Origin of the sequence: Sphingobium fuliginis (assembly GCF_015074805.1) — a bacterium.
GTDB classification, from domain to species: domain Bacteria; phylum Pseudomonadota; class Alphaproteobacteria; order Sphingomonadales; family Sphingomonadaceae; genus Sphingobium; species Sphingobium fuliginis.
Window position 1 is genome coordinate 315,001 of record NZ_CP060036.1, and the last position, 461,373, is coordinate 776,373.

Below are 461,373 nucleotides of genomic sequence, written 5' to 3' on the forward strand. Positions count from 1 at the left end.
CGCGGAGCAGCTCAGAACTTTCTCTAGGGATGAAGAGTAGCGGTTTTGCTGGCTTGCCAGCAATTATGAGGACGCTCGTTGAGCGATCCTCTCTTTGACATTGTGAATGGGTTTTTTAATCGATGCCGTGGCGACATGGTTCGGTTTTGCGGTTTTCGGACCAAGAGGCTGAGCGGTGTCGTACACAAATGATTATCTGGCTGAGTTAAATCACCACACCGAATACAAGCTGATGCGGCGCTATCTCCAGTGCTGTCATTGGTGGTGTGGACTCTCAAGCGTGAGGTAAGGGCATCTGGTGAATGCCTTGGCATGTACAGGCGATGAAGGACGTGGCACGCTGCGATAAGCGTGGGGGAGCTGTGAGCAAGCTTTGATCCCGCGATTTCCGAATGGGACAACCCACCTTCACCATTTAAGGCTGCACCCGAGCGATCGGGCACAGCGTTAAATGGGAAAGGTATCACTAAGCTGAATAAAATAGGCTTTGGTGAAGCGAACCCGGAGAACTGAAACATCTCAGTACCCGGAGGAAAAGACATCAACCGAGATTCCGTTAGTAGTGGCGAGCGAACGCGGACCAGGCCAGCGCCTGGTGCTTAATTAGCAGAAGCTTCTGGAAAGTAGCGCCATAGCGGGTGACAGCCCCGTATGCGAAAATGAAACATCAGGACTTGAGTAGGGCGGAGCACGTGAAACTCTGTCTGAACATGGGGGGACCACCCTCCAAGCCTAAATACTCGTACATGACCGATAGCGAACCAGTACCGTGAGGGAAAGGTGAAAAGCACCCCGATGAGGGGAGTGAAACAGTACCTGAAACCGGATGCCTACAAGCAGTGGGAGGGTCCTTGAGACCTGACCGCGTACCTCTTGCATAATGGGTCTGTGACTTAGTGTATCGAGCAAGCTTAAGCCGTTAGGTGTAGGCGCAGCGAAAGCGAGTCTGAACAGGGCGTTTGAGTTCGATGCATTAGACCCGAAACCCGGCGATCTAGGCATGACCAGGCTGAAGGTGCGGTAACACGCACTGGAGGGCCGAACCGTTTAATGTTGAAAAATTATCGGATGAGTTGTGTTTAGGGGTGAAAGGCCAATCAAGCCGGGAAATAGCTGGTTCTCCGCGAAATCTATTGAGGTAGAGCGTCGGATGATTGCCGTTGGGGGTAGAGCACTGGATGGTTGCGGGGGTCGCGAGATCTACCAATACTAACCAAACTCCGAATACCAACGAGTCTAGTCCGGCAGACAGACGGCGGGTGCTAAGGTCCGTCGTCAAAAGGGAAACAGCCCTAACCTACAGCTAAGGTCCCCAAGTCACGTCTAAGTGGGAAAGCATGTGGGATTTCCAAAACAACCAGGAGGTTGGCTTAGAAGCAGCCATCCTTTAAAGAAAGCGTAACAGCTCACTGGTCTAAACAAGAGATCCTGCGGCGAAGATGTAACGGGGCTCAAGACGTGCACCGAAGCTTAGGGTTCAGTCTTTTGACTGAGCGGTAGCGGAGCGTTCCGTAGGCCGTTGAAGCGGGAGGGTAACCGACCGTGGAGGTATCGGAAGTGCGAATGCAGACATGAGTAGCGATTAACAGTGTGAGATGCACTGTCGCCGAAATTCCAAGGGTTCCTGCTTAAAGCTAATCTGAGCAGGGTAAGCCGGCCCCTAAGACGAGCCCGAAGGGGGTAGTCGATGGGAACCACGTTAATATTCGTGGGCCTGGTGGTGTGTGACGGATGGCGTAACTTGTTCGGCCTTATTGGATTGGTCCGGGCAGGGAAGTTGTCCCAGGAAATAGCCCCACCGTATAGACCGTACCCTAAACCGACACAGGTGGAATGGTAGAGTATACCAAGGCGTTTGAGAGAAGTATCCTGAAGGAACTCGGCAAATTGCCTCCGTACCTTCGGAAGAAGGAGGCCCCACATATGCGCAAGCACTTGTGGGGGGCACAGGCCAGGGGGTAGCGACTGTTTAGCAAAAACACAGGGCTCTGCTAAGTCGGCTTCAAGACGACGTATAGGGCCTGACGCCTGCCCGGTGCCTGAAGGTTAAGAGGAGGAGTGCAAGCTCTGAATTGAAGCCCAGGTAAACGGCGGCCGTAACTATAACGGTCCTAAGGTAGCGAAATTCCTTGTCGGGTAAGTTCCGACCTGCACGAATGGCGTAACGACTTCCCCACTGTCTCCAGGATATGCTCAGCGAAATTGAATTCTCCGTGAAGATGCGGAGTACCCGCGGTTAGACGGAAAGACCCCGTGCACCTTTACTGCAGCTTCAGAGTGGCATTAGGAAAGAACTGTGTAGCATAGGTGGGAGGCTTTGAAGCCGGGACGCCAGTTCCGGTGGAGCCATAGGTGAAATACCACCCTGTTGTTTTCTGATGTCTAACCTCGCACCGTTATCCGGTGCAGGGACCCTCTGTGGCGGGTAGTTTGACTGGGGCGGTCGCCTCCTAAAGAGTAACGGAGGCGCGCGATGGTGGGCTCAGGACGGTTGGAAACCGTCTGTTAGAGTGCAATGGCATAAGCCCGCCTGACTGCGAGACTGACAAGTCGAGCAGAGACGAAAGTCGGTCATAGTGATCCGGTGGTCCCTCGTGGAAGGGCCATCGCTCAACGGATAAAAGGTACGCCGGGGATAACAGGCTGATGATTCCCAAGAGCTCATATCGACGGAATCGTTTGGCACCTCGATGTCGGCTCATCACATCCTGGGGCTGGAGCAGGTCCCAAGGGTTTGGCTGTTCGCCAATTAAAGTGGTACGTGAGCTGGGTTCAGAACGTCGCGAGACAGTTTGGTCCCTATCTGCCGTGGGCGTCGAAATTTGAGAGGAGTTGACCCTAGTACGAGAGGACCGGGTTGAACATGCCTCTGGTGTACCTGTCGTCCTGCCAAGGGCGCAGCAGGGTAGCTATGCATGGACGGGATAACCGCTGAAAGCATCTAAGCGGGAAGCCTCCCTCAAGATAAGATTTCTTCGAGCGGTCGTAGACCACGACCTTGATAGGCCGGATGTAGAAGTGTGGTAACATATGGAGCTAACCGGTCCTAATTGCTCTGATCGCGCCTGAGAGTCCCACCATCAATGACAACACTGGATAAAACCAGCGTCTGCCATCGAGCGTGGTGATCAACCTCATGCCAGATAAACAAACCAACTCATTTGATGACGCGTTTCTCAACCGAAACGCACAAGTGCACGGCACCGATTAAAACCCGAAGCGCAAGCTCTATTGCTTGGTGACCATAGCGTCTGTGACCCACCCGATCCCTTCCCGAACTCGGACGTGAAACCAGTCTGCGCCGATGGTACTGTGGCTCAAGCCCCGGAAGAGTAGGGCGTCGCCAGGCATTATAGCTCGCGCTTCACATTAACCCATTCGCAATCTCCTGCGCCTAGGCGCAATGCCCCCCCAAGCGCAGCCCCTCAGGCGCTGGCAACCGGCAAACCACCAGCCCAAATCATACCTCAAACCCACCCTCCAAACCTGGTAGATTTCCTGGAAGGAACCGATTGAGAATCAATGGCCGTCAGAGCTGTTCCGGGATAGCAAGAACACCACATAGCCTTTGAATTGCGGATGACGCGATAGCATAGGCGGTGCCTGCCATGCTCCGCCCTCGATCAATGCCACGCGGAAGGGAATGGGGAAGCTTTCCATCCGGCGAAAATAATCCTCATAGCCGGGGATGGTGGTGCGACCCTGGTAGGTTTGGACCACAACCTCATCGATCAGGCCGGCGAGTCTTGCCAGGGCCTGCGGGTCGCCATGGGCGCTCCAGTCCATCAGGCCGGTGATCGACAGCCGCCAATTGCGGGGCAGGCGTTGCCGCAAATCACGCAGAAAGTCGCCATAGCCGCCGATCCCGCGCGTAGCGGCATCGAAATCGACCTGGAGTCCGACAACCTCATTGCCTGCCTCGCGCCAGCGATGCAGATCGTCGAAGATCGTCTTGTAAACAGCATCATTCCAATCCAGCCGATCGGCCCTGACGACCAGCCAGATCTTCTTGCCCGGCAACCGGGGCATTCCCATGCGCAGCTTTTCAAGCCGGGCCGGTCCCCGACGCCGAACCTCTCCGTCAAGAAGGTAGAGGATCTTCGCCCGGACATGCTTTGCCGGACGCACGCCAGGCCAGAGATAGAATGCCTCATAGCCAGCCGGATCGACACGCTCCGCCTCCGTCTCGCGCCGACAGCCGGTCAACGCCAGCAGCGCCAGCAACGCCATCGACCATCCGCTTGCACGCATGTTCACCAATAATAACGCAGGGACTTTGCCCATCGGCTGTCTGGATAGCGCTGCTTCAACTCGGTGAACCACGCCTTGCGATCGGCTTGAGGTGCCTGCGCCGCCTCCAATTCCTCATAGCTGCGATAGGGCCCGGTACAGCCGTTAAAACCAGACGGCGCATAGCACATCACGGCACGATACAGGGCATAGGCCCGGTCTTCAGCCGCCGCTCCCTTGTCCGCGATGATCGCGGCATAAATGTCCGCGCGAGAGAGGGGGCGGCCGGAAAAGCCGTCCGGCCCATTGCCGAGGCTGAACCTGTCGCCACCTGCCTTGAACAGGCTGAAGCCATCGAAACCGTTCAGCCGATAGAAATCGCCCAGACACAACCGCGCCTTTGCATTGGCGGGAGCGTGCGCGAGAGTCGCGGCGGTTTGTGCTATGTTGGGGCAAGGAAAGCCGTCCGACCATCTGCCCTTTCGGAACAGCCCCACCGGAATCATGTCCTGCTGGGAGAAGTCCCATAACCCGCCCTCGCTTCCCGCGCTGGCGGGCACCAGCGCAAGATCGCCGGTGAAATCGCCAAAGGCGCCTCTCGTCAAATCCTTGTAGAGCAAGGTGAAGCGCGCCACGTCCCGCTCGCGCACTGGACGCGTGCGATCATTCGCCGCCGCACGCAGGATGGATGGGCTTGCCAGGGTTTGCAGCAAAATCGTCCGGGTCATGCTGTCCGTGACAGGCGATCCGGGCGCGAAGACCTGCTCCAGCCGTTCATCGCGCTGCCAGCGGACAGCAAGCCCCATTTCCACCAACGGCCGCTCATAAAGCGGGTTCGCCCCACGCAGCAGATCGCGCCAGAACCCCGCCTCGTTGGGATCGCGCGTTCGACCAAGAGCCATGCCGCGCAGCATCTGCCGGCTGAAAGCAAGCGGCGTGAAGCGGCTGCTGCGCGCCGCATCGGGCAGCAGCGCCAGGATCGCCTTCGGATCGTCCCCGGCATAATAGAGCCTGCTGGCCTGGAGCAGCCCGTAAAGATCGGCATGGGCGGTGAACTGGCTCTTCTGCGCCGCCAGCTCGGTGGCAGACAGGACGGCCGGATCGGCGCCTTGCCGCCGCATCTGCTTGAGGTCGGCCACGGCCAGCAGCAGCGGCGTTCCGTTCTGGCTGCCGATGATCCGGCTCGCATCCTGACGTTCCAGCAGCTTGATGTCGATCTCCTCTGCAAGATCGGCTGCTGCCTCATCGTCGCCGGGCACCGTGGCCAGCAGCTTTTCATAGCTGCGGGCAAGCGTCGCCATGTCCCCGCTCAACCACGCCACGCGGCGCATCAGCCCTTCGGCCGATGCGGCATAGCGGCCCCTGGGATAGGCCTTGAGATAAGCGGAGATGGCGTTGCCCGCCTCCGCTACCGCGGCGCGATCGACCTTTTCGGGGCCAGCGAAATCGCCATATTCATCGACCGCCTGGGCCACCGCCGCGCGCAGGCCGATACGGATCGGCATATATTTCGCTGTTTCCGCGACCCATTGGCTGCGGGCGCGGGTCAATGGACCGAAGCTGTCTCGCGCAACCTGCCAGTCGCCCTTGTGGAAGGCCTCTGCCGCTTTCAGATAGGATAGATATTCGCGGCCCGGCCTGCTGGAGATCGCGGCATTTCCCCAATCGGCCGTGCCGCGACCGGTCTGTGCGCGGAGCCGCGCCAGTTCGGTGCGTTCCGCCTCCGGCAGGCCGGTCTCGACGGCAAGCGCGGCATTGAAGGCTGCCGTGGCTTCAGCGGAAGCCGCGCAGTCGGTCGCATGGCCGTTCGCCGCAGCGCCATCGCCCTGGCTGTCCCTTGCAGCTTCCGGCCAGAAGGCGGCGCGCAGGCCGGGCCATGTCATGAAGGTTCCACCGAATTGCGGATTGTTCACATCGGTCGCCGCGCCTTTGCGAGGGCCGTCCACGGGCCTCAGGCTTCGCATGAGCAGCAGGATGTTGATCCGCGTATCGTTGCCCGGGCTGATCGCCGCGCGTCCGCCGCAATCATAATCGGGGGAAGCCAATTGCCAGCCGGGCGAGCAGGAAGAGTCGGCGCAGGCCCAGAGAGTCCCGCCCAGGCCGATTGCCGATAGCGCCAGCGTCACCAGCGTGGCGGCGACGGGATGTTTGCGGTGAAACGCGATATGTCGGGCCATGGGGCGGTCCTGCCGATCATCTTCTTTCATCATCCGGCGCGAAACTGAACAAAAGATCGCTTCCACGCAATGACGAAGACAGGAGACGCCGGCCTTACATTCCCCCGGCCGCTGCCGAACGACGCCGCCGCCTTGCGAAAAACAGCGCACCGGCCCCTAAGATGAAAAGCAGCCATGCCGGACCTTCGGGAACCGGCGTTCCTCCCGAACTGCCGCCGGGCGGCGTCACCGGCGGATTATACCCGCCATTATAGGTGCCCAGATGCATTTCCCCGTCCTGATCGAGGCTGCCGAACACAGCCGATCCCTGAATGTAATTGCTGCTATGGGCGGCCGCCCACGGCGCCAGGACGGAGCCGCCCCAACTGGTCGTCAGGTCCAGATTCTGCGCATCGCCAAAGTTCCAGATGACATGTTCGCCCAGTCCCGCGGTGCCGCCCAGGAAATTGTCGTTCAGGTTGATCGACGCCCCGCTCACATTGACGATGGCCGTATCCGCGCCATTCAGATGGAAGGCGATTTCCCCGATGGAATTGAGGTCGGCCGCCGTGATCGAAAAGACCGCCAGCCCGTCCGCATCGGGGGCCGCGTTGAAGGTCGCCCGATTGCCGCTGATGTCCATCTGGCTGTTCGGGGAAAGGCCCGACAGGGTCGCGGACAATTGTTTCATGCTGCCGGCCAGGGTCGCTCCCTGGGCGGTCAGGTTGCCGATGAAGGCGGGGTCCGAACCGGCCAGTCCGGACTGCACCACATTCTGGTTGACGTTGGTGTTGTTGATCGTTCCGCCGACCTTCACCGTCTGGCTGGGGCCATTGAGGTTGAACCCGCTATCGACATTGCCGCCGATGACGGCGCCCGATCCGTTGTTCAGGTTCTTGACGCCTCCCGTGACGTTGCCGACCACGGTCAGGCCGGGCTGACCGGTGGGGGAGGCGGTCGGCGTGCCGATATGATAATTGGACGACGTGCCGGTCAGGTCGCCGCCCACGAAGGTTCTGCCTTCCACTTCGGAAGAGGAATCGAGGTTGCCAAGGACGATCAGATTCCATTCGCGCAGCGCGTCCGTGCCCGCGACGGGAGAAGCGAGGCCGGGCGAGGCGGCAAGGGCGGCAACACTGGCGGCGAAGAGAATGCTGAGCTTTTTCATGCGCCGACCCTATGCGACCGATCGCCCGGCGCTAAGGGTTAAAGATGGTTAACATAGGGTTGTGCCGGATCGGGACATGCATGGCTACGACCTGCGTCGGGCCCCGGATCAAGGCCCCCAGGCCTGGCGATAAAGCGCCTGGATTTGGTCCGCGTCCGGCACGATGGGGTTGTTGCCGGGCGATCCGGAAGCGAGCGCCTGCTCCGCCATCAGCGGCAGCAGCGCGTCCCATTTGTCGGCGTCTATGCCGTAGGCGGCGGGCGTGGGGACGCGGAGTTCCTCGTTGATGCGGGTCAGATCCTCGATCAGCTTGCCCACGGCGCCCTGGTCGCCCTCCTCCGCCGCGGCGACGCCCATGGCCCGCGCGCAATCGGCATAGCGCCGAAGGGCGCCCGGCGCCGAAAAGGCGGTGACAGCCGGCAGCAGCATCGCATTGGAAAGGCCGTGCGGCACGTGGAAATGCGCCCCGATCGGCCGGCTCATGCCATGAACCAGCGCCACGCTGGCGTTGGAGAAGGCGATGCCGGCCTGGGTCGAACCGAACATCATCGCCTCGCGTGCGGGGCGGTCTTCCGGGTCCGCCCATACGCGTCGCAGATGCGGCGCGATGGCGCGCATGGCCGATAGCGCGAAGCTGTCCGAAAAGGGATTGGCCCGGCGCGACACATAGGCTTCGATGGCATGGGTCAGCGCGTCGATCCCGGTGTCGGCGGTCAGGCGCGGCGGCATCGTCAGCGTCAGTTCGAAATCGACCAGGGCGGCTGTCGGCAAATAGGCGAGGCCGGCCAGCAGCATCTTTTCGTCCGTCGTCTCATCCGTGACGATGGTGAAGCGCGTCGCTTCCGATCCGGTGCCGGCCGTCGTGGGTATCGCAATGACGGGAAGGCCGGGCGCGTCCTGGACATGGGGCACCTTATAGTCGCGGCAGACGCCGCCATGGACGGCGAGCACCGCGATCGCCTTCGCGCTGTCGATCGGGCTTCCGCCGCCGAAGCCGACGACGCAGTCATGGTCGCCCTCCTCCAGAAAAGCGCGGGCCTCCTCGATGGAGGCGGCGGTCGGTTCCGGCAGGGTGTCGGCAAATATGCGGGCGGCCATTCCCGCCTTGTGCAGTTCGTCCATCAGGGCATCCGCTCGCCCACCGTCCTTCAGGAAGCGGTCTGTGACGATCAGAGGCCGCGACAGCCCCAATGTCGCCAATAGCGGGGCGAGTTCGCCGGACACGCCGCCGCCGACGCGAAGGATGCGCGGAAGCGCCGCCTGAAAGCCCATCATCTGTTCTCCGCCATCGGTTCGACGGAAATCTGGACGATTTCGATGGGGCGGACAAGGCTCCATGTCCAGGCCGGAATCCGATGCTATGGCGCGGTCGGCGCTTCTGCCCCGCCGCTGTCCGCAAGCCATTCGCGAAAGCGCCGCATCGCGTCGCTTTCAGGACGCGAGATGAGGCGCGTGAGCCAATAACGGCCCGCGTCGATCATGATCGGGAAGGGCTGGACGAGCAGTTCCGAGGCGAGTTCGCGCATGAACATGACGGGCGGCGCCAGCGCCACGCCCAGGCCGGCTATGGCGGCGGAGACCATCAGCGCCGAACTGTCGAAAACGGGCCCGCGCAGAAGCGGGGCGGCAACGCCCGCAGCCCCGAACCAGAGCGCCCATTCGTCCGGTCGGTAGGAACGCAACAACCGTTCATGGAGGAGGTCTGCAGGTGCGCTGAACCGCGCGGCCATGGCCGGCGCGCAAAGCGGCGTCAGCGGTGCTTCGAACATGGGTTCGGCATGGGTGCCATGCCATGCGCCGTCACCGAAGCGAATGGCGAAATCCAGCGCTTCTCCCGCCAGGTCGACGCGATTGTTGTTGGTCGAAACGCGCAGGTCGATGGCGGGGTGGGCGCGGGCAAAGGCGTCCAGTCGCGGCAACAGCCAGCCGGTCGCGAACGTGCCGACGACGCCGACCTTCAACATCTCGCGAAAGCGGCCGCCGGCATATTGGTCGAGCGTCGCGCCCACGCGGTCGAACGCCTCCGCCAGCACGGGCACGAGCGCATGCCCCTCGTCAGTGAGCGCCAGCCCGCGCGGCAGGCGGTGAAAGAGGCGGACGCCAAGGCGGCGCTCAAGCTGCGCGACATGATGGCTGACCGCCCCCTGGCTGACGCAAAGCTCGATCGCCGCGCGGGTGAAATTAAGGTGGCGCGCCGCCGCTTCGAAGGCGCGCAGGGCGTTCAGGGGAAGTTGGGCGCGATCCATGGCCCGTCATCAATTATTCTCATGGCTTTGTCGAGAAATCATGCTTTGTGCGCGAAAGCGTCCATCGGCATCCCGGCAGGGAAGGGAGATGAAGATGATCGCATCGATGGCCATGGCCGCATCGCTGGCGGTGAGTTCCGCGTCAGCGGCTGTCAGGACGGAACCGCATGCGCCCTTGCCTGCGGACGACCCCTTGACCCGCCCGATGGCGGTGGAAAGAGCCCGGGAGTGGCTTGCGCCTCTGCCGCCGGAGAAGATTTTCGGCAGCAGCTATCTGGTGGGTTTCGGCGGCCTGAGCGTCGTTCTGATCGACACGGGGGCGGGTCTTGTCCTGATCGACGGTGCGCTCCCGCAGGCGGCGCCGATGATCCTGAGGCATGTCCGCAAGCTGGGGTTCGATCCCAAAGACATCAAATTTATTCTGAGTACCGAGCCGCATTATGATCATGCCGGCGGGTTCGCGGCGCTGGCGCGCGCCACCGGCGCCACGGTGGTGGCCAGCCGGCGCGGCGCCGAGGGCCTGCGGGCCGGCGCACTTGCAAAGGACGATCCGCAATTCGATTATGGCGGCACCTGGCCGGCGGTGTCGCGGCTGCGCATCATGGATGACGGAGAAGTCCTGAGGCTGGGCCGCATATCCATCAAGGCGCATGCGACGCCCGGTCATACGATGGGCAGCATGACGTGGAGCTGGAACGCCTGTGAGGGCAGGGCGTGCAAGGAGATCGTCTTCGCGTCCAGCCTCAACCCGGTGTCGGCCGACAATTACCGCTTTACCGCGCCTTCCAGCGCCGCGATCGTCAGAGGTTTTGCTGTCAGCTACAGGCGCATGGGCATGTTGAAGTGCGACATATTGATTGCCGCGCATCCGGACAATGCCGGTCCTGGGCGGTATGACGGCTCGCCCGGCGCCTGCCGCCGCTATGCCGGGCGGTCACGCCGACTGCTGGCGACGCGGCTCGCGCGGGAGCGGGAGGAGGCGGTGAAATAGGGGCGTCCTGCCCGTTCGATCCCATCGATGAAAGGCGGGATCGACGGAGAAGGCGTCATGGTCCGCGCAGGCGGCGTGCGAGAAAGTTGAGGCACGAGCGGACCTTGGGTGAATTCAACTGGCCCGGCAGATAGAGCGCCGCGATGGTCGAGGGCGGCAGCGACAGGTCGGGCAGCACCGGCTCCAGCCGGCCGTTCTCCAGATCCTCCTGCACATCCCACAGCGACTTGATGCCGATGCCCGACCCCTCCAGCGCCCAGGCGCGCGCCAGTTCGGCATCATTGGTGTTCAGCGTCAGCCGCCATCCTGTCGCGCCACCCATGATCCTTCGCCACAGCTCGCCCTGCGACGCGCCCACGACGATCTTGTTGTGTCCCGCGAGATCGGCTGTCCGCGACGGGCGCCCGCGCCGGTCGAGATAGGCGGGGGCGGCGCAGAGCAGCCGGGGATTGTCCGCCAGCCGCTTCATCATCAGTGCGCTGTCGGCTGGCGGATCGAAGCAGATGGCGATGTCGTGCCCGCTGCCGATCATGCTGGTCGCTGGCTGATCGGACGTTTCCAGATGCACGGTGACGTCGGGATGCAGCAGCGCATATTCGTGGAACAGCGGCGCCAGGCGCGCCCGCCCCGCGTCGATGGTCGTGACGATGCGCAGCGTGCCGCTCGCCTCCGTCGACCGGCGCATCAGATCGGTTTCCGCCTCCTCGATTGCGGTCAGGGCGTGGCCCGCCCGTTCATACAGCAGCGATCCTTCGTCCGTCAGGCTGAAATGCCGGCTGTTGCGGCGGACGAGCAGCACCCCCAGCCGCTGTTCCAGTTGGGACAGGCGGCGGCTGGTCGCGGCCAGCGACAGGCCCAGACGCCGCGCCGCCTCCGACAGGTTGTTGGATTGGGCGATCGTCACGAAGGATTCGATCTCGGCAAAGCGATCAGGCATGGGGACAAGCTAGGCCCGGCATGTTGCGATGCAACGGAAGTCGGGTTGCAAGACCGTATGTTTTCATTGCCGCGTCTCTGAAATAAGCCCGGACTGTTAGCGTTTCTTGCTCGTTTCACCCTGACGCAAGACTGGGTTGCACGGCGCGGAAAGCGTTGACCGCGCCTTTCGCAACGCATCATTTTCGCGGAAATCCCTGCATCTGGAAGAGGAGTTTCCGTCATGCCGCCGATCCGGCTTTCCCGCGCCGACGCCCTTGCCCCCATCGGATGGAACGACCTGGAGGCGCTGCCCATCTATGCCGCCATGCTCCTGGGCCTGGGCTGCCTTGTCCTGGCGCTGCTCGATGGCGTGCCGACACTGGAAGCCACGACGCTGAAAGCCGTCGGCATATTCGGCAGCCTTGCGTTGCGCAACGCCTGGCTGAAGCTGGACGAACATGACGGTGCCGTTTCGTAACCTCTCATGATCATCGGTACCGCCCCACGCATCCGTCAGGGTTTCGAGCGAGCCTGGAGCGTGCTGGTCGCGCTCTTCTTCTGGGACCTGGCGGTCACCATCTTCTACTTCATCTCGCCGTTCAGGGCTCCGGCCCTGCCGCTTACCATCTTCGGCACGGCGCTTGCGCTGGTGCTCGGCGTGCGGGTCAATTCGGCCTATCAGCGCTGGTGGGAAGCGCGCATATTGTGGGGCGCGATGGTCAATGCGTCGCGCAGCTTCGCCCGCGCGGTGCTGGCCTTCCTGCCCGAAGGGGAGGAAGCGCAGGCCCTGGGACGTGAACTGGTGCTGCGCCAGGTGGCCTATGTCCACACGCTGCGCCGGCAGTTGCGGCGGCTGGAAACGGGCGGGGACATCCACCGCATATTGGGCCCGGGCGATCATCCGGAACTGGCCCGGCGCAATCCCGCCAACGGCCTGCTGGAGGGCAGCGGACGCCGTGTCGCCGGTCTGGTGCGGCGGGGATGGATCGACACTATCCAGCAAGGCCGGATCGAAGCCGTGCTGGTGGACATGGCCAATGCGCAGGGCGGCATGGAGCGGATCAAGAATACTCCGTTACCTGCCCAATATCGTGCCTTCCCGCAATTCTTCACCCGGCTTTTCTGCATCCTGCTGCCGATCGGGCTGGTGGAGACGCTGGGCGCGGCGACGCCGATCGGATCGGCGGTCGCCGGCTTCATGTATCTGGCGGTGCTCCAGATCGGGGACGATCTGGTCGATCCGTTCGGCAACAGCGTCCACGACCTGCCGCTCGACAGCATCACGACGGTGATCGAAGCGGACCTGTGTCAGTCGATCGATCTGCCGCCGCCTGCCCCGGTGGAACCGGTCGATGGCGTGCTATGGTGAAGGCCGAATGCGCGGGTTGCCCGCGCTGCCATGTTCCCCGCAAACATGGCCGAAAGAATTTTCTTCGCAGGTGCGGAACAAAATGGCCGGCCTGCCGTTTGTGGCCAGTTGATGGAATTAACCATGAAAATGCGGGCAAAGCCGCATGACGGGCGCATGAACATCGCTGGGGGGACATGAATGTCGGACCATAAGAACGCCCTGATTCGCTCGATCGTCAAACGCGCTGCCGCCGAGAATCTGGAGATTTCCTTCACCACGCCGCCATTCTGGTCCCCCGTGTCGCGGGGGAACGCCGCTGCGATCCTGAACGCCATCCAGCAGCACCAGCCGTCCCATTGCGTGATGCGGCGGTCCAATGGAGACAAGGTCGGGAGCGTCCTGCTGCGACGATAGCGCAGCCGCGCGATGCACGATGCCGCGTCCGGGAACCAGCCCCGGCGCGAGCGGTTAAAGGGCGATCCGCAATTTCGCACGGAGGCAGCGCGTGGAGCCGGGATCAGGCTGGATACCCTATTGCGGACCCGCGCCGGCGCCCGTGGACCTGCTGACCCGCTGGAACTTCGATCCGGTGCTGCTGGCAGCGTTCGGGCTTGCCATCATGGCGAGCCTCCGGCTGCGGTCCGCGGACGGGAAAAGCCGGTCCTTGTCCGCGATCCTGTTGCTCGCATTTCTGTTCATCTCCCCGCTATGCGCATTGACATCCGCCCTGTTTTCGGCCCGGACCCTGCACCATCTCGTCCTGACATCGATTGCCGCCCCCTTGCTGGCCATGGCTTTTGCTGAGCGGCGAGCCGCGGGCGGCGTGGCCTTATGGACCTGCCTGCATGCGGCCGCTTTATGGTCGTGGCATATACCCGGCGCCTATGCCGCCGCGCTTTCCGATCATGCCGTCTACTGGACGATGCAGGGAAGCCTGCTGCTGACTGCGCTGGCGCTGTGGCGTGGGGTCATGGCCGCGCCGCTTCCTCTGGCGGTGACCGCTCTTCTGGCCACCATGCTCCAGATGGGCCTGCTGGGCGCGTTGCTGACCTTTTCGAGCGTGGCGGTCTATTCCCCGCATTTCATCAGCAGCTTGGCCTGGGGATTGACGCCGCTGGAGGACCAGCAGCTTGCCGGGCTGCTGATGTGGGTTCCCGGCGCGGGCCTCTATATCGCCGCTGTGCTGTTCCTGCTTTCGCGCTGGTTCAGGCAGGAGCGGGACGCCGCGGCCACGGCATGACCGGAGCTGGCCGGCTCCCCTGACCGCCGCGCGTGACGCAGCCTCTTGTTTTTGCCGGGCCGCACCGTCACCCTGACGCCGGATCAACGATGCTGCGGAGCCCCAATGTCCACGAACAAGCCGAATCCGGAAACCCTTGCCGTTCATGCGGGATGGCGGGCCGATCCAGCGACGGGCTCCGTCGCGGTGCCGATCCACCAGACGACATCCTATCAGTTTCGCGACGCGGAGCATGCGGCCTCGCTCTTCGCGCTGCAGGAAATGGGCAATATCTACACGCGGATCATGAATCCGACCACCGATGTGCTGGAAAAGCGCGTCGCGGCGCTGGAGGGGGGCGCCGCCGCGCTGGCCGTGGCGTCGGGACAGGCGGCGTCGGCCTATGCGATCCAGAATCTGGCGCGGGCCGGCGACAATATCGTCAGTTCGACGGCGCTCTATGGCGGCACCTATAATCTGTTCGCGAACACGCTGAAGGACCAGGGGATCGAAGTGCGCTTCGTCGATCCGGCCGATCCGGAAGATTTCCGGCGGGCCACCGACGATCGCACGCGCGCCTACTATGCCGAAACCCTGCCCAATCCCAAGCTGGAGGTGTTCCCGATCGCGGAGGTCGCCGCCATCGGCCGGGAACGGGGCATCCCGCTCATCATGGACAACACGGCCGCTCCGCTGCTGTGCCGCCCGCTGGATCACGGCGCGGCCATTATCGTCTATTCCGCGACGAAATATCTTGGCGGACATGGCACGTCGATCGGCGGTCTGATCGTCGATGGCGGGAATTTCGACTGGGCCGCTCATCCCGAACGACAGCCGCTGCTGAACACGCCCGATCCTTCCTACCATGGCGCGATATGGGCAGAGGCGGCAAAGCCCCTTGGCCCGATCGCCTATATCCTGCGGGCGCGGGTCATCCTGCTGCGCGACCTTGGCGCGGCATTGTCCCCCTTCAATGCGTTTCAGCTGATCCAGGGTATCGAGACCGTGGCGCTGCGGATGGAACGGCATTGCGCCAATGCGGTCAGGGTGGCCGAACATCTGGCGCGCCACCCCGCCGTGACCAGGGTCATCCACCCCTCGCAACAGGATGGCCGCGCCCGGGCCCTTGCGGAGCATCATCTGAGCGGAGGCAAGGGCGGGCTCGTCGGGTTCGAGCTTGCCGGCGGCATGGAGGCGGGTCGCCGCTTCATCGATGCGCTGGAGCTTTTCTACCATGTCGCCAATATCGGCGACGCGCGCAGCCTGGCGATCCATCCAGCGTCCACGACCCATTCGCAGTTGAACGAAGCGGAGCAGATGGCGACCGGCGTGTCGCCCGGCTATGTGCGGCTTTCCATCGGGATAGAGCATATCGACGACATATTGGGCGACATCGACCGGGCGCTGGCCGCGGCAAGCTGACCTTCCGGGACGAAGGGGCGGACCGCCGGGCCATGTCGCGGCAACGCCGGCCGCGGCGGCGCGTTGCCCCCCCATGGAAATGCCGTTCACCGCGCCCGATCCCTATATTCTGGTCCTGACGGGCGCGGGGCTGCTGATAGCCCTGGTCGCATGGCTGCCGCTGGCCTTGAGAAAGCTGCCGCTGTCGCTGCCGATCGTCTGCATCCTGATCGGCGCCGCGATATTCTGCATCCCCGGCATCGAATTCCGGCCGTCGCCGCTGGAATATCCGGATGTGACCGAACATTTTACCGAACTGGTCGTGATCATCGCCCTGATGGGCGCGGGACTGAAGCTGGACCGGCCGTTCGACTGGCGGCGCTGGATGGTGACCTGGCGGCTGCTCGCCATCACCATGCCGCTGGGCATCGCGCTCATCACGCTGTTGGGGGGCGTGCTGCTCGGTCTTCCCTGGGCCATCGCCCTGCTGCTGGCCGCCAGCCTCGCCCCCACCGACCCGGTGCTGGCCGCCGATGTCCAGGTCGGCCCGCCGCGCACGGGCGAGGAAGATGAAGTCCGCTTCGGCCTGACATCGGAGGCAGGCCTGAACGACGGCCTTGCCTTTCCCTTCGTCCACCTCGCCATCGCGCTCGCCCTGACGGGGAATATGGGGGAGCCATGGTTCGGAAAATGGCTTGGCCTGAACGTGCTGTGGGAGATCGTCGTCGGCGTGGGCGGCGGCTGGGCCGTGGGAAAGCTGTTCGGATGGCTGACCTTCCACATTCCGACTGAGACGAAGCTTGCCCGGACCGGAGACGGCCTGATCGCCCTAGCCGCCACCTTCCTGTCCTATGGCCTGACCGAAATCCTCAACTGCTATGGCTTCCTGGCGGTCTTCGTGACGGCGCTGACCCTGCGCGCGTCGCATCGCGACCATGCGTTCAACGTGCAGATGCATGACCTTACCGAACAGGTGGAGCGCCTTTCGATGATGGCTCTCCTGCTTCTGTTCGGCGGCGCGCTGATCGGCGGTCTCCTGTCGCCGTTGCGCCCGTCCGACATCGTGCTGGTGCTGCTGATCCTGTTGATCGTTCGTCCGGTGACGGGTCTTGTGGGTCTGGCCGGCTTCAGGGCGGATCGGGTCGAAAAGCTGACCATCGCCTTCTTCGGCATAAGGGGCGTCGGATCTTTCTACTATCTGGCCTATGGTCTGAACCAGATGAAGGTGGGAGAGGCCAGCCGCCTGTGGGCGATCATCGGCCTGACCGCACTGATGTCGATCCTGCTCCACGGCCTAACCGTCACACCCGCCATGCGATGGCTCGACAGGCGTCAGGGGCGTGATCCGGACATGAGCGACTGACCGCATGCCCATGGCGCCGTTCACCAGGCCGGCGGCGATCATCGGGCGGGGCGCAGCATTGCCGTCCCCAAGCGATTTGCGGAAGCCGGGCGGCCGGTGGGCCGCCGCCCGGAACGAATTCCAAGGCAGCAGATGATTCTGTCTGCCGGGAAGGCTCTAAATCTTCCGCTTGAGGCCTAGCAGCCATGGCTTCACCCCGCGGGTCGGATGCGGCTTGCCGTCGAGCCGCTTCGCACGGATGATCCTGACCGGCTTGACGATCATCTGACCGCGCATCGGGCCCGATCCGCAGCAGGTCGGCACGGCGAGGATGCGCTTCACCACATCCATGCCCGCGACGACATGGCCGAAGGCGGCATAGCCGATATAATCGCCCCGCGCGTCCATGTTCGGCGTCGGCCCTATGGTGATGAAGAAATTGCCCATCGCGGAATTGGCGCGGTCGGGCCGCGCCATGGACAGCGTTGCGTCCAGATGCCTGATCCCCGTCCGCGTCGTCGGCTCATGGCGGATCGGCGGCAGCGAACGGCGCGCATCGGTATCGATGCCGCCCTGGATCAGCCCCAGCTTCGGATCGCTCTTGCGCCGCGCCGCGCGATAGAAGGTGACGCCGTCGAACCGGCCGTCATCGACATAGGTCAGGAAATTGGCGGAGGTTATCGGTGCCCGGCGATCGTCCGTCGCCACGATGATGGTGCCGAGCGAGGTTTCGATCGCCACGCGGGTGTGGCCCGGTTTCGGCGCGCTGGCAGGCAAGGCGAGGACGGAGCATGGCAGAAGGGCAATCAGCGGAACGACATAACGCAAGGCAGCAGGAGGCATCGGCAACAGGCACGCTTTCAGGGATTGATGTTCCGCCCCAGGCTAGAGCGCCGGCATGCGCGGCGCAACCGGGCGACGTCCGGGAGGAGGCATCGTCCATCGAGATGAGGGCATATGCGCGGCATGGGCGGCGTTGCGCCTTCATGCATGCGGCCTATGGCGCGATTGCGATCACGAGTCTGAAGCGAGCGCCCTGTTCCGAAGGAAGCAGGTGAAGCTCGCCATGATAGGCGTCGAGCAGCGACCGGGCTATGGCGAGGCCAAGGCCCGTTCCGCCGTCTTCCCTCTTGCTGGTGAAGAACAGGTCGAAGATGCGCTGCCGGTCCCCCGGCGGAATGCCGGGGCCGTTGTCGGCAAAGTCGATCCATGCCAGGCGATCCTGCAAGGCGACCACGATGTCCAGCCGCGATGCGCCCGCCTGCCGCGCATTTTCCGCTATCGTCGTCAGCACGGCTTCCAATGCGGCTGAATCCACGATCAGCGGGGGGAAGACCTCGGGCAGATGCAGGTCGATGACGAAATCCTCCGCCGTCAGCGCATCCGCCACCGATACCAGCAGCGGCGCGGCGTCCGTGCGCGCGTCGCTTTCGCCCACCAGCACGTCGGCGCGCGCCAGTTCCATCAGCCGCCGGACAAGCCGGGACAGCCGCTGGGCGTCGGCCGCCATATTGGTGAGGAACCGTTGCCGGTCGGCCGCCGCCATGTCCGCCCCATGGTCCTGCAACAGCTCGATCGCACCGGAAATGCCGGCCAGCGGCGTCTTGAATTCATGGCTGACCGAAGAGGCGAAGTCGCGCAGATAGCGGGAACGCTTTTCTAAGCTCTCCGCCATCTGCTCGAAATCCCGATAAAGCGCCCTGATTTCGACCACCTGCAGCGAGGGGTGACGCGGCGCGACCCGGCGGCCCAGCGCCAGGTCGCGGGTGGCGCGGCTCAGGCTTTCGATCGGGCGGACGATGGCGCGCGACAATATGGCCGACAGCAGCACCAGCAGCAGGAAGATCGCCGCCACGCCCAGGGCGATCTTGCCGCGATCCTCGTACAGCCCCAGGAACAGCGCACGCGGCGAACGCGACACCAGCAGCACGCCCATCGGCTTGCCGTCGACGCGGATGGGCCGGGCATGATGCAGGCGGATGCTTGCCGCCCGGCTCAGCCATTCCAGCGGATAACGGGTGGCCGTCCCTTCATTTTCCCGCAGCACCGTCACGGCCCTGCCGCCCAGCGCCGCCCGGATCTCTGGCAGCGCGGCGAGACTCCGTCCGCCTTCCCGGCCGTTCAGCACCACGCCGCGCCGGTCGAGCATCAGGATCGAGGACAGCGTCGTGACCTTGGTTTCGGCAAAGGCGGGCATCATCCGCCGCGCAAGCGCCAGGGCGGCGCCGTCCGGCCGGTCCCGCGTCGGGGCTGCACGGGGACGCGGCGGCAGGATGGGGGAGGAGCGCAGGTCCACCTCCGTCATCCGGTCATGATAGCGCACGGGCGTGGCGGGCAGGGCGGGATCGGCGGCCATGCCCCTGCCCACCACCGCCGCGCTCGCCGCCAGCGCCGCGCCCTGCGCCACAAGCTCCGCCTCCGTCCGGCGAACAAGCGCATTTTCATAGACCCGCAGGAAGATCGCCCCGAAACCCGGCAGCGCCGCCACGAACAGCAGGGTGCCCAGCAGGATCGTGCGCAAACGCAGCACAGGCCAATGCCGGGCTATCCACCCCTTCAGCCCTGCGATCATGCAGGCGGCGCCGTCCCGCTGCACCCGCCCAGCCGATAGCCGATGCCGGCCCGCGTCTCGATGATGTCGAAGCCGCCGACATCCGCGAATTTACGCCGCAGGTTGCGAATATGACTGTCCACCGTCCGGTCGGTCAGCGCAAAGCCCGGCCCGCGGAACCGGTCGATGATCTGGTCGCGGGAAAAGATGCGCGATGGCATGGCCAGCAGGGTGCGCAATATGGTGAACTCCGTCACGGTCAGGCTGACCTCGTCCGCCCCCCAATGCGCCGACCAGCTTTCCGTGTCGAGGGCGAGCCGCCCATGCCGGATCGTGCCGATCGCCTCCACGGCCGGTGGCCGGGCCGATGTGCGGCGCAGGATCGCCATGGATCGCGCCACCACTTCCCGAGGGGAAAAGGGCTTCACCACATAATCGTCGCCGCCAAGCTCTATGCCCAGCACCCGGTCGATCTCGTCATCGCGGGAGGAGAGGAAGAAGATCGGAACGTCATTATGCGCCCTCAGCCTGCGGCAGACCTCCAACCCATCCATGCGCGGCATGTTGATGTCGAGGATGACGAGGTCCGGCGCGTGCCGTTCGACCTCGGCCAGTGCGGCCTCGCCGTCGCTTGCCTCGATCGTCTCCAGCCCCGCCTTGCCGAAGGCGAAGACGAGCAACTGGCGGATATGGGGATCGTCGTCGACGATCAGGATCGTGCTGGGCATGGGGCATAGGATCATTTCCCCGTCTCCGCTGTCAACGCAGGAACCGCATCGGGGGCCACATGGCTGACCGGCGAAGGCGGCGGGACCAGCCTGCCGGCGCAGTCCCTGGGTCCCGCTTTCAGGGGTGCGGGTGCGGCATCCGCCGCAATCGCCCGCGCCTGCTCCAGCCGTCCTTGCCCGGTCCAGGTCCAGCGCTGATCCAGTTCCGCCTCCAGCCTGGCGTGAAGCCGCAGCCTCACCGCCTGCACCCGCTCCCGGAATTCCGGCTGCAAACCGGGTCGCCGTTCCAGCGAGAGCAGGGGCAGGAGGGCCGAGTCCCCAAGCTCGCCCAGATAGCAGAGGTCGAGCGCCACGCCGCGTCCGCCGACCTCCCGCGCATGGCGTACATTCCATTCGGCCGCCACCGCCCCCAGATCGACGAAGCAGATGACGGTCAATAGCAGCCCCGCCGCCGCCAGATTGACGTTGATCAGCCAGGACGCGCTCCGCTCCCGCAGCAGCCTCCAGCAGATCGCGGCCAGCCCGAAGCCGACCAGGGCCATCCAGACCAGCGCGGCGATCCGCAGGCGGGTAAGGGAATAGGCCTCGATATAATCCGCCGTGCGCAACATGGATGAGGCGACCAGGAAGACATTCTGCCCGATCCACAGCATCACCAGTCGCCGGATCGTCCCCATGCGCGCGGTTTCCGATCCCGGCCGCAGCGTCACCAGCACGAACAGCGCGGCCAGCAGCGCGGTCGCGATCAGCGGATAGGCGCCGCGATGGGCATAGTCCGCCATGGTCATGCCGCCGGGCATCGGCGCCCAGCCCCAGAGCCAGGCGATGTCCATCAGGTTCTGAAGCGCGAAGATCAGGTTGAAGACGACCAGCGACAGCGTCACCGAAGCGACCGACACGCCGGGCAGATGCCGGTCGTGCCCGCCGTCGAATGTCGGCAGCAGGCGCCGCGCCAGGCGCGGCCGCAGCAGGCCCCAGATCGCCGTGAACAGCAGCCCCCAGAAGGCCAGCCGCACGATCAGTTCGGGCGACGGTTCCGGCAGCAGCAGCGAGGAGAAGAATTGCTCGATCAGCGGATTGGCGGCTGAAAAGAGCGTCAGGATCACAACGCTGCCCATCAGCGGCAAAGCCAATGTGCCGAGCGCCGCGTGCAGGTTCCAGCGCCCGGTCCGCCCCGCCGCACGCAGCTTCAACAGGCGCTTCAGATCGATCAACGGCCCGAATGGCGCCCGCAGCCCCAGCCAGATCAGCCGCTGGAACCAGCGCCATCCGTCATCGAAGCGTGCCGTCGCCGGGATCAGCGCGGCCATGCCGGCCGCTACCCAGAACAGCGCCCAGGCCAGCAGGCTCGCATCATGGAGCAGGGCCAGCGCGAACAGCGCCGCCGCCGCCATTGCCGGCAAGGCCCTCCGGTCGCGCCACAGCACGGGCCGCCCGGCCAGCAGCGCGCTCAGCACGGCCAGCGCGAACAGCCCCAGATAGCCGCCATGGAGATGCCGTTGGTAGAACAGCCAGTCCCCGATCCCGACGATCGTCAAGGCAACCGCCAGCTTCCAGCGAAAGCGCGCGAGCAGGGGCAAAGGCGGCGGCATGGCAGAGGAACCCATCAATCTATCTCCCTGAATGTCAGGGCAGAATGCGGTTTCCCGACGCAGACCGGTGCGTGCCGACGATCAATAATTGGCGCAGTTCCGGTGCAGAAAATGTGCACGGCGCAGCGGAAATGACGGATTTCCGCCGGAAAGGCCCGATGCTGGACGCGGGCCGTGCCGCACGCCGCGCCATTGCTCTCCACCCGTCGCTTGCCAGCGTCATTTCATCGCCCCTATTTTCTCTCTACCGAAGCAGTGGAGAAACGTGCATGCGCGCACATCTTGCAATCACCACCCTCGCTCTCCTTCCCGTTCTTGCCCTTGCCGGATGCGGTCAGGCGCCCGGCGGCTCCGTCTCCTATGAAGCGGTGAATGACGCCGCCCCGGGCGAAAATGGCGAGCGCTATGACGGCCATCCGGTCAGCCCGGTCCATCAGGTCGCGGCCGAGCCCGTCTCGACCTTCGCGGTCGATGTGGACACGGGCGCCTATGCCAATGTCCGCCACATGCTGCTGGGTGGCCGGACCGTCCCTGCGGAGGCGGTGCGCACGGAGGAGATGATCAATTATTTCCGCTACGACTATCCGCTGCCCGACGACCCGTCCGTGCCCTTCAGCGTGACCACCGACATTGCGACGACGCCCTGGAACCCCGGTACGCGGCTGCTGCGCATCGGCCTGCGCGGCTATGACGTGGCCCGGTCGCAGCGGCCGCCCGCCAATCTGGTGTTCATGGTCGATGTGTCCGGATCGATGCAGGATGCCGACAAGCTGCCTCTGGTCAAGCAGGCGCTCTCCACGCTGGCCGACGCCCTGCGGCCCGACGACAGCATATCCATCGTCACCTATGCCGGCTTCGTCGAAACGCTGGTCGAGGGCAGCCATGACCCGGCGGAGATCAAGGCGGCGCTGGACGGGCTGGCCGCGAGCGGATCGACCGCGGGCGGCCCGGCGCTGGAGCGCGCCTATGACACGGCCCGCGCCCATTTCATCCCCGGCGGCATCAACCGCATCGTCATGGCGACGGATGGCGACTTCAATGTCGGCCTGTCCGATCGGGAAAGCCTGGAGGAGATGGTGAGGCGGAACCGGGAGGACGGCGTCACGCTCACCACCCTGGGCTTTGGCCAGGGCAATTACAACGACGCGATGATGGAGGCGGTGGCCGACCTCGGCAATGGCAACCATGCCTATATCGACAGCGCCATGGAGGCGCGGAAGGTGCTGGACGAGGAACTGTCCTCCACCCTCTTCACCATTGCCAGGGATGTGAAGGTGCAGGTGGAGTTCAACCCGGCGCTGGTCAGCCAGTATCGCCTGATCGGCTATGAGAATCGCGGCCTTGCCGAACAGGATTTTGCTGACGATCGCGTCGATGCGGGCGAGATCGGCGCCGGGCATCAGGTGACGGCGCTCTATGAGATCGTCCCGGCGGGCGAGGCGGGTTGGCTGGCTCCGCGCAGATATGCCGCCAATCGGGCTCCGGTCGTTCCGGCGGGGGACGGAGAGATCGCGACGGTCCGCCTGCGCTACAAATTGCCTGAAGAGACGCGCAGCCGCCTGATCGAAAAGCCCGTTGCCTCCGCCCTCCTTGCCGAAGCGAGCATGCCGCGGCGCGACATGGCCTTTGCGGTGGCGGTCGCGGCCTTCGGACAGAAGCTGCGGGGGGACAGGCGGCTGGGCGACTTCGGCTATGCCGACATCGCCCGACTGGCGGGCAGCCAGAATGACTATTGGCGGCAGGAATTCGTCCAGCTCGCCCGGCTTGCGGGCCATGACGCCGATCCATGGCTGAGGTGAACCCGGGGCGGGACCGGGCGTCCTGCGGCGGGGCCGGGGTCACACGGTCGGCACCGTCCCGCCGTCGATGACATATTCGGCCCCGGTTATGGCCCCCGCGCGATCCGACGCCAGGAAGGCGATGAGGTTGGCGACTTCTTCCGGCCTTGCCGGCCTGCCCATCGGTATTCCGCCCAGGGAGTCCATGATGATCTTCTTGCCCCGCTGGATGTCGCCGCCATGTTCCGCCGCCAATCGGCGGGCCAGTTCGATGGAGGCTTCCGTTTCGATCCAGCCGGGCGAGACGCGCACGACCCGGACCCCGCTGGGCGCAACTTCCTTTGAGAGGCTCTTGCTGTAGGTGGACAGGGCTGCCTTGGCCGCCGCGTAAGCTGTCGTGGCTTCCGGCAGGGGCAGCTCCCGCTGGATGGAGGTCACATGGATGACCACGCCATGGCCCCGCGACACCATGTCCGGCACCAGTTCCCGGTCCAGCCGGACGGCAGGCAGCAGGTTGAGATCCAGTTCCTTGCGCCATTGGTCGTCGCTAAGCGCGGAAAAACCTCCTGCCGGAGAGGAGGAGCCGCCCAGCATGTGGACGATGATGTCCACGCCGCCCAGCCGGTCCTTCACCGCTTCCGCCAGTTCCGCGCAGCCCCCGGCCGTGCTGAGATCGGCGGCGACGAAGCGCGCATCCGGCACGTCGGCCGGGCGCGTCCGGGCGGTGGTCAGAACATCCGCGCCAAGGGCCTGGAAGAGGCTGACCGTAGCCGCCCCCGTTCCGCGCGTGCCCGATGTGATCAGCGCCCGCTTGCCCCGCAGGGTGAGGAACGGCGTCATGCGCCGAACTTCCCATGCGCCGCCGTCGACCCGATCAGCGGCCGGTCACGACGATCGGCCCTCATGGCACGATCTCCAGCTCAGCGATCTTCCCGCCTTCCAGCATGAAGAAATAGCGCAGGTCCAACGGACTGCCGGGGAAATCGCCTGCCAGATGGCAGGCCACGACAATGCGGTCACCCTCTTTCGCGAGGGAGAAGGGTTCGGCCGTATAATTATATTTTCTGGAGGACTCCGCTTTCCAGTGCCCGATTTCGTCCCGACTCCGGTAGATATTGCCTTCATCCCTCACCACCGCTGTCTCGGTGAAACAGCGTGATACGCTGCCCGCGTCCTCGGCGCGGTCGGCTTCGAAATAGTCAGCTATGGCCTTTGGCAGATCGATAGCCACGTCTCTTCTCCTTCCATTTCCGACAGCCGGGGATGCGTGCGTCGATCTCTGTCCGGCTCGATCGTCGCACCAATTTAGGGGTGGATGTGCCGCGCGATAATCGGGATAAAGGGGGATGCGGCATCACGAAAAGCAGGACAATGGCAAGACATAGCCTGATCGAACTCGATTCCGTCATCGCCATCATGCGCAAGGGCTCCTTCCGCGCTGCGGCGATCGAGCTTGGCATGTCGACCACCGCGCTCAGCAATGCGGTGGGCAAGCTGGAGCACCAACTTGGCGTGCGCCTGTTCAATCGCACCACCCGCAGCGTTTCCTTGACCGATGCCGGTCGGCATTTCGTCGGCAAGGTCGGTCCCGCGCTCCAGGACATTCACGAGGCGATGGACGCTGCCCGGTCGCAACAGGAGACGCCTTCGGGGACATTGCGCATCAATGCGTTCGCGACCGCTGCGCGGGAAATCCTTGCGCAACTCGTCCTCCCCTTTCTGCGGCGCTATCCGCAGGTTCATGTCGACCTGGTCACCGAAGGCCGGCTCGTGGATATAGTGGCTGACGGTTTCGACATCGGCATCCGCCACGTCGACCTGGTTCCCAGCGACATGATTGCAGTCCCCCTTGGCCGCTGTCGGCGCTACGCCGTCGTCGCTTCGCCCGCCTATTTCGGGCAGCGTGACAAGCCGCAGGTGCCGCCGGACCTTCTGACCCACCCATGCATTCGGGTCAGGCTGCCGAATGGAGCCCTTTACCGCTGGCAGTTCGAAAAGCATGGCAGGCAGGCTCAAATCGACGTCGACGGGCCGATCACACTGGATGAGGCCAGTCTTGCGCGCATTGCCGTCCTGGACGGTTTCGGCATAGGCTTCTTCATGGAATCCGATGTTCAGGAAGACGTGGCCGCAGGACGTCTCGTTCGCGTTCTGGAAGACTGGACACCGCCGCTTTCATCACTATGCCTCTATTATCCAAGCCGGCGAAATCCGTCCGCGGCGTTCAGGGCCTTCATCGATCACGCCCGCGATTTTGCGGCATCGACGGTCGCGACGCGGGAAACCGGTTAGCAGCAGCGGAAGTCCGCCGCTGGAGGGCTGTATAGTTCTGCGATCCTTTGTCGTGTTTTTGAGAGTGTGGATGATGAAATCTGGCAAACCGGTTTATCTGCTGCTGGCGGTTGCGGCGGGGACTTGCTCTCCTGCGGCGCTGGCCGGCTTCTACACCGGGGAAGAGCTTTACGAGCTTTGCTCCACGCCGCGCAGCAGCAATGATTATCTGGAGAAGACCTATGAGTGCATCGCCTATATCACGGGGGCTGTCGATGCATTCAATACGACGCGCGAGGTCAATAAACTGAAAAGTTGCATTCCGGCCGATGTGACGATCAGCCAGCTGAGGAATGTGACGGTGGATTATCTGCGCGACAATCCGGAAGAACGCAGCGCTTCGGCATCCAGGACCGTATTCGCTGCGACGCGAAAGGCCTGGCCATGCCCCAGGACAAGGAAGCGCTGATCCGGAGGGTCGACCCTCCTGCCGAACGCGGTGCGACATTCATTGCGGTCGATCGCGAACATCCCGGCGAACTGGCCCGAATTCCCATCTGAGTTCCATTACCGAACCGCACATGCGGCCACGACCTTGACCGGCCGCCCTCAGCGCGCGCAACAGAGGCGCCGACGACCGGGGCGGTCTAAGGTCAGCCATGTCTCAACCTCCGTTCAATAGTGAATGGCGCGCGGGCTGCCGCCGCCTGCCGCTATGGCGTCGCCATTGATCGCGACGCTGCGCGGAGAGGCGAGGAAGGTGACGACCGCGGCGACTTCCTCCGCCTCGACGATACGGCCGATCAGCGACTGGCCGAACAGGGCCTTCTCCGCCACGTCCAGGCTGGTGCCGTCCACGGCAGCCTTTTGGGCCACGGCATTGGCGGTTTTCTCCGTCCGGGTCGCGCCGGGATGGACCACGGTTACGTTGACGCCCTTTGGCCCCAGTTCGTCGGCCAGATTTTTGGTCAGCGCGGCGATCGCCACATTGCGGGTCGATCCGGGGATCGTGCCTGACTGTCGTGCGGCCAGGCCGCTGATGTTGATGATCCGGCCCCAGCCATTGGCCACCAGATGCGGCGCGGCGGCCCGCGCGACCCGCAGATAGCCGACCAGTTTGGTATTGAGTTCGTCCAGCAGATAGTCGGATGCGACGCCAGCGACGCCAGGCACTTCCGGTCGCGCGCCCGGCTGCGCGGCATTGTTTATGACGATGTCCAGGCCGCCCAGCTTTTCGACCGCCGCGGCGACGAGCGCGTCGACCTGCGCGTCGTCGCGCGTATCGGCGACGAAGGCATGAAGTTCGCCGCCGGTCTGCGCCGACAGCTCTTGGGCCGCGTCGCTTGCCGCCGCTTCATTCCGGGAAGACAGCAGGACACGGACGCCTTCTTGCGCGAGTGCAAGGGCGATCGCCTTGCCGATCCCTCGGCTGCCGCCAGTCACCAGAGCGCGCTTGCCTGCAAGTTGCAAATCCATGGCATATCCTTTCATCTATCTTGCGATAGCCCTGAATAGGCTTCCCCGAGGGCGAACAGCTATTGCGAGTTCGAAACTATCGATGATCTCTTCTCAGCATAGATCAGGGCATTTAGCCGCCACGATGGGTGAACTGGTCAGATCGCAAGAGCATTGCTGCTGGATGTGTGTGGTGCGGATCATGGTCGCAATGCCGCAGGCGACCGACATTATCTCTTCTCATCAATGATGGCCGGGAACTCGTTGGTGGCTTTCGCTATCCTTATGGCTCTGTCTGATAACCAGCAGTCAGGCAGAGCGATCTCGGCCACCGGCCCAGGATGGTGCTGAGGATCGGACTGCCAGCGACGAGCGCTGGGACTTGTGCAGCCATGGCGATCTCCTCGGCCAGCCTGCCGTTTAACGAGTCATCACGCATGTATCGCATCGTTCCGATATGCACCGTCGCGCAGGACAGGCGTCGCCGTGCTGCCATTGATGTCCAGCGCCAGCGCCACATCATCAGCATAGCCCTCGTCGATCAGTTCACGCCCGGACACGGATTGTCTTATCAAAGACTCCAGGTTCACCCCGGCAGAACGGAACGCTTCCCGGGCAATGACGGCTTCGGGCGACATGGGGAGATCGAGAGCATCCAGAATGGCGCCCGCGCCCAGTAAATCCTCGATCGCGGGACGCAGGCTTCCGTCGGGCCACCGTTCCCCCGCTAGTATAACCGCGATATCCCCATCGCCCGCGAGATATCGAGCATGGGCGGCAACAGCCCGCGCGTTCCTGAGGCATCCCGCCATGACCAGCGTTTCTTCGCCCGCCAGCGATATCCGCGATCCATTCGGAGACGGCAGCATCAGCCGCGTACCCGCGGCGAGCTGCGCCAGCGTTCTCGGCGAGAGGCTGACCTGACCGCCACCGGCCTGTCGCGGGGCGCCTAAATGCGCGTCGGCGGCGCTGGCCGCTTTCTGTGCCGCGCTGCGATCTCCCGATGGGAAAGGGAGGATATACGCCCCTTTTGATACCGCAATATCGACGGCGGTCGAAAAGGACAGCACATCGACGATGACGAGGACCGGCACGCGCTTCCGCAGTGTTTCGACCCCCATGAGGCCCCATTCGCTATAAACTGATGTCATATCCACTCGTCATTCGGTTTCGAGAATATCGATCCTGCCTGATCGCAGATGCCAGATGACATCCTGCGGAACCGGCAGTTGAAGCCTGCTCACCACCTCGATTTCAGCCGCGAAGTCGACACGCCCTGAAAGCGGATGGGCGCCGCCCCTGTCACCTGATGTCCGGCTCAGAATGGCTCGACCCATGGCCGCAGCTCGACCTCCCAACTCCAGGCGCTGCGATGCTGCGCCAGGACGGCCAGATAGGCGTCGGCGATCGCATCGGGGTCGAGCGTGCTGTCCGGTGCGCCGGTCGGATCGGGGCGGCCCGCACTGCGCACGCCGCCGTCGATGACGAAATGCGCAACATGAATACCCTTGGGCGCCAGTTCCCGCGCCGCGCTCTGCGCCAGTCCACGCAGTCCAAATTTGCCGATCGCAAAGCCCGAAGAATTGGCGAACCCCTTGACGCTGGCCGTTGCGCCGGTCAGCAGGATCGCGCCATGACCAAGCGGCACGAGCCGCCTTGCCGCCTGCTGCAACACCAGGAAACCGCCATAGGCGGAAACCTCGATGGCATGGCGGACCTGGCCGGGGTCGATATCGGTGACGGGTCCGCGGACGCGGCCCGCTGCATTGAACAGGACGACCTCCGGAATGCCGATGCTTCTGTCGACATCATCGAACAGCGCTGCGACAGAAGCGGGATCTGTTGCATCGACGGCGAATGCGGCACCGCCAATCTCCTGGGCTAGGCTGCTCAGCCGCTCCGAATTGCGCGCCGCGACCGCCACCCTCGCGCCTGCGGCCGACAAGGCCCGCGCCACCGACGTGCCGATGCCAGGACCTGTGCCTACGACGAGCGCGGTCTTGTAGGGAATTTGCACCATGAGTTGTTCTCCGCTTATGGGGGGACTTTATGGGGAGCCGGAAAGATGTGGCTCCGCTCACTGCTTCACGACAGACGGCCGATGCCGCCGGCTAGTGGAATTTCTCGACGGCTGACGACCGCGACACCGCCATGTCAGTTGTCAGGCCCAGGCGGATTGCGGAGCGTGGGCCACGGGAAAGAAACGATTGGCCGGCCGCGGAAGGCCCAGATGATCGCGCAACGTCGTTCCTTCATAATCCTTGCGGAACAGGCCGCGGCGCTGAAGTTCCGGTATGACCTTGGCGGTGAAGGCCTCCAATCCCGCCGGAACGAACGGGAACATCAGCTTAAATCCGTCCGATCCGCGTTCCTCCAGCCAAGCCTCCATCTCATCCGCGATGGTCTGCGCGGTTCCCACGAAAGCGAGGCCCGCAAAGCTGCCTGCGCGCGCCGCCAGCTCGCGGATCGTAAGATTGCCGGCGCGCGCCAACGCAACCAGGCGCTCGCGACCGGACCTGCTCCCATTGCTTTCCGGGATTTCAGGCAAGGGGCCATCCGGATCGAAGCCCGACACGTCAAAATCGAGCATGGCGGAAAGCGACCGGATTCCGCTGTCGTAATGGACCAGGCCATCGAGCCGTGCGCGAATGGCTCGGGCTTCCTCGATGCTCTCGCCCACAACCACGAATGCGGCAGGCAGTATCTTGAGATGATCGGGATTGCGCCCGATCGCCGTCATGCGCCCCTTGACGTCCGCATAAAAGCGTTTGCCCTCTACCAGGCTCCCGGCCGCACCGAAGATGACCTCGGCGGTTTCCGCCGCCAGTTGACGCCCGGCTTCCGAAGCGCCCGCCTGGACGATCACCGGCCAACCCTGAACGGGCCGGGCGATATTCAAGGGCCCTCGCACTGAAAGATGCGGCCCGCGATGATCGAGGACATGGAGTTTCTCCGGGTCGAAAAATATGCCGCTTTCAACGTCGCGGACAAAGGCATCGTCAGCCCAGCTGTCCCATAATCCGGTCACGACATCATGGAATTCGCGGGCTCGCGCATAGCGCGTGGCATGGGCCAGATGCTCTTCATTGCCAAAATTATACGACGTTTCCGGATTGCCAGTCGTCACGATGTTCCAGCCCGCTCGCCCCTCGCTCAGATGATCGAGGGAGGCAAAACGACGGGCGACGTGAAAGGGCGCATCATAGGTGGTCGACGCCGTCGCGATGAGGCCGATGCGCTTGGTGACCATCGCCAGGGCTGACAGGAGCGTGAAAGGCTCGAACGACGTGACGGTGTGGCTACGCTTCAACGCATCGTTCGGCATGTTCAGGACGGCGAGATGATCGGCCATGAAGAAGGCGTCGAACTTCGCCGCTTCCAGCGTTCCGATCAAACGCTTGATATGCGCAAGATTGAAATTGGCGTCCGGCCAGGCGCCGGGATAGCGCCACGCCCCTGTGTGGATCGAGATCGGGCGCATGAAGGCGCCCAGATGAAGGCGTCGTCCTGTCGTCATCGGCGGATTGCTCCGTCCCAGCCATGGCGCTCGGCCATGGCGCAGGAAAGCCAGGAGACCGGCGGCGCGAGTTCGCGCGGAACGCGCAGGGATGCCGGCGCGCCTCTGCGGCCCTCTTTCCGAAGTTGGTCCGTGCTGCTCATCCTGTCCTCCTGGCCCAGATAGAGGGTGCCATCGCACGGATCGGCTTTCGCTCATCCGCGCGGCGATCCAGCATAGGCGCTCTGGGATGGGCTGACGAATTGGACTTTCTCAGCTATTTATGACCTGCGGGAAAGGCGAGAGATGGAAAAGGCCGCACCGCTTCATCCCATCGCCTTTCGAGCGGGCGCCGGACCTTCGTGACGCAAGGCGTGACGGCACCCGTATCCCTATGGTGGCGATGGCCTTGAAGCCGCAATGGCTGTCATCTCGATGAGGCTTTTATGCCGGGAACCGCTTTAGCGACTCTCGATCATCTATTTGGCATCGTCATGCCTCAGACGCCGCAACGGAAGTTAAACTGGTCCTCATCTCTGAGGACTCCATTTCATGCTCCATAGGTTCGGCCGGCGATCCCTTCAGCTTCTTCCTGGCGGCGCTGCGATCTCGGCCTGCGCCGGCGAGGGCGCTGGGGCCGCAGACAAGCTGTTCGTCGGCGACCGGCGCGGGGGCTCGCGCGTCGTGCTTCAGGGCGCAAACAGGCTGCAAAAGCTCGCGCTCGATATATTGCGCGTCACACTGCAGCGGGCGGACCGCTTTCCGGTGAAGATCGACCAGACACCGATCGCCCAGCAGCAGGCGACGACCGACCGCTATTTCCGCGCAGGCGCCCTCGATCGCAGGCTGGATGTGCGCCCCTTGTTCGACGCCGGCTTTTCATGACCCGCTATTCCGCCGCCCATTGGGGCGTATATGAGGTCTCGCCGGGCGACAGGGATGCGGCGCCGCGATTGGCGCCGCTCGGCAGCGATCCCGATCCCAATCCGATCGGCCTCGACCAGTTGGAGGAGGGCATGGCCCGGCTGCGCGTCCTCCGCCCCGCCATCCGCAAGGGATGGCTGGAAAAGCGGACGCGAGAGGGGCGCGGCGAGGAAGCCTTTGTCGAAGTGCCTTGGGACGAGGCGCTCGACATCGTCGCGGCGGAGATTGCGCGGGTGCGCCGCGACCACGGCAATGAAGCGATATTCGGCGGTTCCTATGGCTGGGCCAGCGCCGGCCGCTTTCACCATGCGCAGAGCCAGCTCCACCGCTTCTACAATATGCTGGGCGGCTATGTGCGCAGCGTCGACAGCTACAGCCTGGGCGCCGGGCGCGTGCTGATGCCGCACATCGCCGCCAGCATGGACGAGAGCAACGCATCCCATACGAGCTGGGACGTGCTGGAGGCGCATTGCGAACTGTTCGTGAGCTTCGGAGGGGTGCCGCTCAAGAATACGCGGGTGTCGTCGAGCGGCGCGGGACGGCATCGCGCGCGGGACGGCCTGCGGCGGCTGCGGGAGGCGGGGGCGCGCATCGTCAATATCGGGCCGGTCGGCGACAATCTGGGCGATGGGGATGCGGAGGAATGGATAGCGGTCCGGCCCAACACCGACGCGGCGATGATGCTGGCGCTCGCCTGGGTGGTGTTGCACGATCCGCTGTTCGACCGTTCGTTCCTCGACAGCCATACGGTCGGCTTCGACCGTTTTCGCGCCTATCTGACCGGGGAGGCGGATGGCACGCCCAAGACCCCCGCCTGGGCGGCCGCGATCACGGGCGTGCCCGCCGGCCGCATCGCCGCTCTGGGACAGGACCTGCTGCGGCATCGCACGATGCTCAATTGCGCATGGGCGCTTCAGCGCGCCGCTCATGGCGAACAACCCTTCTGGGCGCTGGTCACGCTGGCCGCCATGGTGGGGCAGATCGGCTTGCCGGGCGGCGGATACGGCCTGGGCTATGGCGCGATGAACGTCATGGGCAGCGCGCATCCGCGCTTGCCCGGTCCCGTTTTTCCGCAAGGGACCAACGGCGTCTCCGCCTTCATCCCCTGCGCGCGGATCGCGGACATGCTGCTGCATCCGGGCGAGCGCTTCACCTATAATGGCGGCGTTCACCGCTATCCCGACATCCGCCTTGTCCACTGGGCGGGCGGCAATCCCTTCCACCATCACCAGGATCTGAACCGGCTGCGGCAGGCCTGGGCGCGGCCCGAAACGATCATCGTGCAGGAACCATATTGGACGCCGGTCGCGCGGCAGGCGGACATCGTGCTGCCGGCCACCATATCGCTGGAACGGGACGATATCGGCTTCGCCACCCGCGAGGGATTTTTCGTCGCCATGCGGCAGGCGGTGCCGCCACAGGGCGAAGCGCGCGACGATCACGCCATCTTCGCCGCGCTGGCCGGGCGGCTGGGTGTCGAGGCTGCTTTCACCGAAGGGCTGGACATGATGGGCTGGCTAAGGCGCATCTATGCCGAAAGCGCGGGGAAGATCGCCGCCACCGGCATCAACCTGCCCGATTTCGACCATTTCTGGGAGGAAGGGATCATCGATCTGTCCGCCCATGACCGACCCCATGTCATGCATGCGGATTTCCGCCGCGATCCGCTGGTCCATCCGCTGGCCACGCCTTCGGGGAAGATCGAGATCTACTCGGAAAAGATCGCCGGGTTCGGGCTGGATGATTGTCCGGGCCACGCGGTCTGGCGGGAGCCCTTCGAGTGGCTGGGGCATGAGATGGCCGCGCGCTATCCGCTCCATCTGCTGTCCGACCAGCCGGAGCGGCGGCTGCACAGCCAACTCGACGCCAGTGCCTATAGCCGGGCGGGCAAGGTGGCCGGGCGGGAACCGGTCTATCTCAATCCCGCGGACGCCGCCTCAAGGGGCATTGCAGATGGCGATGTCGTGGAACTGTTCAACGATCGCGGCCGTTGCCTTGCAGGCACAATCCTGAGCGATGCGATCATGCCGGGTGTGGCGCGGCTGGCGACCGGTGCATGGTTCGATCCGGGTCCGGAGCTGGAGCGGCACGGCAATCCCAACGTGCTGACGCTCGATCGCGGCGCTTCGGGCCTGTCGCAGGGCTGCGTCGCCCAGACCTGCCTGATCGAGGCGCGGCGGTTCGAGGGCGCGCCGCCGCGCGTCGCCATATTCGATCTCCCTCAGGTCCTGCCGCGCAACGTCAGTCCATAAAGGCGCGGCTCCTGACAAGCTTCCGATAGAGCTATTGGCGCTGCTGAAGTGACTGATGTCGTCACGCTACGCAATCCGCCTCACATTTCGCGGATGTCCACAGCCTGGAAAGCGATTGGCCCTTTCCTCGCCCAAATCCAATATTTGAATATATCATAATAAATATTACTCAATAATAGATTTGGATTTCCAAATGATAAATCATGGTTAAAGTAAATCTTTCTTCTTGCCGCCCCCCTGAATCGATAAGTCCAGGTCGGAAAAGAATCGAAATAAGACATGAGAGATTCTTTTGAACATGACTCATATATCTATTTCTGATGTTAATAAGGGGGTTGGGAATGAATATAGCAATTAAAAAGAAGCGGACCTTGGCCGGCAAGGAGCGTGTCCGGAAATCTGCTTTCTCCGCATTGGCGCTCTCCACCATGCTGGTCTCGACTGCGGCATGGGCACAAGATGCCCTCACCGCAGCGGCGCCCGATGCGGAGGCGGGCGGGGTCGTCGACAATATTGTCATTACCGCCACCCGCAAGGAATCCAGGATTCAGTCGACGCCCGTGGCGGTCAGCGTCATTGGTGAGGCGTTCCGCGGGAACCAGAATGTCGTCACCACGCGCGATCTGGCCGGGCAGATTCCAGGCCTCTACACGCCGCCCTCGGGCATCACTCCGCTGACCAATACCTTCTTCATTCGCGGCATCGGCAATAGTGATCCGATCTTCGATCCGACGGTCGGAGTTTATATCGACGATGTTTACCTGCCGCGCGCCATCAATGGCATGTCAGACCTCACCGATGTCGAGCGGCTCGAGATCCTGCGCGGTCCTCAGGGCACGCTGTTCGGCGCCAATTCAGCCGGCGGGGCGATCCGCTACGTCACACGCACGCCCGGCGATAAATTCGACCTGCGCGCCGATGCCGGCTATGGCAACTACAACACGATCAACGCGCATGGCTATGTGGCGGGCCCGATCGTGCCCGGCGTGCTGGCGGCCAGCATCGCGGTCGCCCATGACGAGCATGACGGCTATACTTGGAACCCGTCGCAGCAGCGGCACGTCAACAATCAGGACACGACCGGCGGCCGCGTCAAGCTGGTCTTCACGCCGACTGCTGCGCTGAAGATCACCCTGTCGGCCGACGGGACCATCGATCATTCGCAGGCCGCGCAATATGTGGCGACGACCTACAATCCCACGAATCCGGCATTGTCAGGCCTTGGCGCGATCACGGGCGGCACCTTCTACAGCCCGACCTCGCTCGCGCCCTACAAGGCGAATGTCAGCTATGCCGGGCGACCGGGGATAAACCGATCGCATTCGGGCGGCGTGACCGGCCGCATCGACTATGATCTCGACGAGCATCTTTCACTGCATTCGATCACCGCGCTGCGGGGCTTCGACCAGGACCCGGTAAACTACAATAATGACGGTCAGAACCGGCTGCCCTATAATGCGGCCCAGCCCCGGCGCATCGACATTTCGGACAATTACATCACCTACAAGCAGAAGTCCTTCACTCAGGAGCTTCAGTTGCAGGGCAACTGGAACCGGTTCGATTTCACGGGTGGTCTCTACTATCTGTTCGAAAATTTCCGAAGCAACCGGATCGGCTATGTGACCGGACTGCCGCAATCGGACACGGCGCTGCCCGCCGCGCCCTTCGATCAGATCGGCAAGACCGTAACGCATAATTATTCAGCCTATCTCCAGGCCAATTACCGGCTGACCGACCGGCTGACGCTGACCGCCGGCGGCCGCTATATCAGCATCCGGCGCGCGTTCGATTTTCAGGGCGTCAACTATGACCTGGACGGCCATCCGATCGATCCGACGCTCTATCCGCAGGTGAAGACAGGCGGCGCGATCCCCGCGCTCGGCGTCACTGTCGCCGCGACGCAGGTAAATTTCGACAATAGCGGCGTGCTCAACAAGAAGACCTGGCATGCGTTCACGCCGAAGGCAGGCATTTCCTACCAGGCAACGCCGACGATCTTCCTGTTCGCCAACTATGCCAAGGGTTTCGACGCGGGCGGCTTCAACAACCGCGCGCTTAACCTTGCCACCGCGCTGCCCTATGATCCTGAGACGGTCAATGCGTTCGAGATCGGCTTCAAGACCGACTGGTTCGATCGCCGGCTGAGGGTCAACGCGACAGGTTTCTATAACGACTATAAGGATCTGCAGACAGCGGTGTCGGCGTTCAGTCCGATCTCCGGCACCTATGTCAGCACGCGCGGCAATGCGCCGTCAGCGCACACGCAGGGCTTCGAACTGGAAACCTCGGCAGAGCCGACCAACAATCTGTCGCTGGCTTTCAATGTCACCTATCTGACAACCGAATATGACGATTATTCGGCGCCGGCGCTGGGCACCGTTCCCGCCTATAACTATACGGGCAAGCAATTTCCCGGCCAGCCGAAATGGCAATATTTCGCGTCCGCCGACTATTCGATCCCGATTGAGGGGCTGGGCGCGATCAAGTTCGGCGGCAGCGTCAACTGGCAGACCGGCTATTTCTCCGACCAGCTCAACAATCCCCAATATCGGATCGGTTCGAAGCATTTCCTAAATGCCTTCATCGGTTTCCAGACTGCTGACAAGCGGTGGGATTTCACGCTGACGGCGCGCAACATCGGCAATGAATTTTATTATTCCACGCTCACCCCGATCGGCACGGCCATCAAGGCCGGGCCCTATGCGGGCACCTTGCTGCTGCAAGGCGCTCAGAACCCGCCGCGCACCATCTTCTTCAAGGTCGGCTTCAAATATTGATCCTTTCCGCCCGCGGCCACAAGCGGCTCTTGCGTGGCCGCGGGCGACCTGCGCTCCTCATGATCCCTCAGTCCCCGCCATGAAAGAAACATTCCTGTCGGGGCCGGGCGCACATGGCGATCAAGCTGGGATAGGCCATGTTCGAGACTTGGGTGATACACCCCGCGATGCGCGTTACCCTCCATGAGGCGGCGCGCGCGCTTTTGCATGAGGACGATCCGATGGATTTCCTGGCGATCATGACGGCTGGAACTTGATCTGCGGAAGAGCTATATCGGGCTTATGGCAAAGCAGAGCAAAATGGCTTCGGCGAGCATGCGCGACGGAAAGACCGGGATTATCATCGGGCCTGCGGGCTCGAAGCGCACGCGGACGGTCACCACCAAACTGGGTAATGTGACCGTCAGTGCCCAGAAGCCGTCGGCCGCGCTCGTCAAGGATAATGTCAAGCGCAGCTCCCAGGCGTTGGAGCGTGCCGCGGCCCGTATCGTGCGGGGCGGGGTGGCTATTCCTCAGCGCAAGAATGTGCCGCTCTATTCGGTTGATGAAGATAATCCCAAGATCGTCATCCGCAAGCTCAACGGACAGGTGAGTCGCGGCCAGCTTGTCGACGGCAAGTTTCAAGAATTTGCGTGACGGCGCTCAAGGGCGCGGTAGACCAGATACTTTCCGCACAGGTCAGGACCGACAAGCCGCTCGCGATCATTCTGGCCGGTCATAACGGGTCGGGCAAATCGACGATGTGGCGCAAGATTCTTGCGCAAAAGCTCCAGCTGCCGCTGCTGAACGCGGATCGCATGATGCTTTCGATTCTGCCGGAAGCCCAGGGGGACGGATCGCTTGTGGACTGGGCGCAGGAATTGCGCGACACAAACCTCGGCTGGATGCAGGTGGCGCAAAATGGCGTGAAGGCGTTCGCCGCGCATGCCATGGCCGCGAAGGTGCCATTCGCAACCGAAACCGTCTTCAGCCATTGGGAAGAGCGGCCTGACGGCACGGTCGCCTCGAAACTCGACACGATAACCGATCTTCAGGCGGCGGGTTATTTCGTCCTGCTGTTTTTCGTCGGTCTTTCGAACGCCGATCTGTCCATATTGCGCGTCAGCCAGCGCGTGCTTGAACATGGCCACGGCGTCGACACCGGCAAACTCGTCTCGCGGTTTCCCAGGACGCAGAAGGCTATATCGCACGCGCTGGGCGTGGCCGACGCCTCCATATTGACGGACAACAGCCGTGACGAAAAGCGGGCCTTCACGGTGTGCCGGGTCCAGCTTGGCGGCGAAGCGCTTTATGACCTGCGGGATGGCGCGGACAAGGTCCCACTGGCCATCACCGAGTGGCTCGACGTCGTGAGCCCGCTCGCCTGATGAAGGGGCAGTTGATCGGGAACGGCTGTTGATATTTGCATGCGAATAGTTGGGACAGGCAGGTCAAAGCCTGCCGCATTCGCAACCCGTCCGTGTCTACGCGCAAATGGGCTATGGCGGCGACTTCGGTTCAGCAGACTGAATTCGAGGAAAATGTCCCACCGATCGCCGCCTGAACCTCAGCGCGGCCGGACCTTGCGGTCCGGTCGCGCTGAGGCCGGTACTGTCCGCCGGCGCTGCGGTCAGTCGACGAAGATGGCCTGGAACACGATCTTGTCGTCCCGCACGATGAAGGCGTCCTTGCCCGAGACCTGCTGGGGCTGCCCCTTGAACTGGACCCAATGCAGGATGACGCTGTCCGGGCCGGCCGGTTCGATGGTCGTTTCCATCGCCTTGATGCCGGGATGATGATCCTTGTCGGTCAGCGTCGTGAAGACGCGCCGCGCCTGCGCCTGACCCGAATAGATGCCCGGCCCCTTGGCCGGCGCCTGATCCGCGACCAGCCCCTGGGGAGTCACGACGACGGTGTCCGCGGAATAATCGTCCATGATCGGCTGCAGCTTGCCGGCTTTCATGCTCTCGACATGACGGGCGACCACTTCGGCGGGTGTGGCGGCTTGGGCGGCCCCGGCCAGGCAGAGACTGAGGAGGGTGGCGAAGGGGAGGCGGAAGTCCATGATGGCGGGGCCTTTCTCAAGCATTTTCGGGGGGAAGGGTGGGTTGCGGGCCGGTCATCCCTCATAGGGGATGCCCGCTTCATGATCGCGGATGATCTGCCTTACGGCGTCGGGCTTCACGGGCAGCTTGTTCTGATTGGCCTGGAGCCAGGCGAAGAAGTCCGCCTCGATCGCGTCGGTCCAGCGGGTGTCGATCTGGCCGGCGGTATATCTGCCCTCGCGCAGGCGCATATGGCCGAACATGTCGCGCAGCCGCGTATTCTCCGACAGCTTCACCACCTTTTCGGCCAGTTGCGGCGGGATGAACAGCACGCCGCCGTCCCGGCCCAGCACGACATCGCCGGGCATGGCGGTCGCCTTGCCGATGCGGATCGGACCGTTGATGCCCACCATCGTCGAATTGAGCCGCGCGCCCGTCGCCATGGCGCCGAAATGATGCGACGGATCGTAGGAGCGGACGAAGGAAACGAAATTCGGCAGTTCCCTGAGGCCGTTGATGTCGCGCACCGCGCCGTCATAGACGACGCCGTTGCCGCTGCGGGCGTAGATGGCGTTGCCGACATTGTCGCCGATCGATGGGCCGTCCTGCTTCAGCCCGAAATGGTCGCTGACATAGACGTCGCCCTTTTGCAGCATGTCGACCGGCCAGGCGTTCATGGCGCCCTTGCGTCCGTCGTCGGCGCCCTGCTTTTCCAGTACGGTCTGGATGTCCGGGCGGCCGGGCAGCCATTGGGAGGTCAGCGCCCGACCGACCAACACCTTGTCGGGGAAGATGGACAGCCAGCCATCCTCATATTGATGGTTGAAGCCGGCGCTGCGCAGCGTCGCCCAGGCTTCCTCCAGAGTGACTTCCCGCATCCGCTCCAGAATGTCGTCGGGGACCTTCGGCCGTCCGTCCGGAAAGCGTTCGCCGGTCCAGGCCGGCGTATGGCGGATCACCTGTTCGCGCGTGAAGAAGCCGTCCTCGGCCAGCGCGTGCTGCGGCAGCAGCATGGCCGCGAAGGCGAGGGCGGCGCCCTTCAGCCGCCGGTCAAATCCCATGGCTCGGTATCTCCCTATCCTGTGCGTGGTGCAGCGCCGATCCGCGCGGCGGCCGGTCGGACCTTCCATTCTAGAATTCCGGCGGCATCTGGTCGTTCGCGCCGCCGCGCGGCACCTCGACCCCTGCGGCCCACAGTATTCCATTCACCAGGAACCGGCGTTGCTGCGGATAGAGGTGCATGTTGTCATGGAAGTCGTTGCCGCCCCACACGACCGAACGTCCGCCGTCGGGCCGCTCATAGGCCCAGGCGACCGGACCGCCGGTGCCATTGGCCGCCTGTGACGGCCGGGCGGTGAGCAACGGGGTGCGGCGGGGGTTGTCGGGCAGGAAATAGCGCGCGTACATTTCCTCCCGCGGCGTCCAGGGCTTGACCCCGCGCAGGATCGGATGCTTGCCGGGGATCGGCCTGATCGCCCATGTGTCGACGGGATTGTGCGAGACATAGGGAATCCAGACGCCGCCCAGCCAATCGTTCAGATAGAGGCGGCCTGCCCGGTTATCGACGAACATCGTATAATGATAGACGACCAGCCCCGTTTTCCTGCGCTTCAGAAGCGCGTCGAAACCCTTGAGCGCGGCACTGGTCTCGGCATTATAGCCCAGACCGTCCGTTTCGGCATATTGCTGGAAGATCGCGCCGGTTTCGCGCTTCAGCCAGTCGCCATTGCCGTCGATCACGATGGCGTCGGCCGCCTCCAGCATTGCCAGATCCCGCGGCTTTTCTCCGACGATGACCTGCGTCTTCACCTCTCGCGCCGCGCCGGAATGTTCGAGCAGCCAGGCCAGTTCGCGCAGGTCCTTCTCATATTCATGGCGGCCGGGCGCGCCATGCTGCTTCGGTCCCGCGAATAGCACGATGCGCAGGGGCGGCAAGGGCGCCGTTCCAGCCGGCATCGGCAACAGGAAAGCGACCGCCATGGCCGCCAGCGCCGCACCCACCGGGCGCGGAGTACGGGAATGGCTTCGCTTCCTGCCCGGCGGAGCAGCCATATTGCGGACCTTGCGGGCCCAGCTCGTGAACGTCCCTTTCAACTCATCCTCACCAGCAAAGATTTGTATCGCGACTCTCTCGGTCGATCCTATCCTATAGGATCTGCCACAAAGTGATGGACATACCAAGACCCCGCCGCATATTTCCTGCGATCATGTCTTGGAGTTGTTCGGCGAGTGTTGGTGCACGCGCGTCTGCCACTGGCTGAGACAGAGCAGATCATGCCGCTTCTACCGGCCATCTTGTGCCGGATCTTGGCTTGAAGGCATTCACTCCGCAGCCTGAACGCCTTTAGTCGGAGCGAACCATGGCTGATCGCGATTTGGAAGGGTCTGCTTGGCCGTCCTTACCGGGGAGGGGAAAGCCTCCGCAATGCCTGGCTGACCGCGAAGGCGATGAATGCCTTTTCGGAAGAGCGGGTGGGATCTGCCAATGGCCTGATCACTTATGTGGCCATGCCTTATTTCAATGACGCCGTCAGTCCGGCGGGCTAACCGCAGATCGCCCGCACGCGCCGATGTTCCTCTGCCGCCGGTAGAAATCGCGCCGGGACCGACGCGGGGGTTCACGAATCATGCAAATCCTTCTTTGATGCGTCAGGCTGCACGATCAAATCGCGACGCGATACATGAAGATGAAGGTCAGATGGAAGCAGACGGCGCCATATTGCAGGATGAAGATTATGCGGCGCTGGCGGAATTCCGCTTCGCTCTGCGCCAGTTCCAGGCGTTCAGCAGCGAGCGGGCGGCCAGGGTGGGACTCACCCCGCAGCAGCATCAGGCCTTGCTCGCCCTGCGCGCTGCGCCGGCCGAGGATGCGACCGTCGGCTATGTCGCACGGCGGCTGTTGCTAAAGCCCCACAGCGCGACGGGGCTGGTCGACCGGCTGGAAAAGCTGGGGCTGGTGACGCGCCATGCCAGCGCCACGGACCGGCGGCGCTCGCAATTGCAATTGACGCCGGACGCGCTGGACCTGCTGGCGAAGCTGTCGGCCACGCATCGCGATGAGATCCGCCGCTTGCGTCCGCTGCTCAACCAGTTGCTGGCGCGCTTTGCCTAGGAAATTTCAGCTCCCATGATAGCGGTGGAAAGCTGCTCCAGCCCTTGCGGCAGGACATGGTTGGCGGGCCGAGCCCGCTACCCACGTCGGTGGTGCAGGCGCGGAACCGCGTCGGATTGCCGGCGGACCAGGCTGTAGTCCAGTCGCGCCAACCCCCGCCCGTCCACGTCTTCCCCGCCCTTCATGGCATCCGCCAGCAGGGTCATGGCGGCCCGGCTCATGTCGCGAATCGGCTGGCGGATGGTGGTGAGCGTGGGCCAGATCGCGGCGGCAAGCGGCGTGTCGTCGAAACCGCAGACCGTCAGATCGGCCGGCACGCTGATCTGACGCTGATGCGCGATGGTGATGGTCGCCGCGGCCATATCGTCGTTGCAGGCGAAGATCGCTGTCGGCGGCGTCTTCAGGCTCAGCAGATGCGCCGCCGCCTCCAGCCCGGACCGGTAGCTGAAATCGCCCTCGACGATATAATCTTCCTCAACCGGCAGGCCTTGCGCGGTCATGGCGACGCGAAAGCCCTCCAGCCGTCGCGCGCTGGAACGGTGCTGGGAATTGCCCTGGATGAAGGCGATGCGGCGGTGGCCGAGGTCGATCAGATGCCGCGTCATCTCGCTCGCGGCCTGGCGGTCGTCTATCGCGACGACCATCATGCCATGGTTCTCGTCCGGCGCGATCGCGACCCACGGAATGCCCTGCCGCCCGAGCGCCTGCGCCAGTTCGTCCCAGTCGCACAGGGGCGGCGGCACGATGACGCCGGAAACGCGCGCCTGAAGGACCTGGGCGACGATGTCCTGCGCCGTGGCGCCCATCTCGCACTGTTCGACCACCAGGTGGAGGTGATGCTTCGCCGCCTCGTCCAACCCGCCCAGCAACAGTTCGCCCAGATAGGCGGAGGTCGTCGTATTGCGGTAAAGCAGCGCCACTCGCCGGTCGTCGCCCCCGGCCAGCGCCCGGGCGGAGACATTGGGCGCATAATTCAGTTCCGCGATCGCCTTTTCCACCCGGGCTCGGGTCTGGGGGCTGACCCAGCTCTGCTTGTTCGCGACGCGCGACACGGTCATCACGGACACGCCGGCCCGCGCTGCAACTTCCCGGATTGTCGGCGGCTTACGTTCGTTCATGGTCGTTCACCGCCTAGCCTTTGCGGCCCTTGAAAGCCAGTCATGGATTGCCCGGCGCATAGGGGAAAGCGAGCGATTTGTACCAGTTCAGATCATGTTCCGGCGGTGCCGTGCCCGCCGGCAGCGGGCGTTTGGACAGCGTCTGGAAATAGGCGATGCTGGCATCGCGCCACCATTTCGCCTCGCGATGCTGGATGCCGAGGAAGGACTGCGTCTGGGCGAAGCGTTCCGCATCGACATAGGGGCGCAGGCTGTCCCACTTCCTGCGCATGGCCGCGACATAGGCGACCCCCGCGTCATAATGTCGGATGAGGCCTTTCCACAGGGTTTCGCCCGATTTCAGCTTCGCATCCCAGCCGACATGGTGGAACCAGAGGAGGTCGCGTTCCGGCGTCGTCTTCGGGTTGGCGAGCATCCTGGCGACCGGCGGGGCATATTGGGCGATGGCGTTGCTGCCGGTCCTCGTCCGGTCGAAGCCGATCCCCTGCGCGTCCGCCTTGTGATAATAGACCGGGTTCCATTCGGGCCGGGCAAGCTCTGAAATCCAGGGAGCCGGGCCGTAATGATGGCCGGTGCCCATGACATGGGACAGGCCGAGCGGGGTCATATAGTCGACCGCCGCCTCCCGGGATCCCATCATCATGGCGACGACCGGATCGACCACCTTCGCATCCGTCGAGAAAGTCTGCGCCGCCCATTCGCGTGCGATCGCCTCCGCCGACAGATCCGGGTCCCAGGCAAGGCGGCCGAAGGCGTACCAGTCCGCCTGGTTGAAGATCGATCCGCTCCAGTCGCGGTCGGCGCCGATATTGGCGACGCCGGCAATGCCGGTCAGCTTGTGGCCCTCCAGCGACCCGTCGATCACCCTGGCCACGGTCGACCCCTTGCCGCGGGCGAAGGTGTCGCTTTTCAGCGTCTCCTCGAACAAGGGCCCCAGATAGGTGAGGTGGGTCGACTGGCCCAGATATTCCTTGGTGATCTGGAATTCCATCATCAGCGGCGTCCGGGGCATGGCGCCGAACAGAGGATGGAAGGGTTCGCGGGGCTGGAAGTCGATCGCGCCGTTCTTCACCTGCACCAGCACATTGTCCGCGAACTGGCCGTCCAGCGGCTTGAAGTCGCTATAGGCCTGCTTGGCGCGGTCGTCCGGATTGTCATGCGCATAGACGAAGGCGCGCCACATCACGATGCCGCCATGCGGCTTCACGGCGGCGGCCAGCATGTTCGCGCCATCGGCATGGGTGCGCTTGTAATCCTGCGGCCCCGGCTGCCCTTCGCTGTTCGCCTTCACCAGGAAGCCGCCGAAATCGGGAATGGCCCTGTAGACCTCGTCGGCCTTCGCCTTCCACCAGGCGGCGACTGCCGGGTCGAGCGGATCGGCGGTCCCGAGGCCGGACAGCTCCATCGGCGCGGTCCATTTCACCGACAGATAGACCTTGATGCCATAGGGCCGGAACACGTCCGCCAGCGCCGCCGCCTTGGCGATATAGGGCGCGGTCAGGCTGTCGGACCTGGCGTTCACATTGTTGAGCACCGTGCCGTTGATGCCGATGGAGGCATTGGCGCGGGCATAGTCGGTGTATCGCGGCCCCTTCCAGTCGGGCAGGCGCCACCAGTCCCAGATGGATTGCCCGGCATAGCCGCGCTCCACCGTGCCATCCAGATTGTCCCAATGGTTGAGCAAGCGCAGCTTCATGCGCGGCGCGCTGCGAATGTCGAGCCGGTCCAGCGGGGCGCCCGTTTCCGCCAGCCGCAAATAGGCATAGGCGCCATAAAGAAGTCCGGCATCGCCATTGGCCGCGATCACCGTCACGGACTGGCCGTCCAGCGTGACCGAGCGAATGGCATAGCCCTCTTCGCCCAGCCCATCGAGCTTCACTGGCAGATCGGGGGCGGAAGCCGGAGTCGCCAGCCAGATCGCGCCATTCATGGGCTTGTCAGCCAGCGCCGGCGCCGCGCCATTCGCGCCCGCAAGGCCGCGCATCAGTTCATCGCGGGCGGCCAGCGCAGTCGCACCGCGGCCCGGCGCAACGATCGCCGTGGCGTGCCGCGCCAGATTGCCGCCATCCTGCACCTTTTCGTGCCGCAGCCACAGATCATAGCCGTCCTCCGCCATGGCGGGCGCCGTCATCACGGCGGTGGCGACGGTCCAGCAGAACAGACGCGCGAACATAGGTCCCCTTTCCTCTCCTTCCCGTCTTCGCCCGAACCGACGCTTCGGATCGAAGGGCATTGACAGGCCGCTCTTGTCTGAGCAATGTTAACGCTATCAGTTGGGATGCGGCAAGCAAAAAGCTGGAAGCCGCCGCAAAAAAGGGGAGAGGCTGTTTCGTGATCCGGTTCCGCAAGCTGTTGGGCGCGGTTTCGCTGCTGACGCTGACGGTCGCGACGCCCGCCGTCCCCGTTCTGGCGACGCCTGCGTCGACGGGCGCGCGTCCGCTGTACAAGGATGCTTCCGCGCCCATCGAATCGCGGATCGACGATCTGCTCTCCCGCATGACGCTGGAGGAGAAAATCGCCCAGATCACGGCGGTGTGGACCGACAAGGTCAAGATTTTCGATGAGAGGTTGCAGCTCGACCCATCGAAACTGGCGCAGATCTTTCCCCATGGCATGGGGCAGTTCACCCGCCCGTCCGATGCCAAGGGTGCCTTTTCCCCCCGCGAAGTTCCCGGCCGAAATCCGCGCCAGACGGTGGCGCTGGTCAATGCGCTGCAACGCTGGGCGACGACGCGGACGCGGCTGGGCATTCCGATCCTGTTCCATGAGGAAGGACTGCACGGCTATGCGGCTGTTGGCGCTACCAGCTTTCCGCAGTCGATTGCCCTGGCCTCATCCTGGGACCCTGACATGCTGCGCGAGGTGAATGCCGTCATCGCCCGCGAGATCCGCTCGCGCGGCGTCAGCCTCGTCCTTTCCCCCGTGGTCGACATCGCCCGCGATCCGCGCTGGGGCCGGATCGAGGAAACCTATGGCGAAGACCCCTATCTGGTCGGTGAAATGGGGGTGGCCGCTGTCGAGGGGCTGCAGGGCAAGGGGCGTTCGCGCCTGCTGCCGCCGGGCAAGGTGTTCGCGACGCTCAAGCATCTGACAGGCCATGGCCAGCCCGAAAGCGGCACCAATGTCGGTCCTGCGCCGGTTTCCGAACGCGAACTGCGCGAGAATTTCTTTCCGCCCTTCGAACAGGTGGTGAAACGCACCGGGATCGAGGCGGTGATGGCCAGCTATAATGAAATCGACGGCGTGCCCTCCCACGCCAATCGCTGGCTGCTGCGCGATGTGCTGCGCGGCGAATGGGGCTTCAGGGGCGCGGTGGTCAGCGACTATTCGGCGATCGACCAGTTGATGAGCATCCACCATATTGCCGGCGATCTGGAACAGGCGGCGGGGCGCGCACTGGATGCGGGCGTGGATGCGGACCTGCCCGATGGCCTCTCCTATGCGACGCTCGGCCGGCAGGTGCGCGAGGGCAAGATCAGCGAGGCGCTGGTCGACCGCGCCGTGCGGCGCATGCTGGAACTGAAATTCCGCGCCGGCCTGTTCGAAAATCCCTATGCCGATGCGGCGGCGTCGGAGAAGATCACCAATAATGCGCAGGCCCGCGCATTGGCGCTCAAGGCGGCGCAGCGCTCCATCACCCTGCTCAAAAATGACGGCATGCTGCCGCTGAAGCCGGAGGGCAGCATCGCCGTCATCGGCCCCAGCGCCGCCGTGGCGCGGCTGGGCGGCTATTATGGCCAGCCGCCGCATAGCGTCTCGATCCTCGAAGGCATCAGGGCCAAAGTCGGAACCCGGGCGAAGATCGTCTTCGCGCAGGGCGTCAGGATCACGGAGAATGACGATTGGTGGGCCGACAAGGTCGTCCGGTCCGATCCCGCCGAAAACCGCCGCCTGATCGCGCAGGCGGTCGAGGCGGCCCGTCATGCCGATCGCATCGTCCTGACGCTGGGCGACACGGAACAGTCGAGCCGCGAAGGCTGGGCCGACAATCATCTGGGCGACCGGCCCAGCCTGGACCTGGTGGGGGAGCAGCAGGACCTGTTCGACGCGCTGAAGGCGCTGGGCAAGCCGATCGCCGTGCTGCTCATCAACGGCCGCCCTGCCTCCACCGTCAAGGTTTCGGAACAGGCGGACGCCATTCTGGAGGGCTGGTATCTGGGCGAGCAGGGCGGCCATGCCGTGGCGGACGTGCTGTTCGGGGACGTCAATCCGGGCGGCAAGCTGCCGGTGACCATCCCGCGCTCGGCGGGACAATTGCCGATGTTCTACAATGCGAAGCCCAGCGCGCGGCGCGGCTATCTCTTCGATACGACCGATCCGCTCTACCCCTTCGGTTTCGGCCTCAGCTATACGAGCTTCGACCTGTCCGCGCCGCGACTGTCGGCCGCGAAGATCGGCGTCGGCGGCACCGCCAGCGTGTCGGTCGACGTGCGCAATGGCGGCCAGCGCGAGGGCGACGAGGTCGTCCAATTATATGTGCGGGACAAGGTCAGTTCCGTCACCCGGCCGATCAAGGAGCTGAAGGGATTTCAGCGCGTGACGCTGAAGCCCGGCGAGGTTCGCACGGTGACCTTCACGGTCGGGCCGGAAGCGCTGCGGATGTGGAACGATCATATGGACCGCGTGGTCGAGCCGGGCGATTTCGAGATCATGACCGGCAACAGTTCGGTCGCGCTCAAATCGGCAACGCTGACGGTGGTGCCATGAACGGTTTCGCGCGCCGGCAGGCGCTGGGCCTGCTCGCTTCGACCTCGCTGCTCGCCGCCGCGCCCGCCGCCGCGAAGGGTAGGGGCGGGCCGCTCTACAAGGATGCTTCCGCCCCCATCGACCTGCGCGTCAGGGACCTGCTGGCGCGCATGACGCTGGAGGAGAAGGTTGGCCAGATCATCGCGCTCTGGGCGACCAAGGCCGACATCATGGACGATCTGACCTTCTCTCCCGCCAAGGCGAGCAAGGCCTATCCCGACGGCTTCGGCCAGATCACCCGCCCGTCCGACCGCCGCGGCGTGCCGAACGGATCGACCCAGGCGGGCGGCGTGGGCGCGCGCTGGCGGACGCCCGCCGATACCGTCGCCTTCATTACCGCCGTCCAGAAATGGGCGACGGAGGAGACGCGGCTCGGCATCCCGGTGCTGTTCCATGAGGAGGCGCTGCACGGGCTCATGGCGACAGAGGCGACCATGTTCCCCATGGCGATCGGGCTCGCGGGCAGTTTCGACCGCCAGTTGATGGAGGAGGTTCATTCCGTCATCGCCCGCGAGGTGCGGGCGCGCGGCGTCCATCTGGCGCTGTCGCCGGTGGTCGACATTGCCCGCGACCCGCGCTGGGGCCGGATCGAGGAGACCTTCGGCGAAGACCCCTATCTCTGCGCCGAGATGGGCGTGGCCGCCGTGCGCGGCCTTCAGGGCGAGAGCAGCCGGATCGGCCCGGACAAGGTCATGGCGACGCTCAAGCACATGACCGGCCACGGCCAACCCCAGAGCGGCGAGAATATCGCGCCCGCGCCGATCTCCGAACGGGAACTGCGCGAGAATTTCTTTCCACCCTTCCGGGAGGTGGTGAAGCGCACCGGCATCGCCGCCGTCATGCCGTCCTATAATGAGATAGACGGCGTGCCTTCGCACCAGAACCGCTGGCTGCTGAACGACATATTGCGCGGGGAATGGCGTTTCGACGGTGCCGTGGTCAGCGACTATGGCGCGGTCCACGAACTGGACAGCATCCACCATGTCCAGCCCGACCCGGAGGCGGCGGCGCGCGCCGCGCTGCGGGCGGGCGTCGATTGCGAACTGCCCGATGGCCAGACCTATCGGACGCTCGTCGAACAGGTCCGCGCGGGCAAGGTGCCGCTGGAGGCCGTCGATCTGGCCTGCACCCGGATGCTGACGCTCAAGTTCCGTGCGGGCCTGTTCGAAAATCCCTGGCCGCGCAAGGATCATGAGCGGCTGACCGGCAATGCGGAGGCGCGCGCGCTGGCGCTGAAGGCGGCGCATCGCTCCATCGTGCTGCTCGGCAATGACGGCACGCTGCCGCTCACGCCCGGCGCGCACCGGCGGGTTGCGGTGATCGGTCCCAACGCCGCCATTGCGCGACTGGGCGGTTATAGCAGCGTCCCGCGCCAGACCGTCTCCCTGCTGGAAGGCGTGCAGGCGAAGCTCAGGGGCAAGGCGGAGGTCGTCCACGCCCAGGGCGTCTTCATCACGCGGAGCGAGGATCGCTCGGCGGACGAGGTGCTGCTGGCCGATCCGGCGGAGAACCGCGCCCTGATCGCGCAGGCGGTCGAAGTCGCGAAGACCGCGGACATCGTCCTGCTCGCCATCGGCGACACGGAACAGACCAGCCGGGAAGGCTTTGCGAAGAACCATCTGGGCGACCGCACGAGCCTGGACCTGCTGGGCGAGCAGAACGCCCTGTTCGCCGCGCTGAAGGCGACCGGCAAGCCGGTGGTGGTGTGCGCCATCAACGGCCGCCCGCCCAGCTATCCGATGGTCGCGGATGGCGCCAATGCGCTGCTGGAGTGCTGGTATCCGGGGCAGGAGGGCGGCACCGCCATGGCCGACATCCTGTTCGGGGACGTCAATCCCGGCGCGAAGCTGCCCGTCACGGTGGCGCGCGACGCGGGGCAGATACCGATCTTCTACAACCGCAAGCCATCGGCCCGGCGCGGCTATGTGTTCGAGGATATTTCGCCGCTCTTCCCCTTCGGCTTCGGCCTCAGCTACACCCGTTTCGAATTCGGGCCGCCCCGCCTGTCGTCGCCGCGCATCGGCACGGGCGGCGAGGTGACGGTGGAGGTCGACGTCCGCAATGCCGGGCAGAGGGCAGGGGATGCGGTCGTACAGCTTTACGTCCGCGACCAGACCGCCAGCGTCACCCGGCCGATCAGGGAACTGAAGGGCTTCGAACGCATCACGCTGGCGCCCGGCGAGAGCCGCGCCGTGCGCATGACGCTGGGCCCCGCCGCCTTCGCGCTCTGGAATCTCGACATGGAGGAAGTGGTCGAACCCGGCCTGTTCGACGTCATGACCGGGCCGGACAGTGAAGATCTCCAGAAAACCACGCTCGAAATCATCTGAACAGGATCATCCAATGCCCAAGATCATCGATGCCAAGGTCATCGTCACCTGCCCCGGCCGCAATTTCGTCACGCTCAAGATCATCACCGATGAGGGCGTCCATGGCGTGGGCGACGCGACGCTCAACGGCCGCGAACTGGCGGTGGGGAGCTATCTGGCCGACCATGTCGTTCCCTGTCTGATCGGGCGGGACGCGCACCGGATCGAGGACATCTGGCAATATCTCTACAAGGGCGCCTATTGGCGGCGCGGTCCCGTCACCATGACCGCCATTGCCGCGGTCGACATGGCGCTGTGGGACATCAAGGGCAAGATTGCGGGCCTGCCCGTCTATCAGCTCCTGGGCGGGGCCAGCCGGGAGGGGGTGATGGTCTATGGTCACGCCAACGGCACGACCATAGAGGATACGATCAACGCCGCGCTGGAATATCGGGCGCAGGGCTACAAGGCGATCCGCCTGCAATGCGGCGTGCCGGGCATGGCGTCGACCTATGGCGTGTCGAAGGACAAATATTTCTACGAACCCGCCGACGCCGACCTGCCGACCGAAAATGTCTGGAACACGTCCAAATATCTTCGCGTCGTTCCCGAACTCTTCAAGGCCGCCCGCGAAGCGCTGGGCTGGGACGTGCATCTGCTGCACGACATCCATCACCGCCTGACCCCCATAGAGGCCGGACGTCTGGGCCGGGACCTGGAGCCATATCGCCCCTTCTGGCTGGAGGATGCGACGCCGGCGGAAAACCAGGAGGCGTTCCGGCTGATCCGCCAGCACACCACCGCGCCGCTGGCGGTGGGGGAGATCTTCAATTCGATCTGGGACGCGAAGGACCTGATCCAGAACCAGCTTATCGATTATATCCGCGCGACCGTGGTGCATGCGGGCGGGATCACCCATCTGCGCCGGATCGCCGCGCTGGCCGATCTCTATCAGGTCCGCACAGGCTGCCATGGCGCGACCGACCTGTCGCCGGTCTGCATGGCCGCCGCGCTGCATTTCGACCTTAGCGTGCCCAATTTCGGCATTCAGGAATATATGCGGCACACGCCCGAGACCGACGCGGTCTTCCCCCATGCCTACACTTTCTCCGACGGCATGATGCATCCGGGCGAGGCGCCGGGCCTGGGCGTCGACATCGACGAGCAACTGGCCGCCGGATATGAATATAAGCGCGCCTTCCTGCCGGTGAACCGGCTGGAAGACGGCACGATGTTCAGTTGGTGATCCGTGCCTGCCCCTTCTTCTCCGTCATCCCCGCGCGGGCGGGTATCCCTCTCCCGGCCTTGCGGCTGGATATGGGGCGTGAACCGGATCGCCGCCTGCGCGGGGATGACGGATCATAGGGACCGACCATGACCCGATCCATCCCCAAACCCTCCGGCAAGGTCCGCTGGATCGTCTGCGCCCTGCTGTTCGCGGCGGTGGTGCTGAGCTATGTCGACCGGCTGGTCCTGCCGACGCTCAAGCCCGATCTCCAGGCCCGCTACGGCTGGAGCGAGAGCGGCTATGCCGACCTCGCCATCTGGTTCCAGGCGGGCTACGGCATCGCCTATGTCTTCTTCGGGCGGCTGATCGACCGGATCGGGGCGCGGGCGGGCTATGCGCTGGCGGTGGGATTGTGGACCGCCGGCCACGTCATGCACATCTTCTTCACCTCGACGGCGGGGATGCTGCTTGCGCGCATTCCGCTCGCCATCGGGGAGGCGGGAACCTTCCCCGCCGCCATCGCCGCGACCAATGAGTGGTTCCCCAGGAAGGAGCGCGCCTTCGCCATCGGCATCTTCAATGCCGGGTCCAATGTCGGCGCGATCCTGACCCCGCTGATCGTGCCCGTCATCGCCGTCACCATGGGCTGGCGCTGGGCCTTCATCCTGACCGGCCTGCTGACGGTGGTCTGGCTGGCGGCATGGATCGGCTTCTATCGCCGCCCGCGGGAGAAGAAGACCCTCTCGCAGGAAGAACTCGCCTGGATCGAAGCCGACCCGCAGGAGCCGCAGCGCCCGGTCAAATGGCGCGCCCTGTTCCGCCATCGCCAGACCTGGGCCTATATCGCCGCGCGTTTCCTGATCGATCCGGTGTGGTGGACCTTCCTCTTCTGGCTGCCGGACTTCTTCAACAAGCAATATGGCGTCAAGATGCTGGACTTCGGTCCGCCGCTGATCGCCGTCTATCTGCTGGCGGACGTGGGGTCCGTCACCGGCGGCTGGCTGTCGTCGCGACTGATGGGCCGGGGCATGAGCATCAACCGCGCCCGCAAGACCGCGATGTTCTGCGCCGCGCTCTGCGCCCTGCCGATCGCCTTCGCCGCGCAGGCGCCGGGCCTGTGGGTCGCGGTCGGGCTGATCGGCCTTGCCTGCGCCGGGCACCAGGGATTTTCCGCCAATGTCTATGCGCTGCCGGGCGACCTCTTTCCCCGCTGGATGGCGGGATCGGTCGTCGGCCTTGGCGGGCTGTCGGGCGCCATCGGCGGCATGCTGATGGCGAAGTTCGCCGGCATGATCCTGGAAAGCGTCGGCAGCTTCCAGCCGATCTTCATCGTCGCGGCCTGCGCCTATCTGATCGCGCTGCTGGTCGTCCACCTCATCGTGCCGCGCTACGCGCCCGTCACCCTTTCGGAACCCCGTTCATGAAGCCGCTGAAGCTCCACCCCGACCGCCTTTTCCCTGCCGAACCGCGCACCCGCGACATCGCCCGCGCGCTCCATGCCACGGTCAGGGACCTGCCCATCGTCAGCCCGCACGGGCATACCGATCCGCGCTGGTTCGCCTATGACGATCCCTTCGCCAACCCGTCCGAACTGCTGATCGTCCCGGATCACTATGTGTTCCGCATGCTGATGAGCCAGGGCGTGAAGCTGGAGGAGCTGGGCGTTCCGACCAAGGATGGCAGCCCCACGGAAACCGATCCCCGCGCCATCTGGCACAGGTTCGCCGCCCATTATCGCCTGTTCCGGGGCACGCCGTCCCGCATGTGGCTCGATTGGGTCTTCGCAGAAGCCTTCGGCATCGATGTCCGGCTGGAGGCGGAGACTGCCGACCATTATTACGACATCATCGACGCCGCGCTGAAGACGCCCGGCTTCCGTCCCCGCGCCCTGTTCGAGCGTTATGATATAGAGGTCATCGCGACCACGGAAGGGCCGCTGGACCCGCTCGACCATCATCGGGCGATCCGGGCGTCCGGCTGGGGCGGCAGGGTGATCACCGCCTATCGGCCGGACCCGGTGATGGACCCGGCGGTGCGCGGCTTTGCCGACAATGTCCGCGCCTTCTGCGCCATGGCGGGGGAGGATGCGGGCAGCTTCGCCGGCTATCTGCGCGCCCATGAAAGGCGTCGCGCAGACTTCCGCGCCGCCGGGGCGACCTCCACCGATCATGGCCACCCCACCGCCTTCACCGCGCACCTCGGAAGGGCGGAGATCGAGGCGCTTTATGCCAGCGTCATGTCCGGTCCCGTCAGCGACCGCGACGCCGAATTGTTCCGTGGCCATATGCTGGTGGAAATGGCGCGCATGTCGATCGAGGACGGCATGGTGATGCAGCTCCATCCCGGCGTGCATCGCAGCCATAATGCAGCCGTGCTGGCGCGTTTCGGCAGGGACAAGGGCGGCGACATTCCGGCGGCCGGAGAGTTCGTCCAGGCGCTCAAGCCCCTGCTCGACCTCTACGGCAATGACCCGCGGCTGACGCTGATCCTCTTCACCCTGGACGAGGATGTCTATTCCCGCGAACTCGCGCCGCTGGCGGGCCATTATCCCGCCATGAAGCTGGGCCCGCCCTGGTGGTTCCATGACAGTCCGGAAGGAATGCGCCGCTTCCGCGAGCGCGCGACCGAGACGGCGGGCTTCTACAACACGGTCGGCTTCAACGACGACACCCGCGCCTTCCTGTCGATTCCCGCGCGGCACGACATGGCGCGCCGGATGGACTGCGCCTGGCTGGCGCGGCTGGTGGCCGAACACCGGCTGGAAGAAGACGAGGCTTTCGAACTGGCCCGCGCCTTGTCCTACGACCTTGTGAAGCAGGCCTATAAGCTGTGAGGCGGCTATGCTCCGCAACGCTCGATACGCTGCCCGCCGATGTGATCCAGCCTGCCTATGATCGCACGGCGGTCAAGGCCGGCGTCGTCCATCTGGGGATCGGCGCCTTCCACCGCGCGCATCAGGCGGCGGTCTTTGACGACGTGCTGAATGCCGGCGACCTGCGCTGGGGCATCGTCGCCGCGTCCCTGCGCTCGCCGCAGGTGCGCGACCAGATGGCGCCGCAGGACGGCCTCTACACCATGCTGGTGCGCGACGGCGCATCCCGGCGGGCGCGGATCATCGGCGCGGTCCAGCGGGTCATCGTCGCGCCGCAGGAGCCGCAGGCGCTGCTGGACGCCCTGGCGTCGCCCGACACCCATGTCGTGACGCTGACCATCACCGAGAAGGGCTATAAGCTCGACCCCGCTACCGGCGCGCTGATCGAGGGTGATCCGCAACTGGCGGCCGATCTCGCCTCGCTCGCCGCGCCGCAGACGGCGCCGGGCTATCTGGTCGCGGCGCTGGCGATGCGGAAGGCGCAGGGTCTGCCGCCCTTCACGGCGATTTCCTGCGACAATCTGCCGCATAATGGGCAGCGGTTGCGCAATGCCGTGCTGGCGCTGGCGCGCCGCCATGATCCCGCGCTGGCGGAGTGGATCGCGGAAGAAGCGGCTTTCCCGGAGACGATGGTCGACCGCATCGTGCCCGCCACCACGCCGGAGGATGTCGCCGCGCTCGCCGCACGGCTGGACGCGGAAGACCGGGCGATGGTCAAGACCGAACCCTTCATCCAATGGGTGATCGAAGATCGGTTTTGCGGCCCGTGCCCCGAATTCGGGGCAGGGGTGCAACTGACGGCGGCCGTCGCCCCGTGGGAGGAGGCGAAGCTGCGCCTGCTGAATGGCGCGCACAGCGGCATCGCCTATCTGGGCGGCCTTGCGGGCATCGACCATGTGTATGACGTGCTGGCGCTTCCCACCGCACGCGCCTTTGTCGAGGCGCTGTGGGATGAGGCGCAGACGACGCTGTCGCCGCCACCGGAACTCGACATCGCCGCCTATCGTGACGCGTTGATGGCCCGCTTCGACAATCCGACGCTGCGCCATCGCACGCGGCAGATCGCCATGGACGGATCGCAGAAGCTGCCCCAGCGCCTGCTTGCCCCCATCGCCGCGAGGCTGGCGGCGGGGCAGGGGATAGGGGCGCTGTCCCTGGCCGTCGCGGCATGGGTGCGTTGGCAGGCGGGACGGGACGATCTTGGCAAAACGCATGTCGTCGACGACCCGCTGGCAGGCACGATCGCCGCCCGGCTCGCGGGTGCCGACACGCCGGAGGAGCGGGCCGCTGCGATCCTGCGCCTCGACTCCGTGGTTCCGCCCGCATTGGCGGCGAATGCGGCTTTCCGCGTGGCGCTGGCCCGGTGGCTCGCCATCCTCGAAACGCAGGGCGCGCTGGCCGCGCTCGCCACCTTACAGGGGGAAATATGATGCAATTCGCCAGGATCGGCGCCGCGCTTACCGCCTTCGCGCTGGCCGCCACGGCGCAGGCCGAACCGCCCCGGCTCGTCAGGCAGGGCAGCGCCACCCAACTCAGCGTGCAGGGCAAGCCGATGCTGCTGATCGCGGGCGAGCTGGGCAACAGCAGCGCGTCGAGCGCGGCCTATATGGCGCCGCAGTGGAAGCGGCTGAAGGCCATGCACCTCAACACCGTGCTGGCCCCTGTGTCCTGGGAACTGATCGAGCCGGAGGAGGGCAGGTTCGACTTTTCCTCGGTGGACGCGCTGATCCGTGACGCGCGGGCGAATGACCTGAAGCTGGTCATCCTCTGGTTCGGCGCGTGGAAGAACAGCATGTCGACCTACGTCCCCGCCTGGGTGAAGCGCGACCAGGGCCGCTTCCCCCGCGCGCAGCTTCCCAATGGGCAGGGCGTCGAAATCCTTTCCGCCATGGCGCCCGCGACGCTGGAGGCCGACCAGAAGGCCTATGCCGCGCTGATGGCGCATATCAGGGCCGTGGACGACAGGCAGAATACGGTGCTGATGACCCAGGTGGAAAATGAGATCGGCATGCTGCCGGTCGCCCGCGACTATGGTCCCCTGGCCGATGCCGCTTTCAGGGGGCCGGTGCCCGCTGAACTCATGACCTATTTGCAGCAGCATCGCGACACGCTGGTCCCGCAGATGAAGCGCCTGTGGGAGGAGCAGGGGAACAGGACCGCCGGCACCTGGTCCGAAGTGTTCGGCCCCGGCCATCAGGCGGAGGAAATCTTCACCGCCTGGCATTATGCGCGCTTTGCCGATGCCCTGACCCGCGCGGGCAAGGGCGCCTATCCCATGCCCATGTATGTCAATGTCGCGCTCAACCGCCCCGGTCGCCTGCCGGGCGAATATCCGAGCGGCGGGCCGCTGCCGCACCTGATCGACGTGTGGAAGGCGGGAGCGCCCGCCATCGATTTCCTGGCGCCCGACATTTATTTCCCGAACTTCGTCGACATCGTGAACATCTACAAGCGGCCCGACAATCCGCTGTTCATCCCCGAAGCCAATAATGCCGACCATCCGCAGGTGCCCGGCAATGCCTTCTACGCCATCGGCAAGCTGGACGCGATCGGCTTCGGCCCCTTTTCCATCGAGTCGATCGACGAGAAGCCGGGGGCGCTGGGCGAGGCCTATGGCCTGCTGGAACAGCTCGCCCCCCATATCCTCGCCGCGCAGGGTCTGGGCCGAATGTCGGCTTTCCGGCCGAAATCGCTCTATGACGAAACGCTGGTCTATGAGCCGGTGACGGAGACGATCGGCAATTACCGCTTCACCGTCGCCTTCGCCGACATCCAGAGACCCGTCGCCACTCCTGATACCGTTAACGCAGGCGGCATCGTCATACAGACCGGGCCGGAGGATTACCTGATCGCCGGGCAGGGCATCACCGTCACCTTCGCCCCGGCCGGATCAGGACCGGGTCTCGCCGGGATCGACAGCGCCTGGGAAGGGCATTTCGACGCGCAGGGCCGCTGGATCGCCGGACGATTGCTGAACGGCGACCAGACCCATCAGGGGCGCCATATCCGGCTGCCCGCCGGGAACTTCCAGATCCAGAAGGTCCGCTTGTACCGTTACCAATAAAGACGCTTCCGGGCTTGACAAAAATAACTCAGGGTTTATCAAAGCCGCACTGATAGCGCTACCAGACAGGCTTACCGGATAGGCGGAAGCTGCGCTCAGGAGGGGATTTTCAAATGGCAGATTCTCACATTCGCTCTTTCCGCATCGCGCTTTGCGCAGCGTCGGCCTTCGGCGCGCTGACGCTGGCCCAGGCGGCGATCGCCCAGGACAGCGCGGCCCAGCCCGCCGCTCAACCCGTCGCCCAGCAGGACGAAGCAGCCGACATCGTCGTGACCGGCATCCGCGGCAGCCTGCAAAGCGCCACCAACGCCAAGAAGAACGCGGTCGCCTTCGGCGACTCCATCTTTGCCGAAGACATCGGCAAGCTGCCCGCCACCAACCTTGCGGAAACGCTGAACCGCATGCCCGGCGTGCGCCTGAACCGCGACATCAGCGGCGAAGGCACGCAGGTCGCGATCCGCGGCCTTGGCCCCAGCTTCACCCGCGTCCTGCTGAACGGCTCTCAGCTTCAGGTCGCGTCGGACGGCGGCACGAACGGCGGCAGCGCCAATCGCGAAGTCGACCTCGACTTCTTCCCGTCCGAACTCTTCACCCGCCTCGACCTTGCCAAGACGCCGTCGCCCTCTACGCTGGAAGGGGGCATTGCGGGCACCGTCAACCTGCGCAACGCCCGTCCCTTCGACAAGCCGGGCACCCATGTCACCGTGGTCGCGCAAGGCCAATATACCGACAGCAATGAAAAGCTGAGCCCGCGCGGCGCGATCGTGGCCAGCCATACGACCGACACTTTCGGCATTCTGGTCGGCGTGGCCGGCGTCAAGACCAAGACCCGCATCGATGGCTTCGACACGGTCGGCTGGACCGACGGCAATCTGGGTCCGGTCAATGGCGTCCCCGATCCGGGGGGCAACAACTTCTTCTGGGCTTCGACCGTCCCCGCCAATGCAGGTCACGGCCTTATCCCGGGCCAGCCGGTCGATGTCGTCGCGACCTCCGGCCTGACCCGCAGCCAACTCAGCACCGCGCTGCTGCCCCGCCTTGGCCGCAATACGCTGACGGTCGGCGACCGTTCGCGCATTTCAGCCCTGGCCTCTCTTGAATGGCGGCCCAGTGATACGCTGCACTTCGCCCTCGACGGCATCTGGGCAAAATCGAAGCGTGACTATTCGCGCATCAACATGAACTGGCAGGTCCGCAACTCCGGCCCCGGCACGGGAGCGCAGGCGACCGGCGGCATGATTCCGATCGATCTCACCGTCGACGACAACGGGGTCGTGACTTCGGGTACCTTCGCCAACTCTTCCTTCTTCCTGGAGGCGAGCGAGTTCAAGCAGACCACCAAGTTCTGGAACATCAATCCCAGCCTGAGCTGGCAGCCGACCAAAACCCTGAAGGTCGACCTCAGCGCCAATTATTCCAAGAGCCGCTTCTTCCGCGAGCAGCCGACCTTCGCGTTCCAGACGCCGCCCAATTCGGGGGTCGACGTCTATTATGACAATCTGCAAGGCTATTATCCGTCGATCACCACCAATGTCGACCTGAACGACCCCAATCTCGGCTGGCAATGGTATCGCCAGAACATCGCGCTGGTTCGCCGCAAGACGGAAACCAAGGGCGCGCATCTGGACGTCATGCTGGGCGACGCCATGTTCAACGTGAAGGTCGGCGCCGCCTATGACCGGGCGACCCGCTCGATCCGCGCCTATGACAACAGCCCGGCCTATCAGCTTTCGGTCTGCGGCACGGGCTGCACCGGCGCCACCGGATCGATCCCCACCAGCGCCATTCCGCAATATCTGATGCCGATGACGGTCGGCAATTTCGGGCATCTGGCGGGCCGGAATATCGGCTATAACGCCTTCATCATGCCTGATTTCGGCGCGATCAAGGATGCGACCGACTATTACAGCTATCGCGACAGCGCGCCGGAAACGCGCGGCGCGGTGACGGGCGGCGCGACCGGAGACATGGATGAAAAGGTCTGGGGCGCCTATTTCGAACTGAACGGCGTCACCACCATCGCGGGCCGCGACCTGCACATCAATGCCGGCATGCGCTACGCCGCCACCAACCAGCTGGTGGTCGGTCCCAGCCAGGTCGGCACGGCGATCGTCGACATCACCTCGCGGTCGAAATATGATAATTTCCTGCCATCGATTAACCTGACCTACGACATTGCCGACAATGTGAAACTGCGCGCCTCCGCCTCGCGGACCATGACGCGCCCGGATGCGAGCCAGATCCTGCCGGGCGTGACCTTCACCGATCCCTCGGCTCTGGTGGCGACCGCCGGCAATCCGACGCTGAAGCCCTATACTTCCGACAATTACGATCTGGGCGGCGAAATCTACACCGGCGGCATCGGCTATGTCGGGCTGTCGCTGTTCCAGAAGAATGTCCAGGGCTTTACCGTCACCCAGTCCCAGGATGTCACCTTCGGGTCGCTCAATATTCCCTATGACAGCCTGATCGCGACCCAGCAGCAAGCGCTGACCAACCGCGCGGCATCGACCGGCGTGGCGATCAACGACCTGATCGTTTCGGTGAACCGGCCGATCAACCTCAGCGACCTCAAGATCAAGGGGATCGAGGCAACCTGGGTGCAGCCGCTCGACTTCCTGGTGAAGGGCCTCGGCTTCTCGGCCAACGGCACCTACCTCAAGCAGTCGTCGAAGCTGATGCCGGGTCAGGCGACCAGGCTGGTTGCGACCGGCGTTTCCAAATGGTCGTATAATCTCCAGGGCTTCTATGAAAATAACGGCCTCTCGGTCAGCCTGAACTATGTCTGGAACGACAAGTCGATTGCGGTCAACGCGCCGCAGAACGGCATTACCGGCGCCGCCCTGCGCAATGATGCCCGCGGCCAGCTTGATCTGTCCGCCGGTTATCAACTGCCTTTCCTCAACAAGGCGATGCGCCTGACGCTGGATGTGCTCAACATCACCAACGAACCGATCCGCACCACCTTCGAATATGATAATGCACCCTATTCGATCTACTATCCGGGCCGGACGGTGTTGGCGGGCATCCGCGCGAATTTCTGATCCTCCCCCAAGGAGCCTGGGGCCGGTTGCAAGACCGGCCCCTTTCTTTCGTTCTGACGAGGACAAGCCCATGCGGTTGACCTTTGCGGCTTTTCTGTTCCCGCTCGCGGCCTGCATCGCGGGCCCGGCTCTGGCGGCGCCATGCGCAGGGCGTTGGACTGCGGCCTGGGCCTCTGCCCAGATGGCGCCCACCGGGGACAATGCGCTGGCGCCGGGCATGCTGGCGGACAGCAGCCTGCGGCAGATCGTCCGGCCCTCCATGGCGGGGGACCGGCTGCGGGTGCGCCTGTCCAATCTGATGGGCGCCGCGCCGCTGCACATAAGGGGCGCCAGCATCGCGCGCGCGCTGCGGGCCGGATCGCCGGCCATCGATGCGAAGACCCTCCTTCCGCTCCGCTTCGACGGGCGCAGCGACGTGACGATCCCGGCCGGCGCGGATTATCTGTCCGATCCGGTGGCGCTGCCGGTCCGCGCCTTTGACGATCTGGCGATCAGCATCGCCTTTGGGGAGGAGCCTTCGGGCCAGACCTCCCACCCCGGATCGCGGGCGACCTCCTGGCTGCTCAAGGGCGATCATCTGACCGACCCTGCCATGGCGGGCGCGCAGGCGGTGGAGCACTGGTTCTCGCTGGCCGCGCTGGAGGTGGAGCGCTGCACGGCGGCGAAGCTGATCGTCGCGCTGGGCGATTCCATCACCGACGGGAGGGGGTCGACCACGAACGGCAATGACCGCTGGACCGACAATCTCGCCCGGCGGCTTCAGGCCGATCCGGCGACGCGGCATCTGGCGGTCGTCAACCAGGGCATAGGCGGCAACCGCCTGCTGAACGACGGCCTTGGCCCCAACGCGCTTGCCCGGCTCGACCGCGATGTGCTGGCGCAGCCCGGCGTGCGCTACCTGATCCTGCTGGAGGGGATCAACGACATCGGCACGCTGACGCGCGAAGCGCCGGTCAGCGATGCCGAACATGCCCGGCTGGTATCGCGCATCATCGGGTCCTATCGCCAGATCGTCATGCGGGCGCGGGCCCGGGGCGTCAAGGTGATCGGCGGAACCATATTGCCCTTCATGGGCAACGACTATTATCATCCCGACGCCCGCAACGAAGCCGACCGGCAGGCCGTCAACCGCTGGATTCGCGAAGCGGGGAATTTCGACGGCGTGATCGATTTCGACCGGGCGGTGCGCGATCCCGCTCGCCCCGACCACCTGCATCCCCGCCATGATGTCGGGGATGCGCTGCATCCTTCGCCCGAAGGCTATCGCGCCATGGCCCGGGCGATCCCGCTCGATCTGTTCAGATAGCGGGGGTCGGGCGCGCTTGTCCGTCCCGCCCCTCTGCCTGTCATCCTTTCGGGCAGGGCGGATTGCCAATGGCGATCCTGCCGCATTATGAATCGACAAGGACGATATTGTCGGACTTAATAGCGCAAGCCTGCCACGGAAGAACCGGCCCATGGACGACATGACCAGCACCCCGGCCGATCCCTTTGCGGCGCTGGGCCAGCGCGACCATCCGCTGCGGGCTTCCCTCTCGCGGGAAATGCATATTCGCGGCCTGCCCCGTTTCGATGCGCCGGCCCTCGCGCTGCAATTCGTGCTGCTGGTCGACGAGCAGCAGGCCGAGCAGGGCATCGCCCTGCTGTCCCACCGCTTTCCCGCCCTCAAGGCCGGTGATCGCTTCCTTGCCGCGCGGATCGGCGACCTCCATTTTTCCTGGGAGCGTCATACCGAATTCATGACCTACAGCTTCCTCGCGCCGGTCGAGGGCGCGACGCTGTTCGACCTCGCGCCATTTGGCGATGTGCCAGCATGGATGGCGGACATGCCGGGCCGGGTGATCCGCTCCACCCAGATCGCCATGGTCATGGACGAACCGCCCTCCGCGGCGATCGCCGCCCATTTCGCGACCGACGACCTCATCATATCCGACGTTGCGGACGGCCATGCCCGCATCTGGAGCGACTTCCGCCTGCATGCCGACGGCTTCGGCCGGCTGCTCATCCGCGACAAGGGGCTGCAAGGCGGCGAAAGCTCGCAACTGGTCCAGCGGCTCCAGGAACTGGGCAATTACCGCAAGATCGCCTTGCTCGGCCTGCCCGAGGCGCAACAGGCGACCCCCTTGCTCACCGCGCTCGAACAGCGGCTGACCGCGATCACGAGCCGCGTCGCGCAGAAGGATGCGGATGCCGATCAGGTGCTGGAGCAACTGTCCGCCTTGAGCGCGGAGCTGGCCGGGATCGTGGCGCGCACCCGCTACCGCATGAGCGCGACGCAGGCCTATGCGGAAATCTGCCGCGACCGCCTCCGCCGTCTCGCCGTCGTGCCGGTGCGGGGGTATCGCTCGCTCGACGATTTCACCGAGCGGCGCCTGCTGCCGGCCATGCGCACCTGCGATGCCTTCACCCGCCGGCTGGAGGATCTGGCGCAGCGGACCGCCTGGACCAGCGCCTTGCTGCGCACGCGGGTCGACACCGCCCTTGCCCGCCGCAACCGCGACCTGCTGGCGTCCATGGACCGCCGGACCGCGCTGCAATTGCGGCTCCAGCATACGGTGGAAGGGCTGTCGGTGGTGGCCATCAGCTATTATGCCCTGGGCCTTTGGCACCATCTGAAGGAAGCGCTGGAGCTTCAGGGATGGCATCTGCCCGCCTGGATCGATGTCGCGCTGTTCCCGGTGACGATCATCACGGTCTTCGTGGGGATCGGCCAGATCAGAAAGGTGAAGCGTCCATCCGGCGACGCGCATTAGGACCGATCGACATTCAGGCTCATGGCGGCCTGCAATGGTTGAATCGAGTCACCTGCCCAGCTTCCATTCCCGTGCTTCCGGTGCTCACATATGTTGAGTACGCTGCGCTCCGGGTCACGGAAAACTGCCATTCGGCTCACCCGGAACTGAATCGGCCCCAGGATTCGGCTTGGTGGAACCCTGTTTGTGTCATGTCTCCCCTCAGTTCCGGGCATAGAGATAGGCGGCGATGTCGCGTGCCTGACGCTCCGACAGGCCCTGTTCGGGCATGCCGCTTCCGGGCCGCAGCGCCTGCGGATGCATCAGCCATCGCACCATCGTCTCCGGATCGTTGGGGAGCGAACCGGCCAGGCTTGCGCGTTGTCCGACATGGGTCAGGTCCGGCCCCACCATGCCGTTCGCGCCGTCGATGCCGGGAATGACATGGCAGGCGCCGCAGCCATGGCGATAAAGGGCTGCCCGGCCCCTTTCCGAATGTCCGCCGGTCATGGCGTCGGCGCGGGTTTCATCGGCGGCCCTGGTTTCCAGATAGATCGCGCCGCCCGCCACAAGCGTGACGCAGACCGCGAGCAGAAGGATCGCTGCCAGCCAGACGAGGCTTGAGGGGATGGGACGGCTAGCCATATGCAGGCCTCGGCACTTTGCGGGTGAAGCGCATCGCTGCGCCGGCATGGACGAGACAGCCCGGCGGCGGCGCTGGAAGGATCACGCCTATCCGACGCATGGCGGCACGATCAGCAGGGCTAGCGTCTGGAAGGCGCTCGCCAGGGCGAATATGCCCGCGACGGCGATGGCGAGTCTCGCCAGCCAGGGATGGGAAAGGGGGCCATGCGACCCTGTCAGGGGCCAGGCGATGCGCGCCGCCAAGGCGCAAAGGGCGATGCTGACCACCCCCCAAGCAAGGCCGATCCGCCATCGCCCGCAACCGGCATGGAGCAGTGCTGAAAGGCCCTGTTCGAACAGGAACCAGGTCATCGGCGGCAGCAGCAGGCCGATCCAGGCCCGCGCCCGGATGCTGAGGCGGCTGGGCGTCATAGCGCCCTCGGCGCCCAGTAGATGAGGGCATAGACGGGCATCCAGCATAGGATCACGAAGGTCCAATAATTGGAATTGTCCTCCACATCCGCGAACTGATCGTCTCCGACCTCATGGGTGAAAAGCCAGACGCCCAGCACCACCGTGTCGAACCAGTCGGTGACGACATGGGTGGTGTGGAGGATGAGGAGCGTCCAGACGATCGATCCATAGGCGTCCTGATGCCAGGATATGCCGAGATGCGCGAACTCGAACGCGCGGGGTATGAAGAGCAAGGCTGCGATGACCGCCATCGCCAGCGTACCCCAGCGAACGCCGCCCAGATGCTTCTTCCTGGCGCAGCGCAACACCCAGACATTGGGCACCGCGCTCAGCAGCAGGCCGATGGTGAAGATCGCGCTCCACAAAAGTCCGGGCAAGGCGTCGCCCTTGGGCGGCCAGGCAGGAGCCTGGGTCATAAGGTAGAGATAGGCCGCGGCGGCGAGTGCGAAGCCGGTCCCCTCTATGACCATGAAGCCGATATTGCCCCACCAGACCAGATGGCGCGGGCCCGATGCGCTTTCCGGCAGGGTGGAAAGATCGCCGACGATCCGGATGGAGCGGGAAGGACTCATGCATTCACCCCCAATGGTCCCGATCGGGAGCGGGGCCGGCTGGGCCAGAACCATCCCGTCAGGGTGGCGGCGACCGGCGCAGCGCCGACGACAATGGCCCAAGGCGTGAAGATGCTGCCGATGAACATGGCGGAGACCGCGAGCGCCGCCAGCAGCGGCCAGATCGACGGCGCGGCGCTCTTCTGCCTGTAGAGGGGAATGGCGTCGGTCACGGACGTCACCAGCACTTCGCGCCGGTCCGGGCGAAGGCCGTCCATGACGTCGAGCCGCCCGGCATCGTCCCACATCGGGGTCAGGCCGTGCACCACGGGCACATGCGCCATGTTGTACGGCGGCGGTGGGGAGGGGGACGCCCATTCCAGCGTCGATCCGCCCCATGGGTCGTCGCCCGCCGGCTTGCCGCGCCAATAGGCCCATAGCGCATTGCCCACGAAGACGAGCCCGCCCGCCACGGCGATGGCGCTGCCAGCGGTCGCGACCTGGTTCAGCGTTTCCCAGCCCATGCCGGGCGGATAGGTATAGACGCGACGGGGCATTCCCATCAGGCCCAGGAAATGCATCGGCATGAAGCCCAGGTTGAAGCCGCCGACGATCAGGACGAAGGCGACCTTTCCCCAGCGTTCCGACATCAGCCGCCCGGTCGCCTTGGGGTACCAATAGGCAAAGGCCCCCAAAAGCGGGAAGATCGCCCCGCCGATCAGCACATAATGAAGATGCGCCACCACGAAATAGGTGTCGGTGAGTTGCAGGTCGAGAGCGGCCGACGCGGTCATCACGCCTGAAAGGCCGCCGATGATGAAGGTCGCGACGAAGCCCAGAATCCACAGCATCGGCGTCGCAAGACGGATTCTGCCGAGCCAGATCGTCGCGATCCAGCAGAAGATCTGCAATCCGGCGGGCAGCGCGATCGCCATGCTGGCGGCGGTGTAGAAATCATTGCCCAGGCGGGGCAGGCCGACGGCGAACATATGGTGCACCCACAGGCCGAAGGCCAGCGCGCCGATGGAGATCATGGAGAGGACGAGGGCGGCATGGCCGAACAGCGTCCGCCGCGAAAAGGTCTCGACGATGGAGGATATGAACCCGGTGGCGGGCACGAAGATGATATAGACTTCCGGATGCCCGAAGAACCAGAAGAGATGCTGGAACAGAAGCGTGTCGCCGCCCCCGGCGGGCGAGAAGAAATGGGTCGAGACGAGCCGGTCGGCGATCAGCATGGAGGTGACGAGCATGACCGCCGGCATGGACAGGATCGTCATGATCGATGCGATCAGCATGGCCCAGAGGAATACCGGCATGCGGGTCAGCGTCATGCCCGGGGGCCGCATCTTGAGGATGGTCGCCGCGACATTGACCGAGGCGGCAAGCGCGGCAACCTCCGTGAAGGTGATCATCTGCGCCCAGATGTCGGCGCGATGCCCCGGGCTGTAGGATGGACCTGAGAGCGGGGGATATTCGAACCAGCCAAGGTCGGGCGTGATGTCGATCGCATGGGCGATCCACAGGGTCAGGACGCCGCCGAAATAGAGCCAGAAGCTGAAGGCGCCAAGGCGCGGGAAAGCCATGTTGCGCGTGCCGAGCATCAGCGGCACCAGCCAGAAGGCCATGGCCTCCATCAATGGCACGGACACCAGGAACAACATGGTCGAACCGTGCAGCGAAAAGCTTTCATTGTAGAGCTGCGGGCTCATGCGGGTGTTTTCGGCGACGGACAGCTGCCATCGCATGTCGAGCGCGAGCATGCCGGCCAGGAACATGAGGAACAGCGCCGTGACGATGTAGCGCGCGGCGATGCGCTTGTGATCGACCGTGGTCAGGAAACCCCACAGGCCCGGCGGGTCGCGCCACCTTTCGTCCATCCGTTCGATCAGGGTCGCGTCGGCCGTCATCTGAGCCTCGCCAGATAGGCGGCGAGCGCATCGGCATCCGCAGGCAGCAGCGGCACGGCCGGCATCGACGTACCGGGCTTCAACGCCTGGGGCTGCGCGATCCAGCCTTGCAGCGCGCCCCGCGTCATGGGCAGCGTGCCGGCGGCGATGGACCTTCGCGCGGCGACATGGGTGAGATCGGGTCCCGCCCGTCCCGTTGCCGATGTGCCCCTGATCCTGTGGCAGGCCGCGCATTTCGTCGCGAAAAGCTGGGCTCCGCGCCCTGTGGCGGGCGCGCCGGATGCCGCCGGGGCTGCCTGCGTCTTCAGCCAGAGGTCGAAGTCGGCAGGCGCTTCCACCTTCACATCGAAGGCCATATGGGCATGTTGCGCGCCGCAAAATTCCGTGCAGGCCCCGCGAAACCAGCCCGTTCGACGCGGCGTCAGGTCGAGAAGGTTGCGGCGGCCGGGAATCATGTCGATCTTTCCGGAGACGTTCGGCACCCAGAAACTGTGAATGACATCTCCCGACGCAAGCTCGACCCGCGTCGTGCGGCCCAGCGGCAAATGGAGTTCGTTGGCGGTCTCGATCCAGCGCCCGCTCGCCGGATCGCGATATTCGATCCGCCACCACCATTGATGCCCGGTCACGCGCACGGCCATGGCGTCCTGCCCGCGGGTTGCGAACAGGGCACGGTCAGCGAAGAAGCTGGCGGTGATGAGGATGGTGAGCCCGACGACGATGACCCCCGCCGCGACATGGAGGGCGCGGTCCACCCGCTTTTCAGCCCGTCCTTCATCCTTTCGGCGGCGCGAGCGGGCGCGCATGACGGCCCAGACGAGCCCGCCCATCACCAGCAGATAAACCAGCCCGCAGACCACCGTCATGACGATCAGGAGCATGTGGAGCGCGGACGCCTGATCCCCTGCCGGGGCGAGCGGCGACTGGACGCCGGTGCAGGCGGACAGGAACAGCATGGCGATGACCGATGTCGATCGTCTCATTGCGGGCCGGACCATGCCGATCCCTGCGGCTCGCCCTTCTGGTCGAGCAGGAGCCGCCGCCGCTTTTCGGAATAGTGCAGCGGCAGATCGCGGACATAGGCCGTGATCTGCCAAAGCTGCTCGACCGGCACACGCTGGCCATAGGCGCCGCCATGGCCCGTGGCGATCGACCGGTAGACGTCCGCGAAGCCCCCGCCCTGAACCCATTGCCCATCGGACAATCGGGCGCCGCCCTTTGCCTGTTCGCTGTGGCAGGGCGAACAGCCATACCATGCGAAATAGCGGCCGCCCTGTGCGACCTGGTAGAAATTCCCCTGATAGGCGTCGATCCGCGGGTCCGCATTGCCATGCGGCGCCGTCTGCGGCAGGCCGGGGCCCAGGTCGCGCGCTTCCTGGCTGCATCCGCCGAGCAGGATCGCCATCAATGCCGCTGCCCCACGCTTCCGCATCTCAGATGACGATGCGGACGGGAACGCCCTTGGCCGCAGGGGTCTTCGACTGTTCGTCGTGGTACCAGAGCGGAACCAGGGGATTCATTTCCGGATAATATGCGCCCAGGCAGCCGCGCGGCAGCAGGAAGGGCGTGACCGCCAGACCGTCGACCTGACGATGAACGCCGTCCCCGGCATCGCTCGCCAGGCTGACGACCTGGCCCTCCCGAAGGCCGGCGGCTCCCATATCCTCAGGGTTCATCAGCACGACGTCGCGCGTTCCTTCGATGCCGCGCAGCCGGTCGGAATAGCCGTAGATCGTCGTGTTGAACTGGTCGTTCGACCGCAAGGTCACCAGCCTGTAACGGCCCACCGCCGGTTCGAAGCCGACCGAACTCATCGTCTTGGGAACGGTGAACTGCGCCTTTCCGCTCTCGGTCTTCCAGATCCGCTCCCGCGCCGAATTGCCGCGGTAGAAGCCGCCGGGCGTGAACACCCTGTCATTGAAGTCGTGGAACTGGTCCGGGTAGCTTTCCTCGATCCTGTCCCTGATCCTGGCATAATCCGCCGTCCATGCGTCCCATTCCAGCTTTGGATTGGGGGGAAGCGTCGCCTTCGCCATTCCAGCCACGATCGCCACCTCCGACTTCAGATGGTCGGAGGCGGGCTTGTTCTTGCCCAGCGAGCCGTGGATGCAGGAGAGAGAATCCTCCATCGTCACCGCCTGCGGGCCGGATGCCTGCATGTCTTCCTCGGACCGTCCAAGGCACGGCAGAAGATAGGCGATTTCGCCGTTTATGAGGTGACTGCGGTTGAGCTTGGTCGCGATCTGGACCGTCAGGCGCAGGCGCTGCCAGGCCGCCTCCATCTTCTCGCGTTCCGGGATGGCGCGGACGAAATTGCCGCCCAGGCCGATAAAGGCCTTCACCTCTCCCGACAGGATCTTCTCGCACGCCTTCACCGTGATCATGCCCTCTTCCCGCGGCGGGTCGAAGCCATATTGCCGGGCGATCCTGTCCAGCGGCACCAGTTCCGGCTTTTCGGAAATGCCGACCGTCCGCTGGCCCTGCACGTTCGAATGGCCGCGGACCGGGGATATGCCGGTGCCGTCGCGGCCGATATTGCCCTTGAGCAGCCAGAGATTGGTGAGCGCCGCAAGATTTTCGAAGCCATGGACATGCTGGGTCAGGCCCATGCCGTACATGGCGATGGAGCGGGGAGCGTCGATGTAGATCTGCGCCGCCTGCCGGAGGTCGGCGCGGGCAAGGCCGCTCTCGCGCTCGATCTCCTCCCAGCCTGTCGCTTCGACATGGGCCTTGAGCGCCTCGAATCCGGTGCAGTGCTGCTCGATGAAGTCGATGTCGAGGACGTGGCGCTGTTCCTCGCGCCACTTCCTTTCTTCCTCGGCAAGGACATGCTTGATCAATCCGGTGATGGCGGCAATGTCCCCGCCGGCCTTGACCTGCAGATAGAGCGTCGAGATCTGCGTCGCCTTGGGCGTCAGCATTTCTGTCGGGCTCTGCGGATTTTTGAAGACCTCCAGACCTTTTTCGCGGATCGGGTTGAAGGTCACGATCTTCACCCCGCGTTTCACCGCCTCCTGCAGCGGATGCAGCAGCCGGGGGCTGTTGGAGCCCGTATTCTGCCCGAAGAAGAAGATCGCGTCGCACAGGTCGAAATCGGCCAGCACGCAGGTGCCGACCGGGGAGCCGATGAGCTTCTTGAGCGCGACGGACGTCGTTTCATGGCACATATTGGAACTGTCCGGCAGGTTGTTGTGGCCATAGGCCCGGGCGAACAGGGCATAGAGATAGCTTGTTTCCAGGCTGGCCCGCCCCGATGAATAGAAGACGGCGGCGCGGGGATCGATGGCCTTGAGTTCCCTGCCGATCGCCTCGAACGCCTCTTCCCAGGAGCAGGGCACATAGCGGTCGCTCGCCCGATCGAATCGCATCGGATGGGTGAGCCGCCCAAGCTGCTCAAGGTCGTGGTCCTTCCATGTCCTGAGCTCGCCGACCTTGTGCCTGGCCAGCACTTCGGGCGTGCAGCGGCGGCTGGTCAGTTCCCATAGCGTGGCCTTGGCCCCGTTCTCGCAAAATTCGGCGGCATGCGGATGGGCGGGCTTGGTCCAGGCGCAGGACACGCACATGAACCCCTTGACCTTGTTTTGCCGGCGCAGCGTGTTGAGGACGGCCGGCGTCGGCTTCTCGCGCCAGGCGATCTCGGCCATGCCCTTGATCGAGCCCCAGCCGCCTTCCGCGCCGTCATAATGAACGGTGTCGTCTTCATCGCCCATGGCACGACCCTCCTGTCGCTTCTCTATCGGTTTATTACGCAGCGCGAACTAACCTGGGTTGGACGCCGGTCGGGCGAGGCTGATTTGTTTCTGTTTCATGTCCCGAACGGTTTGAGGACGGAGACGTTCCAAGGATCGGCGTCGGCCGGTTCAGGCGGACGAGGCGCCTGCCTTGTTCCCGGGCTAACCGCGCGCCAGGCCGGGGCCGACATGTCCGACGAGCGCCGGATCGCCGCGGGAATAGGTGCCGACCAGCACGCCCACCCCCAGCACCTGGCCGTCCATCGCCTTGACGATGTCGGACCGGCCGGGCCCCGGCCCCAGATCAATGGCCCGCGCCAGGGCGAAGAGCTGGAAAATATAATCATGCTCGCCATGACCCGTCGGCGGGTCCGGCGGAAGCCATGCCTGGGCAAGATAGCTGTTTCGGCCAACGGAACCGACGGTGGCCTCCTTGCCCTCCGCAATCTCCCCCTCGTCCACCTGGCGGAGATCGCCGGGCAGGTCCCAGAGCAGACCATGGACCAGCGGATTGGGTGTGGGCGCGTCGGGGTCCTCGACGATCAGCGCGATGCTGGCCGTGCCTGCCGGCACCTCACCCCAGACAAGCGGCGGGGATACCCCTTCGCCATCCGCCGTGAAGCGGATCGGCAGCCGGCCGCCCGCAGCGAAAGCCGGGCTGGACAGCGGGATCATGGGCGCCGTTCCCTGCAGCCCGGCCCTGACGATGGCCAGCCTTTCATGGCCGGCGCGGACATTGGTGAAGATCCTGCCCATCCAGGCGGGAATATGTTCGAGCATCGGCTGGCTCCATGGCTCCGGTCATCGACTGAAGGGAAAACTTCAGCCGCGTGCAGGACGTTCCATCGCGATGAGCCGCGCCGCGCTATAATCCATAACCCGAGAGACATGGATTAAAGGATGGCGCCATCCGGAAGGACGGCGCCGGTCCAAATTGTTATCTCTATCCGTCTTAGAGGACTTCGAGAGCCACGGCGGTCGCTTCGCCGCCGCCGATGCAGAGCGCCGCGACGCCTTTCCTGAGGCCGCGGGCCTTCAATGCCGCCACCAGCGTGGCGATGATGCGCGCGCCGCTGGCGCCGATGGGATGACCCAATGCGGTAGCGCCGCCATTGACGTTGATCCTGTCATGCGGAATGTCGAGGTCGCGCATCGCGATCATGGCGACGGCGGCAAATGCCTCGTTCACTTCGTAGAGATCGACGTCCCCGGCGGACCAGCCCGCCTTCTCCAGCACCTTGCGGATTGCGAAGACCGGGGCAGTCGTGAACAGCGCGGGAGCATGGGCATGGGATGCGGTGGCGACGATGCGCGCCTCCCTGGCAAGGCCAAGCTTCTCAGCGACATCCGCACGGGTCAGCACCAGCGCGGCTGCGCCGTCCGAAATGGAGGCGGAGGACGCCGCCGTGATCGCACCGTCTTTGGCGAAGGCGGGCTTCAGCGAGGGTATCTTCTCCGGCTTCGCATTGCCGGGCTGTTCGTCCTTGTCGACCTGGACCTCGCCGCCGCGCGTCCTGACGGTGACAGGCGCCACCTCCGCAGCGAAGGCGCCGCTGTCGATCGCCGCATTGGCGCGGGCGAGGCTTTCGACCGCATAGGCATCCATTTCCGCGCGGGTGAACTGATAATCGCGGGCCGTGTCCTCGGCAAAGGCTCCCATGGGCTTGCCGCGATCATAGGCGTCCTCCAGCCCGTCCATCATCATCGTGTCGATGACCCGGTCGTGGCCGATGCGCGCGCCGGAACGGTGCTTGGGCAGGGCATAGGGCGCATTGGTCATGCTCTCCATGCCGCCGGCGACGACGATGTCCACGGCCCCGGCGCTCAGCGCTTCGGCCGCCATGATTGCCGCCTGCATGCCCGAACCGCACATCTTGTTGACCGTCGTCGCCTCCACCGACTGGGGCAGGCCCGCGCCAAGCGCCGCCTGCCGCGCGGGCGCCTGGCCGAGGGCGGCGGGCAGGACGCAGCCCATATAGATGCGGTCGATGGCCTCCGGCGCGGCGCCGGAGCGCTCGACCGCCGCCTTCACCGCAACGGCGCCCAGTTCCGGCGCTGAAACGCTGGAAAGTGCGCCCTGAAAGCCGCCCATGGGCGTCCGGGCATAGCCAGCGATGATGATGTCCTTGCTCATATCTCTTTCCTCAAGCGGTTCAGGGACGAACCCTGCACTGGATCATGCCGCGAATCGTGACGAGGGTTTCCGTCCGTATCGCTCGCCTCTTCTCCCATCCCGGCAATGCGTGCAACGGGCGCACCGATATTCCTTCCAGCGCTGTCCACGTTCACGCACGCGATCAGCGGCATATTTTTTGCCCTAAGCCTATGAGCCAGGCAAGGAATTGAGTTCTTGGGTCGACCAGGATCAGGTTCTATGTTGCGGGTTCCACTCGTTTCGCAGGGAAAGGCCATGAATCCGTTTCCTCAGGATATTTTTACCGAGCCAACCGGCGTCGACCCCGACACGCTCGCCAATCTGGGACCGCTGGCAAGGCTGGCCGGTCGCTGGGAGGCCCATAAGGGCGTTGATATCAACCCCAAGGCAGACGCTCCCGAGCGGCGCGTGTTCGTTGAGCGTGTTTCGTTCGATGCCATCGATCCTCAAACCAACGGGCCGCAGCTTTTCTACGGCCTGCACTATCACACCCATATCACGACCGAGGAAGAGGACATCACCTTCCACGATCAGGTCGGTTACTGGCTATGGGAACCGGCGACCGGGCTGATCCTGCAGACATTGGCTATTCCCCGTGGGCAAGTGGCGCTGGCCGCGGGCCACGCCAAGGTCGGCGACGACAATTTGTCGCTGGTCGCGACACGCGGTCAGACGCAATATGGGATATGCTCGACCGCTTTCCTGGAATATGGTTTTCGAACGGATGCATACCGGATCGACATCCGCTTCGACGGCGACGATAGCTGGAACTATGATATTCACACCACTCTTGCCGTCCACGGCAGGCCCGACCCGTTCGACCATCACGATACGAATACCCTTCGGCGTGTGGCGCCGGGCAAACCCAATCCTCTCAAGCAGATTCTGGACCGACGGGCGAGGTCGAACTGATATGGCGGGCATCCCTGTCCGCTTTCGAAAACCGGAATTCGACGCTTGAGTCATTACCGAGGGTTAAGCTGCCCAAACGTCATTTTCGAACTGTATCGGTAAGTCACATGTTGTTGAGAAAGGGCACGCAAACCCGCCCGCCCTTTCTCATTCCCGCTTTGCAAATCAAAGTTTGACAGACACGCCCATATACATGAAGCGGCCGATATTGTCGTAAATGGCGTCGCCATCACCATTGCTGCCATTGCCGAACAATCCGTAGGGCGGTTTACGGTTGGTGAGATTGTCGACCCCGCCATAAAGGGTGAACCGCTTGTCGACATCCAGCGACGCACGGATCGAATGGTAGAAAACGCGCGGATAATAGACGGTGTCGGCATAGTTGGGATCGAGCGCAGGCACACCATAAGTGTCGTGCTGGGCCTCCCAATCGGTGATCGATTGGCGGCCGATATAGCGGATTTGATACCCCAGGGTGAGGTTGCGGTGCGTATAGTCGATGGACGCATTGACGTTCCAGATCGGATCGCCCAGCTCTCCCTTCACCCGTTCGGGCTGGCCGGGATTGTCGAGATAGGGATAGTCCGTGCGGGTCCGCACCCAGGTGCCGACGACCCGGACCGCGATCCTGTTGTCGGGGTCGAACCGATGATTATAGGCGACATCCATGTCGATGCCTTTCGCCACCAGGGCGGCGAAGTTCACCGTGCTCTGCAACAGGGCCGGTCTGGCGAACAGTCCATTGGCCTGACGGGGATAGATGAGCTGACAGAACTGGTTGTTCAGATTTGCTCCATCATAGCAGGCGTCGAGAATGGTCTGCGCGTCCACGGCACTGATGACCTTGCTGATCTTGATGTCGTAATAGTCGACCGTGATCGACAGGTCCGGGATCATGCGCGGTTGCAGGATGAACCCATAGGTCCAGCTGCGCGACTTTTCAGCGGTCAGATTGGGATTGCCGCCCGACAGAAACTCCGTGCTTCCGGCCCGCGCCACGCTGTTGACGAAGCCCGCGGGAACGCCGGCGGCGGCGCAATTGGCCGCGCGGGTCGACTTGCCCTTGTCGATGAAATTGACGTCGCAGGGATCGTCCAGAAGATCGAAATTCTGTGATGGCGAGGAATAAAGGTCGCTCAGTGTCGGAGCCCGTACCGACCGGGAGTAATTGACCCGGAACTTGATGTCGGAAACCGGCGCGTAGATCGCACCGCCATTATAGGCCCAGACGGTGCCGGTTGCGCCCTTATAGTCCGCGACGCGAACTGCGCCATTGACGCTGAGTTCCCGCGCGAACGGCATGTCCTTCAGAAGGGGAACGTCCAGTTCGCCATAGGCTTCCTTCACGGCGAAGGATGGCGGATTGAAGTCGGGAATGGCGTTCAGGAAAGTATCGCCGCTCTTCACCGTATCGTCATAGGCGTAAAACGCCTTTTCCCGACGATATTCGGCGCCAATCGCAAAGGCGACGGGACCGCCCGGCAGCTCGAACCATTGCGAGCTGTCGCCCACCAGATTGGCGTTGATGTCGAATTGACTGGCGCTACCCCGGCGATGGGATGTGGTGTTGATATAATCGAGCGCCGCCTGGCTGGGCGCACCGTCCCCGAAGAGGTTGAGCGGTGCGCAGGCCGGGTCCGTGACGGTCACCTGATTGATGCGGCAGACGATATTGCCCGCAGCGTTGAAAACGGCGTCGGCCGCATTCTGAAAGCGGGATTCGATACGGTTATTGAAGAACAGGGAGCGGCTCTTGAACTTCCCGTAATTGACGGAAAAATCATAGCGCCAGTCATCGTTGAACGTTCCTTCGGCGCCCACGACGATGCGATAGGTGTCGCGGCGGTCATATTCGTCGCGGGTGCCAAGATCGTTATTATTGCGGTTGAGCCGGAAGAACTCCGCGCCCGCCGGCAGCAGAGAGCGGATGGTGGCGGCCGCGCCCGGCTGCAAATAGGCATTGTCGAAGAAGATCGGAACACCCGAGCCCAGATAGGTGTCGGGCGTCGCCGCCACGCGGATCGGATTGCCGTCCTCATCCTCCGACGCGACTGTGCCTTGTTCCCCGCCTTGTCCGAATGTCGGGCTGCCCTGGTTAAAACTCTTCACCCGGACGAACTTGGCCTCGATAAAGGGGCGAAATGCATCCGACACGTCATAATGGGCAAGGAAATTCGCCACGAAGCGCTTGAGCGAGGGATTGAGCGTGCCGCGATCGTTCAGGGTCGCGCCGTTGCCATTCTGATTATTCCCCGATCCGGCGGGGCGGAAATCATTGCCATAGGCATATTCGTAAAGCGACCCGTCGGGGTTGAAGCCGAAAACGCGCGGGGAGCCATTTGCGCGGCAGGCCCCCGCAGCGCCAGTGCCGCAGGACAGGGGGCTGCCGCCATTATAGGCGATGAAATTGCCGCCATTGTCATAACCGAAGCTGTGCACCCCGGTAAGGAAGCTTCTGTCGGGAATGTCATTGTCCAGAGACGGATTGTCGACCAGTTGGAATTGCCGCCGTCCGGAAAAAGCGCCTGTCAGGGCCGGGCGGTCGGTATAGGTCAGCAAATTCGCGCGATTATATTCGAGGCTCAGCGCAACATTGCCCCGTCCATCGGCGAAATTCCGGCCGAAGGTGCCCGACAGCCGATAGGTTCCCCGGTCGCCATAGCTGGAGATACCGGCCTTGCCGTCAAGCGACAGGCCTTCGAAATCGCGCTTCAGCACGAAATTGACCACGCCGGCCATGGCATCGGAGCCATAGACGGCCGAACTGCCGCCGGTCACGATGTCGACACGGTCGATGAGGTCGGTGGGAATGGTGTTCGTATCGACGAGAAAATCGCCTTCGGACGAGGTGACATGGCGACGCCCGTTCACCAGAACCAGCGAGCGCGTGACGCCCAGGCCACGCAAATCGAGCAGGTTGAGGCCGGACGTGCCGATATATTGGGTGGAGTTCGCCTGACTGTAGGAGGACCGCAGCGAGGGCAGATCATTCAGCACATCGCCGATGACGGTGCCGCCGCTCCGGGTGAGATCGGCAGTCGACAGCGATGTTACGGGGATCGGCGAATCCAGTGTCGGCCGCGCAATGCGGGAACCTGTCACAATGATGACCGGCTCTCCTGCGTCCGATGCCGTGTCGCTGCCTTGCGGCGCCGTTGCGGCAGCCGGGGAGGCTGCGTCCGCATTCGTCTGCGCACAGGCCGCGCCGGTTGCGATCAGGAAAGCCGCGCTCCAGCTCGCCGAGCCAAGCAGAATAGCACGAAGCTGCATGTTACACCCCTCATCCCTTGCAGAAGGCATCCCTTCATGCCTTCGGGGATAGAACAAGCATCGGCAGCGCGATTTCCCACATGACGCACAAATAGCTGCATTGTCACTATTATATCACATCAAAGGTGGAGGAACGGCTATTTGCCAGGGCCGTCTCTGCCAGTGGGCGGCAGATTTGCTCCTCGATGTTGCGCATGACATAGGTTCCTGGATCGTCATGTGACATGCACCGAAAGCTTTCGATCAATGCGCCGCATCGGGATCAACTGCGCGCGTGGGTCGCGATGCAAGCCAGATGATCGCTGCCGCGCAGGCGAAGAAGAAAGCGGCAAGGACGAAAGTCTGTCCGGCCGCCCGCGCGACGCTTTCAACTCGAGGCATATCGATCTTGCGCCAGAATCACAGCCTTTGCTCTGATCTTGAAGGCAATCTTATCCGACGCCGCCGGATCATTCCGCGCGGGCGGGTACCGGGACAATGATGAAGTGATCGTGGACTTGCCGCTGGTCGGGTGTCTCCAGCGGCTCTCGCAGGCCGGTCTGGAGTTCACCAATGGTTTGCGCCGGCAAGGGGAGGGGATGTTCGTCTGGATGGGTTGACGCTTCATGCCCATAGTCGCGCCCCGGCTCGGACGTCATCTCGATATGAGCTCCCATGACGGCGCAGATCGGATGCTTCGCCGCGAAGGCTGCCAGCCGTTCGATGCTGGCGCGATTGTCGGCCATGAAATTTACCGGCACGTAAAGGCGGCCGGGATAGAGCGTGTCGCCCGACAACAAGATCTTGAGGCGAGGGTCGTAGATCATGATTGCGGCGGCCTGGTGCCCTGGTGTTGCGATGACGCTGAGCGCGCGATCGCCCAGGTCGAAATTGGCAACTCCCTCGGGCCAATGGGAGATGCCGAAAAAGCTGGCCACGTCCGATGGCTTCAGCCCGACGACGGTCGTATCCGGGCGGTCACGGAAGGCGGCGTCTCCGGCAACATGGTCGCCATGGCTGTGGCTATGGGCGACCACGAGCGGGATCGAACGGCGTCCGTGAGCGGCCAGCCACTGCGCGACCAGCCGGTCGACTGTCGGCCTGATGCGGCCGCCTTCGGCCCCTGTGTCGATCAGCAAAGCCCTGTCGCGCCCGAAGAGCAGATAAAGGAAGGGCGCTTCGAAATTGGTCTTGACCGACTGGCGGATGACGAAACTGTCCTCGTCGAGTTGCTGGACCTGGGTGAAGGGCTCCTGCGGCAGCGTGCCGTCGATCCACTTTTCCGCGAAGAGCTTCGGCAGCGCTACGCAAGCTGCCTTCAGGTCCGGGGCATATCCCGAGCCGCTCGCCATCAGGAGCGCCGCACTCAATCCAAGGGTCCGTACCCGTCGAACCCTGCGCGCATCAGCGGCCATGGCTCTTTCCCTTTCATGCAAGGCAGCATTGCGATGATCCTGCGCGCTCGCCGGGGCGCCATCCTTTCGAAATGGCGCCCCGGCAGCATCATCAGATCAATATTTGAAGCGTGCTTCGATGCCGAAGGTGCGCGGATTGATCACGGTCTGCCTGTAATAGCGCAGCACCACTCCATCGTTGAGGCCTACGCGCGAGCGGTCATTGGAGACGGAAGCCACCGCATATTTGTCGAAGATATTGTTCGCGAACAGGACGAGGCTGTAACGGTCCGTCTCATAGGCCAGCGAGGCGCGGTGCAGCACATAGCCCGGAAGCTTGTCGCCATAGGCGCGGTCCCAGCCCAGCCGCGTCACGACATTGCCGCGATAGGTCGCTGTCCAGTCCGCCACCAGGTTCCCGGCCATAAACGGCATGGTGTAGGTCGCGCCCAGGCTGCCGCTGTTCTTTGCAGAGCCCGGAAGGCGATCACCCGATAGCGCGTCCAGCTGAATCGGTGAACTGGGATAGGTTCCCGCCGGGTCGTTGACCGCGATGATCCCCGGAACATCCTGGGTCAGCTTGGCATCGGTGTATGAATATGTTCCCTGGATTGACAATCCTTCTATCGGCTTGGCCTGGAACGACGCTTCGAAGCCCTCCGACTTCGCTTTGCCGCCGTTGACGGTGATGCCCACGATGCCGTTGATGGTGGCAGAATCGACCTGAATACCGTTCCATTTGATCTGGAAGACGTTGAAATTGAATGTCAGCTTGCGATCCAGAAGCTGGGTGCGGATGCCGAGTTCCGCGTTTTTCGTGGTGTCCGGGCCATATTGGATTTCATTGGGCAGCGCGCACACATTCTGCTGCGTTAGATCGAGTGGCAGGACGCAGGGCGCGACCGTGTTCGGCCCTCCGATCCGATAGCCCTTGCTGTAGGTGCCATAGACCATGATGTCTGGCGTGAAGTTGTAGGAGCTGTTAAACTTCCACACCCAGCCGCTCTTCTTCGACTTGCCGCCGGCAGAAGGAAGATCATAGGGGCTGACCGGATCGCCGAGCAGTGGAAGTACCGCGCGTCCGCTGACGTCCGACGTATAGCCGAAATAGCGCACGCCTGCCGTCACCTGCCATTCGGGTATGATCCTTAACGTGCCTTCACCGAAGACTGCCTTCTCCGTCACTTTCGACTTGTTGAAGCTGTTATATTCGACCTCGTCGGGGTTGGGCTGCGTTCCGAATTCCACCCAGGGATGATTCGGAACATGTTCGGTATATTCGCGCAGCCGCTTCTGCTGATTGTAGAAGCCGCCCAGCACCCAGTTGAACGGACCGCCATGGCGGGAAACGAAGCGGACTTCCTGGTTGAACTGCTTGCGGCGGTCGTGGCTTTCGTTCCAGCTCGAAAAAGCGGGGAAGGATTCATAGCCATAATCGAGATCGAGCAGAAGGTCGGTATTGTCCGTCCGATTGTCGTTCTTGACATCGGTATAGGCAGTTGTCGAAACAAGATCGGCAATGTCGGCGAGGTTGGCGTTGATTTCCATCGCTCCCAGGTGCGCGCGGCGCTTCACCGGCTCGATATAACGCGCCGCACTTTGATATTTGCCCGTTCCGAGTACGCCGTCGCTATTATATTGACCTCCATCGGTCTTGGTCTGCTGGAACGCATAGGTGAAGTTGACCTTCAGATCCTCGCTGACCTGGAACAGCAACTGGTTGCGGGTGGTGAAGGTCTTCTCGAAATTGAGGTCCTTCTCCTTTCTCAGGTTCGCGGCATAGCCGGCTGGCGAGATGCTCGTCGGACCATCCGGCTGGGGCAGCGAAACGCCGGGCGTCTGGAGCAGCAGCGGATAGTCGATGAAGCCGGGATCGTAGAAATAGCCCGTGGCCGACCGGAAGGCGATATGATCCTTGACGATCGGGATGTTGATGACGCCGTCGACCTGATAGCCCAGCTTGCCGCTGTGGCCCTTGCCGTAAAGGCGGCTATGCACCTCGCCCTCGATCTTGTCCGTGTCGGGCCGGTTGGGGATATTGCGGATCGCGCCCGCCAGGGTGCCAAGGCCATAGAGTGTCCCCTGCGGCCCGAGCAGCGTTTCGACGCGCGCGATGTCGAGCAATTTGAAGTCGTAATAGAGCGGAACCTCGCCCAGATAGACGCCCAAGGCCGTGTCATAGGAATTGCCGGTGGAACTGGAATCCGAAGCGTTGAGGCCGCGAAGCACGATCGTTCCGGTCGAGCCCGGGCCCGTATCCGATATGGTCACGCCTGGCGTAAAGTCGGCAATGTCGCGCACGTCGTCGATCCGCTGCCGGGCGAGCTGCTCCTGGCCGACGGCGCTGATGTTGATCGGCACGTCCTGGATCGAAACCGCGCGCCGAGTGGCCGTCACGACGATCTCGTTGCCCTCGCCGCCTGCACCGTCAGCACCGTCCGCGGCGCCTTGAGCGAAAGCCGAAGTGGACCCAACGCCCATAAGAATGGTCGCGCCAAGCAATGTATTGCGAAACAATTTCATAGTCACTTCGACCCCCTTGCAGTTGAGCCCCAAGTGACATCCTTCTCCCTGGCGCTCTGGCTAGGCCGGCGCCTTGTCGGCCGGTTCCCGGCCAGTCGTCATTGTCATGCCATGATGTGCATCGTCTTTTGCAACCGAAGCGGCTGCAATCATCATTTGCTCTGTTCGAGCGCCGTGCGATGAACCGGCAAGGTCACAATGCCGCGCATTGCTGGCGACCGGCGCCATAGCGCCTGGGAGAGCAGCATTGCGAGCCGTTCTTCGATTCACGAACCCTCACTTCAAGCCGGTGACTGCCCGGCTAATCTACCCTTTTGTTGCGCCGCTTCGACGAGCGGTCGATCAACTATACGGTATGGATATTACGTAATGGGTCAAGCGTAATAATTTCGCACTTGCTCAGTATGACTGCAATGTTTGGGTGCGACGCACAATATGGCGGTTTTCTTACGATGAAGACCGATTCGAATATTGGTGGGAGGAATGGCGGCGGGACCGGAGTGGGAATTATATGGGGCCGCTCGACCCCCGAATCGCAAACCCCGACCAACGGATCGACGCCGCCGCCGTCTATCCGTCAGAATAACGCAATCTGGTCGATTCGCGGGGAGGGGTGGGTCATCGGCGCGGTCGCTCAGTCGGCCCGATGGCGGGTGTCAGCCCGCTAGCCCCCGGATTTCCGCCACGGTGCAGAGTATTACATAAAACTTTAAAGGTAATAATTCTTGGTGGACAGGCCCGTGCTGCTTTGCAATAGTGTTTGCCGAAAGGGGACGAAAGAATGATCCGAATGTTCCGCAATGCAGGCCGGGCTGCTCTGATGGCTGGAGCGCTTTTGCTTGTATCCTGCTCGCAAGCGCCGGACGCCCCCTCCCAGCCGAAGACAGAGTTCAACATCGGATGGTCGATATACGCTGGCTGGATGCCGTGGCCCTATGCCCAGCAGGCCGGAATCGTGAAGAAGTGGGCGGATAAATACGGCATCAAGATCAATATCGTTCAGGTCAACGACTATGTTGAATCGGTGAATCAATATACCGCCGGAAAATTCGATGGCGTGACGGTCACCAATATGGACGCCCTGACGATTCCGGCCGCTGGCGGGAAAGATACCAGCGCGATCATAGTCGGCGACTATTCGAACGGCAATGATGGTATCCTGCTCAAGGGCGCCGACAATTTTTCAGCGATCAAGGGCAGGCAGGTCTATCTGGTCGAACTTTCGGTCTCCCACTATCTTCTCGCCCGCGCGCTGGAGAAGTCGGGGATGAAGCCCACCGACATCAAGACCGTGAACACCTCCGACGCCGATATCGTCGGGGCCTTTTCCAGTCCGGACGTCACCGCGGCGGTCGCATGGAACCCGCAGCTTTCGGTCATGAAGGGACAGGCCGGGGCGAAGGAGGTCTTCAGCTCGGCCCAGATCCCCGGTGAAATACTGGATCTGCTGGTGGTCGATACGGCGACCCTGAAAGCCAATCCGAATCTGGGCAAGGCGCTGACCGGCATCTGGTTCGATACGATGGCGCTGATGAAAAGGCAGGACGCGCAGGGCAAGGCGGCACGCGCGGCCATGGCGAAGCTGGCGGGCACGACACCCGAAATGTTCGAGAGCCAGCTGGCGACCACGCATCTCTATGCCGATCCCAAGTCCGCAGTGGCGGCCACATCTGCCCCCGCACTCGTTCAAAGCATGGCGCAGGTGCGGGATTTCAGCTTCGCCCATGGCCTGTTCAAGGGCGCGGCCTCAGCCGATGCCGTCGGCATGAGCTTCGCCGGCGGGAAGACGCTGGGCGATGCGCAGCATGTGACGCTGCGGTTCGACGAAAGCTTCATGAAACTGGCGGCCGACGGAAAGCTTTGAGCTGCCCCGATCGATCCACTCTGTAGGACGATGATGATATGCGCTGGGTGAATCGACATGTCAGCCGAGGCGACCGGCTGCTGCTGGGGGCCGCGCCGATCCTGCTGCTGGTCCTACTCTATCTTTTCCTGGCGGCTCAACGCCACGCCGCCAATCAGTTCGACAAGATATTGCCGTTGCCCGATGGCATGACGAAGGCGATGTCCGGGCTGCTTTTCCAGCCGGACCAGCTGACGGGACAGCTGCTATTCTGGGCGGATACGCTGGCGAGCCTGGAGCGGCTTGGCATCGGTTTGGGCATCGCGACGCTCGCGGCGCTCCTTGTGGGGCTGGTGCTCGGCATCCTTCCCCCTGTGCGGGCGACCTTCGGACCTTTGGTAACGGGCATCGCCGTGATCCCGCCCATCGCGCTGCTTCCTATCCTCTTCATCGCCCTGGGCCTGGGGGAAACTGCCAAGGTCGCGCTCATCGTCATCGGCATAGCGCCGGTCATGGTGCGGGACATTGCCGCGCACGTCGCCGCCCTGCCGCGCGAGCAGATCATCAAGGCGCAGACGCTGGGGGCGAGCAGCTGGCAGATCATGATAAGGGTGGCGCTGCCCCAGGCCATGCCGCGCCTGCTTCACGCCGTACGCCTGTCGCTGGGGCCGGCCTGGGTCTTCCTCATATCGGCCGAGGCGATCGCATCCGACATCGGACTTGGCTACCGCATATTCCTCGTCCGCCGCTATCTCTCGATGGATGTCATCATTCCCTATGTCGCGTGGATCGCGCTGCTGGCCGTGGTGATGGATCTTTCCCTCACTTTCCTCAGCCAGCGCCTGTTCCCCTGGGCCCACGGAGTCAGCCATTGAGCGCGCTTCTCTCTCTTCGTGATGTCTGGATCGAATATGGCGAGAAGATCGTGCTCGAACGCGTGACGATCGATATCGAGGAAGGGTCTTTCGTGTCGATCATCGGCCCTTCGGGCGCCGGCAAAAGCAGCCTGCTGCGTCTCATCCTCGGCCAGGAAGCGGCAACGCGGGGTTCCATCCTTCTCGACGGGATGCCGCTGACGCCTGAATGCGGACCCGATCGGGGCGTCGTGTTTCAGCGCTATTCGGTATTTCCCCATCTGTCGGCCTTGCGGAACACGGTTTTCGGGCTGGAATGCGCCCAATCGCCGCTTCTGGCGCGCCTGTTCGGCAGGGCTCGCAGCGCGGCGTTGGAAGAAGCCACCGAAATGCTGGATGCCGTCGGCCTTGGCGACAGCCTTCACCTCTATCCCGCACAGCTTTCGGGCGGCATGCAGCAGCGTCTGGCCATCGCGCAGGCGCTTATCAAGCGCCCCCGCATCCTGCTGCTCGATGAACCGTTCGGCGCGCTGGATCCGGGTATCCGTTCCGACATGCACCGGCTGATCACCCGGCTTTGGCGCGACTATTCGCTGACGATCATCATGGTGACTCACGACATCCACGAAGCCTTCAACCTGGGGACGCGGGTGCTGGCGCTCGACAAGCGCCGTCACGACCCGCACGCCCCGCACCGCTTCGGCGCGACGGCTGTTTACGACCTCGCCCTGCGCAAACGCGCGAGCGACGCGGCCGGGGAAGAGGCGATAGCCGCGCCGGAAAACGGCGACCGGCATCATGAGGAGAAGATTGGACATGGGTAGCGAATCTGCGGGCCTTGCAAGGCTGAGCATGAGCCTGCCGGCGGACCTGTTCCGGCAGCTCGACATGATGGTGGAGGAACGCGGACTGCCGTCGCGTTCGCAGCTCATCGCCGAACTCATCCGTCATGCGCTTGCCGAACATGAGGCCTTTACCCGGCCCGACGAGATGTTGGCCGGCACCATCACCATCGTCTATCGCGGCGACCGCGGCCGCGTGCGGCATCAGCTTGCCCAGACGCAGGCGGACTATCTGAAGGAGGTCATCTCCTCTCAGCATGTCTTTCTGGAGGATGACCAGTCGCTTGAGGTGCTGCTGGTGCAGGGGCCTGCCTCGCTGCTCAAGGAACTGTGCGATGCGCTTCGGCGGGTGCGCGGCGTCCACCAGCTCCAGCTCGTCACCACAACCGCCCTGCTGCCGCCGCTCTATGAACAGGAATCCAGCAAACAGACCAAGGGAGTGATGGCATGACGGCCCTTACCAACCCCACCGCCGCCCGCGACCATGCCAGAGCCAAGGCCGGGACCGCGGTGGAAGCCATGCCGGTGTTGCCGCCGGTGGCCGGCGACCTGCCGGACGGCGTGCCCGCGGACGACCTTCTGTGGGAAGAGACGATCGCGGCGGGCGGCTATGCAACGCGGCGTCTGCCGCGCGGCGCCCACCTGCGGCTGATCGACCTCAAGGGCGATGCCTGTGCTTCGCTCCTCATCTTCAACGCCGAACTGCCGACCGAACGGCTCAACGTCGCCGATACGGTGAAAGTGCAATGGAACGCCTATCTCGGCACGGGCAAGCTGCTGCTGTCGGACATGGGCCGTGTCCTCATGAGCTTTGTCGAGGATGGGGCGGGGACGCATGATGCCTTCTGCGGCACCTCCAACGCTGCGACGAATGCGGCCAAATATGGCAATGGGGCCAATAGCGGCCCGACGCCCAGCGGACGCGACCGCTTCCTGCTCGGCGTCGCCAAACACGGCCTCCAGCGGCGCGACGTGCATCCGTGCGTCAACCTGTTCAAGGGGGTGCGGATCGAAGCCGACGGAGCGATCGTGCCGCAGTTGGGGCCTTTTGCCCAGGCGCGAAGCCTGGTGCTGCGCGCCGAGATGAATGTGATCGTGGTGATCGCGAACTGCCCGCATGTCCTGGACCCGCGCGAGGATTGGACCGTGACGCCGCTCCGCGCGACGGCCTGGCGCGGTCCGGTCACTCCCGCCGACGATGCCATCCGCACCGCCACTCCAGAAGGCCTGCGCGCCTTCGAGAATGTCGAAGACTATTTCCGCCGTTAAAAGGAAAACGCCTCAATGAGCGTCGATATTCACTTGTCCGGCCTTCCGGGCACTGTCCTCCATGACGTGATCGTGCCGGCGCGAGCGCCCTGGCTGCATCATGTCGCAGCCGGCCAGACCCTGCGGATCGTCGATCTGGAAGGGAATCAGGCGGTCGATTTCCTCCTCTATTCCGCGCAGGACGATGCGGAGCGTTACAGCGCGCAGGACACCGTCGCCGCGCAAGGCAATCTCTTCCTTCGCGAAGGCGCGGTGCTGCGTTCCAACGAGGGACGGGCGATGATGACGATCACCGCCACGTCCGTCGATTATCACGACACCATCGGCGGCGCCTGTTCCTGCGAATCCAACACGCTTCGCTACGGCCACCATACCAAGGCCGAACATGCCTGCGTCGAAAACTTCCTGGAGGCGAATCTGCGCGAAGGCCGGGGCAAGCGCGACATTGTCTCCAACATCAACTTCTTCATGAACGTGCCGGTGGAGGCCGACGGATCGCTGGGGATCGTCGATGGCATCTCCGCGCCCGGCCTGACCGTGGACCTGCGTGCGGAGATGGATGTCATCGTGGTGGTTTCCAACTGCCCGCAGATCAACAATCCGTGCAACGGTTTCAACCCGACGCCCGTGCGCATGATTGTCGCCGCATGAGGTTCGATACCGTCCTCATCGCGAATCGCGGAGCGATCGCCACCCGCATCATCCGCACGCTCCGCCGGATGGGTCTGCGATCAGTCGCGGTCTATTCCGAAGCCGACGAGGATTCGCTCCACGTCGCACTGGCCGACGAAGCGGTCTGCATTGGCGGTGCGCGCGCCTCGGAAAGCTATCTCAACATCGAGGCCATATTGGATGCGGCCCGCAGGACGGGTTCTGGCGCCATTCACCCGGGTTACGGTTTCCTCGCTGAAAATGTCGAGTTCGCACAGGCTTGCGCGAAGGCCGGGATCATCTTCATCGGCCCCACGCCGGACAATATCCGCACCTTCGGCCTGAAGCACAGCGCGCGCGAGCTTGCCGCCGCGCACGATGTTCCGCTCGCGCCCGGCACGGATCTGCTCAGGGACGAGGCGCAGGCCGTACTCGCCGCTCGTGAGATCGGTTTCCCCGTGATCCTCAAGGCGACTGCCGGCGGCGGCGGCATCGGCATGCGCGTTTGCGAGGACGAGGCCGCCGTCCGCGAGAGTTTCGCCGCCGTCGCGCGTCTGGGCGAAAGCAATTTCGGCGACGCGGGCATCTTCCTGGAACGCTACATCCGGCGGGCCCGCCATATCGAGGTGCAGATATTCGGCGATGGCGAGGGGCGCGTCCTGCCGGTGGGCGAACGGGACTGCTCGCTCCAGCGCCGCAACCAGAAAGTGGTCGAGGAAGCGCCTGCGCCCCTGCTGCCCGACGCGGTGCGCAGCGCGCTGATCGCTGCCGCCACGCGGCTGGGCGAGGCCGCGTCCTATCGGTCGGCCGGAACGGTCGAATTTCTCTATGATGCGGAACGGGAAGAATTTTTCTTTCTGGAGATGAACACCCGCCTTCAGGTCGAACATGGCGTCACTGAAGAAGTGATGGGCATCGATCTTGTCGAATGGATGATCCGCGGCGCTGCCGGAGACTTCTCCTTCCTCGACAGGGAGCCGCCGCGTCCCAATGGCCATTCCGTGCAGGTGCGCCTCTACGCCGAAGATCCCGCGCTCGACTATCGCCCGACTTCCGGCACGCTGACGGCGGTCGCGTTTCCGCCCGACATTCGCGTCGAAACCTGGTGCATGGCCGGCAGCACGGTCAGCGCCTGGTACGATCCGATGCTGGCGAAGCTGATCGTGCACGCGCCCACCCGCGCCCAAGCCGTATCCGCCATGCAGGCGGCACTGGACCAAAGCCGTGTCGACGGGATCGAGACCAACCTGCGCTGGCTTCGGGAGGTGGTGCGTTCATCTCCCTTCGTCAGCGGGGAAGTCTCGACCCGCGTCCTCGACGGCATCGCCTTCCATCCGCGCAGCATCCAGGTCGTCAGCGGCGGCACGGCGACAACCGTTCAGGATTGGCCCGGCCGGCAGAAATTATGGGCCGTGGGTGTTCCGCCATCGGGCCCAATGGACGACCAGTCGTTCCGGCTGGGCAACCGGCTGCTCGGCAATGCCGAAGGCACGGCCGGCCTGGAAGTGCTCCATACCGGGCCGACATTGACCTTCAACGCGCCAGCGCGCATCTGCCTGACCGGCGCTGATTTCGACGCCAAGCTTGACGGAACGCCGGTGCCGCGTGGCGTCGCCTTCGACGTGGGGGAGGGGCGGACGCTCAGCCTTGGCCGGGTGAGGGGCGGCGGCATACGCGGCTACATCCTCATGGCCGGCGGCCTGGACATCGCGCCCTATCTCGGCAGTCGCAGCACCTTCGAGCTTGGCCAGTTCGGCGGACATGCCGCGCGCCGGTTGCTGGCTGGCGATACGCTGCATCTGGCCGGTGACGAGGTCGGGCCTGCCTTGCCGGAAGTCGCGCTGCCGCCCTTGACGAATGAATGGACCTTGCGGGTGCTCTATGGCCCGCACGGGGCGCCCGATTTCTTCACCGACGAGGATATTGAGGAAATCGTGACGGCGGAGTGGCAGGTCCACTATAACAGCAATCGTACCGGCGTCCGGCTGATCGGCCCCAAGCCCCGCTGGGCGCGCACCGACGGCGGGGAAGCCGGCCTGCACCCGTCCAACATTCACGACAATCCCTATGCGATCGGGGCCGTGGACTTCACCGGCGACATGCCGATCATATTGGGTCCGGACGGTCCTTCGCTCGGCGGCTTTGTCTGTCCCTTCGTGGTGATCGCCGCCGATCGCTGGATCATGGGTCAGCTGGCGCCCGGCGACAAGCTGCGCTTCGTGCCGGTCGATGTCGAGGATGCGCGCGCGGCGGATTTGCACCAGCGCGGGCTGATCGCATCGGGTACGGCGCTTGGGGGCGGACCAGCCCGGCCCATCGGCACGCTCTCCCCCATCCTTGCGGAAATCCCGGCCACCCCGGATCGCCCGCGCACGGTCTATCGCCAGCAGGGCGACCGCAATATCCTGGTCGAATACGGCCCCATCGTGCTGGATATCGAGCTGCGGATAAGGGCGCACGCGCTGATGGCTGAGCTGGAAAGGCTCGATCCTGCCGGGATTGTCGACATCGTGCCCGGAATCCGGTCCCTCCAGTTGCATTTCGACGGGGAGATCATGGATCAGCGAGCCGCCCTCGACATGCTGATGGCGGCGGAGGAGCGGCTGGGCGATCTGGCGGACTTCGTCGTCCCGTCGCGTATCGTCCACCTGCCGCTCAGCTGGCGCGATCCGGCCACGATCGAGACGATCGAGAAATATATGGGCGCCGTCCGCGCCGATGCGCCCTGGTGCCCCGACAATATCGAGTTCATCCGGCGGATCAACGGCCTTCCCGATGCCGCGGCCGTGGAGAATCTGATCTTCGAGGCCAATTATCTCGTCCTGGGCCTGGGCGACGTTTACCTGGGCGCCCCGGTGGCCACGCCGGTCGATCCGCGGCATCGGCTGGTCACCACCAAATACAACCCCGCGCGCACCTGGACGCCGCCCAATGTCGTTGGCATCGGCGGGGCCTATATGTGCATCTACGGCATGGAAGGGCCGGGCGGCTATCAACTGTTCGGCCGCACCATCCAGATGTGGAACACCCATCGGCAGACCGACGCCTTCACCGAGGGAAAGCCCTGGCTGCTGCGCTTTTTCGACCAGATCCGCTTCTATCCTGTAAACGCGGACGAACTCGTCGAATGGCGGCGCGATTTTCCGAGCGGCCGACGCTCGATCAGGATCGAGCCGTGCGAATTCCGCCTCTCCGATTATCGCGCTTTCCTTGCCGACAATGCGAAGTCGATCGCGGAATTTGAGGCGCGACGACAGAGCGCCTTCGATGAGGAGCGGGCCGAGTGGCAGCGGAACGGCGAATTCGACCGCGTCGCCCATCTATCCGAAGCTGAGCAGCCGCAACCGGACGCCGTGGAAATTCCCGATGGCGCCGATCTGGTCGAAGCGCCGTTCGGCGGCAGCCTGTGGAAACTGCTCGTTGGGCCCGGCGACGAGGTCGATGCCGGCGAAACGATCGCGATCATAGAGGCGATGAAGATGGAATGTGCCGTTCACAGCCCGGGCGCGGGCAGGGTCGAGGCGCTCTATGTGCAGGAGCGGCAGTCGCTGCAGCCCGGTGCGCCAATGATGGCGCTGAGGAGGCACGCATGACCGCGCCAGCCGGGGACCGGCTGAACCGCCGCAGCGTGTCGATGATTGCCGATGCGGTCAGGGCGGGGCGCATGAACGCCGTTGCGGTGGCCGAAGAGACGATCGCGCGTCTGGCCCTTTATGACGCGGTTCAGCCCCAGATATGGATCAGCCGGGTCGCGCCGGACGCCCTGATCGAGGCCGCCCGCACGGTCGATGCGCGGGTGGCGGCAGGCGAAGCCTTGCCGCTGGCCGGCGTTCCCTTCGCCGTCAAGGACAATATCGATGTCCGGGGGCTCGATACGACCGCGGCCTGCCCCGCCTTCACCTATCGGCCGAAGGCTTCGGCCACGGTCGTTGAGCGGCTGATCGCGGCGGGTGCGATCTGCGTCGGCAAGACCAATCTCGACCAGTTCGCCACGGGACTGAACGGCACGCGAAGTCCCTATGGCAGCCCCAGAAACGCCTACAACCTGTCCTATGTCAGCGGCGGCTCCAGCTCCGGTTCCTCGGTCGCCGTGGCGGCGGGACTGGTTGCCTTCGCACTCGGCACCGACACCGCAGGATCGGGCCGCGTTCCGGCCGCTTTCCAGCATTTGATCGGGTTCAAGCCCAGCAAAGGCCGGTGGAGCAACAGCGGTCTCGTGCCAGCCTGCCGCACGCTCGATTGCATCACCGCCTTCACGAGCGACACGGCGGACGCCCGGCTGGTCGATTCCGTCGCGGCTGGCTTCGATGCGGCCGATCCCTATTCCAAACCGCTTGCCGACCGGCCGATCGGGCGCAAGAGGATCGGCGTTCCCCGCCGCGACCAGCGCTCCTTCTTCGGCGACGCGCAGTCCGAATATCATTACGACCGGGCGCTCGACAGGCTCTCCACCCTCGCCGAGCTGGTGGAGATCGACTATGCGCCGCTACAGGAAGCGGCGCAGCTCCTCTACGGTGGCCCGTGGGTGGCGGAGCGGACCGCCGCCATCGCGGACCTGCTTGCCGACCATCCCCACGCGATAGACCCGACCGTGCGTGAAGTCGTCGAGCCGGGACTGGAAATAAGCGCCGTCGATCTGTTCAACGGCATCTATCGGCTTGCCGAACTCAAGCGTCACGCCGACACGCTTTGGAAGAGCATCGACCTGCTCGCCTTCCCCACCACCGGCACGACCTATCGAGTGGCGGAACTCAAGGCCGCGCCGATCGCGCTGAACAGTGCCCTGGGCTTCTACACCAATTTCGTGAACCTGCTGGACATGGCCGCTGTCGCCGTGCCCGCCGGCATAAGGTCGAATGCGACCGGGTTCGGCATCACCCTGATCGGTCCCGCCGACAGCGATGTTGCGCTGCTCGACGCCGCCGACGCCTATATTTCGGCGGCGGATATTCCGTCGCCACCACCGCTCGATCTGGAGGGCAAAATGGAAACCGTAAAACTCGCTGTAGTCGGCGCTCATCTGAAGGACATGCCGCTGCACTGGCAACTCACCTCCCGCGACGCGAAGTTCGTTGGCGCTTTCGAAACGGCACCCAACTACCGCCTCTACGCGATCGCGAACAGCGTGCCGCCCAAGCCCGCACTGGTGCACAGCGAGGACGGCGGATCGATCGCGCTGGAGGTTTACGAACTGGGCATCGCCGAGTTCGGCAGCTTCGTGGTCGAGGTGCCGGCGCCACTCGCCATAGGCACGGTGACGCTGGCCGACGGCAGCAGCGTCAAGGGCTTCGTCGCAGAGCCGCGCGCGCTGACGGGAGCGGAGGACATCACCGCCCTGGGCGGATGGCGCGCCTATATCGCGCAGCGCGCCTGATCTTCGCGAGGAAAGGGCAAGGCATGAAAAGGCTCAGGAGATTGATCATGACAGTGGCGGCGGGATGTGCGGCTTCCATGGCCCATGCGGAGCAGGTGATCGAAGTGCCGGGCTTTGCGGACTTCCTGGCGGTCGACGGCGACAGCGTCTGGGCGACCAATGCCGGCCGGGTCGAGCGCTGGTCGCGGCAGGGCAGGCTTGCCGCCGTCGCCATGTCGAAACCCTGCGGCGCCATGGCCCTGTCCGACGGAGCGCTCTGGGTGGCCGATTGCCAGGAAAATGCGCTCATAAAGATCGATACGAAGACCGCGCGGAAGACCGCCACCATCCCCACCGGCATCGCCAATCCCAAGGGCGAGCTGAATGTGGTCGCCGGTGCCGGATCGATCTGGGTCGCCAGCGATCAGAAGGGCGTCGTATCCCGCGTCGACCCGGCGAAGAACGCGGTGACGGCAACCATCCCCGTCAATCCCGGCACCCATTATCTGGCGTTCGGTTTCGGATCGGTCTGGGCGGTCAGCAGCGAGAGCCGCTCGATCCAGCGCATCGACCCCGCGACCGACAGTGTCGTCAAGACGACGGCACTGGGCAAGGAGCCGGGTTTCCTTGCGGCCGGGGAAGGCGGGGTCTGGGTTCAGGAGCAGGGCGACGGAACGGTCGTCCGCATCGACCCGGAAACCGGCGACGCGGCTGGCCGGGTGAAGGTCGGCGCAGTGCTGAAATGGGGCGACATCGATACGGGCGGCGGGCTGGTGTGGCTGCGCACCACGGAGGATCAGACCTTCGTCGTGATCGATCCCAAGTCGATGGCGGTCAGGGCGCGAGTGGGGAAAGCGGAAGGCAGCGGCGCGCTGCGCTTCACGGATTCAGGCATCTGGACGTCCGCGCATGACGTGCACACGCTGACCTGGTGGCCCGATCCGGCGAAGCTGGCGAAATGAGGCGTCCGCGGCGCCATCAAGCGCCGCGGAGCAGATTTTCAGCGGGCAGAAGCCATCTGGACGGGCGACTTATCGCCAGCCTTGGCAAGCCGGGCTTCAATCTGGGCGCGGATGTCGGCCGCAACCGCAGTGCGACAATCCCGCGCCTTGGATTCGAGAGCGAGGTGCACGCCCGCCAAATGATCGCCGCAAACGGCCCGCGCCGCCTGATCCATGCGGATGGCTAGGCTCTGCTGACCAGAGGCGGTAGAGAGGTCCAACCCCTTGAGGTCGAGGATCGCGGTGTCCCGAGCGAAGGGATTGCCGCCGGCAGTGCCAGCGATTGCCGGGGTCGCGAAGGCGAAAGCCGCCAGGCACATGAGCCCAATCTTCATCATCTTCTCCTGTGCGAAAAACGAGCACCGCTCTTCGGCGGCTGGCGCGTAGATAAGCCCGGGAGAGAAAAATTACAATATCTATTCCGAATATGTTCTTTTATTACTTATAGCCATAAAGGTTATTACTTCGCCCTGACCACCAGCATCGCAAGGTCATCAGCATGACCGAGCAGCCCGATCGGCAGATCGGCTTCATGGCTCAATCCCTCGACCGCGACCGTAACCGTTCGCGCCATGGGAGCAGACCAGGACCGGACGGTGCTGACCGGCAAGCGAACCCGCCAGTTATGGCGGCCTTCGGCCGGCACGATGTGGCCATTGACGCTGACCTTTGAAGCGGCATTGTCGCGGCTGCCGGAAATCAGCAGGCAGTTTTCCGACCGAAACTCCACCAGACGGGTCCGTGGGGAGGAAGCGGCGGCGGCTGGCTGCACGAACCCCGCGGCCATGGCCATGCAGAAGACGAATGTTCCAGGTCTGGGCATGGTCGCGCGCTCCCTTTCAGTCGATGGAAATGCCGGATCGTTCGAAGAAGCGTCGAACGGGTTCCAGGACCTGCTCATGCCGTTTCCACCGCGCAACCGCGTCGCGGTAGATCGGCCGGCGGACCTGCGCCGCGCTGGGCGTGGAAACCGGCGCATCATTAGTGTGGAAGGACAGGCACTCATCCGCCCATTCCAGACCGCAATGGGCGAGCAGGCGGCGGCTCTGGCCTTCCTGGTCCGCCACAAGATCCTCGTAGCGCAGTTCGATGACCCGCCCCGGCAGGACTTCGCGCCACAGGGCCATCAGCCGGTCGAAGCGGACGTAGTAAGCGGCGATCTCCAGAAGGTCGTAGCTATAGTCATAATAGCGCGAATTGACGGCAAAGAGATTGCGGAAGTTGCTGAGCACCGTGTCCATCGGGTGGCGACGGAGGCAGACGATGCTGGCTGCCGGGAGGGCCTGCGCAATGAACCCGGCATAGTGGAAATTACCCGGAAACTTGTCGATGAACCTCCGGCCGGGGTCGCGGCGGTGATGGCTGGCGCGTTGCAGGAAGTCGCGGCCGATCGCGCCCATGTCGCTGACGGCAGCCGTGGCGATCGTCTCCGGGTCCAAGACTGTGGGCGTGCGCGTGCCTGCCGCCTTCTTGACGGCGAGCGGCATCGCTTGCAGTTCCCCGGCGCTTTCGACGTCGGGGTGAGACGAGAGAATACGGTCGACCAGCGTCGTGCCGGTGCGCGGCATCCCTATAATGAAGATCGGCGCATCATGGGGGGCGTCGTCCACAGGAGCCGCGGCGATGCTCGGCCAACTCGCCTCTATCGCGTCGAAGGTCGCGGCATCGCGGGCAAACTCGTAGCGCAACGTGCGGCGATGCTCGGCATTGACCGCGCAGAGCCGTTCCAGTGCTTCTTCCGGGCGGCCGAGATCTTCGAGTTCTTTCGCTAGAGCATAGCCTAGCAGCAGCCTGCCCCGTCCGTCTCCGGTCGTTGAGTGAACCTTCGCCAGGCGCTCGACATGATTATGCCCGGCTGACTGCTTGCGCAGGCTGGAGAGAAGGTGATGGGCACGGGCATCATCCGGCGCCAGGGCGATCAACGCCTCCAGCGCGGCTTCGGCTTCCTCCGTCCGGCCGAGGAAGTTGAGCGTCACGGCCTGGTTGTAGCGGAACTGCCTGTTCCCGGGTTCGAGCCGCACCGCTGCCGAAAAATGACCGAGCGCGGCCGGGTGGTCGCCCAGGCGGGCATAGACGCAGCCCATCGTGTCGCGGCTCAGGGCATCGGCAGGGAGAGCATGCTCTGCATCCTGCAGCACCGCGGCGGCGTCCCCGTCCTGCCGTACCAGAGTGAAGAGCTTGGCAAGCTGCGCGCGATATTCGCCTTGGGGATCGAGTTCGACCGCGCGGCCGAGATGCTGGATGCCCGCATAGACGCGGCCGATGCTCGATTCTGCGACGCCAAGGAGGAAGTGACCTTCGGCATCGCCGGGATTTCCCGACACCAGCGTCGCGGCCAATCGCTGAGTGGCATCGATATCGCCCCGGGCGAGCGCGCTGCGCGCTGCGATGGCCTGACCGGAGCGGGCCGCCATCATGCCGCGGCCTTTGCTCCCGCAGCGTCCCGGTCCAGATCATCGGCCGGGCCCGCATCAGCCAGTGCGCCGCGTGGCTGCTTGGCTGCGCGCCAGACCTTGAATTTCTCGACCATCGGCGCGAAGGGGAACATCGTCTGCTCCCGGATGGTCAGCCGCTTGCGGTCGTCCTGCCCGACGAGAATGCCCTCGCCCTCGCGATATGTTCCGAAGATGCGATCCAGCAGGATCAGCGAGTTGCCGTAATTGCAACGCGTGCTCTCATAGTCGGTGGAATGGTGCAGGCTGTGGTGCCTGATCGTCGTGAAGAAGAAGGAGTACCAGATCGGGGGGTCGGCGCGCACATTGGCATGGGCGAAGACGGAGATGACGCCCATGGTGTTCAGGGCTGCGAAGATGGCCGTCTTGTCGAAATCGAACAGCGCGACGACGCTCAGGCTGATCAGGAACAGCTCGATCGGGTTGCCGACGGCGCCCTTGGCCGCATTAAGCTGGGTGATATGGTGATGCGGCGCATGGGTCAGCCAGAAAGGCGTCCAATTGTGCATCAGCCGATGCATCCAATATTGGCCGAATTCGATGAGGAAGATCACCATTGCGACCTGCGCCAGCCAGGGCAGATGGCTCGCCCATGCCGTGGTCAGCCCCAGCGAGGCCTTGAGGGCGACCAGCGGTTCCTCGGCCAGTTTCTGCGTCAGCCAGGCGATCACGGTCGCGCTGAGGACCGAATAATAAAGGTCCGTCAAGAACTCCCGCCTGTTCATGCGCCAGCCGGCATGACGTTCGTGCACAGCCTCCAGCAGCAGGATGGCGATCACGATGAGGGGAGAAGTCAGGGTGAGAGCCCAGGGATGTTCGACCAGAGACCTTGGCCCGAACGCCCAGAAGCTGAGGATGACCGCGATCATGGCAGGCGGGATCAGGTTGAATAGCCGGTCTTTGAGGCTGGTTTCCATGCCGCAGCTCCTGTCAGTGCCTTCACACTGCGCTGCGCTGCGTCATGAAGGGAGGTCGAAAATCCCGATGAAAGCCATAGACTGGATTTATGCCCGTTGCGCACGCACGCGCCGGATGACCTCATCCCAGAAAAGCTGCGTCGCAGTGTCCCGCGCCGGTTCCGACCGGGCGAGCAGGAAGATGTCGTAAGCGGGCTCGAAATCCGCGAACAGCATGGGCCATAAACGGCCGCTTGCAACGTCACTTGCAGCAGCGGCGGTGGGAAGGAAGCCGATCCCTACGCCCATGTTGATAAGTCGCCGCGCCTCATTGATGTCCTCCGCAAGGCCGCTCACCACGGTGCCTAGCCGATAGCGCCGGCGCAAATGGGTGATGGCTTCTATTTCATCATCGCCGGTCAGGACGAAACCCTGATCCTTCAGTTCGCCCAATCGGCTCACCCGATAGCCGAAATAGGGGCTGCTGCGCGAACAATAGAGCTGCTGGCGCTCGATCAGCAGCGGTTCGTACATCAGGCTTCCGCGGACACTGCTGTCATAGCCCACCCCGATCTCCACCTCCCCCTGCTCCAGCGCATCGAGAAGCTGACGCCAGGGGGAGACGCGGATTTCGATGTGGATGGCCGGATTGCGCCGGTGAAAGCTGGCGATGGCTTCGTCGAACTCGGCCGACACCAGGCCGGACACGATCTGGATGCGGACGATGCCCTCGACCCGCTTGGTCGCCTGCGCGATCACATGGGGCATCATCCGGGCGGATTCCAGCATGTCCTCGCACAGCGCCATCATCGCCTTGCCGGCCGCGGTCATCTCCACGCCGGTGGCGGTGCGGTGGAGCAGCGCCGTCCCGACATGGTCCTCCAGCCGCTTGAGCGCCGCGCTGATGCTGGGCTGCTGCCGGTTGAGCCGTCGCGCCGCTGCGCCTATGCCGCCAGCGCGAACGATATCCACGAAGGTCCGCATGAGGTTCCAATCAACCCGGCTGGCAAATTTCCTGTCGATCAGCGGCGTTCGATCGTTCATGCGCGTGCTGCTTTCCTGGAAGATAGAGCGGCTCTTCATAGGCGGTGGACTGCTCCGCTCATAGATCAAATCGATGGAAATCATAGCATGGGTCCATCTATCGCTATGCCCAGGGGGATTTACGCTCCTCATCCATGACACAGCACCATGTCCTGCCGCTCGTCGATATTTCGAAACTGGACAGCCCCAGGCTTGAGGATCGGCTTTCCGTCGCCCGCGAACTCGACCGTGCCTGCGTGGAGGCAGGGTTCCTCTACATAGCGGGCGCACAGATGGACGACGCCTTGTTCCGCAGGATCGTCGCGCGCGCGCAGGCCTATTTCGCGCTCGACGCCGACACCAAGATGAAGAGCTATATCGGCCTTTCGGAAAACCACAGCGGCTATGTGCCGGTGGGGGAGGAGCAATTCGCCGCCGGCCAGCGCGACCTCAAAGAGGCGTTCGACGTCAATTGCGACTATGTGCGCTCCGAGGGTAGGCGACCGCTGCTGGGTCCGAATCTGTGGCCTGAAATGCCGGGCTTCCGCGAAGACGTGCAGGCTTATTACCGCCATGTGACGAGTATTGGTGGCCAGCTTTTCCGCGCTTTCGCCCTGGCGCTCGGGCTCGACGAAGACCATTTCCAGGCGCATCTGCGAAATCCCCCCAGCCAGCTTCGGCTGATCCATTATCCCTTCGACGCGACCGCTGAAGATCGCCAGGGCATCGGCGCGCATACCGATTACGAATGTTTCACCCTGCTGTTCGCAACGGCGCCCGGTCTCCAGATCATCGACCGGCAGGGCCAGTGGATCGACGTTCCCCTGGTCGAGGGCACGATGATCATGAACATCGGCGACATGATGGAGATACTCTCCAACGGCCGCTATGCCGCGACACGGCACCGCGTGAAGAAGGTCAGGGAAGAACGCTATTCCTTCGCGCTCTTCCACGCGTGCGACTATGATTATGTCGTTGCCCCGGTCGTGCGCGGGGAGGCGCCCCGTTACGCCCCGCTCAAGGGCGGCGAGCATCTGTTCAACCAGACGGCGCAGACCTTCGCCTATCTGAAGCGCAGGATCGCCAGCGGCGAACTCGTGCTCGACGGCGCCCTGCCGCTCGATTCCTTCGGCCCGGCCAGCAGCGCAGCCGAACCGATGCAGCCATCGTCAACTCAGCAGGCTCTTTCTGAACAGTGATTTGACGAGCCGACCCTCCAGAATGCGTCCCACGACATAGAGCGCGGCGAACAGGCCGGCGAAGACATAGGCCGCGGTGGGCTTTGGCGTCTTGCCATCCTCCTTGTTCTTGTCGTCCTTCTTGGGCTTTTCAGGCGCCGGCGCGCCCAGCGACTTGTCGATCCAGTGCTGCGGCAGGACCTTGTCCTTCTTGTCGTCCTTTTTCACCGTCTCCTGCGCCGCTGGCTTTGCGAGCTTGCCGGCGACGATCGTCAGCCCGGCGAAGCTCAGGAACAGCAGCGGCGCCAGGAAGCAGAACAGCAATGCCCGGCTGGTCAGGCAATAGCGCAGCACCGGCCCGGCCGGCTCCCTCTCGATCCTGAGAATGCCGCCATCGAAGATGGACATCCTGTCCTGCGCGGCCTGATCCTTCTTGCTGAAGGTCAGCGTGTCGCCAATACGCTCATGGCTGGTGCCGGCCTGACGGAACAGGGGACCGAGCCTGGCCATTGCCTCATCGGCCGATTGCCCGGAGGCGAGCGCCATGCTGCCCTTTATATGCCAGATCCAGTCCAGGAAACGCGCTGTCACATGATCCCCTTTTTGCAAGAGCAGTTGCCTTATTCAGCCGGCACCGCCGCTGGGCGGCCGTAGCGTTCCTTGATCGTCTTCCAGCCTTCGGTGAAGGGATAGGTCATCTGCTCGCGGATCGACATCCGGCGTCCGCCCTCCAGTCCCAGCAATTCGGCCTCGCCATCGACGCAGGTTCCGAAGATGCGATCGATGAAGATATAGGTGTTGGAATAATTGCTGCGGGTCGCTTCGAAGTCCTGCGAATGATGCAGGCTGTGATGTTCGGTGGTGTTGAACAGGAAGCGCCACCAGCGCGGCGTGTTGAAGCGGACATTGATGTGCTGATAGGTGCCGATCGCCAGACCGAAGCTGCCGGCAAGGAGGGCGGCCCTCGGCAGGAAGTCGAAGAACCCGCCAATGCCCAGCCCGATCAGGAAAAGCTCGACGGGATTGCCGACCGCGCCTTTGTTGATGTTCAACTGGGTGATGTAATGATGCACCGAATGGGGCAGCCAGAGCGGATACCAGTTATGCATCCCCCGGTGCATCCAATATTGCCCGAAGTCGAAAATGAAGGAGATCAGGAAAGCCTGCACCAGCAGCGGCAGGCCCGTGAACCACGCCAGCTTGTCCCAGTCGAAACTGTGCTGGATGGCCTCGATCACCGCACCGCTGCCGATATAATGTTCGACAAGGTCCAGAATGGTGTAGCCCAGCCCGACATAGAAGAGATCGGTGACCAGTTCCTTCCAGGTCAGACGCCAGCTCTCATAGCGCGGGCTGACCCATTCGAGCGCCAGCAGCAGCACCCTGAAACCGATGCCGATCCCGATGGCGGTGGACGCCTTGGCGATGGAATTGGGCGCATAGTACCAGAAGGCGATGAGCGCGAACAGCGCCGTGGGCTGGAACCAGGTGAAGATGAACTGCTTGAGCGGTCCGCCTTCCACCCGGCCTATATTTTCCCACCCGATGATGACGGGCGCCTGTGCGCCTATCACTCTCTTGCCTACGCGAACGCCGTCCATATGCTGACCTCGAGATGCTGCCTCGTCCCTGCGGGCGTGTCCGCCTCGCCAGGCGACGAAAATGATGTTCGCAGTTCATTGAACTTCATGTCGTTTCAGCATCAGGAAGACGCGCCCAACGCGCCAGATGCGATTAAGGTATATGCCCCATAGATGCTGCCTATGCCCTTCCGACCCAATCATGGTTTCGGAATGACGATCCGTTGGAGCGAAGGAGCGACGGACCGTGGGCGGGCGATTTCCGACTGCTCGTTTCAACGCATCTTGCCGGCTTTCAGTTTTCGCGCTCCGGGGCGGACCCGCGCCGGTTGGGCATGGTCATGGAATCGGCGTCCGGATCGTCCGATCCGCTCTCGCGCGGACCGATATGCTTCTCGAATATGAGCAGCAGGGAAAGCAGCAGCAGCGCGATCAGCGACCCTGCCAGCACGAGGACATATTGGCCGGCGCCCGCCGTGATCCCGACGGCAGCGGCCATCCACAGGCTTGCCGCCGTGGTCATGTTGCGCACATCTCCGCCGCGCACGAAGATCAGGCCGCCCGCGATGAAGCCGATCGCCTGGGCAAGGCCCTGAACGACGCGGATCGGATCGCTGTCCTTGTGGACCTCCGCCAGTTCCAGGGCGGACAGGGTCAGCATGGCCGAACTCAGCGATACCAGCCCGTGGGTGCGCAGGCCCGCATCATGGCCGTTGCGTTCGCGCTCGAACCCCAGGGCGAGCCCCAGCAGGGTCGCGAGAAAGAGGCGGACGAGCGTGGTGCCGAGGTCGTTGGCCAACATAGCCATAATACCCGCGAGAGGCGCGCCCGTTCCCGTGAATGCGGCCGAATGGGAAAGCGGCTTCGCGCCTGCCGCTCAGCGTTCGGTGATGTCGGAACGGAGGTGCGCGATCAGGTCGTTGACCCGCATGTCGTTTTCAGCCGTGCATGCGAACAGGCGGCAGAACCAGTCCATCCATCGCGTCAGAATCGCCATGGCCCTCTCCCTATCGCCCGATAATAGCAGTTCACGCAGGTAAAGAGAAGCTTTGCCATTGCCCGGACGAGGACAAGTCGCGCCATTGGAGCGGGCTGGGCCGGCTTTGTTTTTCCACCCTTGCGATTGGACGAAGGCGGCTTTATCAGCGCTGGTGCGACAGGTTCCCCGCAAGGGGATGAAAAGGGAAGTCGGGTGGAACGCCCGCGCTGCCCCTGCAACTGTAAGCGGCGAGCCATCCGGCCATCGCGCCATTGGGCCATGAAGGTCCGAGAAGGCGGCCGGAAAGCATCGACCCGCGAGCCAGGAGACCTGCCTGACGCCGTCGTTCTTCGACCGGACAGGGTGTGCCGGCCGAACGGGGGTTCCCTCGCTGAACGACAGCCATCGCCTTGCCGGTTGGACCGTGCGGGGGAAGGCCTGTCGCCTGCCTGGTGCCGGACCGTCCTCCCTTGCCGGGTTCCCGTCGGGGCACATGCCGTCGGGCGGGAGGATATGGAATGACTGATTTGCGGAGCGATCGCTGATGCTGCGGGCCGTGGGGCCGGGGGCTTCGGTCGTCGTCTGTTCGACCTGCCGCCTTTCGGCGGAACAGCGGGAGGATGCTGCCGGACGGCGGGGCGGCGCCTTGCTGGCAGAGGCGCTGCACAGGGTACGCGACGGCGATCCCGCTTATGCGTCCGTCGCTGTTCAGGACATGCCCTGCCTCTTCGCCTGTCAGCGCCATTGCACGGTACATGTGCGCGGAACGGGCAAGATCGGCTATGTGCTGGGCGACTTCACGCCGGATGAGGAAGCCGCGCGCGCGATCCTGGATTATGCCCTGCGCCATGCCCAAAGTGACGAGGGCGTGGTGCGCTATGCGGACTGGCCCCAGGGGGTGAAGGGGCATTTCATCGTCCGCACGCCGCCCGAAGGCTTCGTCTGTTCATGATCCGGTTCAACGACCGCGCGGCCTTTGCCGCCGCGCTGGCCGACCTTCCCGCCCCGGATGCAGACGCCACCGAATCCGCGGCGGCGCGGCAGCGGGTGCTGACGAAGCCGGCCAGTTCGCTTGGGCGGCTGGAGGAGATCGCGCTTTTCATGGCGGGTTGGCAGGGGCGGGAACGCCCCCGAGCGGAACGCATCCGCGCCGCGATCTTCGCCGGCAATCATGGCGTGGCCGCCCGCGGGGTCAGCGCCTTCCCGGCCGAGGTCACCGCCCAGATGGTGGCGAATTTCCGTCATGGCGGCGCGGCGATCAATGCGCTGGCCCAGGCCTGCGGGGCGGAGCTGGCCGTCGTCGCGCTCGATCTGGAACGGCCGACGGAGGACATCTGCGTCGCGGCGGCCATGAGCGAGGCGGATTGCCTGAGCGCGATCAATGCGGGGGCGGCGGCGGTGGAACCGGGACTGGACCTGCTGCTGCTGGGCGAGATGGGCATTGCCAACAGCACGCCGGCGGCAGCGCTCTGCGCGCAGGCCTTTGGGGGTGTTGCGGCCCATTGGGTGGGACGCGGGACAGGCGTGGATGGCGACGGGCTGGCGCGCAAGGCCGAAGCTGTGGCGCGGGCGCTCGCCCTGCACGGGGCGCATTGCGCCGATGCCTTCGAAACGTTGCGCCGGCTGGGCGGGCGAGAGATCGCGGCGCTGGCCGGTGCGGTGTTGGCGGCGCGGATGCTGCGCGTGCCGGTGATGCTGGACGGGTTCATCGGCTGCGCGGCGGTCGCGCCGCTGGCGAAGGACAATCCGGCGATCGTCGGGCACTGCATGGCCGCCCATATGTCGGCGGAAGCGGGGCATGAACGCCTGCTGGCCGCTCTGGCGCTGGAGCCGTTGCTGCGGCTCGACATGCGGCTGGGCGAAGGAAGCGGCGCGGCGGTCGCGGCGCAGATCGTGCGTTCCGCTCTGGCCGCGCATGGCGGCATGGCGACCTTTGCCGAAGCGGCGGTGGCAGGTGCGCTATGAACGCCTTTCCCCTCCACCTGATGCGCCATGGCGCGCCGCAGCTTGCCGGACGGTTGCTCGGCCATCTGGACGCCCCGCCGGAAGCGGAGGGGATCGCCCTCTGCATCGAGCGGGCGCGGCATCTGGATTTCGCGCGGGTGGTGACATCCGACCTCGCCAGGGCGCGGGCGCCGGGCGCGGTGATCGCGGCGGAGCGGGGCATCGAACTTGACGTCGACCGGCGCTGGCGGGAACTGAATTTCGGGGATTGGGAGGGTGCGGACCCCGCGCTCCTGCCTGCGGAGGATCTGGCGCGCTTCTGGGACGATCCGGACGGATTTCCGCCGCCTGGGGGCGAAAGCTGGACCGACCTACGCGCCCGGATCGGGGACGGGCTGGACGTGCTTGGCGAGCCGGCGTTGGTGGTCTGCCATGCCGGGGCGATACGGGCGGCGTTGGCTGTGCTGTGCGGTTTCGACGTGCGGCAGGGCTGGGCGGTGGACCTGCCCTATGGCGCGGTGCTGAGCCTGCGGGTCTGGCCGGAAGGGCGGTCGGGACAGATTACGGGCCTGACCGCATGAAGCGGCTGGTGCTGGCCCTGCAATTGATGACGCGCTTGCCGTTGCCCGCGCAGGATGTCGATGAGGGGGATTTCGCCGCCGCCATCCGCTGGCTGCCCGCAACGGGCATTGCCGTCGGGCTGGTGGTCGCGGGCGGTGCCGGGCTGGGCATGCGCATCGATCCTTGGGCGGGGGCGCTGTTCGGCCTGGTCGCCTGGGTGGCCGTGACCGGTGCGCTGCACCTGGATGGATTGGGCGACATAGCGGATGCGGCGGGGGCGGCGCATGGCGATCGGAGCCGCCTGTCCGCCGTTCTGGCCGATCCGCATATCGGCAGCTTCGGCGTTGTCGCCATCGGCCTGCAACTGGCGGCCAAGCTGGTGCTGTTGCGGCTCTGGCTGGAAAGCTTTCCGCCGTGGATGCTGGCGGCCGTGGCGATGGTGGCGCGCATCGGGCCGCTATTCTGGACGCGCTGGCTGCCGCCGCTCCATGAAGGACTGGCCAGCCGTTTCCGGGCCGGCTGGCGGGCGGAGCCGTTTATCCTCTGGTCGATATTGGGGCTGGCGCTGGGTTATCGGGAGCCTGCCCTTTTGGCGGCGATCCCGTTGATCCCGCTTTGGGGTCTTTGGCTGCGCTCGCGGATCGGCGGCATCTCCGGGGATGGGCATGGCGCCGGCATCGAATTGCTGGAGAGCGCCCTGCTGCTGGCGATGGCGGTGGCGCGATGAGCGGCTTCACCTGGCATGGCGGCCGCCTGGCCGAAGCGCGGGGCGCTTATGGTGGGCAGGACTGGATCGACCTCTCGACCGGGATCAACCCCCTGGCTTGGCCGGGGTCCGATCATCTGTCCATCGACTGGCGGCATTTGCCCGATCCGCACGATCTGGCGGCGACGGAGGCGGCGGCGGCGGCCTGTTTCGGGGTCGATCCCGATCATCTTTGCACCGTGCCCGGCAGCGAGGCGGGATTGCGGCTGGTGGGGCGGATGCTGGACATGCCCGCACGATGGCTCGTGCCCAGCTACCGCACCCATGCGGAGATTTTCGCGCATGGCGCCCCGATGTCCGCCGATGAAGAACCGCCTCGCGAAGCGATCGCCCTGCTGCTCGCCAACCCCAACAATCCCGACGGGCGCATCCTGCCGCCTGCCCGCCTGCTGCAATGGCTGGCCCGGCTGGAGGAGCGCGGAGGATGGCTGATCGTCGACGAAGCCTATGCCGACGCCGTGCCTTCATGCAGTCTGGCGGGCGAAGTGGGGGATGGGCGGCGGCTGATCCTGTTGCGGTCCTTCGGTAAATTCTTCGGGCTGGCCGGTGTCAGGCTGGGCTTTGTGCTCGGGCCGCGAGAGGTCGTCGCACAGCTGCGGCGGATGCTGGGGGAATGGCCGGTTTCGGCGGCGGCGGTCGCGTTCGGCGGCGCGGCCTATCGCGACCGGAACTGGATCGACGGGACAGTGACGGCGCTGGGCGAGCACGCGGCGCAACTGGATGGTTTGCTGGCGCGGCACGGATTGGGGGCGCGGGGCGAATGCCCGTTATTCCGTCTGGTGGAGGTGGAGGATGGGTGGGCCCTGTTCGACAGGCTGGCGCGGCGTTCGATCCTGACGCGCCCCTTCGAGGAGGACCGGCGCTGGCTGCGGATCGGCCTGCCTGCCGATACGAGGGCTCTCGCCCGTCTTGACCGGGCGTTGGCCGATGGGTGAGCCGGTGGCCCTGGCGGCGCTGATGCTGGATGCGGCGCTTGGCTGGCCGGGCTGGCTGCATGCGCGGATCGGCCACCCGGTGGGCGGTTTCGCCCGGATCATCGGTGCGGCGGAGCGGCGATGGAACCGGGAGGCGTGGAGCGGCCCGGTGCGCCGCTGGACGGGAATCGCCCTGCTGTTGCTGTTGCTGGCCGTGGGCGGGGGTGCCGGTCTGGCTTTGGAATGGGCGATCCGCCGCTGGGGCGGGTCCATGGCCTGGCCATGGCTGGCGCTCGCCGCATGGCCGGCGCTGGCGCAGAATAGCCTCTATGTCCATGTGGCGCCGGTGGTTCGCGCTCTGGCGCGCGGGGATCTGGATGCCGCGCGGCAGGCCGTGGCCCGGATCGTGGGGCGCGACACGGCCGCGCTGGATGAGGCGGGCGTTGCACGGGCCGGCATAGAAAGTCTGGCCGAAAGCTTCTGCGATGGCGTCGTGGCGCCGCTGTTCTGGCTGCTGCTGTTCGGTCTGCCGGGAATATGGGCCTATAAGGCCGTCAACACAGCCGACAGCATGATCGGGCACAAGGAAGCGCCCTATACCGACTTCGGCTGGGCGGCGGCCCGCTTCGACGATCTGTTGAACTGGGTGCCGGCGCGGCTCTCCGGCTTGATCCTGTGCGTTGCGGGCGGCGGCGGATGGGCCGTGTTGCGGCGGGATCGCCGGAAGCATGCCTCCCCCAATGCGGGATGGCCGGAGGCGGCGATGGCCGGCGCGCTCGGCATCCGGCTGGCGGGACCGATCCACTATGACGGCGTGCTGCACGACAAGCCATGGATCGGCGCGGGCGGGGAAGCGGACGTCCGCGGAATGCGGACAGCGCTCCGGATCTATTTGCGCGCCTGCCTGCTGCTGTGGGTCCTGGCCGCCATTTGGGAGAATGTCGGATGACGAGAATGCTGGTGCTGGGCGGATGCCGGTCCGGCAAGAGCCGCTATGCGCAGCAACGCTGCGAGGCTGTCGGGAACGGGAACCTGGCCTATATCGCGACCGCGCAGGCCTTCGACGCGGAGATGGAGGAGCGGATAGCGCGGCACAAGGGTGAGCGTGGAAGCCGCTGGCTGACCATCGACGCACCCATGGACCTGCCCGCCGCCCTGTCCCAAGCAGCGCGCCGGGCAGATGCCGTCCTGGTCGATTGCCTGACGCTGTGGCTGACCAACCTGATGCTTGCCGAAGAGGATTTGGCCAGCGCCCGGGCGGCGCTGGCGGAGGCGATGATGGCCTGTCAGGTTCCTGTCGTGCTGGTGAGCAATGAAGTGGGCCTCGGCATCGTGCCGGACAATGCCCTGGCCCGGCGGTTCCGGGACGAGGCGGGCTGGCTGAACCAGCAGATGGCGGCCCTGTGCGAGGACGTCATATTGATGGCCGCCGGCTTGCCGCTGCGGTTGAAGGGCTAAGGTCAGGCGGCGTAGGTTCGGCCAGCCATGGCGATCATCCTTCCCGGAAATCGGCCCCGATGACCCGGTAAAGCAGGATGCGGTTCCTGATCAGCGCCAGGTTCGTCGCGATCGCGCTTTGCTGCGCATTGTAGAGGCTTCGCTGGCTGGTCAGGCTGTTGAGGAATGGGTCGATGCCCGCGCGATAGCGTTCCTCGGCCAGCCTGTAGCTGCGCTGGCTGGCGAGGACCAGACGCTGCTGGGCGGCCTGCTGCTCGTCAATCGTGCCTTCGCGCGCCAGTGCGTCGGATACTTCCTGAAAGGCGGTCTGGATCGCCTTTTCATATTGGGCCAGGCTGAGGTCGCGCTGCGCCTTGCTATATTCGAGATTGCCGCGAGCCGCGCCCCCGAAGATCGGCATGCCGACGGACGGCGCCGCCGACCAGGCGAAGCCGTCGCCCGTGAAAAGCGACGACAGCGCCGAACTGGCGACGCCGATGGCCGCGGTCAGGCTGATCTTCGGGAACATCGCAGCGCGCGCCGCGCCGATGTCGGCATTGGCGGCCTTCAGCTGATGTTCGGCCTGCAGCACGTCCGGCCGCTGGAGCAGCACGTCGGAGGAAAGGCCCGCCGGCACCTTCGCAATGCTGCCGGTCAGTTGTTGCAACGACCGGGGCAACAGCGCATCCTCGACCGGCGCGCCGGCCAGCAGGTCCAGCGCGTTCCGGTCCTGCGCCACCTGGGTGACGTTCGCGGCAATGTCGCTGCGCGCCTGTTCGACCGTGGTTTCGGCCTGATGGACGTCCAGCTTGCCGATCAGCCCCGCGCCGTTCAGCGACCGGGTGAGGGCAAGCGTCCGTTCGGCGCTCGCCAATGTCTGCCGGGAAAGGTCCAGATATTCCTGATCGGCGGCCAAGGTCGCATAGGCCGTGGCCGTTTCCGCGATCAGGGCGATGCGGGTCGCCCGCGCCCCTTCCTCGGTCGACAGATAGGATTCCAGCGCCGATCGGGTCAGGTTCTTCACCCGGCCGAACAGGTCGATCTCGAACGCGCTGAAACCGATGTCGGCGCTGTAACTGTCCTGGCGGGCGTCGTTCCGCCGGGAAAAGCTGGCTGCCGCCTCGCCGGTGACGGCAGGCAGCCGTTCGGCGCGCTGCACCCGGTAAAGCGCCCGGGCCGCCTCCACATTGGCGAGCGCGGCGCGCAGGTCGCGATTATTGTCCAGCGCACGCCCGATCACCGTCCTGAGGCTGGGATCGCCGATCAGCGCGGTCCAGGGCAGGCCGGGCTTTTCCGTCGCGGCCGCGGGCGCATAGGCCGGGCCGCCGGGGAAGCCGGCGGGCACCGGGGGCGTGGGCCGCACATAGGTCGGCGCCATGTTGCAGGCCGACAGGGCCGTCGCCCAGGTCAGGATGAGGAAGGCGCGCCTCATGCCGGAACCTCCGTGGCGTTGGCGGCGGGGGAGGGCGGGTTCTTGCGGTTGAAGATGCGCATGATCGTCAGGAAGAAGAGGGGGACGTAGAAGATAGCGAGCACGGTCGCGGTCAGCATGCCGCCGATCACCGCCGTGCCGATAGCGACGCGGCTCTGCGCGCCCGCACCGCTGGCGATGGCGAGCGGAATGACGCCCGCGATGAAGGCCAGCGACGTCATCAGGATCGGGCGGAAGCGCAGGCGCGCGGCCTCCAGCGCGGCGGACATGGCGTCCTTGCCCTGCAGATAGGCGAGTTCCGCGAATTCAACGATCAGGATCGCGTTCTTGGCGGCGAGGCCCATGGTGGTGAGCAGGCCGACCTGGAAATAGATGTTGTTCTCCAGCCCGCGCAGCGTCACCGCCAGCACCGCGCCGATCAGGCCGAGCGGAATCACCAGCAGCACGGCGAGCGGGATCGACCAGCTTTCGTAGAGCGCGGCGAGGCAGAGGAACACGACCAGCACAGACAGGCCGTAGAGCAGCGGCGCCTGCCCGCCGGAAAGCTGCTCCTGATAGGATAGGCCGCTCCAGGCATAGCCGGTGCCGGGGGGAAGCTGTTTTTGCAGCTTCACCATCTCGTCCATCGCCTCGCCCGAACTGGAACCGGGCGCGGCCTGCCCCTGGATTTCATAGGAAGACTGGCCGTTATAGCGCGAAACGGTGGTCGGCCCCATCGTCCAGTGGGTGGTGGCGAAGGCGGAGAAGGGCACCATTTCCCCCGTCGTGGCGGAGCGCACCTGCCAATTGTCGAGATCGGTCGGCAGGGCGCGGAAGGGCGCGTCGGCCTGCATATAGACGCGCTTCACCCGGCCGCGGTCGACGAAATCGTTCATATAGGTGCTGCCCCAGGCGGCGCTCAGCACATTGTCGACGCTGCTCTGGGTGAGGCCGAGGACCGCGAGTTTCTCGGAGTCGATGTCGACCTTGAGCTGCGGCGTGTCCTCCAGCGTGGCGGCGCGCACGCCGGCCAGTTTCGGGCTGCCGGTCGCCGCCTTCATGAGCTGGTTGCGCAGTTCGAGGAAGCGTTCGCGGCTGAGGCCGCCGGTGTTCAGCAGTTCGAAGGTAAAGCCGTTGGACTGGCCCAGCCCGCGAATGGAGGGCGGAGTCATCGCCAGCGCCTTGGCATCGCGGATCGCGGCGAGTTGCTTCGTGGCGCGGTTCGCGATCATGGTCGCGCTGTTGGCGGCTCCCTTGCGCTTGTCCCACGGCACGAGGCTGACGAAGCCCTGGGCGGTATTCTCACCCTGCCCGGCGAAGCTGAAGCCCTGGGTCACGAAGATGAAGTCGACATTGTCCTTCTCGTCATTGACGAAGTAATTCTGGATCTGGTCGATCGCGGCGCTGGTGCGGGAGGATTTGGCGCCGGCGGGCAATGTGACCTGAACCATCACCTGGCCCTGGTCCTCCACCGGCAGGAAGCTGGTGGGCAGGCGGACGAACAGCAGCCAGAGCAGGCCGAGCATCACCGCATAGCCGATCCAGAAGACGGTCCGCCGGCCGATGAAGCCATTCAGCCGCGCCATATAGCCATGGGTGACGCGGCCGAACCAGCGATTGAACTTGCCGGTCCATCCCCGGTCGCGTTTCTCATGCGAAACCGGCTTCAGGATCGTCGCGCAGAGGGCGGGCGAAAGGATCAGCGCAACGACCACCGAAAGCAGCATGGAGGAGACGATGGTGATCGAGAATTGCCGGTAGATGACGCCTGTCGACCCGCCGAAAAAGGCCATGGGCAGCAGCACGGCGGACAGGACCAGCGCGATGCCGATCAGGGCGCTGCCGATCTCCTCCATCGACTTGATGGTGGCCTGCCGCGGGGAAAGTCCTTCCTCTTCCATGATGCGTTCGACATTCTCGACCACGACGATGGCGTCGTCGACCAGCAGGCCGATGGCCAGCACCATGCCGAACAGCGTCAGCGTGTTGATCGAATAGCCGAACAGCGCCAGCACGCCGAATGTGCCGAGCAGCACCACCGGAACGGCGATGGCGGGCACCAGTGTCGCGCGCCAGCTTTGCAGGAAGATGAACATCACCACCACGACCAGAGCGACCGCCTCGATCAGCGTCTGGACCACTTCCTCCACCGACAGCTTGATGAAGGGCGTGGTGTCGCGTGGATAGGTGACGGTGTAGCCATGCGGCAGGTTGGTCGACAGTTCCCGCACCTTCGCCTTGACCAGTTCGGCGGTCTTGAGCGCGTCGGCGCCCGGCGCGAGCTGCAACGCCATGCCGGAGGCGGGATGACCGCTGAGGCGCGCGGAGGAGGTGTAGCTTTCATTGCCCAGTTCGACCCGCGCCACGTCCGACAGGTGGACGACCGATCCGTCGCTCTGCGTCTTGACGATGATGTTGCGGAACTGCTCGGGCGTCTGCAGGCGGGCGCGAGCGGTGACGGTGGCATTGAGCTGTTGCCCCTCCGGCGCGGGGTCGGCGCCGATCTGGCCCGCCGACACCTCGACATTCTGGGCCGCGATGGCGCTTTGCACGTCCGACGGCATCAGCTTGACGGTGGCCAGCCGGTAGGGGTCCAGCCAGATGCGCATCGCATATTGCGATCCGAAGATCTGGGATGAACCGACGCCGTCGACGCGGGCGATGGCGTCCTGGAAATTATTGACCAGATAGTCCGCGATGTCGGCCTGCGACGCCGTGTCGGTCCTGTCGTAAAGGCCGACGACCATCAGGAAATCGGTCTGGGACTTGGTGACGGTCAGGCCCTGCTGCTGCACGGCATTAGGCAGCCGGCTCAGCGCCTGCTGCACCTTGTTCTGCACCTGCACCTGCGCGGTGTCGGGATCGGTGCCCTTCTTGAAGGTAACGGTGATCCGCGCCTGTCCATTGGCCGTGGACGAGGAGGAGAAGTACATGAGACCGTCGATGCCGGTGAGCTGTTGCTCGATCACCTGGGTGACGCTGGTCTCCACGGTTTCGGCCGCCGCGCCGGGATAGTTGGCGCTGATGTTGACCGACGGGGGAGCGATGTCCGGATATTGGGCGATCGGCAGGGTCAGCATCGCGCCCAGGCCTGCCATCATGATGCCGATGGCGATGACCCAGGCGAAGATCGGCCGTTCGATGAAAAAGCGGCTGAGCAAGGTCCCGGCCCCTTATTTCGCGGCCTGGTCGACCGGAACGGCCTTGACCGTGTCGCCGGGCTGCACCTTGTCCGTGCCCTCGACGATCAGCCTGTCGCCTCTCCGCAATCCGTCGGTGATCAGCCATTTGTCGCCCACGGCCTGCGCGGCGGTGACGGTGCGCCGTTCGACCTTGTTCCCCTTGTCCACCACCAGCGCGGTGGCGTTGCCCTTGGGATCGCGGCTGATGCCCTGCTGCGGCACCAGTATCGCATTCGGCACGACCGACTGCGGCGCGACCACGCGCACGAACATGCCGGGCAGCAGCAGGCCGTCCGGATTGGGGAAGCGGGCGCGCAGCGTGACGGTGCCGCTGTCGGGATCGACGATGGGCTCGGCAAATTCGATGCGGCCCTCCAGCGGATAAGCGGTGCCGTCGTCCAGTTTCAGCCGGATCGTGGCGCTGGCGGGCAGCGCCTTGCCCGCCGCCAGCGCGCGGCGCAACTGGAGCAGCTTTGCGCTCGATTGCGTCACATCGACGAAGATCGGGTCGAGCTGCTGGATGATGGCGAGCGGCGTCGCCTGGCTGGCCGTCACCAGCGCGCCGGGCGTCACGGCGGACCGGCCTATGCGCCCGCTGATGGGCGCCCGGACCTGCGTGAAGTTGAGGTTGATGCCCGCCGTCTGGAGCGTGGCGCGGGCCTGTTGCACGGCGGCGGCGGCCTGACGGGCCGTGGCGATGACGTCGTCGCGATCCTGCGCGCTCACCGCCTCGCTCTGGCCTAGCGTACGGTAGCGACTGGCCCTTGCCTGCGCGGCGGCGGCGGTCGCCTGCGCGCTGGCCAAGGTGGCCTGCGCCTCGTCGCGGGAGGCGCGGTAGAGCGAGGGGTCGATCTGGTAGAGGGGCTGGCCCGCCCTGACCGTCGAACCCTCCGCGAACAGCCGCTTCTGGACGACGCCGGCGACCTGCGGCCGGACCTCCGACATCATGGTGGAGGCGGTGCGGCCGGGCAGTTCGGTGGATACGGTCACATCCTGCGCCGCCAAAGTCACCACCCCGACCTCCACCGGTCCCTTTTTCGGCGCCTCCTTGTGACCGCAGGCGGCGACAAGGACGCAAAGCGCCATGGAGGCGGTCCGGAGGGCGGGGAGGCGGCTGGGCATAGTCGTCGGGCGGGTCCAGAATGAAGATGGGGACTTCGCCCGGCGCAGGGGGAGGGAGGGGCGCGCCGGGCGAAGGTCGGCTCCTCCAAAGGGGCGCCGACCTGCTCCTCATCCCTCTTCATCATGTCGCATGGTAGAGCGACTTTTCATCCGGTTGGATCATTGTGTAGCGGATTGTATCGATATGTAACGGCCGCCGCCGCGAGCGCAGACTTGCCGCGCGAATGCGGTTAGAAGGAGACGATGCCCGATATGCCGCCATCCCGCCCGTTCCGCGTGATCGTCGTCGATGATGATGAGGACATAAGGGGGCTGATCGTCGGACAGCTTGCGCAGGACCATTATGTGGTGGAGGCGGCCGGCAGCCTTGCCGAATTGCGGGGGCTCATGGCGGCGGGGGCGGTCGACCTCATCGTGCTCGACCTCAACCTGCCCGACGGCGACGGCCTGTCGCTGTGCCGGGAATTGCGGGGGCAGGGCAATGGGGTTCAGATCATCATGGTGACGGCGCGGGGCAGCGCCATAGACCGGGTGCTGGGATTGGAACTGGGCGCGGACGATTATCTGACCAAGCCGTTCGAGCCGCGCGAGCTGCTGGTGCGGGTCCGCAACCTGCTGCGGCGGTCGCGCAGCGAGGAGCCGGCGCGGCAGAAGACGGCGCGGATCGCTCGCTTCGGATCGTGGCGGCTCGACCTGTTCCAGCGGCGGCTGATCGCCAGCGACGAGCGGCTGATCATGCTCTCCTCCGCCGAATTCCGCCTGCTGTCGCGCTTTATCGAGGAACCCAATGTGGTGCTCGCGCGCGAGGCGCTGGTGCCCGAACGCCGGGCCACGGCGGCGTTCGACCGGTCCATAGACCTGCAGGTCAGCCGGTTGCGGCAGAAACTGGCCGACAGCCCGGGCGGCGACGGCCTGATCCTGACGGTGCGGGGCGAAGGCTATGTGCTGGCGAGCACGGTGACCTATGAATGACGGGCGGATGATCGGCGCATGATGATCCCCGTCGTGGCGCGGGCGCGCAATTTCTTCCGGTCGCTGGTGGGGCAGATATTCCTGCTGCTGACCGTCGGCATGACGGTCGCCGCCGTGCTGGCGCTGCTGGTCGCGGAGCAGGCCCGGCATCTCGATTTCGAGCGCTGGCGCCTCCAGCGCGTCGTGGCCAGCGCCGTCGACATCGCGCAGCGGCTGAGTCACGATCCGGTCAAGATAGAGGCGATGCTGAAGGACCAGCAGATCATGGGGGCGAGGACCGCGCCGGAGGGCGTGGCGCTGGCGGACCCGGACCCGACGCTGGCGGACGCGCTGGCGGTGCGTTTCGGGCCGCACTCCAACCCCGAAGCGGGGCAGGTGCCGGTCGGGCTGTGCTTTCCGGCCGGCAAGGTCGATCCGAACAACCGGGCGGCGGGTCTGATCGACGCGCCACGGCCCGATTGCTGGGTCGTGCGCTTCACCGACGGCACGGGCGAACGGCGGTCGCTCGCCCTCTATTTGCCGCGGGTCGTCAAGCCGCCCAGCAATCTCGCCAAGCCGATCTACCTGCTGCTGATCCTGCTGTCCTCTGCGGGTCTGGCGATCGTCGTCGCGCGCTTCGTCGCCAAGCCGCTGCGCCGGCTGGAGCGGGCGGCCGAAGCCTTTTCGGTATCGGTCGATCCGGAGGAAATCCCGGAGCGGGGGCCGGAAGAAGTGCGGGCCGCCCTGTCGACCTTCAACCTGATGCAGCGCCGGGTCCGTGCGGGCTTTGCCGAGCGGACGCAGTTGCTGGCGGCGATCAGCCATGATCTTCAGACGCCGCTCACCCGCCTGCGCTTGCGGCTGGAACTGGTGGAGAACGAGGATTTGCGGGCCCGCCTCTTGCAGGATCACCAGGCGATGATGACGCTGGTCCGCGAAGGGCTGGACCTGGCGGCGAGCACGGAGGCGCAGGAGGACTGGTCGGTGATCGACATCGATTCGCTGCTGACCAGCATGGCCGAAGACGCGCAGGACCTGGGATTGCCCGTGCGTTTCCTGTCAGGCTGCGGCGGCACGGTCCGGGTGAAGCCCAACGCGCTGACCCGCTGCATCAGCAATCTCGTGAACAATGCCGTGAAATATGGCGGCAGCGCCGACGTCAGTTGCATGCGGCAGGGGGCGCGCGTGCTGATCGAGGTGCGCGACCATGGGCCGGGAATCGCGCCCGATCAGTTGGACCAGATGTTCGAACCCTTCACCCGCGGTGTGGCGGGGCAGCCCGGCGGGCGGCCCGGGACCGGCATCGGCCTCACCATCGCGCGATCGCTGGCGCTGAGTTTCGAGGCGTCCGTGCGCCTGGCCAATGCGTCCGACGGCGGGCTGATCGCCACGATCGACATGCGGGCGTAACGGCATTTCCGCAGACGGGATGGATGCTGAAACAGGTTCAGCATGTGCAATGCAGCCTTCGACCGTCGCGATCGCATCGTTCCATGCATGGGAACCAATGCACCCCTGGTGAGATTATCTCCTTTACCCTCTTCCCTCCCGGGGGCTCAGGTGACACTATGCATCATATCGCGGCGGGGGAACGTCGCGCCGATTGGAAGATGCTGCATGACGGCGGCGCGGTAATGATCTTGCCGGTCGCATGAAGATGGTCGTGCGATTGCCGGAAATGCTTCTGCGTGGCCGGATAAGCATCGTGCGTTCTTTTTGCAGAAACATGCAGATCGACGATTGGACAGATTTGAATTTTTTACTCTGAACAGGTTCTATTGCACTGTTTTTACAGACCATAAGGGTCTATATACATTCCATGGCTACTTTAGCGGGAGTCGCCAGTGACAAAGAATGAGCTGTTTTCCAGCTTCACGCGGAAGTTCGATGATCGGCGTCAAGCCGAAATGTCTATCGAAGATTATCTGCTGGGATGTCGCAACGATCCATTGATGCATGCGTCCGCGCCGGAGCGGCTGCTGGCTGCAATCGGTGAGCCGGAGATCATCGACACCTCGCGCGATCAGCGGCTGGGCCGGATCTTCATGAACCGGACCATCCGCCGCTACAAGAGCTTCACCAATTTCTACGGCATGGAAGGGACGATCGAACATATCGTCAGTTTCCTGCGCCACGCCAGCCAGGGATTGGAGGAGCGCAAGCAGATCCTCTACCTGCTGGGTCCGGTGGGCGGCGGCAAGTCGTCCCTGGCCGAACGGCTGAAGGCGCTGATGGAGGTGCATCCCATCTACGTGCTGAAGGCGGGGGATGAGATCAGCCCGATCTTCGAAAGCCCGCTCGCCTTGTTCGACGCCGAAACCCATGGCGACTATATCGAGGAGAATTACGCCATTCCCCGGCGGCGGCTGACCGGCATGATCAGCCCCTGGTGCCGCAAGCGGCTGGATGAATATGGCGGCGACATATCCCAATTCAGGGTCGTGCGCATGATGCCGTCCCGCATGCGGCAGGTCGCCATCGCCAAGACCGAGCCGGGCGACGAGAACAACCAGGACATCAGTTCGCTGGTCGGCAAGGTCGACATCCGCAAGCTTGAAATGCTCTCGCAGAACGATCCGGACGCCTACAGCTATTCGGGCGGGCTCAACCGGGCGAACCAGGGCATGCTGGAATTCGTCGAGATGTTCAAGGCGCCGATCAAGATGCTCCACCCGTTGCTGACCGCGACGCAGGAGGGCAATTATATCGGCACGGAGAATATCGGCGCCATTCCCTATACCGGCATCATCATGGCCCATAGCAATGAATCGGAATGGGCGAATTTCAAGAACAACAAGAATAACGAAGCCTTTATCGACCGTATCTACGTCATCAAGGTTCCTTATAGTTTGCAGGCCACCGAGGAACGGCATGTCTACGAGAAGTTGCTGCGGGAATCGGACCTGAACAAGGCGCCCTGCGCGCCGGGGACTTTGGACATGCTGGCGCGTTTCTCCGTGCTGACGCGGCTGCGGGAGCATGAGAACAGCAATCTCTACTCGAAGATGCGCGTCTATGACGGCGAGATGCTGCGGGAAATCGATCCGAGGGCCAAGAGTCTTCAGGAATATCGCGACGCTGCTGGCGTGGACGAGGGCATGTCGGGCATTTCGACCCGCTTCGCCTTCAAGGCGCTGTCGGCCACCTTCAACCATGACACCAATGAGATCGCGGCCGATCCCGTGCACCTCATGTATGTGCTGGAGGGCATGGTCCGGCAGGAGCAGTTTCCCGCCGAGATCGAATCCCGCTATCTGGAGTTCATCAAGGGCGAACTGGCGCCGCGCTATGCCGAGTTCATCGGCAATGAAATCCAGAAGGCCTATCTCGAATCCTACCATGATTATGGGCAGAACCTGTTCGACCGTTATGTCGCCTATGCCGATGCGTGGATCGAGGATCTGGACTTCAAGGACCCGGACACGGGTCAATTGCTGGACCGGGAGGTCATCAACCAGGAACTGTCCAAGACCGAAAAGCCTGCCGGAATCGCTAATCCCAAGGATTTCCGCAACGAGGTGGTGAAGTTCGCGCTGCGCATGCGGGCCAGCAATGACGGGCGCAACCCGTCATGGACCAGTTACGAGAAAATCCGCGAGGTGATCGAGAAGCGGATGTTCAGCCAGGTCGAGGACCTGCTGCCGGTCATCAGCTTCGGATCGAAGAAGGACGGCGAGACTGCGACCAAGCATGACGAATTCGTCGCGCGGATGATCGAAAGAGGCTATACTGAGCGGCAGGTTCGGCGGCTTGTCGAATGGTATATACGCGTCAAGCAGGCCGGATGATGGAGGCGCCAAGCCCGCCATGCACATAGTCGACAGACGGTTGAATCCAGGAGGCAAGAGCCTGGTCAACAGACAGCGCTTCCTGCGGAGGGCAAGGGCATATGTGCAGCAGGCGGTGCGCGACAGCCTGAAGGACCGCAGCATCAAGGATCTGGACAAGGAAGGTCAGATTTCGATCCAGCGCGACGTCATCCACGAACCGACGCTGCACCGCGCCGCGCAGGGGGGCAGCCGCGAACGGGTCTTCCCCGGCAATCACGACTATATGGAAGGCGACCGGATCAAGCGGCCCGCTGGCGGCGCGGGCGCGGGGTCGAAGGCCGGGCAGGGCGAGGGGAATGACGATTTCCAGTTCGCGCTGAGCCGGGAAGAGTTTCTGGACCTTTTCCTCGACGATCTGGAGCTGCCGGACCTCGCCAAAAGGCGGCTGATCGGCGGGGCCGTCGACGGCATAAGGCGGGCAGGCTATTCGACGGTCGGCAACCCATCCAACCTGTCCGTGCCGCGCACGATGCAGAAGGCGATGTCGCGTCGGTTGGCGCTGCGCCGTCCCAAGGGCGCCGATCTTGCCCGGATCGAGGAGGAGATCGCGCTGATCGAGGCGCGCGATCCGGCCCTGCCCGACGATGCCGTACGACTGGAGGCATTGCGCGAGGAACGCTCGACCGTCATCCGCCGCCGCAACCTGATCGCCTATATCGACCCTGTGGACCTACGCTATCGCCGGTTTGAGACGGTGCCCAAGCCCGTGGCCCAGGCAGTGATGTTCTGCCTGATGGATGTCTCCGGCTCCATGACGGAGCATATGAAGGATCTGGCGAAGCGTTTCTTCGCGCTGCTGCACCTGTTCCTGTCGCGCTGCTACGAGCATGTGGAGGTGGTGTTCATCCACCATACCGACCGGGCGGCGGAGGTGGACGAGCAGACCTTCTTCTACAGCACGGTGACGGGCGGCACTTTGGTGTCGAGCGCGCTGGAGAAACTGATCGAGGTGGTGCAGGAACGCTTCCGTCCGGATGACTGGAACATCTATGTGGCGCAGGCGTCGGACGGCGACACCATGCAGTCCGACAATGGCCGGGTGGTCAGCCTGATGCAGCAGGAAATCCTGCCGTTCAGCCAATATTTCGCCTATCTGGAAGTCGGGCGAGAGGAATTCGCCGACATAGAGACCATCGGCACGACGACCGGACTGTGGCAGGCCTATGCCCCGGTCAGCGAGGCAAACCGCAATTTCGTGATGCGCAAGGTGCATCATCGGCGGGAAATCTATCCGGTTTTCCGGGAGTTGTTCCAGCGCAAGGGCGTGGCGGAGCGGAGTTCATGATGGTGGAACCGGCATGACGGTCGAACTGGCGTCCGCCCCGCTGTTCACGGGAAGCGATTGGGACTTCGCGCTCATCAACCGCATTTACGAAACGATCGAGCCCATCGCGCTCCAGGAAATGAAGCTCGACATCTATCCCAACCAGATAGAGGTCATCAGCGCGGAGCAGATGCTGGACGCCTATTCCTCCATCGGCATGCCGCTCTTCTACAAACACTGGTCCTTCGGCAAGCAGTTCGTGACCAATGAGATGATGTACCGCAAGGGGCTGCGCGGCCTGGCCTATGAGCTGGTCATCAACAGCGATCCCTGCATCAACTATCTGATGCAGGAAAATAGCGCGACGATGCAGACGCTGGTCATCGCCCATGCGGCCTTCGGGCATAATCATTTCTTCAAGAATAATTATGTCTTCAAGCAATGGACCGATGCCGAGGGAATTCTGGATTATCTGGAATTCGCCAAGCGCTACATCGCGCAATGCGAGGAACGCTACGGCCAATTGCCGGTCGAGCGGGTGCTGGACGCCGCCCATGCGTTGATGAACCAGGGCGTGCATCGCTATCCGCGCGTCCGCCCAAGGGACTTGAAGGCGGAGGCGGCGCGGGAGGCGGAACGGCAGGCCTATCGCGACCGCATCTATGACGATCTGTGGCGCACCGTGCCCACTGGAGCGAAGGCGGACGCGATCCCCAGCGACGCCAGACGGGCGGCGCTGGGACTGCCGCAGGAAAATATCCTCTATTTCCTGGAAAAGTCCGGCCCCCGGCTGGAAAGCTGGCAACGGGAGATTTTGCGGATCGTGCGGTTGATCGCGCAATATTTCTACCCGCAGCGCCAGACCAAGGCGATGAACGAAGGCGCTGCGACCTACACCCATTATCGCATCATGACGACGTTGCACGAACGGGGATGGCTGACCGACGGCGCCTTCATGGAATTCCTCTCATCCCATACCAATGTCGTCTATCAACCCACCTATGATTCAGGACAATTTGGCGGTTTCAACCCCTATGCCCTGGGCTTCGGCATCATGTCGGACATCGAAAGGGTCTGCCGGGCGCCGACGGAGGAGGATCGCGAATGGTTCGGGGATATTGCCGGATCGGGCGACCCGATGGAGGTGCTGAAGGACATATGGGCCAATTATCGGGACGAAAGCTTCGTTTCGCAATTTCTGAGCCCACATCTGATCCGGCAATGGCGGCTGTTCAAGATCCTCGACAAGCAGGGCGAATCGGAACTGCGGGTCGACGCCATTCACGATGAGCGCGGCTATCGCCGGATTCGGCGCTCCCTGGCGCGGGAATATGAAATCGGGCGGCAGGAACCCGACATACAGGTGGTCGATGTCGACCTGGCCGGCGACCGCAAGCTGATCGTCGAGCATTCGGTGCTGGACGGCGTCCAACTGGATGCCCGCGATGCCGCTATGGTCTTGCAAAATCTGGCGAATCTCTGGGGTTATGAAGTGCTGTTGAAGGAGGTTGATTCCGAAACGCGCAAGGAATTGAAAAGCCATAGCGCGCAGCCCAATGCGGCCTGGCTGCGCTGAACCGGTGCGCGCGGCGGACGGGAAAAGGGCTGCGGCAAGATTCCGTTTTCAATCGATGATGGGAAAGGTTAAGTTGTCCGCCGGTTTTTCGTGGGCGAAGTCGGATCTGTCGCTCTGAAGGCGGTGGAGAGGACGGGCCCTGCGACAGGCAGGAGTTCGATTCATGACGAATGCTCTTACGCCAGAAGAATGTCTAGACCGGGCAAGAATGCATGATCAACTGGCAGCGACCACTGCGGATGCTTCGGCGCGCATGATGCATCAGGCAATGGCTGCCGAGTTCCGCCGCCGCGCCGAAACGGCATCGAGCGGCATGCGACAGGCCGCTAGCAGGCCGATCATCGAACTGATGCCGAACGTCGCCTGACGGCTTCAGGGTCGTCGGACCGTCTTGCGCCTTCGTAAAAGATAGATGTCCATGATCCAGCCGTGTTCCTGGCGGAGCGCGGCGCGGCATGAGGCGATCTCGGCCCCCCTCATGGCCAGCGGACCCCGGGCGAGTCTTTCCTGGGGCAATCCCAGATAGGCGCCCCACCAGATGTCGAGACCCTCGGGCGGCAGGGTCTGGAAGGCGCAATGGCCATCCAGCATGACGACCAGGCTGTCGGCGCAGCCCGGCCAGCCGCGTTCGCTGAGGCGCCGGCCGGTGGTGATCAGCACGGGATCGGCAAGGTCGTTGAGGCAGATGCCGTGGGCGGCGGTCAGCGCCTGTACGCTGGTGATGCCGGGAATCACGCGGACCTTCGCGCCCGGCAGGCGCCCGGCGATGCGCAGGCTGCTGTCATAAAGCGACGGATCGCCCCAGACCAGCAGGGCGAGCCTGCCGCCTTCGGGAAGATGCCGGGCGACCTGCTCCATCCAGAGCGCGGCGATGGCATCGTGCCAGTCGAGGACGGCGCCGACATAATCGGTCCGGTCCGCCCGCCGAGGCATGTCGAATTCCACGATTTTCACCGCCTGCGTCAGCAGTTCGGCGCAAATGGCGCGGCGCAGGTCGATGAGGTCGGACTTGGCGTCGCCCTTGCGGGGCAGCAGGATGAGGTCGGCGTCGTTCATCGCCTTCACCGCGGCGCGAGTGAGGTGATCGGGATTGCCCGTGCCGATGCCGATAAGGTCGATACTGATCATGAGGAGGCTTTCGAAGCGGGAGCGATGAGGTGGAAGAAACTGCCGGTGACACGGCCGCGATGCGATCCCGTCGACGAAACGGCCTGACCTTCCGCGTCGGTCACATGAGCGAGCGGGCTGTCCGGTTGCTCGATGATGGTGGAATAATGGAATTCATGGCCGTTCAGCATCGCTCCCGCAGGCATGCCGCCCATCGGCGCCAGCAAGCGCGCCTGTCGGTAGCCAAGATGAAGGCGCCGTTCCGCGAAGCTGGTGGCGAGGCCGAGCAGGCCGGCCATGGCATGTGCCTGCCCGTCGGCATCGATCAGCGCCTGTCCCAGCACCATATAGCCGCCGCATTCGCCATGGATCGGACGGTCCAGTGCGTGGCGGCGCAGGCCGGAAAGGAAATGGGCCGCCTGCGCGATCCGGCCCGCATGGAGTTCGGGATAGCCGCCGGGGAGCCAGACCGCATCGGCATCGGCTGCCGGGGCTTCGTCGGCCAGGGGGGAGAAGGGCAGGATTTCCGCGCCTGCATCCCGCCAGCCGGACAGGAGATGCGCATAGGTGAAGGAGAAGGCTTCGTCCCGGGCGATGGCAATGCGCTGGCCGGGTGGCGGCAGGGTCGGCATTGAAGCGCGATCCTGCGCCGGGGCGGACCGGGCCGCGCGCCGGACAGCGTTGAGGTCCACATGGGTCGCCACGATGTCCGCCATCCGGTCGATGATCCGGTCGAGATCGGCCTGTTCGGCCGCCTGGACCAGACCCAGATGACGCTCCGGCAGGTGGAGCGCGGCGGAGCGCGGAATGGCGCCCAGGACGGGGATGTCCGCCCCCTCCATCGCCGCGCGGATCAGCCGTTCGTGGCGCTGGCTGGCGACTTGGTTGAGGACGACGCCTGCCATGGAAATATCGGAACGAAGGCCACGGAAACCGCTGGCGATGGCGGCGGCGGACTGGCTCTGGCCCGACACGTCCATGACGAGAAGGACGGGCCAGCCGAACAGCGCCGCGATGTCCGCGCTCGCGCCGGTGCCGGCTTCCCCGACGGCGGGGGCGCCGTCGAACAGGCCCATCACGCCTTCCGCGACGATCAGTTCTGCGTCGGCCCGGCCTGCAACGGTCGCCATCTGCGATGCGGACATCGCCCAACTGTCGAGGTTGAAGGAGGGGCGGCGGCTGGCCGCCTGCTGAAATGCCGGGTCGATATAGTCGGGGCCGGACTTGAACGGCTGTACCCTGATGCCCATTCGGGAAAAGGCCCGCAGCAGGCCCAGCGTGACGGTCGTCTTGCCCGATCCTGATCGGGGCGCCGCGATCAGAAGGCCCGGCGTCATGGCTTGTCGATGAAGGCGGAGTCGGCGCTGGCCGGTCGGAAACGGCGGTCATAGCCGGGCGCGTAGAGGCTGCTTTCCGCGAAATCCTCGCTGCCCAGCACCGGGCCGACAAGAATGATGGCGGTCCGTTCGGGCCCGTCCGCAGCAGCTTCCCCGATGGTGCCCAGCGTCGCCCGCACGATCCGCTGATCCGGCCAGCTTGCGCGCCACACCACGGCCGCGGGGCAATGGGCGCCATGATGCGGGATCAGGTCGCGCACCACCTGCGCCAGATTATGGATCGACAGATGGATGGCGAGCGTCGCGCCGGTCGCGCCGAATGCAGAGAGGCTTTCACCGGACGGCATGGCGCTGGCGCGCCCCGGCGTCCGCGTGAGGATCACCGACTGGCCGAGTTCGGGCAGCGTCAGTTCGGCGCCGATGGCGGCAGCGGCGGCGGCGAAGGAGGGGACGCCGGGCGTGATGCTGAAAGGAATGCCGATCGCTTTCAGCCGCCGAAGCTGCTCGCCCATGGCCGACCAGACGGACAGGTCGCCGGAATGAAGGCGCGCGACGTCATGCCCCGCTTGATGGGCATCGACGATGATGGCGACGATCTCGTCCAGCGTCAGCGGCGCCGTGTTGACGATCCGCGCGCCCGCCGGACAATGATCGAGCAGGGCGGCGGGCACCAGCGATCCGGCATAGAGACAGACCGGAGAACGTGCGATCAGGTCGCGCCCGCGCAGGGTGATGAGGTCGGGCGCGCCGGGACCGGCGCCGATGAAATGAACGGTCATGGGGCAGGGCTTTCGGCTAGGGCGCAACTTGCGAGGCGGTCGGAAGAGAAGGCGCGGGGCGCTAGCAGGCGGCCCTCTGGCCCTGAAGCGGCGAGGGCCGTGGCTTCGGCGACGCTGCCGGTGCCATGGGCGGCCATGCTGGCGGGAGATCGGGTGGCCACGGGCTGTTCCGCCAGCCTTTCCACGCCGACGGCCATCAGGGGCAGGGCGAGCTTGCGCGCCAATGGCGCAAGCTGCCCGGCCTTGCCATCGAGGGTTGCCAGCGCGTCGACCGCGATCATGGCGCCCGTCGCCTGCTCCAGCGCCGATTCCAGCGAAGCGAGCGACGCGCTGTGGCGGAAGCCGAAGCCGGCGACGATCATAGCGTCACGCTCCACTGCACCAGCGGATAGGCGGAACGCCAGCCGCGACGGCTGCCCAGGGGCATCGCCTGCGCAAGCTCGATGCGAAGCAGGTCGCCGCCCTTGTCGGCATGCCATTTGGCAAGCAGCGCTTCCGATTCCAGCGTGACGGCATTGGCGACAAGGCGCGTGGGACCGCCGGGCAGGGCGAACAATGTCGCGAGCAGGGACTGGCTCAGCCCTCCGCCGATGAAGACGGCCTCGGGGCGGGTCCGGCCGGTCAGGATGTCGGGCGCTCTGCCCTCCATGACGGTCAGGCGGTCGACGCCCAGATGAAGGGCATTGGCGCGCGCCCGGGCGGCGCGATCCGGATCGGCCTCGAAAGCGATGGCCTGGGTGGAGGAATGGGCGAGCAGCCATTCTATGGCGATGGAGCCGGAACCTGCGCCTATGTCCCATAATGTCTCGCCAGGGCGGGGCGCCAGGGCGGACAGGGTCAGGGCGCGGGCCGGGCGCTTGGTGATCTGGCCGTCATGGTCGAACCAGTCGTCGGGGATGCCGCTGGAGCGGGGGAGCGTCCTGCCTTCGCCCGCCACGGACAGGCCGACCGCAACGGGATGCGCGACATCGGCAAGGTCCGGCGCTTCGGCCGTGCACTGGCGGATATGTTCGCGGGGGCCGCCCAGCGCTTCCAGCACATGCAGGGTCGAACGGCCGAAGCCCTGTTCCGTCAGCCAGGCCGCAAGCTCGCCCGCCGCCTGCCCGTCGCGCAGCAGCAATATGGCGCGGCGGCCGGACACGAGACCGGGACGCAACCGCGTCAGCGGCGCGGCGTGAAGGCCATGGCATTCCACGTCCTGAAGCGCCCAGCCCAGCCGCGCGGCGGCAAGGGAGAATGTGGAGGGCGCTGGGTGCGCCGTCCATTCATCCGGCCGCAAATGCCGCGTGATGCTGCTCCCCGCGCCGAACCAGAAGGGATCGCCGGAGGCAAGCAGGACGGTTGGGTCTCCACGGCGGGCGAGCAGCATCGGAACGCCGGCCGCGAACGGGACTGGCCAGGGCAGGCTTTCCGCCCTAAGGGCAGGCAGCAGCGCAAGATGGCGCGGCGCTCCAGCGACGAGCGCGGCTTTCTCCAGCGCTTCGCGGGCGGCGGACGACAGGCCATTCGGGCCGTCTTCCCCGATGCCGACGATCGTCAGCCACGGACCGTCAGGAGTATCGGGCATGTCCAACATCCTCATTCTGGGCGGCACCACGGAAGCGAGCGCGCTTGCGGCTGCTCTTGCCGAACGGGGCGTTCGCGCGGTGTTGAGCTATGCGGGGCGGACGAACAAACCACAGGCGCAGCCGGTGCCGGTGCGCGTCGGCGGCTTCGGGGGCATGGCCGGCCTCGCGCGCTATTTGCGGGAGGAAGGCGTCACCCATCTGGTGGACGCCACTCATCCCTTCGCCGCTGCGATGAGCGGGAATGCCCTTGGCGCGGCGCGGGAGGCGGGGGTGGAGCACATCATGCTGACCCGGCCGCCCTGGACCGCGGCGGAGGGAGACCGCTGGACCTATGTGCCGGACATGGCCGGGGCGGTGGCGGCGCTGGAGGGAGCCAGGCAGAATGTGATGCTGGCCCTGGGGCGCATGCATGTGGACGCCTTCGCCGTGCAGCCTCAGCATCATTATCTGTTGCGCTTCGTCGATATGCCCGCCGTTGCGCCGGGGCTGCCCGATCATGCGCTGGTGATCGACCGCGGTCCCTTCACGGTGGAGGGCGACATGCAGTTGATGCGCGCCCATGGCATCGACTGCGTGGTGTCGAAAAATGCAGGTGGCGGCGGCGCGCGGGCGAAGCTGGTCGCCGCGCGCATGCTGGGACTGCCGGTCGTGATGATCGAGCGTCCGGCCTGTCCAGCGGCGCAGGTGACGCATGAGGTCGCCGGGGTGCTGCAATGGCTGGGTCATGCGGCGGAGCGCGGCGTATAGAGGATCGGCGGGCCGGAGCGTTCGATCAGCCGGGTGCGGCTGGAACCGACGATGACCATGGTGCGCATGTCGGCCATGTCCGCAGTGGCCCGGCTCAACGGCACCACGCTCAGCGTTTCCTCCGGCGTGGAGACGGCCCGGGCGAACAGGATGAACCGGTCCTCGCCGCATTCCTCGCGCAGGATCGCCAGCGCCCGCCCGAAACCCTCCGGCCTGGAACGGGAACGGGGATTGTAGAAGGCCATGGCGAAATCGGCCTGTGCGGCGAGGCGCAGGCGGCGCTCGATCAGCGGCCAGGGCTTGAGATTGTCGGACAGGTTGATGGCGCAGAAATCATGGCCGAGCGGCGCGCCCGCCCTTGCGGCGGCGGCGAGCATGGCGGTGATGCCGGGCAGGACGCGGATGTCGAGGTCGCGCCAGTCCTCCGGCCCTGCCTCCACGGCTTCGAACAGGGCGGAGGCCATGGCGAAGACCCCCGGATCGCCCGAGGAAACCACCGCCACCCGCTTGCCCTGCGCGGCGAGGGCCAGGGCATGGGCGGCGCGGTCGAGTTCGACCCGATTGTCCGAGGCGTGGAGCGTCAGGCCCGGTCTTTGGGCCACCCGGGCGACATAGGGGATGTATCCGATGACGTCGCTCGCCTGCGCCAGCGCATCCGACACCTCCGGCGTGATGAGCGCGTCCGCTCCCGGACCAAGACCGGCTGCCACGACCCATCCGGTCATGGACGGCGGCCCTGTCCGTGGACCAGCAGGATCGAAAAATAGGCGGTGACGTCGGTCGCTTCCGCCAGCGGGGTGATGCGCTGATCCGCCATGGTCGCATATTCGACCAGCCAGGCGCTGTCCTGCTTGCCCGCGGCTTCGACGGCGCGGCGAAGCCTGGGAAGGTTGCGGCCGATCTTCATGACGACCAGAGCATGGCTGTCGCGGATGCGGCGGGTCAGTTCCTCTTCGGACAGGGTGGCCATCAACACCGTCAGGACATCGTCGCCCCAACTGATCGGCATGCCGCTGGCGGTCCAGGCGCCGGACATGCCGGTGATGCCGGGGACGATCTTCACCGGCGCGGCAAGGCGGCTGTGCAGGTGCATGAAGCTGCCGTAGAAGAAAGGATCGCCTTCGCAAAGGACGACCACATCCTCGCCGCGTGCCGAAAGCCCGTCCAGATGCGCCGTGCAATCGGCATAGAAGGTCGAGAGCAGATCATTGTAGCGCGGGTCGGACAGCGGGATTTCCGTCGTGACCGGATATTCCATCGGATATTCGACGGCATCGGCGCGCAACATGCCCTCCACGATGCTGCGGGCATGGCCCGACCTTCCCCTCTTGCGGAAATAGGCGATGTGCCGGGCATTGCGGATCAGCCGGTCGGCGCGGACGCTCATCAGGTCCTGCGCCCCCGGTCCCAGGCCGACGCCATGGATGGTCCCGCCGCTCATTCCGCCGGGCTCGCTATCGCATTCACCGCCGCGACCGTGATGGCGCTGCCGCCGGGGCGACCCTCCACGATACAGCAGGGGACGGGCCGACTGCGCCAGAGCGCTTCCTTCGATTCCGCCGCGCCGACGAAGCCGACGGGGCAGCCGATGATCGCGGCCGGGCGGGGGCAGTCGGGGTCTTCCAGCATGTTGAGCAGATGGAAAAGCGCCGTCGGGGCATTGCCGATCGCGACCAGCGCGCCCTCCAGATGCGGGCGCCAGAGTTCGAGCGCCGCGGCCGAGCGGGTGTTGAACATTTGCGCCGCCAGGGCAGGCACCTGCGGATCGTTCAGGGTGCAGAGGATCGAATTGGCGGCGGGCAGGCGCTTCAGGGTTATGCCCTCCGACACCATGCGCGCGTCGCAGAGGATCGGCGCGCCCGCCTGAAGCGCGGCGATAGCGTCCCGGGCGAAGGACGGCGAAAAGCGGATGTGGGAAGCAAGTCCGACCAGGCCCGCCGCATGGATCATGCGGACGGCGATGCGTTCCTCCTCGGGCGAGAAGCGGGCAAGGTCGGCTTCGGCGCGAATGGTGCGGAAGGACTGCCGATAGATGGCGGCTCCGTCGGTTTCGTAGCTGTGGGGCATCAGGGCCTTCCGAAAAGGGCGAGGATTTGTCGGGCGGTCAGGCCGGTTTTTTCCGGCGGCGATCCGGCGCGGGCGTTGCGGGACAGGTCGAAGCGGCCCTGCCGGCCGGTGAGGACCAGCCCTGCGGGCCTTTGGCGGGCGCAGCCCTTGGCGCAGCCGGACACATGCAGCGACCCTTCGACAAGGGGCGCGAGCCGGGTGGCGAGGCCGCGCGTCTCGACGCTTGCCTGCGGGCATGCGGGCGCGCCGGGGCAGGCGTCGACGCGGAGCAGGCCGTCAGGAGAGGCGTGCTCCGCACTGTCTGCGCCGCCCTCCAGGATCAAACCGCGCCATGGGGTGAGGCGCAGGGCCGTGACATGCGGTTTCCCGGCCAGCGCGATAAGGCTGTCGGCGTCAAACTGACCGAAGGGAATGCCGTGGAAAGGCCCCGATGCCTCCGCCAGCAATCGGGACAGCGGGCGGGATGGCGCGGGCGCGATGTCGGCAGCGGTCGGCAGCGGGGCTTCGTGCCGGGCGGCACGGCCCGATGCGCCGCCGCCCGTGGCAAGGAACCAGCGGGCAAGCGCAATCAGGTCGCGCGCCGCCGTTTCAACGCTGGTGGGCGAACCCAGCGGACGCCCCTCCACCCGCAGCAGCAGCCTGCCCGCCTCGCTGCGCTCGAACCGGAAATCGGCGGGGACGGCGGCAAGACAGGGCGCAGGCCCGGCATCTATGGCGATCCCTATCTTGGAAGGAAGCTGGGGCAGCTCATCGATGTGGGCGATCAGGCTGAGCGCGATGCTTTCCGTGTCATCCCCGGGCGATGAATCGGGAGCGAGCAGGAAATTGCGGCGCGCTTCGCGGGCCGGATCGTGATCCGTAAGGCCCAGGGCGACAAGGTGCCGGAGCAGCGGGCCATGGCCTTGTTCCGTCACGCCGCGAAGCTGGAGCGCGGCCCGGTTGGTGAGGTCGACAAGGCCATTGCCGTGAAGACGCGCGGCTTCGGCAAGGCCGATGGCCTGGGGGACGGTCAGGCGGCCCAGCGGTGGACGGACCCGCACCAGCAGCCCGTCGCCCGCCATCATCGGGCGCCATGCCGTCGGGCACCAGCCGCGAATGGCGGCGGACGATGCGCTTTGCGCGTCTGGCAACGGACCTTACCTCCCACGTCGCAACGACGGCCGGAGGGTTCACCCCCAGCCGCATTTCGTCGCCCGTGCGGAGAACCGAGCCGTGACCATCCCCTGGACCATGGCTAGAGCGACCTTTGCGTTCGGCAGGTCTCCTGGCTTGCGGGTCGTCGCTTCGGCACGGGCCTTCCCGGATCGCTCCAGTGGCTGGCCGTTCCCCGTGGGGAACCGCACGTCCTTGCCTTGCTCGCCGCTCACAGTTGCAGGGACAGCCACGGATTAGGGAGTCTCCTCCCGCACCGCGTTCCCATTTAAGCCCCTTCGGGGCACCGACGCGATCGATGGAGCGGGCGGAACCCGCTCCAAAAACGCTCATAGGCCGGGCGGAAAGGAAAGGGAAGAGGCCTTCGGACGGGAATCGTCAGCGCGTGACAATGGTGGAATGCCAGTCGGTGCGATGTTCCCAGCCGCGCCTCTCCAGTTCCGGCGTCGCCTCCTCGCTCACCGGATAGCCCAGGCACAGCAGGCCGAGGCAGCGCCAGTTTTCCGGAATGGCGAGCAGGGCGTCCACGGTCGGGCGGTCGAGGATCGAAACCCAGCCCATGCCGATGCCGCGCGTGCGGGCAGCCAGCCAGAGGGTGTGGATCGCCATCACGCAGCTATAGCGGCGCGCCTCCGGCATGGTGATCGCGCCCAGCCTGTGGCCGGTTTCCGTGCCTTCGTCGCAATAGACCGCGAACAGCACCGGCGCTTCGCGCAGGCCGTGCAATTTCAGGCTTCGGTACAGCCTGTCTTCCTCCCCCCGATAGATACTGCCCGCCTCGATCACCTGCGCGTCGACATGGGCGGCAAGATCCTCGCGCAAGGCGGGCGTTTCGATCCGGACGAAACGCCAGGGCTGCGACAGCCCGACGGAAGGCGCGCTATGGGCGAGGGCAAGGAGCCGTTCGACCTCGCTCTCGTCCAGCGGATCGGTGAGGAAATGGCGCACGTCGCGGCGCAGGTGCACCAGTTCCTCGAAGGCGGCGATGTCGAAGGCGGTGTGTGTCAGAATTCGATTCCCGGCTGGGCCTTCACGCCGCTGCGGAAGGGATGTTTGACGAGGGTCATTTCAGTGACGAGATCGGCCGCCTCTATCAGCGCCTCGGGCGCGTTGCGGCCTGTGACGATGACATGCTTCATTTCGCCCCTGGCGGTCACGGCCTCCAGCACCTCTTCGACCGGAAGATAGTCGTAGCGCAGGACGATGTTGAGTTCATCGGCAAGGACCATGTCATAGGCCGGATCGGCGATCATGCGTTTCACCTCATCCCATGCTTCGCGTGCAAGGGCAATGTCCCGCGTCCGGTCCTGCGTGTTCCAGGTGAAGCCTTCGCCCATCGGCTTGAATTCGACATTGTCGGGGAACGCATCGAACACCCGTTTTTCTCCGGTGGTCATCGCGCCCTTCACGAACTGCACGACGCCCACCTTCCTGCCATGGCCGATGGCGCGGACCACCATGCCGAGAGCGGCGGTCGTCTTGCCCTTGCCCTTGCCGGTGTGGACGATCAGCAGGCCCTTTTCCTGCGTCTTGGTCGCCATGATCCTGTCATGGGCGGCCTGTTTCTTCTTCATCTTTTCGGCATGCTGTTCGGGCGTGCGTTCGATCATTGCGGGGCATCCTTGAGTTGGGAGAGAAGCATGGCGGCGCTGTTCGACCGGGGTTTCCAAAGGGCGCGGTCCAGCGCTTCGTGGAGGCGGGCGGCGGTCTCCCGCAGGGCGGCCGGATTGGCTTCCGCCATGAAGGCGCGAACCGCCTCATCCTCGATGAAGGCGGCGTGGACCGCGTCGAAATGATGGTCCTTCACCGCATGGGTGGTCGCGGCGAAGGCGAAGAGATAGTCGACGGAGGCCGCGATCTCGAACGCGCCCTTGTAGCCGTGGCGCATCATGCCCGCGATCCATTTGGGATTGGCGACGCGGGCGCGGACGATGCGGCCGATCTCGTCCTCCAGCGTGCGGATGACCGGACGTTCGGGACGGCTGTGGTCGTTATGATAGCTGAGCGGCCTCCTGCCGGAGAGATGCTCGACCGCCGCGGCGATGCCGCCTTCGAACTGGTAGTAATCGTCGCTGTCGAGCAGGTCGTGCTCGCGATTGTCCTGATTCTGGATCAGCGCGTCGGCTTCGGTCAGGCGCTGCGTGAAGAGGCTCCGTTCGCTGTCGCCTTCTACCCCGCCGCCATAGGCATAGCTGCCCCAGTCGAGATAGACATTGGCAAGGTCCGACCGGTCGTGCCAGATCTTCTCGTCGATCATCGCCTGGAGGCCGGCGCCATAGGCGCCCGGTTTCGAACCGAAGACGCGGCTTCCCGCGCGGCGCCGCGCGGCCTTTTCCGGCGTGCCCTGCGCGATCAGCGCGGCGGTTTCGATGCGGTGGCGGGCGGCGGCCGGATTGTCCTCGTCCGGCTCGTCCAGCGCCATGACGGCGCGGGCGGCGCTGTCGATCAGGTCGATCTGTTCCGGGAAGGCGTCGCGGAAGAAGCCGGACACGCGGAAGGTGACGTCGACGCGGGGGCGGTTCAGTTCCGCGATCTTCATGACCTCAAAACCGATGACCCGGCCCGAAGCCCAGTCCCAGCGCGGCCGGACGCCCATCAGGGCCAGCGCCTGCGCTATGTCGTCGCCGCCGGTCCGCATATTGGCGGTGCCCCAGGCGGAAAGGGCGATGGCGCGGGGATAGTCGCCCTCGCGCTGGAGATAGTCCTGCACGATGAGATCGGCGGAGCGCTGCCCGAGATTCCATGCCGCCACCGTGGGCACGGCCCTGGTGTCGACCGAATAGAAATTGCGCCCGGTGGGGAGGACGTCGGGGCGACCCCTGGTGGGCGCTCCGGAAGGGCCCGGGGCGACGAAATCACCGTTGAGGGCTTTGAGGAGTGCGGCTTTTTCGGCCTCTCCGCAGCCGTCGACGCGCGGGGCGAGATCGGTTTCGATAGCCTTGAGAACCGCAGCGCTCCGTGGACCGGGAGCGCCTTTCCGGCAACTGCCGTCATCCCCGCACGCGCGGGAATGACGATGTTCCAACTCATCGAGCAGGCGGATGGCGTGAAGTTCCAGTCGTTCCACCGTGTCGCCCGTGCTGCGCCAAGGTGCTCCTGTCAGGCTTTGCAGCGCTTCCGGCCGGGGTCCGGCCCAGGGCGCGCCCATCGTGCAGTCGAGCGGGTCGAAATCCAGCCCCAGATCATCCGCCAGCGCACGGAGCAGGGACTGCTGGCCGGCATCGCCCATACCCCTTGGGCAGCGGGCAAGGGAAATGAGCAGGTCGCGGCGAAGGGAACCCTCCGGGCTTTGCGTGAAGACGTGCAGCCCGTCGCGTATCTGCATTTCCTTGAGTTCGCACAGATAGTTGTCGATCGCTGATAAAGCCTCGTCTCCGCTTCCCTGCGCGCCTGAATCCTTGTCCAGCCCTTGCGAGGCGGCGAGGGCCAGAATGTCCTTGCGCAGCGTTTCCAGCCGGCGTGGGTCCATGCCGGCGGCGAGATAATATTCGTCGACCAGAGCCTCCAGCTCCTTGAGCGGGCCGTAGCTCTCGGCGCGGGTCAATGGCGGCGTCAGATGGTCGACGATGCAGGCGCCGATGCGACGCTTGGCCTGGGTGCCTTCGCCGGGATCGTTGACGATGAACGGATAGATTTGCGGGATCGGCCCGGCGCAGATTTCCGGAAAGCAGTTTTCGGACAGCGCGATCGCCTTGCCCGGCAGCCATTCGAGATTGCCGTGCTTGCCGACATGGACGACGGCATGGGCGCCGAAATCGCCGGCCAGCCAGATATGGAAGGCGAGATAGGCATGGGGCGGGGGCAGCGCCGGGTCGTGATAGCTGCTCTTGGGATCGACATGATAACCGCGCGACGGCTGCACGGCGACCGCGATCCTGCCGAAGCGGTGCACCGGCAGATGGAAGGCGCCTTCGCGGAAGAAAGGATCGGTTTCGGGCGCCCCCCAGCGGCACCGGACGGCTTCGCGGACCGCCTGGGGCAGCGTGGCGAAGGCTGCGTCATAGGCCTGGAGCGAGAGGGTGATTTCACCCGGACGGTCCGGCGCGGCATTGGTGATGCCACCTGTCATGCGCTGCATCAGCGCGGCGCCGTTGGTGGGCGCATCATCCGTTCCGTAGCCTGCTTCCGCCAGGGCCTTCAGAATGGCGGCGGCACTGGCGGGCGTATCGAGGCCGACGCCATTGCCGATGCGGCCATCCCTGTTGGGATAGTTGGCGAGGATGAGCGCGACCTGACGTTCCTCCACTCGCGTTCTACGAAGTTTAGCCCAATTTGCAGTAAGTTGGGATACGAAGCTGACACGATCTTCCAGTATCTGGGGCACGACGATGCTGCATTCCGTGCGGGCATCGAACCGTGCCGCAGCCTTGAAGGCGACCGCGCGGGTGAAGAGGCGGCCGTCCACCTCCGGCAGCGCGACATGCATGGCGAGGTCGCGGGGGCCCAGCCCGCGGGCACTCGACTCCCAGGCGCTCTGTTCGGCGCTGGCGAAGATCGTCTGGAGGATCGCGCAATCCGCCTGTTCGAGGATGGAGGGCGTGCGCGGCTCGCCCGGCGCGCTGGCGGCAAAGGCGGTGGCGTTGAGGATGACGTCCGGCGGCGCCTCCGCCATCAGCCCTTGCAGGAAGTCCCGGGCGAAAGGTTCGCGCAAGGCGCGCACATGGACGGGAAGGACGTTGAGGCCCGCCGTCTCCAATCCCGCGACCATGCGGTCCACGGCGTCCAGCGTGCCCGCGATCAGCAGCGCGCGGTAGAAGAGGAAGAGGGCCGTCGGCTGCCCTGCCTTCCATCCGCTCCTGACCTGATCCAGCGTGGGTCGATCGACGCCGGGCAAATAGAGGCCCGCGTCGGCCACCGGAACGGGCGCATCGGGAACGCCCGCGTCGAAACCGGCAAGGCGGGCGGCGTTGCGCAGGAAGGCGATGGCGTTGGCAATGCCGCCCTGCCGCAGATAGTCGCGCAGGAGATCGCAGCTCTCCGCCGCGACGGTCGATGCGGCGCGCAACGCGGGGTCATCTTCTCGCCCATCGGCGATCGCCGCAAAGGCTATGCCCTTTTTTCGGGCGATATTTGCAATCTCATCAATGCCATAGGGCCAATAGCTCTTGCCGCCCAGCAGGATGACGCAGACGAATTTGGCGTGGGCGACGACCTTTTCGACATACAGATCGACGGAATAGGGGTGCTTGAGCTGGAGGAGATTGGCCAGCCGGATTTCGGGCGCCGCCCTGCCGAGCTCTTGCCCCAGAACATGGGCTGCGCTCGCGAAACAGGCAAGTTCGCTGTCCGCCACGGTCAGCAGCACGATGTCGCCCGGCGACTGGCCGAGGTCGATGGCTTCGTCGCCGTTGGAGACGGTGCCGGGCGTGGCGGTCAGCAGATGCATCAGGCAGCGGCCATCTGCGCGCCAAGCGCGGCCTCTATGGCGGCGCGGTCCATGCCGCTCTGGCCGATCACCACCAGGCGGGAGCGGCGCGGTTCGTCGGCCTGCCAGTGCCGGTCATAATGATGCTGGATGCGGGGGCCGACGGCTTGCAGCACGAGGCGGGCGGGGCGCCCTTCTATGGCGAGGAAGCCCTTCACGCGCAGGATGTCATGCACGGCGATGCTCTCCGCCAGCGCCGCCAACAGCGGCTCCGGACCGGAAAGTTCGCCCAGGTCGACGATGAAGCTCTCGAAATCGTCATGGTCGTGATCCTCCCCATCGTCATGGTGCGAGGGACGGGCATCGATCCCGTCCTCCACCCCGGCGCCGAGGCCGAGCAATATGGCCGGATCGATCTCTCCCCTCGCCGTGCGGAGGATGCGGACGCCGGGGCGGATTTCCTGGGCCAGTTCCCGCTCCAGCACGGCCAGCCGGTCCACGGCGACCAGATCGGTCTTGTTGAGCAGGACAAGGTCGGCGCAGGCAAGCTGGTCCTCGAACAGTTCCTCGATGGGGCTGTCATGATCCAGCGTCGGGTCGGCCGCGCGGGCGGCGGCGAGCGCCGCCTCGTCATGGGCGAAGCGACCCGCCGCCAGCGCGTCGGCGTCGATCAGGGCGATCACTCCGTCGACCGTGGCGCGCGTGCGGATGTCGGGCCATTGGAAGGCCTTCACCAGCGGCTTGGGCAGGGCAAGGCCGCTGGTCTCGATGATGATGTGATCGGGCGGGGTGGGCCGGTCGAGCAGCTTTTGCATGGTCGGCAGGAAATCGTCGGCCACGGTGCAGCAGATGCAGCCATTGGCCAGTTCGATGATGTCCTCGTCCGGGCAGGCTTCGTCGCCGCAGCCCCGCACCAGCGCGCCGTCGACGCCGACGTCCCCGAATTCGTTGATGATGAGGGCGAGGCGGCGGCCGCCCGCATGTTCGATGAGGTGACGGATCAGCGTGGTCTTGCCGGCGCCGAGAAAGCCGGTGATGACTGTGGCGGGAACCTTTTTCATGCGGGATTTCCTTGCGGTTGGTGGCTGGGGATGGGAGCGACTTCGATCTCGTCGAAGCCTTTCCAGCGATAGATGGCCCAGCTCAGCAGCCAGCAGGCGGCGAACAGGCCGATGATGATGAAGCCGAGGCTGTTGAAATGCTCGCCAAGGTCGGCGGCAAGGGTCCATACGCCGCCGCTGAGGCCGAGCTTGTCGCCCAGCAGGGCCGCTGCCTCGATCCCGCCGATGAGCAGCGCGACCAGCGCCGACACCAGCGTGATGGTGATATTGTAGTAGAGCTTGCGGATCGGCTTCACGAACGCCCACTGGTAGGCGCCCATCATCAGGGCACCGTCCGCCGTGTCGATCAGCGCCATGCCCGCCGCGAAGAGCAGGGGAAAGATGAGGACGGTCGCAACCGAAAGGCCGCTGGCGGCCTGACCGGCGGACAGGCCCAGAATGGCGACTTCGGTTGCGGTATCGAAGCCCAGGCCGAAGAGGAAGCCGAGCGGAGCCATGTGCCAGCTTCGCGTCACCAGCCGGAAAAGCGGGCGGAAGAGGCGTGCGAGCAAACCCCGGTTGCCGAGCAATATGTCCATATCTTCATCGACATAGGCTCCACCCTTTCGAACATGGTTGAACGTCCTGAGAACTGATCGGAGGATGATCAGGTTCATCGCCGCGATGGCGAAGAGGAAGGTCGCCGACACCATTGTCGCGATGGTGCCGCCGATGGCTCCCGCCGCTTCCACCCGGCTCAGCGCACTGGCGGCGACAGCGATGGCGACGGCGGCGATCAGGACGATGCCGCTATGGCCGATGGCGAACCAGAAGCCGACGGTCAGGGGCCGCTGGCCGTCCTGCATCAGCTTGCGGGTCACATTGTCGATGGCGGCGATATGATCGGCATCCACGGCATGGCGGAGGCCCAGGCTCCAGGCCAGCAACGCCGTGCCCAGCATGACCGGATCGCCCGCGAAGATCGTGAAGGCTGCGATCCAGGCCGTCAGATTGGCGGCGATGAGCCCGGCGAACATGCCGGTCGCGCGGCGGCGAAGACGGCTGGCCGGCGCCCCGGGCGATTCCGGCTCATGGGTCGATATGCTCATAGGGTCTGTACCCCGTCTGCGTCTGCGAAACCGGACGGGAGCCGCCTTCATGCCGGACGGACGCTCTTGCGCCCGGCATGCCGACAGCAGCTCCCGCTGCGTGAAGCGTCGCTCAGACGGAGGACCGTGCCGTGGCCATCCCCTGGACCAAGGCAAGAGCGACCAGACGCAGGCAGGTTTCCTGGCTCGCGGGTCATAGCTTGGCGCATGGCCTTCCCAGGCCTCGCATGATTTAGCGTCCGGCCCAGTGGCTGATCCTCCGGCGCTTCCGGGGGATCGCTATGCGTCTCGCTCGCCGCTTACAGTTGCAGGGACAGCCGCGGATTCATCACCGCATTCCCTATTAAGCCCCTTGGGAGGGCACCGGCGCGATCATGAAGGTCGGTCGAAACCACCCTTCGGCGGCCATGCATAGAGGCTGGAAAGGGGAATGGGAAGAGGAGGCTTGAGCAGAAGATGTTTCGTGAATTAACTCCTACAAATGGCGTTCTTCCAGCAGGGTCTTCAGAAAGGCCCGGCCGGTCGGTGACAGATCCTCATGATGGATCAGCCAGAGCGCGCTCATGACCGGCACGTCGAACGGGCGGTTGATCACATTGTCGACATGCAGCCGCGCCATCGACCCGGCAATCACCGTGGGGCCGAAGCCGGCCGCGACAAGGCCCAGCAGGGTCGCGAGGCTGCGGGCTTCATGCGAGATTTTCGGGACGAACCCTGCTTCCGCGCACAGGGCCTGGAAATGCTCCGTGAACCCCGTCCCATTGGGCGCGCCGTAGAGCACCAGCGGCTCGTCGGAAAGGTCTGCGATGCGCGGCGGGGCAGGGCGCAACGCCAGCGGATGATCGGCGCGCAGGGCCAGCACCATCTCTTCCTTGAGCAGGCATCGGGACAGCATGCCTTCGGGCAGCGCCGGCGCCTCGAAATTACGCACGATGCCAAGGTCGAGCTGACGGCTCGCCACACTCTCCACCTGCTCGTCGCGCCCTTGTTCGCGCAGGATCAGTTCGACATCGGGATAGGTCTGGCGGAAGCGGTAGAGCGCCCGCGCCACCGGAGGCACGAAGGGGCCGGAAGTGGTGAAGCCCAGCCCCAGCCGCCCGATCTCCGCCCTTTGGGCCATGCGCGCGATCTGTGCGGCGCGGTCCGCCTGGGCAAGGGTCCGGCGCGCTTCAGGCTCGAACAGCCGGCCCGCCTCCGTCAGTCGCACCCTGCGGCTGGTGCGGTCGAACAGGCGGACGCCCAGTTCCTCCTCCAGAGCACGGATCTGCTGGCTGAGCGGCGGCTGCGATATGCCGAGGCGCAGCGCGGCGCGGCCGAAATGCATCTCCTCAGCGACGCACAGAAAATAGCGGAGATGGCGAAGGTCCATGGATCATGTCGCTCAACATATCGATCATGCCATATTATATATTAGACGCAGAATGTCCAAGGGCGCATGGGCGGCTTCGAATGTGGCGGCGTCTCCCGGCTGGCCGGCGGAGGTGCGCGGGCTATGCCCCCTCATTGCCGCAGCACTCCGCCATGGCCGGGGATGCCGTCGCATTCTAGGATGTGTGGAAATTCGCTTCGCCCCGAACGAAGTCCCCACGCGTCTTGGAGCATTTCCGCGCTGGCCGCCTTTCTGGCGACGGCCGGAAATGCGGCAAACGATATGCGCATTTCCTGGCGCGCTTCGTCTCTGGTATCAGGCGGCGAAAATATCTGGAGAGGTTGTATCGTCATGTGCGGCGGGGATCGTCCGGCGGCGCATCCGTGGAGTCGTGAATGATCGGTATCGTCAAGGTTGCCCTGCATCGTCCGCTCACCTTCATCGTGATGGCGATCCTGATCGCGATCGCGGGGGTGCTGGCGGCAGCGCGAACGCCGGTCGACATCTTTCCCAATATCCGCATTCCCGTGGTGGCGGTCGCCTGGCAATATGCGGGCCTGTCGCCGGAGGACATGGCCAACCGCATCGTCAATCCCTATGAGCGCGTGCTGACCACCACGGTCAACGACATCGAACATATCGAGAGCCAGTCGCTTCAGGGCATCGGCATCATCAAAATCTATTTCCAGCCGGGCGCCGACATCCGCACCGCGACCGCGCAGGTGACGTCGGTGTCGCAGACCGTGTTGCGCCAGATGCCGCCGGGGATCACGCCGCCGCTTGTCCTGAATTACAGCGCGTCGACCGTGCCGATCCTCCAGCTCGCCCTGTCGGGCAAGGGGCTGTCGGAACAGCAGCTGTTCGACATGGGGATGAACCAGGTCCGCCCGCCGCTGATCACGGTGCCCGGCCTTGCCATGCCTTTCCCCTCGGGCGGCAAGCAGCGGCAGGTGCAGATCGACCTCAATCCGCTGGCGCTTCAGTCCAAGGGGCTGTCGGCGCAGGATGTGGGTGCGGCGATCGCGGCGCAGAACCAGATCAATCCGGCCGGTTTCGTCAAGATCGGGGAAACCCAGTACAGCGTGAAGCTGAACAATGCGCCTTCCTCCATAGAGGCCCTGAACGACCTGCCCGTCAAGGTGGTCAACGGCGCGACCATCACGATGCGCGATGTCGCGCATGTCCGCGACGGCAGCGGGCCGCAGCAGAATATCGTGCATGTCGAGGGCAGCCGGTCCGTGCTGCTGACCATCCTCAAGAACGGCGCCACCTCCACCCTGGCGATCGTGGACGGCGTCAAGGAAAAGCTGCCCCAGATCGCGGCGGGCCTGCCGGACAGCCTGAAGATATTGCCCATCGGCGACCAGTCGCTGTTCGTGAAGGCGGCGGTGGAAGGCGTCATTCACGAAGGCGCCATCGCGGCGGCGCTGACATCCCTGATGATCCTGCTGTTCCTGGGCTCCTGGCGCTCGACGGTGATCATCGCGCTGTCGATCCCGCTTGCGATCCTGGCGGCGGTCGCGGCGCTTGCAGCCTTCGGCCAGACGCTGAACGTCATGACGCTGGGCGGGCTGGCGCTGGCAGTCGGCATATTGGTCGACGACGCCACCGTGACCATAGAGAATATCAACTGGCATCTGGAGCAGGGCAAGGGCGTGATCGAGGCGATACTGGACGGCGCGGCGCAGATCGTGACGCCCGCCTTCGTGTCGCTGCTGTGCATCTGCATCGTGTTCGTGCCGATGTTCTTCCTGCCGGGGGTCGCCGGATTCCTGTTCGTGCCGATGGCGCTTTCCGTCGTGTTCGCGATGATCGCATCCTTCATCCTGTCGCGGACGCTGGTGCCGACCATGGCCATGTATCTGCTACGGCCTCATGTCGAACAGGGCGACGCGCATATGGCCGGAGCGCCTGCCTCGCGCAATCCGCTGGTCCGCTTCCAGCGCGGGTTCGAACGGCGCTTCGAAAGGATAAGGCGCGGCTATGTCGGGCTGCTGCACCGGGCGCTGAATGCGCGCAAGCCCTTCCTGCTCGGCTTCATGGCCGTCGTTCTGCTGTCTTTCGGGCTGTTGCCGATGCTGGGCAGCAACTTCTTCCCCTCGGTCGATTCAGGGCAGATCGCGATGCATGTGCGCGTGCCGGTGGGTGCCCGGATCGAAGACAGCGCCGCCCGCTTCGACCGCATCGCGCGGGAAGTCCGCTCACTGATCCCCGCGAAGGAACTCGCCTCCATCACGGACAATATCGGCCTGCCGGTCAGCGGCATCAACGCCATCTACAATAATAGCGGCACCATCGGCCCGCAGGATGGCGACATGCTGATCGCGCTGACCAAAGGTCATCGGCCGACGGACGAGATCGTCGCCACCCTGCGGCGGGAGCTGCCGCGCCGCTTCCCCGGCACCGGCTTCGCCTTCCTGCCGGCCGACATCACCAGCCAGATCCTGAACTTCGGCGCGCCCGCGCCCATCGACGTGCAGATCGCGGGCAAGAACGCCGCCGGCAATCGCGCCTATGCGCAGAAGCTGCTGGCGAAGATGGCCACCATTTCGGGACTGGCCGACGCCCGCATCCAGCAGCCGGCGCGCTCGCCGCAGCTCGATGTCGAGGTCGACCGCTCGCGCGTCGGGCAATATGGCCTGTCGGAGCGGGACGTGACGACCAGCCTGGCAAGCCAGCTTGCAGGCACGTCGCAGACCGCGCCCGTCTTCTTCGTGAACCCGGAAAACGGCGTGCAATATCCGGTCGTGGCGCAGGCGCCGGAATATCTGGTGGGCTCCATGAGCGACCTTAGCAATGTGCCGGTGTCGGGCAGCGCGGCAAGCGCCTCGGTTCAGCCGCTGGGCGGGCTGGCCACGATCAAGCGGTCCAACACCGTGCCCATCGTCAGTCACTATGACATTGCGCCCGTGCTGGACATCTTCGCGACGACGCAGGGGCGTGACCTGGGTGCGGTCGCCCGGGATGTGCAGCGGGCGATCCGGTCGCTGGAGAAGGAACTGCCCAAGGGGACGACCGTCACCATCCGCGGCCAATATGCGACGATGAACACGGCCTTTTCCGGGCTGGGATGGGGGCTGGCGGGGGCCATCGTGCTGATCTACCTGCTGATCGTCGTCAACTTCCAGAGCTGGGTCGATCCCTTCGTGATCATCACGGCCCTGCCGGCGGCGCTGGCGGGAATCGTTTGGATGCTGTTCACCACCGGTACGACGCTGTCCGTGCCCGCGCTGACGGGCGCGATCATGTGCATGGGCGTGGCGACCGCCAACTCCATCCTGGTCGTCAGCTTCGCGCGGGAGAAGCTCGCCGAACTGGGCGACGCCGGCAAGGCCGCGCTGGAGGCGGGGATGGTCCGGTTCCGACCGGTGCTGATGACCGCCCTTGCGATGATCATCGGCATGGGCCCGATGGCGCTGGGCCTGGGCGACGGCGGCGAGCAGAATGCGCCGCTGGGCCGGGCGGTCATCGGCGGCCTGATCTGCGCGACGGTCGCCACCCTGTTCTTCGTTCCCACCATATTCGCCTTCGTCCATCGCAAGCATGGGCAAAAGGCGCCTTCCCTGGAAATGCAGCCGAGCCATGTCTGAGCACAACCCCATCGAAAATCCCGAGGCGCAAGGACCCGATAGCCGCACGTTGAAGCGGGTAGGGATCGGCGCGGCGGTCGTCGCGGTCGCCATCGTCGGCATCGGCGTGGCGTCGCGGATCAGCGCGACCAATGAACTGAGGCAGGTCGCTGCCGACGCATCCATTCCCACCGTCTCGGTGGTGACGCCGTCCGCCGGTGGCGAAGGCGACGCATTGGTGCTGCCGGGCAATGTCCAGGCCTATAACAGCGCGGCGATCTTTGCCCGGACCAATGGCTATGTGCGGCGGTGGCTGGCCGATATAGGCGATCATGTCGGGGCCGGGCAGCCGCTCGCCATATTGGACGCGCCGGAGGTGGACCAGCAGCTCGCACAGGCGCAGGCCGATTATCAGACCGCGCTCGCCAATGAACGGCTGGCCGCCACCACGTCGAAGCGCTGGGCCTCCATGCTCGCGCAGGACGCCGTCTCGCGGCAGGAGGCGGATGAGAAGGCCGGCGATCTTGCCGCGCGCAGGGCCCTGTCCAATGCGGCGCTCGCCAATGTGAAGCGCTTGCAGGCCTTGCAGGGCTTCACCCGTCTGTCCGCGCCGTTCAGCGGTGTCGTGACGAGCCGGTCGGCGCAGATCGGCGCTCTGGTGGTGGCGGGCAATGCGGCGGCCCAGCCCTTGTTCACCGTGTCCGACACGCATCGCATGCGTATCTATGTGCGGGTGCCGCAAGGCTATTCGGCGGCCATCAGGCCGGGAATGGCGGCGACGCTGACGCTGCCGGAATATCCCGGGCGCAGCTTCGACGCGATCCTGACCAGCAGTTCGGGCGCCGTCGATGCCCAGTCGGGCGCGGTGCTGGTGCAATTGCAGGCGGACAATCGCGACGGGGCGCTGAAGCCGGGCGCCTATGCGCAGGTCCGCTTCAAGGTGCCGGCGGGATCGGGCAATGGCGCGACCCTGCCGGGCAGCGCGATCCTCTACGGCAATGACGGGCCGACCGTGGCGGTGGTGGGCCGGGACGGCCGCGTGACCGTCAAGCCCGTCACGATCGCGCGGGACGAAGGCAATGTGGTGCTGCTGTCGGGTGGCGTCCTGCCGACCGACCGGGTCATCGACACGCCGCCCGATGCGATCCGCAGCGGCGACAAGGTGCATGTCCAGGCCGCCGCCAAGGGTGCTGCCCATGGGGGTTGATCGCCGGGCGGCGGCCCTGTTGCTGGCAGGGCTGGCGGGATGCTCGATGGCGCCAGCCTACCGGCCGCCTGCAACCGCCGTGCCGCAGGCGTTCAAGGAGGCTGAGGGTTGGACGGCGGCGACGCCGATGGACCAGGCGTCGCGCGGCAAATGGTGGGAGGCCTTTGGCGATCCCGTGCTGAACGATCTGGAGGCGCGGGCGGAGCAGGCCAGTCCGACGCTGGCGGCCGCCCTTGCGCGCTATGACCAGGCGCGGGCGGCGGCGCGGATCGAGAGGGCGGACCTGTTCCCGCAGGTGAATGCAGGGGGCGATGCCAGCCGTCAGAGGCTGTCTGGAAGGCGTTTCGGCGGCAATGGAACGGCGCCGACCTATGATGATTTTTCGGTGGGGGCCACGCTGGACTATGAACTCGACCTCTGGGGCCGCATCCGCAACGGCGTGAGGGCGGCGCGGGCGGATGCGCAGGCCAGCGAGGCCGATCTGGCCTCCGCGCGGCTCAGCCTTCAGGCGGCGGTGGCGGACGCCTATGCGCGGTTGCGCGGGCTGGACGCAGAGGCGGAATTGCTGCGCCAGACGGTGGAGGCATTCGGCAAGGCCTATCGACTGACGGCAACGCGGCATGATGGCGGCATCGCCTCCGGGATCGACGTCAACCGCGCCAAGACCGTGCTGGATAATGCGCGGGCGCAGATTTCCGCCGTCGCCAACGAGCGGGCGGCGACCGAGCATGAGATCGCTGCGCTGGTCGGGGCGGTGGCGTCCGACTTCTCCGTCCCGGTGCGGGTGCAGCCTCTCGGCGCGCCTCCATTGCCGGCGGGCGCGCCTTCGGAGCTGTTGCAGCGGCGGCCGGATATTGCGGCGGCGGAGCGGCGGATGTTTGCGGCCAATGCACGGATCGGCGTGGCGAGGGCGGCCTTTTTCCCGACGCTGACCCTGGGGCTGTCCGGCGGGTATCAAACGACGCATGGCGAGTTGTTCAGCAAGCCCAGCAGTTTCTGGGGGTTGGGACCGGCTTCGGCGGTGCTGGCGCTGTTCGACGGCGGTCGGCGGAGGGCCGGGGTGAAGATGTCCCGCGCGGAATATGAAGAGGTGAGCGCAGGCTATCGGGAGACGGTGCTGGGGGCGTTCCGGCAGGTAGAGGATGCGATCGCCGCGAACCGGCATCTGGCCGATCAGGCGGTGAACCAGCGCAGCGCGGCCGCGGCGGCAGGGCGGACGAGTGAGCTGGCGCTAACCCGCTATCGGGATGGGGCGTCGGACTATCTGGAGGTGGTGACGGCGCAGACGGACGCGCTGGAGGCGCAGCGCGCGCTGCTGTCGGTGGAGACGCAGCGGATGCGGGCGAGCGTTGCGTTGGTCAAGGCATTGGGCGGCGCGGTCTGAAATCCCGGAAACGCTGGATGCTCCCGCCTGCGCAGGAGCATGGTCCTTGTCAAATCCGGCGCAAATTCAATGCACCTCCGCCTTCATCCGCTCGACCAGCTTTTCGATCTCCCAGGGTTCCAGCACCCAGGTCCGCGTCTTGCGGCCTTCGCGATGGACGGGCTGGGTCAGCAGGATGCGCGCCTGTTCCTTCGCATGGGGTTTGAAGATCGCGAAATGCTGGGCGCAATCACGGATCGTGCCGATGATCGGCGCCTTGCCGTCCAGGTCGATCATGGTGGCGGGCTGGTCCCAGGGCATGTTGAGCATGACGTCTTTTCCGTTCTTGGATAATCAGGGCCGCGGCTCGCGGACGATGCAGCGAAAGCCGATATGGCTGGTGGAACTGTCCACCGCCTGAGGGTGTCGGGCGGCGGGGCGATAGCGCTGGCAATAGCTGGGCGCGCAGAGATGGGAACCGCCCTTCAGCACTTTTCGCGGGATCGGCACATGCGGATTGGCGGGGTCCAGGCTTTCCCGCTTCGTGCCGCCGCGCGGGTTCGCCGGAACGCAACAACTTCCCTTCGCCTTGCGCTCGACCCTGGGCGGGGCATACCAGTCGGCGGTCCATTCCCAGACATTGCCGATCATGTCGTAGAGCCCATAGCCATTGGGCGCATAGGTCCGGACCGGGGAGGTCCGTTCATAGCCGTCCTCCAGCAGATTGCTGTAGGGGAACATGCCTTGCCAGTAATTGGCCAGCATCGCTCCGCCCGGCGCAAGCTCGTCGCCCCAGCCATAGTCCGCGCCGTCCAGCCCGCCGCGCGCCGCGAATTCCCATTCCGCCTCGGTCGGCAGCGCCTTGCCTGCCCAGCGGGCATAGGCCTCCGCATCCTGGAAGACGATGTGGACGACCGGATGATCCCAAAGCTCGTCCAGATTGCTGTCAGGGCCATGGGGGTGACGCCAGTCGGTGCCGAAGCTGAACTGCCACCATTGGCTGAAGTCGCCCAGGTCCACCGGCGTCGCCGTGCGCTGGAACAGCAGCGATCCGGCACGCGCCATTTCAGGCGGCATGCCGGGATAATCCCTGGGGTCCGGCGCGGTCTCCGCGACGGTGCGATAGCCGGTGGCTTCCACGAACTGCGCGAACTGCCGGTTGGTGACGGGCGTCTCGTCGATCCAGAAGCCGTCCACGCGGACCTGCCGGACCGGCGCTTCCTCCGGATAGAAACGGTCCGAGCCCATGGCGAAGGCGCCGCCCTCGATAAAGCGCATTCCCTGCGCAACGACAGTCCCGGTCTCGATCACCCGGCGACCATAGCGACGGATCGGTCGGCTGTATCGCCCAAAAAAGGACGCCGGAAGCGGCTTCGCTTCCGGCGTCCCGGGCGGAGGCGGTTCTAGAAGTCCTTGCGGACAGTCACGCCGATCTTGCGCGGCGTGCCGATATTATAGCCCAGCCGTCCCCGGCCGCCGCGTTCGCGGTCCAGCGAGTAAAGCGCATTCTCGTCGAACAGATTGTTGACGTAGAGCGTGACCGACAGGCCGCTATTCCAGCTAATGCCGGTCGACAGGTTGACCAGATTATAGGCGCCGAGCCTGTAGGAGCCGAAGTCGAAGGCGCCTGTGCCATAGGCGCCTGTGGCCGGATCATAATAGATGGAATTGGGGAAGCTGCCCGCGCCCGGTTCCTGATCGGCAAGCTGGGTATAGCGGTCGCCCACATGCTGGAAGCTGGCGGTGAAGGACCAGTCGGTTTCCGGCGCGACTTCCGCCGTATAGGTTGCCGCCGCCGCCATCTGGAACTTCGGCACGGTGGGCAGGCGGTTGCCCTTGCGGATGCCGGCGATGATCGCGCCGCCCGCGTCGGTGACGTTGCTGTCGATTTCCGAGTCGATGTAGCTGCCGCTCAGCGACAGGTCGAGATTGGGGGAGACGCGGGCGCTCAGTTCCGCTTCCAGGCCCGCCGTATGCGCCTTCGGCACGTTGAAGAGGATGCGCGAGGAGCAGCTTCCCGCATCCGCCGTGACCTGAAGATTCTTGATGTCGTTGTAGAACACCGCCGCGTTGAAGGTGACGCCGCCGCCCGACGCCTTCACCCCGGCTTCATAGTTCCACAGCGTTTCGTCGTCGAAGGTCGGCCGGTTGCCGTAGGTGGCCGCATCCGGCCCGGTCGCGCCGCCGCTGCAAAGTGGCAGGTTCAATGGGTCGTTGACGCCGCCCAGACGGAAGCCCTTCGACGCCTGGACGTTGAAGGTCAGGTCGCGATTGGCCTCATAGCTGGCGATGAAGCGCGGCGAGAAACCCGTCGATCCGGTCTTGTCGTCTATGCGGTTGTCGCCATTGGAGAACAGGCCGCCGGTCTTGAAGTCACGCGTTTCCTTGAAGTCGTAATAGCGGCCGCCTGCCGTCAGCTTGAACTGGCCGATCTTGTAGCTCGCCTCGCCAAAGGCGGCATATTGCTTGATGATGTATGGGATGTCGGCGTTATAGGGAGAATTGAGCGGGAAACCGTTCGCGGCTCCAGCCGAAGTTCCCGCGCCCAGAGTGGCATCGACGATGGCGTCATAGCCGGGCGTCGGCAGGCGTTGCTCATATGTCCGGTCCACATGGCTGTAGAAGCCGCCCAATACCCATTGGAACGGACTGTCGCCCGTTGAGGCAAGGCGCAGTTCCTGCGTCCATTGCTTGAGTTTGGTCGTGTCGCGCAGATTGGAGGGCAGATTGGCGAGAACAGGCGCGACTCCCAGCGACTGGACGAAGGGCGTGACGGACACCGATCCGGTCAGCGCCGACGCATCGCGGCTGACGAGGATGTCGCGATGGATATAGGTGGTGATCGAGGTCAGCGCGATGTCCGATCCCACATCGATGTTCGCCGTCAGGTCCGCCAGCGTGGTCTTGTCGCGGAACTCCTCGCGCAGCTTCAGATATTGGGTGCGCTCGGGCAGGATGTCGAGCGGACTGATCAGCTCGTTATAATAGAGATGATAGCTGTCCTCCCGGTTGAAGCCGTTGGTCTTGATGTCCTGATAGATGATGCGCGGCGTCAGCTTGATGCCCGGCGCGGGTTCCCAGAGCAGGCTGAGACGCCCGCCATAACGGCGCCCGTCATTGACGTTCTTGCCCGCGGCCGGGCCGATCGCGTCGATGAAGCCCGCATAATGTTCCGCATAGCCCACCGCGCGGATCGCCGCCGTCTCCCCCAGGGGCAGATTGATCGCGCCCTTGCCCGAATAGCCGACATCGCCGCCCTTCAGGACATTGACGCCGCCCTCCACCGTCCCTTCGGTCTGGCCGAGTTTCGGCTGCTTGGTGATGTAGCGGACGGTGCCGCCCTCCGAGCCCGATCCGAACAGCGTGCCCTGCGGTCCGCGCAGCGTTTCCACGCGATCAAGGTCGAACAGGTCGAAATCAGGCGTGAACAGCGACATGGAGATTACGGATTCGTCCAGATAGACGCCGACCTGTTCCTTGACGCCCGGCTGGTCGCGGACCACCTGGCCCGCCGATACGCCGCGCACCGACACCTGGCTCTGGCCGGGCCCGAGATTCTGGACGGTCAGCCCCGCGACGCTCCGCGACACATCCTCGATCGAGGTGGCGCCCATGCGCTGCATGGCTTCGGCGGTCTGCGCGTTGATGGAAAAGGGAACATTCTGGATCGATTCATTGCGTTTGGTCGCAGTGACGATGATCTCATTGCCCGACCAGTCGGACGAACTGTCGGTCGCTTGCGCAAGCGCGGCAGTAAAAAGGCCTGACAGGGCCAGAACAAGGCATGATGCGGACAAACGCAATACGGATTCATGGCGGGGAAATCTTGTCATATCATCCTCCCTGTAGTGAACATGCAATTATGGTTATTGTGGACGCCGGCTGTTCAACTTCGATCATCCATGAATATTGGGTTGAGACAATCTAGATCAGGCCTTTCCCATGATGCAATGAAAATTGCGCTGGAAAGATTGATTCTTGCTCAACTGTCACATCCCTGCCTCACTCCTTGGAACGAGGCGGCGAACAGGGCCTTGCCCGGTGCCTTTCGCCTTGCGGCGCACCATCGGGCGGCGTTATGACGGCCCGATCATGCTAAGGGGGGCCTTGCACGGACATATCCGGCGGGGTTTGGGGGACAAGCCTTTGAGCGCTTTGGGGAAGTTGGTTCGCGGGCCTGCCATGTGGGCCGCCTTGAGTCTGTCTGTGGCGGCACATGCCCAGGCAGCGGGCGACCGTCCGCTGTTGAGGGACAGCTTCCGCATCGGCAGCGATGGCGGCGCGCTGTGCCAGGCGCAGAGCGCCACCGGCGATCCCGCGGCGCGAACCATGTTCGATCGCGCATGGACGCTGGTGTGCCGGGATGCTGCGCGCCCGGTGGGACAGATATATGCGCTGCGGCGGGGTGCGGGCGATGGGGACGCAAGCTTGCTGGACCGGCTGGCGTCGTCGCGCAAGATGGCGGTCGAGTGCAATGCGCCCGGCGGCGTCAGCCTGCCCGGCATGGGGGCGGCGCTCATGCGCAACTGCACGGGCGCGGTCGGCGCCTATCGCATATTGACTGTCGAGCGCGGCAAGACGGTCTATGTCGCCCAGGGCTATGCGGCCTATGCAAGCGCCCTGGACCTGGGGCTGCGCTCCGTCATGGCAGGGCGGATCGTGCCGGGCAAGGTCGACATTGCGACGGTGGGGACGAACGATGCGGGTTACGCCCGCCTGCAGGCCGCGACGCTGGACCCGCAGACCGTGCTGGCCGAGGGCTACCGGCGCAATGCCTCGGGCAATTATGCCGAAGCGGCGGAGTTTTTCGACAGCCTGACCGACCGGCTGGCGCGCGATCCCGATGCGGCGAAGCTGACGCCGGCGGAGCGGGCGAACCGGGCGCATGAATATCTGGTCAATCGCGGCCTGCAATTGTCCAATCTGGGGCTGTTCGATCAGGCCGACGCGGCCTTCGCGGAAGCCCGCGGGATCACGACCGCCGATGCGGTGCAAATCCGCCTGCGCCGCAATTTCGAGGCCATGCACCATATCAACCGGCAGGATACGGCCGGCGCGTTGGCGATACTGGACCGTCCCCTGGCTGGCAGCGTTGCGACCGTGGCGGCAGACGGAGACGGCGGGGTTTCCGTGCCGGCCGAGGTGGCCGCCGAAATGAGCAGCGGGGCGACGCAGGCCCGCGCGCTGGGCGTGCGGCAGGACAATATGCTGACCCCGGTCGAGCGGGCGGCGATCATCGACGCGCAGGCGCAGCAGTTGCGCGGCACGATCCTGCGCCTGTCGGGCCAGCCGGGACCGGCTCGGGACGTGCTGTCGAAGGCGATGGAGCGCGCGGTTGCGATCCGCGACGGGCGGGTCACGTCGATCACGCGCCTGCGCGCCCAGCTTCTGGGCGAGATCGCACTGACCTACGAAGCGCAGGGGGATTATGGGCAGGCTGAGCGTCAGCTGAATCAGGCGCTGACCCTGCTGGGCGCGCAATATCCCGAAACGGTGGCGCTGAACGGCGCAAGGGCGCGGCTGGGGGCGTTCCTCATCCGGCGTGGCCGCAATGAGGATGCGCTGACAATCTATCGCGGCATCGTCGCCTCCACCATGGAGAATCGCGCCACGCTGACCGGCATGGCGAACCAGCTCCAGCCTTATTTCAACCTGTTGACGCGGGAAATTCCCACGCGACCGGAACTGACCGCCGATCTGTTCGCGGCGTCGCAGATGCTGCTGCGGCCCGGCGCTGCCGATACGCTGGAGCAATTGAGCCGCGAACTGTCCGCCGGGGATGGAGAGGCGGCGCGGCTGTTCCGGCAGTCGGTCTCCCTCTCGCGCGACATAGAGCGCGGACGGATCGCGCTTGCGCAATTGCGGCAGGCGGCGGAGCGGCAGGAGGCGCTGCTGCCCGACATGGCGCGGGCGCAGGCCGACATCGACCAACTCGCGGCCGATCAGGCCAATACGCTGTCCGCGCTGGCGGCTTATCCCCAATATCGCGCCCTCAGCCCGCAGGGGCTGACGCTGGCCGAAATGCAGGCGACGCTGAAGCCTGGGGAGGGCTATTACAAGCTGGCGCAACTGGGCGACGCGCTCTACGCACTGTGGATCGACGGCGCGGGGGCAACCGGATACCGGCTGACGGCAAGCGCGACGGACGTGGCTCGCAAGGTGGCGGCGCTGCGCGAGACGATCTCCATCGACGTGAACGGCGCACAGACCACCTATGCGCTGGACCTGCCGGTGGCGCGCAGCCTCTATCTCGACCTGTTCGGGCCGGTGGAGCAGCGGCTGGCGGCGGCGCGGCACCTGATCTTCGAACCGGACGGAGCGATGCTGCAACTGCCGGTCAATCTGCTGGTCGCGGGACAGGCGGGGGTCGATGCCTATGAAGCGCGGGTGGCCCAGGGGGGCGACGAGTTCGACTTTCGCGGCGTCGACTGGCTGGGGCGCGACCATGCGGTGAGCACGGCCCTGTCGGCCCGCGCCTTTCGCGATGCGCGGGCGGCTGCGCCCTCCGGCGCGGCGCAGAACTATATCGGCTTTGGCGACAATGCGCCGCTGGCAGGGCCGGTGCTGGCCGCCTCCAGCCGCGGGAGCCTGTCCAACGGGACGGGGGACGATTGCGGTTGGTCGCCACAGCAGTGGAACCGGCCGATTCCGGCCACCGAGTTGCGGGAAGCGGCGCAGGCCATTGGCGGGCAGGGCAGCGAACTGATCACCGGCGCGGCCTTCACTGACGAAGCGGTGATGGCGCGCGGCGATCTCGACCGCTTTCGCATCCTGCACTTCGCGACCCATGGGCTGGTGACGCCGCCCCATCCGGGATGCCCGGCCCGGCCCGCCCTGCTCACCAGTTTCGCGCCGGACGGCAAATCGGACGGGCTGTTGCAGTTCAGCGAGATTTTCGACCTGCGGCTGAATGCCGATCTGGTCGTGCTGTCGGCTTGCGACACGGCAGGCGCGGCGGGGGTGGAAACGACGCGGGCGGCCGGGCTTTCCGGCGGCGGCGGGGCGCTGGACGGGCTGGTGCGCGCCTTCATCGGCGCGGGGAGCCGCGCCGTCATCGCCAGCCACTGGCCGGCGCCGGAGGATTATCGCGCGACCGAAAGGCTGATGGGCGGCCTGTTCGCGGCCGGGGCGGACCAGCCTGTGGCCGACGCGCTGCGGGCGGCGCAGATCAGGCTGATGGACGATCCGGAGACGTCGCATCCTTTCTACTGGTCCGGCTTTGCCATCATCGGTGACGGCGCGCGTCCGCTGATCGCGCGCCGCTGATCGCCATGCCGACGCGGGGCCTGCTGCGCCGCGGTGCGCGACTGGTGCGGGACACGGGCCGCTGGCGGCTGGTGGCGACCGGCGCGCTGCTGCTGCTGGCGCTGTTCCTGGCCGGTTGGGACTGGAACAGGCCGCTCGGCAGCGGCGCGGCGCGGGAAATACCGACCGCCGACGCGGAAAGGGGCCTTTACGACTGGCGAGCCGCCACCTTCGCACCGCGGGTCGCGCAGGACCAGCGCATCCTGATGGTGGTCTATGACGACCAGACGCTGATCGCCACGCGCAAGCGGTCGCCGCTGGACCGGGGTCTGCTGGCGCGGGCGCTCCGCAACATGGATGCCATGGGAGCGAAGTCGATCGGCATCGACATCCTGTTCGACCAGCCGCAGGACGAGGATGGCGAACTGCTTTCCGCCCTGCGGTCGATGCACACGCCTGTCTGGCTGGGCTACGCCAATCTGGGCGACAATCAGGAACAGATCATCTTCGAGCAACAGCAATTTCTGGATCGCTTCGTGCGGGCGGCGCGGACGGCGAAAGTCCGCCCGGCCAGCATCCGGCTGGAGACCGATGCCGACAATGTGGCGCGAAGCTGGCCCGTTCCCACGCCGGGCCAACCGCCCCTGCTGACGCTGGCGATGCAGCCCGCGCCATCCTTTCGCGACTATCGCGGCGCGATCCGATTCCGTTTGCCGGTCAGGCAGGCGGACGGATCGGAGCAGCCGGTGATCCCCAGCCTCCAGATCGACACCCTGGCCGATCCCGCCATGGCCCCGGCGCTCGCCGCCATGGTGCGCGGACGGCATGTGCTGATCGGCGGCGACATCGTCGACATCGACCAGTTCGAGACGCCATTGTCGGGGCGGCAAGCCCGGTCGACCATGATCGGGCTGGAAGTGCATGCGACGATGTTGGCGCAATTGCTGGATGGCGCGCGCTTGGTCGCGGTGCCGGAGGGGTGGCGCTGGCTGGCCGCGCTGCTGGTGATCTGTGCGGCGGGGCTCACCAGCCTGGCGGAATTGCGCTGGTTCGCGCTGGTTCCCGCGCTGGGGGTGCAGGCGGGAGCGATTGCGGGTGTGCCGCTCTGGTTGCAGGCGCGGGGATGGGACACCAAGGGACTGCCGGCCGTCGGCTGGGTGCTGGGATGGGTGCTGGCCTTCACCGCCATCGGGGTGGCGGCGCGGGCCGTGACCTCGCAACAGCGGCGCTTCGCCCAGGCTGCGCTCGGCAAATATCTGCCCCGCGACATCGCCGCGCAGATATTGGCGGAGCCGGAGAAGCTGGCGCTGCATGGTGAAAAGCGGCAGATTTTCACCCTGTTCACCGATCTGGAGGGCTTCACCAAGCTCAGCCACGCCATCGCGCCGGAAATGGTCGCCCAATTGCTGAACCGCTATCTCGACATGCTGAGCGACGTGGTGCTGGCCCATGGCGGGACCATCGACAAATTCGTCGGCGACGCGGTGGTGGCCTTTTGGGGCGCGCCCATCGCGCGGCCCGACGACGGGCGCAACGCCGCGCTCGCCGCCTATGCGATGTGGCAGGCGGGGGAGGCTTTTCGCCGCGACCTGCCACCGGGCGTGCCACCGATCGGGCGAACCCGCGTCGGGCTGCACCATGGCGAGGCGATCGTCGGCAATTTCGGGGGCGAGGGGCGCATCCAATATACTGCGCTGGGCGACAGCATGAACACGGCGTCCCGGCTGGAAGCGGCGAACAAGGCGCTGGAAACCAATGTGCTGGTAAGCCGGGACGCGATGCTGCTGTCGGGGCTGGACTGGTGGCGGCCGATGGGACGGGTGCGGCTGCGCGGACGCTCGACCCCCGTCGACCTGTTCGAGCCCGCGCCTGAATTTCCGGTGGAGGACCGGGCGGCGTTGGCCGAGATACTGGCGGCGTTCGACGGCGAGGATGCCGTAGCGCAAAGCGCCGCGCGAGAACGTCTCAAAGCGATGGTTAACCATCATCCCGATGATGCGGCCATCGCCAATCTGCTATATCGTTATGAATATGTCGGGGAAGGAGGAAGCTATGGTCTGGGGTAAGCTTGCCGCGCAATGCGCATTGGCCGGATGTGTCGCCGCCGGGCTGGGTGCGCAGGCCGCGGCGGAGACCATGGTAGTCCGCGCTACCGGTCCATCGGCCGCGACCTACAGGCCGGGAAGCAAGCTGGCCGATGGCGGGTCGCTGGTGCTGAAGGCGGGCGATGTGGTGACGCTGCTGGACGCAAGGGGCACGCGGACGCTGCGCGGGCCGGGAAACTTCCATGCGGCCGCCGCCGCCAGCGCAGCGCCGGCCAATGGCGTGATGCTCTCCGCCCTGCTGGATACGAAGCGGGTGCGGCGGGCGCGAACCGGGGCGGTGCGCGGCGGCCTCGGTGAAGCGCCGGCCACGCCGCCCCGTCGGCCCAATCTCTGGATGGTGGACATCGCGCAGTCCGGAACGCTCTGCATCGCCGATCCCGCCGCCGTGCGCCTGTGGCGCGTGGACGCGGCAAGGCCCGCGACCGTGCGCATCAGCGGCGAGGGCGTGCAGGCGACGGCGAGTTTCGGGGCGGGCGAATCGGTCGCCCCCTGGCCGGTCGCCGCGCCGGTGCGGGACGGCGCGGCCTATCGCCTGACCGACGGCTCCCGCGCCGCCGATGTCCGCTTCGCGCTGCTCGATCCTGCATCTTCGGGGCTGGACGGCATGGCATCGGGCCTGATCGCGCATCAATGCACGGCGCAGCTCGACCTGCTGGTGGAGACGGCGGCGCTGTCGGACGGCGCTGCGCGGAATTGATTGTCGCGGGGCGCGGCCGCTGTTAACCGGCGGCTGGAGCGCAGTCCGGTCCGGTGGCATCGGTTCGGCTGCTCCAGATTAGCTTCGCAGCGTTTTCCGGGTCAGCAGGTTTCGCCTGCCTGGGAAACGTTCTGGTCGCGGGAAAGGGGTGACGGGCAAAAAGCCTGCGCCTGAAGACAGGGGTGGGGCAGCCATGAGGGAAAGGGCTGCCTTTGACGCTTTGGGGACGTCTATGGGGAAGAAGGGGCACATGCGGGCTTCCGCTTTGGGAGGTTCGACGGCCATGGCGCTGGCGATGCTGCTGCCCGTGGCGGCGACGGCGCAGGTCGCGCCGCGCGCACCGACGCGCGAGGAATTGACGCGCGGGCAACTGACAGGGGAGGCGTCCGCGCAGGGCAGCCGCCTCACGGTCGTGGGCGGCGTCGAGCGCGCACCCTGTCCGCTGGCCGATCCGCGCTACGCCGGCGTGGCGGTCGATTTTGCCGATGTGCGGTTCGAAGGGCTGCGTGTCGTCGATCCGGCGGCGCTGGAGGATAGCTGGCGCGAATATGCGGGGCGCGAGGTGCCCATCGCCACCCTTTGCGAAGTGCGCGACCGGGCCGCGACCATGCTGCGGCAAATGGGCTATCTGGCGGCGGTGCAGGTTCCGCCCCAGCGTATCGAGAAGGGCGGCACGGTCCGCTTCGACATCTTCATGGCGCGGCTGGTGGCGATCGAGGTGCGGGGCGACGCCGGCAATGGCGAAAGGCTGATCGCCGCGCATATGGAGGCGCTGAAGGGCCAGCCGGTGTTCAACGTGCGCGATGCGGAACGGCATCTGCTGCTGGCGCGCGACCTGCCGGGCTATGACGTGCGGCTGGCGCTGCGCCCGGCGGGAACGGCGCCCGGCGAAGTGGTGGGCGAGGTGCAGGTGGTGCGCCAGCGCGTCGAACTGGACGTCAACATCCAGAATTACGGCAGCAACGCGGTCGGCCGCTTCGGCGGGCTGGCGCGCGTGCGGTTCAACGACATGACCGGCCTGGGCGACAGCACGCTGTTCAGCATCTTCAACACCGCCCAGCCGAGCGAGCAGACGGTGCTTCAGGTCGGCCACAGCATGGCGCTGGGCAACGACGGGCTGCGCCTGTCGGGCGACCTCACCTATGCCTGGAGCAAGCCGGGGATCGACGGCATACCGCTATCGTCCGAAACGATGATCGCGACGGCGGCGCTCGCCTATCCGCTGGCGCGGCGGCAGGTGCATACGCTGCTGGCGACGGGCGGGCTGGACATCGTCAACCAGGACCTGCGCTTCGGCACCGCCACGCCCAAGGTGCCGCTGTCGCGCGACCGGCTGCGCGTGCTGTTCCTGCGGCTGGAAGGCGAGCTGATCGATCCCGACAGCATCGTCAGCACCCTCGGCTATTCGGGAATAGAGCCGAAATGGCGGCTGGGCGGCATGATGGAGGCGCGCCAGGGCCTGAAAGGGCTGGGCGCGAGCGATGCGTGCGGCGCGGCTCTCGTCAACTGCGCTTTCCCAAGGACGCCGATCAGCCAGTTGGACGGCGATCCTTCCGCATTCGTGCTGCGGGCGAGTGTCCAGGCGGAATATCGGCCGACCCCGAAGCTGACCTTCACCCTGTCGCCAAGGGCGCAATATAGCCCGGACGTGCTCCTTTCCTACGAGCAGATGAGCGCGGGCAACTACACTGTCGGACGCGGCTACGATCCCGGCATCATCACCGGCGACAGCGGCGTCGGCATAGGGGCGGAGCTGCGTTACGGACGGATCACGCCGCGGGCGCCCGGCGCCATCGCATTCCAGCCCTTCATCTTCTTCGACGCGGCCTGGATGTGGCATCACAGCGCCAATTTCGCCGGGCTCGACCCGCAGAGGCTCTATTCGGCGGGCGGCGGCCTGCGCGCCACGTGGGACAATCATGCCCGGCTCGACCTGACACTGGCGACCCCGCTGCGCAAGGCCGGTTTCCAGACCGAAAGGGGCGACACGCGGCTGCTCCTTTCCCTGACCACGCAAATCTTGCCGTGGAGGCGTTGATGACCACGAAGCATGGCACATTCTCGCTCTGGACCCTGCTGGGCCGCACAAGCGCCGTGGCGCTGGCGGTCGGGCTCGGGGCCGGCGCCGCCATTGGCCAGAAGGCGTTCCAGGGCACGCCATCCATAGTTTCGGGCGACGCCTATATCCCGCCGAGCACGGACAGCGTCTCGCTGAACTCGACCCAGGCGGTGATCGACTGGACGCCCGACGATCGCGGACCGGCCAGTGCCGGCACGATCGACTTCCTGCCCCAGGGCAACACGGTCACGTTCAGCTCGTTCAGCGACTTCACGGTGCTGAATCGCATCCTTCCGCTGGACGGCAACGGACTGCCCGTATCGCGTGCGATCGCGTTCAACGGCACGGTGCAGAGCCAGGTCAGCGGCAGCCCGCCAAGCGCCGGCGGAGCGGTGTGGTTCTATTCGCCCGGCGGCATCATCGCGGGCGCGAACAGCGTCTTCAACGTCGGATCGCTGGTGCTGACCGCCAACGCCATCGACATCAGCAACGGCCTCGACAGGAACAATATCCGCTTCGCAGGCCCGGCGGGCAGTACATCGTCCGTCGAACTGCTTCCGGGCGCGCAGATCAACGCGCTTTCGGTGGGCAGCTATGTCGCCCTGGTCGCGCCGCGCGTGGTGCAGGGCGGCACGGTCACGGTCAACGGATCGACCGCCTATGTCGGGGCCGAAGCGGCCGACATCCGCATCAACAACGGCCTGTTCGACATCGCCATCACGGCCGGCACCACGGACGCCAGTGGCGTGGTGCACAGCGGCACGACGAACGGCCCTGAATCGGCGGGCAGCGCCGACCCGCAGCGCATCTTCATGGTCGCGGTGCCGAAGAACAACGCACTCACCATGCTGCTGTCGGGCAATGTCGGCTACACGCCAGCGACGGCGGTCACCCCGGACGGGAGCGCCCTTGTGCTCTCGGCGGGTTCCGACATCGCCCATGACGTCGACGGGAACCTCATCGCCACGCGCAACGCCACGGCGACGGTGGAGGCGGGTTTCAGCATCGGATCGGGCGACTGGTGGAACGACCTGACCGGCACGGCGACCGGCGACATCGTCATACGTCCCGCCGCGACAACGCATTTCCTGGGAAATGTCGCGCTGTCCGCCGAACGCGGCATCACCCTGCGGGCCGATCAGTCAGGCGTGATCGCCGTCGACAGGGACATGATCCTCACCGCCGGAAGCGGCGCCACGGGCGGCCGCATCGACCTGCTCGCCTTCGGCGGCAGCGGCGCGGCCCTGACCAGCGGACAGATCGACGTCACCGGCAGCCTGACGCTGAACGCCAGCGGCGATGGCGAGGCGGGCGTCAGCGCGCCGCCGCTGATCGGCGGGGACGCGATTGGCGGGACGATCAACCTGATCGCCACGGGCGGATCGATCGCGGCGGCCAGCCTGATCGCCAATGCCGTGGGCTATGCGGGCTATGGCAGCGACAGGTCCGGCAATGCCACGGGTGGGGCGATCACCCTCTCCGCGCTGACCGCCGCCGGTCCCTTCGGCACCGAGGGAGGGAGCCTGCGCTTCGGCAGCACGGCGCTTGACGCCTCTGCGGGCACGGCTTTCCAGGTTTCGGTGCCGCCGGTCGATGGCGGCAGCGCCATTGGCGGCAGCGTTGCGCTCAACGGCACGACCGGCAGCTTCATAACAGGCGGCCTCGATCTCGGGACCGTCAGCGCCAGGGCGCAGGCGACCGGCGGCATCGCCAGCACGGGCGCGGCGGGCAACGCGACCGGCGGCGACATCCGTGTCGCCATTTCCAGCGGCACGCATGAATGGACCAGCCTGAACGCCGACACCAGCACCGCGCCGGGCTATGCGACGGAGGGCGGCAGCTATGGCGCGGCCATCCCCGGCGCCACCGGGATCGACATCGACGTCGGCGGCACGGGCAACCTCAATATCCTGACATCCGTTTCGCTCTACGCGGATGCGCGGGCCTTTGGCGGGGGCGCGTCTGGCGGCGCGCTGCGGGCCGGGCGGATCAACATCTCCGCGCATGACGGGGGCAGCTTCGCGATTGCGGAGGATCTGTTCGCCACCGCCAATGCGTCCAGCTTCCCCGCTTTTCCGGGATCGACCTTCCTGACGCCCCGAACGGCCGACGCCTTTGGCGGGACCATCAGCATCGGCGCGGCGGGCGGCAGCTTCGGTGCGGCGGGGCTTTATGCCAGCGCCGGAGGCTTTGCAGGCGATGCGCCGGGCGTGGCGGGGAGCGGCACCGGCGGCGGCGTGACCCTGTTCGCCAGCGCTTCCGGCGGGCAGCGCGGCAGTTTTTCGCTCAGCGACTGCGCCAGCTATTTTTGCCGCGTCTCTGCCGATGGCTGGGGCGCGGCGGGCGCCGACGGATCGAACGGAATGGGCGGTTCCATCCTGCTCCATGCCAGCGATGCCGATTTCTCGGTCCCTGGCGAACTGACGCTGCAAACCCAAGGCGTGGGCGGCGGCGCGGCGTCCGACGGCGTTGCCGGTCGCGGGGGCGATGGGCTGGGCGGCAGCATCCTCGTGGAAAGCCGCCTCGGTCTTGCCGGTACCGGCGACCTCAGCTTCGGCAGTCTGTTCCTGTCGGCGGAGGGTGCCTCGGCGCCCTCCAGCGACGGCATGTCTTTCAATGGCGGCGATGCCGGCAACGGCACGGGCGGAACGGTCAATATCAACATATCGGGCGGCAGCCTGACCGCCGATCTCCTGGATGCGCAGGCGAGCGGCTTCGGCGGTGCGGCGGGCGAGAACTGCCTTAGCTGCGAAGGCGGGGGCACTACGGCGTTCCTTGCGGGCAGCGGGCAGGGCGGCTCGGCCGGCTTCCTGATCTCCGGCGGCGCGGCGGCCATCGGCACGCTGACGCTGGGCGCTCACGGCACCGGCGGCGAAGCGGACGGCGCGAACGGTCCGTCGTCGGCGGCAGCCATTGCCGGTGCCGGCCTGGGCGGCAATGCACTGCTCGAATCGCGGGGCGGCACGCTGGAACTGGCGACGCTCGGCATCGATGCCAGCGGCACGGGCGGTCTGGGCTATCCGGTCTTTCAGGCCGACGGCGCGGATGGCGGAACCGGCACGGGCGGTACTGCGGGTCTGCTGATGACCGCCGGGAGCGGCGGGCAGGTCACGATCAGCGGCGCGGCCGTCGTCCGCGCATCGGGTCAGGGCGGCGATGGAGCGGAGACGCGCTCCGACGGTCCCGGCAATTATGCCGCCGGTTCCGGCGGCAGTGGAACGGGCGGCGTCGCGGATGTCACGCTGGCAGGCGGCATGCTGACCGCGCCTTCGCTTCTGATCTCGGCGGAGGGCCTTGGCGGGGCGGGCGGCAATAACGGCAGCGACGGGCCGGGCGCGGCAGCGGGCGATGGCTTGGGCGGCACCGCGCGCTTCTCCTATCTGAACGAAGGCCATGCGATCGGCACGGTCACAGTGAAGGCCGACGGGCAGGGCGGCGGCGCCGGCAACAGCGGCTTCTTCAGTTTCGACAATAACGGCAATCCGACATTTTTCTATGGCGTCGCGGCGGGCGGAGCCGGCGGCCGGGGAACGGGCGGCATCGCCGCCATGCTGGTCGATGTCGATCCGCTTTTCGCCAGCCTGACCGTCAGCGCCGACGGCATCGGCAGCATGGGCGGCGGCGGGGGGACCGGCGGTGCCGGCGGTACGGGGACGGGCGGCGTTGCGACGCTCGATCTGGCGTTCGGCACGACGACGGTGAGCGGCGCGCTGCGCGTCACCGCCGCCGGCCTGGGCGGTGCTGGCGGCACGGGCCATGACGGCAGCGGCGGGCGCGGCGGCGATGCCTTTGGCGGTGGCGCGACGTTCGGCCTGACCGGATCGTCCACCCTGCTGGATGCTGGCGACATCGGCGTGCTGGCCGAGGCGCTAGGCGGGGCGGGCGGCCAGAGCGGCGTGCGCAGCGGCGCAGGCCTTGCCGGGGCGGATGGCGGCGACGCGACCGGCGGCACGGCGCTGCTCGATCTCAATGCTGGAGCGGCGGCGATAACGGGGCTTGCGCTGCGTATCAGCGGCAATGCCACGGGTGGCGATGGAGCCATCGGCACGGCCGGGCCGGTTGGCGGCAATGGCGGTGCGGGCGGCAATGGTTTCGCTGGCTCCGCCACCTTGCATATTGCGGATGCGCGCATGACGACTGGCAGCGCTTTGCCCCAGATGCCGGCCTACAGCATCACGGCGGTCGGCCTGGGTGGCAACGGAGCCGATGGCAGCGCGGGCAGCAATGCAGGCCTCACCGGCGGCCTGGGTGGTAGCGGCGGGAACGGCACCGGCGGCCTTGCGGCGTTCGACGCGGGTAATGGCGATTATGTGCTGGGCGGCCTCACCCTGCGCGCGGATGGATTGGGCGGGCCTGGCGGAATCGGCGGCACCGGGCCGGCGGGCGCGTCGGCCGGGGGCGCGGCGGGCCTGGGCAGCGGCGGCACCGCCAGTCTGGCCAATGGCGATGGCGGCCTGCTGTCACCGGGCGCGCAGCGGCTGATCGACGCATTGTTCATGAGCGCGAACGGCGACATGAGCGGGCTGGTCCGCTTCACCGACAGCAGCACAGCCGCCAATGGCGGGCTGCGCGTCAACGGATCGCTCGCGCTTTCCAGCCTCGGTGTTCCGGTCGCCGGATTTTCCGGGATCTCCTTTGCGGCGAGCAATGCCGTGCAGGTGGGTGGGAATGCCGGCTTCACGAGCGATGGACCGCTTTCCTTCGCCTTCACAGGGTCGGGGGGGCTGGCCGCGACCGGCGCCCTCACCGGAACTTCGGGCACGCGCATCGACCTGAGCCATGCCGCGCGGCCACTGGGCAGCGACAGCCTGTTTGCGAACAGCATCCTGTTCACGACTCCCGGCGATGTCACCCTGTTAACGGCGGGCAGCTTGCGCGCGGTGGCAGGTCTGACGATCCTCGCCACGGGGGGCAATATCGGCCTTGCCAGCGGCAGCGCCCTGACGGCGGGCGGCGACCTGCGGCTGTTCGCGCAGGGCAGCGTCAACGGCACGGGCGCTGCCGCCAGGGCGGGCGGCACGGCAGCCATCGGCCTGGGCGGGGCGGGCGACATAGTGCTGGGTGATCTGGCGTCAGGCACATTGCTCGATCAGGTCGATTCCGCCGGCAATCCGTTGGGGACGGGCGGCATTGCGATCGGGGGCGACTTCGCCGTCTCCGGCCGGCTGGACATTGGCGCGGGCAGCGGGATCCTGTCCGCCGCCAATATCGACATCGGGACGCTGTCCGCCGATACCCAGCGATTGGCGGCGTCCGGCGCTCCGGTCCACATCGGCAATGCGCTGATGAGCGGCGATCTGATCGTCAATTCCAGCCTGCTGCTGGCCAATGCCGATATTGCAGGACTCCTCCAGGTGCGCGCGCCGGGGCCGTTAGGCCTTGCGCAGCTTGGCGGCACAGTGGCGGCGGGCGCGATCGACATCGCCGCGGGCGCCATCGTCAGCAGCGGCCTGACGGCGCGCAATGGCGACCTGTTGCTGCAATCCTCAACCGACCTGAACGTAACGGATGCCCGTGCATCAGGCGCGATCGTCATGGCCGCCGCCAATCGCCTGACCATCGGCAACGCAGCAGCAGGCAGCAGTCTGGCCCTGTCCGGGCAGGGGATCGACGCCGCCAGCCTAAGCGCGGGCGGCCAGAGCCTGCTGAACGCGGGCGCCGGCAGCCTGATGGTGGGCGACATCGCATCGGCTGGAGCGATAACGGCCAGCGGAGGCGTGGTGAGTCTCGGCGCGACCGGCAACATGGCCGTAGCGCAGGCCACGGCATCGGCAGGCGCGTTGCTGTTGAACGCTGGCGGCGCTCTTTCCATTGTCGATGCGAGTGCGGGGGGCAATATGACGCTCACCGGCGGATCGATCGATGCAACCGCGCTTGACGCCGCGGGATCGCTGACGGCCACCGCCTCGGGCGTCGCGAGTTTCGGCAATGTGACGTCGCAAACGGGCGGCATCCTGTTGAATGCGGGAGGGTTGCTGAGCCTGACGGCTTCCGTCGGCGCAAGGACGATCACGATGGCGTCCGGCGACATCGTCCTTGGCGGGGCAGCGCGGATCGGCAGCCTGAGCGGAACGAGCCGCATCGTCTTCAACGCGGTGAACCTGCAACAGCCCGCTTATGTCGGCGGCAGCGATGTCGCCGGAACCTACAGCCTGTCGGCGGCGGAACTGGCGCGGGTAGCGGCGGCGGACATCGCCATCGGCGCGCCCGCGCGGGGCGTTGCGGGATCGCCCGACATCGTCGTGCGGGATCTGACCCTTGGCACCGCCAATCTGCCGGGTGGCGGCCTGCTGACGATCGGCGCCGGCGGGCATCTGCGCGTCGAGGGGGCGGTACGGCTGACCGGACGCTCGGGGCAGGGCGGGCTGATCCTGTCGGCGGGGCAGATGCTGGACATCGTCGCCGGTCCCGGCTCCATCGACATCAGCGACGGCAATGGCGGATTGGGCGGCGTTTTGACGCTGGACAGCCCGAACATCATCGCCGCGTCCCTGTCGGCCATGGCGGATGTCGCATCGACAGGCTCGCTCATCGCCAGGGAATTGCGGCTGGCGCAGAATGATGGGCTGGTGAACGATACGGGCATCCTGCGCGCAGGGACGATCCTGGCGAATGCGAGCCAGACCTTCTTCATCCAGAATAGCGGCCTCTCCAGCACGATCCCGGACCGGCGCGGCTTCACGGCCAATGCGCTGATGATCGGCTCGGGCGGCTCCGCGTTGCAGATCGCCATCAACGGGCGGCTTGCCCTGCCCATGGGCGGTTTCGCGCAGGGGCTGGAGACGGTTCCGCTGGTCGCCGTCAATGGTTCCTACGCCCTGGGTTCGAAGGTCAACGGCTGTCTCATCGGCAATCCCGCCGCCTGTACCGGCACCGGCTTCGACAGCCGGGATACATGGAACGGCGTGCTCGATCCTTCGGTGTCGGTCAGCCGCATCTTCACCCTCTCCCTCATCGAATTGCGAGACATCGTGGCGCAGGGCTATCCGCCGCTGATCGACGAGCCGGTGACGGGCGCTGGCAATGAGGATCTGTGGGAACGCTCCTGCGGCGGACCGGATGAACCGGACTGCGGGGAAGGCGGCGCGCGATGATCGGCGGACAAAGGTAAAACGGGATTGAAACAACGGGTTGAACCCGTAGAGAGAAATGCACGGCGGACGCAGGGGAAAGCGTCCGAATCAGCCGGCACGGGGGCGTGACGAATGGGGGGCGGTAAGCGCAGGGTGATAGGCAGGTCCTTGGGCGGCATGGCGTTGGGCGTCATGCTGCTGGGATGGCTGCTGCTGTCCGGCCTGCCCGGTGGCGAATGGGGCGTGGCGGATGCCGCGCCGGCGGCACGCGCCTACACTGGCGTAGCCTCCTGCGCGGGGTCCACCTGCCATGGCCGGATGGAGGGGGACGGCAAGGTCGTGCGTCAGGACGAACTGATGCGGTGGCAGGAGCCGTCGACGCCGGGCGGCGCCCATAGCCGCGCCCATGCCGTGCTGAACGGCACGCGCGGCCGGCAGATCGCGGCGACATTGGGGCTGGGCGACGCCGCCTCCGCGCCGGCCTGTCTTGGCTGCCATTCCACCCCCGCGGCGGCGCGCGGCGCGCGCTTCCTGACGCAGGATGGCGTCGGCTGCGAAGCCTGCCATGGCCCGGCGAGCGGCTGGATCGCCTCCCACTATGCCGTGGGCGCGAGCCATGCCGCCAATGTCGCGGCGGGCATGACGCCGCTGGACCGGCCGCAGGCACGGGCATCGGTCTGCCTCGATTGCCATTTCGGCAGCGCGCGGGACGGTCAGTTCGTCACGCACCGCATCATGGCGGCGGGTCATCCGCGCATATCCTTCGAACTCGACCTCTTCTCCTCCATGCAGGCGCATCATGACGAGGATGGCGACTATGCGCGGCGCAAGGGGCGGACAGACAGCCTGAAGCTCTGGGCCGTGGGGCAGGCGATGGCGGTGGAACGGGCGCTGACCCTCTATGCCGGGGCAAAGGGGACGGAGGGGGCCTTCCCCGAATTCTATTTCTTCGATTGCCAGAGCTGCCATCGCCGCATCTACGACCAGGCGGAGCGCAGCAAGACCTGGGAAGCCAATCCGGGCCGGCCCATTCCAGCGGGCATGCCGCCCTTCAATGACGAGAACATGATCCTGCTGTCCGCAGCGGCGCGTGTGGCCGCGCCGGGACTGGCCGGGCGCTTCGATGCGGACAGCCGCGCCTTCCATGCTGCGATTGCGCGGGATCGGGCCGGGGCGGTCGCGGCGGCGGGCAGGCTGGCGGGCAGCGCGCGAGCGCTGGCGGATGCCTTTGCGGCTGGCGGGATGCAGGGCGACATGGCCTTCGCCATCGTGCGCGAGATTGCGGGCAGCGCCATTTCGCCGCGCTTCACCGATTATGAAGGGTCGGTGCAGGCGGTGATGGCGGTCGACACGCTGCTCAACGGTCTGGTGAAATCCGGGCGCGTCACCATCGGCGCGGCGGCGGGCATCCGGGCGGACGTCAACCGCGCCTATGCAGCGGTCAGGGAGCCGAACGGCTATCGCCCCGGCGATTTCCGCGCCGCACTGGGCAGCGCGGCGCGCAGCATCGGGGCGCTGCAATGAGGGCGCAGCATCATCGCCTGAGCGCACTCGCCGCGAGCGCAGCGTTGATCCTCTCCTCCTGCGGCGGGGGAGGCGGCGACAGCAGCGGCACGCCGACGCCAGCGCCCACCCCGACGCCAACGCCGGCCAGCCTCTATGGGACGCCCGCGCAGGAATCGCTGACGGTCGCGGATGTCGAAACCGTGGTGGCGCATGCCGTGGCGGAGGCAAGGGCGCGCAACCTGCCCGCCGTGATCGCCGTGACCGACCGGGTGGGCAATGTGCTCGCGGTCTTCCGCATGACCGGCGCGCGGGCAGGCGCCACCACCAGCGCCGCACCCAATGGCGACAATATCGACGCGCAGAACCTGACCGTTCCCGCAGAGGCCGGCGCCATCGCCAAGGCGATCACCGGCGCCTATCTGTCGAGCGGCGGCAACGCCTTTTCGACCCGCACGGCGAGCATGATCGTGCAGCAGCATTTTCCGCCCGCGCCGACCACGGCCGGGCTGGAAAGCGGGCCGCTGTTCGGCGTGCAGTTCAGCCAATTGCCCTGTTCCGACCTTTCGGCGCGCTTCGTCTCCTCGGGCGCGCAGGCGATGATCGGGCCGAAGCGGTCGCCCTTGGGGCTGGCGGCCGATCCGGGGGGCTTCCCGCTTTACAAGAATGGCGTGGTGGTCGGCGGCATCGGCGTCATGGCGGACGGCGTTTATGGTTCCGACGGCAATGTGCTGGACGACGACAATGATCCGGAAGAATATATCGCGCTGGCGGGAACCCTGGGGTTCGAGGCGCCCGAGACTGTCCGCGCTGATCGCATCACGGTGGACGGCACCTCGCTGCGCTATTCCGATGCGGCCTATTCCGGGCTGATCGCGACGGGTGCGGTGAGCTTCGCCGCGATCAACGGAAGCGAAGGCGCGCTGGTCGCGGTGCGCGGCTATTATGGCGATCCCGCACCGATGATCCTGGCGGGTGTCGCTTATGGTACAGAGGCGTCGGGCGTCCGGCGGGCCCGGTCCGCCGAATTTCCCAAGACCGACGCCTTCGTCCTGACCGACGGGTCGGGCAATGACCGCTTCCCCATCCGCGCCGGAACCGACGCGGGCGATGTGGCGCAGCCGCTCACGACGGCGGAAGTGACCGCGATCCTCGAAGAAGCATTCACCGTCATGAGCCGGGCGCGGGCGCAGATCCGCCAGCCGCTGGACAGCCGGGCGCAGGTGACGATCAGCCTGGTCGATACGCGCGGGCAGGCGCTGGGCATCGTCCGGTCGCCCGACGCGCCGATATTCGGCACGGATGTGAGTTTGCAGAAGGCGCGGACGGCGGCCTTCTTCTCCAATTCCCATGCGGCGTCGGACCTGTTGGCCAGCAGCAGCGCCGATGTGGCGGCTTTCGTCGGAAAGGCGCGGACCTTCCTTAACGATCCGTCCGCGTTGACCGGGCGATATGCCTTCACCGATCGCGCCAATGGCAATCTTTCCCGTCCCTATTTTCCCGATGGCGAGGTTGGGCGGCCCAACGGGCCCTTTTCGCGTCCTATAGCGCAGTTCAACCCCTTCTCCACCGGCTTGCAATCGGCGCTGGTGGTGGGCGATCTCGCCGCCCATCTCGCCTTCGTGACGGGGGCCAGCGCGACGGACGCGCCGCAGCGCTGCTCGGCCGTGCCGACCGTCTCCGACCGGAACCGGGTGCAGAACGGCATCCAGATCTTTCCCGGTTCCGTGCCCATCTATCGCGGCAATGTGCTGGTGGGCGCCATCGGCGTGTCGGGCGACGGCATCGATCAGGATGACATGATCAGCTTCCTTGGCCTGCACAATGCCGGCCTGCGCATGGGCGGCGTCGGCAATGCGCCCGCCGCGATCCGCGCCGACCGGATCGTGGTGGACCTGGGCAATGCGACGGTGCGGCTGCGCTATGTGGGCTGTCCCTTCGCGCCGTTCCTGGACAGCGCATCGCAAAATGTCTGCACGGGGCTGTAGGGGATGGGCCTTGTCTCGCTCCTGCCCCTGTTCGCGCTGGCCCAGCCCGGCGAGCCTGTGCCGCCCCCTCCGCCGGAAAACTGGCAGGAGCTTTTGGATGCCGACCGTCAATCCATAGAGGGCCGCCGCCGCCCCGGCTATGAAGCGGCGCTGCCCCAAGCCGTGACGCAGGACAATAAGGGCGCGGTCCGAGCGCCGCCGCCGGAGGCCTTTCCGACCGATCAGGTGCCGATCCCGGATCGCTGGCGCCTGATCGAAAGCCTGGGGGTGGTGAAGGAACGCTGGTTCGATCCCTATAACCAGAATATGCTGAAGGGCGACCGGCCGATCGACCGGGAAAAGGCGAAGTGGCTGCCGATCAAGGGCGACGACTGGTTCTTCGTCGCCAATGCGGTGAGCGATACGGTGCTGGAGCCGCGCACCTTTCCGATCCCGGTCGGCGTGCAGACGACCGAGCGGCCGGGCAGTCTGGACGTGTTCGGCAAGGATGCGAGCGTCGTGTTCAGCCAGACCTTCATCGGCGGCGTGGCGCTCATCAAGGGCGCGACCGCCTTCAAGCCGCCGGAGATCGAATATCGCCTGACGCTGGCGTTCAACGTCAATCATGTGAACGTGCCCGAACGCCGCGTGCTGTTCGTGCAACCCTCCCGGCCGTCGCGCCGCACCGACCATTTTCTGGGCGTGCAGGAAGCCTTTGTCGACTATCACCTCGCCAACACGTCGGACCGCTATGACTTCCGCTCGCTGCGCGTCGGTATCCAGCCCTTCCAGTCGGATTTCCGCGGCTTTCTGTTCAATGATCAGCAATTGGGCATCCGGCTGTTCGGCAATCGCGACAATAACCGCTTCCAGTTCAATCTGGCGGCTTTCTGGCGGTTGGAAAAGGACACCAATAGCGGCCTCAATTCGGTCGTGCAGTCGCCGCGCAGGGACTGGATATTCCTTGCCAATCTCTACCGGCAGGATTTCCTGATCCCCGGCCTCACCAGCCAGATCACCGCCGTCTACAACATGAACCGCGAGAAGCGGGACATAGAGATCGACGACAACGGCTTTCCGGTGCGTCCGGCGCTGCTGGGCGACCTGCGCGGGCGGGAATATGATGTCGTCTATCTTGGCTATAATGCCGACGGGCGGATCGGCCGGCTGAATCTGACGGCGTCGCTTTACGGCGCGCTGGGGGAGGATCGGAACAGCATCTTCACTTCGCGGCCCGCGCAGATCAGGGCTTTTTTCGCCGCCGCCGAAGCGAGCGTCGACAAGGACTGGATGCGGTTCCGCATTTCCGGCCTCTATGCCAGCGGCGACGGCGATCCCCACGACAATCGCGAAAACGGGTTCGATGCGATTTTCGAGAATCCCGTCTTTGCCGGCGCGGACACCAGCTATTGGATCAGGCAGTCCATTCCTTTTGCCGGCGGTGGGCGCGTGATCGGGATCAACGGACGCAACGGCATATTGAACTCCCTGCGTTCCTCGAAGGAACAGGGGCAGTCGAACTTCAACAATCCCGGCACGATGCTGCTGGGCGCGGGGGCCGATTTCGACCTGATGCCGGAACTGCGGCTGTCGGCCAACGCCAATCACCTCTGGTTCCAGAACACGGCCACGCTTCAGGTGCTGCGCAATGAGGGCAGCATTCCCAAGGCCATCGGCTGGGATTTGTCGACGGCGGCGATCTGGCGGCCGCATGCGACGCAGAATATCGTCTTCCGGCTGTCGGGGGCGACTTTGCTGCCGGGGGCGGGATTTCGAGACCTCTTCACCAATAGCGAGCGCAACCGGAACTATTATTCGGTGCTTGCCAATTTGATCTTGAGTTACTGATGCGTTGGCCTTTTTCCCCTCTGTCATTCCCGCGAAGGCGGGAATCCATCTCCGGCGCTGCGTCCAGACGACGGGGTGGGAGATGGATTCCCGCCTTCGCGGGAATGACGGTGGTGGTGGTGCTTGCGGCGTTGCTCCTTCCCGTGGCTATCCTCTACGCTTCCGACGCCGAAAAGCCGGTCGAGCGCCACTATGCCCCCGCGCCGCCAGCGCCGATGAGCCAGACCGCCGAGCAGGTCGCGGCGAAATCGGACGGTTGCTATAGCTGCCACAGCAAGACCGACGAGCCGTCCATGCACGCGACCCCTGCGGTGATGCTGGGCTGCACCGACTGCCATGGGGGCAATGCGGCGGTGCGGGGCGATCCCGCATTGGGCTTCGAAGACCCCGCCTATGTCGCGGCGCGGGAGAGGGCGCATGTGCTGCCGCGCTATCCCAAGAGCTGGCACTATCCCTCCTCCGCCAATCCGCAGCGGACTTACACGCTGCTCAACCGGGAAGCGCCGGAGTTCGTCCGCTTCGTCAATCCCAGCGACTATCGGGTGGCGCGGGACGCCTGCGGGTCATGCCATATGCAGGTCATCGAGGCGGCGGAGCGTTCGCTGATGGCGTCGGGCGCGATGCTGTGGGGCGGGGCGGCCTATAATAATGGGATCGTGCCGTTCAAGAACTACATCTTCGGCGAGGCCTATACCAAGGATGGGAAACCCGCGAAGATCGTCTCGCCCGGCAGCCCGCCCGGCACGCTGACCGCCGAACAGAAGGCGCGCGGCGCGCTGGCGGAACTCTATCCGCTGCCGACATGGCAGGTGATCCCGCCTGGCGACGTCTTCCGCGTGTTCGAACGCGGCGGCCGCAATATCGGCACGCAATTTCCCGAAATCGGCCTGCCCAATCCCACCGGATCGATCCAGCGGCTGGAGGAGCCGGGGCGGCCCGACCTCAAGCAGTCCAATCGCGGCCCCGGAACGGGTTTGCGCGTGGCGATTCCGGCGCTCAACATCCACAAGACCCGCCTCAACGATCCCTATATGTGGTTCATGGGGACCAACGACCAGCCGGGCGATTATCGCCATTCGGGCTGTTCGGGGTGCCATGTCGTCTACGCCAACGACCGCGAGCCGCGCCACAGCCTGATCTACGCCCAATATGGCCGCGACGGGCAGACCGCCACGGTCGATCCCACCATCGCGGCCAAGACGAGCCATGGCGGGTTGAAAGGCCCGCATGGCGAGACCGTCAAGCCGGATCATCCTATCGGCGCCGTCAAGGAAAGCGGCCATCCGATCCGCCACGCCTTCACCCGCGCCATCCCCACTGCCCAGTGCATGAACTGCCACATGCACCAGCCCAATATCTTCCTGAACAGCTATCTGGGCTACACCATGTGGGACTATGAGTCCGACGCGCCGTTGATGTGGCCGGAAAAGCAGAAATATCCGACCGCCGCGCAAGTGCATGAGACGCTGGAGCGCAATCCGGAAGGGGCTTCCCCACGCGGCAAATGGGCGGACCTGGAATTTCTGCGCAACGTCTACGACCTGAACGACAAGGCGAAGGATACGCAGTTCGCGGACTATCACGGCCATGGCTGGAATTTCCGCGGCGTGTTCAAGCGCGACCGGGAGGGCAATCTGCTCGACGCGGACGGCAATATCGTGTCGCCCGACGATCCGGAAAAATGGCGCAGGAAGGGGGAGGACAAGTTCGTCCCCGTCGGCACCAATCCCGGCAAGTCCGTGCACCTGATGGACATTCATGCCGAAAAGGGCCTGCAATGCGCCGACTGCCATTTCGCGCAGGACAGCCACGGCAACGGCTTCATCTATGGCGAAGTGGCGAACGCCATCGAGATCGGGTGCAAGGACTGCCATGGCACGGCGGACGCCTATCCGACGTTGCTGACCTCCGGTCCGGCCGCGCCGCCCAAGGGCACCAATCTCGCCCTGCTGCGCAATCCGGACGGCAAGCGGCGCTTCGAATGGTATTATGACGCCAGCGGGCGGCAACGGCTGATCCAGCGGTCCATCGTCGATCCCAAGCTGGAATGGGAAGTGTCGCTGGTGAAGGATAGCGTCGATCCGACCAATCCGCATTTCAACGCCAAGGCGGCGCGGGCCAAGCTGATGAGCCGGTCGGGAGCGGAGGATGGCAGCTTCGCCTTCGGCCCCGGCGTGGCGAAGGCCGACCGGGCGCATGGCGACGACACTATGGCCTGCTTCACCTGCCATCTGAGTTGGACCACCAGTTGCGGCGGCTGTCACCTGCCCATCGAGGCGAACTGGAAGACGTCGCTCCACCATTATGACGGGGAGGAGACGCGCAACTTCGCCACCTACAATCCCCAGGTGGCGCGCGACGAGATGTTCCAGCTTGGCAAGCATATGACCACCAAGGGCAATGAAACCGCCCCGGTTCGCTCGACTTCCGCACTGGTCCTGTCGTCCACCAACATCAACCGTGAACGCATCTACATCCAGCAGCCGCCCATATCCGGCATCGGCTTCTCGTCGCAGGCCTTCGCACCCCATTTCCCGCATACGGTGCGCCGGACGGAGACGAAGACCTGCACTGACTGCCATTTGTCGGCCAAGGACGACAACAACGCCATCATGTCGCAATTGCTGCTGCTCGGCACCAATTTCGTGAACTTCGTGGGCCTCAATGCCTGGACCGGACTGGACGACGGGTTCGAGGCGATCCGCGTTACCGAATGGGATGAGCCGCAGGCGGTGATCGGCAGCTATCTCCAGAAATATGCCTATCCCGACTATTGGAAGCTGCATGTCGAGCAGAACAAGCGGGAACTCAAGGATTGGGTGCGCGGCAAATATTTCGACAAGAAGGCGTCGGGCGAGACCCGGGCCGTGGAGGAATTCCGCAATGTCGTGAAGGGCACGGCGGGGCGCGTCGGATGCCTGCAACTGCGCGGCGAATATATGTATGTGGCCGAAGGGAAGGGCGGTTTCCGCGTCTATGACGTGGCGTCCATCGCCAACAAGGGCTTTTCCGAGCCGATCCTGAGCGGGCCTTTCTCGAAGCTGGGTCACAATAGCGGGGTGCCGTCCAGGAACGCGACATGCATGGCGCTGGCCACCAACCAGCCGGTCAACCCGCTGCGCAACACGCCGGAACTGCGGCGGATCAACCAGGAACAGCCCTTCCTGCCGATCTACAGCTATGCGGCGGTGACGGACAGCGTCGAGGGGCTGATCATGGTCAATATCGAGACCATGGCCGATGGCGAGTTCCGCAACAATTTCCTGAAGCGGGCCGTGACCTGGAACCCCGATGGCGTGCTCAACGGCGCGCGGCATATCCAGTTGGCGGGGCAGATCGCCTATATCACGGCGGATGTCGGGCTGGTGGTGGTGGACCTCAGCGATCCGCTCCACCCCCGTCTCGCCGCCGTCCGCCCGATGAAGGACGCGCGGGCAAGCGCGATCCAGTTCCGCTATCTGTGGGTCACGGATGCGGAGGGCCTGAAGCTCTTCGACGTGACGAAGCTCACCGATCCGGTGGCGGTGCCATCCGCCACCGTGCCGCTGGCCGATGCGCGCCGCATCTATCTCGCCCGGACCTATGCCTATGTCGCGGCCAAGTCCGAAGGGCTGGCGATCGTCAACATCACCAACCCGCTGCGGCCGGTCGTCTATGCGAAGGAGACGTTCGGCGGGCAGATGACCGATGTGGAGGATGTGATCGTCGGTACCACCAATGCGTCGCTGTTCGCCTATGTCGCGGACGGCCGGAACGGGCTCAAGGTGATCCAGCTCACCAGTCCGGCCAGCCAGCCGAATTTCTATGGCTTTTCACCCGCGCCCAAGCCGGAACTGATTGCCTGGGCAAGGACGCCTTCGCCGGCTTTGGCGCTGTCCAAGGGGCTGGACCGCGACCGGGCGGTCGATGAAACGGGCGGGCAGATCGCAGTGTTCGGACGCCTTGGCTCGCGGCCCTTCACCCGCCCGGAAATGGAGCGACTGTTCCTGAACTCCAGGGGGATTCCCTATAAGGTCAGCGACGAGGTGGATATGAAGGGCTGGCGGCCGCCTCTGCTGCGCTGAGCCGGGTTTCAGACGCCCGGCACGCCCAATATCCGCGCCTCACCCCTGATCCGTCCCGCCTGCGCCGGATTGGCCGACCGCGCCTGCGCATAAGCTGCCGCCGCCTTGCCCGTCTCGCCCAGCGTCATGCGGCTGCGCATCAGCATGATCCAGCCGTCGACATTGCCCGGATTGGCCTTCAGCCTGGCCTCCAGGCTGGCCACCATCCCCTCGACCATCGCATCCTGCTGCCCCTTGGGAAGCTGCGCCGCGGCCTGCATCTGCTCGCGGCTTGGACCCGGTATCGCCGCTGCCGCCACGGACATGCCCGCGCCCATGGGAGGATGCGGCGCGGTCGGCTTCACCGCCGCCAGCCGCTCCGCGACATTGATGCCGTTGATCTTTCCCACCTGCTCTATCGTCCGGCGCAGATCGGCTTCCCATGGCGCGCCCGGCGGCGTGTCGCCCAGCAGGGCCAGCCAGTCGCGGATCGCGCCGTCATGATCCTTAGCCAGATCCTTGCGCACCGCCAGGAAATAACGTGCCCTGGGGTCCTTGGGGTCGAGCGAGATCGCCTTGTCGAATGCGTCGGCCGCCTCCTTCGGCATGGGATCGCGCTCGCTCGCCATCACTGCCGCTTCGCCGAGCGAGGACCAGAAGGTGGCGTTCCCCGGCGCCAGCTTCGTCGCATGGCGATAGGCGCGCACCGCATCGGCATGGCGGCCGCTCTCGAAATAGGCCCAGCCCAGCCTCTGCCAGCCCTCCGCATCGTTGGGATTGGCCCCCACCCGGTCCTGTAGCGCGCGGATCGCCGCTTCCGGGTCGCTCGGCCCTTCGTTCCTCAGCGGCGAGGGCAGGACGGGTGCTTTCGTCTCCTCCGGCGCGTGCGTCAGATTATAGCCGATCGATACGGCGGCGATGCCGACCGCGCCCATCAGGACCACGCGCCTCCAGTTCCAACCCATTATTCTTCCACTCCCCGGCTGTTCCCCGCGATCTTCTCTAGCGTGACGCTGCGGAAATGATAGAGTGCCGCCCGGGACAGGCATCCGGTAACAGCCGGAACGCAGGGGCATATTGGGGGATAATCATTGACTGACCGCGTGCGTATCGCGATCGTCGGATCGGGGCCGGCGGGGCTGAGTGCGGCCGCGCGCGCCGCTGCATTGGGGCTTTCGCACCTGCTGATCGAGAAGACGGACCATCTGTCCGACACCATCTTCAAATATCAGAAGGGCAAGCATGTGATGGCGACGCCCAGCCAGCTCGTGCTGCGGTCCGACTGCGATTTCGAGGCGGGCAAGCGCGAAGCGATTCTCGACCGCTGGAACGCGCAGGCGGCGGACCAAGGCGTCAATGTCGCCTATAATGCGGAGGTGAAGGCGATTGTCGGCATCGGCGATCCCATCCCCGGCAGCATCCAGAAGATCGTCGAGCGCAGGCGCGACGGCACGACCGAAACGAAGGAAATCCAGCGGCTCGCTCCGCCCTATCGACTGACCCTGAGCGACGGGCGGGATGTGATTGCCGATGCGGTCGTCATGGCCATCGGCACGCAGGGCAATCCCAATCTGATGCGTGTGCCCGGCGCCGACCTGCCCCATGTCCAATATCAGCTGGACGATCCGGGGGAATATAATGACGAGCATATCTTCGTCGTCGGCACGGGCGATGCGGGCATAGAAAACGCCCTGGGCCTCGCCGCCGACGTGGCGCAGGGCAATGCCGTCACCATCCTTAACCGCTCGACCGAGTTCGCCAGCGCCAAGGCCGCGAACGTCAAGGCGCTGATGGCCGCCGCCGAAGCGGGACGCCTTGCCATCATGACCGAAACCACCACGGCGAAGGTCGAACCCGGTTTCATCACGCTCGACAGCCGCGACGGCGAGGTGAAGCTGAAATGCGACCGCATCATCGCCCGCATGGGTTCCGCCCCGCCGCGCGCCTTTGTGGAGAGTTGCGGCATTGAGTTCACCAGCGGCGACCGCCTGGCCTTCCCGAAATTGTCGCCGGTATTCGAAAGCACCGCCCCCGGCATTTTCGTGATCGGCGCGCTGGCGGGTTATCCGCTGATCAAGCATTGCATGAACCAGGGTTATGACGTCGTCGAATATATCAACGGCAATCGCGACCTGAAGCCCGCCGACGAACCCATACTCGCCGCCAAATTCGCGGGTTTGCCGGAAAAGAAGAGCGTCGCGGACTGGCTGGAGCATCTGCGCGCCAACGTCGCCATCCTGGAGGGCCTTTCTCCGCTCCAGATGCGCGAATTCATGCTGGACAGCGAAGTGCGCGCCTATCGCAGGGACGATGTGATCTTCGAGAAGTTCGATCCCGGTTCCTCGCTCTTCGGCATCGCGCGGGGGCAGGCGCTGGTTGAGGTCGCGCCGGGCGTCGACATACCCATCGACCAGGGATCGATCTTCGGAGAAGTCGGCCTCATTTCCGGCCGCCGCCGCGGCGCGACCGTGCGGGCGGGCGCGGACTCGATCATGGTGGAGGTGTCGCGCACGGCGGCGCTCAAGCTCATGTCCTCCAACCCGCCGGCCAAGCGCGCCATCACCCGCATCTCGACCGAACGGCAACTGCTCCAGATGTTCGGCGCCGGCCTGACCCCGGCGGATCTTGCCGACATTCTCGACACGGCGGAAATCCGGACCGTGAAGGCGGGGGAAGCGATCCTCAGCGAAGGCGACCTTGGCAATGACATCTATGTGATCCGGGTCGGCTCCATGATCGTGGAGAAGAAGATCGGCGGGAAAAACGTCTTCCTCTCCTATCTTCCCGCCGGCAGCTATGTGGGCGAAATGGCGCTGATCGCGGGCGGGCCGCGCACGGCCACGGTCAAGGCGACGGTCAAGTCGGAGGTCATCAGGCTGAATGGCGACGCCTTCGCCCGGCTGATGGCCGCCAAGCCCGCCCTGCTGGAACGCGCCCGCCGCGACATGGCGGCGCGGCAGGACGTCAACGCCTTCATCGAAAGCCGCAAGGACAGCTTCTCCACCGTTGTCGACATGTATTCGGAAACGGCGAAGTTCCTGGTCGACAACGGCATCGGCGAAGCGACGGACGTGCTGCTGATCGACGAACATCTCTGCGTCGGCTGCGACAATTGCGAAAAGGCCTGCGCGGACAGTCACGATGGCCTCTCCCGCCTCGATCGGGAGGCGGGCCGGACCTATGCCCATCTGCATGTGCCGACGAGCTGCCGCCATTGCGAGCATCCGCACTGCATGGCCGACTGCCCGCCCAACGCCATCCATCGCGGCCCCGATGGAGAGGTCTTCATCGACGAGACCTGCATCGGCTGCGGCAATTGCCAGCGCAACTGCCCCTATGGCGTGATCCGCATGGACAGCGTGCCGCCCAGGAAGCCGGGCCTGCTGAACTGGATGTTCTTCGGCGCCGGCCCCGGCCCCGGCGAACCATCGAAGAAATGGCGCACCAAAAATGCGGAGCCCGGCGTCGAAAAGCCGAAGAAGGCCATCAAATGCGACATGTGCTCCGGCATTGAGGGCGGCCCGGCCTGCGTCCGCGCCTGCCCCACCGGCGCGGCCATCCGTGTCGCACCGGAGGATTTCCTGACGGTCGCCCGGCTGGGCGGGGAGGCGCGCTGATGGCTGCCGGAGCCGCCAGCCCCATTCGCCGCGCCAAGGGTGAAGTGCTGCATGACGGCTTTCTTCGTCACGCCGGTTTCCGCTGGCTGAAGATCGCGACGCTGATCTGCGTCCTGTCGATCGCCAGCTACATGCTGGTCGACGTCACGCCGCGTCATAATGGCGGGAGCTGGTACGGCTATGCCATGGGCACGATCGGCGTGCTGCTGATCCTTTGGCTGACCCTGCTCGGCCTGCGCAAGCGGGCGATGACGCGGGGACGCTGGTCGCTCAAGGCCTGGACCTCCGCCCATGTCTATCTCGGCCTCAGCCTGATCGTCATCGCCACGCTGCACACCGGCTTCCAGCTCGGATGGAATGTCCATACCCTCGCCTATGCGCTGATGATGCTGGTGATCCTGTCGGGTCTGTTCGGCATCGCCGTCTATGCGACGCTGCCCGCCGCGCTCAGCAACAACCGCGCCGAAATGACGCAGGTGCAGATGCTCGACGCGGTGCGCGCCATCGACCGGCAACTGCATGATGCCGCGCAGCCATTGACCCATGAACAGGCCGCGCTGGTGCGCCAGTCGCTGGAGGATGATCCCTTCGGCGGCGGCCTGATCGCCCGCCTGTCGGGCCGCTATCCCCGCTGCGCCACGGCGAGGGCGCAGGCTGCGCTGCGCCGCTGGACGGGCGAGACGCCCGATACCGGCAACGACCCGCTGGAGAGGATCGACGCCCTGCTGGAGCGCAAGCAGGCCATGCTGGCCCGTCTGCGCCGCCACCTGAAGCTGAAGGCGCTGCTGGAAATCTGGCTCTACGTCCATGTGCCCGCCACCTTCGCCCTGCTGGCCGCGCTGACCGCGCATGTCGTCAGCGTCTTCTTCTACTGGTGAGCCTGAGATGAGCTTTCTAGTCCGCCAGATCAGCCTCACCGCCGATGGCCGTGAGATCGTTCGCGCCGCCACCATCGCCCAGGCGCAACTCTCCCTCGGCCGCGCGGCTGAAAGCGACATCCACTTGCCCGACCTGGCGCTGGAGCCCGACCATGCCCGGATCGAGCAGGTCGACGAACGCACCATCCGCGTGCGCGCCACCGGCACCTTGGGCTTCGAGCTGGAGGGCCGCACGGTGCTGCGTGCCGAGATCGACCCAGCCAAGGGCGCGGAACTGCGCTTCGGCGGTCATCGCGTCACCCTGTCGCGGGGCGACGACGGCGCGACCATTCTCTCCATCCGCCGCGTCGACGCCGTGTCCGAAGCCTCGGAGGAAAAGGAGGAGACGAAGGTCTTCTCCCTGCGCGGCCTGCTGCCCGGCAAGCGGCTGACGGCCTGGGCGCTGGCGCTGGCGATCCTGATCGGCTTCCTCGCCATTCCGATCTGGAGCTATGCCGGTCGTCCCGCGGACGACACGCGCAACATCTACAAGATGGTAGGCGACAAGGCCTGGTCATCCGGTCCGCTCAGCCAGGCCCACCACGCCCTCGAAGGCCGCTGCGAAACCTGCCATCAAAAGGCGTTCGTCTCGGTCCGCGACAGCGCCTGCCAGACCTGCCACAGGGATGCGCACGACCATGCACCGGCCGCCCGCATCGCCATGGCACGGGCTGAAGGGGGACTGGGCGACAAGCTGCTGGCGGGAGTGGCCGCCGCATTCGGCAAGCCGCCTGAGGGTGCCTGCGTCGACTGCCACCGCGAACATGAGGGCGCAGGTCCGATGCAGCCGACGCCGCAGGCCTTCTGCACCGACTGCCACGGTACGCTGAAGGACCGGCTGAAGGACACGAAACTGGGCAATGCCGCCGATTTCGGCACCAGCCATCCGCAATTTTCCGCGCTGGTGCAGGCGCGGCCGGGCCAGCATCCCCGTTTCTCCCGCGCATCGCTCGACAGCAGGCCGATGGACGATAGCGGCCTCAAATTCCCGCACGACATCCACCTGTCCGCGAGCGGCGGCGTCGCGAAAATGGCGCGGACGATGAAGGCGCAATATGGCTTTGGCGACGCGCTTGCCTGCAAGGATTGCCACAAGCCGACCGCCGACGGCGTGCGCTTCCTGCCGGTGGACATGGAACGCGACTGCCAGATGTGCCACAGCCTCGCCTTCGAGACGATCGGCGGCACCGTCCGCACGCTGCGCCACGGCCAGCCGGATCAGGTGGTCGCGGACCTGCGGGCCTATTTCCGTTCGACCGGCCCGGCCCAGCCGGCGGCCTTGGGCGGAACGGCGCGGCGGCGGCCCGGCGATTATGCGCAGGGGCGGCTCTACCATGCCTATTTCGGGGCGGCGGCGGCACGTCCGTCCCGCGCGGACGATGCCGTCAAGGCGGTCTTCTCCAGGGGCGGCGCCTGCTACGACTGCCATATCGTCACGCCGCCGAACACGAACGGCAATGCGGGTTGGCGGGTGCTGCCGGTGCATCAGCCGATGCGCTATATGATGAACGGCTGGTTCGACCATGCCGCACACCGGACCGAGAAATGCGAAAGCTGCCATGCCGCGCCCAAATCGCACGATGCCAGGCAGCTGCTGCTGCCCGGCATCGACAGTTGCCGCACCTGTCATGGCGGGGAAAAGGCCAAGGCGGACGTGCCATCGGGTTGCGCCATGTGTCACAGCTATCATGCCGGCGATGACGCGCCATGGGTTCCCGCCAGCCGTTCGATCGGGAAAGATGCGGCCGACAGGCGGAAGGCGCTGACCACATCAGCCTATCCCGTGCTGCTGCGCGGGCGGGAGCCCGGTTGAAACGGCGGAACCGGCATAGCCTTTGCTGGAGCGGATGGCGCCGAAGAGTGGCCGAGGACACGAATAAGGGGAGCAAGGACCAATGCTGATCGCGCAGGTCACGGACATCCATCTGGGGTTCGATCCGGACAATCCCGCCGAGTTCAACCGCAAGCGGCTGGACCAGGTCCTGCGTGCCCTGAATGATGGTCCCAACCGGCCCGATCTGTTGCTGGCGACCGGCGACCTGACCGACCGGGGCGATGCGGACAGCTACCGCCGCCTCGCCAACGCCTTCAGCCAGTGCGATTTCCCGGTGTGGCCCTGCATGGGCAATCATGACGACCGGACGCATTTCGCCGCGCATTTCCCTCACATTCCCCAGGAGGATGGCTTCGTCCATTATGCGATCGCGCAGGATGGGCGGCGGATCATCATGCTCGACACGCTGGAGCCGGGGCGTCATGGCGGCGCCTTCTGCGAGCGGCGCGCGCAATGGCTCGCCGCGCGGCTGGACGAGGACAGCATCACTCCGACGCTGATCGTCATGCACCATCCCCCGGTGGAGGTCGGCATCGACTGGATGAACACCCATTCCGAAGAACCCTGGGTCCGGCGCTTCGCTGCGACGATCGCCGGTCGTCCCAATCTGCAAGCGATCCTCTGCGGTCATATTCACAGATCCGCAGTGGCGCCGTGGAAAGGCACGACCATTGCGATCTGCTCGTCGACCGCGCCGCAGCTTGCCCTCGACATGCGGCCGATGGACCCGGACGCTCCGGACAACCGCCCGATGATCGTTGCCGATCCGCCGGCCTATGCACTCCACCGATGGACCGAAGAGGGGCTGATCACCCATTTCGAAACCGCGGACGATCATGTGATGCTCGCGAAATTCGACGGCAGCATGCAGCTTCTGGTCCGGACGCTGATGAACGAGCGGCCCTGAGGCAAGGGTTGTGCATTGCCGGACCGGTTTGGCCCGTTCCGGGCTGCTGCCGGATGCCTCGGCATGCGTTATCCTTGTTCACAATTGGATATGGCTGGGGCAAAGTCGGCAAAAGGAAGGAGCCGATATGTCGCGCATTTTCATAACCGGCAGCACCGAAGGCCTGGGACGTGCCGCCGCCGAAGCGCTGATGGACGATGGGCATGAGGTGATCCTGCATGCGCGTTCGCCGGAGCGGGCCGCGGCACTGGACGGGCTGGGAAAGCGGTCCGGCGGGCTTGTTATGGGCGATCTCAGCAGCGCCGCCGAAACACGCGACGTGGCCGATCAGGTCAATGCCCTGGGCAGGATGGACGCCATCATCCACAATGCCGGGATCTACAGCACGGCGGACCGGGGACCGGCTGCAGAGGGACATGCGACGATCTTCGCCGTGAACAGCCTGGCGCCCTATATGCTCACCGCCCTCATCGATCGGCCGTCACGCCTCGTCTATCTCAGCAGCAGCCTGCATCGGGGCGGCGAGGGCTCCCTTGACGATCTCGACTGGGAAAAGCGCGAATGGGACGCGGGCAAGGCCTATGCGGAGACCAAGCTGCATGTCGCTGCCCTTGCCGCCGCATTGTCGCGCCGCTGGCCGGATGTCGTCTGCAGCGCCGTCGACCCCGGATGGGTGCGCACGCGCATGGGCGGGGCCAGCGCGCCCGTCGACATAGACACAGGCCGCAGGACTCAGGTTTGGCTTGCCGCCAGCAACGACCCGGCGGCGCTGGTCAGCGGTCGCTATTGGCACGATCTTCAGATGGAGGAGCCGGCCGGCGAAGTGACCGACACCGGCTTTCAGGACCGGCTGCTTCAGAGGCTGGAGGAGATAACGGGCATAGGCCTGCCCTGATTGCGGCAGCTTGCCGGACATGACCTGCCGCCGCGATCAGGCGGCGAGCGCACCCCGCGTCGAGGAGATCAGAAGGGCCTCAGCCAGCGCCAGACATTGTTCGAGCGACGGCCCGGCCAGATGCGTGTCGCTGCCGTCCCAATGCCGGATGCTCAATTCCCAGAGCGTTCCGCTGTCGATGCAGGCGGCGCGAGCGTCCTGACCGGCGAAATGCAGCACGTCGCCGAGCCGCTCGCGGTGCAGAAGATGACGCGCAACCGTTGTGTGGCTTTCAAGATGCGCGTTGAAGTGCAACTGGATATTTTCGCTGTTGGCTGCCAACCATGGAAGAATATTGCTGTCGATCATCGGGCCTGCTTTGCATGACGCGGCCGGTACACAGATCGCCGCTTCTGGCGTATACTCGCGGAACCTGCTTATGTTCCTCGACATTTCTCCTTATTCACTCAGGTTAATGAAATAGGGGGTGCTGGCGAACATTTCGGCTGCCAGCGGCTCGACCTCACCCTCCAACCGGCTGTCGCTCCACCATTGGGCCGGGGGCAGGGTGCCCTGTTCGCTCAAGATCCGTCCGCAGCGGATCATGACGGCGCAGCAAAGGCGCACGCCCGCATGACGGCGTTCGAACGCGAATATATGCTCCGCCCTGGGGCCAGCCGGGCAAAGCGGACGATAGCTGCCCAGCGCGAACAGGTCGGGATGATCCTTCCGGTAGCGGAGCAGGCGCTGGATGAGGACCATCTTCTCCCCCTCTGCCACGTCGCCGTCGTCCAACAGGCGGAGCCGGCGTGCATAGTCGACGGGCCGCCGGTTGTCGGGATCGACGAGGCTCAGGTCTTCCAGTTCGCTACCCCGATAGATGTCGGGCACGCCGGGCAGGGTGAATTTAAGGACGGTCTGGACCAGGCTGTCGGCGCGCGCCGCGGGGAGGAGCCGCGCCACGAAGGCCCCCATGTCCCGCGTGAATTCCGGTTTTGCCAGAAGGTGATGCAGCAGCTTACGGGCGTCCGCCTCATAGCCCGCTTCGGGTTGTTCCCAGCTCGATCGCAGCCGCGCTTCGCGGAGGGACTTTTCAAGCCAGCCGGAAACACGACCGGGAAAATCCTCCGGCAAAGCCTGATCGGCCGATGCCGGCCAGGCGCCGAAAAGCGTCTGAAAGAGCTGGTAACGATCAGCGGGATGAATGTCGGCGCCGCATTCGTCCGCCATGCGCGACCATCGGCCGACCGCCTCCTCCCACAGCCGCGGGACGGCGCTCAGCACCGCAAGCCGGGCACGAACATCCTCCCCGCGCTTATGGTCATGGGTCGCCGTCGCGAGCATGGCATGGGGAAAGACCTCTGCACGGGCCTGCACCCTTCGGTGAAATTCCTCCGGAGAAAGGGCGAACCGTTCCGGATCGGCGCCCACATCATTGGCGGATAGCAGCGGGGCGTAGCGGTAGAAGGCGGTGTCCTCCACGCCCTTGGCGGCGATGGGTGCGGAAAGCTGCTGGAAGCGCCGCACGGCCTCCGCAGCGCAATCGGCATCGCCCGGACCAGTGCCTCCCAACCAGTCAAGGATATGCCTTGCCACCTCTGCCTCGCCGGGGGGAAGGTGCGGCTGAACGGCGTTCCAGGCCCGTTCGCGGACCGTCGCGTCGCTCATCGGCGCAGCGCGGCCGTCGCCATAGGTGCGATAGACGGGAAAGACCCAGAGCAGCCGTTCGATCGCCCTGCGGATCATTGCGGAGGTGACGGCTTCCAGTGCGGCGTCGGCGGTCCGCGCCGAACCGGCAAGGGCAGCGAACGCAGCGACGCAGGCGGCAAGCTGGCCTTCGAACTGCCAGGACAGCATGTCGCGGCGCGCCTCCAGCACCACCCTGGCCGGATCGCCATGTTCGGGGTCGAGGTTCTGCCACAATGCCCGGAGCGGCGCTTCACCGGACGGATCGTGGAGAAGCGCCGTCATGTCGCTCATGAAATCATAGCCGCTGGTGCCGTCGACTCCCCAATCGGGCGAAAGCGGCTCGTCCGCGGCCAGGATCTTCTCCACCACGATATAGGCGCGATCCGGTCCGGAACGGATCGCATCGAATGCGGCGCGCAGGGACCGGCAATAGGCGGCGGGGTCGGACAGGCCATCGACATGGTCGACCCGCACGCCGTCGATCAGCCCCTCCCCGAACAGGTCGAAATATAGCCGGTGCGTGGCATGGAATATGGCGGCGTCCTCGATCCGCAGGCCCGCCAGATCGTTGATCGAGAAAAAGCGCCGCCAGTTCAGCAGGTCATTGGCGGCGCGCCAGTGGACCAGCCGGTAATGCTGCATGTCCAGCAGGCGGCGCAGCTCGTCAGGTTCCTGTTCCAGCGATCCGGGCTTTAGCGGCAGCCGTTGGTCGCCATAGAGCAGAAGGTGCGGATCGTTTCCGGCTGAAAGCCTGAGGTCGCCGTTCTCGATCGCTTGGGTCAGGGTCGCGCCCAGCAGTGGCAGCACCACCGGACTGCTCTGCCAGTCGATGTCGAACCAGCCGGCATAGGGGCTATCCGGTCCAAGGCGAAGAACGTCGTTCCAATAAGGGTTTTCGCCGCCCGCCACGCCCATGTGATTGGGCACGATGTCGATGACGATGCCCATGCCCTGCGCGCGAAGCGCGGCGACGAGGCTGCGGAAGCCGCTTTCGCCCCCCAGTTCGGGATTGATGCGGGTCGGATCGATCACGTCATAGCCATGGGTCGATCCGCTGCGCGCCATCGTGATCGGGGATGCATAGACATGGCTCACCCCCAGCGCCGCCAGATAGGGGACGATGTCCTCCGCCGCCGCGAAGGGGAAGTCGCGGGTCAGTTGCAGGCGGTAGGTGGCGCGCGGGATCATGCGCCCCGCTCCCGGTTCAACCGGTCGATGCGGCGGGACACATCCGGCCGGTCGAGCAGCTTTTCCATCCTGTCGGGCAGGCGCCGCCGCCAATTGGGATGCGTGTCGACGGTGCCCGGCAGATTGGGCTGTTCGATCATGCCGACCATATCCTCCATCGGGACAAGAAGCAGGGACGAAGGCGTCCCGGCCAGAAAGGCGAGCGCCCGGTCGATCACCATGTCCGGATCGTCCTTCGCGGGCATGGGCGTTGCTTCACCGATGGCGCGCCACAGCGCCTTGCGATGCTGGTCCCGTTCCGCCTCGCTTTCCCCGCCGCGATCCAGCAGGCGGCTCCACTCAAGATCGCGTCCGGTCCACCAGCCCGCCAGCGTCGGCGTGTCATGCGTCCCGCTCATCGCCACCGATCGCGCCGGATAGGCGGCGGCGGGCAGGAATTCGCCAGCCTCATCGCGCGAGAAGGGCAGCACCGCCATGCCATGGATGCCCGCCGCCTCCAGCGCGGCGCTGAAGCCCGCAGGCCGGGTGCCCAGATCTTCCGCGATCACGATGGCGCGGGCGCGCCACGCTTCCAGCTTCACCAGCCGCAGGAGATCGTCGAACGGATAGCGGAGATAGGCGCCTTCGCTCGCCGCCCGTCCCTCCGGCACGACCCAGAGCCGTTGCAGGCCAAAGCCGTGGTCGATGCGGATGCCGCCGCGCGCGGGCATATTGGCGCGCAACATGGCGATGAAGGGTTCGAAACCCCGTTCGGCCAGCGCCAGCGGGCTAAAGCCCGTCAGCCCCCAATCCTGCCCCCGGGGGCCGAGCGGGTCGGGCGGCGCGCCGATCCGCAATCCCTGAAGAAAGGCGGCGGGATCGGATCGGGCGTCGCTGCCGCCGGGATCGACGCCGACGGCAAGATCGGCGATGAGGCCGATGGCCATGCCCGCCTCCCGCGCCGCCTGCTGGACGGCATCCAATCCACGCCGGGCATGGGATTGCAACAAGCCGGCGTCGTCACCGCCGACAGTCCGGCGGAGCGCCGCCAATTTGGCCGGGCCGGCCTTGCTCCAGTCGATCAGGTCCGATCCATCCGCTGCGGCTATGGGCTCGGCTTCCCCAAAAAGGATGTTGAGGGCAAGGCGGCTGGAAGGGGAATAGGGCGCGAAGCGGGCAGGGTCGTCCAGCGCATGGACCGGGCTGATCGCCACGGCATCGGCGCCCTTCGCGCCCAGCAGCCGCACCGCCTCGCACAGCGTGCCGAAATCCCCGAAATCGCCAGAGCCGCGAAGGGACGGGATCTGGATGGCGACACCCCAGCAACGGCGGCCTATCGGCGGGCAGCGATCCGGCGCGATGGCGATGCGGATGCTGCCCTGTGCGGAGTCCAGGCGGTAATAGCCCGGTTCCGCCACGCCGGATCGACGCAGGCTGTCCATGCCGATGTCGACGGCATGGCCTGCTTCGTCCAGCAATTGCGCGTCGTGCAGCCGGTCGGGCAGGGGGATGGGCTTGTTCCGGTCCGCCGTGATCATGGCCGGCAGGCGATCCAGCCGGTGGCGGAGCGAGGCCCTGCTTCTGGCGATCTCCTCCGGCGTCCCGGCCGGCAGGTCCAGCGCCGTCAATATGGCGCGCAGACTGCCGTCGCTGACCTCCTGCCGCGCGCCATCGGCATCGGTCCAGCATCGCATCAGCCCGGCTTCGGCGGCAAGGCGGTGAAGGTCGCTCATGGCTCCTCGATCCAGGCGGCGAAGCTGGCAGGGGCGCCGGGAGAATTGGTGGCGAACAGGGGTGGATCGGCCAGGATCGGATCGACGGGTGCGTCGCCCAGATTGAGCAGAATGGAAAGATGGCGGCCTGTTCCCAGCCGCCACCGGGCGCTGACGCAGTTCGGGGACAGCGCCCGGGCGCCGATCGCGCGGCATCCTTCCAGACCGGGCACGACATAGGCATGACGCAGGGCAAGCAGATTGCGGTAGAGGGCGCGCCATTCCTCCGCATCCTCGCCCGTGGCGATGCGGGACTGCCCGAAAGTCTCAATGGCATTGGGGTCGGGAATGCGCGCGCGGGCTTCCGTACTGGAAAAGCCGGCAAAACCGGCGAATTCACGCCGCCGCCCCTCGCGCACGGCATCGGCCAGTTCGTCATGGAAATCGGTGAAGAAGAGGAACGGGCTGCGCGCGCCCACCTCCTCCCCCATGAACAGCAACGGGATTTGCGGCATCAGCAGCAGCAGCGCCGTCGCCGCCCTGAGCCGCGCCGGATCGGTCAGGTCGATGATCCGCTCGCCCATCGCCCGGTTGCCGACCTGATCGTGATTCTGGAGGAAGGCGATGAAGGCCGTCGGCGGCAGATGCCCGCTGGGTGCGCCCCGCGTCCTGCCCTGCTGGTGCGGCGAGGCTTCGCCCTGATAGATGAAGCCCTGTTCGAGGCAGCGGGCGAGCTTTTCCGCAGGCTGCCGGGCGAAGTCGGCATAATAGGCGTCCCGCTCGCCGGTCAGCAGCACATGCAGGACATTGTGGAAATCATCGTTCCATTGCGCGTCATAGCGGCTGGGCATGAGCCGGTCGGGATCGTTGCGTTCATTTTCCAGCATCAGGTGGACATGGCGCTGGGGCCCGATGCCGCCGCGGATTTCACCCGCCAGCCAGTCGAGGAACCGGTCGTCGCCTATGGCATGGACGGCATCGAAGCGCAGACCGTCGAAGCCATAGTCGTTGAGCCACATCAGCGCGTTTTCGCGGAAGAAGGCGGCGACCGGAGCACGGTCCACGGCGACCGCGCCACCCCAGGGCGTATGCCGCTCCGCATGGAAGAAGGGCGAGGCATAGGCGCCGAGATAATTTCCGTCCGGCCCGAAATGATTATAGACCACGTCCATGAAGATCATGAGGCCATGGCCATGGGCGGCATCGACCAGCGCGCGCAGGTCTTCCGGCGAGCCATAGGCTTCGGCCGGGGCGAAGGGCAGGACACCGTCATAACCCCAGTTCCGTGCCCCGCTGAAGGCATTGACCGGCATCAGTTCGATCGCCGTCACGCCCAGTTCAGCAAGTTCCGGCAACCGGGCCCGGACTCCAGCGAAGCCCCCTGCAAGACCGGCATGGATTTCATAGATGACCGTTTCGGTCCAGGGGCGGCCGCGCCAGTTTTCGGCCGGCAGGTCGAGCGCCGTGATGACGCTCCACCCATGGACGCCGCCGGATTGCCGTCGGGAGGCGGGGTCGGGCACCGCCCGTTCCGGATCGAGGCGGAAGCGGTAGCGCGTTCCGGGCCCGGCGGGCGCTTCGGCAAGGAACCATCCGTCCGCCTGCGCGGCCATGGCGATCGGCGCAGCGTTTTCGATCTCCAGCGTCACCGCATCCCGGTCCGGTGCCCAAAGGCGGAAGCGCCAGCGGCCTTCTTCCAGTTCGACAGGGCCCCAGAGCGTCATGCGTCCGGCTTCTCGCCCACCCAGCGCACCAGCACGGCCGAATGGGCCTGCACGCCATAATCGCCGGCGATCTCGAACGGTTCGCGCTCGGGCTGGGCGCTGTCGATCAGCACTTCATGCGAAGCGGAGGGCGCCGACAGGTGGAAGTCGATGGGCGCATCGCTGGCGTTCAACAGCAACGAAAGGGCCTCTACCCGCCCGTCCTCCAATCGGTGCGCGCGGCGCATCGCCAGCGCGCGCCCCTCCGGATTGTTCCAGTCCTCCTCGCTCAGCGGGTTCCCGCGCTCGTCCCACCATTCGATGTCGCCGACACCTGAGCCCGGGCCGTCCTGGCCGTAGAGGAAGGTCGATGCGCGCAGCACGGGATGGCTCCTGCGCAGGGCGATCAGCCGGGCGGTGAAGTCGAACAAGGCCTGGCCGGCCTCACCCTCCATCATCGACCAGTCGAGCCAGCTTATCTCATTATCCTGGCAATAGGCATTGTTGTTGCCGCCCTGGGTCCGCCCGAACTCGTCCCCCGCCACCAGCATCGGCGTGCCGAGCGAGGCGAGCAGCGTCGTCAGCATGGCCCGCCGCACCCGGTTGCGCGTGTCGTTGATGGCGGGATCGTCGGTCGGTCCTTCCGCGCCCCAGTTGCGCGAGAGATTATTGTCATGCCCGTCGCGATTATCCTCTCCATTGGCCTCATTATGCCGCTCCTCGTAGGAAATGAGGTCGGCCAGCGTGTAGCCGTCATGGCTGGTGAGGAAATTGACGCTAGCCCAGGGCCGGCGGGCGCGGCGGTCGAACAGGTCGCCGGACCCGGAAAGCCGCGCGGCGAGATCGGCGCGCTGCCCCGGATCGCCGCGCCAGAAGCGGCGGGTGGTGTCGCGGAAGCGGTCGTTCCATTCGGCAAAGCCCGGCGGGAAATTGCCGAGCTGGTATCCGCCCATGCCGACGTCCCACGGTTCCGCGATCAGCTTCAGCCGGCCCAATATCGGGTCCTGCCGCAGCACGTCGAACAGCCCGGCATTGGGATCGAACCCATGGTCGGTGCGCCCCAGCGTCAGCCCCAGGTCGAAGCGGAAACCGTCGACGCCGAAGCTGGTCGCCCAGTAACGCAGCGAATCCGCCACCATCTGGATCACGCGGGCATGGGTCAGCTTGAAGGTGTTGCCGGTGCCGGTGTCGTTCAGGCAATAGCGCGGCTCGCCCGGCACCAGCCTGTAATAGGTCGCATTGTCGATACCGCGCCAGGACAGGGTCGGCCCCAGTTCGCTCCCTTCGCAGCTATGATTATAGACGACGTCGAGAATGACCTCGATCCCCGCGGCATGCAGCCGGCGCACGGCGACGCGCAGTTCATCATGCGTATCCCCGGCGAAATAGCTGGGCTCCGGCGCGAAGAAGCTGAGCGTGTTATAGCCCCAATAGTTGCGCAGCCCCTTTTCCTGAAGGAAGCGGTCCTGCACGAAGGCGTGGATCGGCATCAGCTCCAGCGTCGTGATGCCCAGCCGCTTCATATGGTCGATGACCCTGGGGTGGGCGAGCGCGGCGAAGGTGCCCCGTTCCTGCGGCGGCGCGGCCTCCAGCAATTTGGTCAGTCCCTTCGCATGGGCTTCGTAGATGACGGTTTCCGACCAGGGCACGTTGGGCCGCACGTCGCGGGACCAGTCGAAACTGTCATGAGTCACCACCGCCTTGGGCATGGCCGCCGCGCTGTCCCGCCGGTCGAAGCCCAGATCGGCGCGCCGCCCCCGTACCGGATAGCCGTGCAGCACGTCGTTCCATCGCAGGCTGCCCGACAGGCGCCGGGCATAGGGGTCGAGCAGCAGCTTGTTCGGGTTGAACCGATGCCCCTGTTCCGGCGCATAGGGTCCATGCACGCGATAGCCATAGAGCAGGCCGGGCCGCGCATCGGGCAAATAGCCGTGCCAGACCTCATCCGTGCATTCCGGCAGGGTCAGGCGGGCGATTTCCTTGCGGCCTTTCGGATCGAACAGGCAAAGGTCGACCCGGTCTGCATTGGCGGAGAAAATGGCGAAATTGACGCCCAACCCGTCGAAGGTGGCGCCCAGGGGGTAGGGTGATCCGCCCTCAAGGCGGTCGGGATATTGGCTCAAGCGGGCTCCGGCTATGCTGGAATGGACGGATCAGGCCGATTTCGTTCGGGAAGCGGGCCTGGAGAGCAGCTCGGCGGCGGCACCGGTCGCCAGCGGATTGGGGAGGGTGCTGTCCTCCGGAAGTCCGCCGATCTCCGCCTCGGCCTGCCGCCAATGATCCTCGGCCAATCCTTCGGGGTGGCCCTGCGCCTCCCATATGGCATAGGCGCGCTCTCGAATCCTGTCTTCGGTATCGTCCGGCATGGAGCCTCCCTCGGCGGCCCTGATGGCTGCCTCGGTCAAATGCGCGGGATGCGAATAGGATGCGCGGTCTGATCTGGATCAGTAAAATTTCAGCCCGGACGTCAGCCCCGCCCAGCGCCAGTGCGCTTCATTCGGGCGCAAGTTCGGGATATTTCTCCATGATCGCGCTGGTCACGCCATTCGTCCAACCGAAGCCGTCCTGTGTCGGATATTCGCCGCCGCCGCCGGGCTTGCGTTCCTCCACATCATATTTTTCCAGCATCCGGCCGGTCTCGACATAGGCGGCCGTCACCGTGCCCAGCCAGCGCCTGGCGATTTCGCGCGCCAGCGCGGCTTCTCCCGACCGCTCAAGTCCCGCAATCGCGATCCATTGCAGCGGCGCCCAGCCATTGGGCGTATCCCATTGCTGGCCGGTGCGCAGCGTCGTTGTGCGCAGCCCGCCCACCGCCAGCAACCGGCTCCGCACGGTCGCGCCGACCGCTTTCGCCTGGGCGGGCGAAGCGGCGCCGGCGAACAGCGGGTAGAGCGTGGCGGCCGACAGAACCGGCGTCGGCTTGCGGGCGGTGCGGTCCCAATCGGCATAGCGGCCCTCGCGCGCTACCCAGAAATAGCGGTCCAGCGCTCCGCGCCTCTGCCTTGCCAGACGGGTGAAGCGATCGGCGCAGGCGCCGTCCCGCGCTTCGCCGCAGCGGCGGGCGATGGTCTCCTCCACGATCAGCATCAGGCTGTTGAGGTCGACGGGCACGATGTCGGCGGTGCGGATCGATGAAAGCCAGCGCGGGTCCGCCAGCCAGCGGCTGCTGAAGTCCCATCCGCTTTCCGCCCCGGCGCGCAGATGGCGGTAGAGCGCCTGGGCGGGGCGCGTCCGGTCCTCTGCCGCCGTCGCCACATCTTCGGCATAGGATTCGTCGCGGGGCTGCGGAACATCGTCCCAATAGCGGTTGAGCAGCGTGCCGTCCGGCATTTTGACGACCCGCGCGCATGCGCCGCCGGCGTCGACACAGCTGGCGCCCGTCATCCAATAATCATATTCGCGGCGCAACGCGGCAAGCCGTCGGGCGTCGACCGCATGATCGCCCTGTTTCGACAGGCCCAGCATCAGCGCGAAAAAGGGCGGCTGCGACCGGCCCAGATAATAGCTGCGCATTCCGTTGGGAATATGGCCATAGCGCTCGATGGCCGCCGTGAAATCCGTCAGCATGGATTCGATCAGCGGCTGCTGCCCGTCGACGGCCAGGCCGAGCATGGTGAAATAGCTGTCCCAATAATAGATTTCGCGGAAGCGGCCGCCCGGCACGACATAGGGCGCCTCCATCGCCAGGGCGGAACTGCCCGGCGCCACGGCTTCGGGCTGGCGCACCAGCGTGGGCCAGAGCGTCCGGATGTGCCGGCGCAGGGTGCCGGCGTTACGGTCATTGACGCCCGGCACGGCGAAATTGGCGAGGACGAAGCTGCGCAGCGCTTCCTTGTCCTGCGGCCTGCTGCTTCGGAAATCGGCCATGATCGCTTCCGGCGCGCGCCGGGGCACTGCGTCGACGAAGGTCTTGCCGTCGGGGAACAGCCGCTGCGTCTGCACGGCCCGGAACAGGTCGCCATAAATCTCCGCCGGGGAGGTTTGGGCCGAAATCGACGCCGGCAGCGTCAATATTGCAGCCAGCATGACGATACGCCGCCAGGGCGACGACTTCATGGCCGATCGGACGTGCATGGTTCCTCTCTCCTTGACCGAAGACTTTATTATGATGCGCCCCCGTGCCGCGCGGACCGGCTTATTCTCGCTCTCTTCACCGGAGGGATCAAAGGAAAACCTCTCTCCATTGAGACATTAATGCAACGATTGCGCGGAAAAAAGAAGAGCATAGCGGCTATGGATGCACTTTCCATTCCGTCATCGAAAACAGATGCAGTATGTCAGCGGCAGATCGGCGGGGCATCGATCGCGCCGACTTCGGATGAGGGAGGAAGTCATGCCGAAAAGCCTTCAACGCCGCCTGATGGCGGGTGTTACCGTCAGCGCCTTTTTCACCGCCTTTCCCGCCCTGGCCCAGGTTGCAGGCGGCAGCGCCGCTCCGCCGGAAGAAGCCAGCGACGTCGAGATCGTGGTCGTCGGCACCGCCGGCGCGGGCACGCGGCGGCAGGATGCGTCCTTCGCCGTCACCTCGCTCAATAGCGAAGCGATCACGCGGGCGGCGCCCAACAGCACCGCCGACCTGCTGCGCACCGTGCCGGGCGTCATGGCGGAAAGCTCCGGTGGCCAGAACGGCGCCAATATCTTCGTGCGCGGCTATCCGTCGGGTGGCGACGCGCAGTTCGTGACCTTCCAGCTTGCCGGCGTGCCGATCTTTCCGCCGCCGACATTGTCCTTCCTGGAAAACTCGCAACTCATCCGGCTGGACGAGACGGTGCAGCGCGTCGAAGCGGTGCGCGGCGGCACCGGCTCCCTCTTCTCCAGCGGCCAGCCGGGCCTGACCGTAAACGTCGTGCCGCGGATCGGCGGGGCGGATTTCAAGGGTTCCGCCAAGATTTCCTATACCGATTATGACGAGATTCGCGGCGACGCCTGGGTCTCCGGCCCGCTCGGCCACGACACGGGTTTCATGGTCGGCGGCTTCTACGCACAGGGCAACGGCATTCGCGATCCGCGCTATCGGGCGGAAAAGGGCGGCCAGATCACCGCGAACATCCATCATGACTTTGGCGACCGCGGTTCCGTGGAGGTATATGCCCGCTATCTCAACGATCACGGCCAGTGGCTGCTGCCGATCCCCGTCGTCTCGAACGGCGGCAAGATCAGCGCCTATCCCGGCTTCGATGCGGGGACGGACACGCTGAACGGTCCGGATACGCGCCGCGTCACCAATCTGGTCGGGCGCGCCGTCGATCTGGCCGACGGCCGCGGGGCCAAGGTGATCAACACCGGCATCACCTTCGATTACGAACTGGTCGACGGGCTGCGTTTCCGCGAGCGCATGAGCTTCCTGGGCGGACGCGCCGACACGGTCGGGCTGGTGCCGGTGGCGGCGCCGGTGGCCGCTTCCGCCATGGCGCAGACGCTGGGCGGAACGGGCGCGACGCTGGCCTCGCTCACCTATGCCAATGGCGGTGGCGTGGTTCCGACCGGAGCCAATACGCAAGTGCTGCGCGCCGGCATCTGGGAAGTGCGCAAGAAGATCTCCTCCTTCGTCGCGGACAGCGCGCTGGAATGGGCATCGGGCAACAACAAGCTGACCGGCGGCTATTATTTCGCGGACTACACCACCCGCGACCAATGGGTGCTGGGCAATCAGGTGCTGTTGCAGGCGGAACCCAATGCGCGGCGGCTCGACATGACGCTGACCAGTGGAGCCGGGGTGTTGCAGGCAGCGACGCTCAACGGTTTCTCCAGCGGGCCCGCCTTCCAGGTGCGCGGCAATTATGAGGGCAAGGACTATGCCTTCTACGCGGTGGATGAATTGCAGATCACGCCCGAACTGCGCGTGGATGGCGGCGTGCGGTGGCAGCGCCATGTGGTCGATGCGACGCTCAGCACATCGGCCGATGGCGGCTCGTTCGATCTGGACGGCAATCCCAACACATTGTACGACAATGCGATTACTCGGCTGGGGCCGCCACGCTCAATCCGTTACCGGGACTCGGCCTGGTCGTGGACCGTGGGCGCGAATTACGATTTCAGCCGGGAGATCGGTGTGTTCGCCCGGTACAGCCGGGGCAACAGCTTCCCGCAATTCGACAATCTTCGCGAGGCGTCCGCCACCAATATTGCGGACAAGACCGGCCTTGCCGCCGTTGCCGAGGTGGATACCTATGAGGCAGGCGTGAAAATATCGACTGCCTTCGCCAATCTCTATGCGACGGTGTTCCACAACAAGTTCGATGGTCTTGCCACCACGACGCTGATCAACAATGTGCCGATCAGTTCGAATGGCGGCGCGAAGGCGACGGGCGTGGAACTGGAAGGCGCGCTGCGGCCGTTCGAAGGGTTCAGCATTTCCGGCGCGCTGACCTGGCTGGACGCCACCTATCGCGGCTTTTTCAGCGGCGGCGGCACGATCGACAACACCGGCAACCGCGTGCAGCGGCAGCCCAAATGGGCCTGGCGCGTCACCCCTGCCTATGAAGTGACGGTGGGCAGCCTCAAACCCTCCGTCTTCGCGACGCTGCAATATACCGGGGACCGCTTCTCCGATCCGGAGAACAACCAGTTGCTGCCGAATTTCTACCAGCTTGACGCGGGCGTGGCCGTCACCGTCAACGACCGCATCCGCCTGGCCGTCACGGGCAACAACCTGACCGACGAGATCGGATTGACGGAGGGCAATCCGCGCATCATCGGTGGGCAAGGCTCCGGCCCGATCCTGGCGCGCCCGATCCTGGGCCGATCCTTCCGGTTCAGCGCCGCGGTCAATTTCTGACCGCTGATGGACCGGCGCGACCTTCTGAAGGGAATGGCCGGGGCGGCGGCAGCGTCCGTCGCCCCGGCCGGCCTGTCCCAGACGCGGCGGGGCAGGGCGCGCAACGTGCTGCTGCTGATTTCCGACGATCAGGGCCTGGACCTCGGCTGCTATGGCGTGCCGATCCGCACCCCGCGCATCGATCGGCTGGCGGGGGAGGGGACGCGCTTCACCCAGGGCTTTGCCGCCGTATCCTCCTGCAGTCCCAGCCGGGCGGTGATCAATAGCGGGCTCTACACGCACCAGAACGGCATGTACGGGCTCCAGCACGACATCCATCACCAGTCGTTGCTGCCGGGAATAGAAACGCTGCCCTCGCTCCTGCGGCGGGCGGGCCATGCGACGGCGCTTGTGGGCAAGAAGCATGTGGGGCCGGACTCGGCCTTTCCCTATGAGGCGGAACTTGTGCCCGAACGGTCCGGCATCCGCGATGTCCGCGAACTGGCGATTGCGGCCTCCAGCTTCATCCGCTCCACGGACGATCGGCCTTTCTTCGTCACCATCGCCTATAGCGATCCGCATCGCGCCGCCGTCGATTATGGCAATGACCGGCCGTGGCCGGGCGTGAAGCCGGCCCGCTACGATCCGCGCAAAGTGCCCGTTCCGTCCCATCTGCCCGATCTGCCGGCCGTCAGAGCCGACCTGGCGGAATATTATGAGTCCGTCAGCCGCCTGGACAGCGGGGTCGGCATGGTCCTGGACGATCTTGCCGCGACCGGCCGCGCCGACGATACGCTGGTGATCTTCCTCAGCGACAATGGGCGGCCCTTTCCCGGCGCGAAGACCAATCTCTACGACGCCGGACTGCACCTGCCGCTGATCATCCGCGCCCCGGGAAGCGCGACCGCGGTCAACGATGCGATGGTGAGCTGGGTCGACATCGCGCCGACCATATTGGAATGGACCGGCGTCGCCGCGCCGACCGCCTATGCGCTTTCCGGCCGTTCGCTGCTGCCGCTGCTGGGCCGTCGCGCCGATTCGCAACGCGACGCCGTGTTCGCCAGCCACGACTTTCATGAGATCAACCAATATTATCCCATGCGGGCCATCCGCACGCGGACGCACAGCTATATTCTCAACCTCGCTTCCCCGCTGGACTATCCCATCGCCGGAGACGTGGCGGGTTCTCCGGCGTGGAAGGCGATCAGCGCCGATCCCGCCATCCGCCTGGGGAAGAGGACGCAGGCAGCCTATCTCAAGCGGGACGCGGAGGAGCTTTACGACCTGACGCGCAATCCGGATGAACTGGGGAACGTCGCCGCCGATCCCGCCTATGCCGGGGTGAAGCGGACGCTGGCCGAACGTCTGCATGCCATGCGGGCGGCGACCAAAGACCCCTGGCTGGCCGGACAGACCGATCCCTATTCGCATATGGGACGGCCGTGATGGCGGACGAGCTGGACCGGCGCGGCCTGTTGCTGGCCGGCAGCGCGGGAGCATTCGGCCTTTACAGTTGGGCGGCGGCGGATGCCGCGGCCGTCCCGGCCAAAAAGAAGCGGTTGAAGCTGCGCCGCCGCGCAGGGACCAGGCCGAAGAATATCCTGGTCGTCCTCACCGACGATCATCGCTACGACGCGATCGGCTTCATGAAGGCGCAATCCTTCGGGGAGACGCCGACGCTGGACCGGCTGGCGCGGGAGGGGGTGCATTTCAGGAACGCCTTCGTCACCACCGCCCTGTGTTCGCCCAGTCGCGCCACGATCTTCACGGGGCTCTATGCGCATCAGCACAGGGTAGTGGACAATAATCATCCGATACCGGCCGGCCTCATCTACTATCCCGAATATCTCCAGCAGGCGGGCTATGAGACCGCCTTCATCGGCAAATGGCACATGGGGCAGGAAACGGACCAGCCCCAGCCCGGCTTCGACCATTGGGTCAGCTTCAAGGGGCAGGGCACCTATCTGCCGGGCGAGGATGGCCTGAACGTCAATGGCCGCAAGGTGCCGCAAAGGGGCTATATCACCGACGAACTGACCGACTATGCGATGGACTGGATCGGCAAGCGCGACGGCAAGCGCCCGTGGATGATGCATCTGGCGCACAAGGCCGTCCATTCGGAGTTCATTCCGGCCGAGCGGCATGCAGGGCGCTATTCCGGGGAGGCGTTCCGCTATCCGGACACGATGAAGCCAGATGTTCCGGGCCGGCCGATGTGGGTCGAAAACCAGCGCAACAGTTGGCACGGCGTCGACTATGCCTATCACGGCAAGCTCGACATCGCCGACTATTACAAGCGCTATATGGAAACATTGCTGGCCGTCGACGAAGGACTGGCGCGTATCATGGACCTGCTGGAACGAAGGGGCGATCTGGACGACACGCTGATCCTCTATATGGGCGACAACGGGTTCATGTTCGGGGAACATGGGCTGATCGACAAGCGCGCTGCCTATGAGGAATCGATGCGCGTGCCGATGCTGATGCGCTGCCCCTCCCTCTTCGGCCCGCGGACGGTGGAGGACATCGTCGCCAATCTCGACGTTGCGCCCACCATGCTCGCCGCCGCGGGGCTGGAGGCGCCGGATGGGCTTGCCGGCATGGACATGTTGCCGCTGGCGCAGGGACGGGCGGTCCCGTGGCGCAAGGATCTGGTTTATGAATATTATTGGGAACGCAACTTTCCGCAGACGCCGACCGTCCATGCCCTGCGCGAAGATCGGTATAAATATATCCACTTCCACGGCATCTGGGACGTGGACGAACTGTACGACCTGGCGGCCGATCCGCAGGAGAGCGCCAATCTGCTGGCCAGACCGGGGCATGAGCAACTGGCCGAACGGATGAGCGCGAAGCTGTTCCGGATGCTGGAGGAAACGGGCGGCATGCAGATTCCGCTCAGCCCGGATGCCGGGGAGCGGAACGAACTGCGCGATCCCAAAGGCTCGCCGGCCGCCCCTTTCCCGCCGCGCTTCTATCGGCCATCGGGAAGATAGCGACGCGAAGATAGGGCGGGGCGGGCAGAAGGGGACCGGAAGATGAAATTGGTCATCGAACCGTTGCCGACGCCTCCATCACCGCGCGCCCGAACTCGTTGCGCTCGACGACAGCTATGCACCTCTGCCGGCCGAGGAATCGCCGCCGGAAACGCCATTGTCCAGTCCCACCGTATCGGGCCGGAAACCGGCATGGCGCGGCAAGGCATCGGCCATTTCGAACCAGGGAATGCGGCTGGCATCCCAGATATGGAATTGAGGGGCAAGGGCGGAGGGATCGTCAAGCGTGGCAATCGTGAAGTCGATCGTGTCGGGCTGGTGATCGACCTGCATGGTGAGAGGCGTTCCGCACGCGGCGCAAAAGCCGCGCTCGCCAAAGTCGGAGGACCGGCGGACGGCGCGTTCGCCCGCGACGATGAGAAAGTCCCCGACCGGAACCGTGGCGAACGCCATGACCGGCGCGCCGCTCGTCAACTGGCATAGCCGGCAGTGGCAATAACCTGCATCGAAGGGCTGGGAATGAAGCGCATAACGCACCGCGCCGCAGGCGCAGCCGCCGGAAAGCATGGCAGAGGCGTTCATCATCCCTTCTCCCTGGCGCGCGGCGGCGGCGCATCCGCCAGTTCGATCCAGACCGGCGCATGATCGCTGGTCTTTTCCCAGCCGCGCACATCGCGATCCACTTCGGCGGCGACGAGCCGGTTCGAAAGGGCCGGGCTGAGCAGCAGGTGATCGATCCTGAGCCCCGCATTGCGCGCATGGGCGTTCCGGAAATAATCCCAGAAGGTGTAGATGGTTTCATCGGGATGAAGCGTGCGGAGGCTGTCCGTCCAGCCCTGGTCGAGCAGACGGAAATAGGCTGCCCTGACCTCCGGCGCGAACAGCGCGTCGTCGCGCCAGCGTTCCGGCTTATAGACGTCGAGGTCCGTGGGCATGACGTTGAAGTCGCCGGCGAGCACGACCGGCAGCCGCTGGTCGATTAACCCGGCGGCATGGTCGATCAGCCGGTCGAACCAGCGGAGCTTATAGTCGAACTTGGGGCCGGGGCGGGGATTGCCATTGGGAAGATAGAGGCCGCCTATGAGGATGCCGTTCACCGCCGCCTCGATATAGCGGCTGTGGCTGTCGTCGGGATCGCCGGGCAGGCCGCGGCGGGTTTCGTGGATTTCGCCGACGCGGCTGAGGATCGCCACGCCGTTCCAGCTTTTCTGGCCATGCCAGACCGCATCATATCCAAGGTCACGGATCGGCCCTTCCGGAAACTTCTCGTCGGGCGCCTTGAGTTCCTGAAGGCAGACGATGTCAGGCCGCGCCTCGGCCAGCCAGCGAAGCAGGACAGGGAGCCGGCCGTTGACCCCGTTCACATTGTAGGTCGCGACCTTCACGGCCCGGGCGACAGCCGGCGGGCGTCATGGGCCATGACCGCCGCATCTTGCGCCAAAATATCGTCGCCTGTCTTCATGGTGATTCAGGAGACGCCCGTCCGCGGGACTCGTTCCGCCCTCATGTCGCTTCTTCGGCCATTATCCATGCGGCGCGGCTTTCTTCGTCAGAATTGCCATAGCAGCCCCACCCGCGCGGCATGGTTCTGACTGGCCGGCGAGAGCGCGCCGCTGTAGCCGAGATTGATCCGCATGTTCGATCCCACCGCCGCTTCCAGCCCGATCTCGCTGACCAGCGTGTCGCGGGCGATCGGCAAGCCCGTCACATTGAAATGCTGGCCGCCCAGGGCGGCTCCCACCACCGGAAGCTGATCTCCGAAAGCATGCTGCCAACCGGCCGATGCGCGCAAGGTCAGCGATGAAGCGCCCCATTGCAGCCGGGTGTCGCCGCGCAGACCGGCGGTCGCGAAGCTGGTCCGCATCGAATCCCCGCCCAATGCCAGCGCCGCGCTGCCGCCGCTTTCCTGCCCTTTTCCGACGCGAAGCTGCACATGCGCCATGCTGATGAAGGGTTCCAGCGCTCCGGCGGACAGGGCGAAGCGATGGGCCGCCTCGGCAAAGGCCTGGGTCGTCGTGGCGCGGTACCGTGTGCTGAGGCTATCCGCGAACCCAGCGAAGGCGACCGAGCGTCGCGCGTCAATGTCCTGCCAACTGACGATAAGACCGCCGCGCAGCGTGACTGGCGCCAGCGCAGCGCCGCCATAGAAACCGGCATGGTAGCTGTCGATGTCGGCATAGCCCTGCGCCCTCATGGCGGCGCGATGATGGCCGCCGACGATACCCAGCCGCAGCGTCGTTTCCGGCACCTGCCATTCGGCCCCGAACAAGGCGCCCGACGAACCTTGCGCCACGACCGACGCATTGTCATGGCCCCGCCGGTTGCCCCATTCGTCAAGCGCCTTCCCCCAATAGGCAGGCCCCGGCCGGTCGTCGGCCGAACCGCGCAGCCGTTCCAGCGTGGCATCGCGCGAAAGGCCGCTGGCCTCCACCAGCGCCGTACGGATCGAGGCGTGGAACGCCCCGGAAAGCCGGTCGAAGGCATTGCGCGCCGTGTCCGCATCGCTCAGCAGCACGGCGTCATAGGCCGCATTGCCCGAACCCAGTGTCTGGAGCGCGGCTCCGGCGGCGCGCTGGTTGGACGTGGCGGCCACCTCATCGAACCGGACGTCGTTGCGCCTGAGCGTCAGGGTGACCGCATTGGCCGAATAGCCAAGGCTCGGCGTCAGGAAGGCGAAGGAGGAGGTGACCGTGTCGAACCGCCCCCGGATTCCAGCCTGGGCGGTGAGGATGGTATAGGTCGCGCTTGGCCGATATGCGCCGTTCGCGCCGATATGCGCCACCGTGCCGCCAAGCGTCGCCGTGCCCAGCACATCGATGCGGTCAGTGACCGTGCCCGATGGATCGACCTCGATCTCCGTACGGCTGCCCGGCGACAGTTCCAGATCGCCTTCCACCGTGAGCGTCGCGATGCCTGGCCCTGGCGCGATTATCCCTCCCGGTGCGATTCGCACCGAGCCCAGGCGGCCGCGTCCCGCCAGAAGGCTGCCGCCCTCCACCGCCAGCGCGCCGCCTAGCGCGCCGTCGACCGTCAAGCGACCGAACCGCACTTGCGTGGCGCCGGTAAAATCCCGCGATCCGCCGGTCAGCGTCAGATCGCCGGTTCCTGCCTTGATGAAGCGGCCGGCACCCGCCAGCGTGCCTGCATAGCGGCTGTCGCCCGGTTCCTCGAACAGCAGTTCGGCGCCCGGGTTCAGAACGGCGTCGCCGGTGAAGCGGCTGGCGGCGGTGGCCAGCCGCCCTTCTTCCAGCCGCCAGTCCAGCGTGCTTGCTCCCATGAGCGTCAGAACGCCGCTGCCGCGCTTCACCATCCGGCCCGCAATGCCGCCAAGCGGGCGGATGCCACTGGCAAAGCCTTCATTGGTTCGCTGGTCGAACACTATTGTCGCCGCGTTCGATATGTCGCCGCGGATCGACAGCGCATTGCCGACCAGCGTGCCCGCCGCAACCTCCGTATTGCCGGCATAGCCGTTCACGCCCGACAGGATCAGCGTGCCCGCGTCCTGCTTGACGAGCGTGGTGTTGCCCGACAGAGCCGCCGCGATTTCGGCGGTCATCGTTGTGCTCCAGACGCTTCCGTCACCGACCCGGATGACCGTGCGGTCGCCTCCCGTCAGCGTCAGCCCGCTTCCCGACAGTTGGTAGCCGGTCACGGCGAACTGCATGCCTGCGGTCGACAATGCCCCCGCGCTGCCGTCCAGGACCACCTGTCCGCCACGCCCGGCAAAGATGGCGAAGGCTGCGGGATCGGCTGTGCGGCTACTCGCGCCATCCTCCCCGGTCCAGTCCGGCGTCCCGGCGCGCCATGTGCCGGGCCCGCCATCCACCCTGCCATCGGAATGGCGCGTTGGATCGCCGCCATCCCAGAAAAGCAGCGGGCGTGCGGACGCGCCGGACAGCAGGTTCACCTGGCCCGCCGTCGCCGTCTGAACCGACAGCCTGCCTGGAACCTGTCCGGGCGGCGGGGCGCCGAGTTCCAGGCCATGATCGGTCAACTGCCCGCCATAGCTGAACAGCCGGTAGAGGCCGTCTTCCAGAGGATCGCTGCCGCCAAGGTCGAGGATGCCGTCGAGTGTCAGGTTCCCGGCTATATCGAACAATGCCGGATCGCCCGACCGGCGCAGGGCGGCCACGACGACCGATCCCGAACCCAGCTTCAGGCTGGCCATGTGGAGCGTGTCGCCACCCCTGCCCAGCAGGCGGCCGCCGCCTCCGACATCGACCGCGCCGACCCGGCCCGTGCCGCTCAGCACGCCGCCGTCGGAAAGGCGAAGCGTGCCGCCCAGCGCGCCATCGACCCGCAATGCGCTGCCTTCGACGCGGGTGGCGCCAGTGAAATCGCCCGATTGCCCGGTCATCAAGAGCGTTGCGGAGCCGGTCACGTCGAATCCCCCGCTGCCGGATAGCCGATAGGGATATACCGTTTCCGCGCCCGTTATGTTGCCGGAGGAGAAGGTCAGCGCACCTCCACCGCCGATTTCGGCATCGCCGCCAAATCCCTGGGCGCGGGCGATCAGGCGCCCCTCGTCCACCCGCCAGTTCAGTGCATTGCCGCCGCCCAGCGTGAGGGCGCCCGCGCCCTGCTTGATCATATATCCCCAGAAGCTGAACACCCCGCTGACATTCCCGGCGAAGGTCGCGTCCTCCTCCTGGCCGAAGATCACGGTGCCGCCATTTTCCAGATTGCCCCGGATCGAATGGACATTGCCGATGACGGTGCCGCCATCGACCCGCGTGTTGCCCAGATAGCTGTTCTTGCCGGTCAGCACGACCGTGCCCAGATCGTTGAAGAACACCCCGCCCGTGCCGGTCAGTTCCGCATCGATCCGGGTGGTGGCGCCCATTTCCGACCGGATCGAGGTATAGGCGCCGCCGTCCAGCTTCAACGACCCGCTGGTGAGGCGATAGCCGTCCGACCGGAACAGCATGCCGGTGACGGACGGCACGCCCTGGCTGTCGTCTATGGTGACCGTTCCCGGCCTTCCCTGGAATATCGCAAAGGCGGGCACCGGGCGCATCGGGCCGTTGATGACGCCGTTGCTGTCGGTCCAGCTCGGTTCCGTCATGCGCCAGAGGCCGGCCCCCCCGTCTATGGCGCCATTGGCGTGCAGTTCAGGATCGCTGCCATCCCAGAAGCGGAGCGCCGTCTGCGCCTCCGCTTCGGCGGGCGTCATCATCATGCCCCCCAGGAAAAGCGCTGCGGTCGTGTCCCGCGCGATCGATCCGGACTGCGCAAACCCTCCGCGTCGACCCCTACGTCGCATCGGCCTGTTCCCTTTTCACGCCAGCCCCCGAAGGGGATTGCGCCCGCTAAGCAGTTCATCGGCAACGCTTTTGCGCCGATCTGTGAGATTGGCGCGGGGAAGGGAGGCGCGCAACATTCCATCCGCCGATGGAGCGCGGGCATGCCGCAGACCGCTGGCGGCAAGCGACGGCGCGCTCCGGGATCAAACGGCGTTTCCATCGGTTCGAAGGCGATGGACATCGCGACCAATCCCGAATGGCAACGCCTTCTTCCCTATGCACTGGCAGGCGCCGTCTTCCTCATCCTGCTCTTCAACATTCCCTTCATCGGACGCGTCCTCCGCGCCCTCCTATCGGTGGCTCTGCTGGCGCTGTGCCTTCTGATCCTTGCGCAACAGGCCCCGTTCGACCCCAATCTGAGCCCGCTGATGAACCGATTGGGCCTTAGCAGCCAGCAGGTGACGGGGGATATGATCCGCATCCGCATGGCGGCGGATGGCCATTTCTGGGCACGGGCCGAACTCAATGGCGTGAAGCGCCGGATGCTGATCGACAGCGGCGCGACGGTGACGGCGCTCTCCCGGGAGACTGCGCGCCAGGCCGCGGTCAGCGTGGACGATGGTCTGGTGCCGGTCCTCATGCGGACGGCGAACGGAACCATCCGGGCCGACACCGGCACCGTCGCGCGTCTGAAGGTCGGCGGAATGGAAGCCCGCAACCTCAAGGTGATCATTTCCCCGGCGCTGGGAAATGTCGACATATTGGGCATGAACTTTCTGACGCAGCTCGCGTCCTGGCGGGTGGAAGGACGCGAGCTGATACTGGTGCCGGCCAAGGATCGGGACGGCTGAAGCAAAGGGAAGCCGCCTCCCGCATCGGCGGCCCGCTCAGGCGGTAAGAAGGGCGTCCCGATAACGGGGCGCGACATCGCTCTTGGACAGATTCGGTCCCATGGCGAGGCGCGCCTCCTGCAAGGTCAGCCATTGCTGTTCGTCGGACAGCGGCGGAATGGTGACGGTCTCGCCCCTGTCGAAGCCGAGCAGGGCGGCATCCACCATATCGCCCGCTTCCATCACGAAGCCTGCGGGAAAGGCATCGACATCCTTGCCCGACCGCGCCCAGATTTCGGTTCGCGTGGCGCCCGGCAGGACGGCCTGCACGCGGACGCCCTTGTCGCGCAATTGCGTGGCCATCGACTGGCTGAGGTTCAGGATGAAGGCCTTGGTTCCGCTATACACCCCATCGAACATCTCGGGCGCGAGGGCGAGCACGGAGGACAGGTTGACGATCGCGCCACGGCCCGCCGCGACGAAGGCCTTGCCCGCCGCGGAGGCGAGCCGGGTCGGCGCCGTCACGTTGAGGGCGATGATCCGCGACAATTGCGGCGTGTCATTGTCCAATATGCCGCCGTTCAGCGACATGCCCGCATTGTTGACGAGCATGGTGACGTCGCCTGCGGCCAGGCGCTCCTCAATCCGTTGCAGGTCGCCCTCGGCGGTCAGGTCCGCCGCGATGACCTCCACGTCCACGCCCGCTTCGCCGCGCAGCCTTTCGGCCAGCGCATCCAGGCGCGGCCGGTCCCGCGCGACGAGAATGAGGTCGAAGCCGCGTCTGGCCAGGCGGTCCGCATAGACCGCGCCGATACCGGTCGAAGCACCTGTGATAAGGGCAATGTTCTTTTCAGCCTGTGTCATGGCAATACTCCTGGGGATGGTCGGAAGAGCCGGTGAGGCCCGTCACATCAACGGCGGCATCGAAAAGGCGGCAGGCTCCAGCACGGGCTGGTGCCGGTGAATCCTAACATTATCTCGGGCTGCATCATCGCCCTTCCTGACACCGTTGCGAATATGACGAACATCATATATATGACGATTGTCATTTGTCCAGAGGGAAGGGGCATGGCAAAGACGCAGAAGAAGAGGAGGACGAGCGGTCATGGCTGACAAGAGCGCGCACAAGGCGAAGACGCGCGCGCGTATCCTGGGCGAGGCGGCCGGGGCCATGCGCATGGCGGGCGTGCAAGGGATCGGCGTCTCGGCGCTGATGCAGCGGGCGGGCCTCACCCATGGCGGCTTCTATGCTCATTTCGAGTCGCGGGACGATCTGGTGGCGCATGCCGTCGACCGCATGTTCGAGGAAAGCGCCACGATATTGGATCGCTTTCTGGGGGAAAGGCCGGACCTTGCCAGCCTGATCGACCATTATCTGTCGGAAAGCGCCTATCGAGCGGCGGACCGTGGTTGCCCCTTGCCCGGCCTTTCGGGGGAGGCCGCACGCATGCCACCCGACGCGCGCCTGCGGTTCGAAGCGGGGGTCAGGCGGTTTCGAGAAGGGATTGCGCGGGCGCTGGAGATTGCGGGCCGGTCCGATGGCGCGGCGCTCGCCCATTCGCTGCTTGCGGAGCTTGTCGGGGCCATGACGCTGGCGCGGGCGATGTCGGATGAAGGCGCGGCGCTGGATTTCCTCGCTTCGTCTCGCGACCGGCTTAAGGAACGTATCGGTCTGGCCTGACCGCGGCTTCCCTTCTGGGGGTGTTCATCGCCGGCCCCAGTTCATGCAGCAGGCAATCCACGACCTGCCGCACCTTTGGCAGCAGATGCCGCCGCTGGGGATAAACCGCCCATATGGGCTCATCGTCCGGCTGGACATCCTCCAGCAGCAGTTCGACCATGCCGTGCTTGAGATAGGGGAGGATGTAGAAATCCGGGAGCTGGCAGATGCCGAGCCCCGAAATGCACGCTTCCATGACGGCGTGTCCGCTATTGCACCTGAAGCGCCCCTTGGGCCGATGGATCATTTCCTGGCCATCGACCTTGAAATGCCATGTGCCTGCGGAGCCCGCGATGCATTCATGCCCCGCCAGCGCACCGACGCTGGCGGGGCGGCCCGCGGAAGCCAGATAGCTGGGGGCTGCGCAGGTGTAGAGCGTGCGCGATGCCACCCGCGTCGCGATCAGGCGAGGGTCGTTGACCGTCCCCGTCCGCACCGCGACGTCGAATCCCTCGCCGACCAGATCGATGACCCGGTTGGACAATTCGATCGACACGGCCAGCTTGGGATGCTGCATGGCGAAGCGGCGGATGATCGGCGCCACGAAGCGCTCCCCCATGGCCGTCGAGCAGGTGACGCGCAACTCTCCCTGCGGCTCGCTTCTCTCTCCGATCAGGGCGATGGCTTCGTCCCTGTCCTTGGCGATGCGCTCGCACCGTTCGAAGAACACCCGGCCGGTGTCGGTCAGCCGGACGGTCCGGGTGGTCCGGTGGAAAAGCTGCGCCTGCACGCGCTGCTCCAGCGCCATGATGGACCGGCTGACATGGGTGGTGGAGACACCCAGCGCCCTTGCCCCGCGCGTGAAGGAGCCTGCGGTGGCGACACTGATGAACTCGTCTATGCCATCCCAGTTGGACATTTGATTATACCAGCTCAGGAATAATGATTTTCCGAAACACTATATTATCACCATTGCGGAACAGCGCTAGGGAGGGCGGAAAGAGAGGGCGCGGCGGGAGCCATGGCCTCTCTTCTCGCAAATGATCATGACGAGGAATGAGAGATGAAGACCCGCGCCGCCGTCGCCTTCGAGGCGAAGAAGCCACTGGAGATCGTCGAAGTCGATCTGGAAGGCCCGAAGGCGGGCGAGGTTCTGGTGGAGATCATGGCGACGGGCATCTGCCACACCGACGCCTATACGCTGGACGGTTTCGACAGCGAGGGCATTTTCCCCTCGATCCTGGGCCATGAGGGCGCCGGCATCGTGCGGGAGGTCGGCGCGGGCGTCACTTCGGTGAAGCCCGGCGACCATGTGATCCCGCTCTACACGCCCGAATGCCGCCAGTGCAAAAGCTGCCTGTCGGGCAAGACGAACCTGTGCACCGCGATCCGCGCGACCCAGGGCAAGGGACTGATGCCGGACGGCACGACCCGTTTCAGCTACAAGGGCCAGCCGATCTTCCACTATATGGGCTGCTCCACCTTCTCCAACTTCACCGTCCTGCCGGAGATCGCTGTGGCGAAGATCCGCAACGATGCGCCCTTCCAGACGAGCTGCTATGTCGGCTGCGGCGTCACCACCGGCGTGGGCGCGGTCGTCAACACGGCCAAGGTGCAGGCGGGCGAGAATGTCGTGGTCTTCGGCCTGGGCGGCATCGGCCTCAATGTCATCCAGGGCGCGAAGATGGTCGGCGCGGACAAGATCATCGGCATCGACATCAACCCGGATCGGGAGGAATGGGGCCGCAAGTTCGGCATGACTCATTTCATCAACAGCAGGGGCCTGTCGCGCGAGGAGACCGTCGCCAGGATTCTGGAGGTGACGGACGGCGGCGCCGACTACAGCTTCGACGCGACCGGCAATACGGAGGTGATGCGCACCGCGCTCGAATGCTGTCATCGCGGCTGGGGGGAAAGCATCATCATCGGCGTCGCCGAAGCGGGGAAGGAGATCAGCACCCGCCCGTTCCAGCTCGTCACCGGCCGGGTCTGGAAGGGTACGGCCTTCGGCGGCGCGAAGGGCCGCACCGACGTTCCCAAGATCGTCGACTGGTACATGAACGGCAAGATCGAGATCGATCCCATGATCACCCACGTCCTGACGCTGGAGGAGATCAACAAGGGCTTCGACCTGATGCATGCGGGAGAGAGCATCCGCAGCGTCGTGCTGTTCTGATACGGCGAGGAGAAAATTTATGGCGGTGACTTCCGGTGCCGTTTCCACGCGATCGGATGGCAGGTGATCATGGAACAGGTGAGCGCCAACAAGGCCTTTGGCGGCGTGCAGGGCGTGTACCGGCACGCCTCCGCCTCGACGGGGACGGACATGACCTTCTCGGTCTATGTGCCGCCCCATGCGGAAGGGACGAAACTGCCGGTCGTCTGGTATCTGTCCGGACTGACCTGCACCCATGCCAATGTCACCGAAAAGGGCGAGTTCCGCGCCGCCTGCGCCGAACTGGGCCTGATCTTCGTCGCGCCGGACACCAGCCCGCGCGGCCCGGACCGCAACGGCGATGCCGTGGCGGACGATCCGGACGGGGCCTATGATTTCGGTCTGGGCGCCGGCTTCTATGTCGACGCGACGCAGGCCCCCTTCGCCGCCCATTATCGCATGTGGTCCTATGTGACCCAGGAACTGCCCGCGCTGGTCGCGGCCAATTTCCCCGCGGACATGGAACGCCAGTCGATCATGGGTCACAGCATGGGCGGCCATGGCGCGCTGACCATCGGCCTCACCCTTCCCGACCGGTACAAGGCGGTATCGGCCTTCGCGCCGATCGTCGCGCCGGGGCAGGTGCCCTGGGGACAGAAGGCGCTGGCCGGCTATCTGGGCGACGACCCGGCCGCCTGGCGCCGGCATGACGCGGTCGCGCTGATCGAGGACGGCGCCCGGGTTCCGGCGCTGCTGGTCGACCAGGGGACGGCCGACAATTTCCTGGAACAGGAATTGCGCCCGGAACTGCTGAAGGCGGCTTGCGAGACAGCGGGGATCGACCTGACGCTGAACCTGCGCGACGGCTATGACCACAGCTATTATTTCATTTCCACCTTCATGGCGGACCATCTGCGCTGGCATGCGGCCCGTCTTGGCAAGGATTGATCGATGGTGCAGATTTTCGTGACCGGCCGCGACGGCGCAGAACATGCTTGCCATGCCCATGTGGATGACGGACGCGCAGCCGGTCTGCCGCCGCTCGGCCCTGATGAGAACGACCTGCTCGACAGCAGCGATCATCGTATCGACCGGTCCCGCCTGTCCTGCCAGATTCCGCTGACGGTCGAACCGGACGGCCTTCGCGTCACCATCGCGCCGGAGGATTGAACGCCATGGCTGCGGACCTGCTCGGTCGCTATTATGCGGCCTTCAATCGCGGCGACAGCCCGGCGATGCTCGATCTGCTGGCGCAGGATGTCGTGCACGAACCCTCGCAGGGTTCAGCGCGGGAAGGGAAGGCGGCCTTTGCGCAATTCCTCGACCATATGAACCGCTGCTACAGGGAAAGGGTCATCGATCCCGTGTTCCTGGCCTCCGCCGATGGAAAACGGGCGGCCGCGGAATTCATGCTGGAGGGCGAATATATGGAAACGGACGGCGATCTGCCTCCTGCATCCGGCCAGCGCTATATTTTGCGCGTCGGCGCCTTCTTCGAACTGCGCGACGGCGTGATCGCGCGGGTCAGCAACCATTATAATCTGGCCGACTGGCTGGATCAGGTGAAGGCGGGATGAGGCAGGCCGGGGAGGGCGATCATCCGACGCGCTTCGGGCGGAAGCCGCTACGGGACTCCGAATGACCGACGTCCGCATTGCAGCCGCGCAATATCCGATCGAACTGTTGCCGAGCTACGGCGCCTGGGAAGCGAAGCTCAGCCGCTGGATGTCGGAGGCGGCGGCCAGGCGCGCGCAGCTCCTTGTCTTTCCGGAATATGCCGCCATGGAACTGGCCGGCACCGATCCGGCGGCGGCGGCCGATCTTCATGCTTCGCTCGACCATGTCGTGGCGCTGGGGGAACGGATCGACGAACTGCACCGGCAACTCGCCATCCATTATGGCGTGACGATCCTGGGCGGCAGCCGCCCGTGCCGCGACGCCCGGGGAGCGGTCGTCAACCGCGCCCGGCTCTTCTGCCCCGATGGCCGGACCGGTTATCAGGACAAGATCGTCATGACGCGGTTCGAACGGGAAATCTGGGGCATAACGGGCGGCGAGGCCGTTCATGTCCTGGATGCGCCCTTCGGCAGGGTAGGGATTTCCATCTGCTACGATGCCGAATTTCCGCTGATCGCGCGGGCACAGGCCGAGGCGGGCGCCAGGATCATCCTGGTGCCGTCTGCGACCGACAGCATGCAGGGCTATTGGCGCGTCCGCATCGGGGCGCAGGCCCGCGCGCTGGAAAACCAATGCTATGTCGTCCAGGCGCCCACGGTGGGGCAGGCGCCCTGGGTGCCCTCTCTGGATGACAATCACGGCGCGGCAGCCATTTACGGTCCGCCCGACGGCATCGCGCCGGATAATGGCGTATTCGCGGTCGGTGAAGTCAACCGGCCGCAATGGCTGTTCTCGGATGTCCGGCTGGATCAGGTTGATGTGTGGCGTGGCTCCGGTACGGTCCTGCCCTTCCTCCATTGGCCTGAGCAGCATGCGGCCATGCGACCGGATGATGCCCGCCGGGACGAGCCTGCGCCTCCCGCTCCAACCACGGCTCCGGACAGGTCTGAGGATCGTCCTGAACCGATCTTCGGAAGTCTTGAATGAGCAGCCATCGATTTTATCGAGCCTGACCGAAGCTGGCGCAGATGCCTCGCGCCATATCCTCTCATTTCCACGAAGCAGATACAGGATATTCCTGTCAGGTCGCCCAAAGTCGCCGGACCCTATTACCTAAGTTATCTGACATAGGTTAAACGCAGAACAATTTTCAGCCCAATGGCAGAAGCGTTAAATCAATCATAACCATTCGGGGCGCAGTCAAACGGCAAGACAAGGCTGGTCAGACGGGGGCTCTTACATCGTGCGGCATCTAGCCCCATTGACAGGTGCACTTCGCCGCCTGCCCGGCGCCATCCTGCCGCTCATCGCGTTGACGCTCGTGACCTTCATGACCTGCGGCATCCTCGTGACCGTGCTTGTTTCGAGGATGGACGATGCGGCGGCGCTGGAAAAGGCGCGCATGGTCAACGGCGCCATGAAGCGGGAGACCAACGCTCTTGCAGCCACGGCCCGGGATTATGCGCTCTGGGATGACGCCGTCGATCATCTATACGGCCGGATCGACCGTGAATGGGCCGCCTCGAACTTCGGCGGCGCCATGCCCCTATATATTCTCGACGAGCGCGGCAGGACCATTTTCGGCTGGCAGCCCCGATCGACCGTCAGAACCACGCTGATGAAGGATGCGCCGGAAGCGCTTCGGCATCTTGAACGCACGCTGCCCAAGCATGTCGATGATCGCCGCAATTTCCCCATCCGTCCCTTCATCCAGCTTTATCGGGGCCGTCCGGCCTTGTTCGCCGGCGCCCCGATCCTTCCTTTTTCCGCCAACCGGCCGCTCCCTTCCGGGCCGCTCCGCCATGTCGTCGTGGTTCGCCCGCTGGATGCCGAGCTGTTCGCCAGTTGGGAACAGGCCTATGCATTGGCGGACATCAGCTTCAACCCGCCGGAAGCGGATGCCGAGACATCGCCCGGTCATCCCTTGATCAGTCCTGACGGCGCCGATTTGGGCCATATCCACTGGTTGCCGGTGCGCCCGGGCATAGCGGCGCTCAAGAGCCTTTCATGGCTGCTGGCATCGGCCGCCGCGCTCTTCATCCTGTTTTTCCTCGCCGTCTCGCGCGCCATGTTGCGGACCCATGCGTCGTTGCTCGCCGGCCGGTTGCGGGCCGAACGCATCTCCAGGGATCGGGAGAATGCGACTCTGGCCGCGGAAGAGGCGCGCCAACAGGCGGAACAGGCGAGGGAGCAGATCGCCGCCATTGCAGAGCGGGAAGGGCGGGAACAGGCCGAACATCGCGAAGCGCTGCGAAACGCCGCGCATGAGGTCGCCAATCTTCTCTCCACCAGCGTGGGTGACCTGTCGGGATCCTTGCTGAGGCAGGCGGATCAGCTTGAAGCCAGCGCCCGCGACACGCTGGCCGCTCTCGCGGAACAGCTCACCGGGACGGCCCTGGTCCGCGACCGCAGCCGTGCGTCGGCGCAGGCCGTGCACGAGATCGAGGCGCATGTGCAGGAGTTGAGCGTCGCCATTGGCCAGATCCACACCCAATCGATCGCCACCCGTCAGAACATGGACAAGACGGAAGTCGAGGCTCGCGCGGTGATGGGCGCCAATGACCAGTTGCAAAGGGAGATAGAGGCGATCGACCTTGCCACCCGCACCATCCGGCAAATAGCGGGCCAGACGAACATGCTGGCCCTGAACGCCACGATAGAGGCTGCGCGGGGCGGCGAGGCGGGAGCCGGCTTTGCGGTCGTCGCCGGCGAGATAAAGACGCTGGCGAACAGGGCCGGCGACATGGCGGGCCAGATCGAGCGGCGGATCGAGGCGGTGAACGCATCCGCCTCCTCGATCGCGTCGCTGCTCAACCTGCTGAACACCGTCGTCCGCCAACTGGAGCGCAACGTGTCGGATGTGTCCCTGGCCGCCGATAAGCACCATCAGGGGGCCCGTACGATCCTGGCGAGCAGTCAGAGCGTCGGCGGCGACGCGCAAGCGGTGCACGACGCCATCAGCGTCATCGCCGCGGGCCTGGATGCGGTGAAGGCGAACGCCGAACATACGCTCAATGTAGGGGCCGCGGTCCGGTCCAGCGCCAGCGAGCTGACGCAGCGGTTCGATCTGGTCATTGCCCGCCTGCGCGCGGCGTGAAGGGGTAATCATGCATCTTCGTATCTTCCCGGCCCTGACGGCCTGTGCTGTCATGCTGCCGCATTCCGCCTCTGCCGAGGACCTGCCGAACCCCATATCGGCGGCGGAGATCACCGTCACGGCGCAGCGCCGGGAGGAAGCCATCCAGACCGTTCCCGTGGCGATCTCCGCCTTCGGCGAAGCCTTTCTCGACCGCACGCGGCTGGACGACGTCAAGGACATCGTCACCTTCACGCCCGGTTTTTCAGGCAATTCGGACGACAGCTATATCGACAGCATCGCCATCCGGGGCATCACCTCCAACGACTATGGCATTGGCGGCGATCCTTCGATCGGGATCTTCAAGGATGGGGTCTATCAGGGCAGGACAGGCGCTGCCGTGACCTCCCTGTTCGATGTCGCGCAGGCGGAAGCCTTGCGAGGGCCCCAGGGGTTCCTCTTCGGCCGCAATGCCATTTCCGGTGCGATCAGCATCATGACCAACAAGCCGGATCCGGGGCGTATTTCCGGGCATCTCTATGTCGGGGTCGCCAGCTTCGGCCGCAAGGATGCAGAAGGCGCCATCAACCTGCCGGTGGCGGAGGACTGGACGCTTCGCATTGCGGGCTATGCGACGGATTATGATGGCTGGATAGACAATGCCTTCACGGCCGGCCGCAATGATCGCCTGATGGGCGGCAACAAGCAGGCCGGCCGCGTCGCCCTGCGCTACAGGGCCGGCGATGCCGATGTCCTGCTGAGTGCCGAACATGAGCGTCGGCGGCTCGACGGCGCGCCTTATCGGGCGTCCAATGACGATCGTGAAGTTCTCGACTATCTCAGCGAAGTCTTGCAGCGGGATATTGTTATCCGGGGGTCTCGCCGCGACGTGGATACCGATCTCCTCAGACCGCGTGACGATGGCGACATCACCAGCCTGACCGCATCGATCGATCTCGATCTTGGATCGGCGCGCCTCAACAGCCTGACCGCCTTTCGCAAGTCCGATTTCCATTATCTGGAGGACTATGACGGAACGGCGCTGCAACTGGGCAATTACGACCAGCGCCAGCATGCCCGCTATGTCAGTCAGGACTTCCGGCTGATGTCCAGAGACGATCGGCGCCTGACCTGGTCGGCGGGGGTCTCGCTTTATTGGGAGGATGTCGCGGCGCGCTTCACCAACCAGGCTGCCGAGGATCTCGTCTGCACGGCGGGCTATGGCTATGCCGATTGCGGCGGGATGACCATGGACCTTTACGGCGCGCCCTACCGGCCGGCGCCGGGCGGCCTGCTGACCGACATCAACGACGTGCGGTCCCGCAACCGCGGATGGTCCGTTTTCCTGGATACCAACTTTCATTTCTCGAAAGCGCTGGAGGCTGGCATTGGCATTCGATATGCGCGAGACCGCAAGCATTTCAGCATCGATGTGCTGCCCAGCCAAAGCAGCCTCGGCAATGTCTGGACCTTCACCTATTTCACCGATGGTCCCGTTTCTTCCAGCAAGAGCTGGGGCGGACTGACGCCACGCGCCTATGTGCGATATGCGGTGGGGCCGGACATCAACCTCTACGCCAGCATCACCCGCGGCTACAAGGCGGGCGGATTCGGATCGTTCACGGTCGCCGCGCCTGTCCCGGTCGAGGCGTATCGGCTGGTGCCCGACGGAACGAAGCCCGACGCCTTCGCGCCGGAGACGATATGGAGCAAGGAGCTGGGGATAAAGGGCCTGGCCCTCGCCAGGACGCTGAGCTTCGACATAACCGGCTTCCATTATCGCTACCGCAATCTTCAGACGGTCTATTTCGACACGGAAAGCCGGACCCAGCAGGTCGTGAATGTCGGCAGCGTGACCGGATATGGCGTGGAAAGCGCCCTCAATTGGAAGCCGAGCCGCTATTTCGACCTGTCGGGCCATGTGACCTGGACGCGAACCGAAAAGCAGGACGACCGCGACTGTGGGCAAAAGGACTGCGGCGGCCTGCCCAATCCGATCTGGTCGAGCGCGGGCGTCGCGACCGGCCGTTATCCGATCGGCCCGGCCGAGATCTATCTGCAAGGCGAGTGGATGCATGAGGGGCGTCGAAGGGAGAGTTTCGACTGGCGGGGCATCACCCGACGGGAAGCTTATACGCAGATCAATCTGAGGCTGGGCTATGACAGCGGCAGGGGCGTCGAAATCGTCGCCTATGCGCAGAACCTGTTTGACGCCTATTTCGTCAGAGGGGTGGAAAATGGCGGCGATCTTACGCCCGCCAATAGCTGGGGCATCGCCCAGCCACGCAGCTTCGGCGTCGACCTTCGATTGCGGTTCCGGTGACGATCCGCGATTCCCACGGCGCACTCGCGACGATTGCGCCTGCCCGGTAACGCTGCCGGCCGCGGATGCCCCTGCCGACTTGATCCCTCACGTCATGGCAGATCGAATGTGCTCGTGACGCGCGGTCAGCGCTGCACGAGCTGTTCGGTCAGTCGGCGCAATCAGTCTCTTTGTTGTCATAACGTCTCCGAGCGTCGCATGCCGAACAAAAAATCTGTTTATAAGTCGATATTCTTGGATCAGGATGTCTTTTGCAGAGGCACATGGTTCCGACGCTTTATGTTGGCAAAAATGATGGTTGAAACAGTCGTTCTCTGCCCGGTCCAACCCAAGCTCAGGGGTTGCACCAGTGTTAACAGATGAAATTATTCAGGCGTTGGGTTCTACCGTCCGCGTTGTGAAAAGTTCTGATGGCGGTGGCTTGTATATTTCAATCACACCTGGCGGTACCGCGCGATGGTATCTGACCTATCGTTATTTAGGAAAACAGAAAGCAATATCCGGCGGCAGGTATCCAGATGTGAGCATAGATCGGGCTCGTGTATGGCGTGAAGAAATCAAAATATCACTAAAAAGAATTGAATTGATCCTGAGAAATGCAATATTAATAAGGAGATAGTATCGGAAAATGATATGAAGTTTGAGAAACTAGCATATGAGTGGATGGAGAAAAAGCGTTGTGATTGGGGAAAGAAGAATTTCAATCAAATTGAGAGTTACTTAAAACGTGATGTTTTCCCTTATATTGGTGAATTATCGGTGCGCTCGATTACCTCAGCAATGATGCTTGAGGTGCTGCATCGCATTGAGCGTGGGGCGTCACCGTGGTTCCTCACCTCGTCAGATCGTATTGCAGTGAGATATTTCGTTCGGGTATTCCAGATGGACGTGTCACGATAAATCCTTGCCGTGACTTGGATGTGGCTGTGCGGCGCCGGCTGTTGATTATGGGATGGCCCGCCCCTTTTCCCTGACATCGGATATGATGTCGGTGCTGAAGAGGAAAGGAGCGGGCCATCCCATAATCAACACTGGGTCGAAGCACGATCATGACCTTATGCAAACGAAGCGGCAAAGCCTTAACACGTCGGCTAGACATGTAAAGATTCCACGATTTTCTTTGCACGTTTTCTCGACGTGCAAACGCTGGGAGATGACAGTATCGCGATGGCTATTTGGTCCCCAATTCAGTCTAAAACGAGAACGAGAGCCGTCCGTTGAGCGAGATGAAACTATTCTCATGCGCGGGGTCGGTCGCGCTTAAGTGCCTAGCCGGAAACGATATTTGACCACATTCGGAGTGCAGAGCAAGTTTGTGCGAAGCACCCGAAAATAGCTGTCTATTGACAGCACATCCTACGCCCGGCGCGTTGACGGTGAGATAGCGAAGCAGATGGGGCAGCACGACATGCAGACAATAATCGCTCATGGCGATGCGGCATTCGTAACGGGCAGTGGCGGGGTCGAAATACGGGCGCGTGTCGAGCGCCGTCTGCACCATGAGTAGGGCTTCGCGCACGGGCACGACCAATGAATGCGCCAGCGACGTCAGTTCCAGATGCCGGCCGACACGCGTGAGAATTCATCGTCAAAATACCGCCGCAGCCGCTGCAAGGCGCTGCTGGCCGCCTGCTGCGTGATGAAAAGCCGCTCGGCGGCGTGCGTGACATTGCGTTCCGTTAGCAGGATGTCGAGCGCGCGAAGCAGGTTGAGATCAAAATGGCTGAGTTGCACTTTCCTCTCCCGCTGGCCTCTCCCGCCGGTCCCGTCAAGCATGTACATGAGTTCGAGCGTTCCTCAAGTTCCCAGCGCGATCTCCTGCAAAGCCCGATCGGACTACGAAGTGGGCGCTCTCGACCAAGACGTCGTCAGCGGGCGCGGTAAAACCATCCTTCATAAGAGACATATGGAGGGGATCAGATGAAACGCACTTATATCCGCGCAGTTGGCGCTGCGTTTGCGGCGGGAGGCGCGGTGCTTGCCGTCCCGGCCTTCGCGCAATCGACAGGAGTTGCCGACAATGGCGCGATCGAGGACATCGTCGTGACGGCGCAGAAACGCAGCGAGCGCCTGCAGGATGTGCCGATCGCGATCGGCGCGATCAGCGCATCCGCCGCCGCGGCGAAGGGCATCAACGATACCGCGTCGATCCAGGCCATGGTGCCTGGACTCGTCATCAACCGCACCGCCAATGAGGGCAATATCTTCATTCGCGGCGTCGGCACCAACCTGTTCGGTCCTTCCAGCGAGCAGACGGTCGCGGTCTATGTCGACAATGTCTATTACGCCTCCCCGGAGGCGAACCTCTTTTCCTTCAACAATATCGAGCGGATCGAGGTGCTGAAGGGACCGCAGGGCACCCTGTTCGGCCGCAACACGACCGGCGGCGTCGTCCATATCCTGACCCGCGAGCCGGCCGATCATCTGACGATGGAGGCGAGTTTCGGTTACGCCAATTACGACACCGTCAGCGCCTCCGCCTATGTGAGCGCGCCGCTGACCGATACGCTGGGCGTCGATCTGGCGGTCAATTACAGCGATCAGGGCGACGGCTGGGGACGCAATCTGACAACGGGCCGCGACAATGCGATCATGGCGGACGGCAATTATGCGCTGCGGTCAAAAATTCGCTTCGCCCCGGCCGACGGCACGACGATCCACCTTGGCTTCGACTATTCTCATTCGGTCGCCCGCTTCGCCTATCAGTTGCGGGAGGGCATTATTGGAGTGGATGGCGTATCGACCTATCCCGGCGAGTATAATGCCGTGGGCGGGCTGAATGACTTTGAGCGGCTGAACACCGGCGGCGCATCCCTGCAGATCGAGCAGGCGCTGGGCGAACTGAAGCTTGTGAGCATCAGCGCTTATCGGGAATCGGATGTCGGTTATTTATTGGACCAGGACGACACGCCGCTGGTCGTGGCCGACCTCAGCCTGCCGTCAAAGGCGCATAGCTGGTCGCAGGAACTGCAATTGCACGGCGCGGCGGGGGCGCCGGTGAAATGGATGCTGGGCGCTTTCTATTTCGACGCGGAGGCCGCCTATGATCCGGCGGACATCAACAATGGCGTCGTCATCATCGAGGACGCGCAGAAGACCCGGTCGCTCGCCGCATTCGGTCAGGCGAGCATGGAGATATTCGCGGACACCAACCTGACCGGCGGATTGCGTTACACCTATGAACGGCAGAAGTTGGAGATCGGGCGGTTCGCCGTCGGCGGCACGGACATAGCGCTGCCCAACGACCGGCAGAGTTTCCGCAAGCTGACCTGGCGCGCGGCGGTGGACCATCATTTCAACCGGGATGTGCTGGCCTATCTGTCCTATAATCGCGGCTTCAAGAGCGGCGGCTATAATCTGCTCGCGCCCAACACCGCGCCGTTCAAGCCGGAGGTGCTGGACGCCTATGAAATCGGCCTCAAGTCCGAATGGTTCGACCGGCGGCTGCGCTTCAACATCTCGGCCTTCCTCTACGACTATAAGAATATCCAGGTGAACATCCCGACGCTGGGCGGCACCGTCACGCTGAATGCCGCGCGGGCCCGGATCAAGGGCGTCGAGGCGGAAATGCAGGCAAAGCCCTTTGGCGACCTGACGCTGAACGGCAGCATCGCCCTGCTCGATGGCCGGTATCGCAGCTATCCCAATGCCCTGGTGATCGGACCGAACGGGGAATCGACCGACGGCGACGGCAATCCGCTCACCATGGATGCGCGCGGCAACCGGACGCTTTCGACGCCGAAGCTGACCGCAAACATCGGCGTGGACTATGCGATCGAAACGGGCATCGGCACGTTCCGGCCGGCTATCAACGCGGCCTATAATGACGGCTTCTTCTTCTACGCCGACAACCGCCTGGCCCAGCCCAGCTACTGGCTGGTCAACGCATCGCTCAACTGGGCGCTGCCGGGCGATCATTTCCAGGCGCAACTATGGGTCAAGAACCTGACCGATGCGACCTATTGGGCCGGACGGTCGGAGCAGGCGGGGCTGGGCGACGCCCAGCGGCAGGCCGCGCCGCGCTCCTACGGCCTCACCCTGACGACCCGTTTCTGAAGGATCAGCCATGCAGACACGCAACGACACCCTGCTCTGGATGTACGAGCATATGGCGCTCTCCCGCTATTATGAGGAGCGCATCAAGGCCGCCTACATGATCGGCAAGACACCGCTGTTCAACATGGCGAACGGCCCCTTGCCCGGAGAGATGCACCTGTCCAACGGGCAGGAACCCTGCGCGGTTGGAGTATGCGCCCATCTGGGGCCGGAGGATTTCGTGTCGGCCGGGCACCGCCCGCACCATGTCGCCATCGCCAAGGGGGTGGACCTGCCGGCGATGACGGCGGAGATATTCGGCCGGTCGACCGGGCTGTCGGGCGGGCAGGGCGGCCATATGCACCTGTTCGATCCGGCGGTGAACTTCACCTGCTCGGGGATCATCGCGCAGGGCATGGGGCCGGCGGTGGGTGCCGCGCTTGCTTTCAGGATGCGGGGCGAACCGCATGTCGCGGTCGCCTATGTCGGGGAGGCGGCGGTGAACCAGGGCGCTTGGCATGAGGCGATGAACCTGGCGGCGGTATGGAAGCTGCCCTTCATCTGCATCGTCGAGGATAATGGCTGGGGCGTATCCGTATCGAAAGCCGCGTCGACCGCCGTGCCGCGCAACGATGTGCGGGTGGCGGGCTATGGCATGCCCGGCGTGCATATCGCCGACAACGACACGCTGGCGATCCACGCCGCCGCCGGGGAGGCGGTCGCCCGCGCGCGCGCCGGCGAAGGACCGACGCTGATCGAGATCGAGACCTTCCGGCTGGAGGGCCATTTCATGGGCGATGTCGAGACCTATCGGCCAGAGGGCGAGAAGGAGGGGCTGTTCGCCAGGGACGAGATACCGCGCTTCCGGGCGATGCTGATCGAGCGGGGCATCGCGGACGAGGCCACCATTTCCTCTATCGAGCAGGGCGGCCGCGCCCGCGTCGATGACGCCTTCGATCATGCCCTTGCCAGCCCCGAGCCGATGGCTGGGGAGGCATTTGCCACCGTCTTCGCTGAAAGTGAGGAATTATGACTGGGACATCCGTCCTGCTCGCGCCGCCAAGGCCCGCGAAGCAGCGCAAGATCAGCATCGCCAAGGCGATTACCGAGGCGACCGCGCAGGAGATGCGCCGCGACCCGTCGGTGTTCGTGATGGGGGAGGACATCGGCCTGTTCAACGGCGTCTTCGGCATGACGACCGGCCTTCTGGAAGAGTTCGGCGCCGAGCGGATACGCGATACGCCCATATCCGAAACCGCCTTCATCGGCGCTGCCGTCGGCGCGGCGGCAGTCGGCCAGAAGCCGATTGTCGAACTGATGTTCGTCGATTTCCTGGGGGTGTGCTTCGACGCCATCTACAATCTGGCGGCCAAGCAGTCCTTCTTCTCCGGCGGCAACGTAACCTGTCCGATTGTGATCACCACGTCTGTCGGCGGGGGCTATTCGGACGCCGGGCAGCATTCGCAATGTCTCTACGCGACCTTCGCGCACATGCCAGGCATGAAGATCATCTCCCCCTCCAACGCCTATGACGCCAAGGGCCTTATGGTCTCGGCCATCCGCGATCCCAATCCGGTGATCGTCATGGCGCACAAGGCGCTGCAGGGCGTCGGCTGGCTGGGCACGGTGAAGCGCACCATCGTGCATGTGCCCGAAGATTCCTACACCATCCCGATCGGGGAAGCCGCGATCGTGCGGGAGGGCAGCGACGTCACCATCGTCGGCTGGGCATCCACCGTGCATACCGCCATCGACGCGGCCGACAAGCTCAAGGAGCAGGGCGTCAGCGCGGAGATCATTGATCTTCGCTCGCTCGTTCCCCTGGACATCAACACCATCCTGGCCTCGATCCGGCGCACTGGCCGGCTGGTCGTGGTGGATGAGGATTATGCCAATTGCGGCATCGCCGGAGAGATCGTTGCGCGGGTGAGCGAAAAGGCATTTCGCGACCTGCGCAGCCCGCCCGCGCGCCTCGCCTATCCCGACATGCCGCCGCCCTATGCGCGGGCCCTGGAGCAGAATGCCATTCCCTCGGCGGACGGCGTGGTCGAAATCGCGATGGAGATGATCAGTGATGAGCAGCACTGAAATATGCGTGCCCGAAGGACTGGGTGGCGAGGATGAGGAGATCGTCGTCGCCAATTGGGTGGCCGACGAAGGCGAAGCGGTCGACGCGGGCGACCTCGTCTGCGAACTGATGGTGACGAAAGTGACCTTCGAGATCGTGGCACCTGCGTCCGGCAGGCTGGAGCAGCGGAAGGCGGTCGAGGATGTGGTGTCGATCGGCGACCTGCTTGGCGTGATCGTGGCCGGATGATCCCGGAGCCCTCCCATGTCGCACCGATCGGCGGCGCGCGCCGGATGATCGCGCGCAAGATGATGGAGAGCCTAGCCAGCACGGCGCAACTCTCCTTCACGACGCGGGTCGACGCCACGGCGCTGGTCGCCGCTCGCGCAGCGTGGAAGGCGGCGGGGGTGGCGGCCGGATATGAGGATCTTATCCTCATCGCCCTGCGCGACACACTGCTGGAATTTCCCCGTTTCAACGCCATCGCCACGGCCGATGCGCTGAAAATCTATGACGAGATTTGCGTGTCGGTCGCCATCGCGCTGGACGACAGTCTGGTCGCGCCTGCGCTGCCGGACCTGCGAGGCATGGCCTTGCCCGATGTCGTCGCGGCGCGGCGCGCGCTGGTCGACCGCGCGCGCTCGGGCAAGCTGACCGTCACGGAAATGAGTTTCGGCACCTTCACCATCAGCAATATCGGGACCACGCGGGTCGATCATTTCACGCCCATCCTGAACGGCGGGCAGGTCGGCATATTGGGCATCGGCCGGATCGCGCCGATGCTGTTCCTGCGCGACGATGGGCAGGTCGCGAGCCGCCTGGAAATCTCCCTGTCGCTCACCACTGATCATCGGGTGATCGACGGCGCCCCCAGCGGCGCCTTCCTGAGCGCGCTCGCGGCGCGGATCGAGGGCGCTGCCTGACCAGTTTTTGCGGGTCGGCGCCCAAGAATCGCGGCTGCCGTTCCGCTATTCCAGTTCCATAACCCAGGAGAGCGATCATGAAGTCCAGAGCCGGCAATGAAATGCATGTCACCAAGGCTGAAAAGCCTGTGTTCAGGGATATTATCCCGTTCGCGTCGGAAGGGGTGGAGATGGAAGTGATCAGCACCGATCCGTCCACCGGCGGCTTTTCCTGCATCTTCCGGGGCAAGGCGGGGGCGACCTTCGCGCCGCACCTGCATCTGGCGGGCGCCGACTATCTGATCCTGAGCGGCGCGCTCAACTATCGCGACCAGCTCGCCCCGGCGGGCGATTCCGGCTACGAACCCTATGGATCGCTGCATGAGATGACGATCTTTCCGGAGGATACGGAGATGCTGTTCATCACCCACGGCCCGATCATGTTCATCGACGAGGAGAAGCGGCCGACCCAGGTCATGGATTCGCGCTGGATCGAGGAGCAGATCGCGGCGGGACGGACGCGCGCGGCGTCGGCTGCCTGAAGCCTTCGACCGCGGACTGCCTGCCACGCATGGCGGGCAGTCCGCATAATGTGATAGGCTCCATCAAGCGACAGGATCGGGCCACGATCCGTCACAGGCGGGAGAGGGTAGATGCCGAGTGCGGTGCAGGGTTTCACGCCCCCGGACGGATTTCGTCCGGTCGATGATCGCATGTGGACGTCGCAGCATCTCGGGCGCGGCATGCCGCGCGGCAATTGGGACGAGATGGTGTCGACGCACACCATGCACGAATGGCATTTCGAGCGGGCGCGAGCCGATGGCGGCGCGGGGATCAGCCGGTTCCGCACCATATTCGATTCCCGCGTCGTCGCCTTCAGCGGCGAAGGCGGCGTGCGCTGCCTGCACGACCGCTCCGCCGCCCGGCGCACGACGCGCCGCGACCTGTCGATCATCTATACGGCCATCGGCAGCGGCGAGCTGGAGATAGCGGGCCGCAGCGTCGACCTGTCCCCCGGCATGTTCACGATCACCGACAGCGCTCTGCCGATGACGCTCGACCTGCCTTCGCATTTCCGCCAGATCTATTTCATCTTTCCGCGCAGCCGGGTTCTGTCGGTCTTCCCCTTCGCGGAGGAGTTCGTCGGCGTGCCCTTCGACCGGAGCCAGGGCCTGCTGTCCTTCTTCATCGATCATCTGGCGTCGATCGAGCATCATCTTGGCACCTTCGACGACGCGCACGCCAATACCGTCCTGAACGTCACGCTGGACCTGCTGGCGATGACGCTGAGTTCGCTGGACGCGGATCGCATGATCACGCCGCGGGAGCGGCAGTTGACGCGGATCAAATCCTATATCGAGGCGAAGCTTGGCGATGCCGATCTGGATATCGCGACCATCGCGGCGGACAACGGCATCAATGTCCGCTACCTGCACAAGATATTCGCGGGCACCGGGGTCAGCGTATCGAACTGGATCCGCAAGCGGCGGCTGGAGATGTGCCGGCGCGATCTGGACGCGCCCGCGCTGGCGCGGCGCAGCGTCACCGAGATAGCGCTGCGCTGGGGCTTCAACGACATGAGCCATTTCAGCAAGGCGTTCCGCCGCGAATTCGGCGCGGGGCCGCGCGAATACAGGTATCGCGCCAAATTATGATCATCGGCATCCCGCTCGATGCGGTTGGAGGGGTTGGGGCATGACGGATATATTGGCCATGCCCTTCCATGACGCGCATCATAGACCGCTCAGCCCGTTGACCTTCCTGCCCCGCGCGGCGGCCATCCATTCCGACCGGCCCTCCATCGTCCACGGCACGCTTTCATGGACCTGGCGGGAAACTCATGAGCGCTGCCTGAAGCTTGCTTCGGCGCTGCGTGGGCGCGGGATCGGGCGTGGCGACATCGTCGCCATCCTCGCGCCCAATATCCCGGCCATGGTCGAGGCGCATTTCGGCGTGCCGATGGCCGGCGCGATCCTGAACACGCTCAACACGCGGTTGAAGGCGGAAGAAATCGCCTTCCAGCTCGCGCATAGCAAGGCGCGGCTGTTGCTGGTCGATCGCGAATATGGCGAGACGGTCGCCGCTGCGGTCGCCGCCATGGCCAGCCCGCCGCTGATCGTCTGCATCGACGACCCTCTTTACGATGGCGCGGCACCGCCGATCGGTTCGCTCGATTATGAAACGCTGCTCGCGGAGGGATCGGCCGATGCGCCATGGTCGCTGCCGCTGGACGAGCGGGATCCCATCGCGCTCAACTATACGTCCGGCACGACCGGCGATCCCAAGGGCGTCGTGACCCATCATCGCGGCGCGCATCTCAACGCGCTGGCCCAGATCGTCACCTGGTCGATGCCCCTGAACCCCGTTTATCTCTGGACCCTGCCGATGTTCCACTGCAACGGCTGGTGCTTCCCCTGGGCGATCGCGGCGCGAGGCGGCACGAACATCTGCCTGCGCCGTGTCGATCCACCGCTGGTGATCGACCTCATCGCCGCGCATGGCGTATCCCATATGTGTGGCGCGCCGATTGTCTATACGATGCTGATCGAGGAAATGACGAAGCGGGACCGAGCGATCCCGCTTCAGGTGCAGGCGATGGTCGCGGGCGCCGCCCCGCCGAGCGCGATGATCGCGGCCGGGGAGCGGCTCGGTTTCGACTTCACCCATGTCTATGGCCTGACGGAAGTCTACGGTCCCGCGGCCGTCTGCGTGATGCAGCCCGAATGGATGGCCCGGCCGGTCGAGGAGCGCGCCCGGCTCATGGCGCGGCAGGGCATGGCCATGATCGCGCAAGAGGCGATGGCGGTCCTCGATCCTGAGACAATGCAACCGGTTCCCGCCGATGGCCGCACGATCGGGGAGATCATGTTCCGGGGCAACGCCATGATGAACGGCTATCTCAGGAACCCGGACGCGACCGCCGCCGCCTTTGCCGGCGGCTGGTTCCACACCGGCGACCTCGCCGTTCTCGATCCCGACGGCTATGCGCGGATCACGGATCGATCGAAGGACGTGATCATATCGGGCGGCGAGAATATCTCGTCGCTGGAGGTGGAGGATGTGCTGCACCGGCACCCCGCCGTTCTCCATGCCGCGGTCGTCGCGAAATCGCACGAACGCTGGGGCGAAGTGCCATGCGCTTTCGTCGAAATGCGCGAAGGGCAACAGGTCGCGGCCGATGATCTACAGATTTTCTGCCAGGCCCATCTGGCGGGCTTCAAGGTTCCAAGATCCTATATTTTCGGGCCTCTTCCGAAGACGTCGACGGGCAAGGTCCAAAAGGGGATTTTGCGGGAGGCAGCGCGCGCGTCAAATCGGGAATGATGGACGTCCGGATCGCATGACGGGTCCGCATGCGACCTCGTTCAAAACCGCTTGCCGACGGAGCCGCCCGTTCACGGCGATCCCGTCGGCAATCCGGCCTTTGTCACATGCCGGATGCGGCTATCTGAGATGCGAAGTCGCGATAGGAATATAATGGCCGCCCCAAAATCCCGGTCAGGCGCTCCACGTCGCCAGCCTCCGGGATCATGCCGTCGCTGACATAGCGCTCGGCCATCAGGCGCATCTCATACGCCGTCCATTTCGGCATGAAATTCGCCATATTCAGTTCGAACCCGCTGGGATCGTCGCCGCCATAGGCGACCGGGCGGCCCAGAATGTCCGACCAGATGGCGGCGACGTCCGAACCGGTCAGCGTATCGGGGCCTACCAGATTGATGGTCTCGACCGGCATTGCGTCCGGGGCTTGGTCGCGGCGGATGAGCTCGATCGCTGCGACCTCCGCTATGTCGCGGGCGTCGATCATGGCGATGCCCTTGCCGCCGATGGGCATCGGATAGACGTCGTGGTTCAGGATCACCTCCTTGATCATATGCTCATTGTCGATGAAGTAGGACGGTCGCAGGATCGTGGCGTTGAAGCCCATTTGTTCGATCATCCGCTCGGCTCCTGACTTCACCGCGAAGTGCGGTACGTTCACGAAGCGGTCGGCATGGATGACGGACAGATAGACGAGCCTGTCGACGCCAGCTTCGCGGGCGACGTTCAGGGCGATGAGCGCCTGGGTGAATTCGTCACCCGTGACCGCATTGAGCAGGAACAGCGTGCGTATGCCGGAAAATGCGGCGCGCAATGCGTCCATGTCGAGCAGGTCGCCCCGGACGACATCGACGCTGGCCGGGAAGTCGGCCTTGGCGGGATCGCGGGTGAGCACGCGCACATGGGCGCCCCGCTTGATGAGCTGATCGACGACATGGCGGCCGACACGGCCGGTGGCGCCGGTGACAAGAATGGTCATGGGGTTCTCCTTGGGTTTGTCGCAATCGACAAGCCGGAAATTAGTGATCCAAATTTTCTGCAATAGACGCTATATCTGGACAGATCGTCTCTCTGGTGGAACATATGGATCTGCTCGCCCTCACCGATTTCAACCTTGTCGCCAGGCATGGCGGGTTCGGACGCGCCGCACGCGCCGCCGGGCGCCCCAAGGCAACCTTGTCGCGCCGGGTGGCGGAACTGGAGGCGAGCCTGGGGTTGCGCCTGTTCGAACGTGGGTCCCGCGACCTCAAGCTGACGGAGGAGGGGCGGGCGCTCCACGCGCGTACGGCCGCGCTCCTCACCGAAATCGATGAAACGGCGGCGGCGATCGCCTCGGGCGGCGACAGCCCGCGAGGGCGGCTGCGGATCAGCGTACCCCTGCTCTTCTCCCAGACCGCGATGGGGAGGCTGGCCGCCGGTTTCGCGCTGGAATATCCTGAAGTGCGGCTGGAGGTCACGGCCGACGATCGCGCCGTCGACATGATTGAAGAAAGTTATGACCTTGTTATCCGGGTCGATCCGCGAGCGGATGAGAGCTTGGTGGGGCGGGCTTTCCTGCATGACCGGCTGGTGGTCGTGGCGGCTCCGGGCCTGACTCGACCTGCTGGCGATTCCTCCATTCCCGCCGTCGTGCGCGGCTCGGCCGACCCTGAAAATATCTGGAGCATGACTACACCGGGCGGACCGTTTTCCATTGCGGTCGATCCCATCCTGTCCCTCTCTTCGATGGTCATGGTCCGCGACGCGCTTCGGCTGGGCATCGGCGTCGGGCGCCTTCCCCTTTCATTGGTAAGCCGCGATCTTGCTGGCGGCCGGCTCGTCCAATGGGGGGAGGTGGAGGGGCCGGATACCATGTTGTGGACATTATATCCGTCGCGGCGGTTGTTGAGCGCCCGCGTATCCGCTTTCCTGACGTACCTCCGAAAGGCGTTTCCCAAGGGGACGCCCGACGAGCTGGCGGCCTTCATCGATTAGAGCCCGTTTGAGAATGCGCCTATTGGCGCATTGCGGCACCAGCCCTCTCCCCCATCCGGCCCCCAACGGCAGTATTTTATGGGTGGCCGGGTGGGGGAGAGGGCTGGTGCCGCCTCGGAAATCGCTCTTCCGCGATTTCTCAAACGGACTCTTAGCCGTTCCGTCGGGTGGGATGTTACAGAAAGTAGATTGGTAAAGGAAAGGAGATTAGAACATATGTTAATGGAATCGTGATAATGTAAAAATTATTGATCTACGTAAAAAAGTCCTCACCCATTTATAAGGGTGAGGCCAGTTGGTCGCAAAACAGGCAAAGCCTTTAATTTTATTTAATCATTAGCCCTTTTATCTGAAATAAATCAAAAAATATAGATTTGTAAAATATTTACAGATATTTCAACAATTTAAACGAACAAAATCCCCGGCCTGCGGGGCAGACGGGGAGTGGTTTCGCTACGGTGTCGATGGGATAATTCATCAACAGATAATTGGTTCAATATCCTCCCAAGAAATTCGTTCGAATTTTCCTGTGAAAGACTTTTTCCATCAATTACCTGATGTTGAGGTCTGGCGGTCGATGACCGGCTTTTCTCCACTTCCTTGTAGATCGACATGGACCGCGATCGAACCTCGCCATCCTTGCGGACACGCGTGTTCGTCATGGACCGCGCCCGTTCATCGTCGTCGCGCGCCGTGGCGATGCGCGTTTCCCGCGATAAGAAAGCCACTCAAATCAAATTGCCGATGAGCAATTTCTGCGCTGCCAAGCCAGCCCATGTAAAGCATCAGCGCCGCCCCAAGATTAAAAAGGCCCAGAATGAACAACGGAATGCGCAGCTTCATGCCTGATCGCTCATAGATTTCTGCTTCACGATTAAGCATCCCTGATACACTTCCACAGCTACCATGACAGTCAGTCGAATACCTCGTAAGCGTCAAGATAAACGGCAACAAATGGTCGCCTGCCGCTGGGCCGCTTTCCAAGCCCCGAACCAGACCATCGCCTTGTCGGCGGCAAGGAGCGATTTGCAGGCTGGGAACGACGCTCGGGGGTGGCGAGCGGAATGTCAGGCTCATGCCGCTGGTTCGGGCGCCGATATGTCCTTGCTGGCTGGCGGCGATGGAAGTGGTGAAGGTCCGTCCACATAGCCGGTGAAAACATCCCCGGCCTTGAGGCGGGCGCTGTCCCCTCCGGTGAGCAGGCCAAGAAGGCCGAACCCCACGACCGCCAGCACCACGCCGGCGCCATTGCCATCGCCCCGGTCGGCATAGTCTCCTCGTAGGGGAACCTGGCCCGAAGGCAAATCGAGATAGAGAAGTTTCGCGCCCAAGCGACCGCCCTTGCCCACTGCGCCGTTCTTTTCGACGCTCGCGATCTCGCCCCACGCTGTCGAGCCGACGGGCACCACTGGCACCCCATTGATGTAGATCGGCTCATCGACGCGCAGTTTGAACCGGTCGCCTAGCCGGGCCGTACGACTGTTGATTTCCTTAAGAACCATAAGCCGCACAGGCGTACCTGCCGGAAGCACGGGAGCTATGGCCCCTGGAGCGCCGGACTGCGCGACTGATTGCGTCGGCACTCCTTGCATGATTTGATCGCGCGGCGCCGCCGTCTCGGGCAGGGAGACGGCAAGCGCAACGGCAAGGACAAACATCAATTGCTCGCGGGCGGCGCGGGATCGAGGAATTTGATCGCAACGCCGGTGGCGGTGCTGGAACCCCAGCTCAACGCCGTCACATGCGCATCACCATATTGCGCCTTGATCACCGCGTCCGCACCCAACTTCTCGCCGCGCTCCCACAGCTCACGATAGATTTTTTCCTGACTGGGCGCCTTGCTGAAGATCGTCGCCTTGCGAACGCCGGCCTTCACTTCGCCAATCACCTGATAAGGACGGTCCGTGATGTCGTAGGGGAAGACGGGAACGCCTGCCTCTTCATTGACGATGGCATGATGCTTGGCCGTATCCGCCGCAGTCGCTTGAGCGGACAGAATAGCGACCGACGCGACTGCGACGGCAAAAAATGCTTTAACTTTCATGATATCCCCCGATTTGGAAGCGAACGATTGCACTACCCGCGATGCTCGTCAAGCCATGCCACATATCACTGTCATCCAGATAGGTTGGATCAGGAACGTGTTCCCCGCAGCGGTCCGCTGCCGGATTGCGGCGGAACGGGGAGCAACAGATACTGATTACATTCTCACATCGACACCCATTGATCCCAGCTTCGCAAATATGAGCGACTTTGCGATGGCTCCCATCGTTTCCAAAGACCAGATACCCGTCTTGCGCATCGCTGCCTTGGTGAAACGCCAGACCTCGGGATCGCGAACCTGATCAAGATATTCATGTCCACGCCAGGTTAGACGCACCGCGATCCAGCAACGGTCATTTGGAGAAATATATCCTGCTGTCGCAAGGCCGGCCTCGACCAACAAGCGGAAATGATGCTGGACCTGGTGCGGCTCGTGTCCGACCAGCCTTGGCACTTTGAGCAGCTCGGCACTTTCTTCGCTCTCCATTGCGAGCATCAGATCACGAATCAGTTCAGGGTCGCGTTTCATACCGCAAAAGAGAACAAAACAGGATCGAATAGGAAAGGCAATTTATCATAAGACCAACGGCCCCATCTCGACCGCCACGGCTTTCTCACCGAGACCGGCGGAACAAGATCTTCCCGAGCTGCGCAAAACCGGCCATCAAAATCCACCCAAGGAGGAAATGACCAAGGACGAACGTCCAACCAAAACCTTCGTCGCCGTCCGCAACCGCAACGAGGGCGGCAACGAGGGTGATAAGCGCATAGGAGGCCCAGCTGAGGCCAGAACTTGTCCGCATGATGTGCCTTTCTGAGCCTCCCCTACGCATCATCGACAACGCCGGCAACCGTCGCCAGCAGAAGGAGCAGTCCACTGCCCCGCGGACCAGACTGATCTTTCAGGTCACGCTCATAGCCCTGAGCCGCATGTGCCGCGCCGGCTTCATGCCGGACCAGCACGCGGCGGATGCGGCTCTGCCTGAACAGTTCTTCGTAGATCGGCATTATGGCCCCGCTGGGGTACCTGAAGATCGTATCAACCCCCAACATTTTCAGGATGACCGCGGCGCCCGTATATCGCTCCGTGGTGCGCATGCGTATTCCTTTTCCCGAAAGTGCGAGCGGGGTTGAGCCTGTCAGATCGATTACGCCGCTCAACAAAGGAGCAGCATCGGGCTTTCAATGCTTTCGCGCAGGGCGGCCATGAACCGCGCGGCCACCGCACCGTCGATCGCGCGATGATCGAAGCTGGCGGTCAGGGCGACGATGGTCGCGAGGCAGATCGCACCGTCTACTTTCCAAGGCTGCTCCACGCCGGCTCCGACGCCGAGGATCATTCTTCCGCACACAGCTCGCACACCCTCGCGCAGGTCTCGAGCATCAGCCGCAACGTCTCGATATTCTGCGCCGTCCGCCGGATTGCGAGCCGGCCTGTCGCGGCACACACATCCGCGCAGTCGAGGCACGAGCGGATGCACTGCGCCATATCCATCTTCTCGGCGACACAGGCGTCGGCGCAAGAGGTGCACATTTCCGAGCAGAACGTCGCGTGGCGCGCCGCGGTCGCGAGCGTTTCATTAAAGTCCTCGCCCACGTCGGGATGGAGCGCGATCATCTTGTGAATGGACATGGCGGTCTCCTAGATAATCGGCTTGCCGCCGGTGACGGCGATGGTGGCCCCGGACACATAGCTCGCCTCGTCGGTAGCGAGCATTACATAGGCCGGCGCGAGTTCCTTGGGCTGCGCCGGTCGCCCGAGCGGCGTGTTCTTGCCGAACTCCTTCACCTGGTCTGGCGGCATGGTGGACGGAATGAGCGGGGTCCAGACCGGCCCGGGTGCAACGCAGTTCACACGGATTTTCTTCTCGCCGAGCAGCTGCGCCAGCCCGCCGGTGAAGTTCTGGATCGCGCCCTTGGTCGTGGCATAGGGCAGCAGGGTCGGCTTGGGCGTGTCGGCGTTGACCGACGTCGTGTTGATGATGGCGCTACCCTCGCGCATATGCGGCAACGCGGCCTTGGCCAGATAGAACATCGCGTGGATGTTGGTCGCGAAGGTCTTGTCCCACTCCTCGTCCGGGATATCCTCAAGCTGCTCATATGTCATCTGGTGAGCGGCGTTGTTCACGAGAATGTCTATACGCCCGAACGCTTCGACCGCTTTGTCGATGATGGTGCGGCAATGGTCGGCGCTGCTGATGTCGCCGGAAACGAGCACCGCCTGGCGCCCCGCCTTCTCGATCCAGCGCGCGGTCTCCTGTGCATCGTCGTCTTCACTGAGATAAGCGATGAGCACGTCCGCGCCTTCGCGGGCGTAAGCGATCGCCACTGCGCGGCCGATGCCGCTGTCGCCGCCGGTGATGATCGCCTTTTTCCCCTCGAGCCGACCCGACCCCCGATACGTCTCTTCACCATGGTCGGGACGCGGATCCATGTCTTCGGTCTTGCCGGGAGCCTGCTGTTGCTGTTCCGGGAGAGGCGGCTTTACCGCCTCGAGGGCTTGATCGCTCATCACGGGATACTCCTTGGTGCACTCGGCCAAGAAGCACCTCCCGAGCGGCGCTGTTCCCGCGGCAGGAGCCCAGAGAGGTTGATTGCAGCCGAACCGTGCTGCCAATGTGATTACCGGCGCGGCTGAATCACATGGATCATTGGTGCGCTCGTCCGGGCGTGTACGGCACCCCTTTGCTCGCCTTTCTTGGATCTGTCAGTCTTCCGTCCGGTTACTTCGACTGATCACCGACTTCTTCAACACTATCGGTCGCTTGCCGCTGGTCAGGTCACCTGCGCGGGGGCGATGCCCAGGCCGATTTAGAATCAGACAGATCAGAAGGAGGAATGGCCGGTTCCAGGATTGTTATCTTGACCCCGAATGGCGACAGGTGGCGCGTAGCAGCCACTTCCGCGGTCGACCCATCCCGGCCCGCGCACAAATTTGCTGATCCTAACTGCTGACCGTCAGCTATTCCGAGTGCGAATATTTCGGCCAGGACTAGATCAGCTTATCGAGCGTTAGGGGCAGGTCGCGCACGCGCTTGCCGGTTGCGTTGAAGACGGCGTTGGCGATGGCGGCCGCTACGCCGGTCGTTCCGATTTCCCCGATCCCTCGCGCACCGAGCGGCGTGCGGGGATCGGGGATGTCGGTCCACAGCACATCTATGTCGGGCACGTCGAGATGCACCGGCACATGATAGTCGGCGAGCGACGTGCTCATGATGCGGCCGCTGCGCTCGTCGAGCAGCGTTTCCTCAGTCAGCGCCATGCCGAGCCCCATGATCATGCCGCCCTTGAACTGGCTGGTCGCCGTCTTGGCATTGAGGATGCGGCCGCAGTCGAAGGCGCCGACGAGGCGATCGACGCGGATTTCACCCGTGACCTCGCTGACGCGCAACTGACAGAAGTTCGCCGACGTGCTGTGCATCGAATATTTCATGATCTCCAGCGGCGCGCCGCTTTCGCCGACCACGCTAACCTCGCTCCGGCCGGAACGGCGTAGGATGGAAGCGAAGCTTTCCTGGCGGGCGGGATCTTCGACGCTGCGGAGGCCTCCGTCTACAAACTCCACTTCGCTGGGCTTGAGGCCGGCTAGCGGCGTGTCGTTACCCGCCAGCCGCAGCAAGTCCGTCACCAGCTTGCCACTCGCTGCGGTGATCGCCGAAGCCAGGGACGCGGTTTGCGACGACCCGCCGGCAAAGCTCGCGAAGGGCAGGCTCGAATCCCCGATCGTCACTATGACGCGGTCAAGTGGCAGGCCCAAGCGATCGGCGGCGTGCTGCCGCTGCACCGTCGCCGTGCCCATGCCCATTTCGTGCGCGGCGCTGGCGACATGGGCATTGCCACTGGGGTCGATAGTGATCCGCACGGACGTGCCAGGCATGCGCATGAACGGAAAGGTGCCGGTGGCGCAGCCCATGCCGATGAGCCACTCGCCATCGCGCCGCATGCCCGGCTCGGCCAAACGCCGATCCCAGCCGATGCGCGCCGCGCCGAGGTCGTACGCCTCCATCATCGCGCTTTGCGAGTGCGGTGCGCCGCTCACCGGATCGCGGGTCGCGACATTGCGCCGGCGCAGCTCGATGGGGTCCATGCCAATGGCATGCGCCAGTTCGTCGATCGCGCATTCGATCGCGAAAGTGCCGGGCGTCTCGCCCGGCCCGCGCATGAAGCTGTTCGCCAGCAGGTCGAGGTCGACATAATGCTGGACGATATCGAAGCTCTCGCTGGCATAGAGCGAGCGGCCGGTGAGGGTGAAGCCTTCATCGCAGATGCTGTGCAGCGGCCTGACGCCATAGCCATGGTGCAGCAGAGCCTTGAGCTTGCCGTCCGCATCCGCGGCCAGCGCCACCCGCTGCTCTGTTTGCATGCGCCCGCCGATCAGCCGGTGCATGCTGGCGCGTGAGAGGGCGATACGCACGGGCCGGTCAGCAAGCTTCGCCGCCGCCGCGCCCAATATCTGGTGATCCCAAAGACCCTTTGCGCCGAAGCCTCCGCCCACATAGGGGGAGCTTACCTCGACATCGCCGGCCTTCAGCCCGAATGTCTTCGCGAGCGAACCGGCTGTCCCGTGGATCATCTGGGTCGCATCGTGAACGATCAGCTTGCCGTCCCGCCAGACGATCGTCGCGGCATGCGGCTCGATCGGATTATGGTTCTCCCAGGGCGTCGTATAGACGGCGTCGATCTTGAAGGCGGCCTCGGCGAACTTTCGGCTTGGGCCGCCCTTCTCGAGGCGATTGCGTTCGACGAGGATGGACTCCGGCGTATAGGCGCTGGCCTTGCCTTCCTCGAACCACGTGCGCGACGAAGCGGCGTCATAGCGCACACGGACCAAGTTGGCCGCATGGTCCGCCTGCTCTCGCGTTTCGGCCAGCACCACCGCGACGACCTGACCGTTCCAGCGTATCTCTGCGTCTTGCATGATCGGCAATGTATGATTGCCAGCGGCCTTGAGGTTGGTCATCCCGATCGGCGGGGGAACGCTCATTTTGGGGGCGTTGCGATAGGTCATGATGAGCGCGACGCCGGGTGCCGCCTCGGCCGCGGATACATCGATATCGGCGATGCGGCCGCGCGCGATTGTGGAATGGACGAAGGCGGCGTAGAGGAGACCCTCCATCGGCACTTCGGCGGCGAACCGCGCCGCCCCGCGCACCTTGTCGGGTCCGTCGACCCGCGACTGCTGTTCGCCGAGCGACACGCGCTTGTCGATCAGGGGATCGGGCGTGCCGCCGGGCAGCCAGCTTGCGGGCACTTGGCCAATGACGGCGCGCACGCCGCCGACGATGGCGTTTTGCAGCTTGGTCATGGGTGCGCTCCTGCAAGGGCGGTCAGGACGGCAACTGTCGTTCGTTCCACCAGACCGATCTTGAAGCCATTTCCGGATAGTGGCTGGGCGCTGGCCAGTTCTTCGCGGATCGCGGCAAGGAATGCTTCGCGCGTCGGCGCGGCACCGACCAGCGCTGCCTCTGCCTTGGTCGCCCGCCACGGCTTGGCGGCGACACCGCCCAGCGCAATGCGGGCTTGGGTGACGCGCCCATCAGCGAGCGCCAGACCGCCGGCGACGGAGATCAGCGCGAAAGCGTAGCTGGAGCGGTCGCGGACCTTGCGATATTCGGAGTAAGTGGTTGCGGCCGACGGCGGCGGCAGTTCGACGCCGGTGATGAGCTCGCCCGGCTTCAGCACGGTTTCTACATGCGGCATAGCATCGGGCAGGACATGGAAATCATTCAGCGGCACCGACCGATTGCCATCGGGCCCGGACAGATGGATCACGGCATCGAGCATGGTGAGCGCCACGCACATGTCGGAAGGATGGGTGGCGACGCACTGATCCGACGCGCCCAAAATGGCATGATAGCGATTGAACCCGTTGATCGCGTCGCATCCGATGCCCGGCTGCCGCTTGTTGCAGCGCGCGCCTTCGACATCGTAGAAATACATGCAGCGCGTACGCTGGAGGATATTGCCACCGACCGTGGCCATGTTGCGGATCTGTGCAGAGGCGCCGGCGAGCAGTGCGCGGGCAAGCACCGGGTAGCGGCGGCGCACGAGCGGATCGGCAGCAACGGCGGCGTTCTTGACTGACGCGTCAATGATCAGCCCGCCGCCTTCGCTTTCGCGAATGGTGCCGAGCGTATGGCTGACGTCCACCAATTCGCTCGCCTGTTCGACATTCTGCCGCAGAAGATCGACAAGGTTGGTCCCGCCGCCCAGAAACCGTGCACCACTCTCAACGCGGGCGAGGGCGTCGGCCCGATCCGCCGCGCGAACATAGGTGAAAGGCGTCATGCCGCTGTCTCCGCCAGCATCGCCTCGATCGCCTCGACGATCCCATTATGCGCTCCGCATCGGCAGAGATTGCCGCTCATGCGCTCGCGTATCTCCGCGCGTGTCACGACCGGTGAGGCGGTGATATCGAGGGTCACATAGCTGGGATCGCCCCAGCGCAGTTCCTCCGCCATGCCGATCGCCGAGCAGATCTGGCCGGGCGTGCAATAGCCACATTGCAGTCCGTCATGCGCGATGAAGGCCTGCTGCAATAGGTGAAGATCGCCGCCTTCACCCGCTAGACCTTCGATCGTCCGCACCTCGCTACCGTCCGCCTGAGCCGCCAAGGTCAGGCAAGACAGGACGCGGCGGCCATCGAGAAGAACCGTGCAGGCGCCGCATGCACCCTGGTCGCACCCCTTCTTGGTGCCGGTGAGATGAAGATGCTCGCGTAGCAAATCCAGCAGCGAGACCCGGGCATCGCCGGGCGGTGGAACTTCCGTGCCGTTCACACATATCGTCATGACTTGGCTCCATCCGTTGGCGCGACACGGCTCGTGCGATGTCACCCACAAGATACAACGAAGTTCGGACTATTCAATCATCGTTGTAGACGATCTTTGTAATCATCGCGATGAACCGATCTCGTTCCTCAGCCGACAGCCGCGAAAGCATCAGCATATACATTTGCCGATATGTCTCGACCTGGGCCTGGGCGTAGGCTGCGCCAGCCTCGGACAGCGTGAGCGCGACCGCCCGGCGATCCGCTTCGATACGCTCGCGCTTCAGGAAGCCTCGCTTCACGAGCCGATCCGTCGCCGAGGACAAGGTCGTCGTCGGCACCGCGAGGAAGCGCGCGACATCGGTCGGGCCGCAACCGGCATGGTCCGCGACATAGAGCAGCACGGCCTTGTCCAACTCGGCGAGCGGCCGCTCGGAACGCCGGGCGTCGGCCAGCTTGTATCGCCGCGCGAAGGTGTCGAACGCAGTGCCCAGTGCAGCGAGCTGTTCTTCGGTCGGATCGCTCATTTCGCCCACATATCGCGTCTTTGCCTGCGCGAGAAGCGCGACTGCGTGCAACCTGGCGGAACTGCTCAAAACGGGAAGTGCGATGCTTGTCGATGCGACGGCTGCTTTGCATCCTTTGTCGGTGTCCGTGCTTTGCGGCACAATGTTAAGACGGAGATGGATGGACGCAAGCAGCACATCGTCCCGAGAGGTTCCATACACAGCCGACCCTTTGTCGCCATTCAGAGGCTAACTTCCGTGGTCCAGGTTCGGACCGTCAGCTATTCGAACTGATAGCTTTGCGGTCGTCAGCCGGCGAACGCTGCCATCTAAAGTGAAACGGCCGACGAGGAGCCGTCTGGATGCCGATTGACGTCGCTGCCCCTTCGCCCGTCGCGCCCGCCAAACGGAGCGCGTCGGGCCAACAGCAAATTTGTGGCCAATGAGAGCGAGCCTGAAAGTCAAAAGAAGCCCAGTCCTTGGCTCACCGCCTTAGAATGACTCGCATGAAAGAGCGCGGCCGCTCAGAAGCGAAAGCCAATGGTCCCCATGACATTCCGGGGTGCGCCCATGAAACAGTCGCCACGCGCCAGGCAGGAGGCGTAGAATTTGTTGTTGAGCAGGTTCGTCGCGTTGAGCGCGAAACGCCAGTTCTGCCAGTTGATTTCCGCCAGCGCGTCGACGGTCGTGCGCGAAGGGGTAATAATCGACCAGAGCGAACTGGTCGAGACGCTCTTGCCGTTATAGACGACACCCGCGCCGAGGCGAAGCTGCCCCGCGTCGGGGAGGCCGAAGGTCTTGGTCGACCAGATCGACGCGGTGTGGCGCGGCATATAATCGAGGCTGGTGTTCACCTCCGACTTGAGCTTGCTGTAGCCATAATTGGCCAGCAATTCGAAATTGCCGGACAGCGTGTGGCTGGCCTCGACCTCGAAGCCCTTGGTATTCAGCACGCCCGACTGGGTGGTAGCGCTGTTGGCGAGATAGAGGACGCGGTTACGCTCCTTGATCTTGAACGCCGTGATCGTGACGAGCGTGCTCGGCGCAGGCTGCCACTTCACGCCGGCTTCATATTGTGTGCCCGTGAGCGGGCGATAGGGAGCGATGGGGACGCCGCCGACATCCTGAACCGAGCCGGCGACCGGCAGGAAGCTCTCGGTATAGCTGAAGAAGGGCGAGAAGCCGGCGCCGACTTCGCCGATGATGCCGGCGCGGAAGGTGGTGGCGTTATCTTTCTGGCCCGAGGAGCCGGTGACACGGTCGCGGCGGGCGCCCAACACGACCGAGACGCGATCGTAGAAGCGGATCTGGTCCTGCACATAGATGCCCAACTGCTTCTGCGATTCACTGAAGAAGGCGCCGCTGGGGTCGTAGGTCAGCAGCGCGTCGTAATCGATGTCGTAGAGGTCGACCGTCTCGACGCCGCCGGCATAACCCTTGCTGACCTTGTTCCAGCTATAGTCGACCCCGACGAGCAGCTTGTGCTCGATATTCGCGCCGGTGTTGAAGTTGAATTGCAGATTGTTGTCGGTTGAAAAGACGTTCATCCGCGCGTCGCTGGCGTCGGCGTAGAGGCCGATGGTGCGGCCATCAGCTCCGAACGGATTTTCAGGATTGCTGTAGCTGTCGGCATAGTGGGTGTTATATTCAAGGTCGCTGTCGATGTAGCGGGCCTTGAGGCTGAGCCGCACATTGTCCGAAAACTGGTGAGTGATGGAGCCGCCGCCCTGGAGCGAGCGGCCGGCATAGCGGTCCCAGCCCGGCTTGCCGACGAACGTGTAGCGATCGAGCTGCTCGCCAGCGACACTGTTGGGCCGGAAGGTGCCAACAATCGGCAGGAACTGCGATGTCGAACCCGTGTCATCCTCCTGATAGAGGCCGGTCAGCACGATATCGGTGGCGGGCGTCGGCTGCCAGCGGACCGACGGGGCGAACATCACGCGGTCGTCGGGGACATGATCGATATAGGTGTCGGCATCACGAACCCGGGCCACCGCGCGGATCGCCAGATTGTCCGCGAGCGCGATGTTGACGTCGCCCATCGCTTCCTTTCGATCATAGCTGCCATAGACGAGGTTGATTTCGCCGCCGCTCCTGAATTCCGGGGTTTTCGAGACCAGGTTGACGAGGCCGCCGATCGAACCCTGACCATAGAGGACGGAGGCCGGGCCGCGCACGATTTCCACGCGGGAAAAGTTATACGGGTCCGAGGTGATGCTGGCATAATAGCTGAAGATGTCGCGCATCCCGTCCCGGAACTGGAGCGCGTCGATGCCGCGAATGTTGAAGCCGTCGATGCGGGTGTCGCGACCATAGGGATTGGCCAGGACGCTGGCGCCATATTTGACCGTGTCGCTGATGCTGATCGCACCTTGCGCAAGATATTGGTCCGCCGTGATGACCGTGATCGGCTGAGGGGTTTCGATGATAGGGGTTTCGGTCTTGGTTCCCGCGAACTGAGCGGTAACGACGATCGCATCGGCAGTGCCTGGCTCGCCGTCAGCAGTGGCTTCTGCCGCCGACGCGGCCTGTAACGAGAGCATCCATGCCACTGCCGTCAACCCGATCATTCGCATCTTTCATCCCCTTCGAATAGGCCGCCGGGCGCCATAGATATGTTGCGAGAAGTTCGCAATAGCATTCTTCTTGCGAAGCATGAGCATCAAGAATAGGACAGGTGCAGGAGGGTCCATCGACCGCCGGATGGAGGAACTATGTCACTTGCGGCGCGGAAATGGACCCGCATTGCCTTTGCAGGACCCGGGGCGGTTATCGTCACCATCGCTATGATCGCGGGTATGGCGCTTTGGCTGCCGGGCGGCACGGCGGGGATCGACAATCTCGTGCTGCCGCTGGTGCTGATGCCGCTGATCTGGGCTGCGCTGTTCTTTCATGCCTGCCTTGACCGCCGGCTCGGCCGTGTCGCCCTGGTCGCGCTCGGGCTGCTCGCCGTCCATGCTGGTTTTGTCGCCAACAAATTTCTCGACCATAGCTCCGCCACGATGGAAGCCCGACCATGATCCACCTTGATAGGCAAGAAACCAAGTTGATGGTCGCCGTCCACGGCTGGTCGGGAATCATTTTGGGCTTGCTGCTCTATGCCGTGGTGCTGACCGGCACGGTCGCGGTTTTCGCCGAGGAGGTCGGCATTTGGTCGGCGGGCCATGTGCAGACCACATCCGTCTTCGAACGGCCGATCGACCGCGCGGTGCGGGATCTGGGCGCGCGCACGCCCGCCAAATATCATGAAGGCGTCGATCTGTTCGAAATCGGCGATCATCAACTCGGTGCCTTCTTTCATCGCCATGAAACCGATCCCGACGGCAGTTTCGTCAGCCGCGGCATCTATTATCAGCTCGACCGGAACATGCGCGTCGCCAAGAAATTGTTCGGCACCGGCGAGGAGGTGTTCGGGCCGCGCAATGATGATGCGCTCAGCAGCTTCCTGGTCGACACCCATGTCCGCCTGCATGTGCCCGATCCCTGGGGCTTGCTGCTGACGGGCATAGTAGGGCTGGCGATGCTGGTGGCGGCCATTTCCGGCCTGCTCATCCACCGTCACCTGTTCAGGGATATTTTCACCCTGCGGCGGAAGGCTCATCCGGTCCTGGTCGAGCGCGACCTGCACAGCGTGGCGGGCACATGGAGCCTGCCCTTCGCCTTCATCCTGGCCTTCACGGGCAGCTTCTTTTCCTTCTATTCGACGGCGGGCGTGCCGATCGTGGCGATGGCGGCCTTTGGCGGCGACGTGGCCGCGCTGAATGAGGCGGTCTATGGCAATCCCGGCAAGGCTGATCCCCGCGTGACGGGCATCGGCAATCTCGACGGGGTTATGGCCGACGCAATCCGCCGGACCAAAGGACGCGCGCCGACCTTCGTGACGATCGAGAATTTCGGTCGCGCGGATGCGCAACTTACCACCTATCATCAGCCGCCACCGGGCGACATCGAGCCCGCCACGCTGCTTTATGATGGAGCGACCGGTCAGTTCGAGCGCACCAAGCCGGCGATCGGCACCCGTCCTTCGGCCGGCGGTACATTGACAGCCATCATGGCGCCGCTGCATTTCGGTAATTTCGGCGGATTGCTCTCCAAGGCGATCTGGTTCGCGCTGGGCTTTGCCATCTGCTATGTGACGCTCATATTTTGCGTCGCGGCTAGCCGCATGGTGTGTAATAACAATGATACTGGAACGCTTCTCTTTACCGCATGAAATGGTCCAGAACAGCCAAAATGACAAGCTTTCGGCTCCTGATGGGCTGCTTATGCTGACAACCGTCGTTCATCAGGCTTGCCCGAATGATAGTTTTGTCCCAGATGCCCGCGATCCCGACCCTTCTTTGTCGCTCAGGGGCCAATTTTCGATCTCCAGGTCCGGTCAGTCAGCTAATCGATCTAGGCCGCTCTCAAATTGGCTGCTTGCCGTTCCGGTAGGTTCCGGAGGGAATCATATCGGACAACCGCTATTCAACGGCTGCCAGTATATGTCTGCTGATCTAACGCCCGACGGATTTTTGATCCACGTCAGCGAGCAGCTGTCTTGCCGAGAAAAATGGTTCCGCACTCAGGTTGAGTGCTCGTACCTTCGCTTCGATCAAGGATCGAAGCTCTACTTCGCGCATTAAGGCCATTCGAAGATCATAGCCGTCCATCAGCACGATCGCCTTGTCGGGCGATTGCTTTAGCAGCGACACGACATTGTGGGACCAGCCGTTGATCGAAAGGAACATGCCCATTGTTTGTCGTGCGGAGCGGGTGACTTGGCCGAGGAGTCCGTCGAGATCCCGCATATCGGCCGGCGCTTTACGCCAGCGGCATTCAACGAGATAGTGCCAGCCCGCCATCTCGAATGCGCCGTCTATCTGTTCACCGCCTTCGTTTCGCTGAAAAGAACGGGCAACCGGGAATTCATGCAAGGCGAAGAGGCGGCCGAGCAAGTCCTGCAGCAGGAAGCCCCTACCATGCGGGTCGTCGCTCGCGGCGAGATGATCAAACTGGGCAAGCAAAAGGCCGCTTTGTTGTGAGAGTTGGGATGCACGCTCTGCGTCCTGCCTCGCCCTAGCTTCCTGCGCTCTCGCTCGGTTCCTTGCGGCTTCCCGCTCCGCATGCTCGGCGAGTTCTCCCCTAATTTCGCGCGCCTTCTGCACGATCGCTCTCGCGCGGTATTCATCGGCGGACAGATGAAAGGCGTCCCAGTCGCAGGCGATGTCTATGAGAGCGCCGACGAACCGTTCTTCAAGCCCCCGCATTGCTAGGTCGTCCAGCATGGCTGTCGCTGCAACGCGCTTGGACAGTCGCTCTCCTGTCGCCTGATCGCGATCTTTCAAGAACTTGACGATCAAATCCTCGGGCGCACCGGCACGGCGGAGGAGTTGATCAGCGGCCGACCGCTTCACATTTACGAGGGTCGCGATGCTCTCGATGGCCAGTCGCCGAGCTTCTGTCGTTGTATCACTCATGATCAGGTTTCGGCATCTGAATGGATTCTCTCTATCTACGCTGCGACAAGCTTGGTGTACCACAACTTATCGAAGTTATTTTTAATGCCGGTCAGAACTCCTGTAGCTGCCCTGCGTACACCTTGAGGTTGCGATCATGCCAAGCCGCCAGCTTCCATCCCGCTATTCGGGGAAGTTGCGATTGCGGAGCTGTCCACAGATGAACGCCGAAGCCCGCAGCTGGATCACACGTAGAATTTGAATGGCTGCTTCTCTTCACCCTTGGCCGAGCCCAAGGGTCTGGCCGGCGCAGGGCTTCGCGCAACGGAAACCCTCACGGCGCTCATCGAGCGCATGCTTCGGAACCAGCCGCAGCCGGAAATCTCCCAGCCCAAACAGCCGGATCGGACGACCGAGGTGCGCAGGGACCGAGGGCGCGACCGATGATCGGGCGGTGTTGTGCAACGCTTCTGGCCGGCGGCTTCGCTTCCACGCTGATCGTTCAGGCAGCGCCAGCTTATGGTGAGGCGAGGGACCTGGACATGCTGGCGGCGGAGAAGGCGATCAATCAATGCATCCATCGGGCAGCTTCCGGCCGGCCATGGCTTGCCCAAACCCTGCGGGCCTTGAGGAAGCGGGAGGGGGGATGGATTGGTGCAGAAGTCAGGAATAGGGATGGTTCCGTCGACCTGGGGCCGATGCAGGTCAACAGTTGGTGGGTTCCTCGAATCGCCCGAATGATCGGGCGGAGCGAATCGCAGATCAAGTCGTGGCTGCGGGATGATCCGTGCTTCAATGTCGATGCGGCCCGCTGGATATTTCTCTCAGCGCTCCACGACGTAAAGGATTTCTGGCGGGCAGTGGGCATTTATCACAGCCCTACCCGCTGGCGACAAATGCGATATTCGCGAAGCATCGCCTCGATCATGTTGACCCAGCGACAGGCGTTCGTCGCCTCGCCATTGCGGGAACGAAAATTCAGGAAGTCACATTTGGTTATTTTCGGACCTCGCTAGCGTTCGCACTTCGAACGGTTCGGCACGGCCGACAGCGAGAGTGACATTTACAGAGCTTATAGGTGACTTTGGTTTGTGTACTCTTCGCGTAGATAACAGCCTCCCACGGCTTCCTCGCGGCAGATTGGAGCCTCCCTGTAAAAGGCGATGCGCGTTGCTTTCAGATCGGACGTGGATTGCCCCATCCACGCCCGTTTGACATTCGTTCCATAGCGTTCCAGAGTGTCGCTTGCCGCAACTGTTGGAATTTTGTTGGAAACTACGACAGGGGCGGCAGAAAAATAGCTTATTTTTCAATGTTGTACCGGGCAATTGGGTTAGTCGGTGCAATATTCCCAGCGCCCGGCATTGCAGGCCGCGACGGCCCGGCGCCATTCCGCCATTCTCTGCGCATATTCGCCGCGGGCGTCGGCATAGCTGTCGCGATCGCCTTGTGCCTGGCGGTAGTTGCGCATGATCCTGGCGTCGCGCTGACGGACATAGGCGAGCTGCTGCTGATTCATCCTTCTGATGATCGCGCTGTCGCGTGCGCGTGCTGCGGCGCTGCGCATCGTCGGATCATTGGGGTCGTCCGCATGCGCCGTCACGGGCAGAAGGGCCGCACCTATCGCAAGCGCCAACGCACAGGATCCAAGCTTCATGAATGCGCCCCTCTTTATCAGTCGCCTTCCTTCGCGCGGGAGAGGGCGCAAGGCAATCGATTTGCGATAAATGGAGGGCGCCCAGCAGGTTTCCGACCTGCTTCCGCATGTGCAGCCTGGCAAATGCGGCTGAGGCAACTTCACGGGCGATGCCGCGTTACCCTGCTTCCAATGCGATGGTGAAGATGATGAACGGCACGGAGAGTTATGGCGAACGTCTGACGATACTGGCGCGCATAGGGTTCGCGGCGCGCGGGATGGTGTATCTTCTCATCGGACTGTTCGCCATAGACGTCGCGCGCCACGGCGGCCAACCAAGCGACAATCAGGGCGTTCTCGGCTCCCTTTCCCAAAGCAGCCTGGGGTCGTTCCTGCTCCTGCTCTGCGCGGCAGGTTTCGCGGGCTATGCGCTCTGGCGCTTGATCGAAGCCGCTCTCGACCCCGAACATCGCAGCCGCAGCCTGAAGGGAAGGCTGGAACGTGCAGGCTATGCCATGAGTGGAATCGTGTACGGGGCACTCGCCCTGGCGGCGGTCAACCTGGTGCTTCGCAAGGCGCCGGCAGCCGAAGGAAGTCCCGGCGACCGGACGGCGCAAGGCTGGTCCGCCTGGCTGCTCGATCAGCCGGGCGGTCAGGCCGTGCTCGTCATTTGCGGGGTCATATTCTTCTTCATTGCGCTCGCACAGGCGGTAAAGGCCTGCCGGGGCCGTTTCGACGAACTTGCGGCCGATGTGCCGGTGCCGGAAGCCGTGCGCTGGGCCGGACGGATCGGCTATGCGGCCCGCGCCATCGTCTTCGCCATGATCGGCTGGTTCGTGATCAACGCTGCCTTGCATGCCGATCCCGACGAGGCAGGCGGGTTGGGCGCGGCCCTCAGGCAGCTCCGCGATCAGGAGCATGGGCCGCTGCTGCTCTTCATCGTGGCGAGCGGGCTCGCGCTGTTCGGCCTGTTCAGCATTGTTGAAGCGCTATATCGCCATGTCAGGATCGACGGTTCGCAGCTTCGGGAAATTGCCCGGACGGCCAGACAATGAATGGAAAGGGAACAAGAATTAAGGCCTGATTGTTTCCCCAGTCTCTTAAGGAGGAGGATGGAGATGGTAGAAGTTCACAGGGATCGCTATACGGATGACCGTGTCGTGGTTCATAAACATCGCGGCGGGCGGACCGTTGCGATTGCCTTGATCATCGTTCTGGCGATTGTCGGAATATTGTTCGCAACCGGCTTCTGGAAAGCCGATGTTTCCGGTGGAGATGTTCCGGAGGTCAGTGTGAAGGGCGGCGAACTTCCCAAGGTGGACGTCGATTCCAAGGCGGTCGTCGTCGGCACAAAGAAGGAAACCATCGATGTGCCGACGGTGGGCGTGAAGGATAATGGCGAAGAATAAAGGCCGATTGTAAATTCAGCACCGGCGCCCTGTCCCGAAAGGGACGGGGCGTTTTGTTATGGCAGGGGGCCTGCCTTCCCTTGCGAAGTCGTCGGCTACCCGCAAGCATGAGGGTTGGACGCCGTGTCGTGCATGGGCGTCGGTCCTGCATGTGTAACCGGAGATGAACGAGGCTGGCATTTTCCCGTTCATCTGTGGCCACGCTCACTCCAGCTTCGTCAATATGAAGGCAATCAGGAATCCCGCGACGGCGATGAGGCCGGAAAATTCATGCGCTTCCTCCGTCGCTTCCGGAATCATCGTGTCCACCAGCATGGCGAGAATGGCTCCTGCTGCCACGGCGGTGGTGGCTGCGATCAGATCCGGGTCCGCGCCCGCCAGAGTGATGTAGCCGATCAGCGCGGCCAGACCGGAAGCCAAAGCGATAGCTCCCCAGACGCCAAAGATATAGGCGGGGCCCCGACCCGCCTTCTTCATTCCCGCGGCGCTGGAAAGGCCTTCGGGAACGTTGGAAAGGAACACGGCGATGACCGTGACCATGCTGACGCCGCCGCCATGCAGCAGACTCACCCCTATGACCACGGACTCCGGAATGCCGTCCAGCAAGGCGCCGACGGCAATCGACAGCCCGGAATTCCCGGCAGCCGGCGCCTGGCTCTCGTGCGGGTTCGAACCCGACCGTTTACGATGCCGGGCACCGGCCCGCGACACGGCCACATTCGCAATCGTGTAGACGACCGCCCCGGCCAGAAATCCGAAGGCGGTGGAATCGAAGCCGCCGCGAGCATAGGCATCGTCCATCAGGTCGAAGGCCACGGCCGAAATCAGCACGCCCGATCCAATCGCCATGATCGCGGCGATCAGCCGTTGCGGAAGATCTGCCACATAGGCGATGCACGCGCCTATCAACAGCGCCGATCCGCCCACCAGGCCCCAAAATCCCGCTTCCAAGGCTCCATGCATCGATGCTCTCCCTCATTCTGAAACGGCAAGGGGCGATAAAGGATGCTGGGGCCGCCCCATTTCACGGCGCGCCTATGTCGTCCATGCGCGCTTGCTGGACGACCGCTGGGCCAGGGCGTCGCGCTGCCGAAACCGCCCAAGACCGGCTCGCTTGCCAGCATAGGTTCTTGATAGTACCTATCTTGGCATAAGGTACGCAGCGGCGGAGGACAGGGTGCAGAATTTCTTCAAGGGCTTTTTCCAGTTCGGCTATGTCACCCGCGACGCGGACGCCGCTGTTGCCGCGTTCCGCGCGAAGTTCGGCCCGGTCGAGTTCATGGTGAACGAACCGCCGGCGATCGACGGCCGACCGGCGCCGACGCGGCGGATTGCGCTTGCATGGATCGACGAGGTGATGACCGAGATCATCGAACCCGATCCGATGCAGAGGACAATCTATGACGATCATGTACCCGCTTTGGCGGGGCCGATACGGCTGCATCATTTCGGTTATCTGATCGACGATCATCAGGCGATGCTCCACCGGCTTCGGGGCATGGGCTATGATGTACCGATGGCGGGTTCCATGCCGGGGGTGCTGGACTATAGCTATGCCGATACGCGCCGCGATCTGGGCCTATGGTCGGAATTCATCCGTCTGGAGGAGGCCGGCAAGGCCTTTTTCGACGCAGTTCCGCGCACGATAACAGGCAATTCATAAGAACGATCGTTCTATATATCTGGCGAATTTCCGTTCACCTTCATATCCATGATGGAATCCCCAGTAATATTGATCATCTTCATGGCCATATAATAAACTTGGTGAAATATCATCGAGTGGAGAGAGCCGTGCAGCCCATATTGGCGGACAAGGTGGCTGTCGTGACGGGCGGCGCATCGGGCATCGGCAAGGCGACAGCCGAGTTGCTCGCTACGCAAGGCGCGGCGGTGGTGATTGCCGATCTGGACGAGGGCAATGCACGCTCCGCGGCGGGGGCCATTGCAGCGGCCGGCGGACAGGCGTTGGCGCTACGGGTCGACATGCGCGACGAAGCGCAGGTCCGGATGATGGTCGATGAGACCGTGGCGCGCTTTGGGGGTGTCGATCTGCTCGACAACACCGTGTCGTACAACGCGCCCGATCAGACCGGTGCCGATGGCGAGATTCATGAGATGGACGTCGCCATCTGGAACCGCGCGCTGGAGGTCAATCTGCGCGGGCCGATGCTGGCCGCCAAATATTGTATCCCGCAGATGTTGAAGCGCGGCGGCGGGGCGATCGTCAATATTTCGTCCACCGCCGGCATATTGTCGCTTGGCACCGTTCCCGCCTATGCGGCTTCGAAGGCGGCGGTGCACAGTCTGAGCCAATCGATCGCCACCGCCTATGGCAAGCGGGGAATCCGCTGCAACACGATAGCGCCGGGCTTCATCGACACGCCCACGACGCGCAATATGGGCGACCGGTTCTTCCAGATGACACTGGACAATAATGTGCTGCCTTATCTTGGTCGGCCGGACGATATTGCGCAGGCCGCGCTGTTCCTGCTGTCAGACGCGGCCCGTTACATCACGGGCCAGTTGCTGGCGGTGGACGGCGGACAGACCATCCACCTGCCGGTAGTGGCGGACATGTGGCGCATGACGGCGGGCAAGCCGCTGATCGAAACAGCTTGAGGAGGGAAATGATGCAGACGCATGGGCGCCTGAGCGGCAAGGTGGCGGTCGTCACGGGCGGCACGAAAGGCATTGGCCAGGGCATCGTGCTGCGTTTCCTGAAGGAAGGCGCCGCAGTGGTCTATTGCTCGCGCAGCCCGGAAAATAATCGGGAGAATGAAGCGCTGATCGCGCAGCTTTCCGGCGCTGCGGAACGGGCGCAGTTCGTCGCCGCCGATGTCGGCAACCGGCAACAGATGGAAGATCTGGTCAATAATGCGGCCGAACGATTCGGGCGGCTCGACATCGTCGTCAACAATGCGCAGGGGATCGCGCCTGTTCGGTCGATCGAAAACAAGCCCGACGCCGATTACAGGATGACGCTGATGACCGGCTTCTACCAGTCGCTCTGGACCAGCCGCGCGGCGGTTCCGCACATGCGCAAGGTTGGCGGCGGGCGGCTGATCTATTTTTCCAGCCACTGGAACATCTGGGGTCAGCCCTATGCCAGCGATTACAACATCACCAAATCCGCCAATGAAGCACTGACGCGCAGCGCCGCACGAGAATTCGGCAAGGACAATATCACTGTCAACTGCATCACGCCGGCTGGCGACAGTTGGGCCTATAAAAGCTGGGCCGACCAGAACAGGGAAATGGCCGAAGCCAGCGTGCGCCAATTCCCGATGCGTCGCATGGGCGATTGCGAGATCGACATTGCCGGCGCGGTGCTGGGGCTTTGCAGCGACAATGGCCGCTTCATCACCGGGCAGGTCTTCTGCGTCGACGGCGGCGCATGGGCGACCGCGCCGCTCCAGATGCATGAGGAAGGCACCGACATCCACAAGGAGCACAGCCAGGCGGCCGTCGAACTGACGGCCTGAGCGCGGGGAGGACAGGATGGGATTGATCGAAGGGCAGGTCGCGATCGTTACCGGCGCGGCCAATGAAGTGACGCGGGGCATCGCCCTCCGTTTCGCCCGTGAAGGCGCAAAGGTGGTGCTGGTCGACAAGGATGACGAAGCGGCACAAGCGGCCGCCCGCCCTATTCCCGGCGCGGAGGCGCGCAGCGCCGACCTTTCCGACCCCGAAGCCGCACGGGCGCTGGCCGATGCGGTAGTGGGGGCGCATGGCCGGATCGACATAATGCTGAATGGCGCGCACGCGGCGCTGAAATGGGACCGGCTGGCGGACAGGCAGGGGGCGCCCGACTTCACCGCAGCGTTCAATGACGTGCTGCTGAGCGCGATCAACATGATGCAGGCGGTCTATCCGCACATGAAAGCGGCGGGCGGCGGGCGCATCGTCAACCTGGGTTCGATCTACGGTCCGACGGCGAATGAGGGCGTGACGGATGCCGTCACCATGGACTTCGCGCTGACGGGCCTTACGCGGTCGGCAGGCGTCGAATGGGGGAAGGATGGCATTCTCGTCAATTTCCTCCAGCCGGCGGTGCCGGACATTGCGATCTTTGCGGATTATCGCGCGAAGAAGGGCAAGAGCGTCGATACGCTGATCGCCAATATGGCGATGCCGCGCCTTGCCGACCCGGTGGAGGATGTGGGCGGGGCGGCGATGTTCCTGGTTTCGGACGAGGCCTGCTTCATCCTGGGCCATCGCGCGCTGGCGGACGGCGGCCAGCATCTGACCGCCGCGGTCTTCGAACCCGGTGCGCAGCGGTGAGCGAAGGCGGGGCCGGCATCCCAAGCAGGCAGCCGGGCAAGTTCGTCCAGCTCCGCCATCTGGCGCCCGACGAGGGGTTGCGCTTTTCCGGGCCGGGATAAGATGCCGAACGCAATGGCATGACGCGCATGATGCGCCATGCCATTTTCCGGCCCGGTCAGAGCTTGTTGAGGTCGGCTGCGGTCAGGCTGGTGACCAGTCCCTTTTCCCCATTGGACAGGGTTGCCGCCGGTATCGACACGAAGCGGCCCTTGTAGATGATCTGTACCGAGGTCGGGGCGCCCTCGGCATTCGCATTGACGCGATCGATGAAGCCGACGCGGACGCCATCGGCCGTCTTGACCATCGTGCGCGCCTTGATGACGGGCGCGTCCTGCGCGGCCACCGGGCTGGAAAGGGACAGGGCAGCCGCAAGAGCAAAAATATACTTCATATATGCCTCATGATCGTTTGCCCGCGCGCTATCATGCCGGCCGGCAGCAAACAAAATGAATCCGATCCGTTCAGCATGCCATCGCCTATCTGAAGATTGCCGTGGTCATATCCTCATGCCTGCAATTGGCACGGCGGCCCGGTTTGCGTTGAAACCAGCCGCGATTGGGAGCATGGAGCTTTGCATGCAGAAGGAACATGAATATGCCGACGGGGAGCTGGAGGCGTCTGGGCATTTCGAACCGCTGACCCGGCCGGAGGCGCTGACGGAAATGGTTGCCGAGCGCCTGCGCAATGCCATACTTTCAGGCGCACTGGCCCCCGGCACTCATTTGAGCGTGCCGGAGATCGCGCGGCAATTGGGGGTTAGCCGTACGCCTGCGCGCGAAGGACTGATCGCGCTGGAGCGGGAAGGGCTGGTCGAACCCCGCGCCAGGACCGGCGTAGCGGTGATCGCAGGCGGCACGCCCGACATTCTCGATCTGCTCGACATTCGGGAAGGGTTGGAGATCATGACCGTGCGCCGTGCGGCCGAGCGCATGGATGCGGAAGGCGTTGCCCGGCTCAGGGCGTTGTTCGCGCAGCATGAGATCGTGGTGGAGAAAAGCGACCTGGCTGCTCATGTCGAACTCGACGCCGCCTTTCACGGCATGATCCGCGAGGGTGCGGGCAATATGCGGCTGGCGCGGCAACTGGTGCAGATCGACCAGCAATTGCGGGTACTCAACAGCCGGCTCTCTCGCGCCCGTGGCTGGAGCGGGCGGGCCGTGCTGCGGGATCACAAGGCGATCATCGACGCGATCGAAGCCGGCAATCCCGACGCTGCCGAACGGCATATGCGGGCGCATATTGAGCGCACCCGCGCATTCCAGTTGCAATCCGCCGGCCAGGACTGAGGCTGCGACCCCTCCGTATTGGCCGATCCCGGTTGTGGCTCCGCTCGTGGCGCTGGGCCGCCCTATGTGGACTATTGCCACCGCTCCGCCGAAGGGACGCCGCCATATAATGGATAGGCGATGTTTTGGACGCGGATATGGCGACGCCGCCCCTCTGCATGTTGCATGTATATGGACAGGCGAGAGGAAGCGGGATGATTCGGTTGGACGGGCGGGTCGCGATCGTCACGGGGGCGGGGCGGGGCATGGGCCGGGCTCATGCCCTTCTGCTCGCCGCGCGGGGGGCGAGGGTGATCGTCAACGACTATGGCGGCGCGCAGTCCACATTGACGCCCGGCACCATTTCCCATGCCCAAGCGGTTGTGGATGAAATCCGCGCTGCGGGAGGTGAGGCGGAAGCGGACGGCGAGATGGTCGGCACCGGCGAGTCCGCCCGGCTCATCGTCGAACATGCGCTGGACGCCTTCGGCCGGGTCGACATTCTGATCAATAATGCCGGCGGATCGCTGATCGGTGATCCCGATGCCTTCACCGATGAAGAGATAGAGGGCGTGCTGCGGACCAATTTCATCGGTCCCTATATGCTGCTGCGTCGGGTCTGGCCGCTGATGCGCGGTCAGGGTTTCGGACGCATCGTCAACGTCATGTCGTCGGCGGTTCTGGGCGCGGGACATCTGGGGCCCTATGCAGCGGGCAAGGCCGGGCTGCTGGGGCTGACCCATGATGCGGCCTTTGACGGGCGGCCGCATAATATATTGGTGAACGGCATCTTCCCCACGGGCGCCTCCCGCCTTACGGAAACGTCGCACGAAGATCTGGCGCGCTGGTATCGCACCCATTTCCAGCCGGAAAAGGTGTCGGCGCTGATCGCCTATCTCAGTAGCGAGCAGTTGGACTTCGGCGGAGAAGTCTTCAACGTCGGGGGTGGGCGCGTCGCGCGGCTGGCGATCTTCGACAATGACGGATCGTTCGATCCGGCGATCACCCCTGAAAGCATAGCCGCCAATATCGACCTGATTCGTGACATGAGCAAACCCACCATGATTCCCACGCTCTGGGCGCAGACCGAGCGCTATTTTGCGCGCATTCCCTGGACTGGCGGCAAGGCCGGCCTGTTCTGAAGCGGTGAAACGACAGGATATGGCTGCCTGGCAGAAAGGCCGCAGCCATCAACGGAAGCGGGTTCGGCATAACCACCATGAGCTGACAGGCGCCGGATGAAGGAGAAGAAGATGCAGGAGGGTAACGCCCCGGCGCGCTGCGTGCTGGACATCAGGGCGGAATCGGGCGAAACCCCGGTCTGGTCGGTGGCGGAGCGGAAGCTGTTCTGGGTGGATCAGGAGGCGCACCGGCTCAATGCCTTCGATCCGGCCTGCGGGAGCAATGAAAGCTGGCAGATGCCCGCCCATGTCAGCAGCTTTGCGCTGCGCGGCGCGGGCGAGCCGATTGTCGTGGCGCTGCGTACCGGCCTGTTCGATTTCGACCGGGCCAGCGGCACGTTGGCGCCGGTCGCCGCGCCGCCGCCCTATCCCGTCGAAACCCACCGTTTCAATGACGGCCGGTGCGACCGGCAGGGTCGCTATCTGATCGGTTCGGTCGACCTTTCCTATTTCCAGACCGGGGTGGCCGGCCGCGCCGCCGTCTATCGGCTGGACGGCGGCGGGTTGGCCGAGGTGATCGGAGACATCACGTGCAGCAACGGCATGGCCTTCAGTCCCGACGGGCGGATCATGTATCTGGCGGATTCCCCCGCCGGGCGGGTCTATGCCTTCGACTATGACATCGTGACCGGCACGCCGTCCAACCGCCGTGTCTTCACGGAGCGGGATCGCGGCGACGGGATTTTCGACGGGGCGGAAGTGGATGCGGAGGGCGGCTATTGGGTCTGCCTGCTGATGAAGGGCGCGGTGGCGCGCTATATGCCGGACGGACGGCTGGACCGGGAGATTGCTGTGCCGGTTCTGCAACCGACCAAGGTGGCCTTTGGCGGGCCGGAACTGGCCACGCTTTATCTGACGTCCGCCGCTCACCGCCATCTTCCCGGCGATCAGCCCCTGGGCAGGCATGCCGGTGGCCTCTTCGCGATCGAAACGGGCGTTCGGGGCATTGAGGAGCCAAAATACCGCTTCTGAAATGCCCAATTTGACAATTTGCATGCAACATGCAAAAAGATGGTGGAGGTAACGACATGACCATCATTCTCGATCCCACTGCATCGCTGGTGCACGATCTGGCTGAGCCGGGTCCGGATGCCGGCGTCCTGAGGGGCAAGAAGATCGCCATCCGCATCGATATGCTGTGGCGTAGCTGGGACTGGGTCAGCGAGATCTGGGCCGAAGGCTTGCGGGCCGAAGGCGCCGAGGTGACCTTCTGGCGCAGTTGCGGCCGCACGGGCCGGGAGGGCGAGCAAGCCGAACGCGACTATGGCGCGCTACTGGCGCAAAGCGACATGGCCATCGTCGGACTGGGCAATTGCGGGTCCTGCACCAGTTGGACCATCGCGGACGCACTGACCGCGGCAGCCGCCGGCATCCCGACCATCGCGGTGGCGACCGCGCATTTCGAAGGGCTGGCCCATAATCTGGCGAAACGGGGCGGCCGGTCGGGCCTGCGCTTTCACATCCTTCCCTATCCTCTCGACATTCTTCCAAAAGAACAGGTCCATGACATTGCACGAAACCACTATCGATCGTTCCTGCGGAATTTCGGGGTGCGAAGCAGACTGGCTGAGCAGTCGGCGGCATGAGGTCGAGGATGACATCGTCGCCTTCAACGATTTCGCCATGGCTCAGGGCTGGGGTGACGGACTGCCGCTGATCCCGCCGACGCAGCAGCGGGTGCAGGACTTCCTGATCGCGGGCGGACGCTTTCCGGACGAGTTGATCGCCGTGCTGCCGCCGCTGCGCGCCGAATGCACGGTGGAGAAGATCGCGATCAACGCGGTTATGGCCGGCTGCACGGGCGACGCGATGCCGCTGCTGTGCGCGGCGATAGAAGCGATGGCGGACCCCAGGTTCGACCTGGCCGGCCTCAATGCCACGACCGGGTCGGTGGTGCCCGCCATGATCGTGAACGGGTCGATCCGCAACCGGCTGGACATTCCCTGTCAGGCCGGTTGCCTGGGCGGAGTGGCCGGTCGAGCGGTGGCCATCGGCCGGGCGATCCGTCTGATCATGCGCAATGTGGCGGGCCAGTCGATCGGTTCGACGTCGCAAAGCGTCTATGGCACACCGGGGCGTGTCGCCGGCATCGTCTTTGGCGAATGGGAGGAGCGCTCTCCCTGGGCGCCGCTGGCTGAACGTCGCGGCGTAGGAGGCGATGCCGTCACCGTTTACGGCGCGATGGGCACGGCCAATATCTGCGACGTGGTGGCGAACAGTGCCGACGGTTTCCTCGACATGATCGCCAAATCCATGGCCTATCCGGGCGCAAACGGCTTCCTGCCGTCCTCGGCCTTTGCGGAGACTTTGTGCGTCATCAACCCGATCTGGGCGGAGGTGATTGCGAAGGCCTATCCCAGGATCGAGGATGTGCAGGCCTATATCTGGGACAGATGCGCATTGCCGATCGACTGGTTCCGACCCGAATATCGCGATCCCATCGGCAATTTGGGTCGGATCAAGCCCGACGGGCGCGTGCATCTGGTGCCGACGCCCGATGATGTGCTGGTCATGGTCGCGGGAGGGGAAGGCGGCCTGCACGCCGCGATGCTGCATAGCTGGGGCACCTGCCTCACCGTGACCCGGCCCGTCGAGACGGCATGAGCGGCGATGTGATCGTCGGCGATCGCATTCGCGGACGCGCCGAACTGCTCGACCGGGCGGCGCGGCTGGCGAGCGCGATGGCGGCGGCAGGCGTCGGCGCGGGCGATGCGGTGGCGCTGTTGCTGCGCAACGACTTTGCCGTGCTGGAAGCCAATCTGGCCGTGCGCAGGCTCGACGCCTATGGCGTGCCGATCAACTGGCACTGGCACCCGACGGAGATCGGCTATGTGCTGCGCGACGCGACGCCCCGGCTGCTGATCGGCCATGCCGACCTGCTGGACGGGCTGGGCGCCCATATTCCCAAAGGCCTGCGCGTGATCGCCGTCGGCGGTTCGGGCGAGCAGCCGGATTATGACGACTGGATCGCTGCCCATGAACCCCATGAGGGCCATGGCAACGGTCTCGGTTCCTCCATGGTCTACACGTCGGGCACCACGGGCAAGCCCAAGGCGGTCAGGCGCCTGCCCGCGACAGGCGAGGAATCGGCGCAGCGCGCCCGTGTGCTGGCGGTCATCCATGACACGGCGCCCGGCAATGTCGCGCTGGTGACGGGACCGCTCTATCATCTCTTCAGCCAGGCGATCCTGATGGCGACTTTCGCCGCCGGGGGCACGGTGGTGGTGATGGAGCGCTTCGATCCGGAGGATTGCCTGCGGCTCATCGAGCAGCATCATGTGACCCATGGCGCGCTGGTGCCCACGCTTTTCGTCAGGCTGCTGCGCCTCCCCGAAGAGGTGAAGGGCCGATATGATCTCTCCACCCTTCGTCACGTCGTCCATTCGGGCGCGCCCTGCGCGCCGGAAGTAAAAAGGGCGATGCTGAACTGGTGGGGGCCGGTCCTGTATGAAACCTATGGATCGACCGAAACCGGCGTCGTCACGAAGATCAGTCCTCGGGAATGGCTGGCTCGACCCGGCAGCGTCGGCCGACCTGTCCTGACTGGTGAAGTCCGTATTCGTGGCGAAGACGGCCAATGGACAGAGGCGGGGCGGACGGGCGACGTCTACCTGCGCATCCACGGCACGCCCGATTTCACTTTTCACGGCGATCCGGAAAAGCGCGCCGCCGTCGAATATGACGGCCTTATTACCTGCGGCGACATGGGCTGGCTGGACGAAGAAGGCTATCTGTTTCTGTGCGACCGGCGCGCGGACATGGTGTTGTCCGGCGGGGTCAACATCTATCCGGCAGAGGTGGAGGCTGCCTTGCTGGAGCATCCCGCGGTATCCGATTGCGCTGTCTTCGGCGTGCCGGACTCCGAATATGGTGAAGTGCTGGTCGCGTATCTCCAGAGCGACGAGGCGCTGATCCCCGATGAGGTGACAGCGTTCCTGCGCGGGCGCATCGCGGGCTACAAGATTCCGCGTCATCTGGTCGTCGGCGCCAGCTTGCCGCGCGAGGAAACGGGAAAGATCTTGAAGCGCAGGCTGCGGGAAAGTTTCCTGGCCGGCGAAGCGCGGGAAACGGGAGCATATTGACGGATGGAGGAACCGGGGAAAGGCGCCATCCCGCCCGGCGCGCTGGCGGGGCTGAAGGTCATCGACATGGCGTCGCTCTATGCCGCGCCGCTTGCGGCGACGATCATGGCCGATTTCGGCGCCGATGTGCTGAAGATCGAGCCGCCGGAGGGCGACCTGTTCCGCGACAGCAAGATGTGGCCGCTGGTCGCGCGGGGGAAGCGTTGCCTGGCGCTGGACTTGCGTTCGGAAGAGGGGATCGACCGGCTCAAGGCGCTGGCGGCGCAAGCCGACGTGCTGGTGGAAAATTATCCCGCCGCCGTGCTGGAGAGGCGGGGCATCGGCTGGAAAGTCCTGTCGGCGGTCAATCCCCGGCTTGTCATGCTTTCCGTGTCCTGCTTCGGCGCCACCGGTCCTTATCGGGGCCGGCCGGGATCGGGCACGATCGGTGAAGGCTTTGGCGGCCTGACCTTCCTGACGGGGACGGAAGACGGTCCGCCGATGCTCCCTTCCGTAGCCTTGGGTGACGCCGTGGGCGCGATGAGCGCGGTGATCGGCACGCTCTCTGCCCTTTATTGGCGCGACCGTAGCGGACGGGGGCAACAGGTGGACGCCAGCCTCTACGAACCGATATTGCAGATCGTCGCCCATGCGGCGCAAAGATGGGAGCCCGGCCGCTCGCCCGAACGTTGCGGGTCGCGACTGCCCGGCGTACTGCGCAACGTCTATCGAACCTCCGACGAAAGATACGTCGCTATCTCCGCCAGCACCGCTCGGCATGCCGCCGATCTGCTGGCGCTGGCGGGCGGGCAGGGGGACGACCAGGATGCCTGCGTCGCCGCCTGGATCGCCACCGTGCCGCAGGCTGCGCTGGTGGAGCAGCTCGTCGCCCGGCGTATTCCGGTGACGCCGGTCAACAGCCTGGACGATATGCTGGCCGATCCTCATATGCGCGCTCGCGGGAGCCTGATCCATGTGGCGGATGAAGCGTTGGGCGATCTGGCATTGGCCGCGCCCGCGCCGCGCCTATCGGAGACGCCGGGCAGGATTGGCGATGTAAACCCGCCCCTGGGTACGGATGCGGATGCCGCGCTTGAGCGCTGGGCCGGAAGCTGACGGCGCAGCTCATGCGGTATGCGGCGCATCTTGGCATAGCCGATCCCGACGCGCCGTTGCTGGCCGCAACGGCCGGCTCGGTCGATCCGGTCGCTCAGATAAATTGCGCCGCTCGGCTGGGCTTTGCCGGCATCACCGACAATGGTCTGAAAGCCCGCACGCCGGAGGTTCAGCGGCGCATGGGTGTGGCGTTGCGGGATCATGGGATGGAGATGGGCAGCTTCACCCATAATGTTCTGGGGATGGAGCCGCCCTTCTTCTGGGGCGCGCCGATCACCGATATGGAAGCGGCCATGGCGTCCAGCCTCACGGCAGCGGAGCATGTGGGCGGTGGCTGCATCAACGCGGTCCTGCTGGATTGCGGCGCACCGTTGGCGGAACAGCTAGCGCGGGCGACGGAGAATTTCGCTGCCGCCACGAAGCTGGCGGCGGAGCGGGGCGTGGCGCTGGCGGTGGAGATGGTCAGCCGGGAGCGTGTACCCCTGGCCCTGGTCGAGCGCCTGGCCGACATCGGCGCTATCGCCCGGTCGGCAGGCGTGGGGCTGATCCTCGATAGCTGCCATTGCCATTGCGCCGGCGAGGACATGGCGGCGGCGATTGTGGCGCAGGCGGATATTCTCGCCGCTGTGCAGATCGCTGACATGCCAGGCCGCGTTCAACCCGGTGCGGGCGTGATCGACTTTGCGCCGATCATGGCGGCGCTGCGGACAATCGGCTGGGGCGGCCTTGTCGAGGCGGAGCTGATGCCGAAGCTGCGGGACATCGATGGGGAGGCGGCGGCCATCGCCGCGCTCAGGACGCTGGGTTGACGTTTCTTGCCGGGCGCGCCGTTGCGCCTCAGCCCTGCCGTTCCGGCGTATGCACGATAAGGCCATCCAGCGCCGCGCGCAGACGGATCTGACAGGAAAGGCGCGAATCCGCCCGCTTGCCATGGGCGAAGTCGAGCATGTCCCATTCGTCGGCGGATGGAGGACCGACCCGATCGATCCACGCGGGATCGACATGAACATGGCAGGTCGCGCAGGCGGCGCTGCCGCCGCATTCCCCGATGATATTCTCGACGCCCGCCCGCTTGCCGATGTCCATCACCGACTGGCCGACATCGCCGTCCAGCGTGGTCGCGATCCCGGCAGGGGTGATGAAGGTGACATGGACCATGGTGATACCCTTTGAACCGGCTTGGCGCGATCGGAAAGCGCTTATGCCGCCGGCCGTTCCGGACATCATGTTTGCGATCACTCACCGCCGATCTTCACACCTCTTGCCGCTACGGGCAGGTTCGGCCGCAGGCCGACCGGTCCAGTGCCGCCGCTTTGTCATTTTAGGTACTGAATAGTAGCTTTAATGGCACGGTAGGAGAAGGAGGAGAGAGATGAGGGCAGCGTTATTCAAGGGCGCGGGCACACCGCTGGTCGTGGAGACCATAGACGATCCCCAGCCCGGCGAGGGCGAAGCGGTCATCAAGGTCACGCGCTGCGGCGTATGCGGCACGGACCTCCACATGACCTCCGGCCATGGCAATGATTTCCCCGTCGACAGCGTGATCGGCCATGAATATTGCGGGGAAGTCGTCGCACTGGGCAAAGGCGTAGACAATCTCAAGGTCGGTCAGTTCGTCACCGCCATGCCGGTGGCGGGCTGCGGCCGCTGCGCCCCCTGCCTGGCCGGTTATCCCATGGCTTGCGCGCAGATGCAGGGTCTTGTCGGCGGCTTTAGCGAATATATGCGGATCGCGGCGACGAGTTCTATCGTGCTGCCCGACACGCTGACGCCTGCTGACGGTGCTCTGATCGAGCCTCTCGCCGTGGGTCTGCGCGGCATACGGCTCGCGCAGATGCCGCCGGGCGCGAAGGTCGCGGTGCTGGGCGCTGGGTCCATCGGCCTCGCTGCCATCTATTGGGCGCGGTTGCTGGGGGCGGGGAAGATCGTGGCCATTTCCCGTTCGTCACGGCGCGCCGATCTTGCGCTGCAGATGGGCGCGAACAGCTTCGAGGCGCTGGGCGAAGGCGAAGCGGAACGCGTTTCGGCCGCGCTGGGCGGCATGCCCGACATCGTGCTGGAATGCGTCGGCGCGGTCGGCATGACGCAGAAAGCGGTCGAACTGGTCGCGCCCGGCGGAACGGTCGTCTCGCTGGGTTTCTGCACCTCGCCCGACCCGATCCTGCCTTCGCTCGCCACATGGAAGCAGGTCACGATCAAATTCTCGTTCGCCTATGATCTCAGGGAATTCGAACATAGCGCCAATGCGCTGGACGCCGGACACGTCGAGCCGCGCCTGATGGTGTCGCGGACGGTCGGCCTGGACGCCTTCCCCGACCTGTTCGAGCAACTGCGCGCCGGGGCCAACGAAACCAAGATTCATGTCGATCCGTGGAGCGCGGCCTGATGAACACAGAAACCATTGTCCAGGACCAGCGGATATTGACCCTCGACGCCCTGCTGGCTGCCTCGACGGCGCGCACGGGCCTTGACGATTTTGGCGACGCCGGCTTTCGCGAGGGGCTGGGCCTGCTGCTGTCCGACATCCGCGCGCTCGACCTTGATCCCGCGTGCGTGCAGGCGACCGCATGGCGCATCGGCCAGTCGCTCGATACCCGCGCCCTGGCGGTCAAGGGGTTGAGGGAACGGCCGGAGGCGCTGGAGCAGCCGATCCGGGAGCCGATCATCATCGCCGGTCTCGTCCGTTCGGGCACGACGGCGCTGCACCTGCTGATGTCGCTGGACCCTCAGTTCCAGGGGCCGGAACATTGGCTGACCGTCTATCCCATGCCGCGCCCGCCGCGGGAGACGTGGGACGGTATTGCCGAATATCGGACGGAGAAGGCGTCGCTGGACGCCTATCTGGCGGCGTCGCCGGAATCGGCCGACGACCATATGATGACGGCAGAGGGGATTGAGGAATCCCTGTTCATCCTGGGCGCCAGCTTTGCCAGCAACATGTGGCCGTCCATGTGGGACGCCCCCCGCTATGACCGCTGGTATCGCGGGCGCGACGACACCGACAGCTATCGCTGGCTGGCCGATGTGCTGCGTCTGATCGGCGCGGGGGACGATCGCCGCTGGCTGCTCAAGAACCCGACGGACCTCTTTTCCTTGCAGGAGGTGCTGAACGTCTTTCCCGATGCGAAGATCATCCAGACCCATCGCGACCCGGTGGATTCGACGCCATCGGTCAGCAATCTCATCTTCTCGGCGCGCCGGGCCTTTTGCGGCGACAAGGCGGATCGCGCCGATGTCGGGCGGCGCGAGGCGGAGATGTGGGCGCAGGCATTGGAACGCGCCGAGTCGGTGCGCGAAAAGAGCGACGCGACGTTCATCGACGTCGAGTTCCGCGACTTCACCCGCGATCAGATGGCGTCAATCCGCTCCATCTACGACAAGCTAGGCCTGACGCTGACGGCCGAGACGGAGGGCGCGATGCAAGCCTGGCTGGACGCGCATCCTCACAAGCCGAGCAAGGGGCCCAAGCACAGGCCGGAGGATTTCGGCCTGACGCGGGAAGGGCTGGAGGAACGCTTCGCCGCCTATCGCGCCCGGCGCGGCTATATCTGACGGATTTGCATCTGAGGGATCTGGGCGGGGGGCCCGTTCAAAAATGGGCCCGCGCGCGATCTGTTTCAGATGATCCCGTCTTCGGCCAGCCCGTCAAGCGCCGCCGCGTCCAGCCCCAGTTCCTGCGCCAGCACGTCGCGCGTATGTTCCCCCAGCATCGGCGGGGCGCGATAGTCGGTGATCGGCGTTTCCGAGAAGTTCAGCGGGCTGCGGATCACGTCCAGATCGGGCTTCAGCGGATGCGGAGCGCGCACGCGCAGGCCCCGATGCAACGCCTGCGGATAGGCGAACACCTGCTCCAGATCGTTGATCGGCCCGCTGGGGATGCCGGCGGCCCCGAGCTTCTCCAGCCAGTAATCGACGCTGTTCGTCTGGAAGATCGCGTTGAACACCTCGGTGATCTCGTCGCGATTCTTCACCCGCTCGACATTGGTATAGAAGCGCGGATCGTTCTTCAATTCAGGATGGCCGACCGCGTCGCACAGCGCGATATATTGCTTGTCGTTGCCCGACGTGATCATGATCGCGCCGTCGCTGCACGGGAACATGCTGGTCGGCATGCCGCCATTGCCCTGCGTGCCCCGCCGGACCGGCACTTCGCCTGACGTCAGGTAGATTTGCGCATAATGGGACAGCGCCGACACGCCGCAATCGAGCAGGGCGATGTCGATATACTGACCCTCGCCGCCCGCCGCGTCGCGATGATAGAGGGCGGCCAATATGGCATTGGCGACGTTCAGCCCGGTGAACAGGTCGATGATGCTGGGGCCGACCTTCATCGGTCCGGCGCCCGGCTTGCCCTCCGGCACGCCGGTCACGCTCATCAGGCCGCATTCGCCCTGAAACACCGCGTCATAGCCGGGCTTGGTCGCCAGCGGGCCGTCCTGGCCATAGCCGGTGACCGAGCAATAGATGATGCGGGGATTGACGGCCTTCAGGCTTTCATAGTCGAGACCGTAGCGCTTGAGATCGCCGACCTTGTAATTCTCCATCACCACGTCGCAGGACTTGACCAGTTCGCGGACCAGTTCCTGCCCCCTGGCGCTGGCGATGTTGAGCGCGACCGACCGCTTGTTGCGGTTGACCGACATGTAGAAGGCGTTTTCCCGCGTCGGCCTGCCTTCCGCATCGCGCAGATAAGGCTCCCCGAAGATGCGGGCGTCGTCGCCCACGACCGGCCGTTCGATCTTGATCACGTCGGCGCCCATGTCAGCCAGCACCTGCGATCCGAACGGCCCCGCCAGCACGCGGGTCAGGTCAAGCACGCGGATCTTTTCAAGGGGCAGTCTGGCCATGGATCACCTTGCTGAAATACCCTTTTCCCATGCCATCGGCAGGCATGATGACAAGATCGGGGCACGCCTGTTCACAACCATGATATGCTCTGCGCGGAAGGCTGTCAGGGGTTCCGCGACCCCCGTCTTTTGGTCGACTATGGTCCACAGCCACGCGGAATGAAAGAAAAGGACGGGAGCCAGATGGGCGACATCTTGCGCGACATGCCGGTAGAGGGCGTCTGCCGACTGACGCTGAACCGGCCCGATGCGCTCAATTCACTGACCTATGCCATGTATGCCGAACTGATCGGCCATCTGGAGGCCGTGCGCTATGATCATGACGTGCGGGTCGTTCTGCTGACGGGCGCGGGGCGCGGCTTCTGCGCGGGTCATGACATTCGCGGCGCGGGCAAGCCCGATTGGGTGGCCGAAGGGTTGGGCAGGGCGCAGTTCCAGCAGCGCGTCATGGCCAAGCTGGGCCAGATTCCGCTGCTGATGCGCGCCCTGCCGCAGCCTGTGATCTGCGCGGTGAACGGCGTGACGGCGGGCGCAGGCTATCCGATCGCAATCGCCGCCGACATGACTATCGCGGCGCGCTCCGCCAAGTTCGTCAACGCCTTCCACAATGCGGGGACGGGCCATGAAATGGGCTTTTCCTACCTGCTGCCGCGCCTGGTCGGATTGCAGCGCGCCGCCGAGCTGGTGTTGACGGGCCGCGCCGTGATGGCCGAGGAAGCCGAACGGATCGGCCTCATCCTGCGCTGCGTCGACGACGATGCGCTGATGGAGGAGGCGCTCAAGCTGGCGGAGGCGGTGATGGTCAACAGCCCGATCGGCATCGCCCTCACCAAAAGCTCGCTCCAGTTCAACGCCGACGCGCCCAGCCTGGAAGCGGCGATCGAAATGGAGAACCGCGCCATCTTCATGAGTCAGTCGACCGCCGACACCGCCGAAAAGCGGGCCGCCTTCATCGAGAAGCGCAAACCCCTGTTCAGGGGGGAATGATGAGCCTGATCGATCCTCTGCTCAGCCCTCTAACTCTGCGTGGCCTGACCCTGCCGAACCGGGTGGTGATGGCGCCAATGACCCGTTACCGCTCGCCGCTGGGCGTGCCGACCGATGACGTGGCGAGCTATTATGGCCGCCGCGCCGCAACGGGCCTGGGCGCGATCCTGACCGAGGGAGTTGCGTTGCCCCATTATGCGGCGGCCGATCATCCGGACATACCGCGCATCGACGGGGTCGAGGCCCTGGCCGGCTGGCGCAAGCTGGTCGATGTCGTGCATGATGCGGGCGGGCGGATCATTCCCCAGCTCTGGCATCAGGGGCCGATGTGGAATGTCGAATATGCCGGCACCGGCACCGGCAATCCGATGCGGCCGTCGGGCATCTGGGGTCCGCCGGACGGCATCATCTCCTTCCGCGAGGAGGGACGGGTGGAGAGCTTGGCGCCTGTGCCGCCGATGAGCGAAAGCGATATTGCCGACATCATCGCCGCCTACCGCCAGGCGGCGCGCAATGCGGTGGCGCTGGGCGTGGACGGCATCGCCATCCATGGCGCGCATGGCTATCTGATCGACAGCTTCCTGTGGGACTATACCAACCGGCGCGAAGACCGATGGGGCGAACGCGCCGCCTTCGGCGTGGCGGTGGTGAAGGCGATCCGGGCGGAGATTGGCGAGGATATGCCGATCGTGCTGCGCTTTTCCCAATTCAAGATGCAGGATTACCGCGCCATGCTGGCGGATACGCCGGATGGCCTTGGCGCGTTGCTCGGGCCGCTGGCCGATGCGGGGGTCGACCTGTTCGATGCCAGCCAGCGCTATTTCGACACGCCGATTTTCGACGGATCGCCGCTCAATCTGGCGGGCTGGGCGAAGAAGCTGACCGGCAAGGCGTCCATGACCGTGGGCGGCGTCGCGCTGGACAAGGCCAAGGGCAAGGCCAGGCATATCGACGACAGCCAGCAGTCGGTGAACAATCTGCCGCTGCTGATCGAACGGTTCGAAAAGGGCGAGTTCGATCTGGTCGGTGTCGGCCGGGCGATCCTCAACGACCCGGACTGGTTCGGCAAGGCGAAGCGGGACGAACCCTTCCTGCCATTCGACCCCGCCAATCTGGAGCGGCTGGCATGAACGAACTGGAGGCGCGGATCGACCGGCTGGAATCGCTGGCGGCGATCCAGCAGCTTCCGATCCGTTACGCGATTGCGGTGGACAGCCGGGATATGGACGCCTGGGTCGATCTGTTCATCCCTGATGTCTATTGTGGGGCGCGCGGCAGCGGGCGCGATGTGCTCAAATCCATCATCACGCCCGCGGTCAGGACTTTCTATCGGTCCGTCCACCAGATTTGCGGGCACCGGGTCGAATTTGACGATGCCGATCATGCGCATGGCGTGGTCTATTGCCGCGCCGAGCATGAGGACCAGGGCAAATGGGTGGTCATGGCGATCGCCTATTTCGACAGCTATGAACGGCGGGATGGCGAGTGGTTTTTCGTCCGGCGACGGGAAAAGCACTGGTATTCGGCCGATTGGCAGGAACGACCGGCGGCCCCCTTCACCGGTTGGGCCGGGCATGACAATCCGCCTGATCTTCCCCAGGATTTCGACAGTTGGGCGCGTTTCTGGGCGGACATGGACGGGCAGGACATCGACCGCCTGACCGACCGGCCGGCACATTGACGGATAAACAATCGGCAGGAGATTCAGGATGGGCGACAGGCGGCGTTTCGAGGGGCGATCGGTTTTCATCACCGGCGCCGGATCGGGCATCGGTGAAGCGACGGCGCATGCCTTTGCCGAGGAAGGCGCGAAGGTGGCGATTGCCGAACTGGACCCGGCCAGGGGCGAAGCCGTGCGCGACGCCATCCGGGCCAAGGGCGGCACCGCCCTGTTCGTCGCCACCGACGCCACGGACGAGGCGTCGGTGAAGGCCGCGATCGCCGCCGCCAACGAGGCGCATGGTCCTATCGCCCACGCCTTCAACAATATCGGCATGTCGCGCCCCGGCAGCATCGAGGAGATGAGCCTGGAGGATTGGAACTGGACGATCAGCATTTCGCTGACCAGCACCTTCCTGGCGATGAAATATGAAATCCCGATGATGAAGGCCAATGGTGGCGGCACCATCGTCAATACCGCGTCCATGGCGGCGCGGCTCTACACGCCGTCCGCGCCCTGTTCCTATGCCGCGGCCAAGGCGGGGGTCATCCATCTCAGCCATCATGCGAGCTGCGCCTATGCGGACGACAATATCCGCGTGAACAGCGTGCTTCCGGGGTTGACCGCGACGCCGCAGATCGCATCCATGTTCACCGCCGAGGAGCAGGCGGAGATTGCGGGCGAGAATCAGGTGATCCGCCGCGCGGTCGATCCCCGCGAAATCGCCAATGCGGTGCTCTTCCTGTCGAGCGATGAGGCATCGATGATCACCGGGCGCGGGATCGAAGTGTCGGGCGGACGCAGGCACGGAAGCTGACATCAGCCCGTCGGGCGGCGCCCGGCCGCCCGAGGAAATGACGATATGGAGAAGGAGAGTGCCGGATGAGGACGCGAAGGACTTTGCACTGTCACGCCGAGGCCTTCTGGGCGCCGCGCTCTGCACAACGGTCGGCGGCCTGCTGCCGGCATCCGCATCGGGCGCGGCCATGAACAGCAGCGCCGCGCCTGCCGCCGCGCTCAGGGACTGGAGCGCCTATGCCGACCTGTTGAAACCGGCAGGGGCGCTCAACGCCATGACCGGCTTTCCCGAGGATGGCCAGATCCGCGCCGAGCTTTATCGCCAACTGGTGATGAACATCGCGCAATCCTATGTCTGGTATTTCCAGTCCACGCCTGAACATCCCGACTGGATGCCGTTCGAAAACAGCATCTTCCTGCTGCAACCCAATCCTGACGCCATTTATCATATCGCGCCGGTCAGCGGCGACGGCGTCTACAAGATCAGCGGCTATCGCGGCACCAACAAGGTGATGGGTTTCGCCGTCGGCGGCGGCATGTTCGGCACGCAAGACCCCAAACCCGGCTTCAACAATTATGATGCCGATGGCCTGACGCTGGGCAAGGACGGCTATTTCGAGGTGATATTCAGCGCGGAAAGGCCAAAGGACTGGACTGGCGACTGGCGTTATCTCGATCCTCAGGCGGGCGACATCATGATCCGCCAGTTCGCCTATGACTGGGGCGTCGACGTGGATGCGCGCTTCGCCATCGAACGGCTGGACAAACCGCCGCTGAAACCCCGTCTGACGCAGGAACAGATCGCGGCGCGGCTCGACGCGATCATGGGCGGTTTCGTCGAGCGTTTCTCGCGCATCTGCATCGGCTATCAGAACAAGGTCATCCATGATCTTGGCCTGAACGTCATGGAATTGTCGGGCTTCGAAGATCTGGGAAACAGCGGCGAATGGCCGCAAAAATATTTCCGGTGCATCTATGACTATCAGCCGGGCGAGGCGCTGATCATCGAGACGGAATTGCCGGAGAACTGCAAATATTGGAATGTGCAGCTTAACGACGAACTCTGGAACCAGATAGAGTTCGGCTATCGCCAGAGCAGCCTGAACGCGATGCAGGCGAAGCTGGACCGCGACGGCAAGTTCCGCGCCGTGATCGCGTTGGAAGACCCGGGCGTCGCCAATTGGCTCGACAGCGGCGGTCACAGGCGGGGCATGCTGGTGGGGCGCTGGCATGGCGCGGACAGCTATCCGATGCCGACGATCAGGAAAGTGCCGCTTTCCGAAATCGCCAGCCACCTGCCCGCCGACACGCCGAAGGTGACGCCGGACGAGCGGGAGGCTGCCCTGCGCAAGCGCAATCTGGGGCTCCAGATGCGCAGGCGCTGGTAGGATATTCTTCCGGCATCCCCGGCGCAGGGGGATGCCGGGGCCTATCGCATGTTTCAGTGCAGGCCGTCTTCCGCAGCGGCGACCATGCGCGACCAGTCATTGAGGCGCTGCCACAATATGGCGCGGGTGGAAGCGAAATTGTGCATGTGCGCCATGCGCGGCACGATGAAGAGGGAGACGTCGCGGGAAGTGGAATAGGCCGACGGCTCGCGATAAGGCTCGGGGCAGGTATCCCGCTCGCCATCCCCGACCAGCACCGGCACCGCGACACGCGCCGCATCTTCCGCGAAGACGCCGGGCAGCATCATCCGCACCGCGCAATGCGGGATGGTGAGGCTGCCGAATATCGGAGCGGTCTGCCGGATCGGGTATCCGCCCTTCATATCCTCTTCCAATATGTCGGCGGGCACATCTTCCCAGTGGAAGGGGTAGACATAATCGACCCCCTCATGGTCGTGGTCCAGATGGCTTGTGACTTCCCCACTCGCCACCTTGTCGAAGCGGCGCATGCCATGTTCGAAAGCGGCCTTGTCGCGCTGGGGCAAGGCGGTGTGGATCGCGCTGACGCCGAAAGGCGCAATCGCGTCGAAGGTGGCGAAGCGGCCCTGCGTCAATATGCTGACACCGCCGCCCATGGACTGCCCCATGCCCACCAGAAAGAGCGACGGCAAGCCGGGAAAACCCTCCGCCGCCGTGCCGTCGCGCAGGGAAGCGGCAACCTGCCGTACGCAGGCGTCATGGGTCGCCGCCATCGTCTGGAAATCGATGCTGGAGAGGTCCGGGATGCTGCTTTCCCCGACGCCCACATGGTCAATGGCGACATGGATCAGGCCGTGCCGCGCTTGCCATTCCGCCTCGTCATAGCCTTCATGACCCTCGAAGCGCATCATGAAATAATGGCGCGAATATCCGCCGCCCGGACAGGCGAAGATCGCGACGGGCCGGTCCGGCATCGCGGACGGATCGGGCAATGTCAGCGTGACGGCCATTTCGATCCCGTCTCCCAATTTTGGGGCGGCCGTAGTGACATCAATGCGCTTATGCACTCTCAGCATATGCTTCTCTCCCTGCAAATATCCCCTGGCCGGGCAGGCGGATCGTTTCGTTTATTGGATCGCGCCGGTTCAGCCCATGTCCATCATGGCGATCCAGCGCCTCTCAGCATTGGCGCGCTCGACCGCCTCGACCACCCGATGCACGGCTGCCGCCTCGGTGAAGCTGGGCGATCCTTCCGTCCCGTTGCGGATGGCATCGACCATATGCCGGAACATCCAGTCCATCGCGGCGAAGGGACGAGGCTCCGCCGTGGCGCCCGCGACGCCGGGAACGGCATAATAGTCGTCCACCGTCACCTCTTCGCAGGTGCGCTGGCCATAGGTCAACAACCGCGCATCGCCGGCATAGAGCTTTGCCGAGGGGAAATTGCCGAAGCTGTCGTCGACCAGCAGCAGCCGGCCCCTGTCGCCCCAGACCTCCACCCGCCAGCCTTCGGTGTCGGGCACGCACCAGCCCGCCTGCAGGCTGCCGATGGCGCCATTCTCCATGCGCAGCACCGCGCTGCCCAGATCGTGCGTCTCCGGCCGGAGCACTTCGCCATTGGGCAGGAACCATTCGGGCACGCCGGTCGTCAACATGCCGGTCGCCTCCGCCACCGGGCCGATCAGATGCGTCAGGAACAGCAGCGAATGGGTGGCGAAATTCCGCCACGCGCTGCCGCCGCTGCTCTTTTCCGCCAGCCAATAATAGGGGTCGGTATGTTCCGAATAGGCGCAATAGGCATAGGCCTTGTCGTTGGCGACGATCAGCGGCAGCATGAGCTGGACATTGAAGCCCAGCGGGCGGCCGATGAAGCCTTCATCGATCATGCGCTTCATCTTCTGCGCATGCGGCGACCAGCGGAATTGCGCGTCCACGACGCCGACGACGCCAGCGGCCCGCTGCGCGTCGCGCATCGCTTCGGCATCGGAAAGGCTGACCGCGAAGGGCAGGGCGTCATAGACATGCTTGCCGTTCTTCAGCGCCGCCATGACCATAGGAAAACGGAAGGATGGCCGTGTGCCGACATCGATGATGTGCAGGTCCGGATCGGCCGACATCTCCTCATGGTTCCAATAGGCTTTGGGAATGTCATATTCCCGCGCCGCCCTTTCCGCCGTTTCCTGGCGAGAGGTGCAGATGGCGGCGACTTCCACGCCCTCGATCCGCCGCCAGGCCGCGCCGTGGACCTTGAGGCTCCAGTTGGCGCTGATGATCCCCACCTTGAGCGTATCCGCCATTGCCTTGCCCCTTCGCCTTGATTTAATTGAACCTATGTGTCCAATTAAAAAGCAGCCCGCGCAAGCGGGAAGGGGATCAGGAATATGATGATTGGGCACCAGGCCCGACGGCGGCGGGGGCGTCCCACGGCGGACGAGACCCAGGCGCGCGAGCAGGCCGTCATGGAGGTCGCTGCGGCACTGTTCGAACAGCATGGCTTTGCCGGCGTAACGATGGCGGAGGTGGCGCGCCGCGCCCGCATCAGCAAGACGACGCTCTACGCCCGCTACCCCGACAAGCCGACGTTGTTCCGTGCGATATGCAGCTATGCCTGCCGCGTCCCGGCCTATCGTTTCGCGGCGGTCGCGACAGAGGGGCGTGAGCCGGACGATGTGCTGGCCGATTTTGCCGTCGCGATTGCCGAAGCGACCGCCGACCCTGCCGCCGACCGCTTCCTTCGCCTGGTCATTTTCGAAGCGCCTCGATTTCCCGAACTGGCGGAGCAGATATTGCTCGAGAGCCGCGACGTGGCCGCGCCGCTCGTCGTCTGGCTGGAGGGGCTGGCGCGGGAGGGGCGACTTGCCAGCCATGATCCGGCTTTGCTGGCGCGGCAATTCGGCGCGCTCGTGACCGGCGGCCATGACGGTCTGCTGCAATGCTCCGAACAGGAGACGGGAAAACGGATCGCCTCAGCGGTCGCATTGCTGCGGCCGCTGTTCCGCCATGAAAAAGACCGGCACGGATAGGACCGTGCCGGTCTTCAGGAGGCCCGCGCGCCCCTTATCCGCGCGGACACGCCCTATCAGGCGACTTCATGCTGCCTCACCTGCGCGGCTGCCGGAGCGCCACGGACGCCGCGCACCAGCCGGCCCGGAAGCGCGTCGGTCGCTTCGCCATTGCGGTAGGTCACGGCGCCGCTGACGAGGGTCGCGACATAGCCCTTCGACTTTTGCGACAGGCGCTTGCCGCCCGCCGGCAGGTCCGCGATCACCTGCGGCCGGTGCAGGATCATGTTGGGGATGTCGAGGACATTGATGTCCGCCTTATAACCCACGCCCAGCACGCCGCGATCGCACAGGCCCACGGAGTTTGCGGGCTGGCTGGTCAACGCCTTGATCGCGGTCGGCAGGTCCAGACCGTCCCGGCCCAGCCGCCCGGTCAGCAGATAGGTGGTATAGGCCGCGTCGCAGATCATGCCGTAATGCGCCCCGCCATCGCCCAGCGCGACGATCATATTGTCCTGCCCGATGAGGTCGCGGCTCTGGGCGAGATATTCAGGCACGTCGGACGAATAGGAACAGAGGATCGCCCGGCCGTCATCCTCCAGCAGCGCGTCGTAGATCATTTCGCGCGGATCGACGCCGCGACGCGCCGCTTCCGCCTGGATGCTGTCCTCGGCCGCGAAATTGTAATCGGCCGGATCGCTGATGCGGAACAGCGCTTTGATCGACTTGATCAGCCCGACGAAGGCGGGGTTCGGATCGTCCGGCTCCTCCGCGATCAGGCGCGCGCGCAGTTCCGGATCGCGCATCTGCGCCACCTTTTCCTCCAGCGGCAGTTGGGCGAGCGGGCGGAAGCTGGGGTTGAGCGAGAAGGGGTGGTAGCTGAGCTCCAGCCCGTACATGACGCCCATCGGACGCGGCATGAACTGGCAACGGATGGTCAGGCCATCAGCCGCCGCCTGGCGCACGCCTTCGACATAGCGGCCCCAATTGTCCGGCCGCGTCGGCATGGCGATCAGGCTGAATGTCACGGGAACGCCCGCCTGCTGGGCGATGGTGCGGAAAATCTTCAGTTCCACCTCGGCATCATTGTCGAGATTGGGGTTGCACTGGAACGTGCCAGCGCCCGCATCCTTCAGGCCCTCGGCCAGGGCCAATACCTCGTCCAGTTCCGTCGTGACCGAAGGCGCGAGTTCGCCGGAACGGAAACGGTGGAACAGATTGCGCGAACTGGCGACGCCCAGCGCACCGGCCTTCACTGCCTCGCTGACGCAGCGGCGCATTTCGACCAGATCCTCCAGCGTTGGAGGCTCCAGATTGGCGCCACGCTCACCCATGACGAAGACGCGCAAGGGGCTGTGGGGGATTTGCGCGGCGAAATCGACGTCGGACACGCGCTGGTCCAGCGCGTCGAGATAGTCGGGGAAGCTGTTCCAGTTGAACGGCACGCCTTCGGCCATGACGACTTCGGGAATATCCTCGACCCCCTCCATCAGCTTGATCATCAATTGATGATCGCCGTCCCGCACCGGCGCGAAGCCGACGCCGCAATTGCCCATGACGACGGTGGTGACGCCGTGATTGGACGAAGGAGCCATGCGGTTTTCCCAGGTGATCTGGCCGTCATAATGGGTGTGGACATCGACGAAGCCGGGCGTCACCGTCAGGCCGCGCGCATCGATTTCCTCCGGAGCCGAAGCCTCGATCCTGCCGATTTCAGCGATCACGCCGTCCTTCACGCCGACATCCGCGACATAGGGCTGGGCGCCGGTGCCGTCCACGATCGTGCCACCGCGGATCACCACGTCGAATTGACTGCTCATGCCTCTCCTTTCAGAATCGCCACGCAATGGAGTCGCGTAGATAAATAGTATGTGCTATTTATAGCATCGATGAAGACAGGACAATGGCCTAGTGACGCATGCATGATATTTCCGATCGCCCCCAGGACGTTGCCGTTCCTCGTCGCCGCGCCCGGCGGTCGACGGCGGAAATTCGGGCGCTCATTCTCGACGCTGCCCGCGCGGTCTTCGCGGAGCGGGGCTTTGCCGGCGCGACGACGCGCCATATCGCTGCCCGCGCGGAGGTGGCGGAGCCTTTGATCTTCAACAATTTCGGCAGCAAGGAGGCTTTGTTCACCGAAGCGGTGACCGAGCCGTTCAATGCCCGTTTCCGCGAATTCCTGGACTACAGCGACACGCTGCCGCCCGACCGTGAGGAACGCAGCATGCGCTTCGTCCAGGCGCTGTATCCCTTTCTGCGCGACCATGCCGATCTGTTGCTGGCGATGGTCAAGTCCAGGGGGGACGTGGATGCGGCGGCCATTCATGGTCTGGACGACTATTTCACGCGCGCCGTCGCCCGCATGCGATCGCAATATGAGCAGGCGGGGCTGGAATTCGACGTGCCGCCGGAACTGATGGTCCGCTATGGATTCGGCATGCTGGCCGGATCGGTCCTGCTGGGCGACTGGTTCTTTCCCGAGGGCGGACCGGACCCGGACGTCGAGGAAAGCGTTCTGGCGCGCATGCTTTTCAAGGCGAGCGAACCCAAACAGCTTTGAGTTACGGCGCCGCCATTCATCACATGGCCGAAATTCCATCGCCCGGCTTGGCGGCCGGCCGGGCTGCCGCCATGGTCGGCGCCTGATGGAGGCGCGGATGGCGATCGATTTCAACGGGCAAGTGGCTGTGGTGACGGGTGCGGGCGGCGCGCTTGGTTCGGCCTTCTGCCGGGAACTGGCGCGCAGAGGTGCGGCTGTGGTCGCCAATGACCTGGGTGGAGATCCGACGGGGCAGGGCGGATCGACCGGCTATGCCGATGCCGTCGTGGAAGAACTCAGGAATCTGGGCGCCCGCGCCATCGCCAATTACGACACGGTGGCGACCGAGACGGGAGGACAGGCCGTCGTCGATGCCGCGATGGCCGCCTTCGGCCGGGTCGACATCGTCATCTCCAATGCCGGCAATCAGCGGAACGGAGCTTTCGGCGCACTGACCGGGGAGGACATCGAATCCGTGCTGGCCGTTCATGTGAAGGGCGCGTTCAACATATGCCAGCCCGCCTATCGCGCCATGATGGAGCAGGGCTATGGCCGGATCGTGCTGGTCAGTTCGCAATCGGGCGTATTCGGCAACCCCTATCGCGCCAATTATGGGGCTGCCAAGACGGCGCTGATCGGCCTGATGAACGTCATCGCGCAGGAGGCTCCCGCAGGGATCGTCGTCAATACGCTCTTCCCCAATGCGCAGGGCGGGCGGCTGGGCGGCACCCCTGTCGAGCAGCGCCCGGACATCGCTTTCCTCAAGGCCGCAGGCGCCCGGACCCGTCATTTCATCGAAGGGATGAAGCCGGAATTCGTCGCCGCCCTGGCCTGCTATATGGCCAGCCGGGACTGCACCTCCTCCCAGCATATGTATTCGGTGCTGGGCGGCAAATATTCGCGGCTGTTCGTCGGCCTGACGCGGGGCTGGTACAGCCCCGGCCCGGACGCGCCGAGCTGCGACGACATCGCGGCCCATATCAGCGAGATCGACGACCGCTCGGAATATGACCTGCCGTTGAGCGGTCTGGACGAGATGGATACGGTCCTGTCGGTGCGGCGCGCTCTGGGACTCGATGCATGATCGCGGCGGATGGGCCGTTCCATGACGATAGACCCCTGCCGACGCGGGATGCTATTTCCGACATCCTCGATGTCACGCAAACGGGACCGGACCGGTTCACCGGATCGGCCGGAGCGCACAATCACATCGGGTCGGTGTTCGGCGGGCGATTGCTGGCCCAGGCCTTGCTGGCAGGGATGAAGACGGTGGAAGCGCTGCCCGCAAGCTCTTTCCACGCCTATTTCCTGGCCGCCGGGCGCACGGATCGGCGGCTCGACTATCAGGTTGCGCGCCTGCGCGACAGCCGTCGCTTCGCGAACCGTCAGATCACCGCCTGTCAGGATGGGCGGGCGATCTTCACGATGATGGCCGAATTCCATGCGCCAGAGGAGGGATTCGTCCATCAGAACGCAGCGATGCCTGTCGTGCCGCCGCCCGAGCGGGTCGCGCCGATCCAGCATTTCGTGCGCGAACGGGCGGCGGAGTTGGAACAGGCGGTGACGCACAACTTCGCCGCCGCCCTGGCGATAGAGATGCGCCCGATCGCGCCGGAAGACTATTTCCTCGCACGGCCGACCGAAGCGGCGCGATCATTCTGGTTCCGCCAGTCCGGCGCCGCCACTGTGGAGGACAGCCGGTTGCAGCAGTGTCTGCTCGCCTTCGCCAGCGATTACTGGCTGGGCGGCGCCGCGGCGATTCCGCATTTCCTGCCCACCAACAGCGGCGAATTCCTGATCACCAGCATGGATCATGCGATGTGGTTCCACCGCCCTGCCCGCTGCGAGGCATGGATGCTGCATCATACGTCCAGCCCGTCGGCAGGTGATGGCCTGGGCCTCACGACGGGGCGGATTTTCGACCGCGATGGCCGTCTGATCGCGTCGACCGCCCAGGAATGCCTGATGCGCCGCCTCCGGACTTGAGGCGAGCTTAGAGCCAATCGACATTCAGCCCTGACGGCCTGCGAATGACGCTTTTCCGTGCTTCCGGTGCTCACGTACTTTGAGTACGCTGCGCGCCGGGTCACGGAAAACCACCATTTTCGGCTCGTCATCTTCTGAATGTCGATGGCTCTAGTCCGGTTGGCCGCCCTTCGGATAACGCCCCATCATCAGGTAGAACAAGGCGGCGAGAAAGAAGCTGCTTGAACAAGCCAGCAGGGCAATGTCGTAACTGCCGAAACGATCATAGGCCATGCCGATCAGGCTGGCGCCTACCGCGACGCCAAGCGCGATGCCCAGCGTCGACAGGCTGTAGATGGTGGCATAGCTGCGCAGCCCGAAATAGCGCGCGATCATGAAGGCGACGATATCGATCTCCGCCCCCTGGCCAAGGCCGATCATCAGCACCGCGCCATAGAAAAGCGCGGGCGGTACATCGTGCTGGAGCAGCAGCAGGCAACCGACCGCAGGCGCGAAATTCAGGATGAAGGCAATTGCGGGCGCCCAGAAGCGATCGACCAGGACACCGCTGAGCAATGCGCCCATGGCGGCAGCCGCGCCCATCATCGATACCGCGCCCACGGCGGCGACGGCATCGAGCCCCTTTTCCACGCCAAGCGGCTTCATCTGGGAGAGCAACGCCACCACCGGCACATAGTTGAGAACGGACGCCGCGATGAGGATGCGGACCTTGCCATTGGCCAGCAGCGACAGCGCGCTGTCAGCACGGGGCAGCGCGGTGCGTCCGGACCGCAGCTCCGCAGTGCGTGAGGGCACCCAGAACCAGATGAGAGGCAGCGCGATCAACAGGATGAAGGCGGCAAGCAGCAGATAGCCGCCCGACGATCCGAAGCGCAGGATCATCGGATATAGCGCCATCGGCATCAACGCACCCGCGACCGCCAGCCCCGACCGGCCTATGGCGAGCGCGGTCCCCCGCGTCCGCTCGAACGCGCCGCTCAGGATGCGCGTGACGGTGATGCCGGTCGTCGCCATGCCGACGAGCGCAAAGCCGAAATGCACCGCGTAGAAATAGCCGAGCGATCCGCCCATGGAAGCGAGCAGCCCATAACCGATGGCGGTCAGCAGCAGGCCCGCCGACAATATCGGTCTGACGCCGTGACGATCCGTCATCCGGCCGATGACCGGCGCGATGAAAGCGATGATCAGGCCGAAGCTGTGGACGAAGGCGATGTCCCCGCGCGACCAGCCGAACTGCTGCTGCAAGGGTTCCACGAACAGGCTGGAAACCGCAGAATAGAGGGAATAGCCCAGCGATCCTGCGAACAGCGCCGCAACGCCGGGACGCCAGGCGCGCCTCCATTCTTGCGCGATCAGATGCAATTGGGATGTACCGGCGGCGTCAGGGGGCGGGTGCGGGCTCATGCCCCATTCCTGCGCGAAAGCGGGCGATGGGAACAGCCGCATCCCATTTCTACGCATATGTGTAGAGACCATGGCCATGGCTTGCCAGCGGGTCGACGGCGGCGGCACCGTCATGGCCATGTTGGGGAGAGGATGATGGCCGAGGATATTGTCGTCGAACGGCTGACGGACGGCCAGGGAATCGCGCTCGTAACGCTCAATCGGCCCGCGCGCATGAACGCCCTGCTTCGGGAGACGGTCGCCCGCTTCAACGGGCTGATGGACGAACTGGCGGCCGACGCCGCCTGCCGGGCCGTCATCGTCACCGGCGCGGGGCGAGGCTTCTGTTCAGGGCAGGATCTCGCGGCGACCAACCAGCGTAACCAGACGGGCAGCAGCGGCGTCATCGAGAAACTTCACTGGCAACAACAGTTCGCCGGCATGGGCGGACGCATCCGGTCCATGCCGAAACTGGTGATCGCGGCGGTCAATGGCCCGGCTGTGGGTGCGGGCATGGCGATCGCGCTCAGCGCCGATGTACGGATCGCGACCCCCGCAGCGAAATTTCTGGTGGCGGCGGTGCGGATCGGGCTGACCGGCGGCGAAAGCGGCATCTCCTATCTGCTGCCGCGCATGATCGGCGCGGCGCGAGCCTTCGACATATTGCTGACCGGCCGCGCGATCGAGGCGGAGGAAGCCGAGCGCATCGGCCTTGTGCGATCGCTGTCCGATCCGCGGTCGTTGATCGACGACGCCATCGCCTATGCGCGCTCCGTTCTGGCAAACAGCCCCTATTCGGTCGCCCATACCAAGGCGCTGATGTGGGCCAATCTGGATGCCAACAGCTATGAAGCCGCGATCCAGGCAGAAAACCGGGCGCAGATACTGGGCACGATGACCGAGGATTATAGCGAGGCGACCGCCGCTTTCATGGAAAAGCGGCCGCCGCATTTTTCGGGACGATAGGCCAAAGGCGCCCCGTCACGGCCCGAAGGCGGTGACAAGGCGCTTCCCTGATTGTCAATCCACGATCCGCTTGACGGCCCGGTTGCGGTCGAGCGTGGGATCGAGATAGCGGCCCACCGCATAGTCGCCCATGATCGTGGTGCGTCGGGCGCTGCGTGGGACGTTCAACGGCACGCCCTCCGCATGGTGAATCATCCGCCAATTATCCCACACCAGCATGTCGTTCTTCTGCCAGTCGTGGAAATAGGCATGTCGCTCGTCGGTCAGATGCGCCGCCAGTTCGGCGAGCAGCGAATCGCTTTCGGCCCGATCCATGCCCAGAATATACTGCGCCTGCAGCGGTGAAATCTTCAGCGCCTTGCGCCCGGTCTCCCGCTGGGTGATGACCATCGGGTGGACGACGGGCGGGAAATCATATTTCGTTCCGCCAGAAGGCGTGTCGCGCGCCAAGGCACGGAGATCGGCCGGGACGCCATATTTGCACTGCATGAAGTCCGTCACGAAATGATAGACGACCTCCATGCCGTCGATCTTCTCCTTCATTCCGGGCGACAGCCGCTCATAGGCTTCGATCGCATCGATGAACCCGGTTCGGCCAAGCTGCGTCGCCGGCTTCTCCATGCGGAGCACCGCGCCGCGCACGATCGTCGGCATGAAGCTCTGGTCCCAATGCCACGGGATATAGCCCGCCCGGTCATGCCCGCCGAAATGATAATCGGTCTGGAAGCGGGGCTTGTCGTCCGCCGGGTCATATTTCAGCGTCATCATGAACTGGTTATTGGGATCGTTCATATCGGCGGTCGCAGCCGGCTCCATCTCCCCGAACAGACGGCTCAGCCGCATCTGCGCTTCGTCATCGGCATCGGGATCGCGGAACAGCAGCAGTCCGGCCTCGATCCATATGTCGCGGATTGCGTTTGCCATGTTGTCGTCCAGCGGGCGCGACAGATCGACGCCGATGATCTCCGCACCGAAACCGGGGCTGAGCGCGCGGACCTTGAGCCCGGCCCTTTCCTGAACCTCGTCTTCTTTCAGCATCATTCTCTCCTCGCGCATGCGGCCGGGCCATAACGGCGGACCAGTGCGCTCATGTTAAACCTTACCCATTGCCCCTATAATCGGGCAATTTTCGAAAAAACTATTCAATATCATTGAACAATGATCTTGAATGGACTTTCGACAACTCATCAGAAGTCTGATGACATCGCCCGGAACCCGCCCATAACGGCGCCTATTGCTTCGGCCATGCTATAAGGGCGAGCAAGACGGGGGTGGCGGACGGCAGCCCCGTGTCGGACGAGATCCCCAAGAAGGAATGGAAAAGGATGAATAGTTTCACCGCGACCCCGTGGCCCAAGGACCGCGTCATGCCGGCCCGATCGTGGGAGAGGCCCGCCGGCATGCGCGTCATTTCCAGCGACGATCATCTGATCGAGGAACCGGGGCTGTGGGAAAACCGGCTGAAGGGCGCGGACAAAGATCGCGCGCCTAAATATTGGAAGGACGAGACGGGCTTCCATCTCGAAGTCGACGGGCAGAATTATGACGTCCCCGGCCTGCCGCCGACCTTCCCCGAAGGGCGCGAGGGCTTTTGGGATGTCGACAAGCGCCTGGCGGACATGGACGCGGAGGGCATTGACGCCGCCATCATCTATCATGGCCGCCTCAACAGCCTGATCCGCATGCCGGACAAGGAATTCTGGTATCGCTGCGTCGATGTCTGCAATGAATGGGCCGCGGAATGGAAGGAAGCGGCGCCCGACCGGCTGTTCCCCGTCGCGCTGCTGCCCACCTTCCTGTGGCCGGAACGAACGAAGGATTATCTCCAGAAGCTGAAGCAGCTCGGCTACAAGGCGATCGACATTCCCGTCAGTCCCAAGGGCGTGCGCTACAACAGCAAGGATATGGACCCGTTCTGGGAAGCGATCCAGGAAAGCGGCTTTCCCGTCTCCTTCCATATCGGCGCCTATCTCCAATATAGCGGCCGGGGCTCATTGGGCGCGAACCTGAACGCCAATCTGATGCCCTTCACCGGGCTGTTCGGACAGCTGGTTTTCTCCGGCCTGTTCGACCGTTTCCCCGGCCTGCGCGTCGTCTTCACCGAAGGCGGCGCGAGCTGGGTGCCCGGCACGCTGGAAAATGCCGACAAGGTCGCACGCGACTATGCGACCGAATTGCGGCCCAAGCTGGCGCAGAAGCCGAGCTGGTACTGGCATAACCACTGCTACACCACCTTCATGGAAGACGATGTCGCGATGGAGAATATCACGCGCATCGGGGATGGCCGGGTGATGTGGTCGACCGACTATCCGCATCCGGAAGGCGTGATGGGCAGCAGCGACGCCATCATGAAGCGCATCTTCGATACGGTGGGCGAGCCCGCCGCGCGCAAGGTGCTGGGCGAAACGGCGGCCCAACTCTGGGGCATCTGATCGGATAAGGGGTAAGGGAAGGGGAGCGGACCTGAGGTTCGCTCCCCTTTCTTTCAGCCGGGCGTCGCGCTGCTCCACGCCATGGCGCCCATGGCCTTGCGCTTTTGCAGCGCTTCCGTCTCGATCGCCAGCGCGTCGGCCAGCGTGCCTTCCGTTCCGCGATCGATCACGCTCTTGGACATGCGGATCAGGCCGGGATCGTGCGCGGCGATCGCCCCGGCGATCTCGATGGCTCTGGGCAGCAATTGCTCAGCCGGCAGAAGCTCATTGGCCAGGCCCACGCGCAAGGCCGTGGCGGCATCGACCGGCTGGCAACTCAATATCATCTGGCGGGCGAAGCGCGCGCCCACGGCGTGGGGCAGGCGCGACCCCATGCCGCTGCCGGACAATGCGCCGATCTTCGCATGCGTATCGGCAAACCGGGCATTCTCGCTGGCCAGAATGAAGTCGCAACCCAGCGCCAGCTCAAGCCCGCCAGTATAGGCCGCACCGCCGACCGCGGCGATCATGGGCTTGCCCAGGCGCGGTACGCGCTGGATCAGCGCCGTCACGCTCTGGCGCGGCGCATCAGGAGCAGAGAAGGTCTTAAGGTCCAGCCCGGCGCAGAAGGCCGGCGGCGCGCCCGTCAACACGCCCACCCGCCAGCGGTCGTCCTGCACGAAAGCATCGAATGCCGCGTTCATGGCGTCAAGCAGCGCGGGATCGATCGCATTGCGTTGCGCCGGCCGGTTCATCGTCAGCAACATTATGCCTTCGCCGGCTTCCTCGGCCAGCAGCACGCCATTCGGTTCCAGCGTCATATCTGGCTCTCGAAAAATGCGATGACGTCGCGGGCGAACGCCTGGGGTTCCTCCATCGCGGCGAAATGCCCGCCCGCGTCCATCTTCGTCATGCGGACCACATGATATTGCCGCTCGGCCAGGGCGCGGCTGGGCATGGGATAGAATTCGCCGGGAAAATGGGCGAGCGCGGTGGGCACTGTCACCGGCCCGGCCGCCAGCGCGTCGCCGTTCAGGCCGTAATACATCCAGATCGACGACATCACATTGTCGGTGACCAGATAGGACATGAGGTTCGTGATCAGATGGTCCTTGCTGAACCGGCTCTCTATATTGCCCTTGGTGTCGCCCCAGCGCCAGAATTTCTCGACCACCCAGGCCGCCCAGCCGACTGGATTGTCATGCAGCGCCAAGCCGATGGTCTGCGGTTTGGTGGCCTGTTCGTGATGATAGCCGCTTTCCGCCTCCATCACCGTGCGGACCTGCGCCCAATAGTCGAGCAGTTCCGCATCGGCATCGGCATGCGGCGGCGGCGCCATGAAGAAATTGAGATGGATCGCCGCCACGACATCGGCGTGGCTGATGCCCAACTGCGTCGTCACCGCCGATCCCCAGTCGCCCCCCTGCGCGAAGAAGCGCGGATAGCCCAGCACGTTCACCATCAAGGCGCGCCACAAGGCGGCGACGCGGGCGGGACCGATCGGCCGCGGCGGCCGGCCCGACCAGCCATAGCCGGGCAGCGACGGCACGACGACGGAAAAGCCCGCCTCCACCAGCAGCGGGATCGCCTCCTGGAACTCCACCACCGATCCCGGCCATCCATGCGTCAGCAGGATCGGCGGCCTGTGCGTGTCACTGTCCCGCACATGATAGAAATGAATGGGGATGCCGTCGATCTCGACCATGAACTGCGGCCAGCGGTTGAGCTTCTCCTCCTCCGCGCGCCAGTCATATGCCGAACGCCAATAATCGACCAGCTCGGCCAGATAGCGCGCATCCATGCCATATTTCCACTGGTCGGGATCGTCGGGCATATAGCCGATGCGACTGTCCGCCAGCCGGTGCCGGATATGATCGAGCACAGACTGCGGCACGTCGATGCGGAAGGGGGTGGGGGTCAAAGGGCCTCTCCTCAATGATCGGCCGATTCATAATGCTTCCATCCCCTGGCCGAATATCCATGGGCGGATGCATCACAGTCATGATCGGACTCCCGGGCAGTCATGACGGGAGAACGGGCCGGTGGTACGATGGCGTATCCTTGATGACAACGAAAGATGGAGGGGGAGCCAGTGGGCATCGTCATACGCTATCCACGTATCGATTTTTCAAAGGTGCGCGCGCATTGGGCACCCAATATCGCCTTCGCCCAGTTTCAGAACGCGACCTCGATCATTCCCGCCCCGGTCGAACCCTGGCTGATCAAGGTGCTGAACATCGCGATGGAGCGCCTGCCCGCCGGTTCGGAGCAACTGCGCGAGGACATGGCCGCCTTCATCGGCCAGGAATCGCAGCATTACCGCCAGCATCAGAAGTTCAACAAGGTGATCGCGGCGCAAGGCTATCCCCGGCTGGCCGAGTTCGAGAAGAAGCTGGCCGACGATCTGGACGCTTTCCTGAAGAACCGCTCGCTCAAATTCATGCTCGCCTATGCCGACGGCTTCGAATCGCTGGGCGCGGTGCAGGGCGGCATCTGGTTCGAGCGGATGGATGCGCTGATCGAAGGCGCCGACCCCAATGCCGTGGCATTCTGGAAATGGCATATGGCCGAAGAGTTCGAACATCGGGAGGTCTGCTTCCAGATCTATCACCGGATTTACAGCCGCGGCCTGTGGGGCAGGATCTGGAACGGCTATTTCTACCGTGTCTATGGCTGCCTCTATGCCATGGTTCATTTGCGGGGTTTCATGGACCGCATGTTTTCCTACCTGATCGAACAGGACAAGAAAAGCATGACGCCTGCCGAACAAGCCGCGCTTGATCGCGACATCAAGGCGCTCAACAATTTCCAGCTCAGGGTATTTTTCCCACAACTGCTCAAGAACTTGCTGCCCTGGTACGATCCGGGGAAAAAGCCAACCCCGCCCGGGCTGTTCGATTTTCTCCGCCAGTTCGAAAAATCGGGACCGGCGGAGGCCTGAGCTGACGGTTCGCCAGAAATGACGGGGCGCGCGGCGCTGACGCCCTTCTTCCCGGTCACGCGCTTTTATACAGTTCCTTCAGCGCGAACTTGATCACTTTCCCTGTCGAATTCATCGGCAGCGCGTCGAGGAAGGTGACGCCGCGAGGAATCTTGTAATTGGCGAGATTGGCCTTCGCCCAGCCGATCACCTCCTCCGCCGTGATGGAGGAACCGGCGGCCCGGACGATGAAGGCATGGCCCACTTCGCCCAGCCGCTGGTCGGGCACGCCGATGATGGCGGACTGGTGGATGCCCGGCAGGCCCGTCATCTGCTTCTCGATCTCCGCCGGATAGACGTTGAATCCGCCGACGATATACATGTCCTTCAGCCGGTCGGTGAGCTTCAGATACCCGTCCGCATCCAGACAGCCGACATCGCCCGAATGCAGCCAGCCATCGGCGTCGAGCGTGGCGCGGGTCGCCTCCGGATTGTCGAGATATTCGATCAGCAGCTTGTCGTCGCGGATCAGCACTTCGCCCGGCTCTCCCACCCCCAGCGAGCGGCCATCCGGCCCGGCGACGCGGATTTCGGTGCCGGGGATCGCCGTGCCGACCGTATAGGCGATGCGTTCCATGGGATCGCCCGGCCGGGTGTGCGTCGCGGAGCCGCAGCATTCGGTCATGCCATAGCCGGTGCTGATCTCCTGGATCGGGGTTTCGGCCTGGAGCCGTTTCATCAGTTCGATCGGCACGACGGTCGATCCCGTCGACATGAAGCGCCAGCTCGAAATGTCCCAATCGCGCCAGTTGGGAAAGGCGAGCATTTCCTGGAACACGGTCGGCGGCGCGGGCATAACGGTGATCCGGTTCTTCGCCACCAGGTCGAGCACGCTTGCCGGATCATAGGCTTCGGGCCAATAGAGCGTGCTGCCCGCGATCAGCGATGCGACCCAGCCCGCCTTGTAGGATGCGTTGTGCGAGAAGGGACCGAAGGCGGCATAGCGGTCGTCCGCCGTCTGCCGGGCGATGTCGACCCATGCCTGACCGCCGCCCAGCGACCGGCGATGATCGAAAAGCGCGCCCTTGGGCGCTCCCGTCGTGCCGGACGTGAACATGAGGTCCGCCAGCGTGTCCGGCTTCACCATCGCCTCGCGCTCGGCAAGCTGCGCGTCGCTGCTGTTTGCGGCCAGCGCGACGAAATCCTCGAAACCGATTTCGCCTTCGCCCAGTTCCTGCGGTTCGGCGCGCAACACGATGCGGCGGCGCAGGCCGGGCATCGCTTCGTCCTTCAGCATGGCCGGATAATAGCGGCCCAGGAAACTGCCGATGGAAAACAGGCGGACAATCTGTCCCCGCCGCACGATGTCCGACACCTCGCCGCCCTTCAGGCGTGTGTTGAGCGGCACCATCACGCCCGCGGCGCGCTGGATGCCGATGGCGATGGCGACCCATTCCCACATATTGGGCGCCCAGATGGCGGCCCGGTCGCCCGGCCGGGCGCCGTCCGCGATCAGGGCCTTGGCGACCAGATCGGCCTGGCGGTCGAGTTCGCGATAGCTGATCGCCCCGTCAGTCTGCGAAACCAGGGCCGGGCGGTCCCCGTGACGCGCGGCGGCGCTGCGCATGAGGGCGGGAATAGTCGTCGTCATGATGGCCTTTTCGTCAGGATTCTGGTGCCGATGCCATGTTGCAGCATGGGCCGAACTCGCCTTCGAAGGAAGGACAAGCTTGGCATCACCGTGGTTGTGATGGCTGGCTTCATCGATCCAGATGGCGCAGGAAATCGCCCCGCGCCGACCAGACCATCCAGGCCGCGAGCGGTCCGGCGGTCAGCAGGCCGGTGATGATCGCCCAGCCCAGCTTCATGGGATCGCCATAGACATAATCCGTCAGGAAACCGATCAGCATCGGTCCCAGCGCATAGCCGCACAGATTGGACGCCAAAACCATCAGCGCGGCGAAGCGTCCGCGCATCTCGATGGGCGCGATCATCTGCACGGCGGCCATGGTCGGCCCATAGCTCGACCCCATGGTCATCATCATCAGCGTGATCGCGCCGAACAGCAGGGCGAAATTGCCGGCTGCGAAGGCCGCCGCCAGAACCGGGGGAATCGCGATGCAGAAGCCGCACAGCAACCGCAGCGCCATGTCGCGGGTGCCGCGCGCGAAGCGATGGTCGATCAGCACGCCCAGCGACAGCCCGCCGACGATGCCGCCCAGCGCGACCGCGACCGACATCATCGTTCCCACCTCCGCCGCGCTGACGCCCAGCACGCGGCGGGCATAGGTCGGCGTCCATACCATCGTCCCCTGAATGGCGACGGCCATCACCGCCGATCCCAGGATCAGCCCCAGCATCAGCCGGGGATGCGCGCCGATATGGCGGAAGAAGGCGCCCCAGCTTGCCGCCTGCCGGTCGGGCGGAGGCTGGCTGCGGCGCTTCGGCTCGCGAAAGGCGAAAGCGAGGAAGGCGACCGCCACGCCGGGCAGGCCCGTCACCACCAGCACTTGCCGCCAAGGGGCAAGCCCCGCGAACGGACCGCTCAACGGCTCCGCGCTGAACAGCGCGAGCAGGTTGCCGCCCAGCGCGTAGGACAGCGATATGCCGATGACGCCGGACACGGAAAGGCAGGCGATCGGCGTCGTCAGCCGATGACGGGGGAAGATGGAGGCAAGGAGCGACTGCCCAGCGGGGGATACCGCCGCCTCGCCCGCGCCCACCAGCAGCCGGCCGGCGAAGAGCTGGCTGTAGCTGCGCGCCAGCCCTGTGCCCGCCGCCGCCAGCGACCAGACCACGATGCCGGTGAACATGATCGCGCGCCGCGAATAACGGTCGACCAGCCCGCCGATCACCAGCCCCATCAGCCCGTAGAAGAGGGCGAAGGACAGGCCTTGCACCAGGCTGATCTGGAAATCGTTGAGGCCAAGGTCGGCCCGCATCTCCGGGATCAGCACCGATATGACTTGCCGGTCGATCATCGACACGATCTGGAAGATCATCAGGATGAAGACGGTCCACCAGGCGCTGGCCGGACCATAATTGTCCGGCCAGTGACTGGTCTGGGCGGGGGCGTCGGCGGGGCCATCCACGCGCGCGTGCAAGGGGTCAGCCCTTCAGATGGGCAGGCAGATCCTGCATGAAGACGGCCTTGATCTCGGTGAAGCCGTGCAACCCTTCCTCACCGCCCTCGCGGCCCACGCCGGACTGTTTGAAGCCGCCATAGGGAATGGTGTAGTCGATGACGCGGCCATTATGGCCGAAATTGCCGGTACGGATGCGGCGGGCGACCTTGTAGGCGCGCTCGACATCCTGCGTGAACACCCCGCCCGACAGGCCGTAGATATTGTCGTTGGCGATGGCGATCGCCTCTTCCTCGCTGCCATAGGCGATGATCGTGCCGACGGGTCCGAAAATCTCCTCGCGGGCGATGGTCATGTTGTTGCTGGCGTCGGTGAACAGGGTCGGCTCCACGAACCAGCCCTTGTCGAGATGAGCCGGGCGGTTGCCGCCAGTGACGATGCGGGCGCCCTGCGCCTTCCCCTGCTGGATATAGTCGAAGACGCGGCCATGCTGGCGCTGGGTGACGAGCGGGCCCATCTGCGTCGTTTCAGTGAAAGGATCGCCCACCTGCACATATTGCATGGCGGCGGCGAGCGCTTCCTCCACCGCGCCCTTCAATGAGGCGGGCACTAATATGCGGCTGAAGGCGGCGCATTGCTGGCCGCACAGCCCGACCAGGTTCGGCATGATCCCTTCCACGACCTTGCCGATGTCGGCATCGTCCAGGATGATGGCGGCGGACTTGCCGCCCAGTTCCGTCGTGATGCGTCCCGACCGGGCGCTGACGACCGAGGCGATGTGCAGGCCGGCGGCGGTCGAACCGGTGAAGCTGACCTTGTCCACCCCTTCATGGCGGATCAGATAATCGGACACTTCGCGATCCGCCGTCAGGACGGAAAAGACGCCGTCGGGCACGCCCGCCGCCGCGATGCATTCGGCCAGGATCAGCGCTTCCAGAGGCGTTTCGGGCGAAGGCTTGGCGATGATCGTGCAGCCTGCCGCCAGCGCGAAGGCGACCTTCAAGGAGAGCGTGGCCAGCGGCGCGTTCCACGGCACCACGGCGGCGACGACGCCCACCGGCTCGCGCACGACGATGGCATGCCCGCCGGCCAGGGCGGGGCGCACCTCCTCAAACCCCTTTTCGGCAAGGTCCGCGGCATAGGTGTAATAGCCGCCCATGAAGGGGGCCGTCATCGACGATTGCGAATAGGGCATGCCCACCTGCAGCGACCAGGCGCGGGCGAAATCGTCGTTGCGCCTGGCCATTTCCTCAGCGATGCGGCGCAGATAGACGGCGCGCTCCGGCCCGGTCATGCGGGGCCAGGGGCCGTTGTCGAAGGCATTGCGCGCCGCCGCGATGGCGCGGTCCATGTCGGCGGTGGTCGCCTTGGCGACGCGGCCCACTTTCTCCTCGGTGGCGGGCGAGATGATCTCGATACCGTCCGATCCCGAAGAAGGGGACCAGTCGCCGCCGATGAACAGCTTTTCGGGGTTCGCGAGGTGGAGAAGCGTATCGGTCATGCGCGATTTTCCTTCTGGATTCGGCAAAGAAAGGGCGGCTGCTTAGGTCTCGACCACGACAGGCAGCGACAGGATATTGGCGACGCCGCCATCGACCGGCAGCATGTGGCCCGTGATATAGGCCGATGCGTCGGACGCCAGGAACTGGACGGGGCCGACCATCTCCTTCGGATCGCCAAAGCGGTCGAGCGCTATGGCGCTGCGGAAGATTTTCGCCCGCTCCGGATGGCCGACGGTGGGCGCTGCCATGTCCGTGTCGAAGAACCCGGGCGCGATGGCGTTGCAGGTGACGCCATGGGGCGCCAGGTCGGCCGCGATGGATCGCGTCAGGCCCAGCACCGCATGTTTGCTGGCGACATAGGCGGACAGGTTCGGCCGCCCGGTGTCGGAGACGTAGGAGGCGAAGTTGATGATCCGCCCCCATTTGCGCGCCGCCATGCCTTTCGACAGGTCGCGGCACAGCAGATACATGGACGATACGTTCACATCGAACATATTCTCCCAATGGGCGAGGGTGGACTCGTGGAGCGGTCCCCATCCGCCGATGGCGCCGTTATTGACCAATATGTCGATGGCCGCGCCTTCGGCGTTCAGCCTGTCGGTCGTCGCCTGCACCGCGTCCAGATCGGCCAGGTCGAACGCGATCGTTTGCGCCCGCCCGCCAGCCGCCCGTATTTCTTCGGCGGTTTCCTCCAGCTTCGCGCCGTCCCGCGCCGCGAGGATCAGCGATGCTCCCGCGTCCGCCAGCCCCAGCGCGATCGCCCTGCCCAGGCCGCGGGAGGCTCCCGTGACCATCGCCGTGCGTCCCGCGAGCGAGAAAAGCCCCGACATTCTTATCCTCATCCTTGGCCAAGACTACGTCCCGATGCAGTCATAGCGCTGGCGACCCCCGGATTTCGATGGCATCCGCCAAGCCATCATAAGGGCGATGTTCGTCGGTAAAGTCCGACATAAGGCTTGCGCACCCTTCATCCCTCCCCGCTATGCACGGTGCTGAGGATAAGGAGAAAGGCAGCATGGTCGAGGCGCAGAGCAGCGTGGAGGCGGAAGCCGATTATGTCATCGTCGGCGCGGGATCGGCCGGCTGCGTGCTCGCCAACCGGCTGAGCGCCAACGGCCGCCACAAGGTCGCGCTGCTGGAGGCGGGCGGCGACGACCGGCCGTTGCAGAATCTCTTCAATCCCGCGCAGGCGATGAGCACGATGAACATTCATGTGCCCGCCGGTTTCACCAGGATGCTGAAGGACCCGCGCATAAACTGGAATTACATGACCGATCCCGATCCGGGTTCGGACGGCCGGCAGCATTTCTTCCCGCGCGGCAAGGTTCTGGGCGGTTCCTCCTCCATCAACGGCATCCTCTGGGTGCGCGGCTTGCCGGAAGATTATGACGGCTGGCGGCAAAGGGGCCTGACCGGCTGGGGCTGGGACGAAGCGGAAACCTATTTCCGCCGGATCGAGAACCAGCAGGGCGAAGGCGCCAGCCGCGACCAGCAGGAAGGCCCGCTCAAGATCAGCGACGTGCCGATGCGGCACCCGATGCTGGACATCATGACGAAGGCGTTCGAGGAAGCGGGCGCCCCGGTGGCCAAAGACCTGAACGGCACCACGCGGGAGGGCGTCGCGCGGGTCCGGCTCAACGCCCATAAGGGCCTGCGCGTATCGGCGGCGGTCGCCTATCTGCACCCGGCGATGAAGCGGCCCAATCTGCAGGTCATCATCCATGCCCACGTCACGCGCATCCTGTTCGAAGGCAGGAAGGCCGTCGGCGTCGAATATTGGAAGGGCGGCCGGCTGCGGCAGGTGCGCGCGCGCCGCGAGGTCATCCTTTCGGGCGGAACGATCAATTCGCCCCAATTGCTGGAACTGTCCGGCATCGGCCAGGGCGAACGTCTGCGGGCGCTGGGCATCACGACGCTGGTGGACAGCCCGAACGTCGGTGAGAATTTGCAGGACCATTATGCATCGATGGTCCGCGCTCGCCTCAAGCCGGGCGCTTCCAGCTTCAACGCCATGTCGCGCGGCCTGCCGCTGGTGGGGCAGATGATCCGTTTCGCCGCGAGCCGTACCGGACTGCTGGCGCTGGGTGGGTCGAACCTGACGGCCTTCCTCAAGTCCGATCCGGCGCTCGATCTGCCCGACCTGCAATTCTTCGCCAGCCCCGCCACGGTGGATTTCGAGGCGCTGGCCAAAAACGGCGCCATGACGATGGAAAAGCTGCCGGGGATGACGGTGGGCGGTTATGTGATGCGGCCGCAGTCGAAGGGCTCCATCCATGTGAAGAGCGGCGACTTCCATGATGCGCCCTCGATCAAGCCCAACTTCCTGTCGGCGGAGGCGGACTGCCGCGCTCAGGTCGGCGGGCTGCGTTGGGCGCGCCGCGTGATGGAAAGCCCCGCGCTCGCGCCCTATTTCGACCATGAACTGACGCCGGGGGCAGCGCTGCAAAGCGATGAGGAATTGCTGGCCTTTGCGCGGGCTAGCGGGTCGACCGGTTATCATCACACCTCCACCTGCGCCATGGGCGTCGGCCCGGATGCGGTCGTATCCGGCACGCTGAAGGTCAATGGCGTGAAAGGCCTGCGGGTCGTCGACGCCTCGGTCATGCCCGCCGTCGTGTCGGGCAACACCAACGCAGCGACGATGATGATCGCGGAGAAGGGTTCCGACCTGATCCTTGCAGAAAGCTGATGGGAGTGGCGCCGCCGCCTGTCTCAGTCAGCGATGCTTTGGATTGAAGCGCGACTTGCTCCTGCACAGGAACGCGGTTCAAACTAGGCCGCGTGGACAATTCGGAATGGCGGGAAATGGCCAATCCAAGACATTCCCCTCCCGTAAACGGGAGGGGTTAGGGGTGGGTGCGAGCGCAGCGAGCTTCTGACTTAGCCGTTGCAAAACAGCGCAGATGCCGCGCCAGCCCACCCCCTAGCCCCCTCCCGCCTGCGGGAGGGGGAATGTCCTGATTCCACCCAAATCACTCAGTCCGGCGAGTCTGGAATTATCCACCCCGCCTGGGCAGGACAAACTCTAGGCTTCCCGCCGCACCTGCTCACCGAACAGCAGCAGCGACTGGTCCGTCGGCAATGCGGCCCAGATCTGGCGCGCCGCGCTGTCTATGTCCATGACGCCGATGCCCTGTTCCATCTGCCTGCGCATCTGCGAAGCGATCGGATAATGGTCGTCGGCCATCGCCGCGACATGCCGGGTGAGGGGGGTGTCGACGAAGCCGGGCCGCACCGCCGTGACCCAGACGTTGCGTCTATCCCGCATCGCCAGTTCCCGGCGCGCCACCCGCACCCACATTTCCAGGGCGGCCTTGCCGGCGCAATAGACGCTTTGTCCGATGGTGGGAGAGCGGGCGGAGGAAGAGGACATCATGACCAGCCCCGCCTCTCCGGCAAAACCGCTCTCTCCGACCGCGCGCAGGAACATCTCTCCCAACCGAAGCGGCGCGGCGACATTCGCGGTGATGTCGCGGGCATAATCGTCCGGCGGCACCTCTCCGACAAAGCCCGTCATCCCCTTCATATGCGCGTTCTGGATGAATATCGCGCGGGCACCCCGAAAATTGGCGAGGCTATCGGCAAAATGCGCGCCGACATTGTCCCAACTCTCGGGATCGGCCAGGTCGAGGAAGATGCTCTCATGATGGGGATGCGGCCGCCGCGACAAATTGATGATGCGCGCATCGCCATAGGGAACGTTGCGCGCCAGGCCCAGGCCGATGCCCTCGGTCGCGCCCGAAATCCATATCAGACTGCCGCGTTCCGCATCCGCATCTTCTTTATCTGCATTTTGCATGTATGATTTTCATCATGACGACTATCTACTGTCAAATCGTGCCGCCGCACCATCGCATGGATGATGCTGCTCCCCGCCCTGCTTGCACCCCTGGGGAGTGCAGGCCATGGAAATCGGGTATCACCCTATAGTCAGCCGGAGCCGATCCGATGGAATTGCGCCTCGATCCCGATCTTCAAACCTTCCGGACGGAAGTGCGCGCCTTTATCGACAGCGTCTTGCCCGCCGACATGAAGGAGCGCCAGCGTCGGAAGGTCGCCAACAACGCCGCCGTGCCCGACTTGCTGGAATGGATGCGCATCCTCAACGCCCATGGCCGATCCGTGCCGCACTGGCCGGTGGAGTTTGGCGGCTGCGGCTGGACTCCGATGCAGCTCTTCATCTTCAATGAGGAATTGTACAAGGCCGACGCGCCCGAATTCGACTGGGGCGGCACGCATATGCTGGGGCCGGTGCTCTACACCTATGGTTCCGATTATCTGAAGGACAGGTTCCTGCCCATGATCCGCGAAGGCGCGACGATGTGGGCGCAGGGCTTTTCCGAACCGGGGTCGGGCTCCGATCTCGCCTCGCTGCGCACCAGCGCCGAACTGGTCGGCGACAAATATATCGTCAACGGGCAGAAGATCTGGACCAGCGGCGCCGCGCATGCGGACTGGGGCTTTTTCCTGGTCCGCACCGACAAGACTGTAAAGCCGCAGCGCGGCATCAGTTTCCTGATCATCAAGATGGACACGCCGGGCATCACCGTGCGCCAGATTCCGCAGATCAATGGCGAGGCGCATCTGTGCGAGGTGTTCCTGGACAATGTCGAAGTGCCCGCCGACCAGTTGATCGGGGAACCGGGCATGGGCTGGACCTATGCCAAGTTCCTGCTGGAGCATGAGCGTACCACGTCCAGTTTCATTTACTGGAGCAAGCGTGAGCTTGCCCGCGCGAAGGACATCGCGCTTGGCGAAAGCGTGGGCGGCCGCCGCGTCGCGGACGATCCCGCCTTCCGGGCCCGTTTCGCGAAGGCGGAGGCGGATCTGCTCGCGCTGGAATGGTCCGTGCTGCGCGTGCTGGCGCATGAGGAGTTGGACGAGCCGGAGGCTGCCGCCGCCTCCGTGCTGAAGATCAGGGGCTCGGAACTCCAGCAGGAAATCACCATGTTGCAGGTCGACGCCATGGGCGCCAAGTCGCTGCGCTTCTTCGACGCCGCGCCCGTCCCGCCGCCGGCGCCCACCGACGTGTGGCCCGACTATGCGCCCGGCCGGACCACCGTGGCGCTGATCAACCGGGCGGCGACCATCTATGGCGGCTCGAAGCAGATCCAAAAGAATATTCTGGCCAGGCTCGCCTTCGGCCTTTGAGGGGAAGACAGGGACAATGGATTTCGCGAAGTCGGACATTCAGGCGATGCTTCTGGACAGCGCCGATCGGCTGCTGTCCGAAAATGCCGACGTCGAATATTGGCGGCATCAGCGATCGAGCGCGCTGGGCTTTGACGAGGCGCGCTGGGCGCAGTTCGCGGAACTGGGCTGGCTCGCCCTGCCGGTGCCGGAGGCAGCGGGCGGTCTGGACGGCACGATGGAGGATATTGCGCTGCTCAACATCGCGCTTGGCAAGGCGCTGGCGACCGAACCCTATGTCAGCACGGTCGTCCTGGCCGATCATGTGTTCAAGCAGGCGGCGGACGAAGCGCGCGCATTGGAATTGCTGGGGGAGATCGCGGGCGGCACGCTGCGCGTCGCGCTCGCGCATCAGGAAAATGGCGCTCATCCGCTCGATGTCGAAGTGACGGGCACACAGGCTCGTCCTTCGGGCGACGGTTATATTCTGTCGGGTGCTAAAATCATGGCGCTCGATGCACCGGGCGCGGGGCAGTTGATCGTCTCGGCTCGCATCGAGGGAGAGGAGGGCATCGGCCTGTTCCTCGTGCCCGCCGATGCATCCGGCCTTTCCGCCCGGTCCTATGCGTTGATCGACGGCACCCGCGCGTCCGACATCGTCCTTGCCGATGTAAAGCTGCCGTCCGCGGCTCTGCTGATCGGCGGCAATCGCGGCTCGGCGGTACTGCGCGAGGCGATCGACCGCGCTTCGATCGCGCTGATGGCCCAGGCGGTGGGCGCGATGGAGGCAGCGAACAAAATCTGCGGCGCCTATGTTCAGGAGCGGAAGCAATTCGGTGCCGCGATCGGTTCCTTCCAGGCGATCCAGCATATCATGGCCGATAATTTCGTCGCGGCCCATCAGGCGCGATCCATGCTCTATCATGCCTTGGCCAATGCCGATCAGGATGAGGCGAGGCGGTCCGCCGCGCTCTCCGCTGCGCGGCTCGTCGTCGGGGAGGCCGGGCAGACCGTCTCGCGCAACGGCATTCAGGTGCATGGCGGCTATGGCCTGACCGATGAATATGCGATCGGCCATTATTTCCGGCGCCTGATGTGCATCGAAAAGCAATATGGCGACCTGATCCAGCATGGCGAGCGGTTCGGGAACAGCATCTTCGGCTAAAGCCTGTCCCGATCAGGGCCGAGGCACAAGCTGTTCCCGCGCAGGCAGGAACGGGTTTGACCGAAGCAGGAAAATTCGCCTGGGCGGGAATTTCGGTCCTTGGCCGGGCAGGCGGATCGCGCCCGCCCCTTGCGGATCGTATCGGCCTATGGCTTTGTGGCGCGATGACGGGAAGGGCCAGGACTGGGGAAGGGCGGCGGGACCTTGAGGCATGCCGCGCCGCGCTGGAGGCGCATTATGCGGTGCATCGCACCATTCCATCCATGGCGGGCCTTGCCCGGCTGTGGGACTATGCCAGCAAATCCTCGGCATCCCGGCTGGTCGATCAACTGATCGAGGCGGGCGTGCTGCTCTGGTCGACCGACCGGCGGCTGGCGCCCGGCTCGGCCTTTCGCATCCTGCCCGACCCGCAGGCGCAGGTCAGCGATGCTCCGTACCTGAACGATATGGGTCCGAACGATAATGGCCGGCACAATCCCGATCCGCTTCAGGCCGCGCTGGCAGCCTGGGCGACCGACTATGATCCCGTGCTGGTCCGCGCCTATTCCGTCACCACGCGCCTGCTGCGCCTCGCCCGCAGCATGGAGCGGCATATGACGCAGTCCGCCGCAAGGGAGGGGCTGACCTCGGGCGACGTGCTCCTGCTCGATGCGTTGTACCGCGTGGGGCCGCCCCATCGCATCGCGCCGACCGCGCTCAAACATTATTTCCTCATGTCGCTGGCGGGCGTCGCCAAGCGGGTCGACCGGCTGGAGGCGCTCGGCTTCATTCGCCGCGTTCCCAATCCCGACGATCGGCGCGGCCTGTTCATCGAATTGACCCATGCAGGTCGAGCCGCGCTCACCAGGCTGGTGGCGGTCGATCGCACCGCTCCGCACATCCTTTGGCCAACGATGCTCAGCGATCGGCAATATCAGGCCATGATAGAATCCCTGACGGTCGCGGAAGCGGTCGTGGCCGCTGCCGATAAGAACGATCGTTCCGAATTTCCTCCTCCAGATATGTGATGTTCTGCCGGTTCATTGACTTTTCAGCACCAATCCGATCCAGTTTCCATATCTTGGTAAACTAAATAGGAGCGGATGATGCGGAGCAGGTCGGAAAAGGTTGGAAATGTCGCTGCCCTTTCGACCGGCATAGACGCTTCGGCTCTCATTCGTAGCTCGCAGATGATCGCCGGCCATTTCGATACGCCCGATCCCGCGCTGGTCGGACGGGTCAAGCGGTTCATAGCCTGGCTGAACGACCAGCCCCCTCTGCGCGCGGAGCAGAAGGCCGACGTCGAACTGCAACTGCGCAAGCTGTTATCGACGCGCCTGCGCCTTGCCGCCGATCGCAAGCGCATTCCCGCCATTGCCGAGGAGAAGATCGAGCGACCCATTTTCGTCATCGGCTTCGGCCGTACCGGCACCACGCTCATCCATTCGCTGCTGGCCGAGGATATTGGCGCCCGCGCACCGCTCTGGTGGCATAGCCATTCGCCCAGTCCGCCGCCGGGCGAGGTGCCGGCGACGCCGGAACGGATCGAACTGGCCGCCAGGGAACTGGACGAGATGCTGATGCGCTCGCCCGGTCTGCTGACCCTGCACCCCTATTGGGACAAGCGCGGACATTGCCCGATCGAATGCGAGGAAATCTTCACCCTCGACTTCCAGAACGCCTATCCTTCGCTGCTGTACAAGCTGCCTGCGCTGGCGATGATCCTCGACGCCAGCAATATTGCCGATGCCTACCGCTTCCATCGCCAGTTCCTCCAGCAGTTGCAATGGCGGCAGCCCACCAGTCATTGGGTGGTCAAGGGCATCTATCACCAGTTCGCTCTGGACGCGCTGTTCGAAGCCTATCCCGATGCGCTGTGCATCTGGCCGCACCGGGACCCGGTTCAGGTTCATCCGTCGATCATGGCGATCACGGCCGTGCTCTATGGCGGCATCACCAACTGGCAGATGGATTTCCAGGCTCTTGGCCCCGCCTTTGTCGAAAGCATCGCCGCATCGTTGTCCGAAACGATGGAAAATCCGCTGGTGGACGATCCGCGCATCTTCCATGTCGATTTCCACGACCTGACGCGCGATCCGGTGGACGTCATCCGCCGCGCCTATGGCCATTGGCAACTGGATTGCACACGGGAATTCGAAGCGCGGATGCGGGCCTGGCTGGCCGATCCCGGCAATGCCTCCAACCGCTATGGCCGCTACGATTATGCGCTGGAGCCTTTCGGCCTCACCCGCGAGATGATCGAGACGGCGTTCGAGGGCTATTCGCGCCGGTTCAGGCTGGGGCGCTTCGCCTGACGTTCGGCCTGATGCCGAATGCCGACATGAGAGAGGGCTGATGACTAATCCAATCGCCAATGCGGATCAGTTCGCCGCCGAAGCGGAAGTTCGCGCCATGTGGGACGATGCGGCAACCAGGGCGGCGCGCGACCATTGCGCGCAGCTCTGGCGCGTGGGTCATGGCAGCGACGTGCCGCCGGAGGTCGAGCCGCTTTTCGACGCGGCGATGGATGCGTGGATGGGCAATTACCTGTTCAAGGCGGCGGCCCGCGATCCGATCCGGCCTCGCTTCGTGCGTAATTTCATGCCGGGCCATGGCTGGAAGGGCGCGGTCGTGCCCGATGCGCGGATGGGCGGCGACAATCCCGACAATTGTTATCGCCTCGCGGGCATCGCACATGGCGGCCGTTATCGGATCGCTGGCCGGGTGATCGACGCTTGCCCGGCGCATGTGTCCTTCACGCTCGTCGAGAATTGGGGCACATCGATGACCGTCCAGACAGTCGAACTGCCCGGCATCGATGTGACGCAGGACGGTCGCTTCACGATCACCATAGACGATCAGCCCGCCAATGGGCGGCGCAACCACATGACGACCAATCCACGCGTCAAATTCCTGTTCGTGCGCGATTCGATGATGGATTGGGAAAGAGAGACGCCACTGGCTCTGGAGATCGAACGGATCGATGCGGCCGGCGCCCAGCATTTCTCCTTCGAGCGGCGGCTGGACGAAGCGCTGCGGCGGGCGCGGGAAGAGGTGCCGCTCTATTTCTGGTTCTTCCGCCTGTCAGCGGCACGTCGGGCCAACAGCATGCCGCAACCCATGCGCACGGCCAGCGTCGGCGGCCTCGTCACCCAGGCAAGCAGCATCGGAAGACTTCGTCTGGAGGAGGATCAGGCGGCGATCATCCGCTTCGACCCCGCCGGCGCGGCCTATAGCAGCCTGCAACTGGCGATGTGGTGGTACCGGTCCATCGACGCGCATCTTTTGCAGAGCGGCCTCTCCGCGGCACAATCGGCGCGCGATGCCGACGGGCTGATCACCGCGGTCGTTTCGGCGCGCGATCCGGGCGTCGCCAATTGGGTGCAGACGGACGGATTGCGCGACCTGTTGCCGATGATCCGCTGGCAGGGTCTTCCGGAAACGCAGCAGGGCGCTGGGCCGATTCACTGGCTCGACATCCTGCCCTTCGACCGGCTGGACGCGCATTTGCCCGCCGGCATCGTGCGGACGAACCGGCAGCAGCGCGAGGATCAACTCCGCGCACGGCGCGCCGCCTGGTCGCGCAGGATCAGCGTTTGAGTGAAAATATCCGGGCGGCCGGACAAAAGCATCCGACGAAGATCTGGAGATTTGCTGTGGTCGGAATGTTGATGCCCATGTAACCGCCAGGAATGGAAAGCGAAAAGCCGGCGGTCGAACTGTGGCCTGGAATCAACCATCCGCTCAAATCTTCATCCTCTTCCTCCGGCGATCAGAAGATCGTGTATCTGATGATGCATAACATCCGCTAATCAAGGGTTTGGCATGGCCGGAAATGAGGCTAGCTGGCTTTCATCCGTTCGCCGGCTTCAGAGCAGAGCCTATTGGCCGGTTCCATCCAGTCCTTGAGAGGATGCAATGACCTATCGACGCTATCTTGCCGCGACCTGTGCGGCCCTGTTCATATCCGCGCCTGCCTTCGCGCAGGATAATGCGCAGCCGCAGGCCGAAGGCGTGTCGAGCGGCGACATCGTGGTCACGGCGCGCCGTCGCGACGAAGCGCTCCAGGATGTGCCGATTTCCGTCTCCGCCATTTCGGGCGAACAGCTTTCCCGCTCGGGCGTGACCGACGTTCAGGGTCTGCAATATCGCACCCCTTCGCTGTCGATCACGAGCGCGCAGAGCCAGCGCAACACCGTCGCCTTCTCGCTGCGCGGCCAGCGCACGCAGGAAACGCAGCTTTTCACCGACCCGCCGGTCGGCACCTATTTCGCTGAAGTAGTGCAGCCGCGCCCCTATGGTTTCGGCAACAGCCTTTACGATCTGGAATCGGTTCAGGTTCTGAAGGGCGTCCAGGGCACGCTCTTCGGCCGCAACATGACCGGCGGCGCGGTGCTGGTCGAGCCTGCTCATCCGAAGCTGGGCGAATTCGCCGGCGAAGTGCGCGGCCAATATGGCAATTACGACATGCACGACCTGTTCGGCATGGTGAATGTGCCGGTCGGGGATTCCGTCGCCCTTCGCTTCGCGGGTAAGACCCGCGAACGCGACGGCTGGGCGCGCGACATCGGCAGCGGCCTGCGCCTCGACAACCAGAATTACGACACGTTCCGCGTGTCGGCGCTGGTCTCGCCGGGCAACGGCATCGAATCGCTGACTATATTCGACTGGTTCAAGTCGCGGGAAAACGGCACGGCGTCTTTCCTTACGTCCATCAACTATCCTTCGGCTCTCAACAACTATGCCAGACTCGCGGATATTCCGGGTCAGTTCGCGGAGGCGCAGCAGCTTTTCCGCTCGCGCCGCTTCACGCTCAATTCCGGGTCGGGCAATGGCAGCAATCTCGACGTGTTCGGCCTGCCGCGGGAGAGCATCAAGAACTGGGGCATCACCAACAAGACGACCTGGGATCTGGCCGACGGCCTGACGCTGAAGAATATCTTCGGTTATCGCAAGGAGCGTCGGGATACCGTTCAGGATTATGACGGCATTCCCGCCTTCCTGATCGCCCCTTATCAGTTTGCGCGTTCACGCAACATTTCCGAAGAACTGCAACTTCAGGCCAAGATGTTCGAAAACCGGCTCGACCTCATCGTCGGCGGTTATTATTTCGAGGAAAAGGGCATTGACGGTTCGCTCGCCAATACGCTGCCTCAACTGAATATCCTGGGAGCCGGCCTCAATCCTGCGACGACAGACGCGACGCTGTTCGTCACCAGCAATCCGGGCGAAGGCTATTCGCGCACCGCGGCCGCATTCGTCGCCGGCACCTTCAAGGTCACGGATCAGCTCAGCCTGTCCGGCGGTCTTCGCTATAATTATGACAAGCGCAAGATCACCGTTTCGCCTTCGCAGCCCAACTATCCCAATGCTGACGGCACCTTCGGCCGCTGCTCGTTCGACACCGATACGTCGACTGCCGGCGTTCAGCGGGTTCCGCTCAGCCAATGTTCCTTCACCAACAGCAAGTCGTTCAAGGAATGGACCTACGACGCGACGGTGCAATATGAGCCGAGCCCGGAAGTCACCACCTATGCGTCCTATCGCCATGGTTTCCGCGCGGGCGGCTTTTCGACCCGGGCCACCGACGCGATCACGCTGCGGCCGTTCCTGCCCGAATTCGTCGATGAATATGAAATCGGCCTGAAGACCAACCACCGGCTGGGCGCGGGCCGCCTGACCACCAGCACCGCCCTGTTCCGTCAGGACGGCAGCGACGTGCAGAAGCAGCGCGCGACCTTCATCGACGGCAATGTCTTCACCATCGTCGACAACACCGCCAAGCAGCGCAATGTCGGCGGCGAGTTCGAGGCGAATTTCAGCACCGACAGCTTCTCGCTGGCGGCCTTCTATTCCTATACGAAGGTCGACATCCGGGCGGGCCGGGTCGTGCTGAACGGCCTGACCGAGTTCGAACAGCGCGGGGTGCCCAAGCATCAGCTCGGCGCCACGGCAACCATTTCGCCGCCGGTCAGCGAAGATCTGGGCCAGCTCAACTTCGTCCTGAACTATACCTGGCGCAGCAAGATCTATCTCGACGACTTCGAGATACAGGGCGTGCAGCCCGCCTATTCGCTGATCAACCTGCGCGCCGAACTCAACAATGTCGGCGGTTCGGGCGCTTCGGTGGCGGCCTTCGTCAACAACGCGCTGAACGAGACCTACCGCATCGGCGTGCTGGGCCTCATCGCGGAAGGGCTGGGCTTCCAGAACAGCGTCTACGGCGAACCGCGCACCTATGGCGTGGAAGTCGGCTTCAAATTCTGATCCGGCCCGGGCCGTGAAGCATCAAGGGGGCGCAGAGTTCTGCGTCCCCTTTTTCTTGCACGCCGCCGTCTGGCATTCTGTGCGGAAACGACGCTGGAGAGAATGATGAGTGAGGCTTATCCCGCCGATGCGCTAGCCCTGCCGTTGACGCCGCAGCAGATCGACAGCGCGTGGCTGACCCGCGCCTTGCGCCAGCGGCTGCCTCATATATCCGTTGTTGAATCGCAGGTGATCGATGTCATTCTCGGCACATCGACCAAGATTCGCGTTCGCCTCGCCGTGGAAGGGGAGGGCGCCGGGCAGATTGGCGAAACCCTGATCGTCAAGGGCGGCTTTGAGGAGCATAGCCCGAAGATGGCGGCGATGTACGCCAATGAAACGCGCTTCTACGCCGACATCCAGCCGCTCATCCCCATGCCGTCGCCGCGCGCCTATTTCGCGGGCACCGACCCCCATTCGCACCAGTCCATCGTCATCATGGAGGATCTGAAGCGCCCCGGCGTCGATTTCTGCGACGCCTTGCGTCCGCAGCGGTTCGACCAGATCGCCCGCCGCATGGAGACCATGGCCGCCTATCATGCCGCGACCTGGGCTTCACCCCATTTCCGGCCCGGTGGCCGCTGGGCCGACATCGCCAGCCGGTTCGACGGTTGGGGGCTGGACTATATGCGCCGTTATCTCCTGCCCGATGTCTGGGCGCATTATATGGCCTCGCCGCGTGGCGCGGCCGTCTCCACCCGGCTGCACGACCGCGACTGGATGGAACGGGCGCTGATGACCATAGGAGAGATTCAGCGCGCCCAGCCCCGCTGCCTGATCCATGGCGACACGCATCTGGGCAATCTCTACATATTGGAGGACGGCACGCCCGGCTATTTCGACGCGCAGGTGGCGCAGACCGCCTGGCACCATGAAGTCTCCTATCATATCGTCTGCGCCGCCGACCTGGCTGACCGCGCCGCATGGGAAGGCGATCTTCTGCGTATCTATCTCGACGCGCTGGCGCGGGAGGGTGGTTCCGTTCTGGATTGGGAATCGGCCTGGCTCGACTACAGGCGGTCCATTCTGTGGGGCCTGTTCATCTTCCTCACCAATGAGGTGCGCTTCCAGACCGAGGCCGTCAACACCGCCTATGCCGCCCGCTTCGGGCAGGCGGCGCTCGACCACGATCTGCGTCTCCTATTGCCCTAAGGCAAATAGGAGACGCAGCGCGCGTTCATATCGCCAGTTCATTCATGAACTTGTCGATTCTGGCGTTCAGCCTGTCGACCAAAGCCCGGTCCGAAAGCTCCACATAATAACCAAGCTGCTCCACCGTATCGAGGTGGATCACCGCCGCATCGCCATTGGGCATTTTGGCGCCCCAACTCTCGAACACGCAATCGACGCCATCGGGCCGCTGCGACAGGTCGTCGACCGCATAGCCGAGATGGAAAATGCCTTCACCGCGCGTTTCCAGCCATTCCCTGGCGTTCCCTTGGCCGACCACCGGCTCGATCATTTCCAGATAGACGTCGCCCCATTTGGTGAAGGCGTTCCTATTGGCGAAGCGCCCGCGCCAGTCGCGATAGCGCCCTTCATAATCGGTATCGAGCCGCCAGAAAGGCCCAAGGCCCAGCAGATTGCGATAATGCGCCATGCCTGCATCGATGTCGCGCACGACGACGCCGATCTGATAGAAGTCGCCCTTGAATTTCATGGTCATGCTCGCTTCCATTCTGTGATCAGCCCGCGGCTTGGGCCTTCGCCTGGTCGCGCAGCAGGAATTTCTGGATTTTCCCCAAGGGCGTGCGCGGAAAGTCATCCACCAGGAACAAATGGCGCGGCACCTTGTAATTCGCCATCTGCTCGCGACTCCAGGCGGTCAGTTCAGCCAGCGTCAGCGCCGCGCCTGCCTTAAGGATGACGCAGGCTGCGCAGACCTCGCCCATGCGATCGTCGGGCCAGCCGATGATGCAGACATCAGCGATGGCGGGATGTTTGCGCAGGATATTCTCGATCTCCGCCGGATAGGCGTTGAATCCGCCGACGATGACGACATCCTTGAGGCGGTCGAGAATGCGGAGCGTGCCGTCCTCGCCAATGCACCCGACATCGCCGCTATGAAGCCAGCCATCCGCGTCGATCGTCGCCGCGGTCTGCTCCGGCTCCTCGAAATAGCCCTGCATGACCACTGGCCCGCGAATCAGCAGTTCGCCGCTTTCTCCGGGAGGCAGCGGATTGCCGTCCCCATCGACGATGCGCAGTTCGACGCCGGGCAGCGGCTTGCCGACGGTCTTCGCAATGGTTTCAAAGCTGGCGTCGGGATAGTTGACTGTGGCCAGCGCCGTGCATTCGGTCTGGCCGAAGCTGGTCAGGAACAGGTCGAACCCGAATATTTCCCGCCCGGCGCGGATCAACTCCACCGGAACATTGGATGCGCCCGTATGCCCGACCCGCAGGGATGAGATGTCGAACGCGCCGAAACGCGGATGCTCCATCAGCGAGAAGAAGATGGTCGGCGGTCCCATCAGCACGCTGATCTTCTCGCGCTCGATCAGCCCCAGCAGCGCTTCCGCGTCGAATGTCGCCAGCGGATAGACGGTGATTCCCGCGACCAGCGCGGAAATCCAGCCCGACCGGTAACCGAAGCTGTGGAAGAAGGGATTGACGATGGCCATGCGGTCGCCCGCCCGCAGGTCGTTGGATTCGTTCCAGATGGCCGGCACCCACAGCGCCTGCCCATGATTGTGCATCGCGCCCTTCGGCTGCCCGGTGGTGCCGCTGGTGAAAAGAATGTCCGCGATGGTCTGCGGCGTCACGGCCGCGATTCGCGCCGCCAGCGCGGCCTCGTCCGCCTGTTCGCGCTGGAAGGCGGCGAAGGCAGGCCCGTCCAGCGCCACGATATGGCTCAACCCCGGCAGGTCGCGCACCGGCCCGGTTTCGCCTGCGCCGCCGCCCGCCTGAACCAGCATGGCGGCATAGTCATTGCCCAGAAATCCCGTCACGGTGAACAGGATCTTGGCGCGCGTCTTCGCCAATATGTAGAGCGCTTCCCCACCCTTGAAGCGGGTGTTGACCGGCACCATGATCGCGCCGATGCTTTCCGCCGCCGCCGCCGCGATCATCCATTCCGGGCTGTTGGGCGCCCAGATCGCCACCCGGCCGCCATGGGCGACGCCATGGGCGATCAGGGCGCGGGCAAGACCGTCCACCCGGTCCTTATATTGCGCGAAGCTGATCCGCGCTCCGTCCTCGCCTATGATGAAGGGCGTGCTGCCATAGCGTGCCGCGACATGCGCGATGACTTCCGGCAATGTGTGTTCCAGCGTCTTCGGCAGGTCGGAAAAATGCGGATTCGCCATGGTCGTCGCGCCGGTCACAACAGCCCCTTTTCCTCCGCCGTCTGCACGTCCGGGGACACGCCCGCTTCCCGCATGGCCTCGATGACCGCCGTGGTGGCGGAGGCGATGCAGGGGAAGCCGACATAGGGCGTAAGCTGCACCAGCAATCCCTCCAGCTCTTGCGCCGTCAGTCCGTTGGCGATGCCGATCTTGACGTGGTTCTTCAGTTCCAGCGACTGTCGCATGGCGATGAGCGCCGATATGACGGCCATGCTCTTTTCCCTGGGCGCAAGGCCCTGATGCTGCCACGCGTCGTGAAAGGCCCAGCTTGCCGCCATGCGCGGAATGGGCGAGCCGAAACGGTCAGCGGTGCAGGCTTCCCGAAAGGCGTTGCCGAACCCTTCGCCCATGATGCCGCTGATGAAGTCGACGCCCGATTTCTGTTTCTCGTCCAGCTCAGCCATCCATTGCCTCCATGCGTTTTGATTGTCTGGCCTATGGGTGGCGGCGTGCCCGCGTCAATAACGCCGCCACCGCCATCGGAGGGTAACACACACTGATCGGCCATCTGATGGCATCAGCATCCCATCGCCTATGTGATGGCAGGGCCGGGCCGATATTCGCGACATGCAGCCATGCCTATATAGATTTCGACACTTACAGGTTTCGACACTCGGCGCCCGGGTTTGATGGCGGCGTGGTCCAGATCATATCGAATAACGTCATGGTTTTGGGGAAGGAACATCATGTCTGCACAAATCGAAGCGGCGGAAACTTCGCCTGTCTATTCCGGTCCGATCTTCGATGCCGATACGCATTTCTGGGAAACGGATGAGGCGTGGACGAAATATCTGCCCCAAGACGCCGCCGAACGTTATGGCGTCACGTTCAAGACAGGACCGGACAGCGACTTCGCCATGTATGTGGGGCCGCGCAAGGTGGAGATCAGCGCCGACCATCTGTTCGAGGATGGCCGCGTTCCCGCGCCCGGCAAGCTGCATGAATGGCTGCGCGCCATGAAGGAAGGCAAGGCCGAGATCGACATGCATGTGCCCAAGACCCCGGCCATGGTCGAGCCGGGGGAACGGGTGAAACTGCTCGATGCCTGGGATGTGCGTTCGTCCATCCTCTTCGTCGGCAACATGATCACGGCCATCAGTTTCCTGGACGACCCGCGCTATGCCTATCCGGTATTGAACGCCTATAATGGCTGGATGTACGACCAGTGGAAGTATAATTACAACGACCGCATCTTCTCATGCCCCATCATGACGCTCGACAATGTCGAGGAAGCCTGCAAGGCGCTGAAGGATGTCGTCGCCAAGGGCGCGAAGCTCATCCTGATGCCGATGGGCCCCTATAACGGCAAGGCGCCCGCGCATCCCGATCACGATCCCTTCTGGGCGATCGCCAATGAAGCCGGCATCCGCGTCGTCTTCCATGTCTCCGAAGCCATCTACATGAAGGATCATATGGCGCTGTGGGGGGAGGGGATGCAGCAATCGCGCATCCGGCAGTCCGCCTTCGTGTGGATGCACGGCTATTCGGAACGGCCGGTGATCGAGACGCTGTCGAGCTTCATCTTCTGGAACTTCTTCGAACGCTTTCCCAATATAAGGCTGCTGTCGGCCGAAAATGGCGCCGAATGGGTTCCGTCCATGCTGGTGAAGATGGACAAGTGCCGGGGCATCGCGAAGAACGGCCATTGGCCCGCCGGCCAGTTGAAGGACCGGCCGAGCGCCATCTTTGCTCGCCATATGTCGGTCGTCGCCTATCCGGAGGACGATCTGAAATCCATCATCGATCAGGTCGGCAATGCCGATTGGGTTCTGATGGGATCGGACTATCCCCATGCGGAAGGCGTCGCGGAACCGCGCCTGTTCGCGGAGGAAGCGTGCAGGGGCCTGTCGGCATCGGATGTGCGCAAGGTCATGTATGAAAACGGCATGCGCTTCATGGGCCTGCCGGTCTGAACCTGATCCGACCCGTCGCCGCGCGTCAGCTTCCCGCTGAGGCGTGGCGGCCCGCCTCCACCGTGGCATTCAGAAGCCGTTCGAAATTCTGCTTCATCCGGTCCAGCGGAGCCGCCAGCATGAGCGCCCCCAGCAGATCGCCGTCAGGGCCCATGACCGGCACCGCCAGGGCCGCGGTGTCGCTCAACATCTCCCCGAAGCTGGCGCAATAGCCCTGTTCGCGTATCGCCGCGAGGCCGGCGCGGATGACATCGGGGTCGGTCCGCGTGCTGTCCGTCAACTTCCTGAGATGGGCGCGGGCCAGATATTCCTCCACCTGTTCGGGGCTGGCAAAGGCCATGAGGACACGCCCGGCAGCGCTGGCGTAGAGCGGCGCACGCAGCCCCGCCTGCATGGCATATCGCACCGGCTGCGGGCTGTTGCTCGCCTCGGTGTAGATGGCCTGCCCGATTTCCCAATCGGCAATGGCGAACCCCACCGACTCGCGGGTTTCGGAGGCGAGCTGCTTGACCAGGGCGCGGATGAGTTCCGGCGCAGACCAATGGCGCACGATCCGGCTGGCGAAATGATAGGCCGCCGGACCCAGTCGGTATCGCCCCTCCTGACAGCACAGATAATGCATGTCGCACAGGCCCCGCAGCGTGTCGATGAATGTGCTCTTGGGCACCGTCATGACCACGCTGAGTTCGGCCAGGCTCATGCCGTCCTGCTTGCCTGCCAGCAGGGCCAGCAGATCGAGCACGCGGGTGATCGCCTTCGGTCCGCGGGCGCGGGTTTCCTCTGATTTGGCCTGCTGCATCGTCCCCTGTTCACCTTTCCGGTCTCAACTCGCATTGCATAGCCGTTCGAAAATTCGAACGCAATTCGAAAAACCGTTGGACATTATATTCATGATGCGGTACGAAAATCCGTGCAGCAGATGCAATTTCATGCATCCGCGGGAGGAAGAGGAAAGCCAATGGCCACCAGCGCATCCCGGACCATCAAATCCGCGCATCGAGTGCTGGAGATCCTGGAATATTTCGACCAGGATCGCCGCGTCGCCACCGTCATGGAAATGTCGCGCACGCTGAACTATCCGCAATCCAGCACATCCGAACTGCTCCGCTGCCTGACGCGGCTGGGCTATCTCCACTATAATCGCGTTCGCCGGACCTACAGTCCGACCGCGCGGGTCGCCCTGCTCGGCGCCTGGGTGAAGCCTTCATTGTTCCGTGGCGGGCCGGTGCTGTCCGCAATCGACGAGATCGCCAAGCTGACGGGCGAAACGGTGCTGCTGTCGACCAGTTCCAACTATGTGCTGCAGCATCTGCATGTCATCCACGGCAATAATGAGGATGCGCTCGATGCTCATGCGGGCGATCAGCTGTCCATCCTGCACAGCACGCAGGGGCGGCTGCTGCTTTCGAGCTACCGCAATGAAGGCATCCGTTCCGCGGTCCACCGCCTGAACGCGGAGGAAACAGACCTGTCCCGGCATGTCCGCCTGGCCGAGCTTCTGTCCGAATTCGCCGTGCTGCGTGAAAAGGGCTGGGCCATCGAACAGGATCGGGACGGGGTCGGCTGCGTCGCTGTATTGCTGCCTTTCGGCCGGAATATGGATCGGCTGACCGTCAGCGTCATCGCCCGGCCGTCCGTGATTGCGGAGCGCGGACAGGAAATGCTGGACCTGCTGATCAGCCGCAAAGCCCGGATTGCCGAACTGCATCAGGAGGAAGACGGGCTGGAGCGGGACAGCAGCAATGTCGTGAAAATGCCCGAGACGATCAAGATCGCCAGCTACCGGCGGCATTTCGCCTGAGCGCAGGGCCGGTATCGGCGTGAACCGCGCGGTGCTGCCCTGCGGAAAGGGGCGTGTCCGCCTTGCGGAGGCGCCGGCGCCGTCCGTGCCCCGGAATGATGAAGTGCTGGTGCGCATGGCCTATGCGCCTGTCAATCCGGCTGACCTTCTGGCGATTGAAGGCGGATATTCCTTTGATCTGCCGCATGACCAACCGCTGGGAGCCGAGGGCGCGGGGCTGGTGGAGGCAGTGGGCGAAGCCGTTGCCGACCTTCGTCCGGGCGATCTGGTGATGGTGCTTGGCCGGGGCAACTGGTGTGCGATGCGCCTTTTGCCCCGTCGCCATCTGATAGCTCTGCCGGCCGGATTCGATCCCGTGCAGGCGGCGATGTTGCGCATCAACCCTCCTACTGCGCATCTGCTCCTGCGCCATGCTGGCGTGCTTCCGGGCGATGCGATCATTCAAAATGGTGCGGGATCGGTCGTGGCGCATTGGGTTCGCACCTTTGCCGCGCGCATGGACGTCAAGGTTGTCGATGTCGTGGGAAGGCCGCATCCCGCGACACCCGATGCGCTGTTGGACGGCGACGGTCTGGCGGAGCGCGCACTGGCGGCGTCGGGCGGGCGGCCTGTCCGCGCCGCACTCGATTGCGTGGCGGGCGCGGCGACCGACCGGCTTGCAAGCTGCCTGGCGCCGGGCGGCCGGCTGTTGCTGTTCGGCCATCTCTCCGGCAAGCCGATCCAGGTTCGTTCGCAATTGCTGACCGGGGGTGGCCTCTCGATCTTGGGCTTCAGCCTTCGCCCCGCGGAGGAGGCCATGGGTGTTGAGGGCGTGCACGCCATGTTCGCGGAACTGGCCGCGCTCCATGCCGCCGATCCGCCGTCCCTGCCGGTGCGCGCCATCGTTCCGCTGTCCCGTGCGGAGGAGGGGATTGCGCTTGCCCGGACGGGCGGGGGCGGGCGCGTGCTGTTCGATCTGACGCAATGATATCGGGCATGTGAAGGCCTTGGTCGCGTCGTTGACTTGGAAGCCCGATGCCTGCTGGGGAAGGGGTTCTTATATGGGAACAGCGCGATGAAATTGGATTTTACGCCCGAGGAAACGGCCTTCCGCGATGAGGTGCGGACCTTCCTCAAGGAAGCCCTCCCAGAGGATCTGCGGCGCAAGATGATCAACCGCGATCATCTGACCAAGGAGGATACGGTGCGGTGGCAACGCATCCTCAACGCGCGGGGATGGGCCGTGACGCATTGGCCCGTCGAATATGGCGGGCAGGCCTGGACGCCGGCTCAGCGCTATATCTTTCAGGAGGAGATGGCGTTGGCCCATGCCCCGGAAGGATCGCCGTTCAATGTCAACATGATCGGTCCGGTGCTGTGCAAGTTCGGCACCCCCGCGCAAAAGGACAGGTTCCTGGCGGTCACCGCCAATATCGACATCTGGTGGTGCCAGGGCTTTTCCGAACCCGGCGCCGGTTCCGACCTTGCCAGCCTCAAGACGACGGCGGTTCGAGACGGCGATCATTATGTCCTCAACGGGCAGAAGATCTGGACGACACAGGCCCAGCATGCGGACTGGATGTTCGGCCTGTTCCGCACCGACAGCAGCGGCAAGAAGCAGCAGGGCATCACCTTCCTGCTGCTGGACATGAAGACGCCGGGCATCACCGTCCGCCCGATCGAGACGATCGACGGCGAGCATGACGCCAATGAAGTCTTCTTCGACGATGTGCGCGTGCCGGTGGAGAATGTCATTGGCGAGGAAGGCCGGGGCTGGGACGTCGCCAAGCATCTGCTGGGCAGCGAACGCAGCGGCATCGCCCGCATCGGTCTTTCCAAGGAAAGGCTTTCGCAACTGCGCGCGCTGGAGAGCCGCCTTGCCGCGGACGGCACCCTGACCGACGAAGAACAGCGCCGCCTTGCGCACAAGCTGGCGGAGGTGGAGGTGGAATTGCGGGCGCTGGAACTGACCCAGTTGCGCGTCGTCGCCGCCGATGCCCATGGCGGCGGCGCCAATGCGGCGGCGTCCATCCTGAAGGTCAAGGGCACGGAAATGCAGCAGCGCATGACCGAACTGGTCGCTGAGCTGGCAGGCCCGGCGGGCCTTGCCATGCCCGATCATGATCATGCGCCGAACGATCCGGACGATGGCTGGATCGGCGCTGCCGCTCCTTTCTATTTCACGATGCGCAAGGTGTCGATCTTCGGTGGGTCCAATGAGGTCCAGAAGAACATCATCGCCAAGACCATGCTGGGACTTTGACGCGCCATGGATTTCGACCTGAACGACGAACAGAAGATGCTGCAGGAAACCGTCACGCGGTTCGTGGCGGAAACCTACGACTTCCAGAAGCGCGAACATGCGCTCAGGACGCCCGATGGCTGGAGCCGGGAGGCCTATGCAGGTCTTGCGGAGATGGGCCTGCTCGCGCTGCCGTTCGCGGAAGAAGATGGCGGCTTCGGCGGCGGCGGCGTGGAGATGATGATCGTCATGGAGGCGCTGGGGCGCGGCCTGATGGTCGAACCCTATTTCGCAACCGTGGTGCTGGCGGGCGGCGTGCTGCGCCATGGCGCGTCAGCGCAGCAGCGCGGGGACATCGTTCCGGGCATTGCGGCTGGCGAGCGCATCCTGACGCTGGCGCATGGCGAGAAGGGCCTGCCGCGCCATACGCTGGCGGCGCGCACGACCGCGTCTGCGTCGGGCGATGGATGGACGCTCGATGGCCGCAAGATCGCGGTCCTGCATGGGCAGAGCGCCGATACGTTCATCGTGAGCGCAATAACGGGAGAGGGCCTTTCGCTCTTCCTCGTGGATGCGGCGGCGGCTGGCGTGACGGTCGAGGGGAAGCGCGGCTATGATGGCGTGCCGGTCGCCACGCTCGCCCTGTCGGGCGTCAATGTCCCGAAGGATGCGCTCATCGGCGCGACGGGGCAGGGGGAGGGCATATTGGCCCGCGTGTTCGAGGAAGCGACCGCTGCACTGGTGGCGGAATCGGTCGGCGCCATGGCGGAGACGTTCGATGTCACCGTCGACTATCTCAAGACCCGGCAGCAATTCGGCGTCGCCATCGGCAGTTTCCAGGCGCTCCAGCATCGCGCCGTCGAAATGCTGATGCAGCTTGAACTGTCGCGCAGCATGGCGATCCTTGCGGCGCTGTCGCTCGACAGCGATGCCGATCAACGGAGCCGCAACATCTCCGCAGCAAAGGCGCAGATCGGCAAGTCAGGCCGCATCATCGGGCAGGAAGCGGTGCAGATGCACGGCGCCATCGGCATCACCGCCGAATATAAGGTCGGGCATGCCTTCAAGCGGCTGACCGCCATCGACGCGCTGTTGGGCGACCGGGACTGGCATCTCGCCCGTCTCGTGGAAAAGCGCGGCGTCTATCCCGCCTCTGCCTGAGGGTCGTTGCTGATGTCGCTGACGGGGATCGGCGCGCTTCCGTCAGCATAGGGCGCATGTTCCAGGCGGTTAGGCCGCGTGGAGAGTTTCGGAATGGCGGGAAATTGGCCAATCCAAGACATTCCCCTCCCGTAAACGGGAGGGGTTAGGGGTGGGCGCGAGCGTAGCGAGCTTCTGACTTAGCCGTTGCAAAACAGCACAGATGCCGCGCCAGCCCACCCCCTAGCCCCCTCCCGCCTGCGGGAGGGGGAATGTCCTGATTCCACCCAAATTACTCAGTTCAGCGAGTCCTGAATTTGTCCACGCCGCCTAGAAAGTCGAACTGGGATTAGGCCTCTGACGGACTCGCCCCCAAAAGGCCTGCGCGGGGGCATCCAGCATGTCGGCGCCATAGGTGATCAGGCCCTGCTCCACGCGGTAGAGCATGGCCCATTCATAATGGATGTCCTCGCCATTCGCCGCGCTTTTGCGGTAGGCGCGGGCGTGGACGAAGGCGCATTGCCGGTCGACGCAGGTGATGGCGATGATCTCGTCCCGCCTTTCCGCCAGAGCCTCCGCGCAGGAGGCCGCGAATGCGAGAAAGGCGTCGCGCCCGACCAGCGTCTCCTTCGTGCCGCTGGGGCCGAACAGGCTGTGCACGACATCGGGATGGAAATAGTCCGCCGGCGACGGCCGGCTTTCGCCTCCGACAGGAAAGATGTCGGGACGGTGCCGGCCTTCTTCCGTGAAGCCGAACATGCGCGTCAACAGCTTCACGGCATCGTTCATCGCCTTGCCCTTATCCCTCCGCCGCCTTGCGCAGCATGACGGCGCGGTCGCCATCCCGCACCACGACCAGCCGCATGCCGGGCTTCATATAGGTGACGAAGCCATCGAAGCTCTCGCGCACGCCCGGATCGATGGGGCGCAAATAGCTGTCCTTGTCGATATTCAGCGTGATCTCCCCGACGCGATCCGCATCCACGGTGACGGTCGTGGGCGTGAAGGACTTGACGGTGGCCGCGATGGCGCTGGGGTTGGCGGCGGACTGCACCCGCGAGTCGAAGGAGACGCGCAGCCGGTCGCTATTATTGGGAAGGCCGCAATGCGGCGTGCACGGATGCACGACCAGCACGTCCCCCGGCATATAGTCGGTCGTCGCCCAGCTTTCCGCCGGGATCGCGTCGCGCGGGATCGGAAAGGGATTGGGCTTGCCGACATTGTGGAAATAGCCGCGCTTGTTCTGGCCAACCGCCAGCGCCAGCCCGCCCATGTCGCGGGTGCAGGGGGTCAGCGACACCCAGACCGGGCGATAATCCTGAATGCCGGGGCTGTAGAAGCCGTCCTGATGCACGGTGCCCAGCTTGCTCTGGGGCGGATAGGTCCGATATTGCACGATCGGGACGGAGCAGGCCGGTTCACCCAGCACCTTTTCCATCACCGCCTGATTGGCCGGGTCCTCGATCAGACGGGCGGCGATCCCGGCATAGAGATCGCTTTCCTCCATGCCGCCGACCGAAGGCTTGCCCGTCCACTTGCCAGTGGGATCGCCCGGCTCGACCAGCCCCATCTGAGCAGCGACCGCGAGCATTTCATCCCGCGCGCGCGCCACCGTATCCCTATCGAACACGCCGCGCAGCAGGATATAGCCCTTCTCCTCGTAGAAGCGGTTGAGCGCTTCCGGGTCGTCCAGCAGATGGTTGCAGCTTTCCAGTTCGCCCGCCGCGACGACATCCTGCACATGCAGGTCTTCGGCTTCCGGGCGATTGATCACATCGACGGTCATCTCTTCCTTCCTCTCCACTCGGACCGGCCAACCTTTGGAGGCGCCGGGACGGGACCATATTATCATGGCCGGGATCGGTAGGGTGGGATGATTTTCGTCTACTTTCGGCTATTATTGCTCATTGTCCGGCGCCAGCAGCTTCAGCATCTGCATCAGCTTCTCATCCTGCCGGGCGGCGATTTCCGCCACGCTTCGCCCGGCAGCGGCTTCCTCCATCTGCTCGACCAGCATCGCCTGCAAGGCCGGGTCGGCCAGCGGCGGATCGGCCATGCTTTCCCAGCGCCTGACGATGCCCGGCCCGAATTTGGGAAGGAATTCGGCCAGACCGCCCGCGCCGCCCGATGTGTGGAAGGTGGTGAACTGCCCCTGGATCGCCCATTTGAGCGCGAAGCTGTGTTTCATCGCCTTGTCGATGTCACCGACGCTGGCATAACCCTCCGCCACCAGCCGCACCGCCTCCCGGAACATGGCGGCGGTCAGCCGGTTGCCGATATGGCCGAATATCTCGCGCTTCAGCCGGATCGGCTGCTTGCCCATGGCGGCATAGAGGGCGAAGGCGGTGTCGACCGCTTCTTCTGCGGTCCATTCGCCGCCGCCCACTTCGACCAGCGGGATCAGGTGCACCGGATTGAACGGATGGCCCAGCACGAAACGATCGGCGGTCGCAAGGCCGGCCTGCAACTCGGTGACGGGCAGGCTCGACGTGCTGCTGGCGATCAGCACATCCGCGGGCGCCAGCCGGTCGAGATCAGCGAACAGCGCCTGCTTGACCTCGGTGCGTTCGGGGGTGCTTTCCTGGACGAAATCCGCGCCTGCGAGCGCGTCGGCCACCGTGTCGTGGACCGAAAGGCGCACAGACCAGTCGTCGTCGGCCTGGGCCAACCCAAGTTCGACCATCTGGTCCCATGCGCCCGCAACATGGGCGCGGGTGCGTTCGCCCGCGCCGGGCATCGGATCGTAAAGGCGCACGGCCCGGCCGCTGCCCAGAAAGGCAGCGACCCAGCCATTGCCGATCACGCCGCCGCCGATCGCGGCGACGGTGCTTATGCTGTCCGCGTCGCGATAGGCGGCCATGGCGATCAATATCCCTTGAAGACCGGCTTTTCCTTGTTGGCGAAGGCGGTCGTCGCTTCCTTGTAATCCTGCGTCAGCATCGTCATCGCTTCATAGGCGATGGACAATTCGCCCGTCAGGTTCACCTGATCGCGGATGCACTTGTTGACCGCCGCCTTGGACCAGCGGACCGCCCACATCGGCTGTCCGGCGATCTCGCGCGCGATCTTCAGCGCTTCCTCCAGCACCTGCTCCTTGGGGAAGGCATAGTTGACCAGGCCGATCTCCTCGGCCTTCCTGCCGTTCAGCAGCTTGCCGCGCATCAGATATTCCTTGGCCTTTTGCGGCCCGACCAGCAGCGGCCACATCACCGATCCGCCGTCGCCCGTCACCAGGCCGACGCGCACATGGGTGTCGCCCAGTTTCGCATCCTCCGCGACGATGCTCATGTCGCAGAAGGCGAACAGCGACGTGCCAAGGCCGATGGCGTCGCCATTGACCGCCGCGATGATCGGCTGCGGCGTCATCAATATCTGGTCCCAGATGCGCAGCGTGTTGATCGGCACGCGCAGGGCATATTTCAGGCCATATTCGGTCTGGGCGCGTTCGGCCATCAGCTTGATGTCCCCGCCAGCGGAAAAGGCCTTGCCCGCACCGGTCAGCACGATGACCTTGACGCGCTCGTCGCGCGCCAGCTTCAGCCAGATGTCCTCCAACTGCCAATGATTATGCGGTCCCACCGCATTCAGCTTGTCGGGATCGTTCATCGTGACGGTGGTGACGCCGTCCTCGGCGATTTCGACCTTGAAGAAGTCGAACTCGCTATAGTCGATGTCGCGCTGAAACTCGTTGTCGCTCATAATCGTCTCCGAAAAATCCCTGTAATATTCTCTGTCTCGTTCAGGCCGCGACGCGGCTTTTCTGCCAGTCGGCGAAGTTCTGGCCCCTGTCCGCCAGCTCTACCAGAAGCGCGGCGGGCTGCAGCGACGGATCGCCCGGCGTTTCGGCCGCCATCTCGCGCAGCTTGGCGACGATCGTCGCCAGGCCGGTTTCGTCCGCATAGAACATGGGCCCACCCAGATGCCGGGGCCAGCCATATCCGTTGATCCACACGAGATCGACGTCGGACGCCCGCAACGCGATCCCTTCTTCCAGAATGCGCGCGCCTTCGTTGATCAGCGGGAACAGCAGCCGCTGCACCATTTCCTCCTCCGCTATGTCGCGGCGGGTGATGCCCAGCTTTTCCGATGTCGCGATGATGAGCGCCTCCGTCTCCGGACTGGGATGGGGCGTGCGGTCGCCCGGTTCGTAGCGATAATAGCCTGCGCCCGTCTTTTGTCCCAGCCGCCCGCTCTCGACGATGGCGTCGGCAATAGGGAAGGGGGTGCCGCGGCGCTTGCGGATCGAATAACCGATGTCCAGGCCGGACATGTCGTTCGTGGTCAGCGGCCCCATCGGGAAGCCCAGATTGGTGAGGGCGGCGTCGACTTGTTGCGGGAAGGCCCCCTGCTGCAACAGCCGTTCGGCCTGTGCGGAGCGCTTGGCGACCATGCGGTTGCCGATGAAGCCGTCGCAATTGCCCGACCAGACCGGCACCTTGCCGATCGTCTTGCCCACCGCCATCGCGGTCAGGATCGCCTCGGGGCTGCTGTGCCGGGCCACCACGACCTCCAGCAGCTTCATGACATTGGCGGGCGAGAAGAAATGCATGCCGACGAAATCCTGCGGACGCTCCAGCACCGACGCGATCTCATCCACGTCGAGCGCCGAGGTGTTGGAGGCAAGGATGGTGCCGGGCTTCACCCGCTTTTCCAGATCGGTGAAAATCTCCTTCTTGACGTCCATATCCTCGAACACCGCCTCGATCACGATGTCCGCGTCGGCCGCCGCCGCGCGGTCGGTGGCGCCCGCGATCAGCGCAAGGCGCTCGTCCATCTGCGCCTGACCGATGGACCCGCGCTTGACCGAGGTGGCGTAATTGCCCTTCACCCGCTCCAGACCACGATCCAGCGCTTCCTGCGTCGTGTCGACCACGGTGACGGGCACCCCGGCCCCGGCAAAGCACATGGCGATGCCGCCGCCCATGGTGCCCGCGCCGATGATCGCGGCTTTCTGCACGGGCCGCGCCTTTGCGGTTTCCGGCAGGCCGGGGATGCGGGCGGCTTCCCGTTCGGCAAAGAAAAGGTGACGCAGAGCGCGCGACTGGCTGCCCGCCATCAGTTCCCGATTGGCGGCGGCGTCGATCGCCAGCGCTTCGTCCAGGCTCATGGTGAAGGAGCGGCGGATCGAATCGATATTGGCCTGCGGCGCGGCCTGGCCCTTGCTGCGCGCCGTCAGCTTCTTCGCCAGCGCGTCGAAGGCCGAAGGATCGGCGCGGGTCGCCGCCAGCTTCTCGTCGCGGTCGCGCACCGGCACGGCAGGGATGTTTTCGTCGATCACGCGGCGGGCGAAGGCGGCGCCGATGACGGCGGGATCGCCTTCCTCCACGGCATCGACAATGCCCAGCTCCAATGCCTGCCTGGCGCCCACCGGCTTGCCGGACAGCACATGCTCCAGCGCTTTTTCCGGACCGATCAGGCGCGGCAGCCGCTGCGTGCCGCCGCCGCCTGCGAACAGGCCCAGGTTGATTTCGGGCAGGCCCATCCGGGCGGAAGGGATCGCGACGCGGAAGGCGCAGCCCAGCGCCGTCTCCAGCCCGCCGCCCAGCGCGGTGCCGTGGATCGCGGCGACCACCGGCCTGGCTGAGCTTTCCAGCGCGGCGATGATGTCCTGCAGGGTGGGCGACTGGCGCGGCTTGCCGAATTCGGTGATGTCGGCGCCCGCGAAGAAGGTCCGTCCCGCGCAATAAAGCACGATAGCCTTCACGCCCGGGTCGGCGTTCAGTTCTTCCAGCGCGCCGACCAGTCCCTGCCGGACGCCGATGCCCAGCGCGTTCACAGGCGGATTGTCGCTGACGATGAAACCTATATCGCCTTCGATGCGGGTGGAGATCTTGTCATTGATCTGGGTCATGGCTGGATCGAGGGGCCCTGTCTTGAAAATGCGTCTGAAACCTGTCCCCACAAGCTATTTGCCGGTCATAACTGTCAAGCTGGGGCGGCGGGCGGCGGCGATGCATCGTAAATGTGAAGGATCGCAGCGGTAATCTTCGCATCGCGATCATCCCCGATTAGGTCGAGGATAGCAGTTTATCCGCGGCATATGAGCCGCCCTATGGGAAGCGATCGAATGCAGTTCGACCTGAATGAAGAGCAGACCATGTTCCGCGACGCGGTAGCCGCCTTCGCGCAGCGCCATCTGGCCGCCGGAGCGCTGGAGCGCGCGCATAGCGACGATTATCCGTGGGACGTGGCCAGGATGATGGCCGAACAGGGCCTGATCGGCATCACCGTGCCGGAGGACAAGGGCGGTCTGGGCGGAAGCCTGATGGACGCGGTCATCGCGATCGAGACGATCGCGTCGGTGTGCCCCCGGTCTGCGGATGTCGTGCAGGCGGGCAATTTCGGGGCGATCCGCACTTTCGCCCAGTTCGCCACCGACGCGCAGAAGGAACAATATCTGGCCCCCCTGCTACGCGGCGAGGGGCTGATTTCGGTCGCCATGACGGAGCCGAATGCCGGTTCCGCCGTGACAGAGCTGACCACCACGGCAGTGGAGGATGGCGATGGCTACCGTATCACCGGGCAGAAGATCTTCACGACCCACGGCACCCATGCCACCGTGTTCCTGGTCTATGTCCGCTATGGGCCGGGCACCGGCAATATCGGATCGGTGCTGATCGAGCGCGGCCAGGAAGGCTTCAGCTTCGGCAAGCCGATCCGTTTCCTGTCGGGCGAGGAATGGAACCCGCTGTTCTTCGACAATGTCTATGTGCCCAAGGACAAGGTACTGCTGGGGCCGGGCGGCTTCAAGAAGCAGATGTCGGGCTTCAACGTCGAACGCATCGGCAACACGGCGCGCAGCCTTGCGCTCGGCCGCTACGCCTTCAACGCGGCGGTCGAGCATGCCAAGACGCGCAGACAGTTCGGCAAGGCGCTGTGCGAATTTCAGGGGTTGCAGTGGAAATTTGCGGAAATGAAGCTGAAACTCGATGCGGCCCAGTTGCTGCTGTATCGTGCGGCGACCAATGCCGACGCGGGCCTGCCTTCGCCGGAAGAGACCGCCATTGCCAAGGTCGCGTGCAACCGCGCCGGTTTCGAATGCGCCAATGAGGCGATCCAGATCATGGGCGGCGCGGGCTACAGCCAGGACAGCCTGGTCGAATATTGCCTGCGCCGCACGCGGGGGTGGATGATTGCAGGCGGCGCGATAGAAGTGCTGCTCAACCGTATTGCGGAAGGCGTATTCGACATGCGTTTCCCCCAGGGCCCCGCAAAAGGCTGAAAGGCTGAAGCGTCCCGCCAAGGAGAGGATCGGACAATGAACGAAATGATCAGCGTTTCGAGGCAGAAAGTCGCGGTGACGGCCGATCGCATCCCGGTCGACGCCTATATTTCGCGCGACTATGTGCGGCTGGAAAAGGAACGGCTCTGGCCCAAGATATGGCAGGTCGCCTGCCGCGCCGAAGAGATTCCCAATCCCGGCGATTTCTACACCTACGACATCGCGGATGAATCGATCGCGGTCGTCCGCCAGAAGGACGGGACCATCGCCGCCTATTTCAACGTCTGCCCCCACCGGGGCCGCCGCCTGACGGAAGGCTGCGGCCGGATGGGCAAGTTCCACTGCAAATATCATGGCTGGCAGTGGAGCCTGGACGGCAAACCGACAGAGATTGTCGACCGCCACGACTGGGGCGATGCCCTGCCGGACGAGGACGTTGCCCTGCAAAGGGTGAAGGTCGGGCAATGGGGCGGCTGGGTCTTCATCAACATGGACCCGGACAGCGAAAGCCTGGAGGATTTCCTGGGCGAGGCCAAGACGATCCTCGACCCGTTCGAGATCGAGCATATGCGCTATGCCTGGCGCAAGCGCATCGTCATGCCCTGCAACTGGAAGACCGCGCAGGAGGCCTTCATGGAGGGCTATCATGTGCAGACGACGCACCGCCAGCTGCTCGCCTACCAGGACGATTACACCTATTCCAAGGCCTATGGGAAACATGCGATGTTCGGCTATGCGCCGACCGCGCTGTTCGGCCTGCCCAGCCCGCGCGTCAGCGACCAGAGCGGCGACATCCGCAAGGGTTTCTACGAGTTCAACAAGGAAATCTGGGACACGCTCCAGGCGACCACCACGCAGGAAATGCTGGCGGCGGGCAAGCGCCTGATGGAATTGCCCGAGGGCGTCGATCCCTTCGCGCTCTACGGCGCCTTCGCCCAGTTCCATGCGGAGGAATCGGCCAGGAGCGGCCGTCCCTTTCCGGCGATCAGCGGGGAGCAGTTGATGAAGGCGGGGACCGACTGGAACATCTTCCCCAACCTCGTCTTCCTGCAACAGGCGACCAATGTGCTCTTCTATCGCGCCCGCCCCTATGGCGACGACCCGGACAAGTGCATCTTCGAAGTCAATGTGCTGGAGCGTTACGCGCCGGGCGCCGAGCCCAAGGTCGAGGTGGAAGACGGCGGCGACGGCAGCGACGGCCAATGGCGCGCCCTCAATTGGGGCCTCATCCTGGAGCAGGACTTCCAGAATATGGAGGAAGTGCAGAAGGGCATGAAGTCGCAGGCCTTCAGGACCGCCCGGACCAATCCCGTTCAGGAGGTGGAGATCAGCAATTTCCACCACGTCTATCATGACTATATGGGGAAGGCGGACTGAATGGACGAGACGAAGTTCGACGAGGTTGCCGACTTCGTCATCATCGGTTCGGGCGGCGGGTCGATGGCGGCGGGGCTGTACCTGAAGTCCATCGGCAAAACGCCGCTGATCCTGGAGAAGACCGACAGGCTGGGTGGTTCCACCGCCATGTCCGGGGGCGTGCTGTGGGTGCCCAACAATCACATCATCAGGGCCAAGGGCATCAAGGACAGCCATGAGATGGCCCGCACCTATATGGATGCGACCGTCGGCAACGATGGCGGGCCGGGCGCCACGCCGGAGCGCAAGGAGGCCTATCTGCGCAACGGGCCGGTCATGCTGAAATGGCTGGAAGATCAGGGCATGAAGTGGCTGCACACCGAAGGCTGGTCGGACTATTATGACGACCGGCCCGGCGGCGTGACGCGCAGCCGCTCCATCGGCGCGCCGATGCTGGATGCGCGGGAGATGGGGCCGCTGTTCGACAAGCTGCGGCTCGGGCCGATGGTGATGCCGCTGCCGACGGACAAGGCGGGTATTATCGGCCTCGCCACGCGGACCCCCCGCGGCATGTGGGAGGGGCTGAAGCTGCTATGGCGCATGCGTGTCGTCGCCAGGCGCGGAAAACCGATACTCAGCTTCGGTGGCGCATTGCAGGGGCGTCTGCTGATGCTGGCGGACAAGGCCGGCGTCGACATGCGCACGGAGCATGGCGTCACCGAGCTGATCGAGGAAGACGGCAGGATCGTCGGCGTCATCGCGGAGCATGGCGGCAGGACATTGCGCATCGGCGCCCGCGATGGCGTGCTGATCAATGCGGGCGGTTTTTCCCGCAATGCGGAGATGCGCAAGCAATATGGTCCTCAACCCAGTTCGGTGGAATGGACCAACGCCAATCCCGGCGACACCGGAGAGCTGATCCAGATTGCCGAAAGACATGGCGCCGCACTGGACCTGATGGACCAGGCCTGGTGGGTTCCCGGCACGGTCGTGCCCGAAGGCGGACCGGCGAACATGCATAATACGGACATTTCCAAGCCGCATTGCATCATCGTCAACCGCCATGGCCGCCGCATCCTGAACGAAAGCGGCTCCTATATGGAGAATGGCCAGCGGCTGTACCGCAATGACGTGCCTGCCTATGTCATCCTGGATAGCCGCCACCGCAAGCGCTACGCCTGGGGCTATTATCCGCCCGGCAAGACGCCGCAGTCCTGGCTGGACAGCGGCATGATGAAGAAGGCGGATTCGATCGAGGAACTGGCGCGCATCACCGGCATCGATCCCGCCGGGCTGAACGCGGAGATCGAGAAGTTCAACGGTTATTGCGAGACCGGCAAGGATCTGGACTTCAACCGGGGCGGGCGCGGCTATGACAATTGCTTTGGCGATCCGACGGTCAAACCGAACCCCAATTTGGGCAAGATCGACAAGCCGCCCTTCTACGTCATGGAGATCGTGCCCGGCGACGTCGGCACGTCGGGCGGTGTCGTGACCGACGAGAATGCCCGTGTCCTGCGCGCTGACGGATCGGTGATCGAGGGTCTCTACGCCACCGGCAATTCCACGGCTTCGGTGATGGGCCGCTGCTACCCGGCGGCGGGCGCGAGCATCGGCGCGTCCTTCATTTTCGGATGGATCGCCGCCCACCATGCCGTAGGCGGCAATGGCTGATCGGGGCCAGGCCCCTCCCGAACAGGGCGGGGCCTGTCAGTCAGGCTTCATTTTCGCCGCGGTTTCGCCCGCCATTCGCTAGCGGTCATGCCGGCATGCTGGCGGAACATCGCCCGAAACAGTCGGCTGTCCGAATAGCCGACCAGTTGCGCGATGCGGTCCACCGATCGCGTGGATTTTTCGAGCATGCGCACCGCCGCCTGAAAGCGAAGCTGCCCGACATAGGCCTTGGGCGACAGGCCCAGCGCCTTGTGAAAGCGGCGGTTGAGCGTCGCCGGGCTGGTCGACAGATGCCCCGCCAGTTCGGCCATGTTGATCGGCCCGGTGAAACGCTGCTCGATCCACAATTGCGCGCGGGCGACCAAAGGGTCGGGCGCCAGCAGTTCCTTCTCCTCATAGTCCTGCCCCACGATCGAGGAGAGCCATCGGGCAATGTCGGGGGAGATCATCCGCTCCAGCACCCGGATGATCAGTTGCAGGTCGTTGCCCATGCCGTTGCCGATCAGCAGATGGCCGTGATCCACCAACCCAAACCGCTCCTCGAACGGCTGGCGGGGGAAAAGCATGCGGGTCAGCGGCTGCATCGCCCGCGCCACCGGAACCGCAAGATCGGCGGTGAAACCGCCCGCCATCAACAGGGTGGAAGCCGCTCCGCTGGCGCCGATCACCGCGCCCATCGCCGATTGGCGGCGGAGCCAGTCGAGCAGCGGACCTGCCTCCGCCAGGCGGCGTTCCAATGGCTCGCGCCCCCCGGCGCGGAAGGCGGGCAGCCAGATGAAAGCCATCGGTTCATCCCGGTTCGCGGGGCCGTCGACCGGAAAGGATCGGCCGTCGCCCAGCACGACCGGCCCGCCGTCGGCGGAGAGGATATGCAGCTTCGTTTCCATGCGCATCTGGTCTTCGCCGGCGAAAACATGCTCCACCCGGTCGCGGGCGATCAGGAAGCTGTCCACGAGCGCGCCGATGCTGCTGAAATAGGCGCCGGGCAGCGCGACAAGGGCGAAATCAAAGGCCATGACTGAGAGAAAATAGCCGGTATATGCGCAAATACTCCCTGTCAATCTGCCTCGCCCTGGGCGAACAGCAGGTCTTGCACGCTGGACGGATCACGCGCTTGGGTCCATCTGCGCGACCGACGAGGAGAGAGCCCGCATGCCCGAACCGATCCGCCATTATGACCGCCTTGCCGGAAAGGTGGCGATCGTCACCGGCGCTGGAGCGGAAGGGGATGATGTCGGTATCGGTCGTTCCATCGCCCTGCTCATGGCAGCGGAAGGCGCACGACTTGTTTGCGCCGATCTGGACCCGGCGCGGGCGCAGACAACGGTGGAACGGATCAAAGCCGATGGTGGGTGCGCCGTTGCGGCTGGAGGCGATGTCGGTGACCCGGACGTCTGCGGAAAGCTGGTCGATGCGGCCGTTGCGGCATTCGGCAGGCTCGACATATTGGTCAACAATGTCGGCATTTCGGGACCGGCCACGCTCGAAACCATGACGCTGGACCAGTGGAACCGGACGCTGACCACCAATCTGACCAGCGTGATGCTGATGAGCCAGGCGGCCATTCCCCTTATGGTGCGCGGCGGCGGGGGATCGATCGTCAACATCTCCTCGCTGGCGGGCATAAGGGCGATGGGGGCGATCGCCTATGGCCCGTCCAAGGCGGCGATGGCGCAGCTTTCCCGCGAGATCGGCGTGCTGCATGGCCGCGACGGCATCCGCGTGAACACCGTGGCGCCCGGCCATGTCATGACGCCCCATGCAGCGCGTTACATGTCCGAGGAGATGCGCGAGATGCGGCGGAAGGTAAGCCCCCTCGGCATTGAGGGCGACGCCTGGGACGTGGCGCAGGCGGTGCTGTTCCTCGCCAGCGACGAGGCCCGCTTCGTCAACGGCGTCGAACTGGCGGTCGATGGCGGCGTCGTGGGGATCGGACCGCTCGCAGGCCATGGCTTCATCGCGGAAAGCTGACGGGGTCGCGGGCAAATATCATGACTGCGATCAATCTCGTCCCGACGCTCGGGACGATTGAGTAAAAATATCCTTTCGACATGATCGTTCCCCAGAGCCGCAACAGCGGCCAGACCGGCGCCAGTGCCGGACGATCAGGAGAGGAAGGATGACCATGTTCCGGTCCGCATTGCTTGCCGCCACATCGCTCTTCGCCACCGCAGCCGCCGCGCAGGACGCCGCACCGCAGGACTCGGGCATGGCCCAGGCGTCCGACATCATCGTGACCGCCCGCCGGCGCGAGGAGGCGTTGCAGGACGTGCCGATTTCGATCACCGCCGTCAGCGGCGACTCTCTTGCGCGAAGCGGCGTCAGCGACGCGCTGGGGCTGCAAAGCCGCGTGCCCTCGCTCAGCCTCACCAACCAGGGCACCAGCCGGAACGAGCTGGGCTTCGCCATTCGCGGTCAGCGCACCCAGGAATCGCAACTGCTCACCGATCCGCCGGTCGGCACCTATTTCGCTGAAGTGGTCCAGGCCCGCAGCGTCGGCTTCGCCTACGCGCTCTACGACCTGCAATCGACCCAGGTGCTGAAGGGCGTGCAGGGCACGTTGTTCGGCCGCAACATGACCGGCGGCGCGGTGCTGATCGAACCCAACAAGCCGGTGGACGATTTTCATGCCGAATTGCGCGGCCAGATCGGCAATTACGACATGCGCGACATTTACGGCATGGTGAACCTGCCCCTTACGGAAGGTCTCGGCGTGCGTTTCGCGGGCAAGATCAGGAAGCGGGATGGCTTCACCAGGGATGTTCTGACCGGTCGCGACTATGACGATCAGGATTACCAGACCTTCCGAACCTCGATCCGCTTCGCGCCGACGCCTGAATTCGAATCCAATACGATCGTCGATTATATCAAGACGAACGAACATGGCACGGCGCTGGTCGGCACCGCCGCCAATCCCGCCGCGCCCGCCATCGCCGGATATGCGACGCTGCGCGGCTTCGGCATTCCGGTATCGGACGTCGTCGGCCAGTTCGCGGCGCAGCAGGCGCGGCCGCATTATCGCTTCGCATCGGGATCGGGAACGGGCGGCACGCTCGACGCCTATCAGACCCAGCCTTTTGAACGGCTGAAGAACCGGGGCGTCACGAACCGCACCACCTACAGCCTTGATACCATCACCTTCAAGAATATCGTCGGCTATCGCAAGCTGGACTTCGACCAGGTCATGGACCTGGATGGCGTGCCCGCCTATCTCATCAATTCCAATCGCTATCGCAGCATCGAACAGTTCAGCGAGGAATTCCAGATCCAGGGCAAGGCGATCGAGAACCGGCTGGATTATGTATTGGGCGCCTATTATTTCGTCGAGAAGGGGAAGGATGGTTCCACGTCCAGCCAGTTCCCGGAACTGGCGATAGCCGGCTCGGGATTGCCGCTCAACACTCCGGCCGCGACTTTCCTCAACGCCTATGCGGGCAGCGGCAAGGCGAAGACTTTCGCGCTGTTCGCGGCGGGCACCTATGCCTTCACCGACCAGTTCAAGGTTTCGGCGGGCATCCGCTACACGACCGACAAGCGCAATGCGCGGATTTTCGCCTATTATCCCAATCTGGGCACATGCCTGTTCCGCGTGGACACCGGCACGACCTCCTTCGTTCCCGCGACGCTGGCCGACTGCCCGCAGACCAACAGCAAGAAATGGGACGCCTTCACCTGGGACGTCACGCTGCAATATGAACCCAACGCGAATCTGACGACCTATATCTCGACCCGGCGCGGTTTCCGCTCCGGCGGTTTCTCGCTGCGGGCGGCGTCGACCGACGAATTGCAGCCCTTCGATCCGGAAACCGTGCAGGAATATGAGGTGGGGCTCAAGACGCGCCATCCGCTGGGCGGCGCCACGCTGACCAGCAGTCTCGCCATCTTCTATCAGGACTATAAGAACGTCCAGAAGCAGACATCGTCCATCGACAGCGCGGGCAATGTCAACACGATCATCGACAACACCGCCCGGCAGAAAAATTATGGCGGCGAGCTGGAACTGGGCCTCATCGCGGGTCCGCTCAACATCAGCGCCTTCTATTCCTATGTCGGCGTGGAGATCAGCCAAGGCCGCCAGCCGGGCGAATTCGCGCTGGTCGGGTCGCCCCATCATCAGATGGGCGCGAATGTCAGCTATGAGATCCCCCTGTCGGGCGATGCGGGCGCGATCAACCTCAACGCCAATGTCAGCTATCGCACCAAACAGCATCTCGACAAGAATGACGTGCTGGCGACCGAACCGGGATATGAACTGGTCAACCTGCGCGCGGGTTGGGACAATATCTTCGGTACCGGACTGGGCGCGGCGGCCTTCGTCAACAACCTGACCAAAAGCTATTATCGTGTGGGCGTGATCGGCATCTACAACGAGGCCGGCTACATCTCCTCCGTCTATGGCGAACCGCGCACCTATGGGATGGAATTGTCCTACAAATTCTGATCGAAGCGTCACCGGCGCCGGACCTTCGAGTCCGGCGCCGATGATTGAGGGCGGGCATGGCCAAGCCGCTTCGACATCCAATCCCGGTACATCAGCACATCGCCAATCACCGGACCGATACTTGCCGAATAAACTATCCTCCCGTTCCGAGTGCGTCTAACGGGGCGGGATGAACGGTGGCGGACAAGGGTATCACGACAATGCGCGCGGGGCGCTGTGGATGCTGGCCTCCGGCTTTGCCTACAGCATCGCCATGGCGCTGGTGAAGCTGCTGGGCGACGACTATTCGTCGGCAACGCAGAATTTCGTGCGGCAGGGCGTCGGCCTGATCGCATTGGCGCCCTTCATCCTGCGGCGGCCCCGCAGCGCTTTCATGCTGCGCCGGCCGATGCTGATGATCCTGCGCTGTGCGGCCACCAGCCTGTCGATCATCCTTGCCTTCAACAGCTTTCACTTGTTGGGACTGGCGGAAGCGAACGCCCTGTCCTTCACCCGCACCCTGTTCCTCGTGCCGCTTGCCGCCCTGCTGCTGGGCGAAAAGCTGGATCGGCAAAGGCTCTTCGCCACGCTGGCGGGCTTTGCCGGGGTGCTGATCATCATCGCGCCCGGCTCCGCCCATTCGCTGATCGGCTGGCCGGCGGCCCAGGGGCTGCTGGCCGCGCTGCTCGTCTCCTGGTCGGTGATCAGCGTGAAGCAGATGACGCGCGATCATAGCGACCTGTCGCTTCTCACCTGGTCGACATTGCTGGGCCTCATCTTCACCGCACCGCTGGCCTGGAGCAGCTGGCGCATGCCCACGGCCGGGGATGCGCTGCTGCTGGCCGCCATGGGCGTGCTCGGCGTCGTGTCCCAAGCCTGCTACATTCGCGGCATGACCTTGGGAGAAGCGAGCCTGATGGGGCCGCTCGACTATGTCCGCATCCTTTTCGCCACGGCGCTGGGATATATGCTGTTCAGCGAATGGCCGCAGCCCGGCACCTATGTGGGATCGGCGCTGATCATCGGCACCGCCATCTACATCACCCTGCACGGGCGGCGGCGCGCTTGATCCTCGCTCAGCCTCTTTCCACGTCCGGGCCGAAATCGGGCGTCTCGGCGGCCGTCCAGGGCAGATGGCGGAAATAGCGCGCGCCTGCTTCCGCCTGATTGTGCACGGGCGTGAGCAGGCTTTCGTCCCCGATCTCCCCGATCCTTTGGGCGACCCGCTCGGCGCTGATCTCCGCGTCGAAAATCTCCCCTGTTTCCGCGAAGATCAGGCTCGACAGGCGACCGCCGCCCGTCAGCAGGATGCGGCCGGTCTCGGTGCAATCGCGGCTCAGGAACCAGGCCATTGCCGCCGCCACCTTCTCGGGCGGCAGGTTGTCGCGGAACCAGGCGACCGTGGAGGGATCGGGTATCTGCTCGATCAGCCGGGAATAGGATGTCGGCATCACGGCATTCACCACTATGCCAAGCGGCCTGCCCTCGATCGCGGCGTCCAGCGTCAAGCCCAGCATGCCCGCCTTGGCCGCAGCATAGGGGGCATTGCCGCCGACGCCAAGCGCGCCGTTGGAACTGACATTGAGGATGCGGCCATGGCGCTGCGCCGCCATATGCGGCCAGGCGGCGCGCATCAGATGGTGGCCACCGATCAGGTTCGTCGCATAATGGCGCTCGATCGCCTCGTCATCATGGGCGGTGAAGGGTCCGGCAATACCCGTGCCGGCATTGTTGACCAGAACATCGATCCGTCCAAAGGCACTCAGGGCCGCCTGGACGATGGCCCGCGCATTCGCCGCCGTGCCGACCGCCAGACCATTGGCGATCGCCTGCCCACCCGCCGCCGTGATTTCCGCGACCACCGCTTCGGCTGGAGCGGAACTGCCATTCTGTTCGCCCAGAACGCCGCCGCCATAGTCGTTGACGACCACGGCGGCGCCGCGCCGCGCCAGTTCCAGCGCATAGGCGCGCCCCATGCCACCGCCTGCTCCCGTCACGATGGCCGTCTGGCCGGAAAAATCGATGGTCATGCTGTCATCGCCTTCACCAGTTCCGGCATGATCTCCGCGCCGGACGCAAAAGAGCTGGTCCATTCGGGCTGCGCGGTCAGGCCCCGCATCACGCTGTCGATGTCGCCTTCCGACAATTGGCGAACCGGCCCTTCCAATATCTGGACGCGGCGGACATGGCTTGCGCCCGCATGATAGATGCCGCCCGAGGTCGAACATCTGTCGCTGCATAGCCAGCCAACGACCGGCGCGACATGATCGGGCGAGGCATAGTCGGCCCATTCCGCCGGAATGCTGCCCGAGGACATAGGCGTATAGGCTGCGGGAGCGACGACATTGACGCACAGGTCCGCGCCAGCCGGGACATCGATCGCCAAAGAACGGGCGAGGCCCACCATCGCCGCCTTGGACGCCGCATAATCGGCCGATCCGACCTGTCCCCACAGTCCGGCGCTGGAGCCGGTCAGCACGATCCGCCCATAGCCCGCTTTCACCATGGCGGGCCACACGGCCTTCAGCCCCACCAGCACGCCGCGCAGGTTGATGTCGAGCAACGCATCCATTTCCTCCAGCGTCACCGTGCCGAAATCGCGGAACGCCTGAACACCCGCATTGCTGACGAAAATGTCGGGCGCGCCGAAATGCCGCCCAGCGATCCGCACCATTTCGGCGGCGGCCTGCGGCATCTGCACAGGCCCGTCATGCGCGACCGCCCGGCCGCCTGCCGCCACGATCTCCTCCACGACGGCCCGCGCCGAGGATGAGCCGTCCGGCGCCGGACGGTTGCTCACGACCACGGCGCAACCATGGGCGGCGAGCCATTGCGCATAGGCGCGGCCCAGCCCCTTAGCGGCGCCGGTGACGATGGCGGTGCGGCCCGAAAGGTCGAGCATCCCGCTCACAACATCATCTGCCCGCCGTCGACATTGATCGTCTGGCCCGTCACATAACGGCTGTCCTCGCTCGCCAGGAACAGCACGGCAGGGCCGATGTCCTCTGCGCAATCGCCCAGATAGCCGAGCGCGATCAGCTTCATGACCTTCTCCGCTTCTTCCGGGAAGTCCTTCACCCATTGTTCGGCAATGGGGCTGAGAGCGGCCGGGCAGATCACATTGACGCGGACTTTATATTTGCCCAGTTCCCGCGCGGCGGTGCGGGACAGGCCGCGAATGGCCTCCTTGGTCGCGGCATAGGCGGCGAATCCGACGCCGCCATGAATCCCCTCATAGGAACCGAAATTGATGATCGATCCGCCCTTTTCCTTCATATGCGGGACAGCCGCCTGCATATGCTGGAACGTTCCATAGAGACCGGATTCGATCGTCAGCGCGAACAGCGCGTCGTCCGTATCCTCGAACATGGTGCCGGGTTTGGACGTCTGGGCGTTGTTGACCAATATGTCGAGCCCGCCGAACAGTTGGACCGCCCTGGCGACGGCGGCCTCCGCATCGGCGCGCACGCCGGCGGTCCCCGCGATCCACGCCGCTTCGCCGCCCTCCGCCTTCAAGCCGGCGACCGCCGCTTCCAGCTTGTCGGGCGTGCGGCCGGTGATCAGCACCTTCGCGCCTTCCCGCAGGAAAACCTGCGCGATGCCCAGACCCACGCCCTGGCCGCCGCCGGTGACGATCGCGACCTTGCCGCTCAATCTGCCAGCCATATTCTCTCCTTTTGAATCTTTTGGGGTCAGGCGCCGATGAACTCGCGCAGCGCCCGGTGGAAATTCGACACGCTCCGTTCCTGCACGGGATTGGTGCGCGATCCGGTGAAGCCCGTGGAGCGCATGCCCCGCTGCACTTCGGTCATATTCTCGAAATCCTGCGTCAGGATCAGGCCCCAGGCGTCATGATCGCGCCAATCCTTGAATTCCTGCCGTTCCAGCGGCGGCTCCTGTCCTTCGGGATAGAGGACCAGCGAATAGACTTCGAAGATGCACCGTTCCGGATCATTGCGGTCGGGACGCGCGCGATAGGCGAGCATCGCATCGGGCGCGGGCAGGAAGACCATGTTCGGGAACAGGTGCCAGTCCGCCCCGGCTCGCCCGATCTCCTCCGGCGTCAGCGATGGGAAGGGGATGCCGCGTTCCTGCGCCGCCTCGAAGGCGATCTGGCCATATTTCATCAGCACGTCGAGCAGGGAGGCGTCCTCCGGCAGTTCGTCGACAAGCCGGTCCGCCAGTTCCGCCATGTGCGGCGGGATCGAGGCTTTCAGATCCTCCTCCAGCATCAGGACGAAGTCGCGGACGTTGCGGCGATAGTCGACCTGCGTGCTGGCAAGCCGGGGGGAGCGCTCGCCCAGCGAAATGCGCCCCGGCGCAAGCTGGTAACTGCCATGGCGTCCCTCGGCAAAGGACAGGGCCTCGTCATCGTGGACGGGCAGCAATTGGGTATGGGTCGTCTGGACGTGATAGCCCTCGTTGAAGGCTTCCAGCGCGGTCTTCCAGTTGCAGTCGATGCCCGTGCGCTTGTACCAGCGATAGCGCATCTTCTCGAACGGATAATTGCGGAAAACATCCGGAATGGGCGAGAGGAAGTCGAGCAGCGGTTCGGCATCCCCGTCCATGCAGATGAAGACGAATCCGCCCCAGCGATCAACCCGGACTTGCGGCAGGGCGATGTCCTCGTCCTTCAGGCTGCCGTCCCAATTATCGCGGTCGACCACATGGGCGATGGTGCCGTCCAGCTTCCAGGACCAGCCATGAAAACGACAGTACAGGCGGGCGGCATGGCCGCACCCTTCCGTCAGGCGGCGGCCGCGATGCTGGCACGCATTATGATAGGCCGCGATCCTGTCCGCCGCGACACGCACGACGATGATGGATTCGTCCAGCACGTCATAGGTCACATAATCCCCGACGCGGGGAATCTCCTCCTCGCGGCAGGCCATCTGCCAGGTGCGGGGCCAGAGCCGCCGTTGTTCCAGCCGCGCGAAATCGCGGCTGACATAATCTTCCTTCGGGATGAAATCCTCTGGCCCTGCCTTTTTCCTGCGGGTGATCTTCGGCTGTAGCGCGGCGGCTGGCTGGTTCACGATTGCTGCCCTCTCCTGAGACCTTGCCATCAGCTTCCCGCGCCCACATGGCGCAAGTCAATGTCGCGGGTCCACGCGGCCCGGATCATCGCCAGTCTGATCCCTGCCCGCCCGATCGGATGGATTTACCGTCAACCGTTCGGCTGCGAGAAGCGGATCATGGCAGGCTCACATCGGCGGCGACGCGCCGTCATGGGCGGCGATGGAGGCCATGATCTCCGCCGTGGTGGGATTGCGGCGCAGCGTCAGCCCGCCCGTCACATGGAAGGTCTGGCCCGTCATGAAACATTCGTCGCTGGCCATGAACAGCGCCGCATTGGCGATGTCTTCCACCGTGGTGATCCGGCCCAGCGGATATTCCTTCGCATAGGCCTCCACCATGCCGGGCACGTTGAACCCGCCCAGCATCGGCGTGATGGTCAGGCCCGGCGCCAGGATGTTCGCGCGGATGCCATGCCTGCCATATTCATAGGCGACAAAGCGCGTCATCTGGTTGAGCGCGGCCTTGGCGCCCATATAGCTGCAATGATCGTCGGACATGATGTCGGCCACGGCGGAAGAGATGTTGACGATCGCGCCGCCCCTTCCGTCCGGCCGTTCCCGCTTCATCGCGCCGACCATCACCTGCATGAAGAACAGCCCGCCCTTGAAGATGACGGAGAGGATCGAATCGATCTGCTCCTCCGTCTCCTCCTCGAAGGGCGCGAGGAAGCCGATGGCCGCCGCATTGACGGCGATGTCGATCGCGCCATGCCGCGCCAGCACCGCGTCCGCCAGCGACTGGATCTGGTCGCGGCTGCGGATGTCGCACGGAATGGCGGTGGCTCCGGTCGCGGCGGCGAACGCGTCCAGCCCTTTCTGGCCGCGACCGGACACGACGACATGCGCGCCTTCCTCCAGGAAGCGATGGGCGATCGCCTGTCCCATATTGCCTTCCCGCGTCGCGCCCATGATCACAGCGACCTTGCCTGACAGACGGCCCATGATGCTCTCCTTATCCATTCTGTTCCGACGACCGCGCGATCAGCGATTCAAAGTCGCGATGGGGCGGGAATTTGCGGCGGAAGACCGCATTGGCGCGCAGCGCTATCTCGCCGTCCGCGCTGAAGCGGCATTGCGCGAAGCCAAGATTGGGCGTCCAGCGCAGAACCTCCGCCCGTCCTTCCACCCATTGGCCTTCCGCCGCCGCGCCCAGGAAGTCGATGCTCATCGAAACGGTGGGCCCGCTCAGTCCTGTCACGAACCCGACATTCACGCCCATGACCACATCGGCCATCGTGGCCCAGGTGCCGCCATGACAATGGCCGCGCGGGTTGCAGTGCTGCTGTCCGACATGAAAGCCCAGCGTCACATGGCCGTCCGCTTCCCGGCGGATGTAAACCGGGTCGAAGCCGCCGATCACATCGTCCATCCGGTCCAGCCGGTGGAAGCCCGCCGGCACGTCCGCCATCCTCGCCTTTGCATTTTGCATAAGCGGCAGGACTGCGCCCTCCACCCGGACGGGGCAAGACGGGGAGGGTGCAAGGATCACATGGCCGATAGGCGGCGGGGCCAGCCTCGCCAGCGCGGCACGGGGCGCGCTATGCTGGCGCGATAGGGATTTGGAGAGCGGAACATGGGCATGAAATGGCTGAAATCGACGGACTGCATCAGCTTCGCGGTGCGCGACAATGTGGCCCGCATCACCCTGAACCGCCCCGAAAAGCGCAACGCCCTGTCGGGCCAGATGCTCAAGGAATTGCATCAGGCGCTGCTGGAAGCGGACGACCGGCGGGACGCCAATGTCATCCTGCTTTCGGGCGAGGGCAGGGATTTCTGCGCTGGCTACGACCTGACGGACAGCTATGGCGGCGCGGCCGACGCGGCGACGGACTATCATCCCGCCGCCTATCGCAGCCGCGCGGGGACCATCGACGACGACATCTGGAATCTGGAGCGGCAGCAGGAGCTGACCTCCATCATGCTGGACCTGCACAAGCCGATCGTGGCGAAGGTGCAGGGCAATTGCCTGGCGGGCGGCACCGACCTCGCTTTCTCCTGCGACATCGTGCTTGCCGCCGACGACGCGAAGATCGGCTTCCCCGCCGCCCGCGCCAACGGCACGCCGCCGACGAACCTGTGGTTCTATCATTGCGGTCCGCAGTGGACCAAGCGCATGCTGTTCACCGGCGACACGATCAGCGGCATCGACGCGGCGCGCATCGGCATGGTGCTGGAAGCCTATCCGGCCGAGGAACTGGATTTCGAGGCGGATGAGATGGTGCGCCGCATCGGCAGCGTCGACGCGGAAATACTCGCCACGCACAAGCGCGTCGTCAATGCGCAGATGGAGCTGGCGGGGGCGAAACAATCCCTGCGCTATGCCGCCGAACTCGATGCCCGCGCCCATCTCAGCACCGGCCCGCGCCGCAGCCGGTTCCGCAAGGACATGGCGGAAAAGGGATTGAAGGAAGCGCTTGCCAATCGCGACGCGCCGTTCGGCAAGGGGCGGATAGAGCTTCGCGCCCGCCGTCCCCGGCCGGAATAGGGACGCCGCCTCATCCTTCACAATTGCGATATGGCAGGGGCGGGGCTTTCCTGCCCGCCAAAACATGGCAGATGCTGGACGGCGTATAGCGAAAATCCGGCCTTTCGAAAGGACGTCTGAAATGAGCAACAGGGCAACCCCCGATGCGGCGACACAGTTAGAGATCTACCGCCGCATGGCGCTGATCAAGGCGAATGACGAACGGTCGCGCAAGGTCATCATGAACGGGCGGCTGGTCATGCCCTATTACAGCCCGCGCGGTCAGGAAGTGATCCCCAGCGCCATTTCGGTCAATCTGACGGATGAGGATTATATCTGCACCATCTATCGCGGCAGCCACGACCAGCTAGCCAAGGGCCTGCCGCTCAAGGATCTGTGGGCGGAGGTCGCCGGCCGCACCACCGGCACCTGCAAGGGGAAGGGCGGTCCGATGCACGTCACCTATCCCGCCAAGGGCATCATGGTGACGACCGGCATCGTCGGGTCCACCATGCCCATCGCCAACGGCCTTGCCTGGGGATCGCAGCTGCGCGGCGACGGTCGCGTGACGGTCGCCTCCTTCGGGGATGGCGCGGCCAATATCGGCGCCTTCCATGAATCGCTCAATCTGGCCGCCGTCTGGAAGCTGCCGGTGATCTTCGTGTGCCAGAACAATGAATGGGGCGAGCACACCGCCTATGACAAGACCAGCAACGTCAAGGTCGCGGATCGCGCCGCCGCTTATGGCATGCCGGGCGTGCGGGTGGACGGCAACGACCCCTTCGAAATGTACGCCGTGGCGCAGGAGGCGATCGCCCGCGCCCGCGCCGGAGAGGGGCCGACGCTGATCGAGGCGATGACCTATCGCTTCTTCGGCCACGTCTTCGGCGATGCCGACGCCTATATGGACAAGGCGCGCAAGGCCGATGCGATGGCGAACGATCCCGTCCCGCGCTTCCGCGCGCAGCTCATCGAAACCGGCATCGCGACGGAGGAGCAATTGGCCGAAATGGAAGCCGCCATCGAGAAGGAGATCGACGAAGCGGTCGAATTCGCGCTGGCAAGCGACTTCCCCGTCGTGGAGGAACTGAAGCGCGACGTGTTCGCGGAGGAGATGGCCTGATGAACGCCGAGACCCCGATGGCCCCCGCAAATATTGTGAAGGCCGCCAAGGCGAATATCCTCCAGGGCATCAACGCCGCCATCGCGGACGCCATGGAGGAGGATGAGAATGTCATCGCGCTGGGCGAAGACCTGGCCGATCCGGAGGAAGGCGGCGTCTGCGGCGTCACCAAGGGGCTGTCGTCGCGCTTTGGCGAGCATCGCGTGCGCTCCACGCCCATTTCCGAACAGGCGATCATCGGCGCGGCCATCGGCGCCAGTCTGGTGGGCTTCAAGCCCATTGCCGAGATCATGTTGATGAACTTCACGACCGTGGCGATGGACATGATCGTCAACCATGCGGCGAAGCTGCGCTTCATGTCGGGCGGGCAGACCCATGTGCCCATCGTCATCCGCACCATGACCGGGACGGGTTTCGCCAGCGGCGGGCAGCATTGCGACTATCTGGAAGCCTGGTTCGCGCATACGGCGGGGATCAAGGTGGTCGCGCCCTCCAGCCCGAAGGACGCCTATGGCCTGATGCGCAGCGCCATCGACGATCCCGATCCGGTGCTGTTCATCGAGAATCTGCCCACCTACTGGTCGCCCGCCGAAGCGCCGGAAAAGGGCCATCGCGTGCCCATTGGCAAGGCCAATGTGCTGAGCGAGGGCAGCGACGTCACCATCATCGCCTATGCCCGCATGATCCAGGAGGCGATGCCCGCCGTCGCCAAGCTGAAGGAAGCGGGCATCTCCGCCGAACTCATCGACCTGCGCACCATCGCGCCGTGGGACAGGGAAACGGTGGTGAAGTCGGTCGCCAGGACCGGCCGCGCCATCATCGTGCATGAGGCGGTGACGCCCTTTGGCGCCGGCGCGGAAATCGCGGCGGTGCTGAACGAGGAGCTGTTCGGCAAGCTCAAGGCCCCGGTCCGACGGCTGGGCGGCGCTTTCTGCCCGGTTCCCTTCTCCAAACCGCTGGAAACCGCCTTCGCCCCGCAAACCGCCGACATCGTCGCGGCGGCAGAGGCCCTCGTCAAATCCTAATATCGCTCAGGGAGTTCCCAATGGCTGTTGAAGTATTGCTGCCCAAGATCGGCTTTTCGATGAATGAAGGCACGCTGGCCGAATGGCTGGTGGAAGATGGCGGCCAGGCCGTCGAAGGCCAGCCGCTCTATGCGCTGGAATCGGAAAAATCGACGCAGGAAGTGGAAAGCCCCGCCAGCGGCACCCTCAGGATCATCGCCCAGATCGGGGAAACCTATGAGGTCGGCACCCTTCTGGCGACCATCGGCTAAGCCCGATGCGCTACATCCTGCATGTCACCTCGCGCGCGGTGGCCGGGCGCGAGGCCGAATATGACCGCTGGTATGATGAGGTCCACTCGGTCGAGATGTGCCGGTTGCCGGGCATCCTGTCCTGTACCCGCTACAGGGAACTGGACATGACCGGAACCGAAACCGGCCTGTTCGTTGCCGATTATGAGGTTGACACGAACGATCCCGCGGCCCTGCTGAATAGCGTGTTCGCGGCGGCGCCGGCCATGCGGCTGACGGATTCCATCGACATGGAAAGCCCGCGCTTCACATTCCTCAAGCCAACGGGGCCTGAGCGCATATGAGCGATCTCCTGGCAGGTCTGGCCCCCTGGCCCACGGGCGACTTCTCAGTCTTTGGAGAGGTCGAGCAGCGCCCCCTCAGCAAGATCCAGAAATTCGTCGCGGCCTTTCTGGGCCGCAACTGGGTCGCCATTCCGCACGTCACCCATCAGGACGATGCGGACATCACGCAATTGGAGGAACGGCGCAAGGCGCATAACGCGGCGGGCGGCACGAAGCTGACCGCCGTGCCGCTGCTGGTGAAGGCGCTGGCCGACGGCCTGGCCGCCTTTCCGCAATTCAACGCCTCGCTCGATCCGGCGAGCGGCATGCTGACGCTCAAGAAATATGTGCATGTGGGCGTGGCGGTGGACACGCCGGGCGGCCTGCTGGTGCCGGTCATCCGGGACTGCGACCGCAAATCCGCGACGCAGATCGCGGAGGAGGTTGCCGCCCTTTCCGACAAGGCGCGGACCAAGGGCCTGTCGATGGCGGAAATGTCCGGCGGCTGCATCACCCTGACATCATTGGGGCATATTGGCGGGACCGGCTTCACGCCAATCGTCAACGCGCCCGAAGTCGCCATTCTGGGCGTCACGCGCGCCCGGCCGGTGCCGGTCCCGGGGGATGACGGCGGGATTGCGTGGCGGCAGATGCTGCCTCTGTCGCTCAGCTATGATCATCGCGTGATCAATGGTGCGGATGCGGCGCGTTTTTGCCGCTTCATCGCCGACCGGCTGGCGGCGGCCGACCTCTTCGCCTGAAAGCCGAAATGCGGTGCTGAACGAAATGCGGTTCTGGGGACGTCTCGTCTTTCGGCGGATCATTTTCCCGCTCTCATGGCCGCGAGCGCGTCCGCCGTCTCCGTCCAGATCGCGCCCATGTCCGGATGCCGGCGCGCTTTCGCCCGATAGCCCGCCAGATTGGGGCAGTCCGCGAGAGGATCGTCGAGCCCGAAGATTTGGGCGACCACCTCGCACAGCAACAGGCTGGGCAGCAATATGCAGTCCGCCTTGCTGATGGCGCCGCCCGCGGCGAAAGGGGCGTCTGCCGTGAACCGGTCGGTGAGCGCCAGCCCGTTGCGCCAATTGGCGATCTCGGCCGCGACCGTCGCCTCGTCGCGGGTCACAGGGTCCATCTGCTTGAACAAACGCGACATGGCAGGCGTGGCATAGAGTTCGAAACTGCGGATGATGTTGCGCATCCGCACCCGTTCGCCCGTATCGGCGGGCAATAAGGATGGAGCAGGGAAGCGCTCGTCCAGATAGTCGATGATGGTCTCCGATTCGGCAATCGCCAGCCCGTCGTCCGTCACCAGCACCGGCAATTTCCCGATCGGATTGATCGCCAGAAATTCAGGCGACCGCGTGCCGCCGCCCGGCGGAGGTTGCATGGCATAGTCCAGCGTCTTGACGCGCAGCGCCAGCCGCACGCGGGCGGCGAAGGGCGAAAGGGTGACGGCATAGAGGATCATGCCTCATCTCCATCGCGGTAGAGGCGCGCCAGCGTGCCTGCGAGCGGCGTCGGCACGAAACCGTCGCCAAAGGGCCAGTCCAGCATACCCGCCGCCGCCATGGTGCCGCCGTCGACATGCAGCGTCATGCCCGACACGAAGGTGGACAGGTCCGAACCCAGGAACAGCACGGCATCGGCGAGCGCGTCGACCGGCGGCTGTTCGCCCCTGGGGATGTACATTTCCAGGCCCTTGCCCTGGGCGTGAGCGGGCAGCCTGGCAAAACCCTCCGCGAAGGAGGGGGGCATGGCGGCCATATTGCCCCGGCTCAATGTCGTGTCCGGCGCGATGCAACTGACGCGGATCCTGTCCTTGCCCAGTTCCACCGCCATCGAACGGGTGAAGTTCGTCGTCGCCGCCTTGGCGCCCGCATAGACTGAAAAGCTGGCGGCGCCGCGATGCGCCTCTATGGTGGTGAAATTGACGATGCTGCCGCCATCGCCGGAACGCTTGATCAGCGGCACGGCGCGCTGCACCGACTGGACGACATAGCCATAGTTGCGATGGATGTCCCGGGCGATGTCGGCCCGGCTGGCTTCGGACAGCAATTGCCGCTTCGTTCCGCCCGCCACGTTCACCACTATGTCGAGACGTGGGCAGGCGCGTTCGACCTCGTCGTAAAAGGCGTCGAGCGCAGCTTCGTCGGTGGCATCGACGACCATGGCCGTGACCTGGCGGCCCATGGACCTGACCGCTTCCTCCGTCCCCGCCAGCGCAGCCGCGTCGATGTCGCAGATCGCAAGGTCCACCCCCGCCTTGGCCAGCGCCAGCGATATGCCTGCCCCAATGCCGCCCCCGCCGCCGATGACGGCCGCCACTTTGCCGGCCAGATTGGCGCGTTCGTCCAGAAAACCGCTCATCCAGGACTCCTCTCCAGCTCATGTTGTTGCAGGGTTGCATGCAATGCGGCAAGGACGCCGCGGCAGACATCAAAAGGCCGATGAGATGGGGAGGAAGCCTATGCCGCGCGGCATTCCGATGTAGGATGCACGGCTCGACCATCCGGAACTTCCACAGCCTTGCCGAACGCTTCCTCGCATTTCCCTATTCCGGTCCGCCTGCGGCTCTGGACCGTTGCTGACCGCGGCAGGAGCAGAAGATGGATCGACTGACCGCGATGGAGGCCTTCGTCGCCGTGGCTGAGGCCGGTTCCTTCACCCGCGCCGCGCTGCGCCTCAACATCTCGACGCCCATGGTCACCCTGCATGTCAGGCGGCTGGAGGAACATCTGGGCGTGCGGCTGTTCAACCGCTCGACGCGCCGCGTCGACCTGACCGCCGAAGGGGGCCATTATCTGACCTATGCGCAGGCTGCGCTGGACGCCGTGGCCACGGCCGACATGGCGGTGCGGCCGGGGGCAGGCATAGCGGGACGCGTGCGGCTGGATGCCCCGGCCTCCATGGGGCAGGCGTTCGTCATGCCAGCACTGGCCGAATTCCAACGGGCCCATCCGCAGCTGATCCTCGACCTGACGCTAGGCGATCGAGGGACTTTCTTTCGCGTCGACGGCTTCGACCTGGTCATCCGCGCGGGCGAAGCGCCGCCCACGGGATGGAAGACCCTGACGCTCGGCACGACAAGGCTGATCTGCCTGGCATCGCCTGACTATATCGCACAGCACGGCCAGCCGTCGGAAGCCGATGACCTGACTCAGCATCGCGCCATACTCTATGCCAGCGTGGAAATGCCGGGCGGCAATCCGCTTCAATTGCGGCACGGCGACCGCACCGTCCGCGTGCGACCGCCGACGGCCTTCACATTCAACGACGGCGCGGCGATATTGTCCGCAACCCTCGCCGGTCTGGGCGTCGGCCAGACGCTGGAAATGCTGGCCCGCGACCATATCCGCGCCGGTCGCCTGATCCCGCTGCTGCCGGAAGCGAACTGGCCCCGGCTGCCTGTCGTGCTGATGGGCGCCCCGGATCGTATCGCCCTGCCGCATGTGCAGGCCGCGCTCGCCTTCCTGACGGAGCGGATCGACTGGCGCCTCGACCCCGGCTGATCCGTCAGGCCGCCAGATCGGCCGGCCTGCACAGCGCGGGCGTGCCCTTGGTGCTGATCCGGTAGAGCAGCCGCCGCTTGCCGGGTTCGTCGGAATATTCGATCGGCGTGGCGCTGTGCAGCACCTGGAAATTGTCCCACAGGAAGATGTCGCCGGCCTCGACCTTGTAGCGCGTGACGAACCGGGGCTGCGTGCAATGGGCGCGCAACCGGTCGATCAGCGCGCGCCCCTCGTCAACGTCCAGCCCCTCCGCGCCGAAGGCCGAACCGGACAGATAGAGCGCCTTTCGTCCCGACACCGGATGACGCATCACCAACGGATGCGAAACAATGCCGTGCCGTGCGGTATTTTCCGGAATGAAGGGGATCTTCTCACCCGGCAGGGCCGGGGACCCGCCCAGGCAGTGCAATCCGGTGAGCCCGTCGATCCTGGCCTTCATGTCCTCGTCCAGCGCATCATAGGCCATGACCGTGCTGGCGATCAGCGTTTCGCCGCCTTCATCGGGCGTTTCCACACCATAGAGCATGGTCACGCTGGCGGGCACCGCTTCATAGCTGCTGTCCTGATGCCAGAATTTGGCGCCGTCGCGATAGCGCTCGGGCGTGGCGGCGGCATTGGTGATCCGGATCATCTCCGGAAAGTCATCCTTCCTGTGCGACGGCAGGTGGAACATCAGCGGGTCGCCCCATTGATGGCCAAAGGCGACATAGTCCGCATCGGTCAGCCGCTGCCCGCGTATCGCGAGAATTTGATGTTCGTGCAGCGCCGCGATCAAGGCGCGCAAGGTCTCGTCGCTCTGGGGGACGGAAAGGTCGACGCCTTCGACGATGGCGCCGAAGGGACCGGGCATGGCGCTGATGATCATGGGGAATCCTCTCAATTTCCTGGGAGGCATCATAGGCTCCAACAAAAATAAAGCAAATGCTTTAATATGAGGTCTGGCCATCCTTTGCGGGCCAGCTACAAGCATCGCCATGGCCTCCTCTTCCCGCAGCGAAACCACCCGCCGGCAGCTTTGCCTCGCGGCAGAGACATTGGTGGCGCAATCGGGGATCGGCGTGGCGACGCTGCGCGCTGTCGCGATTGCCGCCGGGCAGAAGAACACCGCCGCCGTCAGCTATCATTTCGGCAGCGTGGAGGAACTGCTGCGCGCCGTCATCGACATGCGGCTCCGGGATACGGAGGCGGAGCGCGCACGGATGATCCGGAAAAGCGGTCCCTCGCTGGAGGATGTTGACGCCTTCACCGCCTGGCGCTGCATGATGCGGCCCTATTTCCTCCTCGACGATGAACAGACGCCGCACGCCCATATCCGGTTCATGATGCACATGAGCGCGGCGGGTCTGCTCAGCGATCCGTTCGATGCGCGCATCCCGCGGCCGGGCGCGCCCAGCATCGCGGCCCTGCTGGAGCGGTTGCACGCCGCGCTGGCCTGGCTGCCGCCGCAACTGGGCCGGGCCCGCATCGCGCTGGCGGGGGCGATGATGTGGAATGCGGTGGCGCTGTTCGACAAGCATGGCTTTGGCGAGGAGCAGCCCGCGCTGGAGATGGAGACGCTGCTCACCGATGTCGAGAAACTGGCGCGGCTGGTGTTGAGCGCACCCGCCTGAAGGAGGGCAGGGCGCCCATTCCGCCATGCTATACGGTTTCGGCGGTTCCCAGCACGACCGTCGCTTCGCTCGACAACACGCCGCCATTGCCATGCGCGACGGCAAGGCGGGCGTTCCCGACCTGCCGTTCGCCGCATTCGCCGCGAAGCTGGCGCGTGGCTTCCACCAGCAGGAACAGGCCATACATGCCCGGATGCACGCAGGACAGGCCGCCGCCATTGGTGTTGAGCGCCAACCCGCCGCCCGGCGCGACATGGCCGCCCGAGACGAAGCGTCCGCCTTCCCCCTTGGGGCAGAAACCCAGATCCTCCAGGAACAGGATGGGCGTGATGGTGAACGCATCATAGAGCATCGCCACGTCCATGTCGGCGGGCTTGACCCCGGCCTGCGCAAAGGCCTGCGGACCCGAAATCGCCGCCCCCGTCACGGTGAGGTCGGGCATGGAGCTGATTTCGCGATGGGTGACGGCATGGGCCGCGCCCAGCACATGGACCGGCGCCCTGGCGCAATCCTTCGCCCGGTCGGCGCGCACCATCACCACGGCGGCCGCGCCGTCGTTGAACAGGCAGCAATCGCGCACGGTCAGCGGATCGGACACCATCCGCGCCTTCAGCACATCCTCGACGCTCAGCGGATCGCGCACCGCCGCCTCCGGATTCAGTTGCGCCCATTGCCGCGCCGCCACCGCCACTTCGGCCAGTTGCTCGCGGGTGGTGCCGTAGAGATGCATGTGCCGGCTCGCCGCCAGCGCATAGGAGGAGAGGGGAGCGAGCGGCTTGTACGGCGCTTCCCACGGGCTCTGGCGCGTCATGCCGACGCCGGGCGGCGGGTTGCTCGCCGGGTTGGAGCCATAGGCGATCAGCGCGCAGTCGATCAGCCCCGCCTCCAGCGCGAGCGCCGCCTGCTGCACATAGACCTCGAAAGCGGAGCCTCCGGTGCGGTTGCAGTCGGTGACCTTCGGCGTCAGGCCCAGATATTCGGCCAGTTCCATGCCGCCCAGCGCCTCATAGGGCGCGGAGGTGTAGAGCGCATCCACTTCCGACAGGGCAATGCCCGCATCGGCCAGCGCCAGCAGCGCGGCCTTCGCCGCCATGTCCACGGCGGACAGGCCGGGGCATTGGCCGATGCCATAGGTCGACGCGCCCACGATCGCGGCGCGCCCGCGCGGAAATCCATTGCCCATGCTCATGCGGGCACGAAGACGAGCAAAGGCTTGTCCCCCTCCTGGATGATGCTGGCCCTGACGGCCATGCCGATATGGATGTCATCGACCGGCACGCCATCGACGCGGCTCATGAGGCGCGGTCCTTCGGCCAGGTCGACCAGAACGACGCTGTAGCTGTCGGCCGGGTCCTTCTTGCGCACGATGGTGACGGCATGCACCGTTCCAGCCCCGGATGCGCTCACCCATTCCAGATCCTCCGCGCCCGTGCCCGGCTCCATGACGCGGGGGTAGAAAACATGGCCGCCGGTCGACCGGCTGCGCTGGATCATGAAACGACCCTCGGCCAGATGCGCGCGCCATTCCGCTTCGGGCTGGAGCATCCGCGTCACTCGCCCCGGAACAGCGGCTTGCGCTTTTCGCGGAAGGCGGCCAGGCCTTCCTCATGGTCTTCGGTGCGGCTCATCAGCGGCTGGATCGCGGCCTCCAGCTCCAGATATTGCTCGAACCCGTTGTTCCAGCTCAGATCGAACTGGCGCTTTGCCATGCCCATGGCGATGCTGGGGCCGGACGCGAAGCTTTCCGCCAGCTCCATCGCCCGGTCCATCAGTGCATCCTGGGCGACCTTCTCATAAGCGATGCCCATGGCCACCGCTTCGTCGGCACGGATGATGCGACCCGAATAGACCAGTTCCTTGGCCTTCTGCACGCCCAGCGACTGGCGCAGGTGCCAGACAAGGCCGCCATCGGGCGCCAATGCGATGTTGCGGAATATCGCGGCAAAGCGGGCCTGTTCGCCCGCCAGCACGATGTCGCAGGCCAGCGCGTAGGAAAAGCCCACACCCACGCATATGCCCGGCACGGCTGCAATGGTCGGCTTCTTGAGCGAATATATGGCCTTCGCGATGCGGTTGAGCGTGTACATCCGGTCCATCGATCCGGTGACGCCGCCCTTGCGCATGCCCGACACGTCCATGCCCGAACAGAAGTCGCCACCTGCTCCGGTCAGGATGACCGCGCGCACGTCCTGATCCATCGCGATGTCCTCGAACGCGCCATATAGCTGGCCGCGCATCTCCTGGGTAATCGCATTCTTGGTCTGCGGGCGGTCAAGCGTCACGATCGCGACCTGACCCTGCTTTTCGACGATGATGGTCATGGGGAGCGCTCCCTGTTTCTTGTCACACCTGCTTTGTGGACCGGCATGGTCCGGGTCAAGAATGGCGCGCGGCTTCATCAAAGACGTGATGAGGCAAGCGCCTTTATGGAAAGCCGCGCCATCAGCCCCTATCTGCGCCCCAGCTTCTGACGGGAGATTTCGAAGCATGAAGGATGCGGCCATCGTCGCCACCGCACGCACGCCGATCGGTAAGGCGCACCGGGGCGCTCTCAACAATATCCATGGCGCGACGCTGGCGGCGCACTCCATCCGCGCCGCCGTGGAACGTGCCGGAATCGATCCGGCGGAGATCGATGACGTCCTGCTGGGATCGGCGCGGTGCGAAGGCGCTGTGGGTTCCAACGTCGCGCGCCAGGCTGCGTTGCGCGCGGGCCTGCCGATCAGCGTGTGCGGCATGACGCTGGATCGAAAATGCTCCTCCGGCCTCCAGACCATCGCCATCGCCGCGCAGCGCATCCGCAGCGGGGAGGGGGGCGTCTATGTGGCCGGCGGCGTGGAAACCGTCAGCCTGGTCGACCCGCATCGCAACCTATTTCGCAGCAAGGACGAATGGCTGCTGGACCATAAGCCCGAAATCTACATGGCGATGAACCTGACCGGCGACATCGTGGCCCGCCGCTACGGCATCAGCCGCGAAGCGCAGGATGCATTCGCCGTGACGAGCCAGTCTCGCACCGCGAAAGCCCAGGACAAAGGCTGGTTCGACGAGGAGATCGTGCCGGTCGCCACGACGAAGAATGTCGTGGACAAGGCGCTGGCCGTCACGGGTCAGGAAAAGGTCACGCTGACGCAGGACGAATGCAACCGGCCCGGCACGGACATGGAGGGGCTCGCCAAGCTGAAGCCCTTGTTCGAAGGCGGTTCGGTGACGGCGGGCAATTGCAGCCAGTTGTCGGACGGCTCCAGCGCCTGCATCATCATGGATGCGGACGAAGCGGCGCGGCGCGGTCTGCCGATCCTGGGTCTCTACAAGGGCATGCAGGTGGCTGGATGCGAGCCGGACGAAATGGGCATCGGGCCGGTCTTCGCCGTGCCGAAGCTGCTCGACCGGGCCGGGCTTTCGGTATCCGACATCGACATTTGGGAACTGAACGAGGCTTATGCCAGCCAGGCGCTCTACTGCATCGACCGGCTGGGCATCGACCGGGCCAGGGTCAATGTCGACGGCGGCGCCATTTCGATCGGCCACCCCTTCGGCATGACCGGATCGCGCATGACCGGCCATGCCCTGCTGGCCGGCAAGCGGCTGGGCGCGAAGAACGCCGTCGTCACCATGTGCATCGGCGGCGGCATGGGCGCCGCCGCGCTGTTCGAAATCATTTGACGGCCAGGCGGGCGATCGCGCCCGCTTGCCGCTTCCTTTGCGGCAGGGCGGGGACGTTCAACCGCCCTTCGTCACCGGAATCAGCGCTCCACTGACGGCGCGTGCCGCCGGCGATGCAAGGAACTGGATGACCTCGGCAATCGCGCCCGGTTGCACCCATTGGCTGAAGTCGGCATCCGGCATGTCGGCGCGATTGGTCGGCGTGTCGATAATGCTGGGCAGGATCGCGTTCACCGTGATGTCCTTGCCCGCCAGTTCGGCCGCCAGGCTCTCGGTCAATTTATGCACGGCCATTTTCGATGCGGCATAGCCGCCCATGCCCGCTGCGGCGACGACGGCGCCCACCGCGCCGATGTTGACGATGCGGGCTTGCGCCGCCTTCTCCAGTTCCGGCAGAGCCGCCTTGGTCATGTTGACGCAGGTGGTGGCGTTCATCGCGAACATGCGGTTCCATGTCGCGCTGCCTCCATCCGCCAGCGTCTCCCATATGAAGCCGCCCGCGACATTGACCAGCACGTCGATCGATCCCAGCGCTTCCACGATGTCCGCCACCAGCTTCTGCGTTGCGGAGAAGTCGGTCAGATCGACGCCGCCCATGTCGAAGCAGCCCGCCGGAGTCTCCGCCGGGGCAGGGGCGTAATCGACCCGCGCCACCCTGTCTCCTGCTGCCGCGAAGGCAGAAGCGACGGCGCCGCCCAATATCCCGAAAGCGCCGGTGACGACGACAGTTCGTGCGGTCATGCAATATCCTCTGGTCAGATGTTGAACCTGTCATATCCATATATTCGGCAAGTGGAGCGGGCAAATCAGCCCGCCGCGGCCTTGCGCACCAGCGGCCGGACATAGGAGATGTCGCTCTTGTCGCGCCGGTTGGGGCCTGTGCTGAAGATGCGCGCCTTCCATTCGTCGGGAATTTCGGCCGCCGTCAGCGTCGCCGTCATTTCATTGACGCAGACCCTGTCGGCAATGCGCCACTCGCTGTTGCGCCTTTCGAACCGGTCCACATAGCGGCCGAAGCTGAGCTGGGGCGGTGCGCCCTTATTCTCGCCCCAGAAAGTATAATAGGTTTCCCCATGCGCCGTGTCGCCGTCGATCTCGACCGTGTGGTTGCTGATCGCGTGATGATGCCTGGTCTGGAATTCGCCATGCCATCCGATCGCCCAGTCGACGAAATCGGCGGCATAGCCTTCCGCAACGCCATGATCGTCGAAAGCGTCGGGCCAATAGGCCGACAGCATCAGTTCGCGGTCGTGCCGGTCGACGCCGCGCGTATAGCGCAGCAGGCAGTCGTGGATGGCGGTGCGGTCCTTCATCTCCTGAAGGAAGGCGATGAGGTCGGGCGTAAGTTCGGTCATGGCAATCCCTTTGCGCTGTCGGTGCATGGGCGAACGAAGCGGCGGTCCGCTTCGCCCGCCCTGATCCCTCAGGCCGGTTGCAGGCTCTTTTCGGGCGCGGTTTCCGGCGCTTCCTTGCCCCCGCGCACGAGGCGGCCGGGCAGCGCGCCCGTGGAGCGGCCGTTGCGATAGGTGACCACGCCGCTCACGATCGTCGCGTCATAACCGTCCGCGCGCTGTTGCAGGCGGCGGCCGCCCGTTGGCAGATTATAGACGACATGCGGGGCGTAGAGATGCAGCCTTTCCATGTCGATGATGTTGAGGTCCGCCTTGTACCCCGGCCTGATCAGGCCGCGGTCGTGCAGACCGACGGCATGGGCCGGCTCATAGGTCAGCTTGCGCACGGCGTAGGGCAGGTCGACCTTCCTGTCGCCCTTGGCGTCGCGCACCCAATAGGTCAGGAAGTAGGTGGTATAGGCGGCGTCGCAGATCATGCTGTAATGCGCGCCGCCATCCCCCAGCGCCGGAAAGGTCCTGTCGTTCTTCACCAGGTTGCGGCCGGAGCTTTCGAACTTCTCGCCTTCCGAATTGCCGAGAGGACGATAGAGCACTTCCCGCCCGTCGCGCTGGAGCAGCGCGTCATAGATCAATTCCTTGGGATCGACGCCCATGGCGCGGGCTCGGGCGCCGATGCTCTCGTCGCTGCGGGGATTGTAGTTCGGCGGATTGCCGAGCACGAACATGGCGTCGAGATCGGAGATGACATAGACGAAGAAGGCCTGCGGATCGTCCGGCTCCTCCGCGATCAGCTTCTTGCGGAACTCCGGATCGCGCATCCGTTCCACCTTCTCCTCCAGCGGCAGATGCTCGATAGCGCGGAAGCTGGGGTTGAAGGAGAAGGGGTGCATGGACAGTTCAAGGCCCAGCAGCGCGCCGGTCGGACGCGGAATGATCTGGCCGCGCACTTCCAGACCTTGCTGCTTGGAGGCCTCCAGCCGGGCGACCATTTCCTGCCAGTCGCCTTCGCCCTTGGGCGTCTGCATGAAGGTGAAGGAAACCGGGCGGCCCGACGTCCGCGCAATGTCGTCCAGCAGGTCCATGCGCTCGGCCGCCGTCACGTCATAGCTGGGCACCATCTGGAACACGCCTTTGCCGGCGTCGCGCAGGCCCTCGGCCAGCGCCAGCACTTCCTGGTCCTCGCTCTTGACCGAAGGGGCGGGGCGACCGTCGCGGAACTGGTGCGCATAGCTGCGCGACGTGGTGACGCCCAGGGCGCCGGCGTGGATCGCCTCCGCAGTAAGGCGGCGCATTTCCGCCAGATCCTCTGGCGTCGGCGGTTCCAGATTGGCGCCGCGTTCGCCCATCACATAGACGCGCAGAGGACTATGAGGCAATTGCGCGGCGAAATCGATGTCGCTTTCGCGCTTCTCCAGCGCATCCAGATATTCGGGGAAGGTTTCCCAGTTGAACGGCACGCCTTCGGCCATGACGACTTCGGGAATGTCCTCTACGCCTTCCATCAGCTTGATCATCAACCTGCGGTGCTCGGGACGCGAGGGAGCGAAGCCGACGCCGCAATTGCCCATGACCACCGTCGTCACACCGTGATCGGAGGAGGGGGCCAACCTGTTCTCCCAGGTGATCTGCCCGTCATAATGGGTATGCACGTCGACGAAACCCGGCGTGACGATGCGGCCGGCGGCGTCGATCTCTTCCCGCGCGACGCCCCGGACATCGCCCACCGCCGCGATCAACCCGTCCCTGACGGCGACATCCGCAACGAACGGCTCTCCGCCGCTGCCGTCATATATGGCGTCACCTCAAGGTTTGTGCGCCAGACAACGATTTGGCGGACATAATGAGAACAAAGGCTATGCCACGCGTTTGAGGCGCGCCATGGGATCGTTGAGGGCGCGGAATTCGCCGGGGGCGAGCGGTTTTGCCCGTTGCCAGAGATAGTCTCCGGTCAAGCTGATATGCGCCCAGCCCATTGGGGAAAGGTGGGCGAGGAGCGCGTCATCGAAAAGGACGCCGGATGTTGTGAGGTGCTGGGCGGCCCTGTCCAGATAGATGGTATTCCAATATGCTATCGCCGCGATCAGCAGGTTCAAACCCGATGCCCGATATTCCTGGTTCTCGATCGACCGGTCCGTGAACCGACCCTGCCGGTTGGTGTAGATGGCGGCGGCGAGGGTATGGCGTGCTTCCCCCTTGTTGAGGCCGGCCTGGCAGGCCCGGCGTAAGTCGGGCTGCTCCAGCCAGTCGATCGTGAACAGCGTCCGCTCGATGCGGCCGAGTTCGGCCAGCGCGAAATCCAGCCTGTTCTGGCGTTTGTAAGCGGCCAGCTTGCGCAGGATCGCGGAGGGCGCGACGGCTCCCTCCTTGATAGAGGCGACGATCCTGACGATGTCATCCCAATCGGCTTCGATCGCCGCGGTCTTGATCGTGCGCCCCATGAGGCTTTCGATGCCCTTGTAGGTCGAGGGCACGGCGATGGAGCCGAGTTTCCTGTCCGCAATGTCGCGCAGACGGGGCACGAAACGGAAGCCGAGAAGATGGCAAAGGGCAAAGACATGATCTGTCGCGCCGCCGGTATCGGTGTAATGTTCATGCAGCGGCAGCGCACCGGCACCCAGCATCAGGCCGTCGAGCACATAGGGGGCTTCGCCGGCAGTGGCCGACATGATCCGCGATCCGAACGAGGCGAAATGGTCGGACAGGTGGGAGTAGATCTTCAGGCCCGGCTCGCCGCCATATTTTGCATTGATGTCGGCCGCCGCCGATCGACTGCGGCCGGTGCGGAAGAACTGCCCATCGGAGGATGAGCTGGTGCCGGCGCCCCAATGGCGCGTGAACGAAAGATCATGGTGTGCGGCAACGATCATGGCCAACGCGGCCTGGTAGTTGTCGGGCGACAGATACCAGTTATGTGTCCAGGCAAGCTGGGCGTAGCTCACTCCGTCACTGGCATTGGCCATCCGCTCAAGGCCCAGATTCGATCCATCGGCCAGGATGGCCGCAAGGATAGCATGCGGGTTGTCATGCTCCTTGCCGGAACGAAGATCGCGAAACGCGCTCAGAAACCCGGTGCGCTCGGCCACCTCGACCAAGAGTTCGGTGATCCGCACGCGCGGTAGCAGCGCGTCGAGCCTGCGATCGAGGGCCTCCGCCTCGGGCGGCGTGATCGCTTGCATCGGTTGCAGCTTGAGCCGGTCGCGCTCGATCGCCACGCCCACTAGCCTGTTCGCCTTGAGCTGCTTGGCGAAACGGCGCAGCCGCCAATCAAGCGTCCTCGCCCGCTCCTCCAGATAGGCGGCTGCATCGGTCTGGAATGGCAGGCTGTCGGCCATCTTACTGGCCTCGCGCCGACTTAGCAGATAGGCGTAGAAGCGACGATAATTGCGGGTTCCTTCGACCCAAATGTCGCCCGCGCGCAACCGATCGCGCAGCGTGGCCATGACCGCTGTCTCATAGCGCCGGCGGTCGACCTGGCCGCCCTCGGTGATGAGGTGTTTCCACTGCCGGTTGGCAAATGGCAGGGGAACGTCATCGGGCAGGCTGCGCGTTTTACGCGCATTGGCATCGCGGATGATATCGATGGCTTTGACCAGTTGCGACCCGCTTCCCGTTGCTTTGAACGTGAATGCGTCGAGAAAAGCCGGGCTGAACCGCCGCAACGTCGCATAACGCCCGGTTGCAGCGACAAGGGCATCCTCCCCCGCCAAGTCGGCCAAGGCATCGACCTGCGCCTTTGCCGCGACCAGCCTGTGCCAGCCCACTGCCTCGTCGATCAGTTCCAGCGGATTGCCGCCATGCTCGACCGCCTCTCCCAGCGCCGCGATCGTGGCGCCAAACAACCGCATGAGTTCGCCGACCGAGCGGATGCTGTCCTGATAGCGCCTTTCACGGCCGCGCCGCGCGCGGGTGAATAGGCTCCCGACAAGCCTATCGAACATCTGGATCGCCGCATCGGCGAGCCGGACCTCGAGATCGATCACAGCCGCGACCAAGGTCGCGCGTCGCCTGCCGAGACTATAGTCGGAAAGCAGAAATGCCGGCGCCGCGCCACCTTCGCGCATGAATTGCGCTAACCGGAAATCGGGGATTCTGGCACCGATCGCGGGGTCGATGCCGATCTCGCGCACATAGCGCAGCCGTTCCAGCAGGCCGTTGATATTGGCTGTCGTCGGCGCCTCCTCGAAATTGCGCAGCCATGCCAGCGGCGTCATGCCGAAGTCGCTGCTGTTGGCGATCAAATCGTCGATGCGGGCCAGTTCGGCGTGGCTCAGGCTTGCAACGATGGTGGCTGCCGCGGCTTTGCGTGCGCGCGCCCTGCCTGCGAGACCGGCACGTTCGAGCGTGTCAGCCGATGGGAGAATGAATCGTTCCCGCTTCAATCCCTCCATCAATGCGCGAACGATTGGTTCGCCCCGATCGGTCCGGTCGGCCGCCTCCGCGGCAAGATCAAGCGCTAGCGGAATATCCCCTCGCCGGAAAGGGCGTAACCCGAGGTGCCGTGCGGCGATGTCGGCATGATCGTTACGCGTCTGGGGACGCTGACTATAATCGGCGAAAACCTCCGCTTCGACAAATATCTGGGCAGCGAGGTAATGAAGGATGGCATCCGGGACGCCGATAGCCGGCTGTAAGCCGAAACCGGGATGCCGCATCAATGCAATCTGCACTGCCAGGCCGAGACGATTAGGGGAGCGATGACGGCGGCCGATCAGGTCGAGATCCTCGACGGCAAGCGTATAGTGGCTGACGATCGCAGTTTCGTCATGGGGCGCATCGAACAGGCGTCGCCGTTCTTCCCCGGTCAATAATCGCCGCCGCGCCATACTGCCTCCCGCCGACTCCTGGGCAGCAGGCTAGCGTCAATCTGGAATATAGCCTAACCGGACGTCAGGAAAGCGCAGCAATTTCTGTCAGGATAGGGTTGAGACAAGCATTTGTTGACGCCTGTCTCGTCGTATTATAGATTTCAACCTGACAGATTGGCCGGGGGTGACGATGAAAGGTCAAAGGATCGGGTACATCCGGGTGAGCACATTCGATCAGAATGTCGATCGCCAGTTGGAAGGTCAGTCGCTCACCGGGTCTTTACCGACAAAGCATCGGGCAAGGACGTCAATCGGCCCCAGCTCGACGCCATGCTCGCCTTCGCCCGTGAGGGCGATACCGTCCTGGTGCACAGCATGGATAGACTGGCGCGCAATCTCGACGATCTGCGCAAGCTGGTCCAGTCTCTCACGAAGAGAGGCATCCGCATCGAGTTCGTGAAGGAGAGCCTTGCCTTTTCCGGCGAGGATTCCCCCATGGCCAATCTGATGCTTTCGGTCATGGGCGCGTTCGCCGAATTTGAGCGTGCCTTGATCCGGGAACGGCAGCGCGAAGGAATTGCGCTTGCCAGGCAACGCGGCGCTTATCGCGGACGGAAACGGTCCCTCTCTGACGATAAGGTCGCCGAGCTACTCCGCCGTATTGCCGCCGGCGAACGTAAGGCCACCATCGCCCGCGACCTGGGGATCAGCCGTGAAACCCTATACCAGTATCTCCGCGTCGCGGCCTGACGCCTATGTTCCCACAATGTCCGGCAAATCGTTGTCTGGCGCACAAACCTTGAGGTGACGCCTATATGCTACCCCCCCGGATGATGAGATCATAGTCGGGCATGAATGCTTCCTCTCAACTTGGCCTTCGGGCCTGTGATCTGATTGAGCAGTTCGATCGCAAAGCCTGCATCGCGGCCATTGCATCCTGTCAGCACGGAAGCCTGACTTATGGCCGCCCATGTGCCAAGCCGTCTCGTCCCGCACCGCGCCACATTTCAGATAAGCGATACCTGCACGGCCGATGGAGGAGGAAGGAAGCAACGCCAAAATCCACGAAAGTACGATAATATATCTTATGTTAAATCAAATTGCGGCCGCTTCCAGCCTGTTCGTCCTGCCCAGCTTCATGGCGGCGGGCTGCGTTTACCTGATGATGGGCCGCTATCCTCGACACAAGGACTAAGCGCTGTCCCACCAATGCCCGCCCGGAGGACTCCACCGATAGTTAGGCCCCTAAAGGACTTTTCGTTCAATCCCGGAACAGCACCCCTTATGCTTCCGTCCGGCATCATGACGGAGGATGGGATGACTGAAATCACCAGGGCGAAGACACAGGAGCCCAAGGAACGGCGGCTGAAGACTGCGGTCGATCATGTCTTCGATCCTTTGGACCCGGAAACGATCCGCAATCCTGGCCCCGCCTATTCGGCGCTTGCCGCCCAATGTCCCTTTTATCACTATAAGGGAGAGGAATATCAGTTCTACATCACCAGCGATTACAAGGAAATTCGCGACAAGATCCTGTCCGACAATCCCATATGGTCGTTCAAATGGGGCGATGCACCCATGGATTGGGAAGCGTTCAGCGATTTCGGGATATTGACCGATCCCCCCTTCCACCTCGAATATATCGCCGCCCTGCGCAGGGGGATGACGCCGGCCCGCATGCGCTATTATCTGCCGGAGGTGGAGACGATTGCGGAAGATCTGGTCTCCGGACTGGAAAGTCGGGCGGACAAGCAGGGCAATTTCCACGATCTCTTCTGCCTCCCGCTGCCTGCCCGGACCATGTGTTTCATGCTGGGAGCCGACCAAGCGCTCCATGCCGATTACAAGCGCTGGGCGGATGAATTGCAGTCGCTGCTGTTCAACGACAGGAATCCGAACGCCGAACAGACGCTCATCGCGGAAATCCAGCCACATTTCATGGGCCTGATCGAAGCGCGCAGGCAATTGTTGCGCGACGCGGGCATCGATGAACCGACCCATGAACATTGGGGAACGGTGCTGCCGTTCGACTATATCTCGCTCGGTCTCGTCAGCCGCGTGGAGGGTAGGCGCTTCAACGACATGGAATTGTTCCAGATCTGCACCGCGCTATTGACCGGAGGGCAGGAAACGACCACCAGCCTGCTCACCAATGTGGTCTGGCGGCTGCTGGAAGCCCCCGAACGGTGGGAGCGGTTGAAGGCCGAGCCGCATCTGGTGGAAAATGTGATCGAGGAAAGCCTGCGCTTCGATCCGCCGATCAATTCCCATTTCCGCACCAGCCTGTGCCCGGTACAGATGCATGGCGCGGAGCTGCCCGAACGCAGCAAGCTCATGTTCTCGATGATGGGGGCCAATCGCGATCCGGACATCTTCCCCGATCCCGACAGCTTCATCATGGATCGGCCGCTCAACCAGGTGAAGCGGCATTTGTCCTTCGGCTATGGCGTTCATTTCTGCCTGGGGGCGCCCATCGCCCGCCTGGAGGCGCAGGTCGGCTTGCGGAAGCTGGTCGAACGCCTGCCCGATCTGCGTCTGACGGGAAGTCCCGAGCGGATCGATAGCTGGATCTATTGGGGACAACGCCAACTGCCTGTCGCCTGGGACTGATCACCTCTTTTCGTGCACTGAATGGCGATGGACACGGTGCGGCGATCATCGCGCCTGTCCCTGCATCCCCGCAAGGATCGCCATGCCCTCCATGGCCAGTCCCTGATCCAGTTCCGCGGCCAGCCGCCCCTTGATCTCACGCGTAAGCAGCATGCGGGTATAGCGGTTGGCAATGGCGGGTCGCGCGGCAATCGTGCGGGCCAGTTCCCACGCGCGGGGCATCAGGGCTTCGGGCGACAGCACCTCCCCCACCAGGCCCAGCGACAGGGCTTCGGCCGCGCCGATCTCCTGCCCCGTCATCAGGAAATAACGGCCGCGGTTCGGCCCCAGCAGCATCGGCCAGATGCTGTGCACGCCGTCGCCCGGCACCACGCCGGCCAGCGCGTGCGGCCTGTCCGCAAAGACGGTCTCTTCGGCCGCCAGCACGACATCGGCCAGCAGCGCGATCTCCGCATGGATGAAGGCGGGTCCGTTGACGGCCGCCAGCACCGGTATCTCGATCGCCAGCAGATTGTTGAGCAGCGCCCTGCCCTCGCGGAAGATCACGTCCCACGTCGCCGCGCCCATCTGCGGCATGTCGCAGTCCATGTCGAACTCCGCGCAGAAGCTGTCGCCCGTGCCGGTGATCAGCAGCACGCGCGCGTCGGGATCGGCGGCGACCTGCGCGAAGGCGATGCCCAGTTCCCTGTGCAACCCGCCCCAGAGCGCCCATTTGGCCGGGCCGCCGCGATGGTGGATGCGCAATTCGACGATCCCGTCATCCTGCGTCATTATGATATTGTCGAACGCCTCGCCCATCGCTCTTCCCCTCGTCCTTTTCCGTGCTATCAAGTGCATACTTGATAACTGGCGCCGACGCCATGGCAAGCAGGAAAGGCGATTGGAAGGATGACGAAGGTCAACGACGCGGTTCAGAACGTGCTGGACCAGCTTGTCGCGGAGGGCAAGGAAATCGGCATTCAGGTCAGCGCCTGGCTGGGCGAGGAACAGATTGTCGACTGCTGGGCGGGCCTTGCCGATGCCGCCACGGGCAGGCCGGTCGACGGCGACACGCTGTTCAACGTCTATTCCGTGTCGAAGGCGGTGACCGCCACCGCCCTGCATATCCAGGCCGAACGGGGCCTGGTCGAATATGATGCGCCCGTCGCCGCCTACTGGCCCGAATTCGCCCAGGCCGGAAAGGGCGACGTCACCCTCCGCCACGTCCTTTCCCATGTGTCTGGCGTGCTGCGCATGCCGCCCGACGTGACGCCCGAACTGATGACCAACTGGGACTGGATGTGCCGCCGCATCGCGGAGATGGAGGGGGTCTATCCCGCCGGCAGCCGTTCCTCCTACCAGTCGATGACCTTCGGCTGGATGGTGGGCGAAGTGGTGCGCCGGACCGATCCGAAACGCCGCCCCTTCGGCCAGTTCATCAAGGAGGAGATAGCGGACCCGCTGGGCGCCGCCGATCTGTGGATGGGCATAGCCGATGCCGTCGAACCCCGCATCGCCAGGCTGGACGCCGCCGCCGTCTATGTCGCCCCGGACAATAATATGATGCGGGAGGCGCAGCCCCTGATCGTCGACCTGATGCCCGATCCGTTCGAACGCCCCTATGTGCGCCGCGCCTGCATTCCGGCGGTCGGCGGCATCTTCAACGCGCGGAGCAACGCCCGTTTCTGGGCGATGCTGGCCAATGGCGGGCAGTTCAACGGCGTCCGCCTGCTGTCGGAGGAACGCGTCGCCAGCTTCGCCGCGCCGCGCCCGCATTTCGAGGACGCCGATCCCGTCTTCTTCGGCATGGTGGTGCCGATCGCCTGGTCGGGCTTCTGGCTGGGCGGCGCGGAAAATCCGCCCGTATCTGCCCCTCGCAACATGCGGGCGCTGTGCCATCCGGGCATGGGCGGCAATATCGGCTGGGCCGACCCCGACCTGAAGCTGGCGGTCGGCATCTGCCACAACCGCATGTTCGATACGGTCGATATTGCGGAAGACAGCCGCACCATCATTGGCGATGCCATCCGGGCGGCGCTCCGATGACCTATGATTATATCATCGTCGGCGGCGGCTCCGCCGGATGCGTGCTGGCCGACCGCCTGTCGGAAAATCCGGCGAACAGCGTGCTGCTGCTGGAGGCGGGGCCGGAGGACCGCAACCCCTTCATCCACATGCCGCGGGGCGCCGCAAAGCTCTACACCGACCCCCGCCATGTCTGGTATTTCCAGACCGAGGAGCATGAGGGCATTCCCGCCGAAACCTGGATACGCGGCAAGATGCTGGGCGGCTCCTCTTCCGTCAACGGCATGATGTATTTCCGCGGCCAGCCCGAAGATTATGACGGGTGGGAAGCGCTGGGCGCGAAAGGCTGGGGATGGAACCGGATCGGCGCGGCCTTCCGCGCGATGGAGGGGCATGAGCTGGGCGGCGACGCGCTGCGCGGGGGCGACGGGCCGCTGCGCATCTCGGTGGAACCGATGCGCGACCCGCTGACCGAAGCCTTCATCGCCGCGGGCGAGCAGATGGGCGTGCCCCGCGTCGACGATCTCAACCGGTCGGGTCGCGCAGGCGTCGGCTATACGCCGCGCACCATCTGGAAGGGCAAGCGGCAGAGCGCGGCCCAGACATTTCTGAAACGGGCGCGGGGCCGATCCAATCTGCACATCGTCACCGGCGCGATCGTCGACAGGGTCTTGTTCACCGGCCAGCGCGCAACCGGCGTCCGCGCCCATGTGAACGGCGTTGCCCGGGACTTCGCCAGCGGCCGCGACATCATCGTCAGCGCGGGCGCGCTGATGTCGCCGCAAATCCTCCAGCGCTCCGGCATCGGGGCGGCCGAACTGTTGCGCGACCTGGGCATTCCCGTCGTGGCGGACAGTCCGGGCGTGGGCGAACATATGCTGGAACACCGCCTGCTCTCCATGGTCTATGACCTTGCTGTTCCGCACAGCCAGAACAAGGAACTGGCCGGCCTGAAACTGGTCGGCAATGTGCTGCGCTATTATCTCACCCGCACCGGGCCGATGGCGGCGGGCTACGGCAATGTCGGCGCCTTCGCGACCGTGCTGCCGGAATCGGAGACGCCCGACATAGAGATATTGCTTTCCCCTGCCGTCGCGGCGCCGGACGCCAAGGGCAATATGGTCGCGGATGCAGCGCACAGCATCACCCTGTTCGGCTATCCGTTGCGCTCGCGCAGCGAAGGGTCCGTGCGGATCACGGCGGCCGATCCCATGGCCCCGGCGAAGATCCGCGCGGGCTATCTGACCGATCCCTATGATTGCGCGGTCACGGTCGCGATGCACCGCTATCTGCGCGACTGGATGTCCCGTCCCGCCATCGCGCCGATGATCGCGGGGGAGCGCGAGCCGACCCGATCGCTCCGGACCGACGATGAAATCCTCTCGGCCTTCCGCCAGATCGGCCAGGCGGGCTATCACGCCTGCGGCACCTGCCGCATGGGCGATTTCGACGATGCGGTGCTGGACGAAAAACTGCGCGTGAAGGGTGTCGACGGCTTGCGCGTCATGGATGGATCGATCATGCCTATGATGGTTTCGGCCAATACCAACGGGCCGATCATGGCGTCGGCATGGAACGCGGCCGACATTATCTTGGAGGGGCGCAATCGCTAAAATCCTGACAGACGAAACCGCCTCCGCCGAAGATGGCGGGCGCATGCGGCGGCGGCGGCGCACGCGCGAGGATGTGGTCCAGCGCATCTGCGACGCAGCGCGGCAATTGTTCGCGGAGCGCGGCTATGGCGGCACCACCACGCGGGAGATCGCGCGTCTGGCCGACGTCAGCGAAACCCTGCTGTTCCGCTATTATGGCGACAAGGCGGGACTGTTCAATGAAGTGGTGATCGCGCCGTTCGACGCGCTGATGGCCGACTTCGTCGAACTCCATCCCGATCCCACCGCGCCATTCCCCAGGCAGGCGGAAACGCGCCGCTTCACCCGGCAGGTCTATGAATTGTTCGAAGGCAATGAGGCGATGTTCCGCGCCCTGCTGGCCGGACCGCCAAGCGGCGGCGAGGATGCGGCGCCGGGCCTGCGCGGCCTTGCGCCCTTTTTCCAGCAATCGGTCGATCAGGTCCGTCAACGCTATGCGCTGGCGGGGATCGATCCGCCCTTCGACCTTGGCATCGGCGTGCGTCTGGGCTTCGGCATGATCGCCGCCAGCGTGATCCTGCGCGACGCGCTCTTCCCCGATCCGCCGGGCCGTGAGGCCGTGTTGGACGTGCTGGAGCAACTGATCGCCCAGTCGCTGGTGGGGCCGCCCATCGATTGACAGCCCGACTGGCCCGACTTATGTAGCATATGCTTCATAGGAGAGATTCCGGCCATGGAACCCGCCGTCAGAATTCAGGAATATGACGATCCGAGCTACGATCCGTTCAGCGCGGACGACATCAATTTCGGGGACACGCTCGATCCCTATGCGAAGATCGCGAAATGGCGGGCGCAGACCCCGGTGCTGGAAGGCGATTACCGCCCCAAAATGGGCCTGCAATCCGCCACTTACCCGGATCGCAAGATGTTCACGATCGTCGGTTCGGACGAGATATTGACGGTCCTGACCGACACCGACCGCTTTTCCAACCATGGCTACAGGTTCAACATCGGGGAAACCTTCGGCCAGGGCAGCATCAGCGTCATGGACAATCCCGAACATGGCCGCTGGCGGAAGATCTTCCAGAAAATATTCCTGCCCCAATATGTGAAAACATGGGGTGAAACCATTGTCGATCCGGTGGTTCATAAATTGATGGGCAGGTTCATGGGCACCGGCCGCGCCGACCTCATCGAACAATTCACCCTGCTTTATCCTTTCGAGGTGATCTATCAGCAGCTCGATCTCCCGGAATCGGACGTACGCACCTTCCAGCGGCTGGCCATTGGCCAGACCGACTATATGCACATCGACAAGGCGCAGGAGGCATCGCGCAAGCTGGGCGAATATTTCACCGCGCTGGTGGACGAACGGCGGCGCAATCCGGGCGACGATCTGGTCAGCCTGCTCGCCAATACCGAAGTGGACGGCGATTATCTGCCGCCGCTGGTGCTGATCTCCTTCCTGCGGCAATTGATGAACGCGGCGGGCGACACCACCTATCGCGGGACCAGCGTGCTGCTGACCGCGCTGCTGGAAAATCCCGACCAGCTCGACGCCATCCGGGAGGATCGAAAGCTCATACCCGTCGCAATCGAGGAGGCGCTGCGCTGGGACGGCCCCGTCGCCGTGCAGCTTCGCATGGCGAAGCAGGATGTGGTGCTCGGCGGCGTCGAAATTCCGGCCGGATCGCTGCTCGACGTGGTGGCGGGCGCCGCCAATCGCGACCCGGCGATCTTCCCCGATCCCGACAAGTTCGACATCTTCCGCGAGCGCAAGGCGCACTTCTCCTTCTCGCGCGGACCGCATATCTGCGTCGGCCAGCATCTGGCGCGGGTGGAGATGACCCGCGCGCTGCATGCGGTGCTGGATCATCTGCCCAATCTGCGCTTCGACCCCGACAAGCCGCGGCCCGAGATACGCGGCTCGATGATGCGCGTGCCCAGGCATCTCCATGTCCGCTTCGGCGACTGATCTTCATCCAGGGGACCCAATATGCCAAATGTGATCGTCACCACCCGCGATGGCGCGGAAAGGGAAATTGCCGCCGAAACCGGACTGTCCTTGATGGAAGCGATCCGCGATGCCGGGATCGACGAGATGCTGGCGCTTTGCGGAGGATGCTGTTCCTGCGCGACCTGCCATGTGAAGGTCGACCCGGCCTTCTTCAGGCTGTTGCCGACGGTCAGCGAGGATGAAAGCGACCTGCTGGACAGTTCCGAACATCGCGACGAATATTCGCGATTGTCCTGCCAGATTCCTCTCACGGCGGAGCTGGACGGCCTGCGCATCGCGATTGCGCCGGAGGATTGAGAGGCGGCGACCGGCGGGAGCCGCGATCCATCGCATCTGTGAAATCCTGACCCATGCGCAGGCGCGGCCCTTGCCTCGCCTGCCCCCTGGGTCAAGACAGTTTCGGAGAGGGAAAACAGAGAATGAGCGCTGACATGACAAGCGTGGCTGAAGGCGAGCTGGCACCGCGTCCCGACCATGTACCGGCCGCGCTGGTGCGCGATTTCAACATCTACGATATTCCGGGGTCGGCAGAGGATGTGCAGGCGGCCTATGCCGCGATCCAGCAGGCCAATCCCGATATATTCTGGACCCCCCATAATGGCGGTCACTGGGTTGCAACCCGCAGCGACGACATCATCGCGATGCAGCGCGACTATCATCATTTCTCGCACAAGCACATCGTCCTGCCCCCGATGCCGGAAGGCACGCCGCGCCAGATCCCGCTGGAGATGGACCCGCCCGAACATGCGCGATACCGGCGCCCGCTGATGCAGTCGCTGATGCCTGCCGTGGTCTCCGAACTGGAGAGCAAGGTGCGCGATGTCGCGGTGGAGGCGATAGAGCGCGTGCTGCCGCGGGGCGAATGCGAATTCATCGAGGATTTCGCCAAGATCCTCCCCATCCACGTCTTCCTGGAACTGGTCGATCTGCCGATCTCCGACAAGCATCGCCTGTTGCCGATCGCGGAACGTTCGGTGCGCGGCCACACCGCCGAAATACGGTTGCAGGCGCAGCAGGAAATGGGCGGTTATCTGATAGATGAAATTCGCGCCCGTCGCGACAATCCCGGAGAGGATTTGCTGAGCAAGCTGGTCAACGTCAATGTCGGTGAAGGTCGGATTTCCGAAATGGAGGCCGTCAGTTACGCAACGCTGGTGTTGTTCGGCGGGCTCGACACCGTGGCCGGCATGATTGGTTTCATCGCCCGTTTCCTGGCCCTGAATCCAGGTCATCGCCGTCAGTTGGTCGAGCGGCTGGATGATGAGGATTTCATCAAGCATGCGATTGAGGAGATGATTCGTCGTCACGGTCTGGCCAATACGTCCCGCGTGATCACCGAGAACCTCGAATATAAGGGCGTATATTTCCAGGCGGGCGACCGCATATTGCCCGCCAATCTCTGGGTCGGTACGGACGACCGGGTGAACGCAGATCCGCTGGTGGTGGATTTCAGCCGTGAAAAGCCGGTGCACGCGGCGTTCGGAAACGGAGCCCATGCCTGTCCGGGCGCAGTGCTGGCGCGGCGGGAAATTCGCATTTTCCTCCAGGAATGGCTGAGCCGCATTCCGGATTTTCGCATCAAGCCGGGAACGAAGCCGGTACTGGCGACGGGCATGGTCAACGGTGTGCTCAGTCTGGACCTGTGCTGGCCCTGAGCCGCCGTCGATAGCTCCATGCCGGTGGAGGGCAGCGCGAACATGCCTCGCAAGCCTCTGGACCAACTCAACGCCGGCCGTTCCTTCTATGCACAGCGCATGCCCGAGATGGAGAGCGAGCATTTCGGGCCGCTCTGGCATTTGTTCACGGTCGGGCATCTGGTCACGACCGATCTGGACGGCATCGCGGGCAAGCTGGGATATAGTTTCGCTGATCTCGACCTTCTCGGCACGCTGGCGATCGATCAGGACATGCCGCACCGGGCGACCGATCTCGCCTCCACCCTCCATATATCCAATGCCGTGATCTCGACCAGGATCGCGCGCCGGGAAAAGGCGGGCGTGCTGAAGCGCCAGCGCAACCCGGAGGACCGACGGGTTTTCGACCTGGCGCTGACGCCGCCGGGACGCGCGCTCATCGAGCGAGCCATTGTCGACATTGCCGCGCAGTCGAAGCTGGTCCGCTTCTTCCGCCAACTCAGCCCCACCGACCGGCAGACCTTGTCCCGGCTGCTGGGCGACCTGCACCAGCGGTTCGACCGCGAATTCATCGGCGGGCTGTAGCACCGCCAGGTCTGGAGCGCGCTGCACTGAATCGGACGCGGGTCGCGCGCTCCAAATTCCGTTTCCGCATCCTTTCGGGCGGAAAACCGGTTCTCGCCCTTCGACAGGCTCAGAACAGGCTTTTCCGCCCGATGCTTTAGCCCGATGCCCGGTCCGCCAGCGACCGCGAGGCATGTTCCGGTCAGATCAGGCCTTGGCGGCGCGCCGCTTTGGCGACGGCGGTGAATTCATCATAGACGGTCAGAGGTTCATGAACGATGGCATCGTCCGTGACGCTGCCCCAGTGAGCGGCAATATCCTCCACGCTGGGCGGCATAGGCCCCATCGGCGCAACCCAGCCATCGGCGGCGCAGATGCGCACCTTCGCGTAACGGCCGCTATTCTGCGAATAGATGCCGTGGGTGGAAGTGCATTGTTCGCTGACCAGATAGACTGCCAGCGGCGTATTGAACGCCACTTCGATGCGGCCCTCGCTCGCGGCGTAATCGGCGCCTTGCACCGCCTCCGCAAAGGCGGGGATTTCCATGAAACCAGCGTCCATTTCCGCTGCCAGCCGGGATTGCGCGGTGGGCAGCAGCAGGTTCGACGTGATGCCATAGGCCGATCCCTCGATGGCGACGATATGGCTGAGGCCCATGAGGCCGCCCTTTGCCGCTGCGTAATTGGCCTGCCAGGCGTGGCCGAACATGGCGGATGCCGAACCGGTGAAAAGGAACCGGCCGTAGCCGTTTCGACGCATTGCGCGATAGGCGGGCTGGGCGACATAGATGGCCCCTTTCAGATGCACGTCGATGATCGCGTCGATCTGCTCATCGGTCAGATCTTCGAACCGGCCATTGCGCAGGAAGCCTGCATTGTTGATGCAGATGTCGACCTTGCCGAAGGCATCTAGCGCGGTCTGGACAATGGCCGCACCTCCCTGTCGCGTCGACACGCTGTCGTAATTGGCGACCGCTTCCCCGCCCTTGCCGCGAATTTCCTGGACCACCAGGTCCGCCGCATTATGCGATTGCCCCTGCCCCGATCCGCTGCCTCCCAGATCGTTCACGACGACCTTCGCGCCGCGCCGGGCAAGCTCCAGCGCGTAATCCTTGCCCAAACCGTTGCCTGCGCCGGTGATGATCGCCACGCGGCCGTCGAAACGCAAATCGGTCATGTCCATCCTCTTCTTCCATTCTCTTTCGGCCCATGCGTTCGTCACGCGCAAACAGGCGGTCATCCATGGCGAGCGGCAGCCGGGGCGATCCTATCCCTTCGCCCGACCGGCGCCAGCATGGGCAAGAAAGATCGGCTATTCGATGAAAACAGGCGTCAGGGGTACTCAGTTTACGCTCTGGACCTGACCGCCGTCCACGCGGACATTGGCGCCGGTCATGTATCCGGCATGCGGGCTCGCGATCATGCAGACGACATGGGCGATCTCCTCGACCCGGCCGATGCGGCCGACGGGGATCGGCGTCAACTCGCGAGCGGCGCGGGCTTCTGCTTCCTCCAGGGAAATGTCGCCCCAGCCCATGTTCCGCTTGAGATTGCCGAGCCATGCCTCGACTGCCGGAGTGAGGATCATGCCGGGGCTGACACTGTTCGCGGTGACGCCGCAGGGTCCCAGTGCCTTCGCCAGGCTGACGGTCATGTTCAGCATGGCCGCCTTGGCCGCGCCATAATCCGGGCCGAAGGCGATGGGCTGCGTGGCCGCGGCACTGGCGATGTTGATGATGCGGCCCCATCCTTTCGCCTGCATCGCGGGCAGAAGCCGCCGGATCATCCGCGCGGCGGCAATGGCGTTGAGCTGATAGGTACCCTCCCAACCCTCTTCGTCCACCTCCGTCCAATGCATGGCAGAGGTGCCCACGGCGCTGGAGTGGGCCCCTGGGGTCGGACAGGTGGGACCATAATGATTGACCGTGGGTTTGGCTTTTGGAGAAAAGCCAATGCGACACCGTTCCCACAGCATGGAGTTCAAACGTCAGGTCGTTCAGGAATATCTGGGCGGCGAAACATTGCATGGGCTGGCCAAGCGTCATGACGTTTCTCGCCAATTGATCCGGGTCTGGATTGAGAAGTATGAGGCGGGCGAGTTCGACGATGACGCGCAAGCGGCTGATCTCATCCAGCAATATGAGGCCCGCATCGCCGCGCTGGAACGCCTGGTAGGCAAGCAGGCTCTCGAACTGGAGTTTCTAAAGGGGGCTCTGCAAAGCGCACCGCGGCCGAGAAACGGGACTACATCCGTCATCACCGGCCCCTTGGCATCTCCGTCTCCCAGGGGTGCAGACTGATGGGTATCGCACGTTCAACCTATTATCATGGGCGGGTGAAGCGGGTTGACGAAGCCGATCTGCTGGCCGCAATCATGGCGATCTGCGATGAGTTTGAGGCTTATGGCTGGCGACGCGTACGGGCGGCCCTTCAGCACCAGGGCATCTGCGCAAATCATAAGCGCATCAAGCGTTTGATGCGGGAACACAGCCTTCAGCCGCGGAGACGGCGGAGATATGTCGCAACGACTGACAGTGATCACGATCTGCCGATCTTCCCGGACCTGGCAAAGGACGTCGCTCTGACAGGTGCGGATCAGCTCTGGGTCGCAGATCTGACCTATGTCGCGATTGCGAGTGGCTTTGCTTATGTGGCGATCATCCTAGACGCATGGTCAAGGCGGGTGGTTGGCTATGCCATCGGTCGGTCGATCGATGCCCGCCTCGCCATTGCCGCGCTTGAAACTGCTATCGCAAGTCGGCAGCCCTCACCGGGCCTCATTCATCATTCGGACCGTGGATCCCAGTACGCAGCCGCTTCCTACCGTGCGCTGCTGGCAGCCAATGGCATTACCGGATCGATGAGCCGGCGCGGAAATCCTTACGATAACGCCAAGGCGGAAAGCTTCATGAAAACGCTCAAGGTCGAGGCGGTCTACCCGATGGCGTTCGAGACTTTCGAGGATGTCGCCACCCATCTTCCACCGTTCATCGACCGCGTCTACAATGAACGCCGACTGCATTCCGCTCTGGGCTATTTGAGCCCGGTGCAGTTTGAGGAGTTACACACCAAAACTATGGTCAAATCCGCGGCCTGATACCTGTCCGACCCCAGGGGCCCACTCCAGCGCCGCCGGCATTGTTCACCAATATGTCGACCTCCCCGACTGCCTTCGCCACCGCGTCCGCCCCTGCATCGGTGGAAAGATCGCCAATCGCCACGCAGACGCCGCGGCCAATCGAATCCGCCACGGCACGCGCCTTTTCCGCATCGCGGCCATGCACAATCACGGCGCAGCCTTCCGCCGCCAATAGTCGGGCTATGCCCGCGCCGATGCCGGAACTGCTGCCCGTCACCAGCGCGCGCTTGTCTGCCAGTCCAAGGTCCATGCCTGCCTCTCCTATGCTTTCACGATATGCTCGATGGCGATCATGGTCGCGTAATCGCTGACGAACTCGGCCACGTCCGCCGTAATCACGGCGATGTCCTCCGGGCTTCTGAACAACCCGTCGCGCAGCGCCGCTTCGCTTGGAAAATGAAGATGGGCCATGCCGAACCAGGGAACCGCCGGCGAAAAACGATCCTGCACATAGCGGTTCATGCCGACATGGATTTCGCAGGCGAGCGGGATATGTTCGTTCCAGTGCCGTTCCACATCCTGTCGTGGCAAAGCTTCGATGGCGCGGATGAAGGAAAGCTGGGAAAGGCCCGGCGTGATGCCGATCGGCAAGCGCGCAGCCGCTGCCTTGCCGACGATCTGGGCGGAGGAGCGCACCTCCACGTCTTCCCAATCGGAGCGGATGCTGTGGGCATCGAGCGCGGCGTCGGACCAAAGTTCGATCACCGCATCGTAAACCGGCGGCGTCGGAACACCGCCGGGCTCAGCCGGAGCATTCAGCCCTTTATGCACGACGATCCGCTCGGCCGCCTTGGCCCAGGTCTGCGCCGCGGCCCATTCGGGCGCGGATGCGGCCATGACGGACCGCGGTCCGCGCAAAAGGATGACCCGCTTCATCTTGCCCTCTCCCTGATCGCTCTTGCGCGACCGACTCGCATTTAATAAAATAAACGGTATAGTTTTATTTCGATGGAGCAAGCGTGCCCGGCGAAGACATCACAAGACCGCGCCGGGGGAGGCCGACCAATGCGGATGCGCCGGTGCGCGAGGCCGGACTGATCGAGGCAGCGGCGCGCGCCTTTCTGATGCACGGCTATGCCGGCGCGAGCATGGACCATATCGCCGCCGTCGCCAGGGTCAGCAAGGCGACAATCTATGCCCGCTTCAACAACAAGGCCGCGCTGTTCGAGGCCGTCGCCCTCCACAGCGTCGCGTCCATGCGCAGCGATGTGCGAAGCATCGCGACCGAGGGGCGGGAACCCGCCGGGGTGCTGACGGACTTCGCCCTTCGCATCACCGGCGAAGTGGCGGAGGCGGAGCGGATCGCCCTGCTCCGTCTCGCCATCGCCGCGAAGGAACGCTTCCCCGACATAGCCAAGCGGCTGCACGGCCATATCGCTGATACGGTGGCGCCGATAACCGCCTATCTCACCCATTTGCGGGAGGCGGGGTACGAGATCGACGATCCCGCCCAACTGGCCCAGCACTTCATCAATCTGGCCAATGGGGGGCTGCGTTTCCTCCTGACCGACGACTTCACGGACGAGGCGTTTCGGCAGCAATGGGCGACCCGCGTGGTCGCATTGTTCCTGCGAGGGATAGAGCGCTGAGCGGCAGACGGCATCCATGTCGATAGGGACATGCATCAAGCATGCATTGTTTACGCGCTTCTCCCCCCTCCGATTGTCGACCTCGCGCTTTTCTGAGACGTCTGGGGGCGAGTGGGCGAGTGGGCGAGGAGACGGCATATGAGGCGCTGGCTGATCACAGGCATTTCGAGCGGCATCGGCGCGGCGTTGGCGAAAGCCGCTCTGGCGCGGGGCGACCATGTCACTGGCGCCGCCCGCGACGCGCAAGCGATCAGCGCATTCGAAGCGGAGGGCGCAGGCCGCACCAGGGGAATCGTCGCGGACATGAGCGATCCCAGGCAGGTTTTGAGGCTTGCATGCGAAGCGCTGGCGGCCGGGCATGTGGACATATTGGTCAACAATGCCGGGCAGAGCCTGTTCGGCGCGGTCGAGGAGGTCGATCTGGATGATGCGCGCGGGCTGTTCGAGGTCAATTTCTTCAGTCCCTGGGCATTGACCCAGGCGCTGCTGCCGCATTTCCGCTCGCGCGGATCGGGCACGATCGTTCAATTGTCGTCGGGCTGCGGTCTGAACGGCACGCCCGGCCTCGGCGCTTACTGCGCGAGCAAATTCGCGCTGGAAGGCTTGACCGAAACGCTGGCGCTGGAGGTTGCAGCCCTGGGCATCCGCACCATGTTGGTCGAGCCGGGCGCGATCGCCACCCGCTTCATCAGCCATGGCACGCGCGAGGCGCAGCTCCGCATTGCCGATTACGGCTTTCTGTCGGGGCAGGGCAAGACGGTGCTGGACGGCTATTACGCCACCGCCGCCAGCCCGCCGGAAGCGGTGGCGGAGGCGATATTGGCGGCGCTGGACGGCGAAACGCTGCCCCTGCGCCTGCCGGTGGGAGAGGATATGCGCGGGGCGCTGGCGCAAAAGGCATCGGCGCTGGCTGCGCTGGCCGGTTGACGATGCGGCACTGAAGACTGCGCTATCGCAAGGATTTTCAGTTCGTCAGGATGACCTTGCCGTTCAATCCGCCCGCATCGACCAGCCGCTGCGCTTCCGCCGCTTGATCGAGCGGCAGGATGCGGGCGATGGGCACGGCGATCCTGCCCTGCGCGACGGCGGCGCCCAGACGGACGGCGTCGGGACCGCTCGGGACGACCGCGAAAAATTCTGGCGCAGACGGCAATTCGTCGCTCGGGATCGGCGTGGTGGCGGCGGTCAGCACCCGGCCGCCGGGCTTCAGATGCCGGCAAAGCGCGCCGACTGCTTCGCCGCCCACAGTGTCGATGACATGATCGAAGGACGCGCCGCTCCAATCCTCCTTGCCCAGGGCGATCACATCGTCAGCACCCAGAGCGCGCACAGCCTCGACATGAGCGGCGCGGACGGCGGCGGTCACATGGACGCCCCGCTCCTTCGCCGCAAACAGGGCGAAACGGCCGACGGCGCCCAGCGCGCCCGTCAGCATCAGCCTCTGGCCCGCCTGAAGGTCCAACCCGCGTTCGACCATCTGCAATCCGGTCAGGCCAGCGGTAGGTATCGCGGCGGCGGTCGGCAGATCGAGGCCATCGGGCACCGGCGCCAGATGATCGGCGGCCACGGCGACCTGCTCGGCATAGCCGCCCTTGCGAAACGGATCGAGCATGCCGAAGACGCGGGCGCCGGGCGCAAAGCCCTCCCCGCCGATGACTTCGCCCGCCACGTCATAGCCCAGGACATGAGGGAAACCGACAGGCGCGAAGCTTTCGAACAGGCCCGCCCGCCATTTGCCGTCCGCCGGATTGACGGCCGCGGCCAGGATGCGCACCAGCGTTTCCCCCTGCTTGGGCTGCGGTGGCGGCAGATCGGCAGGTTCCAACACCTCCGGGCCGCCATGGCGGTTGATCACGATCGCCTTCACCCCTGCATCTCCTTCATTCGGCCAGGATCATCGACGCGCTCCGTTGGCGCTGATCTTGTGGCGAAGCCGGGCATCGGCGGGAAGCATGTCAGGCGCAATCATCACGTCGGTGATTAGGGTCTTAAGGTGCCAGCGGCTACTCTCCCGGCACAATTGATGGGAGCAGGATATGCAGAGACTGAAGGGCAAGGTGGCCGTCGTGACCGGCGCGGGCCGCAATATCGGCCGGGCCGAAGCGATGCTGCTGGCGGAGCAGGGCGCGAAGGTCGTCGTCAACGATCTGGGCGGCGGCCCTTATGGCACGGAGAGCGGCGACGCATCGCTGGTTGAAACCGTCGCGCAGGAGATACGCGACGCGGGTGGCGAGGCGATCGGCCAATATTCCAGCGTGGCGACCCGCGAGGGCGGCGAGGCGGCGGTGCAGGCGGCCATCGATGCCTTCGGCCGGATCGACATTCTGGTCAACAATGCGGGGATCGTCCGCCCGGCGCGGATAGACCGGATGACGGACCAGGACTGGAATCTCTGCATGGACGTCAGTCTGACGTCGAGCTTCTTCACCTGCCGCGCCGCGGCGGCGCATATGATCGCGCAGCGGTCCGGCGTAATCGTCAATACGGGGTCGCCATCGGGCTTCGGCCATTGGGGCATGGCCAATTATTCCGCCGCCAAGGAAGGCCTTCTGGGCTTCACCCGCACCATTGCGCGCGACCTGGGGGAATTCGGCATTCGCGCCAATCTGATCCGCCCGGTGTCGCATCTGACGGGCACGCATACGCCGGAAATCGACGAGACCATCGCTGAATCGGCGCGGCTTGGCATTCCGCTGCTGTGGAACAAGCCGATGGCGCAGCCGCGCATGACCGCCCTGCCCGCCCATGTCGCGGCGCTGGTCGTATGGCTGTGCACCGATGCCGCCTCCCATGTCAGCGGGCGGGACTTCTACATCCAGGGCGACGAAGTGGCCCTGATCCCCGAACCTGAAGCGATCCGCACCAGCATCCATCCCGGCGGCTGGACGCTGGACGCGTTCGACGAGCAGGCGAACCGCGACTATCTGTTCGGCTCGATCCAGAACCGGTTCGTGCGAACGCCTGATCCGGTTTAAAGCGGACCAAGTGGCGGGGCGGCATGATCGACCGCCGCCCAGCCGAAACGCGGCGCGGTGGCGGCGTTATTCTCCTCCGCCTGCCATTCGACCGGATTCACCATCCAGTAGAACAGGCCATAGACGATATGCGCGCGGATGGCGCGCCATGCCTCTTCCTCGGACGGCGGATGGGCCACGCCATGGCGGGCCAGCGCGGCAAGATAGCCCGCGACCAGATCCCTCTCCCAAGCCCGCCGGTCCAGCGGATCGAGCGCGGAGATGTAGAAATAGGTCACGTCCTGCGCCCAATGGCCGCGACGCGTGGTCTGCCAGTCGAGGAAGCCCGGCCGCCCCTCGCGGGTGAGATACATATTGCCCAGATGCGCGTCGCCATGGATGACGCAACGCGGACCCTGCTCCCCGAAAAGGCGCAATTCCTGCAGCGCCGCATGAACCCCCTCCCGGTCGCGGCAAGCCGCCGGAATGCCGAGCGACCGGGGCAGCCCCATATAATGCGCCCATGTTTCGGGCTGGAGCTGACCGCGCCCGAAATCGCCCCAGGCTTCGTCCGGCAATGGATCATGGCGCATCAGCCAGCCAAGATCGCCATCGTCCTCCAGCGCGGGACTGTTCCACCAGCGCGCGTGCAACGCGGCCATGTCGTCCAGGAAAGCGGCGGCCTGATCGCGGGTCAGCGGCTGCTGCACGCGGCAGATATGGGCGCCGGTCGGTCGCAGATCCTCCATGACCACCATCCCCTGATCGGCATTCGCCGCGGCGTAGAGGATTTGCGGCAGCCCCAGCAGCAGGCGCGGCGCCAGCTCCGCGAAAAAGCGCGCCTCCGTCTGGTAGCAGAATTTCACCAGCTCCCGATGCTCGGCAAGACCCGCCTTGATGCACAAGGCCCGCGGCAGGCCATGGCCCCGCCCGGCGTCATTATAGGTCGCCGTCACCATCATCTTGGTGCCCGTGCCCCAAAGGATTTCGTGGACGTCGAGCCTCTCGACCCGCGTTCCGGGATAGCGCGGTGCCAGAGCTTCGCCCAGCCAGGAGGCGGTGACGTCTTCAGGGACCAACGGCAACCATGGTTCTTTCATGCAGCCTCCTCCATATGCAGCTTCGATAATAGGCAGGCGACCAGATGCCCGACGAGCGTTTGCAGCAAGACATGCCCTTCCCCGTCATCGCAGCGCCGGCGGGGAATTCGGCGTCCATGGAGCGCTTGACCCCGGCGGAAAATAAGGTTCGCTTGGGATGGTCCGGCAGATCGCAACATAGCCTAAGAAATCCCGCCCAGGGCTGAGGGAGCCGCCGACGCGCCCGGTGCCGGCCACAGCCGTTCCCGGCCATCCGCGATCGGAGCAAGACCCTGCTTCACATTCCCTTCACGCCCTGAAGAACCAGTCTGACGATGGCGGCGACGTCCATGTGCAGATTGTCCGTACCCACCAACAGGCGATGCATCGGCGCCAGCACGGCGAGGTCGTAGAGGAAGCAGGCGGCCCTATCCGGATCGCGTACACCGCAATTGAGGAGAGGCTGGCGCAGCATGGCCTGCGCCTGCGTCAGCCCGTTCCGGTTCGCCGCCAGTGCCAGCGCAGGCAGATTTGTCGCCTCCGCCACCAGCAACCGGTACATGGCGAGCGCATCCTCGTCCGTGGCCATCGCGTTGAGGGCACCGACCATGCGGGTCAATATCGCCTCATCGCTCGCGGCTTCGCGGCCGATCCGCTCGATCATGGCGAAACGGCGGGCGATGAACTGCTCCAGAACCGCTTCGAGAACCGCGCGCTTGTCCGGAAAGCCGGCATAGAGGGTCCTTTTCGACATGCGCGCCAGCGCGGCAATGGCGTCCATCGACGTGCCGGAAAAACCCTCCCGCCGAAACAGATGCGCCGCGGCGTCGAGAATGCGGGAGCGAGCGTCCAGCACATCCAGTTGCGGGGGCATGACACGCCCGACTATCGCATCATCGTCGGCCGTCACGGCTGCTGGGTCAGATCGGGGTCGAAGTCTTGCCGAATGGGTCATGACCGGTGTTCGTCCCTCATGCCACGAAAGCGAGCGGCAGGCCCGGCCCCGGGCGAACGGCCGCGCAGCAGCCGACCCGTTCCGGCTGCCGTGATCCAGACATCCCGGCCATTCTCGGCGCCGAAGGCGATGTTCGTCACCATGCGATCATCGATCGGCATGTCGCCGCGCAGGCCGATGGCGGGATCGACGATGGTGATACCGCCTCGCCCAATGGAGACGATGCAGACATGCCCGCCCGCCTCCACCGCGAAGCTGTCCGGCATGATGTGGCCCGACGCCGTGGCGGCGACTTCGCCGCTGAGGCGCCCATCGCCCAATTCCACCACCAGCGCCGATCCATCGGAAAGCGCCACCGGCCTTTCCGGAATCAGAAGGCCGCTTGCCATGACCTCCACGAACCTCTCCCATGCCTGCTGCCCTGTTCGACAGTCAGGTAGAGAGGATCGATCCCGTTCGGGCAACGGCTTTCACACAGGCGCCGACAATGCATCACAAGTCCGTACGACCGGCCTTATGGCGCCGGGACGTGCCGGCTGTTCCGCGGGATGTTTCAGTGCTGCGGACGGATGAACATGGCGGTGCCGTGGTCGGATGCGACATAAACGGGATCACCGATCTTCACCAGTTGCGGGATTTCCTCCAGCGCCAGCGGCATGCCCGTCAGCCGTCCTCGGGTTATCCGGCAGAAACTGTCCTCATCGATGCGGAAGGTGCGCTGTTCCCCCTCCTTCGTTTCCACGGCGATGGCGCAGGCGTCGAGCGCGGCGACCGTGCCGACGGTCGGGATATTGCCCGATTTCGGCATGCCGCGAATATCCATCGACAGGCGGAAATGGCGGTCGGACCGGTTGGCAAGTCCGCTATGGGGCGTTTCCAGGCTGAACACCAGCAGGTCGCCGGGTTGGTAGAGGGCGCGGCACCAGGCATCGGCCGGGATCACATCGTCGCCTATGCCCTGGGGCGGCCGGGGAAAATCATTCATCCGGGGACGGTGCAACCCTTCGGCAACAGCCAGGCCGCCCGTCTCCTCATCGATTGGAGCGAGCGGCATCCAGCAGATTTTCAGTGGCAGCCCCTTGTTGTTGGGACCATCGCAATGGACGAAGTTGAACCGCGAGTCCGGCCGACCCGTGCCCGGCGGCAGCGCGTGATATTCGGTATTGGGCACCCAGAAGACCTCTTCCCCGAACAGCTCCTCGAAAAAGGCGCGGATCGCGGGCTCCGCGACGAATTGATCCCGCGGATAGCGCGCCAGCAGCGGATCGGTGGCCGGCGTGCCGTCGTTGCGGATCGGAAAATCGTCGAGCGGTGCGCCATTATACACGGCCGCGTCGTCGCGCGCAGGGTCGACGACTCCCAGGTCGCGCAAGACATCCAGGTAGACGGCGCGCAACCGGCCGACAGCATCCCTGTCCAGCACGTCGCGGAAGAACCAGTAGCCGTCCCGATCCCATGCGGCATCCAGCGCCGCGCGATCGCCCAGCAGATGATTGGCGGTCCTGAGCTCGCGCATTGGCGGGGTATCAGGCGAGGTGGAAGTAATCATGTCGGCCATGTCCGGTCTTCCCATAAACGTCGGGCCAGGCCGACCCGCATCCGTCCCGCGAAACAGGACGGATGCAGGGCAGCCGCCCCTTTTTTCAGAAATGATAGCGCAGGGTCACGCCATAAGTCCGCGGCAGGCCGGGCGTGTGGCTGGTGTAGCCCAGGCTGTCGAGGTTGATGAGCAGGAAGTCGTATTTCTTCTTGGTCAGGTTGTTGACATAGAGGGCGAGGTCTAAGCCCGATCCCATGACCCGGTTCCAGCTCGCGTCCAGATTCACCAGATTATAGCCCTCTGCATCCGTATAGCCCGGCACAACCGTATCGTTCCCGACATAATCGTCGGTATGATAATAGCTGATCCCGATGGACGCATCGCCCTGAGAACTGTCCAGCGGTGCGAGCAGCCGCGCGCCCAGCGTGTAGACATTGCGCGGCGCGCGGGCGAAGGGATCGTTGCTGTGGTCGCTGCCGTCCGGATAGATGAACTTCGTGAACTTCGCGTTGGTATAGGCATAGTTGGCCGACAGTTCCAACATGGACACCGGACGGAACAATATGTCCGCTTCGATGCCCCAGATGCGCGCCTTGCCCGCATTGGTCGTGACAGTGGTGGGGGGCAAGGCCAGCGGATCGGTCAGCAACCGCTGGATGTCGTTATATTTGGCGTAATAGGCGGCCAGATTGGTGCGCAGGAACATGCCGCCCATGCGCCAGTCGGCCTTCACCCCCAATTCGACATCGTCCACCGTTTCCGGCCTGAAGGTCCGGCGCAGCCCGGCCTCGGTCGAGGCGCGGGCGCCGAAGCCGCCGGTGCGGTAGCCATGCCGGTGCGCAAGGTAGATCAGCTTGTCCTGCGCGATCTTATATTCCAGGCTGAGATTGTAGGTGACTTCGGAAAAGCTGTCGCCCACGTTCAACTCGCACTGCGAAAGCGGCACGGCGGTTTCCGGCGTCGCGGGATTATTGTCGAGGTCGCGGGTGAAACGGCATGCGGTGGCCGTGCGATTGCGGATCGTCGCCTCGCGCTTGTCTCGATTGTAGCGAACGCCGGCCGTCAGGCTCAGGCTGTCGTTGAAACGATAGGTGCCCTGCGCGAAAGCGGCGAAGCTGCGGTTGCGGCCCGCCACATCGGTATTGCTGAACGCAGCGGTGGGATAGCCGAAAATATCTTCCGGCTCGACCAGGCCCGGATCGACGCTGCCGACCGTGGAAAGACCCTGGTTGCGACCCTTTTCCCAGAAATAATAAAGGCCGGTGATCCAGTTGAAGTTTTCGGTTTCGCCCAGCAGTTGCAGTTCTTCCGAAAACTGCGCGGTCCAGTCTATCCGCTGCTGTGGATGCAGCGAATTCATGCTTCCATCCATATCGTCGAAGATGTTGTCCTTGACGTGACGATAGCCGACGATGTTCTTGACCGTCAGCATGTCGTTGAGCGGAATGGTCGTGGTGTTGGCGATGTCGTGCGTCTCCACCTTGGTGAAGATGTTCGATCCATTGGCGATGCGATAGGGGCCCCGCGCCTGCTGTTCGGCGAGCAATTGCTCCAGCGGGCGATAGCCACGCGCCGCGCGGACGGCGGCGCCGTTCAGCGATCCGGTGGAACGGACCTTGGCGAGAAAGCTTGCCGTGCCGCCATCGTCTTCGTGAAAATAATTATAGACGGTCAGCGATTCGACGCCGCTGTCGTTCTTCATCAGCACGGAGGCGCGCACACCCTCCTGCGCGGTGTCGTTGACGTTGCGGCCCAATATCTCGTCATAGACGAAGCCGTCGTCGCGCTGACGCTGGCCGGCGACGCGCACCAGTATATTGGGCGACAGGGGCACGTTCAGCATGCCCTCCACGATGAAGGTGTCCAGATTGCCGTAGGTGACGCCGACGCGGCCTTCGAAATTGTCGGTCGGCCGGTTGGGACGGATGATGATCGCGCCGCCGGTCGTGTTGCGGCCGAACAGCGTGCCCTGCGGCCCGCGCAGCACTTCCACCGATCCTATGTCGAACAGCGCGCCATTGACCCCCTGCGTGCGCGCAAGCACGATGTCGCCCATATAGGTGGAAACGGACTGGTCCGCGAGCAGGGTTAGTTCCTGCTGGCTGAGGCCACGGATCGCGAAATTGGGCAGCGAACGGCTGCCGCCCTGTCCGGGAACCGACACAAGGCTGGGGACCACGCGGCTGAGGCCCGCGACATTCGAAATATTGGCGCGCTCCAGCGTAGCGCCTGACACCGCACTGACGGAGAGCGGCACATCCTGCAACCGTTCCTCACGCCGCCGTGCCGTTACGACGATGTCGTCACTGCCGAAGGCGGCCTGCGCATGCTGGAGTTCCTGTTCGGGCGCCGCCTGCGCCGATGCAATTGCCGGAGCCGCTGAAAGCAGGCAGGCACAGGACGACATCCAGAAACTCGAGATTTTCATGACAACCTCCCCTGAAACATTGATGTTCGCTTTTGTTGTGAAATCGTGACCGCCTCGCCGCCGGGCCGGTCGGTTGCCTCGTCACAGCAGGCCGCGTTCCTCCGACGTCGGCAGATCTTCGGGCGATATGCCGGCCTCGCGCATGGCCATGATCACCGCTGTCTGGGCAGAGGCGATGCAGGGGAAACCGACATAGGGCGTCAGTTGGACCAGCAGCCCTTCCAGTTCCTCCACCGTCAGGCCATTGGCCAGGCCGATCTTGACATGGTTTTTCAGCTCCAGCGATTGACGCGACGCGATCAGCGCGGAGATGACGGCTATGCTCTTTTGCTTGCGGTTGATGCCTTCATGCCGCCAGGCATCGTGAAAGGCCCAGCCTGCCGCCATGCGGGTAATATCCGACCCGAAACGGTTCGATGTCGCGGCTTCGTTGAAGGCGCCGCCGAAGCGTTCGCCCATGACGCCAGTGATGAAGGCGACGCCCGATTCCTGTTTTTCATCCAGTTGGCTCATTGATTCGGTCCTTCTGTTCCCGCGTCGGCCGCCAGTTCCGCTTCGGCCAGGAAATGCGCGGCAATGGGGCCGATCCGCGTGACGCCACCGTCCACGGGCAGCAGAACGCCGGTGATGAAGCGCGCATCGTCGCTCGCCAGAAAAGCCACTGCCCTGGCGATGTCCCAAGCATCCCCTTCGATGCCCAGCGGCGCGATGGCCCGCCGCAATGTACGCAGACCTTCGGGCAGCACATGCATGGCATGGGGCGTCATGATATGGCCGGGCGCAACCGCGTTGACGCGGATGCCATCGCGGCCATGCAGGACGGCGATTTCGGCGGCAAGTTGCGCCATCGCCGCCTTCGACGGGCCATAGGCTATCGATCCATGGGCCCGTATCCCTGCGATGGAGGATATGTTGACGATCGATCCCCCGCCCGCCGCCTTCATGGCCGGTACGGCATGACGGATCATCAGCATCGCGCTTTTGAGGTTGACGTCGATGACCCGCGTCCAGCCGCTCTCGTCCGCCGCGTCCAATGCAACGGGATCGGATATGCCGACATTATTGACCAATATGTCGAGCCGCCCGGTATGCGCGACCGCCTGCTCCACGAAATGGCGGCAGTCGGCATCGACCGTGACATCGCCGGCCAGCGTGAAGGCCTGTCCACCGGCAGCATCGATGCGGCGGCGCGTTTCCTCCGCGCTTTCCCTGTCGCGGTCGACCAGCGCGACATGCGCGCCCTCCCCCGCCAGCAGCATCGCGATGGCGCGGCCGGTGCCGATGCCGTCGCCCTGGGTCCCCGCGCCCGTGACGATGGCCGAACGTCCCTTGAGGCGTGGATAGAATTTAGTGGGTTGCGGCATGGATCAGGCCCGGTCCTGCCTGGGCCCATCACGTGTCGGAAGACATGAAAATGCCGTCTCCGGCGCGCCTGTTGCGCGCCCGGCCATTTGCTCGATCATGCGAAACTCTCCCAATGGCCAAGTCCATGGCCTATTTTCTATGCATGCATCATGCGACTCTCCTGGCACTGGCGTCAGGTGTGGTTTTGACATCATGACGGGGGTAAATTACCATCCTGTATGGCTCGCGATATTGCAGTGATCGGATTTGACGGCGCATGTCTCGCCAGTGTCGGCTTGTTCCTGGATCTGTTCGGCCAGATGCGCCTGCGCGTGGCCGATCAGTTTCGAACAAGAGACGACATCGGCATGCACACACGCGCCAAATTGTTGGGACCAAGCCCAAGGCCAATTCAGGTCCTGGGCGGATGGAAGTTGCAAGTGGAAGATGGGCTGGAGGCAAGGCCCCATCTCTATATCCACGTGCCCGACTTCTATTGTCCGGAGGAAGAGACGCCGGAATATCTTGCCAAACTCCATTCCGTAATCGACTGGCTCCGCAGTCAATATGCAGGCGGCGCGCATCTGTCCGCCACTGGGCGGGGAATAGAATTGTTGGCGGAGGCCGGGCTGACGGGCAATGGGCCCGTGCCGGTGACGCGAGGCGCAGCCGCGGAATTCCGCAGGCGTTATCCGCATATCCGCGTCAACACGACGGACCCCATTGCCGAAGTCGACCGGATCATGATGGCCCGCGGGATGACGCACGAAATGAGCCTGCTCACCCGCCTGATCGGCAGGCTGTTGTCACCGACCATGGCAGGGACGCTGGCGGACGCGATGGGCATGGAATCGGACCGGCCCGGCCTGTCGGACGATCCCCTGGTCGCAGCGGCGCAGATGTGGCTTTCCGAACGGGCGTCGCGCGGGCTGCATATCGGCATGCTCGCGACGCATCTTGCGGTGAGCCCGCAGACACTGATCCGCCGGTTCCGCGCGAAGCTGGGCATGACGCCGCGGGACTATCTGCGGCTGGTGCGGATGCGCAGCGCGCAGTCGCAGCTACGCGATACCGATCGCCCGGTTTCGCAGATCGCGACGCTGATCGGCTATAACGATCTCAAATCCTTCCAGCAGGCGTTCCGCCACCATAGCGGGATGAGTGCGAGCCATTATCGCGCCCTCGTCCGGAACGGCGGCGATCCGCTTCCCTCCCCATCCGGCGCGGTGGGCGGCTCCGATTTCGCGATGCCACTGATATTGTGCTGAAGCTGCGGATAATGCGTGCGAATGGGGGACCGGCAGATGGCCGATCCCCCGATCGATCAGAACTGGACGCGGAATTCGCCGCCCATCGTCCTTGGCGGTTGCAGATAGGTCGCTGCCTGGGGATAGGGCTGCGACGCATTGAGCGCATTGCCCGCCGGGAATAGCTGGCCCAGATCGACATGGTTCAGCAGGTTCTTGACCCAGAAGGCCAGTTCGCCCTTCACCCCGTTGCCAAGCGGGATTTCGGAGATGCCCGTGCGCATATTGATGCGGTTGGTGAAAACGCCGGGATTATAGCGCGGCGAAGGCGAAGCAGCGGTTCCGGTCGAATTGACCACCGTCAGCAGCTTGTAGGGCGCGCAACATGTCATTTTCGAGCTGCGCGTCCAGTCGAAATGGATGTTGAAGACGCCGGGGTCGAGCGGCCGGCTGAAGTCCACGGAAACGGAGCCGGCATGTTTGGCCGCGCCTACGCCCAGCAGTTGGAGGAAGGATGCGCCGGGGTGGGCCGCCATATCGGCGGGCGATACGACCAGGGCGCCGGCACAATTGCCGGCCGGGGCCGCCGCGCACGGACCCGACGACAGGATGCTCGTCCCATTGGGTTTGAACGTGGTCAGTGTCCGCGGATCGATCCCGATCAACCGCTTGTTGCTGTCGACATAGGTATAGTTCGCCGCCAGGCTCAGCCCCGGCACGATCCGGGCGCTCAGTTCCACTTCCAGCCCCTTTGCCCTGTAGGGAACGGTGACGTTGAACGTGTCGGAAATGCTGGGGTTCGTTGCCGGGCTGGTCTGAATGGATTGTTGCTGATCCTCGACCTTATATTTGAAGGCCGCGATGTTCAAGGTCACGCGCCTGTCGAACCATTGGGACTTCATGCCGATTTCCCAGGACTTCAAAACTTCGGTGCCATAGGCGGTGAACACCTGCGAACGAACATTGGCGCCGCCATCCCGGAAGCCGGAGGCATAGCGGACATAGGTGTTCATGTCCTCGGTCAGCTTGACCTTGGCCGTGAAGGCGGGATCGACGCGCTTTTCCTTCGCCTCGTTGCGCAACTGCGTCGGCAGGATCACACCGTTGAAGATGTCGCGCCGGGCCCTCTTGGTGTCGTCGCTGTAACGCAGGCCCGCGGTCAGTTCCAGCCGCTCTTCCAATATGGGTGGCGTCCAGCTTGCCTGACCGTAGGCCGCATAGGCGTTCGTCTTGGAAAATTGGCGGATGAAGCCGCCATTGGGCGCGAAAGGACTGTAATAGGGGGCGCGGCTGGGGCCGCCGCCCGGCGTGCAGGGCGCGCCCGCTATGCCCGCCGGACAATTGGTGGAAAAGCCGGAATCACGTTCATCCTGCACATCTTCGTAGAAATAGATGCCGCCGACCGTGACGTTGAAGCTGGACGTCGTGTAGATCGCCTGAAGTTCCTGGCTGAAGACCTTGGAATCCAGATAATTGCTGGCCCATGCCTGCACGGGCGACGTTCCCAATGACGTAACCGCCCCGCCATAGTTGATGGAGCGACGCAATCCGGTGATCGACTTCAGCGTCAGCGCGTCGCTGGCGCCATAGGTCAGGTTCAGCACATGACCGCGATTCTTCGTGATGAAATAGAGCGAGGGAATCGCGAAGGGCGCACTGTCGGGATATTTGTCGAGATCGAGCGGAAACTGCTGATAGCGTCCTCCATCGGTCGTGAAGATCGTGGCCGGGCCTGTGGGCGGCACGGTGATGCCGCCATTGGGGTTCTCGATCGTGCCGATATTGGGAGACACCAGGATTTGCGGAAAGGCCTGATCGTCCTTTGCCCAGACATTGTCATAGGCATAGAAAATGTTGAGATCGCCGAAATCGCGTTCCACCGCGACCCTGCCGCCATAGGTCTTGAGCTGACGGAAGTCCCTGTCATAGTCTCCAGTCTTCCAGTGAAAGGATGAATAAGGGCTTGAAACGGGGGTTATGTTTTGCAGGAGAGCGCTCTTGACGTTCCGGAAATACCCACCCCGCTTGCGGTACATGCCCGACAACTGAATACGGAATCCCGCGATTTCCGGCATATCTAGACGCCCCTTGAGCTCATAGGCATCGAAATTGCCGATGCCGGCGCGGAAGTCTCCTCCCAGCACGCCGCTTGGCCGGCGGGAAACGATCTGCACAACGCCCGCCTCCGCATTGCGGCCGAACAACTGTCCCTGCGGCCCACGCAGCACCTCGATGCGTTCAGGCGTGATAAGGTCGAGCGCGCCGCCCTGGGCTCGCGGAATGTTGATGCCGTCGATATAGAAGGCCACGGCATTGTCCTGCGTGCCCTGGGACGCGTCCGATGTCCCATAGCCGCGCATCTGGAGCGCTACCCCGGTCTCAGTCCCGTTGAGCGGATAGGAAGTAAGACCGGCGATCTTGCCCGGCCCCAGATCATTGAGATTTTCGATACCCCGGCTGCGCAGCGTGTCTCCACTCAGCGCGGTGACGGCAAGCGGCACTTCCTGCAGTCGCTGTTCGCGCCGTGTGGCGGTCACGACGATGTCTGCATCTCCAGCCGTGGCGCGGCCGCCCTGATCCTGCGCGCTGGCAAGAGAGGGCATGGACAGGGCGGACAGGGCCGCACTGGCGAAAAGAAGCTGCTTTTTCATGGACGTCTCTCCCTATGATTTTGTTCTATGAGCGAGCGATGCGAATGCGCCTCCCGAACGGTTCCAAGGATGCATGGGAACCCGGCGCGGGTGATCCGGAGCAGGCGGAATCATGCCGAGACAAAGAAAGCACCTGCCCGCATCGCAAATGATGAAGCAGGCGGATCATGTCCGGAAATATGGCCAGGCGCCGCGCAGATCGCATCGTCCCTCCCCTTCGGACAGAACATCCGCCGTTCTCGCGGTCTGGATGCCGGCGGCTTCAACCGCCTGTCCTTGATCCGGCATATCAGCGCCAGAACGGTGCAAGGCTAACTACGGCGCATATTGCATGCAAGTGCGCCTACATAGATCGTATTTGTGATCTCTCCGACCATGGCCTCGGATGGAAAAGCCGGTTCAAGGCTCGATCGAGTTTTTACAGCGGTTGGGCACCAACAAGTGGCGGCTCAAAGCGCATCTGCGATGATCAGGCTGAATTGATCTGTGAAGACCCTGCGACCTTCCGCTCAATCGACCGCGAAGCGCCGGTCATAAGCAGCCTGGCGGCGCGCGATCTGTGCCTGCCTTTGCCGAGGCGTCACCTTCGCAACCGCTGGCGGCAAAGCCTCCCCAAGCCGCGCCAACGCCACTTTCCGGCTTTCGATCGACGGGGCTTCCGCATCGGGATCGGGGAAGCCCTGCCAACGGTGCAGGACCAGCACATCATGCAGCCCGCATGGATTCAGCCAATTATGCACGCCCGGGTCCGCCATGGAGAGGACATAGGTGAAGCGTCCGTCCGCATCCGGCGCCATTTGCGCATTGGTCAGGCTGATCTGCCTGTCGCGATTGGGCAGGCTGCGCAACCACAGGTCATGCAGGACGATGTCGCGATAGGTTGCGCCCGCCGCATTGGCCGTGATGATGACCGCTTCATCCTCGCGCAACGTGAAGTGGCCCAGGCTGCCCTGCTGGGTCACCAGTCCGCCCACAGACCCCGCTCCCTCGGGCGGCGTCATCATCTGTGGGCCGTTGAAGAACAGACGCTGGGCATAATAGGCATAGAATACATCGGACAGGATATTGCGAATGGCTGTAGCGGCCAGTTCATCTTCCGTCAGCGGGGGTCGCGTCGGCGGGTCGAGCCTGCGCACCTGCAACGCATCGGGCTGCTGCCGTTCCCAATCCCCCATGGAATCGCGGATGAAGAGATAGAGCGTCCCTGCCGGTATCTGGAGATGATTCCGCCGTTTCCCGGCAGGCATATCATCCAGGGTGAGCCTGTACCGGCCGTCCCCGTCAATCTCCATGTCAAGTTGTTCGAGCGATGCCAGCGTCGCGGACGTGGTGCTGTTGCTGACCAGTTGGAAGGTGACGTAAGTGGACGGTTCGACCTGCCTTTGCCCCGTCAGTTCATAGCGTCCGCCTGCCGCGACGGGAATGATGCGATAGGCGTTGTTGGGATTGTCTCCACCCCATTTCGCGCCGGGCACCTTATGTCCGAACCATTGGCCGCCTTCACTATATACACGCAATATGCGGGGATGATTGGCATCCGTATTGGCGGCAACCAGCGTGCATTTGAAACAATAATCGGAAACATGGTCGTCGAACAGCGCCATCTGGTCGGCAGGCATGAGCCTGTCCGTCACGCGCCGCCACATGATCTCCGCACGGGCGCGAGCCGCCCTGACGTCCGGCCGCTCGAACAGTCGCATGGCGAGCCTCTCGAGATCGCGCTGGTCGACATTGGCCACCGGATTGGCGGCGGACAGAAAATAATCGCCAGTGTCAAGGGGCATCACATCCTTCTCCCATGCAGGCCGGCTATCACCAACAGGATCGACCATCCTATAGAACGATCGTTCTTATATCCGGCTTGAAGCCGCCAATCCATGGAGATATGATGCACTTGGTAAACTAGTTCCGTCAAGCTCTGGCTTCACCGCGGGGCGCGACGCCAATATCTTCGGACCCGAGGCATCCGGTGGCTGCTCAGGCCACTGCCCCCTCCGCCGCATCCGCCTCTCCGCTTTCCTTCGCCTTGGCGGGCATGCGCACCAGCGGATAGAACACCTCCTCCGCCCAATGGGGCTGCGCACCGGGCACGCCATAGCGCCAGGGCCGCCCCTGCGGAATGTGCAGCGTTCCGAAAATCCAGTCGAGAAAAGCGAAGGTGACTGCATAGTTGCGATAGGATGCGCCGTCCTTGCCATAGCCATGATGGCTATGATGCATGCCCGGACTGATCAGCAGATGCTCGATCGCGCGGAACATGGTGCCGAAACGCGGATGTCGCCGGATAGCGTCATCCCAGCGAAAATGGCTGTGGGTGATGAGGTTCCAGCAGAAGATGGTGAGAATGACGAGGCCCACCGCGATCCCCTGCCCCAGATAGACCGCAAAGCCCGTAATCCATGCGGTCGGCACGACGAACGACCAGAACAGATTGATGCGCTGTGTCACCAGCACGTTCATGTACCGCCCCGCATGATGTGTCCGGTGTATCTTCCATAACCAGCGAAGCGCCGATCGGCGCTGCCCCTCATGCGCCCACCGATGTCCCCAGTAGAAGGCGAATTCCACCAGCAGGAACAGGCTGACATAGGAGGGCAGCAAGGGAAGGTGGGCGAGCGCACCCTTCCCCTGCGGCAGCAGCAGCGCGGCCGCGCCAGCGATCAACAGCCCGGCCAATATTCGCGTGACCAGCGGATTGAGCAGGGCGCACAGGCCGAGCACCAATATATCGTCGCGACGATAAATGCCGCGATGGCGGCCCATGAGAATTTCCGTTGCCAGGACGATCGCCGTCACGGCAAGCACCGGACCATAATAGGACATTGTTTCTCTCCTTGTCCGGCAATTTAGGCTGGCTTCGGGGAGGCTTCCAATTCATTGACAGTATGATTTCGCTGAGTTCAGCACATGGACATCCGTAAACTTCGCCATATCGTCGCATTGAGTCAGGAACGGCACTTCGGCCCGGCCGCAGACCGCCTTGGCGTGACGCAATCGGCTCTAACGCGCAGCATCCAGGCGGCCGAGGCGGAAATCGGCCTGCGCCTGTTCGACCGCGGGCGCGATGGCGTATATCCAACGCGCGCCGGCGAAGCGCTGTTGGCTGACGCGGTGCCGCTGCTCCGGCAGATGGAGAATCTTGAACGCAATATGGCGCTGCTTTCCGACCGCGGGTTGGAGTGGGCCCCTGGGGTCGGACAGGTATCAGGCCGCGGATTTGACCATAGTTTTGGTGTGTAACTCCTCAAACTGCACCGGGCTCAAATAGCCCAGAGCGGAATGCAGTCGGCGTTCATTGTAGACGCGGTCGATGAACGGTGGAAGATGGGTGGCGACATCCTCGAAAGTCTCGAACGCCATCGGGTAGACCGCCTCGACCTTGAGCGTTTTCATGAAGCTTTCCGCCTTGGCGTTATCGTAAGGATTTCCGCGCCGGCTCATCGATCCGGTAATGCCATTGGCTGCCAGCAGCGCACGGTAGGAAGCGGCTGCGTACTGGGATCCACGGTCCGAATGATGAATGAGGCCCGGTGAGGGCTGCCGACTTGCGATAGCAGTTTCAAGCGCGGCAATGGCGAGGCGGGCATCGATCGACCGACCGATGGCATAGCCAACCACCCGCCTTGACCATGCGTCTAGGATGATCGCCACATAAGCAAAGCCACTCGCAATCGCGACATAGGTCAGATCTGCGACCCAGAGCTGATCCGCACCTGTCAGAGCGACGTCCTTTGCCAGGTCCGGGAAGATCGGCAGATCGTGATCACTGTCAGTCGTTGCGACATATCTCCGCCGTCTCCGCGGCTGAAGGCTGTGTTCCCGCATCAAACGCTTGATGCGCTTATGATTTGCGCAGATGCCCTGGTGCTGAAGGGCCGCCCGTACGCGTCGCCAGCCATAAGCCTCAAACTCATCGCAGATCGCCATGATTGCGGCCAGCAGATCGGCTTCGTCAACCCGCTTCACCCGCCCATGATAATAGGTTGAACGTGCGATACCCATCAGTCTGCACCCCTGGGAGACGGAGATGCCAAGGGGCCGGTGATGACGGATGTAGTCCCGTTTCTCGGCCGCGGTGCGCTTTGCAGAGCCCCCTTTAGAAACTCCAGTTCGAGAGCCTGCTTGCCTACCAGGCGTTCCAGCGCGGCGATGCGGGCCTCATATTGCTGGATGAGATCAGCCGCTTGCGCGTCATCGTCGAACTCGCCCGCCTCATACTTCTCAATCCAGACCCGGATCAATTGGCGAGAAACGTCATGACGCTTGGCCAGCCCATGCAATGTTTCGCCGCCCAGATATTCCTGAACGACCTGACGTTTGAACTCCATGCTGTGGGAACGGTGTCGCATTGGCTTTTCTCCAAAAGCCAAACCCACGGTCAATCATTATGGTCCCACCTGTCCGACCCCAGGGGCCCACTCCAGGTCGGGGGAAGTATGTTGCGGTTTCGGCCCCCTCGCCGCTGCATTGCTGTTGGAGACCATGCTGTCCCATGTCGCCCGCGATCATGGCGGCCTGAGGGTGCGGACGAAATTGGGCGATGTCGGGGAACTCCAGGCGTTGCTCCAGGAAGGGGAACTGGACTTTGCCGTCCTGGCCCATGTCCTTGTGGAAGACCGGCCTGACCTCAGCTTCAGGCGCATTGGCCGGACGCGGTTGGGCGCGTTGGTGCGGCGCGGCCATCCCCTTGCCGGCCGCACGGTGGGGGAGGAGGACATCGCAGGCTATCCCATCATCGGCGGAACAGGCGGCAGCCCGATCTACGCGCCCACGATCAGTTGCGACAATTTCGAGATTGCGGGCTTGGTCACGCTGGCAAGCGACGCTGTCTGGATCACGGCGGAGGCTTTGGCCGACGATCGATACGCGCTTATTCATGGTCTGCCAGTCGCTCAGCCGCTGGAGTTGGTGGTGGCATCCCTCGCTCGACGCACATTATCGGTCCAGGCGCTGTTGCTGATCGATCTGATCGTCGCGGCCCTGCGACACCGATCGGCCTAGAGCTAATCGACATTCAGAAGATGACGAGCCGAGCCGAAGGCCACCGAAGGTAAAATGGTGGTTTTCCGTGACCCGGCGCGCAGCCTACTCAAAGTAGGTGAGCACCGGAAGCACGGAAAAGCGTCATTTGCAGGCCATCAGGGCTGAATGTCGATTGGCTCTAGGCGGAACTGCCCCAGTCGACCCGGCTTTGCAGGAACTCCGCCACGGCGCGGACGGCCTGACGCTTCATGCGATCCTGGGGAATGAAGAGCTGGACGTCGACGCTTTCCCGGTTCCACTCCGTCAATACCGGCTTCAGCAGACCCGATGTCAGTTCCGGAGCGACCAGCATTTCCAGCGTCTGGGCTATGCCGACTCCGGCGACCGCTGCGGCGGCTATGGCGTCGCCATGATTGAAGGTGGCGACGCTGGCTGGGCGTAGCGACCGCCGCTCCTTTCCGCGAACGAATCGCCATTGACCAACCGGCCGATCGACCGTGGCGTAAAGCACGCAATCATGATCGTGAAGATCGTCAGGCGTCACCGGTTCGCCGCGACGCGCCAGATAATCGGGCGAAGCCACCTGCACGAAACGGGTACGGCCCAGATTGACGACTTCCCCCTTCCCTTCCGCCGGTACGCCGACGCGGATGAGCAGGTCGAACGCTTCGGGCCGGAACATCATGGTGCGGTCCCCGACGCTAAGGTCAAGGACGATGCGAGGATGAAGGGCGCGCAACTGCGACAGGGCCGGCACGACGAAGCGCAGGCCGATCGCGCCCGGCGCGTCCAGCGCGACGCGGCCACTAGGGCCCATGTCGCTCATCCGCATCCGGCTTTCGGCCTGTTCCACCGCTTCCAGAATGGATCGCGCTTCTTCCAGAAACAAATGGCCCTGAGGGGTGAGGGCGAAGCGGCGTGTCGTCCGGTGGATCAACCGCGCGCCCAGCCGGTCTTCCAGCCGGGCCAGATGGGTGGAAACCATGGTCGGGGAAAGAGCCAGCCGCTCCGCCGCACGGACGAAGCTGCCCGAATCCACGATCGCCACGAACACTTCCAAACCCGTCAGCCGATCCATGATTATCTCTCATCATTGCATAATGTGTCTCGAACTGTGGTGATTATCCGCTCAGATAGCAATGCTAGAAAGAGGCGACTTCAATAATAAGCTGAGAGGAAGCATGGCCTATCCGCGCCTGTTCGATCCGTTCCGGATCGGCAATCTGACGCTCAAGAATCGCATCGCCATGGCCCCGATGGAAACGCATCTGGGCGAACCCGACGGCGGCGTGAACGAAGCGATCATCGCCTATTACCGCGAGAGGGCGCGGGGCGGCGCCGGCCTTATCATCACGGAATTCACCTGCGTCGACGCGGAAACCGGCTTCAGTTCCAACGTGCCGCAATTGCGGTTGGACAATGACCGGTTCAAGGCCGGTCACGCGCGACTGGTCGCCGCCATTCACGCGGCCGGAGCGAAGGCGGTCATCCAGATTTCGCACGCGGGGCGGCAGACCAAGGAAAGCGTGATCGGCCGCCAGCCGGTCTCATCCAGCGCGATTCCTCTTAACAGCATCTATATGAACGCCGTGCCCCGGCCGCTGGAGGATGAGGAAATCCACCACATCATCGGGCGTTATGCGAATACGGCGCGGCTCGCCATGCTCGCGGGCTATGACGGCGTGATGCTGCATGGCGCCCATGGCTATCTGATCCAGCAATTTCTTTCCCCGCTGATGAACCATCGTGACGATGAATGGGGCGGCGATTTCGAGCGCCGGCTGCGCTTTCCCACCGAAGTCATCAAGGCGGTGAAGGCGCAGATCGGGAACAAGCCGCTAATGTACCGGATGTCCGTGGTGGACGGCGTTGAAGGCGGCATCACCATCGAGGACAGTGAGAAGATTGCGCCGCGTCTTTGCGAAGCCGGTGTGGATGCCGTCGACATCAGCTGGGGCTTTCTGGAAAGCGCCCATCTCATCCTGGAGCCGATGTCGGTCGAGGAAGGGGATCGCCTGCCCTATGCCCGCCGCATCCGGGAAGCGACCGGCAAGCCGGTAATCACCGCAGGCGTGATGCGCTGGCCCGACAAATGCGAGCAGGCAGTGATCAATGGCGACACCGACATCGTGTCGCTGGGTCGCGCGCTGCTGGCCGATCCGATGTGGCCGATCAAGGCGCAGCGCGGATTGGTCGACGACATCCGGCCATGCACCTCCTGCAACTGGTGCATTCGCGAACTGGCGCAAAGTCGGTCGGTCGCCTGCGCGGAAAACCCCCGTTGCGGCAAGGAGACGGAAGCGGAACTGGAGCGTTTCGCCAATGGCCTGAAGGCGGCGGTGATCGGCGCGGGCCCGGGCGGCATGGCCGCGGCCCTGCTTCTTGATCAGGTCGGCTTTGCCGTCACCCTGTATGAAAAGCGCCAGCGTCTGGGCGGCAATCTTATCACCTCGGCCGTTCCTCCCGGAAAGGACAAGCTGTTCTGGTATCATAAATTCCTGCTGAACCGGGTCGAACGCAGCACCATCACCGTGCGCGCCGGGACGCAGGCGACGCGGGAGGTGATTGAAGAGGACCAGCCAGACGTCCTGATCCTCGCCAATGGTTCGCGGCTGGCGCCGCTTGACCTTGCGAGCTGGGGCAATTTGCCGACCGCGCCAGCCTATGAAGTGCTGATGGGCGAAACGGATGTCCCGCCATCGACCCCTGAACGGCCGATCGTCATCTATGGCGGAGGTGAAACGGGAACGGAGACAGCGGAATATCTGGCGCAGGACGGGCATCATGTGCTGCTTGTCACCCGTTCCGACGCCAAGTTCCTCGCCCGCAACGCCGAAGTGCTTTACCGCGGCGCTCTGTTGCAGCGGCTGCATGGCAATGCTGCCATCCGCATTCTCGACAACACGACGCTGCATGCCGTCGATGGCGAGCATGTCACGCTCTCCGGCGATGGCGCGCTGACGGATCAGCCGGCCGCGGCCCTGCTGCTGGCCCATGGCCTGGTGCCCGACAGCGAATTGCCGGACGCTCTCACCGGTCTCGACATTCCGATGATCCGCATCGGTGACGCCGCGCAGGTTGCGCGGATCGGTGAAGCGGTGCGCGACGCCTATCGCGCGGTGCAGGATCTGCGCCGCCTCATCCTGCAACCGGAGCCGATCGCATGCTGAACATCGCCACCACCATCGAACGCCGCCCGCTCGACGCACCTTTCGGACTGGAAATCGTCGGCGCGGACCTGACCCGCGATCTGGACGGCGCGACCCGGAAGGCGATCCATGATGCATGGATCGACGCGGGAATCCTGCTCTTCCGCGACGTCCGCAACGACGACATGGCGCAGATGCGCCTCAGCACCATCTTCGGGGAAATGGAACCCGCAGCCACGGCCGATCTGAACGATCCCGTCAATCAGTTCATGATGACGCTGGCCTATGATCCGCAGGACCCCTCGGGCCGACCCAACCCCTTCTATCGCGTGGATGGCATCGATCGCGCAGGCTGGCTGGGCTGGCATTGGGATCAGAGCTTCATGCCTACAATCGTGCGCGGCGCCGTGCTGCGCATGACGGAACCGGCCCGCACCATGGGGGAAACCGGCTTCATCGACGCGATCCAGGCCTATGACCGGCTGTCGCCGGACATGCAGAAACGCATCGAGGGGCTGGAGGTCGTTTACGAATTCAACCCCGATTTCTGTTCCGGTCAATTCGGCTTCCCCACCGACATAGAACGCCTTGACGTCGGCGCGACGGTCAAGCCGGGATCGCATTACAATTTCCCGCCTGTCGTCCATCCGCTGGTGATCACCCAGATGGAAACGGGCCGGAAGGTGCTGAAACTCTCGCCCATGCATGCCCGCTATGTGCTGGGCATGGAAAGGGCGGAAAGCGATGCGCTGCTGACAGAGCTGGCGGCACATCTGGGTGATCCAGCCCATGCCTATTTCCACAAATGGCAGGAAAACGACATGGTCGTCTGGGACAATTGGCGGATCGTGCATTCCGCCAATGGCGTTCCGCTCGACTGCAAGCGCAGCGCCCGGCGCACGACCATTGCCGGCGACTATAAGGTCGGGCGCTATCTCGACCCAACACTCGATCGGGACCGCGAAGTGAAGCGGCTGGTGGACTGAACGATGGCGGAGCCGTTACTGACCGGCGCGACGATGCCGGTCAGCGACGATGGCCATGCATCATGGATATGATCTATCCGCCGGACGAAGGAATGCCGAACGGCATCAGGACCAGCCGCGGAGGAACCTTCCGGCGATTTCCCGCGCCCGCCCTTCGCGGTGGACGAAGCCAATATCATCGACCATCACCCGAAATCCCTGGGTGATGAGGCCTTGCAGGTCGAAGGCGGCGTCCTGCGGATCGCCCGGGCGCAGCACGCCGTCCGTCATCAGCCGTTCGAAATAATCGCTGATCGGCCGGAAGCCCTCATAGGCATTGGCAAGCAGCATCGCGCCCAGATGAGGAAAGTCGCGCCGTTCCGCCACCGCGATCTGGAGCAGGGTCCGCCCCATGGGGCGGCATATCGCGACCTCCGTATAGGTGGCGATGAACCGCTCTATCGTTCCCAAGGGGTCGGCCACATCCAGTTCCAGCGCCCAGAGACCGGACCGCACCGCTTCCATGCTGCGATGGATCAGCGCGGTGAACAGCCCTTCCTTGCTGCCGAAACGGCGATAGATGGTGGTCTTGCTGACACCCGAACGCTCGACCAGCCGGTCCAGGCTGGTGCCGCCGAAGCCCGTCAACGCGAACTCCTCCAGCGCGATGTCGAGCAGCCGGTCGATGCGCCGGTCGACCTCTGCGCGCGGCAGCCGACCGCCCTGCCAGCGCTTCCCTGCCTGTCCTGTCGTCATGGTCTCGCCGCTCATCCTGCGCGGATAACCCGGCGCGCCGCGCAAACCAAGGGGCAGTCCGCGCCGGTTCGCGAAATCGCTCCTGCGGGAAGCGGCACCGCCATTATCGGCGCCCTTCAATGGCGTTGGAGCGCGCGCTTGGCCTCTGGCGTGATGGTATAGACCGCTTCGCGCTGCGCCCCGCGATTGGGATGATCGACCCGATACCCCTGATAGTGGCGGCGCAAAAGGCCGGCGCGGACCAGGTCCGATACGACCCGGCTCACATTCGTCCGTCCCGATCGCAATATTCGCGACTGAACTTCCTGTTCGAGCTGCCGTTCCACCTCTTCGGGATCGGCCATATTGCCCGGACGCGACATCAGATCGGCGTGAACCGCATCGATCATGGCGCGACGCCGACAATCCCGTTGCGCGAGAGGCGCCAGCGCCTGGCAAAGCCAGTCACGGACCGGCACCCTCCCCTTGCCGCTGCCGACATAAGGTCCCACGCTGTCGTTGGAACCCGCTTCCTGAGCGATCAGCTTCAGCACCAGCAATGCATAGCGGGGCCGCTTCGACACCGTCGATATGCGTTCGACAAGATCGGGAAGCGCGGACGTCACGGGCAGCGAGGGCGGCCGGGACGCCGACGGTGATTGCTCGAAGAGATCAGGCTGGTGGAACATATGTGGAATCTAGCACATGCTGAGTCCGTGTGAATCCCCCTCTGCGGCGATCTTCCAACAAAAAGCACGGATGACACTTTACCCGGCAAGCGCGTGGGATTTCGCAGTCCATTGCCATTTCCTGCGGCTCGATCTGAACGGCCAATGGTCGTGACCTGTCCGGCGCCGCGAAGAATGCTCTTCCTTTCCGAAAAATCAGCCGTGACACTTAATCCCCCGCGCGCGAATTCGGTAAAGTGTCACACATGTCATTCAGCGCGGTTCCCATTCTTCGACAGGTTCGCGACGGCTTTTCTGCACGATGATCTAATATAGTTTTACGCGATAACGGATTCGCCGGAACGGCCGTGAAATCGGGTCGTTGCAGAATAAACCAGCCATCAGGGGTGAAGATGTTATGAAAATGGCTCCCGCGTTTCTCATTGTCGCACTGACCGCATGCGCACCTTCCGATCAGGGCGATTCCGGTGATTCCACTTTCGCGCCGAGCAACACGACCGCAGGCACGGTGCCCGACGGCATTCCCGGCGAAGGCCCCGGCAGCGCCATGACGGATGGCGAGACCAGCACGCGGGGCGCCGTTTCCGCCAGCGACAGTCCCACGGCAACGCAGGGATCTTCAGGTTCCTCCGCGGCACAAAATGGGTCCGGGCGATAACGCGCCTTATCGGAAGAGCGAAATCTTCGCCGCCAGATCGTTTCGGATCGTCGTGGCGGCGACGCCCCCCTCCCCCATGGCGTGGCTGATCTGGTCCAGGCCCTTGGCCACGTCGCCGGCCGCATAAAGGCCCGGCACGCTCGTTCGCTGATGGTCGTCGACGATGAGGCAGCCGTCGTCCGTCGCTTCGGCCTCCAGCATCATCGCCAGTTCCGACCGGATGATCGATCCAAGCGCCGGATAAACCGTGTCATAGGCTTGCGCCCCATTCGGCGTCGGCACCGATATGCTTTCGCCGTCGATGCGCAGCGGTTCGCAAGGACCGTTCACCAGGGCGATGCCCGCCTCCTCCAGTCTTACCCGCTGGTCGGCGGACAGTTCATGATCGCCCTCAGGTGAAATCAAGCTGATGTCGGGGGAATAGGTGCGCAGGAACATCGCTTCGTTCGTCCCGCGCGTGCCCGTTCCGATGACGGCGATACGCCGGTCGGTGACTTCGTAGCCGTCGCAGATCGGACAATAGCGCAACAGCCCCTGCCGAAGCGCGGCATCGTGCACATCGGGCGATATGGGCGGCGCATTGTTCACCACGCCGGTCGCCAGCAGGACGCTGCGCGCCTGCCATGTCTCGGTCCCGATATGCGCCAGGAAAATATCGCCGTCCTTTTCCAGTCCCGTCACCAGCCCTTCCGTCACCTCACCTCCGAATTCCGCCGCCTGCCGGCGCATGAGCGCGAGCAGCTCCCGGCCCGATATGCCGCCGGGATAGCCTGCATGATTGCGGGTATGCGGGATCAGCGCAGCGCGGCTGTTGCCCGCGTCCGCGATCCTGATCCTCAAATGGAAGCGGGCCAGATAGATGGCCGCCGTAAGGCCGGCGGGGCCTGCGCCCACCACCAGGCAATCCAGGGGCTTCGTCATTCCGCTAACGCCCGGGCTGCCGGCGCGGCGTCAGCAGGCCGAGTAGCAGAACCCCGGCCGCCACACCCGCGCCGGTGGCCAGGGCGGCCTTCCGCCGTTTCGTCGCGGGTTTGCGGAACCCGCCGTCGATACCGCCGCTGTCCCGTGGCGGATCGAACAGATTGCCGCGCGTGACCGGCGCGCGTTCCGCAGAGGCAAAATAGCGCCCGAACGCCAGATTCCCGATCCGGCTGAGCAGCGAGGGCGCCAATGGATGGGCGAACCGCACGGCCCAGGTCGGCGTCCCCAGCAGCAGGCTGTCGCGGGGCCGGTCCGCCAGGCGCACCACGGCGGCCGCCACCCTCCTTGGATCGAGTATGGGCGGCGGGGCGGTCAGCGCCTTGCCGGTATAATTGCCGGCGTGGCGTAGCGCGGGCGTATCGACGAAGGCCGGATAGACGTCGCAAATATGGATGTCCGGCCATTCGGTCATTTCCGCGCGCAATGCTTCCGAAAAACCGCGCAGGCCGAATTTGCTCGCCCCATAGGCGGCGGCATAGGGCGTGCCGGTCAATCCGCCTAGCGAGATCATGTTGACGAAAATGCCGTGCCGCTGGGCCATGAAGATCGGCAGCACCGCATGGGCGTCGTTCATATGGCCGATGAGGTTGGAACGGATCGTCCGTTCGTGCACCTCGATCGGGACGTCCACGAACTTGCCGACGGCTCCGACGCCGACATTGCTGAACCAGAGGTCGATCGACCCGCAAAAATCGCGCGCCGACCGGGCGAGCTGACGCACTGCATCCGCATCCGCCACGTCGAGCGGTACGACCAACACCTCCGCCCCGGCCCTGCGGCACGTCTCCGCCACGGCTTCCAGCGCCTCGCCATCCCGTGCCGCGAGGACCAGCTTTCCTCCCCGGGCTGCGAACGCCTGCGCCGTGGCCTGGCCTATGCCGCTCGACGCGCCCGTGATGACGATATGGGTGCAGGGCGTTCGCGTGCCCCCGCGGCTCTTGTTCATGATCGCTCCTGTCAGCCTGTTCACCGATAAGCGCGAGAACGGGACTCCCGTTCCTGATCCTGGTTCCGAAAGCCGATTTTCCTTGCCATGGGTTAGGCCGCGTGGACGAATTCGGAATGTGGGGAAATGGCCAGTTGCGGGGCGCGTCAGTGGCGCCTCGTGAAGATAGCGGCGACCAGCGCGATGCGTTCGACATCGCGATAGGCCGGGCCTTCCAACTCTTCCCCGAATATGTCCGGGTCGATTTCGCTATAGCACAGAGTGCAATCCCGGCTTTCCGCCAGCGCCGACAGCCTTGCGCGCAGGGCGTCCGCCCCGCCGACGATGGCGCTGCCGGTGTAGAGCAGCAGGCGACCCTCCCGCTTCAGCCGGGACAAGGCGCTTTCGGCCATCCTCCAGGCCACGGCTGCGCCATGCCCGTCCCCGCCGTCGCGATAGGCGCGGCCTTGCCGATCCCTGATATAGGGCGGATTCGCCACGATCAGGTCGAAATCGCCCGCCACCGGGTCCAGCGTGTCGGCCAGCACATAGCCGGCGCCGAACCCGGCCACGCCCGCATTGATCCGCGCGAAACGCAGGGCGGATGCGTTGACGTCGGTCATGACAATGCAGGCCTGGGGGCATGAGCGGGCAGCGACGATGGCGCCGACTCCGGTACCGGCGCCCATATCCGCGATCCGCGCCCCTCGCCGCGCCGGGCGCATCGCAAGCCCCTGACGGATCAAGCGCGCGAACCGGTAACTGTCCGGGCCGAAGAACACGGCATCGCGATCCACCGTGGGGTAGCTGGAATGAAGGAACAGATCATCATCCAGCGAGGAGACCCGCACGCGGCTCCTCATCATCCCGTCCGCCCGGTGCTCGACCATTTCCGCCCGCTTCAGGCACTCCATTACGGAGCGATCGAGAAGGTCGGGAGAGAAGGGCCGGTTCCACCCGAACACATCGCGCAGGTCACGCGCCGGACGGGCGGCGTCGCGCGCCAATATGCGCGAATGGGAAAGAGGCGTCGGCGTTACAAAGGCATAGCGCCGCTTCTTCAGAAGCAGCAGGAGTTCGCGCAGCGCTTCTTCCTCCATGGCCGCATCTTCCGGCTTGCGCGCCAGCATGGCGGGAGGGGGAATTTCAGCCTTCCGGAAGGCAGAGAGATCATGCATGCCGAACCCCTGCCTGATTGGAACCTGGCGCTTTGGGGCAGCGCCGCTTGAGGTCGAAGCAGTCGCCCTGGCTCAGGACATGCAGGCGGACGTCATGCATGGACAGGGTGCGCTCCGGACTCGCTTCGGCAATATTGGAGTGGGTGACGCCTGAGCCGTCGACGATATAGACCGCCCCGGAACCGATCACGCAGAAACGGTGCCCCTGGACCAGGATGGCGGTATCCTCATCGATGCCGATGCCCAGCACGCGCGGATTTTGCGCCACCGCTCCCATCAGGCGGCCGATGCGTCCGCGCTCCGCGAAATGCTGGTCGATGATGACATCGCGGATCAGACCCAGGCCGGGGGCCATGTGCAGGTCGCCGATGCGGTGCGATTCCTGGCTACTGCCCTTGACCAGCATGGTCTCGCTCATCACCGATGCGCCGGCGGACGTTCCCGCCACCACGCCGCCTTCCAGATGAATCTGCCGGACCATCTTCTCCACCGGCGTGTCGCCGATCTGGCTGGAAATGCGCAGTTGATCCCCGCCGGTGAAGAAAATGCCCTTGGCATTTTCGAACAGGGTCGCCGCGCTGGATTCCAGCGTTTCGCCCCGTTCATGCACGTAAAGTTCCACCAGATCGTCAAGGCCCAGATCGCCAAAGGCCTTCCGGTAGGATTCGAAATAGCCGTCGGGCTGGTGGCTCGCCACCGTGGCGATCACCAGTTTCCCATCCTTCACCCGCTCGGCCACTTCCTTAAGGATGCGCTTTTCGCCTTCCTTGTCTTCGCGCCCGCCGATGATGATCAGCGGGCCTCCTTCCTCAGCCATCAAGCAGACCCTCCAGTTCCTGTCGGTGGACAGCGCCATGCGGGTCGGCAAGACGGCTGCCGTGGATCGCGACCGCGAAATGGTCGCTGTTATGCGCGACGCCGAAACGCCCGTGGCGGTCGATCAGGATCGCGCCCCCTTCCCCGCCCACGCGGTCGAGCTGCGCAAGGCCGGTTTCGGCGGCGGCGCAGAGCGGTCCGGCTTGCAGCGCGTGCATGACATGCGCGGCGATGGTCGTGCGGATGATCATTTCGCCGTCACCGGAAAGGGACACGCCGCCAATGCCGTCATCGGCATAAAGTCCGCAACCGGGAAGCGGCGAGTCCCCGATCCGGCCCGGATGCTTGCCCGGCAAACCCCCGGTCGATGTCCCGGCCGCGATATGCCCCTGCATGTCGATCGCGACGCAGCCGACGGTATCATGGGCCTTGGCATATTCCGATGCCATGCGGTCGGGCGCGATCATCTCGGCGGGATCGCACAGCGCTATCTGCTGCTCCTCCGCAAAGCGTTCCGCCCCCTCTCCGGCCAGCAGCACCGGCCGGGCCGGGATCAGAGCACGCGCGGCGACGATCGGGTTGCGGATGCGGCGGACGCCCGCGACAGCGCCCACCGAAAGATCGCGGCCGTTCATGATCGCCGCGTCCATCTCGACCGCGCCGTCGGCGTTCAGGACGGAGCCGAAGCCCGCGTTGAAGATGCTGTCATTTTCAAGGACGCGAATGGCCGCCTCGACCGCCGCGACGGCGCAGCCGCCAAATTGCAGCACGATCGCGCCCGCCGCGGCGGCTGCCCGGCACCCTTCGCGGTTACGGTCGTGCAGCGCGACGTCGATCGTCTTCGCCCCGCCATGGACGATCAGGGCCCATTCAGACATGGGCCGGCACCATCTGCTCTCCGGCCGCCGCCGGCGACCCGAATTGCTGTACCTGTCGCCAGACCTTTTCGACCGATGTGGGCAGGATCACCAGCAGGTCGCCGGGCCGGCCCTTGCACAGCACGGCCTCGACCGCCTCGAACTCATCCACGATCCGGTGGATGCGCTCGTTCGGCATGCCGGCCCTCAATGCGCCCTGGGACAACAAGGCATTGGTCTCGCCCCGGGGCCGGCCGCGTCCGTCCGGCGCCTCGCGGAATATGATCTCGTCGAAGACGCCGGCCGCGATCTGCCCCATCTCGACAATGTCGCAGTCGCGCCGGTCGCCGGGAATGCTCACCATCCCCACCGCGCGTCCATGGGCGCCGCGCAGCCGGTCGACCACCTGTCCCAGGGCGATCAGGCCAGCAGGATTATGGGCATAGTCGACGATGATGCGGATGCCGTCCCGCTCCATCATGTTGAGCCGCCCCGGCGACTCCTCGAAGCTGGAGGTGAAGGCGCGCAGCCCTTCGCGGATCGCGTCCAGCGGGACGCCATGGGCGAAGCACATCGCCACCGCCGCCAGGGCATTGGCGATGTTGAATTCCGCTATGCCGCCCAGCGTGGCCGGGATTTCCGACGCGGGCATCAGGGCGATCCGCTCCTCGCCGCGATGGATGACGATGGTGCCGCCCGTCTCGTCCGGATCGCGGGTGACCGCCAGGCCGCCCGCCAGCAGGTGACGGCGCAGCATTTCCGCCATGCGCGCGCCGCCTTCGAGCGAGAACCAGACGATCCGTCCCCGCGCATGGCGGGCGATGCGCCGGCACATGGGATCGTCGGCGTTCAGGATCGAAAATCCCCTGCGGGCGACATTCTCCACCACGACGCCCTTGACGTCGGCCAGCGCTTCCACGGTATCGATGCCCTTCAGGCCCAGATGATCGGCGGTGACGTTGAGCACGGCGCCGACATCCGCCCCGTCATAGCCCAGCCCCTCCCGCAATATGCCGCCGCGCGCCGTTTCCAGCACCGCCACATCGACGGAGGGGTTGCGCAGGACCATGCGCGCGCTGCGCGGCCCGCTGGCGTCCGCCTTCTTCAGCAGATGGCCGTTGAAATAGACGCCGGACGTGGTTGTCATGCCGACGTTCAGGCCATGCTGGCAGAGGATCCGCCCGACCATGCGCACCGTGGTCGACTTGCCGTTCGTCCCGGTGATGGAGAAGATCGGGATGCGGCTGGAGCGGCCACGCGGAAAGAGGGCGTCGATCACAGGACCGGCCACGTCGCGGGCCCTGCCGCTCGATGGTTCGAGGTGCATGCGGAAACCCGGCGCGGCGTTCAGCTCCACGATGCCGCCGCCCGTCTCCCGCACGGAACGGGCTATGTCGGGCGACAGGAAATCGATCCCGCAAATGTCCAGTCCGGCAGCGGCGGCCGCCTGCTCGGCGATCAGGCGATTGTCCGGATGGATGTCGTCGGTCCGGTCCACCGCCGTTCCGCCGGTGGAAAGGTTCGCCGTGTCGCGCAGGCGAACCCTCTTGCCAACGCCCGGCACCGTTCCAAGCGTCATGCCGTCTTTGGCGAGCAGGGCGATCATCGCATCGTCCGCGACCATACGGGTCAGCGCATTTTCATGCCCCCGCCCCCGCCGCGGATCGTCGTTCACCCGGTCGATAAGCTGGCCGATGGTGCTGAAGCCGTCACCCACGACTTCGGCGGGCATGCGCTGCGCCACGGCGACGACCTTCCCGGCCACCACCAGGATGCGGTGATCGTCGCCGGGCAGCTGCTCCTCCACGATGACCCGGCGGCCATGCTGCCGGGCGCGCATCACCGCGGCGCGAAGCGCGGCCTCGTCCCGGACCTGCGTGGTGACGCCGCGTCCATGATTGCCGTCGAGCGGCTTCACCACCAGAGGCATGCGCAGCCGCCGCGCCGCGCCGACCGCTTCTTCCTCGGAACGCACGACCACGCCCCTGGGGACCGGCAGGCCGGCCTCGTCCAGCAGCTTCTTGGTCAGGCTCTTGTCGCCTGCGATGTCGACGGCGATCTGCGACGTGTCGCCGGTGATGCTTGCGCGGATGCGCTTCTGCCTGCTGCCATAGCCGAACTGGATCAGGCTCTGCTCATTGAGGCGCGTGACCGGGATGCCCCTGCGCCGGGCGGCCGCCACAAGCGAGGCCGTGGTCGGACCCAGCGCGTTCCGGCGCAATATCTCCCGCAAGGACCGGATCAGGGCATCGGCATCCTGCGGATCGGCGGGCATCTGAACGCCCAGCTTCTCCAGCCCCTTCACCTCGCCCAGACCTTCCGGCAGCAGCGAAGCGACCAGTGCGATGGCGAAGGCGCCCGCCGCCATGCCGGCCTGTTCGTCGCCATAGGTGAAAAGGATGTTGTAGAACCCCGGCTTCCCCTTGACGGAGCGCGTCTTGCCCCGGCTCACCGGGCTTCCCGCCATGGTCTGGAGTTCCAGCGCCACATGTTCGATCACATGGCCGAGCCATGTCCCCTGATGCAGCCGCCGGACGAAACCGCCGGCCTGTCGATAGCTGCAACCATGATTGGCGAGGCCGGGCAGGCGGGCCAGCAACTGTTCGGTGAAAAGCGGCAGGCGGTCGGTCGGCCATGCCTCCAGCCTGCCAAGGTCCACCTGAATGCGGGCCATCGGCCGCATGCCGAAGATATGGGCGCCGCGATACAGGCTGCGCTCGACAACGGTCAGGCAGGGTCCCGACGCGACCGCACCGGGATCGGCGGTCGCGTGCTGGAATATCTCATTCATGAAGAAGCTCCACTGGGCTACCTGGCCGGCAGCTCCGATCCAACGGGCTCGGCCGACTTCCGTTCCAGCGGAATTGGGGATGAAGGGCAGGTTTAACTTATGTCATGTCGATTTCCCGGGACCGACAACTGTCCATCGACTTGCCCTCGGGACTCGAGGGTCCTCAATCCGCAAATGGATCAGGCGGAATCGCGTGGGACAGATCGATGACGACCGTCTTGGTCTCGGTGAACTCCCGGATTGCGTCGAACCCGTTTTCGCGCCCGATCCCGCTCATCTTATACCCGCCATAGGGCAGCATGAAGTGCACGGGGCGGAAAGTGTTGACCGATACGAGGCCGCTTTCGATGCGGGCAGCGACGCGATGGGCGCGGGACACATCCCTGGTCCACAAGCCGCCGACCAGCCCATAGCGCGTGTCGTTGGCAAGGGAGACGGCTTCTTCCTCGCCATCGAACGGCATGACCGCCGTCACCGGCCCGAATATCTCCTCCTGCGCCAGACGCGACCGGTTGTCGACATCGGCAAAGACGGTGGGCTGGACGAAATAGCCTCTTGAAAGGCCCTCCGGCCGTCCTCCTCCCGCCAGCAGGCGCGCGCCGCTTTCATGTCCCAGACCGATATAGGCTTCAGTCTTGTCCCGCTGTTCGGCGGAGGTCTGTGGCCCGATATGGGTGCGGGGATCGAAGGGCGGGCCAGGACGTATCCGCTTCGCCCGCTCGGCCAGGCCGGCCGCGAAACGTTCATAGATCGGCCGCTCCACGAAGATGCGCGATGCGGTGGAGCAGGACTGCCCGGTCGAGCGGAAGGCGCTGTGCGTCGCGACGGACAGCGCCCTGTCGAAATCCGCATCGGCAAAGACGATGAACGGAGACTTGCCGCCGCATTCGAAGGAGCAGCGCTTCAGGTTCGCGCTCGCGCCCTGCATGATGCGGATCGCGGTTTCATGCGATCCGGTGAAGCTGACCTTCGCGACGCCGGGATGGGCGGAAAGCGCCGCGCCCACGGCGCCGTCGCCCGGCAGCACATTGACGACGCCGGCGGGGAAGCCCGCTTCTTCCGCCAGCGCCGCCAGAGCGAGCAGGCTGGCCGGAGTCTGCTCGGCGGGCTTCAGGATCATGACGTTGCCGGCGGCGAGGCCCGGCCCCAGCTTCCATGAGGCGAGCGAGATGGGGGAATTCCACGGCAGGATCGCCGCCACCACGCCGACCGGCTCCAGCCTGGTATAAGCCAGCGCGTCGGGCCGATAGGGTATCTGCTCCCCATTCACCTTGTCCGCTGCCCCGGCGAAGAAGGTCAGCCAGTCCGCCGCCCGCTGCACCTCGCCCAGCGTGTCGCGCAGCGGCTTGCCATTGTCGCGGCTCTCGATCTCGGCCAGCCGGGCGGCGTCGCGGCGGACCAGGTCCGCGAACCGGGCGATCAGCGCGCCGCGTTCGGTCGGCGCGGTGCGGCCCCATGGACCGGCCATGGCGGCGCGGGCGGCGGCGACCGCATCCTCGACATCGGCCGCATCGGCGGACGCGACCTCCGCCCAGACATCCTCGGTGGAAGGATCGATGCTCGCGATTCGGCCAGCGGCGCGGGGCGCGACCCATTCGCCGCCGATGAACAGCCGGTCGAACCGCTCCACGCTCATGACGCCTGACGCAGCGTTTCGACCGCCCGGATAGGACGCAGCATGTCCGACAGGGACTCCGCCTCGGGCGTTTCGCCCATGGCTTCGGCCACCGACACGGCGCCATCCCCGAAATGCCAGCGCGTGTTGCGCTCGAACTTCGCCAGCACGTCGGCGCGGGAGAGGGCCGCTTCCGGCGATCCGGGATGATAGGGCACATGCTTGAAATAGCGGCGCCCCGCCGCCTGCACGGTCAGTCGCGCCGGGCAATGGGCCGGATAGTCGGACTCCGGATCGACCGACGCCTCGATCTTCTGCGCGAGGGTCAGGATGCGATCATCGTCCAGCCGCTCGGACAGGAAGGTCTCCAGCCCGACATCGCCATCGACCAAAGCCGCCGCGACCCCGAAGAACAGGCTGAACCGGCCTTCATGCGGCGTCTTCGGCGCTTTCTTGCGGTCGCGGGGTTCGGTGACGAGCGTCAGGCCCGGCTCCGCGAGCTGGCAATGCACGCTCTCGATCTCCGCCACCGTCACCCCATCGCGGGCAAAGTCGGCCAGCACCTGCTTCGATGCCTCGATGAAGGCGTGCAGCAACTGGCAGCAGGGATAGGGCTTGTAGGCGGTTTCCGGCAGGTACCAGCGCGTGCCCAGCCCCTCGGCAGCGCGGGCGAAGTCGAGCTGACCGGTGATCGGGGTCAAATGCGTCTCGAAGAAACCGAACTTGCCCTCGAACACCGTGTCGGGACCGGTGATCCCCGCCATGGCGAGGTCGATGGCGAGCATGCCCGCATGCGCGCCCCAGCCGCCGTGCAATATCTTGGACGTCGAGCCGGTACGGGTCGATTCCTGAATGCCGGAGGCGAAGGTGCCCGCAATGCCCATGGCGTCCGCGATCTGCGCCGGCGTCGCGCCGCGCAGCCGCCCGATGGCCGCCGCCACGCCGAAGGAGCCGATCAGCGAACTGGTATGATAGCCGCGCTCCAGGAAGCGGTCGCCGGCCACGAAGCCCAGCCGGATCATCACCTCATAGCCGACGACGGCCGCGTCGATGGCCGCCGCGAGGGACAGGCCCTCCGCCTCCGCCGCCGCCAGCACGGCGGGCACGACGGTCGATCCGGGACGGGCCAGGGAGGAGCCATGCTTGTCGTCCATCTCCAGCGCCTGGGCCAGCGATCCGTTGACCAGCGCCGCCAGTTCGGCGCGGGCCTGCCTGTCGAAGCCGAAGAGGGAGGCGGCCTTCACATCGCCCTTTCCCTTGGCCCATTGCGCCACGAGACGCCCGAAGGCCGCGCCGCTTTCCTCCTTGGGATTGGCCCCGGCGATGGACACGCCGATCGAGTCGATCATGTGCCAGCGCGCCGCCTCCCGCACTTCGGGCGGCATCCCGGCCGAAGGGAAATGCGCGGCGAATTCACCGAATGTCTGCGATAATGTCATGTCAGCGGACCTGTTGCAGCGCGGCGCCAAGGGCGATGGCGGGCGCTTCCTCATTTTCCAGATTGTCGATGATGCGTTCGATCTCGGCCACGGCTTGCCCGGTCAGTTGACGGCTGGCGAGATCGCGGAATTTCTCCTTCAGCACCTCGTCCGACATCGGATTGCGCCAATGGCCGCTGCGATAGGTCTGCTCGTGGAAATGCTCGGTCCCGTCCTTCATCGTCACGGTGACGCGGACGGCGCGCATCTGGTGCTTCTCGCGCGCGTCCAACTCGGGATCGACATAGACCTCGATCCGGTTGGCGAGGTCGATGATCTTCGGATCGGTCAGCTTTTCGTCCGTATATTGGTCGATGAAGGCATTGCCCTCCAGCAGCGTCACCGCGCCGGTATAGGGCAGGTTCATCTGCGCGCTGATCGTCTCCCCATTGGGGACATAGGGCCAGCCGCAATGGACGAAGACCATCTCGGTCGTGCCGACGCGGACCTTCTCCACATCCTCGCCCCGGATGCCTGCCTTTTCCCGGATGGCGCGCAGGGCGTCCACTGTGGTCTGGCTGCTGGCGAGCGAGGAATAGCGCTTGAAGCCGTTGCGGCGCATCTCCCAATCGGTGCCCAAGCCGTCGGTGGCGAAGCTCAGATCATATTCGGCGGAGTAAGTGGAGCAGAAGCCGCCATAGGGCGCCTCCAGCACGTCGCGCACGCCGGTCAGCCCCTCGCGGGCGCAGAGCGCGGCGATGATGCCGTTCTGCGACGCCTTGCCGGAATGGAAGCGCTTGGCCATCGCGCCGAATTGCGACGCCATCAGCCCCGCCGCCTGGCTGCCCGCCAGGCCCAGCGCGCTCACATATCGATCGGTGTCGAGGTCCAGCAGCTTGGCGATGGCGGCCGCCGAACCGAAGGTGCTGGTAAGGCCGCAGGGATGGAACCCGCGATGGAAGGCCGACGGGCTGACCGTGTTGCCGATGCGCGTCCCCAGCTCATAGCCCGCGACGGTGGCGCGGATCATGTCCTTGCCGGTGAAGGCGCCGAATGCGCCCTCCGAACAGGCGATCACGGCGGGGACGACGCCCGCGCCATAATGCGACATGGACTGGTCGTGGCAATCGTCCAGTTCATAGCCCTGCGCCGCCGTGCCGTTGATGAAGGCGGCGCCGAGCGGATCGGCCTTGACCTTCATGCCCCAGGCGCTGGCGCTGGGCTTCTGGCCGAGAAGGCCGACGGTGCGGACCACCGCCTGCACCCAGGGGGTCGGCGCGCCGAACACGGCGCAGCCCAGGCTGTCGCGGATGCACTGCTTGGCGTTCAGGATCAGGTCGTCGGGAATATCCCGATATTGCAGGGTCGCGGCGAAATCCGCGATGTCGCGGGTTGCGCCGGGGACGACGAATTTGCTGGGTGCGTTCATGGAGGAACTTTCTTCGATAAGGGATCAGGCGACGGACAGCGCGGGCTTCCGCGATGCGGACTTGGCGTAGGCGGCGGCGCTGCCGCCCGCGAGGCGGCCGAAGACGGCTCCGCTGGTCAGGCCGCTCGCGCCGGGATAGTTGAAGTAGAATATGCCGCCGACCATCTCCCCCGCCGCGAACAGGCCGGGGATGGCGTGGCCGTTGGTGTCGATGACCTCGCCTTCCGTCGAAACCCTGATGCCGCCGAAGGTGAAGGTGACGCCGCAAGTCACCGCATAGGCTTCGAACGGCCCGGTATCGATGCTGTTGGCCCAGTTGCTGCGGACGACGCCGTTGCTGGAGGCGCTGCGTCCGTCCTTGATATTGGGGTCGAACGGCATGTCGGTCTTCACCGATGCGTTGAATTCCGCGACCGTTTCCAAGAATTGATCCTTGTTTATTTCTCCGATCCTGTCGGCCAGCTCCTCCATGGATTGGGCGACGACCTTGGTGACCTGGCGCGTGCGATATTCGTCGCGCAGCAAATGATTGACCTTGGAGTCATAGACTTGCCATGCCACCTGTCCGGGTTGCTGCAATACCGCCTGCCCATATTTCGCATAGGTGTAGTTACGGAAGTCGGCGCCTTCGTCGACAAATCGTTTTCCGTCGCGATTGACCATGATGCAGAGCGGATAGGAATGACGCTGATATTGTGGCGTCAGTGCGAGATCGCCGAAATCCTGTGCGTTGCGTTCCCAGGACACGGCATGACAACCCGACCAGTGCCCATAGGATTGCGCGCCGGCGGCGAGAGCCATGGACAGGCCGTCGCCGGTGTTGAAGCGCGAACCGCGAACCTTCGCCAGATCCCAGCCCGGCCCCAGATAGCGGGCGCGCCATTCGGCATTCGCCTCGAACCCGCCGCAGGCCAGCACGACGGCCCGCGCATGGATGGTTTCGATCTCGCCCTGCCCATTGAGCAGCGTGACGCCGGAAATCCCGCTTTCGTCGCGCAGCAGATCGCGGACCCAGGCATTGTAGCGGATTTCCACGCCGCGCTTTTCCGCCGCATTGTACAGCGCATCGACCAGGCCGGGGCCGCCGCTGGCCACGGCGATGGTGGCGCCGCCCCAGAATTTGAAGCGGCCGTTCACGCGATAGGCCTGCCGCCCGAAATTGGGGAAGAAGCGGACGCCCTGATCGCGCATCCACAGGATGGTCTCCCGGCTGCGCTTCACCAGGATTTCGCACAGGTCGGGATCGGTGCGATATTGGGTGATCTCGCCCATGTCGTCGAAAAACTGTTCCTCGGTATAGGTGCCGAAGTCGCTGACCGCGACTTCCTCGTCCGTGAGATCCGGGCAATAGGCGCGGATGTCGTCGGCGCCGTCATAGACGGTGCGCATCAGCCCGTCGGTATAGGCGGAGTTCCCGCCCCGCTCCTCCACCGGGGAACGTTCCAGCAGGAGGACACGGCTCCCCTCATTGGCGGCGCTGATCGCGGCGCAGAGCGCGGCATTGCCGCCGCCCACGACCACGATGTCGAAATCGGATTGTTGCTGTTCCGGCATTCCCGTCCCTCTTGATCCAGGCCAATCCCTGATTCAGGAAAGCGCTGCCGCCCTCCCCTCCAAGGCAAGCGGGCGGGTACGCCGGTGAGACCGGTCACAAGGCTGCCCCGCCGCTGTCATGCCAGCCACTTTTAGGGGATTGCTTTATGCGCGCACGGAATATTATAGCATTCTGCCATATCAAAAATTTATGGTGAGGATGGCCGGATGAAGCTGCAACAGCTCCGCTATGTCGTTGAAATCGTGCGGCATAACAATCATCTCTCGGCGGCGGCCGATGCCCTCAACACCTCGCAGCCCGGGGTGAGCCGGCAAATCCAGTTGCTGGAGCAGGAACTGGGTTTCGAGATCTTCATGCGCACCCGCAACCGGATCATCGACCTGACCGAACCGGGCCGCGTCGTCTTTTCCATCGCGCAGCGCATCGCGACGGACGTCGCCGCGCTCAAGTCGCTGAAGGAGGACATGCATTCGGGCAATCGCGGCGTCTTCACCATCGCGACGACGCATACCCAGGCCCGCTATGTGCTGCCCAAGGTGGTGGAGAAATTCGTCGCCCGCTATCCCGACGTGAAGCTGGTGCTGAAGCAGGGCGACCCGGAGGAAATCTGCGCGCTGGTGGAGGCGGGCGACGCAGACCTGTCGATCGGCACGGAAACGACGCGGGATTTCCCCAATCTGGTGAAGCTCGACTGTTTCGACCTGCACCGCTGCATCGTCGCGCCGGTCGGCCACCCGATCCTGGCCGTGCCGGAACTGACGCTGGAGGAGATCGCGCGCTATCCGATCATCACCTACGACACGCGCTATAGTGGTCGGTGGAAGGTGATGAAGGCCTTTTCCGACGCCGGACTGGAGCCGAAGATCGTGATGAGCGGCATCGACGCCGATGTCTGCAAAACCTATGTGGGGATGGGCCTGGGAATTGGGATATTGGCGTCCATGACTTATGATCCGGAGCGCGATGTCGGTATTCGGGCGCGGGATGCATCGCATCTGTTGCCGTCGAGCACGATCAAGATCGTGCTGCGGCGGAATACCTATTTGCGGTCGTTCCTGCTGGACTTCGTGCATTCGGTCGCGCCGAATCTGACGCCCTTGCGGGTAAGGCGCGCGGTGCATGAATTCCAAACGGTGGCGGGTTAGAGCCAATCGGCGCACCATGTCTCTGCGAAGGCATTCGAACGGACAAGCGGCTGATAGGAAGCGGGTTCGGGCGATGAGAATTTGGCCAATTCGGGACCTTCCTTCTCCCTTGAGGGAGGAGGATGGGAAGCCTTGGCGACGAGGAAGCCCAGGCTGATCTGGATGAGGGGAAGCGGGCATGAGGCCCGTGCGATCCCACGGATCGCAACCCCCTCACCCGGCTACGACTAGGCAGCAAGCTGCCAAGTCTGCGCAGCCCTCTCCCTTGAGGGAGTGGGGTAAGTGGGTGTCCGATTCCTACCCACATCAGTCATCCAGCCTATTCCGAACGCACCCAATCCACCTAATAGAACCGGGCCGGATCGGAGGGCGTCCAGGCGGGCGGATGCAACGCCAATATGTCGGTCATGACCTCCACGATGACAGGCGCATCCTCCTTGATGGCGGATCGCAGCGCGGGGCCCAACTCGCCCAGCCGCTCGATCCGACAGGATTTGCAGCCGAACGCGCGCGCGGCGGCGGCATAGTCGACAGGGGAGAAGCGCCAGTGATGATCATGGTCGGCATTGCCGGCCCAGACCGGCTTTTCCTGGCTGAGGCCGTTATTGTTGGAGACGATCGTGACGGTGTTGATGCCGTAACGCCGCGCCGTCTCCATTTCACTCATATGGTACAGGAACCCGCCATCGCCGGTGAAGCACAGGACGGGCCGGTCGGGCTGCGCGCATTTGGCGCCGAGCGAGGCGGGATAGGACCAGCCGAGCGATCCGGCGGCGCGCAGCAGGCCCTGCCCGCGCCGGTCGAGATAGATGTGGCGCGCCGCCCAGGCGGCGGCATGGCCGGTGTCGACCACCAGAAGCGCGCCTTCCGGCAGTTCTTCCGACAGGGTGCGGCACAGGCGTTCGGGACGGATCGGCAGGGCGTCCGACATTTCGGCCGGCGCCGCCGCCTGGGTCCAGTCCGCGCGCAATTCTTCCACATGCCGCAGCCAGTCCCGCCGTACCGGCATGTCCGTCAGCGCAGCGGAAAATTGTTCCAATATGGTTTTCGGATCGCCGCAAAGCGCGGCCTGCAACGGATAGTTACGGCCCAGTTCGCGGGCGTCCACGTCGATCTGGATCGCGGCGATGCCGGGTTGGGGCACCTTCCAGCCAGTGGTCGTCATGCTGCCCGCCATGGTCCCCACGAAAAGGACCAGATCGGCCTCGCTCACCGCCCGGTTGGCGGCTTCCCGCGAATAGATGCCGCAGACGCCGAGCGAGAGCGGATCGCTTTCCCGCAACACCGCCTTGGCGTCGAGCGAGGTGGCGAGGGGCAGCCCGTGCCGCCGCACGAAGGCCGCCAGCGCTTCCTGCGCGCCGCTCGCGCGGATGCCCGATCCGGCGATGACGACGGGACGCATGGCATGGCGCAGCAGGTCGGCGGAGCGGCGGATATCGGCGGCGGGCGCGGCATGGCGGACCGCCGGGCATGAAGCGAAGGCCGGATCGGGCAGGGGCGCAGGGTCCATCGGATCGTTCAGCACCGCCCCGGTGAAGCCCGCCAGTTCCAGATGGACCGGGCCGGGCGCGCCGCCGGTCGCCACCCGCATGGCCTGGCCCAGCATGTCGGGCAGGCGCGAGACCAGGTCGATGCGCGACGTCATCTTGGTCAGCCCGGCGAAAATGGGCTGCTGGTCGACCTCCTGATATTGGTTGCGGTCGCGGGTGGCGGCGGTGCTGCCGCCGGTCAGCGCCAGCACCGGGGATCGCGCCATCAGCGCGTCCAGCAATCCGGCGGCCAGATTGGCCGCGCCGATCTGCTGCGCCCCGCACAGGCCGATCCGGCCCGAAGCCCGCGCATAGCCGTCCGCCATATAGGCGGCGGCCTTCTCGCCATGGGCGACGACGGGCAGGACCCCGGCAGCCTGCATCGCCTTGACCGCCCCGGGCAGCAGCAGCGGGACGTGGAAGAAATGAGTCGCGCCGCAGGCCGCAAGCGCGTCGGCCAGATACCGGTCCCCGCTATACACCGGCTCGGGCGATCCTGCGGGCCAGCACCCGCGCTGGCGAACCGTCGCCTCCGGCGATGGGCAGGGCGCCGAACAGGAACTCGACCCGATCCCCGGCGAAGGCGGCGTGCCCGGTCAAATGCTCGCAGATCAATATGCCGTTGGCGAGCAGCGTGCGGTGGACCGGCCAATCGAAACCGGGTTGCCGAAGATGATAGACAAGGTCGGGCGTCGCAAAGTCGCAGGCCAGCATCTTGATGCGCCTTTCCAGCAGCCATGTGGCGGCTTCGGGGCTGAAGCTCGGATGCCGTTCATAGTCCGGCGTGCCGAAGCGGGCGGCCCAGCCGGTGTCCACCGCCAATATGTCGCCCGCCTGGAGGACCGGGCGGCATTGCTCAAGCTCCGCGACGGAGATGATCTGGTCCGGCCCCTTTTCGATGCGCCAGACGACGCCTTCGCCGCTCAGCCGCTCCGGCGGGATCGACGCCATGTCGGGCGCGTCCTCGAAATAATGCAGCGGCGCGTCGACATGCGTCCCGGCATGCGCGACCATGTGGATGTCGGTGACGTTGAACGGGTCCTGGGGCAGCGAACGCAGCTTGCCGAAGCTGGGCCTTGGAAAGATCGACGCGCAGGGCATGTCCGGGCCGACATCATGGGTCAGGTCGACCCAGGGACCGGCGGGCTGGACCGGCCTGCTGGCCGGCAGGTCCAGCCAGCCGATCCAGCCATCCGGCGCCTTGGGGCATTGATCGCACATCGGCTCATCCTCTTCTGCCGTTCAGGTCTGCACCTGGAACGGGTCCCGCTCGCTTTCGGACAGGTTGATCATCACATTCTTCGTGGTCAGGAATTCCTTCAACCCCTCTTCGCCGCGCTCGCGGCCGAAGCCGCTGTCCTTCACCCCGCCAAAGGGCGTCTGCACGGCCACGGCGCGATAGGTGTTGACCCACACCATGCCGGTGCGCAGCGCGGCGGAAACGCGGTGCATGCGGTTCAGGCTCTGCGTCCAGATGCCCGACGCCAGGCCAAAGCTCTGGTCGTTGGCGATGGCGATCGCCTCCTCCTCCGTATCGAAGGGGATGATGGAGAGCACGGGCCCGAAAATCTCCTCCTGCGCCACGCGCATGCGGTTGTCGACGTCCGCGAAGATGGTGGGCTTGACGAACAGCCCGTCGCGCAGAATGCCGTCGCGCGCCGCTTCGCCCCCGGTGATCAGCCGCGCGCCGTCCGCCTTCGCGGACTCGATGAACGACAGGATGCGGTCGAACTGCGGCCGGTTGGCCGCCGTGCCCATCTCCGTCGCGGGATCGAGCGGATCGCCCAGCCGGATATTCGCCGCCCGGCGCGCCAGTTCCTCCACCACGCCGTCATGGACCGACCGCTGGACCAGCAGGCGCGACCCGGCGATGCAGGTCTGCCCCGTCGCCGCGAAAATGCCCGCCAGCGCGCCCACGGTCGCCTTGCCCAGGTCCGCATCCTCGAAGATGATGTTGGGCGATTTCCCGCCCAGTTCGAGGATCACGGGCGTCAGGTTGCGCCCGGCGGCGGCGGCGATTTCCCGCCCGCCATGGCTGCTGCCGGTAAAGCTGATCTTGTCCAGCCCGCCGCCTTCCACCAGCGCCCTTCCGGTACGCGCGTCCCCCGTGACGACGTTGAACACGCCCTTGGGGAATCCCGCCTCCTCCACCAGCCGCGCGAATTCCAGCGTGGTGACGGACGCATGCTCGGACGGCTTCACCACCACCGCATTGCCCGCCGCCAGAGCCGCCGGCACCTTGTTCGCCAGCAGCGCGATAGGGGAATTCCATGCCGTGATGACGCCGATCACCCCCAGCGGCTCCATCGTCGCATAGTCGAAGATGTCGGACCGGTCGACGGGAATGACCTTGCCGAATATCTTGTCGGCATAGCCCGCGAAGAAGCGGAAGACCCGCGCGCAGAAGCGCATCTGCGATCGGGTTTCGCGTATCACCTTGCCATTGTCGGTGGACTCCAGCCTGGCCAGCCGGTCGGCGTCGCGCTCGATCAGGTCGGCCAGGCGGTGCATCAGCCGGGCGCGCTCCACCCCCGGCACCCCGCGCCAGCGCCGTTCGAAGGCATCCCGGGCGGCGGCGACGGCGGCGGCGACGTCGGACGGACCGGCTTGCGAGATTGTCGCCCAGACATTCTGGTCGAACGGATTGACGGTGGGAAAGCGCTCGTTCGTTTCCGGCGGCACCCACTGCCCGCCGATGAAAAGATCGTAATCCTGCCGCTCAGCCAATGTCATCCTCCCGCCTTTGGCACAGTCCTAGCCCGCCGACGCTATGCCCTCCAATATGTTTCCGGTGAGCGAGAATAACGGAAGCTTATGGTGCCCGCCGGTTCCACCATAAGCAGCGCTTCTCCTGAATGCCGTTTGGATATTGGCTTTCGATCCCCTCGATCCGGATGATTTCGCATCGGAAATGCGCGCAGGACAGCGGAGCATGGGAGAGGTGGAATGGCAATCCGGAAATTGATGAAGCTCTTGGGCTGCGCCGTCGCGATGACCGGCGCCGTCGCCGCGCAGGCATCGACCCTGAAGGACATATGCGGCGAATGCCGGTTCGAAAAGCTCGTCACCTGCGGCCAGTTCCTGGAAGGGATCAATTTCGACGGCAATGGCGACATCTGGGCCGTCAGCCTGTTCAACGGCGCAATCGTCAAGGTCGTCGGCGGCCAATGCGTCACCCAGCTCAGCACGGGGGGCAATCCCAACGGCGCGCGCTTCCATAAGGACGGGCGCTTGTTCATCACGGACAATGCGCGCGGCATCCTGACCTATGATCCGCGGTCCCGGTCGCTCACAGTCTTCGCGGACAGGGTGGAAGGCAAATCCTTTGTCGCCAACGACCTCGTCTTCGATGAACAGGGCGGCATCTATGTGACGCTGGCGGACAATTCCAATTATCTCGACCGGGTGGGGCGCGTCGCCTATTTCGCGCCCGGCACCCGTTCGGCCAGGATATTGGCGGACAGGCTGCCCTATCCCAATGGCGTCGCGCTTACGCCCGACGGCAAGTTCGTCAATATCGGCCTCTACGGCGCGAAGGCGATCATGACCATGCCGTCGGTCGCCAATGCGCAGAGCAAGCGCGGCCCCTATATTCTGGCGCATACCGATGGCGGGATCGGGCCGGACGGCATGACCATGGACGCGGACGGGCGGCTCTATTGGGCGGAATTTCTGGCCGGGGCGGTGGGCGTGGCCGATATGGACGGCTTCACGCTCGGCTATATGAAGTTGCCGAAGGAAGCCGGCCGCTGGACGACGAACCTCACCATCCATGACGGCTATCTCTACGTGACGGAGGCGGAAAAGGGCGAGATCTGGCGCACGCCGGTGACGGTGAAGCCCCAGTCCTGACCGGCGCCGACAGTTTCGGCATGCGATAACGATATGCTGCTCCTCTGCGATTATATTGTATTGCATGCTACCCGGCCATAATGTCCGGCCAACCAGAATATCGATGAGGGATGCAGCGTGAACGCAAGGGCTGGCCGGAACGAAGGGCCTTATGATTTCATCGTCGTGGGTGCCGGGTCGGCCGGATGCGCGGTTGCCAATCGTCTGTCGGAGGATGGCCGGGAACGGGTGCTGCTGATCGAGGCGGGCGGGCGCGACAGCAGCATCAGCATCCACATACCCCTGATGGTCGTGAACCTGCTAAAGGACCCCAATCACACCTGGCCCTTCATCACCGAACCGCAGGCCGCGCTCAAGAACCGCACCCAATTATGGACGCGGGGGCGGGTGCTGGGCGGCTCCAGCTCGATCAACGGCAATGTCTATGTCCGCGGCGATCCGGCGGAATTCGACAGTTGGGCGGCGCTGGGCCTGCCGGGCTGGGGCTGGTCCGACATGCTGCCCTATTTCAAGCGGATGGAAAGCTACCGCCAGGGCGATCCGGCGGTGCGCGGCCATGACGGGCCGATCGGCGTCACCAGCCTCAAGCATTTCGACGCGCTGGCCGACGCCTTTGTCGAAGCGGGCTGCCAGGCCGGGTTCGACTATGTCGAGGATTATAATGACGGCCATTATGAGGGCGCGTCCTATCTGCAATATTCGACCAGGCGCGGTTTCCGCTCCTCTTCGGCGGTCGGCTATCTGAAGCCGGCGCGGGGCCGTCCCAATCTGGACGTGATGGTCGACGCTCTGGTGACGCGGGTGATCATCGAAAACGGCGTGGCTACGGGTGTGGAGGTCCGGCGTGGCAATGAACTGACGCGCATCGACGCCCGCAAGGAAGTGATCCTGTCCGCAGGGCCGGTCCAGTCTCCCAAGCTGCTCGAACTGTCCGGCATCGGCAATGCGTCGCTGCTGCGCGAATATGGAATAGAGGTCATCAGGGACATGCCCGCCGTGGGCGAGAATTTGCTGGACCATCCCAATACCCGCCTGACATTCGAATGCACCAGGCCGATCACCATCAACGACGCCCTGCAGCGCCCGACGGTGAAGGTGAAGGAAGGCCTGAAATTCGCGCTGTTCGGCAAGGGGCTGCTGTCGATCTGCTCAGCGGTGGCGCATATCGTGATGCGCAGCTCCCCCGATGAACCGCGCGCCGACCTGAAGCTCCAGCTTCAGCCCTTTTCCGGCAAGGATCGCTATGCGCGCAGGCCGCAGGACGGGCTGGACGCGCATTCGGGCTTCACCGTGGGCGTCATGGGCCTCAGGCCCCGCTCGCGCGGCTGGACGCATATCCAGTCGCCCGATCCCGTCGCCTATCCGAAGATCGACCCCAGATATTGCGACGATCCGCATGATGTCGGCGTGCTGCTGGCGGGGATCAAGGCAGTGCGGGACGTCGCCTCCCATCCCGCGATGCGGGCGATGATCGTGCGGGAAACGCGGCCCGGCGACGCCACCGTCACCGATGAGGAGATCATCGACTATATCCGGGAAACGACGCAGACCACCTGGCATATCGTCGGAAGCTGCAAGGCGGGGACCGATGCGGAGGCGGTGGTCGATCCGCAACTGCGGGTTCGCGGCGTCGGCAATTTGCGGGTGATCGATTCCTCCATCTTCCCGACCATTCCCTCGTCCAACACCAATGCGCCGACCATCGCGCTCGGGGAACGGGGCGCCGACATCGTGCTGGCGCAATGGCGCAACGACAGCCGGGCGGCCGCATGATGCGCATCGAGAGGATAGAACTGCACGTCACCGAACTGCCGGTCCGGCTGAAGCGCACTTTCTCCAGCGGCAGCTACGACACCGGGCCTTCGGACCAGTTGCTGGGCAAGCCCGTCCTGCTCAAGATCCATGCGGAAGGCGTGACCGGCATCGCCCAGATCCGTCCGATCAGCCCCGGCCATTTCGTCGCCGATACGGTGCATAGCGTGATCGGCGCGATCAGGGACATCTACGGACCGCTGCTGATCGGCAAGCGGGTGTGCGACCTGGAATCGATCGACGGCCTGCTGACATCGCGGCTGGCGGGCAATCCGGCGGCGCGCGCGCTGGTCGACATCGCGCTGCACGATGCATTCGGCAAGGCGGTGGGCCTGCCCGTCCACGCGCTGATCGGCGGGCGGGCCAATGCCGCGATTCCGCTGGAATGGTCGGTCAGCCTCTATGACGATCCCGCGCAGATGGTCGCGGACGCCCGCCGCGCCGTCGAGGAATTCGGCATCCGGGTGCTGTGCCTGAAGGCGGCGGGCAAGGGCGGCTGGCGGACGGACGTCGCCAATTTCGAACGGGTGCGGGCGGCGGTCGGGCCGGGCATCATGATCGGCGTCGATCCCAATACCGGCTGGACGGCGGCGGACACGGTGTCGGCTCTCAACGCCCTGGGCGACATGGATGTGGGCTATTGCGAACAGCCGGTGGAGCGGGCCGATCTGCGCGCCATGGCCGCGATCCGGGCCAAGGCGGGCGGCGTTCCCATCATGGCCGACGAAAGCCTGTTCACGCTCCAGGACGCGGCCCGCATCGCGGATGCGGCGGCGGCGGATGTATATTGCATCAAGCTCTACAAGGTCGGCGGCCTGACCCCCGCCCGCAAGATCGCGGCGCTGGGCGAGGCGCACGGCATCGGTATCAATTGCGGAGGCCTGGCGGTCGCCTCCCAACTCGAAGCGGCGGCGGCCGCGCATTTCTGCGCCTCGGTCCCGGCGGCCCGCACCTTCGGCGCGGCGGAGTTCGTCTTCGGCGTGGGCGTGCTGGGCGACGATCCCCTGATCGCGGAAGGCGCCATGGCGATAGAGAATGGCGCCGTGACGGTTCCGACGGGGCCGGGCCTGGGTCTTTCCGTCGATGAAGCGGCGCTGCAACGCATGACGCTCCAGAAGCTGGAAGTGACCGGGTAGATCGGCGCAGACCTCTGCCGATTTGGGTTGGATTGCGGACATTTCCCCTCCTGCAGGCGGGAGGGGGTTAGGGGCTGGGCTGGCGCGGCATCTGCGCTGTTTTGCAACGGCTAAGTCAGAAGCTTGCTGCGCTCGCGCCCACCCCTAACCCCTCCCGCCTGCGGGAGGGGAATGTCTTGGATTGGCCAATAGGCGTTCATTTCGGTCTGTCCTGCTCCGCACGCGGCACATGGCCGCTCATGGCCGATCCGGCATCCGGGGCGAAGCGCCGGTTCACGAAGAAAGCCGACAGCGAGATCAGGGCCACGGCGACCAGTGCGGCGGCAAAATCCTCCCGGTGGGGCGTGGCCGATCCGCGGACGGCCATGCTCGCCTGGATCGCGACGGAGGCGGTGCAGATGCCCAGCGACAGCAGCAATTGCTGGAATGTGGAATAGAGGCTGGACGCACGGCTGATCCGCGCCGCCTCCACGCCTTCATAAGCCACCGTGTTGTAGACCGAGAACTGAAAGGACATGAAAAAGCCCGCCAGCGTCAGGACCGCCATCATCAGCGGCACCGGCCAGTCCGCCCGGAACGCCGCCGCCAGCCCGTAGCAGAGCGAGGACAGCAGGCCGTTCACGATCAGGCTGCGCCGGAAGCCCAGACGGCGCAGCACCGGGGAAACGATGGCCTTCGACACCAGCGATCCCACCGCCGTGGCGAGCATGATCGCCCCGCTCACCGCCGCGCTGAAGCCGAATCCCACCTGGAACATCAGCGGCAGCAGGAAGGGCTGCGCGCCCTGGGTGATGCGGGTCAGCGATCCGCCGATCAGCGACAGGCGGAAGGACCGGTCGCGCAGCACGGTGAGGTCCAGCAGCGGATCGGGCCGGCGCGCCGCATGGCGGACATAGGTTCCGGCCATCACGCCCGCGACGGCGAGCAGCAGCAAGGCCTGCCCCAGCCGCCCCGGCTGGCTCGCGCTTTCGCACCCGAGCAGCAGGGTACCGAGGCCGGCGGCGCAGATCAGGAAGCCCGGAATGTCTGCCCGTCCGGGCGCATCGGCGCGGCCATTGTCGATATGGAGGGAGATGGCGGCGATCCCCGCCAGCCCGACCGGCAGGTTGACGTAGAATATCCAGCGCCAGTCCAGATGGGTGACGATCAGCCCGCCTATGGGCGGCCCCAGCATCGGGCCCAGCAGCGCAGGCGTGACCAGCCAGGCGGTCGCTGAAACCAGATCCTGCCTGCGCGTGACGCGCAGCAGGGCGATCCGCCCCACCGGGGTCATCATCGCCCCGCCCGCGCCCTGCACGAAGCGGGCCATGCCCATCTGGGCTGCCGATGTCGAAAAGGCGCAGAGCAGCGAGCCCGCCATGAAGACCAGTATCGCCGCCCGCAATACCGACCGCGCGCCGAACCGGTCGGCCAGCCGGCCGCTCAGCGGGATGAAGGCCGCCACCGCCAGCAGATAGGCGGTCAGGACCAGACCGAGGGCATTGACCGGTTCCCGGAAGTCCCGCGCGATGGTGGGCAGCGCGGTGGTCAGCACGGTCGCGTCGATCTGCTCCATGATCATGGTGCTGGCGACGATCAGCGCGACGACGCGGTAATTGCCCCGGCTGGAACGATCTGCGGATGGAGCGGCCGTGCAGCCGCCGCTCATGCCCCCTGCGATGCCATGAGGCCGTCTTCCGGGAGGCAGAGGGGCGCCCGCATCACGGCTTCGGGCTGGTGGACGGGGGTATCGATCCCCTCCATCCGCGCCTTGATCTGAAGGGCGAGATGCAGCGAGTGGAAGCGCGACTGGGCCAGATTGCCGCCATGGAACCACAGCCCCTCCTGCCGGGTCGGCTTCCACATGTTGCGAAGCTCCCCCTCCCAGGGACCGGGGTCCATGGCGGTGCCCGATCCCAGGCCCCAGCAGCGGCCCACCTTTTCAGCGACCTCCCGGGAGATCAGCATCTCGGCCCAGCCGTCCATCGGGCCGTAGCCGGTCGCGTAGATGATCGCGTCGGCCGCCACCTCGCTGCCGTCGGTCAGCACCAGGCCGCCGGGGGCGATGGAGGCGACGCCGACGCCGCTCCGCACCCTGACCTCTCCGTCGCAGATCAGGTCGGAGCCGCCGACATCGATATAATAGCCCGAGGCGCGGCGCATATATTTGCCCGCTATGGCCGTCCCGTCCTCCCCGAAATCGAACTGGAAGCCGGATGCCGCCAGCCGTTCGTAGAAGGCCGCGTCCTCCCGGCGTATGCGGTCGCAATTATGGCGGTCCATCGCTTCCTTCAGGCGGAAGGGCGTGGATGCGGTGATCAGGTCGGCCCGGTCGGTATCGATCCCTGCCGCGATCCCCTTCTCCGAATAGGGGCCTTCTTCGGAAATGCGGCGCAGCGCGCTCGCCTTGATGACGGTGGTGGGCGACCGCTGGATCATCGTGACCTTCGCGTCGTTCGACCAGAGGTCGACGCAAATGTCGTGCGCGGAGTTGTTGGAACCCACGACCACGCAGGCCTTGCCGGCAAAGGCCGCGCCATCCGCATATTGGCTGCTATGGCACTGCACCCCGCGAAAGCTGTCCGCGCCGGGGAAGACGGGCATGTTGGCGATGCCCGACAATCCGGTGGCCAGCACCAGCTGCGCCGGGCGCAGGACCATTTCCCGCCCCGCCCGGTCGACCGTCACCGTCCAGCGTTTCGCGGCTTCGTCATAATGCGCCCTGGTGCAGCGGGTGGAGCCCCAGAAGTCCAGTTCCAGCACCCGGGCATACATTTCCAGCCAGTCGCCCATCTTGTCCTTGGCGGTATAGACCGGCCAATGGTCCGGGAACGGGATATAGGGCAGATGGTCGATCCAGACCGGATCGTGCAGGTAGAGCGACTTGTAGCGGCTGCGCCAGGCATCGCCCGGCTTTTCCAGCGCGTCGACGATGAGGGTCGGGACGCCGAGCCGCTTCAGCCGCGCGCCCAGCGCCAGCCCGCCCTGGCTGCCGCCGACGACCAGGCAATAGGGCTGCACCTCCGTCCCCAGCGTCCGGGCGGTCGCGGCCCGCGCCTCCGACCAGGTTTCCCGGTCCTTGATGGCGCGATGGACGACGCCCTCCGGCCGGCGACGCCCGCCCGGCTCCTCAAAGCCCTTGAGTTCCTGCAGGGCGGTGAGCAGGGTGAAGCACCGGCCGTCCTTCAGCCGGACATGGCCCTTGCCCCGGCCCGCGCCGGTCTCGAAATCGAACCAGCCTTCGATCAGCCCGTCCCTTTCGGCGGCGCCGCCTTCCGGGCGCGCGGTGAAGGGGAGGACGGGATCGGCCTGCGCGTCCAGCATTTTACCGATGGCCTCGCGCCCCTCCATCGTCGCGATGTTCCAGGTGAAGGCGACCAGATCGCGCCAATAGCATTCGTCGGGCGCGAAAAGAGCAAGGACGGCGCCGGTGTCGCGGGCAGCCAGCGCGGCCTGAAATCCGTCGAGCCAGTGTTCCAGCGCCCGGTCATGCTGTCCGCTCTTCACCTTCTGCTCCTCTTCCGCCCCGCGCACGGCGGCCCCTCAACCTGCCATCTTCGGTGGCAAAATCCCATCGGCGGAAAAAATAAGTATTCTGGCGCGAGTATAACCAAAGGTGATCGGACAGGGCGTCATGCCCTATTCTATGTTCTTGTGAGAGAGCGGCGGGAAGGCATCCCCCGCTGCGACAATAGCGCCGGCAGGGACAGGACGACGGAATTGGCGATGACATCCGAAGAAAAGATCATGCTGACCCAGCTCCTGCTCGCCAATGCGACGGACTATTGGTATGAGGTGGACGTCAATGGCGGTCTGGACACCCGCGACTATTATCTGGAGGACGCCACCTTCTTCAACCTGAAGGGGCGCGAGGCGATCCATCAGTTCTACGTCTGGCGGCAGAGCCGGGGGCCGCGCGTCAACCGCCATGTCATCGCGAATTTCCGCGCCGAGCTGATCGAGCCCGGATTGGCGCGCACGAACAATGTCATGATGCTGTTCGCCGGGGACGGGACGCCGGTGCTGCCCTCCCACGCGCCGATCCAGATCGCGGAGCAGATCGACCATCTGCTGCTGTGCGAGGATGGCCGCTGGCGTTTCCGCACGCGGGAATTCGTCAACCTGTTCAAGAGCGACACGCCGACCACCGTGCCGCCGCGTGCGTGGTATGAGAAATGGAGTCCCGGCAGCCTGAAGGATTGATGCGACGAGTGCGGGTGCGGGCGGAATGCGGGCGAAGGACGGTCAGTGAAGCGCGAACAATGTTTCATCGCGGGTGAATGGGTCGGCAATGGGGAGTGGATCGCGGTCGACAATCCGGCGACGGGCGGGATCATCGGCCGCGTTCCGGCGCTGGGGCGGGAGGAGAGCCGGCGGGCGATAGAAGCGGCGGCCATGGCCATGCCCGCCTGGGCGGCGCGCCCGGCCGGCGAAAGGGCCGCGATCCTGCAACGCATCGCCGCCCTGATGCTGGAGCGCGCCGACGATCTTGCCGCCCTGCTGACCGAGGAACAGGGCAAGCCGCTGGCGGAGGCGAAGGGCGAGATCGCCTATGCCGCGTCCTTCTTCCAATGGTTCGGGGAGGAAGCGAAGCGCGCCTATGGCGACATCATTCCCGGTCCCATGCCGGACAGGCGCATCATGGTGCTGAAGCACCCGGTGGGCGTCGTGGCCGCGATCACCCCCTGGAACTTCCCCGCCGCCATGGTCGCGCGCAAACTGGCCCCGGCGCTTGCGGCTGGGTGCGGGGTGGTGCTCAAGCCTTCGGAACTCACGCCCTTCACCGCATTGGCGATAGCGCAGATCGCTGACGAGGCGGGCGTGCCCCGGGGGCTTCTCAACGTCGTGACCGGCGACGCGCGGGAGATCGGGGCCGAAATGACGGGCAATCCCGTGGTCCGCAAGATCAGCTTCACCGGATCGACGGCGGTCGGGCGGCTGCTGATGGAGCAGGCGTCCCGCAGCATCAAGAAACTCAGCCTGGAACTGGGCGGCAACGCGCCCTTCATCGTCTTCGACGACGCCGATCTGGATGCGGCCGTCACGGGCGCGATCCAGTCCAAATATCGCAATGCAGGCCAGACCTGCGTCTGCGCCAACCGCTTCTATGTCCAGGCGGGCGTCTATGACGCCTTTGCCGGGAAGCTGGCCACCGCCACCGCGAAACTGCGGGTCGGCGAAGGGACCCGCACCGGCGTGGACATCGGTCCCCTGATCGACGAACCGGCCGTCGCGAAGGTCCAGCGGCACGTTGACGATGCCGTGGCGAAGGGCGCGCGGATCGTGCTGGGCGGCGGTCCCGCCCCCGACGGCCCGCGCTTCTTCACCCCGACGATCCTGCGCGACGTGAAGCCGGGCATGCAGGTGCTGGAGGAGGAGACCTTCGGCCCCCTGGCGCCACTGGTGAAGTTCGATGACGACGCCGAAGCCATCGCCCTTGCCAATGACAGCGAATTCGGACTGGCCGCCTATTTCTACGCGCGCGACGTCAACCGCATCTGGCGCGCGGCGGAAGGCATCGAATCCGGCATTGTCGGCATCAACACCGGCCTCATTTCGACCGAAGTGGCGCCCTTTGGCGGCGTCAAGCAATCGGGCATCGGCCGGGAGGGGTCGCGTTACGGGCTGGATGATTATCTGGAGCTGAAATATCTCTGCCTGTCTCTTGCTTGAACCGGGGCCGCATTTGTGAGAGACAGGTTTGTGACCGGTACCAAATCGCTTTCGGGGCCAGGGCCCCGCGCAATTGACAGGAGAAGATGATGTCCAGTCATTCGACCATGTTGGACAGGAACGATATGCTGACATGCACGCCGGTCCATCCCCATTTCGCCGCGCGGGCGGAGGGGATCGACCTGCGCCGGCCGCTGACGGAGGAGCAGAAGGCGGCGGTCAAGGGCGCGATGGACCGTTATGGCGTGGTCGTCTTCCCCAACCAGATGATGAGCGACGACGAACAGGCCGCCTTCGCCGAACAGTTCGGCACCATCGAGGAGACGCCGACGCTGGTTGACCAGGAACGACGCCGCATCGCCAATATGAAGATCAACGACATCTCCAATCTGGGCCCGGACGGCCGGATTTGGGGCGCGGACGACCGGCGGCGCATGTATAATCTGGGCAATCTGCTGTGGCACAGCGACAGCAGCTTCAAGCCGACGCCGGCCTATTGGTCGATGCTCCAGGCCCGCGTCATCCCGCCGGTCGGCGGCGCCACCGAATATATCGACACCCGCGTCGCATGGGACCATCTGCCGGACGAACTCAAGGCCATTGCAAAGGACCTGATCGCCTGTCATTCGCTGATCTATTCCCGCGAGCAGATGGGTTTCGACGCATTCAGCCCGGAGGAGGTCGAACGGTGCACGCCGGTGCCGCAACGGCTGGTGCGGCTGCACAGGGAATCCGGGCGGCTTGCCCTCTACCTCTCCGCCCATATCGGCGCCATCGAGGGCTGGCCCCGTCCCGAAGCCATGGCGCTGATCCGGGAACTCACCGAATTCGCGACCCAGCGCCCGTTCGTCTATGCGCATCAATGGGCGGTCGGGGACCTCGTCATCTGGGACAATCGCTGCACCATGCATCGCGGCACGCGCTATGACGACAAGAAATATCCGCGCGACATGCGCCGGGTGACGCTGGAGGACAGCGCCCCCACTTTGGAACAGCCGATCTGATAAAGCCGATCTGGCAGGGCATGCGCCCGGAAGGAAGACAGAATGACCGTTGGAACGGTAAGCGAGGCCATTGTCGCCCGCCTCGCGGAAAAGGGCGTGCGCTTCATCTTCGGCGTGCCGGGGGGCGAGTGCAATCTGGACTTCATCGCCGCGGCGGAGAAGCAGGGCATGCGCTTCATCCTGACGCGGACGGAGACGTCGGCGGCGATGATGGCCTGCGTCACCGCCGAAATCACCGGAGCGCCCGGCGTGGCGATGACGACGCGGGGGCCGGGCCTTGCCGCCGCCGCCAATGGCGTCGCCTATTCCGATCTGGATCGTGCCGCGATGCTGCTGATCGCGGACGGCTATGAAGACGACCAGGCCTATATCAGCCATCAGCGGATCGACCAGACGGCGATATTGGCGCCGATGCTGCGCGCTTCCTCCAATCTGCGGAACGGCGATCCCATGGCGGAGGTCGACCGGCTGATCGACGCCGCCATGGGCAATCCGCCGGGCCCGGCCTATCTGGAGGTCGCCGGTTCCTTCATCCGCCGCCGGGCCGAAGCGGCGCCCGCCCCCCTTTCCGCGACCCGCCTTCCCGCAGCCCGCCTTCCCGCGCCGGGCCCATCCGCGCTGGCGGAGGCGAAGAGGCTGGTCGCCGCGGCCCGCCGTCCCATCCTGCTGGCGGGGCTTCAGGCGCGGTCTCCGGATGGAACCGCCGCCTTGCGCGCCTTTGTCGCGGCGACCGGCTGTCCCGTCCTCACCACCTACAAGGCGAAGGGGGTGGTGTCGGAAAATGCGCCGCTCGGGCTGGGCCTCTACGCCAATGGCGTGCCCGAACAGCCGTTGATCAGGTCGGCCGACCTCATCATCCTCTACGGCTTCGATCCGGTCGAGGGACCGCCGCAGCCCTGGCGCTATGGCGCTGTTCCGACGGTCGAACTCACCAACCACGCCTATGAGCATCCGCTGTTCGCGCCGACCGCATCCGTGGTGGGCGACATAGCCGCTTCCATCGCCGCCCTGCACGATGCGACGGACAGCAGCGGGTGGGAGCCGGGAGAGCTGGCGCGGCGCAAGGAAGCATTATGGGCGGCGGCGCAGATTTTCGGCGGCAGCGGCATTTCCCCGGCGGCGCTGGTCCGCGCGGCGCGTCAGGCGGTGCCGGCGGACAGCCGCATCACCATCGACGCGGGCGCGCATATGCTGCCGGTGCTGCATATGTGGCGGTGCGACGAACCCAACCAGTCCCTGATCTCGCGAGGGCTTTCGACCATGGGCTTCGCCATTCCTGCGGCCATCGCCGCCAGCCTGGCCGATCCGGGCCGCACCACCGTGGCCTTCACGGGGGACGGCGGCGCGATGATGTGCCTGGGCGAACTGGGCACCGCCGTGCAGAGCGGCGCAAAGCCTGTCGTCGTCCTGTTCAACGACTCCTGCCTGACATTGATCGGGGCCAAGCAGCGGCGGCGGCAACTGGCTCCGGCGGGGGTGGATTTTTCCCACACCGATTTTGCGCAGGTGGCCGCCGGTTTCGGCTGGCACGCCCGCCGGGTCGATGAGGAAGGCGGACTGGCCGGAGCCTTCGCCGATGCGCTGGCGAGCGGGCGTCCGGCGCTGATCGACGTGACGATCGATCCGGCGACCTATGACGATCAGATTCTGGCTATTCGGGGATAGGAACCGGGCGGTTCGGGTGGGGGCGTGCCTCTAAAGGCTTGGTTTTCCTTTGGGGCACGCCCCCACCCTCAGTCCCCTCCCCTGAAGGGGAGGGGAAGAGCCGACATCGCGGCTGCGATCTGGTCGGATGGCCTCTTCTCACCCGGCCAGATAAGCGCCGTCCACCGGGATGATCGCCCCCGAAACATAGCGCGCCGCGTCCGAGGCGAGATAGACCGCCGTTCCTGCGATCTCGTCCGGCTGTCCCTGGCGGCGCAGCGGCGTCCTTGCGAGGATGGCGGCTTCGCGGTCGGCCGTCTTTTCCCGGTCCGGAACCAGCGTGGTTTCGATGAAGCCGGGGGCGATGGCGTTGACCCTGATCCCCTCCCCGCCCCATTCGACTGCCAGCGCCCGGGTCAATTGCATCACCGCGCCCTTGGACGCGGCATAGGCCGCCGCATTGGGCGCGGCGACGAAGGAGCGGATGGAGGCGAGGTTGATCACCGACCCCCGGGTGGCGCGAAGCTGCGGATGGAAGGCCCGGCACATGTTGAACGGGCCGCCGACATTGATCGCCAGCGTGCGGTCCCATTTTTCCCGCGCGCCGGGCTCATCGATGCGGCCGGGGAAGATCACCCCGGCATTGTTCACCAATATGGAGACCGGGCCGACATCCCGCTCCAGCCGCGCCGCCAGCGTTTCGCATGCAGCGGCATCGGAAACGTCCAGACCGAAGGCGGTGGCCTGGCCGCCTGCGCCGGCGATGGCCCGCGCCGCTTCGGCGGCTTCCCCCTCCTGCACGTCGGTCAGCACGACATGGGCGCCCGCTTCGGCCAGCCCCCGTGCAATCGCCCGTCCAATGCCGCGCGCCGCGCCGGTCACAACGGCAATCCTCCCATCCAGCCGCATCTTCGATCCTTCCTGAAAAATAGGGCTTATGTCGTGATTTTTATGGTTGTTACCGGTATCGCATCCGCATAGTCTTTCGGCAAGCCCGAATAGCGGTTCAAACCATCGGCAGAGGAGATCATCATGGCAACGGAAGATTATGAGCGCGGACTGGCGTTGCGCAAGGAAGTGCTGGGGGCCGACTATGTCGAACGGTCCTTCGCCAATGCCGACGATTTCAGCCGTCCCATGCAGCAATTGTCGACCGAATATTGCTGGGGCAGGATATGGTGCCGGGAGGGATTGTCCAGGCGCGACCGCAGCCTGCTCAACATCGGCATGATCAGCGCGCTCAACCGGCCCCATGAGCTGAAACTGCATGTGAAGGCGGCGCTGACCAACGGCCTGTCCCGCGATGAGATACGCGAAGCATTGCTTCAGGTGGCCATTTATTGCGGCGTGCCTGCGGGGCTGGATTCGACGCGGATCGCGCGGGAAGCCTTTGCGGAAGTGGATCAGGCGGCGGAGTGAGGCGCGGGAATTCAGCCCGCCCCGGTGAAAGGTCAGCGGTCCGCTCCTTGGAGCATCGGGCAGAAAAGCCTGTCCTGGGCCTGTCGAAGGATGGGGCCGGTTTTCTGCCTGAAAGGATGGGGCAACGGAAAACCGGAGCGCGCGCTCTGGAGCAGATCCGATCCGGCTGCTTGGAAAACCCTCTAGGAACTGGCGCGCTGGACGATTTCGAAGCCCAGGTCGATGGTCGTCACCGGCATGGTGCGTTCCTCGATCCGGTCGAGGATCATCTGCGCGCTGCGCCGGCCGATCTCATATCGGGGTAGGCGCAGCGAGGTGATCGCCGGGCTGACGTGGCGCATCAGGTCGAGATCGTCGAAGCTGGCGATGGCGAGCCGGCCGGGCACCGCCCATCCCCGCCTGTCGCATTCCAGCAGCGCGCCGACGGCCAGCACGTCGCCCGCGCAGAACAGCGCGTCGGCGTCCGGCACATTCGCATCGATATAGGAAATGGCCTCCGTCCCGCCGCCGAAACCGCGGGAGACGGCGACCACATGCTTGCGGTCGGATTTCTGCCCGATCTCCGCCAGGGCGTCCTGAAAGCCGCGCTGGCGTTCGGCGGCGCGGGGATTGGCGGCCAGCCCGGCGAAGACGATCCGCCTGTAGCCGAGCCGCGCCAGGTGCAGCGTCATCGCCTTGGCGGCGGCGCGGTTGGAATAGCTGACCACCATGTCGACCGGATCGACCGGGAAATCGCCATTTTCCACCACCGGCGTGTCCGACGCCTTCAGCATCCTGACCGCCGTGGGCGAATGGTTGGTCGAATGCAGGATCAGCCCGCCCACGCGCTGCGCCAGGAAGGCAGCGATCACCTGCTCCTCATCCTCCGGATCGTCGGAGCTTTCCGCCACCATCAGATGATAGCCGAGCGGACGAAGCACGTCCGATATGCCCTTCACCGTCTGGGAAAAGATGGAGTTTTCCAGGCTGGGCAGGACGAGGCCGATGACGTTGGAGCGGCGCGACGACAGGCTGCGCGCCAGATGGTTGTGGACATAGCCCAGTTCCTGCACCGCCTCCAGCACGCGATTGCGCAGCGTTTCATTGACGGATTCCGGGCTGTTCAGCGCGCGCGACACCGTCATGCGGGAGACCTGCGCGCGCTCCGCGACGTCGCGCATCCGGATCGTCCCATTGGCTTTCTTCGATACCGGCAAGTGGCTCCTCGTTTCGCATCGTTTCATGCGGAGGGATGCACTCCGCAGATGGAAGCTCGTTACCGTAACTTGGCGGGGCGTGCCATGATAATCTGACGGCGTGCGCGGTCCCCCGCGCCGCGCAGGCCGTCAGTCCCCTTCAATCCTCCAGGCCCAGCAGCCGCAGCGCGTTGGTCGAGATCATCTTGCGGATGTCCTCGTCCGAATAGCCAAGGCCGATGCAATTGCGGATCACGCCCCGGAAGCCGTCGACCGGGCGGTCGTTGCCCACCTGCCCCAGGTCGGACGCCAATATGGTGCGGTCGACCGTGCCGGCCCTGATCAGCGCGTCCAGCTCCTCCGGCGGGAACATCGCCTGTTCGCGGCCGATCATCTGGATGAACATGCACAGCGAATGTTCGATATAGGCGCCCATCGTCACCAACTGCCTGATGTCGTCCAGCGAGGCGCCGATGATGAAGGTGGGATGGTTCACCAGCAGCCGCTTGACGCCGCGCTTCCGCGCTTCCTCGAACACCGGGAAGATTTCGGAGATATGGAGGTGGCCGCCGGACAGGATCACGTCATGTTCCGCGATGATGTCGAGTATCTCCTTCACCTCGTCCTTCAGCGCGCCGTTGGCGTCGAGCGGCGTCAGCGGATCGGGCGGCAGCAGCGGCTTGCTGGTGTGGGGGAAGCCCTTTTTCCGCTTCTGGTCCGCCTCGACATGGTTCTTCGAGGCGAAGGTCGGCATCCACACCAGCCGGGCGCCGAGGGCGATGCCGTGATCGACGGCATATTTGTTGAAGCCGCCGGTGGTGTTGTTGAGCGGCACGCCCGAAAACAACTGCACCTTCAAATGGCCGTGCGTCCGGTTGAGCAGTTCGGTGATCGGCGTGGCGGAATAATAATGATCCTTGATCAGCATGGCGCGGAAGCCCGCGTCCGCCGCATCCTGCAACGCCTCCATATGGTCGAGCGACCGGGGCATGACCGACGGGCCGCTATGGCAATGCATGTCGACCGCGCCGACCAGCAGGCTGGAAATCCGATCCTCCAACGCCTGATCCGCGACATTTTCGTCCAATAGTGAAACCATGTTCGCCTCTTCGCTTTCAGCGCCCCAACGCATTTCTCGTGTCGTCCATCAATCTGCGCGCCGCATGCGCGAACAGGGTCGTGTCGGCGCTGATCATGACGAAGGAATAGCCTGCCTCGCGGCAGCGCACCGCTTCCTCCGGCGTCTGCACGGCGGTGCCGCAGGGCACGCCCTTCGCCCTGGCGGCCGCCAGCACCTTCGCCTCCAGCCCGCGCAGGGTCGGGTGCGATCCGGGCAGGCCCGAACTCAGCGCCAGATCCCCGAAGCCGATGAACACTGCATTGAGCGCGGGGGCGGCCAATATGCCGTCGATCTGCTCCAATGCGCCCATATCCTCGATCTGCACGCCGCGCATGACATGGTTGCGCCCCCGCTCCAGATAGTCGGCCGCGCTGTCCAGCCCCCAGCGTGCCGCCCGCGAGGTATAGCCCATGCCCCGCGACCCCAGTGGCGGGAAGGCCATGGCCGCCGTCACGTCCGCCGCGATCTCCGGCGTCTCCACCCGGGGGACCAGCAGCCCGTCTATGCCCGCGTCGAGCAGCCTCTGGACCGCGCCGCCGCTGCGGTCCGGCAGGCGGGCCATGGCGTAGAGCCCGACCGCCTGCGCCGTGGCGATGGCCTGATAAGCCGACTGGAAGCTGTGCGGCGCATGTTCCATGTCCACCACGGCGAAGTTGAAACCGGCATGGCCGATCAGTTCGACCGTCTCCAGCGAGGGAATCTTCGCCCAGGTGCCGACAAGGAATGCGTCCTTCGCCTTCAGCCGATCGATCAAGCTTGGTTTGCGATCCAAAATATCCCTCCTATTGCGCCGGCATCGGATAGTCGCTCTCGTTCAGCACCCATCCGGGCTTCAGCGAGAAGTCAAGGCGCGGCGGCGCGAAGATGTCGACCAGTTGATTGACGTCGGAATGCCAGGTGGAGGTGTGGATCACCTGCGCCGGGATCACCGTCACCGATGGCGAGTCCACCGCGGCATGGACATCGTCATGCCATTTGTTCATGTCCACGGCCCAGGGCCAGCGCATATGGTGCCGCCATTCCCCCTCCAGCGCGAGCGAACATTGTTCGAAATCGTCATGATGGTGCGGCGACACCCTGGTGAGATCGCGCGGTCCCTTCTGCCTGTTGGGGATGTTGAGCATGATCGTGGTGCAGCGCCAGATGCGGCCGAACCGGCCGGCTTCGACCGGCACGTCGAGCGAATAGCGGCGGACCCTGTACCCGTCGGGCGGTTCCGGCCATGGCCGGAAGGGCGGGATGTTCGCATGCCGATCCGCATAGGCGTCCGCATTGGGGCATTTCGCCACCAGATCGGGCGACTGGGCGGAGAAGATGCGGACGACGCGCCCGCCCTTCTCCAGCACCAGCCGGCTGTCCCCCGGCGGCATGACGAACAGCGCATATCCCCCGCTCCGTTCGGTCCGGTCCCCCGCGGCGGCGATGGCGGGGGTGTCTTCATCGGGCAGCAGGACCATATATTCGTCCGCCTGCCCGGTCCGTTCGAAGACCGCGCCGGGCAGCGCCTCGCTATAGGCGATGACGAAATTCTGCCCCCGCACATACCAGCTTTTGCCGCGGGCATCCTCCTCCACCGGCGGATCGCGGTAGAACAGGCCATATTCCGCGTCGTAGAGCCGGTCCACCGGCGCGGCCCCGGCGGGCGAGCCAGCCAGTGTCGAACGAAGGTCGGTCTTGTCGTACATCGGTTACCTCCAGTACCCGCCCCATATCGTCACCACCGCGTCCGCACCCCGATCTTGAAGAAACGCCCGATCGGATCGAAATGCAACGGATTGCCGATCAGCCGCAGTTCCTCCGGCTGGTCCTTGTCGAAGACATTGTTCACCGTGGCGAAAATCTCGAAGGACTCGTTGACCTTCAGCGTTCCCGTCATGTCGAGATAGAAGCGCGAGGAAATATGGTTCTCGCTGATGCTGTTGGGATCGTTGATGTCATAGCCGTCCTGTTCCGGCCCGATCTTGGTCGGGTCCAGCAGGGCGCGGGGAATGTAGCGCCCGTGGAAGGTCATGGACCAGGTCGGCCGCGAATAGGTGATCACCCCGTCCAGTTTCCAGCGCGGCACGCCCTGGATGTTCGTCACCGATCCGGCATTGCCGGTCCAGTTGTCGAGCTGGGTCTTCACCCCGGTCGCGTCGATGGTCGACAGGTCGATCACATAATTGCCGTTGACCTGGAAATTGAAGTTCCCGCCCAGGGCCGGCACCTGGAAGTCGGAGACGAGTTCCAGACCCTCCGCATGCAGCTTGCTGAGGTTCTGGAAATTGGAGAAGACGGTGTTGATCGACCCGTTCGGATTGAACTGGATCAGGTTGCAGAGCAGGTTCTTCTGCTTGCAGGCATTGGCGATCGCGGTGCCGGTGAGGGAGTCGATCGCGCCTTCCACCTTGATGTCATAATAGTCGATCGACAGGTTGAAGTTGCGGATGAAGGACGGCCTCAGCACCACGCCGGCGGTGAAGGTGTCGCCCTTTTCCAGGTTCAGTCCCGGATTGCCGCCCGTCACCACGAACTGGCTGGTCGTGCCGCCGACGAACGGATCGGGCAGCGGGAGCTGGATCGTCGTGGCGTTGGGGCTGGATTCGCGGGCGGATGGCGCCCGGATGTCGCGCGAGCGTGTCACGCGGAAGGTGATGTCGTCGATGGGGCGGTAGACCGCGCCCAGCTTCCAGGTGGTGGCGTCGCCGAAGGGATCGTAATGCGTCTGGCGGATCGCCCCGTCGACATCGAGCGACCGCCCGAGCGGAGAGTCCTTGAGCAGCGGGACGGCGACTTCCAGATAGCCTTCGACCACGCTGGTCTTCGTGAAGGGAAGCGCCGAGCCGTTGGCGGCGATGAACCGTCCCGCGGCCGTATTCGGATCGACCTCTCCCTCCGCCGTGTCGCGGCGCCATTCGCCGCCCAGCGCGAGTTTCACGTCGCCGGCCCAGGTGGAGAAGAGCGAGCCGCGCAGGTTGACGGCGGCGGCGTGCTGTTCGAACCGGCGGGTCTGCCATTCGGGCACGATATAGCGGTCGATGGCCGCCTGGCTGATATTGCCGAAGCCGAACAGATTGATCGGTATGCAGCCATTGGCCGGGTTGGCGATGGTGGACCGGCAGATCGGCGTGCCCGCCGCTATGCCCGGAAGGCCGGCGGGCGCGGACACCACGTCCAGCGCATTGTTCCATTCGGCCAGGCGGTTGTTGTCGGCGCCGACCCGGCTGTCGACGCGGCCATAGGTGTAATAGGCGTCCCAATCCCACTGGTCGGACAATTGTCCCTTGAGAGCGAAGGCGCCGCGATAGGTATCCACCTTGCTCGTCGCCTTGGACAGGCTGCCCAGCGCCCAGCTTGAGGAATTGATGACCAGATGGGTGATCGCCGGATCGGCGGCGAGGATGGTCGCGCGGGTGGCATCGGACACATAGGGATTGTTGATATTGATCGCGACACCTGCGTCGAGCGGCGCGGAACGCGCGGTCGGACCGCCCGTGACCTTCGAATACATGAATTCGACCGAGGCCGTGATGGAATCCGTCAGTTCATAATCGGCATGCACCGTCCCCGACACATGCTTGGTCGGCACCATCAGCGGCAGCGGACTGAGGCCCAGCGCATAGGGCTGCGTCGGGTCGTCGAGCTGCTGCAATATGCCGCTCAGATAATTGCCGAACTGATAGGGGACCAGATTGCCGTTGGAATCGAACTGCTTGCCGCGCAACGCATTGGGCAGGGAGGTGGCGCCGGTGTTCAGCACCTGCTGACCCAGGGTGATCGTGCCGCCCGTGCCATTGGGCTTGCGCGCGCCGACGACGATGCCGTTCTCATTATAGACGAAGGACGTGCCCTGAAGGACCAGCGTGGCCGGAAGGCCGTTGGTGCTGGTCCGGGTGGCGGTGTTATAGCCGGGATTGGGCACATAATTGGTGTAGCGCGTGCACCAGCTCCGTTCCTCGCACGGGCCGATGCCGCCTTCCCTTGCATATTCGATCGCCGCGACGACATGCCCGCGCCCGCCCGCGAAATCCGTGCCGCCCGCCGCGCCGACGAACAGGCTGGAGGCGTCGCCCCGCTGGCTGATGCCATAGCTGGCATTCGCCTTGAAGCCGTTGAGCTTCGTATCGAGGATCAGGTTCACGACGCCCGACACGGCGTTCGCGCCATAGGCCGCCGAGGCGCCGCCGGTCACCACTTCGGTCCGCTGGATGAGCATGGAGGGGACGCCGTTGATGTCGACCGTGCCGTCATCCGCGCTGGGCACGAAGCGGCGGCCGTCCACCAGCGTCAGCGTCCGCGTGGCGCCCAGCCCGCGCAGGTCGAGCGTGCGCGCGCCGATATTGCCGGACACGCGGAAAAAGGTCGAAGCCGGCGTATTGATGGGGCGGAAGGACGGAATCTGGTTCAGCGCATCCGCCACATTGTCGATCGCCAGTTGCTGAAGCCTTTCTTCCCCCACGACATTGACCGGCGTCGGCGCGTCATAGCCCTTGCGGCCGACGCGCGAACCGGTGACGACGATGTCCGCATCGCTGACGCCTGCGGCGGCGTCCGACTGCGCCTGCGGAGGATTGTCCTGCGCCATGGCCGGCGACAGCGCCGCAATGGTCGCGCATGTCAGCGCGAAGGCCGAGCTGCGGCAAAGCAATGCACCCTGCAAGTTCATTTCACCCCTCCTCCTCTTATTTTTCCTGCCAGGCGACGTCTCAACGGTGGCGGAATATGTGTTACCGGTATCTCAGAGACAGGGCGCTGTCAAATGGCGCCGGATCGGAAATTTGCAATGCCGGCGGGTCTGGCGCAGGACAGCAGCCATGATTTCGGGCCCTGGCTGCCTGTTCAGGCAAGGAAAAGCGCCTCTTCACTATGCCGCATGTTCGGGCCCCATGATCGGAGCATAATTTGTGGATATAGCATAGGACGAGATTTTTTGCTGAACCGGCGAAGCTGCGGGCGTTGCGTCGTTCCGGCGCGCCTACGGGTGGGGAATCCGCGCTCCATCAGCCTGAATGGACGGAAATTCGGGGCAGGAACAGGGACGGCGGCGCTTCTTCCGCCGCGCTTCCGCGACCATCGCGACAAAGCCGCGCGCCTGCATGCTCGGAATGTTGAGACCGGTATCATTGCGCTCGGCTTTCCGGAAGGCTAAGACGCTTCAACAAGCAAGGGCGGGAAACCGCTTCGTTTCCGATCGTAAAGGGAGAGGATCGCAAGATGGACAGCCTGACCGCTGCTCATGCCGACAGGACGGCCGCCAGTCCGCTGGAACTGCGCGTGGGGGAGGCGCTCGACAATCTCCGCACCTTTCGCGTCGGCATATTGGCGCCCTTGCTGATGGGCTTCATCATGCTGTTCGATTCCTGGGACAGCATCGCCATCGCCTATGTCATGCCGTCGCTGTCGCGCGAATGGGGGCTGCATCCCGCGATGATGGGGGCGCTCATCTCCTCGGGATATATCGGCCAGTTCCTGGGCGCCATAGCCCTGGGATCGCTTGCCGAACGGTTCGGGCGCATGCCGGTGTTCGTCGGATCGGTCCTGGCGATGGCGACGCTGGCGATCGCCTGCACGGTGGCGCCGGGGCCGGAGGCGCTGCTGGCGATCCGCTTCGTCCAGGGACTGGCGATCGGCGGGGCGTTGCCGGTATCGATCACCTATATCAACGAACTCGCGCCGACGATGACCCGTGGCCGCTACTTCATGATCTTCCAGTGGCTGTGCATGAGCGGCTATGCGGCGGCATCCCTGTCCAGCACGGTCATCATACCGGAACTGGGATGGCGCTGGCTGATCGGGCTGGGCGGCATTCCGCTGCTGCTGTTGCCGGTGGTGATGCTGACCCTGCCGGAATCGCCGCGCTGGCTGGCCCGCACCGGCCGCGCCGGGCAGGTTCCGGGCGCGCTGGCGAAGCTGGGGGGCAGGATCGACCTGTCGGACGGCGACCTGCGGCAGGCCGCGCCGCGCCTTCGGGAGCCGGCGAGGATACCGATTTCCGCTCTGTTCGCGCCGCAACAGCGCGCATCGACGATCATCCTGATGAGCATCTGGTTCACGGTCGCCTTCACCAATTTCGGGCTGACAACCTGGGCCCCATCGATCTTCGTGACGGTTTACGGCATAGCGCTGGCGGACGCCCTGCGCTATGCGGCGGCGACGCCCATATTGTTCCTGCTCGCGACGCCGTTCATCGGTGCGACCATGGATCGGGTGGGGCGGCGGCCCTATGCGATCGGCGGCTGCCTGGCGGCGGGGCTGGCCTTGCTGTCGCTTGCCCTCTTCCGCTTCGAGACCGGACCGCTGGTGGCGCTGGTGGTGATCGGCACGCTGGGCAGCGCGCTCAGTTCCTTCATCCAGTGGCCCTATACGGCGGAGAGCTTCCCCACGCATCTGCGCGCGGTGGGCATGGGCGTTTCCAGTTCGATGGCGCGCGCCGCGTCCATGCTGACGCCGCTGTTCGTCGGCGTGATATTGAGCACCGGGGCCGCCATTTCACTGGTTTACAGCGCATTTGCGGCCTTTGCCTTCGGGGCGGCGCTGCTCTGGATCTTCGCCACCACGGAAACGGCGCGGCGGAAGCTGGAGACGATTTAGGCTCAGGGCCCGCATAAATCATCTTTCCCGATCGAATCCTGCGTCATGCTGAAACAGGTTCAGCATGACGCTTCTTGGACCATTACCCGCAGATCAGGGCGAATGGCGGATCAGAGGTTGATATTGGCCCGGCCCTTCAGCCCCAGCATCTGGCGCGCCTCCTCCACGGTCGCGACTTCCAGGCCCAGCTCGTCCAATATCCGGCGGATCTTGAGCACCTGGTCGGCATTGCTGTTCGCCAGTTGCCCCCGGGAGATGAACAGGCTGTCCTCCAGTCCCACGCGAACGCTCGATCCCATCAGCGCGCCCATGGTGCACACGCCCATCTGGTGCCGTCCAGCGCCGAACAGCGACCAGATATAATCGCTGCCGAACAGCCGGTCGGCGGTCTGGCGCATGAAATAGACGCTGTCGGCGTCGGCGCTCATGCCGCCGGTCACGCCCAGCACCGACTGGATCAGGAAAGGCGGCTTCAGCAGTCCCTTGTCCGCGAAGAAGGCGATATTGTGGAGATGGCCGATCTCGTAGCATTCCATCTCGAACCGGGTGCCGCCCGGACCCAATGTCTCGATGATGTGGCGTATGTCGCGGAAGGTGTTCTTGGCGACCAGATCTTCCGTCGCCTCCAGAAAGGGCTTTTCCCAGTCATATTTGAAGTCGTGGCGGCTCGCCAGTTCCGACAGGTTGATGTTCATGCAGCCCATGTTGAGCGAACAGAGTTCGGGACTGACCTGAACCGCCGCGCGCAGCCTTTCCTCCAACGTCATGCCGGGTCCGCCGCCGGTGCTGATGTTGATCACCGCGTCGGTTTCCGCGTGAAGTTGCGGCAGAAACTGCATGAAGACCTCGGCGGACGGCGTCGGACGGCCATTTTCCGGATCGCGGGCGTGCAGGTGCAATATCGCCGCGCCCGCCCGGTGGGCCGCAATGCCCTCCTCGGCGATCTTTTCCGGCGCGACCGGCAGGAACGGCGACATGGTCGGCGTATGCATGCTCCCTGTCAGCGCGCAGCTTATGATGACCTTTCCCTTCTTCATATCATTTGCCTTTCCATCATCCTGTCCCTAGAGAAATTGGTACCGGTATCTCACGCCCGCGGCAAGCGACAATGGAGACCCCCATGAGCCCTATCGAACAATCCGCCCCGCCCGGCTGGCGCGTCAAGGAAGGCGCCGACGTCGATCCCTTCCAGCATCTGAACGGTCCCTTCTATATCGCGGACCCCTTCGAACCGGCGGCAGAGGAAGCCGTCCGGCTGGGTTTCCGGGTCGCGCCGCATAATTGCAGCTATTCCGGGTTCGCCCATGGCGGCTGGCTGTCATCCATTCTCGACGTCTGCCTGGGCCAGAACGCGCAGGCGGGCTGTGCCGTTTCCCACGCGCCCACCATATCGCTGTCCGTCGACTTCATGCGGGGCGCGCAACCGGGCGACTGGCTGGAATCCCGCGTCCGCCTGCTGCGCGCGACCCGGTCCCTCGCCTTCTGCGACGGCGTGCTGCTGGGGCCCGATGGTGCTGTCGCACGCGGCAGCGGCGTCTTCAAGCTTCCCTCCACCCGCTCCGGTCAGGCGAAGTAGAAATCAAGGGCGCTGCGATGGATCGCGGCGCGCACCGCCGCGTCGGGCAGCCAATAGCCAAGCTGGTCCAGCGTCTGCCGATGCGTCACCGTCCCTTCCGCCCCCACGAAGGGCGCGTCGCTGCCCCAAAACAGCCGTTCCGTCCCGACCCGCTCGACATAGGCCTGCGCGAACAGGCGGGCTATGTCCTGATCGGGCCGGCGGAAGCCGCCGGACAGCTTCACCCAGGCCATGCCGTCCTGACAGGCCCGGACCGCCGCCTGGAAGCCGGGGCAGTCCAGCCCCTTTTCCGCATCCGGCCAGCCGAAATGGTCGATCACCACCTTGACCCCGCTGGGCCTGAGGCCGTCCAGCACCGATGGCAGACGGTGCGCCTCGACATTCACATGGACATGCATGTCCATGTCGCGCAGCCGGTGGAACAGGCGATTATAGCCGTCGGCAGCGAAATCCGGCAGGTCGGTGTGGAAAAGCTGCAAACGCACCCCCACCACCCCGTCGCGGCGCATGCCCTCCAGATCGTACATCCCGATTTCCGGATCGACGATCACGGTTCCGCGCAGGCGCCTGTGCTGCCGCAGGGCGCGGATGACATAGTCATTATAGGTTCCGAACAGGCTGGCCGCCGCGATCACCGCGAAATCGACGCCGCTGGCGTCCAGTGTGTCGAGATAGGTTTCCACCGTATAGGCATAGTCGGGCCTTTTCCACGCCCTGCTCCAGAAGGGCATGGCGGGCCCCCAGATATGGGCGTGCGTGTCGACCCGGACCTCGGCGCTCATCTGGACCTCAGCGCTCATAAAGCCTCTCCGCCGTTTCATAGAGGAAGGCGCGGCGTTCGTCGGGGCCGAGTTGGGCCGCCGCCCTTCGCGCCGCCGCCGCCTTTTCCTCATAGGGCCATTCGCTCTGGCCCAGATCGGAGCCCCACATCAGCCGGTCCGCGCCGAAGACATCCGCCAGCCGCCGGATGAACGCGGCCGGTTCCGCCTTCTGGTCGGCCAGCCGCTCCATGTTGATCTCCGTGAACTTGAAGCTGATATTGGGCAGCCCTTCGAAGATCGAGATGGTATCGGCAATGCCGAAATCCGGCGGCGGCGGCATGCTGCTGTCCAGACCCGCCGCGACATAGCGCGCCTTTTCCGGGTTGGAGAGGGTGTGCGGCGTGCCGATATGATCGACGATGATCTTCAGCGACGGCAGATATTCCGCGATGAACTTCAGGGCCGGCAACCCCCAGGACAAATGCCTGCGGAAGAAGATGATCGCCACCGGCGTTCCCAGTTCGGCCGCCGTCCGCCAGCATTCCATGGCATTGGGCGAATTCATCCAGGCGGTATCGAAGAATTCGAAATGCGTCTGGGCGAAGCGCAGGCCGCGCACGCCGTGGTTCAACACCATGTCCCGGTATTTGGCGGGCGTTTCGGGGTCCTGCGCGTCCAATATCACCACCGGCACGAAACGGTCGGAATATTTCCTGCCCGAATCGATGATATAGCTGTTGTCATAACCATAGACATGGCCGCGCTGGACAATGCATGCCTTGCCGACGCCATTGCGGTCCATCCGGTCGATCAGCCATTCGGCGGTGGCCGTGTAGTTCATCTGCGTGACATGGGTCGTGCCGCGCATGGGCGACGGCGGATAGGCGACATCGTCATCCGCGATCAGATGCGCATGGGTGTCGAAAATCGGGTCTTCTGCCATATTCAAGCTCTCCTGCTGGCTCAGGCGAACAGCCTGGCGCGCAATTCCCGCGCCATGCCGGACAAGGCCCGGTCGGATGCGCGCATCATTTTCGGCCACATCAAAAAGCCGTGGATCTGGTCGGCATGGCGGATATGCTTCACCGGCACGCCGGCCGCCGCCAGCCGATCCGCATAGGCGTCGCCCTCGCCGCACAGGGGATCGAAACCGCAGGTCAGCACCCATGCCGGCGCGACACCCTCCAGCCGGGGCGCGCGCAGCGGCGACATGCGCCAATCGGCGGGGTCCGCTCCGTTGCGATAGGCCGTGCGGAACCACCGCATCATGTCCGCGGTCAGGCCGAAACCATCGGCATTGCGGCGGTAGGACTCATGCTCCTCCACCAGATCGGTGACGGGGTAGATCAATATCTGCGCGCTGAGCGGCAGGCCTTCATCGCGTGCCCATAGCGCGCAGGCGGCCGCGAGATTGCCGCCCGCCGAGTCGCCCCCGACGGCGATCCGTCCTGCGTCGATGCCCAGCGCCGCAGCATCGCGACGGGCATGGCGGAGCGCGGCCATGCAATCCTCCAGCCCCGCGGGAAAGGGATGTTCCGGAGCCAGCCGGTAGTCCACCGACAGCATGGCGATCCCGGCCCGCTCCGCCAGCGAGGCGCAGAACCATGCGCCATAGGCGAGGTCGCCGGTCATCCAGCCGCCGCCGTGAAAATAGAGCATGGCGGGCAGAGGCGCATCGTCCGGCACTTGCATGGGCCGGTAGAGCCTGAGGGGAACGGGGCCGCGCGGCCCGTCCGCCCAAAGATCCGCCTCCCGGACGGGCGGCGGCGGCTTTCCCAGCGTTTCCAGCGACATGCGGATCGCCGCCCGCGCCTCTTCAACGCTCAGAAGATGGAGCGGCGGCCGGCCGCTCGCCTCCATGAGGTCGAGCACAGCGCGGGCGTCGGGGTCCAGCCCGGCTTGCAGGGTGGCCGCCATCAGATCGCGTCCAGCCGCATCCGGGCGGTTTCCCGCGTGGCCGTGACCCACAGGATCAGCGCCCCGGCGGCGCAGAGGCCGAATATGCCGAAGACGATGGCGACCGACGCGCCGCTGGCCAGGATCGCGCCCACCACGACCGGCGTCAGGGTGGATGCGCCGCGCGCCAGCGAACTGCTGAGCCCCAGCGCGACGGCGCGGACATGGGTGGGATAGGTTTCCGCCGTATAGGGCCAGAGGACGATGGAGCCGGTGAAGATCGAGAGCTGACCCGCGATCACCAGCGGCACCAGGATCGCCACGTCCTTCGGCAGGGTGAAGCCCAGCGTCAGCAGCGCGACGGTCGCGATCAGCGATCCGCCGATCGCCAGCGGACGGCGGCCCACGCTGTCGATCACCAGCGCGATGGTCGGCGCGAGGACCAGGAACAGCAGGCTGGCCGTCGCGGAATAGCGCAACGCCGTCGCCACCGGGATATGGAAGACCGACACATAGATGGACGGCAGCCAGGTCGTCAGCCCGAAACTGGCGAAGGAGGTGAAGAACCAGAGCAGCATGACGACGGTCGTGCGGCGGCGGAATTCGGGCGCGAACAATATGGTCGCGGGCAGGCGGGGCGCTGGCCCGGCGGACGGTTCGGACGAACGGAGCGCCTGTGGATCGGCGGCGGCATAGCCGAACTTGCGCAGCGCCTTCGCCGCGTCGTCCGCCCGGCCGCTGCGCACCAGCCAGCGCGGCGATTCCGGGAGCAGCAGCAGCACCACCGGCAGGATCAGCAGGGGAATCGCCCCGAAGGCGAACAGCCAGCGCCATCCGAGATGAGGGATGACGACCGTGCTGGAAAAGGATGCGGCGGCATAGCCCGCCATGGTGATGAACTGGAATATGCCGAAATAGCGGCCGCGCGTGGCGGAGGGCGCGATTTCGTTGATATAGGTGATCGACACCGGCAGCGCGCCGCCGATCGCCACGCCCTGGACGATGCGCAGGGCAAACAGTGCGCCATAGCCCGGCGTCAGCGCGCAGAAGATCGCCAGCAATCCCATCCAGACGACGGAGACCAGGAATACCGGCATACGGCCGAAGCGTTCGGCCAGCGACCCAAGCAGGATCGCCCCGACGAACTGCCCGGCATAGCCGGCCGAGATCAGGCTGCCCGCGGCGACCGGCGTCAGGCCCCATTCGCGGGTGAGCGAGGGCATGACATAGGCGATGGCGATGCTGTCCCATGAATCGAACAGCATGACGAAGCCCAGCAGCAGCGGCGGGACGATCCGCAGCCGGGCGGAGGTGATGCTATCGAGCGCTGCGCCCACCGCCGCTTCCGGGCCGGAACCCGTGCGCACCGCATCGATCGGGGCTCCACCGCTCATCTGATTGCCTCCGGCGCCATCTCCGTCACCTCCGCTTATTCGCCCTTTCCGGGGCGCTTATGGTCTTTGCTATCGTGAATTCATGGTCGTTCAGGCGGCGATCACGCCTCCGTCGACGGATATGATCGATCCGGTGACGAAGGATGCCGCCTGCGAAGCCAGCCAGACCACCGTGCCGGCCATCTCCTCCGGCTGCGCGACGCGGCCCATCGGCACGGATGCGGGCCGCACGTCGCTCACCTGGCTGCGGCCGGCGCGCATATTGTGCAGCAGGTCGGTCTGGACCGGTCCGGGCGCGATCGCGTTCACCCGGATATTGTGGGGGGCAAGCTCTATGGCGGCGGACTTGGTCAGCCCTGCGACGGCATGTTTGCTGGCGGAATAGGCGCCGACATAGGCGAGGCCGGAGAGCGCGGCGGTCGAGGCGAGGTTGATGATGGAGCCCCCCTGCCCCGCCGCCAGCATAGCCGGAATCTCATATTTCATGCTCAGCCAGGCGCCGCGCACGTTGATCGCGAACAGATTGTCGAAATCGCGCGCCGCCAGATCCTGAATGGCCGCCGCCGGGCCGGGGATGCCGGCGTTGTTCATCGCGATGTCCAGGCCATCCATGATCCCGGTCGCGGCTGCCACCAGGGCTTCGACGCTTGCCTCATCGCGGACGTCCACGGCGCGATAATGAACGGATTGCCCGCTGTCCGACGCGATTTCACGGGCCAATGCCTCCCCCCTCTCCTTTTCCAGCCCGGACATGACCAGGCTGGCGCCGGCTGCCGCGATGGCGCGGGCGCAGGCCAATCCTATGCCGCTGTCGCATCCCACGACCAATGCCTTGCGCCCCAGCAGCGTAAAGAGATTGTCGGACATGGAAACACCCTTCTCGATCATGATTGGCGCTTGAAGCGGCGCTGGAAAGGCGTTGCGCAGCCATTGGGAAGGCGGCCGCTCCCGATCCTTTTCACCATCCTCATTGAATCTTTATGAGATACCGGTACCATAGGATGGTTCGGTTTAGCTAGGGCCAAAGTTCGCGAAGAATGCCATATGCCGTCGCTTCAGCATAATGTTATTGGATAGCCAATGCTTTCCCGATGTGCTGGAATTGCGCGAAATCCGCTAAATGCCGTGCCGTTCTTGGCTGCCCTGTCCGCAAGCGCCGGCAGGACCCGGAAACAGGAGATTTCGTGACACGCATTCCTTATCCAGACCCCGCCGGCCTGTCGGAAACGAAGCGCGAAGTGCTGTCCGGGGCGTTCGGTCGCGTGCTGAACATATCGCGCATGGCCATGCATGCTCCCGACCCCTTCTGGGCGCCGCAGCGCGCACTGGGCCGCGCCGCCATCTTCGACATCAGCATCACGCCACGCCAGCGCGAGCTGATCATCCTGCGCGTCGCCTATCTGTCGCGTTCCGACTATGAGATCTATCATCATGAAAGCATTGCCGCCGCGCTGGGCCTGACGGAGCGGGAGAGGCAGGGGCTGGAAAGCGGCGACTTCAGCGTCTTCGCGGCGGAGGAGCAATGCCTGTGCGATTTCGTCAGCGAGCTGGTGTCGGACGTTTCCCCTTCGGACAGGAGTCTGGCGGCCATGCAGGAATATTTCGGCCTGCCCACCCTGTTCGAGATCCTCTTCATCACCTGCACCTATATGATGCTCGCGAGAGTGGCGGCCGTCAGCGGTGCGGAGATCGACGATGAAGCCGTGACCAACTGGAATCTGCGACGCTGAGAATGCCCTGGAGCGCGGGACAGGCGTAGCGCGGAGGGCCGTTGCGCGCCTGGCCCCGCCCGACCGAAAACCGGGCCGAACCTGCCGCCCAGGAAAATTGGGACTTGTGCCATGCGGGTTCGCGGCGTATCCCAATCGTGATACCGGTATCTTCAATAACGATCTGGAGGGGTCCGAGGGGTGATAGCCGCTTCGCAAAAACTGTCGGCCTGGGTTAGGCAAATGCGGTTCGATGATCTGCCCGACGATGTTGTGACCGCGACCATGCTGCGCGTCATCGACGTGGTGGGGCTTTCCATCGCGGGCAGCCAGCGCCCGTTCGGCATGTCGGTGCGCAGCGCCACCGCCGGCCTGCATCCCGGAACGGAGGCCCGCATCTGGGGCGGGGCGGCGCGGTCGAGCGTGTCGGGCGCGGCCTTCGCCAACGGCGCGCTGTCGCAGGCGCTGGAATATGACGACACCCATAATGAATCGATCGTGCACATGAGCAGCCCGGCCGTCGCGGCGGCGCTGGCGCTGGGCGACCGCCTGCGCTGCGGCGGGCGCGACGCGATCCTGGCCATAGCCATCGGCAACGAGATCAGTTGCCGCGTCGGCAGCCTGGCGCCGGGTCAGTTCCACAAACGGGGATTCCACCCCTCCGGCCTGTTCGCGCCGTTCGGCGTGAGCTGGCTTGCGGGAAAGATGCTGGCGCTGGAGGAGGATGCGATGATCCGCGCCGCCGGGATCACCGGCAGCTTCGCCGCGGGGCTGATCCAATGCTGGGTGGACGGCACCCAGTCCAAATTCCTGCACCCCGGCTGGGCCGCGCAGAGCGGGATCGCCGCGGCGACACTGGCTGAGGCCGGCGTCACCGGTCCCGCCGAGGTGCTGGAGGGGCGCTTCGGCCTCTATGCGTCGCATCTTCAGGACGAGGCCGTGACACCCGACTGGCGCCGGCTGACCGATGCGCTGGGCGAGGAATGGGAAAGCCGGAACGCCTCCTTCAAGCCCTTTCCCGCCGCCCATGTCATCCATCCCTATGTCAGCGCGCTGCTGCGGCTGCGCGAGCGTCACGGCCTGTCGGCAGAGCGCATCCGCGCCATAAGGTGCGATGTCGCGCCCTATATCGTCGGCATCGTGTGCGAGCCGCAGGGCGAGAAGCTGCATCCGCTGACCGATTCGCACGGGCGGGTCAGCCTGCAATATACGCTGGCGGAGGCGCTGGTGCGGGGCAGGCTGGGGAAGGACGCCTATCAGCCGGAATATCTACGCGACGAGGCCATTCTCTCCCTGGCGCGGCGGGTCGAATATCGGGTCGACGGGTCCCTCCCCGGCCCGGAGCAGTTCAAGGGGGTGATTTCCGTGGAACTGACCGACGGCACCGTCCTTGAGGAGATCGAGGAACATAATCGCGGATCGTCGGAAAATCCGATGACCACCGATGAGATCGTGGCGAAGTTCAACGAGAATGTGGCGGGAACGCTGACCGCAGCGCAGGCCCGGCGCCTTGTCGACGCCGCACTGGCGCTGGACCGGTGCGAAGACGTGTCGCGCTTTACCGAACTGACGGTGACGGACCATGAATGACGCAGGAAGACTCGCCGGCCGCAATGCGCTGGTCACGGGATCGGTCGGGGGGCTGGGCCAGGCCATGGCGCGCAAGCTGGCGTCGGCCGGCGCGAACGTCATGCTGCACGGGCTGGAAGATCCGGAGGAAGCCGCCTGCCTGGGCGAGGCGATCGAGCGGGATTATGGCGTGCGCGCCGTCTATTGCCGCGCCGACCTGCGCCAGGCGTCGGCCGTGCGGGACCTTGTCGACCATACCGAGCGGACGCTGGGTCCGGTCCATATCCTGATCAACAACGCCGTCGTCCGGCATTTCGCGCGGATCGAGGATTTCCCCATCGACAAATGGACCGAGGCGCTGGCCGTCAACGTGACCGCCGCCTTCCTTGCGACGCAGATGGTCCTGCCGAAGATGAGGGAGGCGCAATATGGACGGGTGTTCAACATGACGTCGGTCTATGGCTATCGGGGCACCGTCAACCGGGTGGACTATGTAACGACCAAGACCGCGATCCAGGGACTGACGCGCGCCACCGCGCTGGAGACGGCGGGCAGTCCGATCACCTGCCATGCATTGATGCCCGGGTCGGTGCTGACGCCCCTCTGGTCCGACCGGCTGGAGCGGATGATGATCGAGGAAGGGCTGACGCGGCCGGAGGCGGAGACGCGCTTCCTGGACGGGAAGCAGCCCAGCGGCCGGTTCGTCGATGTCGACAGCGTCGCGGAGGTGCTGCTGCTGCTGTGCGGCCCCGCCGGAACGGATATGAATGGGGCCATATTGCCGATCGAGGGCGGATGGATGGCCCGCTGATGCCAGCGGCAGGGCGATGTTTGAGGAGCAGTCGATGACGCAGAGCCGGAATGTGGGATTTATCGGCCTTGGCAGCATGGGAAGCGCCATGGCGCCCCGGCTGCTGGAAAACGGCCATGCGGTGATCGCCTATGACGTCAATCCTTCGGCGCGGGCGGCTTTCGCGGCGGCGGGCGGCCTGGCCGGCGACAGCGTGGAGGAGGTCGGCAACCGGGCCGACATGGTGTTCACCAGCCTTCCTTCCCCCCAGATCGTCCGGCAAGTGGCGGCCGAGCTGGCGGGGACGAGGGTCGGGATCGTGGTCGACCTGTCGACCATCGGTTCGCGCGCCTCTGCCGAGGCGGCGGGCCTGCTGGCGCAGCATGGCAGGTCGTTCGCCGACGCGCCGGTCAGCGGCGGGCGCGCCGGGGCGCTGGCGGGCAAGCTGACGCTGATGCTGGCCGCGCCGGCAGCCGTGCAGGAGGAGGTCGCGCCCCTGCTTTCCCATTTCGGCAAGGTGATCCCGGTCGGCATGCAGCCCGGTCAGGCGCAGACGATGAAGCTCATCAACAACATCATGTCGGTGGTGGCGCTGGCCGCGACGTCGGAGGGGATGGCGATGGGGGTCAAGGCGGGGCTGGACCCGCATGTGATGCTGGACGTGCTCAACATGTCGAGCGGGCAGAACAGCGCCACCCGGGACAAGTTTCCCCGCGCCGTCGTCCCGCGCACATTCGACTTCGGCTTCGCGACCGGCCTGTCGCTGAAGGACGTCCGCCTTTGCCTGGACGAAGCGCAGGCATTGGGCGTACCCATGATGCTGGGCAATCTGGCCAAGACGATGCTGGACATCACGGCGGCGCAGTTCGGCGCGGATGCCGACTTCACGATGATGGCGCGGGTCGTGGAGCAATGGGCCGGCGTCGAGATCGGCTGAACGCCTGACGCGAGATTTGGGAGGGAAGTCGTTGGAGGATTGCTATCAGGTCTATGCCGTCCAGTACGGCCATCACGATCGCACCGCATCGGCCAATTTCGTCGGCGGCGATCCGCACGACCGGCCGATGCCGCTCGACTATTTCGTCTGGGCGATGGTGGGCGACCACGGCACCTATATACTCGACACCGGTTTCGACGCGGCCATGGGGATCAAGCGCAACCGGCAGTTGGTGCGGCCCGTGAACGAAGGGCTGAAGACCATCGGCATCGACGCCGCCGCGGTCAGCGACGTCATCATTTCCCACATGCATTTCGATCATGCGGGCAATCATGCGATGTTCCCGCAGGCGCGGTACCATGTGCAGGATGCGGAAATGGCCTATTGCACCGGCCGCTGCATGTGCCACGAGCCGTTGCGCCACGCCTATGAGCCCGGCGACGTGCAGGCGATGATCGGGCGGCTGTTCGACGGCCGCCTGCAATTCCACGATGGCGACAGCGAACTGGCGCCGGGCCTGACCCTGCACCGGGTCGGCGGGCATACGCGCGGATTGCAGGTGGTGCGGGTGAAGACCCGGCGCGGCTGGGTGGTGCTCGGTTCCGACGCCGCGCATCTCTACGCCAATTTCGAGCAGGCGCGGCCCTTCCCCTCCTTCGACAGCATGACCGACATGCTGTTCGGCTTCGACAGGATGCGGGAACTGGCGAGTTCGGAAAACCACATCATTCCCGGCCATGATCCGCTGGTGCTGAGCCGCTATCCCCTGGCGCGCGACGGCGTGGCGGGGGTGGTCCGGCTGGACGCCGAACCGGCGTCCTGAGGGCGGAACGCGGGCGCTGCCGCTCAGCGCGCCCGCGCCTCCCGCAACAGGCTGGGGTCAATCAGCCGGGAAAGCGTTGCGCGGTCGCGCGGCGGGCGGCCATCGATCTTCGCGAGCCACTGCTCCTCCTCCACCATCACGTCCAGCAGGTCGTCGGGAAGCGCGCAGGGAAAGCGGTGATGATGCCATGACTGGCGAATGAGTTCGAGATTCTGGCCGGTCCGTTCCGCCAGCATGGCCTGCATTTCGCCGGGATCTTCCTCCGCCTTGCGGCAGCCGGCCAGCAGTTCGCGCAGGAAGGCGACGACCTGTTTCCGCTTCGCCGGATCGCGGAGCGTCCCGGCCCTGGCGTTCAGGCTGTATATTTCGCGATAGGCGCCCTTGGGCTGGATGCTGAGGCCATTGTCCCCCAGCGCGAGAGCCGCGCGTTCCGCTTCGGGTTCCCAGGTCGACAGCGCGTCGACAGCGCCCTTGATCACCGCGTCCGCACCGGCCCTGGCGGTCAGGGGAACGATGGTGACGTCCGCCTCGCCCAGCCCCGCGCCCTTCAGCAGCCTGTGGAGGTAGAAGGCGGCGGAGGTGTTGACGAACACCGCGATCCGCTTTCCCTTCAGGTCCGCGACGGAGGCGATGCCGGAGGAGCGCCGGGCGACGATGCGGTACAGGCCTTCCGTCGTGGTGACGACGATGCGGACGTCGGGATGCTTCAGCGACATGCGCAGCGTCTGCGTTTCGGCATTGCCGGCGAGATCGGCCATGCCGGGATTGGGCGGCGGCGGCGCGCCCTCCGCATGCCCGCCGACCGAAGCGGCGAGCGCGGGGTCGGGCGCCGCCCAGAGGTTGGGAACCCCGCCGCTGGCGGTGACGACGGTTCCGGGCGGCGCATTCTTCGCCGCCAGCAGAGCCGGCCCGAACTCCAGCACGGATCGATGGCCGAAGACGGAAAGCGGTTCGGCCGGAGCCGTTGGGGCATTGACCGCCGCCGACGGTGCGGCGGCGCATCCGCAAAACGCCAGGGCCGCCATGGCTGCGGCCAGAGCCGCCTTGTTACCGCGCATCGTCATTCTCCCCCAAGGGCGTCAATAGCGGAAGCGCACGCCGAGCCGATAGGCACGACCCACCAGGTCATAATAGGTCCCGTCGAAGGAAGGGAATGGCGGATCGGTGTCGAGCAGATTGTCGATCGTCCCGAACAGTTCCACCTTCCTGTCGTTGTCCTCGCTGCGGGTCAGGACAAGCTTTCCGCCCAGATTGAAGTAGATGCGGCTGGGAATCCTGTTGATGTTGAGGCTGGTCGCCGTCCCCGGCACGGCGGCGGTGTCGATCTTGCCGTCGTTGATGTAGCGCGCCTGGAGGTTCACGCCGAAATCGTCGGTGTCATAGGCGATGGTCGCGTTCATCGTCAGGTCCACCATGCCGACCGTGCCGCCATTGACGGGCGTTCCATTCTGTCCGGAACGATCGATGGCCCCGGTCGTGTCCGTCAGCCTGTAGTCCCAGACATAGGTGGCGAGCAGCCGCGTGCTGAGATTGCCCGCGCCGAGGGGCATGCGATAGGACAGTTCGATGTCGACGCCGCTGGTCTGGAACCGGTTGAGGTTCAGATAGGGCGTCACCATCTCCGTGATCGGACCGTTGGCGACGGGGCGGGTGATGAAGGCGCAGCGGCTGGCGTCGCCCGCGACGCAGGAGTCGAGGACGACCTGCGCGACGGAGGTGTTGATGACGCCGTCTATGTCGATGTCATAATAGTCGACCGACAATTGCAGGCCCGATGCCCATTGCGGCTGATAGACGAACCCCGCCGTCAGCGAATTGGCGACTTCGGGTTCCAGGTTCCTGTTGCCGACGGAGAAGGTGCGCACCGTATAGGCCGTATTGGTGACCGGGTCGATGATGCGCGCGTTCTGATTCCTTTCCGGCGTGAACATTTCGGTGAGATTGGGGGCGCGGACATCGCGCGAGCGGGTGGCGCGGACGCGGAATTCATCGGTGATCGACCAGTTCACGCCCGCCTTCCAGGTCCACACGCTGCCCGCGCCGCTATAATCGGCGTAGCGGGCGGCGGCGTTGACATCCAGATGGCGGAAGAATGGCCTGTCCGCCGCCAGCGGAACGAGCAGCTCCACATAGCCTTCCTTCACGTCGAACGATCCGTCCACGAAGGCGGAGTTGGCGCTGGAAAAGGCGCGGGCCGCCTCCAGCGGGCTGGGGATGGAGAGCAATGTCTCCCGGCGATATTCGATGCCGGTCGCGATGGACACGGGGCCCGCCCAGGTCGAGAAGGGTTCCGCCTGGAGATTGCCGGCGACGACCGTCTGGGTCGTCTTCTGATGCTGGAGCGAGAGGCCGGTCACATAAGCCTTGGCCGCGTCGCTGGCCGTGCCGGTGCCGAAGATATTATAGGGCACGCAGCCCGCCGCCGCGTTGCGGATGGCGGCGTTGGGGCTGAGCAGGTCGCGGCAGACGGGGATGGAAACGCCGTTCTGCGTCACGTTCACCACATCGATGGCGCGGCGCCAGTTCGCCTCGATCCGCTGGCCGATGACGCCGCGGATGAACCGGTTCTGGCCATATTGCGCATAGACGTCCCATTTGATGCCGCCGAAGGAGCCTTCGGCGCCGATCAGGCCGCGGGCGGTCTCATTCGCCTTGCTGACGATCTGCTGGAAATTCTCGGTCCCGAACCGGCCGAGCTGGAAGCTGGTGAGCGCCGGCGCGCCGGCCGGCCGCGTCGCATTGTAATTGTCGATCGCCGCCCGCGTCGCCGCCGGGATGAAGGGATTGTCGGCGCTGACGACGATGGGGGAAAAGGCGCTGGTGCTGGGCGACTGAGTGCCGAAATTGCGCGTGCCGATGCTGGGCACGGTCCAGTCGACATGGGCGTAGTTGCCCTCCGCGAAGAAGCTGGTGTCGCCGCTTTCGAAGCTGACCCGGCCCATGGCGACGACGCGCTCATGCGGCTGCCTGATGTTGACGCCGGTCCAGGAACCGATGCCGTACCCGTCGCCGCCGATCTGGTCGTCGCCCCATACTTCCCCGAAGTTGAACTGGAAGGGGGTGCCGTCCGGCGCGAAGGCGGTGCCGCGCAACGGTCCGGTGGCGATCAGGCCGCCGGGCGTCTGGGAGGCGTAGTGGACGTTCTTCGTCCAGATGCGCGCGGGCTGGCCGTTGGTGGCGAAATTGGGATTGGTGACGAACCACCATTCCTCCCGCCCCCAGTCGCGCGTGTAATTGTCGCCCACCCCCTCGTCATAGGAATATTCCGCGCCCAGGATGATATGGCCCGCGCCGTCGGCAAAGCTTGTCCCGCCGCCGAGAGCGACCTTCATGTTATAGCCGTCGCCTTCCTCCGAGATGCCGGCCTGCGCTTCGCCGCGAAGCCCGGTCAGCTTGTGGTCGAGGATGATGTTGACGACGCCGGCCACGGCGTCGGAGCCCCATGCGGCGGACGCGCCGCCGGTCACCACCTCGGCGCGTTCGACCAGGAAGGTGGGGATGAGGCTGAGGTCGACGGTGCCGACATTGGACGTCGGCACGAAGCGATGGCCGTCGACCAGGACGAGGGTGCGGTTGGCGTCCAGCCCGCGCAGGTCGGCATAATAGCCGCTATTGGTGAAGGTGCGCGCCGCCGACGGGTTCTGGCTGGGGCGGAAGGCGGGCGCCTCCTGCAGCACCGAGCCGATGCTGATCGCGGCGCGGTTCTGCACCTGCTCCGCACCGATCACGGAAATGGGCGTGGGGGCGTTGAAGCCGTCCCGCACGATGCGCGAACCGGAAACGACGATGTCGGCCTCCACCGGTGGATCGGACGGCGCGGGAGGCGAGGATGGGGCCGGGATCGGGGAGCCGGCCGGGGCGGCGTCCGGCGGTTCCGAAGCGCCATCCGCCGGGGCCGCCGCACCTTGCTGCTGCGCGAAGGATGGACCCGGCGGAGCCATGGCGGCGAAGGCGATACCTGAAAGCAGGGCAAGTCTGGTCGACGCAACGCGCATGTCATCCCTCCCGATTGCCCGCGTGACGCAGGTCTGTCGTTCTGTTCGCAGAAGCGGATCGTAGAAGCGGACCGTCGAAAAATCGCTGAACGAAATAACATTCACAATAACTGAGAAACATGCCGGAGGCGCATCATCCAGCAGTGGCGCGACAGGCGAAGCCGCGGGGGGCATCAAAGGGCTGGCGGGCGCCCTGTTCCGGGTGTAGGATGCCGCCATTGGCCATGAGGCGCTCCCTCATGCCGAGAGATGCTCGCCCCGGAAAAGCGCGCATGTCCCGACAGAGGACATATAAGAACAGGAGCTTCATGGCTTTCGGTCAGGAGAGCGAACCATGGCAATGGCTCACCCGTCCCAGGCGGCGTCCGCCGGGCAAGATATTTCCATCCGCACCATCACGTTCGACGACCTGCGCGTCGCCCTGCGTCAGGGGTGGGACGATTTCCTCGCCAAAAGGGGCGATCTGGTGTTCATCGGCTTCATCTATCCGATCATCGTCGCGCTCGCGATCATGTCGGCCAGCCGGATGTCGATCCTGCCGCTGATCTTTCCGCTGGTGGCGGGCGCGATCCTGCTGGGGCCGGCCTTCGCCAGCGGTTTCTACGAACTGGCGCGGCGGCGGGAGGCCGGGCTGGACGCGCGCTGGCGCCATTTCCTGGACGTGATCCGCAAGCCGGGCGGGTCCGCCCTGTTCGACCTGACCTGCGTGCTGGCGCTGCTGTTCATGGCGTGGATGGCGACGGCCTGGTTCATCTATCATGCGACGCTGGAAAATGTGCCCGGCTCGACATCCTCCGTGGGCGCTTTCCTGTCGGCCATATTCGGCACGTCGCAGGGCTGGCAGATGATCGTGCTCGGCAATCTGGTCGGCTTCGGCTTCGCGCTGCTGACGCTGGCGGTCAGCGTCGTCTCCTTCCCCATGGCGGTGGACAAGCCGGTCAGTTGGGGCGTCGCGGTGCGCACATCCTGCCGCGTGGCATGGCATAATCCGGTGACGGTCGCGGCCTGGGGCCTGATCGTGGTCGCGCTGCTGGTGCTGGGCGCCCTGCCCGCGCTGGTGGGGCTGGCGGTGGTGCTGCCCGTGCTGGGCTATGCCACCTGGCACCTCTATACGCGCGCGGTCGTCCGATAAGGCGATCAGCCCCCGGCCATGTCGAGGGCGATGCCCAGCAGGGCGCGCAGCGTCGGCGCCTCGTCCGACCGGCGCCACGCCAGGCCGGTTTCCAGCATGGGGGCAAGGCCGGCCAGCGGCAGATAGCGCACGCCCGTGCGCGCGAGGTTGCGTAGCGAGGCGGGGACCAACGCCAATCCCATGTCGGCGGAGACGAGGCTGATGATCGTCTGCATCTGGATCGCCCGCTGGCGCACGTGCGGCTCCCGCCCCTGGGCCCGATAATGGTCGATGACAAGATCGTGGAAGGTGGGCGCGACGTGACGCGGGAAGAGCAGCAGCGGCTGGTCGAGCCAGCCCTCCCCGGCCAGCCTGCCGTCCTCCACCAGCAGGCGGCCGTCCTTCACCCAATTCTCCGGCACGGCGGCCACCAGCGGCTCGCGCAGCAACGGGCGATAATCGATGGCCGCGGGCAGGCCGGATGCGGGCGGGATCAGCAGCCCGGCGTCGGTCCGCCCTTCCACCAGCGCCTCCACCTGCACGTCGCTGGTCGCTTCCACCAGCGTCATGTCCACCCTGGGGAAAGCATGGGCATAGCGCCGCACCAACGTGGGCAGGATGCTGTAGTCCGCCGAACTGACGAAGGAGAGGACAATCCGCCCGACCGTCCCGGCCTGCAGGCGCCGCGCCACGGCAGCGAGGTCGGCCACGGCCCCCACGGCGGGCCGGACATGCTCCAGCCATTGCCGTCCAAAGGGGGTGAGCGCCACCTGCCGCTTGGTCCGGGTGAAGAGAGGCGCGCCCAGTTCCCGCTCCAGCGCCATGATCGACTGGCTGAGCGGCGGCTGGGTCATGCCCAGCCGTTCGGCGGCGCGGCCGAAATGCAGTTCCTCCGCCACGGCGAGGAAATGGTTGAGCTGGCGAAGGTCCATGTCAGTCAGTCATCCTGCGACCTTATAGCGCGGCTGCAATATATTTCACAACCTGTCCGCGAAGGCGTAAGGCGGCCGGACAGGAACCGAGGACAGACCCATGCCGCATTATCGTTCACGCACCAGCACCCATGGCCGCAACATGGCGGGCGCCCGCGGCCTTTGGCGCGCCACCGGCATGAGGGACGAGGATTTCGGCAAGCCCATCATCGCCATCGCGAACAGCTTCACCCAGTTCGTGCCGGGGCATGTGCACCTGAAGGATCTGGGCCAGCTCGTCGCGCGGGAGATCGAGGCGGCGGGCGGCGTCGCCAAGGAATTCAACACCATCGCGGTCGATGACGGCATCGCCATGGGCCATGACGGCATGCTCTATTCGCTGCCCAGCCGCGACCTGATCGCGGACAGCGTCGAATATATGGTGAACGCCCATACCGCCGACGCGCTAGTGTGCATTTCCAACTGCGACAAGATCACGCCCGGCATGCTGATGGCCGCGATGCGCCTCAACATCCCGACCATCTTCGTTTCGGGCGGTCCGATGGAGGCCGGCAAGACCGAGCTGCGCGGCAAGACCGTCGCGCTGGACCTGGTCGACGCCATGGTCGTCGCGGCGGACGACAGCTATACCGACGAGGAAGTGAAGGTCATCGAGCGGTCCGCCTGCCCGACCTGCGGTTCCTGCTCCGGCATGTTCACCGCCAATTCGATGAACTGCCTGACCGAAGCGCTGGGGCTGTCGCTGCCGGGCAACGGATCGACGCTGGCCACCCATGCCGACCGCGAAAAGCTGTTCCTGGAGGCGGGCCGCACCATCGTCGACCTCGCCAAGCGCTGGTACGAACAGGACGACGCATCGGCCCTGCCCCGCAACATCGCCACCTTCGCCGCGTTCGAGAACGCGATGAGCCTGGACATCGCCATGGGCGGGTCGACCAATACGGTGCTTCACCTGCTCGCCGCCGCCTATGAGGGCGGGGTGGATTTCACCATGGCCGACATCGACCGTCTGTCACGGCGCGTTCCCTGCCTCTGCAAGGTCGCGCCGGCCAAGAATGACGTGCATATGGAGGACGTCCATCGCGCGGGCGGCATCATGGCAATCCTGGGCGAGCTGGAGCGCGCCGGGCTGGTCGACGCCAGCCTGCCGACCGTCCATGCGCCGACGCTGGGCGACGCGCTCAACCGCTGGGACATCGGCCGCACCAATAGCGAGGAGGTCCGCAACTTCTTCCGCGCCGCGCCCGGCGGCGTCCGCACCACCCAGGCGTTCAGCCAGAACGCCCGTTGGGAGGAACTGGACACCGACCGCGAGACCGGCGTCATCCGCAGCGCGGCGCATCCCTTTTCTAAGGATGGCGGGCTGGCCGTGCTGTTCGGCAATATCGCGCCCGAAGGCTGCATCGTGAAGACGGCCGGGGTGGACGAATCCATCCTGACCTTCCACGGCACGGCACGGGTCTATGAAAGCCAGGACGCTGCGGTCGCCGGCATCCTGGGCAATGAAGTGAAGGCGGGCGATGTCGTCGTCATCCGCTATGAAGGGCCCAAGGGCGGGCCGGGCATGCAGGAAATGCTCTACCCGACCAGCTATCTGAAGTCGAAGGGGCTGGGCAAGGCCTGCGCCCTGATCACCGACGGGCGCTTTTCCGGCGGCACTTCGGGCCTTTCCATCGGCCATGTGTCGCCCGAAGCGGCGGAAGGCGGGCTGATCGCGCTGATCGCGACCGGCGACCCCATCCTCATCGACATTCCCAATCGCGTGATCAGGCTGGACCTGGACGACGCCGTCATCGCCGCCCGCAAGGCGGAAATGGAGGCGCGCGGCGCGAAGGCATGGAAGCCGTTCGGCCGCAAGCGCCATGTGTCGCCCGCCCTGCGGGCCTATGCGGCGCTCACCACCAATGCGGCGCGCGGCGCGGTGCGGGATGTGGGCCAGGTGGAAAAGGATTGATATTCAGGGCGCGCCGCATTCGACCCCGCGGCGCGTCGTTCCGGACGATTGCCCGCGGGCCGTCAGTGGAGGAGGATATAAAGCGTGCCGGTCAACGCCAGGGCCGACGCGCTGCACAGGCTCAGCAACCCGACGCTGCATTGGCACATGCTGTAATGCATACGCTCCATCGCACTCTCCCTTGCCGCCGGGCTTATGCCGGTCGGGCGGGGCGATGATAACAGAGAATATCGCGCGAATCAAAAGGTCAGGCGTCGTCCAGTCCCTGCAATAATTTTTGCAGCGCAGCATGGAAATGCCGCCGTTCCGAAGGGTTCAGCGCCTTCAAAAGCTTTCCCCCCAGTTGCAGGCGGAGAGGCTCCGTCACGGCGACCGCCGCCTCTCCGGCCGGAGTGATGGCCAGCCGCTTCACCCGCCGATCGTCCCTGTCCGGCACCCGCTGGATCAGGCCCTCGCGCTCCAGCCCGTCCAGCGCCTCCGTCACCGTGCGCGGCGCGAGATTCATGATCTCGGCAATGTCGGCGGCGCGCGCCGTTCCCAGCTGCGCCTTTATGCACATCAATATCTTGGTCTGGGCGAGCGATGCGCCCTGTTCCGTCATCGCGCGGTCGAACGATCTGCGGATCAATGTGATGACCCGAAACAGGTCGGTCAGTAGCTGTTCGTCGGCGCCATTCATGAGGAACCTCAATAAATGGTATTGCGCTATGGTGCAAGCGCGAGCATAGGGGACGGTATTGCGATCTGCGGGTTCCATCGATGAGTTCTGAGACAGTGGCTTCTTCTCCCCCCCATGGCGACGACTCGGGCCAGAGCCGCTCCTCCGCGCTCAGAAGCCCGCGTGCACGCCTGATCCTGCTGCTCGTGGCGCTGGCGCTGATCGGCGGCGGCGTGCTGTGGCTCATCCGCTTCGAAACCTTCGGCAAATATCAGGAATCGACCAACGACGCCTATATCCAGGCCGATTCGATCACCGTCGCGCCCAAGGTGTCCGGCTATGTCGACCGCGTCTTCGTCGATGAGAACCAGGATGTGAAGGCCGGCCAGCCGCTGGTTCAGATCGATCCGCGCGATTACCGGGCGCAGGCGGCCCAGTCCGTGGCGCAGATCGACGTGGCCAAGGCCAATGCGGCCGGGGTCGTCGCCCAGATTGCTGAGCAACGCGCCGCCGTCGCGCAGGCCGAGGCCGATCTGAACGCCGCCAACGCCAATGCCACCTTCGCCGCGCGCGAGGTGGAGCGCTATCGCCCGCTGGCGGCCAGCGGTGCGGAGACCCGCGAGCGCCTGTCGGAGCTTCAGAACCAGGCGACCCAGGCGCGGGCGAGGGCCGCGGCGGCCAGGGCGACACTGACCAGCGCGCAGAAGCGGATCGCCACCCTGCAGACACAGGTGCGGCAGGCGGAAGCGCAGGGCGAGGCCGCGCGTGCGCAGCTTTCGGCCGCCAGCACCAATGTGGAGGCGACGATATTGCGGGCGGCGGTCGACGGGCGGATCGGTGACAGGAGCGTCAGGCAGGGCCAGTTCGTTCAGGCCGCCAGCCGGCTGATGACGCTGGTTCCCAAGGCCAGCCTCTATGTCGAGGCGAATTTCAAGGAAACGCAACTGGGCCTGATGCGCGTCGGCCAGCCGGTGACGATCGCGGTGGATGCGCTGCCCGGGATCGAGCTGCCCGGACGGGTCGCCAGCATCGCGCCCGGCACCGGCGCCCAGTTTTCGGTCCTGCCGCCGCAGAACGCCACCGGCAATTTCACCAAGATCGTCCAGCGCATCCCGGTGCGCATCGCCGTCAGCGCCGGCCCCGAAACCCGGAAGCTGCTGGTCCCCGGCATGTCCGTCGAAGTGTCCGTCGACACCCGTTCGGCCCGGAACGCCGCCGCGCAGATCCGCCGGGAGCAGGAGCGGCATAACGCCCGGATCGGCCGATGAACGCCACCGCCGCTCCGGCCGCGCCGCCCCTTCCCGAACGCGCCGACACCGCCGCGTGGCTGGCCGTCATCGCGGGAAGCCTGGGCGCGATGATGGCGACGCTGGACATTTCCATCGTCAATTCAGCGCTGCCCACGATCCAGGGCGAGATCGGCGCCAGCGGCACGGAGGGCACCTGGATCGCGACATCCTATCTGGTCGCGGAGATCATCGTCATTCCGCTGGCGGCCTGGCTGGAACGGCTGCTGGGGCTGCGCACCCTGCTGCTCGCCGCCGCCTTTCTGTTCACCGGTTTTTCGATGCTGTGCGGCGTGGCCGGCGACCTTACCACCATGGTCATCGGCCGCGTCGGCCAGGGCTTTACCGGCGGCGCGCTGATCCCCACGGCGATGACCATCATCGCCACGCGCCTTCCCCGTTCGCAGCAGCCGATCGGCAATGCGCTGTTCGGCGTCACCGCCATTCTTGGGCCGGTGCTCGGCCCGCTGGTCGGCGGATGGCTGACGGAGAATATAAGCTGGCACTACGCCTTCTTCCTGAACCTGCCCGTGGGCATCGTGCTGATCACCCTGCTGCTGGTGACGATGCCGCATCAAAAGCCGCGCCTCAGCGAATTCCGGCAGGCCGACTGGCTGGGCATCGCGGGCATGGCGCTGGGCCTGGGCGGCCTTACCATCGTGCTGGAGGAGGGGCAGCGGGAACAATGGTTCCAGAGCAGCGAGATCGTCCTGATGTCGGTCATCTCCGGCATCGGCTTCATCCTGCTGTTCGCCGGACAATATTTCGCGAAAAGGCCCGTCATCCGGCTGAAGCTGCTGCTCGACCGGCAATTCGGGGCCGTTGCGCTGATGGGGCTGGTGATCGGCATGATGCTGTACGGCACCGCCTTCGTCATTCCGCAGTTCCTGGCGGCGATCGCCGGCTATGACGCGCTGCAATCGGGCCGCATCGTCCTGCTGTCCGGCATTCCGAGCCTGATGCTGATGCCGCTCACGCCCCTGCTGATCCGGCACCTCGACATCCGCATCGCGGTGGGCGCCGGGCTGCTCGTCATGGCGACGAGCTGCTGGGTCGACACGGTGCTGACCAATCAGGCGGTAGGCCATGATTTCGTCGAGTCGCAATTGCTGCGCGGCGTGGGCAGCGTATTCGGTTTCCTGTTCCTCAACCAGGCGGCCATCGCATCGGTCCCGCGCGAGGATGCGGGCGATGCCGCCGGGCTGTTCAACGCCGTCCGCAATCTGGGCGGATCGCTGGCGCTGGCGGGCATCGCCACCATCCAGGACCAGCGAAGCTGGCTGCACAGCCGCCGCATGGAGGAAAGCCTGAGCGCCAATAGCGGGCAGGTGCAGGATTATATCGGCGGCCTCGCCCATTCGCTGGGCGGGCAGGACGCCGCGCTTCGATCGCTGGCAGGCACGATCCAGCGGGAAGCGCTGGTGATGACCTATAACGACATCTTCACGATGCTGGCGGTCGGCATCATCGCCGTATTGCCGCTGGTGCTGTTCCTGCGTCCCTTGCCCAAGGGGCAAGCGGTCGCGATGCATTGAGGCTGGTTCCATGCGTTTCCCCCAGACCGTCCTTCCTCCGGCCATCCTCCCGCTGCTGACGCTCGCCGCCTGCACCGCCGGGCCGGATTATCAAGGGCCGGAAGCGGCCAGGCCGGTCAGCCCGGCGGCGCAGTTCGTCAGGGCGCCCGCCGACGCCGGCCCGCAGGCGCCCGCCGCCGCGGCCTGGTGGACGGCGCTGGGCGACCCGGTGCTGGACGCGCTGGAAAGCCGCGCGCTGGCCGCCAGTCCCGGCGTGGCCGTGGCGGAGGCAAGGGTGCGGCAGGCCCGCGCCTCGCTGCGGACGGAGCGCGCCAATGCCCTTCCCAATGTCAATGCCTCCGCTCTTTACGTCCATGCCACCGTGCCCGGCGTCGACCTCGGCAATTCGGAGGAGGACAGTTCCGATGGCGGCGACAGCCAGTCGCTCAATTTCTACAATCTGGGCTTCGACGCGAGTTGGGAGGTCGATCTGTGGGGTGGCCGGCGGCGGGGAGTCGAGGCGGCACGGGCCCAGGTTGAGGCGGCGCAGGCCAATGTCGCGGACGCGCAGGTCAGCCTGACCGCCGAAATCGCCCAGGCCTATGTCAATCTGCGCGACCGGCAGCAGCGTATCGCGCTGGCGCAGCAGGCCACGGCCCGGCAGCGCGAGATGCTGCGCCTGACGGAACAGCGCCACGCCGGGGGAACTGCCTCCGCGCTGGAGGTGGAACAGCAGCGCAACCAGCTGGAGCAGAGCGACGCCGCGCTGCTGCCGCTGAGTGCGGAGCGCGACGCCTATCTGAACGCGCTGGCTACCCTGGCCGGGGAAGCGCCCGGCGCGCTCGACGCCATGCTGGCCGCGCCCGCGCCCGTGCCGCTGCCTCCCGCGCAGGTCGCGGTCGGCGATCCCGCCGCGCTGCTCAGGCGCCGCCCCGACATCAGGGCGGCGGAGCGCCAGTTCGCCGCCGCCACCGCCAGGATCGGCGTGGCGGAGGCCGCGCGTTTTCCCAGCCTCAGCTTCATGGGCCTGATCGGCATCGGCGGCACCGATCCGGGCGATCTGGTCGACCTCGACACGCTGGCGGCGATCGCCATGCCGCGCCTGAGCTGGAGCTTCCTCGATTTCGGCCGCAACGCCGCCCGGGTCGGACAGGCCGAAGGCGTCCGGGACGAGGCGGCCGCGCAATATCGGCAGGCGGTGCTCAATGCCCTGCGCGACGGCGAGGACGCGCTTTCCCGCTTTGGCGCGCGGCGGCTGAGCGTCGCCAGCGCCGCCCGGTCGAAGGCCTCGGCTGAGCGCGCCGCCGCGCTGATGCGCCAGCGTTTCGAGGCGGGAACGGCCACCCGCATCCAGCTTCTCGACGCGGAGCGGCAGAGCCTGTCGGCGGCTCAGGCGCTGACCCAGGGAACGGCGGCGATGACGGCCGACTATATCGCCCTGCAAAAGGCGCTCGGCCTCGGCTGGCAATAGGGAATTTAACCTTTCCGCAAGGCTTTGGGAGCGAAATGCCGCGCTGGAGCGCGTTGCCTTGTATCGGGCACAGGCCGCGCGCTCCAAGTTTCTGTTGTCGCATCGTTTTAGGCAGAAAACCGGTTCCCGTCCTTCGACAGGGCTCAGGACAGGCTTTTCCGCACGATGCTCTAAAAGTCCATATTGTCCGATGGAAGCGCGACATGCTCCGGGGGAGGAGTCCGGCAGGGACGGGAGAGCGCGCTTCGGATCGGACGGGAGGGACTTTCAAGTCGGGGCCGCGCATCATCATGTTGAAGAGAATTCGTACCGAGCATGTCGAATTGGGCATGTTCCTCCACAAGATGGAAGGGTCATGGTTCGCCCACCCCTTCTGGAAGAGCAGGATGCTGCTGGAGGATGCCGAACAACTGGAAACGTTGAAGGCGAGCAAGGTCGAATGGGTGCAGATAGACACCTCTCGCGGCGCTGACCTGAAGCCCAGCGAAGCGCCCGCCCCGCCCCGCGCGCCGGCTGCCGACCAGCGTGACCGTCCGTTCGGCCGTGCGGGCGCCACCATAGCCCGGCGCGGGGCGCCGCCGCCCGTCAGCCGTCCGTTCGACCCGCTGTCGAAGGACAGGCTGCCGGCCAAGGCGGAGATGGTTCATGCCAACCGCCTCGCCCGCAAGTCGGTGCGCGCGATGCAGAAGATCTTCGACGATTCCCGACTGGGCAATGCGATCAAGCTCAACAGGCTGGAAACGATGATCGATGAGATCTCCAGCTCCATCCAGCGCAATCCCCACGCCTTCATGGCGGTGACGCGGCTCAAGAACACCAGCGAATATCTCTATCTGCACGCCCTGTCGGTCTGCGCGCTGATGATCAGCCTGGCGCAGCAGCTCCGCCTCTCTCCGGAAGAGGTGCAGCAGGCCGGGCTTGCCGGATTGCTGATGGACGTCGGCATGGGCCATGTGCCGCAGGAAACCTGGGACAAGGACAGTCCGCTGACGCCGGAGGAATGGGAGGTGGTGAAGAGCCACACCACGCTGGCGCATGAATTCCTGGCGCTGGGCGGCGAAATGCCGGACGCCGTGCTGGACGTCTGCCTCCATCACCATGAGCGGTTGGACGGCAGCGGCTATCCCCATGGGCTGAAGGGCGATGAAATCGGACGGTTCGCCCGCATGGCGGCGATCTGCGACACCTATGACGCGATGACGTCCAACCGCATCCACCGTCATGGCGAGGACCCATCCCGCGCGCTGCTGATGCTGGACGAGGCGCAGACGCTCTACGACCCCGAAATCTTCCAGGCGTTCCAGCGCGCGGTCGGCATCTATCCCATCGGATCGCTGGTCCGCCTGCGCTCGCACCGGCTGGCGATCGTGGTCGAGCAGAATGCCGACGACCTGACGCTGCCGGTGGTGCGGCCCTTCTATTCGCTTTCCGACCGCAGCTTCGTGAAGGCGGAGGACATAGACCTTTCCAACTGCTTCGGCGCGGACCAGATCATGACCCGCGAAACGCCGGAGGGTTGGGACATGACCGAATGGCCCGCGCTCAGCGCCAGGCTGCTCGCGGCGGCGGGATGAAGGCGGGGGCCCTGCCCTGAAAATTCGTTGCGCCTGCCCGCCGGGCAAGGGATATAGGCGGCATGATCGTGCCGGATATGCCCTCTACCGCGGCGGGCGTCGCCGTTCATTATGACGAACTGGACCTCGCCTACCGGCGGATCTGGGGCGAGCATGTGCATCATGGCTATTGGCGGAGGGGGAGCGAGAGCCCCGCCGAAGCGGCCGAAGCGCTCGTCGAGGAGGTGGAGGCGCGGCTTGCGCCGGAACCAGGACAGAGGCTGTGCGACATAGGATGCGGCTATGGCGCCACCGCCGCCCGGATCGTCGCCCGGCACGACGTCCATGTCACGGGCCTCACCCTCTCCTCCGCGCAGGAGAAGGTGGCAGGCGCGCGTGCGCTGTCCCGCTTCACCTGCCTGCGTCGGGACTGGCTGCACAATGATCTGCCCGATGCGGGTTTCGACGGCGCCTATGCGATCGAAAGTTCCGAACATATGGTCGACAAGGCCCGCTTCTTCACGGAAGCGGCACGGGTGCTGCGGCCCGGCGGGCGGCTGGTCGTCTGCGCCTGGCTGGAGGGCGAAGGCGCGCGGCCATGGGAAGTCCGCCACCTGCTGCGACCCATTTGCCGGGAGGGGCGGCTTCCCGGCATGGGCAGCCGGGCGGATTATGAGGCGCTGGCCGCCCAAGCGGGGTTCGCGCTGCGCGACCATGAGGATGCCAGCGTCCGCGTCCGCCGCACCTGGACGATCTGCCTGCGTCGGCTGGCGGTGGCCATGATCCGCGACCCGGCCCTGCGGAGCCTTGCGCTCAATCCCCGGACCCGGAACCGCGACTTCATCCTCAGCCTGCCGCGCCTGATCCTGGCGCTGCGCACCGGCGCGATGCGCTACGGCATCTTCCTGTGGGAGAAGGACAGCGCCGGTCCTAGGGTGTGAGGGGATTCAGCCCATGGCGACCTGCGTCCGATTTAGCGCAGCGTGCTCTAGCGCAGCCGGGTCCAGCGCTGCGACTGGCACAGGAACAGCACGCATCCCGTCAGCCTGAGCGATCCGTCCGCGTTCAATCCCAATGTCGCGCGGTAGCTTCGCCCCGATTTCGGGTCATAGGCGCGGCCGCCCTTCCAGATCGCGCCGTCGCGGCGGAAACCCCAAAGGGTGAGCAGGCCCAATATCGGCTGCCCGCGCAACTTGGGGTCGGGATTGTTGACATCGGTCGCCGGCACGCCCGGTCCCTTGTCCAGCACTTGCGCGATCCGACCGCACATCTGCCCGCCGCACGGCGCGATCTGCACCACGCCCTTCCGGTCCTCGGTCAGCCAACGGCCCTCGACGGACGGCGGCGAGGCCGCCGCCGCCATGATCAGGAGCGCGGTGAAATATCCCATGGCATGCACCTCCATGCCCATGAAGATATGCTATGATGCCGGAGAAGAAGAGAGGGCATATGGCCGACCTTTCGATCCGTTCGCGGCAGGAAGAGCAGATGGACGCGCCAGACCTGGACCCCGCCGTCTATGAGCGGGTGCTGCACGACCTCGCCCGCGTGAACCGCTGGACCTTCACTGCCTGGCCCACCATCGCCTTCCTCAACCGCGCGGTCGGTCCGGCCCGGCATTTCCGCCTGCTCGATGTCGGTTTCGGAGACGGCGACGTCCTGCGCGCGGTCGCCCGCTGGGCCCGGAAGCGCGGGATAGAGGCCGAGCTGATCGGCGTCGACCTCAATGAAAAGAGCCTTGCCGCGGCCCGCCACGCGACTCCGCCCGAACTTGCCATCGACTATCGGGCCGGCGACTATCTGGACCAGCCGGAGCAGTTCGACTTCATCATCTCCAGCCAGGTGACGCACCATATGACGGATGCGCAACTGATGACCTTCCTGCGCCATATGGAGGCGGAGGCGCGGATGGGGTGGCTGATCTGCGACCTGCACCGGCATGGATTTGCCCATTGGGGCTTTCCGCTGCTCGCCCGCCTGCTGCGCGTCCACCGCATCGTGCGGGAGGATGGCCGGCTGTCCATTGCCCGGTCCTTCCGCCCCGGCGACTGGGCGGAGCTGTTGCCCCAGGCGGGCATCAGCCTGGACGATGTGCGGATCGTGCGGCGCTTTTCCTTCCGCCTGTGCGTGGAGCGGATATGCGGGTGAGCAGCGCGGCCTGAACGCCCAGCCCCGGCATCAGGCCCAGCAGCCGCATCAGCAGCCCGCGTCCCCATGGTCCCGCCGCCCCGTGGCGCAAGGCTTCGGCAATCGCCAGCGGCCGCCGGCTGCGGCGGCGCCACTGGTCCTGCCAGCCCATCGCCGCCTGCGCTCCACCCCGCAGATAGGCCTGCGCGGCGCTGGTCCCGCTGTGGAGCGCGATGGCGATGCCGTCGCCGGCCAGGGAAGCGATCACCGCGCCCTGATCCCCGATGCGGAAGAGTCCCGGAACGCTCGCCGCCGCGCGCCAGCCATAGGGCACGCCGGCAATCGCTTCAAAAGAGGGCGGCATGTTTCCAGCCATGCGGCGGGCCAGATGGGGCGCCTCCGCCATGATCGCCTGCATCAGCGCGGGCGCGCCATCCGACAGCCGGTCCCGCGCAACGGAAAGGCAGAGATTGGCGGTGCCATCCTCCTGCAACAGCAGGCCGGCGTAGCCGCCGTCGAACAGGTGCATCTCGATCACGCCCGTCAGGTCCGCGCTGCCGGGCAGGGTCGCGCGAAACCCGACGCAGGGCGGTTCCCGACGGCCGGTGAGATCGCGGGCCAGCCCGCGCAATTCATGCTTGCCCGTCGCCAGGAACAGCGCATCGCCGGCCAACTGCCCGCCATCGTCGAACCGGATCGAACGCGCTGCGGGGTCGGCGGCGCGCACCGCCCGGCCCCGCTGGACGACGGCTCCCGCCCGCGCCGCGCGCGCGATCAGCGCTTCGTCCAGCGTCCGCCGCGACAGCCCCGCCGCGACATGGGGCAGCGGCAGTTCCAGATGCCGGCCGTCCGCCACCAGCCGCAACCGCCGGATCGGCCGCGCGCCCAGCGCGACCGCGTCGACACCCAGATCGCCCAGTGCCGCCAGCGCATCCCAGCCGAGGAAGCCGCCGCACACGCCATCATGCGGGCCGCTCCGGCGGTCGAGGAGATGCACCTGCGCCCCCGCCCGAGCCAGGGCGATCGCCGCCGCCGCGCCCGCCGGTCCGCCACCGACGACCAGAGCGGGCAGGCGCGCCGTCATGCCAGCCCTTCGAAACGGAATCCTTCGGCCGCCAGTCCCGGTCCGAAGGCCAGCGCCACCCCCCGCCCCGCGTCCGCCAGCATGTCGTGCAGGATGAACATCAGGGTGGAGGAGGACATGTTGCCGAACCGCGCCAGCACGCTCCGCGACGGCGCCAGGGCATCGCGGCTAAGGTCCAGTCCCTGCTCCACCGCGTCCAGGATCGACCGGCCGCCTGCGTGCACCGCCCATCGGTCTATCCCGGCCATATCGTCGCTTCCCCACAGGCGGCGGCGCACCGAGGGATCGCCCAGCGCCGTCAGGATGCGCCCCGGCACCTCTCCGGACAGGTGCATGACAAAGCCGCTATCCCCTATGTCCCAGCGGATCAGTTCCGCCGAATCCGCGAGGTTGAGCGAGAAGGGCCGGTCGATCGCGACGCCGGCGTCCTCCCCCGTCACCAGAGCGGCGGCCGCGCCGTCCGCGAACTGGAGCATCATCAGCAGCCGCTCGATCTGCCATTCCGGCTGGAAATGCAGGGAAGACAGTTCGACCGTCACCACCAGCACCCGCGCATCGGGTTCCGACCGGACGATGTGCCGCGCCGTCCGCAACGCCGCGACCGCCGCATAGCAGCCCATGAAGCCGACCAATGTGCGCTCGACCCCCTCCAGCCCCAGCCGTTCGGCAATGATCTGGTCGATGCCGGGGGCGACGAAGCCGGTGCAGCTCGCCACCACCAGATGGCTGATCCGGTCGAGCGGCACCTGCGCCCTCAACCGCGCGATCGCCTCCATCGCCAGGCGGGGCGCATGATCGGCATAGCAGCGCATGCGCAGCGAGGTCGGCGGCATTTCGCCCGCGTAGAAGCCGCCGGGATCGACCGGCGATCCGCCCTCGGCGGTCGGCGGCAGCACGCACCAGCGATGCCCGATGCCGGACCGCTCCGCCATGCGCTGGAACAGCCGGCGCTCGCGCGGATCGTCCAGTTGGCCGGTCGCCCAGCGAATGAAGGGTGCATGCATGTCCAGCGCGGGGACGGCGCACCCGATGGCGTTGATGCGAGCGCGCGTATCGGTCATCGGGTCGTCATGGCTCCTGTCTTCGTGGAACGTCCGGGTGGGGGGAAAGGATCAATCGCGGCAGCCTGGCCCCTGCCGCCCTTAGACCTCCACTTCCTTCTCCAGACGTCCCTCTCCCCCGAAAACCTGCAAATATCGGGCGATCTCCTCCGGCTCGCCTGTCGCCTTGGCGGGGTTGTCGGACAGCTTGACCGCCGGGCGGCCATTGGCCTCCACCACCTTGCACACCAGCGAGATCGGATCGAGCCCGGTCGTGGCAAAGGGCGCGCAATCCCTGAAATCATTGGTGAGGTTGGTGCCCCAGCCAAAGCTCATCCGCACCCGCCCGGCAAAATGCCGGTAGGTCGCCTTGATGCTGTCGACATCCATGCCGTCGGAGAAGATCAGCAGCTTCGACCGCGGATCGCGTCCCTTTTCCCTCCACCAGCGGATGATCCGCTCGCCCCCCTCGATCGGCGGCGCGCTGTCGGGGCGGAAACCCGTCCAGTCCGCCACCCAGTCCGGCGCATGGCGCAGGAACGCCGCCGTGCCGAAGGCATCGGGCAGCACGACCAGCAGGTTGCCGGCATAATGATTGCGCCAATCCTCCAGCACGCGATAGGGGGCGGCGGCCAGCCCCTCATCCCCCTCGGCCAGGGCGGCCAGCACCATCGGCAGCTCATGGGCGTTGGTGCCGATGGCCTCCAGATCGGCGTCCATCGCCAGCAGCACATTGGACGATCCGATGAACCGGCGGCCCAGCCGTTCCTTCAGCGCCTCCACGCACCAGCGCTGCCAGAGGAAGCCGTGCCGCCGCCGCGTGCCGAAGTCGGATATGACGAGGTCGGGCAGTTGCGCCAGCCGCTCCACCTTCTCCCACAGCTTCGCCTTGGCGCGGGCGTAGAGCACGTCCAGTTCGAACCGCCCCCGTCCCTTCATCGCCGCGCGGGATCGCAATTCGTTGATGATCGCCAGCGCCGGGATTTCCCACATGCTGCTGTGGGTCCAGGGGCCGTGGAAGCACAGTTCATATTGGCCGTCGACCTTGCGCAGGTCATAGTCGGGCAGGCGGAAATCGGCCAGCCACGCGATGAAATCCGGGCTGAACATCTGCCGCTCGCCATAAAAGCTGTTGCCCGCCAGCCAGATCAGTTCCTTCTTCCCGAAGCGCACGGACCGGGCATGGTCGAGCTGCGCGCGCAATTCGCCCTCGTCGATGACCTCGGCCAGACGCACGGATTGCGTGCGGTTGATCAGTTTGAAGGTCGCCTGCACATCCGGGTAGAGGTGACGGATCATCTGGAGCATCAGCAGCTTGTAGAAATCCGTGTCCAGCAGGCTGCGGACAATGGGGTCCAGCCGCCAATTATGATTATAGGTGCGGTTGGCGATGTCGGTGTAAACCATCGAAATTCCGTTCAGCCCGTGACCGGCCCCAGTCTATGCGCGACAGGCGCGACTGTCAGCCATCGTCGCCAATCGAACCGGATATGATCCCGTTCCCCTTCATCTGCAAAGACGGCGCCGTCCTCGTCCATCCGTGACCCGGCCGGCCGTGTCCTGCGGCCATGATGGCCGGAACCCGCGCCGCGCGCCATTTTCATACGCAATTTCTATGCCCTGCCCTTTTCCCCTCTCTCGATTTCAAACGCCGCCCTGTCCTAATTGAGCGGCGGCAGACGATGGCCCGTCCCGCACCCCGCGCGACAGCTTCGGCTGCGGGAGTTTCCTTATGCAAGACATGCTCTGGATCGGCTTGATCCTGATCCTTCTCGCCGCCAGCCTCGGCTATG

The 461,373-nt window shown here is 64.8% G+C and carries 386 protein-coding genes, 2 rRNA genes, 1 pseudogene and 3 riboswitches; of the genes and pseudogenes, 197 read left to right on the forward strand and 192 right to left on the reverse strand.

Annotated features, from left to right (window positions below; translation table 11 throughout):
- Positions 1–275 precede the first annotated feature (275 nt).
- Positions 276–3,070, forward strand: a 23S ribosomal RNA gene (locus tag H5V43_RS17730).
- A gap of 164 nt (positions 3,071–3,234) precedes the next feature.
- Positions 3,235–3,349 (forward strand): 5S ribosomal RNA (gene rrf, locus H5V43_RS17735).
- A 170-nt stretch (positions 3,350–3,519) separates the two neighbouring features.
- Here the strand turns inward: rrf and H5V43_RS17740 are convergent.
- The 5 genes from H5V43_RS17740 to H5V43_RS17760 all read right to left on the reverse strand — a co-directional run bounded on the left by H5V43_RS17740 (position 3,520) and on the right by H5V43_RS17760 (position 9,800).
- Positions 3,520–4,230 (reverse strand): DUF3142 domain-containing protein, encoded by a 711-nt coding sequence (locus tag H5V43_RS17740; protein WP_052816634.1) that lies wholly within the window; start codon positions 4,228–4,230, stop codon positions 3,520–3,522.
- A gap of 23 nt (positions 4,231–4,253) precedes the next feature.
- Positions 4,254–6,407 carry a PA5441 family protein gene (locus H5V43_RS17745; protein ID WP_193666870.1) on the reverse strand — a complete coding sequence of 718 codons (2,154 nt, stop codon included), beginning with the start codon at positions 6,405–6,407 and terminating at the stop codon, positions 4,254–4,256.
- A gap of 94 nt (positions 6,408–6,501) precedes the next feature.
- Entirely contained in the window at positions 6,502–7,554 is a 1,053-nt protein-coding gene (locus H5V43_RS17750) for a choice-of-anchor A family protein (protein ID WP_025546852.1), read from the reverse strand.
- Between the two features lie 108 nt (positions 7,555–7,662).
- Positions 7,663–8,829, reverse strand: a complete 1,167-nt coding sequence (locus H5V43_RS17755; protein ID WP_244968706.1) for an iron-containing alcohol dehydrogenase — start codon at positions 8,827–8,829, stop codon at positions 7,663–7,665.
- Positions 8,830–8,912: 83 nt separating this feature from the next.
- On the reverse strand, positions 8,913–9,800 hold the full coding sequence (locus H5V43_RS17760) for a LysR family transcriptional regulator (RefSeq protein ID WP_193666871.1): 888 nt from the start codon (positions 9,798–9,800) through the stop codon (positions 8,913–8,915).
- A gap of 94 nt (positions 9,801–9,894) precedes the next feature.
- On the opposite strand from H5V43_RS17760, the gene bla reads away from it, so the two are divergent.
- The gene (gene bla, locus H5V43_RS17765; RefSeq protein WP_025546854.1) at positions 9,895–10,791 is read left to right on the forward strand and encodes a subclass B3 metallo-beta-lactamase; all 897 of its coding nucleotides are present in this window, start codon (positions 9,895–9,897) and stop codon (positions 10,789–10,791) included.
- 55 nt (positions 10,792–10,846) lie between these two features.
- Here the strand turns inward: bla and H5V43_RS17770 are convergent, their stop codons facing one another.
- Positions 10,847–11,728 (reverse strand): LysR family transcriptional regulator, encoded by an 882-nt coding sequence (locus H5V43_RS17770; protein ID WP_025546855.1) that lies wholly within the window; start codon positions 11,726–11,728, stop codon positions 10,847–10,849.
- 222 nt (positions 11,729–11,950) lie between these two features.
- Here H5V43_RS17770 and H5V43_RS17775 point away from each other — a divergent pair, with 222 nt between their 5' ends.
- From H5V43_RS17775 to H5V43_RS17800, 6 genes are all read left to right on the forward strand, one after another.
- Positions 11,951–12,187, forward strand: a complete 237-nt coding sequence (locus H5V43_RS17775; protein WP_025546856.1) for a hypothetical protein — start codon at positions 11,951–11,953, stop codon at positions 12,185–12,187.
- Between the two features lie 6 nt (positions 12,188–12,193).
- Positions 12,194–13,078: a bestrophin family protein gene (locus H5V43_RS17780; RefSeq protein WP_044660872.1), complete on the forward strand. Its 885-nt coding sequence runs from the start codon at positions 12,194–12,196 to the stop codon at positions 13,076–13,078.
- Between the two features lie 180 nt (positions 13,079–13,258).
- Entirely contained in the window at positions 13,259–13,474 is a 216-nt protein-coding gene (locus H5V43_RS17785; RefSeq protein WP_025546858.1) for a hypothetical protein, read from the forward strand.
- A gap of 91 nt (positions 13,475–13,565) precedes the next feature.
- Positions 13,566–14,300, forward strand: coding sequence for a cytochrome c oxidase assembly protein (locus H5V43_RS17790; RefSeq protein ID WP_025546860.1), 735 nt, complete (start codon positions 13,566–13,568; stop codon positions 14,298–14,300).
- A 105-nt stretch (positions 14,301–14,405) separates the two neighbouring features.
- Positions 14,406–15,701 carry an O-acetylhomoserine aminocarboxypropyltransferase/cysteine synthase family protein gene (locus H5V43_RS17795; RefSeq protein ID WP_025546862.1) on the forward strand — a complete coding sequence of 432 codons (1,296 nt, stop codon included), beginning with the start codon at positions 14,406–14,408 and terminating at the stop codon, positions 15,699–15,701.
- 73 nt (positions 15,702–15,774) lie between these two features.
- The gene (locus tag H5V43_RS17800) at positions 15,775–17,043 is read left to right on the forward strand and encodes a cation:proton antiporter (protein WP_025546864.1); all 1,269 of its coding nucleotides are present in this window, start codon (positions 15,775–15,777) and stop codon (positions 17,041–17,043) included.
- A gap of 156 nt (positions 17,044–17,199) precedes the next feature.
- On the opposite strand, the gene H5V43_RS17805 is transcribed toward H5V43_RS17800, so the two are convergent.
- The 4 genes from H5V43_RS17805 to H5V43_RS17820 form a co-directional block, all read right to left on the reverse strand.
- Positions 17,200–17,865 (reverse strand): peptidylprolyl isomerase, encoded by a 666-nt coding sequence (locus H5V43_RS17805; protein WP_025546866.1) that lies wholly within the window; start codon positions 17,863–17,865, stop codon positions 17,200–17,202.
- A 154-nt stretch (positions 17,866–18,019) separates the two neighbouring features.
- Entirely contained in the window at positions 18,020–19,594 is a 1,575-nt protein-coding gene (locus tag H5V43_RS17810) for a sensor histidine kinase (RefSeq protein WP_025546868.1), read from the reverse strand.
- Positions 19,591–20,301, reverse strand: a complete 711-nt coding sequence (locus H5V43_RS17815; RefSeq protein ID WP_025546869.1) for a response regulator transcription factor — start codon at positions 20,299–20,301, stop codon at positions 19,591–19,593. Before H5V43_RS17815 ends, H5V43_RS17810 begins: the two co-directional genes overlap by 4 nt.
- An 11-nt stretch (positions 20,302–20,312) precedes the next feature.
- Positions 20,313–21,908 carry a DUF4153 domain-containing protein gene (locus H5V43_RS17820; protein WP_025546871.1) on the reverse strand — a complete coding sequence of 532 codons (1,596 nt, stop codon included), beginning with the start codon at positions 21,906–21,908 and terminating at the stop codon, positions 20,313–20,315.
- A gap of 254 nt (positions 21,909–22,162) precedes the next feature.
- Here H5V43_RS17820 and H5V43_RS17825 point away from each other — a divergent pair, with 254 nt between their 5' ends.
- Complete coding sequence (locus tag H5V43_RS17825; protein WP_025546873.1) at positions 22,163–23,692, forward strand: vWA domain-containing protein; 1,530 nt, start codon at positions 22,163–22,165, stop codon at positions 23,690–23,692.
- A gap of 39 nt (positions 23,693–23,731) precedes the next feature.
- On the opposite strand, the gene H5V43_RS17830 is transcribed toward H5V43_RS17825, so the two are convergent.
- Both H5V43_RS17830 and H5V43_RS17835 read right to left on the reverse strand, forming a co-directional pair.
- A complete protein-coding gene (locus H5V43_RS17830) occupies positions 23,732–24,511 on the reverse strand; it encodes an SDR family oxidoreductase (protein WP_025546875.1) in 780 nt (259 codons plus the stop codon).
- A 61-nt stretch (positions 24,512–24,572) separates the two neighbouring features.
- Complete coding sequence (locus H5V43_RS17835) at positions 24,573–24,902, reverse strand: nuclear transport factor 2 family protein (protein ID WP_025546876.1); 330 nt, start codon at positions 24,900–24,902, stop codon at positions 24,573–24,575.
- Between the two features lie 140 nt (positions 24,903–25,042).
- Between H5V43_RS17835 and H5V43_RS17840 the strand changes: the two genes are divergently transcribed.
- Together H5V43_RS17840 and H5V43_RS17845 are read left to right on the forward strand one after the other, a co-directional pair.
- Complete coding sequence (locus tag H5V43_RS17840; RefSeq protein WP_025546878.1) at positions 25,043–25,963, forward strand: LysR family transcriptional regulator; 921 nt, start codon at positions 25,043–25,045, stop codon at positions 25,961–25,963.
- A 70-nt stretch (positions 25,964–26,033) separates the two neighbouring features.
- Positions 26,034–26,411, forward strand: coding sequence for a Rap1a/Tai family immunity protein (locus H5V43_RS17845; protein ID WP_235600782.1), 378 nt, complete (start codon positions 26,034–26,036; stop codon positions 26,409–26,411).
- Between the two features lie 206 nt (positions 26,412–26,617).
- Here H5V43_RS17845 and H5V43_RS17850 read toward each other — a convergent pair whose 3' ends face one another.
- The 4 genes from H5V43_RS17850 to H5V43_RS17865 all read right to left on the reverse strand — a co-directional run bounded on the left by H5V43_RS17850 (position 26,618) and on the right by H5V43_RS17865 (position 30,914).
- Positions 26,618–27,418, reverse strand: coding sequence for an SDR family NAD(P)-dependent oxidoreductase (locus H5V43_RS17850; protein ID WP_193666872.1), 801 nt, complete (start codon positions 27,416–27,418; stop codon positions 26,618–26,620).
- 410 nt (positions 27,419–27,828) lie between these two features.
- A complete protein-coding gene (locus tag H5V43_RS17855; protein ID WP_244968708.1) occupies positions 27,829–28,518 on the reverse strand; it encodes a 2-phosphosulfolactate phosphatase in 690 nt (229 codons plus the stop codon).
- Between the two features lie 197 nt (positions 28,519–28,715).
- Entirely contained in the window at positions 28,716–29,417 is a 702-nt protein-coding gene (locus tag H5V43_RS17860; RefSeq protein WP_025546885.1) for an SDR family oxidoreductase, read from the reverse strand.
- A 141-nt stretch (positions 29,418–29,558) separates the two neighbouring features.
- Positions 29,559–30,914: an LLM class flavin-dependent oxidoreductase gene (locus H5V43_RS17865; protein ID WP_025546887.1), complete on the reverse strand. Its 1,356-nt coding sequence runs from the start codon at positions 30,912–30,914 to the stop codon at positions 29,559–29,561.
- Between the two features lie 531 nt (positions 30,915–31,445).
- Between H5V43_RS17865 and H5V43_RS17870 the strand changes: the two genes are divergently transcribed.
- The 5 genes from H5V43_RS17870 (at position 31,446) to H5V43_RS17890 (ending at position 38,213) form a co-directional block, all read left to right on the forward strand.
- Positions 31,446–31,778, forward strand: a complete 333-nt coding sequence (locus H5V43_RS17870; protein WP_025546889.1) for a hypothetical protein — start codon at positions 31,446–31,448, stop codon at positions 31,776–31,778.
- Positions 31,775–34,069 (forward strand): molybdopterin-dependent oxidoreductase, encoded by a 2,295-nt coding sequence (locus tag H5V43_RS17875; protein WP_025546891.1) that lies wholly within the window; start codon positions 31,775–31,777, stop codon positions 34,067–34,069. Before H5V43_RS17870 ends, H5V43_RS17875 begins: the two co-directional genes overlap by 4 nt.
- A 428-nt stretch (positions 34,070–34,497) precedes the next feature.
- Positions 34,498–36,846: a TonB-dependent receptor gene (locus tag H5V43_RS17880; RefSeq protein WP_025546893.1), complete on the forward strand. Its 2,349-nt coding sequence runs from the start codon at positions 34,498–34,500 to the stop codon at positions 36,844–36,846.
- A 282-nt stretch (positions 36,847–37,128) separates the two neighbouring features.
- Positions 37,129–37,482 (forward strand): hypothetical protein, encoded by a 354-nt coding sequence (locus H5V43_RS17885; protein ID WP_025546895.1) that lies wholly within the window; start codon positions 37,129–37,131, stop codon positions 37,480–37,482.
- Complete coding sequence (locus H5V43_RS17890) at positions 37,479–38,213, forward strand: zeta toxin family protein (protein WP_025546897.1); 735 nt, start codon at positions 37,479–37,481, stop codon at positions 38,211–38,213. The genes H5V43_RS17885 and H5V43_RS17890 overlap by 4 nt, the downstream gene beginning before the upstream one ends.
- 242 nt (positions 38,214–38,455) lie before the next feature.
- On the opposite strand, the gene H5V43_RS17895 is transcribed toward H5V43_RS17890, so the two are convergent.
- The 3 genes from H5V43_RS17895 to H5V43_RS17905 all read right to left on the reverse strand — a co-directional run bounded on the left by H5V43_RS17895 (position 38,456) and on the right by H5V43_RS17905 (position 40,964).
- Positions 38,456–38,890: a nuclear transport factor 2-like protein gene (locus H5V43_RS17895; protein WP_044662922.1), complete on the reverse strand. Its 435-nt coding sequence runs from the start codon at positions 38,888–38,890 to the stop codon at positions 38,456–38,458.
- A gap of 54 nt (positions 38,891–38,944) precedes the next feature.
- Positions 38,945–39,931, reverse strand: a complete 987-nt coding sequence (locus H5V43_RS17900; protein WP_025546899.1) for an RraA family protein — start codon at positions 39,929–39,931, stop codon at positions 38,945–38,947.
- Between the two features lie 70 nt (positions 39,932–40,001).
- Complete coding sequence (locus H5V43_RS17905) at positions 40,002–40,964, reverse strand: ThuA domain-containing protein (protein ID WP_244968709.1); 963 nt, start codon at positions 40,962–40,964, stop codon at positions 40,002–40,004.
- A gap of 604 nt (positions 40,965–41,568) precedes the next feature.
- Between H5V43_RS17905 and H5V43_RS17910 the strand changes: the two genes are divergently transcribed.
- The gene (locus H5V43_RS17910; RefSeq protein ID WP_025546902.1) at positions 41,569–41,982 is read left to right on the forward strand and encodes a MarR family winged helix-turn-helix transcriptional regulator; all 414 of its coding nucleotides are present in this window, start codon (positions 41,569–41,571) and stop codon (positions 41,980–41,982) included.
- A 77-nt stretch (positions 41,983–42,059) separates the two neighbouring features.
- On the opposite strand, the gene H5V43_RS17915 is transcribed toward H5V43_RS17910, so the two are convergent.
- Entirely contained in the window at positions 42,060–43,100 is a 1,041-nt protein-coding gene (locus H5V43_RS17915) for a LacI family DNA-binding transcriptional regulator (protein WP_025546904.1), read from the reverse strand.
- 40 nt (positions 43,101–43,140) lie between these two features.
- Complete coding sequence (locus tag H5V43_RS17920; RefSeq protein ID WP_025546905.1) at positions 43,141–45,273, reverse strand: alpha-glucuronidase family glycosyl hydrolase; 2,133 nt, start codon at positions 45,271–45,273, stop codon at positions 43,141–43,143.
- Between the two features lie 158 nt (positions 45,274–45,431).
- Here H5V43_RS17920 and H5V43_RS17925 point away from each other — a divergent pair, with 158 nt between their 5' ends.
- The 10 genes from H5V43_RS17925 to H5V43_RS17970 all read left to right on the forward strand — a co-directional run bounded on the left by H5V43_RS17925 (position 45,432) and on the right by H5V43_RS17970 (position 63,116).
- The gene (locus tag H5V43_RS17925; protein ID WP_025546906.1) at positions 45,432–47,807 is read left to right on the forward strand and encodes a glycoside hydrolase family 3 N-terminal domain-containing protein; all 2,376 of its coding nucleotides are present in this window, start codon (positions 45,432–45,434) and stop codon (positions 47,805–47,807) included.
- Positions 47,804–50,176 carry a glycoside hydrolase family 3 N-terminal domain-containing protein gene (locus H5V43_RS17930; protein WP_025546908.1) on the forward strand — a complete coding sequence of 791 codons (2,373 nt, stop codon included), beginning with the start codon at positions 47,804–47,806 and terminating at the stop codon, positions 50,174–50,176. The genes H5V43_RS17925 and H5V43_RS17930 overlap by 4 nt, the downstream gene beginning before the upstream one ends.
- A gap of 13 nt (positions 50,177–50,189) precedes the next feature.
- The gene (gene manD, locus H5V43_RS17935; protein WP_025546910.1) at positions 50,190–51,401 is read left to right on the forward strand and encodes a D-mannonate dehydratase ManD; all 1,212 of its coding nucleotides are present in this window, start codon (positions 50,190–50,192) and stop codon (positions 51,399–51,401) included.
- A gap of 128 nt (positions 51,402–51,529) precedes the next feature.
- Positions 51,530–52,807 carry an MFS transporter gene (locus H5V43_RS17940; RefSeq protein ID WP_025546912.1) on the forward strand — a complete coding sequence of 426 codons (1,278 nt, stop codon included), beginning with the start codon at positions 51,530–51,532 and terminating at the stop codon, positions 52,805–52,807.
- Positions 52,804–54,216 (forward strand): glucuronate isomerase, encoded by a 1,413-nt coding sequence (uxaC, locus tag H5V43_RS17945; RefSeq protein ID WP_193666873.1) that lies wholly within the window; start codon positions 52,804–52,806, stop codon positions 54,214–54,216. The genes H5V43_RS17940 and uxaC overlap by 4 nt, the downstream gene beginning before the upstream one ends.
- On the forward strand, positions 54,213–55,685 hold the full coding sequence (locus H5V43_RS17950) for a mannitol dehydrogenase family protein (RefSeq protein WP_025546914.1): 1,473 nt from the start codon (positions 54,213–54,215) through the stop codon (positions 55,683–55,685). Before uxaC ends, H5V43_RS17950 begins: the two co-directional genes overlap by 4 nt.
- Positions 55,682–57,319 (forward strand): GH35 family beta-galactosidase, encoded by a 1,638-nt coding sequence (locus H5V43_RS17955; RefSeq protein ID WP_052816636.1) that lies wholly within the window; start codon positions 55,682–55,684, stop codon positions 57,317–57,319. Before H5V43_RS17950 ends, H5V43_RS17955 begins: the two co-directional genes overlap by 4 nt.
- A gap of 113 nt (positions 57,320–57,432) precedes the next feature.
- The gene (locus H5V43_RS17960; protein WP_025546918.1) at positions 57,433–60,363 is read left to right on the forward strand and encodes a TonB-dependent receptor; all 2,931 of its coding nucleotides are present in this window, start codon (positions 57,433–57,435) and stop codon (positions 60,361–60,363) included.
- 70 nt (positions 60,364–60,433) lie between these two features.
- Complete coding sequence (locus H5V43_RS17965) at positions 60,434–61,669, forward strand: SGNH/GDSL hydrolase family protein (RefSeq protein ID WP_025546919.1); 1,236 nt, start codon at positions 60,434–60,436, stop codon at positions 61,667–61,669.
- 151 nt (positions 61,670–61,820) lie between these two features.
- Entirely contained in the window at positions 61,821–63,116 is a 1,296-nt protein-coding gene (locus H5V43_RS17970) for a DUF3422 domain-containing protein (RefSeq protein ID WP_025546921.1), read from the forward strand.
- 201 nt (positions 63,117–63,317) lie between these two features.
- Here the strand turns inward: H5V43_RS17970 and H5V43_RS17975 are convergent, their stop codons facing one another.
- From H5V43_RS17975 to H5V43_RS18015, 9 genes are all read right to left on the reverse strand, one after another.
- On the reverse strand, positions 63,318–63,740 hold the full coding sequence (locus H5V43_RS17975; RefSeq protein ID WP_128830661.1) for a c-type cytochrome: 423 nt from the start codon (positions 63,738–63,740) through the stop codon (positions 63,318–63,320).
- A gap of 87 nt (positions 63,741–63,827) precedes the next feature.
- A complete protein-coding gene (locus H5V43_RS17980) occupies positions 63,828–64,151 on the reverse strand; it encodes a hypothetical protein (protein WP_025546925.1) in 324 nt (107 codons plus the stop codon).
- On the reverse strand, positions 64,148–64,765 hold the full coding sequence (locus tag H5V43_RS17985; RefSeq protein ID WP_025546927.1) for a cytochrome c oxidase subunit 3: 618 nt from the start codon (positions 64,763–64,765) through the stop codon (positions 64,148–64,150). The genes H5V43_RS17980 and H5V43_RS17985 overlap by 4 nt, the downstream gene beginning before the upstream one ends.
- On the reverse strand, positions 64,762–66,654 hold the full coding sequence (locus H5V43_RS17990) for a cbb3-type cytochrome c oxidase subunit I (RefSeq protein ID WP_025546929.1): 1,893 nt from the start codon (positions 66,652–66,654) through the stop codon (positions 64,762–64,764). The genes H5V43_RS17985 and H5V43_RS17990 overlap by 4 nt, the downstream gene beginning before the upstream one ends.
- Positions 66,651–67,652: a cytochrome c oxidase subunit II gene (gene coxB, locus H5V43_RS17995; RefSeq protein WP_200887600.1), complete on the reverse strand. Its 1,002-nt coding sequence runs from the start codon at positions 67,650–67,652 to the stop codon at positions 66,651–66,653. Before coxB ends, H5V43_RS17990 begins: the two co-directional genes overlap by 4 nt.
- Positions 67,634–68,059: a c-type cytochrome gene (locus H5V43_RS18000; RefSeq protein WP_025546933.1), complete on the reverse strand. Its 426-nt coding sequence runs from the start codon at positions 68,057–68,059 to the stop codon at positions 67,634–67,636. The genes coxB and H5V43_RS18000 overlap by 19 nt, the downstream gene beginning before the upstream one ends.
- 28 nt (positions 68,060–68,087) lie before the next feature.
- Entirely contained in the window at positions 68,088–70,364 is a 2,277-nt protein-coding gene (locus H5V43_RS18005; protein WP_025546935.1) for an FdhF/YdeP family oxidoreductase, read from the reverse strand.
- A gap of 183 nt (positions 70,365–70,547) precedes the next feature.
- Positions 70,548–71,165: a YbhB/YbcL family Raf kinase inhibitor-like protein gene (locus H5V43_RS18010; RefSeq protein WP_025546936.1), complete on the reverse strand. Its 618-nt coding sequence runs from the start codon at positions 71,163–71,165 to the stop codon at positions 70,548–70,550.
- 172 nt (positions 71,166–71,337) lie between these two features.
- Positions 71,338–72,519 (reverse strand): acetyl-CoA C-acyltransferase, encoded by a 1,182-nt coding sequence (locus H5V43_RS18015; RefSeq protein ID WP_025546937.1) that lies wholly within the window; start codon positions 72,517–72,519, stop codon positions 71,338–71,340.
- Between the two features lie 276 nt (positions 72,520–72,795).
- Between H5V43_RS18015 and H5V43_RS18020 the strand changes: the two genes are divergently transcribed.
- The gene (locus H5V43_RS18020; RefSeq protein ID WP_025546939.1) at positions 72,796–73,452 is read left to right on the forward strand and encodes an FABP family protein; all 657 of its coding nucleotides are present in this window, start codon (positions 72,796–72,798) and stop codon (positions 73,450–73,452) included.
- A gap of 165 nt (positions 73,453–73,617) precedes the next feature.
- Here H5V43_RS18020 and H5V43_RS18025 read toward each other — a convergent pair whose 3' ends face one another.
- From H5V43_RS18025 to H5V43_RS18035, 3 genes are all read right to left on the reverse strand, one after another.
- Entirely contained in the window at positions 73,618–76,722 is a 3,105-nt protein-coding gene (locus H5V43_RS18025) for a TonB-dependent receptor domain-containing protein (RefSeq protein WP_025546940.1), read from the reverse strand.
- Positions 76,723–77,171: 449 nt separating this feature from the next.
- Positions 77,172–78,053: an MBL fold metallo-hydrolase gene (locus H5V43_RS18030; RefSeq protein WP_193666896.1), complete on the reverse strand. Its 882-nt coding sequence runs from the start codon at positions 78,051–78,053 to the stop codon at positions 77,172–77,174.
- Between the two features lie 159 nt (positions 78,054–78,212).
- Positions 78,213–80,618 carry a TonB-dependent receptor gene (locus H5V43_RS18035; RefSeq protein ID WP_193666874.1) on the reverse strand — a complete coding sequence of 802 codons (2,406 nt, stop codon included), beginning with the start codon at positions 80,616–80,618 and terminating at the stop codon, positions 78,213–78,215.
- 781 nt (positions 80,619–81,399) lie between these two features.
- Between H5V43_RS18035 and H5V43_RS18040 the strand changes: the two genes are divergently transcribed.
- From H5V43_RS18040 to H5V43_RS18080, 9 genes are read left to right on the forward strand one after another with little or no spacing between them, the layout of a single operon-like run.
- Complete coding sequence (locus H5V43_RS18040) at positions 81,400–82,482, forward strand: putative urea ABC transporter substrate-binding protein (protein ID WP_025546578.1); 1,083 nt, start codon at positions 81,400–81,402, stop codon at positions 82,480–82,482.
- Positions 82,483–82,520: 38 nt separating this feature from the next.
- Positions 82,521–83,336, forward strand: a complete 816-nt coding sequence (locus H5V43_RS18045; RefSeq protein WP_025546580.1) for an ABC transporter permease — start codon at positions 82,521–82,523, stop codon at positions 83,334–83,336.
- Complete coding sequence (locus H5V43_RS18050; RefSeq protein WP_025546582.1) at positions 83,333–84,139, forward strand: ABC transporter ATP-binding protein; 807 nt, start codon at positions 83,333–83,335, stop codon at positions 84,137–84,139. The genes H5V43_RS18045 and H5V43_RS18050 overlap by 4 nt, the downstream gene beginning before the upstream one ends.
- On the forward strand, positions 84,132–84,608 hold the full coding sequence (locus H5V43_RS18055) for a CopG family ribbon-helix-helix protein (RefSeq protein ID WP_025546584.1): 477 nt from the start codon (positions 84,132–84,134) through the stop codon (positions 84,606–84,608). Before H5V43_RS18050 ends, H5V43_RS18055 begins: the two co-directional genes overlap by 8 nt.
- Positions 84,605–85,426: an urea amidolyase associated protein UAAP1 gene (locus H5V43_RS18060; RefSeq protein WP_025546585.1), complete on the forward strand. Its 822-nt coding sequence runs from the start codon at positions 84,605–84,607 to the stop codon at positions 85,424–85,426. The genes H5V43_RS18055 and H5V43_RS18060 overlap by 4 nt, the downstream gene beginning before the upstream one ends.
- 15 nt (positions 85,427–85,441) lie before the next feature.
- On the forward strand, positions 85,442–86,077 hold the full coding sequence (locus tag H5V43_RS18065) for an urea amidolyase associated protein UAAP2 (protein WP_025546586.1): 636 nt from the start codon (positions 85,442–85,444) through the stop codon (positions 86,075–86,077).
- Positions 86,074–89,670 (forward strand): urea carboxylase, encoded by a 3,597-nt coding sequence (gene uca / locus H5V43_RS18070; RefSeq protein WP_193666875.1) that lies wholly within the window; start codon positions 86,074–86,076, stop codon positions 89,668–89,670. Before H5V43_RS18065 ends, uca begins: the two co-directional genes overlap by 4 nt.
- Positions 89,667–91,451: an allophanate hydrolase gene (atzF, locus tag H5V43_RS18075; RefSeq protein ID WP_025546588.1), complete on the forward strand. Its 1,785-nt coding sequence runs from the start codon at positions 89,667–89,669 to the stop codon at positions 91,449–91,451. Before uca ends, atzF begins: the two co-directional genes overlap by 4 nt.
- Before the next feature lie 23 nt (positions 91,452–91,474).
- The gene (locus H5V43_RS18080) at positions 91,475–92,392 is read left to right on the forward strand and encodes a Vgb family protein (protein ID WP_025546590.1); all 918 of its coding nucleotides are present in this window, start codon (positions 91,475–91,477) and stop codon (positions 92,390–92,392) included.
- A 38-nt stretch (positions 92,393–92,430) separates the two neighbouring features.
- Here H5V43_RS18080 and H5V43_RS18085 read toward each other — a convergent pair whose 3' ends face one another.
- The 5 genes from H5V43_RS18085 to H5V43_RS18105 all read right to left on the reverse strand — a co-directional run bounded on the left by H5V43_RS18085 (position 92,431) and on the right by H5V43_RS18105 (position 96,824).
- Positions 92,431–92,766 carry a UrcA family protein gene (locus tag H5V43_RS18085; protein ID WP_025546591.1) on the reverse strand — a complete coding sequence of 112 codons (336 nt, stop codon included), beginning with the start codon at positions 92,764–92,766 and terminating at the stop codon, positions 92,431–92,433.
- A gap of 125 nt (positions 92,767–92,891) precedes the next feature.
- Entirely contained in the window at positions 92,892–93,254 is a 363-nt protein-coding gene (locus H5V43_RS18090) for a hypothetical protein (RefSeq protein WP_193666876.1), read from the reverse strand.
- 16 nt (positions 93,255–93,270) lie between these two features.
- Positions 93,271–94,848 carry a tetratricopeptide repeat-containing sulfotransferase family protein gene (locus H5V43_RS18095; protein WP_025546595.1) on the reverse strand — a complete coding sequence of 526 codons (1,578 nt, stop codon included), beginning with the start codon at positions 94,846–94,848 and terminating at the stop codon, positions 93,271–93,273.
- Positions 94,845–95,801 carry a sterol desaturase family protein gene (locus H5V43_RS18100; protein WP_025546597.1) on the reverse strand — a complete coding sequence of 319 codons (957 nt, stop codon included), beginning with the start codon at positions 95,799–95,801 and terminating at the stop codon, positions 94,845–94,847. Before H5V43_RS18100 ends, H5V43_RS18095 begins: the two co-directional genes overlap by 4 nt.
- Positions 95,802–95,888: 87 nt before the next feature.
- Positions 95,889–96,824, reverse strand: coding sequence for a LysR family transcriptional regulator (locus tag H5V43_RS18105; RefSeq protein WP_025546599.1), 936 nt, complete (start codon positions 96,822–96,824; stop codon positions 95,889–95,891).
- Positions 96,825–96,958: 134 nt separating this feature from the next.
- On the opposite strand from H5V43_RS18105, the gene H5V43_RS18110 reads away from it, so the two are divergent.
- Positions 96,959–98,002, forward strand: coding sequence for an isopenicillin N synthase family dioxygenase (locus H5V43_RS18110; RefSeq protein ID WP_025546601.1), 1,044 nt, complete (start codon positions 96,959–96,961; stop codon positions 98,000–98,002).
- Here H5V43_RS18110 and H5V43_RS18115 read toward each other — a convergent pair.
- From H5V43_RS18115 to H5V43_RS18125, 3 genes are all read right to left on the reverse strand, one after another.
- Positions 97,973–98,572 (reverse strand): hypothetical protein, encoded by a 600-nt coding sequence (locus H5V43_RS18115; protein ID WP_025546603.1) that lies wholly within the window; start codon positions 98,570–98,572, stop codon positions 97,973–97,975. The genes H5V43_RS18110 and H5V43_RS18115 overlap by 30 nt on opposite strands.
- Before the next feature lie 29 nt (positions 98,573–98,601).
- Positions 98,602–99,582, reverse strand: a complete 981-nt coding sequence (locus H5V43_RS18120; RefSeq protein WP_025546605.1) for a sterol desaturase family protein — start codon at positions 99,580–99,582, stop codon at positions 98,602–98,604.
- Positions 99,583–99,856: 274 nt separating this feature from the next.
- Positions 99,857–100,363 (reverse strand): MgtC/SapB family protein, encoded by a 507-nt coding sequence (locus H5V43_RS18125; protein ID WP_025546607.1) that lies wholly within the window; start codon positions 100,361–100,363, stop codon positions 99,857–99,859.
- A gap of 339 nt (positions 100,364–100,702) precedes the next feature.
- Positions 100,703–100,892: riboswitch (cobalamin riboswitch) on the forward strand.
- A gap of 192 nt (positions 100,893–101,084) precedes the next feature.
- Between H5V43_RS18125 and H5V43_RS18130 the strand changes: the two genes are divergently transcribed.
- From H5V43_RS18130 to cobU, 7 genes are read left to right on the forward strand one after another with little or no spacing between them, the layout of a single operon-like run.
- Positions 101,085–101,492 (forward strand): DUF1636 domain-containing protein, encoded by a 408-nt coding sequence (locus H5V43_RS18130; RefSeq protein WP_025546609.1) that lies wholly within the window; start codon positions 101,085–101,087, stop codon positions 101,490–101,492.
- Positions 101,489–102,505 (forward strand): nicotinate-nucleotide--dimethylbenzimidazole phosphoribosyltransferase, encoded by a 1,017-nt coding sequence (cobT, locus tag H5V43_RS18135; protein ID WP_025546611.1) that lies wholly within the window; start codon positions 101,489–101,491, stop codon positions 102,503–102,505. The genes H5V43_RS18130 and cobT overlap by 4 nt, the downstream gene beginning before the upstream one ends.
- Positions 102,502–103,065: a histidine phosphatase family protein gene (locus H5V43_RS18140; RefSeq protein ID WP_193666877.1), complete on the forward strand. Its 564-nt coding sequence runs from the start codon at positions 102,502–102,504 to the stop codon at positions 103,063–103,065. Before cobT ends, H5V43_RS18140 begins: the two co-directional genes overlap by 4 nt.
- The gene (locus H5V43_RS18145; protein WP_025546613.1) at positions 103,062–103,772 is read left to right on the forward strand and encodes an adenosylcobinamide-GDP ribazoletransferase; all 711 of its coding nucleotides are present in this window, start codon (positions 103,062–103,064) and stop codon (positions 103,770–103,772) included. Before H5V43_RS18140 ends, H5V43_RS18145 begins: the two co-directional genes overlap by 4 nt.
- On the forward strand, positions 103,769–104,746 hold the full coding sequence (locus tag H5V43_RS18150; protein ID WP_193666878.1) for a threonine-phosphate decarboxylase: 978 nt from the start codon (positions 103,769–103,771) through the stop codon (positions 104,744–104,746). The genes H5V43_RS18145 and H5V43_RS18150 overlap by 4 nt, the downstream gene beginning before the upstream one ends.
- Positions 104,739–105,674, forward strand: coding sequence for an adenosylcobinamide-phosphate synthase CbiB (gene cbiB, locus H5V43_RS18155; protein WP_025546614.1), 936 nt, complete (start codon positions 104,739–104,741; stop codon positions 105,672–105,674). The genes H5V43_RS18150 and cbiB overlap by 8 nt, the downstream gene beginning before the upstream one ends.
- Positions 105,675–105,679: 5 nt before the next feature.
- Positions 105,680–106,183 carry a bifunctional adenosylcobinamide kinase/adenosylcobinamide-phosphate guanylyltransferase gene (gene cobU / locus H5V43_RS18160; protein ID WP_037481248.1) on the forward strand — a complete coding sequence of 168 codons (504 nt, stop codon included), beginning with the start codon at positions 105,680–105,682 and terminating at the stop codon, positions 106,181–106,183.
- A gap of 34 nt (positions 106,184–106,217) precedes the next feature.
- On the opposite strand, the gene H5V43_RS18165 is transcribed toward cobU, so the two are convergent.
- Genes H5V43_RS18165 through H5V43_RS18175 form a run of 3 tightly spaced genes read right to left on the reverse strand, consistent with a single transcriptional unit; the run spans position 106,218 to position 111,877 of the window.
- Positions 106,218–107,594: an efflux transporter outer membrane subunit gene (locus H5V43_RS18165; protein ID WP_025546618.1), complete on the reverse strand. Its 1,377-nt coding sequence runs from the start codon at positions 107,592–107,594 to the stop codon at positions 106,218–106,220.
- Positions 107,591–110,734 carry an efflux RND transporter permease subunit gene (locus H5V43_RS18170; RefSeq protein WP_025546620.1) on the reverse strand — a complete coding sequence of 1,048 codons (3,144 nt, stop codon included), beginning with the start codon at positions 110,732–110,734 and terminating at the stop codon, positions 107,591–107,593. Before H5V43_RS18170 ends, H5V43_RS18165 begins: the two co-directional genes overlap by 4 nt.
- Before the next feature lie 12 nt (positions 110,735–110,746).
- Positions 110,747–111,877: an efflux RND transporter periplasmic adaptor subunit gene (locus H5V43_RS18175; protein WP_025546622.1), complete on the reverse strand. Its 1,131-nt coding sequence runs from the start codon at positions 111,875–111,877 to the stop codon at positions 110,747–110,749.
- A 243-nt stretch (positions 111,878–112,120) separates the two neighbouring features.
- On the opposite strand from H5V43_RS18175, the gene H5V43_RS18180 reads away from it, so the two are divergent.
- From H5V43_RS18180 to H5V43_RS18205, 6 genes are all read left to right on the forward strand, one after another.
- Complete coding sequence (locus H5V43_RS18180; protein ID WP_025546624.1) at positions 112,121–112,849, forward strand: response regulator; 729 nt, start codon at positions 112,121–112,123, stop codon at positions 112,847–112,849.
- Between the two features lie 18 nt (positions 112,850–112,867).
- Positions 112,868–114,238 (forward strand): ATP-binding protein, encoded by a 1,371-nt coding sequence (locus tag H5V43_RS18185; protein ID WP_025546626.1) that lies wholly within the window; start codon positions 112,868–112,870, stop codon positions 114,236–114,238.
- 497 nt (positions 114,239–114,735) lie between these two features.
- Positions 114,736–116,616 carry a PrkA family serine protein kinase gene (locus H5V43_RS18190; RefSeq protein ID WP_229742594.1) on the forward strand — a complete coding sequence of 627 codons (1,881 nt, stop codon included), beginning with the start codon at positions 114,736–114,738 and terminating at the stop codon, positions 116,614–116,616.
- A 19-nt stretch (positions 116,617–116,635) separates the two neighbouring features.
- A complete protein-coding gene (locus tag H5V43_RS18195) occupies positions 116,636–117,943 on the forward strand; it encodes a YeaH/YhbH family protein (protein WP_025546628.1) in 1,308 nt (435 codons plus the stop codon).
- Between the two features lie 13 nt (positions 117,944–117,956).
- A complete protein-coding gene (locus tag H5V43_RS18200; protein WP_025546630.1) occupies positions 117,957–119,498 on the forward strand; it encodes a SpoVR family protein in 1,542 nt (513 codons plus the stop codon).
- 163 nt (positions 119,499–119,661) lie between these two features.
- Complete coding sequence (locus tag H5V43_RS18205) at positions 119,662–119,865, forward strand: hypothetical protein (protein WP_025546632.1); 204 nt, start codon at positions 119,662–119,664, stop codon at positions 119,863–119,865.
- Positions 119,866–119,870: 5 nt separating this feature from the next.
- On the opposite strand, the gene cobF is transcribed toward H5V43_RS18205, so the two are convergent.
- Genes cobF through cbiE form a run of 5 tightly spaced genes read right to left on the reverse strand, consistent with a single transcriptional unit; the run spans position 119,871 to position 124,288 of the window.
- Complete coding sequence (gene cobF, locus H5V43_RS18210) at positions 119,871–120,626, reverse strand: precorrin-6A synthase (deacetylating) (RefSeq protein ID WP_025546634.1); 756 nt, start codon at positions 120,624–120,626, stop codon at positions 119,871–119,873.
- Positions 120,623–121,942 (reverse strand): cobyrinic acid a,c-diamide synthase CobB, encoded by a 1,320-nt coding sequence (locus H5V43_RS18215; RefSeq protein WP_025546636.1) that lies wholly within the window; start codon positions 121,940–121,942, stop codon positions 120,623–120,625. Before H5V43_RS18215 ends, cobF begins: the two co-directional genes overlap by 4 nt.
- A complete protein-coding gene (gene cobM / locus H5V43_RS18220) occupies positions 121,939–122,721 on the reverse strand; it encodes a precorrin-4 C(11)-methyltransferase (protein WP_025546638.1) in 783 nt (260 codons plus the stop codon). The genes H5V43_RS18215 and cobM overlap by 4 nt, the downstream gene beginning before the upstream one ends.
- The gene (locus H5V43_RS18225) at positions 122,718–123,083 is read right to left on the reverse strand and encodes a cobalamin biosynthesis protein (RefSeq protein WP_025546640.1); all 366 of its coding nucleotides are present in this window, start codon (positions 123,081–123,083) and stop codon (positions 122,718–122,720) included. Before H5V43_RS18225 ends, cobM begins: the two co-directional genes overlap by 4 nt.
- Positions 123,080–124,288: a precorrin-6y C5,15-methyltransferase (decarboxylating) subunit CbiE gene (gene cbiE / locus H5V43_RS18230; RefSeq protein WP_193666879.1), complete on the reverse strand. Its 1,209-nt coding sequence runs from the start codon at positions 124,286–124,288 to the stop codon at positions 123,080–123,082. The genes H5V43_RS18225 and cbiE overlap by 4 nt, the downstream gene beginning before the upstream one ends.
- On the opposite strand from cbiE, the gene H5V43_RS18235 reads away from it, so the two are divergent.
- Positions 124,287–125,036 (forward strand): cobalt-precorrin-6A reductase, encoded by a 750-nt coding sequence (locus tag H5V43_RS18235; protein WP_193666880.1) that lies wholly within the window; start codon positions 124,287–124,289, stop codon positions 125,034–125,036. The genes cbiE and H5V43_RS18235 overlap by 2 nt on opposite strands.
- Here the strand turns inward: H5V43_RS18235 and cobJ are convergent.
- The 10 genes from cobJ to H5V43_RS18285 form a co-directional block, all read right to left on the reverse strand.
- Entirely contained in the window at positions 125,012–125,761 is a 750-nt protein-coding gene (gene cobJ / locus H5V43_RS18240; protein ID WP_025546642.1) for a precorrin-3B C(17)-methyltransferase, read from the reverse strand. The two genes, H5V43_RS18235 and cobJ, sit on opposite strands and share 25 nt — an antisense overlap.
- Positions 125,758–126,477, reverse strand: a complete 720-nt coding sequence (cobI, locus tag H5V43_RS18245) for a precorrin-2 C(20)-methyltransferase (RefSeq protein ID WP_193666881.1) — start codon at positions 126,475–126,477, stop codon at positions 125,758–125,760. Before cobI ends, cobJ begins: the two co-directional genes overlap by 4 nt.
- Positions 126,474–127,103 carry a precorrin-8X methylmutase gene (locus H5V43_RS18250; RefSeq protein ID WP_025546643.1) on the reverse strand — a complete coding sequence of 210 codons (630 nt, stop codon included), beginning with the start codon at positions 127,101–127,103 and terminating at the stop codon, positions 126,474–126,476. Before H5V43_RS18250 ends, cobI begins: the two co-directional genes overlap by 4 nt.
- Complete coding sequence (locus tag H5V43_RS18255) at positions 127,103–128,167, reverse strand: cobalamin biosynthesis protein CobG (RefSeq protein WP_025546645.1); 1,065 nt, start codon at positions 128,165–128,167, stop codon at positions 127,103–127,105. Before H5V43_RS18255 ends, H5V43_RS18250 begins: the two co-directional genes overlap by 1 nt.
- A 172-nt stretch (positions 128,168–128,339) precedes the next feature.
- A riboswitch (cobalamin riboswitch) is annotated at positions 128,340–128,561 on the reverse strand.
- Between the two features lie 72 nt (positions 128,562–128,633).
- Positions 128,634–129,203 carry a 5,6-dimethylbenzimidazole synthase gene (gene bluB, locus H5V43_RS18260; protein WP_025546649.1) on the reverse strand — a complete coding sequence of 190 codons (570 nt, stop codon included), beginning with the start codon at positions 129,201–129,203 and terminating at the stop codon, positions 128,634–128,636.
- Positions 129,204–129,259: 56 nt separating this feature from the next.
- On the reverse strand, positions 129,260–129,865 hold the full coding sequence (cobO, locus tag H5V43_RS18265; RefSeq protein ID WP_025546651.1) for a cob(I)yrinic acid a,c-diamide adenosyltransferase: 606 nt from the start codon (positions 129,863–129,865) through the stop codon (positions 129,260–129,262).
- Positions 129,862–133,641 (reverse strand): cobaltochelatase subunit CobN, encoded by a 3,780-nt coding sequence (gene cobN, locus H5V43_RS18270; RefSeq protein WP_025546653.1) that lies wholly within the window; start codon positions 133,639–133,641, stop codon positions 129,862–129,864. Before cobN ends, cobO begins: the two co-directional genes overlap by 4 nt.
- On the reverse strand, positions 133,641–134,681 hold the full coding sequence (cobW, locus tag H5V43_RS18275) for a cobalamin biosynthesis protein CobW (RefSeq protein ID WP_025546655.1): 1,041 nt from the start codon (positions 134,679–134,681) through the stop codon (positions 133,641–133,643). The genes cobN and cobW overlap by 1 nt, the downstream gene beginning before the upstream one ends.
- The gene (locus H5V43_RS18280; RefSeq protein ID WP_025546657.1) at positions 134,678–135,769 is read right to left on the reverse strand and encodes a HoxN/HupN/NixA family nickel/cobalt transporter; all 1,092 of its coding nucleotides are present in this window, start codon (positions 135,767–135,769) and stop codon (positions 134,678–134,680) included. Before H5V43_RS18280 ends, cobW begins: the two co-directional genes overlap by 4 nt.
- Before the next feature lie 154 nt (positions 135,770–135,923).
- Positions 135,924–136,152: riboswitch (cobalamin riboswitch) on the reverse strand.
- A 92-nt stretch (positions 136,153–136,244) separates the two neighbouring features.
- Positions 136,245–137,138: a LysR substrate-binding domain-containing protein gene (locus H5V43_RS18285; RefSeq protein WP_025546659.1), complete on the reverse strand. Its 894-nt coding sequence runs from the start codon at positions 137,136–137,138 to the stop codon at positions 136,245–136,247.
- 395 nt (positions 137,139–137,533) lie between these two features.
- On the opposite strand from H5V43_RS18285, the gene H5V43_RS18290 reads away from it, so the two are divergent.
- From H5V43_RS18290 to H5V43_RS18300, 3 genes are read left to right on the forward strand one after another with little or no spacing between them, the layout of a single operon-like run.
- Positions 137,534–140,728 carry an efflux RND transporter permease subunit gene (locus H5V43_RS18290; protein WP_025546661.1) on the forward strand — a complete coding sequence of 1,065 codons (3,195 nt, stop codon included), beginning with the start codon at positions 137,534–137,536 and terminating at the stop codon, positions 140,726–140,728.
- Complete coding sequence (locus H5V43_RS18295; RefSeq protein ID WP_025546662.1) at positions 140,721–141,914, forward strand: efflux RND transporter periplasmic adaptor subunit; 1,194 nt, start codon at positions 140,721–140,723, stop codon at positions 141,912–141,914. The genes H5V43_RS18290 and H5V43_RS18295 overlap by 8 nt, the downstream gene beginning before the upstream one ends.
- A complete protein-coding gene (locus tag H5V43_RS18300; protein WP_025546663.1) occupies positions 141,904–143,298 on the forward strand; it encodes an efflux transporter outer membrane subunit in 1,395 nt (464 codons plus the stop codon). The genes H5V43_RS18295 and H5V43_RS18300 overlap by 11 nt, the downstream gene beginning before the upstream one ends.
- Positions 143,299–143,364: 66 nt before the next feature.
- Here the strand turns inward: H5V43_RS18300 and H5V43_RS18305 are convergent, their stop codons facing one another.
- The 3 genes from H5V43_RS18305 to H5V43_RS18315 form a co-directional block, all read right to left on the reverse strand.
- Positions 143,365–143,607, reverse strand: coding sequence for a hypothetical protein (locus H5V43_RS18305; protein WP_025546665.1), 243 nt, complete (start codon positions 143,605–143,607; stop codon positions 143,365–143,367).
- Between the two features lie 24 nt (positions 143,608–143,631).
- Entirely contained in the window at positions 143,632–144,555 is a 924-nt protein-coding gene (locus H5V43_RS18310) for a formylglycine-generating enzyme family protein (protein WP_025546667.1), read from the reverse strand.
- Positions 144,556–144,680: 125 nt separating this feature from the next.
- Positions 144,681–147,110: a TonB-dependent receptor gene (locus H5V43_RS18315; protein WP_025546669.1), complete on the reverse strand. Its 2,430-nt coding sequence runs from the start codon at positions 147,108–147,110 to the stop codon at positions 144,681–144,683.
- Between the two features lie 361 nt (positions 147,111–147,471).
- Between H5V43_RS18315 and H5V43_RS18320 the strand changes: the two genes are divergently transcribed.
- From H5V43_RS18320 to H5V43_RS18360, 9 genes are all read left to right on the forward strand, one after another.
- Entirely contained in the window at positions 147,472–150,543 is a 3,072-nt protein-coding gene (locus H5V43_RS18320) for a CHAT domain-containing protein (RefSeq protein WP_193666882.1), read from the forward strand.
- Between the two features lie 5 nt (positions 150,544–150,548).
- Positions 150,549–152,588 (forward strand): adenylate/guanylate cyclase domain-containing protein, encoded by a 2,040-nt coding sequence (locus H5V43_RS18325; RefSeq protein ID WP_193666883.1) that lies wholly within the window; start codon positions 150,549–150,551, stop codon positions 152,586–152,588.
- Positions 152,575–153,324, forward strand: coding sequence for a hypothetical protein (locus tag H5V43_RS18330; RefSeq protein WP_193666884.1), 750 nt, complete (start codon positions 152,575–152,577; stop codon positions 153,322–153,324). The genes H5V43_RS18325 and H5V43_RS18330 overlap by 14 nt, the downstream gene beginning before the upstream one ends.
- Before the next feature lie 250 nt (positions 153,325–153,574).
- The gene (locus H5V43_RS18335; protein WP_244968711.1) at positions 153,575–155,362 is read left to right on the forward strand and encodes a ShlB/FhaC/HecB family hemolysin secretion/activation protein; all 1,788 of its coding nucleotides are present in this window, start codon (positions 153,575–153,577) and stop codon (positions 155,360–155,362) included.
- Positions 155,362–162,477 (forward strand): histidine kinase, encoded by a 7,116-nt coding sequence (locus H5V43_RS23810; protein WP_193666885.1) that lies wholly within the window; start codon positions 155,362–155,364, stop codon positions 162,475–162,477. The genes H5V43_RS18335 and H5V43_RS23810 overlap by 1 nt, the downstream gene beginning before the upstream one ends.
- Before the next feature lie 156 nt (positions 162,478–162,633).
- Positions 162,634–163,980 (forward strand): cytochrome c family protein, encoded by a 1,347-nt coding sequence (locus H5V43_RS18345; protein ID WP_244968712.1) that lies wholly within the window; start codon positions 162,634–162,636, stop codon positions 163,978–163,980.
- The gene (locus H5V43_RS18350; protein ID WP_025546673.1) at positions 163,977–165,947 is read left to right on the forward strand and encodes a heme-binding protein; all 1,971 of its coding nucleotides are present in this window, start codon (positions 163,977–163,979) and stop codon (positions 165,945–165,947) included. The genes H5V43_RS18345 and H5V43_RS18350 overlap by 4 nt, the downstream gene beginning before the upstream one ends.
- 3 nt (positions 165,948–165,950) lie before the next feature.
- Complete coding sequence (locus tag H5V43_RS18355) at positions 165,951–167,774, forward strand: hypothetical protein (RefSeq protein WP_025546675.1); 1,824 nt, start codon at positions 165,951–165,953, stop codon at positions 167,772–167,774.
- 104 nt (positions 167,775–167,878) lie between these two features.
- Complete coding sequence (locus H5V43_RS18360; protein WP_025546676.1) at positions 167,879–171,838, forward strand: LVIVD repeat-containing protein; 3,960 nt, start codon at positions 167,879–167,881, stop codon at positions 171,836–171,838.
- An 8-nt stretch (positions 171,839–171,846) separates the two neighbouring features.
- Here H5V43_RS18360 and H5V43_RS18365 read toward each other — a convergent pair whose 3' ends face one another.
- On the reverse strand, positions 171,847–172,752 hold the full coding sequence (locus H5V43_RS18365; protein WP_025546678.1) for a tetratricopeptide repeat protein: 906 nt from the start codon (positions 172,750–172,752) through the stop codon (positions 171,847–171,849).
- A 168-nt stretch (positions 172,753–172,920) separates the two neighbouring features.
- On the opposite strand from H5V43_RS18365, the gene H5V43_RS18370 reads away from it, so the two are divergent.
- From H5V43_RS18370 to H5V43_RS18390, 5 genes are all read left to right on the forward strand, one after another.
- Positions 172,921–175,434 (forward strand): cyclic nucleotide-binding domain-containing protein, encoded by a 2,514-nt coding sequence (locus H5V43_RS18370; protein ID WP_037481250.1) that lies wholly within the window; start codon positions 172,921–172,923, stop codon positions 175,432–175,434.
- Complete coding sequence (locus tag H5V43_RS18375) at positions 175,434–176,312, forward strand: hypothetical protein (protein ID WP_025546680.1); 879 nt, start codon at positions 175,434–175,436, stop codon at positions 176,310–176,312. Before H5V43_RS18370 ends, H5V43_RS18375 begins: the two co-directional genes overlap by 1 nt.
- 7 nt (positions 176,313–176,319) lie before the next feature.
- On the forward strand, positions 176,320–178,164 hold the full coding sequence (locus tag H5V43_RS18380) for a cytochrome c3 family protein (protein ID WP_193666886.1): 1,845 nt from the start codon (positions 176,320–176,322) through the stop codon (positions 178,162–178,164).
- A gap of 82 nt (positions 178,165–178,246) precedes the next feature.
- Positions 178,247–179,092, forward strand: coding sequence for a metallophosphoesterase (locus H5V43_RS18385; RefSeq protein WP_025546682.1), 846 nt, complete (start codon positions 178,247–178,249; stop codon positions 179,090–179,092).
- A gap of 127 nt (positions 179,093–179,219) precedes the next feature.
- Positions 179,220–179,987, forward strand: coding sequence for an SDR family NAD(P)-dependent oxidoreductase (locus H5V43_RS18390; RefSeq protein WP_025546684.1), 768 nt, complete (start codon positions 179,220–179,222; stop codon positions 179,985–179,987).
- A gap of 36 nt (positions 179,988–180,023) precedes the next feature.
- Here H5V43_RS18390 and H5V43_RS18395 read toward each other — a convergent pair whose 3' ends face one another.
- The 7 genes from H5V43_RS18395 to treF form a co-directional block, all read right to left on the reverse strand.
- Entirely contained in the window at positions 180,024–180,335 is a 312-nt protein-coding gene (locus tag H5V43_RS18395) for a hypothetical protein (protein WP_025546686.1), read from the reverse strand.
- A gap of 90 nt (positions 180,336–180,425) precedes the next feature.
- Positions 180,426–182,843, reverse strand: a complete 2,418-nt coding sequence (treY, locus tag H5V43_RS18400) for a malto-oligosyltrehalose synthase (RefSeq protein ID WP_025546688.1) — start codon at positions 182,841–182,843, stop codon at positions 180,426–180,428.
- Positions 182,840–184,555: a 4-alpha-glucanotransferase gene (gene malQ, locus H5V43_RS18405; protein WP_193666887.1), complete on the reverse strand. Its 1,716-nt coding sequence runs from the start codon at positions 184,553–184,555 to the stop codon at positions 182,840–182,842. The genes treY and malQ overlap by 4 nt, the downstream gene beginning before the upstream one ends.
- Entirely contained in the window at positions 184,552–186,258 is a 1,707-nt protein-coding gene (treZ, locus tag H5V43_RS18410; RefSeq protein ID WP_193666888.1) for a malto-oligosyltrehalose trehalohydrolase, read from the reverse strand. Before treZ ends, malQ begins: the two co-directional genes overlap by 4 nt.
- Positions 186,255–188,360 (reverse strand): glycogen debranching protein GlgX, encoded by a 2,106-nt coding sequence (glgX, locus tag H5V43_RS18415; protein ID WP_025550208.1) that lies wholly within the window; start codon positions 188,358–188,360, stop codon positions 186,255–186,257. The genes treZ and glgX overlap by 4 nt, the downstream gene beginning before the upstream one ends.
- Positions 188,361–188,390: 30 nt before the next feature.
- A complete protein-coding gene (locus H5V43_RS18420; protein WP_025550207.1) occupies positions 188,391–188,603 on the reverse strand; it encodes a DUF2934 domain-containing protein in 213 nt (70 codons plus the stop codon).
- 127 nt (positions 188,604–188,730) lie between these two features.
- Complete coding sequence (treF, locus tag H5V43_RS18425; protein ID WP_244968714.1) at positions 188,731–190,311, reverse strand: alpha,alpha-trehalase TreF; 1,581 nt, start codon at positions 190,309–190,311, stop codon at positions 188,731–188,733.
- A gap of 259 nt (positions 190,312–190,570) precedes the next feature.
- Here treF and H5V43_RS18430 point away from each other — a divergent pair, with 259 nt between their 5' ends.
- Genes H5V43_RS18430 through H5V43_RS18440 form a run of 3 tightly spaced genes read left to right on the forward strand, consistent with a single transcriptional unit; the run spans position 190,571 to position 195,990 of the window.
- Positions 190,571–193,015, forward strand: coding sequence for a TonB-dependent receptor (locus tag H5V43_RS18430; RefSeq protein WP_025550205.1), 2,445 nt, complete (start codon positions 190,571–190,573; stop codon positions 193,013–193,015).
- A gap of 6 nt (positions 193,016–193,021) precedes the next feature.
- Entirely contained in the window at positions 193,022–194,440 is a 1,419-nt protein-coding gene (locus H5V43_RS18435) for a sulfatase family protein (protein WP_193666889.1), read from the forward strand.
- On the forward strand, positions 194,440–195,990 hold the full coding sequence (locus H5V43_RS18440) for a sulfatase family protein (protein WP_128830799.1): 1,551 nt from the start codon (positions 194,440–194,442) through the stop codon (positions 195,988–195,990). Before H5V43_RS18435 ends, H5V43_RS18440 begins: the two co-directional genes overlap by 1 nt.
- A gap of 114 nt (positions 195,991–196,104) precedes the next feature.
- Here the strand turns inward: H5V43_RS18440 and H5V43_RS18445 are convergent, their stop codons facing one another.
- From H5V43_RS18445 to H5V43_RS18455, 3 genes are all read right to left on the reverse strand, one after another.
- Positions 196,105–196,575, reverse strand: coding sequence for a GFA family protein (locus H5V43_RS18445; RefSeq protein ID WP_200887644.1), 471 nt, complete (start codon positions 196,573–196,575; stop codon positions 196,105–196,107).
- Positions 196,572–197,375: an exodeoxyribonuclease III gene (gene xth, locus H5V43_RS18450; RefSeq protein WP_025550202.1), complete on the reverse strand. Its 804-nt coding sequence runs from the start codon at positions 197,373–197,375 to the stop codon at positions 196,572–196,574. Before xth ends, H5V43_RS18445 begins: the two co-directional genes overlap by 4 nt.
- A gap of 164 nt (positions 197,376–197,539) precedes the next feature.
- Complete coding sequence (locus H5V43_RS18455) at positions 197,540–201,169, reverse strand: autotransporter outer membrane beta-barrel domain-containing protein (RefSeq protein WP_244968715.1); 3,630 nt, start codon at positions 201,167–201,169, stop codon at positions 197,540–197,542.
- A 225-nt stretch (positions 201,170–201,394) separates the two neighbouring features.
- On the opposite strand from H5V43_RS18455, the gene H5V43_RS18460 reads away from it, so the two are divergent.
- Positions 201,395–202,084 (forward strand): retropepsin-like aspartic protease family protein, encoded by a 690-nt coding sequence (locus tag H5V43_RS18460; RefSeq protein WP_238320131.1) that lies wholly within the window; start codon positions 201,395–201,397, stop codon positions 202,082–202,084.
- 36 nt (positions 202,085–202,120) lie between these two features.
- Here H5V43_RS18460 and H5V43_RS18465 read toward each other — a convergent pair whose 3' ends face one another.
- Positions 202,121–202,927 (reverse strand): SDR family NAD(P)-dependent oxidoreductase, encoded by an 807-nt coding sequence (locus H5V43_RS18465; protein WP_025550200.1) that lies wholly within the window; start codon positions 202,925–202,927, stop codon positions 202,121–202,123.
- Positions 202,928–203,168: 241 nt separating this feature from the next.
- Between H5V43_RS18465 and H5V43_RS18470 the strand changes: the two genes are divergently transcribed.
- Positions 203,169–203,744: a TetR/AcrR family transcriptional regulator gene (locus H5V43_RS18470; RefSeq protein ID WP_025550199.1), complete on the forward strand. Its 576-nt coding sequence runs from the start codon at positions 203,169–203,171 to the stop codon at positions 203,742–203,744.
- Here the strand turns inward: H5V43_RS18470 and H5V43_RS18475 are convergent.
- Positions 203,719–204,642, reverse strand: a complete 924-nt coding sequence (locus H5V43_RS18475) for a LysR family transcriptional regulator (RefSeq protein ID WP_025550198.1) — start codon at positions 204,640–204,642, stop codon at positions 203,719–203,721. The genes H5V43_RS18470 and H5V43_RS18475 overlap by 26 nt on opposite strands.
- Positions 204,643–204,786: 144 nt before the next feature.
- Here H5V43_RS18475 and H5V43_RS18480 point away from each other — a divergent pair, with 144 nt between their 5' ends.
- The 9 genes and pseudogenes from H5V43_RS18480 (at position 204,787) to H5V43_RS18520 (ending at position 213,794) form a co-directional block, all read left to right on the forward strand.
- A complete protein-coding gene (locus H5V43_RS18480; protein ID WP_025550197.1) occupies positions 204,787–205,899 on the forward strand; it encodes an S-(hydroxymethyl)glutathione dehydrogenase/class III alcohol dehydrogenase in 1,113 nt (370 codons plus the stop codon).
- A gap of 69 nt (positions 205,900–205,968) precedes the next feature.
- Positions 205,969–206,826, forward strand: a complete 858-nt coding sequence (gene fghA / locus H5V43_RS18485; RefSeq protein WP_025550196.1) for an S-formylglutathione hydrolase — start codon at positions 205,969–205,971, stop codon at positions 206,824–206,826.
- 48 nt (positions 206,827–206,874) lie between these two features.
- A pseudogene (locus tag H5V43_RS18490) lies at positions 206,875–207,048 on the forward strand (2Fe-2S iron-sulfur cluster-binding family protein); the annotation flags it as partial.
- Positions 207,049–207,053: 5 nt separating this feature from the next.
- On the forward strand, positions 207,054–207,455 hold the full coding sequence (locus H5V43_RS18495; protein WP_044660762.1) for a ketosteroid isomerase-related protein: 402 nt from the start codon (positions 207,054–207,056) through the stop codon (positions 207,453–207,455).
- Between the two features lie 61 nt (positions 207,456–207,516).
- Positions 207,517–208,482, forward strand: coding sequence for a carbon-nitrogen hydrolase family protein (locus H5V43_RS18500; protein WP_193666891.1), 966 nt, complete (start codon positions 207,517–207,519; stop codon positions 208,480–208,482).
- 274 nt (positions 208,483–208,756) lie between these two features.
- Positions 208,757–210,592 carry a methyl-accepting chemotaxis protein gene (locus H5V43_RS18505; RefSeq protein ID WP_025548454.1) on the forward strand — a complete coding sequence of 612 codons (1,836 nt, stop codon included), beginning with the start codon at positions 208,757–208,759 and terminating at the stop codon, positions 210,590–210,592.
- Between the two features lie 10 nt (positions 210,593–210,602).
- A complete protein-coding gene (locus H5V43_RS18510; protein ID WP_025548452.1) occupies positions 210,603–212,894 on the forward strand; it encodes a TonB-dependent receptor in 2,292 nt (763 codons plus the stop codon).
- A gap of 298 nt (positions 212,895–213,192) precedes the next feature.
- Complete coding sequence (locus H5V43_RS18515; RefSeq protein ID WP_084694335.1) at positions 213,193–213,513, forward strand: Arm DNA-binding domain-containing protein; 321 nt, start codon at positions 213,193–213,195, stop codon at positions 213,511–213,513.
- A gap of 14 nt (positions 213,514–213,527) precedes the next feature.
- On the forward strand, positions 213,528–213,794 hold the full coding sequence (locus tag H5V43_RS18520) for a phage integrase central domain-containing protein (RefSeq protein WP_025548450.1): 267 nt from the start codon (positions 213,528–213,530) through the stop codon (positions 213,792–213,794).
- A 292-nt stretch (positions 213,795–214,086) separates the two neighbouring features.
- On the opposite strand, the gene H5V43_RS18525 is transcribed toward H5V43_RS18520, so the two are convergent.
- Together H5V43_RS18525 and H5V43_RS18530 are read right to left on the reverse strand one after the other, a co-directional pair.
- Positions 214,087–214,425 carry a hypothetical protein gene (locus tag H5V43_RS18525; protein ID WP_128830722.1) on the reverse strand — a complete coding sequence of 113 codons (339 nt, stop codon included), beginning with the start codon at positions 214,423–214,425 and terminating at the stop codon, positions 214,087–214,089.
- A 17-nt stretch (positions 214,426–214,442) separates the two neighbouring features.
- Positions 214,443–214,676, reverse strand: coding sequence for a LysR family transcriptional regulator (locus H5V43_RS18530; protein ID WP_084694334.1), 234 nt, complete (start codon positions 214,674–214,676; stop codon positions 214,443–214,445).
- Positions 214,677–214,814: 138 nt separating this feature from the next.
- Between H5V43_RS18530 and H5V43_RS18535 the strand changes: the two genes are divergently transcribed.
- From H5V43_RS18535 to H5V43_RS18570, 8 genes are all read left to right on the forward strand, one after another.
- On the forward strand, positions 214,815–216,950 hold the full coding sequence (locus H5V43_RS18535; RefSeq protein ID WP_025548446.1) for a TonB-dependent receptor: 2,136 nt from the start codon (positions 214,815–214,817) through the stop codon (positions 216,948–216,950).
- A gap of 10 nt (positions 216,951–216,960) precedes the next feature.
- Complete coding sequence (locus H5V43_RS18540; protein ID WP_025548444.1) at positions 216,961–217,962, forward strand: thiamine pyrophosphate-dependent dehydrogenase E1 component subunit alpha; 1,002 nt, start codon at positions 216,961–216,963, stop codon at positions 217,960–217,962.
- Positions 217,959–219,017, forward strand: coding sequence for an alpha-ketoacid dehydrogenase subunit beta (locus H5V43_RS18545; RefSeq protein ID WP_025548443.1), 1,059 nt, complete (start codon positions 217,959–217,961; stop codon positions 219,015–219,017). The genes H5V43_RS18540 and H5V43_RS18545 overlap by 4 nt, the downstream gene beginning before the upstream one ends.
- Positions 219,004–219,246 carry a lipoyl domain-containing protein gene (locus tag H5V43_RS18550; RefSeq protein WP_025548441.1) on the forward strand — a complete coding sequence of 81 codons (243 nt, stop codon included), beginning with the start codon at positions 219,004–219,006 and terminating at the stop codon, positions 219,244–219,246. The genes H5V43_RS18545 and H5V43_RS18550 overlap by 14 nt, the downstream gene beginning before the upstream one ends.
- Positions 219,243–219,920 (forward strand): 2-oxo acid dehydrogenase subunit E2, encoded by a 678-nt coding sequence (locus H5V43_RS18555; RefSeq protein ID WP_044660757.1) that lies wholly within the window; start codon positions 219,243–219,245, stop codon positions 219,918–219,920. The genes H5V43_RS18550 and H5V43_RS18555 overlap by 4 nt, the downstream gene beginning before the upstream one ends.
- Positions 219,921–219,997: 77 nt before the next feature.
- Positions 219,998–220,441, forward strand: coding sequence for a cupin domain-containing protein (locus tag H5V43_RS18560; RefSeq protein WP_025548438.1), 444 nt, complete (start codon positions 219,998–220,000; stop codon positions 220,439–220,441).
- A 111-nt stretch (positions 220,442–220,552) separates the two neighbouring features.
- Entirely contained in the window at positions 220,553–221,554 is a 1,002-nt protein-coding gene (locus H5V43_RS18565) for a helix-turn-helix domain-containing protein (protein WP_025548436.1), read from the forward strand.
- A 40-nt stretch (positions 221,555–221,594) separates the two neighbouring features.
- A complete protein-coding gene (locus H5V43_RS18570; RefSeq protein ID WP_025548434.1) occupies positions 221,595–223,223 on the forward strand; it encodes an AMP-binding protein in 1,629 nt (542 codons plus the stop codon).
- A gap of 103 nt (positions 223,224–223,326) precedes the next feature.
- Here the strand turns inward: H5V43_RS18570 and H5V43_RS18575 are convergent, their stop codons facing one another.
- The gene (locus H5V43_RS18575; RefSeq protein WP_044660755.1) at positions 223,327–224,199 is read right to left on the reverse strand and encodes an SDR family oxidoreductase; all 873 of its coding nucleotides are present in this window, start codon (positions 224,197–224,199) and stop codon (positions 223,327–223,329) included.
- A gap of 104 nt (positions 224,200–224,303) precedes the next feature.
- On the opposite strand from H5V43_RS18575, the gene H5V43_RS18580 reads away from it, so the two are divergent.
- The gene (locus H5V43_RS18580; RefSeq protein WP_025548433.1) at positions 224,304–225,194 is read left to right on the forward strand and encodes a LysR family transcriptional regulator; all 891 of its coding nucleotides are present in this window, start codon (positions 224,304–224,306) and stop codon (positions 225,192–225,194) included.
- Between the two features lie 675 nt (positions 225,195–225,869).
- Here H5V43_RS18580 and H5V43_RS18585 read toward each other — a convergent pair.
- The 4 genes from H5V43_RS18585 to H5V43_RS18600 all read right to left on the reverse strand — a co-directional run bounded on the left by H5V43_RS18585 (position 225,870) and on the right by H5V43_RS18600 (position 227,766).
- Positions 225,870–226,037 (reverse strand): hypothetical protein, encoded by a 168-nt coding sequence (locus tag H5V43_RS18585; RefSeq protein ID WP_157009781.1) that lies wholly within the window; start codon positions 226,035–226,037, stop codon positions 225,870–225,872.
- Positions 226,038–226,267: 230 nt separating this feature from the next.
- Positions 226,268–226,852: a hypothetical protein gene (locus tag H5V43_RS18590; protein ID WP_025548432.1), complete on the reverse strand. Its 585-nt coding sequence runs from the start codon at positions 226,850–226,852 to the stop codon at positions 226,268–226,270.
- Positions 226,852–227,238 carry a hypothetical protein gene (locus H5V43_RS18595; protein ID WP_025548431.1) on the reverse strand — a complete coding sequence of 129 codons (387 nt, stop codon included), beginning with the start codon at positions 227,236–227,238 and terminating at the stop codon, positions 226,852–226,854. Before H5V43_RS18595 ends, H5V43_RS18590 begins: the two co-directional genes overlap by 1 nt.
- Before the next feature lie 156 nt (positions 227,239–227,394).
- A complete protein-coding gene (locus tag H5V43_RS18600) occupies positions 227,395–227,766 on the reverse strand; it encodes a DUF2513 domain-containing protein (RefSeq protein ID WP_025548429.1) in 372 nt (123 codons plus the stop codon).
- Positions 227,767–227,923: 157 nt separating this feature from the next.
- On the opposite strand from H5V43_RS18600, the gene H5V43_RS23815 reads away from it, so the two are divergent.
- The gene (locus H5V43_RS23815) at positions 227,924–228,055 is read left to right on the forward strand and encodes a hypothetical protein (protein WP_272947353.1); all 132 of its coding nucleotides are present in this window, start codon (positions 227,924–227,926) and stop codon (positions 228,053–228,055) included.
- Between the two features lie 7 nt (positions 228,056–228,062).
- On the opposite strand, the gene H5V43_RS18605 is transcribed toward H5V43_RS23815, so the two are convergent.
- The 9 genes from H5V43_RS18605 to H5V43_RS18645 all read right to left on the reverse strand — a co-directional run bounded on the left by H5V43_RS18605 (position 228,063) and on the right by H5V43_RS18645 (position 237,088).
- On the reverse strand, positions 228,063–228,335 hold the full coding sequence (locus H5V43_RS18605) for a thiamine pyrophosphate-binding protein (RefSeq protein ID WP_025548425.1): 273 nt from the start codon (positions 228,333–228,335) through the stop codon (positions 228,063–228,065).
- A 59-nt stretch (positions 228,336–228,394) separates the two neighbouring features.
- A complete protein-coding gene (locus tag H5V43_RS18610; RefSeq protein WP_037482031.1) occupies positions 228,395–228,577 on the reverse strand; it encodes a 2-oxo acid dehydrogenase subunit E2 in 183 nt (60 codons plus the stop codon).
- Complete coding sequence (locus H5V43_RS18615) at positions 228,574–228,870, reverse strand: four-helix bundle copper-binding protein (protein WP_037482062.1); 297 nt, start codon at positions 228,868–228,870, stop codon at positions 228,574–228,576. Before H5V43_RS18615 ends, H5V43_RS18610 begins: the two co-directional genes overlap by 4 nt.
- 9 nt (positions 228,871–228,879) lie before the next feature.
- Positions 228,880–229,749: an SDR family oxidoreductase gene (locus H5V43_RS18620; protein WP_193666892.1), complete on the reverse strand. Its 870-nt coding sequence runs from the start codon at positions 229,747–229,749 to the stop codon at positions 228,880–228,882.
- Positions 229,750–230,229: 480 nt separating this feature from the next.
- A complete protein-coding gene (locus H5V43_RS18625) occupies positions 230,230–232,542 on the reverse strand; it encodes a xanthine dehydrogenase family protein molybdopterin-binding subunit (RefSeq protein ID WP_025548423.1) in 2,313 nt (770 codons plus the stop codon).
- Positions 232,539–233,525 carry an FAD binding domain-containing protein gene (locus H5V43_RS18630; RefSeq protein ID WP_025548422.1) on the reverse strand — a complete coding sequence of 329 codons (987 nt, stop codon included), beginning with the start codon at positions 233,523–233,525 and terminating at the stop codon, positions 232,539–232,541. Before H5V43_RS18630 ends, H5V43_RS18625 begins: the two co-directional genes overlap by 4 nt.
- Complete coding sequence (locus tag H5V43_RS18635) at positions 233,522–234,028, reverse strand: 2Fe-2S iron-sulfur cluster-binding protein (RefSeq protein ID WP_025548420.1); 507 nt, start codon at positions 234,026–234,028, stop codon at positions 233,522–233,524. The genes H5V43_RS18630 and H5V43_RS18635 overlap by 4 nt, the downstream gene beginning before the upstream one ends.
- Before the next feature lie 73 nt (positions 234,029–234,101).
- The gene (locus tag H5V43_RS18640) at positions 234,102–234,533 is read right to left on the reverse strand and encodes a MarR family winged helix-turn-helix transcriptional regulator (protein WP_025548418.1); all 432 of its coding nucleotides are present in this window, start codon (positions 234,531–234,533) and stop codon (positions 234,102–234,104) included.
- 503 nt (positions 234,534–235,036) lie between these two features.
- Complete coding sequence (locus H5V43_RS18645; RefSeq protein ID WP_025548416.1) at positions 235,037–237,088, reverse strand: TonB-dependent siderophore receptor; 2,052 nt, start codon at positions 237,086–237,088, stop codon at positions 235,037–235,039.
- Positions 237,089–237,226: 138 nt separating this feature from the next.
- On the opposite strand from H5V43_RS18645, the gene H5V43_RS18650 reads away from it, so the two are divergent.
- A complete protein-coding gene (locus H5V43_RS18650) occupies positions 237,227–237,532 on the forward strand; it encodes a hypothetical protein (protein ID WP_025548414.1) in 306 nt (101 codons plus the stop codon).
- Positions 237,529–238,725: a PepSY-associated TM helix domain-containing protein gene (locus H5V43_RS18655; protein WP_025548413.1), complete on the forward strand. Its 1,197-nt coding sequence runs from the start codon at positions 237,529–237,531 to the stop codon at positions 238,723–238,725. The genes H5V43_RS18650 and H5V43_RS18655 overlap by 4 nt, the downstream gene beginning before the upstream one ends.
- 283 nt (positions 238,726–239,008) lie before the next feature.
- Here H5V43_RS18655 and H5V43_RS18660 read toward each other — a convergent pair whose 3' ends face one another.
- The gene (locus H5V43_RS18660; RefSeq protein WP_025548411.1) at positions 239,009–239,971 is read right to left on the reverse strand and encodes a restriction endonuclease; all 963 of its coding nucleotides are present in this window, start codon (positions 239,969–239,971) and stop codon (positions 239,009–239,011) included.
- Positions 239,972–240,393: 422 nt separating this feature from the next.
- On the opposite strand from H5V43_RS18660, the gene H5V43_RS18665 reads away from it, so the two are divergent.
- Positions 240,394–240,966, forward strand: coding sequence for a lytic transglycosylase domain-containing protein (locus H5V43_RS18665; protein WP_025548409.1), 573 nt, complete (start codon positions 240,394–240,396; stop codon positions 240,964–240,966).
- A 317-nt stretch (positions 240,967–241,283) separates the two neighbouring features.
- Here H5V43_RS18665 and H5V43_RS18670 read toward each other — a convergent pair whose 3' ends face one another.
- Positions 241,284–241,607 (reverse strand): hypothetical protein, encoded by a 324-nt coding sequence (locus tag H5V43_RS18670; RefSeq protein ID WP_025548408.1) that lies wholly within the window; start codon positions 241,605–241,607, stop codon positions 241,284–241,286.
- Between the two features lie 149 nt (positions 241,608–241,756).
- Here H5V43_RS18670 and H5V43_RS18675 point away from each other — a divergent pair, with 149 nt between their 5' ends.
- Together H5V43_RS18675 and H5V43_RS18680 are read left to right on the forward strand one after the other, a co-directional pair.
- The gene (locus tag H5V43_RS18675) at positions 241,757–242,641 is read left to right on the forward strand and encodes a DUF1206 domain-containing protein (RefSeq protein WP_052816673.1); all 885 of its coding nucleotides are present in this window, start codon (positions 241,757–241,759) and stop codon (positions 242,639–242,641) included.
- Positions 242,642–242,704: 63 nt separating this feature from the next.
- Positions 242,705–242,995 (forward strand): hypothetical protein, encoded by a 291-nt coding sequence (locus H5V43_RS18680; RefSeq protein ID WP_025548405.1) that lies wholly within the window; start codon positions 242,705–242,707, stop codon positions 242,993–242,995.
- 204 nt (positions 242,996–243,199) lie between these two features.
- On the opposite strand, the gene H5V43_RS18685 is transcribed toward H5V43_RS18680, so the two are convergent.
- The gene (locus H5V43_RS18685; RefSeq protein WP_025548404.1) at positions 243,200–243,958 is read right to left on the reverse strand and encodes a ZIP family metal transporter; all 759 of its coding nucleotides are present in this window, start codon (positions 243,956–243,958) and stop codon (positions 243,200–243,202) included.
- A 214-nt stretch (positions 243,959–244,172) separates the two neighbouring features.
- On the opposite strand from H5V43_RS18685, the gene H5V43_RS18690 reads away from it, so the two are divergent.
- From H5V43_RS18690 to H5V43_RS18705, 4 genes are all read left to right on the forward strand, one after another.
- Complete coding sequence (locus tag H5V43_RS18690) at positions 244,173–244,658, forward strand: VOC family protein (protein ID WP_025548402.1); 486 nt, start codon at positions 244,173–244,175, stop codon at positions 244,656–244,658.
- Positions 244,659–244,786: 128 nt separating this feature from the next.
- Positions 244,787–245,614, forward strand: a complete 828-nt coding sequence (locus H5V43_RS18695; RefSeq protein ID WP_025548400.1) for an SDR family NAD(P)-dependent oxidoreductase — start codon at positions 244,787–244,789, stop codon at positions 245,612–245,614.
- 8 nt (positions 245,615–245,622) lie between these two features.
- Positions 245,623–246,477, forward strand: coding sequence for an SDR family NAD(P)-dependent oxidoreductase (locus H5V43_RS18700; RefSeq protein ID WP_025548398.1), 855 nt, complete (start codon positions 245,623–245,625; stop codon positions 246,475–246,477).
- A gap of 16 nt (positions 246,478–246,493) precedes the next feature.
- Entirely contained in the window at positions 246,494–247,276 is a 783-nt protein-coding gene (locus H5V43_RS18705; protein ID WP_025548396.1) for an SDR family NAD(P)-dependent oxidoreductase, read from the forward strand.
- Between the two features lie 157 nt (positions 247,277–247,433).
- On the opposite strand, the gene H5V43_RS18710 is transcribed toward H5V43_RS18705, so the two are convergent.
- Positions 247,434–247,709, reverse strand: coding sequence for a hypothetical protein (locus H5V43_RS18710; RefSeq protein WP_065846175.1), 276 nt, complete (start codon positions 247,707–247,709; stop codon positions 247,434–247,436).
- A gap of 184 nt (positions 247,710–247,893) precedes the next feature.
- Between H5V43_RS18710 and H5V43_RS18715 the strand changes: the two genes are divergently transcribed.
- From H5V43_RS18715 to H5V43_RS18750, 8 genes are all read left to right on the forward strand, one after another.
- Positions 247,894–248,604, forward strand: coding sequence for a GntR family transcriptional regulator (locus H5V43_RS18715; protein WP_082718674.1), 711 nt, complete (start codon positions 247,894–247,896; stop codon positions 248,602–248,604).
- Between the two features lie 194 nt (positions 248,605–248,798).
- Positions 248,799–249,725, forward strand: coding sequence for an SDR family NAD(P)-dependent oxidoreductase (locus H5V43_RS18720; RefSeq protein ID WP_025548394.1), 927 nt, complete (start codon positions 248,799–248,801; stop codon positions 249,723–249,725).
- Positions 249,726–249,836: 111 nt separating this feature from the next.
- Positions 249,837–250,736, forward strand: coding sequence for an SMP-30/gluconolactonase/LRE family protein (locus H5V43_RS18725; protein WP_037482046.1), 900 nt, complete (start codon positions 249,837–249,839; stop codon positions 250,734–250,736).
- Positions 250,737–250,792: 56 nt separating this feature from the next.
- Positions 250,793–251,350: a UGSC family (seleno)protein gene (locus H5V43_RS18730; RefSeq protein ID WP_025548390.1), complete on the forward strand. Its 558-nt coding sequence runs from the start codon at positions 250,793–250,795 to the stop codon at positions 251,348–251,350.
- Positions 251,268–252,368 (forward strand): hypothetical protein, encoded by a 1,101-nt coding sequence (locus H5V43_RS18735; protein WP_226870233.1) that lies wholly within the window; start codon positions 251,268–251,270, stop codon positions 252,366–252,368. The genes H5V43_RS18730 and H5V43_RS18735 overlap by 83 nt, the downstream gene beginning before the upstream one ends.
- Positions 252,365–253,846, forward strand: a complete 1,482-nt coding sequence (locus H5V43_RS18740) for an AMP-binding protein (protein WP_025548387.1) — start codon at positions 252,365–252,367, stop codon at positions 253,844–253,846. The genes H5V43_RS18735 and H5V43_RS18740 overlap by 4 nt, the downstream gene beginning before the upstream one ends.
- A gap of 3 nt (positions 253,847–253,849) precedes the next feature.
- Positions 253,850–254,941: a CaiB/BaiF CoA transferase family protein gene (locus H5V43_RS18745; RefSeq protein ID WP_025548385.1), complete on the forward strand. Its 1,092-nt coding sequence runs from the start codon at positions 253,850–253,852 to the stop codon at positions 254,939–254,941.
- A gap of 11 nt (positions 254,942–254,952) precedes the next feature.
- Positions 254,953–255,750, forward strand: a complete 798-nt coding sequence (locus H5V43_RS18750) for a sugar phosphate isomerase/epimerase family protein (protein ID WP_025548384.1) — start codon at positions 254,953–254,955, stop codon at positions 255,748–255,750.
- A gap of 28 nt (positions 255,751–255,778) precedes the next feature.
- Here H5V43_RS18750 and H5V43_RS18755 read toward each other — a convergent pair whose 3' ends face one another.
- On the reverse strand, positions 255,779–256,099 hold the full coding sequence (locus H5V43_RS18755; RefSeq protein ID WP_044662881.1) for a 2Fe-2S iron-sulfur cluster-binding protein: 321 nt from the start codon (positions 256,097–256,099) through the stop codon (positions 255,779–255,781).
- 214 nt (positions 256,100–256,313) lie between these two features.
- Here H5V43_RS18755 and H5V43_RS18760 point away from each other — a divergent pair, with 214 nt between their 5' ends.
- Together H5V43_RS18760 and H5V43_RS18765 are read left to right on the forward strand one after the other, a co-directional pair.
- Positions 256,314–257,327: an alcohol dehydrogenase catalytic domain-containing protein gene (locus H5V43_RS18760; RefSeq protein ID WP_025548381.1), complete on the forward strand. Its 1,014-nt coding sequence runs from the start codon at positions 256,314–256,316 to the stop codon at positions 257,325–257,327.
- On the forward strand, positions 257,327–258,493 hold the full coding sequence (locus H5V43_RS18765) for a sulfotransferase family protein (RefSeq protein WP_025548379.1): 1,167 nt from the start codon (positions 257,327–257,329) through the stop codon (positions 258,491–258,493). The genes H5V43_RS18760 and H5V43_RS18765 overlap by 1 nt, the downstream gene beginning before the upstream one ends.
- A 65-nt stretch (positions 258,494–258,558) precedes the next feature.
- On the opposite strand, the gene H5V43_RS18770 is transcribed toward H5V43_RS18765, so the two are convergent.
- A complete protein-coding gene (locus H5V43_RS18770) occupies positions 258,559–259,788 on the reverse strand; it encodes a CaiB/BaiF CoA transferase family protein (RefSeq protein WP_025548378.1) in 1,230 nt (409 codons plus the stop codon).
- A gap of 183 nt (positions 259,789–259,971) precedes the next feature.
- Here H5V43_RS18770 and H5V43_RS18775 point away from each other — a divergent pair, with 183 nt between their 5' ends.
- The 5 genes from H5V43_RS18775 to H5V43_RS18795 are packed head-to-tail and all read left to right on the forward strand — an operon-like array spanning position 259,972 to position 264,621.
- Positions 259,972–260,775, forward strand: coding sequence for an enoyl-CoA hydratase/isomerase family protein (locus H5V43_RS18775; protein ID WP_025548377.1), 804 nt, complete (start codon positions 259,972–259,974; stop codon positions 260,773–260,775).
- Positions 260,775–261,905, forward strand: coding sequence for an NADH:flavin oxidoreductase (locus H5V43_RS18780; RefSeq protein ID WP_025548375.1), 1,131 nt, complete (start codon positions 260,775–260,777; stop codon positions 261,903–261,905). Before H5V43_RS18775 ends, H5V43_RS18780 begins: the two co-directional genes overlap by 1 nt.
- Positions 261,902–262,456, forward strand: a complete 555-nt coding sequence (locus H5V43_RS18785; protein WP_025548373.1) for a nuclear transport factor 2 family protein — start codon at positions 261,902–261,904, stop codon at positions 262,454–262,456. Before H5V43_RS18780 ends, H5V43_RS18785 begins: the two co-directional genes overlap by 4 nt.
- A 28-nt stretch (positions 262,457–262,484) precedes the next feature.
- Positions 262,485–263,252 (forward strand): SDR family NAD(P)-dependent oxidoreductase, encoded by a 768-nt coding sequence (locus H5V43_RS18790; protein WP_044660677.1) that lies wholly within the window; start codon positions 262,485–262,487, stop codon positions 263,250–263,252.
- Between the two features lie 58 nt (positions 263,253–263,310).
- Positions 263,311–264,621 carry a DUF1214 domain-containing protein gene (locus tag H5V43_RS18795; protein ID WP_229742576.1) on the forward strand — a complete coding sequence of 437 codons (1,311 nt, stop codon included), beginning with the start codon at positions 263,311–263,313 and terminating at the stop codon, positions 264,619–264,621.
- A gap of 53 nt (positions 264,622–264,674) precedes the next feature.
- On the opposite strand, the gene H5V43_RS18800 is transcribed toward H5V43_RS18795, so the two are convergent.
- A complete protein-coding gene (locus tag H5V43_RS18800) occupies positions 264,675–265,676 on the reverse strand; it encodes an alpha/beta fold hydrolase (RefSeq protein WP_025552041.1) in 1,002 nt (333 codons plus the stop codon).
- A 69-nt stretch (positions 265,677–265,745) separates the two neighbouring features.
- Complete coding sequence (locus H5V43_RS18805) at positions 265,746–266,897, reverse strand: Gfo/Idh/MocA family protein (RefSeq protein ID WP_025552039.1); 1,152 nt, start codon at positions 266,895–266,897, stop codon at positions 265,746–265,748.
- Positions 266,898–266,981: 84 nt separating this feature from the next.
- Here H5V43_RS18805 and H5V43_RS18810 point away from each other — a divergent pair, with 84 nt between their 5' ends.
- Complete coding sequence (locus H5V43_RS18810; protein WP_025552037.1) at positions 266,982–267,623, forward strand: TetR/AcrR family transcriptional regulator; 642 nt, start codon at positions 266,982–266,984, stop codon at positions 267,621–267,623.
- A 56-nt stretch (positions 267,624–267,679) separates the two neighbouring features.
- Here H5V43_RS18810 and H5V43_RS18815 read toward each other — a convergent pair whose 3' ends face one another.
- Positions 267,680–269,422, reverse strand: coding sequence for an N-acyl-D-amino-acid deacylase family protein (locus H5V43_RS18815; RefSeq protein ID WP_044660676.1), 1,743 nt, complete (start codon positions 269,420–269,422; stop codon positions 267,680–267,682).
- 98 nt (positions 269,423–269,520) lie between these two features.
- On the opposite strand from H5V43_RS18815, the gene H5V43_RS18820 reads away from it, so the two are divergent.
- The 3 genes from H5V43_RS18820 to H5V43_RS18830 all read left to right on the forward strand — a co-directional run bounded on the left by H5V43_RS18820 (position 269,521) and on the right by H5V43_RS18830 (position 272,127).
- A complete protein-coding gene (locus H5V43_RS18820) occupies positions 269,521–270,162 on the forward strand; it encodes a TetR/AcrR family transcriptional regulator (RefSeq protein WP_025552035.1) in 642 nt (213 codons plus the stop codon).
- Positions 270,163–270,259: 97 nt separating this feature from the next.
- Positions 270,260–271,225 carry an SDR family NAD(P)-dependent oxidoreductase gene (locus H5V43_RS18825; protein WP_025552033.1) on the forward strand — a complete coding sequence of 322 codons (966 nt, stop codon included), beginning with the start codon at positions 270,260–270,262 and terminating at the stop codon, positions 271,223–271,225.
- Positions 271,222–272,127, forward strand: a complete 906-nt coding sequence (locus H5V43_RS18830; protein WP_025552031.1) for an acyl-CoA thioesterase — start codon at positions 271,222–271,224, stop codon at positions 272,125–272,127. The genes H5V43_RS18825 and H5V43_RS18830 overlap by 4 nt, the downstream gene beginning before the upstream one ends.
- Before the next feature lie 150 nt (positions 272,128–272,277).
- Here the strand turns inward: H5V43_RS18830 and H5V43_RS18835 are convergent, their stop codons facing one another.
- The gene (locus tag H5V43_RS18835; RefSeq protein WP_037483849.1) at positions 272,278–273,531 is read right to left on the reverse strand and encodes an MFS transporter; all 1,254 of its coding nucleotides are present in this window, start codon (positions 273,529–273,531) and stop codon (positions 272,278–272,280) included.
- Positions 273,532–273,663: 132 nt separating this feature from the next.
- Between H5V43_RS18835 and H5V43_RS18840 the strand changes: the two genes are divergently transcribed.
- Positions 273,664–274,476, forward strand: coding sequence for an enoyl-CoA hydratase/isomerase family protein (locus tag H5V43_RS18840; protein WP_052628106.1), 813 nt, complete (start codon positions 273,664–273,666; stop codon positions 274,474–274,476).
- Positions 274,477–274,530: 54 nt separating this feature from the next.
- Here the strand turns inward: H5V43_RS18840 and H5V43_RS18845 are convergent, their stop codons facing one another.
- Positions 274,531–275,517 carry a TauD/TfdA dioxygenase family protein gene (locus H5V43_RS18845; RefSeq protein WP_226870230.1) on the reverse strand — a complete coding sequence of 329 codons (987 nt, stop codon included), beginning with the start codon at positions 275,515–275,517 and terminating at the stop codon, positions 274,531–274,533.
- 359 nt (positions 275,518–275,876) lie between these two features.
- On the opposite strand from H5V43_RS18845, the gene H5V43_RS18850 reads away from it, so the two are divergent.
- Positions 275,877–276,908: an amidohydrolase family protein gene (locus H5V43_RS18850; RefSeq protein WP_244968716.1), complete on the forward strand. Its 1,032-nt coding sequence runs from the start codon at positions 275,877–275,879 to the stop codon at positions 276,906–276,908.
- Between the two features lie 53 nt (positions 276,909–276,961).
- On the opposite strand, the gene H5V43_RS18855 is transcribed toward H5V43_RS18850, so the two are convergent.
- The gene (locus H5V43_RS18855) at positions 276,962–277,708 is read right to left on the reverse strand and encodes an enoyl-CoA hydratase-related protein (RefSeq protein ID WP_025551333.1); all 747 of its coding nucleotides are present in this window, start codon (positions 277,706–277,708) and stop codon (positions 276,962–276,964) included.
- A complete protein-coding gene (locus H5V43_RS18860; RefSeq protein ID WP_025551335.1) occupies positions 277,705–278,808 on the reverse strand; it encodes an epoxide hydrolase family protein in 1,104 nt (367 codons plus the stop codon). Before H5V43_RS18860 ends, H5V43_RS18855 begins: the two co-directional genes overlap by 4 nt.
- A gap of 156 nt (positions 278,809–278,964) precedes the next feature.
- Here H5V43_RS18860 and H5V43_RS18865 point away from each other — a divergent pair, with 156 nt between their 5' ends.
- Complete coding sequence (locus tag H5V43_RS18865) at positions 278,965–279,828, forward strand: metal-dependent hydrolase (protein WP_037483844.1); 864 nt, start codon at positions 278,965–278,967, stop codon at positions 279,826–279,828.
- Positions 279,829–279,883: 55 nt separating this feature from the next.
- Here the strand turns inward: H5V43_RS18865 and H5V43_RS18870 are convergent, their stop codons facing one another.
- From H5V43_RS18870 to H5V43_RS18885, 4 genes are all read right to left on the reverse strand, one after another.
- Complete coding sequence (locus tag H5V43_RS18870; protein WP_025551339.1) at positions 279,884–281,458, reverse strand: AMP-binding protein; 1,575 nt, start codon at positions 281,456–281,458, stop codon at positions 279,884–279,886.
- A 109-nt stretch (positions 281,459–281,567) separates the two neighbouring features.
- The gene (locus tag H5V43_RS18875; protein WP_025551341.1) at positions 281,568–282,911 is read right to left on the reverse strand and encodes an MFS transporter; all 1,344 of its coding nucleotides are present in this window, start codon (positions 282,909–282,911) and stop codon (positions 281,568–281,570) included.
- 4 nt (positions 282,912–282,915) lie between these two features.
- Positions 282,916–284,391 (reverse strand): aldehyde dehydrogenase, encoded by a 1,476-nt coding sequence (locus H5V43_RS18880; protein WP_025551343.1) that lies wholly within the window; start codon positions 284,389–284,391, stop codon positions 282,916–282,918.
- A 42-nt stretch (positions 284,392–284,433) separates the two neighbouring features.
- Positions 284,434–285,222 carry an SDR family NAD(P)-dependent oxidoreductase gene (locus tag H5V43_RS18885; protein WP_193666817.1) on the reverse strand — a complete coding sequence of 263 codons (789 nt, stop codon included), beginning with the start codon at positions 285,220–285,222 and terminating at the stop codon, positions 284,434–284,436.
- Between the two features lie 185 nt (positions 285,223–285,407).
- Here H5V43_RS18885 and H5V43_RS18890 point away from each other — a divergent pair, with 185 nt between their 5' ends.
- The gene (locus H5V43_RS18890; protein ID WP_025551345.1) at positions 285,408–287,081 is read left to right on the forward strand and encodes a GMC family oxidoreductase; all 1,674 of its coding nucleotides are present in this window, start codon (positions 285,408–285,410) and stop codon (positions 287,079–287,081) included.
- 336 nt (positions 287,082–287,417) lie between these two features.
- Here H5V43_RS18890 and H5V43_RS18895 read toward each other — a convergent pair whose 3' ends face one another.
- Positions 287,418–288,191: an SDR family NAD(P)-dependent oxidoreductase gene (locus H5V43_RS18895; protein WP_025550522.1), complete on the reverse strand. Its 774-nt coding sequence runs from the start codon at positions 288,189–288,191 to the stop codon at positions 287,418–287,420.
- A gap of 149 nt (positions 288,192–288,340) precedes the next feature.
- Between H5V43_RS18895 and H5V43_RS18900 the strand changes: the two genes are divergently transcribed.
- The 7 genes from H5V43_RS18900 to H5V43_RS18930 all read left to right on the forward strand — a co-directional run bounded on the left by H5V43_RS18900 (position 288,341) and on the right by H5V43_RS18930 (position 298,124).
- Positions 288,341–289,543 carry an acyl-CoA dehydrogenase family protein gene (locus H5V43_RS18900; protein ID WP_025550524.1) on the forward strand — a complete coding sequence of 401 codons (1,203 nt, stop codon included), beginning with the start codon at positions 288,341–288,343 and terminating at the stop codon, positions 289,541–289,543.
- A 16-nt stretch (positions 289,544–289,559) separates the two neighbouring features.
- Positions 289,560–290,687: an acyl-CoA dehydrogenase family protein gene (locus H5V43_RS18905; protein WP_025550525.1), complete on the forward strand. Its 1,128-nt coding sequence runs from the start codon at positions 289,560–289,562 to the stop codon at positions 290,685–290,687.
- A 56-nt stretch (positions 290,688–290,743) separates the two neighbouring features.
- The gene (locus tag H5V43_RS18910; protein ID WP_226870402.1) at positions 290,744–291,694 is read left to right on the forward strand and encodes a MarR family winged helix-turn-helix transcriptional regulator; all 951 of its coding nucleotides are present in this window, start codon (positions 290,744–290,746) and stop codon (positions 291,692–291,694) included.
- Between the two features lie 75 nt (positions 291,695–291,769).
- The gene (locus H5V43_RS18915) at positions 291,770–292,981 is read left to right on the forward strand and encodes a sulfotransferase family protein (RefSeq protein WP_226870404.1); all 1,212 of its coding nucleotides are present in this window, start codon (positions 291,770–291,772) and stop codon (positions 292,979–292,981) included.
- Between the two features lie 40 nt (positions 292,982–293,021).
- Positions 293,022–294,266 carry a hypothetical protein gene (locus tag H5V43_RS18920; RefSeq protein ID WP_025550530.1) on the forward strand — a complete coding sequence of 415 codons (1,245 nt, stop codon included), beginning with the start codon at positions 293,022–293,024 and terminating at the stop codon, positions 294,264–294,266.
- Positions 294,267–294,584: 318 nt separating this feature from the next.
- Positions 294,585–296,933: a TonB-dependent receptor gene (locus tag H5V43_RS18925; protein WP_025550532.1), complete on the forward strand. Its 2,349-nt coding sequence runs from the start codon at positions 294,585–294,587 to the stop codon at positions 296,931–296,933.
- 102 nt (positions 296,934–297,035) lie between these two features.
- A complete protein-coding gene (locus tag H5V43_RS18930) occupies positions 297,036–298,124 on the forward strand; it encodes a phosphotransferase (protein WP_244968692.1) in 1,089 nt (362 codons plus the stop codon).
- Positions 298,125–298,149: 25 nt separating this feature from the next.
- Here H5V43_RS18930 and H5V43_RS18935 read toward each other — a convergent pair whose 3' ends face one another.
- From H5V43_RS18935 to H5V43_RS18945, 3 genes are read right to left on the reverse strand one after another with little or no spacing between them, the layout of a single operon-like run.
- Positions 298,150–298,638: a VOC family protein gene (locus H5V43_RS18935; protein WP_226870406.1), complete on the reverse strand. Its 489-nt coding sequence runs from the start codon at positions 298,636–298,638 to the stop codon at positions 298,150–298,152.
- Between the two features lie 19 nt (positions 298,639–298,657).
- A complete protein-coding gene (locus H5V43_RS18940) occupies positions 298,658–300,295 on the reverse strand; it encodes an AMP-binding protein (RefSeq protein ID WP_083198941.1) in 1,638 nt (545 codons plus the stop codon).
- Positions 300,292–300,720, reverse strand: coding sequence for a carboxymuconolactone decarboxylase family protein (locus H5V43_RS18945; protein WP_025550538.1), 429 nt, complete (start codon positions 300,718–300,720; stop codon positions 300,292–300,294). The genes H5V43_RS18940 and H5V43_RS18945 overlap by 4 nt, the downstream gene beginning before the upstream one ends.
- A gap of 282 nt (positions 300,721–301,002) precedes the next feature.
- Here H5V43_RS18945 and H5V43_RS18950 point away from each other — a divergent pair, with 282 nt between their 5' ends.
- Positions 301,003–302,229, forward strand: a complete 1,227-nt coding sequence (locus H5V43_RS18950) for an amidohydrolase family protein (protein ID WP_025550540.1) — start codon at positions 301,003–301,005, stop codon at positions 302,227–302,229.
- A gap of 25 nt (positions 302,230–302,254) precedes the next feature.
- Here the strand turns inward: H5V43_RS18950 and H5V43_RS18955 are convergent, their stop codons facing one another.
- Positions 302,255–303,028, reverse strand: a complete 774-nt coding sequence (locus H5V43_RS18955) for an IclR family transcriptional regulator (RefSeq protein ID WP_025550542.1) — start codon at positions 303,026–303,028, stop codon at positions 302,255–302,257.
- A gap of 159 nt (positions 303,029–303,187) precedes the next feature.
- On the opposite strand from H5V43_RS18955, the gene H5V43_RS18960 reads away from it, so the two are divergent.
- The 4 genes from H5V43_RS18960 to H5V43_RS18975 all read left to right on the forward strand — a co-directional run bounded on the left by H5V43_RS18960 (position 303,188) and on the right by H5V43_RS18975 (position 307,412).
- Entirely contained in the window at positions 303,188–304,030 is an 843-nt protein-coding gene (locus H5V43_RS18960) for an IclR family transcriptional regulator (RefSeq protein ID WP_025550544.1), read from the forward strand.
- 19 nt (positions 304,031–304,049) lie between these two features.
- Positions 304,050–304,997: an MDR family NADPH-dependent oxidoreductase gene (locus tag H5V43_RS18965; protein WP_025550546.1), complete on the forward strand. Its 948-nt coding sequence runs from the start codon at positions 304,050–304,052 to the stop codon at positions 304,995–304,997.
- Between the two features lie 87 nt (positions 304,998–305,084).
- Entirely contained in the window at positions 305,085–306,272 is a 1,188-nt protein-coding gene (locus tag H5V43_RS18970; RefSeq protein WP_025550548.1) for an acyl-CoA dehydrogenase family protein, read from the forward strand.
- 6 nt (positions 306,273–306,278) lie between these two features.
- On the forward strand, positions 306,279–307,412 hold the full coding sequence (locus H5V43_RS18975) for an acyl-CoA dehydrogenase family protein (RefSeq protein ID WP_025550549.1): 1,134 nt from the start codon (positions 306,279–306,281) through the stop codon (positions 307,410–307,412).
- Positions 307,413–307,721: 309 nt separating this feature from the next.
- Here H5V43_RS18975 and H5V43_RS18980 read toward each other — a convergent pair whose 3' ends face one another.
- The 5 genes from H5V43_RS18980 to H5V43_RS19000 form a co-directional block, all read right to left on the reverse strand.
- Positions 307,722–308,180, reverse strand: coding sequence for a nuclear transport factor 2 family protein (locus tag H5V43_RS18980; RefSeq protein WP_025551479.1), 459 nt, complete (start codon positions 308,178–308,180; stop codon positions 307,722–307,724).
- A 10-nt stretch (positions 308,181–308,190) separates the two neighbouring features.
- Positions 308,191–309,177, reverse strand: coding sequence for a phytanoyl-CoA dioxygenase family protein (locus H5V43_RS18985; RefSeq protein ID WP_025551477.1), 987 nt, complete (start codon positions 309,175–309,177; stop codon positions 308,191–308,193).
- Between the two features lie 111 nt (positions 309,178–309,288).
- On the reverse strand, positions 309,289–310,251 hold the full coding sequence (locus H5V43_RS18990; RefSeq protein ID WP_025551475.1) for a 3-hydroxyacyl-CoA dehydrogenase NAD-binding domain-containing protein: 963 nt from the start codon (positions 310,249–310,251) through the stop codon (positions 309,289–309,291).
- Between the two features lie 5 nt (positions 310,252–310,256).
- Entirely contained in the window at positions 310,257–311,090 is an 834-nt protein-coding gene (locus H5V43_RS18995; protein ID WP_025551473.1) for an enoyl-CoA hydratase/isomerase family protein, read from the reverse strand.
- Positions 311,091–311,130: 40 nt separating this feature from the next.
- Complete coding sequence (locus H5V43_RS19000) at positions 311,131–313,242, reverse strand: 3-hydroxyacyl-CoA dehydrogenase NAD-binding domain-containing protein (RefSeq protein ID WP_128830862.1); 2,112 nt, start codon at positions 313,240–313,242, stop codon at positions 311,131–311,133.
- Positions 313,243–313,443: 201 nt separating this feature from the next.
- On the opposite strand from H5V43_RS19000, the gene H5V43_RS19005 reads away from it, so the two are divergent.
- Genes H5V43_RS19005 through H5V43_RS19015 form a run of 3 tightly spaced genes read left to right on the forward strand, consistent with a single transcriptional unit; the run spans position 313,444 to position 317,643 of the window.
- Positions 313,444–314,613: an acyl-CoA dehydrogenase family protein gene (locus tag H5V43_RS19005; protein ID WP_226869687.1), complete on the forward strand. Its 1,170-nt coding sequence runs from the start codon at positions 313,444–313,446 to the stop codon at positions 314,611–314,613.
- Between the two features lie 36 nt (positions 314,614–314,649).
- Positions 314,650–315,990 (forward strand): aromatic ring-hydroxylating oxygenase subunit alpha, encoded by a 1,341-nt coding sequence (locus H5V43_RS19010; protein ID WP_025551469.1) that lies wholly within the window; start codon positions 314,650–314,652, stop codon positions 315,988–315,990.
- A complete protein-coding gene (locus H5V43_RS19015; RefSeq protein WP_025551467.1) occupies positions 315,991–317,643 on the forward strand; it encodes an FAD-binding protein in 1,653 nt (550 codons plus the stop codon).
- Positions 317,644–317,690: 47 nt separating this feature from the next.
- Here H5V43_RS19015 and H5V43_RS19020 read toward each other — a convergent pair whose 3' ends face one another.
- A complete protein-coding gene (locus H5V43_RS19020) occupies positions 317,691–318,659 on the reverse strand; it encodes a GlxA family transcriptional regulator (RefSeq protein WP_025551465.1) in 969 nt (322 codons plus the stop codon).
- 136 nt (positions 318,660–318,795) lie between these two features.
- On the opposite strand from H5V43_RS19020, the gene H5V43_RS19025 reads away from it, so the two are divergent.
- The 3 genes from H5V43_RS19025 to H5V43_RS19035 all read left to right on the forward strand — a co-directional run bounded on the left by H5V43_RS19025 (position 318,796) and on the right by H5V43_RS19035 (position 323,132).
- Positions 318,796–319,614 carry an SDR family NAD(P)-dependent oxidoreductase gene (locus tag H5V43_RS19025; RefSeq protein WP_025551463.1) on the forward strand — a complete coding sequence of 273 codons (819 nt, stop codon included), beginning with the start codon at positions 318,796–318,798 and terminating at the stop codon, positions 319,612–319,614.
- Between the two features lie 148 nt (positions 319,615–319,762).
- Positions 319,763–322,084 (forward strand): TonB-dependent receptor, encoded by a 2,322-nt coding sequence (locus tag H5V43_RS19030; protein WP_193666818.1) that lies wholly within the window; start codon positions 319,763–319,765, stop codon positions 322,082–322,084.
- Between the two features lie 169 nt (positions 322,085–322,253).
- The gene (locus H5V43_RS19035; RefSeq protein ID WP_044660667.1) at positions 322,254–323,132 is read left to right on the forward strand and encodes a DMT family transporter; all 879 of its coding nucleotides are present in this window, start codon (positions 322,254–322,256) and stop codon (positions 323,130–323,132) included.
- 7 nt (positions 323,133–323,139) lie between these two features.
- Here H5V43_RS19035 and H5V43_RS19040 read toward each other — a convergent pair whose 3' ends face one another.
- The 6 genes from H5V43_RS19040 to H5V43_RS19065 all read right to left on the reverse strand — a co-directional run bounded on the left by H5V43_RS19040 (position 323,140) and on the right by H5V43_RS19065 (position 328,549).
- Positions 323,140–324,093, reverse strand: a complete 954-nt coding sequence (locus H5V43_RS19040) for an SDR family NAD(P)-dependent oxidoreductase (RefSeq protein WP_025550246.1) — start codon at positions 324,091–324,093, stop codon at positions 323,140–323,142.
- Positions 324,090–324,965, reverse strand: coding sequence for an SDR family NAD(P)-dependent oxidoreductase (locus H5V43_RS19045; protein WP_037483354.1), 876 nt, complete (start codon positions 324,963–324,965; stop codon positions 324,090–324,092). Before H5V43_RS19045 ends, H5V43_RS19040 begins: the two co-directional genes overlap by 4 nt.
- 5 nt (positions 324,966–324,970) lie before the next feature.
- Positions 324,971–325,729: an SDR family NAD(P)-dependent oxidoreductase gene (locus H5V43_RS19050; protein ID WP_025550250.1), complete on the reverse strand. Its 759-nt coding sequence runs from the start codon at positions 325,727–325,729 to the stop codon at positions 324,971–324,973.
- Between the two features lie 26 nt (positions 325,730–325,755).
- Positions 325,756–327,099: an aromatic ring-hydroxylating dioxygenase subunit alpha gene (locus H5V43_RS19055; protein WP_025550251.1), complete on the reverse strand. Its 1,344-nt coding sequence runs from the start codon at positions 327,097–327,099 to the stop codon at positions 325,756–325,758.
- A gap of 168 nt (positions 327,100–327,267) precedes the next feature.
- The gene (locus H5V43_RS19060) at positions 327,268–328,083 is read right to left on the reverse strand and encodes an SDR family NAD(P)-dependent oxidoreductase (RefSeq protein WP_025550253.1); all 816 of its coding nucleotides are present in this window, start codon (positions 328,081–328,083) and stop codon (positions 327,268–327,270) included.
- A 10-nt stretch (positions 328,084–328,093) separates the two neighbouring features.
- Positions 328,094–328,549, reverse strand: a complete 456-nt coding sequence (locus H5V43_RS19065; protein ID WP_025550255.1) for a PaaI family thioesterase — start codon at positions 328,547–328,549, stop codon at positions 328,094–328,096.
- A gap of 171 nt (positions 328,550–328,720) precedes the next feature.
- Here H5V43_RS19065 and H5V43_RS19070 point away from each other — a divergent pair, with 171 nt between their 5' ends.
- From H5V43_RS19070 to H5V43_RS19095, 6 genes are all read left to right on the forward strand, one after another.
- The gene (locus H5V43_RS19070) at positions 328,721–329,626 is read left to right on the forward strand and encodes a crotonase/enoyl-CoA hydratase family protein (RefSeq protein ID WP_229742582.1); all 906 of its coding nucleotides are present in this window, start codon (positions 328,721–328,723) and stop codon (positions 329,624–329,626) included.
- Between the two features lie 121 nt (positions 329,627–329,747).
- Positions 329,748–330,728: a thiamine pyrophosphate-dependent dehydrogenase E1 component subunit alpha gene (locus H5V43_RS19075; protein ID WP_025550259.1), complete on the forward strand. Its 981-nt coding sequence runs from the start codon at positions 329,748–329,750 to the stop codon at positions 330,726–330,728.
- Positions 330,728–331,753, forward strand: a complete 1,026-nt coding sequence (locus H5V43_RS19080) for an alpha-ketoacid dehydrogenase subunit beta (RefSeq protein ID WP_193666819.1) — start codon at positions 330,728–330,730, stop codon at positions 331,751–331,753. The genes H5V43_RS19075 and H5V43_RS19080 overlap by 1 nt, the downstream gene beginning before the upstream one ends.
- A 20-nt stretch (positions 331,754–331,773) precedes the next feature.
- On the forward strand, positions 331,774–332,004 hold the full coding sequence (locus tag H5V43_RS19085; RefSeq protein ID WP_025550263.1) for a biotin/lipoyl-containing protein: 231 nt from the start codon (positions 331,774–331,776) through the stop codon (positions 332,002–332,004).
- A gap of 5 nt (positions 332,005–332,009) precedes the next feature.
- Entirely contained in the window at positions 332,010–332,327 is a 318-nt protein-coding gene (locus H5V43_RS19090; RefSeq protein WP_025550265.1) for a hypothetical protein, read from the forward strand.
- On the forward strand, positions 332,324–333,067 hold the full coding sequence (locus tag H5V43_RS19095; protein WP_025550267.1) for a 2-oxo acid dehydrogenase subunit E2: 744 nt from the start codon (positions 332,324–332,326) through the stop codon (positions 333,065–333,067). Before H5V43_RS19090 ends, H5V43_RS19095 begins: the two co-directional genes overlap by 4 nt.
- Positions 333,068–333,126: 59 nt before the next feature.
- Here H5V43_RS19095 and H5V43_RS19100 read toward each other — a convergent pair whose 3' ends face one another.
- On the reverse strand, positions 333,127–333,777 hold the full coding sequence (locus H5V43_RS19100; RefSeq protein ID WP_025550269.1) for a glutathione S-transferase family protein: 651 nt from the start codon (positions 333,775–333,777) through the stop codon (positions 333,127–333,129).
- Entirely contained in the window at positions 333,774–334,676 is a 903-nt protein-coding gene (locus H5V43_RS19105; protein WP_025550271.1) for an SDR family NAD(P)-dependent oxidoreductase, read from the reverse strand. Before H5V43_RS19105 ends, H5V43_RS19100 begins: the two co-directional genes overlap by 4 nt.
- Positions 334,677–334,915: 239 nt before the next feature.
- Between H5V43_RS19105 and H5V43_RS19110 the strand changes: the two genes are divergently transcribed.
- Positions 334,916–335,818: a LysR family transcriptional regulator gene (locus H5V43_RS19110; RefSeq protein WP_025550273.1), complete on the forward strand. Its 903-nt coding sequence runs from the start codon at positions 334,916–334,918 to the stop codon at positions 335,816–335,818.
- Between the two features lie 4 nt (positions 335,819–335,822).
- Here the strand turns inward: H5V43_RS19110 and H5V43_RS19115 are convergent, their stop codons facing one another.
- Positions 335,823–336,683 (reverse strand): TauD/TfdA dioxygenase family protein, encoded by an 861-nt coding sequence (locus tag H5V43_RS19115; RefSeq protein ID WP_025550275.1) that lies wholly within the window; start codon positions 336,681–336,683, stop codon positions 335,823–335,825.
- Between the two features lie 109 nt (positions 336,684–336,792).
- On the opposite strand from H5V43_RS19115, the gene H5V43_RS19120 reads away from it, so the two are divergent.
- Positions 336,793–337,428: a TetR/AcrR family transcriptional regulator gene (locus H5V43_RS19120; protein ID WP_025550277.1), complete on the forward strand. Its 636-nt coding sequence runs from the start codon at positions 336,793–336,795 to the stop codon at positions 337,426–337,428.
- 28 nt (positions 337,429–337,456) lie between these two features.
- Here the strand turns inward: H5V43_RS19120 and H5V43_RS19125 are convergent, their stop codons facing one another.
- From H5V43_RS19125 to H5V43_RS19135, 3 genes are read right to left on the reverse strand one after another with little or no spacing between them, the layout of a single operon-like run.
- Positions 337,457–338,611 carry a thiolase gene (locus tag H5V43_RS19125; protein WP_025550279.1) on the reverse strand — a complete coding sequence of 385 codons (1,155 nt, stop codon included), beginning with the start codon at positions 338,609–338,611 and terminating at the stop codon, positions 337,457–337,459.
- A 2-nt stretch (positions 338,612–338,613) separates the two neighbouring features.
- A complete protein-coding gene (locus tag H5V43_RS19130; RefSeq protein ID WP_025550280.1) occupies positions 338,614–338,973 on the reverse strand; it encodes a Zn-ribbon domain-containing OB-fold protein in 360 nt (119 codons plus the stop codon).
- 5 nt (positions 338,974–338,978) lie between these two features.
- Positions 338,979–339,749, reverse strand: a complete 771-nt coding sequence (locus tag H5V43_RS19135) for an enoyl-CoA hydratase/isomerase family protein (protein ID WP_025550281.1) — start codon at positions 339,747–339,749, stop codon at positions 338,979–338,981.
- Positions 339,750–339,915: 166 nt separating this feature from the next.
- Between H5V43_RS19135 and H5V43_RS19140 the strand changes: the two genes are divergently transcribed.
- Positions 339,916–341,094 (forward strand): acetyl-CoA C-acyltransferase, encoded by a 1,179-nt coding sequence (locus H5V43_RS19140; protein ID WP_025550283.1) that lies wholly within the window; start codon positions 339,916–339,918, stop codon positions 341,092–341,094.
- 57 nt (positions 341,095–341,151) lie between these two features.
- Here H5V43_RS19140 and H5V43_RS19145 read toward each other — a convergent pair whose 3' ends face one another.
- The 4 genes from H5V43_RS19145 to H5V43_RS19160 form a co-directional block, all read right to left on the reverse strand.
- On the reverse strand, positions 341,152–341,835 hold the full coding sequence (locus H5V43_RS19145) for an SDR family NAD(P)-dependent oxidoreductase (protein ID WP_025550285.1): 684 nt from the start codon (positions 341,833–341,835) through the stop codon (positions 341,152–341,154).
- Positions 341,836–341,900: 65 nt separating this feature from the next.
- The gene (locus H5V43_RS19150; protein WP_025550287.1) at positions 341,901–342,449 is read right to left on the reverse strand and encodes a nuclear transport factor 2 family protein; all 549 of its coding nucleotides are present in this window, start codon (positions 342,447–342,449) and stop codon (positions 341,901–341,903) included.
- A 68-nt stretch (positions 342,450–342,517) separates the two neighbouring features.
- Positions 342,518–344,239: an N-acyl-D-amino-acid deacylase family protein gene (locus tag H5V43_RS19155; RefSeq protein ID WP_193666897.1), complete on the reverse strand. Its 1,722-nt coding sequence runs from the start codon at positions 344,237–344,239 to the stop codon at positions 342,518–342,520.
- Positions 344,240–344,299: 60 nt separating this feature from the next.
- Complete coding sequence (locus H5V43_RS19160; RefSeq protein ID WP_193666820.1) at positions 344,300–347,269, reverse strand: Tn3 family transposase; 2,970 nt, start codon at positions 347,267–347,269, stop codon at positions 344,300–344,302.
- A 312-nt stretch (positions 347,270–347,581) separates the two neighbouring features.
- Between H5V43_RS19160 and H5V43_RS19165 the strand changes: the two genes are divergently transcribed.
- Together H5V43_RS19165 and H5V43_RS19170 are read left to right on the forward strand one after the other, a co-directional pair.
- A complete protein-coding gene (locus tag H5V43_RS19165; protein ID WP_444544591.1) occupies positions 347,582–348,001 on the forward strand; it encodes a recombinase family protein in 420 nt (139 codons plus the stop codon).
- 567 nt (positions 348,002–348,568) lie between these two features.
- Positions 348,569–349,861: a cytochrome P450 gene (locus tag H5V43_RS19170; protein ID WP_025552200.1), complete on the forward strand. Its 1,293-nt coding sequence runs from the start codon at positions 348,569–348,571 to the stop codon at positions 349,859–349,861.
- A 45-nt stretch (positions 349,862–349,906) separates the two neighbouring features.
- On the opposite strand, the gene H5V43_RS19175 is transcribed toward H5V43_RS19170, so the two are convergent.
- The gene (locus H5V43_RS19175) at positions 349,907–350,659 is read right to left on the reverse strand and encodes an enoyl-CoA hydratase/isomerase family protein (RefSeq protein ID WP_025552201.1); all 753 of its coding nucleotides are present in this window, start codon (positions 350,657–350,659) and stop codon (positions 349,907–349,909) included.
- 90 nt (positions 350,660–350,749) lie between these two features.
- Here H5V43_RS19175 and H5V43_RS19180 point away from each other — a divergent pair, with 90 nt between their 5' ends.
- The 7 genes from H5V43_RS19180 to H5V43_RS19210 all read left to right on the forward strand — a co-directional run bounded on the left by H5V43_RS19180 (position 350,750) and on the right by H5V43_RS19210 (position 357,693).
- Positions 350,750–351,886 (forward strand): EstA family serine hydrolase, encoded by a 1,137-nt coding sequence (locus H5V43_RS19180; protein WP_025552203.1) that lies wholly within the window; start codon positions 350,750–350,752, stop codon positions 351,884–351,886.
- Positions 351,883–353,478, forward strand: a complete 1,596-nt coding sequence (locus H5V43_RS19185; RefSeq protein ID WP_025551993.1) for a GMC family oxidoreductase — start codon at positions 351,883–351,885, stop codon at positions 353,476–353,478. The genes H5V43_RS19180 and H5V43_RS19185 overlap by 4 nt, the downstream gene beginning before the upstream one ends.
- A gap of 43 nt (positions 353,479–353,521) precedes the next feature.
- A complete protein-coding gene (locus tag H5V43_RS19190) occupies positions 353,522–354,136 on the forward strand; it encodes a TetR/AcrR family transcriptional regulator (protein WP_025551994.1) in 615 nt (204 codons plus the stop codon).
- 54 nt (positions 354,137–354,190) lie between these two features.
- The gene (locus H5V43_RS19195; RefSeq protein ID WP_025551996.1) at positions 354,191–355,432 is read left to right on the forward strand and encodes a cytochrome P450; all 1,242 of its coding nucleotides are present in this window, start codon (positions 354,191–354,193) and stop codon (positions 355,430–355,432) included.
- Between the two features lie 21 nt (positions 355,433–355,453).
- Positions 355,454–355,771, forward strand: coding sequence for a 2Fe-2S iron-sulfur cluster-binding protein (locus H5V43_RS19200; protein ID WP_025551998.1), 318 nt, complete (start codon positions 355,454–355,456; stop codon positions 355,769–355,771).
- Between the two features lie 134 nt (positions 355,772–355,905).
- Positions 355,906–357,129 carry a cytochrome P450 gene (locus H5V43_RS19205; RefSeq protein ID WP_025552000.1) on the forward strand — a complete coding sequence of 408 codons (1,224 nt, stop codon included), beginning with the start codon at positions 355,906–355,908 and terminating at the stop codon, positions 357,127–357,129.
- A gap of 42 nt (positions 357,130–357,171) precedes the next feature.
- Positions 357,172–357,693, forward strand: a complete 522-nt coding sequence (locus tag H5V43_RS19210) for a MarR family winged helix-turn-helix transcriptional regulator (protein WP_037484252.1) — start codon at positions 357,172–357,174, stop codon at positions 357,691–357,693.
- Between the two features lie 181 nt (positions 357,694–357,874).
- Here the strand turns inward: H5V43_RS19210 and H5V43_RS19215 are convergent, their stop codons facing one another.
- Entirely contained in the window at positions 357,875–358,849 is a 975-nt protein-coding gene (locus tag H5V43_RS19215; RefSeq protein WP_025552002.1) for an SDR family NAD(P)-dependent oxidoreductase, read from the reverse strand.
- Between H5V43_RS19215 and H5V43_RS19220 the strand changes: the two genes are divergently transcribed.
- Positions 358,848–359,036 carry a hypothetical protein gene (locus tag H5V43_RS19220; protein ID WP_128830886.1) on the forward strand — a complete coding sequence of 63 codons (189 nt, stop codon included), beginning with the start codon at positions 358,848–358,850 and terminating at the stop codon, positions 359,034–359,036. The genes H5V43_RS19215 and H5V43_RS19220 overlap by 2 nt on opposite strands.
- On the opposite strand, the gene H5V43_RS19225 is transcribed toward H5V43_RS19220, so the two are convergent.
- Positions 359,015–359,530 carry an SDR family NAD(P)-dependent oxidoreductase gene (locus tag H5V43_RS19225; RefSeq protein ID WP_025552003.1) on the reverse strand — a complete coding sequence of 172 codons (516 nt, stop codon included), beginning with the start codon at positions 359,528–359,530 and terminating at the stop codon, positions 359,015–359,017. The two genes, H5V43_RS19220 and H5V43_RS19225, sit on opposite strands and share 22 nt — an antisense overlap.
- A 94-nt stretch (positions 359,531–359,624) precedes the next feature.
- Between H5V43_RS19225 and H5V43_RS19230 the strand changes: the two genes are divergently transcribed.
- Both H5V43_RS19230 and H5V43_RS19235 read left to right on the forward strand, forming a co-directional pair.
- Positions 359,625–359,972 carry a transposase gene (locus tag H5V43_RS19230; protein ID WP_037484504.1) on the forward strand — a complete coding sequence of 116 codons (348 nt, stop codon included), beginning with the start codon at positions 359,625–359,627 and terminating at the stop codon, positions 359,970–359,972.
- Positions 359,945–360,769: an IS3 family transposase gene (locus tag H5V43_RS19235; protein WP_242495903.1), complete on the forward strand. Its 825-nt coding sequence runs from the start codon at positions 359,945–359,947 to the stop codon at positions 360,767–360,769. Before H5V43_RS19230 ends, H5V43_RS19235 begins: the two co-directional genes overlap by 28 nt.
- On the opposite strand, the gene H5V43_RS19240 is transcribed toward H5V43_RS19235, so the two are convergent.
- Both H5V43_RS19240 and H5V43_RS19245 read right to left on the reverse strand, forming a co-directional pair.
- Positions 360,753–361,061 (reverse strand): SDR family NAD(P)-dependent oxidoreductase, encoded by a 309-nt coding sequence (locus H5V43_RS19240; RefSeq protein WP_244968693.1) that lies wholly within the window; start codon positions 361,059–361,061, stop codon positions 360,753–360,755. The genes H5V43_RS19235 and H5V43_RS19240 overlap by 17 nt on opposite strands.
- Positions 361,062–361,072: 11 nt before the next feature.
- On the reverse strand, positions 361,073–361,768 hold the full coding sequence (locus H5V43_RS19245) for an EthD family reductase (RefSeq protein WP_193666821.1): 696 nt from the start codon (positions 361,766–361,768) through the stop codon (positions 361,073–361,075).
- A 2-nt stretch (positions 361,769–361,770) separates the two neighbouring features.
- Here H5V43_RS19245 and H5V43_RS19250 point away from each other — a divergent pair, with 2 nt between their 5' ends.
- Together H5V43_RS19250 and H5V43_RS19255 are read left to right on the forward strand one after the other, a co-directional pair.
- Complete coding sequence (locus H5V43_RS19250) at positions 361,771–362,400, forward strand: TetR/AcrR family transcriptional regulator (protein ID WP_025550580.1); 630 nt, start codon at positions 361,771–361,773, stop codon at positions 362,398–362,400.
- Between the two features lie 138 nt (positions 362,401–362,538).
- Positions 362,539–363,327: an SDR family oxidoreductase gene (locus H5V43_RS19255; RefSeq protein ID WP_025550582.1), complete on the forward strand. Its 789-nt coding sequence runs from the start codon at positions 362,539–362,541 to the stop codon at positions 363,325–363,327.
- Between the two features lie 37 nt (positions 363,328–363,364).
- Here H5V43_RS19255 and H5V43_RS19260 read toward each other — a convergent pair whose 3' ends face one another.
- Positions 363,365–364,267, reverse strand: coding sequence for an NADP-dependent oxidoreductase (locus H5V43_RS19260; RefSeq protein WP_025550584.1), 903 nt, complete (start codon positions 364,265–364,267; stop codon positions 363,365–363,367).
- A 169-nt stretch (positions 364,268–364,436) separates the two neighbouring features.
- On the opposite strand from H5V43_RS19260, the gene H5V43_RS19265 reads away from it, so the two are divergent.
- Positions 364,437–365,375 (forward strand): SDR family NAD(P)-dependent oxidoreductase, encoded by a 939-nt coding sequence (locus H5V43_RS19265; protein WP_025550586.1) that lies wholly within the window; start codon positions 364,437–364,439, stop codon positions 365,373–365,375.
- On the opposite strand, the gene H5V43_RS19270 is transcribed toward H5V43_RS19265, so the two are convergent.
- From H5V43_RS19270 to H5V43_RS19300, 7 genes are all read right to left on the reverse strand, one after another.
- Positions 365,372–366,454 (reverse strand): phosphotransferase, encoded by a 1,083-nt coding sequence (locus tag H5V43_RS19270; protein WP_025550588.1) that lies wholly within the window; start codon positions 366,452–366,454, stop codon positions 365,372–365,374. The genes H5V43_RS19265 and H5V43_RS19270 overlap by 4 nt on opposite strands.
- Positions 366,455–366,731: 277 nt before the next feature.
- Positions 366,732–367,343, reverse strand: coding sequence for a TetR/AcrR family transcriptional regulator (locus H5V43_RS19275; protein ID WP_025550590.1), 612 nt, complete (start codon positions 367,341–367,343; stop codon positions 366,732–366,734).
- 41 nt (positions 367,344–367,384) lie between these two features.
- Positions 367,385–367,777 (reverse strand): SMP-30/gluconolactonase/LRE family protein, encoded by a 393-nt coding sequence (locus tag H5V43_RS19280; protein WP_044660654.1) that lies wholly within the window; start codon positions 367,775–367,777, stop codon positions 367,385–367,387.
- Positions 367,778–367,941: 164 nt separating this feature from the next.
- Positions 367,942–368,946 (reverse strand): phytanoyl-CoA dioxygenase family protein, encoded by a 1,005-nt coding sequence (locus H5V43_RS19285; protein ID WP_025550594.1) that lies wholly within the window; start codon positions 368,944–368,946, stop codon positions 367,942–367,944.
- Between the two features lie 85 nt (positions 368,947–369,031).
- Positions 369,032–371,356, reverse strand: coding sequence for a TonB-dependent receptor (locus H5V43_RS19290; protein ID WP_025550595.1), 2,325 nt, complete (start codon positions 371,354–371,356; stop codon positions 369,032–369,034).
- Positions 371,357–371,437: 81 nt separating this feature from the next.
- Positions 371,438–371,869 carry a carboxymuconolactone decarboxylase family protein gene (locus H5V43_RS19295; protein ID WP_025550596.1) on the reverse strand — a complete coding sequence of 144 codons (432 nt, stop codon included), beginning with the start codon at positions 371,867–371,869 and terminating at the stop codon, positions 371,438–371,440.
- Positions 371,866–372,720, reverse strand: coding sequence for an SDR family NAD(P)-dependent oxidoreductase (locus H5V43_RS19300; protein ID WP_025550597.1), 855 nt, complete (start codon positions 372,718–372,720; stop codon positions 371,866–371,868). The genes H5V43_RS19295 and H5V43_RS19300 overlap by 4 nt, the downstream gene beginning before the upstream one ends.
- 420 nt (positions 372,721–373,140) lie before the next feature.
- On the opposite strand from H5V43_RS19300, the gene H5V43_RS19305 reads away from it, so the two are divergent.
- The gene (locus H5V43_RS19305) at positions 373,141–373,968 is read left to right on the forward strand and encodes a helix-turn-helix domain-containing protein (protein WP_025550599.1); all 828 of its coding nucleotides are present in this window, start codon (positions 373,141–373,143) and stop codon (positions 373,966–373,968) included.
- A gap of 56 nt (positions 373,969–374,024) precedes the next feature.
- On the opposite strand, the gene H5V43_RS19310 is transcribed toward H5V43_RS19305, so the two are convergent.
- From H5V43_RS19310 to H5V43_RS19320, 3 genes are all read right to left on the reverse strand, one after another.
- The gene (locus H5V43_RS19310) at positions 374,025–376,598 is read right to left on the reverse strand and encodes a TonB-dependent receptor (protein ID WP_025550601.1); all 2,574 of its coding nucleotides are present in this window, start codon (positions 376,596–376,598) and stop codon (positions 374,025–374,027) included.
- A gap of 509 nt (positions 376,599–377,107) precedes the next feature.
- Positions 377,108–378,382 (reverse strand): hypothetical protein, encoded by a 1,275-nt coding sequence (locus tag H5V43_RS19315; protein WP_025550605.1) that lies wholly within the window; start codon positions 378,380–378,382, stop codon positions 377,108–377,110.
- Between the two features lie 193 nt (positions 378,383–378,575).
- Positions 378,576–379,421, reverse strand: a complete 846-nt coding sequence (locus H5V43_RS19320) for a sterol desaturase family protein (protein ID WP_025550607.1) — start codon at positions 379,419–379,421, stop codon at positions 378,576–378,578.
- Between the two features lie 84 nt (positions 379,422–379,505).
- Between H5V43_RS19320 and H5V43_RS19325 the strand changes: the two genes are divergently transcribed.
- Entirely contained in the window at positions 379,506–379,838 is a 333-nt protein-coding gene (locus H5V43_RS19325; RefSeq protein WP_025550609.1) for a LysR family transcriptional regulator, read from the forward strand.
- Here H5V43_RS19325 and H5V43_RS19330 read toward each other — a convergent pair.
- Positions 379,803–380,651 (reverse strand): IS3 family transposase, encoded by an 849-nt coding sequence (locus H5V43_RS19330; RefSeq protein WP_146032627.1) that lies wholly within the window; start codon positions 380,649–380,651, stop codon positions 379,803–379,805. The two genes, H5V43_RS19325 and H5V43_RS19330, sit on opposite strands and share 36 nt — an antisense overlap.
- Complete coding sequence (locus tag H5V43_RS19335; RefSeq protein ID WP_037484504.1) at positions 380,600–380,947, reverse strand: transposase; 348 nt, start codon at positions 380,945–380,947, stop codon at positions 380,600–380,602. The genes H5V43_RS19330 and H5V43_RS19335 overlap by 52 nt, the downstream gene beginning before the upstream one ends.
- On the opposite strand from H5V43_RS19335, the gene H5V43_RS19340 reads away from it, so the two are divergent.
- Positions 380,925–381,599: a substrate-binding domain-containing protein gene (locus H5V43_RS19340; protein ID WP_193666822.1), complete on the forward strand. Its 675-nt coding sequence runs from the start codon at positions 380,925–380,927 to the stop codon at positions 381,597–381,599. The two genes, H5V43_RS19335 and H5V43_RS19340, sit on opposite strands and share 23 nt — an antisense overlap.
- A gap of 160 nt (positions 381,600–381,759) precedes the next feature.
- On the opposite strand, the gene H5V43_RS19345 is transcribed toward H5V43_RS19340, so the two are convergent.
- Positions 381,760–382,659: a LysR family transcriptional regulator gene (locus H5V43_RS19345; RefSeq protein WP_025550700.1), complete on the reverse strand. Its 900-nt coding sequence runs from the start codon at positions 382,657–382,659 to the stop codon at positions 381,760–381,762.
- Between the two features lie 103 nt (positions 382,660–382,762).
- Here H5V43_RS19345 and H5V43_RS19350 point away from each other — a divergent pair, with 103 nt between their 5' ends.
- Together H5V43_RS19350 and H5V43_RS19355 are read left to right on the forward strand one after the other, a co-directional pair.
- A complete protein-coding gene (locus H5V43_RS19350) occupies positions 382,763–384,751 on the forward strand; it encodes an oxidoreductase (protein WP_025550698.1) in 1,989 nt (662 codons plus the stop codon).
- Entirely contained in the window at positions 384,745–385,716 is a 972-nt protein-coding gene (locus H5V43_RS19355; protein ID WP_025550697.1) for a TauD/TfdA dioxygenase family protein, read from the forward strand. Before H5V43_RS19350 ends, H5V43_RS19355 begins: the two co-directional genes overlap by 7 nt.
- A 105-nt stretch (positions 385,717–385,821) precedes the next feature.
- Here H5V43_RS19355 and H5V43_RS19360 read toward each other — a convergent pair whose 3' ends face one another.
- From H5V43_RS19360 to tcuA, 13 genes are all read right to left on the reverse strand, one after another.
- Positions 385,822–386,451, reverse strand: coding sequence for a TetR/AcrR family transcriptional regulator (locus tag H5V43_RS19360; RefSeq protein WP_162195984.1), 630 nt, complete (start codon positions 386,449–386,451; stop codon positions 385,822–385,824).
- Positions 386,452–386,567: 116 nt separating this feature from the next.
- Positions 386,568–387,119 (reverse strand): hypothetical protein, encoded by a 552-nt coding sequence (locus H5V43_RS19365; protein ID WP_025550693.1) that lies wholly within the window; start codon positions 387,117–387,119, stop codon positions 386,568–386,570.
- Positions 387,120–387,572: 453 nt separating this feature from the next.
- A complete protein-coding gene (locus H5V43_RS19370) occupies positions 387,573–387,722 on the reverse strand; it encodes a hypothetical protein (RefSeq protein ID WP_157009776.1) in 150 nt (49 codons plus the stop codon).
- Between the two features lie 61 nt (positions 387,723–387,783).
- Positions 387,784–388,698 (reverse strand): NAD(P)/FAD-dependent oxidoreductase, encoded by a 915-nt coding sequence (locus tag H5V43_RS19375; protein ID WP_025550689.1) that lies wholly within the window; start codon positions 388,696–388,698, stop codon positions 387,784–387,786.
- Between the two features lie 4 nt (positions 388,699–388,702).
- Positions 388,703–389,704, reverse strand: a complete 1,002-nt coding sequence (locus H5V43_RS19380) for an SDR family oxidoreductase (RefSeq protein WP_025550687.1) — start codon at positions 389,702–389,704, stop codon at positions 388,703–388,705.
- Between the two features lie 146 nt (positions 389,705–389,850).
- On the reverse strand, positions 389,851–390,861 hold the full coding sequence (locus tag H5V43_RS19385) for a methyltransferase (protein ID WP_229742586.1): 1,011 nt from the start codon (positions 390,859–390,861) through the stop codon (positions 389,851–389,853).
- Positions 390,854–391,678, reverse strand: coding sequence for a cyanophycinase (locus H5V43_RS19390; protein WP_025550683.1), 825 nt, complete (start codon positions 391,676–391,678; stop codon positions 390,854–390,856). The genes H5V43_RS19385 and H5V43_RS19390 overlap by 8 nt, the downstream gene beginning before the upstream one ends.
- Entirely contained in the window at positions 391,671–392,555 is an 885-nt protein-coding gene (locus H5V43_RS19395) for an isoaspartyl peptidase/L-asparaginase family protein (RefSeq protein WP_193666823.1), read from the reverse strand. Before H5V43_RS19395 ends, H5V43_RS19390 begins: the two co-directional genes overlap by 8 nt.
- On the reverse strand, positions 392,548–395,325 hold the full coding sequence (cphA, locus tag H5V43_RS19400; RefSeq protein ID WP_193666824.1) for a cyanophycin synthetase: 2,778 nt from the start codon (positions 395,323–395,325) through the stop codon (positions 392,548–392,550). Before cphA ends, H5V43_RS19395 begins: the two co-directional genes overlap by 8 nt.
- A gap of 163 nt (positions 395,326–395,488) precedes the next feature.
- Positions 395,489–396,961 (reverse strand): aldehyde dehydrogenase family protein, encoded by a 1,473-nt coding sequence (locus H5V43_RS19405; RefSeq protein ID WP_025550679.1) that lies wholly within the window; start codon positions 396,959–396,961, stop codon positions 395,489–395,491.
- Positions 396,958–398,379 carry an MmgE/PrpD family protein gene (locus H5V43_RS19410; RefSeq protein WP_165363357.1) on the reverse strand — a complete coding sequence of 474 codons (1,422 nt, stop codon included), beginning with the start codon at positions 398,377–398,379 and terminating at the stop codon, positions 396,958–396,960. Before H5V43_RS19410 ends, H5V43_RS19405 begins: the two co-directional genes overlap by 4 nt.
- A gap of 1 nt (position 398,380) precedes the next feature.
- A complete protein-coding gene (locus H5V43_RS19415) occupies positions 398,381–399,787 on the reverse strand; it encodes an MmgE/PrpD family protein (RefSeq protein WP_025550674.1) in 1,407 nt (468 codons plus the stop codon).
- A gap of 24 nt (positions 399,788–399,811) precedes the next feature.
- Positions 399,812–401,341, reverse strand: a complete 1,530-nt coding sequence (gene tcuA, locus H5V43_RS19420; RefSeq protein WP_193666825.1) for an FAD-dependent tricarballylate dehydrogenase TcuA — start codon at positions 401,339–401,341, stop codon at positions 399,812–399,814.
- A gap of 207 nt (positions 401,342–401,548) precedes the next feature.
- Here tcuA and H5V43_RS19425 point away from each other — a divergent pair, with 207 nt between their 5' ends.
- A complete protein-coding gene (locus H5V43_RS19425; RefSeq protein ID WP_025552300.1) occupies positions 401,549–402,487 on the forward strand; it encodes a LysR substrate-binding domain-containing protein in 939 nt (312 codons plus the stop codon).
- Positions 402,488–402,830: 343 nt separating this feature from the next.
- Here H5V43_RS19425 and H5V43_RS19430 read toward each other — a convergent pair whose 3' ends face one another.
- The 3 genes from H5V43_RS19430 to H5V43_RS19440 are packed head-to-tail and all read right to left on the reverse strand — an operon-like array spanning position 402,831 to position 406,749.
- A complete protein-coding gene (locus H5V43_RS19430) occupies positions 402,831–404,498 on the reverse strand; it encodes a thiamine pyrophosphate-binding protein (RefSeq protein WP_025551941.1) in 1,668 nt (555 codons plus the stop codon).
- Entirely contained in the window at positions 404,491–405,237 is a 747-nt protein-coding gene (locus H5V43_RS19435; protein WP_025551943.1) for a cyclase family protein, read from the reverse strand. Before H5V43_RS19435 ends, H5V43_RS19430 begins: the two co-directional genes overlap by 8 nt.
- A 21-nt stretch (positions 405,238–405,258) precedes the next feature.
- Entirely contained in the window at positions 405,259–406,749 is a 1,491-nt protein-coding gene (locus H5V43_RS19440; RefSeq protein ID WP_025551945.1) for an aldehyde dehydrogenase, read from the reverse strand.
- A gap of 213 nt (positions 406,750–406,962) precedes the next feature.
- Between H5V43_RS19440 and H5V43_RS19445 the strand changes: the two genes are divergently transcribed.
- The 3 genes from H5V43_RS19445 to H5V43_RS19455 all read left to right on the forward strand — a co-directional run bounded on the left by H5V43_RS19445 (position 406,963) and on the right by H5V43_RS19455 (position 410,816).
- Positions 406,963–407,868 (forward strand): SMP-30/gluconolactonase/LRE family protein, encoded by a 906-nt coding sequence (locus H5V43_RS19445; protein WP_025551947.1) that lies wholly within the window; start codon positions 406,963–406,965, stop codon positions 407,866–407,868.
- A gap of 117 nt (positions 407,869–407,985) precedes the next feature.
- Positions 407,986–409,641, forward strand: a complete 1,656-nt coding sequence (locus tag H5V43_RS19450) for a GMC family oxidoreductase (RefSeq protein ID WP_025551949.1) — start codon at positions 407,986–407,988, stop codon at positions 409,639–409,641.
- Positions 409,638–410,816 (forward strand): mandelate racemase/muconate lactonizing enzyme family protein, encoded by a 1,179-nt coding sequence (locus tag H5V43_RS19455; RefSeq protein ID WP_162195989.1) that lies wholly within the window; start codon positions 409,638–409,640, stop codon positions 410,814–410,816. The genes H5V43_RS19450 and H5V43_RS19455 overlap by 4 nt, the downstream gene beginning before the upstream one ends.
- A 196-nt stretch (positions 410,817–411,012) precedes the next feature.
- Here the strand turns inward: H5V43_RS19455 and H5V43_RS19460 are convergent, their stop codons facing one another.
- A complete protein-coding gene (locus tag H5V43_RS19460; protein WP_025551962.1) occupies positions 411,013–412,464 on the reverse strand; it encodes an MFS transporter in 1,452 nt (483 codons plus the stop codon).
- Positions 412,461–414,329, reverse strand: coding sequence for an NAD(P)/FAD-dependent oxidoreductase (locus H5V43_RS19465; protein ID WP_229742588.1), 1,869 nt, complete (start codon positions 414,327–414,329; stop codon positions 412,461–412,463). Before H5V43_RS19465 ends, H5V43_RS19460 begins: the two co-directional genes overlap by 4 nt.
- A 192-nt stretch (positions 414,330–414,521) precedes the next feature.
- On the opposite strand from H5V43_RS19465, the gene H5V43_RS19470 reads away from it, so the two are divergent.
- The 4 genes from H5V43_RS19470 (at position 414,522) to H5V43_RS19485 (ending at position 419,137) form a co-directional block, all read left to right on the forward strand.
- Positions 414,522–414,998, forward strand: a complete 477-nt coding sequence (locus tag H5V43_RS19470; RefSeq protein WP_025551965.1) for a nuclear transport factor 2 family protein — start codon at positions 414,522–414,524, stop codon at positions 414,996–414,998.
- A 45-nt stretch (positions 414,999–415,043) separates the two neighbouring features.
- A complete protein-coding gene (locus H5V43_RS19475; protein WP_025551967.1) occupies positions 415,044–416,468 on the forward strand; it encodes an NAD-dependent succinate-semialdehyde dehydrogenase in 1,425 nt (474 codons plus the stop codon).
- Between the two features lie 86 nt (positions 416,469–416,554).
- Positions 416,555–417,472, forward strand: a complete 918-nt coding sequence (locus H5V43_RS19480; RefSeq protein WP_200887663.1) for a TauD/TfdA dioxygenase family protein — start codon at positions 416,555–416,557, stop codon at positions 417,470–417,472.
- Between the two features lie 42 nt (positions 417,473–417,514).
- The gene (locus tag H5V43_RS19485) at positions 417,515–419,137 is read left to right on the forward strand and encodes a thiamine pyrophosphate-binding protein (RefSeq protein WP_025551971.1); all 1,623 of its coding nucleotides are present in this window, start codon (positions 417,515–417,517) and stop codon (positions 419,135–419,137) included.
- A 138-nt stretch (positions 419,138–419,275) separates the two neighbouring features.
- Here the strand turns inward: H5V43_RS19485 and H5V43_RS19490 are convergent, their stop codons facing one another.
- On the reverse strand, positions 419,276–420,025 hold the full coding sequence (locus tag H5V43_RS19490) for an SDR family NAD(P)-dependent oxidoreductase (protein WP_025551919.1): 750 nt from the start codon (positions 420,023–420,025) through the stop codon (positions 419,276–419,278).
- A 123-nt stretch (positions 420,026–420,148) separates the two neighbouring features.
- Between H5V43_RS19490 and H5V43_RS19495 the strand changes: the two genes are divergently transcribed.
- The gene (locus H5V43_RS19495; protein ID WP_044660637.1) at positions 420,149–420,535 is read left to right on the forward strand and encodes a carboxymuconolactone decarboxylase family protein; all 387 of its coding nucleotides are present in this window, start codon (positions 420,149–420,151) and stop codon (positions 420,533–420,535) included.
- Positions 420,536–420,717: 182 nt separating this feature from the next.
- Here the strand turns inward: H5V43_RS19495 and H5V43_RS19500 are convergent, their stop codons facing one another.
- The 5 genes from H5V43_RS19500 to H5V43_RS19520 all read right to left on the reverse strand — a co-directional run bounded on the left by H5V43_RS19500 (position 420,718) and on the right by H5V43_RS19520 (position 427,475).
- On the reverse strand, positions 420,718–421,695 hold the full coding sequence (locus H5V43_RS19500; protein ID WP_064232704.1) for a LacI family DNA-binding transcriptional regulator: 978 nt from the start codon (positions 421,693–421,695) through the stop codon (positions 420,718–420,720).
- A 175-nt stretch (positions 421,696–421,870) separates the two neighbouring features.
- The gene (locus H5V43_RS19505; protein WP_025551921.1) at positions 421,871–422,809 is read right to left on the reverse strand and encodes a DUF6282 family protein; all 939 of its coding nucleotides are present in this window, start codon (positions 422,807–422,809) and stop codon (positions 421,871–421,873) included.
- A gap of 16 nt (positions 422,810–422,825) precedes the next feature.
- Positions 422,826–423,602 (reverse strand): HpcH/HpaI aldolase family protein, encoded by a 777-nt coding sequence (locus H5V43_RS19510; protein WP_025551922.1) that lies wholly within the window; start codon positions 423,600–423,602, stop codon positions 422,826–422,828.
- A gap of 10 nt (positions 423,603–423,612) precedes the next feature.
- Positions 423,613–424,515, reverse strand: coding sequence for a hypothetical protein (locus H5V43_RS19515; RefSeq protein ID WP_025551924.1), 903 nt, complete (start codon positions 424,513–424,515; stop codon positions 423,613–423,615).
- A 29-nt stretch (positions 424,516–424,544) separates the two neighbouring features.
- Positions 424,545–427,475 carry a TonB-dependent receptor plug domain-containing protein gene (locus H5V43_RS19520; RefSeq protein ID WP_025551926.1) on the reverse strand — a complete coding sequence of 977 codons (2,931 nt, stop codon included), beginning with the start codon at positions 427,473–427,475 and terminating at the stop codon, positions 424,545–424,547.
- 548 nt (positions 427,476–428,023) lie between these two features.
- Here H5V43_RS19520 and H5V43_RS19525 point away from each other — a divergent pair.
- Positions 428,024–429,400, forward strand: coding sequence for an MFS transporter (locus H5V43_RS19525; protein WP_025551172.1), 1,377 nt, complete (start codon positions 428,024–428,026; stop codon positions 429,398–429,400).
- Between the two features lie 110 nt (positions 429,401–429,510).
- Here the strand turns inward: H5V43_RS19525 and kce are convergent, their stop codons facing one another.
- Entirely contained in the window at positions 429,511–430,437 is a 927-nt protein-coding gene (gene kce, locus H5V43_RS19530; protein WP_025551174.1) for a 3,5-dioxohexanoate:acetyl-CoA acetone transferase, read from the reverse strand.
- Positions 430,438–430,520: 83 nt separating this feature from the next.
- On the opposite strand from kce, the gene H5V43_RS19535 reads away from it, so the two are divergent.
- The gene (locus tag H5V43_RS19535) at positions 430,521–430,976 is read left to right on the forward strand and encodes a PaaI family thioesterase (protein WP_025551176.1); all 456 of its coding nucleotides are present in this window, start codon (positions 430,521–430,523) and stop codon (positions 430,974–430,976) included.
- Here the strand turns inward: H5V43_RS19535 and H5V43_RS19540 are convergent.
- The 5 genes from H5V43_RS19540 to H5V43_RS19560 form a co-directional block, all read right to left on the reverse strand.
- Positions 430,964–431,776, reverse strand: a complete 813-nt coding sequence (locus H5V43_RS19540; protein ID WP_210769465.1) for an amidohydrolase family protein — start codon at positions 431,774–431,776, stop codon at positions 430,964–430,966. The genes H5V43_RS19535 and H5V43_RS19540 overlap by 13 nt on opposite strands.
- On the reverse strand, positions 431,766–432,680 hold the full coding sequence (locus H5V43_RS19545; protein WP_025551178.1) for an amidohydrolase family protein: 915 nt from the start codon (positions 432,678–432,680) through the stop codon (positions 431,766–431,768). Before H5V43_RS19545 ends, H5V43_RS19540 begins: the two co-directional genes overlap by 11 nt.
- 20 nt (positions 432,681–432,700) lie before the next feature.
- Positions 432,701–433,654 carry an alpha/beta hydrolase gene (locus H5V43_RS19550; protein ID WP_037483768.1) on the reverse strand — a complete coding sequence of 318 codons (954 nt, stop codon included), beginning with the start codon at positions 433,652–433,654 and terminating at the stop codon, positions 432,701–432,703.
- Positions 433,654–435,027 carry an MFS transporter gene (locus H5V43_RS19555; RefSeq protein ID WP_025551181.1) on the reverse strand — a complete coding sequence of 458 codons (1,374 nt, stop codon included), beginning with the start codon at positions 435,025–435,027 and terminating at the stop codon, positions 433,654–433,656. Before H5V43_RS19555 ends, H5V43_RS19550 begins: the two co-directional genes overlap by 1 nt.
- Positions 435,028–435,117: 90 nt before the next feature.
- On the reverse strand, positions 435,118–435,915 hold the full coding sequence (locus tag H5V43_RS19560; protein WP_052628092.1) for an SDR family NAD(P)-dependent oxidoreductase: 798 nt from the start codon (positions 435,913–435,915) through the stop codon (positions 435,118–435,120).
- 296 nt (positions 435,916–436,211) lie between these two features.
- Here H5V43_RS19560 and H5V43_RS19565 point away from each other — a divergent pair, with 296 nt between their 5' ends.
- From H5V43_RS19565 to H5V43_RS19585, 5 genes are all read left to right on the forward strand, one after another.
- Positions 436,212–436,757: a carboxymuconolactone decarboxylase family protein gene (locus tag H5V43_RS19565; RefSeq protein ID WP_025551184.1), complete on the forward strand. Its 546-nt coding sequence runs from the start codon at positions 436,212–436,214 to the stop codon at positions 436,755–436,757.
- Between the two features lie 222 nt (positions 436,758–436,979).
- Positions 436,980–438,326 (forward strand): MmgE/PrpD family protein, encoded by a 1,347-nt coding sequence (locus tag H5V43_RS19570; RefSeq protein WP_025551185.1) that lies wholly within the window; start codon positions 436,980–436,982, stop codon positions 438,324–438,326.
- Positions 438,319–439,116 (forward strand): SDR family NAD(P)-dependent oxidoreductase, encoded by a 798-nt coding sequence (locus H5V43_RS19575; RefSeq protein ID WP_025551186.1) that lies wholly within the window; start codon positions 438,319–438,321, stop codon positions 439,114–439,116. The genes H5V43_RS19570 and H5V43_RS19575 overlap by 8 nt, the downstream gene beginning before the upstream one ends.
- Before the next feature lie 34 nt (positions 439,117–439,150).
- Positions 439,151–440,032, forward strand: coding sequence for an NAD(P)-dependent oxidoreductase (locus tag H5V43_RS19580; protein ID WP_025551188.1), 882 nt, complete (start codon positions 439,151–439,153; stop codon positions 440,030–440,032).
- 31 nt (positions 440,033–440,063) lie between these two features.
- Entirely contained in the window at positions 440,064–440,855 is a 792-nt protein-coding gene (locus H5V43_RS19585) for an N-acyl homoserine lactonase family protein (RefSeq protein ID WP_025551190.1), read from the forward strand.
- A gap of 23 nt (positions 440,856–440,878) precedes the next feature.
- Here the strand turns inward: H5V43_RS19585 and H5V43_RS19590 are convergent, their stop codons facing one another.
- Together H5V43_RS19590 and H5V43_RS19595 are read right to left on the reverse strand one after the other, a co-directional pair.
- Positions 440,879–441,913, reverse strand: a complete 1,035-nt coding sequence (locus tag H5V43_RS19590) for an ABC transporter substrate-binding protein (protein WP_025551192.1) — start codon at positions 441,911–441,913, stop codon at positions 440,879–440,881.
- 21 nt (positions 441,914–441,934) lie between these two features.
- Positions 441,935–444,850, reverse strand: a complete 2,916-nt coding sequence (locus tag H5V43_RS19595; RefSeq protein WP_158230100.1) for a TonB-dependent receptor domain-containing protein — start codon at positions 444,848–444,850, stop codon at positions 441,935–441,937.
- 334 nt (positions 444,851–445,184) lie between these two features.
- Between H5V43_RS19595 and H5V43_RS19600 the strand changes: the two genes are divergently transcribed.
- Positions 445,185–445,982, forward strand: a complete 798-nt coding sequence (locus H5V43_RS19600) for a DUF2189 domain-containing protein (protein ID WP_025549805.1) — start codon at positions 445,185–445,187, stop codon at positions 445,980–445,982.
- Positions 445,983–445,987: 5 nt separating this feature from the next.
- On the opposite strand, the gene H5V43_RS19605 is transcribed toward H5V43_RS19600, so the two are convergent.
- A complete protein-coding gene (locus H5V43_RS19605; RefSeq protein WP_025549806.1) occupies positions 445,988–446,893 on the reverse strand; it encodes a LysR family transcriptional regulator in 906 nt (301 codons plus the stop codon).
- Positions 446,894–446,993: 100 nt separating this feature from the next.
- Here H5V43_RS19605 and ilvD point away from each other — a divergent pair, with 100 nt between their 5' ends.
- Positions 446,994–448,847 carry a dihydroxy-acid dehydratase gene (gene ilvD, locus H5V43_RS19610; protein WP_044660624.1) on the forward strand — a complete coding sequence of 618 codons (1,854 nt, stop codon included), beginning with the start codon at positions 446,994–446,996 and terminating at the stop codon, positions 448,845–448,847.
- Positions 448,848–449,094: 247 nt separating this feature from the next.
- On the opposite strand, the gene H5V43_RS19620 is transcribed toward ilvD, so the two are convergent.
- On the reverse strand, positions 449,095–449,526 hold the full coding sequence (locus H5V43_RS19620) for a MarR family winged helix-turn-helix transcriptional regulator (RefSeq protein WP_025549807.1): 432 nt from the start codon (positions 449,524–449,526) through the stop codon (positions 449,095–449,097).
- A 95-nt stretch (positions 449,527–449,621) separates the two neighbouring features.
- Between H5V43_RS19620 and H5V43_RS19625 the strand changes: the two genes are divergently transcribed.
- The 5 genes from H5V43_RS19625 (at position 449,622) to H5V43_RS19645 (ending at position 456,270) form a co-directional block, all read left to right on the forward strand.
- Positions 449,622–450,773, forward strand: a complete 1,152-nt coding sequence (locus H5V43_RS19625; RefSeq protein ID WP_025549808.1) for an HlyD family secretion protein — start codon at positions 449,622–449,624, stop codon at positions 450,771–450,773.
- Positions 450,770–452,326 carry a DHA2 family efflux MFS transporter permease subunit gene (locus H5V43_RS19630; RefSeq protein WP_025549809.1) on the forward strand — a complete coding sequence of 519 codons (1,557 nt, stop codon included), beginning with the start codon at positions 450,770–450,772 and terminating at the stop codon, positions 452,324–452,326. The genes H5V43_RS19625 and H5V43_RS19630 overlap by 4 nt, the downstream gene beginning before the upstream one ends.
- 10 nt (positions 452,327–452,336) lie before the next feature.
- Positions 452,337–453,776 carry an efflux transporter outer membrane subunit gene (locus H5V43_RS19635; RefSeq protein ID WP_025549810.1) on the forward strand — a complete coding sequence of 480 codons (1,440 nt, stop codon included), beginning with the start codon at positions 452,337–452,339 and terminating at the stop codon, positions 453,774–453,776.
- 290 nt (positions 453,777–454,066) lie between these two features.
- Complete coding sequence (locus H5V43_RS19640) at positions 454,067–455,350, forward strand: cyclic di-GMP phosphodiesterase (RefSeq protein ID WP_025549811.1); 1,284 nt, start codon at positions 454,067–454,069, stop codon at positions 455,348–455,350.
- Positions 455,351–455,412: 62 nt separating this feature from the next.
- On the forward strand, positions 455,413–456,270 hold the full coding sequence (locus tag H5V43_RS19645) for a class I SAM-dependent methyltransferase (protein WP_025549812.1): 858 nt from the start codon (positions 455,413–455,415) through the stop codon (positions 456,268–456,270).
- 47 nt (positions 456,271–456,317) lie between these two features.
- Here H5V43_RS19645 and H5V43_RS19650 read toward each other — a convergent pair whose 3' ends face one another.
- Positions 456,318–456,719 carry a DUF2147 domain-containing protein gene (locus H5V43_RS19650; protein ID WP_044662863.1) on the reverse strand — a complete coding sequence of 134 codons (402 nt, stop codon included), beginning with the start codon at positions 456,717–456,719 and terminating at the stop codon, positions 456,318–456,320.
- Between the two features lie 59 nt (positions 456,720–456,778).
- On the opposite strand from H5V43_RS19650, the gene H5V43_RS19655 reads away from it, so the two are divergent.
- Positions 456,779–457,477 (forward strand): methyltransferase domain-containing protein, encoded by a 699-nt coding sequence (locus H5V43_RS19655; protein WP_025549814.1) that lies wholly within the window; start codon positions 456,779–456,781, stop codon positions 457,475–457,477.
- On the opposite strand, the gene H5V43_RS19660 is transcribed toward H5V43_RS19655, so the two are convergent.
- From H5V43_RS19660 to pncB, 3 genes are all read right to left on the reverse strand, one after another.
- The gene (locus H5V43_RS19660) at positions 457,407–458,540 is read right to left on the reverse strand and encodes an NAD(P)/FAD-dependent oxidoreductase (protein WP_193666826.1); all 1,134 of its coding nucleotides are present in this window, start codon (positions 458,538–458,540) and stop codon (positions 457,407–457,409) included. The genes H5V43_RS19655 and H5V43_RS19660 overlap by 71 nt on opposite strands.
- Entirely contained in the window at positions 458,537–459,601 is a 1,065-nt protein-coding gene (locus tag H5V43_RS19665) for a type III polyketide synthase (RefSeq protein ID WP_025549815.1), read from the reverse strand. The genes H5V43_RS19660 and H5V43_RS19665 overlap by 4 nt, the downstream gene beginning before the upstream one ends.
- Before the next feature lie 81 nt (positions 459,602–459,682).
- A complete protein-coding gene (pncB, locus tag H5V43_RS19670) occupies positions 459,683–460,987 on the reverse strand; it encodes a nicotinate phosphoribosyltransferase (RefSeq protein WP_044660622.1) in 1,305 nt (434 codons plus the stop codon).
- Between the last annotated feature and the right edge of the window lie 386 nt (positions 460,988–461,373).

Coding starts and splice junctions, on each gene's coding strand:
- H5V43_RS17740 (WP_052816634.1), bottom strand. CDS start 4,230: ATGGCGTTGCTGGCGCTGCTGGCGTTGACCGGCTGTCGGCGCGAGACG.
- H5V43_RS17745 (WP_193666870.1), bottom strand. CDS start 6,407: ATGGCCCGACATATCGCGTTTCACCGCAAACATCCCGTCGCCGCCACG.
- H5V43_RS17750 (WP_025546852.1), bottom strand. CDS start 7,554: ATGAAAAAGCTCAGCATTCTCTTCGCCGCCAGTGTTGCCGCCCTTGCC.
- H5V43_RS17755 (WP_244968706.1), bottom strand. CDS start 8,829: ATGATGGGCTTTCAGGCGGCGCTTCCGCGCATCCTTCGCGTCGGCGGC.
- H5V43_RS17760 (WP_193666871.1), bottom strand. CDS start 9,800: ATGGATCGCGCCCAACTTCCCCTGAACGCCCTGCGCGCCTTCGAAGCG.
- bla (WP_025546854.1), top strand. CDS start 9,895: ATGATCGCATCGATGGCCATGGCCGCATCGCTGGCGGTGAGTTCCGCG.
- H5V43_RS17770 (WP_025546855.1), bottom strand. CDS start 11,728: ATGCCTGATCGCTTTGCCGAGATCGAATCCTTCGTGACGATCGCCCAA.
- H5V43_RS17775 (WP_025546856.1), top strand. CDS start 11,951: ATGCCGCCGATCCGGCTTTCCCGCGCCGACGCCCTTGCCCCCATCGGA.
- H5V43_RS17780 (WP_044660872.1), top strand. CDS start 12,194: ATGATCATCGGTACCGCCCCACGCATCCGTCAGGGTTTCGAGCGAGCC.
- H5V43_RS17785 (WP_025546858.1), top strand. CDS start 13,259: ATGTCGGACCATAAGAACGCCCTGATTCGCTCGATCGTCAAACGCGCT.
- H5V43_RS17795 (WP_025546862.1), top strand. CDS start 14,406: ATGTCCACGAACAAGCCGAATCCGGAAACCCTTGCCGTTCATGCGGGA.
- H5V43_RS17800 (WP_025546864.1), top strand. CDS start 15,775: ATGGAAATGCCGTTCACCGCGCCCGATCCCTATATTCTGGTCCTGACG.
- H5V43_RS17805 (WP_025546866.1), bottom strand. CDS start 17,865: ATGCCTCCTGCTGCCTTGCGTTATGTCGTTCCGCTGATTGCCCTTCTG.
- H5V43_RS17810 (WP_025546868.1), bottom strand. CDS start 19,594: ATGATCGCAGGGCTGAAGGGGTGGATAGCCCGGCATTGGCCTGTGCTG.
- H5V43_RS17815 (WP_025546869.1), bottom strand. CDS start 20,301: ATGCCCAGCACGATCCTGATCGTCGACGACGATCCCCATATCCGCCAG.
- H5V43_RS17820 (WP_025546871.1), bottom strand. CDS start 21,908: ATGGGTTCCTCTGCCATGCCGCCGCCTTTGCCCCTGCTCGCGCGCTTT.
- H5V43_RS17825 (WP_025546873.1), top strand. CDS start 22,163: ATGCGCGCACATCTTGCAATCACCACCCTCGCTCTCCTTCCCGTTCTT.
- H5V43_RS17830 (WP_025546875.1), bottom strand. CDS start 24,511: ATGACGCCGTTCCTCACCCTGCGGGGCAAGCGGGCGCTGATCACATCG.
- H5V43_RS17840 (WP_025546878.1), top strand. CDS start 25,043: ATGGCAAGACATAGCCTGATCGAACTCGATTCCGTCATCGCCATCATG.
- H5V43_RS17845 (WP_235600782.1), top strand. CDS start 26,034: ATGATGAAATCTGGCAAACCGGTTTATCTGCTGCTGGCGGTTGCGGCG.
- H5V43_RS17850 (WP_193666872.1), bottom strand. CDS start 27,418: ATGGATTTGCAACTTGCAGGCAAGCGCGCTCTGGTGACTGGCGGCAGC.
- H5V43_RS17855 (WP_244968708.1), bottom strand. CDS start 28,518: ATGGGGGTCGAAACACTGCGGAAGCGCGTGCCGGTCCTCGTCATCGTC.
- H5V43_RS17860 (WP_025546885.1), bottom strand. CDS start 29,417: ATGGTGCAAATTCCCTACAAGACCGCGCTCGTCGTAGGCACAGGTCCT.
- H5V43_RS17865 (WP_025546887.1), bottom strand. CDS start 30,914: ATGACGACAGGACGACGCCTTCATCTGGGCGCCTTCATGCGCCCGATC.
- H5V43_RS17870 (WP_025546889.1), top strand. CDS start 31,446: ATGCTCCATAGGTTCGGCCGGCGATCCCTTCAGCTTCTTCCTGGCGGC.
- H5V43_RS17875 (WP_025546891.1), top strand. CDS start 31,775: ATGACCCGCTATTCCGCCGCCCATTGGGGCGTATATGAGGTCTCGCCG.
- H5V43_RS17880 (WP_025546893.1), top strand. CDS start 34,498: ATGCTGGTCTCGACTGCGGCATGGGCACAAGATGCCCTCACCGCAGCG.
- H5V43_RS17885 (WP_025546895.1), top strand. CDS start 37,129: ATGGCAAAGCAGAGCAAAATGGCTTCGGCGAGCATGCGCGACGGAAAG.
- H5V43_RS17895 (WP_044662922.1), bottom strand. CDS start 38,890: ATGGACTTCCGCCTCCCCTTCGCCACCCTCCTCAGTCTCTGCCTGGCC.
- H5V43_RS17900 (WP_025546899.1), bottom strand. CDS start 39,931: ATGGGATTTGACCGGCGGCTGAAGGGCGCCGCCCTCGCCTTCGCGGCC.
- H5V43_RS17910 (WP_025546902.1), top strand. CDS start 41,569: ATGGAAGCAGACGGCGCCATATTGCAGGATGAAGATTATGCGGCGCTG.
- H5V43_RS17915 (WP_025546904.1), bottom strand. CDS start 43,100: ATGAACGAACGTAAGCCGCCGACAATCCGGGAAGTTGCAGCGCGGGCC.
- H5V43_RS17920 (WP_025546905.1), bottom strand. CDS start 45,273: ATGTTCGCGCGTCTGTTCTGCTGGACCGTCGCCACCGCCGTGATGACG.
- H5V43_RS17930 (WP_025546908.1), top strand. CDS start 47,804: ATGAACGGTTTCGCGCGCCGGCAGGCGCTGGGCCTGCTCGCTTCGACC.
- manD (WP_025546910.1), top strand. CDS start 50,190: ATGCCCAAGATCATCGATGCCAAGGTCATCGTCACCTGCCCCGGCCGC.
- H5V43_RS17940 (WP_025546912.1), top strand. CDS start 51,530: ATGACCCGATCCATCCCCAAACCCTCCGGCAAGGTCCGCTGGATCGTC.
- uxaC (WP_193666873.1), top strand. CDS start 52,804: ATGAAGCCGCTGAAGCTCCACCCCGACCGCCTTTTCCCTGCCGAACCG.
- H5V43_RS17955 (WP_052816636.1), top strand. CDS start 55,682: ATGATGCAATTCGCCAGGATCGGCGCCGCGCTTACCGCCTTCGCGCTG.
- H5V43_RS17960 (WP_025546918.1), top strand. CDS start 57,433: ATGGCAGATTCTCACATTCGCTCTTTCCGCATCGCGCTTTGCGCAGCG.
- H5V43_RS17965 (WP_025546919.1), top strand. CDS start 60,434: ATGCGGTTGACCTTTGCGGCTTTTCTGTTCCCGCTCGCGGCCTGCATC.
- H5V43_RS17970 (WP_025546921.1), top strand. CDS start 61,821: ATGGACGACATGACCAGCACCCCGGCCGATCCCTTTGCGGCGCTGGGC.
- H5V43_RS17975 (WP_128830661.1), bottom strand. CDS start 63,740: ATGGCTAGCCGTCCCATCCCCTCAAGCCTCGTCTGGCTGGCAGCGATC.
- H5V43_RS17980 (WP_025546925.1), bottom strand. CDS start 64,151: ATGACGCCCAGCCGCCTCAGCATCCGGGCGCGGGCCTGGATCGGCCTG.
- H5V43_RS17985 (WP_025546927.1), bottom strand. CDS start 64,765: ATGAGTCCTTCCCGCTCCATCCGGATCGTCGGCGATCTTTCCACCCTG.
- H5V43_RS17990 (WP_025546929.1), bottom strand. CDS start 66,654: ATGACGGCCGACGCGACCCTGATCGAACGGATGGACGAAAGGTGGCGC.
- coxB (WP_200887600.1), bottom strand. CDS start 67,652: ATGGTCCGGCCCGCAATGAGACGATCGACATCGGTCATCGCCATGCTG.
- H5V43_RS18000 (WP_025546933.1), bottom strand. CDS start 68,059: ATGGCGATCCTGCTCGGCGGATGCAGCCAGGAAGCGCGCGACCTGGGC.
- H5V43_RS18005 (WP_025546935.1), bottom strand. CDS start 70,364: ATGGGCGATGAAGACGACACCGTTCATTATGACGGCGCGGAAGGCGGC.
- H5V43_RS18010 (WP_025546936.1), bottom strand. CDS start 71,165: ATGCTCGAACATATTCCCGCCTGGATGGGCAGGATCTTCACCAATGTC.
- H5V43_RS18015 (WP_025546937.1), bottom strand. CDS start 72,519: ATGAGCAAGGACATCATCATCGCTGGCTATGCCCGGACGCCCATGGGC.
- H5V43_RS18020 (WP_025546939.1), top strand. CDS start 72,796: ATGAATCCGTTTCCTCAGGATATTTTTACCGAGCCAACCGGCGTCGAC.
- H5V43_RS18025 (WP_025546940.1), bottom strand. CDS start 76,722: ATGCAGCTTCGTGCTATTCTGCTTGGCTCGGCGAGCTGGAGCGCGGCT.
- H5V43_RS18030 (WP_193666896.1), bottom strand. CDS start 78,053: ATGGCGAGCGGCTCGGGATATGCCCCGGACCTGAAGGCAGCTTGCGTA.
- H5V43_RS18035 (WP_193666874.1), bottom strand. CDS start 80,618: ATGAAATTGTTTCGCAATACATTGCTTGGCGCGACCATTCTTATGGGC.
- H5V43_RS18040 (WP_025546578.1), top strand. CDS start 81,400: ATGATCCGAATGTTCCGCAATGCAGGCCGGGCTGCTCTGATGGCTGGA.
- H5V43_RS18045 (WP_025546580.1), top strand. CDS start 82,521: ATGCGCTGGGTGAATCGACATGTCAGCCGAGGCGACCGGCTGCTGCTG.
- H5V43_RS18055 (WP_025546584.1), top strand. CDS start 84,132: ATGGGTAGCGAATCTGCGGGCCTTGCAAGGCTGAGCATGAGCCTGCCG.
- H5V43_RS18060 (WP_025546585.1), top strand. CDS start 84,605: ATGACGGCCCTTACCAACCCCACCGCCGCCCGCGACCATGCCAGAGCC.
- H5V43_RS18065 (WP_025546586.1), top strand. CDS start 85,442: ATGAGCGTCGATATTCACTTGTCCGGCCTTCCGGGCACTGTCCTCCAT.
- uca (WP_193666875.1), top strand. CDS start 86,074: ATGAGGTTCGATACCGTCCTCATCGCGAATCGCGGAGCGATCGCCACC.
- atzF (WP_025546588.1), top strand. CDS start 89,667: ATGACCGCGCCAGCCGGGGACCGGCTGAACCGCCGCAGCGTGTCGATG.
- H5V43_RS18080 (WP_025546590.1), top strand. CDS start 91,475: ATGAAAAGGCTCAGGAGATTGATCATGACAGTGGCGGCGGGATGTGCG.
- H5V43_RS18085 (WP_025546591.1), bottom strand. CDS start 92,766: ATGAAGATTGGGCTCATGTGCCTGGCGGCTTTCGCCTTCGCGACCCCG.
- H5V43_RS18090 (WP_193666876.1), bottom strand. CDS start 93,254: ATGCCCAGACCTGGAACATTCGTCTTCTGCATGGCCATGGCCGCGGGG.
- H5V43_RS18095 (WP_025546595.1), bottom strand. CDS start 94,848: ATGATGGCGGCCCGCTCCGGTCAGGCCATCGCAGCGCGCAGCGCGCTC.
- H5V43_RS18100 (WP_025546597.1), bottom strand. CDS start 95,801: ATGGAAACCAGCCTCAAAGACCGGCTATTCAACCTGATCCCGCCTGCC.
- H5V43_RS18105 (WP_025546599.1), bottom strand. CDS start 96,824: ATGAACGATCGAACGCCGCTGATCGACAGGAAATTTGCCAGCCGGGTT.
- H5V43_RS18110 (WP_025546601.1), top strand. CDS start 96,959: ATGACACAGCACCATGTCCTGCCGCTCGTCGATATTTCGAAACTGGAC.
- H5V43_RS18120 (WP_025546605.1), bottom strand. CDS start 99,582: ATGGACGGCGTTCGCGTAGGCAAGAGAGTGATAGGCGCACAGGCGCCC.
- H5V43_RS18125 (WP_025546607.1), bottom strand. CDS start 100,363: ATGTTGGCCAACGACCTCGGCACCACGCTCGTCCGCCTCTTTCTCGCG.
- H5V43_RS18130 (WP_025546609.1), top strand. CDS start 101,085: ATGCTGCGGGCCGTGGGGCCGGGGGCTTCGGTCGTCGTCTGTTCGACC.
- cobT (WP_025546611.1), top strand. CDS start 101,489: ATGATCCGGTTCAACGACCGCGCGGCCTTTGCCGCCGCGCTGGCCGAC.
- H5V43_RS18140 (WP_193666877.1), top strand. CDS start 102,502: ATGAACGCCTTTCCCCTCCACCTGATGCGCCATGGCGCGCCGCAGCTT.
- H5V43_RS18145 (WP_025546613.1), top strand. CDS start 103,062: ATGAAGCGGCTGGTGCTGGCCCTGCAATTGATGACGCGCTTGCCGTTG.
- H5V43_RS18150 (WP_193666878.1), top strand. CDS start 103,769: ATGAGCGGCTTCACCTGGCATGGCGGCCGCCTGGCCGAAGCGCGGGGC.
- cbiB (WP_025546614.1), top strand. CDS start 104,739: ATGGGTGAGCCGGTGGCCCTGGCGGCGCTGATGCTGGATGCGGCGCTT.
- cobU (WP_037481248.1), top strand. CDS start 105,680: ATGCTGGTGCTGGGCGGATGCCGGTCCGGCAAGAGCCGCTATGCGCAG.
- H5V43_RS18165 (WP_025546618.1), bottom strand. CDS start 107,594: ATGAGGCGCGCCTTCCTCATCCTGACCTGGGCGACGGCCCTGTCGGCC.
- H5V43_RS18175 (WP_025546622.1), bottom strand. CDS start 111,877: ATGCCCAGCCGCCTCCCCGCCCTCCGGACCGCCTCCATGGCGCTTTGC.
- H5V43_RS18180 (WP_025546624.1), top strand. CDS start 112,121: ATGCCCGATATGCCGCCATCCCGCCCGTTCCGCGTGATCGTCGTCGAT.
- H5V43_RS18185 (WP_025546626.1), top strand. CDS start 112,868: ATGATGATCCCCGTCGTGGCGCGGGCGCGCAATTTCTTCCGGTCGCTG.
- H5V43_RS18190 (WP_229742594.1), top strand. CDS start 114,736: ATGTCTATCGAAGATTATCTGCTGGGATGTCGCAACGATCCATTGATG.
- H5V43_RS18195 (WP_025546628.1), top strand. CDS start 116,636: ATGCACATAGTCGACAGACGGTTGAATCCAGGAGGCAAGAGCCTGGTC.
- H5V43_RS18200 (WP_025546630.1), top strand. CDS start 117,957: ATGACGGTCGAACTGGCGTCCGCCCCGCTGTTCACGGGAAGCGATTGG.
- H5V43_RS18205 (WP_025546632.1), top strand. CDS start 119,662: ATGACGAATGCTCTTACGCCAGAAGAATGTCTAGACCGGGCAAGAATG.
- cobF (WP_025546634.1), bottom strand. CDS start 120,626: ATGATCAGTATCGACCTTATCGGCATCGGCACGGGCAATCCCGATCAC.
- H5V43_RS18215 (WP_025546636.1), bottom strand. CDS start 121,942: ATGACGCCGGGCCTTCTGATCGCGGCGCCCCGATCAGGATCGGGCAAG.
- cobM (WP_025546638.1), bottom strand. CDS start 122,721: ATGACCGTTCATTTCATCGGCGCCGGTCCCGGCGCGCCCGACCTCATC.
- H5V43_RS18225 (WP_025546640.1), bottom strand. CDS start 123,083: ATGATCGTCGCCGGCTTCGGCTTCCGCCACAGCGCGTCGCTCGCTTCG.
- H5V43_RS18235 (WP_193666880.1), top strand. CDS start 124,287: ATGTCCAACATCCTCATTCTGGGCGGCACCACGGAAGCGAGCGCGCTT.
- cbiE (WP_193666879.1), bottom strand. CDS start 124,288: ATGCCCGATACTCCTGACGGTCCGTGGCTGACGATCGTCGGCATCGGG.
- cobJ (WP_025546642.1), bottom strand. CDS start 125,761: ATGACCGGATGGGTCGTGGCAGCCGGTCTTGGTCCGGGAGCGGACGCG.
- cobI (WP_193666881.1), bottom strand. CDS start 126,477: ATGAGCGGCGGGACCATCCATGGCGTCGGCCTGGGACCGGGGGCGCAG.
- H5V43_RS18250 (WP_025546643.1), bottom strand. CDS start 127,103: ATGCCCCACAGCTACGAAACCGACGGAGCCGCCATCTATCGGCAGTCC.
- H5V43_RS18255 (WP_025546645.1), bottom strand. CDS start 128,167: ATGATGGCGGGCGACGGGCTGCTGGTGCGGGTCCGTCCACCGCTGGGC.
- cobO (WP_025546651.1), bottom strand. CDS start 129,865: ATGATCGAACGCACGCCCGAACAGCATGCCGAAAAGATGAAGAAGAAA.
- cobN (WP_025546653.1), bottom strand. CDS start 133,641: ATGCATCTGCTGACCGCCACGCCCGGCACCGTCTCCAACGGCGACGAA.
- cobW (WP_025546655.1), bottom strand. CDS start 134,681: ATGAAAAAGGTTCCCGCCACAGTCATCACCGGCTTTCTCGGCGCCGGC.
- H5V43_RS18280 (WP_025546657.1), bottom strand. CDS start 135,769: ATGAGCATATCGACCCATGAGCCGGAATCGCCCGGGGCGCCGGCCAGC.
- H5V43_RS18285 (WP_025546659.1), bottom strand. CDS start 137,138: ATGGACCTTCGCCATCTCCGCTATTTTCTGTGCGTCGCTGAGGAGATG.
- H5V43_RS18290 (WP_025546661.1), top strand. CDS start 137,534: ATGATCGGTATCGTCAAGGTTGCCCTGCATCGTCCGCTCACCTTCATC.
- H5V43_RS18295 (WP_025546662.1), top strand. CDS start 140,721: ATGTCTGAGCACAACCCCATCGAAAATCCCGAGGCGCAAGGACCCGAT.
- H5V43_RS18300 (WP_025546663.1), top strand. CDS start 141,904: ATGGGGGTTGATCGCCGGGCGGCGGCCCTGTTGCTGGCAGGGCTGGCG.
- H5V43_RS18305 (WP_025546665.1), bottom strand. CDS start 143,607: ATGCTCAACATGCCCTGGGACCAGCCCGCCACCATGATCGACCTGGAC.
- H5V43_RS18310 (WP_025546667.1), bottom strand. CDS start 144,555: ATGCGCTTTATCGAGGGCGGCGCCTTCGCCATGGGCTCGGACCGTTTC.
- H5V43_RS18315 (WP_025546669.1), bottom strand. CDS start 147,110: ATGACAAGATTTCCCCGCCATGAATCCGTATTGCGTTTGTCCGCATCA.
- H5V43_RS18325 (WP_193666883.1), top strand. CDS start 150,549: ATGCCGACGCGGGGCCTGCTGCGCCGCGGTGCGCGACTGGTGCGGGAC.
- H5V43_RS18330 (WP_193666884.1), top strand. CDS start 152,575: ATGGTCTGGGGTAAGCTTGCCGCGCAATGCGCATTGGCCGGATGTGTC.
- H5V43_RS18335 (WP_244968711.1), top strand. CDS start 153,575: ATGCGGGCTTCCGCTTTGGGAGGTTCGACGGCCATGGCGCTGGCGATG.
- H5V43_RS23810 (WP_193666885.1), top strand. CDS start 155,362: ATGACCACGAAGCATGGCACATTCTCGCTCTGGACCCTGCTGGGCCGC.
- H5V43_RS18345 (WP_244968712.1), top strand. CDS start 162,634: ATGGCGTTGGGCGTCATGCTGCTGGGATGGCTGCTGCTGTCCGGCCTG.
- H5V43_RS18350 (WP_025546673.1), top strand. CDS start 163,977: ATGAGGGCGCAGCATCATCGCCTGAGCGCACTCGCCGCGAGCGCAGCG.
- H5V43_RS18355 (WP_025546675.1), top strand. CDS start 165,951: ATGGGCCTTGTCTCGCTCCTGCCCCTGTTCGCGCTGGCCCAGCCCGGC.
- H5V43_RS18360 (WP_025546676.1), top strand. CDS start 167,879: ATGACGGTGGTGGTGGTGCTTGCGGCGTTGCTCCTTCCCGTGGCTATC.
- H5V43_RS18365 (WP_025546678.1), bottom strand. CDS start 172,752: ATGGGCGCGGTCGGCATCGCCGCCGTATCGATCGGCTATAATCTGACG.
- H5V43_RS18375 (WP_025546680.1), top strand. CDS start 175,434: ATGGCTGCCGGAGCCGCCAGCCCCATTCGCCGCGCCAAGGGTGAAGTG.
- H5V43_RS18380 (WP_193666886.1), top strand. CDS start 176,320: ATGAGCTTTCTAGTCCGCCAGATCAGCCTCACCGCCGATGGCCGTGAG.
- H5V43_RS18385 (WP_025546682.1), top strand. CDS start 178,247: ATGCTGATCGCGCAGGTCACGGACATCCATCTGGGGTTCGATCCGGAC.
- H5V43_RS18390 (WP_025546684.1), top strand. CDS start 179,220: ATGTCGCGCATTTTCATAACCGGCAGCACCGAAGGCCTGGGACGTGCC.
- H5V43_RS18395 (WP_025546686.1), bottom strand. CDS start 180,335: ATGATCGACAGCAATATTCTTCCATGGTTGGCAGCCAACAGCGAAAAT.
- treY (WP_025546688.1), bottom strand. CDS start 182,843: ATGATCCCGCGCGCCACCTACCGCCTGCAACTGACCCGCGACTTCCCC.
- malQ (WP_193666887.1), bottom strand. CDS start 184,555: ATGAGCGACCTTCACCGCCTTGCCGCCGAAGCCGGGCTGATGCGATGC.
- treZ (WP_193666888.1), bottom strand. CDS start 186,258: ATGACGCTCTGGGGCCCTGTCGAACTGGAAGAAGGCCGCTGGCGCTTC.
- H5V43_RS18420 (WP_025550207.1), bottom strand. CDS start 188,603: ATGCCGGACGATACCGAAGACAGGATTCGAGAGCGCGCCTATGCCATA.
- treF (WP_244968714.1), bottom strand. CDS start 190,311: ATGCACGTCCGATCGGCCATGAAGTCGTCGCCCTGGCGGCGTATCGTC.
- H5V43_RS18430 (WP_025550205.1), top strand. CDS start 190,571: ATGCCGAAAAGCCTTCAACGCCGCCTGATGGCGGGTGTTACCGTCAGC.
- H5V43_RS18435 (WP_193666889.1), top strand. CDS start 193,022: ATGGACCGGCGCGACCTTCTGAAGGGAATGGCCGGGGCGGCGGCAGCG.
- H5V43_RS18440 (WP_128830799.1), top strand. CDS start 194,440: ATGGCGGACGAGCTGGACCGGCGCGGCCTGTTGCTGGCCGGCAGCGCG.
- H5V43_RS18445 (WP_200887644.1), bottom strand. CDS start 196,575: ATGATGAACGCCTCTGCCATGCTTTCCGGCGGCTGCGCCTGCGGCGCG.
- H5V43_RS18455 (WP_244968715.1), bottom strand. CDS start 201,169: ATGATGATGACGCCCGCCGAAGCGGAGGCGCAGACGGCGCTCCGCTTC.
- H5V43_RS18460 (WP_238320131.1), top strand. CDS start 201,395: ATGCCGCAGACCGCTGGCGGCAAGCGACGGCGCGCTCCGGGATCAAAC.
- H5V43_RS18465 (WP_025550200.1), bottom strand. CDS start 202,927: ATGACACAGGCTGAAAAGAACATTGCCCTTATCACAGGTGCTTCGACC.
- H5V43_RS18470 (WP_025550199.1), top strand. CDS start 203,169: ATGGCTGACAAGAGCGCGCACAAGGCGAAGACGCGCGCGCGTATCCTG.
- H5V43_RS18475 (WP_025550198.1), bottom strand. CDS start 204,642: ATGTCCAACTGGGATGGCATAGACGAGTTCATCAGTGTCGCCACCGCA.
- H5V43_RS18480 (WP_025550197.1), top strand. CDS start 204,787: ATGAAGACCCGCGCCGCCGTCGCCTTCGAGGCGAAGAAGCCACTGGAG.
- fghA (WP_025550196.1), top strand. CDS start 205,969: ATGGAACAGGTGAGCGCCAACAAGGCCTTTGGCGGCGTGCAGGGCGTG.
- H5V43_RS18495 (WP_044660762.1), top strand. CDS start 207,054: ATGGCTGCGGACCTGCTCGGTCGCTATTATGCGGCCTTCAATCGCGGC.
- H5V43_RS18500 (WP_193666891.1), top strand. CDS start 207,517: ATGACCGACGTCCGCATTGCAGCCGCGCAATATCCGATCGAACTGTTG.
- H5V43_RS18510 (WP_025548452.1), top strand. CDS start 210,603: ATGCATCTTCGTATCTTCCCGGCCCTGACGGCCTGTGCTGTCATGCTG.
- H5V43_RS18520 (WP_025548450.1), top strand. CDS start 213,528: ATGAAGTTTGAGAAACTAGCATATGAGTGGATGGAGAAAAAGCGTTGT.
- H5V43_RS18530 (WP_084694334.1), bottom strand. CDS start 214,676: ATGTACATGCTTGACGGGACCGGCGGGAGAGGCCAGCGGGAGAGGAAA.
- H5V43_RS18535 (WP_025548446.1), top strand. CDS start 214,815: ATGAAACGCACTTATATCCGCGCAGTTGGCGCTGCGTTTGCGGCGGGA.
- H5V43_RS18540 (WP_025548444.1), top strand. CDS start 216,961: ATGCAGACACGCAACGACACCCTGCTCTGGATGTACGAGCATATGGCG.
- H5V43_RS18545 (WP_025548443.1), top strand. CDS start 217,959: ATGACTGGGACATCCGTCCTGCTCGCGCCGCCAAGGCCCGCGAAGCAG.
- H5V43_RS18550 (WP_025548441.1), top strand. CDS start 219,004: ATGAGCAGCACTGAAATATGCGTGCCCGAAGGACTGGGTGGCGAGGAT.
- H5V43_RS18555 (WP_044660757.1), top strand. CDS start 219,243: ATGATCCCGGAGCCCTCCCATGTCGCACCGATCGGCGGCGCGCGCCGG.
- H5V43_RS18560 (WP_025548438.1), top strand. CDS start 219,998: ATGAAGTCCAGAGCCGGCAATGAAATGCATGTCACCAAGGCTGAAAAG.
- H5V43_RS18565 (WP_025548436.1), top strand. CDS start 220,553: ATGCCGAGTGCGGTGCAGGGTTTCACGCCCCCGGACGGATTTCGTCCG.
- H5V43_RS18570 (WP_025548434.1), top strand. CDS start 221,595: ATGACGGATATATTGGCCATGCCCTTCCATGACGCGCATCATAGACCG.
- H5V43_RS18575 (WP_044660755.1), bottom strand. CDS start 224,199: ATGACCATTCTTGTCACCGGCGCCACCGGCCGTGTCGGCCGCCATGTC.
- H5V43_RS18580 (WP_025548433.1), top strand. CDS start 224,304: ATGGATCTGCTCGCCCTCACCGATTTCAACCTTGTCGCCAGGCATGGC.
- H5V43_RS18585 (WP_157009781.1), bottom strand. CDS start 226,037: ATGAAGCTGCGCATTCCGTTGTTCATTCTGGGCCTTTTTAATCTTGGG.
- H5V43_RS18590 (WP_025548432.1), bottom strand. CDS start 226,852: ATGTTTGTCCTTGCCGTTGCGCTTGCCGTCTCCCTGCCCGAGACGGCG.
- H5V43_RS18595 (WP_025548431.1), bottom strand. CDS start 227,238: ATGAAAGTTAAAGCATTTTTTGCCGTCGCAGTCGCGTCGGTCGCTATT.
- H5V43_RS18600 (WP_025548429.1), bottom strand. CDS start 227,766: ATGAAACGCGACCCTGAACTGATTCGTGATCTGATGCTCGCAATGGAG.
- H5V43_RS23815 (WP_272947353.1), top strand. CDS start 227,924: ATGACCAAGGACGAACGTCCAACCAAAACCTTCGTCGCCGTCCGCAAC.
- H5V43_RS18605 (WP_025548425.1), bottom strand. CDS start 228,335: ATGCGCACCACGGAGCGATATACGGGCGCCGCGGTCATCCTGAAAATG.
- H5V43_RS18610 (WP_037482031.1), bottom strand. CDS start 228,577: ATGATCCTCGGCGTCGGAGCCGGCGTGGAGCAGCCTTGGAAAGTAGAC.
- H5V43_RS18615 (WP_037482062.1), bottom strand. CDS start 228,870: ATGTCCATTCACAAGATGATCGCGCTCCATCCCGACGTGGGCGAGGAC.
- H5V43_RS18620 (WP_193666892.1), bottom strand. CDS start 229,749: ATGAGCGATCAAGCCCTCGAGGCGGTAAAGCCGCCTCTCCCGGAACAG.
- H5V43_RS18625 (WP_025548423.1), bottom strand. CDS start 232,542: ATGACCAAGCTGCAAAACGCCATCGTCGGCGGCGTGCGCGCCGTCATT.
- H5V43_RS18630 (WP_025548422.1), bottom strand. CDS start 233,525: ATGACGCCTTTCACCTATGTTCGCGCGGCGGATCGGGCCGACGCCCTC.
- H5V43_RS18635 (WP_025548420.1), bottom strand. CDS start 234,028: ATGACGATATGTGTGAACGGCACGGAAGTTCCACCGCCCGGCGATGCC.
- H5V43_RS18640 (WP_025548418.1), bottom strand. CDS start 234,533: ATGAGCGATCCGACCGAAGAACAGCTCGCTGCACTGGGCACTGCGTTC.
- H5V43_RS18645 (WP_025548416.1), bottom strand. CDS start 237,088: ATGCGAATGATCGGGTTGACGGCAGTGGCATGGATGCTCTCGTTACAG.
- H5V43_RS18650 (WP_025548414.1), top strand. CDS start 237,227: ATGTCACTTGCGGCGCGGAAATGGACCCGCATTGCCTTTGCAGGACCC.
- H5V43_RS18655 (WP_025548413.1), top strand. CDS start 237,529: ATGATCCACCTTGATAGGCAAGAAACCAAGTTGATGGTCGCCGTCCAC.
- H5V43_RS18660 (WP_025548411.1), bottom strand. CDS start 239,971: ATGAGTGATACAACGACAGAAGCTCGGCGACTGGCCATCGAGAGCATC.
- H5V43_RS18665 (WP_025548409.1), top strand. CDS start 240,394: ATGATCGGGCGGTGTTGTGCAACGCTTCTGGCCGGCGGCTTCGCTTCC.
- H5V43_RS18670 (WP_025548408.1), bottom strand. CDS start 241,607: ATGAAGCTTGGATCCTGTGCGTTGGCGCTTGCGATAGGTGCGGCCCTT.
- H5V43_RS18675 (WP_052816673.1), top strand. CDS start 241,757: ATGCCGCGTTACCCTGCTTCCAATGCGATGGTGAAGATGATGAACGGC.
- H5V43_RS18680 (WP_025548405.1), top strand. CDS start 242,705: ATGGTAGAAGTTCACAGGGATCGCTATACGGATGACCGTGTCGTGGTT.
- H5V43_RS18685 (WP_025548404.1), bottom strand. CDS start 243,958: ATGCATGGAGCCTTGGAAGCGGGATTTTGGGGCCTGGTGGGCGGATCG.
- H5V43_RS18700 (WP_025548398.1), top strand. CDS start 245,623: ATGATGCAGACGCATGGGCGCCTGAGCGGCAAGGTGGCGGTCGTCACG.
- H5V43_RS18705 (WP_025548396.1), top strand. CDS start 246,494: ATGGGATTGATCGAAGGGCAGGTCGCGATCGTTACCGGCGCGGCCAAT.
- H5V43_RS18710 (WP_065846175.1), bottom strand. CDS start 247,709: ATGAAGTATATTTTTGCTCTTGCGGCTGCCCTGTCCCTTTCCAGCCCG.
- H5V43_RS18715 (WP_082718674.1), top strand. CDS start 247,894: ATGCAGAAGGAACATGAATATGCCGACGGGGAGCTGGAGGCGTCTGGG.
- H5V43_RS18720 (WP_025548394.1), top strand. CDS start 248,799: ATGATTCGGTTGGACGGGCGGGTCGCGATCGTCACGGGGGCGGGGCGG.
- H5V43_RS18725 (WP_037482046.1), top strand. CDS start 249,837: ATGCAGGAGGGTAACGCCCCGGCGCGCTGCGTGCTGGACATCAGGGCG.
- H5V43_RS18730 (WP_025548390.1), top strand. CDS start 250,793: ATGACCATCATTCTCGATCCCACTGCATCGCTGGTGCACGATCTGGCT.
- H5V43_RS18735 (WP_226870233.1), top strand. CDS start 251,268: ATGACATTGCACGAAACCACTATCGATCGTTCCTGCGGAATTTCGGGG.
- H5V43_RS18740 (WP_025548387.1), top strand. CDS start 252,365: ATGAGCGGCGATGTGATCGTCGGCGATCGCATTCGCGGACGCGCCGAA.
- H5V43_RS18745 (WP_025548385.1), top strand. CDS start 253,850: ATGGAGGAACCGGGGAAAGGCGCCATCCCGCCCGGCGCGCTGGCGGGG.
- H5V43_RS18750 (WP_025548384.1), top strand. CDS start 254,953: ATGCGGTATGCGGCGCATCTTGGCATAGCCGATCCCGACGCGCCGTTG.
- H5V43_RS18755 (WP_044662881.1), bottom strand. CDS start 256,099: ATGGTCCATGTCACCTTCATCACCCCTGCCGGGATCGCGACCACGCTG.
- H5V43_RS18760 (WP_025548381.1), top strand. CDS start 256,314: ATGAGGGCAGCGTTATTCAAGGGCGCGGGCACACCGCTGGTCGTGGAG.
- H5V43_RS18765 (WP_025548379.1), top strand. CDS start 257,327: ATGAACACAGAAACCATTGTCCAGGACCAGCGGATATTGACCCTCGAC.
- H5V43_RS18770 (WP_025548378.1), bottom strand. CDS start 259,788: ATGGCCAGACTGCCCCTTGAAAAGATCCGCGTGCTTGACCTGACCCGC.
- H5V43_RS18775 (WP_025548377.1), top strand. CDS start 259,972: ATGGGCGACATCTTGCGCGACATGCCGGTAGAGGGCGTCTGCCGACTG.
- H5V43_RS18780 (WP_025548375.1), top strand. CDS start 260,775: ATGAGCCTGATCGATCCTCTGCTCAGCCCTCTAACTCTGCGTGGCCTG.
- H5V43_RS18785 (WP_025548373.1), top strand. CDS start 261,902: ATGAACGAACTGGAGGCGCGGATCGACCGGCTGGAATCGCTGGCGGCG.
- H5V43_RS18790 (WP_044660677.1), top strand. CDS start 262,485: ATGGGCGACAGGCGGCGTTTCGAGGGGCGATCGGTTTTCATCACCGGC.
- H5V43_RS18800 (WP_025552041.1), bottom strand. CDS start 265,676: ATGCTGAGAGTGCATAAGCGCATTGATGTCACTACGGCCGCCCCAAAA.
- H5V43_RS18805 (WP_025552039.1), bottom strand. CDS start 266,897: ATGGCGGATACGCTCAAGGTGGGGATCATCAGCGCCAACTGGAGCCTC.
- H5V43_RS18810 (WP_025552037.1), top strand. CDS start 266,982: ATGATGATTGGGCACCAGGCCCGACGGCGGCGGGGGCGTCCCACGGCG.
- H5V43_RS18815 (WP_044660676.1), bottom strand. CDS start 269,422: ATGAGCAGTCAATTCGACGTGGTGATCCGCGGTGGCACGATCGTGGAC.
- H5V43_RS18820 (WP_025552035.1), top strand. CDS start 269,521: ATGCATGATATTTCCGATCGCCCCCAGGACGTTGCCGTTCCTCGTCGC.
- H5V43_RS18825 (WP_025552033.1), top strand. CDS start 270,260: ATGGCGATCGATTTCAACGGGCAAGTGGCTGTGGTGACGGGTGCGGGC.
- H5V43_RS18830 (WP_025552031.1), top strand. CDS start 271,222: ATGATCGCGGCGGATGGGCCGTTCCATGACGATAGACCCCTGCCGACG.
- H5V43_RS18835 (WP_037483849.1), bottom strand. CDS start 273,531: ATGAGCCCGCACCCGCCCCCTGACGCCGCCGGTACATCCCAATTGCAT.
- H5V43_RS18840 (WP_052628106.1), top strand. CDS start 273,664: ATGATGGCCGAGGATATTGTCGTCGAACGGCTGACGGACGGCCAGGGA.
- H5V43_RS18845 (WP_226870230.1), bottom strand. CDS start 275,517: ATGATGCTGAAAGAAGACGAGGTTCAGGAAAGGGCCGGGCTCAAGGTC.
- H5V43_RS18850 (WP_244968716.1), top strand. CDS start 275,877: ATGCGCGTCATTTCCAGCGACGATCATCTGATCGAGGAACCGGGGCTG.
- H5V43_RS18855 (WP_025551333.1), bottom strand. CDS start 277,708: ATGACGCTGGAACCGAATGGCGTGCTGCTGGCCGAGGAAGCCGGCGAA.
- H5V43_RS18865 (WP_037483844.1), top strand. CDS start 278,965: ATGGAGGGGGAGCCAGTGGGCATCGTCATACGCTATCCACGTATCGAT.
- H5V43_RS18870 (WP_025551339.1), bottom strand. CDS start 281,458: ATGACGACGACTATTCCCGCCCTCATGCGCAGCGCCGCCGCGCGTCAC.
- H5V43_RS18880 (WP_025551343.1), bottom strand. CDS start 284,391: ATGACCGATACGCTTCTCCACCTCGCGAACCCCGAAAAGCTGTTCATC.
- H5V43_RS18885 (WP_193666817.1), bottom strand. CDS start 285,222: ATGTCGGGGCTTTTCTCGCTCGCGGGACGCACGGCGATGGTCACGGGA.
- H5V43_RS18890 (WP_025551345.1), top strand. CDS start 285,408: ATGGTCGAGGCGCAGAGCAGCGTGGAGGCGGAAGCCGATTATGTCATC.
- H5V43_RS18895 (WP_025550522.1), bottom strand. CDS start 288,191: ATGCAAAATGCAGATAAAGAAGATGCGGATGCGGAACGCGGCAGTCTG.
- H5V43_RS18900 (WP_025550524.1), top strand. CDS start 288,341: ATGGAATTGCGCCTCGATCCCGATCTTCAAACCTTCCGGACGGAAGTG.
- H5V43_RS18905 (WP_025550525.1), top strand. CDS start 289,560: ATGGATTTCGCGAAGTCGGACATTCAGGCGATGCTTCTGGACAGCGCC.
- H5V43_RS18915 (WP_226870404.1), top strand. CDS start 291,770: ATGATGCGGAGCAGGTCGGAAAAGGTTGGAAATGTCGCTGCCCTTTCG.
- H5V43_RS18920 (WP_025550530.1), top strand. CDS start 293,022: ATGACTAATCCAATCGCCAATGCGGATCAGTTCGCCGCCGAAGCGGAA.
- H5V43_RS18925 (WP_025550532.1), top strand. CDS start 294,585: ATGACCTATCGACGCTATCTTGCCGCGACCTGTGCGGCCCTGTTCATA.
- H5V43_RS18930 (WP_244968692.1), top strand. CDS start 297,036: ATGATGAGTGAGGCTTATCCCGCCGATGCGCTAGCCCTGCCGTTGACG.
- H5V43_RS18935 (WP_226870406.1), bottom strand. CDS start 298,638: ATGACCATGAAATTCAAGGGCGACTTCTATCAGATCGGCGTCGTCGTG.
- H5V43_RS18945 (WP_025550538.1), bottom strand. CDS start 300,720: ATGGCTGAGCTGGACGAGAAACAGAAATCGGGCGTCGACTTCATCAGC.
- H5V43_RS18950 (WP_025550540.1), top strand. CDS start 301,003: ATGTCTGCACAAATCGAAGCGGCGGAAACTTCGCCTGTCTATTCCGGT.
- H5V43_RS18955 (WP_025550542.1), bottom strand. CDS start 303,028: ATGCAGCAGGCCAAATCAGAGGAAACCCGCGCCCGCGGACCGAAGGCG.
- H5V43_RS18960 (WP_025550544.1), top strand. CDS start 303,188: ATGGCCACCAGCGCATCCCGGACCATCAAATCCGCGCATCGAGTGCTG.
- H5V43_RS18970 (WP_025550548.1), top strand. CDS start 305,085: ATGAAATTGGATTTTACGCCCGAGGAAACGGCCTTCCGCGATGAGGTG.
- H5V43_RS18975 (WP_025550549.1), top strand. CDS start 306,279: ATGGATTTCGACCTGAACGACGAACAGAAGATGCTGCAGGAAACCGTC.
- H5V43_RS18980 (WP_025551479.1), bottom strand. CDS start 308,180: ATGAACGATGCCGTGAAGCTGTTGACGCGCATGTTCGGCTTCACGGAA.
- H5V43_RS18985 (WP_025551477.1), bottom strand. CDS start 309,177: ATGACCGTCGATGTGATCAATCGCCCGGAAGCCGAAGACCTGCATGTG.
- H5V43_RS18990 (WP_025551475.1), bottom strand. CDS start 310,251: ATGGCCGCCTATCGCGACGCGGACAGCATAAGCACCGTCGCCGCGATC.
- H5V43_RS18995 (WP_025551473.1), bottom strand. CDS start 311,090: ATGAGCGACAACGAGTTTCAGCGCGACATCGACTATAGCGAGTTCGAC.
- H5V43_RS19000 (WP_128830862.1), bottom strand. CDS start 313,242: ATGACCCAGATCAATGACAAGATCTCCACCCGCATCGAAGGCGATATA.
- H5V43_RS19005 (WP_226869687.1), top strand. CDS start 313,444: ATGGGAAGCGATCGAATGCAGTTCGACCTGAATGAAGAGCAGACCATG.
- H5V43_RS19010 (WP_025551469.1), top strand. CDS start 314,650: ATGAACGAAATGATCAGCGTTTCGAGGCAGAAAGTCGCGGTGACGGCC.
- H5V43_RS19015 (WP_025551467.1), top strand. CDS start 315,991: ATGGACGAGACGAAGTTCGACGAGGTTGCCGACTTCGTCATCATCGGT.
- H5V43_RS19020 (WP_025551465.1), bottom strand. CDS start 318,659: ATGGCCTTTGATTTCGCCCTTGTCGCGCTGCCCGGCGCCTATTTCAGC.
- H5V43_RS19025 (WP_025551463.1), top strand. CDS start 318,796: ATGCCCGAACCGATCCGCCATTATGACCGCCTTGCCGGAAAGGTGGCG.
- H5V43_RS19030 (WP_193666818.1), top strand. CDS start 319,763: ATGACCATGTTCCGGTCCGCATTGCTTGCCGCCACATCGCTCTTCGCC.
- H5V43_RS19035 (WP_044660667.1), top strand. CDS start 322,254: ATGAACGGTGGCGGACAAGGGTATCACGACAATGCGCGCGGGGCGCTG.
- H5V43_RS19040 (WP_025550246.1), bottom strand. CDS start 324,093: ATGACCATCGATTTTTCCGGCCAGACGGCCATCGTGACGGGAGCAGGC.
- H5V43_RS19045 (WP_037483354.1), bottom strand. CDS start 324,965: ATGCTCGACCTTTCGGGCCGCACCGCCATCGTCACCGGCGCCGCTAAG.
- H5V43_RS19050 (WP_025550250.1), bottom strand. CDS start 325,729: ATGGCTGGCAGATTGAGCGGCAAGGTCGCGATCGTCACCGGCGGCGGC.
- H5V43_RS19060 (WP_025550253.1), bottom strand. CDS start 328,083: ATGGGCCGTCTGTCAGGCAAGGTCGCTGTGATCATGGGCGCGACGCGG.
- H5V43_RS19065 (WP_025550255.1), bottom strand. CDS start 328,549: ATGGCGGACGTGCCGGCGGGCTTCCACCGGCTGGACCGGATGGACGAT.
- H5V43_RS19070 (WP_229742582.1), top strand. CDS start 328,721: ATGAAATGGCTGAAATCGACGGACTGCATCAGCTTCGCGGTGCGCGAC.
- H5V43_RS19075 (WP_025550259.1), top strand. CDS start 329,748: ATGAGCAACAGGGCAACCCCCGATGCGGCGACACAGTTAGAGATCTAC.
- H5V43_RS19080 (WP_193666819.1), top strand. CDS start 330,728: ATGAACGCCGAGACCCCGATGGCCCCCGCAAATATTGTGAAGGCCGCC.
- H5V43_RS19085 (WP_025550263.1), top strand. CDS start 331,774: ATGGCTGTTGAAGTATTGCTGCCCAAGATCGGCTTTTCGATGAATGAA.
- H5V43_RS19090 (WP_025550265.1), top strand. CDS start 332,010: ATGCGCTACATCCTGCATGTCACCTCGCGCGCGGTGGCCGGGCGCGAG.
- H5V43_RS19095 (WP_025550267.1), top strand. CDS start 332,324: ATGAGCGATCTCCTGGCAGGTCTGGCCCCCTGGCCCACGGGCGACTTC.
- H5V43_RS19100 (WP_025550269.1), bottom strand. CDS start 333,777: ATGATCCTCTATGCCGTCACCCTTTCGCCCTTCGCCGCCCGCGTGCGG.
- H5V43_RS19105 (WP_025550271.1), bottom strand. CDS start 334,676: ATGAGCGGTTTTCTGGACGAACGCGCCAATCTGGCCGGCAAAGTGGCG.
- H5V43_RS19110 (WP_025550273.1), top strand. CDS start 334,916: ATGGATCGACTGACCGCGATGGAGGCCTTCGTCGCCGTGGCTGAGGCC.
- H5V43_RS19115 (WP_025550275.1), bottom strand. CDS start 336,683: ATGATCATCAGCGCCATGCCCGGTCCCTTCGGCGCCATCGTCGAAGGC.
- H5V43_RS19120 (WP_025550277.1), top strand. CDS start 336,793: ATGGCCTCCTCTTCCCGCAGCGAAACCACCCGCCGGCAGCTTTGCCTC.
- H5V43_RS19125 (WP_025550279.1), bottom strand. CDS start 338,611: ATGGGCAATGGATTTCCGCGCGGGCGCGCCGCGATCGTGGGCGCGTCG.
- H5V43_RS19130 (WP_025550280.1), bottom strand. CDS start 338,973: ATGCTCCAGCCCGAAGCGGAATGGCGCGCGCATCTGGCCGAGGGTCGT.
- H5V43_RS19135 (WP_025550281.1), bottom strand. CDS start 339,749: ATGACCATCATCGTCGAAAAGCAGGGTCAGGTCGCGATCGTGACGCTT.
- H5V43_RS19140 (WP_025550283.1), top strand. CDS start 339,916: ATGAAGGATGCGGCCATCGTCGCCACCGCACGCACGCCGATCGGTAAG.
- H5V43_RS19145 (WP_025550285.1), bottom strand. CDS start 341,835: ATGACCGCACGAACTGTCGTCGTCACCGGCGCTTTCGGGATATTGGGC.
- H5V43_RS19150 (WP_025550287.1), bottom strand. CDS start 342,449: ATGACCGAACTTACGCCCGACCTCATCGCCTTCCTTCAGGAGATGAAG.
- H5V43_RS19160 (WP_193666820.1), bottom strand. CDS start 347,269: ATGGCGCGGCGGCGATTATTGACCGGGGAAGAACGGCGACGCCTGTTC.
- H5V43_RS19165 (WP_444544591.1), top strand. CDS start 347,582: ATGCTCGCCTTCGCCCGTGAGGGCGATACCGTCCTGGTGCACAGCATG.
- H5V43_RS19170 (WP_025552200.1), top strand. CDS start 348,569: ATGACTGAAATCACCAGGGCGAAGACACAGGAGCCCAAGGAACGGCGG.
- H5V43_RS19175 (WP_025552201.1), bottom strand. CDS start 350,659: ATGGGCGAGGCGTTCGACAATATCATAATGACGCAGGATGACGGGATC.
- H5V43_RS19180 (WP_025552203.1), top strand. CDS start 350,750: ATGACGAAGGTCAACGACGCGGTTCAGAACGTGCTGGACCAGCTTGTC.
- H5V43_RS19185 (WP_025551993.1), top strand. CDS start 351,883: ATGACCTATGATTATATCATCGTCGGCGGCGGCTCCGCCGGATGCGTG.
- H5V43_RS19190 (WP_025551994.1), top strand. CDS start 353,522: ATGCGGCGGCGGCGGCGCACGCGCGAGGATGTGGTCCAGCGCATCTGC.
- H5V43_RS19195 (WP_025551996.1), top strand. CDS start 354,191: ATGGAACCCGCCGTCAGAATTCAGGAATATGACGATCCGAGCTACGAT.
- H5V43_RS19200 (WP_025551998.1), top strand. CDS start 355,454: ATGCCAAATGTGATCGTCACCACCCGCGATGGCGCGGAAAGGGAAATT.
- H5V43_RS19205 (WP_025552000.1), top strand. CDS start 355,906: ATGACAAGCGTGGCTGAAGGCGAGCTGGCACCGCGTCCCGACCATGTA.
- H5V43_RS19210 (WP_037484252.1), top strand. CDS start 357,172: ATGCCTCGCAAGCCTCTGGACCAACTCAACGCCGGCCGTTCCTTCTAT.
- H5V43_RS19220 (WP_128830886.1), top strand. CDS start 358,848: ATGTCCATCCTCTTCTTCCATTCTCTTTCGGCCCATGCGTTCGTCACG.
- H5V43_RS19215 (WP_025552002.1), bottom strand. CDS start 358,849: ATGACCGATTTGCGTTTCGACGGCCGCGTGGCGATCATCACCGGCGCA.
- H5V43_RS19225 (WP_025552003.1), bottom strand. CDS start 359,530: ATGCATTGGACGGAGGTGGACGAAGAGGGTTGGGAGGGTACCTATCAG.
- H5V43_RS19230 (WP_037484504.1), top strand. CDS start 359,625: ATGCGACACCGTTCCCACAGCATGGAGTTCAAACGTCAGGTCGTTCAG.
- H5V43_RS19240 (WP_244968693.1), bottom strand. CDS start 361,061: ATGGACCTTGGACTGGCAGACAAGCGCGCGCTGGTGACGGGCAGCAGT.
- H5V43_RS19255 (WP_025550582.1), top strand. CDS start 362,539: ATGAGGCGCTGGCTGATCACAGGCATTTCGAGCGGCATCGGCGCGGCG.
- H5V43_RS19265 (WP_025550586.1), top strand. CDS start 364,437: ATGCAGAGACTGAAGGGCAAGGTGGCCGTCGTGACCGGCGCGGGCCGC.
- H5V43_RS19270 (WP_025550588.1), bottom strand. CDS start 366,454: ATGAAAGAACCATGGTTGCCGTTGGTCCCTGAAGACGTCACCGCCTCC.
- H5V43_RS19280 (WP_044660654.1), bottom strand. CDS start 367,777: ATGGCAAGCGGCCTTCTGATTCCGGAAAGGCCGGTGGCGCTTTCCGAT.
- H5V43_RS19285 (WP_025550594.1), bottom strand. CDS start 368,946: ATGGCCGACATGATTACTTCCACCTCGCCTGATACCCCGCCAATGCGC.
- H5V43_RS19290 (WP_025550595.1), bottom strand. CDS start 371,356: ATGAAAATCTCGAGTTTCTGGATGTCGTCCTGTGCCTGCCTGCTTTCA.
- H5V43_RS19295 (WP_025550596.1), bottom strand. CDS start 371,869: ATGAGCCAACTGGATGAAAAACAGGAATCGGGCGTCGCCTTCATCACT.
- H5V43_RS19300 (WP_025550597.1), bottom strand. CDS start 372,720: ATGCCGCAACCCACTAAATTCTATCCACGCCTCAAGGGACGTTCGGCC.
- H5V43_RS19310 (WP_025550601.1), bottom strand. CDS start 376,598: ATGAAAAAGCAGCTTCTTTTCGCCAGTGCGGCCCTGTCCGCCCTGTCC.
- H5V43_RS19315 (WP_025550605.1), bottom strand. CDS start 378,382: ATGCCCCTTGACACTGGCGATTATTTTCTGTCCGCCGCCAATCCGGTG.
- H5V43_RS19320 (WP_025550607.1), bottom strand. CDS start 379,421: ATGTCCTATTATGGTCCGGTGCTTGCCGTGACGGCGATCGTCCTGGCA.
- H5V43_RS19325 (WP_025550609.1), top strand. CDS start 379,506: ATGGACATCCGTAAACTTCGCCATATCGTCGCATTGAGTCAGGAACGG.
- H5V43_RS19340 (WP_193666822.1), top strand. CDS start 380,925: ATGCTGTGGGAACGGTGTCGCATTGGCTTTTCTCCAAAAGCCAAACCC.
- H5V43_RS19335 (WP_037484504.1), bottom strand. CDS start 380,947: ATGCGACACCGTTCCCACAGCATGGAGTTCAAACGTCAGGTCGTTCAG.
- H5V43_RS19345 (WP_025550700.1), bottom strand. CDS start 382,659: ATGGATCGGCTGACGGGTTTGGAAGTGTTCGTGGCGATCGTGGATTCG.
- H5V43_RS19350 (WP_025550698.1), top strand. CDS start 382,763: ATGGCCTATCCGCGCCTGTTCGATCCGTTCCGGATCGGCAATCTGACG.
- H5V43_RS19355 (WP_025550697.1), top strand. CDS start 384,745: ATGCTGAACATCGCCACCACCATCGAACGCCGCCCGCTCGACGCACCT.
- H5V43_RS19360 (WP_162195984.1), bottom strand. CDS start 386,451: ATGACGACAGGACAGGCAGGGAAGCGCTGGCAGGGCGGTCGGCTGCCG.
- H5V43_RS19365 (WP_025550693.1), bottom strand. CDS start 387,119: ATGTTCCACCAGCCTGATCTCTTCGAGCAATCACCGTCGGCGTCCCGG.
- H5V43_RS19375 (WP_025550689.1), bottom strand. CDS start 388,698: ATGACGAAGCCCCTGGATTGCCTGGTGGTGGGCGCAGGCCCCGCCGGC.
- H5V43_RS19380 (WP_025550687.1), bottom strand. CDS start 389,704: ATGAACAAGAGCCGCGGGGGCACGCGAACGCCCTGCACCCATATCGTC.
- H5V43_RS19385 (WP_229742586.1), bottom strand. CDS start 390,861: ATGCATGATCTCTCTGCCTTCCGGAAGGCTGAAATTCCCCCTCCCGCC.
- H5V43_RS19390 (WP_025550683.1), bottom strand. CDS start 391,678: ATGGCTGAGGAAGGAGGCCCGCTGATCATCATCGGCGGGCGCGAAGAC.
- H5V43_RS19395 (WP_193666823.1), bottom strand. CDS start 392,555: ATGTCTGAATGGGCCCTGATCGTCCATGGCGGGGCGAAGACGATCGAC.
- cphA (WP_193666824.1), bottom strand. CDS start 395,325: ATGAATGAGATATTCCAGCACGCGACCGCCGATCCCGGTGCGGTCGCG.
- H5V43_RS19405 (WP_025550679.1), bottom strand. CDS start 396,961: ATGAGCGTGGAGCGGTTCGACCGGCTGTTCATCGGCGGCGAATGGGTC.
- H5V43_RS19410 (WP_165363357.1), bottom strand. CDS start 398,379: ATGACATTATCGCAGACATTCGGTGAATTCGCCGCGCATTTCCCTTCG.
- H5V43_RS19415 (WP_025550674.1), bottom strand. CDS start 399,787: ATGAACGCACCCAGCAAATTCGTCGTCCCCGGCGCAACCCGCGACATC.
- tcuA (WP_193666825.1), bottom strand. CDS start 401,341: ATGCCGGAACAGCAACAATCCGATTTCGACATCGTGGTCGTGGGCGGC.
- H5V43_RS19425 (WP_025552300.1), top strand. CDS start 401,549: ATGAAGCTGCAACAGCTCCGCTATGTCGTTGAAATCGTGCGGCATAAC.
- H5V43_RS19435 (WP_025551943.1), bottom strand. CDS start 405,237: ATGTGCGATCAATGCCCCAAGGCGCCGGATGGCTGGATCGGCTGGCTG.
- H5V43_RS19440 (WP_025551945.1), bottom strand. CDS start 406,749: ATGACATTGGCTGAGCGGCAGGATTACGATCTTTTCATCGGCGGGCAG.
- H5V43_RS19445 (WP_025551947.1), top strand. CDS start 406,963: ATGGCAATCCGGAAATTGATGAAGCTCTTGGGCTGCGCCGTCGCGATG.
- H5V43_RS19455 (WP_162195989.1), top strand. CDS start 409,638: ATGATGCGCATCGAGAGGATAGAACTGCACGTCACCGAACTGCCGGTC.
- H5V43_RS19460 (WP_025551962.1), bottom strand. CDS start 412,464: ATGAGCGGCGGCTGCACGGCCGCTCCATCCGCAGATCGTTCCAGCCGG.
- H5V43_RS19470 (WP_025551965.1), top strand. CDS start 414,522: ATGACATCCGAAGAAAAGATCATGCTGACCCAGCTCCTGCTCGCCAAT.
- H5V43_RS19480 (WP_200887663.1), top strand. CDS start 416,555: ATGATGTCCAGTCATTCGACCATGTTGGACAGGAACGATATGCTGACA.
- H5V43_RS19485 (WP_025551971.1), top strand. CDS start 417,515: ATGACCGTTGGAACGGTAAGCGAGGCCATTGTCGCCCGCCTCGCGGAA.
- H5V43_RS19490 (WP_025551919.1), bottom strand. CDS start 420,025: ATGCGGCTGGATGGGAGGATTGCCGTTGTGACCGGCGCGGCGCGCGGC.
- H5V43_RS19495 (WP_044660637.1), top strand. CDS start 420,149: ATGGCAACGGAAGATTATGAGCGCGGACTGGCGTTGCGCAAGGAAGTG.
- H5V43_RS19500 (WP_064232704.1), bottom strand. CDS start 421,695: ATGCGCGACGTCGCGGAGCGCGCGCAGGTCTCCCGCATGACGGTGTCG.
- H5V43_RS19505 (WP_025551921.1), bottom strand. CDS start 422,809: ATGGTTTCACTATTGGACGAAAATGTCGCGGATCAGGCGTTGGAGGAT.
- H5V43_RS19515 (WP_025551924.1), bottom strand. CDS start 424,515: ATGTACGACAAGACCGACCTTCGTTCGACACTGGCTGGCTCGCCCGCC.
- H5V43_RS19520 (WP_025551926.1), bottom strand. CDS start 427,475: ATGAACTTGCAGGGTGCATTGCTTTGCCGCAGCTCGGCCTTCGCGCTG.
- H5V43_RS19525 (WP_025551172.1), top strand. CDS start 428,024: ATGGACAGCCTGACCGCTGCTCATGCCGACAGGACGGCCGCCAGTCCG.
- kce (WP_025551174.1), bottom strand. CDS start 430,437: ATGAAGAAGGGAAAGGTCATCATAAGCTGCGCGCTGACAGGGAGCATG.
- H5V43_RS19535 (WP_025551176.1), top strand. CDS start 430,521: ATGAGCCCTATCGAACAATCCGCCCCGCCCGGCTGGCGCGTCAAGGAA.
- H5V43_RS19540 (WP_210769465.1), bottom strand. CDS start 431,776: ATGAGCGCTGAGGTCCAGATGAGCGCCGAGGTCCGGGTCGACACGCAC.
- H5V43_RS19545 (WP_025551178.1), bottom strand. CDS start 432,680: ATGGCAGAAGACCCGATTTTCGACACCCATGCGCATCTGATCGCGGAT.
- H5V43_RS19550 (WP_037483768.1), bottom strand. CDS start 433,654: ATGGCGGCCACCCTGCAAGCCGGGCTGGACCCCGACGCCCGCGCTGTG.
- H5V43_RS19555 (WP_025551181.1), bottom strand. CDS start 435,027: ATGAGCGGTGGAGCCCCGATCGATGCGGTGCGCACGGGTTCCGGCCCG.
- H5V43_RS19560 (WP_052628092.1), bottom strand. CDS start 435,915: ATGATCGAGAAGGGTGTTTCCATGTCCGACAATCTCTTTACGCTGCTG.
- H5V43_RS19570 (WP_025551185.1), top strand. CDS start 436,980: ATGCGGTTCGATGATCTGCCCGACGATGTTGTGACCGCGACCATGCTG.
- H5V43_RS19575 (WP_025551186.1), top strand. CDS start 438,319: ATGAATGACGCAGGAAGACTCGCCGGCCGCAATGCGCTGGTCACGGGA.
- H5V43_RS19580 (WP_025551188.1), top strand. CDS start 439,151: ATGACGCAGAGCCGGAATGTGGGATTTATCGGCCTTGGCAGCATGGGA.
- H5V43_RS19590 (WP_025551192.1), bottom strand. CDS start 441,913: ATGCGCGGTAACAAGGCGGCTCTGGCCGCAGCCATGGCGGCCCTGGCG.
- H5V43_RS19595 (WP_158230100.1), bottom strand. CDS start 444,850: ATGCGCGTTGCGTCGACCAGACTTGCCCTGCTTTCAGGTATCGCCTTC.
- H5V43_RS19600 (WP_025549805.1), top strand. CDS start 445,185: ATGGCAATGGCTCACCCGTCCCAGGCGGCGTCCGCCGGGCAAGATATT.
- H5V43_RS19605 (WP_025549806.1), bottom strand. CDS start 446,893: ATGGACCTTCGCCAGCTCAACCATTTCCTCGCCGTGGCGGAGGAACTG.
- ilvD (WP_044660624.1), top strand. CDS start 446,994: ATGCCGCATTATCGTTCACGCACCAGCACCCATGGCCGCAACATGGCG.
- H5V43_RS19620 (WP_025549807.1), bottom strand. CDS start 449,526: ATGAATGGCGCCGACGAACAGCTACTGACCGACCTGTTTCGGGTCATC.
- H5V43_RS19630 (WP_025549809.1), top strand. CDS start 450,770: ATGAACGCCACCGCCGCTCCGGCCGCGCCGCCCCTTCCCGAACGCGCC.
- H5V43_RS19635 (WP_025549810.1), top strand. CDS start 452,337: ATGCGTTTCCCCCAGACCGTCCTTCCTCCGGCCATCCTCCCGCTGCTG.
- H5V43_RS19640 (WP_025549811.1), top strand. CDS start 454,067: ATGTTGAAGAGAATTCGTACCGAGCATGTCGAATTGGGCATGTTCCTC.
- H5V43_RS19645 (WP_025549812.1), top strand. CDS start 455,413: ATGATCGTGCCGGATATGCCCTCTACCGCGGCGGGCGTCGCCGTTCAT.
- H5V43_RS19650 (WP_044662863.1), bottom strand. CDS start 456,719: ATGGGATATTTCACCGCGCTCCTGATCATGGCGGCGGCGGCCTCGCCG.
- H5V43_RS19655 (WP_025549814.1), top strand. CDS start 456,779: ATGGCCGACCTTTCGATCCGTTCGCGGCAGGAAGAGCAGATGGACGCG.
- H5V43_RS19660 (WP_193666826.1), bottom strand. CDS start 458,540: ATGACGGCGCGCCTGCCCGCTCTGGTCGTCGGTGGCGGACCGGCGGGC.
- H5V43_RS19665 (WP_025549815.1), bottom strand. CDS start 459,601: ATGACCGATACGCGCGCTCGCATCAACGCCATCGGGTGCGCCGTCCCC.
- pncB (WP_044660622.1), bottom strand. CDS start 460,987: ATGGTTTACACCGACATCGCCAACCGCACCTATAATCATAATTGGCGG.